404 protein-coding genes, 2 tRNA genes, 14 pseudogenes and 1 riboswitch (2 of these 421 cut by a window edge) are annotated in these 457,254 nt (G+C 73.5%); of the genes and pseudogenes, 209 read left to right on the top strand and 211 right to left on the bottom strand.

Annotated elements, in window-relative coordinates; all coding sequences use genetic code 11:
- Positions 1-841: the 5' portion of an NAD(P)H-binding protein gene (locus OG871_RS35820; RefSeq protein ID WP_371502533.1), read on the bottom strand. 53 nt of this gene lie to the left of the window's left edge; only the first 841 of its 894 coding nucleotides appear in the window; its start codon is at positions 839-841; its stop codon lies beyond the left edge, outside the window.
- A gap of 106 nt (positions 842-947) precedes the next feature.
- Here OG871_RS35820 and OG871_RS35815 point away from each other — a divergent pair, with 106 nt between their 5' ends.
- A complete protein-coding gene (locus OG871_RS35815) occupies positions 948-1,928 on the top strand; it encodes a LysR family transcriptional regulator (RefSeq protein ID WP_371502532.1) in 981 nt (326 codons plus the stop codon).
- 240 nt (positions 1,929-2,168) lie between these two features.
- Here the strand turns inward: OG871_RS35815 and OG871_RS35810 are convergent, their stop codons facing one another.
- Positions 2,169-2,984 (bottom strand): DUF899 domain-containing protein, encoded by an 816-nt coding sequence (locus tag OG871_RS35810; protein WP_371502531.1) that lies wholly within the window; start codon positions 2,982-2,984, stop codon positions 2,169-2,171.
- Between the two features lie 491 nt (positions 2,985-3,475).
- On the opposite strand from OG871_RS35810, the gene OG871_RS35805 reads away from it, so the two are divergent.
- Positions 3,476-4,234: a hypothetical protein gene (locus tag OG871_RS35805; protein ID WP_371502530.1), complete on the top strand. Its 759-nt coding sequence runs from the start codon at positions 3,476-3,478 to the stop codon at positions 4,232-4,234.
- 152 nt (positions 4,235-4,386) lie between these two features.
- Here OG871_RS35805 and OG871_RS35800 read toward each other — a convergent pair whose 3' ends face one another.
- Together OG871_RS35800 and OG871_RS35795 are read right to left on the bottom strand one after the other, a co-directional pair.
- The gene (locus tag OG871_RS35800; RefSeq protein WP_371503507.1) at positions 4,387-4,623 is read right to left on the bottom strand and encodes a hypothetical protein; all 237 of its coding nucleotides are present in this window, start codon (positions 4,621-4,623) and stop codon (positions 4,387-4,389) included.
- A gap of 39 nt (positions 4,624-4,662) precedes the next feature.
- Positions 4,663-4,980: pseudogene (locus OG871_RS35795) on the bottom strand (enoyl-[acyl-carrier-protein] reductase FabV); the annotation flags it as partial.
- Positions 4,981-5,249: 269 nt separating this feature from the next.
- Here OG871_RS35795 and OG871_RS35790 point away from each other — a divergent pair.
- Entirely contained in the window at positions 5,250-6,485 is a 1,236-nt protein-coding gene (locus OG871_RS35790) for a glycosyltransferase (protein ID WP_371502529.1), read from the top strand.
- 120 nt (positions 6,486-6,605) lie between these two features.
- On the opposite strand, the gene OG871_RS35785 is transcribed toward OG871_RS35790, so the two are convergent.
- Positions 6,606-6,755 carry a hypothetical protein gene (locus OG871_RS35785; protein ID WP_371502528.1) on the bottom strand — a complete coding sequence of 50 codons (150 nt, stop codon included), beginning with the start codon at positions 6,753-6,755 and terminating at the stop codon, positions 6,606-6,608.
- A 632-nt stretch (positions 6,756-7,387) separates the two neighbouring features.
- On the opposite strand from OG871_RS35785, the gene OG871_RS35780 reads away from it, so the two are divergent.
- Positions 7,388-7,729, top strand: a complete 342-nt coding sequence (locus OG871_RS35780) for a hypothetical protein (RefSeq protein WP_371502527.1) — start codon at positions 7,388-7,390, stop codon at positions 7,727-7,729.
- 107 nt (positions 7,730-7,836) lie between these two features.
- On the opposite strand, the gene OG871_RS35775 is transcribed toward OG871_RS35780, so the two are convergent.
- From OG871_RS35775 to OG871_RS35755, 5 genes are all read right to left on the bottom strand, one after another.
- Complete coding sequence (locus OG871_RS35775; RefSeq protein WP_371502526.1) at positions 7,837-8,364, bottom strand: hypothetical protein; 528 nt, start codon at positions 8,362-8,364, stop codon at positions 7,837-7,839.
- 241 nt (positions 8,365-8,605) lie between these two features.
- Positions 8,606-9,358, bottom strand: a complete 753-nt coding sequence (locus OG871_RS35770; protein ID WP_371502525.1) for a CAP domain-containing protein — start codon at positions 9,356-9,358, stop codon at positions 8,606-8,608.
- 993 nt (positions 9,359-10,351) lie between these two features.
- Complete coding sequence (locus OG871_RS35765; protein WP_371502524.1) at positions 10,352-11,197, bottom strand: RNA polymerase sigma factor; 846 nt, start codon at positions 11,195-11,197, stop codon at positions 10,352-10,354.
- A 110-nt stretch (positions 11,198-11,307) separates the two neighbouring features.
- Entirely contained in the window at positions 11,308-12,972 is a 1,665-nt protein-coding gene (locus OG871_RS35760; RefSeq protein ID WP_371502522.1) for an NPCBM/NEW2 domain-containing protein, read from the bottom strand.
- A gap of 632 nt (positions 12,973-13,604) precedes the next feature.
- The gene (locus OG871_RS35755) at positions 13,605-13,886 is read right to left on the bottom strand and encodes an acylphosphatase (protein ID WP_371502520.1); all 282 of its coding nucleotides are present in this window, start codon (positions 13,884-13,886) and stop codon (positions 13,605-13,607) included.
- 391 nt (positions 13,887-14,277) lie between these two features.
- Between OG871_RS35755 and OG871_RS35750 the strand changes: the two genes are divergently transcribed.
- The 3 genes and pseudogenes from OG871_RS35750 to OG871_RS35740 form a co-directional block, all read left to right on the top strand.
- Positions 14,278-14,556, top strand: a complete 279-nt coding sequence (locus tag OG871_RS35750) for a hypothetical protein (RefSeq protein WP_371502518.1) — start codon at positions 14,278-14,280, stop codon at positions 14,554-14,556.
- A gap of 89 nt (positions 14,557-14,645) precedes the next feature.
- Entirely contained in the window at positions 14,646-15,329 is a 684-nt protein-coding gene (locus OG871_RS35745; protein WP_371502517.1) for a hypothetical protein, read from the top strand.
- Between the two features lie 52 nt (positions 15,330-15,381).
- Positions 15,382-15,557: pseudogene (locus OG871_RS35740) on the top strand (transposase); the annotation flags it as partial.
- Between the two features lie 112 nt (positions 15,558-15,669).
- Here OG871_RS35740 and OG871_RS35735 read toward each other — a convergent pair.
- Positions 15,670-16,392 (bottom strand): hypothetical protein, encoded by a 723-nt coding sequence (locus OG871_RS35735; protein WP_371502515.1) that lies wholly within the window; start codon positions 16,390-16,392, stop codon positions 15,670-15,672.
- A gap of 187 nt (positions 16,393-16,579) precedes the next feature.
- Between OG871_RS35735 and OG871_RS35730 the strand changes: the two genes are divergently transcribed.
- Positions 16,580-16,714: a hypothetical protein gene (locus OG871_RS35730; protein ID WP_371502513.1), complete on the top strand. Its 135-nt coding sequence runs from the start codon at positions 16,580-16,582 to the stop codon at positions 16,712-16,714.
- Between the two features lie 112 nt (positions 16,715-16,826).
- Here OG871_RS35730 and OG871_RS35725 read toward each other — a convergent pair whose 3' ends face one another.
- The gene (locus tag OG871_RS35725) at positions 16,827-17,423 is read right to left on the bottom strand and encodes an HD domain-containing protein (RefSeq protein WP_371502511.1); all 597 of its coding nucleotides are present in this window, start codon (positions 17,421-17,423) and stop codon (positions 16,827-16,829) included.
- A gap of 93 nt (positions 17,424-17,516) precedes the next feature.
- Between OG871_RS35725 and OG871_RS35720 the strand changes: the two genes are divergently transcribed.
- Positions 17,517-18,476 carry a D-2-hydroxyacid dehydrogenase family protein gene (locus OG871_RS35720; protein WP_371502510.1) on the top strand — a complete coding sequence of 320 codons (960 nt, stop codon included), beginning with the start codon at positions 17,517-17,519 and terminating at the stop codon, positions 18,474-18,476.
- Between the two features lie 116 nt (positions 18,477-18,592).
- On the opposite strand, the gene OG871_RS35715 is transcribed toward OG871_RS35720, so the two are convergent.
- The 4 genes from OG871_RS35715 to OG871_RS35700 are packed head-to-tail and all read right to left on the bottom strand — an operon-like array spanning position 18,593 to position 22,845.
- Entirely contained in the window at positions 18,593-19,780 is a 1,188-nt protein-coding gene (locus OG871_RS35715) for an ABC transporter ATP-binding protein (protein ID WP_371502509.1), read from the bottom strand.
- 34 nt (positions 19,781-19,814) lie between these two features.
- Entirely contained in the window at positions 19,815-20,645 is an 831-nt protein-coding gene (locus tag OG871_RS35710; protein WP_371503506.1) for a carbohydrate ABC transporter permease, read from the bottom strand.
- Positions 20,645-21,571, bottom strand: coding sequence for a carbohydrate ABC transporter permease (locus OG871_RS35705; RefSeq protein WP_371502508.1), 927 nt, complete (start codon positions 21,569-21,571; stop codon positions 20,645-20,647). Before OG871_RS35705 ends, OG871_RS35710 begins: the two co-directional genes overlap by 1 nt.
- On the bottom strand, positions 21,568-22,845 hold the full coding sequence (locus OG871_RS35700) for an ABC transporter substrate-binding protein (protein WP_371502507.1): 1,278 nt from the start codon (positions 22,843-22,845) through the stop codon (positions 21,568-21,570). The genes OG871_RS35705 and OG871_RS35700 overlap by 4 nt, the downstream gene beginning before the upstream one ends.
- Before the next feature lie 222 nt (positions 22,846-23,067).
- On the opposite strand from OG871_RS35700, the gene OG871_RS35695 reads away from it, so the two are divergent.
- The 3 genes from OG871_RS35695 (at position 23,068) to OG871_RS35685 (ending at position 27,559) form a co-directional block, all read left to right on the top strand.
- Positions 23,068-23,895 carry a class I SAM-dependent methyltransferase gene (locus tag OG871_RS35695; RefSeq protein WP_371502505.1) on the top strand — a complete coding sequence of 276 codons (828 nt, stop codon included), beginning with the start codon at positions 23,068-23,070 and terminating at the stop codon, positions 23,893-23,895.
- 540 nt (positions 23,896-24,435) lie between these two features.
- Positions 24,436-24,888 carry an Lrp/AsnC family transcriptional regulator gene (locus tag OG871_RS35690; RefSeq protein WP_371503505.1) on the top strand — a complete coding sequence of 151 codons (453 nt, stop codon included), beginning with the start codon at positions 24,436-24,438 and terminating at the stop codon, positions 24,886-24,888.
- A gap of 352 nt (positions 24,889-25,240) precedes the next feature.
- Positions 25,241-27,559, top strand: a complete 2,319-nt coding sequence (locus tag OG871_RS35685) for a WD40 repeat domain-containing protein (RefSeq protein WP_371502503.1) — start codon at positions 25,241-25,243, stop codon at positions 27,557-27,559.
- Between the two features lie 139 nt (positions 27,560-27,698).
- On the opposite strand, the gene OG871_RS35680 is transcribed toward OG871_RS35685, so the two are convergent.
- A complete protein-coding gene (locus OG871_RS35680) occupies positions 27,699-30,149 on the bottom strand; it encodes a discoidin domain-containing protein (RefSeq protein WP_371502501.1) in 2,451 nt (816 codons plus the stop codon).
- A 701-nt stretch (positions 30,150-30,850) separates the two neighbouring features.
- Between OG871_RS35680 and OG871_RS35675 the strand changes: the two genes are divergently transcribed.
- The 7 genes from OG871_RS35675 to manA all read left to right on the top strand — a co-directional run bounded on the left by OG871_RS35675 (position 30,851) and on the right by manA (position 40,787).
- Positions 30,851-32,134: an ABC transporter substrate-binding protein gene (locus tag OG871_RS35675; RefSeq protein ID WP_371502500.1), complete on the top strand. Its 1,284-nt coding sequence runs from the start codon at positions 30,851-30,853 to the stop codon at positions 32,132-32,134.
- Positions 32,135-32,232: 98 nt separating this feature from the next.
- Complete coding sequence (locus OG871_RS35670) at positions 32,233-33,105, top strand: carbohydrate ABC transporter permease (protein WP_371502499.1); 873 nt, start codon at positions 32,233-32,235, stop codon at positions 33,103-33,105.
- A gap of 4 nt (positions 33,106-33,109) precedes the next feature.
- Positions 33,110-33,967, top strand: a complete 858-nt coding sequence (locus tag OG871_RS35665; protein ID WP_371502498.1) for a carbohydrate ABC transporter permease — start codon at positions 33,110-33,112, stop codon at positions 33,965-33,967.
- 70 nt (positions 33,968-34,037) lie between these two features.
- Positions 34,038-35,357 (top strand): glycosyl hydrolase, encoded by a 1,320-nt coding sequence (locus OG871_RS35660; RefSeq protein WP_371502496.1) that lies wholly within the window; start codon positions 34,038-34,040, stop codon positions 35,355-35,357.
- A 62-nt stretch (positions 35,358-35,419) separates the two neighbouring features.
- On the top strand, positions 35,420-38,476 hold the full coding sequence (locus OG871_RS35655) for an alpha-mannosidase (RefSeq protein WP_371502495.1): 3,057 nt from the start codon (positions 35,420-35,422) through the stop codon (positions 38,474-38,476).
- A gap of 99 nt (positions 38,477-38,575) precedes the next feature.
- Positions 38,576-39,535, top strand: coding sequence for an ROK family protein (locus OG871_RS35650; RefSeq protein WP_371502493.1), 960 nt, complete (start codon positions 38,576-38,578; stop codon positions 39,533-39,535).
- A gap of 25 nt (positions 39,536-39,560) precedes the next feature.
- Positions 39,561-40,787, top strand: a complete 1,227-nt coding sequence (manA, locus tag OG871_RS35645) for a mannose-6-phosphate isomerase, class I (protein ID WP_371502491.1) — start codon at positions 39,561-39,563, stop codon at positions 40,785-40,787.
- Positions 40,788-40,848: 61 nt separating this feature from the next.
- Here manA and OG871_RS35640 read toward each other — a convergent pair whose 3' ends face one another.
- Together OG871_RS35640 and OG871_RS35635 are read right to left on the bottom strand one after the other, a co-directional pair.
- Positions 40,849-41,220: a hypothetical protein gene (locus OG871_RS35640; RefSeq protein WP_371502489.1), complete on the bottom strand. Its 372-nt coding sequence runs from the start codon at positions 41,218-41,220 to the stop codon at positions 40,849-40,851.
- Between the two features lie 340 nt (positions 41,221-41,560).
- Positions 41,561-42,172, bottom strand: coding sequence for a DUF6058 family natural product biosynthesis protein (locus tag OG871_RS35635; RefSeq protein WP_371502487.1), 612 nt, complete (start codon positions 42,170-42,172; stop codon positions 41,561-41,563).
- A gap of 418 nt (positions 42,173-42,590) precedes the next feature.
- On the opposite strand from OG871_RS35635, the gene OG871_RS35630 reads away from it, so the two are divergent.
- The 4 genes from OG871_RS35630 (at position 42,591) to OG871_RS35615 (ending at position 44,766) form a co-directional block, all read left to right on the top strand.
- Positions 42,591-43,172, top strand: coding sequence for a hypothetical protein (locus OG871_RS35630; protein ID WP_371502486.1), 582 nt, complete (start codon positions 42,591-42,593; stop codon positions 43,170-43,172).
- Between the two features lie 58 nt (positions 43,173-43,230).
- Positions 43,231-43,551, top strand: a complete 321-nt coding sequence (locus OG871_RS35625; RefSeq protein WP_371502484.1) for a muconolactone Delta-isomerase family protein — start codon at positions 43,231-43,233, stop codon at positions 43,549-43,551.
- Between the two features lie 42 nt (positions 43,552-43,593).
- On the top strand, positions 43,594-44,160 hold the full coding sequence (locus tag OG871_RS35620; RefSeq protein WP_371502483.1) for a GPP34 family phosphoprotein: 567 nt from the start codon (positions 43,594-43,596) through the stop codon (positions 44,158-44,160).
- A gap of 198 nt (positions 44,161-44,358) precedes the next feature.
- The gene (locus tag OG871_RS35615) at positions 44,359-44,766 is read left to right on the top strand and encodes a nuclear transport factor 2 family protein (RefSeq protein WP_371502481.1); all 408 of its coding nucleotides are present in this window, start codon (positions 44,359-44,361) and stop codon (positions 44,764-44,766) included.
- Between the two features lie 193 nt (positions 44,767-44,959).
- On the opposite strand, the gene OG871_RS35610 is transcribed toward OG871_RS35615, so the two are convergent.
- Positions 44,960-46,186 carry an IS110 family transposase gene (locus OG871_RS35610; RefSeq protein ID WP_371494949.1) on the bottom strand — a complete coding sequence of 409 codons (1,227 nt, stop codon included), beginning with the start codon at positions 46,184-46,186 and terminating at the stop codon, positions 44,960-44,962.
- A gap of 238 nt (positions 46,187-46,424) precedes the next feature.
- A complete protein-coding gene (locus OG871_RS35605) occupies positions 46,425-48,692 on the bottom strand; it encodes a Dyp-type peroxidase (RefSeq protein WP_371502479.1) in 2,268 nt (755 codons plus the stop codon).
- A gap of 511 nt (positions 48,693-49,203) precedes the next feature.
- On the opposite strand from OG871_RS35605, the gene OG871_RS35600 reads away from it, so the two are divergent.
- Positions 49,204-51,072, top strand: coding sequence for a galactose oxidase-like domain-containing protein (locus OG871_RS35600; protein WP_371502477.1), 1,869 nt, complete (start codon positions 49,204-49,206; stop codon positions 51,070-51,072).
- A 377-nt stretch (positions 51,073-51,449) separates the two neighbouring features.
- Here the strand turns inward: OG871_RS35600 and OG871_RS35595 are convergent, their stop codons facing one another.
- Entirely contained in the window at positions 51,450-51,605 is a 156-nt protein-coding gene (locus OG871_RS35595) for a hypothetical protein (protein ID WP_371502475.1), read from the bottom strand.
- Between the two features lie 157 nt (positions 51,606-51,762).
- On the opposite strand from OG871_RS35595, the gene OG871_RS35590 reads away from it, so the two are divergent.
- Positions 51,763-52,572: an alpha/beta fold hydrolase gene (locus OG871_RS35590; RefSeq protein WP_371502474.1), complete on the top strand. Its 810-nt coding sequence runs from the start codon at positions 51,763-51,765 to the stop codon at positions 52,570-52,572.
- A 158-nt stretch (positions 52,573-52,730) separates the two neighbouring features.
- Here the strand turns inward: OG871_RS35590 and OG871_RS35585 are convergent, their stop codons facing one another.
- Positions 52,731-53,159: an OsmC family peroxiredoxin gene (locus OG871_RS35585; protein WP_371502473.1), complete on the bottom strand. Its 429-nt coding sequence runs from the start codon at positions 53,157-53,159 to the stop codon at positions 52,731-52,733.
- Positions 53,160-53,473: 314 nt separating this feature from the next.
- Positions 53,474-53,866 carry a nuclear transport factor 2 family protein gene (locus OG871_RS35580; RefSeq protein WP_371502472.1) on the bottom strand — a complete coding sequence of 131 codons (393 nt, stop codon included), beginning with the start codon at positions 53,864-53,866 and terminating at the stop codon, positions 53,474-53,476.
- Between the two features lie 114 nt (positions 53,867-53,980).
- Between OG871_RS35580 and OG871_RS35575 the strand changes: the two genes are divergently transcribed.
- Positions 53,981-54,436 (top strand): MarR family winged helix-turn-helix transcriptional regulator, encoded by a 456-nt coding sequence (locus OG871_RS35575; protein ID WP_371502471.1) that lies wholly within the window; start codon positions 53,981-53,983, stop codon positions 54,434-54,436.
- 144 nt (positions 54,437-54,580) lie between these two features.
- Here OG871_RS35575 and OG871_RS35570 read toward each other — a convergent pair whose 3' ends face one another.
- Together OG871_RS35570 and OG871_RS35565 are read right to left on the bottom strand one after the other, a co-directional pair.
- Positions 54,581-55,795: a Rieske 2Fe-2S domain-containing protein gene (locus OG871_RS35570; protein WP_371502470.1), complete on the bottom strand. Its 1,215-nt coding sequence runs from the start codon at positions 55,793-55,795 to the stop codon at positions 54,581-54,583.
- 647 nt (positions 55,796-56,442) lie between these two features.
- Entirely contained in the window at positions 56,443-56,898 is a 456-nt protein-coding gene (locus OG871_RS35565; protein ID WP_371502469.1) for a hypothetical protein, read from the bottom strand.
- Positions 56,899-57,275: 377 nt separating this feature from the next.
- Here OG871_RS35565 and OG871_RS35560 point away from each other — a divergent pair, with 377 nt between their 5' ends.
- Positions 57,276-57,851: a DUF6193 family natural product biosynthesis protein gene (locus OG871_RS35560; protein ID WP_371502468.1), complete on the top strand. Its 576-nt coding sequence runs from the start codon at positions 57,276-57,278 to the stop codon at positions 57,849-57,851.
- Positions 57,852-58,059: 208 nt separating this feature from the next.
- Here OG871_RS35560 and OG871_RS35555 read toward each other — a convergent pair whose 3' ends face one another.
- From OG871_RS35555 to OG871_RS35545, 3 genes are all read right to left on the bottom strand, one after another.
- Complete coding sequence (locus OG871_RS35555; RefSeq protein WP_371502466.1) at positions 58,060-58,374, bottom strand: hypothetical protein; 315 nt, start codon at positions 58,372-58,374, stop codon at positions 58,060-58,062.
- Between the two features lie 225 nt (positions 58,375-58,599).
- A complete protein-coding gene (locus OG871_RS35550; protein ID WP_371502465.1) occupies positions 58,600-59,565 on the bottom strand; it encodes an MBL fold metallo-hydrolase in 966 nt (321 codons plus the stop codon).
- Entirely contained in the window at positions 59,546-60,889 is a 1,344-nt protein-coding gene (locus OG871_RS35545) for an MFS transporter (RefSeq protein ID WP_371502464.1), read from the bottom strand. The genes OG871_RS35550 and OG871_RS35545 overlap by 20 nt, the downstream gene beginning before the upstream one ends.
- 332 nt (positions 60,890-61,221) lie before the next feature.
- Here OG871_RS35545 and OG871_RS35540 point away from each other — a divergent pair, with 332 nt between their 5' ends.
- Complete coding sequence (locus OG871_RS35540) at positions 61,222-61,809, top strand: TetR/AcrR family transcriptional regulator (RefSeq protein ID WP_371502463.1); 588 nt, start codon at positions 61,222-61,224, stop codon at positions 61,807-61,809.
- Between the two features lie 234 nt (positions 61,810-62,043).
- Here OG871_RS35540 and OG871_RS35535 read toward each other — a convergent pair whose 3' ends face one another.
- Positions 62,044-63,228, bottom strand: coding sequence for an RNA-guided endonuclease InsQ/TnpB family protein (locus OG871_RS35535; RefSeq protein ID WP_371493587.1), 1,185 nt, complete (start codon positions 63,226-63,228; stop codon positions 62,044-62,046).
- Between the two features lie 50 nt (positions 63,229-63,278).
- Between OG871_RS35535 and tnpA the strand changes: the two genes are divergently transcribed.
- The 3 genes from tnpA (at position 63,279) to OG871_RS35520 (ending at position 65,255) form a co-directional block, all read left to right on the top strand.
- Positions 63,279-63,707, top strand: coding sequence for an IS200/IS605 family transposase (gene tnpA, locus OG871_RS35530; RefSeq protein ID WP_371493489.1), 429 nt, complete (start codon positions 63,279-63,281; stop codon positions 63,705-63,707).
- A 103-nt stretch (positions 63,708-63,810) separates the two neighbouring features.
- Positions 63,811-64,410: a hypothetical protein gene (locus OG871_RS35525; RefSeq protein WP_371502462.1), complete on the top strand. Its 600-nt coding sequence runs from the start codon at positions 63,811-63,813 to the stop codon at positions 64,408-64,410.
- A 335-nt stretch (positions 64,411-64,745) separates the two neighbouring features.
- Entirely contained in the window at positions 64,746-65,255 is a 510-nt protein-coding gene (locus OG871_RS35520) for a nuclear transport factor 2 family protein (RefSeq protein ID WP_371502461.1), read from the top strand.
- Between the two features lie 70 nt (positions 65,256-65,325).
- Here OG871_RS35520 and OG871_RS35515 read toward each other — a convergent pair whose 3' ends face one another.
- Both OG871_RS35515 and OG871_RS35510 read right to left on the bottom strand, forming a co-directional pair.
- Positions 65,326-66,372: an alpha/beta hydrolase gene (locus OG871_RS35515; protein WP_371502460.1), complete on the bottom strand. Its 1,047-nt coding sequence runs from the start codon at positions 66,370-66,372 to the stop codon at positions 65,326-65,328.
- 267 nt (positions 66,373-66,639) lie between these two features.
- The gene (locus OG871_RS35510; protein ID WP_371502459.1) at positions 66,640-67,575 is read right to left on the bottom strand and encodes a GNAT family N-acetyltransferase; all 936 of its coding nucleotides are present in this window, start codon (positions 67,573-67,575) and stop codon (positions 66,640-66,642) included.
- 502 nt (positions 67,576-68,077) lie between these two features.
- Between OG871_RS35510 and OG871_RS35505 the strand changes: the two genes are divergently transcribed.
- From OG871_RS35505 to OG871_RS35475, 7 genes are all read left to right on the top strand, one after another.
- The gene (locus OG871_RS35505) at positions 68,078-68,452 is read left to right on the top strand and encodes a VOC family protein (protein WP_371502458.1); all 375 of its coding nucleotides are present in this window, start codon (positions 68,078-68,080) and stop codon (positions 68,450-68,452) included.
- A gap of 453 nt (positions 68,453-68,905) precedes the next feature.
- Positions 68,906-70,183: an aminotransferase class V-fold PLP-dependent enzyme gene (locus OG871_RS35500; RefSeq protein ID WP_371502457.1), complete on the top strand. Its 1,278-nt coding sequence runs from the start codon at positions 68,906-68,908 to the stop codon at positions 70,181-70,183.
- Positions 70,168-71,499, top strand: a complete 1,332-nt coding sequence (locus OG871_RS35495; protein ID WP_371502456.1) for an ABC transporter substrate-binding protein — start codon at positions 70,168-70,170, stop codon at positions 71,497-71,499. Before OG871_RS35500 ends, OG871_RS35495 begins: the two co-directional genes overlap by 16 nt.
- 4 nt (positions 71,500-71,503) lie before the next feature.
- A complete protein-coding gene (locus tag OG871_RS35490) occupies positions 71,504-72,460 on the top strand; it encodes a carbohydrate ABC transporter permease (protein ID WP_371502454.1) in 957 nt (318 codons plus the stop codon).
- Positions 72,457-73,272, top strand: a complete 816-nt coding sequence (locus OG871_RS35485; RefSeq protein WP_371502453.1) for a carbohydrate ABC transporter permease — start codon at positions 72,457-72,459, stop codon at positions 73,270-73,272. Before OG871_RS35490 ends, OG871_RS35485 begins: the two co-directional genes overlap by 4 nt.
- A gap of 5 nt (positions 73,273-73,277) precedes the next feature.
- Positions 73,278-75,173 carry a glycoside hydrolase family 36 protein gene (locus OG871_RS35480; RefSeq protein WP_371502452.1) on the top strand — a complete coding sequence of 632 codons (1,896 nt, stop codon included), beginning with the start codon at positions 73,278-73,280 and terminating at the stop codon, positions 75,171-75,173.
- A gap of 64 nt (positions 75,174-75,237) precedes the next feature.
- Entirely contained in the window at positions 75,238-76,266 is a 1,029-nt protein-coding gene (locus OG871_RS35475) for a LacI family DNA-binding transcriptional regulator (RefSeq protein WP_371502451.1), read from the top strand.
- Positions 76,267-76,281: 15 nt separating this feature from the next.
- On the opposite strand, the gene bfr is transcribed toward OG871_RS35475, so the two are convergent.
- A complete protein-coding gene (gene bfr, locus OG871_RS35470) occupies positions 76,282-76,761 on the bottom strand; it encodes a bacterioferritin (protein WP_371502450.1) in 480 nt (159 codons plus the stop codon).
- Positions 76,762-77,469: 708 nt separating this feature from the next.
- Here bfr and OG871_RS35465 point away from each other — a divergent pair.
- Both OG871_RS35465 and OG871_RS35460 read left to right on the top strand, forming a co-directional pair.
- Positions 77,470-79,941 (top strand): RICIN domain-containing protein, encoded by a 2,472-nt coding sequence (locus OG871_RS35465; RefSeq protein WP_371502449.1) that lies wholly within the window; start codon positions 77,470-77,472, stop codon positions 79,939-79,941.
- A 280-nt stretch (positions 79,942-80,221) separates the two neighbouring features.
- Positions 80,222-81,106: an SDR family oxidoreductase gene (locus OG871_RS35460; RefSeq protein WP_371502447.1), complete on the top strand. Its 885-nt coding sequence runs from the start codon at positions 80,222-80,224 to the stop codon at positions 81,104-81,106.
- A gap of 217 nt (positions 81,107-81,323) precedes the next feature.
- Here the strand turns inward: OG871_RS35460 and OG871_RS35455 are convergent, their stop codons facing one another.
- Both OG871_RS35455 and OG871_RS35450 read right to left on the bottom strand, forming a co-directional pair.
- Positions 81,324-82,127: a hypothetical protein gene (locus OG871_RS35455; RefSeq protein WP_371502446.1), complete on the bottom strand. Its 804-nt coding sequence runs from the start codon at positions 82,125-82,127 to the stop codon at positions 81,324-81,326.
- Between the two features lie 58 nt (positions 82,128-82,185).
- Entirely contained in the window at positions 82,186-82,725 is a 540-nt protein-coding gene (locus OG871_RS35450; protein ID WP_371502444.1) for a SigE family RNA polymerase sigma factor, read from the bottom strand.
- Positions 82,726-83,033: 308 nt separating this feature from the next.
- Between OG871_RS35450 and OG871_RS35445 the strand changes: the two genes are divergently transcribed.
- The 5 genes from OG871_RS35445 to OG871_RS35425 all read left to right on the top strand — a co-directional run bounded on the left by OG871_RS35445 (position 83,034) and on the right by OG871_RS35425 (position 86,762).
- On the top strand, positions 83,034-83,936 hold the full coding sequence (locus tag OG871_RS35445; RefSeq protein ID WP_371502443.1) for an ABC transporter substrate-binding protein: 903 nt from the start codon (positions 83,034-83,036) through the stop codon (positions 83,934-83,936).
- A gap of 454 nt (positions 83,937-84,390) precedes the next feature.
- A complete protein-coding gene (ykgO, locus tag OG871_RS35440) occupies positions 84,391-84,513 on the top strand; it encodes a type B 50S ribosomal protein L36 (protein ID WP_371502441.1) in 123 nt (40 codons plus the stop codon).
- A 204-nt stretch (positions 84,514-84,717) separates the two neighbouring features.
- Positions 84,718-85,860 (top strand): PP2C family protein-serine/threonine phosphatase, encoded by a 1,143-nt coding sequence (locus OG871_RS35435; protein WP_371502439.1) that lies wholly within the window; start codon positions 84,718-84,720, stop codon positions 85,858-85,860.
- A gap of 157 nt (positions 85,861-86,017) precedes the next feature.
- Positions 86,018-86,113 (top strand) — tRNA-Ala (locus OG871_RS35430).
- Positions 86,114-86,240: 127 nt separating this feature from the next.
- Positions 86,241-86,762: a hypothetical protein gene (locus OG871_RS35425; RefSeq protein WP_371502437.1), complete on the top strand. Its 522-nt coding sequence runs from the start codon at positions 86,241-86,243 to the stop codon at positions 86,760-86,762.
- 59 nt (positions 86,763-86,821) lie between these two features.
- Here the strand turns inward: OG871_RS35425 and OG871_RS35420 are convergent, their stop codons facing one another.
- From OG871_RS35420 to OG871_RS35410, 3 genes are all read right to left on the bottom strand, one after another.
- Positions 86,822-87,136 carry a hypothetical protein gene (locus OG871_RS35420; RefSeq protein ID WP_371502435.1) on the bottom strand — a complete coding sequence of 105 codons (315 nt, stop codon included), beginning with the start codon at positions 87,134-87,136 and terminating at the stop codon, positions 86,822-86,824.
- Between the two features lie 189 nt (positions 87,137-87,325).
- The gene (locus OG871_RS35415; protein ID WP_371502433.1) at positions 87,326-87,691 is read right to left on the bottom strand and encodes an ArsR/SmtB family transcription factor; all 366 of its coding nucleotides are present in this window, start codon (positions 87,689-87,691) and stop codon (positions 87,326-87,328) included.
- Positions 87,688-88,134 (bottom strand): SRPBCC domain-containing protein, encoded by a 447-nt coding sequence (locus OG871_RS35410; protein WP_371502432.1) that lies wholly within the window; start codon positions 88,132-88,134, stop codon positions 87,688-87,690. The genes OG871_RS35415 and OG871_RS35410 overlap by 4 nt, the downstream gene beginning before the upstream one ends.
- A gap of 220 nt (positions 88,135-88,354) precedes the next feature.
- Here OG871_RS35410 and OG871_RS35405 point away from each other — a divergent pair, with 220 nt between their 5' ends.
- Positions 88,355-88,657 (top strand): hypothetical protein, encoded by a 303-nt coding sequence (locus OG871_RS35405; RefSeq protein WP_371502431.1) that lies wholly within the window; start codon positions 88,355-88,357, stop codon positions 88,655-88,657.
- Positions 88,658-88,732: 75 nt separating this feature from the next.
- On the opposite strand, the gene OG871_RS35400 is transcribed toward OG871_RS35405, so the two are convergent.
- The 5 genes from OG871_RS35400 to alr form a co-directional block, all read right to left on the bottom strand.
- A complete protein-coding gene (locus OG871_RS35400) occupies positions 88,733-90,349 on the bottom strand; it encodes an FAD-dependent monooxygenase (protein WP_371502430.1) in 1,617 nt (538 codons plus the stop codon).
- A gap of 114 nt (positions 90,350-90,463) precedes the next feature.
- Complete coding sequence (locus tag OG871_RS35395; RefSeq protein WP_371502429.1) at positions 90,464-90,811, bottom strand: hypothetical protein; 348 nt, start codon at positions 90,809-90,811, stop codon at positions 90,464-90,466.
- A 409-nt stretch (positions 90,812-91,220) separates the two neighbouring features.
- Positions 91,221-91,445, bottom strand: coding sequence for a hypothetical protein (locus tag OG871_RS35390; protein WP_371502428.1), 225 nt, complete (start codon positions 91,443-91,445; stop codon positions 91,221-91,223).
- A gap of 8 nt (positions 91,446-91,453) precedes the next feature.
- Positions 91,454-92,584, bottom strand: a complete 1,131-nt coding sequence (locus tag OG871_RS35385) for a D-alanine--D-alanine ligase family protein (protein ID WP_371502427.1) — start codon at positions 92,582-92,584, stop codon at positions 91,454-91,456.
- On the bottom strand, positions 92,577-93,902 hold the full coding sequence (gene alr / locus OG871_RS35380; protein ID WP_371502426.1) for an alanine racemase: 1,326 nt from the start codon (positions 93,900-93,902) through the stop codon (positions 92,577-92,579). The genes OG871_RS35385 and alr overlap by 8 nt, the downstream gene beginning before the upstream one ends.
- Before the next feature lie 226 nt (positions 93,903-94,128).
- On the opposite strand from alr, the gene OG871_RS35375 reads away from it, so the two are divergent.
- A complete protein-coding gene (locus tag OG871_RS35375; protein ID WP_371502425.1) occupies positions 94,129-95,379 on the top strand; it encodes a sensor histidine kinase in 1,251 nt (416 codons plus the stop codon).
- Between the two features lie 21 nt (positions 95,380-95,400).
- Here the strand turns inward: OG871_RS35375 and OG871_RS35370 are convergent, their stop codons facing one another.
- A complete protein-coding gene (locus tag OG871_RS35370; RefSeq protein ID WP_371502424.1) occupies positions 95,401-96,057 on the bottom strand; it encodes a response regulator transcription factor in 657 nt (218 codons plus the stop codon).
- 368 nt (positions 96,058-96,425) lie between these two features.
- On the opposite strand from OG871_RS35370, the gene OG871_RS35365 reads away from it, so the two are divergent.
- Positions 96,426-97,166 (top strand): DivIVA domain-containing protein, encoded by a 741-nt coding sequence (locus OG871_RS35365; RefSeq protein WP_371502423.1) that lies wholly within the window; start codon positions 96,426-96,428, stop codon positions 97,164-97,166.
- Positions 97,167-97,467: 301 nt separating this feature from the next.
- A riboswitch (ZMP/ZTP riboswitch) is annotated at positions 97,468-97,558 on the top strand.
- A 19-nt stretch (positions 97,559-97,577) separates the two neighbouring features.
- On the top strand, positions 97,578-99,044 hold the full coding sequence (locus tag OG871_RS35360; RefSeq protein WP_371502422.1) for a glycine hydroxymethyltransferase: 1,467 nt from the start codon (positions 97,578-97,580) through the stop codon (positions 99,042-99,044).
- Between the two features lie 100 nt (positions 99,045-99,144).
- On the opposite strand, the gene katG is transcribed toward OG871_RS35360, so the two are convergent.
- Positions 99,145-101,376, bottom strand: coding sequence for a catalase/peroxidase HPI (gene katG / locus OG871_RS35355; protein ID WP_371502420.1), 2,232 nt, complete (start codon positions 101,374-101,376; stop codon positions 99,145-99,147).
- 558 nt (positions 101,377-101,934) lie between these two features.
- On the opposite strand from katG, the gene OG871_RS35350 reads away from it, so the two are divergent.
- Positions 101,935-102,366, top strand: coding sequence for a Fur family transcriptional regulator (locus OG871_RS35350; protein WP_371502418.1), 432 nt, complete (start codon positions 101,935-101,937; stop codon positions 102,364-102,366).
- A gap of 48 nt (positions 102,367-102,414) precedes the next feature.
- On the opposite strand, the gene OG871_RS35345 is transcribed toward OG871_RS35350, so the two are convergent.
- Entirely contained in the window at positions 102,415-103,410 is a 996-nt protein-coding gene (locus OG871_RS35345) for an aldo/keto reductase (RefSeq protein WP_371502417.1), read from the bottom strand.
- A gap of 173 nt (positions 103,411-103,583) precedes the next feature.
- On the opposite strand from OG871_RS35345, the gene OG871_RS35340 reads away from it, so the two are divergent.
- The gene (locus tag OG871_RS35340; RefSeq protein WP_371502416.1) at positions 103,584-104,168 is read left to right on the top strand and encodes a YdeI family protein; all 585 of its coding nucleotides are present in this window, start codon (positions 103,584-103,586) and stop codon (positions 104,166-104,168) included.
- Positions 104,169-104,175: 7 nt separating this feature from the next.
- On the opposite strand, the gene OG871_RS35335 is transcribed toward OG871_RS35340, so the two are convergent.
- Positions 104,176-105,999, bottom strand: a complete 1,824-nt coding sequence (locus tag OG871_RS35335) for a serine/threonine protein kinase (protein ID WP_371502415.1) — start codon at positions 105,997-105,999, stop codon at positions 104,176-104,178.
- 472 nt (positions 106,000-106,471) lie between these two features.
- Here OG871_RS35335 and OG871_RS35330 point away from each other — a divergent pair, with 472 nt between their 5' ends.
- Positions 106,472-107,323 carry a chitosanase gene (locus OG871_RS35330; RefSeq protein ID WP_371502414.1) on the top strand — a complete coding sequence of 284 codons (852 nt, stop codon included), beginning with the start codon at positions 106,472-106,474 and terminating at the stop codon, positions 107,321-107,323.
- Between the two features lie 202 nt (positions 107,324-107,525).
- Positions 107,526-108,437: a ricin-type beta-trefoil lectin domain protein gene (locus OG871_RS35325; protein ID WP_371502413.1), complete on the top strand. Its 912-nt coding sequence runs from the start codon at positions 107,526-107,528 to the stop codon at positions 108,435-108,437.
- A gap of 49 nt (positions 108,438-108,486) precedes the next feature.
- On the opposite strand, the gene OG871_RS35320 is transcribed toward OG871_RS35325, so the two are convergent.
- Complete coding sequence (locus tag OG871_RS35320; protein WP_371502412.1) at positions 108,487-109,878, bottom strand: MFS transporter; 1,392 nt, start codon at positions 109,876-109,878, stop codon at positions 108,487-108,489.
- A gap of 125 nt (positions 109,879-110,003) precedes the next feature.
- Positions 110,004-110,900: a LysR family transcriptional regulator gene (locus tag OG871_RS35315; protein ID WP_371502411.1), complete on the bottom strand. Its 897-nt coding sequence runs from the start codon at positions 110,898-110,900 to the stop codon at positions 110,004-110,006.
- A gap of 243 nt (positions 110,901-111,143) precedes the next feature.
- Between OG871_RS35315 and OG871_RS35310 the strand changes: the two genes are divergently transcribed.
- Positions 111,144-112,058, top strand: coding sequence for a ketopantoate reductase family protein (locus tag OG871_RS35310; protein ID WP_371502409.1), 915 nt, complete (start codon positions 111,144-111,146; stop codon positions 112,056-112,058).
- A gap of 81 nt (positions 112,059-112,139) precedes the next feature.
- Here the strand turns inward: OG871_RS35310 and OG871_RS35305 are convergent, their stop codons facing one another.
- From OG871_RS35305 to OG871_RS35295, 3 genes are all read right to left on the bottom strand, one after another.
- Positions 112,140-113,507 carry a hypothetical protein gene (locus OG871_RS35305; RefSeq protein WP_371502408.1) on the bottom strand — a complete coding sequence of 456 codons (1,368 nt, stop codon included), beginning with the start codon at positions 113,505-113,507 and terminating at the stop codon, positions 112,140-112,142.
- Positions 113,508-113,854: 347 nt separating this feature from the next.
- Entirely contained in the window at positions 113,855-114,115 is a 261-nt protein-coding gene (locus OG871_RS35300) for a hypothetical protein (RefSeq protein ID WP_371502406.1), read from the bottom strand.
- Positions 114,116-114,227: 112 nt separating this feature from the next.
- Positions 114,228-114,575 carry a hypothetical protein gene (locus OG871_RS35295; RefSeq protein WP_371502404.1) on the bottom strand — a complete coding sequence of 116 codons (348 nt, stop codon included), beginning with the start codon at positions 114,573-114,575 and terminating at the stop codon, positions 114,228-114,230.
- Between the two features lie 290 nt (positions 114,576-114,865).
- On the opposite strand from OG871_RS35295, the gene OG871_RS35290 reads away from it, so the two are divergent.
- Positions 114,866-115,366: a cupin domain-containing protein gene (locus OG871_RS35290; RefSeq protein WP_371502403.1), complete on the top strand. Its 501-nt coding sequence runs from the start codon at positions 114,866-114,868 to the stop codon at positions 115,364-115,366.
- Positions 115,367-115,403: 37 nt separating this feature from the next.
- On the opposite strand, the pseudogene hpnD reads toward OG871_RS35290, so the two are convergent.
- Positions 115,404-116,260 (bottom strand): annotated as a pseudogene (hpnD, locus tag OG871_RS35285) (presqualene diphosphate synthase HpnD).
- Between the two features lie 363 nt (positions 116,261-116,623).
- Positions 116,624-116,827 (bottom strand): cold-shock protein, encoded by a 204-nt coding sequence (locus OG871_RS35280; RefSeq protein ID WP_371502402.1) that lies wholly within the window; start codon positions 116,825-116,827, stop codon positions 116,624-116,626.
- 261 nt (positions 116,828-117,088) lie between these two features.
- Here OG871_RS35280 and OG871_RS35275 point away from each other — a divergent pair, with 261 nt between their 5' ends.
- Positions 117,089-117,784 carry an SDR family oxidoreductase gene (locus OG871_RS35275; protein WP_371502401.1) on the top strand — a complete coding sequence of 232 codons (696 nt, stop codon included), beginning with the start codon at positions 117,089-117,091 and terminating at the stop codon, positions 117,782-117,784.
- 114 nt (positions 117,785-117,898) lie between these two features.
- Here the strand turns inward: OG871_RS35275 and OG871_RS35270 are convergent, their stop codons facing one another.
- Positions 117,899-118,396 (bottom strand): peptidylprolyl isomerase, encoded by a 498-nt coding sequence (locus OG871_RS35270; protein ID WP_371502400.1) that lies wholly within the window; start codon positions 118,394-118,396, stop codon positions 117,899-117,901.
- 268 nt (positions 118,397-118,664) lie between these two features.
- On the opposite strand from OG871_RS35270, the gene OG871_RS35265 reads away from it, so the two are divergent.
- Both OG871_RS35265 and OG871_RS35260 read left to right on the top strand, forming a co-directional pair.
- The gene (locus tag OG871_RS35265; protein ID WP_371502399.1) at positions 118,665-119,078 is read left to right on the top strand and encodes a hypothetical protein; all 414 of its coding nucleotides are present in this window, start codon (positions 118,665-118,667) and stop codon (positions 119,076-119,078) included.
- A 185-nt stretch (positions 119,079-119,263) separates the two neighbouring features.
- On the top strand, positions 119,264-120,382 hold the full coding sequence (locus tag OG871_RS35260) for an ADP-ribosylglycohydrolase family protein (protein ID WP_371502398.1): 1,119 nt from the start codon (positions 119,264-119,266) through the stop codon (positions 120,380-120,382).
- Positions 120,383-120,431: 49 nt separating this feature from the next.
- Here OG871_RS35260 and OG871_RS35255 read toward each other — a convergent pair whose 3' ends face one another.
- Both OG871_RS35255 and OG871_RS35250 read right to left on the bottom strand, forming a co-directional pair.
- Entirely contained in the window at positions 120,432-121,730 is a 1,299-nt protein-coding gene (locus OG871_RS35255) for a nucleotidyl transferase AbiEii/AbiGii toxin family protein (RefSeq protein ID WP_371502397.1), read from the bottom strand.
- On the bottom strand, positions 121,727-122,551 hold the full coding sequence (locus OG871_RS35250; RefSeq protein ID WP_371502396.1) for a hypothetical protein: 825 nt from the start codon (positions 122,549-122,551) through the stop codon (positions 121,727-121,729). The genes OG871_RS35255 and OG871_RS35250 overlap by 4 nt, the downstream gene beginning before the upstream one ends.
- Before the next feature lie 200 nt (positions 122,552-122,751).
- Between OG871_RS35250 and OG871_RS35245 the strand changes: the two genes are divergently transcribed.
- Positions 122,752-124,551 (top strand): ricin-type beta-trefoil lectin domain protein, encoded by a 1,800-nt coding sequence (locus tag OG871_RS35245; protein WP_371502394.1) that lies wholly within the window; start codon positions 122,752-122,754, stop codon positions 124,549-124,551.
- A 68-nt stretch (positions 124,552-124,619) separates the two neighbouring features.
- On the opposite strand, the gene OG871_RS35240 is transcribed toward OG871_RS35245, so the two are convergent.
- Complete coding sequence (locus tag OG871_RS35240; protein WP_371502392.1) at positions 124,620-125,849, bottom strand: aromatic acid exporter family protein; 1,230 nt, start codon at positions 125,847-125,849, stop codon at positions 124,620-124,622.
- Positions 125,850-126,202: 353 nt separating this feature from the next.
- On the opposite strand from OG871_RS35240, the gene OG871_RS35235 reads away from it, so the two are divergent.
- Both OG871_RS35235 and OG871_RS35230 read left to right on the top strand, forming a co-directional pair.
- The gene (locus OG871_RS35235; RefSeq protein ID WP_371502391.1) at positions 126,203-126,457 is read left to right on the top strand and encodes a hypothetical protein; all 255 of its coding nucleotides are present in this window, start codon (positions 126,203-126,205) and stop codon (positions 126,455-126,457) included.
- A gap of 104 nt (positions 126,458-126,561) precedes the next feature.
- Positions 126,562-127,395: a helix-turn-helix domain-containing protein gene (locus tag OG871_RS35230; protein WP_371502389.1), complete on the top strand. Its 834-nt coding sequence runs from the start codon at positions 126,562-126,564 to the stop codon at positions 127,393-127,395.
- A 3-nt stretch (positions 127,396-127,398) separates the two neighbouring features.
- Here the strand turns inward: OG871_RS35230 and OG871_RS35225 are convergent, their stop codons facing one another.
- Together OG871_RS35225 and OG871_RS35220 are read right to left on the bottom strand one after the other, a co-directional pair.
- The gene (locus OG871_RS35225) at positions 127,399-127,767 is read right to left on the bottom strand and encodes a nuclear transport factor 2 family protein (protein WP_371502388.1); all 369 of its coding nucleotides are present in this window, start codon (positions 127,765-127,767) and stop codon (positions 127,399-127,401) included.
- Positions 127,768-127,918: 151 nt separating this feature from the next.
- Positions 127,919-129,466, bottom strand: coding sequence for a N,N-dimethylformamidase beta subunit family domain-containing protein (locus OG871_RS35220; RefSeq protein WP_371502386.1), 1,548 nt, complete (start codon positions 129,464-129,466; stop codon positions 127,919-127,921).
- A 309-nt stretch (positions 129,467-129,775) separates the two neighbouring features.
- On the opposite strand from OG871_RS35220, the gene OG871_RS35215 reads away from it, so the two are divergent.
- From OG871_RS35215 to OG871_RS35205, 3 genes are all read left to right on the top strand, one after another.
- Positions 129,776-130,177, top strand: coding sequence for a YciI family protein (locus tag OG871_RS35215; protein ID WP_371502384.1), 402 nt, complete (start codon positions 129,776-129,778; stop codon positions 130,175-130,177).
- Positions 130,178-130,180: 3 nt separating this feature from the next.
- The gene (locus OG871_RS35210; RefSeq protein ID WP_371503504.1) at positions 130,181-131,446 is read left to right on the top strand and encodes an RNA polymerase sigma factor; all 1,266 of its coding nucleotides are present in this window, start codon (positions 130,181-130,183) and stop codon (positions 131,444-131,446) included.
- A 245-nt stretch (positions 131,447-131,691) separates the two neighbouring features.
- A complete protein-coding gene (locus OG871_RS35205) occupies positions 131,692-132,198 on the top strand; it encodes a tyrosine protein phosphatase (protein WP_371502383.1) in 507 nt (168 codons plus the stop codon).
- On the opposite strand, the pseudogene OG871_RS35200 reads toward OG871_RS35205, so the two are convergent.
- The 3 genes and pseudogenes from OG871_RS35200 to OG871_RS35190 form a co-directional block, all read right to left on the bottom strand.
- A pseudogene (locus OG871_RS35200) lies at positions 132,174-132,284 on the bottom strand (arylamine N-acetyltransferase); the annotation flags it as partial. The gene OG871_RS35205 and the pseudogene OG871_RS35200 overlap by 25 nt on opposite strands.
- A 62-nt stretch (positions 132,285-132,346) precedes the next feature.
- A complete protein-coding gene (locus OG871_RS35195; RefSeq protein ID WP_371502381.1) occupies positions 132,347-132,991 on the bottom strand; it encodes a GAP family protein in 645 nt (214 codons plus the stop codon).
- Between the two features lie 377 nt (positions 132,992-133,368).
- Positions 133,369-133,992 carry a histidine phosphatase family protein gene (locus OG871_RS35190; RefSeq protein WP_371502380.1) on the bottom strand — a complete coding sequence of 208 codons (624 nt, stop codon included), beginning with the start codon at positions 133,990-133,992 and terminating at the stop codon, positions 133,369-133,371.
- A gap of 141 nt (positions 133,993-134,133) precedes the next feature.
- On the opposite strand from OG871_RS35190, the gene OG871_RS35185 reads away from it, so the two are divergent.
- The gene (locus OG871_RS35185) at positions 134,134-135,204 is read left to right on the top strand and encodes a monodechloroaminopyrrolnitrin synthase PrnB family protein (protein WP_371502379.1); all 1,071 of its coding nucleotides are present in this window, start codon (positions 134,134-134,136) and stop codon (positions 135,202-135,204) included.
- On the opposite strand, the gene OG871_RS35180 is transcribed toward OG871_RS35185, so the two are convergent.
- Positions 135,149-135,964 (bottom strand): methyltransferase domain-containing protein, encoded by an 816-nt coding sequence (locus OG871_RS35180; RefSeq protein WP_371502377.1) that lies wholly within the window; start codon positions 135,962-135,964, stop codon positions 135,149-135,151. The genes OG871_RS35185 and OG871_RS35180 overlap by 56 nt on opposite strands.
- A gap of 119 nt (positions 135,965-136,083) precedes the next feature.
- On the opposite strand from OG871_RS35180, the gene OG871_RS35175 reads away from it, so the two are divergent.
- On the top strand, positions 136,084-136,455 hold the full coding sequence (locus OG871_RS35175; protein ID WP_371502375.1) for a VOC family protein: 372 nt from the start codon (positions 136,084-136,086) through the stop codon (positions 136,453-136,455).
- A gap of 65 nt (positions 136,456-136,520) precedes the next feature.
- On the opposite strand, the gene OG871_RS35170 is transcribed toward OG871_RS35175, so the two are convergent.
- Positions 136,521-137,609, bottom strand: a complete 1,089-nt coding sequence (locus tag OG871_RS35170) for a glycoside hydrolase family 19 protein (protein ID WP_371502373.1) — start codon at positions 137,607-137,609, stop codon at positions 136,521-136,523.
- Between the two features lie 362 nt (positions 137,610-137,971).
- Here OG871_RS35170 and OG871_RS35165 point away from each other — a divergent pair, with 362 nt between their 5' ends.
- The 5 genes from OG871_RS35165 to OG871_RS35145 all read left to right on the top strand — a co-directional run bounded on the left by OG871_RS35165 (position 137,972) and on the right by OG871_RS35145 (position 142,387).
- Positions 137,972-138,556: a cysteine hydrolase family protein gene (locus tag OG871_RS35165; RefSeq protein WP_371502371.1), complete on the top strand. Its 585-nt coding sequence runs from the start codon at positions 137,972-137,974 to the stop codon at positions 138,554-138,556.
- Positions 138,553-139,458: a GlxA family transcriptional regulator gene (locus OG871_RS35160; RefSeq protein ID WP_371502370.1), complete on the top strand. Its 906-nt coding sequence runs from the start codon at positions 138,553-138,555 to the stop codon at positions 139,456-139,458. Before OG871_RS35165 ends, OG871_RS35160 begins: the two co-directional genes overlap by 4 nt.
- Before the next feature lie 48 nt (positions 139,459-139,506).
- A complete protein-coding gene (locus OG871_RS35155) occupies positions 139,507-139,995 on the top strand; it encodes an N-acetyltransferase family protein (protein ID WP_371502369.1) in 489 nt (162 codons plus the stop codon).
- Positions 139,996-140,100: 105 nt separating this feature from the next.
- Positions 140,101-140,448, top strand: a complete 348-nt coding sequence (locus OG871_RS35150) for a S26 family signal peptidase (RefSeq protein WP_371502367.1) — start codon at positions 140,101-140,103, stop codon at positions 140,446-140,448.
- Between the two features lie 436 nt (positions 140,449-140,884).
- Positions 140,885-142,387: a SulP family inorganic anion transporter gene (locus OG871_RS35145; protein ID WP_371502365.1), complete on the top strand. Its 1,503-nt coding sequence runs from the start codon at positions 140,885-140,887 to the stop codon at positions 142,385-142,387.
- An 18-nt stretch (positions 142,388-142,405) separates the two neighbouring features.
- Here the strand turns inward: OG871_RS35145 and OG871_RS35140 are convergent.
- Together OG871_RS35140 and OG871_RS35135 are read right to left on the bottom strand one after the other, a co-directional pair.
- Positions 142,406-143,796, bottom strand: a pseudogene (locus tag OG871_RS35140) (NAD(P)/FAD-dependent oxidoreductase).
- Positions 143,797-143,932: 136 nt separating this feature from the next.
- Entirely contained in the window at positions 143,933-144,274 is a 342-nt protein-coding gene (locus OG871_RS35135) for a hypothetical protein (RefSeq protein WP_371502364.1), read from the bottom strand.
- A gap of 181 nt (positions 144,275-144,455) precedes the next feature.
- Here OG871_RS35135 and OG871_RS35130 point away from each other — a divergent pair, with 181 nt between their 5' ends.
- The gene (locus OG871_RS35130; protein ID WP_371502363.1) at positions 144,456-145,649 is read left to right on the top strand and encodes an ROK family transcriptional regulator; all 1,194 of its coding nucleotides are present in this window, start codon (positions 144,456-144,458) and stop codon (positions 145,647-145,649) included.
- Positions 145,650-145,664: 15 nt separating this feature from the next.
- Here the strand turns inward: OG871_RS35130 and OG871_RS35125 are convergent, their stop codons facing one another.
- Positions 145,665-146,471 (bottom strand): helical backbone metal receptor, encoded by an 807-nt coding sequence (locus tag OG871_RS35125; protein WP_371502362.1) that lies wholly within the window; start codon positions 146,469-146,471, stop codon positions 145,665-145,667.
- Between the two features lie 246 nt (positions 146,472-146,717).
- Between OG871_RS35125 and OG871_RS35120 the strand changes: the two genes are divergently transcribed.
- Together OG871_RS35120 and OG871_RS35115 are read left to right on the top strand one after the other, a co-directional pair.
- The gene (locus OG871_RS35120; RefSeq protein WP_371502361.1) at positions 146,718-146,894 is read left to right on the top strand and encodes a hypothetical protein; all 177 of its coding nucleotides are present in this window, start codon (positions 146,718-146,720) and stop codon (positions 146,892-146,894) included.
- A gap of 150 nt (positions 146,895-147,044) precedes the next feature.
- Complete coding sequence (locus OG871_RS35115; RefSeq protein ID WP_371502360.1) at positions 147,045-147,833, top strand: putative protein N(5)-glutamine methyltransferase; 789 nt, start codon at positions 147,045-147,047, stop codon at positions 147,831-147,833.
- A gap of 26 nt (positions 147,834-147,859) precedes the next feature.
- Here OG871_RS35115 and OG871_RS35110 read toward each other — a convergent pair whose 3' ends face one another.
- Positions 147,860-148,822, bottom strand: a complete 963-nt coding sequence (locus OG871_RS35110) for a helix-turn-helix transcriptional regulator (RefSeq protein WP_371503503.1) — start codon at positions 148,820-148,822, stop codon at positions 147,860-147,862.
- Positions 148,823-148,946: 124 nt separating this feature from the next.
- Here OG871_RS35110 and OG871_RS35105 point away from each other — a divergent pair, with 124 nt between their 5' ends.
- Entirely contained in the window at positions 148,947-149,537 is a 591-nt protein-coding gene (locus tag OG871_RS35105; protein ID WP_371502359.1) for a YbhB/YbcL family Raf kinase inhibitor-like protein, read from the top strand.
- 101 nt (positions 149,538-149,638) lie between these two features.
- On the opposite strand, the gene OG871_RS35100 is transcribed toward OG871_RS35105, so the two are convergent.
- Complete coding sequence (locus OG871_RS35100) at positions 149,639-150,559, bottom strand: aldo/keto reductase (RefSeq protein WP_371502358.1); 921 nt, start codon at positions 150,557-150,559, stop codon at positions 149,639-149,641.
- 85 nt (positions 150,560-150,644) lie between these two features.
- Here OG871_RS35100 and OG871_RS35095 point away from each other — a divergent pair, with 85 nt between their 5' ends.
- The 4 genes from OG871_RS35095 to OG871_RS35080 all read left to right on the top strand — a co-directional run bounded on the left by OG871_RS35095 (position 150,645) and on the right by OG871_RS35080 (position 153,655).
- Positions 150,645-151,757, top strand: a complete 1,113-nt coding sequence (locus tag OG871_RS35095) for a winged helix-turn-helix domain-containing protein (RefSeq protein ID WP_371503502.1) — start codon at positions 150,645-150,647, stop codon at positions 151,755-151,757.
- A gap of 26 nt (positions 151,758-151,783) precedes the next feature.
- Complete coding sequence (locus OG871_RS35090; RefSeq protein WP_371502357.1) at positions 151,784-152,155, top strand: MauE/DoxX family redox-associated membrane protein; 372 nt, start codon at positions 151,784-151,786, stop codon at positions 152,153-152,155.
- Between the two features lie 143 nt (positions 152,156-152,298).
- A complete protein-coding gene (locus OG871_RS35085) occupies positions 152,299-153,162 on the top strand; it encodes a CAP domain-containing protein (protein ID WP_371502356.1) in 864 nt (287 codons plus the stop codon).
- 61 nt (positions 153,163-153,223) lie between these two features.
- Positions 153,224-153,655, top strand: a complete 432-nt coding sequence (locus tag OG871_RS35080) for a cupin domain-containing protein (protein ID WP_371502354.1) — start codon at positions 153,224-153,226, stop codon at positions 153,653-153,655.
- Between the two features lie 33 nt (positions 153,656-153,688).
- On the opposite strand, the gene OG871_RS35075 is transcribed toward OG871_RS35080, so the two are convergent.
- Positions 153,689-154,363 (bottom strand): HD domain-containing protein, encoded by a 675-nt coding sequence (locus OG871_RS35075; protein ID WP_371502352.1) that lies wholly within the window; start codon positions 154,361-154,363, stop codon positions 153,689-153,691.
- Positions 154,364-154,434: 71 nt separating this feature from the next.
- Here OG871_RS35075 and OG871_RS35070 point away from each other — a divergent pair, with 71 nt between their 5' ends.
- Positions 154,435-155,433: a GlxA family transcriptional regulator gene (locus OG871_RS35070; RefSeq protein ID WP_371502350.1), complete on the top strand. Its 999-nt coding sequence runs from the start codon at positions 154,435-154,437 to the stop codon at positions 155,431-155,433.
- Between the two features lie 10 nt (positions 155,434-155,443).
- Here the strand turns inward: OG871_RS35070 and OG871_RS35065 are convergent, their stop codons facing one another.
- From OG871_RS35065 to OG871_RS34995, 15 genes and pseudogenes are all read right to left on the bottom strand, one after another.
- Positions 155,444-156,085, bottom strand: coding sequence for a hypothetical protein (locus tag OG871_RS35065; RefSeq protein ID WP_371502349.1), 642 nt, complete (start codon positions 156,083-156,085; stop codon positions 155,444-155,446).
- A gap of 30 nt (positions 156,086-156,115) precedes the next feature.
- On the bottom strand, positions 156,116-156,706 hold the full coding sequence (locus OG871_RS35060; protein WP_371502348.1) for a hypothetical protein: 591 nt from the start codon (positions 156,704-156,706) through the stop codon (positions 156,116-156,118).
- Between the two features lie 11 nt (positions 156,707-156,717).
- The gene (locus tag OG871_RS35055) at positions 156,718-157,242 is read right to left on the bottom strand and encodes a hypothetical protein (protein WP_371502347.1); all 525 of its coding nucleotides are present in this window, start codon (positions 157,240-157,242) and stop codon (positions 156,718-156,720) included.
- Positions 157,243-157,755, bottom strand: coding sequence for a hypothetical protein (locus OG871_RS35050; RefSeq protein ID WP_371502346.1), 513 nt, complete (start codon positions 157,753-157,755; stop codon positions 157,243-157,245).
- Complete coding sequence (locus tag OG871_RS35045; RefSeq protein WP_371502345.1) at positions 157,752-158,921, bottom strand: MlaD family protein; 1,170 nt, start codon at positions 158,919-158,921, stop codon at positions 157,752-157,754. The genes OG871_RS35050 and OG871_RS35045 overlap by 4 nt, the downstream gene beginning before the upstream one ends.
- Positions 158,921-160,042 carry an MCE family protein gene (locus tag OG871_RS35040; RefSeq protein ID WP_371502343.1) on the bottom strand — a complete coding sequence of 374 codons (1,122 nt, stop codon included), beginning with the start codon at positions 160,040-160,042 and terminating at the stop codon, positions 158,921-158,923. Before OG871_RS35040 ends, OG871_RS35045 begins: the two co-directional genes overlap by 1 nt.
- Positions 160,039-161,037: an MCE family protein gene (locus OG871_RS35035; protein ID WP_371502341.1), complete on the bottom strand. Its 999-nt coding sequence runs from the start codon at positions 161,035-161,037 to the stop codon at positions 160,039-160,041. The genes OG871_RS35040 and OG871_RS35035 overlap by 4 nt, the downstream gene beginning before the upstream one ends.
- Positions 161,034-162,083, bottom strand: a complete 1,050-nt coding sequence (locus OG871_RS35030; RefSeq protein WP_371502340.1) for an MCE family protein — start codon at positions 162,081-162,083, stop codon at positions 161,034-161,036. The genes OG871_RS35035 and OG871_RS35030 overlap by 4 nt, the downstream gene beginning before the upstream one ends.
- Complete coding sequence (locus OG871_RS35025; protein ID WP_371502339.1) at positions 162,080-163,111, bottom strand: MCE family protein; 1,032 nt, start codon at positions 163,109-163,111, stop codon at positions 162,080-162,082. Before OG871_RS35025 ends, OG871_RS35030 begins: the two co-directional genes overlap by 4 nt.
- Positions 163,108-164,373, bottom strand: a complete 1,266-nt coding sequence (locus tag OG871_RS35020; protein WP_371502338.1) for an MCE family protein — start codon at positions 164,371-164,373, stop codon at positions 163,108-163,110. The genes OG871_RS35025 and OG871_RS35020 overlap by 4 nt, the downstream gene beginning before the upstream one ends.
- A complete protein-coding gene (locus OG871_RS35015; protein ID WP_371503501.1) occupies positions 164,370-165,155 on the bottom strand; it encodes an MlaE family ABC transporter permease in 786 nt (261 codons plus the stop codon). Before OG871_RS35015 ends, OG871_RS35020 begins: the two co-directional genes overlap by 4 nt.
- Before the next feature lie 75 nt (positions 165,156-165,230).
- Entirely contained in the window at positions 165,231-166,013 is a 783-nt protein-coding gene (locus tag OG871_RS35010) for an MlaE family ABC transporter permease (protein ID WP_371502336.1), read from the bottom strand.
- Positions 166,014-166,030: 17 nt separating this feature from the next.
- A pseudogene (locus OG871_RS35005) lies at positions 166,031-166,927 on the bottom strand (ABC transporter ATP-binding protein); the annotation flags it as partial.
- A 24-nt stretch (positions 166,928-166,951) separates the two neighbouring features.
- Positions 166,952-168,634 (bottom strand): DUF6801 domain-containing protein, encoded by a 1,683-nt coding sequence (locus tag OG871_RS35000; RefSeq protein ID WP_371502335.1) that lies wholly within the window; start codon positions 168,632-168,634, stop codon positions 166,952-166,954.
- Positions 168,635-168,972: 338 nt separating this feature from the next.
- On the bottom strand, positions 168,973-169,596 hold the full coding sequence (locus OG871_RS34995) for a hypothetical protein (RefSeq protein ID WP_371502334.1): 624 nt from the start codon (positions 169,594-169,596) through the stop codon (positions 168,973-168,975).
- A 551-nt stretch (positions 169,597-170,147) separates the two neighbouring features.
- Between OG871_RS34995 and OG871_RS34990 the strand changes: the two genes are divergently transcribed.
- A complete protein-coding gene (locus tag OG871_RS34990; protein ID WP_371502333.1) occupies positions 170,148-171,338 on the top strand; it encodes a helix-turn-helix domain-containing protein in 1,191 nt (396 codons plus the stop codon).
- 27 nt (positions 171,339-171,365) lie between these two features.
- Here OG871_RS34990 and OG871_RS34985 read toward each other — a convergent pair whose 3' ends face one another.
- The gene (locus tag OG871_RS34985) at positions 171,366-171,722 is read right to left on the bottom strand and encodes a WhiB family transcriptional regulator (protein WP_371502331.1); all 357 of its coding nucleotides are present in this window, start codon (positions 171,720-171,722) and stop codon (positions 171,366-171,368) included.
- A gap of 526 nt (positions 171,723-172,248) precedes the next feature.
- On the opposite strand from OG871_RS34985, the gene OG871_RS34980 reads away from it, so the two are divergent.
- From OG871_RS34980 to OG871_RS34970, 3 genes are all read left to right on the top strand, one after another.
- Positions 172,249-172,617: a hypothetical protein gene (locus OG871_RS34980; RefSeq protein WP_371502330.1), complete on the top strand. Its 369-nt coding sequence runs from the start codon at positions 172,249-172,251 to the stop codon at positions 172,615-172,617.
- Positions 172,618-172,717: 100 nt separating this feature from the next.
- Positions 172,718-173,377: a class F sortase gene (locus OG871_RS34975; RefSeq protein ID WP_371502328.1), complete on the top strand. Its 660-nt coding sequence runs from the start codon at positions 172,718-172,720 to the stop codon at positions 173,375-173,377.
- 584 nt (positions 173,378-173,961) lie between these two features.
- Complete coding sequence (locus OG871_RS34970; RefSeq protein ID WP_371502327.1) at positions 173,962-174,348, top strand: hypothetical protein; 387 nt, start codon at positions 173,962-173,964, stop codon at positions 174,346-174,348.
- A gap of 26 nt (positions 174,349-174,374) precedes the next feature.
- Here the strand turns inward: OG871_RS34970 and OG871_RS34965 are convergent, their stop codons facing one another.
- Complete coding sequence (locus OG871_RS34965; RefSeq protein WP_371502326.1) at positions 174,375-174,572, bottom strand: hypothetical protein; 198 nt, start codon at positions 174,570-174,572, stop codon at positions 174,375-174,377.
- Positions 174,573-175,129: 557 nt separating this feature from the next.
- On the opposite strand from OG871_RS34965, the gene OG871_RS34960 reads away from it, so the two are divergent.
- Together OG871_RS34960 and OG871_RS34955 are read left to right on the top strand one after the other, a co-directional pair.
- Positions 175,130-175,279: a hypothetical protein gene (locus OG871_RS34960; protein ID WP_371502325.1), complete on the top strand. Its 150-nt coding sequence runs from the start codon at positions 175,130-175,132 to the stop codon at positions 175,277-175,279.
- A complete protein-coding gene (locus OG871_RS34955; protein ID WP_371502324.1) occupies positions 175,276-176,352 on the top strand; it encodes a methyltransferase domain-containing protein in 1,077 nt (358 codons plus the stop codon). The genes OG871_RS34960 and OG871_RS34955 overlap by 4 nt, the downstream gene beginning before the upstream one ends.
- Before the next feature lie 422 nt (positions 176,353-176,774).
- On the opposite strand, the gene OG871_RS34950 is transcribed toward OG871_RS34955, so the two are convergent.
- Positions 176,775-176,869, bottom strand: a tRNA-Ala gene (locus OG871_RS34950).
- Positions 176,870-177,202: 333 nt separating this feature from the next.
- Between OG871_RS34950 and OG871_RS34945 the strand changes: the two genes are divergently transcribed.
- Both OG871_RS34945 and OG871_RS34940 read left to right on the top strand, forming a co-directional pair.
- The gene (locus OG871_RS34945; RefSeq protein WP_371502323.1) at positions 177,203-177,934 is read left to right on the top strand and encodes a hypothetical protein; all 732 of its coding nucleotides are present in this window, start codon (positions 177,203-177,205) and stop codon (positions 177,932-177,934) included.
- Between the two features lie 579 nt (positions 177,935-178,513).
- Positions 178,514-178,888 (top strand): hypothetical protein, encoded by a 375-nt coding sequence (locus OG871_RS34940; protein ID WP_371502322.1) that lies wholly within the window; start codon positions 178,514-178,516, stop codon positions 178,886-178,888.
- 553 nt (positions 178,889-179,441) lie between these two features.
- Here OG871_RS34940 and OG871_RS34935 read toward each other — a convergent pair.
- Positions 179,442-179,614: pseudogene (locus tag OG871_RS34935) on the bottom strand (ISL3 family transposase); the annotation flags it as partial.
- Positions 179,615-179,918: 304 nt separating this feature from the next.
- On the bottom strand, positions 179,919-180,401 hold the full coding sequence (locus OG871_RS34930) for a hypothetical protein (protein ID WP_371502321.1): 483 nt from the start codon (positions 180,399-180,401) through the stop codon (positions 179,919-179,921).
- Positions 180,402-180,530: 129 nt separating this feature from the next.
- On the opposite strand from OG871_RS34930, the gene OG871_RS34925 reads away from it, so the two are divergent.
- From OG871_RS34925 to OG871_RS34915, 3 genes and pseudogenes are all read left to right on the top strand, one after another.
- Positions 180,531-180,767 carry a hypothetical protein gene (locus OG871_RS34925; protein ID WP_371502320.1) on the top strand — a complete coding sequence of 79 codons (237 nt, stop codon included), beginning with the start codon at positions 180,531-180,533 and terminating at the stop codon, positions 180,765-180,767.
- Between the two features lie 317 nt (positions 180,768-181,084).
- A complete protein-coding gene (locus OG871_RS34920) occupies positions 181,085-181,756 on the top strand; it encodes an SMI1/KNR4 family protein (RefSeq protein WP_371502319.1) in 672 nt (223 codons plus the stop codon).
- A 210-nt stretch (positions 181,757-181,966) separates the two neighbouring features.
- Positions 181,967-182,374: pseudogene (locus tag OG871_RS34915) on the top strand (transposase); the annotation flags it as partial.
- Between the two features lie 41 nt (positions 182,375-182,415).
- On the opposite strand, the gene OG871_RS34910 reads toward OG871_RS34915, so the two are convergent.
- The 5 genes and pseudogenes from OG871_RS34910 to OG871_RS34890 form a co-directional block, all read right to left on the bottom strand.
- Positions 182,416-183,687 carry an IS630 family transposase gene (locus OG871_RS34910; protein WP_371494711.1) on the bottom strand — a complete coding sequence of 424 codons (1,272 nt, stop codon included), beginning with the start codon at positions 183,685-183,687 and terminating at the stop codon, positions 182,416-182,418.
- A gap of 151 nt (positions 183,688-183,838) precedes the next feature.
- On the bottom strand, positions 183,839-185,110 hold the full coding sequence (locus tag OG871_RS34905) for an IS630 family transposase (RefSeq protein ID WP_371494711.1): 1,272 nt from the start codon (positions 185,108-185,110) through the stop codon (positions 183,839-183,841).
- A 151-nt stretch (positions 185,111-185,261) separates the two neighbouring features.
- Positions 185,262-186,533 (bottom strand): IS630 family transposase, encoded by a 1,272-nt coding sequence (locus tag OG871_RS34900; RefSeq protein ID WP_371494711.1) that lies wholly within the window; start codon positions 186,531-186,533, stop codon positions 185,262-185,264.
- A 150-nt stretch (positions 186,534-186,683) separates the two neighbouring features.
- Complete coding sequence (locus tag OG871_RS34895; RefSeq protein ID WP_371502318.1) at positions 186,684-186,965, bottom strand: hypothetical protein; 282 nt, start codon at positions 186,963-186,965, stop codon at positions 186,684-186,686.
- A 27-nt stretch (positions 186,966-186,992) separates the two neighbouring features.
- Positions 186,993-187,330, bottom strand: a pseudogene (locus tag OG871_RS34890) (transposase); the annotation flags it as partial.
- Between the two features lie 877 nt (positions 187,331-188,207).
- Here OG871_RS34890 and OG871_RS34885 point away from each other — a divergent pair.
- The 4 genes and pseudogenes from OG871_RS34885 to OG871_RS34870 all read left to right on the top strand — a co-directional run.
- Entirely contained in the window at positions 188,208-193,352 is a 5,145-nt protein-coding gene (locus OG871_RS34885) for a DUF6531 domain-containing protein (protein ID WP_371502316.1), read from the top strand.
- 1 nt (position 193,353) lies between these two features.
- Positions 193,354-193,758: a hypothetical protein gene (locus OG871_RS34880; RefSeq protein ID WP_371502315.1), complete on the top strand. Its 405-nt coding sequence runs from the start codon at positions 193,354-193,356 to the stop codon at positions 193,756-193,758.
- A gap of 332 nt (positions 193,759-194,090) precedes the next feature.
- The gene (locus OG871_RS34875; protein WP_371502313.1) at positions 194,091-194,663 is read left to right on the top strand and encodes a suppressor of fused domain protein; all 573 of its coding nucleotides are present in this window, start codon (positions 194,091-194,093) and stop codon (positions 194,661-194,663) included.
- A gap of 348 nt (positions 194,664-195,011) precedes the next feature.
- Positions 195,012-195,323: pseudogene (locus OG871_RS34870) on the top strand (transposase); the annotation flags it as partial.
- 120 nt (positions 195,324-195,443) lie between these two features.
- Here OG871_RS34870 and OG871_RS34865 read toward each other — a convergent pair.
- Positions 195,444-196,649 carry an IS110 family transposase gene (locus OG871_RS34865; RefSeq protein WP_371502311.1) on the bottom strand — a complete coding sequence of 402 codons (1,206 nt, stop codon included), beginning with the start codon at positions 196,647-196,649 and terminating at the stop codon, positions 195,444-195,446.
- Between the two features lie 235 nt (positions 196,650-196,884).
- On the opposite strand from OG871_RS34865, the pseudogene OG871_RS34860 reads away from it, so the two are divergent.
- Both OG871_RS34860 and OG871_RS34855 read left to right on the top strand, forming a co-directional pair.
- A pseudogene (locus tag OG871_RS34860) lies at positions 196,885-197,353 on the top strand (IS5 family transposase); the annotation flags it as partial.
- A 215-nt stretch (positions 197,354-197,568) separates the two neighbouring features.
- Positions 197,569-197,988: a ribosomal protein L7/L12 gene (locus tag OG871_RS34855; RefSeq protein WP_371502309.1), complete on the top strand. Its 420-nt coding sequence runs from the start codon at positions 197,569-197,571 to the stop codon at positions 197,986-197,988.
- 325 nt (positions 197,989-198,313) lie between these two features.
- Here OG871_RS34855 and OG871_RS34850 read toward each other — a convergent pair whose 3' ends face one another.
- From OG871_RS34850 to OG871_RS34820, 7 genes are all read right to left on the bottom strand, one after another.
- Complete coding sequence (locus OG871_RS34850; RefSeq protein WP_371502308.1) at positions 198,314-198,694, bottom strand: NPCBM/NEW2 domain-containing protein; 381 nt, start codon at positions 198,692-198,694, stop codon at positions 198,314-198,316.
- The gene (locus OG871_RS34845) at positions 198,663-198,950 is read right to left on the bottom strand and encodes a hypothetical protein (RefSeq protein WP_371502306.1); all 288 of its coding nucleotides are present in this window, start codon (positions 198,948-198,950) and stop codon (positions 198,663-198,665) included. The genes OG871_RS34850 and OG871_RS34845 overlap by 32 nt, the downstream gene beginning before the upstream one ends.
- Positions 198,951-199,300: 350 nt before the next feature.
- Positions 199,301-200,548, bottom strand: coding sequence for an RNA polymerase sigma factor (locus OG871_RS34840; RefSeq protein WP_371503500.1), 1,248 nt, complete (start codon positions 200,546-200,548; stop codon positions 199,301-199,303).
- Positions 200,549-200,553: 5 nt separating this feature from the next.
- Positions 200,554-200,916 carry a YciI family protein gene (locus tag OG871_RS34835; protein ID WP_371502305.1) on the bottom strand — a complete coding sequence of 121 codons (363 nt, stop codon included), beginning with the start codon at positions 200,914-200,916 and terminating at the stop codon, positions 200,554-200,556.
- 631 nt (positions 200,917-201,547) lie between these two features.
- A complete protein-coding gene (locus tag OG871_RS34830) occupies positions 201,548-202,837 on the bottom strand; it encodes a SulP family inorganic anion transporter (protein WP_371502303.1) in 1,290 nt (429 codons plus the stop codon).
- A gap of 369 nt (positions 202,838-203,206) precedes the next feature.
- Complete coding sequence (locus tag OG871_RS34825) at positions 203,207-204,049, bottom strand: hypothetical protein (RefSeq protein ID WP_371502302.1); 843 nt, start codon at positions 204,047-204,049, stop codon at positions 203,207-203,209.
- A gap of 291 nt (positions 204,050-204,340) precedes the next feature.
- Positions 204,341-204,811: a hypothetical protein gene (locus OG871_RS34820; protein WP_371502300.1), complete on the bottom strand. Its 471-nt coding sequence runs from the start codon at positions 204,809-204,811 to the stop codon at positions 204,341-204,343.
- A gap of 721 nt (positions 204,812-205,532) precedes the next feature.
- On the opposite strand from OG871_RS34820, the gene OG871_RS34815 reads away from it, so the two are divergent.
- A complete protein-coding gene (locus tag OG871_RS34815) occupies positions 205,533-206,783 on the top strand; it encodes an IS630 family transposase (RefSeq protein WP_371502299.1) in 1,251 nt (416 codons plus the stop codon).
- Positions 206,784-206,834: 51 nt separating this feature from the next.
- On the opposite strand, the gene OG871_RS34810 is transcribed toward OG871_RS34815, so the two are convergent.
- The 3 genes from OG871_RS34810 to OG871_RS34800 form a co-directional block, all read right to left on the bottom strand.
- Complete coding sequence (locus OG871_RS34810; protein ID WP_371502298.1) at positions 206,835-207,575, bottom strand: hypothetical protein; 741 nt, start codon at positions 207,573-207,575, stop codon at positions 206,835-206,837.
- Between the two features lie 63 nt (positions 207,576-207,638).
- Positions 207,639-208,187, bottom strand: a complete 549-nt coding sequence (locus tag OG871_RS34805; RefSeq protein WP_371502297.1) for a hypothetical protein — start codon at positions 208,185-208,187, stop codon at positions 207,639-207,641.
- A 66-nt stretch (positions 208,188-208,253) separates the two neighbouring features.
- A complete protein-coding gene (locus OG871_RS34800) occupies positions 208,254-208,838 on the bottom strand; it encodes a hypothetical protein (protein ID WP_371502296.1) in 585 nt (194 codons plus the stop codon).
- A 250-nt stretch (positions 208,839-209,088) separates the two neighbouring features.
- On the opposite strand from OG871_RS34800, the gene OG871_RS34795 reads away from it, so the two are divergent.
- The 3 genes from OG871_RS34795 (at position 209,089) to OG871_RS34785 (ending at position 211,160) form a co-directional block, all read left to right on the top strand.
- Positions 209,089-210,174 carry an S-(hydroxymethyl)mycothiol dehydrogenase gene (locus OG871_RS34795; RefSeq protein ID WP_371502295.1) on the top strand — a complete coding sequence of 362 codons (1,086 nt, stop codon included), beginning with the start codon at positions 209,089-209,091 and terminating at the stop codon, positions 210,172-210,174.
- Complete coding sequence (locus tag OG871_RS34790) at positions 210,174-210,803, top strand: MBL fold metallo-hydrolase (protein WP_371502293.1); 630 nt, start codon at positions 210,174-210,176, stop codon at positions 210,801-210,803. Before OG871_RS34795 ends, OG871_RS34790 begins: the two co-directional genes overlap by 1 nt.
- Before the next feature lie 153 nt (positions 210,804-210,956).
- A complete protein-coding gene (locus OG871_RS34785; protein ID WP_371502291.1) occupies positions 210,957-211,160 on the top strand; it encodes a hypothetical protein in 204 nt (67 codons plus the stop codon).
- A gap of 15 nt (positions 211,161-211,175) precedes the next feature.
- On the opposite strand, the gene OG871_RS34780 is transcribed toward OG871_RS34785, so the two are convergent.
- The 5 genes and pseudogenes from OG871_RS34780 to OG871_RS34760 form a co-directional block, all read right to left on the bottom strand.
- Positions 211,176-211,595 (bottom strand): hypothetical protein, encoded by a 420-nt coding sequence (locus tag OG871_RS34780; protein ID WP_371502290.1) that lies wholly within the window; start codon positions 211,593-211,595, stop codon positions 211,176-211,178.
- A gap of 128 nt (positions 211,596-211,723) precedes the next feature.
- The gene (locus tag OG871_RS34775) at positions 211,724-212,455 is read right to left on the bottom strand and encodes a beta-glucanase (protein ID WP_371502288.1); all 732 of its coding nucleotides are present in this window, start codon (positions 212,453-212,455) and stop codon (positions 211,724-211,726) included.
- A pseudogene (locus tag OG871_RS34770) lies at positions 212,452-212,874 on the bottom strand (hypothetical protein); the annotation flags it as partial. The gene OG871_RS34775 and the pseudogene OG871_RS34770, both read right to left, overlap by 4 nt.
- 189 nt (positions 212,875-213,063) lie before the next feature.
- Positions 213,064-213,576, bottom strand: coding sequence for a flavin reductase family protein (locus OG871_RS34765; RefSeq protein ID WP_371502287.1), 513 nt, complete (start codon positions 213,574-213,576; stop codon positions 213,064-213,066).
- Between the two features lie 88 nt (positions 213,577-213,664).
- Complete coding sequence (locus OG871_RS34760) at positions 213,665-213,811, bottom strand: hypothetical protein (protein ID WP_371502286.1); 147 nt, start codon at positions 213,809-213,811, stop codon at positions 213,665-213,667.
- A 300-nt stretch (positions 213,812-214,111) separates the two neighbouring features.
- Between OG871_RS34760 and OG871_RS34755 the strand changes: the two genes are divergently transcribed.
- The gene (locus OG871_RS34755; protein ID WP_371502284.1) at positions 214,112-214,621 is read left to right on the top strand and encodes a hypothetical protein; all 510 of its coding nucleotides are present in this window, start codon (positions 214,112-214,114) and stop codon (positions 214,619-214,621) included.
- A 55-nt stretch (positions 214,622-214,676) separates the two neighbouring features.
- Here OG871_RS34755 and OG871_RS34750 read toward each other — a convergent pair whose 3' ends face one another.
- From OG871_RS34750 to OG871_RS34740, 3 genes are all read right to left on the bottom strand, one after another.
- The gene (locus OG871_RS34750; RefSeq protein ID WP_371502283.1) at positions 214,677-215,795 is read right to left on the bottom strand and encodes a chemotaxis protein; all 1,119 of its coding nucleotides are present in this window, start codon (positions 215,793-215,795) and stop codon (positions 214,677-214,679) included.
- 237 nt (positions 215,796-216,032) lie between these two features.
- Positions 216,033-216,860, bottom strand: a complete 828-nt coding sequence (locus OG871_RS34745) for a tyrosinase family protein (protein ID WP_371502281.1) — start codon at positions 216,858-216,860, stop codon at positions 216,033-216,035.
- 44 nt (positions 216,861-216,904) lie between these two features.
- The gene (locus OG871_RS34740) at positions 216,905-217,306 is read right to left on the bottom strand and encodes a tyrosinase cofactor (protein ID WP_371502279.1); all 402 of its coding nucleotides are present in this window, start codon (positions 217,304-217,306) and stop codon (positions 216,905-216,907) included.
- A gap of 389 nt (positions 217,307-217,695) precedes the next feature.
- Here OG871_RS34740 and OG871_RS34735 point away from each other — a divergent pair, with 389 nt between their 5' ends.
- The 3 genes from OG871_RS34735 to OG871_RS34725 all read left to right on the top strand — a co-directional run bounded on the left by OG871_RS34735 (position 217,696) and on the right by OG871_RS34725 (position 220,146).
- Entirely contained in the window at positions 217,696-219,342 is a 1,647-nt protein-coding gene (locus OG871_RS34735) for a phospholipase (protein WP_371502278.1), read from the top strand.
- A 161-nt stretch (positions 219,343-219,503) separates the two neighbouring features.
- A complete protein-coding gene (locus OG871_RS34730) occupies positions 219,504-219,692 on the top strand; it encodes a hypothetical protein (RefSeq protein ID WP_371502276.1) in 189 nt (62 codons plus the stop codon).
- A gap of 97 nt (positions 219,693-219,789) precedes the next feature.
- Complete coding sequence (locus OG871_RS34725; protein WP_371502274.1) at positions 219,790-220,146, top strand: contact-dependent growth inhibition system immunity protein; 357 nt, start codon at positions 219,790-219,792, stop codon at positions 220,144-220,146.
- Between the two features lie 14 nt (positions 220,147-220,160).
- Here OG871_RS34725 and OG871_RS34720 read toward each other — a convergent pair whose 3' ends face one another.
- Positions 220,161-220,790, bottom strand: a complete 630-nt coding sequence (locus OG871_RS34720) for a MarC family protein (protein ID WP_371502272.1) — start codon at positions 220,788-220,790, stop codon at positions 220,161-220,163.
- Positions 220,791-220,879: 89 nt separating this feature from the next.
- Here OG871_RS34720 and OG871_RS34715 point away from each other — a divergent pair, with 89 nt between their 5' ends.
- Positions 220,880-221,518, top strand: a complete 639-nt coding sequence (locus OG871_RS34715) for a LysE family translocator (protein WP_371502270.1) — start codon at positions 220,880-220,882, stop codon at positions 221,516-221,518.
- Positions 221,519-221,584: 66 nt separating this feature from the next.
- Positions 221,585-222,031: a YchJ family protein gene (locus OG871_RS34710; RefSeq protein WP_371502269.1), complete on the top strand. Its 447-nt coding sequence runs from the start codon at positions 221,585-221,587 to the stop codon at positions 222,029-222,031.
- Between the two features lie 73 nt (positions 222,032-222,104).
- Here OG871_RS34710 and OG871_RS34705 read toward each other — a convergent pair whose 3' ends face one another.
- From OG871_RS34705 to OG871_RS34695, 3 genes are all read right to left on the bottom strand, one after another.
- A complete protein-coding gene (locus OG871_RS34705) occupies positions 222,105-223,019 on the bottom strand; it encodes an ABC transporter substrate-binding protein (protein WP_371502268.1) in 915 nt (304 codons plus the stop codon).
- A 470-nt stretch (positions 223,020-223,489) separates the two neighbouring features.
- Positions 223,490-224,908 carry an aldehyde dehydrogenase family protein gene (locus OG871_RS34700; protein WP_371503499.1) on the bottom strand — a complete coding sequence of 473 codons (1,419 nt, stop codon included), beginning with the start codon at positions 224,906-224,908 and terminating at the stop codon, positions 223,490-223,492.
- Positions 224,909-225,037: 129 nt separating this feature from the next.
- On the bottom strand, positions 225,038-225,640 hold the full coding sequence (locus OG871_RS34695) for a hypothetical protein (RefSeq protein ID WP_371502267.1): 603 nt from the start codon (positions 225,638-225,640) through the stop codon (positions 225,038-225,040).
- Between the two features lie 304 nt (positions 225,641-225,944).
- Here OG871_RS34695 and OG871_RS34690 point away from each other — a divergent pair, with 304 nt between their 5' ends.
- Both OG871_RS34690 and OG871_RS34685 read left to right on the top strand, forming a co-directional pair.
- Complete coding sequence (locus tag OG871_RS34690) at positions 225,945-227,588, top strand: M4 family metallopeptidase (protein WP_371502266.1); 1,644 nt, start codon at positions 225,945-225,947, stop codon at positions 227,586-227,588.
- 133 nt (positions 227,589-227,721) lie between these two features.
- A complete protein-coding gene (locus OG871_RS34685) occupies positions 227,722-228,966 on the top strand; it encodes a VWA domain-containing protein (protein WP_371502265.1) in 1,245 nt (414 codons plus the stop codon).
- 30 nt (positions 228,967-228,996) lie between these two features.
- Here the strand turns inward: OG871_RS34685 and OG871_RS34680 are convergent, their stop codons facing one another.
- Positions 228,997-229,398 carry a pyridoxamine 5'-phosphate oxidase family protein gene (locus tag OG871_RS34680; protein ID WP_371502264.1) on the bottom strand — a complete coding sequence of 134 codons (402 nt, stop codon included), beginning with the start codon at positions 229,396-229,398 and terminating at the stop codon, positions 228,997-228,999.
- A gap of 112 nt (positions 229,399-229,510) precedes the next feature.
- Between OG871_RS34680 and OG871_RS34675 the strand changes: the two genes are divergently transcribed.
- The 3 genes from OG871_RS34675 to OG871_RS34665 all read left to right on the top strand — a co-directional run bounded on the left by OG871_RS34675 (position 229,511) and on the right by OG871_RS34665 (position 232,559).
- Positions 229,511-230,971, top strand: a complete 1,461-nt coding sequence (locus OG871_RS34675; RefSeq protein WP_371502262.1) for a DUF2252 domain-containing protein — start codon at positions 229,511-229,513, stop codon at positions 230,969-230,971.
- Between the two features lie 149 nt (positions 230,972-231,120).
- On the top strand, positions 231,121-232,323 hold the full coding sequence (locus OG871_RS34670) for a cytochrome P450 (protein ID WP_371502261.1): 1,203 nt from the start codon (positions 231,121-231,123) through the stop codon (positions 232,321-232,323).
- Positions 232,320-232,559, top strand: coding sequence for a ferredoxin (locus OG871_RS34665; RefSeq protein WP_371502260.1), 240 nt, complete (start codon positions 232,320-232,322; stop codon positions 232,557-232,559). Before OG871_RS34670 ends, OG871_RS34665 begins: the two co-directional genes overlap by 4 nt.
- A 35-nt stretch (positions 232,560-232,594) precedes the next feature.
- Here the strand turns inward: OG871_RS34665 and OG871_RS34660 are convergent, their stop codons facing one another.
- Positions 232,595-233,179, bottom strand: coding sequence for a helix-turn-helix domain-containing protein (locus OG871_RS34660; protein ID WP_371502259.1), 585 nt, complete (start codon positions 233,177-233,179; stop codon positions 232,595-232,597).
- A gap of 67 nt (positions 233,180-233,246) precedes the next feature.
- Between OG871_RS34660 and OG871_RS34655 the strand changes: the two genes are divergently transcribed.
- The 3 genes from OG871_RS34655 to OG871_RS34645 all read left to right on the top strand — a co-directional run bounded on the left by OG871_RS34655 (position 233,247) and on the right by OG871_RS34645 (position 234,821).
- Complete coding sequence (locus OG871_RS34655; protein WP_371502258.1) at positions 233,247-233,942, top strand: AzlC family ABC transporter permease; 696 nt, start codon at positions 233,247-233,249, stop codon at positions 233,940-233,942.
- On the top strand, positions 233,942-234,250 hold the full coding sequence (locus OG871_RS34650; protein ID WP_371502257.1) for an AzlD domain-containing protein: 309 nt from the start codon (positions 233,942-233,944) through the stop codon (positions 234,248-234,250). Before OG871_RS34655 ends, OG871_RS34650 begins: the two co-directional genes overlap by 1 nt.
- Positions 234,251-234,386: 136 nt before the next feature.
- A complete protein-coding gene (locus OG871_RS34645) occupies positions 234,387-234,821 on the top strand; it encodes a CBS domain-containing protein (RefSeq protein ID WP_371502256.1) in 435 nt (144 codons plus the stop codon).
- Positions 234,822-234,873: 52 nt separating this feature from the next.
- Here OG871_RS34645 and OG871_RS34640 read toward each other — a convergent pair whose 3' ends face one another.
- The 7 genes from OG871_RS34640 to OG871_RS34610 form a co-directional block, all read right to left on the bottom strand.
- Entirely contained in the window at positions 234,874-236,082 is a 1,209-nt protein-coding gene (locus OG871_RS34640) for an MFS transporter (protein WP_371502255.1), read from the bottom strand.
- 194 nt (positions 236,083-236,276) lie between these two features.
- A complete protein-coding gene (locus tag OG871_RS34635) occupies positions 236,277-238,154 on the bottom strand; it encodes an FUSC family protein (protein WP_371502253.1) in 1,878 nt (625 codons plus the stop codon).
- 109 nt (positions 238,155-238,263) lie between these two features.
- The gene (locus OG871_RS34630; protein WP_371502252.1) at positions 238,264-239,739 is read right to left on the bottom strand and encodes a glutamate synthase subunit beta; all 1,476 of its coding nucleotides are present in this window, start codon (positions 239,737-239,739) and stop codon (positions 238,264-238,266) included.
- A 221-nt stretch (positions 239,740-239,960) separates the two neighbouring features.
- Positions 239,961-241,871, bottom strand: coding sequence for a glycoside hydrolase family 5 protein (locus tag OG871_RS34625; RefSeq protein ID WP_371502251.1), 1,911 nt, complete (start codon positions 241,869-241,871; stop codon positions 239,961-239,963).
- Positions 241,872-241,987: 116 nt separating this feature from the next.
- Positions 241,988-243,004 carry a DUF2278 family protein gene (locus tag OG871_RS34620; RefSeq protein ID WP_371502250.1) on the bottom strand — a complete coding sequence of 339 codons (1,017 nt, stop codon included), beginning with the start codon at positions 243,002-243,004 and terminating at the stop codon, positions 241,988-241,990.
- Between the two features lie 77 nt (positions 243,005-243,081).
- Positions 243,082-243,912: a RimK family alpha-L-glutamate ligase gene (locus tag OG871_RS34615; RefSeq protein ID WP_371502249.1), complete on the bottom strand. Its 831-nt coding sequence runs from the start codon at positions 243,910-243,912 to the stop codon at positions 243,082-243,084.
- Complete coding sequence (locus OG871_RS34610) at positions 243,909-244,787, bottom strand: RimK family alpha-L-glutamate ligase (protein ID WP_371502248.1); 879 nt, start codon at positions 244,785-244,787, stop codon at positions 243,909-243,911. Before OG871_RS34610 ends, OG871_RS34615 begins: the two co-directional genes overlap by 4 nt.
- Positions 244,788-245,174: 387 nt before the next feature.
- Between OG871_RS34610 and OG871_RS34605 the strand changes: the two genes are divergently transcribed.
- Positions 245,175-245,822, top strand: coding sequence for an AAA family ATPase (locus OG871_RS34605; protein ID WP_371502247.1), 648 nt, complete (start codon positions 245,175-245,177; stop codon positions 245,820-245,822).
- Between the two features lie 9 nt (positions 245,823-245,831).
- Here OG871_RS34605 and OG871_RS34600 read toward each other — a convergent pair whose 3' ends face one another.
- Positions 245,832-247,661: a flavin monoamine oxidase family protein gene (locus OG871_RS34600; protein ID WP_371502246.1), complete on the bottom strand. Its 1,830-nt coding sequence runs from the start codon at positions 247,659-247,661 to the stop codon at positions 245,832-245,834.
- A gap of 194 nt (positions 247,662-247,855) precedes the next feature.
- Here OG871_RS34600 and OG871_RS34595 point away from each other — a divergent pair, with 194 nt between their 5' ends.
- Positions 247,856-248,617 (top strand): hypothetical protein, encoded by a 762-nt coding sequence (locus OG871_RS34595; protein ID WP_371502245.1) that lies wholly within the window; start codon positions 247,856-247,858, stop codon positions 248,615-248,617.
- A 17-nt stretch (positions 248,618-248,634) separates the two neighbouring features.
- Here the strand turns inward: OG871_RS34595 and OG871_RS34590 are convergent, their stop codons facing one another.
- The 4 genes from OG871_RS34590 to OG871_RS34575 form a co-directional block, all read right to left on the bottom strand.
- The gene (locus tag OG871_RS34590; RefSeq protein ID WP_371502244.1) at positions 248,635-249,282 is read right to left on the bottom strand and encodes a response regulator; all 648 of its coding nucleotides are present in this window, start codon (positions 249,280-249,282) and stop codon (positions 248,635-248,637) included.
- Between the two features lie 63 nt (positions 249,283-249,345).
- A complete protein-coding gene (locus tag OG871_RS34585) occupies positions 249,346-250,989 on the bottom strand; it encodes a sensor histidine kinase (protein WP_371502243.1) in 1,644 nt (547 codons plus the stop codon).
- 106 nt (positions 250,990-251,095) lie between these two features.
- Positions 251,096-253,564, bottom strand: a complete 2,469-nt coding sequence (locus OG871_RS34580; protein WP_371502241.1) for a SpoIIE family protein phosphatase — start codon at positions 253,562-253,564, stop codon at positions 251,096-251,098.
- Between the two features lie 289 nt (positions 253,565-253,853).
- On the bottom strand, positions 253,854-254,678 hold the full coding sequence (locus tag OG871_RS34575) for an SDR family oxidoreductase (protein WP_371502239.1): 825 nt from the start codon (positions 254,676-254,678) through the stop codon (positions 253,854-253,856).
- 270 nt (positions 254,679-254,948) lie between these two features.
- Between OG871_RS34575 and OG871_RS34570 the strand changes: the two genes are divergently transcribed.
- The 6 genes from OG871_RS34570 to OG871_RS34545 all read left to right on the top strand — a co-directional run bounded on the left by OG871_RS34570 (position 254,949) and on the right by OG871_RS34545 (position 260,475).
- Entirely contained in the window at positions 254,949-255,905 is a 957-nt protein-coding gene (locus OG871_RS34570) for a polysaccharide deacetylase family protein (RefSeq protein WP_371502238.1), read from the top strand.
- A 98-nt stretch (positions 255,906-256,003) separates the two neighbouring features.
- Positions 256,004-256,387, top strand: a complete 384-nt coding sequence (locus OG871_RS34565) for a hypothetical protein (protein ID WP_371502237.1) — start codon at positions 256,004-256,006, stop codon at positions 256,385-256,387.
- Between the two features lie 102 nt (positions 256,388-256,489).
- Positions 256,490-258,643 carry a molybdopterin cofactor-binding domain-containing protein gene (locus tag OG871_RS34560; protein ID WP_371502236.1) on the top strand — a complete coding sequence of 718 codons (2,154 nt, stop codon included), beginning with the start codon at positions 256,490-256,492 and terminating at the stop codon, positions 258,641-258,643.
- 14 nt (positions 258,644-258,657) lie between these two features.
- Positions 258,658-259,116, top strand: coding sequence for a (2Fe-2S)-binding protein (locus OG871_RS34555; RefSeq protein WP_371502235.1), 459 nt, complete (start codon positions 258,658-258,660; stop codon positions 259,114-259,116).
- 61 nt (positions 259,117-259,177) lie between these two features.
- Complete coding sequence (locus tag OG871_RS34550; protein ID WP_371502234.1) at positions 259,178-259,732, top strand: RBBP9/YdeN family alpha/beta hydrolase; 555 nt, start codon at positions 259,178-259,180, stop codon at positions 259,730-259,732.
- A complete protein-coding gene (locus OG871_RS34545; RefSeq protein WP_371502233.1) occupies positions 259,729-260,475 on the top strand; it encodes a trans-aconitate 2-methyltransferase in 747 nt (248 codons plus the stop codon). Before OG871_RS34550 ends, OG871_RS34545 begins: the two co-directional genes overlap by 4 nt.
- A gap of 94 nt (positions 260,476-260,569) precedes the next feature.
- On the opposite strand, the gene OG871_RS34540 is transcribed toward OG871_RS34545, so the two are convergent.
- The 8 genes from OG871_RS34540 to OG871_RS34505 all read right to left on the bottom strand — a co-directional run bounded on the left by OG871_RS34540 (position 260,570) and on the right by OG871_RS34505 (position 269,105).
- Positions 260,570-261,391, bottom strand: a complete 822-nt coding sequence (locus OG871_RS34540) for an RNA polymerase sigma factor (protein ID WP_371502231.1) — start codon at positions 261,389-261,391, stop codon at positions 260,570-260,572.
- 557 nt (positions 261,392-261,948) lie between these two features.
- The gene (locus OG871_RS34535) at positions 261,949-262,425 is read right to left on the bottom strand and encodes a hypothetical protein (protein WP_371502230.1); all 477 of its coding nucleotides are present in this window, start codon (positions 262,423-262,425) and stop codon (positions 261,949-261,951) included.
- Entirely contained in the window at positions 262,422-263,450 is a 1,029-nt protein-coding gene (locus tag OG871_RS34530; protein WP_371502229.1) for an SCO0930 family lipoprotein, read from the bottom strand. The genes OG871_RS34535 and OG871_RS34530 overlap by 4 nt, the downstream gene beginning before the upstream one ends.
- Before the next feature lie 118 nt (positions 263,451-263,568).
- Positions 263,569-265,005: an NADH-ubiquinone oxidoreductase-F iron-sulfur binding region domain-containing protein gene (locus OG871_RS34525; protein ID WP_371502228.1), complete on the bottom strand. Its 1,437-nt coding sequence runs from the start codon at positions 265,003-265,005 to the stop codon at positions 263,569-263,571.
- Positions 265,002-265,817 (bottom strand): hypothetical protein, encoded by an 816-nt coding sequence (locus tag OG871_RS34520; protein ID WP_371502226.1) that lies wholly within the window; start codon positions 265,815-265,817, stop codon positions 265,002-265,004. Before OG871_RS34520 ends, OG871_RS34525 begins: the two co-directional genes overlap by 4 nt.
- A gap of 122 nt (positions 265,818-265,939) precedes the next feature.
- Positions 265,940-267,292 carry a DUF1996 domain-containing protein gene (locus tag OG871_RS34515; protein WP_371502224.1) on the bottom strand — a complete coding sequence of 451 codons (1,353 nt, stop codon included), beginning with the start codon at positions 267,290-267,292 and terminating at the stop codon, positions 265,940-265,942.
- Between the two features lie 103 nt (positions 267,293-267,395).
- Positions 267,396-268,019: a DUF4142 domain-containing protein gene (locus OG871_RS34510; RefSeq protein ID WP_371503498.1), complete on the bottom strand. Its 624-nt coding sequence runs from the start codon at positions 268,017-268,019 to the stop codon at positions 267,396-267,398.
- Positions 268,020-268,325: 306 nt separating this feature from the next.
- Entirely contained in the window at positions 268,326-269,105 is a 780-nt protein-coding gene (locus OG871_RS34505) for a PucR family transcriptional regulator (protein WP_371502222.1), read from the bottom strand.
- Between the two features lie 13 nt (positions 269,106-269,118).
- On the opposite strand from OG871_RS34505, the gene OG871_RS34500 reads away from it, so the two are divergent.
- Positions 269,119-270,534: a LysR family transcriptional regulator gene (locus OG871_RS34500; protein WP_371502221.1), complete on the top strand. Its 1,416-nt coding sequence runs from the start codon at positions 269,119-269,121 to the stop codon at positions 270,532-270,534.
- 157 nt (positions 270,535-270,691) lie between these two features.
- The gene (locus OG871_RS34495; RefSeq protein WP_371502219.1) at positions 270,692-271,651 is read left to right on the top strand and encodes an NAD(P)-dependent oxidoreductase; all 960 of its coding nucleotides are present in this window, start codon (positions 270,692-270,694) and stop codon (positions 271,649-271,651) included.
- 7 nt (positions 271,652-271,658) lie between these two features.
- On the opposite strand, the gene OG871_RS34490 is transcribed toward OG871_RS34495, so the two are convergent.
- Positions 271,659-272,285, bottom strand: coding sequence for a lysine transporter LysE (locus OG871_RS34490; RefSeq protein ID WP_371502217.1), 627 nt, complete (start codon positions 272,283-272,285; stop codon positions 271,659-271,661).
- Positions 272,286-272,495: 210 nt separating this feature from the next.
- Between OG871_RS34490 and OG871_RS34485 the strand changes: the two genes are divergently transcribed.
- Positions 272,496-274,106: a sigma-70 family RNA polymerase sigma factor gene (locus OG871_RS34485; protein ID WP_371502215.1), complete on the top strand. Its 1,611-nt coding sequence runs from the start codon at positions 272,496-272,498 to the stop codon at positions 274,104-274,106.
- An 83-nt stretch (positions 274,107-274,189) separates the two neighbouring features.
- Here the strand turns inward: OG871_RS34485 and OG871_RS34480 are convergent, their stop codons facing one another.
- The 5 genes from OG871_RS34480 to OG871_RS34460 are packed head-to-tail and all read right to left on the bottom strand — an operon-like array spanning position 274,190 to position 278,567.
- Positions 274,190-275,683, bottom strand: coding sequence for a cytochrome P450 (locus tag OG871_RS34480; RefSeq protein ID WP_371502214.1), 1,494 nt, complete (start codon positions 275,681-275,683; stop codon positions 274,190-274,192).
- Positions 275,680-276,297: an ATP/GTP-binding protein gene (locus tag OG871_RS34475; RefSeq protein WP_371502212.1), complete on the bottom strand. Its 618-nt coding sequence runs from the start codon at positions 276,295-276,297 to the stop codon at positions 275,680-275,682. The genes OG871_RS34480 and OG871_RS34475 overlap by 4 nt, the downstream gene beginning before the upstream one ends.
- Positions 276,278-276,655 (bottom strand): DUF742 domain-containing protein, encoded by a 378-nt coding sequence (locus OG871_RS34470; protein ID WP_371502210.1) that lies wholly within the window; start codon positions 276,653-276,655, stop codon positions 276,278-276,280. Before OG871_RS34470 ends, OG871_RS34475 begins: the two co-directional genes overlap by 20 nt.
- Positions 276,652-277,059: a roadblock/LC7 domain-containing protein gene (locus OG871_RS34465; RefSeq protein ID WP_371502209.1), complete on the bottom strand. Its 408-nt coding sequence runs from the start codon at positions 277,057-277,059 to the stop codon at positions 276,652-276,654. Before OG871_RS34465 ends, OG871_RS34470 begins: the two co-directional genes overlap by 4 nt.
- The gene (locus OG871_RS34460) at positions 277,056-278,567 is read right to left on the bottom strand and encodes a sensor histidine kinase (RefSeq protein WP_371502207.1); all 1,512 of its coding nucleotides are present in this window, start codon (positions 278,565-278,567) and stop codon (positions 277,056-277,058) included. The genes OG871_RS34465 and OG871_RS34460 overlap by 4 nt, the downstream gene beginning before the upstream one ends.
- A 991-nt stretch (positions 278,568-279,558) precedes the next feature.
- Here OG871_RS34460 and OG871_RS34455 point away from each other — a divergent pair.
- Positions 279,559-280,104: a hypothetical protein gene (locus OG871_RS34455; RefSeq protein WP_371502205.1), complete on the top strand. Its 546-nt coding sequence runs from the start codon at positions 279,559-279,561 to the stop codon at positions 280,102-280,104.
- A gap of 11 nt (positions 280,105-280,115) precedes the next feature.
- On the opposite strand, the gene OG871_RS34450 is transcribed toward OG871_RS34455, so the two are convergent.
- Positions 280,116-280,754: a DUF6629 family protein gene (locus OG871_RS34450; RefSeq protein WP_371502204.1), complete on the bottom strand. Its 639-nt coding sequence runs from the start codon at positions 280,752-280,754 to the stop codon at positions 280,116-280,118.
- A 271-nt stretch (positions 280,755-281,025) separates the two neighbouring features.
- Between OG871_RS34450 and OG871_RS34445 the strand changes: the two genes are divergently transcribed.
- The 4 genes from OG871_RS34445 to OG871_RS34430 all read left to right on the top strand — a co-directional run bounded on the left by OG871_RS34445 (position 281,026) and on the right by OG871_RS34430 (position 286,457).
- Positions 281,026-282,438: a hypothetical protein gene (locus OG871_RS34445; RefSeq protein WP_371502203.1), complete on the top strand. Its 1,413-nt coding sequence runs from the start codon at positions 281,026-281,028 to the stop codon at positions 282,436-282,438.
- Entirely contained in the window at positions 282,435-283,748 is a 1,314-nt protein-coding gene (locus OG871_RS34440) for an ABC transporter substrate-binding protein (RefSeq protein ID WP_371502202.1), read from the top strand. Before OG871_RS34445 ends, OG871_RS34440 begins: the two co-directional genes overlap by 4 nt.
- Positions 283,749-283,871: 123 nt before the next feature.
- Complete coding sequence (locus OG871_RS34435) at positions 283,872-284,069, top strand: hypothetical protein (RefSeq protein WP_371502201.1); 198 nt, start codon at positions 283,872-283,874, stop codon at positions 284,067-284,069.
- A gap of 234 nt (positions 284,070-284,303) precedes the next feature.
- Positions 284,304-286,457 (top strand): SpoIIE family protein phosphatase, encoded by a 2,154-nt coding sequence (locus OG871_RS34430; protein WP_371502200.1) that lies wholly within the window; start codon positions 284,304-284,306, stop codon positions 286,455-286,457.
- 79 nt (positions 286,458-286,536) lie between these two features.
- Here the strand turns inward: OG871_RS34430 and OG871_RS34425 are convergent, their stop codons facing one another.
- A complete protein-coding gene (locus OG871_RS34425) occupies positions 286,537-286,857 on the bottom strand; it encodes a hypothetical protein (RefSeq protein WP_371502199.1) in 321 nt (106 codons plus the stop codon).
- A gap of 164 nt (positions 286,858-287,021) precedes the next feature.
- On the opposite strand from OG871_RS34425, the gene OG871_RS34420 reads away from it, so the two are divergent.
- The 3 genes from OG871_RS34420 (at position 287,022) to OG871_RS34410 (ending at position 292,502) form a co-directional block, all read left to right on the top strand.
- Entirely contained in the window at positions 287,022-289,778 is a 2,757-nt protein-coding gene (locus tag OG871_RS34420) for a SpoIIE family protein phosphatase (protein WP_371502198.1), read from the top strand.
- Positions 289,779-289,847: 69 nt separating this feature from the next.
- On the top strand, positions 289,848-290,360 hold the full coding sequence (locus tag OG871_RS34415; protein ID WP_371502197.1) for a DUF664 domain-containing protein: 513 nt from the start codon (positions 289,848-289,850) through the stop codon (positions 290,358-290,360).
- A 294-nt stretch (positions 290,361-290,654) separates the two neighbouring features.
- Positions 290,655-292,502, top strand: a complete 1,848-nt coding sequence (locus OG871_RS34410) for a M1 family aminopeptidase (protein WP_371502196.1) — start codon at positions 290,655-290,657, stop codon at positions 292,500-292,502.
- A gap of 69 nt (positions 292,503-292,571) precedes the next feature.
- On the opposite strand, the gene OG871_RS34405 is transcribed toward OG871_RS34410, so the two are convergent.
- Together OG871_RS34405 and sigJ are read right to left on the bottom strand one after the other, a co-directional pair.
- Positions 292,572-293,915 (bottom strand): NAD(P)/FAD-dependent oxidoreductase, encoded by a 1,344-nt coding sequence (locus tag OG871_RS34405; RefSeq protein ID WP_371502195.1) that lies wholly within the window; start codon positions 293,913-293,915, stop codon positions 292,572-292,574.
- A gap of 84 nt (positions 293,916-293,999) precedes the next feature.
- Positions 294,000-294,881: an RNA polymerase sigma factor SigJ gene (gene sigJ / locus OG871_RS34400; RefSeq protein WP_371502194.1), complete on the bottom strand. Its 882-nt coding sequence runs from the start codon at positions 294,879-294,881 to the stop codon at positions 294,000-294,002.
- 242 nt (positions 294,882-295,123) lie between these two features.
- On the opposite strand from sigJ, the gene OG871_RS34395 reads away from it, so the two are divergent.
- Entirely contained in the window at positions 295,124-300,841 is a 5,718-nt protein-coding gene (locus tag OG871_RS34395; protein ID WP_371502193.1) for a type I polyketide synthase, read from the top strand.
- A gap of 35 nt (positions 300,842-300,876) precedes the next feature.
- Positions 300,877-301,698 carry a class I SAM-dependent methyltransferase gene (locus OG871_RS34390; RefSeq protein ID WP_371502192.1) on the top strand — a complete coding sequence of 274 codons (822 nt, stop codon included), beginning with the start codon at positions 300,877-300,879 and terminating at the stop codon, positions 301,696-301,698.
- Positions 301,699-301,736: 38 nt separating this feature from the next.
- On the opposite strand, the gene OG871_RS34385 is transcribed toward OG871_RS34390, so the two are convergent.
- The 7 genes from OG871_RS34385 to OG871_RS34355 form a co-directional block, all read right to left on the bottom strand.
- Positions 301,737-302,570, bottom strand: coding sequence for a PaaX family transcriptional regulator C-terminal domain-containing protein (locus tag OG871_RS34385; protein ID WP_371502191.1), 834 nt, complete (start codon positions 302,568-302,570; stop codon positions 301,737-301,739).
- Positions 302,571-302,711: 141 nt separating this feature from the next.
- On the bottom strand, positions 302,712-304,334 hold the full coding sequence (locus OG871_RS34380; protein WP_371502189.1) for an AMP-binding protein: 1,623 nt from the start codon (positions 304,332-304,334) through the stop codon (positions 302,712-302,714).
- Between the two features lie 203 nt (positions 304,335-304,537).
- Positions 304,538-305,125 (bottom strand): DinB family protein, encoded by a 588-nt coding sequence (locus OG871_RS34375; protein ID WP_371502188.1) that lies wholly within the window; start codon positions 305,123-305,125, stop codon positions 304,538-304,540.
- A gap of 170 nt (positions 305,126-305,295) precedes the next feature.
- Positions 305,296-307,353, bottom strand: a complete 2,058-nt coding sequence (locus tag OG871_RS34370; RefSeq protein ID WP_371502186.1) for a SpoIIE family protein phosphatase — start codon at positions 307,351-307,353, stop codon at positions 305,296-305,298.
- Between the two features lie 336 nt (positions 307,354-307,689).
- On the bottom strand, positions 307,690-308,424 hold the full coding sequence (locus OG871_RS34365; RefSeq protein WP_371502184.1) for a succinate dehydrogenase/fumarate reductase iron-sulfur subunit: 735 nt from the start codon (positions 308,422-308,424) through the stop codon (positions 307,690-307,692).
- Positions 308,421-310,367, bottom strand: a complete 1,947-nt coding sequence (locus OG871_RS34360) for a fumarate reductase/succinate dehydrogenase flavoprotein subunit (protein WP_371502182.1) — start codon at positions 310,365-310,367, stop codon at positions 308,421-308,423. The genes OG871_RS34365 and OG871_RS34360 overlap by 4 nt, the downstream gene beginning before the upstream one ends.
- A complete protein-coding gene (locus OG871_RS34355) occupies positions 310,364-311,068 on the bottom strand; it encodes a succinate dehydrogenase cytochrome b subunit (RefSeq protein ID WP_371502180.1) in 705 nt (234 codons plus the stop codon). Before OG871_RS34355 ends, OG871_RS34360 begins: the two co-directional genes overlap by 4 nt.
- Positions 311,069-311,152: 84 nt before the next feature.
- On the opposite strand from OG871_RS34355, the gene OG871_RS34350 reads away from it, so the two are divergent.
- The 4 genes from OG871_RS34350 to OG871_RS34335 are packed head-to-tail and all read left to right on the top strand — an operon-like array spanning position 311,153 to position 314,953.
- Positions 311,153-312,139, top strand: coding sequence for a LysR family transcriptional regulator (locus OG871_RS34350; RefSeq protein ID WP_371503497.1), 987 nt, complete (start codon positions 311,153-311,155; stop codon positions 312,137-312,139).
- A gap of 50 nt (positions 312,140-312,189) precedes the next feature.
- Complete coding sequence (locus OG871_RS34345; RefSeq protein WP_371502179.1) at positions 312,190-313,539, top strand: TerD family protein; 1,350 nt, start codon at positions 312,190-312,192, stop codon at positions 313,537-313,539.
- 34 nt (positions 313,540-313,573) lie between these two features.
- A complete protein-coding gene (locus tag OG871_RS34340; protein ID WP_371502177.1) occupies positions 313,574-314,266 on the top strand; it encodes an AIM24 family protein in 693 nt (230 codons plus the stop codon).
- Positions 314,267-314,275: 9 nt separating this feature from the next.
- Entirely contained in the window at positions 314,276-314,953 is a 678-nt protein-coding gene (locus OG871_RS34335) for an AIM24 family protein (RefSeq protein ID WP_371502175.1), read from the top strand.
- A 14-nt stretch (positions 314,954-314,967) separates the two neighbouring features.
- On the opposite strand, the gene OG871_RS34330 is transcribed toward OG871_RS34335, so the two are convergent.
- The gene (locus OG871_RS34330) at positions 314,968-316,119 is read right to left on the bottom strand and encodes a N(5)-(carboxyethyl)ornithine synthase (RefSeq protein WP_371502174.1); all 1,152 of its coding nucleotides are present in this window, start codon (positions 316,117-316,119) and stop codon (positions 314,968-314,970) included.
- A 318-nt stretch (positions 316,120-316,437) separates the two neighbouring features.
- On the opposite strand from OG871_RS34330, the gene OG871_RS34325 reads away from it, so the two are divergent.
- Positions 316,438-316,641 (top strand): cold-shock protein, encoded by a 204-nt coding sequence (locus tag OG871_RS34325; RefSeq protein WP_371502173.1) that lies wholly within the window; start codon positions 316,438-316,440, stop codon positions 316,639-316,641.
- Between the two features lie 96 nt (positions 316,642-316,737).
- Here OG871_RS34325 and yidD read toward each other — a convergent pair whose 3' ends face one another.
- Positions 316,738-317,277, bottom strand: a complete 540-nt coding sequence (gene yidD / locus OG871_RS34320) for a membrane protein insertion efficiency factor YidD (protein WP_371502172.1) — start codon at positions 317,275-317,277, stop codon at positions 316,738-316,740.
- Positions 317,278-317,626: 349 nt separating this feature from the next.
- On the opposite strand from yidD, the gene OG871_RS34315 reads away from it, so the two are divergent.
- Positions 317,627-318,250, top strand: a complete 624-nt coding sequence (locus OG871_RS34315; RefSeq protein ID WP_371502171.1) for an AAA family ATPase — start codon at positions 317,627-317,629, stop codon at positions 318,248-318,250.
- 166 nt (positions 318,251-318,416) lie between these two features.
- Here OG871_RS34315 and OG871_RS34310 read toward each other — a convergent pair whose 3' ends face one another.
- Positions 318,417-318,863 (bottom strand): MFS transporter, encoded by a 447-nt coding sequence (locus OG871_RS34310; protein ID WP_371502170.1) that lies wholly within the window; start codon positions 318,861-318,863, stop codon positions 318,417-318,419.
- A gap of 326 nt (positions 318,864-319,189) precedes the next feature.
- Between OG871_RS34310 and OG871_RS34305 the strand changes: the two genes are divergently transcribed.
- From OG871_RS34305 to OG871_RS34295, 3 genes are all read left to right on the top strand, one after another.
- Positions 319,190-320,824, top strand: a complete 1,635-nt coding sequence (locus tag OG871_RS34305; RefSeq protein WP_371502169.1) for a BBE domain-containing protein — start codon at positions 319,190-319,192, stop codon at positions 320,822-320,824.
- Positions 320,825-320,947: 123 nt separating this feature from the next.
- Positions 320,948-321,721 (top strand): serine/threonine protein kinase, encoded by a 774-nt coding sequence (locus OG871_RS34300; protein WP_371502168.1) that lies wholly within the window; start codon positions 320,948-320,950, stop codon positions 321,719-321,721.
- A complete protein-coding gene (locus OG871_RS34295) occupies positions 321,718-323,262 on the top strand; it encodes a serine/threonine-protein kinase (RefSeq protein ID WP_371502166.1) in 1,545 nt (514 codons plus the stop codon). The genes OG871_RS34300 and OG871_RS34295 overlap by 4 nt, the downstream gene beginning before the upstream one ends.
- Before the next feature lie 59 nt (positions 323,263-323,321).
- On the opposite strand, the gene OG871_RS34290 is transcribed toward OG871_RS34295, so the two are convergent.
- Entirely contained in the window at positions 323,322-323,693 is a 372-nt protein-coding gene (locus tag OG871_RS34290; RefSeq protein WP_371502165.1) for a hypothetical protein, read from the bottom strand.
- A 130-nt stretch (positions 323,694-323,823) separates the two neighbouring features.
- Between OG871_RS34290 and OG871_RS34285 the strand changes: the two are divergent.
- The 3 genes and pseudogenes from OG871_RS34285 to OG871_RS34275 all read left to right on the top strand — a co-directional run.
- Positions 323,824-324,404: pseudogene (locus tag OG871_RS34285) on the top strand (MFS transporter); the annotation flags it as partial.
- Positions 324,405-324,456: 52 nt separating this feature from the next.
- On the top strand, positions 324,457-324,804 hold the full coding sequence (locus tag OG871_RS34280; RefSeq protein ID WP_371502164.1) for a GlsB/YeaQ/YmgE family stress response membrane protein: 348 nt from the start codon (positions 324,457-324,459) through the stop codon (positions 324,802-324,804).
- Positions 324,805-324,973: 169 nt separating this feature from the next.
- Positions 324,974-326,236, top strand: a complete 1,263-nt coding sequence (locus tag OG871_RS34275) for an APC family permease (protein ID WP_371502163.1) — start codon at positions 324,974-324,976, stop codon at positions 326,234-326,236.
- A gap of 47 nt (positions 326,237-326,283) precedes the next feature.
- Here the strand turns inward: OG871_RS34275 and OG871_RS34270 are convergent, their stop codons facing one another.
- The 3 genes from OG871_RS34270 to OG871_RS34260 all read right to left on the bottom strand — a co-directional run bounded on the left by OG871_RS34270 (position 326,284) and on the right by OG871_RS34260 (position 330,755).
- Positions 326,284-326,778 (bottom strand): DUF309 domain-containing protein, encoded by a 495-nt coding sequence (locus OG871_RS34270; RefSeq protein WP_371503496.1) that lies wholly within the window; start codon positions 326,776-326,778, stop codon positions 326,284-326,286.
- 158 nt (positions 326,779-326,936) lie between these two features.
- A complete protein-coding gene (locus tag OG871_RS34265; RefSeq protein WP_371502162.1) occupies positions 326,937-327,272 on the bottom strand; it encodes a hypothetical protein in 336 nt (111 codons plus the stop codon).
- Between the two features lie 342 nt (positions 327,273-327,614).
- A complete protein-coding gene (locus tag OG871_RS34260) occupies positions 327,615-330,755 on the bottom strand; it encodes an FUSC family protein (RefSeq protein WP_371502161.1) in 3,141 nt (1,046 codons plus the stop codon).
- Between the two features lie 167 nt (positions 330,756-330,922).
- Here OG871_RS34260 and OG871_RS34255 point away from each other — a divergent pair, with 167 nt between their 5' ends.
- Positions 330,923-331,759: an MBL fold metallo-hydrolase gene (locus OG871_RS34255; RefSeq protein WP_371502159.1), complete on the top strand. Its 837-nt coding sequence runs from the start codon at positions 330,923-330,925 to the stop codon at positions 331,757-331,759.
- A gap of 91 nt (positions 331,760-331,850) precedes the next feature.
- Complete coding sequence (locus OG871_RS34250; RefSeq protein ID WP_371502158.1) at positions 331,851-332,759, top strand: LysR substrate-binding domain-containing protein; 909 nt, start codon at positions 331,851-331,853, stop codon at positions 332,757-332,759.
- Between the two features lie 16 nt (positions 332,760-332,775).
- On the opposite strand, the gene OG871_RS34245 is transcribed toward OG871_RS34250, so the two are convergent.
- Positions 332,776-334,254, bottom strand: coding sequence for an aminotransferase class I/II-fold pyridoxal phosphate-dependent enzyme (locus OG871_RS34245; protein WP_371502156.1), 1,479 nt, complete (start codon positions 334,252-334,254; stop codon positions 332,776-332,778).
- Positions 334,255-334,467: 213 nt separating this feature from the next.
- On the opposite strand from OG871_RS34245, the gene OG871_RS34240 reads away from it, so the two are divergent.
- The gene (locus OG871_RS34240; RefSeq protein ID WP_371502154.1) at positions 334,468-334,734 is read left to right on the top strand and encodes a LapA family protein; all 267 of its coding nucleotides are present in this window, start codon (positions 334,468-334,470) and stop codon (positions 334,732-334,734) included.
- Positions 334,735-334,757: 23 nt separating this feature from the next.
- Here the strand turns inward: OG871_RS34240 and OG871_RS34235 are convergent, their stop codons facing one another.
- Positions 334,758-335,384 (bottom strand): hypothetical protein, encoded by a 627-nt coding sequence (locus OG871_RS34235; RefSeq protein ID WP_371502152.1) that lies wholly within the window; start codon positions 335,382-335,384, stop codon positions 334,758-334,760.
- Positions 335,385-335,763: 379 nt separating this feature from the next.
- Between OG871_RS34235 and OG871_RS34230 the strand changes: the two genes are divergently transcribed.
- Positions 335,764-336,660 carry a hypothetical protein gene (locus tag OG871_RS34230; protein ID WP_371502150.1) on the top strand — a complete coding sequence of 299 codons (897 nt, stop codon included), beginning with the start codon at positions 335,764-335,766 and terminating at the stop codon, positions 336,658-336,660.
- 224 nt (positions 336,661-336,884) lie between these two features.
- Positions 336,885-337,961 (top strand): PAS domain-containing protein, encoded by a 1,077-nt coding sequence (locus OG871_RS34225; RefSeq protein WP_371502148.1) that lies wholly within the window; start codon positions 336,885-336,887, stop codon positions 337,959-337,961.
- Here the strand turns inward: OG871_RS34225 and OG871_RS34220 are convergent.
- The 4 genes from OG871_RS34220 to OG871_RS34205 form a co-directional block, all read right to left on the bottom strand.
- Positions 337,952-339,238: an MFS transporter gene (locus tag OG871_RS34220; protein WP_371502146.1), complete on the bottom strand. Its 1,287-nt coding sequence runs from the start codon at positions 339,236-339,238 to the stop codon at positions 337,952-337,954. The genes OG871_RS34225 and OG871_RS34220 overlap by 10 nt on opposite strands.
- Before the next feature lie 50 nt (positions 339,239-339,288).
- The gene (locus OG871_RS34215) at positions 339,289-341,304 is read right to left on the bottom strand and encodes a PEP/pyruvate-binding domain-containing protein (protein WP_371502144.1); all 2,016 of its coding nucleotides are present in this window, start codon (positions 341,302-341,304) and stop codon (positions 339,289-339,291) included.
- Positions 341,301-342,680 carry an acetyl-CoA carboxylase biotin carboxylase subunit family protein gene (locus tag OG871_RS34210; protein ID WP_371502143.1) on the bottom strand — a complete coding sequence of 460 codons (1,380 nt, stop codon included), beginning with the start codon at positions 342,678-342,680 and terminating at the stop codon, positions 341,301-341,303. The genes OG871_RS34215 and OG871_RS34210 overlap by 4 nt, the downstream gene beginning before the upstream one ends.
- A 457-nt stretch (positions 342,681-343,137) precedes the next feature.
- Complete coding sequence (locus OG871_RS34205; RefSeq protein ID WP_371502141.1) at positions 343,138-343,749, bottom strand: LuxR C-terminal-related transcriptional regulator; 612 nt, start codon at positions 343,747-343,749, stop codon at positions 343,138-343,140.
- 368 nt (positions 343,750-344,117) lie between these two features.
- On the opposite strand from OG871_RS34205, the gene OG871_RS34200 reads away from it, so the two are divergent.
- The 9 genes from OG871_RS34200 (at position 344,118) to OG871_RS34160 (ending at position 355,265) form a co-directional block, all read left to right on the top strand.
- Positions 344,118-344,354 carry a hypothetical protein gene (locus tag OG871_RS34200; RefSeq protein WP_371502139.1) on the top strand — a complete coding sequence of 79 codons (237 nt, stop codon included), beginning with the start codon at positions 344,118-344,120 and terminating at the stop codon, positions 344,352-344,354.
- 523 nt (positions 344,355-344,877) lie between these two features.
- On the top strand, positions 344,878-345,939 hold the full coding sequence (locus OG871_RS34195) for a 3-oxoacyl-ACP synthase III family protein (protein WP_371502138.1): 1,062 nt from the start codon (positions 344,878-344,880) through the stop codon (positions 345,937-345,939).
- Between the two features lie 3 nt (positions 345,940-345,942).
- Complete coding sequence (locus tag OG871_RS34190; protein WP_371502137.1) at positions 345,943-346,860, top strand: hypothetical protein; 918 nt, start codon at positions 345,943-345,945, stop codon at positions 346,858-346,860.
- Between the two features lie 4 nt (positions 346,861-346,864).
- Complete coding sequence (locus tag OG871_RS34185) at positions 346,865-348,826, top strand: fatty acid CoA ligase family protein (RefSeq protein ID WP_371502136.1); 1,962 nt, start codon at positions 346,865-346,867, stop codon at positions 348,824-348,826.
- On the top strand, positions 348,781-349,866 hold the full coding sequence (locus tag OG871_RS34180; protein WP_371502135.1) for an NAD-dependent epimerase/dehydratase family protein: 1,086 nt from the start codon (positions 348,781-348,783) through the stop codon (positions 349,864-349,866). Before OG871_RS34185 ends, OG871_RS34180 begins: the two co-directional genes overlap by 46 nt.
- A gap of 42 nt (positions 349,867-349,908) precedes the next feature.
- Positions 349,909-353,043 carry an amino acid adenylation domain-containing protein gene (locus OG871_RS34175; RefSeq protein ID WP_371502133.1) on the top strand — a complete coding sequence of 1,045 codons (3,135 nt, stop codon included), beginning with the start codon at positions 349,909-349,911 and terminating at the stop codon, positions 353,041-353,043.
- Positions 353,040-353,792 (top strand): formyltransferase family protein, encoded by a 753-nt coding sequence (locus tag OG871_RS34170; protein ID WP_371502131.1) that lies wholly within the window; start codon positions 353,040-353,042, stop codon positions 353,790-353,792. The genes OG871_RS34175 and OG871_RS34170 overlap by 4 nt, the downstream gene beginning before the upstream one ends.
- A gap of 21 nt (positions 353,793-353,813) precedes the next feature.
- Positions 353,814-354,644, top strand: coding sequence for an alpha/beta fold hydrolase (locus OG871_RS34165; RefSeq protein WP_371502130.1), 831 nt, complete (start codon positions 353,814-353,816; stop codon positions 354,642-354,644).
- Positions 354,645-354,797: 153 nt separating this feature from the next.
- Complete coding sequence (locus OG871_RS34160) at positions 354,798-355,265, top strand: selenium-binding protein SBP56-related protein (protein ID WP_371502129.1); 468 nt, start codon at positions 354,798-354,800, stop codon at positions 355,263-355,265.
- A gap of 30 nt (positions 355,266-355,295) precedes the next feature.
- Here the strand turns inward: OG871_RS34160 and OG871_RS34155 are convergent, their stop codons facing one another.
- The gene (locus tag OG871_RS34155) at positions 355,296-355,541 is read right to left on the bottom strand and encodes a hypothetical protein (protein ID WP_371502127.1); all 246 of its coding nucleotides are present in this window, start codon (positions 355,539-355,541) and stop codon (positions 355,296-355,298) included.
- A 572-nt stretch (positions 355,542-356,113) separates the two neighbouring features.
- Here OG871_RS34155 and OG871_RS34150 point away from each other — a divergent pair.
- A complete protein-coding gene (locus tag OG871_RS34150; RefSeq protein WP_371502126.1) occupies positions 356,114-357,358 on the top strand; it encodes a PP2C family protein-serine/threonine phosphatase in 1,245 nt (414 codons plus the stop codon).
- Positions 357,359-357,394: 36 nt separating this feature from the next.
- Entirely contained in the window at positions 357,395-357,799 is a 405-nt protein-coding gene (locus OG871_RS34145; RefSeq protein WP_371502124.1) for a PPOX class F420-dependent oxidoreductase, read from the top strand.
- A gap of 68 nt (positions 357,800-357,867) precedes the next feature.
- On the opposite strand, the gene OG871_RS34140 is transcribed toward OG871_RS34145, so the two are convergent.
- Both OG871_RS34140 and OG871_RS34135 read right to left on the bottom strand, forming a co-directional pair.
- A complete protein-coding gene (locus OG871_RS34140) occupies positions 357,868-359,853 on the bottom strand; it encodes a M36 family metallopeptidase (RefSeq protein WP_371502123.1) in 1,986 nt (661 codons plus the stop codon).
- Positions 359,854-359,898: 45 nt separating this feature from the next.
- A complete protein-coding gene (locus OG871_RS34135) occupies positions 359,899-361,848 on the bottom strand; it encodes a M28 family peptidase (protein ID WP_371502121.1) in 1,950 nt (649 codons plus the stop codon).
- A 407-nt stretch (positions 361,849-362,255) separates the two neighbouring features.
- Here OG871_RS34135 and OG871_RS34130 point away from each other — a divergent pair, with 407 nt between their 5' ends.
- A complete protein-coding gene (locus OG871_RS34130) occupies positions 362,256-362,990 on the top strand; it encodes a Mut7-C RNAse domain-containing protein (RefSeq protein WP_371502120.1) in 735 nt (244 codons plus the stop codon).
- Between the two features lie 130 nt (positions 362,991-363,120).
- On the opposite strand, the gene OG871_RS34125 is transcribed toward OG871_RS34130, so the two are convergent.
- Complete coding sequence (locus OG871_RS34125) at positions 363,121-363,375, bottom strand: hypothetical protein (protein WP_371502119.1); 255 nt, start codon at positions 363,373-363,375, stop codon at positions 363,121-363,123.
- 478 nt (positions 363,376-363,853) lie between these two features.
- Here OG871_RS34125 and OG871_RS34120 point away from each other — a divergent pair, with 478 nt between their 5' ends.
- Complete coding sequence (locus tag OG871_RS34120) at positions 363,854-365,314, top strand: amino acid permease (RefSeq protein ID WP_371502118.1); 1,461 nt, start codon at positions 363,854-363,856, stop codon at positions 365,312-365,314.
- A 67-nt stretch (positions 365,315-365,381) separates the two neighbouring features.
- Here OG871_RS34120 and OG871_RS34115 read toward each other — a convergent pair whose 3' ends face one another.
- Positions 365,382-366,428 carry a glycoside hydrolase domain-containing protein gene (locus OG871_RS34115; RefSeq protein WP_371502117.1) on the bottom strand — a complete coding sequence of 349 codons (1,047 nt, stop codon included), beginning with the start codon at positions 366,426-366,428 and terminating at the stop codon, positions 365,382-365,384.
- Positions 366,429-366,814: 386 nt separating this feature from the next.
- Here OG871_RS34115 and OG871_RS34110 point away from each other — a divergent pair, with 386 nt between their 5' ends.
- Positions 366,815-367,348: a DUF4328 domain-containing protein gene (locus tag OG871_RS34110; protein ID WP_371502116.1), complete on the top strand. Its 534-nt coding sequence runs from the start codon at positions 366,815-366,817 to the stop codon at positions 367,346-367,348.
- Positions 367,349-367,460: 112 nt separating this feature from the next.
- Here the strand turns inward: OG871_RS34110 and OG871_RS34105 are convergent, their stop codons facing one another.
- Entirely contained in the window at positions 367,461-368,732 is a 1,272-nt protein-coding gene (locus tag OG871_RS34105; protein WP_371502115.1) for a YncE family protein, read from the bottom strand.
- A gap of 149 nt (positions 368,733-368,881) precedes the next feature.
- Here OG871_RS34105 and OG871_RS34100 point away from each other — a divergent pair, with 149 nt between their 5' ends.
- The gene (locus OG871_RS34100) at positions 368,882-369,517 is read left to right on the top strand and encodes a TetR/AcrR family transcriptional regulator (protein ID WP_371502114.1); all 636 of its coding nucleotides are present in this window, start codon (positions 368,882-368,884) and stop codon (positions 369,515-369,517) included.
- 32 nt (positions 369,518-369,549) lie between these two features.
- Here OG871_RS34100 and OG871_RS34095 read toward each other — a convergent pair whose 3' ends face one another.
- Positions 369,550-370,557: an NADP-dependent oxidoreductase gene (locus OG871_RS34095; RefSeq protein ID WP_371502113.1), complete on the bottom strand. Its 1,008-nt coding sequence runs from the start codon at positions 370,555-370,557 to the stop codon at positions 369,550-369,552.
- A gap of 209 nt (positions 370,558-370,766) precedes the next feature.
- Here OG871_RS34095 and OG871_RS34090 point away from each other — a divergent pair, with 209 nt between their 5' ends.
- The 9 genes from OG871_RS34090 (at position 370,767) to OG871_RS34050 (ending at position 382,608) form a co-directional block, all read left to right on the top strand.
- Positions 370,767-371,609: a hypothetical protein gene (locus tag OG871_RS34090; RefSeq protein ID WP_371502111.1), complete on the top strand. Its 843-nt coding sequence runs from the start codon at positions 370,767-370,769 to the stop codon at positions 371,607-371,609.
- A 200-nt stretch (positions 371,610-371,809) separates the two neighbouring features.
- Positions 371,810-372,478, top strand: coding sequence for an enoyl-CoA hydratase-related protein (locus tag OG871_RS34085; protein WP_371502110.1), 669 nt, complete (start codon positions 371,810-371,812; stop codon positions 372,476-372,478).
- A gap of 69 nt (positions 372,479-372,547) precedes the next feature.
- Positions 372,548-374,125 (top strand): phytoene desaturase family protein, encoded by a 1,578-nt coding sequence (locus OG871_RS34080; RefSeq protein WP_371502109.1) that lies wholly within the window; start codon positions 372,548-372,550, stop codon positions 374,123-374,125.
- Between the two features lie 28 nt (positions 374,126-374,153).
- A complete protein-coding gene (locus OG871_RS34075; RefSeq protein ID WP_371502108.1) occupies positions 374,154-374,741 on the top strand; it encodes a hypothetical protein in 588 nt (195 codons plus the stop codon).
- 527 nt (positions 374,742-375,268) lie between these two features.
- Positions 375,269-376,531: a phenylacetate--CoA ligase family protein gene (locus OG871_RS34070; protein ID WP_371502107.1), complete on the top strand. Its 1,263-nt coding sequence runs from the start codon at positions 375,269-375,271 to the stop codon at positions 376,529-376,531.
- Complete coding sequence (locus tag OG871_RS34065; RefSeq protein ID WP_371502106.1) at positions 376,528-377,796, top strand: MFS transporter; 1,269 nt, start codon at positions 376,528-376,530, stop codon at positions 377,794-377,796. The genes OG871_RS34070 and OG871_RS34065 overlap by 4 nt, the downstream gene beginning before the upstream one ends.
- Positions 377,793-378,929, top strand: a complete 1,137-nt coding sequence (locus tag OG871_RS34060; protein ID WP_371502104.1) for a GNAT family N-acetyltransferase — start codon at positions 377,793-377,795, stop codon at positions 378,927-378,929. The genes OG871_RS34065 and OG871_RS34060 overlap by 4 nt, the downstream gene beginning before the upstream one ends.
- Positions 378,926-380,086, top strand: a complete 1,161-nt coding sequence (locus OG871_RS34055; RefSeq protein ID WP_371502103.1) for an acyl-protein synthase — start codon at positions 378,926-378,928, stop codon at positions 380,084-380,086. Before OG871_RS34060 ends, OG871_RS34055 begins: the two co-directional genes overlap by 4 nt.
- Positions 380,083-382,608: an acyl-CoA reductase gene (locus tag OG871_RS34050; RefSeq protein ID WP_371502102.1), complete on the top strand. Its 2,526-nt coding sequence runs from the start codon at positions 380,083-380,085 to the stop codon at positions 382,606-382,608. Before OG871_RS34055 ends, OG871_RS34050 begins: the two co-directional genes overlap by 4 nt.
- A gap of 43 nt (positions 382,609-382,651) precedes the next feature.
- On the opposite strand, the gene OG871_RS34045 is transcribed toward OG871_RS34050, so the two are convergent.
- From OG871_RS34045 to OG871_RS34030, 4 genes are all read right to left on the bottom strand, one after another.
- Entirely contained in the window at positions 382,652-382,858 is a 207-nt protein-coding gene (locus OG871_RS34045; RefSeq protein WP_371502101.1) for a DUF2180 family protein, read from the bottom strand.
- 22 nt (positions 382,859-382,880) lie between these two features.
- A complete protein-coding gene (locus OG871_RS34040; protein ID WP_371502100.1) occupies positions 382,881-383,609 on the bottom strand; it encodes a hypothetical protein in 729 nt (242 codons plus the stop codon).
- Positions 383,610-383,702: 93 nt separating this feature from the next.
- Positions 383,703-383,900 (bottom strand): DUF397 domain-containing protein, encoded by a 198-nt coding sequence (locus tag OG871_RS34035; RefSeq protein WP_371502099.1) that lies wholly within the window; start codon positions 383,898-383,900, stop codon positions 383,703-383,705.
- Entirely contained in the window at positions 383,897-384,778 is an 882-nt protein-coding gene (locus OG871_RS34030) for a helix-turn-helix domain-containing protein (protein ID WP_371502097.1), read from the bottom strand. The genes OG871_RS34035 and OG871_RS34030 overlap by 4 nt, the downstream gene beginning before the upstream one ends.
- 210 nt (positions 384,779-384,988) lie before the next feature.
- Between OG871_RS34030 and OG871_RS34025 the strand changes: the two genes are divergently transcribed.
- On the top strand, positions 384,989-385,453 hold the full coding sequence (locus tag OG871_RS34025; protein ID WP_371502096.1) for an ATP-binding protein: 465 nt from the start codon (positions 384,989-384,991) through the stop codon (positions 385,451-385,453).
- Positions 385,454-385,481: 28 nt separating this feature from the next.
- On the opposite strand, the gene OG871_RS34020 is transcribed toward OG871_RS34025, so the two are convergent.
- Positions 385,482-386,891: a helix-turn-helix domain-containing protein gene (locus OG871_RS34020; RefSeq protein ID WP_371502094.1), complete on the bottom strand. Its 1,410-nt coding sequence runs from the start codon at positions 386,889-386,891 to the stop codon at positions 385,482-385,484.
- A 289-nt stretch (positions 386,892-387,180) separates the two neighbouring features.
- Between OG871_RS34020 and OG871_RS34015 the strand changes: the two genes are divergently transcribed.
- The 8 genes from OG871_RS34015 (at position 387,181) to OG871_RS33980 (ending at position 398,507) form a co-directional block, all read left to right on the top strand.
- Entirely contained in the window at positions 387,181-390,381 is a 3,201-nt protein-coding gene (locus tag OG871_RS34015; RefSeq protein WP_371502093.1) for a M28 family peptidase, read from the top strand.
- 135 nt (positions 390,382-390,516) lie between these two features.
- Complete coding sequence (locus tag OG871_RS34010; RefSeq protein WP_371502092.1) at positions 390,517-391,830, top strand: cytochrome P450; 1,314 nt, start codon at positions 390,517-390,519, stop codon at positions 391,828-391,830.
- Between the two features lie 85 nt (positions 391,831-391,915).
- The gene (locus OG871_RS34005) at positions 391,916-392,179 is read left to right on the top strand and encodes a dsRBD fold-containing protein (RefSeq protein WP_371502091.1); all 264 of its coding nucleotides are present in this window, start codon (positions 391,916-391,918) and stop codon (positions 392,177-392,179) included.
- An 82-nt stretch (positions 392,180-392,261) separates the two neighbouring features.
- Entirely contained in the window at positions 392,262-392,564 is a 303-nt protein-coding gene (locus OG871_RS34000; protein WP_371502090.1) for a hypothetical protein, read from the top strand.
- A gap of 228 nt (positions 392,565-392,792) precedes the next feature.
- Positions 392,793-394,739 carry a Stk1 family PASTA domain-containing Ser/Thr kinase gene (pknB, locus tag OG871_RS33995; RefSeq protein WP_371502089.1) on the top strand — a complete coding sequence of 649 codons (1,947 nt, stop codon included), beginning with the start codon at positions 392,793-392,795 and terminating at the stop codon, positions 394,737-394,739.
- A 229-nt stretch (positions 394,740-394,968) separates the two neighbouring features.
- Positions 394,969-397,467: a SpoIIE family protein phosphatase gene (locus OG871_RS33990; RefSeq protein ID WP_371502087.1), complete on the top strand. Its 2,499-nt coding sequence runs from the start codon at positions 394,969-394,971 to the stop codon at positions 397,465-397,467.
- A gap of 186 nt (positions 397,468-397,653) precedes the next feature.
- Positions 397,654-397,998, top strand: coding sequence for a hypothetical protein (locus OG871_RS33985; RefSeq protein ID WP_371502085.1), 345 nt, complete (start codon positions 397,654-397,656; stop codon positions 397,996-397,998).
- Positions 397,999-398,069: 71 nt separating this feature from the next.
- Positions 398,070-398,507, top strand: coding sequence for a hypothetical protein (locus tag OG871_RS33980; protein WP_371502083.1), 438 nt, complete (start codon positions 398,070-398,072; stop codon positions 398,505-398,507).
- Between the two features lie 320 nt (positions 398,508-398,827).
- Here OG871_RS33980 and OG871_RS33975 read toward each other — a convergent pair whose 3' ends face one another.
- Positions 398,828-398,968 carry a hypothetical protein gene (locus OG871_RS33975; RefSeq protein ID WP_371502082.1) on the bottom strand — a complete coding sequence of 47 codons (141 nt, stop codon included), beginning with the start codon at positions 398,966-398,968 and terminating at the stop codon, positions 398,828-398,830.
- Positions 398,969-399,246: 278 nt separating this feature from the next.
- Between OG871_RS33975 and OG871_RS33970 the strand changes: the two genes are divergently transcribed.
- Positions 399,247-403,143: an amino acid adenylation domain-containing protein gene (locus tag OG871_RS33970; RefSeq protein ID WP_371502081.1), complete on the top strand. Its 3,897-nt coding sequence runs from the start codon at positions 399,247-399,249 to the stop codon at positions 403,141-403,143.
- 30 nt (positions 403,144-403,173) lie between these two features.
- On the opposite strand, the gene OG871_RS33965 is transcribed toward OG871_RS33970, so the two are convergent.
- From OG871_RS33965 to OG871_RS33935, 7 genes and pseudogenes are all read right to left on the bottom strand, one after another.
- Positions 403,174-404,445 (bottom strand): branched-chain amino acid ABC transporter substrate-binding protein, encoded by a 1,272-nt coding sequence (locus OG871_RS33965; protein ID WP_371503495.1) that lies wholly within the window; start codon positions 404,443-404,445, stop codon positions 403,174-403,176.
- 558 nt (positions 404,446-405,003) lie between these two features.
- Positions 405,004-405,786 (bottom strand): annotated as a pseudogene (locus OG871_RS33960) (serine/threonine-protein kinase); the annotation flags it as partial.
- Between the two features lie 169 nt (positions 405,787-405,955).
- Positions 405,956-406,114, bottom strand: a complete 159-nt coding sequence (locus tag OG871_RS33955; RefSeq protein ID WP_371502079.1) for a hypothetical protein — start codon at positions 406,112-406,114, stop codon at positions 405,956-405,958.
- A gap of 7 nt (positions 406,115-406,121) precedes the next feature.
- Positions 406,122-407,648: a hypothetical protein gene (locus tag OG871_RS33950; protein ID WP_371502077.1), complete on the bottom strand. Its 1,527-nt coding sequence runs from the start codon at positions 407,646-407,648 to the stop codon at positions 406,122-406,124.
- 201 nt (positions 407,649-407,849) lie between these two features.
- Positions 407,850-408,725, bottom strand: coding sequence for a helix-turn-helix domain-containing protein (locus OG871_RS33945; RefSeq protein ID WP_371502076.1), 876 nt, complete (start codon positions 408,723-408,725; stop codon positions 407,850-407,852).
- A 175-nt stretch (positions 408,726-408,900) separates the two neighbouring features.
- Entirely contained in the window at positions 408,901-409,551 is a 651-nt protein-coding gene (locus OG871_RS33940; RefSeq protein WP_371502074.1) for a hypothetical protein, read from the bottom strand.
- Positions 409,548-410,096: an RNA polymerase sigma factor gene (locus OG871_RS33935; RefSeq protein WP_371502072.1), complete on the bottom strand. Its 549-nt coding sequence runs from the start codon at positions 410,094-410,096 to the stop codon at positions 409,548-409,550. The genes OG871_RS33940 and OG871_RS33935 overlap by 4 nt, the downstream gene beginning before the upstream one ends.
- A gap of 174 nt (positions 410,097-410,270) precedes the next feature.
- Here OG871_RS33935 and OG871_RS33930 point away from each other — a divergent pair, with 174 nt between their 5' ends.
- Complete coding sequence (locus OG871_RS33930; protein WP_371502070.1) at positions 410,271-411,371, top strand: alpha/beta hydrolase; 1,101 nt, start codon at positions 410,271-410,273, stop codon at positions 411,369-411,371.
- 90 nt (positions 411,372-411,461) lie between these two features.
- Here OG871_RS33930 and OG871_RS33925 read toward each other — a convergent pair whose 3' ends face one another.
- The 14 genes from OG871_RS33925 to OG871_RS33860 all read right to left on the bottom strand — a co-directional run bounded on the left by OG871_RS33925 (position 411,462) and on the right by OG871_RS33860 (position 429,135).
- Positions 411,462-413,096: a thiamine pyrophosphate-binding protein gene (locus OG871_RS33925; protein WP_371502068.1), complete on the bottom strand. Its 1,635-nt coding sequence runs from the start codon at positions 413,094-413,096 to the stop codon at positions 411,462-411,464.
- Positions 413,093-414,067 carry an agmatinase gene (gene speB / locus OG871_RS33920; protein WP_371502066.1) on the bottom strand — a complete coding sequence of 325 codons (975 nt, stop codon included), beginning with the start codon at positions 414,065-414,067 and terminating at the stop codon, positions 413,093-413,095. The genes OG871_RS33925 and speB overlap by 4 nt, the downstream gene beginning before the upstream one ends.
- 374 nt (positions 414,068-414,441) lie before the next feature.
- The gene (locus OG871_RS33915) at positions 414,442-416,205 is read right to left on the bottom strand and encodes a beta strand repeat-containing protein (RefSeq protein WP_371502064.1); all 1,764 of its coding nucleotides are present in this window, start codon (positions 416,203-416,205) and stop codon (positions 414,442-414,444) included.
- A 204-nt stretch (positions 416,206-416,409) separates the two neighbouring features.
- The gene (locus tag OG871_RS33910; protein ID WP_371502062.1) at positions 416,410-417,153 is read right to left on the bottom strand and encodes an IPT/TIG domain-containing protein; all 744 of its coding nucleotides are present in this window, start codon (positions 417,151-417,153) and stop codon (positions 416,410-416,412) included.
- Between the two features lie 1,132 nt (positions 417,154-418,285).
- Positions 418,286-419,542: a phenylacetate--CoA ligase family protein gene (locus OG871_RS33905; protein WP_371502061.1), complete on the bottom strand. Its 1,257-nt coding sequence runs from the start codon at positions 419,540-419,542 to the stop codon at positions 418,286-418,288.
- Positions 419,543-419,557: 15 nt separating this feature from the next.
- Positions 419,558-420,430, bottom strand: a complete 873-nt coding sequence (locus OG871_RS33900; RefSeq protein WP_371502059.1) for an SDR family NAD(P)-dependent oxidoreductase — start codon at positions 420,428-420,430, stop codon at positions 419,558-419,560.
- Positions 420,427-421,737: an MFS transporter gene (locus OG871_RS33895; protein ID WP_371502057.1), complete on the bottom strand. Its 1,311-nt coding sequence runs from the start codon at positions 421,735-421,737 to the stop codon at positions 420,427-420,429. Before OG871_RS33895 ends, OG871_RS33900 begins: the two co-directional genes overlap by 4 nt.
- Positions 421,734-422,960 carry an AMP-binding protein gene (locus tag OG871_RS33890; RefSeq protein WP_371502056.1) on the bottom strand — a complete coding sequence of 409 codons (1,227 nt, stop codon included), beginning with the start codon at positions 422,958-422,960 and terminating at the stop codon, positions 421,734-421,736. The genes OG871_RS33895 and OG871_RS33890 overlap by 4 nt, the downstream gene beginning before the upstream one ends.
- On the bottom strand, positions 422,957-424,021 hold the full coding sequence (locus OG871_RS33885) for a RimK family alpha-L-glutamate ligase (RefSeq protein ID WP_371502054.1): 1,065 nt from the start codon (positions 424,019-424,021) through the stop codon (positions 422,957-422,959). Before OG871_RS33885 ends, OG871_RS33890 begins: the two co-directional genes overlap by 4 nt.
- 561 nt (positions 424,022-424,582) lie before the next feature.
- Positions 424,583-424,984, bottom strand: a complete 402-nt coding sequence (locus tag OG871_RS33880) for an ester cyclase (RefSeq protein ID WP_371502052.1) — start codon at positions 424,982-424,984, stop codon at positions 424,583-424,585.
- A gap of 167 nt (positions 424,985-425,151) precedes the next feature.
- Entirely contained in the window at positions 425,152-425,385 is a 234-nt protein-coding gene (locus OG871_RS33875; protein ID WP_371502051.1) for a hypothetical protein, read from the bottom strand.
- 77 nt (positions 425,386-425,462) lie between these two features.
- Positions 425,463-426,818, bottom strand: a complete 1,356-nt coding sequence (locus OG871_RS33870) for a carotenoid oxygenase family protein (RefSeq protein WP_371502050.1) — start codon at positions 426,816-426,818, stop codon at positions 425,463-425,465.
- A gap of 117 nt (positions 426,819-426,935) precedes the next feature.
- Positions 426,936-427,502, bottom strand: a complete 567-nt coding sequence (locus tag OG871_RS33865) for a TetR/AcrR family transcriptional regulator (protein ID WP_371502049.1) — start codon at positions 427,500-427,502, stop codon at positions 426,936-426,938.
- Between the two features lie 187 nt (positions 427,503-427,689).
- Complete coding sequence (locus OG871_RS33860) at positions 427,690-429,135, bottom strand: glyceraldehyde-3-phosphate dehydrogenase (RefSeq protein WP_371502048.1); 1,446 nt, start codon at positions 429,133-429,135, stop codon at positions 427,690-427,692.
- 554 nt (positions 429,136-429,689) lie between these two features.
- Here OG871_RS33860 and OG871_RS33855 point away from each other — a divergent pair.
- The 4 genes from OG871_RS33855 (at position 429,690) to OG871_RS33840 (ending at position 434,997) form a co-directional block, all read left to right on the top strand.
- Positions 429,690-430,211, top strand: coding sequence for a hypothetical protein (locus tag OG871_RS33855; protein WP_371502046.1), 522 nt, complete (start codon positions 429,690-429,692; stop codon positions 430,209-430,211).
- Positions 430,212-430,291: 80 nt separating this feature from the next.
- A complete protein-coding gene (locus tag OG871_RS33850; RefSeq protein WP_371502044.1) occupies positions 430,292-431,134 on the top strand; it encodes a papain-like cysteine protease family protein in 843 nt (280 codons plus the stop codon).
- Positions 431,135-431,148: 14 nt separating this feature from the next.
- Positions 431,149-432,051, top strand: a complete 903-nt coding sequence (locus OG871_RS33845) for a hypothetical protein (RefSeq protein WP_371502042.1) — start codon at positions 431,149-431,151, stop codon at positions 432,049-432,051.
- 129 nt (positions 432,052-432,180) lie between these two features.
- Positions 432,181-434,997 carry a SpoIIE family protein phosphatase gene (locus OG871_RS33840; RefSeq protein ID WP_371502041.1) on the top strand — a complete coding sequence of 939 codons (2,817 nt, stop codon included), beginning with the start codon at positions 432,181-432,183 and terminating at the stop codon, positions 434,995-434,997.
- Positions 434,998-435,026: 29 nt separating this feature from the next.
- Here OG871_RS33840 and OG871_RS33835 read toward each other — a convergent pair whose 3' ends face one another.
- Entirely contained in the window at positions 435,027-435,935 is a 909-nt protein-coding gene (locus OG871_RS33835; protein WP_371502040.1) for a helix-turn-helix domain-containing protein, read from the bottom strand.
- Positions 435,936-435,992: 57 nt separating this feature from the next.
- Between OG871_RS33835 and OG871_RS33830 the strand changes: the two genes are divergently transcribed.
- The 10 genes from OG871_RS33830 (at position 435,993) to OG871_RS33785 (ending at position 445,855) form a co-directional block, all read left to right on the top strand.
- A complete protein-coding gene (locus OG871_RS33830) occupies positions 435,993-436,292 on the top strand; it encodes a hypothetical protein (protein ID WP_371502039.1) in 300 nt (99 codons plus the stop codon).
- Between the two features lie 400 nt (positions 436,293-436,692).
- Positions 436,693-438,960, top strand: a complete 2,268-nt coding sequence (locus tag OG871_RS33825) for a nitrate- and nitrite sensing domain-containing protein (RefSeq protein WP_371502038.1) — start codon at positions 436,693-436,695, stop codon at positions 438,958-438,960.
- Positions 438,957-439,370, top strand: a complete 414-nt coding sequence (locus OG871_RS33820; RefSeq protein ID WP_371502037.1) for a roadblock/LC7 domain-containing protein — start codon at positions 438,957-438,959, stop codon at positions 439,368-439,370. The genes OG871_RS33825 and OG871_RS33820 overlap by 4 nt, the downstream gene beginning before the upstream one ends.
- 45 nt (positions 439,371-439,415) lie before the next feature.
- Entirely contained in the window at positions 439,416-440,612 is a 1,197-nt protein-coding gene (locus OG871_RS33815) for an ABC transporter substrate-binding protein (protein ID WP_371502036.1), read from the top strand.
- A gap of 23 nt (positions 440,613-440,635) precedes the next feature.
- Positions 440,636-441,505 (top strand): hypothetical protein, encoded by an 870-nt coding sequence (locus OG871_RS33810; protein WP_371502035.1) that lies wholly within the window; start codon positions 440,636-440,638, stop codon positions 441,503-441,505.
- Positions 441,502-442,530: a branched-chain amino acid ABC transporter permease gene (locus tag OG871_RS33805; protein WP_371502034.1), complete on the top strand. Its 1,029-nt coding sequence runs from the start codon at positions 441,502-441,504 to the stop codon at positions 442,528-442,530. Before OG871_RS33810 ends, OG871_RS33805 begins: the two co-directional genes overlap by 4 nt.
- Positions 442,527-443,270, top strand: a complete 744-nt coding sequence (locus OG871_RS33800; RefSeq protein ID WP_371502033.1) for an ABC transporter ATP-binding protein — start codon at positions 442,527-442,529, stop codon at positions 443,268-443,270. Before OG871_RS33805 ends, OG871_RS33800 begins: the two co-directional genes overlap by 4 nt.
- 5 nt (positions 443,271-443,275) lie before the next feature.
- A complete protein-coding gene (locus OG871_RS33795; protein WP_371502032.1) occupies positions 443,276-443,995 on the top strand; it encodes an ABC transporter ATP-binding protein in 720 nt (239 codons plus the stop codon).
- Positions 443,995-444,786, top strand: a complete 792-nt coding sequence (locus OG871_RS33790; protein ID WP_371502031.1) for a class I SAM-dependent methyltransferase — start codon at positions 443,995-443,997, stop codon at positions 444,784-444,786. Before OG871_RS33795 ends, OG871_RS33790 begins: the two co-directional genes overlap by 1 nt.
- 115 nt (positions 444,787-444,901) lie before the next feature.
- On the top strand, positions 444,902-445,855 hold the full coding sequence (locus tag OG871_RS33785; RefSeq protein ID WP_371502029.1) for a hypothetical protein: 954 nt from the start codon (positions 444,902-444,904) through the stop codon (positions 445,853-445,855).
- A gap of 27 nt (positions 445,856-445,882) precedes the next feature.
- On the opposite strand, the gene OG871_RS33780 is transcribed toward OG871_RS33785, so the two are convergent.
- Positions 445,883-446,797 carry a hypothetical protein gene (locus OG871_RS33780; RefSeq protein ID WP_371502028.1) on the bottom strand — a complete coding sequence of 305 codons (915 nt, stop codon included), beginning with the start codon at positions 446,795-446,797 and terminating at the stop codon, positions 445,883-445,885.
- Positions 446,798-447,083: 286 nt separating this feature from the next.
- On the opposite strand from OG871_RS33780, the gene OG871_RS33775 reads away from it, so the two are divergent.
- Together OG871_RS33775 and OG871_RS33770 are read left to right on the top strand one after the other, a co-directional pair.
- The gene (locus OG871_RS33775) at positions 447,084-447,917 is read left to right on the top strand and encodes an alpha/beta fold hydrolase (protein WP_371502026.1); all 834 of its coding nucleotides are present in this window, start codon (positions 447,084-447,086) and stop codon (positions 447,915-447,917) included.
- Positions 447,918-447,942: 25 nt separating this feature from the next.
- Positions 447,943-448,644, top strand: a complete 702-nt coding sequence (locus tag OG871_RS33770) for a DUF1275 family protein (protein ID WP_371502025.1) — start codon at positions 447,943-447,945, stop codon at positions 448,642-448,644.
- A 115-nt stretch (positions 448,645-448,759) separates the two neighbouring features.
- Here OG871_RS33770 and OG871_RS33765 read toward each other — a convergent pair whose 3' ends face one another.
- Positions 448,760-450,220, bottom strand: a complete 1,461-nt coding sequence (locus OG871_RS33765; RefSeq protein ID WP_371502024.1) for an amino acid permease — start codon at positions 450,218-450,220, stop codon at positions 448,760-448,762.
- Between the two features lie 323 nt (positions 450,221-450,543).
- Between OG871_RS33765 and OG871_RS33760 the strand changes: the two genes are divergently transcribed.
- Together OG871_RS33760 and OG871_RS33755 are read left to right on the top strand one after the other, a co-directional pair.
- A complete protein-coding gene (locus OG871_RS33760) occupies positions 450,544-451,032 on the top strand; it encodes a glutathione peroxidase (RefSeq protein WP_371502023.1) in 489 nt (162 codons plus the stop codon).
- Between the two features lie 302 nt (positions 451,033-451,334).
- Entirely contained in the window at positions 451,335-453,401 is a 2,067-nt protein-coding gene (locus tag OG871_RS33755; RefSeq protein ID WP_371502022.1) for an amino acid adenylation domain-containing protein, read from the top strand.
- Between the two features lie 7 nt (positions 453,402-453,408).
- Here OG871_RS33755 and OG871_RS33750 read toward each other — a convergent pair whose 3' ends face one another.
- Together OG871_RS33750 and OG871_RS33745 are read right to left on the bottom strand one after the other, a co-directional pair.
- On the bottom strand, positions 453,409-454,740 hold the full coding sequence (locus tag OG871_RS33750; protein ID WP_371502020.1) for a hypothetical protein: 1,332 nt from the start codon (positions 454,738-454,740) through the stop codon (positions 453,409-453,411).
- 75 nt (positions 454,741-454,815) lie between these two features.
- Positions 454,816-455,106 carry a hypothetical protein gene (locus OG871_RS33745; protein WP_371502019.1) on the bottom strand — a complete coding sequence of 97 codons (291 nt, stop codon included), beginning with the start codon at positions 455,104-455,106 and terminating at the stop codon, positions 454,816-454,818.
- Positions 455,107-455,266: 160 nt separating this feature from the next.
- Between OG871_RS33745 and OG871_RS33740 the strand changes: the two genes are divergently transcribed.
- Both OG871_RS33740 and OG871_RS33735 read left to right on the top strand, forming a co-directional pair.
- Entirely contained in the window at positions 455,267-455,860 is a 594-nt protein-coding gene (locus OG871_RS33740) for a hypothetical protein (RefSeq protein ID WP_371502018.1), read from the top strand.
- A 102-nt stretch (positions 455,861-455,962) separates the two neighbouring features.
- On the top strand, positions 455,963-456,352 hold the full coding sequence (locus tag OG871_RS33735; RefSeq protein WP_371502017.1) for a YkvA family protein: 390 nt from the start codon (positions 455,963-455,965) through the stop codon (positions 456,350-456,352).
- 16 nt (positions 456,353-456,368) lie between these two features.
- On the opposite strand, the gene OG871_RS33730 is transcribed toward OG871_RS33735, so the two are convergent.
- Positions 456,369-456,896, bottom strand: coding sequence for a GNAT family N-acetyltransferase (locus tag OG871_RS33730; RefSeq protein WP_371502015.1), 528 nt, complete (start codon positions 456,894-456,896; stop codon positions 456,369-456,371).
- Between the two features lie 176 nt (positions 456,897-457,072).
- Here OG871_RS33730 and OG871_RS33725 point away from each other — a divergent pair, with 176 nt between their 5' ends.
- Positions 457,073-457,254 carry the start of a hypothetical protein gene (locus OG871_RS33725; RefSeq protein WP_371502014.1) on the top strand. It continues 907 nt past the right edge of the window, so the window shows 182 of its 1,089 coding nt (coding positions 1-182); its start codon is at positions 457,073-457,075; the stop codon falls past the right edge of the window.

The following is a 457,254-nucleotide window of genomic DNA, read 5'->3' as shown; positions in this document are numbered from 1 at the left end:
TGGGGAAGGTGGTGTCCGGGGTGCGGGCGACGCCGGCGTCGAGACCTTCGTCCTTGGCCCGCTTCATGTCGACGATGCCCTGGACGAATGTCTCGTTGAGGCCGTAGCCGACGAGGGTGGTGTACAGCTCGTCGAGCGGCTGGCGTTCGTAACGGACGGGGCGGCCGAGCTGTTCGGTCATGATGCGGGCCAGATCGTTGGGCGACAGGTCCTGCGGCCCGAGGACCGGGACGCTGTCGGTGCCGGTCCACGAGCGGTCCAGCAGCAGGCCGGCGGCGGCGGCCGCGATGTCGGCGACAGCGACGAAGGGGGCCTTGCGGTCGGCGTCGACGGAGTCGGTGAAGACGCCCTTCTCGCGGATCGACTCGGACTCCTCCAGGAGGTTCTCGAAGAAGGACGGGTTGGCCAGGGCCCGGTAGGCGACGCCGCTGCCGGCGATGAGGTCGTCCAGGTCGAGGGAGGCGGTGACGAGGCCGGCCCGGTCGGCGAGCGGGGTGCCGCGGCCGAGCGCGGAGACGCCGACGACATGGCCGACGCCGTGGGCGGCGAGCGCCCTCACGGCGGGTCCGCTGAAGCCGCTGTAGGCGTCCTGCGGGGTCAGGGAGGCGTCCGGAGGGGCGAGCCAGAAGACGGCGTCCGCCCCCTCGAAGGCCCGGTCGACGACCGCGGCGTCTCCGTGCGAGCCGACGACCACCTCGACGCGCCCGCGCGCCGCGTCCGGAAGCCGTGCGGGGTCGCGCACGATCACGCGCAGTTCCTCGCCCGCGGCGGGGGCGGACTCCAGGAGCCGGGCGAGCAGGTGACGGCCGATGTTCCCGGTGGGAGCAGTAATGACGATCATGAAAACCTCGTAGGTCGTGCCGGTCGGTACGCCCCTCATCCTGCTGAGGATCCCAGTGCTGCCACAATGGGAACTTCAGCACGGAATCATTGACTGAAATGGAATAATGCTGGTGAGCAGCCCTGATCCGGTCATCGACGCCAATCTCGCCATCGCGCTGGATGCTCTGCTGGCCGAGCACAGCGTGACCCGCGCCGCCGCACGGCTGCACACCTCGCCCGCCGCCATGAGCCGCACCCTCGCGCGTCTGCGCCGCCTCCTCCAGGACCCCCTCCTGGTCCGGGCCGGACAGAGCATGGTTCCCACCCCACGCGCCCAGGCCCTGCGCGAGGAAGCCGCCACAGTGGTACGCAGCCTCGGAGCGCTGCTCAGCCCTGGCGCGAGCGTCGACCCCGCCAGCCTCCGCAGCACCTTCACCCTCCAGGCCGCCGACCTGGTCGGCGCGGCACTGGCCCCCGGACTGCTCCAACTGGCCCAGCGGGAGGCGCCGGGGGTCTCGTTCCGGCTCCGGGCCGAGGAGTTGGAGGCCGGCCCCGCCCTGCGCGACGGCCGGATCGACCTGGAGATCGGATCCATCGACCACGTGGACCCCGAAACCCAGGTCGAAGAACTGGTCAGCCTCCGCATGGTGGCGGCCGTCCGGCCCGGCCATCCGCTCACCGAAGGGCCGCTGACCCCGGTCCGGCTCGCTGCCGCCCAACACGTCGCGGTCAGCCGCCGCGGCCGGTTCACCGGCCCCCTCGACACCGCCCTGGCCGAGCAGAACCTCCACCGGCGGGTCGGCATCGTCCTCCCCAGCCACCTGGCCGCGATGACCCTCGCCGCCCGCAGCGACGTCGTCTGCCTCGTACCCGCCGCACCCCCCGGCGCCGCCCCCTCGCCCCTCACCCACGACGCCGGCGCCCTCGGACTGCACCTCCTCGACATCCCCCTGGCACTGCCACCGCTGACCATCGGCATGGCCTGGCACCCCCGACACACGGCCGACGGAGCCCACCACTGGCTCCGCAACGCCGTCCGCCGGACTCTCTGCTCACCGACAGCAGCTTCTGAGACCACCGTGGCGGACGCGATCGACCCCGAGTAGGACGACACCGCCCCGGCCTGTGCGGACGCACGCCCGTTGACGGCAATGTCGGACTCCGGCGAGCAGGCTGAGTCATGCTCCGACCTCTACCGACCCGCAGTCACACGGGTTCTGCCCTGTCCTGGAGCAGAACCCGGCAGGAACTTGGTGGGTGTGACGCGCAGACAACTCACTGACCAGCAGTGGACCCACCACGTCCGGCACCTCACGGCCGTTGCCGACGCCGTCGTCGAACGCGCGTCAGCCGTGGTGGCCGTGCCGGCCGAGGGTCTCCACGGGGGTCGCACCGGGGCGGGTCCACTGCGGCACGGGCCGGCTGGTCGGGCCCCAGGTGGCGACGCCGTCGGCGTCCGAGCGCCAGTACCAGCAGGCCTGGCGGCCCTCGGCCGGGTGCCCCTCGCGGACATCGCCGAGCACGGACCGGCCCTCGGGGTTGTCCTCCCACGCCTCGCCGCGGCCGTAGGGCGTCATGTCGAGCAGGCCGAGCGACCCGTTGACCGGCTCGTTGCCACGGCCCGTCGTGGAGTAGGTGAGGAACACGCGGTCGCCGTCGCGCAGGAAGCAGACGAGGTGCCCCATCTCTCCGCCGACCGGCGCCTGCCCGCCCCGCACCGAGTACCAGGGCTGGGTGTAACCCATGAACTCGACGTAGGGAGCCACCTCGTCCCACGGGCCCGAGGTCAGGACGGCGAACGAGACGCCCCGCGCGTTGAGGTAGACGGCGTCCTTCATGTGCCAGGCCGTGGTGGTGCAGCCCTCGCACTGTCCCTGGTGCGGCGCGCCGTCGTACCACATGTGCTGATAGACCACGAGCTCCTCGCGGCCCTGGAACAGGTCCAGGAACGGGACCGGGCCGTCGGGCCCGACGACCTGGACCGTCCCGTCGAGCTCCACCATCGGCAGCCGGCGGCGGGCCGCGGCAAGGGCGTCGCCCTCGTGGGTGTGAGCCTTCTCGCGGACCAGAAGCTCGTCACGGGCGGCCTGCCAGGTGGCGAGGTCGACGACGGGCGGGCGGCCGGGCAGCACGGCGGTCGGCTCGTCCGGGGTGGTTGTCATGGTGTCCTCCGTGGTGTCTCGTACCGGGCAGCGTCGCACGACGTACGACGGTCGCCGGAACAGACTCGCCACCGGGCCGGAAGTCGTCGCGGCAGGGGACGCCCTTGGCCGAGCCTGCACGAACGCTCGTGCGGACACCGGTGGTTCGGGATCCGATCCGGCACCAGGTTCTGCTGCCCCGGGGCCATCGCCTCCCTCGGTTCGAGCATGGGCGCGGCCGGGCCGGCTCGAAGCACCGTTCACATCGCGACGGCTGGTCGTCTCGGGCTCGGACCCGCCGCCGCGGGTTCGCCTGCGTCCGGAACACCGGCGGCGAGCCCGCCCGTCGACATCGGTACGTCCGAAGGGAGCAGGCGCCGATCGAGGTCGGCGCGAGAGAGGGACGGATGACTCGATCGCCCGACCGGCGGGGTGATCGAATATGGCAGGCGCCGAGCTGTCGCGCTCCACTAGGCTCTGCCCGCACTGACGACGACAACGCCTGGAGAATCGTGCAGCGACCCGTCATATCGTGGGCCTCGGCGTTCCTGCTCCTGACTGCCGCGGTATCAGGTTGTGCGTCGGCACCGGCGTCCCCGTCCCGCTCGACGGTTCCGCCCTCCGCGGCCGACGGCGGCGCCTCCTCGCGTGCGTGGGTCCCGCTCGGGCCGCTGACGGAGGACCAGCTCTGGGCGGCCCGGCTCGGCCCCGCCGACCTGCCCGGCGGCGCGGTCGTCGAGCCGGCCGAACCGTCCACGCCCGGGTCGGCCGCGAACGTGGCGGCCGCGTCACCGGAGTGCGCGCCGGTCCTCGCCGCGATCACCGAGAAGCCGCGGGCGCGGTGGGGTGCGGTGTACGTGGTGGGCAACAATACGTTCGGCAACCGGACCGAAGTCGACCTGGGCAGCTTCGACCCCGGGCAGGTGCGGGAGCGGTTCGACGCGCTCACGGCGGCGGTGCGCGGCGGCTGCCCGAGCCTGCGGACCCCCGCGGGGAGCGGCTACCGGACGCTGAAGGTCCGGGAGGTGGAGTTCGACGGGCTTGAGGTTCCGGCGATCTGTTTCGGTCTCGACGACCCGACCGGGGCCATCACCACCACCGGCGGGTTCAGCACCGTCATCCTCTACGTCGCGCTGGGCGACAATCGGGTGCTCTTCATGACCGGCGACGACACCGCGAAAACTCCGGCCGTACGGGCGGACATCGTGCGGGCGCAGCTCCGCAAGGTGACCGCACAGGCAAGCTCCGCCTCGCCGTCCGCGACCGGGTGACCCTGATCCCCCGGGACAGTTGAGGCCCAGGGTGCCGAGCACCCCCAGCAGAGTGATCTACAGCGTGGCCGGATCCGACTCGGCGTCAGACTCGTCAAGGCGCCGAAGCCGTGGGAGGTCGGCGCCGAGTCGTGGGCGGTGATCGGGACGGGTCAGGCGCCTGACGACGGGGAAGCGGGCCACGGGACGGTGGTCTCGGCTGCGACCTCGTAGTCGACGCCGGGCACGTCCCAGCCGTAGAGCCGGCCGACCTGGTCGCGGAACCAACCGGTGTCCGCACTGGTGGCAATGGTGTCGGCGTCGACCTGGTCCCACGTGGCGCGGACGGCAGCCTGAACGCCGGGATTCATCTCCCAGTCGTCCAGCCGGATGCGGTCCCGGTCGTCCAGGTCGGGTTCGGCGTCACCGGCGAGCTGGTCCCACAGGGCCGCTGCCTGGTCGACGGTGGCCTGCCAGCCGTCACCGGTCACGCGGTGAAGGACGCTGGTGTAGAGCGCGGTGCTCGGGACGGCGGTGGACGCCTGGGTGGCGGCCGCACCCGCGACGACGGTGCAGGCGTGGCCGGTGCCCTTGAGCCGGGTGTTGACGGCCCGGGCGGTGTCTTCCAGGTGCTGCTTGGCGGCGCCGATGGTTCCGGCCCGGTAGATGGGGGCGGTGATGTCGGATCCGACGTACGAGAGGGCGACGGTCTGGAAGCCCTCGGCGAGCAGGCCTTTGGACTGCAGGGCGTCGATCCACCTCTGCCAGTCGGGCCGCCCATGACCTGCACGGTCGCGTCGCGCTCGGCCTCGTCCGCCGCCCGCAGGTGCTACTCGCCGATCTGTGGGACGCCGTCCTCGAACACGAGGTCTTGGCCCGGTAGTCGGTGCCGAGCGGCTTGATGACGGAGCAAGGAGTACCCACTCCCTGCCACTCTCAACTTATAGCGCGCCGGGGGGCTTGCGGCAAGACCCGGGTGGTACCACAGAATCGGCGGCCGAAAGCCAGAACCTCCGGACGTGGGAGTCGCGAAAAAATGCGCGTGTTGTTGTCGACATGGGGATCGCGCGGAGATGTCGAACCGCTGGCGGGACTGGCGGTGGGGCTGCGGGAACTCGGCGCGCAGGTGCGGGTGTGCGCGCCACCGGACGAGGAGTTCGCGGCGTTGCTGGCGCGTGTCGGGGTGCCGATGGTGCCGCTCGGCCCGACGGTGCGCTCGGTGGTGGCCGGCACGAAGCCACCGACGGCCCAAGACGCGTTCCGGCTCGCTCCCGAGCTGGTCGCCGCACGGTTCGACACGCTCACCACGACGGCCGAGGGATGTGACGCGCTGGTGGCGACCGGCCTGATGCCGGCCGGCGCACGGGACGTGGCCGAGAAACTGGGCATCCGCTACGTGTACGCGTGCTTCCATCTCGCCGGACTTCCGTCGCGGCACTTCAGCCCCGGGGCGCGGCCTGGCAGGCAATCCCCACAGGACGAGACCGACAACCGGGTGCTGTGGGAGCAGGACGCCCAGAGGGTGGACGCGCTGTACGGAGAGGCGCTCAACAGCCACCGGGCGGCCATCGGTCTGCCGCCGATGGGCAGCGTCCGCGACTACGTCTTCACCGACCGGCCGTGGCTGGCGGCAGACCCGACGCTGTGTCCGTCGCAGGGCATGACGGACCTCGACATCGTGCAGACCGGGGCATGGATCCTGCCCGACGACCGTCCGCTCCCGGAAGCGCTGGAGGCGTTCCTGGACGCGAGCGAACCACCGGTGTACGTGGGCTTCGGCAGTATGGCCGCGCACGCCCCGAAGGACATCGCCCGGATCGCCGTCGAGGCGAGCCGCGCACACGGCCGCCGCGTACTCCTCGCCCGCGGCTGGGCCGGCCTGGCCCCGATCGACGAGGGCGACGACTGCTTCGTCCTCGGCGAGGTCAACCAGCAGGCACTGTTCCGCCGGGTGGCGGCCGTCGTGCACCACGGCGGCGCGGGCACCACGACGACGGCGGCCCGGGCCGGCGCGCCTCAGGTGGTGGTCCCCCGGATCGCGGACCAGCCGTACTGGGCCGCCCGAGTGGCCGAGCTGGGCATCGGCGCGGCTCACCACGGCCCGACGCCGACCTTCGACTCCCTGTCCGCCGCGCTCGCAACGGCTCTGACGTCCAGGACCCGCGCACGGGCGAGGGCGGTGGCCGGCGCCATCCGCACCGACGGGGCGACGGTGGCCGCGAAACTGCTGTTCGAGACAGTCGGCCAGGAAAGGCCGCCCGTCTCCGCGTGAACCACACGGAATCGTCGAGCCGGGCTCCGACGGAACAGCACCGGCTTCCGGGATCGCTGTGTGAGGAGTTCTGAGGCAGCATCGGCCCGACCTCCATCGAGCGGCGGTCCTTCCCGTACGTCAATCGGCCGGCAGCGCGATCTTGGTGAGCCGGAGCGAGGCGGTGTGGCTGTAGGCGGGTGTGCTGGCGTCCTTGTAGGGGGCGTCGTGCTGGTTCTGGTAGGAGACCTGCTTGACCAGGGTGTTGCCGTTGGTGGCGGTGGTGTCCACCAGTCGGTCAGGGCGAGGGTGAAGGCCTGGGAGCTGCCGTCGGAGAAGCGGAGGGGGCCCTGGGCGGAGGGGGCGTTGCTGGTGGTGGCGAAGCCCACGATTGCGAGGGTGGAGCCGGTACCGAGGACGGCGACGGTCTGCCCGGTGGCGTGGACGTTGTCGGGTGTGCCGTAGCGGCCGGGGTGCGAGGTGAAGGTGACCCCGCCGGTGGTGAGCTGCTGGTCGGGGGTCAGGCCGGCGGCTTCCAGGGCGTTGCCCGAGAGTTGTTGCCAGTGATGGTGATGCCGTCGAAGTGGCCGCTGCCGCTGACGACCTTCACGACGATGCCTGCGGAGGCGGAGAACCAGGAGGCGTTCTGGATCGGACGGTATCGATCGACAACTCCCCGATCAGGCGATCGGAGCGCCGCACGGGAGGTGCGCCAGGCAGGTCACCTGCGGCCCACGCCTCGACGATCTTGCACCGCGCTCGGACGACGCTGCGCCCGACGGCGGGTCGCTCGCATCCGGCGGCACGAGGGAGCGGAGCAGGCCGGTCGCCCCAGCCCGAACGGCGTAACGCTCCGGGGAAGGTTCGGCGGTTCGGTGCCGCCATCGAGGCCCTGACGCACAGTCGGACGCTACGGTGAGTTCATGTCCAGTCGCCGTCCGCCCGAGACCCGAGTCGGTGCCCGCACGGCAGGCGAGATCGAGGCCGCGGTCACCCGGCTCACGACCGGGCCCGCCGCCGGGTCCGAGACCGTCCGCGGCGCGCTCGCCGCCTACACGTGGGTGGCGGGCCATCACCGCATCGCGCCCGTCAGCGGCGCCACCGGCCCCGAAGACCCGCCCGACGACGCCGAGCTCGACGGCGAGGAACGCGCAGCGATGCGCCGCGCGCACGACAAGACGGCGCCCGGCGACGCCCGGGACTTCTCCTCCGGGGTGGCTCAGGCACTGGCCTGGGTGCTCGGTCACATCGACCATCAGCCCTGAGCCGGTGAAGGTGAGGTCCGAGCTCGGCACGTCCGCTCTCACCGGGTACGGGTGAACGTGCGGCCGCCGCTCGGGTGGCACGGGCCCCGGGTCGGGGTGGGCGCGGCTCACCGGACCGGCCGCTTCGCGTGACGTCGGCGGTGATACGCGAAGGTGACGGCGCCGAGCAGCGGCCCCCAGGCGACCAGGGGGAGGTAGAGGAATCCGACGACGGTGTTGCCGAGGGCGGTCATATCGGGGTGGGGAACGGCCCACCACAACGCGAACGGGGTCCAGATGCAGGTGAGTCCGACCGCCCCGAGGGCGGCCGGGACGACCGCTGCCATCGGGTGGACACGGCGCCCGCCGAGGAGCGGGATCCACCGCGGGAGGACCTCCCCCCACGGCCGGACCAGGCCGATGGTGAGCAGGGCGAGTGCCTCGGTGGCCACGCTGAGGCCCGCCACGTAGAACGCCGACCAGCCGGTGATACCCAGCGCCTCGTACCCGGCCTCGGTGTATCCGCCGAGGTAACCGGCTGTCAGCAGGAGACGCCATATCCCGGCGGGGAGGGCGGACAGTGCGGCGATGTGGGCGGCCCGCACCGCCCAGCGGGGCGTGGGCGAAGCGGCGGAGTCGAGTGGGGTGGTGGTCATGTGCACCATCCTTTCGGCGCGTTGCTGCCACCACGTCGTTCCCGCGACGGGCTTGCGAGCCGGCCTCGGAAGGAGGTCCGGACATCCGCCTCACTCTCCAGGGGGAGGTCTGCCGTCCTCCTGCCGCACGCACCCGCACCCACCCGCACCCACCCGCACGCGCTCGCCTGTGCGCCGCCACGGGCTGGTCCGCCGCGGGGCCGACCGGCCCGGCAGGAAGGCCGCCGGTTCGCGAGGCGCTTCAGCGGGGTGTCCCGAAGTCCTGGGTCCACCAGGGGCCGCCGGGGCCGAGGTGGACGCCGACACCGAGCTCCGTGAGGGAGCAGTTGAGGATGTTGGCTCGGTGCCCGGGGCTGTGCATCCAGCCGTCCACCACGGTGGCCGGGTCTGCCTGGCCCCTGGCGATGTTCTCCCCGAGGCCGCGCCACAGGTAGCCGGCGGCTTCGATGCGCTTCCCGGGGCTGTCGCCGTCGGGGTTGGTGTGGTCGAAGAAGTCCCGCGCGGCCATGTCCTCGGAGTGGCCCTGCGCTGCAGCCTGCAGCTTGGCGTCGCCGGTGAGGGGGCCGCACCCGTTCTGGGCCCGTTGGACGTTGGTCAGGTCGAGGACCTGTCGGGCGAACTGCTCTTGGGTGCCGCCGACGGGCGGTGCGGCGGTGGTGCGCCCGGACGTGGGCGGTGCGGTGGACGGCTTGGCAGGTGGCGCGGCGGTGGTGCGCCCTGCGGCGGGCGCGGCGGAACGAGTGGCGGCGGGGGCCACCGGGCCGGGGCTGACGCTGGGGGCCGGACTCGGCTGTGCGGTGGCGGAGCCGTCGGCGACCGGTGTCGGGCTGGGTACGGCGACTGTCGGCGCGTCCGACGGGGCGGCCGGCGGGGCAGCCGACTGGGCGGCCTGCGGCGCGATGCTGTCGGCGCGGTTCGTCGTCCGGTCCGGTCCGTCGGGAGAGGACACCGTCAGACCCACGACCAGCCCGGCCACCATGGCGGCGGCGCCCACGAAGGCCAGGGTCAGCGGCGCTCCCGCGCGGACCCGTCGCGCGGCACCACCTCGGCCACCGTCTGCCCGGCGGGTCCGCCGTACGGCGCGAGCATGCTGGCCGCCCCGCGCGCCGTGCTCCGGGGGCGGCCCGGTCCGGGCCGTCGACTCGCCGTGGACCTGCGGACCGTAGGAGTGCGCCGGTACCGGTGCCAGTAGGGCTGTCTCTGCGTCGCCGTAGCTGTCCACGCGTTCCACCTTCTTCTTCGTGAGCCTGTTGGTTCGTTCGTTCCGGCATGTGACGGGTCAGGGTGCCGCTGCGGGAGCCGTCAGCCGTCCGGCAGGTTGGCGGCGGCGCCGGGCCGGGGCGGCCTCGGCGGCTGGCTGGGGGGCATCGGGCGTGCGGTCGGCAGCACCCCCGGGGGGCGGGCCGTGCGGGCGGTCGTCATCGCGAGGATCTACAGCCCTCCTGCCGACAGACCCCATGGCTGTGGCAGCGCTTGTTGTCGACGCTGACCCCGTACGGGCTCGGCCTCCGCGAGTGGCGGAACGGTCGGCGGGCGGCCGGGAAGCGGGTACGGGTCCGGCAGCGGTAGCGGCAGGGAGCCCGGGGGCGGGAGCGGGAGCCGCGGCGGACCCGGGAGGGGCAGCGGGCCCGGGAACGGGTGCGGGCCCGGGAACGGATGGGCGTGCTCCGCCGGGCGGGGTGCCACGGGGGCAAGACCCGTCCACGACGACGACTGGCCGAAGACCGGCTGCGACTCTCCCCACCGGGGCGGGATCGGGGCGTTCATGGTCTCACCTCGGCGTTCTTCCGATGCGGTTGGCGGTTGACGGTTGGTGGGATCGGGATCGGGTCGTGGGCGGTGTCTCGCCCGGACCGGCGGTCGTCGCCGGGCGTCCTCGGCCCGTTCCTGCTCGCTGCGGCTGGGCGGGTGGACAGGACCGGGCAGTTCGGCCGCCCAGCCGAGGCGCCGGCGGCCGGCCGGCGACGCCGGTGCCGCAGTTGCGTCGTCAGCCGACGCTCACGGCGTGGCGCGGGGCGGAGTGCCTGCGCGCCGCGGGCAGTACGGGCGACGCCGCGGAGTACAGCCGCCGAGGCGGGGCCATGCCCCGAAGCGCCGCGCCGGCCAGCACGACCTCCACCGGCATCAGGTCGCCCTGGTAGCCACAGCAGCAGGCGCACGAACGGATGTGCCGGGCTATCCGGTTGCGCCACAGCGGCGTCACCGCGCCGTCCCGGTCCGCGGTGGCCGCGTCGAGCGCCGGGCAGCCGGGTTCGGCGGCCAGGGCACGGACCACGGCGCGACCGGTGGTGAGACGCCCCTTCAGCCGCTGGATGCGCACGCCCGCGTGGTGGAGCGAGATCCCCAGCGCCTCGGCGACCTCCGCCCGGCTCAGTTCACCCTCGTTCTCCAACCGCCACAGCGCCAGAAGGCCACCGTCCTCGTGGTCCAGCCACCGGACGGCCTCCGCGAACTCGCGGCGGGCATCGAGAATGCCCAGCCGCAGGATGGTGACCTCGACGAAATCGGCCTGCGGATCGGCGAGTTGGTCACCCGGCTCGACCGGGTCCAGCACCTGCTGCCGACGGCTCCAGCGCCGCCGGACCTCGTTCTTGGCCACCGCCACCAGCCAGGACCGGAACGAGGACGGGTCACGCAGCGTGCCCAGCCTGTCGACGACACGGACCATGGTCTCCTGGACCACGTCGTCCACATCCACATGCCCGTCCAGCTCCCGGCCGATCAGCTTGTAGGCCAGCGGCAGGAAGGCGGCCATGATGCGGCCCAGAGCCGCCTTGTCACCGGCCTGAGCAGCGGCGACATCCGCCGCCAAGGACTCTCGATCGGGAGTCATGCACAGCTCCTCACTCGGTCTCCCCCGGACGGGCTGCTTCGGCAGCCGCACCTTCGTGGTCCCGGTGGACCGTGCGGACTGCCCGGGCACGGCCCACCTGGGTACGGATGTCAGCTGCAGGTGATCTGGGGGTCGGCCCAGTCGGCGTGGTCGTAGTTGATGTTGTCGCCCCCGTTGTTGACGACGAGGCGCAGCTGCCTGCCGCCGGTGAGGTCGGCGGTCAGGTGCTGGACGGGCGAGGTGCCCGTGAGCGTGCCGCTGTCGGCGACCTTGGTGGTGTCGCGGTAGATCTCGAAGTTCACCGAGCCCTTGCCGCGGGACTCGTCGTCGAGGCCGACGTCCACGGTGAGGGTCTTGCACGTGCCGGCGAGGTTGTAGGCGATGGTGCTGGTGGCGTGGGCGCCGATGCCCTTGGCGTAGGTGGTGCCGCGGATGGTGAGGGTGCGGCCGTCGCCCGCGGCCTGTTCGCCGTTGCTCCTGTTCTTCTCGGCGGGGCCCCAGCCGCTGGTGGCGGCGGTCCAGTCCTGGTCGGTGAGCGGGCCGGTGTGGACGGGCGGGGTGGTCGGCGGCACCGGCGGGACGGGGGTGGGGTTCGGCGGGACGGGCGTGGGATCGGTGGTGCCGGTGGTCGGCAGGGTCCACTTCTGGTCGGCGGTGCCGGCGCAGTCCTTGGTGCTGGTGGTGCCGTCGGCGGCCGCGGTGAGGCAGAGCCCGGACTGGCTGTTCTTGAGGGTCTTGGCGGTGGGGTCGTAGGTCCAGCGCTTGGCGGGGTCGTTGACCTTGCCCTGGGCCTTGCTGTCGCCCTGGCAGGCGCCGACGGCGGTGGCGGAGCCGTTCGCGGTGAGGCAGTCGTCGGACCTCAGGCGCAGGGTCTGGTCGGCTGAGTAGACCCAGGCGCGGTCGCCGGCGGTGGTGTTGCAGTCGGACAGTGCGGCTTTGCCGCTGCCGGGTGCACGCAGGCACTTCTGGTCGCTGTGGACCAGGCCGCGGGGGCTGTTGCCGATCGCGGTGCGGTGGACGGAGCCCGGCGCGGTGGTGTCGACCTTGGCGTCCGAGCCGCAGGTGTTGTTGACGCTGGTGCCGGAGACCTTGGCGGTGACCGTGCCGCCGTTGCCGGTGGGCGGAGCGAAGGCGACCGCGGCGGCGGGCTGGTTGTAGCAGTTGGAGGAGGACTGGCTCCACTCGAAGTACTCGGTCCAGTCGATCATGCCGCCCGGGTTGATGCCGGTCGCCTCCCGGCCGCCCTTGGCCGCTCTGATGGTCCCGACCTCGGTACTGGTGCCGGTGGAGGCGTCGGTGACGGTGGCGGTGAACCAGCCCTGGCCCTTGGGCGCGAGGCTGAACTTGTAGGTGTGGCCGGCCGTCCAGTCCACGTGCGCCTGGCAGTGCTGGCCCTCGCCTTCCCCGCCGAACGGCTCGCAGGTGCTGTCGGGGCCCTTCCTGGCGCCGTCGGTGTCCCACACGGAGAACAGGAGCGTGCGTTTCTGGCCGCCGTTGCTCTGCATGCCGAAGTAGGCGCCCTGGCCGTTGTCGAACGAGAACTGGTGGCTCCAGAAGATGTTCGCGGTGTAGCCGGGGTCGAACTGCGGGGTGGTCGTCCAGGTGACGTCGTGGAGGGAGCCGGTGCCCGAGGGGAAGCTGTAGTAGGTGTAGGTGCCGGGGGTGGGGCCGGCCGCAGCTGTCGAGGCGAGCATCGCGGCCGCCCCTCCCGCCGCCCCGAGGGCGGCGATGGCGCTGACCACGCGGCGACGCTTCTTCAGGCGGTGAACGGCCACAGAGCACACTCATTCCGGATAGTGGACACCGCGGTGTCCTGCGAAGGGAACCCGGGCGAACCGCGGGAGGCAGGCCCGCGGTCCGCCCGGAGCGGCGACGGCCCTCCGGAACGGGGGAGGTTCCGGGGACCGGACGCGGGACGGTCGGCGCGGCGACGAGAGCCGACGGCGGAAGCCGCCGACGGACACCTCGTGCCACGAAGGACCGGATCCTTGGCGACCTGGCGCCGGAACCGCGGCCTTCGAACCGTCCTCCGGCGGGGCTTGACGGGCCCGGCCGGCGACCGATGTGACTGATCGTAGGAGCCGTTCAGCACCGAATCCGCAGTTCACAGGGTGCGCTGACCATGCCCTAAGGTTCCGCTCAGCTTCGGCCTGCCCGGCACCACCGACGGGCCGCCCGCCCGTCTTCGCGGAGGCCGCGGCGAACGAGCCGCCGGCGATGGTGTGTGTCCCGCGGCTGCCCGGCCGGGCCGTCCGCAGATGCCGGAGCGAGGCCCTGGGACCCGGGCGATCACTCGATCAGCCCCCGTGGGCAGCGGGACGCCGACCAGGTCTATCCGGTCACGCTGGAAGCCGATGTGGCAGGCTGGGCGGTTGACCCTCCCGCCGGCAGTGGTCCGGCCGGGGCGTCAGCGGATGGTGAAACCGTCGTGGTCGCCGGTGGCGGGGCCCCAGCTCTCCGTCACCGCCTCCACCCGGCCCGGGGTGTCGCCCTTCCGCAGCCAGTCCAGCAGCAGCGCGCAGTCCTTCCGAGGCCCCTCGGCCACCACCTCGACCCGGCCGTCCGGCAGGTTCCGGGCGTAGCCGGTCAGCGTACCGAGCCCGGCCACCCCATCCCTGACGGACCATCGGAAGCCGACACCCTGGACAAAGCCGTCGATCAGCGCGGTCAGCCGGACGCTCTCGGTCATGGGGCCACCGTACCGAACCCCCGGGCAGGCCCGCCGGCACGGACGTCGCCGTGTCCCGGTTGCGTTCGAACCTCTCTGCCGGGCGGCCGTTGACCTCGCGTCAGAATCGCCGGCAGGGTGGACCCGGCCGCAGCCCGCTGCCTGTCCCGAGCCAGAGAGCAGCTTCGGGGCCGAGCGCGTTCTGTCACCTTCTCGCCGGGGCGGCGAGGTGCACGGATGCACCCCCGGCAGGGGTGCCGACCGGTCTGCGGCTCCACCCGTGCTGCCGGCCCGCCGACTCGGCGGAGGGGGCCGATGAACCGCCGTAGGGCTGCGCCGGCGGGGGCCCTGCGAGCGATTCGCCGGATTGGCGGATTGCGGCGATCAGACTTACCGGCCAAGGATTGTTTGCATGAAAACAGCTTTGGAGCGTGACGGTCGCGACCGCCTGGCTGCGGCGCTCGACCGCCTGCCTGCGGTATCGGAGGACCGGGCCTCGTCCGTAACGTTGGACACCACGGTCGTGGAGGCGGTGGTGGCGGTCCTGGGCCAGTACTCGGCGGTGTTCGCGGACGAGCCGATCGGGCGTGCCGCCGCAACGATCGCGGACCGGCTGCAGTTGCGGGTACCCATGACCTCCCTCCTGCGACTGGACAAGGAAGTCGGCGCGGAGTCCGTCGATCTCACCTAGGCCTGACGAGCAGGAGGGCACTGATGATGTGCCAGGTTCAACACAGTCTCGTCGACGACCGGTGACACGGGTTTGGAAGCGTCGAGGGCATGCAAAATGCACGAAGTCTGCGCCGCGTCCTGATCACGGGTGTCATCGTGGCCTCGTTCGCCGCCGGGGGGTGGGGGTGCTATGCCTGGGTGGTCCCCGGCTTGGCGGGGCCCTCGACGACGGCCGAGGTGGACGCCGCCAGTCGGCGGGCCCGCACCGCGGCGCAGCAGCGGCTGGACGAGACGATGGCAGCATTGCCCGGTGGCCTGCGGACGCTCGGCGATGCGGCTACTGACCGCTGCCTGCGTGACGGTCCGTTCGAAGGCGCGGAGCCCGGGCTGCTGCAGTGCCAGTGGGAGCTCGCCCGGTACGTCGTGGTGGACGACAAGAACATTCGGGCGATCGGCGGGAACTGGTCGGTCGCGCTGTCGCGCCAGCGGTGGAGCGACTCAGGCAGGAACGCCCCGCCCGGCTGGAACGTCAATGACGGGCGGTACGACTTCGACGACCCGCAGACCAACGAGCATCTCGTCGTCGACCTGGTCCGGAATCAGGCCGATCTGGACTCCCTGCAGGACGCACGGAGCTACGAAGGCGTACAGGAGTACGAACGGGAACGGCGGGGCTTCACCGCACGGGCAGCGGCGGCACAGGCGCTGGCCGAAGGCCGCACCGTCGCTCAGGTCTCCCTGTCACATGCCTACCACCGGGAGGGCGGTGGCACCCCGGTTCCGGTCGACTAGGTTCTGCCCGGCGGAGCACCTGACGGCCTCGCGTCAGGCCGTCGTTGCGGTCGTGGGGCGGGGCGATCTTACGACCGACGAGTGGGCGAAACTTGCGCCGCATCTGCCGAAGTGCGGGCACCGGGACGGGCGTTGGACTGACCACCGGATGGCGACCGACGGGATCTCGTTCCGGATTCGCACGGGCGTGCCGTACGGGACCTGCCGGAGCGGTTCGGGAGCTGGAAGCTCAACGCCCCGGCAGCACCGCCCGGGCGCAGGACTCGCTATGACAAGCGCTCCTACGTCTTTCACGGCGTGCGGTCACCGTCGCGCGATCCGGCTCTGGCTCAGCCCGTGATCAGCCGAGTTCCGAAGCGTCGGCCCGCCTGGCCGGCTCGGCAGCGACGTGACGCAGCAGCACCGTTGGCGATGCCATGACGGCGTACCAGGTGTTCGCGCTCTCGTCCGCGACCGGAGCCCAGGCAGCGATCACCGGCAGTTCACAGTGGTCACCGGCCTCCAGCGGGGGCAGCGTCCAGGACATGCCGTTGTGGCCGAAGTCCACGCCCCACGTGCTGACCGAACGGTTGTGCACCTCGTCGATCAGCGCCGCCCATCGCCGGGGTACCTCGCCCGCGTCGGCGGCCCAGCAGATCGCCTCCTCGTCGTTGCCGCCGACGGTGAGCCGGGTCTTCTCGTCCTCCACCGTGATCGCGGCCAGTGCCTGCCCCCCGTCAAACCCCGCGTCGGCACCCTCCGGAAGCCCCGCCGAGAACTGCACACGGTCGAGCGGGGCAAGGGCGTCGATCCGCCAGACCGCCGCATGGCAGCCGGTCAGCGGCCCCCAGGTCTCGGGGTCGAGCTCGGGATCGTAGGGGGTCAGCAGCAGCTCGACGCGTGCCGCAGGACGGACCCAGCGGGCGACCGTGCGGCCGCCCGGCAGCTCGAACAGCTCATCGGGCAGCAGCGGAAGGCCCGTGTTCCCGATGGCCGTGGTGAAGGTCAGCGGACCGAACGGCGTGTCGACATCCGGCTGAACGGCGGACCGCAGGCGGATGCGCGGGACAGTGGGGAGCAGCATCGCCCCAGGGTAGTCCCACTGATCTTGAGAGATCGGTCCGCACCCGTCGCGCGGCTGCCGTCCCCGCTGCGTTCGTCCATCGCAAGGCGGAGGAGGAGTCCACCTGGAGCATCGGCAACCGACCTGTCAAGATCCGCCGGACGGAAGTGGCCTTTGAGCGTGCGGTGTACGGCGCGATGCTGGTCGAGTGGCTCGCCTCGCTGCCGCCGCCGCAGGTGCCGCCCCGGGCTTCTGGCGCCGGCTGGCCGAACTCCTCCCCGTGTTCGACGGCTCGTTGCCCGACCTGCTGGCCGCCGCCGGACCCGACCCGGCGGCGCCGTAGCGCCGTCCGGGCCACCGCCCCGACCAGAAGGGCAGCCGGCGTTGTAGAGCTCGCGCTCCCGCCGGCCGTACCTCTTCTCCCGCTCCTTGCGTTCCCGCTGTTCCCTCGGGGCTCAGCGGCGCACTGCCGCGCCCTGCTGCCAGGCGTGGCCGTACTCAGCGACGAGTGGTGCGAGCTCGGGCTCGCCGAACTCCGCGACCAGGACGTCGAACGCGTCCACCTTCTCCGGTCCGAAGGCCGTCAACCGGTCCGCGTAGGCGCTCGCGTCGAGGAACCTCGGCGGGGTGCTCTTGGAGTGGAACTTGTCCGCGTACATCACCAACCGCTCCTCGGCGGTTCCGGCGAGGTAGTCGCCGACGGGGATGGGCAACGCCTGCTTCTCGATGTCGTGCCGGGTCAGCCCGACACCGGTGTGGCAGGAGGCGAAGCGGCACAGCCACTCGGGCAGGCCCTCGGCGCGCAGGATCTCGTGCCCGAGCACGCCGTGCCGGATGTAGGGGCCGTCGCCGACCCGGTAGACGCCGATGTCGTGGAGCAGCGCCCCGATCTCGACCAGGTCGGTGTCGACCCGCTGCCCGGTGCGGGCCGCGAGCTGCAGCGCGATCCGGGCCACGATCTCGCAGTGCGTCAGGACCAGGTCGAGGGCGTCGCTGCCGGGAGCGTACTTCTCGTGCAGCGCACGCGCGCTCCGGACGGTGGGTACAGTCACCGGCGCAGCGTAGCAACCAGGACGGGCGGCCTCCGCGGCGGCCGGTAGGCTCCATGATCGGATGAGGCCGACGCACGTGGTTGGGGAGAGTCGATGAAGGTGCGCTGTGCGGTGCTCGACGACTACCAGGGTGTCGCGGGTTCGTTCGCCGACTGGTCCACGCTCGCCGAGCGGGTGGAGGTCCGCTCGTTCCAGGGGCACTTCGCCGGCGTCGACGAGCTGGCCGAGGCGGTCGGCGACTGCGAGATCGTGGTCGTGATGCGGGAGCGCACGCCGTTCACCGCCGAGGTGTTCGCCCGGCTGCCCCGGCTGCGGCTGCTGATCACCTCGGGCATGCGCAACGCCTCGATCGACCTCGCCGCGGCTGCGGCACACGGTGTCACGGTGAGCGGCACGGCGAGCCACTCGCAGCCGCCGCTGGAGCTGACCTGGGCGCTGATCCTCTGCCTGGCCCGGCAGTTGGGCCGCGAGAGCGTCGCGGTCCGGGAGAACGGCCCGTGGCAGAGCACCATCGGCACCGACCTGCACGGGCGGCGCCTCGGCCTGCTCGGCCTCGGCAAGATCGGCGGCGAGGCCGCCCGGATCGGCCGGGCCTTCGGCATGGAGGTCGTCGCCTGGAGCCGGAACCTGACCGCCGAGCGGGCCGAGGCCGCGGGCGCCGTCCTCGCGGGGTCCTTGGCGGAGCTGCTGGAGACCAGCGACTTCGTCTCGGTCCACCTCGTCCTGAGCGAGCGGACCCGGGGCCTGATCGGTGCGGACGAGTTGCGGCGGATGCGTCCGACGGCGTACCTGGTGAACACCTCGCGGGCCGCCATCGTGGACCAGTCCGCACTGGCCGAGGCGCTGCGCGGGGGCTGGATCGCCGGCGCCGGCGTCGACGTCTTCGAGACCGAGCCGCTCCCCGCCGACCACGAGTTCCGCTCGCTGCCGAACCTGCTCGCCACCCCGCACCTCGGGTACGTGACCGAGCGCAACTACCGCTCGTACTACGGCGAGGCGGTGGAGGACATCACGGCGTTCCTGGACGGGACACCGGTCCGTCGGCTCGCCTGAACGCGGCCACCGCCCGGCAGGCCGCAGTGGTCCGACCGCGGACGACGCTCACGCCCACGGCACCGCCGGACCGAGGAGCCGGGCCCACACCCGCCCGCCTCGCACCCGGCCGTCGGCTACGCGTCGGTCTCTTCGGGCCGGGTGAGGTTGGTCCCGGTGGCGGGGTCGAAGACGTGGATGCGCGCGGTGTTGATCCACAGCTCCAGCGGTTCGCCCTCGGTGGCGCGGGTGGCGGGGCTGAGGCGGGCGACGACCCGGTGCCCCTGCATGCCCGTGTCGGCGCGGCCGGAGTCGGCGGCGAGTTCCGCGAGTTCGGCCGTGCCGGCGGGCCCGCCCTCCTCGGTGAAGTGGACGAAGACGTCGGAGCCGACTGATTCCCGGACGTCGACGGTGGCGGTGCAGGTGAGCCCGGTGCGCCGCTCGTCGGTCAGGGCGGCGTCCTCGAAGTCCTCGGGCCGGATGCCGACGATGAGCTCGCGCGGCGCGTCCTGCCGTTCCAGCAGCCGGCGCAGGCGGTCGTCGAGCGGCAGGGCTCCGAGTGAGGTGCGCAGGGCGCCCTGTTCCAGACCGGCGCCGAGGAAGTTCATTCCGGGGGATCCGATGAAGCCGGCGACGAAGAGGTTGACCGGCGCGTCGTAGAGCCGCTGGGGCGTGCCCACCTGCTGGACCACGCCTCCTCGCATCACGACCACGCGGTCGCCGAGGGTCATCGCCTCGACCTGGTCGTGGGTGACGTACACGGTGGTGGTACCGAGGCGGCGCTGCAGAGCGGCGATCTGGGTGCGCATCTGGACGCGGAGTTTGGCGTCGAGGTTGGAGAGCGGTTCGTCCATCAGGAAGGCCTTCGGGTCGCGCACGATGGCGCGGCCCATCGCGACCCGCTGGCGCTGGCCGCCGGAGAGGTTGGCGGGTTTGCGGTCGAGGTGCTGGGTGAGGTCGAGGATGCGGGCGGCCTCCTCGACCTTGGCGTTGATGACGGCCTTGTCGGTCTTGGCCAGTCTGAGCGCGAAGCCCATGTTCTCGCGGACGTTCATGTGCGGGTAGAGGGCGTAGCTCTGGAACACCATCGCGATGTCACGGTCCTTGGGCGCGCGGTCGTTGACGACCCGGCCGTCGATCCGCAGCGTGCCCTCGGTGATGTCCTCCAGGCCCGCGATCATGTTGAGGGTGGTGGACTTGCCGCAGCCGGAGGGGCCGACCAGGATGACGAACTCGCCGTCGGCGATGGTGAGGTTGAAGTCGTTGACGGCGAGGGCGCCGTCGGGATAGCGCTTGGTGATGCCGTCGAGGACGATCTCGGCCACGGTCTGCCTTCCTGATCCCGCCCCGGTGGGCGGGTCATCCCTTGACTGCGCCGGCGGTGAGGCCGGCGACGATGCGGCGCTGGAACAGCAGCACGAAGATCACGATGGGCACGGTGATCACCACGGCCGCCGCGGCGATGGACCCGGTCGGCTGCTGGAACTGCGAACTGCCGGTGAAGAAGGCGATCGCCGCCGGGACGGTGCGGGCGGCGGTGGTGGAGGTCAGCGAGATCGCGAAGAGGAAGTCGTTCCAGCAGAAGATGAAGACCAGGATTCCGGTGGTGAACACCCCCGGTGCGGCGAGCGGCGCGATCACGAGGCGGAACGCCTGGGCCGGGGTGGCGCCGTCCACCTTGGCGGCCTTCTCCAGGTCCCAGGGGATCTCCCGGAAGAACGCGGAGAGGGTGTAGATCGCCAGCGGCAGCGAGAAGGTCATGTAGGGGATGATCAGCCCCGCCCAGGTGTCGAAGATCCCGAGTACCCGCTCGATGTTGAACAGCGGCGAGACCAGCGAGATCGGCGGGAACATCGCGATCAGCAGCGACATCCCGATCAGCAGGCGCTTGCCGGGGAAGCGCAGCCGGGCGACCGCGTACGCGGCCATCGTCCCGAGGACGACCGCGATCGTGGTGGCGATCACGGCGATGCCGATGGAGTTGACCAGCGCCCGGGTGAACTCCGAGGTCTGGAAGATGCCGCGGTAGTTCTCCCAGGTCCACTCGCGCGGGATGAAGTCGCCGTCGCTGAGCGTGCTCGGGTCCTTGAACGAGAGCGCCACGATCCACCAGACCGGGAACAGTGCGTACAGCACCACGATGACGTTGACGACACCCCAGCCGGTGAGGGTCCTGCCACGCTGGGACATCATCGCCGCTCCGGTTCGCCGCCCGGCGCCGCGGCGCCGAAGATCTTGATGAAGATGAAGGCGATGACCGCCACGCACAGGAAGATCAGCACCGAGATCGCCGACCCGATACCGAGGTTGAGGGCGGTGAAGAGGTTGTCGTAGCCGAGGATCGAGACCGAGCCGGTGTCGTTGGAGCCGCCGGTCAGCACGTAGATGTTGTCGAAGATCCGGAAGGCGTCCAGGGTGCGGAACAGCAGGGCGACCAGGACGGCCGGCTTCATCAGTGGAAGGATCACCAACCGCAGCCGCTGCCAGAACGTCGCTCCGTCGACCATGGCCGCCCGCACCGTCTCGCCGGGGACGAGCGCGAGTCCGGCGAGCAGCAGCAGCGCCATGAACGGGGTGGTCTTCCACACCTCGGCGAGGATGATCAGCCCGATGGCCTGCCACTGGTCGGTCAGCGGCGCGCTCCCGGCCGGAAGGAGCGCCGCCAGGTAGCCGGTGCCCGGGGTCCACGCGTACTGCCACGAGTACGCGGCGACGACCGTGACGATGCCGTACGGGATCAGGACGGCGGTACGGACCGTTCCCCGGCCGAAGATCGCCCGGTGCATCACCAGCGCCAGCGCCATGCCGAGGACCAGCTCGACGGCCACCGAGACCACCGTGATGAGCACGGTCACCCACAGGGCCTGCCACCAGAACGGAGACGTCAGCACGGCTCCGTAGTTGCTGAACCCGACCCAGTGGGCCTGTCCGGGGAAGCGCAGGTCGTAGCGCTGGAGCGAGAGGTAGATCGCGTAGGCGATCGGGTAGGCGGTGACCGCGACCATCACGATCACCGCGGGCGCGCACAGCAGCAGGCCGAGCCGGCGCTCCTGGCGGGCGCCTTCGGAGAGTTCGGCCCGGCCGCGCCCGGCGGTGGCCGTGGTGGGCCGGCTCACGGGATCAACCCCTTGGAACCGAGGGCGTCCTCGATCTGGCCGCGAAGGCCGGCGACGGTGCTCTCGGGCCGGATCGACGCGGGCGGCGAGAGGGCGTGCGAGATGGCGATCGACACGTTCTGGTAGGCCGGGGTCTGCGGCCGCACACTGGCCGTGTCGAGTGCGGCCAGCACGTCCGCCGCGAACGGGTAGCTCTCCGTCAGTTCGGCGGCCTGGTAGAGGCTGCGCAGCGACGGAGGCAGGCCGCCCTCCAGCGCGTTGGTGAGCTGGTTGTCGCGGTCGCGCAGGCACAGCGTCGCCTCGAACGCGAGGTCGGGCTGCCGGGTGTAGGCGCCGACCGCGAGGTCGATACCGCCGATGGTCACGGTCGCCGGCCGGTCGGCGGTGACCCCGGGATAGGGGGCCCATCTGAAGTGTTCGAAGAGGTCCGGCTGGTTGGCCTTCATCGACGGGTAGACGAAGGGGTAGTTGAGCTCGAACGCGGCCGTGCCGGACTCCATGGCGAGCCGGTTCTGGTCCTCCATCTGGTTGGGCAGCGAGGGGTCCGCGGCAGCCGAGACGGCGGTGTCGTGCATGATCCCGGCTGCGACCACGGCCGGCGGGCCCAGCGAGGGAGCCTGCGCGTCCGGGGTGAGGATCGATCCGCCCGCGCTGGTGACCAGGGTGTTGAACCAGACGGTCAGGCCCTCGTACTGGGCACCCTGGATCTCCACGTAGTGCGGCTTGCCCGCCTTCGCCAGGGCGTCGGCCTGGGACAGCATCTCGGCCCAGCTCTTCGGCGGCGTCGACACCAGGTCGTCGCGGTACCAGAGCAGTTGGGTGTTGGAGTTGTAGGGGGCGCCGTACAGCCTGCCCTTCCAGGTCGCGGTCCGCACCGCGGCGTCGAGGGTGTCGGCGGTGGCCTGCTGCTTCCTCTCGCCGGTCCACTCGCGGATCCAGCCGGCCTCGGCGAACTCCGCTGGCCAGGTGACGTCCAGACCCATGATGTCGACCCCGGTGTCGTGCGCGGCCAGCCGCCGTACCAGCTGCTGGCGCTGGCCGTCCGCCGTCCGCGGGAGCTTGTTGTAACGGACCTGGTAGCGGCCGCCGGACGCCTGGCTGCACCGGTCGGCCGCCTGCTGCAACGCACCGGAGTCGTCGGGGAAGTTGTACCAGTTGAGGACCACGGGACCGCCGCCACCGCTGCTCCCGCAACCGGCCAGCAGCGCGGCGGCCAGCACCAGCGCGGCAGCGGCCGCGGGAGACCGCCGGCGGAACCTCGGGCGATCGCGCATCGCACTCCTGCCGTCGGGGAAGAGCCTGAGGGCCCCACGCTACGAAGGCGAGCACCATCGCACCGGGGACACCCGCGGAGTTCCGCCCGGGATCCACCGGACGGCGTAGCGCCGGAGGCCCCGCGTCCGCTGCCCGCCTTCCGGTCGCCGCGCGATCCGGGTCGTCGCCAGGGTGCCGCGTGTCCGTGGCCCGGGCGCAGTCCGTTGCGCGATCGTGGCGGCATGACGGAGCAGCGGTTCGACAGGTGGGCGGCCGGGGACGCGTACGAGCGGTACATGGGTCGGTGGAGCCGTGCGGTCGCGGATCGGTTCGTGGCGTGGCTCGGTCGCGACGGCGGCCTGCGGTGGCTGGACGTGGGCTGCGGTACGGGCGCGTTGACCGCGGCGGTGGCTGCCCGGTGTCGGCCCCGGATGGTGCTCGGGGTGGACCGGTCGGCCGGGTTCGTGGACTCGGCCCGGTCCGCCGCTCCCGCTTCGGCGTGCTTCGTGGTGGCCGATGCCCTGTCCCTGCCGGTGCGCGATGAGGTGTTCGACGCGGCCGTCAGCGGGCTGGCGCTCAACTTCCTGCCCGGGCCGGGTGCGGCGGCGGCCGAGGCCGCCCGGGTGGTCCGGCCCGGTGGGCTCGTCGCGGCGTACGTGTGGGACTACGCCGACGGAATGGCGTTCCTGCGCCACTTCTGGGATGCCGCGGTCGCGGTGGATCCGGGCGCGGTCGCACTGCACGAGGGCCGCCGGTTCCCGGTGTGCCACCCTGATCGGCTGCGCGCGCTGTGGACTCGGGCGGGGTTGGTCGACGTGGCGGTCACCCCGATCGAGGTGGCGACCGTCTTCACCGGCTTCGCAGATCTGTGGGAGCCGTTCCTGGCGGGACAGGGACCCGCCCCCGGCTATCTCGCCGCTCTCGCCCCCACCACCCGGGACCGGTTGCGTGCCGCTCTCGGCGAGGCCGTACCGACCCGGCCGGACGGGTCGATCGCGTTCACCGCCCGCGCCTGGGCGGTCAGGGGCCGACGACCGGTCCGCGCCGAGCCCGGGCGGGCGTCAGGGTGAACGGAACCGGTGACGGCGACCGGGCCACCGCGCCGGCCCGACGGCGCCGAGGCCTCTCTCTGGACAATCTGCACAAGGCCCGGGTGGCGGTCTGTGTGCTGCGGCCAATGCCGATCCGGGGATTCGCTCCTACTGTGACCGCACGGGCTGCGTGGGACCGCACTCGGCCGGGCAATCCCCGGCGTACCCCACCGTCGCACGTGCCGCGGCCGGCCTCGATGCCGGCGGCATCGGCGCGCAGCCGGCTCGCCCCCGTACAACCGCCAGGTCGTACGCCACACCCGAAACCGTCCTGCGCCCGGCACTGGGCCTGATCCCGAACAGGCGCTGCCAAGGCCCTGTTCACGGTCCCGCGACGAGGACGGCTGCCGGATTCGCCGGCCGCACCACCTGACGCACGGCCCGTGGCCGCGCCGCCTTCGCGAGCCGGTGAACACCCACGAAGGAGTCGACCACGTGCTGAGAGACCAGCAGGGGCATGACGCACCGTCATCGGGCGAACCGGCGGGGCGGCAGCGCCTCACCGCGGCGGGTGGCCAGGTGCCGGCCCCGTCGGCGGGTTCCGGGCTCGACACCACCGACCTCCTGCTGCTGCGGCAGCTCGGCCAGGACGCCCGGGCGTCGTTCGCGCAGATCGGTGCCCAGGTCAATCTGTCCGCGAGCGCGGTGAAGCGCCGCATCGACCGGCTGCGAGCCCAGGGGGTGGTGCGCGGTTTCACCGTCGTACTCGATCCTGCCCTGCTGGGGTGGGGCACCGAGGCCTTCGTCGAGGTCTACTGCCGGGAACGCACACCGCCCGAGGAGATCCTGTCGTCGCTGCGCCAGTTTCCCGAGGTGCTCTCGGCCTGGACGGTCACCGGCGACTCGGACGCCCTCGTGCACCTGCTCGTCACGGACATGCGCCACCTGGAGACGGTCATCGAGCGGATCCGCAAGGAACCCGGGGTGCAGCGGAGCCGCAGTCTGGTGGCTCTTTCCCGGCTCATCGGCTGAGCCACGGCTGCGGCGGTCGTCGGCCGGCGGCCGCGCAACAATTCCGCACGGAGCGGCGAATGGCGCAACGATTGCCGCCTGCCGCGCAATGGACGCACGTTATGGGCTGCGGCCGGCGACCGTAGGATCCTCTCCAACAGCCGAGGGTGCACGCCTTGAGCAGTGCGCCTCCCGCCGGAAGACCGCCGAAGAAATCGATTCCGTACGAGCCGGGCCGGGCCGAAACGAAATGCCGAGAACTCCGCCCCCACCTATCTTCTGCGGGATCCCCGAATTCGCCGCGAAAGGACCATGGGGTCAGTACGCTCCACGCCACATTACGCACCTGTTCGAGCATCCTGGAGGAACCGTCGTGAACCCGATACAGGAATTCGACCGGAAGGAATCGGACCCGGAACGACCGACGGCAGCGACCGAGCTCACCGTCGGGTCCGGACGAACCGACGACCTGCTGACGGACGCGGAGTTCCTGGTACGGGCCGAGCCGCAGGTGGTGGTCCCCCTGCTGGGCGAGGCCTCCGGGTGGGATGCCCGGCTGTCCGCGTGGGTGTACTGGCGGTCGTTGAGCGAGCACCGCACCATGGGCCCGGACCAGCGACGGTGGCGGCTCCGGCTGGAGGCCGTCCGGTGGGGGCATCGCGCGCTGGTGGGCCGGCTCGACGCGGTCGGCGGCGGGAGGGGCGGGAGCACGGCCGGGTGGGACGTCCGTTGGGCAGTCGGCGCCCGGCTCGAAGGTCGACGCCTGCGCCCACTCGGTGGCCACCCGCGCGGGGCGGTGGCGACGGCGGTGGTGGAAGGGCTCCCGGTCGCGGTCACCGGGAGCGCCGACGGCACCGTGGGCAGCTGGGACCTGAACACCGGCCTCCGGGTCGGCCCCGAGCTTGCCTGGCGCACTCCAGGGGTCCGGGCGGCTGCGACCGCCACGGTCGGGGGGCGGGCGGTCGCGGTGTGCAGCGGCTGGGACGGAACCGTACGGGTGTGGGACCTGGCCGCCGGCCAGGCGCTCGGGGAGCCCCCCGTGGGAGCGGTCCGGGCGGTCGCGACGGCGGAGCTGGACGGCCGAACGGTCGCGGTGACCGCCGACGACCAGGCCGGGATGCGGACATGGGACCTGCTCACCGGCAGGCCCGCGGGGGGCTCCTTCACCGGCCGCACCACGGCGGTGACCGCCCTGGCGACGGCGGTGGTGCGCGGCCGCGCCGTCGTGATCGCCGGCAGCTGCCGCGGGACGGTGCGGATCTGGGACCTCGCCACCGGCAGGCGGGTCGGGCGACCGCTGCTCGGCCACACCGGAGCCGTGCTCGCGCTCACCACAACCGTGGTCTCCGGCAGGGTGGTTGCCGTCTCCGGAGGGTGGGACGGCACGGTCCGGGTGTGGGACCTCGCCGGCGGCCGCCCGGCCGGACGGCCCCTGACCGGTCATACCGGCCCGGTGTGGGCGCTGGCGACGACCCTGGCACAGGGCCGGGCAGTCGCGGTGACCGGCGGGGAGGAGGGCACGCTCCGGCGCTGGGACCTGGCCGGCCGTGAGCCCCTCGGGCCACCGCTGACCGGCCACACCGAAGGAATCCAGGCCGTGGCCACCGCCGTCGTGGACGGCCTTCCGGTCGCCGTCACCGGCGGCGCGGACGACGCCGCCTGGGTCTGGGACCTCGCCTGCGAACTCGGTACACCGCTCGCCGGGCACACCGGGCAGGTCCGAAGCGTGGCGGTCACCCGGGTACAGGGCCGCGCGACCGTGGTCACCGGAGGTGCGGACGGCACGCTCCGACGATGGGAACTGGACACCGGCAGGCCCGTCGGACCTGCCCTGACCGGACACACCGGACCGGTGGAGGCCATGGTGACGGCGACCGTCGACCACCGTGAGGTGGCCGTCACGGCCGGCGGCGACGGCCTGCGGGTGCGCGACCTGACGACCGGCTACTGCGAGCGGATCGCGTACGGTCCCTCCCGGGCCGTGGCCGTCGCGCGGGTCCGGGGTCGCCCGGTCGCTATCGTCGGCGGTGACGACGGCACCGTACAGGTGTGGGACTTGACGGCCCTCCGACAGCTCGGCGGGCCGCTCGCCGACCACACCGGCTGGGTGATGGCCCTGGCGGTGACGGAGGTGGACGGCCGAGCCGTGATCGTCACCGCGGGCGACGAAGGAATGGTCTGGGACCTGGCGACGGGTGAGCAGGTCGGGGGGCCGCTCACCCATCACACCGGCTGGGTGACGGCCCTGACCGTGGCGGACCTCCGGGGCCGTGCCGTCGCGGTCACCATCGGCGACGACGGCACGGTCCGGGTCTGGGACCCGGCGACCGGTGAGCAGATCGGGGAGCCGCTCACCGACCCGCGCCGGGGAACACGGGTCGCGGCCACCGGGATGCCGCACGGCCGGCCGGCCCTCGCCACCAGCGGATCGGCGGACCGGACCGTCTGCGTACGGGACTTGGCGACCGGCCGCAGGATGGGCCCCGACCTGGTCTTCCCCGAACCGGTCGGAGCCCTCGCCTTCGCTCCGAGCGGGGAGCTGGTCGTCGGCTTCGGCTCCGAAGTCGCGGTCCTCGCCACCCCACCGGGCTGCAGCGTCCCCGACGCGGACGCCGTCGTCCGGGCCCTCGGCCGGCCGACGGGCGTGGACGTCGACACCGTGGTCGTCCGCCCCACCGGCCAGGTCCACTGAACGGGCCACCGCACGCTCCCCGGGACAGCCGTGAGTCCTGGACCTGCGTCCGCCGACGGTGGAACTCCCCCGGCCGGGGCCGTGGACCGACGAGAGCCGGCCCCGGCCGGGAGGCGCGGTCGAGGTGAGGGAGCGGGCGCTACGCGCCCCAGGCCTCGAACTCGTAGATCCGGGCGGCGGGGTCGGTGGTCTGGGTGGGCTTGGTGACGACCAGGCGCACGTAGCGGGCGGTGGCGGTCACCGGATGGGTGGTGGTCCCGGCGGTGTTGCCGGTGACGGTGGCGACGGTGGTCCACGGGTCGGCGGCCGAGGAGCGGACCTGGAGGGTGAAGTCGCGGGTGTTGTACGAGGCGCTCTCGCCGCCGGCCGAGGCGTGCTTGACCACGAACTTGGAGAGCGGGCGGGCCGAGCCGAGATCGACCTCCAGCCACTTGTCCGCCGTGGTGGTGCACCACTTGTCGCCGTTGCCGCCGTTGACGGTACCGTTGACGGCCTTCGCCGGGCCCTCGTTGGCGTTGCACCGGCCCGCGGCGGTGGCCGGGCGGTTCAGCGCCAGGTTGTCGCCGCCCGGCGGAGTGCCGGTCCAGGAGACGGTGGTGGCGGCAGCGGCCGAGCGGCCGTACTCGGTCGAGACCGCCTCGACCTCGATGGTGGTGCTGCTCTCGGTCCCGGCGCGGTCGAGCCGGTTGACGAAGTACGCGTCGGACGGGGTGGCGCCGAGGTAGCTGCGGGTGCCGTCCGCGTTGCGCCGGTACAGCTCGTAGTGGTGGACGGATCCGCTCGGTGCGGCGGTCCAGGCGAGCCGCAGCGACCGGCTGGAGCCGGCCACCACGTCGGTGGCCCCGAGCACGGTGAGGCCGCTCGGGGCGGCGGGCGCGTCCACCGACCCGTCGTAGACGGCGAGCTGACCGACCCTCACGTCGTAGGCGGGGTTGCTGCCGTCGGCCTGGAGGGCGATCTGGGCGATGGTGCGGCCCGCGTACCCGGAGAGGTCGAGCGTCCTGCGCTCCCAGCCGGTTCCTGTGGTGGCGCCGAGGTCGAGGGTGGTGAAACTGCCCGGCGCGTCGGTGAAGGAGATCGCGGCCCTGAGGCCGGACGCGCCTGCGGTCGGGGTCTTCAGCACCACCGAGAGCTTGCTGTCCGCCGCGACCGGGAGTCTGGTCTGGTAGAGGCGGACGGTGTTGGCGGCGTCGAGCCGGCCGGTGAGGCGCAGCGAGGAGCCGCCCTCGTAGGAGTCGGTGAAGTCGATGGACGGGGTCAGCCTGGTCCCCGTGGAGGCGACCAGCCAGCGGTAGGTGGGCGGGACGTCCTGGAGGGAGAGGTTGTTCCAGCCTCCGGTGGCGACCCGGGTGCCGCCCGCGTTGTAGAAGTCGCCCTGGCCGGTGCCGAAGTTGGTGACGAAGGGCTTGGCCGTGATCGGGGAGGACTCGGCGATGTACTCGGCGAGTCCCTTCCAGCTGGAGGAAGTGGCGGTGTTGGACGGGTCGTTGTTGGCGCCGACCCAGTAGCGGGCGTCCTTGGCGTAGAAGTCGGCGCGGTCGGTGGCGGACTTCCAGGTCCACTCGGGCCGGTAGAGGCCGAGTGAGGTGGTGTGCTGCTTTCCGGCCGGGAAGAGGGTGTCCCAGTCGACGCCGGTGTTGTAGCCGTTGGCCTCGGTGTCGATGCCGGAGTAGAGGTCGTACGCGCTGCGGCCCAGCCCGGCGGCGCGGCTGCGGGAGGAGGCGAGGCCGCTCGCGCTCCAGCCGAAGTTGAGGAACATGGAGTCCGCGGTGCGGCGGGTGCCGTCCTGGAGGAACGCGTCGTTGGCGGAGGTGAGCGCGTTCTGCCAGGAGACCGAGCCGGACTCGGTCATGGCGTCGTACCACATGAACTCGGTGCCGGTGCGGGCCTTGGTGTACCGCATGAGGTTGCGGACCTCGGTGGCCAGGGCCGGGTCGCCGCCACCGGTCTCCTGGTTGATGAACCAGCCGTCGAAGCCGTAGTACTGGGCGGCCTGCGCCAGCTTGTCGGCGACCGGGTAGCGGTTTCCGGACTTCTGGACGAAGTCGCGCACCCACTGGAGTTGGCCGCCGTACGCGGCGGGCGGGAAGAAGACGGTGCCGTAGACCTTGACGCCGTTGCGGTGGGCGGCGTCGATGACGGTCGGGTTGGGGGCGAGGATCAGGCCCTCGCCGGCCGAGCCGCCCCAGAACACCAGCTTGTCGACGTACTGCCAGTAGCCGAAGGCGTAGTAGTTCGGGTCGGCGGAGCCCTGGGAAGGGTTGTTGGAGGTCGGCCCGAAGGACACCAGGGAGGCGACCTTGCCCTCGCCGGCCCGGGCGTCGGGGTTGGCCTTGAGTGCGGGGTCGCTGGTCCGCGGCTGGAGGGGGACGCGGGAGCGGTTGAAGCGGGCGTCCGGGTCGGTGGCCGGGTCCCAGGTGAGGATGGTGTTCGGGTACCAGTACGAGGCGTACGGCTGGGTGCCGGAGGCCGCTGCCGCCGATGCGGCGGGCGGGGTGGTGTCGGCCGGCCGGGCGTGGGCGGCCGGTCCGGCGCCCAGAACGGCGGCCCCGAGGGCGGCGCTGAGGAGGAGGGGGAGTCGTCGTGGCATGAGGTGGCTCCGATCGGGCGGAGGCGGGTGGGGGTGGGCCGCGGCCGTTCGGGACGCCTGCGGGCGCGGTGTGGCCGGTTCGCGGCGGCGTCGGACGGCACGGTGCCGGGCGGGGGGTCGCAGGTGGTGCCGGCGGTGCAGGTGGTGCCTGGCGTGCGGTTGCTGCCGGTGACTAGGCGAGGCGGCGAGCGGGATCGGTGCGGGCGGTCACGGAGTGCCCCGCCGTACAGGCGTGACGCAGCGCGGTACGCCGGCCCGCAGGGGCGGCCGGTGAACGGAGGCTAAACCGGTTCAGGAGTGTCGTCAACGGCCCGCGCAGCAACCGGCCCCGGGCGTGTGCCGGAGGCCGGCGGGGAGACGGGCGCCCGAACCGTCAGCGCGGGGCGGACACCCGCAGGTCACGGGCCCCGGGCCGGTCTCACCTGCCACCACGCGCCCGACACGGCGACACTCGCCACCCACACGGCATCGGCGCGCCGTCGACATGGCCGAATCCGGTGGGCACCGAGATGCTCATCGCAGACCCGCAACGCCGGCGTACGAGATCCGGCGGCCGTCCATCCGCCCATCGAATCCGATGGCTCTCTTGACATCCAAGTTTAGGCGGGACCATAGTCCCTGCAACGGCTATACCGGTTTAGTACGTCAGGTTCGGCACGTCAGCACAATCCCCCACCCACCCCCAGGACCGGGAGACCCTCATGCGAAGAATCTGGGCGGCACTGACGACGGCGGCGGTCACCGCCGCCGCGCTCACCGGCTGCGGACTGAGCTCCGACACCAAGAGCGGCGACACCGCGGCGAGCGCCGCCGCCGGCGAGGTCAAGGGCAAGGTCTCGCTCCAGACGTGGGCGCTCAAGCCGAAGTTCACCGACTACGTGCAGGGCGTGATCGACGGCTTCAAGAAGAAGTACCCGGGCGTCGAGGTCGAGTGGCTGGACCAGCCGGGCGACGGCTACTCGGCCAAGGTCCTCAGCCAGGCGGCCGCGGGAAGCCTGCCGGACGTGGTGAACCTCCCGCCGGACTTCGCCCTCCCGCTGGCCAAGCAGAACCTGCTGCTGGATGTCGCCAAGGCCGACCCGAAGCTCGCCGACGAGTACGTCGCAGGCGGGGTCGACGCCTACCGGTTCGCCGGCCAGAACGGCACCTTCGGCTATCCGTGGTACCTCAACACCGATGTCAACTACTGGAGTTCGGAGTTGATGGCCAAGTACGGCCTGGATCCGAAGGCCGTCCCCACCAGTCTGGACGAGCTGATCGCCCAGGCCCGGGTGATGAAGGAGAAGTCCGGCGGTTCGACCTACCTGATGAGCCGCAAGCCGGGCCTCGGCGACCTGGTCAACGCCGGCGTCAAGGTGATGTCCGAGGACGGCAGGAGCTTCACCTTCAACACTCCCGAGGCCGCCGCCCTGCTCGACCGGTACCGCGACGCCTTCAAGGAGGGCCTGCTGCCGAAGGACGTCCTGACCAACACCTACGCCGGGAACACCAAGCTCTTCAACTCCGGTACGGCGGCGTGGACCACCGGCGGCGGCAACTTCATCACCAGCCTCGCCACCGACAACCCCACGCTCGCGCCGAAGGTCGTTCCCTCCCCCGCGATGGGCACGCCGCCGCTGTACGTGCAGGGCCTGTCGATCCCCAGGAGCACCAAGAACCCGGCCGCCGCGGTGGCCCTGGCCCGCTGGATCACCAGCCCCGAGAACCAGTCCGCCTTCGCCCATCTGACCAGCATCTTCCCGTCCACCAAGGCCTCCGCCGACGACCCCTTCTTCAGCAAGAGCGACGGCACCAACGCCGGGGACGCCAAGGTGATCGCGTTCACCTCGCTGGCCAAGGCGAAGATCCTCCAGCCCGTCCCGGTGGACGACGCGATGAGCACCGTCATCAACCAGCAGATCGCCCTGGCCATCAGCGGCGAGGCGACCTCCAAGCAGGCCCTGGACACCGCCGTCGACCGCTGCAACCAGCTGCTCAAGGGCTGACCCGGCGTCGGAAGGACCCCGTACCGGTGGCGCGGCGGCGCACCCTCAGGCCGCCCGCCCCCGGGAATGACCCGTACCGCCTCCAGGAAGGCATCCGCATGACCCACCGGCGTTGGTTCACCCCCTGGCTGCTCGCAGGGCCCGCGATTATCTGGCTGGCCGTCTTCAACCTCTGGCCGACGGTCAACACGGTGATCCTGTCGTTCACCAACGCCAAACCGCTGGGCGGCGGACAGTTCACCGGCCTCGACAACTTCGAACGCATCCTCAGCGACGAGCAACTGGCCGACGCCCTGCTCAACAGCATCGTCTACCTGCTGGTCTGCCTGCCGCTGCTCACCTTCCTGCCGCTGCTGCTCGCCCTGCTGGTCCAGCGCAGGATGCCCGGCATCACCTTCTTCCGCACGGCGTTCTACACCCCGGTGATCGCCTCCGCCGTCGTGGTGGCGCTGATCTGGGGCTGGGTGCTGGACGACCGCGGCCTGGTCAACGGCGTGCTCCAGCAGAGCGGGCTGGCGGACTCGCCGGTGTCCTTCCTCACCGACCGCTGGCTGCTGCTGTTCAGCGCGATCGCCCTGACCACCTGGAAGGGGCTCGGCTACTACATGGTCATCTACCTGTCCGCCCTGGCCAACGTGGGCCGGGAACTGCACGAGGCCGCCGCCGTGGACGGCGCGAGCGCCGTCCGCCGGTTCTGGCACGTCACCCTGCCCGGCGTACGGCCCACCATGCTGCTGATCTCGGTCCTCATCTCGGTCTCCTCGCTGCGCGTCTTCTCAGAGCTGTACGTGCTCTCCAACGGCACCGGCGGCCCCGGCGGCCGGGACATGTCCGTGGTGATGCTGATCCAGATGTACAGCCGCGGCTTCACCGGCCACCTCGGCTACGCCTCCGCGCTCAGCCTGCTGCTGTTCGTCATCACCCTCGGCCCGATGCTGCTGCTGATGCGCCTGAACCGGAAGGCGGACTGACGCCGTGACCCCCCGACGCGCCGCCCTGGGCCCGCCCGGCTCCACCGCCGGCCGGACCGCACTGCGCTACCTGCTGCTGCTCGCCGTCCTCCTGCTGGTGATCGGCCCCTTCCTCTGGCAGCTCTCCACCTCGCTCAAGGGCCCCGGCGAGGACGTCTACACCCGCAGCCCCGCTTTCATCCCCGAGGACCTCACCTTCGCCAACTACGCCAAGGTCGCCGACACCATCCCGGTGTGGACGTACGCCGCCAACTCCCTGCTGGTGGCCGCCGTCGCGATCTTCGGGAACGTGGTCGGCTGCACCCTGGCCGGCTACGCCCTCGCCAAGCTGCGCTTCCGCGGCGCCCGGCTGGTCCTCGGTCTCTTCCTGGCCACGCTGGTCCTGCCCGGCGAGGTCACGATCGTCTCGCAGTACGTGACGGTCCGCAGTCTGGGCCTGGCCGACTCACTGGTCGGTGTCGCGCTCCCGGGTGCGATCGCCATGCTGAACGTGCTGCTGATGCGGACCGCCTTCGCGGCCGTCCCGCCCGAGCTGGACCAGGCCGCCCTGGTGGACGGCGCCGGCGTCTGGCAGCGGCTGTGGCACATCGGGCTGCCGAACGTGCGCGGCATGCTCAGCGTGATCGTCATCTTCACCTTCATCGGGGCCTGGGACGACTTCCTCTGGCCGCTGATCGTGCTGAACGACCCGCAGAAGTACACCCTCACCGTCGGACTCCAGTACCTCAACGGCACGTTCAGCGCCAACCCCCGGCTGATCGCGGCCGGCACCATGATCGCCTTCCTGCCGATCGTCGTGGTGTTCGCCGTATGCCAGCGCTTCTTCTTCAAGGGCGTGGAGGAGGGAGCCGTCAAGGGATAGCCCACCGTCCGCCCGACCCGCCGCCGGCCCGGCCGACCATGGCCGCACCCACCGAGGAAGCCCACCGCGTATGACCGCCGCCCAGGACCACACCCCGGCCCACAGCCCGGCCCACACCCAGGGCCACGCCCCGGCCCGCACGCCGAGCGCCCCGCGCTTCGGCGTCAACTACACCCCCACCACCGGCTGGTTCCACCACTGGCTCGACTTCGACCTCGACGCCGTCCGCGCCGACCTGGACTCCGTCGCCGCCCTCGGCCTGGACCACATCCGGGTCTTCCCGCTCTGGCCCGTCTTCCAGCCCAACCGCACCCTGATCCGCCCGCGCGCCGTCGAGCAGCTGGCCGCGCTGGTCGACGCGGCCGGCGAGCGCGGTCTCGACGTCTCCGTGGACGGGCTGCAGGGCCACCTGTCGAGCTTCGACTTCCAGCCCTCCTGGACGCAGACCTGGCACCGGCGCAACATCTTCACCGACCCCGAGGTGGTCGACGGCCAGGCCGCCTACCTGCGCACCCTGGCCTCGGCGCTGGACGGCCGGCCCAACTTCCTGGGCATGACGGTCGGCAACGAGATCAACCAGTTCTCCGGCGAGCCGCACCCCGACCCCGACCGCGTCACCCCCGGGCAGGCCGACGCCTGGCTGCGCCGGATGCTCGCCGCCTGCGAGGAGGGGGCACCCGGCCGGCTCAACCTGCACGCCTCCTACGACGCCGCCTGGTACCAGGACGAGCACCCGTTCACCCCGTGGCACTCGGCGCGGATCGGCGCGGCCACCGCCGTCCACTCCTGGGTGTTCAACGGCACCGCGCAGCGCTACGGCCCGCACTCGGTGCCGACCGCGCAGCACGCCGCCTACCTGGTCGAGCTCTCCAAGGCCTGGGCCGACGACCCGCGCCGGCCGGTCTGGCTGCAGGAGGTCGGCGCGCCGGCCCCGCACATCACCGCCGAGGACGCCGCCCGGTTCACCGGCGACACCGTCACGGCCGTGCTGGACTGCCCGGACCTCTGGGGCGTCACCTGGTGGTGCTCGCACGACGTGGACCGCTCGCTGGCGGACTTCCCCGACCTGGAGTACAGCCTCGGCCTGCTCACCACCGACCGCCGGGTCAAACCCGCCGGGGCCAGGATCGCCGCCGCCGTCGAGGAGCTGCGGGCCGGATGGCGGCCGCCCCGGGTGCGTACCACCGCCGTGGTGGTCGCCACCGGCGACGAGGTCACCGCGCCCAAGCGCTCGGTCTGCGGCCCCGGCGGGCCCGTCTTCGAGGCGTTCATGCGCCTCACCGAGGCGGGCGCCCGCCCGACCACCGTCCTCGCCGAGCACGCCGGCGACCGGGAACGGCTGGCCGCCCGCGGCATCACCGAGGTGGTCCACCCCGACGACGTGCCCTGACACCCGCACGCCACCCGTCCCGTTCCCCGTACCCCATCAGTCACGCAACGGAGCCTGCCGACATGCATGATGACCGCACCCTGGTCGAGTCCCGCCTCAAGCGCGTCCTGGACGAGCGGATCCGCCCGGCGGTCCACCCCGACTCCGTCCCGCTGGAGGTCGGCATCTGGACCGCGCCGGGCGAGCCCGTCCCGGTCGCCGAGGGCCTCGCCGCACCGCGGACCCCGATCACCGTCGGCGACGCGTGGGGCGCGCCGTGGGGCACCAGCTGGATCACCGTCTCCGGCACGGTGCCCGAGGCGTGGGCCGGGAGGACCGTCGAGGCGCTGATCGACCTGGGCTTCGACGCCAACATGCCCGGCTTCCAGTGCGAGGGCCTGGTCTACCGCCCGGACGGCACCCCGGTGAAGGGGCTCAACCCGCAGAACCAGTGGGTGCGGATCGCCGCCCCCGCCGCCGGCGGCGAGCAGGTGCTGCTGCACGTCGAGGCCGCGTCCAACCCGGTGATCCTCGACTACCACCCCTTCCTGCCGACCGAGCTCGGCGACCGGGAGACCGCCGGGGCCGAGCCGCAGTACAAGCTGACCCGGATGGACCTCGCGGTCTTCGACGAGACGGTCTGGCAGCTCGTCATGGACCTGGAGGTGCTGGGCGAGCTGATGGCGGAACTGCCCGTCGAGTCCGCCCGCCGCTGGGACGTCCTGCGGGCGATCGAGCGGGCCCTGGACACCGTCGACCTGCAGGACGTCAACGGCACCGCCGCCGCGGCCCGGGAGCGGCTGGCCGGGGTACTGGCCTCGCCCGCCGCGCCGTCGGCGCACCGGATCAGCGCGGTCGGCCACGCGCACATCGACTCGGCGTGGCTCTGGCCGCTGCGCGAGACGGTCCGCAAGGTCGCCCGGACCACCGCCAACATGACGGCGCTGCTGGAGGACGAGCCGGACTTCGTCTACACCATGTCCCAGGCGCAGCAGTACGCCTGGATCAAGGAGCACCGGCCCGAGGTGTACGCCCGGGTCAAGAAGGCGGTGGCCGAGGGCCGGTTCGTGCCGGCCGGCGGGATGTGGGTGGAGTCCGACACCAACATGCCGGGTTCCGAGGCGATGGCCCGGCAGTTCGTCCACGGGAAGCGGTTCTTCCTGGAGGAGTTCGGGGTCGAGAACCAGGAGGCCTGGCTGCCGGACACCTTCGGCTTCACCGGCGGGCTGCCGCAGATCATCCGCAACGCGGGCTCCAAGTGGCTGCTGACGCAGAAGATCTCCTGGAGCCAGGTCAACAAGTTCCCGCACCACACGTTCCTGTGGGAGGGCATCGACGGGACGCGGATCTTCACGCACTTCCCGCCGGTCGACACCTACAACTGCTCCATGAAGGGCAGCGAGATCGCGCACGCGGCACGGAACTTCAAGGACAAGGGTGTCGCCCGGCACTCGATCGCCCCGACCGGCTGGGGCGACGGCGGTGGCGGAACCACCCGGGAGATGGTCGCGAAGGCGGCCCGGCTGCGGGATCTGGAGGGCTCGGCCACCGTCCGCTGGGAGCGGCCCGCCGAGTTCTTCGAGAAGGCGCAGGCGGAGTACCCGAAGCCGCCGGTCTGGGTCGGCGAGCTGTACCTGGAGCTGCACCGGGCGACCCTGACCAGCCAGGCCAGGACCAAGCAGGGCAACCGCCGCAGCGAGAACCTGCTCCGCGAGGCCGAGCTGTGGTGCGCCACCGCCGCACTGCGCTGCGGCCTGGCGTACCCGTACGAGGAGCTGGACCGGATCTGGAAGACGGTGCTGCTGCACCAGTTCCACGACATCCTGCCCGGTTCGTCGATCGCCTGGGTGCACCGCGAGGCGGAGCAGACGTACGGGGCCGTCGCCGAGGAGCTGGAGGCGTTGATCGGCCGGGCCCAGCAGGCACTCGCCGGGGATCCGGCGGGCGGCCGCGAGCTGGTCTTCAACGCGGCGCCGCACGCCCGGTCGGCGGTGCCGGCCGGCGGGGCCGCACCCGCCGCGCCGGCGCCCGCGGCCGGCTGCTCGGTCACCGCCCGCCCCGGGGGCGGGTTCCTGCTCGGCAACGGGCTGCTGGACGTGACGGTGGACGGCGACGGCCTGGTGGTCTCGGTGGTCGACCGCGCGAGCGGACGCGAGACGGTGGCCCCGGGCGCCCGCGCCAACCTGCTCCAACTGCACCCCGACTTCCCCAACATGTGGGACGCCTGGGACGTGGACCAGTTCTACCGCAACACCGTCACCGACCTCACCGAGGCGGACGAGGTCACGGTCGCCGCCGAGACGGACGAGACCGTCGCGGTCCGGGTCACCCGGTCGTTCGGCTCGTCCACGGCGGTCCAGCTGCTCACCCTGCGCGCCGGGGCCGGGCGGCTGGACATCGACACCGAGGTGGACTGGCACGAGACGGAGAAGTTCCTCAAGGCGGCCTTCCCGCTGGACGTCCACACCGAGCGGTACGCCGCCGAGACCCAGTTCGGCCACCTCTACCGGCCCACCCACACCAACACCAGCTGGGAGGCGGCCAAGTTCGAGGCGTGCAACCACCGGTTCGTCCACCTGGACGAACCCGGCTGGGGCGTCGCGCTGGTGACGGCCTCCACCTACGGCCACGACGTCACCCGCACCGTGCGGGACGGTGACGGCGGCACCACCACCACGGTGCGGTTCTCCCTGCTGCGCGCGCCGCGCTTCCCCGACCCGCGCACCGACCAGGGCCTGCACCGGTTCCGGCACGCGCTCGCGCCGGGCGCCAAGATCGCCGACGCCGTCCGCGAGGGCTACCTGATCAGCCTGCCCGAGCGGCGGGTGCACGGCACCGCCGAGGCCGTCCGGCCGCTGGTGGAACTGGACGAGGACGCGCTGGTGGTCAGCGCCGTCAAGCTCGCCGACGACCGCAGTGGCGACCTGATCGTCCGGGTCTACGAGGCGAGCGGCGGCCGCGCCCGGGGCCGGCTCACCACCTCGTTCCCGTTGGCCGCGGCCGTGCCCTGCGACCTGCTGGAGCGGCCGTGGGACGGCACGCGGGGCGAGGTCACCGTCACCGGTGACGGCGTCGAGCTGTGCCTGCGGCCGTTCGAGCTGGTCACGCTGCGCATCACCCCCGGCGGCGGGTCCGCCTGACCCCGTGCCACCGCGCGGCGCCCCGTCCGTCCCCTGCCGGGCGGGGCGCCGCGCCCAGGAGCCACGCACCGCGTACCACGAACCCTGGAGCCACCCGCGATGACCGCGCCCCCGTCCTCCCCCGCACTGTTCGCCGCCGTCGACATCGGTGGGACGAAGACCGCCGGGGCCCTCGTCGACGCGCGCGGGGAGCTCCGGCACCGGATCGACCTGCCCACCCCGGCCGGGGAGCCCGGCGCCGCGGTACTCGCCGTGGTCCACCGGGTGCTCGACCACCTGGCCGCCACCGCCGGGTGGCGCCGGGTGGCCGCCCTCGGCATCGGCAGCGCCGGCCCGGTGGACCTGGTGCACGGCACCGTCAGTCCGGTCAACATCCCCGGCTGGCGGGACTTCCCCCTGGTCGCCGAGGCGGCCGCGCACCCTGCGGTGGCGGCGCGTTCCCTGCCGGTGGCGCTGGCCGGGGACGGTATCGCGATGGCCGCCGCCGAGCACTGGCGCGGTGCGGCGCGCGGCGCCGACAACGCGCTCTGCCTGGTCGTCTCCACCGGGGTCGGCGCCGGACTCGTCCTGGACGGCGCCGTGCGCCCGGGCCCGAGCGGCAACGCCGGCCATCTCGGCCACATCAGCGTCGACCTCGACGGCGAGGCGTGCCCGTGCGGCTCCCGCGGCTGCCTGGAGGGCATCGCCAGCGGCACGGCGATCGCCCGCCGCGCCCTCGCCCGGGGCTGGCGGCCGACGGGCGAGGACCGCTCGGCGCGCGCCGTCGCGGCGGACGCGCTGGCCGGCCACCCGGTCGCGGTGGCCGCCTTCGACCGGGCGGCGCAGGCACTGGCCGCCGGGATCGCCGCCACCGCCGCACTCGTCGACCTCCACCGGGTGGTCGTCGGCGGCGGGGTCGCGGCGGCCGGCCCGGCCCTGTTCGGCCCGCTCGCCCGCCACCTCGACCGGTACGCCGCGCTGCCCCACCTCCGCGGCCTCGACGTCCGCCCCGCCGAACTCGGCACCGACGCGGGGCTGATCGGCGCCGCGGCGATCGCCGCCGCCGCACCCGGCTCCTGACCGGCCCCTCGACGAAAGAACCGGCATGCCCCCGACACCGCCGTGGCCCCCGTTCGTGCTGCTCCGCAATCCCGTCCGCGCCTACGCCTGGGGCTCGACCACCGCGATCCCCGCGCTGACGGGCAGCGGGCCCAGCGCCACCCCGCAGGCCGAACTCTGGATGGGCGCCCACCCGTCCGCGCCGTCCTGCCTCGACCGCGCGGACGGCCCGCACCCCTTGGACCGGCTGATCGCCGACGACGCCGAGGGCCTGCTGGGCGCCACCACCGTCGAGCGGTTCGGCCCCACGCTCCCCTTCCTGTTCAAGATCCTGGCCGCCGAGCGGGCACTCTCGCTCCAGGTCCACCCCACCGGAGAGCAGGCCCGGGCCGGCTTCGCCGCCGAGGAGGCCGCCGGAATCCCCGCCGACGCCCCGCACCGGACCTACCGGGACCCCGGCCACAAGCCGGAACTGATCTGCGCGCTCGGCGAGTTCGAGGCCCTCTGCGGATTCCGTCCGGCCGAGGGCACCGCCCGGCTGCTGGACGAACTGGCCCTCCCGCTGCTCGCGCCCTGGGCCGTCGCGCTGCGCCACCGGCCCGCCGAGGAGGTCCTGCCCGCTCTGCTGCGGCACATCCTGGACGACGTCCGCCTCGGCCCCGCCGACCTCGCCACCGTCGCCGAGGCACTCCGGCGGGTCGCCGACGGCGACGGCCCGTACGCCGAGGCCTGCGCCGCCTACGCCCGCACCGCCGCGCAGTACCCGGGCGACCCCGGCCTGGTCGCCGCGCTGCTGCTCAACCACATCCGGCTCCGGGCCGGCCAGGCCCTCTACCTCGCCGCCGGGGTACCGCACGCCTATCTGCGCGGTACCGGCGTCGAGTTGATGGCCAACTCGGACAACGTGCTGCGCTGCGGCCTGACCGCCAAGCACGTCGACGTGGCAGGGCTGCTGGCCGTGACGGTCTTCCGGACCGGCGAGCCGGAGATCCTCACCGCGGCACCGGCCCGGGACGGGATCGAGGAGCGCTTCCCCTCCCCCGCCGCGGAGTTCCGCCTCTCCCGGCTGCGGCCCACCGGCACCCCCGCCCGCGTCGACCTGCCCACCCCACAGATCCTGCTCTGCACCGTCGGCCGCGCCCGGCTGCACGCCGCGGCCGACCAGGGTCTCGATCTTCGCCCGGGCCAGGCCGCCTACCTCCGCCCCTTCGCCGGGCCGGTCCACCTGACCGGCCCGGACACGGAGCTGTTCCGCGCCACCACCGGAGACTGAGCCGGCGCGTCCTCCGTCGCTCCGCGTCCCTGGGCCCGGCGTACCTGGCCGACCGGGTGGTTCAGACGGTCTCGCCGGTGCAGGAGGCGTGGGCGCCGCAGGCGTAGCAGGTGTACCGCATGCACCCGGTGCACAGGCCGATGTTCTCCAGCCGGTATCTGTCCCCGCAGGTCCCGCAGTTGGCCCGCTCGCGCAGCATGGCGTCCCATCCGTCGCTGCCGCCGATGGAGTCGTAGGAGGCGGCGACGAACTCCGCCCTGGCGATGTCGTGATCGGTCCGGTGCCGGAGGTGCCACGAATAGACCGCGAAGAACGCCTTGCCGGTCAGCAGATGCTCGCGGCCACGATTGTCACGGGTCCACACCTCGACGAGCCGCCTGATCCGCTCGTCGATGGGCAGCCCGCAGTCGAGGACCACGTGGTTGCTCGTCACCGCTGCATTATGCGACCGGGAAGGCCGTCGGGGATAGTCGAGGGCTTGGGAGCGCCACCGGAGTTTCACCCGGTAGCGTCGGACCGCACCGGCGCCGGCGTCCCGGACGCCTTCGATGACTTCGATGTCTTCGAGGACACCGCCGTTGCGCTCGATCGTCGTCGCCGAGGCGGCGTTGTCGGCCTCGTCGGACGGCAGCAGACCGAATCCGTCCTCGTGGGAGCCGGGACCCCACTCGTCCCGCGCCTCCAGCCAACGGTGTGCAACCGGACGGTGGGGGCGATCAGTTCGGGCATGCGGCGATGACACCGATCCCGGCTCGGCGCCGTCTCCAGGCGGCCTACGGCTGCCGCGCGAGCCGCGGGAAGCGGGCTCGCACCGCGTCGATGCACAGGTCCCGCGAGGTGGGGCCGCCGAAGCGAAGACGGTCGTAGTCGGCGAACTGCGGCTCCAGCGCGTCGAGTTCATCGACCAGGGCGTGCAGGCGCGACGACCACGCCACGGAGCCGGCGTCCGGTTCGTCCGGTGCGGCGGCGATCGCCGCCGTCAGGCTGCCCTTGCGCCGGATGGCGGCCGGCGTCACCGCGTGCAGGCACACGTACTGCCCGCTCAGGTAGGCGTCCCACTCGTCCTTGCCCGCAGCCCGATCGTCCCAGTGAGCGGTGAACCAGGCTTCCAGCCGGTCCGTTCCGCCCGCCTCCTCGGCCAGCGCGAACAGGTCGGACGGCACCATCTCGGCCCCGTCGGAGCGCAGGTATCCCGGCATCGGCAGCAGGCGCCCGAGCATGAGCCGCCGCACCTCGTCCGCCGGCCGGCCGTGCGCCGCGCACAGCTCCTCCAGGACCACGAACTGCCGGCTGACGTAGGCGTCGTCGGCGGCGGTCATCGGATGTACGCCGTTGACCTCGCGGAATCGGGCGGCGAGCCGATGCTTCAGGTCTCCAGCGGGCACGGGTGGTCCTCTGCCGTCACGCGCACGGGAGTCTCCCGCAGCACCCTGCGCATCATATCGGACACGTGTTCGATCCAGATCGCCCGACCATGCCCGTCGCAGCCCGAACCGGCTTACGTCAGCAGCCGAAGCCGCCCTCGCCCCGGAGCTGCAAGCGCCCGAACGGCCCACTGGTGGACAAGACGGAAGACGCGATCCAGGATGGTTGTGCCGGACCGGCCCGGGCCGGTCCGATCTCCCACCACACCGACTCCCAGCTGTTCCCTGTCGCCCGACCACGACGGTCGCCCGACACGAAGACCGACGGGAAAGGAGGCGGGTAGATCCACACCGGCCGGCGCTCTCAAGCGAGCGGGCAAGCAGGGCGAACGGGCGGAGAGTCCACCGTCGCCCATGCGCCAACCTTCATGGAGTGGTCATGCCGATACTCGTTCCCACGAAGGACGTGACGAAGCCGCAGCACCTGTTCATCCCGTACCTGACGGCGGATGGCGTCGGTGCGCTGCAGATCGTCCACACCGGGACCATCGCCCTCGACGCCGGCAGCGACGGTGGGACATCTCGCAACGAAACGGTGGCGTCCTTCGTACCCTATGGCGATTCAGGCCCCGGAAACCCGCCTACGGCCGGAATGGTCCAGGACTTCAGCAATGTCCGGGCGGCAGGAGTGGTGACGGCCTCGCTCGGGGGGCTGAGGGTGTCACCGAACGACGGCGCAACGGCGTTCATCGACGCTTCGGTCCTGCGTCTCGGCACCCAGCCCAACCTGATGGGAGCCGGGGGCGCCCCGCTGTGTCTCATGATCGGAATCCGAGTCGGAGTCAGGCTTGCCAATATCTCCCGGATTGCCTACCAGGTGACCGTCAGGATTGAGAGCGATCCCGAAAACGAGCACAGTATCGACACTGTTCGGAACATCCCCAATCTCATTCCGGCCGGAAGTCCCGGTGGATCCATGGTGAACACCGGCCACTCCGACCCCGTGTGGCCCGGGTTCTGAGCCGGCGGCGCCGGCGGAGGCACCTGCCGCACCGGGCCCGGCCCAAGGGAGGAAGAGCGTGCGCGAGTTCCTGGTCGAGATCACCACCCGCATCCCCGAGGGCACCGACCCGGCCGAGGTCGACCGGCGCCGCGCCGCCGAGGCGGTCCGGGCCAAGGAGCTGGCCGCCACGGGCCACCTGGTCCGCCTCTGGCGCCCTGTCGGCGAGCTGCGGAGCCTCGGTCTGTGGCGTGCCGCCGACGAGGCCGAGCTGCACGAGACGGTGCTCGGAACCCTCCCACTGCGCTCGTGGATGACCTTGGTCGTCACCGCCGTCGAGTCGCACCCCAACGATCCGGGCAAGCCGGGCGGCGCGGTCAAGACCGACCCCACGGCGTGACCGCACCGGCATGTTCCTCCCCCGCAGGACGTTGGATCGCCCATGACCACCACACCGCAGGACCTACTGACCGTCGCGCTGGACGTGGAGTCCGGTCACCTTCCCGAACAGGGCGAGCTGTCGCTCGCGCTCGCGGGAGCCGAACTGATCGACCTGCTCGGCGCCCGGGCCGTCCGGCTCGACGACGACCGGATCGTGCCGGGTGACCGGCCGACGATCGCGGACCACCTCCTGGACCAGGCCGCGGCCGCCCTCGTCCGACAGTCGCCGTACGAGTCGGTCGACGACTGGCTGTGGCGCAGGGGCCGCGGGCTGGCAGCGGCCTATCTGGCAGCCCTTGAAGCCGACTCCCCCGTCCGCCGGGAGGCGTCGGACCGCAGGGCGTCGCACGAGCCCGTCCTCGCCGCCCTCGCCTCAGCCGCCGGGATCGACGCCACTCGAACCGGCGACTCGCCCGACGAGACCGACCAGACCGACGTGGCCGACGACGCCGTGGCGACCGTGCTCGCCGCCGTCAACGACGCGGTCAGAGAGCTGGACGCCGTCCGGCAGCGCCGGGCCATCGAGGACGCGGCCTTCGCCAACATCTGGCGCGGCGGGGTCCTGTGACGTCCACGCGCGGCGGCGCCGGGCATCCCGGGTCCGCAGCGCTCCGGGCCGCCGGCGGGGAGCATCCCACCGGCCGAGCCCGATGCCCCCGAGCCCGGCGGGCATCAGCCGATCCGGCGGAACGTCACCGGAAACCGTCTTCCCGGAAGCGGCCGCTGCGATGATGTGGGCTTCAGTTTCCGAGCCTGGGAGGCCGCCGTGCCCCGTACACCGCAGGAGATCTTCGAGAGTTACGTCTACGCCGGTCCCCTGACGCGCAATGCCGACGCGCTGGCCGAGAACTTCACCGAGGACGGCGTGTTCGAGGCGCCGCTCATGCCCGTCGGCGCGGCCTTCCCCAGGAGGCTGGAGGGCCGCGAGGAGATCCGTCGCACGATGGCGGCGCACTACCTGCGACAGGCGCAGGACGGCCGCTCCCCGAACCTTGAGAAGTCCCGATACGTGCTGCACACCACCTCCGAGCCCGATGTGTTCATCGCCGAGATCGACACGGTCTTCGACGGGGACGGAGAGGACGTGGCCGTCTCGCTGGTACAGATCTTTCGCGTCCGTGACGGAAGGATCGCTCGACTGCGTGACTACTTCGCGCCCGAGCTGCTGAGCTGAGGACCTTCGGAACGTCCTCGGGATCCCTTCGCACGGCCGGGCGTTGCCGTCCAGGTCGTACCCGGCGACGGCGGTGCTGCCACCCCGGCCGTCACGGGGGTCGGTGGCCCTGTTCCCAGGGCCACCGACGGACGGGTCGGGAAACCGCGCCGCGGATGCCTCGGCCGGGTCAGACACCCCATGACGTTTGAGGTCAAGCGGCATGGAGGTGTGCGTGGTGGGACCAGGCGGTTGCTTCGTCGTAGTGGGTGCGGGTCTTGAGGCATCCGTGGAGGATGCCGACGAGTCGGTTGCCGACCTGGCGGAGAGCGGGGTTGTAGCCGGCCTCGCGTGCGCGCTGCTTGTCGTAGTAGCGGCGGGCGCCGGGTGAGGCGCGCAGGGCGGAGAACGCCTGGCGCTGGAGGGCGTCGGCGAGCCGGTTGTTGCGGACGTAGCGGGCCTGGACGGTGTGGCTCTTGCCGGAGGCCCGGGTGACGGGGCTGGTGCCGGCGTAGTTCTTGCGGGCTTTGGCGGAGGTGTAGCGGGTGGGGTCGTCCCCGAACTCGGCGAGCACCCGGGCGCCGGTGATCTCTCCGATGCCGGGCATGGAGAGGTAGATCTCAGCGTCCGGGTGCGCGAGAAAATGCGCCCTCACCTGCTTTTCCATCGCGGCTATCTGCTCGTTGAGGGCGAGCAGGAGCCGGGAGTGGGCAATGGTGGCGGCCGCGTAGGCGGCCGTGACCGGCTCGGGCAGCTCCAGCTGCTTCTCGCGCAGTGCGGCCTGGATCGCGCCGGCCTTCTGGTCCCGGTTGTGTCGGCGGGCCCGGGCGAGGACGGCGGCGATCTGGGTGCGGGTCAGCTTCGCCGCCGCCTGCGGTGTGGGTGCTCTGATCAGCAGTTCCAGTGCGTCGGTGCTGGTCAGTTCCAGGGACGCGTAGGCGTTCAGGGCGGCGGGGAAGTACTCGCGCAGCGTGCTGCGGAGCCGTTGGAAGGTGCGGGTGCGTTCCCAGATCAGGGTCTGGTGGGCGCGGGTCACGACCTTGACGGCCTGGGCCTGGTCGCTGTCGCCGGCGATGGGCCGTAGCTGGTCGCGGTCGATGCGGACCATGTCGGCCAAGGCGTGGGCGTCGCCCTTGTCGCTCTTGGCGCCGGAGGTGCCGTACCGCTCCTTGAACCGGGCGACCTGCCGGGGGTTGATCGCGTAGACCTGGTAGCCGGCGGCGAGCAGGGCCTGTACCCAGGTGCCGCGGTCGGTCTCGATCCCGACGATCACGTCGGCGGGATCGGGGTCCTCTCCGGCGTGCTTGGCCACGAGCTCGTGCAGCTTGGCGATGCCTTCCGCGCCCTCGGGCAGCCTCGCGGTTGCGAGGCGTCGGCCGGTCGCGTCCTGGACCTCGACGTCGTGGTGGTCCTCGGCCCAGTCGTCGCCGATCAGCAGCAACTCTTCCTCCCCATCGCGTATTTGCTGGTCGTGCAGCCTGCGGAAGACACGGCACGCGGCCTAATGGATCCAGTGCTCACGCCCTGTTCGGCGGGCACGCCACCCCATCAGCGGTCATGGCCTTCCGGCCGACCAGCAGGGGCACGGTCTGACCCCAGAACTCGCAGTGGTTCCGGCGGAGAGAGTGCTCACCTGCTGGCGGCTACGGCACCGAGTCTCTACGACTCAGCAAGTCCCATTAGGCTGTGAGGGACCTCCACAGGGTCAGCGGCCGGTCCTCGACCGCGACCTGGTCGTGGTGCGCGGGGCCGTCGGCGATGGAGATGATGCGGTACTTGTCCTGGTGGAACACCCAGAACAGGCTCAGCCCGTTGATCCCCTGCATGTCGGGCACCGCGAGGAACTCGTCGGTCTTCGGGATGTCGGCCAGCGACTGCCACAGGCTCAGCGAGCGGTCACCGCGCTCGATGACGTCGTTGTGCGCGCTGCCGTCCGCGACGGAGATCAGCCGGTAGACCTGCTGTCCGAGGAGGGTGTGGAACAGCCAGTAGTAGCTCTTCCCGTTCACCCGCTGCATGTCCGGCACCGCCAGGAAGGCGTCCACCTGGGAGATCCCGCTGAACGAGGCCCAGGCGGAGATCGGCCGGTCGGGCCGGTCGACGGCGCCCACGGAACCGGGCTCAAGCCCCTGCTCCGCACCGTCGGAGATCGAGATCAGCCGGTAGACCTGGCGGCCCTCGGTGGTGTGGAACAGCCAGTACCGGCTCCTGCCGTTGATCCGCTGCTCGTCCGGGACGGGCAGGATCGCGTCCACTCTCGACACCCCGTCGTAGAACGGCCAGGTCGTCAGCGGGCGGTCGGGCCGCTCGACGGTGTCGTTGTGCTCGTTGCCGTCGGCGATGGAGATGGTCCGGCACACCGGCCCGTCGGTTCCGGTCCCGTACGCCCAGTACCAGCTCTTGCCCCTGTCCCGCTGCATGTCGGGGATCGGCAGGAAGGCGTCGGTCGGCCGGACGGTGCTCGGGAGCTTGTCGGTGAGCCGCCCGTCGCCGAGGTGCCGCAGTGTGGTGAGCGACGGGGCGAAGGCGTACACCGATCCCTCGGTGGTCACGAACTGACTGAAGCTCAGCTCGGTGGTGGTTCCGGGGGACTCGAAGTTGACCTTGCCGGTCGGGCCGACCATCGGGTCGGGGCCGGGCTTCCTGCCCCGGCCGGGCGGGAAGTCCACGTTGTTGATCCAGGCCTTCTGGACAAACTCGAACTGCTCGACCAGGTCGGACTGGTAGGAGACGAAGAGCAGTCCGCGCGCGGCGTCCGGGCCGCCCGGGCCGTCCGAGGCCGGGTCGAACGGCGCACCGTACGGGGAACCGCGGCGCATCATCCTCCGGCGGTCCATGACCGGCTTCTCGGGCAGCGGTTCGGCACCGGGTGCTTCGAGCAGGCCGTCCCGGGGGTTGGTCTGGCGCAGGTGCGAGAAGAGCGGGGTGGTGAACCCCTCCGGGTCGTTGCGGTAGCCGAAGTCGTTGTCGTCGCCCGAGAGCGCGTTGGACGGCATGTCGGCGTTCGGGCACTTGGCGACGGGCGTGCCCGAACGCCAGCGGCCGACCAGGCGGGCGGCCAGCCACTCGGTGGTGGCCTCGTCCGGGACCACCTTGGCCTTCTTGAGGACCTTCAGCTGGACGGCGACCTGTGCCCACCAGCTCGGCACGTCCTGGGCGAGTCGCCGGACCACGTGGAAGCTGCCGTTGACTGCCCAGTCCGGGGGTGTGTCGTAGGTGATCCCGCCGATCCGGTCGTGGCCGAGCAGGAACTCGCCCGCCGGGATCAGCCGGGTGCCGTGCTTGCCCTTGACGCACTCCGGCCGGTCCAGGTCCGGCTCGTCGTAGCCGAGCACGCCGGGCTCGCTGACGCCGTCCTTGAAGCCGAAGTGCTCCTTGCCCCGCCGGCTGCCCGGAAGGGTTGCGCCGTTCTGCTGGAAGACGATCGCGATCTTGGCCTGGGCGGCGGCCTCGCGCTGCTCGGTCACGGCCGCGTGCAGGTCCTCGACGGTGTCGGAGGCGACGGTGACCACCGCGTGGACGGTCTGCCCCTTGCCGTCTCCGAAGAGCCAGTTCTCCGGGGAGCTGTCGCCGGTGTCGCCCAGGACCCGCTTGTCCGAGCCCTGCTTGAAGGCCTCGAACGTGCCGCCGGGCCGCACCGAGGGCAGGGGTTCCTTGCCGGTCAGCACCTTCAGCCCCTCGTAGGTGAAGCTGACGTTGGTCCAGGTGGCCTTCAGCGACTGCGGGTCGTCCCCGCCCGAGCTGTTCCTGGCCTTGCGGAAGGCGCTGTTGAAGGTGGCCACCTGTCTGGTGGTGGAGATCCGGGGGGCCAGACGCTTCACCCAGGTCCGCGCCCGCGGCGCGTCCTCGAACTTGAGGAACAGCAGCGTCATCTGGTCCTTCTTGAAACCCGCGATCACGTCGCCCTGGATGTCGTCGCTCTCACGTAGCTTCAGGTCGTTCGGCATGCTCTCTCCAGAGGACTCGCCCGAGATCGCCAGACGGCCGCCAGAGCGCGCCGGGCGCCGCCCGTCGACTCGCGGGCGGGGCAGCTTGCACCCAGCCGCAAACGCGGAGGGTAATCAAGAGACTATGGTACGTGTTCGAACGTTGCCAGGATCAGGGTGGCCGATTAACCCGCCCGGCCGATCAGTCACACTGGACACCCCAGCCCCGCATGGGCGTTGACGACATCATCTGACGGACACTCACCCGGCTGCGCGCGTCGGCGCGACAACGGACACCCGGCCACGGACACTGAGTGTCGTCACTGAGCGTATACGATGTGTCCCACATCGGGTCCGGTGACCGGCGTGGTCCAGGCGTTCGCCCGCCGTCACCACGCATCCCGTCCCCCCGCTCGCAAGGAGCTCCATGTCCCGCAGGAATCTGCCCACGACCGACGGACAGCCGCCGACCCGGAGGGCCCGCGCCTCCCGGAGACTGCTGTCCGCGATCGCAGCCTGTGCCGTCTCCGCCGTGACCGCCACGACGGTGCTCGCCGCCGCCGCGCCGGTGGCCGCCCTCAGCCATCACGGCGGCCATGGCGACACCCCTTCCGCCACGCCGGGGGAGCTCAACCCCGGTGCCGCAAAACCGGTCGTGGTCGATCCGGACGAGGCCGCGGCGCTCGGCAAGGAACACGCCGAGGAACACGCCAGGACCAGGAAGGCCCTTCGAGGCGTCGGCGAGTACCCGCAGACCACCCGCACCGAGCGCCTCAACGCGCTCACCTCGTCCCAGGCGACCGCCAACGCCGGCTTCGACCCGGCGGAGTTCGGCAGGTTCCGGGAGTACTTCCAGTCCCCCGACTTCGCCGCCCACATCGCGCTGCTGCCGACCGGCAAGGTGTTGCTGTTCTCCTTCGAGCGGATCGAGACCAACCCCCAGAAGGAACCCGCACCGACCGACACCATCGGCAAGGAGAACGCCGGCCGCGCCTACCTCTGGGACCCGACCAAGGGCACCGGCCCCACCTCGTTCACCAAGGTGACCCCGCCGGTGGTCAACATGCCGGACGGGAAGAACGAACCCCGCCCGGCGCCGTTCTTCTGCGCGGGCCACTCCTTCCTGCCCAACGGGATGCTGGGAGTCTTCGGAGGCAACCTCGGCGGCAACGGCGGCTCCGGCGCCAAGCTGTCCCTGGTCTTCGACCCGTGGCAGGAAGTCTGGTACCAGAACCAGGACATGGCGGTCGGACGGTGGTACCCCTCGGTGGTCACCGGCGCCGACGGACGACAGTTGATCATGTCCGGCCAGTCCGAGCTGGGCTGGGGCACCCCCACCCCGATCGTCGAACGCTTCCCCGCCAAGAACATCCCGGTGCCCTTCCTCAAGACGGACAAGCCGCAGGGCTACGCGGTGGACCGGTTCAAGGCCGACGCGCCGTTCAAGTGGGACTACCCGCACCTGTTCTCGCTGCGCGACGGCAAGATCTACGGTCTCGGCCGGTCCCCCGAACAGCAGTGGCTGTTCGACATCAACAGCGAGACCCGGACCGACCTGCCGGCCCGCCCGGACGCCATGAAGCGCAACTACGGCTCCGCCGTACCGCTGCCCGCCGGCTTCAAGGGGCCCGACTCGGTCCTGATCCTCGGCGGCAACCGGGACGACCCGAACACGTACCAGCTGGTCGGCGGCAAGTGGAGCACCGAGAAGCCCCGCGCCTTCGGACGCACCCAGGACGACACCCTCCTCATGCCGGACGCCACCCTGCTCACGGTCAACGGCTCCTTCGACATCCGCGACTACGGCAACGGCGACAAGAACCCCAACGCCGATCTGAAGTACCGGCAGACCGAGATGCGCGACGAGAACGGGAACTGGCGGCTCGGCCCCGTCCAGCGGCTGCCGCGCGGCTACCACTCCAACGCGGTGGTGCTCCCGGACGGCCGGGTCATGGTCACCGGCGACGAGCTCCAACAGCTCGCCAACGACCCCGACATCACGGACGACATGAACGGCAGCATCGAGATCTACGAGCCGGCCTACCTCCAGCAGGGCAGCCGTCCGAACCTCGGCATCGTCTTCAACCCCACCGTCGGCTACAACGAGAAGATCACGGTCAGCAGCAGCACCGCCACCGAGGTCACCCGCGCGGTCCTGCTGGCACCGACCACCGCCACCCACTCGGTCAACACCAGCCAGCGCCACCTCGACCTTCGGATCAAGAGCCGCAGCGGCAACTTCCTGGAACTGCAGGCACCGCCGTCCGCCGCCGCGGCCCCGCCCGGCTACTACATGCTCTTCCTCCTCAACGAGGAGGGCGTCCCCAGCACGGCCGGCTGGGTCCAGCTCAAGCCCACCTCCGGTGGCCAGACGGGCGGCCAGACCAGCGCCGACAACTGACCTCCCCACCTCCCCCGCGCGACAAGAGGCCCTCCACCCCGGGTGGAGGGCCTCCGGGCGCGTCATACCGGCCTTGCGCGGCAAGGGAGTCGGCAGCACCCCACCGACCCGGGCCCGACCGCGAACGGCCATCCCGCGCCCCGGGAATCCCCGCCCCGGCCGGCGGACTCCTCCGAACAATCGGGACAACGCAGGTGTACGGCAAGGGGTTCGGCCATGGGCGACGGTACGGGAACCAATCGGTGCGGACACGCGCGCAAAGGTCATCGCCCGGGACCGGTCCGGCCAATTCGACCGAAAGCGCAGTTCCGCTCATTCCGTCTTATCGGACCCAATTATTCGTTCCCACCGGTCTCCTGCGGTCTTTCACCGTCATCTCATTCTGCGGAATCACCGCGGCAGAGCGACTTCGGCACACCGGCCGAGGCGCGGTACACCGCCGCCGCCAGCCGTTCCTCGGGGCTGCGGGCGGTGTCCAGGAGCGCCAGGACCTCCGCCGGATCCGCGCGGACCAGGAACCTCGGGTCGGTCAACTCCGGCCGCTCCTCGGCAGGGCGTTGAGCACCGGGGGTCGGCGCGGGCCGGCACAAGGCCGGTGCGGCCGACATGCCGCGTTCGGCCCAAGGTGGCCGGCCGGCGCGCGACGGCGCGGGAGACTGCCGGGGGTCGAGCGAGACGGAAGGCCGAACCGTGGGCGGTAGCGCGCAGTTCCACAGCTGGGACGTCCGGGAGTCGGGGCCGGCCGACGCCCCGCACCGGGTGCTGCTGCTGCCCGGCGGGCTGTGCAGCACGGCGTTCTACGAGGACATGATGGCCGCCCCACCGCTCACCGGTGCACCGATCCGGCTGGTGGCCGCGACCGTCCCGGGCCACGCCGGCACGCCCGCGCCCGAGGACGTGTCGATCGAGAACTACGCGGCGATCACCGCCGCCTTCGCGGCCGACCACGGCTGCACGGCAGTGGTCGGCCACAGCATCGGCGCCAACATCGCGATGGAGATGGTGGGCGGCGGGCACTTCTCAGGGCCGGTGGTCCTGCTCTCCCCGACGTTCTCGCGACCGGACGAGTCCAAGGCGCTGGCGGTCGCCACGACGCTCGGCCGGGTGCCCGCCCTCGGCTCCCTGGCGTGGCCGGCGATGCTGTGGCTGGCCCCGAAGGCGCTGGCGGACAGCCTGCCGGAGAGTCGCCGACCGGCGCTGCTCGCCGACCTGAAGAAGAACTCCGCGCCGTTCTGCCGCCGGGCCATGGCCGAGTACTTCGCGTACCTGGACCGGTACGGCTCCCTGGTGCCGCGGCTGTGCGGCTCCGGTGCCCGGGCGTGGGTGGTACGCGGCGACCGCGACGAGGTGGGTCTGACCGACTCCGAGCGCGCCGGGCTGGAGGCCTGTCCCTCCGTCACCCTGGAGGTGATCCCGGACAGCGGGCACCTGGTGATGGTGGAACAGCCCGACGCCGTGGCCCGTCTGATCGCCGACGCCGTCCTCGGCGCGAACCGCTGATCCGGGCGGAGCGTCTCGGTCTGGGCAGCGGGCAGCCGTATCGCGTCACCGGCTCCCTCCCGCCCGGGCACTCGGTCTGACCGACCGCGGAGCGCCCGTCCGGGGAGTGGGACGGGCGACCGCAGCCGAGGGCGGCACTGCGGCGGCAGCGTGCCGGGTCAGACCAGCAGGCTTGCGGCCAGGGTGATCGGCACGCCGGCCAGCGCCTGGCTGACGGGGCAGTTCCGCTTGGCGTCCTCGGCCGCTGCGGTGAAGGCCTCGGCCGACAGGTTCGGCACGTCGCCCTCGACGGACAGGGTGATGCCGGTGATCCCGGTACCCGGCTGGAACGTCACCTCGGCGCGCGCGGCCAGCGACTGCGGCGGGGTGCCCGCCTCGGTCAGACCGTGCGAGAGCGCCATGCAGTAGCAGGAGGCGTGTGCGGCGGCGATCAGCTCCTCCGGGCTGGTCACCCCGTTCGCCGCCTCGGCACGTGCCGGCCACGACACCGGGTAGGCACCCACGCCGGACGACTCCAGGGAGACGAGCCCCTCGCCGCCGACCAGCGCGCCCTTCCAAACCGTGGACGCAGTGCGGGTGGTAGCCATTTGTTCCTCCAACGATTGCTGAGACCGCATGCCCGAACGGCCGCACCCTGCGGGGCCGGCCGACCGGAGCCGGTCAACGTGTGCGCAGGCCGCCACGACGCGGCAGCGCCCGTACGTACGCGGCCCGCCCGGCCTGCCCACTGATCACACCAGGCCGGCCCGGCCCCGGGCCACCTCACGACGGCCTGCGGACCAAACCCTTCGGTGCCACCCGTCCACTGTGCCGGTGCCCCGGCGCGCCGAACTCCTCCCGGCCCAACCACACCTCATGCACGGGCAGTCGGCCGACGCGGCCGGACGCGGGGTGCGGGCCCTCAGCGGGCGCTGCCGAGGTTCCGGTCCCCGTCGGCGCCTTCGAGCAGGAGGGTGGTCTCCTCGATCCGGCGGAAACGACCGTCGGGCGCGAACTCGCCGAAGAGGTAGACCTCCATGCGGACGGTGGACCCGTCGGTCTTGGTGACGGTCACCGTGTGGCGGTCGGCGTAGCGGTCGCCGTCCACGAGCTCGTCGTGCACCTGGACCGATCCGCCGGCCACGATCTTGCGCAGGTGGGCGATGTGGGTGAGGAACTCCGTGCGGTCGTCCCAGCGGCCGTCGGTGCGCTGGCGGTAGTCGGGGGCGAAGTGCCGGTCGGCGGCCTCGTCCAGGTCGAGCTCCGGAGTGAAGAGCAGGTCGTTGAGGGCCGCGGTGATGTGGGTACGGTTCATGGGAGTCCTTCGGTTCGCGGGGGGTCCCGCCACGGAGAGTACGAAAAGTGCGTGCCTGGAGCACGCTTCCGACTCTACAGGAAAAGCGTGCTCGGTGCACGCTAATCTGGAGGGGTGACCCACACCACCGGAAGCGACATCGCCGACGCGCTGGGGCTGCTCCTGCGGCGGAGCACCCGTGCCCACCTCTACACCCACCTGACCGAAGGCCTGGGAGAGGCCGTCGACGAACTCACCTACCCCGTCCTCAGCGGCCTCGCACGGACCGGGCCGTGCAGCGCCGCCGACCTCGGCCGCGAGGTCGCACTCGACCGCACCACCGTCACCCGGCGGGCCGACCGGCTGGAACACGCCGCCCTGCTGCGCCGCGAGCCCGACCCCGCCGACCGCCGCGCGACCCTGCTCGCACTGACCGACGAGGGCCACCGTGTGGTCGCGGCCACCAGACAGCGACTGGCGGCCAGCATCGAAGCCGCACTCGCCGACTGGCCGGCGGCCGACGCCGCGACCTTCGCCCGTCACCTGCGCCGCTTCGTCGACGAAGGCCCCTTCGCGACGGACCAGGACTGACCACGCCCGGGCGGACCCGCGGGACAGCGGCGCAGCGGCGTACGGGCGGTGGCGTACGGGCAGCGACGTACGGGGCGCAGCGGGACAGTGGCGCAGCCGGGAGCGCGGCCACCCGCCGCTCCGCGACGACGGGTGCCGTCGGGACTACCCCTGACCGGCGACGCCGTCGGCCGCGGGCCCGGGGCGCCGCGCGAGACCGTCGACGCCCACCGGCGCGCCCTGCGGCCCGGCCCCGCCGATCCCCTCCGGGCCCAGGGGCACCCCGTTGCCGCGCAGGACGTCACGGACGTCCAGGATCAAGGGGAACACCTCGTGGTTGCGGTCCCCGCCCTGCTCGTCCCAAGCCTGCTGCTCGGCCTCGACCGCCATCCGGTCCTGGGCGAACACCCGCTCCGTGAAGCGCCGGATCAACGGCCACGCCACGTGGAGCGCCCCCGGGACCGGCGGCTTCTCGATCATCAGCAGGCCGAATGCGTGACACGTGCGCTGCTCGGCGTCCTCCGGCACATAGGCCGCCCACAGCGAGAACGCAGGCAGTCCCGCTCCGTCCGGAACGTCCTGGAGCGTCTGGTAGGGGTATTCCGTCCGGATGGTGACGACATCGGGCCTGTCCCGCCCGCGAAGTCCTTCCGCGGACAGCAGACCGGCACCCCGGTCCTTCCTGCCCCCGGCGGGCACGAAGAGGTACCGGGCTTCCACGAACCGCGGACCGCACTCGTAGCCCAGGAGCTCCGGCTGGATCCTGCCCAGTACACCCCGGTGCAGGAACTGGTGGTTCATGTCCAGCAGGTTCTCGTGCATGAACGAGTAGTGGCACCGAACCGTTCGGGAGAACGTCATGGTCCGGTGCGTGGCCGCCCCGTACTGGGGCAGCACCGGGAAGGGCGCCTCCTCGGCCTTCTCCGGGTCACCCGGAAAGACGAACACCAGGCCGAAGGCCTCACGGACCGGATACGACCGCACCCCGCGCGGCGGCCGCTCACATCCCTTGGGCAGGTACGGGATCTGCGAGATACGGCCGTTCCCCCGGTATGCCCAGGCGTGGTAGCAGCACCTCAGCGCCTCGCCCTCCACGACCCCCAGACTCAGCGGCACCTGCCGGTGCGCACACCGGTCCTCCAATGCGTAGACCCTGCCGCTCCCGCCGCGGTACAACGCGATCCGTTCACCGGCGAAAACAGCCGCGAAGGTCCGTTCCTTCCGCACCTTCCGGGAGACAGCCACCGGGTACCAGTAATCCGGATCGATGCCCACCCTCCGCAGGTCCACAACGCCCCCGTCACCGTCCCTCTCCGACCGCGGAGCCACCCCCGCCGGCCTGTCGAAGGGATACCGCTCCCCCGGTCGGGCCTCGGTCATGTACCGCTCCCTCGCACTCAAGCCGAAAGGACACAGCCACTACCCTGGCCGCCAGGTCCCGGCGCACACATGCGGGCCGGACACCCGTGGCATCCGGCCGGCTCGGCGCCCCCAAGGCCGAGGGCGACCCGCCGGCCGCAGCAGGACTCCACCCTCCACGGTCGCCTGGCACCGGGCGAACGGCAACCGCGGCTGCCGGCACCCGGGCGCCACGGCGCAGGAAATCCTCCCGTCCGCACCCCGCGAGATGGGCCTTCGTCGCCCGGGGGCACCGAAAAATCTCCTGTTGCGACAGGCAGGGGCGGGGCGGGGCGTGGGGCCTCGATGCGCCCGTCCAGGAACCTGCGACCCGGCCGTGTTCCAGGTAGTCCGCGACCCACCGCCGTTCCGATTGGTCCCACGCAGCGTCAATAAGGTCGGCGGGGTCCGGCTCTGGGGCGTCCCCCCGTAACCCAGAAGCCAGACCGGACGGTCGGCGAGTTCCGCGGAGTACCGTCCCCCGCTCTGGGGACGTACTGACGCAGCGTGAGACCGAGGATGCGGTGGAAGGCGGCGACGAAGGAGCCGGCCGAGGCGCAGCGGAATCAGTAGCCCTCCGCTCATCTCCCCTGTTTCCGTTGCTGGGCCCCACAGGTCGAGGACCAGGGCTAGCCGAACCACTTGGGGGAAAAGACCGTCACGAGGAGAACAAATACCGCAACCATTCCGAACAACGTCAGGCCGACAGTCCACACCTTGAAGGAACTGAGCCTGGTCAGCAGGGTCAGGATCGGCCCGCCGATCGAGCTGGCATCCCGGAGTTCCTGGAAGGCTGCACCATGGACCCTGGTGTTCGGAAAGTAGGCTTCCTCGTACAACTTCAGCCACTCTGCGTCTGCGATTTCACCCTTGCGATGCTTGGCGATGAGCTGGACGGAGAGAAACGAGGTCGCCATAGAAAGAAGTGACGCAATAATCCGGGAGAGTCGACTGCTGTCACCGAGTGCGATGGAAAATAGAAACGCCTGAGCCGTCAGACTGAGCACGGGAACCTGCCAGAGCAGGTTATCGAATTGAATTCTTCTGGCGGCCACCACTTGGTATACCTGATCATTTCTCTCCATGCGTTGGAGGCTATCAGGCCAGGGGCCTGGCGGGGTGTGAATTCCGATTATCGGCAGCCAATCCTGACGGCGCACGAGGGTGCGCACAGGCCAGTGGTGGCTGCCGTGGGAGAAACCCGCGCCGACCGATCGCCTGCCCCCTCACGTGCCCAACGATGATTCCGTCTTCCCGTGCCCACGCACTTGGTCCGCCGCCATGTCACGCCCGGTCGGCGGTACGGCAGGCTTGGACCATGTCTCTCGCCTCGTCGGGCCGTGTCCCGGCCCTCCCGCCTCAGTCCGGAGCAGCCGCTGACGGTGGCCTTGGGGCCCGCCTGAGCCACACGGCCGCGGATCTCAGCCTCAACCTGCCCGCGCAGCAGGACACGTGGGAACGGATGGCCAAGTTCAACGGCGCCGACGGGCGCCAGGTAGTCGTGCACACACTCGACAAGAGGCGCCAGTACGGCGTGCGCTTTCACAAGCAGGGCGCCTGGCTCGCCACCGGAGCAACCGCGGATATCTCGGCCCTGGTCAGGGCAACGGCCGCCTGGATGAGCGGCGCAGACCTCGAACAGACCCGCGCGGTGGCCCCGTTCGTCCGGTTCGGCACCTGGGCCCTCGCCCACGAACGCCAGCCGCTCGGCCGCGTCGAGCTGGCCTGGTGGCACAAGCTCGACTCCTTCCACCTGCCTCCACGGGACCGCCACCCCCGCGCGCTCGCACTGCTGCAGGCTGCCCATGCCCAGCCGAGCCTTCGTCAGCTGATGCCGGTCACCAGCCACTTCATGCTCTGGTTCTCCGCGACCATCGACTACCCGTATGCGCGGGTCGGGTTCTCGATCGATCCGTACCGCGACGGGCGGTACCTCGTCCGGGACCGGGGAGAGGTCGTCGCGCGCACCGCGACGCCCGAGGAGGCCGTCGCCATCGTGGTGGCCGCACTTCCGGAGGACACGGGCCCGGCGCTATGACCGCGACCGGGTGGCGGTGGGCCTTCGATGCCGGCGGGACGGAGCCGTGGGAGTCCATGCCGACTGGAAGATCGACTACCGCCCCACCGATCACCTGCTGGGTACGGTCTGAGCGGTTGCCGTCGAGACCGTGCCCACCTTCGCGTTCCGAAGCATCCCGCAGTGGACGCCTCCCGTGACGGGCCCGGCGCGGGGGCGGCGGCACGGCTCAGGGTTGCCGGCTGCGGCCGGCACCGACCATCCAGGCGATCCCGACCACCACGCAGAGCGCCACGAGCACCAGCCCCAGTCCGATCGACGTCCAGCCGCCGCTGGTCAGACTGTCCAACTGCTCCTGGTACGTCGTGTCGCGTGGTTCGGGCATCCCGTCGGTGACCGGTCCGGTGAGTCGGGCCCGGCAGACGTCGCCCGGCACCATCGGCCGGCCGTAGCAGGTGGGCACCTCGGTCTGCAGTTTGTCGACACCCGACAGGACCAGGCCCACACCCGCGGCGAGCACGAACACCAGAATCACCACAGCCATGACCGTTCCGGACCCCCGTCCCCGCACGGCCGCCGTGCCGGCGCGCCCCCGTGCGTTCGGTGCGGTAGCTACCCTGCCCGCTCCCGGCCAACCCGGTGCCGCAGGTGTCGTCGGGCACACGGCCGGCCTCACCTCGCTTCGGCCGCCTGCGCCGACGGTGTCCACAGCCCCCCACCTCCGTGCCCGCCGCGGCCGGCGCCCCGGGGCCGAACCGCTGACCGACGGTCAGGAGGCGCGGGAGGGGCGGGCCGGGCCGGACGGGGGCGCCGGGAGCAACCGGTACGCGGCGCCGTCGGCGACGACGCGGCCGGCCGTGGGCGCGGGGAAGTGCGTGCCGAGGACGAGGGTTTCGGTGCCTGCGATCGAGCCGAGGAGCCTGCGGCGTGATGCCTCGGACTGCGCGGGGTCGATGTCGACGCAGCTGCTGATGGCCGGGTGGGCGAGCTGGACGGGGTGGTGGATGCAGTCGCCGGTGATCAGCGCCGCGCCTCCTCGCCCGGTCAGCTGGACGGCCGTGTGGCCGGGGGTGTGGCCGGGGGTGGGGAGCAGGCGCAGTCCCGGTGCGATCGCGGCACCGTCCGTGGGGACGTCGACGAGGTCGAGCAGTTCGGCGTCCTCCACGGGGTGGACGGAGTCGCGGAACATCTGCCGGCGGGGCTCGTCCATGTCCTGTGCGGCCCAGAACTCGCGTTCCGTGCGGGAGGTGAGGTAGCGGGCGTTGGGGAAGGTGGGAATCCAGTCGCCGTTCCCGTCGGTGCGGGTGTTCCAGCCGACGTGGTCGGTGTGCAGGTGGGTGAGGACGACCAGGTCGACGGAGGCGGGCGGGAAGCCGGCGGCGGTGAGGCGGGTGAGGTAGTCGGTGTCCAGGTCGTTCCAGGCCGGGTTCGTGCGGGTCTTGTGGTTGCCGATGCCGGTGTCGACGAGGACCTTCAGCCCGCCGGTCTCGAAGGCGAAGGTGTGGCTGTGGATCCGCAGGATGCCGTCGGGGTCGGCGAAGTCGGGGCGCAGCCAGGGCTGTTCGAGGACCAGGTCGGGGGTGGCGCCGGGCAGCAGCCAGGGGCCGGTGGAGGCCGGGAGGGTGGCCTCGTCGATGCGGTGGACGGTGATGTCGCCGATGGTCCAGGTGGGGGCGGCAGAGTCGGCGGCGGTGTCGGAGGCGGTGTCGTGCCGGTCAGCGGGCGAGGTGTGCATGGTGTGCGGTGTCCTTCGTCGGGTGCTGGTGATCGTGCGGGTCAGCATGCGGGTGTGCGTACAGGTGATCATTTTCGGTGGTCCGGGCGGGCCGGGCGGACCGGGGTCCGGGGTCGCGGTCCCGGCCGGCGGCGAGTGAGACCGCCGCGACCAGGGCGAGTACGGCGGCGCCGGTCACGTACCCGTGGGCGGTGAGCCGGGGTCCGTGGAGCTGGGTCAGGGCGCCGGCGGCCATCGCGGGCAGGCCCATGGACAGGTAGCTGAGGACGTGGAAGGAGGCCAGCGCCGCGGCGCGGTCGCGCTGGTGGAGCGGGGCGAGCGTCATCGTCATCGCCGCCTGCGTGACGGCGCCGAACGCGGTGCCGGCGAGTGCCGCCGCCCCGAACAGGGCGGGCAGGCCGGCGCCGTGCAGCGCGGCGAGCGCCAGTGCCGCCGAGGGGAGGACGAGCACGCAGCCGGCGACCGCCGTGGCGGCCGGTGGCCTGCCGCGAGTGGCCGCCATGGCGAGGGCTGCGGCGGTGGTGAGGGTGAGGAAGAGCAGGCCGCCGGCGGTGCGGGGGGCGCGGGGGTCGACGAGGGTGGTGAGCGCGGGTCCGAGGGAGGAGTAGTAGCCGCCGAGGGCCCAGACGGCGGCGACGCCCGTACCGGACAGGGCCAGCGCGCGGCGGGCCGCGGGCGGTGGGGTGAGGCGGGGGCGCAGGGACCGCAGGGCACCGGGCCGCCTGGCGGCGGTCTCCTCGGTGAAGGCGACGGCGGCGGCCTGGAGTGCGGAGAGGGCGGCCAGCGCGACGAAGGCGGTGCTCGCGGGATGTGCGGTGAACCGGACGAGGAGGGTGGAGCCGAGGACGCCCGCGGCCATGCCGGCGATGGGGGCGATGGCGTTGGCACGGGCGGAACGTGACGCCCTGTCCGGGTGCCCGAGGTCGAGCAGGGCCGCGCCGGCGGCAGTGGTGGCAGCGCCGGTGGCGGCGCCCTGGAGGGCACGGGCGGCGATGAGCAGGCCGGGGCCGTCGGCTGCCGCGAGGAGGGTCATGGCGACGGCCTGGAGGGCGAGCGCGCCGACCAGGACCGGGCGTCGGCCGAGGTGGTCGGAGAGCCGTCCGGCGGTGGTCAGGGCCAGCAGCAGGGCAAGCGCGTAGGCGGCGAAGACCACGGTGATCGTGAGCGCGGAGAGGTTCCACCGCTGCTGGTAGAGGGGGTAGAGCGGGGTGGGTGCGCTGGAGGCGGCCAGGAGCGCGGCGAGGACAGAGGTGTGCAGGGCGAAGGACGCCGCGCGCACGCCGGGGCGGCGCCGCCCGGACGCCGCCGGTAGGTCGGCGGGCATGGAACCCCTTTCAGCTAACGCAACGAATTTGCTTTAACTGAGCGTAGGGCCGTGCGGCCACTAACGCAAATTATTGGCGTTAGACCGGTGGCTGCCACCCCGACACCACCCGGATCAGGGTGAACTGCGCATGCCGACACCGGATCTGACACCCCAGGAGGCGGCCCGGTGGGCCGACCGCGCGGGACTGTCCCACGAACAGGCCGCACCGGCGGTACGGCTCCCGTTCACTGCCTGACCCTTCCGGACCGACCACGCCGGACGCTGCGCCGGACGTTCGGGGTTCAGGCCGGCGCCGCCTTGACGCAACGAATTTGCTTTAAGATGGCGGTGTGAGCCGCAAACCGATCGTCCGCCCCGGGGGCCGCAGCGCCCGAGTCCAGCAGTCGGTCCACACCGCCGTGCGCGAGCTCGTGGCGGAGGTGGGCCGCGAGGCACTGACCGTGCCACTGATCGCCGCCCGCGCCGGGGTCACCCCCTCGACGGTCTACCGCCGCTGGGGCGACGTCCACGAGCTGCTGTCGGACGTCGCGGTCGAGCGCCTGCGCCCCGAGTCGGAGCCGGCGGACCTGGGCGACCTGGCCTCCGACCTCACCGCCTGGGCGGAGCAGTTCCTCGACGAGATGAACTCTCCCCCGGGCCGCGCCTACATCCGCGACGCCCTGCTCGGCGACCCGGACGGGGACAACGCGGGCCAGTGCTCCGCCTACGCGGCCGAGCAGATCGACGCCATCCTCGCCCGCGCGGCCGCCCGCGCCGAGCGGACCCCCGACACCGAGACGGTCCTGGACACCGTGGTCGCGCCCTTGATGTACCGCATCCTCTTCAGGCCCGGCCGGCTCGACGCCCCCTACGCACGCCGGTTGGTCGACGCCCTCCTCGGGACGCCGCCCGAGCCGGCGGCCGTCCCGCCCGGGTAGCCCCTGCGGACCCTTTCGGGACAGTGGGCGTGGCGCCTCGCGCGACCCTGCGTGGCAGATCCCCGCGTGCGTACCACCGTTGGGTCGCGGCCGAGTCCCGCGGCCAAAGCCCTTTTCGTGATCGCGAAGGTGCTGCAAGCTGTGGTGCAGATGCACCGATCAGGGGCTACGGGGGGACGTCACGTGACTCCTCCCCCGGCTAAAGCCGGGGGCTTCTCGCTATGCCGGTACGGCTTAGCGACGGACCAGCCCGGCCCGTAGAACATTGAGTGCTCCCACGGTGTCAGCGTGCGCGTGGTGGCCGCACCGCTGACAGTGGAACTTCTCCTGTGCGGGCCGGTTCTCCTTGGCGACGTGCCCGCATTCGGGGCAGGTCCGGGAGGTGTTGCGGGGGTCCACGGCGATCAATTCCCGTCCGGCACTTTCAGCCTTGGCGTGCAGGACCGCGAGGAACACCCCCCATCCGGCGTCGGCAATGCTGCGGTTGAGTCCGGCCTTTGAGGCGGACCCGTTGGGCAGGAAAACGCCCGGCTGATCGGGGTCGGGCTTCGGCTTGGGGGCCTTGCTCATGTTGCGGATCTTGAGGTCTTCGTGCGCGATGAAGTCGTGCGCGCGGACCAGTCCAAGGGCGGTCTTGTGGGCGTGGTCGAGGCGTTGGCGGCGGACCTTGCGGTGGAGGTCGGCGACCTTGGCCACGGCCTTGCGGCGGCGGTTGCTGCGCCGCTTGCACCGGGCAAGGGCCTGCTGTGCGGCTTCGATCTTCGCGGCGACGGTGCGGGCGTGGCGCGGGTTGGGCACGAACTCGCCGTTGGAGTCGGCAAGGAAGTTGGCTATGCCCAGGTCGATGCCGACCACGCTGCCCGTCGCGGGCAGCTGCTCGGGCTGGTCCTGCTCGGCGGTCAGCACGACGAACCACTTGCGGCCCTCGCGCTTGACACTGACGGTTCTGACCTTGCCGACCACGGCCCGGTGCTGATTGACCTTGACGTGTCCGACGCCTTGGAACCGGACGCGAGTGACGGGGTCGTGCGGGGTGGAGTCCCACCGGCAGCCGTCCCCGTCTTTCGGGAACTCGACCGTGTCGAACCAGTTCACACCCCGGAACCGGGGGTAGCCGGGCGTCTCACCGGACTTGACCCGGCGGAAGAACGCCGCGAACGCCTTGTCGAGACGGCGGAGAGTCGCCTGCTGGGAGGAGAACGACCACCGGCCCTGACGCTCCGGGTCGAATGCCCGGATGTCCTTGAGCTGCGCCGACTGCATCCCGTACTTGACGCTCGTCTTCGACGGGTGCCGGTAGGCGTCGCGGCGTTCCTGCAACGCCCCGTTGTAGAGCGAACAGTGATCCCGCAGCATCTCGGCGAGTGCCTGTGTCTGACCCACGGTGGGCCGCATGAGGAACTTGTATGCACGGATCATCCGGTCCACCCCCTCCCGGTGCTGACGATTGATCATACTACGCTTGGCCCATGTCACCACGTTGGGAACCAGACCCCGATATACGGCGGGGAAACCATGTCGTCTCCAACCTGCACGCACACTTGGTGTTTGTCACCAAGTACCGGCGTGAGATCTTCAACGACGAGATGCTGACGCGCTGCGAGATGATCATGCGCGACGTGTGCGACGGCTTCGGCGCGGAGCTGCGGGAGTTCAACGGCGAGGGCGACCACGTCCACCTCCTGGTGCACTACCCGCCGAAGGTCTCCGTCTCCAAGCTGGTCAACAGCCTCAAGGGCGTCAGCTCCCGCTACCTGCGGGCCGAGTACACCGGGCGCATCAACCGGATCGGCATGGGGTCCGTCTTCTGGGCACCCTCGTACTTCGCGGGGTCCTGCGGCGGCGCACCGCTCAGCATCGTCAAGGACTACATCGAGAACCAGAAGCGCCCCGTTTGACCGTCACCACGGAGGCGCAGAGACCTCCGGCGCTCCGCGCCTCCGTGCCAGGGATCGTATTCCCGCCCGGCCTGAAGGCCGGGATTCCCTGCGAAGATCAAGGATGGGGGAGCTGCGCGGCGGCTACAGGGTGCACTTCGTGGTGGCGCTGGTGCTCTGCGGGGCCGATCTGCTGTGCATGGCGTCGACCTGGCTGCCCGGCGAGTACGTCGTGCCGCGGGGGCTGGTGATCGGACTGTTCATCGCGGTGTTCCCGGTCTTCATCTCCGCACTCGTCCGGGTCGTCATCAGCGGCGGGTTCCAGCAGATGGGGCGGGGCAACGGCCACCGGCTCGTCGAGTACGTCCGGCTGCTGCCACCCGTCATGAAACTCGTCTACGCGCTCGTCGTCGGGGCCGCCGCGCTGGGACTCTCGACGGCCGCCGGGACGGCCGAGGATGCGCAGGCGGACGCATCGGGCTACTACTACACGTACTGGGACAGGTCCGCCCAGCCGCAGCACCTCAGCCGGGTCGAGCTGACCAGGCCCGAGTACTACGAGGTACTGAAGAGCCAACTCCGTATCTTCAGCGCAGGACCGGCGGTGTTCCACGCAGCCGGCAGCTTCCTCGTGGCCGTCGCGGCATCGGCGGCCGCGGCCCGCACGCGGCGGTCGGCCCCGGGGCGTCCGCCCGGCGCTGCGAGGCGGCCCGGGCGGACCTGAAGCCCGGACGACGTCCGAGCCGTACCCTCGACGAGCCTCAGGACGCCGGCGGCCGGGTCGCGTCAGATTGCCATCGCTCGCCGTGCGTTGCCGACCCCTGCCCCACCTCGGCGACAAGCTCGGGCTCCTGACGGGTGGACAGCCGCGGACAGCGTTGAACAGTCCCCGCCACTGTCGTGCCTGGAAAGTGGGCACCGCCTGACACGAGTCTGGGTGCGCCAGGAACGTGGCACACCGTCGCGACGGAGTCGTCCTGACACCGTGACACACACCATCCCAGGGATACCGGGCCCGCCCACAGTCGCGCCCGCGCCCGCACCCATAGGAGCAACACCATGACGTCCCGCCCGCCCCGTGCCATAGCCGTGCTGACCGCCGCCGCCGCCCTGTGCGTCACCACCGCCACCACCGCACACGCCGCCCAGGACGCCGAACGGCGCCCGCCGAGGATCGTCATCGACTGGGCCCGTGCGTGGAACGGCACCGACCCCCAGGCGCTCGGCGCCCTGTTCACCGCCGGCGGCACCTACACCGACGAGGCCGTGGGCATCACCTTCCACGGCCGCCAGGAGATCGCCGGGTGGAAGGCCCGCGCCGACAGCCTCATCGACAACGTCCACGTCACCGTGCGCGCCGCCCACCGCGACGGCGACCGCATCACCGTCGAGGCCGTCTACTCCGGCCACCTCAAGGGCGCACCCAAGCCCTTCGCGGTGCCGATGACCACCCTCCTCGACCTCGACAGGAACGGTTGCCGGATCACCTCCGACCAGGACCACTACAGCCTGACCACCGTCCTCACCCAGTCCGGCCTGCCCGCCGACTGGACCCCGCCCGCCCACTGACCGCGGCCGGAGCGCCCGGCATCACCTCCGGCGCACCCCCGCCGCCGCCCCGGCTGCCGCCGTAACGCGCTCAGCCGGCAGGTCCGTTGCCCGTCTCGGACTGCGTGAGGGTGCGCCGGAGCCAGCGGGAACGGGCATCGCGGGCGTCCCGGGTGAGGGCGGCCTGGGGCGCGATGGTGTCGAAGCCGTGGAAGGCTCCGGGCCACACGTGCAGTTCGGCCTGGCCGCCGGCCTGCCAGATCGCATGGGCGTAGGCCACATCCTCGTCCCTGAGGGTCTCGGCCGATCCGACCTCGATGTAGGCCGGGGGCAACCCGGAAAGGTCGGTGGCGCGGGCCGGAGCCGCGTACGGCGGCAGGTCCGCGGCACCGTACCGGTCGCCCAGCAGCGCCTGCCAGGCGGTCGCGTTGGAGGTCCGGTCCCAGGTGTCGCGGCCGGCCATCTGCCGGCTGGAGAGGGTGTTGTCGCGGTCGTCGAGCATCGGGCACAGCAGCAGTTGCCCGATCGGTGCGGGACCGCCCCGGTCACGGACGAGCAGGGCGAGTGCCGCGGCGAGGCCGCCGCCGGCGCTCTTTCCGCCGACGATGATGCGGTCCGCGTCGATGCCGAGTGCGGCCGCGTGCGCGGCCACCCAGGAGAATCCGGTGTAGCAGTCCTCGACCGGTCCCGGGTACTGCGCCTGCGGTGCCAGACGGTACTCGACGGAGATGACGGCCAACTCCAGCGTGAGGGCCCACTCGCGAAGCAGCTGCGGAAGGACGGACCACGCATTGCCCATCACCATTCCGCCGCCGTGCATGTAGTACAGCAGCGGCAGCGGCCCGGCGAGCCCGGCCGGCCGTGCGCTCACGAGCGTCACGTCCGGCCCGGCCGGCACTCCCGGCACACGAATCTCGGCCACCTCGAAGCGGCCGTCGGCCCGGAGCTCCCGGACCGTCGGCCTGGGCCGGGCCGCGGCGTCCCGTTCCTGCCGGGCCGCCAGGTTCTGCGGGGTCAGGGGCTCCCGCGCCCCGTCCCCCAACGCCGCCAGGGCCAGAGCCAGTTCGGGGTCGAACGGGGGTGGCGCGTCCCGAGCCGTCCGGACGGGGCCGGGCTCCGTCGGCGAGCCGCCGCTCATGACCGGCCGGCCCGTCGGACGAGGGCGTACCGGCCTGCATGGTCGGTGCACATGCACCCGGGGAACGCTCGCGCGAGGTCCATGCCGCGTAGTCAATCACCTGCCGGACGACGGTCACCACGCGCGCCCCTGACGCCCGCCGCCGCGGCGGGTTCGGCGGCCCTCAGCGACGCGGGCAGCAGGGCCACGCGGGAACGGCCTGCCCGGCCGGACGACAGCGGGGCCGGCGCCGGGACGGGGCTCGGCCGCCGCTGTCGCGTCGTCGGTCTACTGAGGGGGGCTCTCCAGGACGAGTCGGACCTCCGTCACCTCGTACCCGGCGCGGTCGAAGGCCGCTGCCATCGGGACGTTGACGGTGTCCGTGGTGGCGGTGATGCGCTCGGCGCCCGCGGCCGCGTGGAAGCGGGTGATCTCGGCCAGGATCTCGTCGATCAGGCCTCGGCCCCGCTGTTCCGGCACCACGCCCAGGTATCCCACGTTGCGGTGGTAGGGCGTCGCCGAGGGGATGGCCATTCCCGCCGGAGTCCCGTCCGGGAGATGGGCCAGACGCCACCATGAGCGCTCACCGGGGCAGTCGAGGTAGAACTCGAAGTCATCGCGGGCCAACTGCTCGGCGTCCATGGTGCGCAGCTCGTTCTGCGTCGCGAGATCGAGGCTGCCGCGGGAGAGGCTCACGAAGGCGTCCAGGAACTCCTCGTCGGTGCCCTCCCGGAAGACCAGCCGCCCGGTGGGCCCGGCAACCCCGGCCTGCGGGGTCCACTCGTAGCGCAGCCGCTCGATCTCGCGCGTGAGCCCGGCCTTGTCCGCGGCCTGCCGGCGCCAGGCGACCGCCTCGGCCAGGTCCGGCTCGGCGCGCCACCCGCGCGGCAGCGAGATGTTGTAGCCCGGGAGGTTCCCGAACTCGGCGTGGCCGGCCGCGAGCAGGTCGGCGGCCAGGGCGGCCGGGTCGGTCACGCCGGCCCGGACCTGGAGGCAGTCGAGCGCGATGGGCCGCTCGCTGTCGGTGCGGCCCCACCACAGGGCGCGGGCCAGGATCTCACCGTCGTCGTCCTCGGCGAACCAGACCCACTCGGAGCGCATCCGGTTCTCGGCGAGTTCCTCGCGGATCCTCTCGGCGGTCAGTGCGGGGACGGGACCGTCGGCCAAGTAGGCGACGGCTCGGTCGAGGTCTGGGGGGCCTGCGGCAGCAGAACGGAAACGCATCAGGTGATGATCACACAGGACCTCCTGATCACGCCATCGCTTCGGACACGGACGGCAGAACTCGGACCTGCGTGGGCCCGTGGGAACGCAGGTGGCGAACGGGACGGGCGGGCGACCGGAACCGGCTCCGGGCCGAGGCACGGGGGGGTGCTCGGAGGTGATCGCGCGTCAATGCTCCAAGGCCCGGATGCCCTCGGTGCGGGCGACTCCTTGTCGACCCGGCAGGTCGGCGTCGGGCGGAACGGCTGGGCGCGGCGGCGGGCGGCTGAGGCAGCGGCCGTGTGAGGCCGGAGTCCCCGTGGTGGGCGCCCGCGGGCTCAGGTGGAGTCGGTCGCCATGAACACCGGAACGGCACTACGCCACACACGGATTGGCTATCCGGTGGAGGGCTGACCGCACCGCGGGTGCGCACCACGCACCCACGCGGTTCGGCACGCGGACCTCCCAGTGCTCGCTGCACTGCGAGTCCGAATTCCGCGTCGAACACAGCGAGGCCACCCACATGACAGTCACGTTCAACCACACCATCATCGCCGCCAGCGACCGCGACGAGTCGGCCCGGTTCTTCCGCGAGCTGTCGGAACTGCCGGAAGCGCCGTCCTGGGGCCCGTTCACCAACATCCAGCTCCCCGACGGCGTGCTCCTTCAGTTCGCCGAGCCGCCGATGGAGATCCAGATGCAGCACTACGCGTTCCTCGTCGACGACGAACTGTTCGACCGCGCCCACCGGCGGCTGTGCGACCTCGGCATCGAGCACTGGGCCGATCCGCAGATGCGACGTGCGGGTGAGACCAACACCGAGCACGGCGGTCGCGGGGTGTACTTCAAGGACCCCTCCGGCCACGCGCTCGAACTGATCACGCGTCCGTACCTGTAGCCCGCGCGGCGGGTGGTCGGGCATCCCCGGGCGGGGCGCAGGGGTGGGACATCGGCGTCGCCACCGGGGACGAGATGCTCGGCATGTCGAACGCGCTCACCGTGCACTGACGCGCGCGGGCCGACGCTCGCTCACCGCCCCCCACCCACCGGGGCGATGGGCGAGCGCCCGGCGTGCTGGTACCGCGAGAGAACGGGCGACGATCCCTGCCGCCCCGCGGCAACAGGACCCCGGCCCCCGGGCCGCCGCCGCACCCCTGGAACGGGCTGCACCACGGGATGCCGACTCCCCCGGAGACACGTCCCGCGCGACGGACGACGGCCCGCACGACGCCGCCCCGCGCAAACCGCCGGAACCGCCTGCGTCCGACCTCTTGCCGCGCCGACCCGTTCTCCCTAATGTGAACCTTCAAATCCCAGGACATACATGCGGCAGTCTCTGCGAGGAACAGATTTGAACGATCAAATACGACCGGACCCGCCCGCCGACACCGGCCCGGCGGTCGGCTACCTCGACTTCGCGAGGGTCGGCCCGCTCTCCCGTCCGGCCGCCGCCGCGATCGCCGAGGCGACCGGGCTGGCCACCCGTCTCGACCCCGCCGACCTCGACCTGCTGTTCGCCCGCGCCGACGCCGCCCGGGACTCGGCGGCCCGCCTGCTCGAAGCCCGTCCGCACGAGATCGCCCTCGTCCCCTCCACCAGCAACGGCCTGTTCACCGTGGCCGCCGCGCTGGACGGGGCCGGCACCGTCCTGGTGCCGCGCGACGAGTTCCCGGCCAACCTCTATCCCTGGCTCCGGTTCGCCGCCCGCGGCGGGCCCGCCGTCCGCCTCGTCGAGCCCGCCGGACACCGCCACCTCACCCCCGACCTGCTGCGCCGCCACCTCACTCCCGACGTCACCGCCCTCACCGTCAGCGCCGTCGACTCGCTCACCGGCCATCCGGCTCCGCTCGCCGCCCTCAAGGAGGTCCTCGGCCCCGGCCGGCTCCTGATCGTCGACGCCATCCAGGGCCTGGGCAGCGTGCCGCTGGAGACGAAGGCCGCCGACGTCCTCGTCAGCGGAGGCCAGAAGTGGCTGCGCTCGGGGTGGGGAGCCGCGCTGCTGCTGATCCGCGACCGCTGCGCCGACCGCCTGCGGCCGGGCCTCGGCGGCTGGGCCGGCGTCACGGACCCGTTCGCGCAACGGCATCCGGCGACGCCGCTGCCCGGTGCCGCCGCCCACCTCGCCACCAACCCGGACTTCCCGGCCGCCGCGGCCCTCGGCGCGGCCATCGACGACCTGTTCGACCAGGGCGGCCCGGCCGCGGTCGGCGCCCGCATCCGCGCCACCCTCGCGGAGCTGCTCGACCGCGCGCGCCGGGCCGGCGCCGACGTCCTGCTGGACGGCCTCGACCCCCGGGAGCGCGCCGGCATCGGCACCTTCCGGCTGCCCGGCCACGACCCCGCCACCGTCCATCGCACGCTCGAAACCGCCGGCCTGATCACCACCCGCCGCGGCGAGTGGATCCGGCTCTCCCCCCACGCCTCCACCTCCACCGCCGCGGCGGACCTTCTCACCGACGCCCTGCGCACCCTCACCCGCCCCGCGCCCCACCCCGAGCCCCACCCCAAGCCCCACCCCGAGCCCCACCCCGAGCCCCACCCCGAGCCCCACCCCGAGCCCCACCCCGCGCCCCACCCCGCGCCCCACTCCGAGCCCCACCCCGAGGAGCCGACATGTCCCACCAGCTGAGCCGCCGCCACCTGCTCCAGCTCGCCACCGCATCCGCCGCCGGGCTCGGTCTCACCGCCTGCGGCGGTGGACCGGGTGGCGACTCCGCCGGCGGCGACGGCGAGAGCGGCCAGATCACCGTCTGGAGCTGGACCACCGCCGCCGAGGCCCTGCGCGGTGTCGTCCCCTCCTTCGAGAAGGACAACCCCGGCATCAAGGTCGACATCCAGGACGTCGGCAACCCGGCCATCTGGGACAAGATCACTGTCGGCCTCGCCTCCGGTGGCAAGGGTCTCGCCGACGTCCTGCACATCGGCGTCGACTACCTGCCCGGCTACCTGGAGAAGTTCCCCAACGGCCTCGCCGACCTGTCCCAGCTCGGCGCCGACCGGCACAAGGACGCCTTCGCCCAGGGCCTGTGGCCGACCGTCATCGGCAAGGACAAGGCCGCCCACGCCCTCCCCTGGGAGGTCAACCCGCTCGGGCTGTTCTACCGGCAGGACTACTTCGAGAAGGCGGGCGTCGACCCGGCCACCATCAGCAGCTGGGACGACCTGATCGCCGCCGGCCCGAAGGTCCTCGCCGCCACCGGCGCTCAGCTGCTCGGCCTGGACAAGCCCGGGACCACGCAGGACATGGACTTCTTCCAGAACCTGATGCAGCTCCAGGGCGCCTTCTACTTCGACCACGACGGCAGGGTCACGCTGGCCTCCCCCGCCGCCGTCCAGGCCCTCACCCTCATCAAACGGCTCAACGACGCCGGCCTGCTCGCCGACACCGCCGGCCAGGGCACCTGGAAGCGCCTGGTCGGCGAGGGCAGGCTCGCCACCGTCCCCTACCCCGCCTGGGCCGTCGAGTACCTGGCCACCAAGTTCCCCGACCAGAGCGGGAAGTGGCGCGTCATGCAGCCGCCCGCCGCCGTCCCCGGGGGCCGGCGCAGCGCCATCGTCAACTCGACCTACCTGGCCGTCGCGGCCTCCAGCAAGCGTCGCCGGGCCGCCTGGCGATTCGTCGAGTACGCGCTCACCAGGCCCGCCGAGATCAACCGGATGTTCACCTCCGGCGGTGTCTTCCCGGCGCTCAGCGCCGCCTACGGCGACCCGATGTTCAGCGCGCCCAATCCGTTCTACGGCGGCCAGAGCGTGCTCAGGTCCTTCGTGGACTCGCTCACCACGGGATCCGATGCCACCAACTTCACCGGCGACTACGCCCGTGCCCTCAAGCTCGCCAGTGACGCCCAGAGCCAGGTGCTGCTCAAGGGCGCCGACCCGGCCACCGCGCTCAGGGACGCCGCCCGGCAGCTCGCCCAGCAGACCGGCCGGCAGCAGGCGGTCTGACCCCATGTCCCTCGCCCCGCCCGAACCCGCTCCCGCCACCGGCGCCCCCGGCCGCCGGGCCGTCCCCCCGCGCGCCGGCCGTGCCCGTCCCGGCCGGCGGCGGGTGCTGACCCGCGGCTCCGTCCCCTACCTGCTGATCATGCCCGCCGTCCTGGGCTTCGCGGTCTTCAAGGCGTACCCGATCGCCGACTCGCTCTGGATCAGCCTCACCACCGGCAACGGCGACGACCGCCGCTTCGCCGGGCTCGCCAACTACCGGCGGCTGCTGGACGATCCGCTGTTCTGGACGGCGCTGAAGAACACCGGGCTGATCCTGGTGGTCCAGGTGCCGCTGATGCTCGGCCTCGCCCTGCTCGTCGCCCTCGGCCTCAACTCCACCAGGGTCCGGTTGCGCCCGCTCTGGCGGCTGGGCGTCTTCGTCCCCTCGCTGACCGGACTGGTCGCCGCCGGCGTGATGTTCTCCGTGATCCTCAACCGCGACGCCGGGCTGCTGAACTGGGTGCTGTCGCTGTTCGGCGTCGACCGGGTGAACTGGCTCGGCAGCTCCTCGTGGGCCCGCGTGGGCGTCGTCCTGGTCATCACCTGGCACTACACCGGCTACAACGCCGTGATGTACCTGGCCGGACTGCAGGGCGTACCCGCCGAGCTGTACGAGGCCGCGATGGTGGACGGCGCCGGCCCGATCCGCCGCTTCGTCTCCATCACCCTCCCCCAGCTGCGGCCGATCCTGCTGCTCACGGTGGTGCTCTCGACCATCGGCACCCTGCAACTCTTCGACGAGCCGTACGTCCTCACCGGCGGCGGCCCCGACAACGCCACCCTGACGGTCACCATGTACCTCTACAACAACGGCTTCAAGTACTTCGACTTCGGCTACGCCTCGGCCCTCGCCTACGCGCTCGCGCTGCTCGTGTCGGTGCTCGGCATCCTGCAGGTCCGGCTGATGGGAGAGCGCCGGTGAAGGCCCGCGGCACACTGCTCACCCTGCTGCTCGCGGGTGCCTTCGGGCTCTGCGTCGGCCCCTTCTACTGGCTCGCCGTCGCCGCCACGCAGGACGACAAGGACGTGTTCTCCTGGCCGCCGAAGCTGCTGCCCGGTGGCCACCTCATGGACAACCTGCGCGGGCTCCAGGAGTCGATCGGGCTCACCCGCGTCCTGCTCAACTCCGTGCTGGTGGCCGGCGTGCAGACGGTCGGCGCGGTCGTCGTCTCGGTGCTGGCCGGCTACGCCTTCGCCAAGTTCGAGTTCCGTGGGCGCTCGCTGTTCTTCGTCCTGCTGCTCAGCACCCTGGTCATCCCGGACACGGTGATGCTGATCCCGATCTTCCAGATGATGACGGAACTGGGCCTGATCGACTCCTACCAGTCCGTCATCCTGCCCGGCCTGGTGACCCCGTTCGGCATCTTCCTGATGCGGCAGGCACTGCGCTCCATGCCGGACGAACTCCTGGACGCGGCCCGCGTCGACGGTGCCGGCGAACTGCGGGTGCTGTGGCGGATCGTCATCCCGGTCAACCGGCCGGTCATCGCGGCGCTCGCGCTGTTCGTCTTCCTCGGCGGCTGGAACCAGTTCGTCTGGCCGCTGATCGCGCTGCGCAGCCCCGAGATGTACACGCTGCCGGTCGCCACCGCGACCCTGCAGGGGCTGTCGACCACCGACTACGCGCAGGTCCTGCTGGCCGGTGCCATCGCCGCCGTCCCCGTGATGCTGCTCTTCCTCGTCCTGCAACGCCAGTTCATCTCCGGTCTGTTGGCCGGGGCCACCAAGGAGTGACCATCGTGACCACCGAACCGCGACCCGGCGCCGAGCACACCGCGCAGGCGGCCACCGCACCGGACGGCGGTGCGCCGCAGCCCGTCCCGGTCTGGCGGCCGAACACGCCGGCCCGCGCCGTCCCCGACACCGTCGGCGAGTGGCGGCTGCCCACCGGCCTCCTCGACCCGACCGGCGTCCCCCTGACCGTCCACCTCACCGGGCTCGGGTGCGACCGGCTGGACACCGCCGTCACCCCGGTCGGCGAGGGGGTGGCACTGATCGAGATCACGGTGCCGGCGCAGGCCACGGTCCGCGCCGAATGGCGGGTACCGTGCGTCGGAGCCACCGCCTTCTGGACTCCGGACACCAACGCCTCCCGGTGGCTGCCGCCGTCCTGGGTCGCCCCGCGCACCGTCTCGCTCAGCCTCGGCGCCCCCGTGGCCGCCCTGGTCGGGACCGGCGACCGCGCGCTGTGCACCGCCGCCGCCGGCGAGGCCACCGCACCCGTGCGGGTGGGCGCCGGTGTGGTGGAGGAGAGCGGCGAGTTCGCGTTCACCGTCGAGCAGGACCTGGGCCCGGACGGGCCGCCGATGCGGCTGCGGATCGACCTCAGCGGGCGCCACTTCGCGACCACCCTGCAGGCCGTCAGCGCCTGGTGGGCCGAGGGCCTCGACCACCCCGGCGTCGCCCCCGCCGCCCGGATGCCCGCCTACTCCACCTGGTACAGCCTGCACCAGAACGTCGACGCCGCGACCGTCGAGCGGCAGGCCGTCCTGGCGGCCGCCGTCGGCTGCGAGAGCGTCATCGTCGACGACGGCTGGCAGACCACCGACCGGACCCGAGGGTACGGACACTGCGGTGACTGGGAGCCCAACCCGGCGGCCTTCCCCGACCCGGCGGCGCACGTCGCCGAGGTCCACCGGGCCGGTCTGGCCTACCTCCTGTGGTACGCGGTGCCCTTCATCGGCCGGCACAACGACGCCTGGGACCGCTTCAAGGGGATGATCCTGCGCGAGGAGCCGCACCTGGACGCGGCCGTGCTCGACCCGCGCCACCCCGAGGTCCGCGGCTACCTGGTCGAGCGGGTCTCCCGCGCCGTCGAGGAGTGGGGCATGGACGGTGTGAAGCTCGACTTCATCGACCGTTTCGCCGTCGCAGACCCCCCGCCCGCCCCGGCCGGCGCGGACCGCCGCGGCGTCCACGAGGGCGTGCTCCAGTTGCTCGCCGACCTCGACACCCGGCTGCGCCGCACCAGGCCGGACGTGATCGTGGAGCACCGCCAGCCGTACGTCGGTCCGGGTCTGTGGCCGTACGCGACGATGGTCCGCGCGACCGACTGCCCGCTCAGCCCCGCCGAGAACCGTCAGCGCACCGTCGACTGCCGGCTCACCGCGGGCCCGATCGCCGTGCACGCCGACATGATCATGTGGCACTCCGCCGAGACGCCCGAGGCCGTCGCCGTCCACCTCGTCAACGCCCTGTTCTCGGTGCCGCAGATCTCCGTCGACCTCACCGCCCAGAGCCCCGACCAGCTCGCGGCCCTGCGCTTCTGGCTCGGCGTCTTCCGCCGGCACGCCGGCGTCCTGCAACGCGGCGCCCTCGAACCCGCGCGGCCCGACCTCGGCTACCCCCTGGTCCGCGCCCAGGGCCACGACACCACCGTGGTCGCGCGCTACGCACCGATGCCCGTCGCCCTGCCGGAGCGGGAGAGGGGGGACGGTCCGCGGACCGTGCTCGTCGCCAACGCGGACGGCGACCCCGTGGTGCTGCTGGTCGCCACCCGGCCGGAGCGGACCCGGGCCCGTGTCCAGGACTACCGTGGTGAGATCCTGTCCGAGACCGTGCTCGACCTCGTGGTCGGGGTGAACCCGGTGACCGTGCCGACCGGCGGCCTGCTCACCCTGACCCGCGAGGACTGACGACGGGGGCCGGGGGCGGCCACCCGCCGCCCCCGGCCCGCCGACCACCGCCAGCAGAGGAACGATGACCGCTCGCCAGGTGACCATCGAGGACGTCGCGCGCGCGGCCGGCGTCTCCCGTCAGACCGTCTCGAACGCCCTCAACGCGCCCGACCGGCTGCGCGCCACCACGCTCGCCCGGGTCACCGCCGCCATCGACGAGCTCGGCTACCAGCCCGACCAGTCCGCGCGGAGCCTGCGCACCGGCACCCGCAAGGTCATCGCCTATCCCGCCCCCGCCGACAACCCCGCGGACCCCAATCCCCTGATGGGCGGATTCCTCCAGGCCCTGGTGACCGCCGCGGACGCCGTCGGCCATCGTGTGCTGCTCTTCCGCGCCGACCCCCGGCAGGGCGCCGGCGCGGTCGCCAAGTCCTTCCACGGCCTGATCGCCGCCCGGCAGGTCGACGGCTTCGTCCTCTCCGACGTCGTCCACGACGACCCCCGGGTGGACGTGCTCGCCGAAGCCGGCTTCCCGTTCGCCGCCTTCGGGCGCACCGCCCCGGGCCGCCCGCAGAACTGGGTGGACATCGACTCCACCGCCGCCACCGCCGAGCTCGTGCGGCGTCTCCTCGACCAGGGCCACCGCCGGATCTGCTACCTCAACTCCGCTGCGTCTCTGCCCTGGCTCGCCGACCGCCGGGCCGGCTTCCTCCAGGCGGCGGCCGACGCCCCCGACGGCGGGTTCGAGGTCGGCGCCCCCGACGACGACCCGGCCGCGCTCGCCCGCGCCGTCCAGCGCCTGCTCACCGGCCCGGACCGCCCGACGGCCGTGGTCTGTGCGAGTGACTGGCTCGCCCTCACCGCCTACCAGGCCGTCCGCGCCGCGGGGCTCACCGTCGGCGGCGACGTCGCCGTCGCCGGCTTCAACGACATCCCGCTCTGCACGCTCCTCCAGCCCGCCCTCACCAGCGTCCGCCTGCCGCTGGCCGCCATCGCGCGGGGCCTCGTCGACCGTCTGATCACCGCCGTCGAGGACCCCGCCGCGGTGCCGGCCGCCGGGCTGCTGCTCCCCGCGGAGCTGGTCCTCCGCGGCAGCACGCCGAGGCGGTAGCCGGGCCCCGGCCCGTCAGGTGGAGGGCTGTTCGATGAGCTGGGCGATGTAGAGGGCCTCGCCGAGCTTCTCGACCAGGGCGAGCTGGGTGTCGAGGTAGTCGACGTGCTCCTCCTCGTCGGCGAGGATCGCCTCGAAGATGTTGGCGGAGGTGACGTCGTTCCCGGCGCGCATCGCGGCGATGCCGCGGCGGAGCCGGTCGATCGCCTCGACCTCGACGGTCCGGTCCACGGTCAGCATCTCGGTGACGCTCTGGCCGATCCGGACGTGGAAGAGCCGCTGGTAGTTGGGCAGTCCGTCCAGCATCAGGATGCGGTCGGTGAGGATCTCGGCGTGCCGCATCTCGTCGAAGGACTCCGCGCGGGTGTGGGCGGCGAGTCTGGTCCAGCCGAAGTGCTCCTGCATCTTGGCGTGCAGGAAGTACTGGTTGATCGCGGTCAGCTCGGCGGTGAGCTGCTCGTTCAGGTACTCGATGACCTCGGCGTCGCCGTCCATCGGACGTCTCGCTCTCTCCGGCGTGCCGGCCGGTGTGCGGCTGCCGGCAGGCTCCGTGACAGCCTGCGGCGCGTCCTTCCATTGGAACGCGGGGCCGTCGCGGTCGCCACCGTGCACCGGCGCGGGCGGCCCGCGTGGGCGACGGTGGCGGTCGTCGGGAGTGTCGAGGGCATTCGGGGCCTTCCGGGCTCGGTCCGTTCGGGCAGGGCACGCCGCGCGGGCCCGGGCACGCACCCCGGGCTCGGGGTCTCTCCGGTCGTCACTGCGTACTGCGGTTCTGCGCCTGTTCTGCAAGCTTGTGCAGGGCGGCCGCCACCGTCAACGGACACCTGTCGCGGGGACTTGGACTTTTGTCGCGGGCGCGGCCGGGGGTGCAGCACTCTCCGTGGAACTCCGGTGGGCAGCTCTTGACTTCCCCCGGCGAGTGCTGCACGGTTTGCTCGAAGTTGCTCCAACCGACCCAGGAATGAGCAACTTGACACACGGTCGCCGTCCTGCGGGCTTCGCAGGACGGACACGTACGACCGCCGGCCCGGGTCCGCACACCTGGGCCGGCCCGTCGGTGTGCCGACCGGTGCGGCCCGTCCGGCCCGGCGCCTGTTGTCCCCACGAGCCGGCCCCGCCGATCCGTACCCCTGACACCCGGACGGCCGGAGCCACGGCTCGCGGTCCCTCCCCGCGATCCTCCCCCACCCCCAAGGAGTACCTGTGTCCTCCCCGCCCCGCAGAGCAGTGGCCGCCGCCTTCGCCGCTGCCGCCCTGACGCTGTCCGCCACCGCCGCGACCCCAGCGTCGGCGACGCCGCCCACCGCCGGTTACACCATCACCGTCGGCTCGCCGGTCCAGTACGCCCACCCGACGGACACCCCGGCCTCGCCCTACATCGACAAGGACGGCACGTTCTACTTCCAGCAGTCCGCCGCCCTGTACGGCGCGACCCAGCCGCGCTACTGGGACTTCTTCACGGGGACCGACTTCGACACCGCGACCCGCTCCGGCGCGATCAGCAACGCGGTGAACCCGGCGAACGCGAACGACCGGAACAACGACACCACCTGGCGGTGCAACAACAGCCCGACCGGTCTGAGCGCGACCTACTCGGTCGGCAACGCGAGCTACTCCCAGAAGAACTACTGCGACCTGTCGGGCGTCTGGGTGGACCCGGACACCGGCGACTGGTACGGGCTGGTGCACAACGAGTTCACCCCGTCGCCGTTCGCCGACGGCATCCACTTCGACGCGATCGACTACGCGGTCTCCACCGACCAGGGCAGGACCTGGACCATCAGGGACCACGTGCTCACCTCGCCGTACTCCACCCAGCGCGGCGACACCGCGCAGTTCCCGAACCAGACGTACTCCTACGGCGACGGTGACCAGCGGCTGTTCGTCGACACCGCCTCGGGCTACTTCTACGTCTTCTACGGCTCGCGCATCGTGGAGAAGGGCGGCAACTGGACCGACAGCCTGGCGCACGTCGCCCGCGCCCCGATCTCCGCCAAGATGGCGCCCGGCTCCTGGCAGAAGTGGTACAACGGCGCCTGGTCGCAGCCCGGCGTGGGCGGCCTGGAGAGCAACCAGATGCCGGTGGACTCCGCGAGCCAGACCGGCTACACCCCGGTCGCGGGAGACTACAACCCCGCCAACACCGGCACGGCGGCCCAGCAGATCGCGGCCGGGAAACTGCCGCCGAAGTCGCCGCTGTTCGTCATGAACGTCGCCTACAACGCCTACCTGCGACTGTACATCGGTGAGCCGGAGGCCGTGTCGGGCGTCGCCCCGCAGCGGTTCTACGTCACGGACGACCTGTCGAGCCAGAAGTGGCACCTGATCGGCGACACCGGCGGGTACACCACCAACTCCTGGTACCGCTGGTTCCTCGACGGCGCGAACCGGACCAACTCCACGATCGTCGGGCGGAGTTTCCGGTCCTACTGCGCGTTCGAGTGCTCCAACGGCGCCTCCGGCGAGTACGTCGACATCACCCTCGGCGCCTCCACCCGGGCCGCCGCGCCGGTGGACGAGACCAAGGCCTACCGGATCGGCAGCGGCGGCGGCCGCGTCCTCGCGCAGGTCTCCGGCGGCTCCGCCACCACCTCGCTGGCCACCGCCACCGGCTCCGCCCTGGAGTCGTGGATCTTCGCCGGCAACGGTGACGGGTCCTACCGGATCGTCAACTCCTCCACCGGCCGCCTGCTCGGCGTCAACTCCGCGGTCACGTCGGGCCGCGCGTGGGGCGCCCAGCCGACCGTCACCGCCGCCGCGGCGGGCGGGCCCACCGTCGGACAGCAGTGGTTCGTCATCCCCGGCACCTCCGCCGCCAACACCCCCGACGGGACCTACCGGCTGGTCAACCGCTACAGCGGCCTGGTGATCGGCCTGTCCGCGGACTCCGGCCGGCTCGCCGAGACCACACCCACCCGCAGCTGGAGCAACACCACCGGCAACCAGGTCGGCGGGTCCCGCAGCGCGGCGGAGCAGACCCTGACGCTGACCCAGACCGGGCCGGCCCCCGAGACGGTCTCGGTCACCAGCCCCGGCAGCCAGTCCGGGAAGGTCGACACGGCCGTGTCGCTCCAGCTCACCGCCAACGACTCGGCCGGCAAGGCCCTCACCTTCTCCGCCACCGGCCTGCCCGCCGGCCTGTCGATCAGCTCCTCGGGGCTGATCTCCGGCACGCCGAACACCGCCGGATCCTCGACGGTCACGGTCACCGCGTCCTCGGGCACCGCCACCGGCTCGACGTCCTTCACCTGGGCCGTCAACCCGGTGCTCAGCGGCAGCCACACCCTGGTGGCCTCGGGCAAGGCACTCGACGACCCGAACCACTCGACCAGCCCGGGCACCCAGCTGATCACCTGGAGCCCCAACGGCGGCACCAACCAGAGCTGGGTCTTCACCCAGCAGCCCGACGGCAGCTACCAGATCGTCAACGGCCTCTCCAACCTCTGCATGGACGTCAGCGGGGGCAGCGGTTCGCCCGGTGCGCAGATCATCCAGTGGTCCTGCACGGGAGGCGGCAACCAGCGCTGGGTGGTCACCGCCCTCGCGGGCGGCGGCTACCGGGTCGCCGCACAGGGCAGCGGGCTCCTGCTGACCACCGCGTCGGCCTCCGACGGGGCCCTGGTCACCCAGCAGGCCGACACCGGATCCGCGCTGCAGCGCTGGACCATCAGCTGACGCCCGGCCCCGAGGGGCGGGGCTGAGCGGACCAGGCCGATCGGGCCCTGCGGCATCCAGCCGCGGGGCCCGATCGGTTTTCCGGCGACCGCACGGACGAGTTGACGGTCAGTAGACTGACCAGCGAGTCATGACCGCACCAGGGCGTCCGCGAACCGGTGGCCATGACCGGCCGAGGGGGGCCGACGGCGCCGGGGTGAGGCCTGCCTCGGGCTACCGGGGCTCCTCGCACCGGCGGAACCGGTCCCGCCCGACACCGACCAGAAGGAGAACCGAACCGATGGAGCGCATCCTCGTCATCGGCGCGACCGGCCGCAGCGGCGGCCCCGTCGCCCGCCGCCTGCACCGGGACGGCGTCACCGTGCGCATCCTGGCCCGCGACCCCGAGCGCGCCCGGGCCCTGTTCGGCCCCGGCTACGAGATCGCGGCCGGCGACGTCGAGTCACCCGAGAGCGTGCGGAAGGCGCTGCTGGACTGCACCGGCGTGCACGTCGCGATCACGGGCGGCCCCCGGCCGCAGGACTACGACCGGATCGAGCACCTGGGTACCGCCAGCGTGGCCCGGCTGGCCGCCGACGCCGGCGTCCGACTGCTGACCTACGTCTCCGGGGCGACCGTCCGCGCCGAGCACGCGGGGTTCCCCGCCACCGCGGCCAAGCTCGCCGCCGAGGAGGCCGTTCGGGCCTCCGGCGTCCCGTTCACCGTCTTCCGGCCGAGCTGGTTCATGGAGTCGCTGCCCTCCTTCGTCCGTGGTGCGAGGGCCACCGTCCCGGGGCGCCAGCAACTGCCGTTCCGCTTCCTCGCCGCCGACGACTTCGCCGGCATGGTCGGCGCGGCCCACCGCACCGGCGCGGCCGCGGGCCGGACCCTCACGGTGTTCGGCCCGCACGCCCTGTCCATCCCCGAGGCCCTGGCGACGTACTGCGCCGCCGCCCACCCCGGCAGCAAGGTCACCACCGCCCCGCTCCGGCTGCTCCGCGTGGTCGCCGCCGTCAGCCGCGACGACGCCCTGACCACCGCGATCGACAGCATGGCGTACTTCCGGGAGGCCACCGAGGCAGGTGACCCGACCGAGGCCGACGACCTGTTCGGCGCCCCCACCACCACCGTCGCCGAGTGGAGCCGCCGCACCGTGGAGCAGCAGGGCGCGCCCGCAGGGGCGTGAGGCAGAGGGTGAGGGCGGGGGGCGACAGTCGAACGTCACGGACTGTGCCGCCGGGCCGCGCCGGCGGCCACCGTCTCGTTCCGTCCGCCGCCCGGCGCCTCCCGGGCGAGCTCGACGCCCACGCGCTCGGCACGTGCGAACCCGATCGTCGCAAGTCCTTCCGTCAGGGCCCGGCGCGCCGGACAACGCGCCGAAGGCGACCGGGCCGGTCTCGCTGTCATCCCCGGCGGGCCGCAGCCGGTGAGGACGCGGGCAGGCCGCCCGCCAGCGGCAGCCAGACCGGGTCGAGGGCGAGGGCCGACAGTTGGGCCGGGCTCAGCAGCGGCGCGTTCGGATAGGGCTCCATCAGGCCGGCCCCCGGGCCCGGCACGTTGCCCGCGCTGACGAGTACCGTGACCCCGTCGGGCCGCCGCAGGCAGGCGCTCCACACCTGCTCTCCGCCGACCGCCCGATCCGGCCGGTAGACCGTCAGGTAGCTGCCGTCGGGCTGCGCGGTGGTGGTGCAGTTGGGGACGTCCGAGCAGCCCTCGACGTTCGCCGGCCAGCCCGGCCACGGCACCACCCGGCCGAGGCTGATCTCCACGCCGCCCGTGCCGTGGCCGTCCGAGGCGGTGTAGGCGGCCACCATCAGGTCGAGGCGCGTGCCGGGGACGGGGTCCCGCCGCACCGGGCCGCTGAGCGCGAGGTCGGCGGGCAGCTTGGACTTGAACAGCTCCAGAAGCCGGGCGGAATCGGCCGGGGCCGAGGGAGAGGCGACCGCCGGAGCGGTGGGGGTCGCCGAGGAAGCAGGCGACGTCGCCACCGACGGGCCGGCGGCCTCGGCCACCGGGCGCAGCTGGAGGGTCAGCGCGCCGAGGCATCCGAGCGCCGCCACGGCCGCGGCGCTCGCGGCCACCGCACGCCGGCGCTTGCGGCGCCGCCCGCGCTGCGCCGCGCCGGCCGCCATGAGGCCCAGCGGAGCGGGCGGCGAGGCCTCGGCGGCCTCCCGCAGGGCCTGGCTGAAGTCGTCCTCGAGAGACATGGGAAAGCCTGCTTTCAGATCCGGTGGAATGACGAGGGTGACGGGAGGCGGCGCGCGGTCAGCGCGGATCGGCCGTCACGTGCTCGGCGAAGCCGTCGCCGAGCAGGGCGCGTATCCGGTTCAGCGCCCGGTGGCTGCGCGAGCGGACCGCGGTGGCGCTCAGGCGCAGCACGGCGGCGGTCTCCTCGACGCTGCGGTCCTCCCAGAACCGCAGGACCAGGACGGCGCGGTCCTGGGCGGAGACGTCCTGCAGCGCGCGCAGCAGGGTGAGGCGCAGCGCGGGGTCGGTGTCGGTCACGGCGATCTCGGGGAACTCGAAGGTCACCCGCTCGCTGCTGCTGCGCCTGCGGCGCAGCGACAGGAAGGTGTTGACCAGGACCGTCTGCGCGTAGCCGGCCGGGTTCTCCAGTCGGGAGAGGCGGCGCCAGCGTACGAACATCCGGCTCAGTGCCTCCTGCACCAGGTCTTCGGCGAGATGCCGGTCACCGCCGGTGAGCAGGTAGGCCGTCTTGTGCAACTGTCCGCCACACGCCGTGGCGAAGTCGAGGAAGTCGAGCGGTCCCGGCGGTGCGTGATCGGTCGTCGATGAGTGGTCCATGCCCGGCTAACGCGGAGGGCCCGCGGCTACGTTGCAGGTGTCCGAAAAGTCCTTCGGCCCGCCCGGGAGGGCCCCCACCGGCTCCGTTACGCTGACGACCGGTGGCACCCGATGGGGGCTGACGTGCCCATGGCCGCTATAGTCTGGCCAGCCTCTCGTCCTCCGGGCGCCGCCGTGCATCGGCACGGTTGCGCCGGCTGACGGGATGCGTCTCGCCGGAACGGGGCCGGTGCGACGCTCTGTTGACGCGGCCTGCCGCCATGTTCGAACCCCGGTACCCTGCGTCGACCCTTCCGGGAGTAGCGAAGATGACCCCCTCGACCAGCCGCCGCTGCGGCGCCGTTGCCGCCGTCACCACCGGCGCCCTCCTGCTGAGCGCCTGCGGCGCGAACGGTGGCAAGCCCTCGCTGCACGACCAGCTGCCGGAGGCGATCCGCAAGGCCGGGGTGATCCGGGTCGGCGCCTCGTACACGGCCGCCCCGATGATCTTCCGGAACCCGCAGGGACAGCCGGACGGCCTTGATCCCGCGCTCGCCTCCGCGCTGGGGAAGGCGCTCGGCGTCAGGTTCGAGTTCCAGGACGTCGGCCCCTTCGCGAACGTGCTCCCCGGGGTGCTCGACAAGAAGTTCGACATCGGGATGTCGGGCATCACCGACACCCGCGAGCGGCAGCAGGGCGTCGACAAGGACAACAAGCCGATCAACGAAGGCGTCGACTTCGTGGACTACTTCATGGCCGGCATCGGGATGATGGTCGCCAAGGGCAATCCGGCGAAGGTCGAGAAGCTCGACGACCTGTGCGGCAGGTCCGTCGCGGTGAAGAAGGGCACCATCCACGACGACCTCGCGACCCGCCAGCAGAAGGCCTGCGAGCGCGAGCGCAAGCCCCTCAAGCTCGTGGAGGTCGACGCGGACGCGGACGCCCTGACCAACCTGCACAAGAACCAGGTCGACGTCTACATCACCGACTACCCGAAGGCGCTGTACAACGCCCAGACCGTCGACAACGGCCAGAGCTTCGACGTCGCCGGCCAGCAACTGCAGCCGCGCCCCTACGGCATAGCCCTGCGCAAGGCCGACACCCGGCTCCGGGACGTCCTGACCAAGGCGATGAACTCCCTCGTGGTGGACGGCACCTACGACAGCATCCTCGGGGCACGGCAGCTGACCGCCGGCGCCGTACAGAACTCCGTCGTCAACGGGGGCAGCTGAACGGCGCCTCCCGGCACGGCGGGGCGAGACCTCCGACGGCTCGATCGGACGCCCGCGGTAGCCATGCGTAGATGTGTCATGTACGCTGCGTGCTGCTGGCATCGAACAACATGCGGGCCCGGCCGTCGCCCCGTGGGGGGAGCGCCGACCGGACCCTGTTGCCCAGCTGAGGCCCGGTTGCCGCTCCGTGGGGGGAGTGCCGACCGGGCCTGGCTTCTATATACCCCAGACACGGGAGCGCGTGCATGACAATTGTCTGCTCTGCGGCCGATTCCGCGCTCATCTGTCCAGAAACCGTCGGTATGCCGACCGCTTCCGCCGGATCCGGCTCCGCGCTCCCCGCCCTGAGGGTGAGCGCAGCGACGGGGACGCACCGCGCGGGAATGCGGCGCCAGTCGGAACCGGTTGTCATCTCCACAGTTCGAGGTGTCGATCGACGAAAGGTGGAACTCCCGTGAAAGTCCGCACGTCGCTGCGCTCACTCAGGAACAAGCCGGGCGCCCAGGTGGTGCGCCGGCACGGCAAGGTGTACGTGATCAACCGCAAGGATCCCCGGAACAAGGCACGCCAGGGCTGAGACCAGCCTGCGGCCCGCCGTCCTCTCCGCCCGTCGAGAGCAGGCGCGCGCGACCGGCCCGGTCGTCACCCGCCGCACCGGCGTCCGACCCGTCCGGCCCAGCCGCCGCCACCCTGGTGGCCGGTCGAGCGGCCTCCCGAGGCCCGGTGCGGGAAGCTGAGGGTGGCAGGCAGCGGGGACGACGGGCTTCCGGGAGGTGGGCAGGTGTCCGCCAGCAGCAGTCGGCCGGCTCGGCGTGCGCGCCGGTGGCCGCGCCCGTGGAACCTGGTCGCGGTGATGGCGGCGCTGCCGGCCGCTCTCCTGGTCGTGGACGAGCTGACCCCGCCCACCATCCGGTTCGGCCCGCTGATGGTCGCCGCGCCGCCGCTGTCCGCAGCGTTCTGCGGCCCGGCCGGAGTCCTGGTCGTCATCCTGGTGATGCTGCCGTGCGTGATCCTCTCCGCCCGCGCCAACGCCCAGCTGGGGTCCCCGAACTTCCCCGTCCAGCTCGCCACCATCGCAGTGATCAGCCTCGCCGCGCTCATCGCCGCCGCCGTGCGGCAGCAGCGCGAACGCCAGCTGGCCCGGTCCCGGTCGACCGTCGAGGTGCTGCAGCACATCCTGCTGCGCCCGCCGCCGGCCCGGATCGGACCGCTGGACCTGGCCTGCCTCTACCTGACCGCCGACGAGGAGTCCTCCGTCGGCGGCGACCTCTACGCGGCCACCGTCGCCCACGGCCGGGTCCGCATCCTGCTGGGAGACGCGCAGGGCAAGGGCCTGGTCGCACTGGAGACCGCGGGCCAGGTGCTCGGCGCCTTCCGGCGGGCCGCCCGGCACCACCGGCGCGTGGAGGACCTGGTCACCGAGGTGGAGGAGGACCTCCGGGAGGTCATGGCGGAGGCCGCCGGCGAGGGCGGGCCCGGCGTCAACGACGGCGACTTCGTCACCGCGGTCTTCATCGACCTGCCGTCCGACGACGACCGCCGGATCCTGGTGGCCAACCTCGGTCACCCGCCGCCGCTGCTGCTCCACGCGGGCGTGGTCAGCACGCTGGAGCCGACGACCCCGACCCCGCCGCTCGGCCTGGGCGACCTGGCCGGAGCCCGTCCGCCGGCCGACACGTTCGGCTTTCCGCCCGGCTCCACGCTCCTCCTCTACACGGACGGCGTCGTCGAGGCCCGTAACCGCGACGGCGACTTCTATCCCCTGGCCGACCGCCTGGGCCGGTGGACCGCCCTGCCACCGGCCGGGCTCCTGGACGCGATCCACAGCGATCTGCGCCACCACGTCGGGGCGCGCCTCGGCGACGACGTCGCGATGGTGGCGATCCGCCGCACGGCGCTGTCCGCACCGGACTCCACCGCCTGAGCGACCCGCCCGGGGTCCGCGGCACCGCCGGCTCCCGGCCGTCGGCGGCTGCGCGCCTCGGAGCCGAGGAGCCGGGTCAGCCTCCCGTCAGCCCCGCCTCAGCCCGTCGCGGCACCATGAACACGCGCCGGGGAGGACAGTGCGGCTCCTCGGCCAGGGAGAGGTGCCCGGAGCGGCTCATCGGGTGCCAGGCCGGCAACGGCCGAGCAGGGCCCGCACCGGGCCCGCGCAGGTTCGAATCCTGCCCTCTCCGCCCGGTCCGAGGTGACGGACGGGAAGGCCGGCTCGCGCGCTCGGCGGTTTCGACGCTGCCACCCACCCGGTTTCGTACGGCCGAGGTCGCTACGGCTGACCATTTGGCGGGACGGCGATCGGATGCCATGATCATCGGACTGTCGGGCACGATCGGGGGCGTCTGCATGTTCGGCCGCAGAAAGCGCGAGGAGCGCCCAGTACGCCAGGAGCGCCAGGAGCGCCAGGAGCGCCAGGAGCGCCAGGAGCAGCGCACCATGACGTGGCAGGAGCTGCTGATCGTCACGGGCACCCAGACGCGGGGACTGCGTCAGGCCGTGGAGGACGCCAGGGCCGAGGTCGCCGGCCGCCGCGCGGAGCTGGACGCGGTGTACGCGCTCCGGGCGGGCGCGCCGAGGCAGGCGATCGAGGAGGCCATCGCCGACGCCGAAAGGCAGCTCGACCCGTTCGACGCCGTGCTCGCCGACTTCGACGGGACGGAGACGGCGCTCCTGGACGGAATCGCGCCCGATGACGAGCCGGAGAGCCTCAAACCGCTCGTCGACCTCTACGTGACACACGGGGAGGCGCTCGCCGAGATCGCCGACGCCTACGATCGCGTGCTGGCCGCGTACGTCGGCGCACTGGAGCAGGCCAACGCCTCCGTCTGAGCGGCTCGCGCCGATCCGTTCCTGTGGGCAGGCCCCCGAGGCGACCGGCCGCCGGCGCGTCAGTCCCGGAAGCTCGCCCGGTCCTCGGCGAGGAAGATCTTCCAGGGCCGGATCGGCTCACCGCCCCGTACGGGACGGAGCTCCACCCCGAGCCGGCGAACGCCGACCGCGGCCCACACCATCCCCTCGGAGAAGGACTGCTGCCGCCACTCCTCCTGCGCGGCGAAGAGCGGACTCACCGCGGCCCAGCCACCGCCGGGAACGAACCGGCCGACCGACCACGGGTGATCACCCCGCACGTCCCAGAGGGTTCCGATCAGCGAATCGCCCTGCCACACCTCGTAGTCGGCCGACTTCTGCGAGACCTTCGGCACGCCACCACCTCCACCGTCGGCCCCCGACCGTACCGGCAGCCGACCGACCGGCAGGCAAAGCCCAGCGGACCGCCGGCCCAACAATCGGCACCCCTCGGACGGCCGCCCCGCACCCGGGCCGGTGGGGCTTCGAGGGGCACCTGCCGAGCCGGATGCGCTCGGGGGATGCCCGGCGAGCCGCCACCGGTGTCAGCCCTGCGGCGGCCCCGCTTCCCGCTCCGCCGCCTCGGCGACGCGCTTGACGGCCGCCAGGCGCCGGTCCCAGTCGGTCGCCAGGGCGGTCATCCATCGCGCCGTCGCGTTCAGCGCCGCCGGTCGCACCGCGTACCGGACCTCGCGCCCCACCCGGCCGCCGGTGACCAACCCGGCGGCGTCGAGTGCGGCGAGGTGCTTGACGACGGCCTGTCGCGAGACGGGCAGCTGTTCCGCGAGCGTCGTCGCGGTGGCCTCGCCCTGCGCGGAGAGCAGGTCCAGCAGCTGCCGCCGCGTCGGGTCCGCCAGGGCCGCGAGGACACTGTCGACCCCCTCGGCGGCGGCGCGGTGCTCCTCCGTCACGCGGGGGCCTGTTCGGCGCGCTTCCGGAACGCGTCGAGCACCTGGGGCCAGCCGCCGGCGTTGTCCTTGACCGCCCTGCTGCGCAGCTCCTCGGACGCGGCGAGCGCGGCGAACCCGCTCTCGACCACGCGAAGGCGGGTCCCGGCGCCCTCCGGGGTCAGGGTGAACTCCACGAGGGTGCTGTTGTCCTCGCGCAGGTCCTCCCCGGGGAAGGCGCTGGCCCAGCGGTACGCCAGGTAGGTCGGCGGCTCGACCTTCTCCACACGCACCGGGAACTCGCCGTACTCGGAGTTCTTCGCCACCATCGACTCGCCCTCCCTGGCCACCGTGCCGGACACGCTTCCCGCGTCCGCCACCCAGAACCCGGGCTCTGCCACCAGTGACCAGACCCGCTCCAAGGGGGCCTCGATCAGGGTTTCGCGTTCGATCCGGTCCTCGGTCATGAGGGGCTCCTTCGTTGTCGCCGTTGAGTGCAACTCCAGGGTTGCACGTCAGAGATCCGAGCGCAACCCGCGAGTTGCACTTCCGGGGCTGGGCGCCCGGGAGCAGGCCCGGCCGGCAGGCACTCGAAACGTCCCCGGCCGGGTCCGACCGGGCAGCGGGCTGCCCTCGAAGGCACAGGTGGGGCGGGGCCGCAACCCCGACGGGGCGTGAGTCCGTGTCATGGGCCGACCTGCCGGGCACCAGGACACCACCTTCGCCTGCGGCGGGCCGAACGACGGTGACGGTCACTTCGAGCCCGCCGGCGCGCCCAAGACCTTCACGTTCGCCGCCGGCGCCACCGCCGCCCTGCTCTCCGGCGCCGAGCAGACGACGGTCCCGCTGGCCGACCTGCTCCAGCACATCCAGTCCTGCAAGTCCGACCCAGGCTCGGTGAAGGCACCGCGCACCTGCGGCAGCGAGTACCTGGTCAAGGTCGACGCGAGCGGCGCGATCACCGCCATCGGCCAGCGCTACCGCCCCTGATCGACGTCACCCGGCCGGGCCCGCCGCCGTCCTGTTCTGGACGGACCTGACCACCCGAGCGCGGGCGCGCCCCCCCTACCCGGCGGGCGTGAAGGTGCGCCGCAGATGGGCCACGGGCAGGTCGGGGTCCTCGACGCGGAGCCGGGCGCCCAGGTAGCCGTCCGGGCGGACCACGAGAGCGTCGCCGTCCCGCGCCGCGTAGGCGGCCCGGAAGGACCCGTCGGCGTCCCTGACCCACGGAGTCCGCGCGCCCTCCGGCCGCGCGTCGGGCGCCAGCACCGCGTAGACGTCCAGCAGGCCGTGGGCCGCCGTCCGGGCCGCGGTGGCGAAACGGTGCAGGGCCTCCGGGGGTGTGGAGCCGCCCGCGTAGAGCAGCAGTGCGTGGTTCGGGCTGCGCAGCAGGTCGTACAGGCGGGCCGGGTAGGCCGTCAGGGGCCGCCGCAGTCCGGTGCAGTCCGGGGCGCGGTCGCCGGCCGCGGGGCCGGATCCGGCCGGGGTGCCGTCCGGTTCGGCGAGTCGGCCGCCGCGGTAGTTGATCAGCAGCTGCGCTTCCCGGCGCATCAGGGTGGACGGGTCCTCCGGGTCGCCCTCCAGCCCCGTACGGGCGTGCCGTACGGTGCGGCTGACGACCTCCTCGCCCACCGGGTGGCGTTCGGCGTGGTAGGTGTCGAGCAGCCCGTCGGCGGCAATGCCCCGGACGGCCAGCGCCAGCTTCCAGGCCAGGTTGTACGCGTCCTGCACGCCGGTGTTCATGCCCTGGGCGCCGGTGGGCGGGTGGATGTGGGCCGCGTCGCCGGCGAGGAAGAGGCGGTCCTGCCGGTAGCGGTCGGCGAGGCGGTGGCTGATCCGGAAGACCGAGGACCAGCGCATCGCGGAGGCCGTGGTGGGTTTCGGCGAGAGCCGGTCGAGGACCGCCTGGATGTGGTGCAGTTCGGGGGCGCCGTCGTTCTCCAGGCCGTGCGCGACCTCGTCGCCCGCGGACCGGGTGAGCTCGGGCGGTACGAGCATCGACATCCGGTACCGCCGTCGGCCGGGGAGCGGGATGCAGACCAGCAGGTCGTCGGTCCGGCCGTCCGCGTCGCGGTGGGAGGCGCGCACGCCGTAGCCCTCCGGCAGGTCCCAGTCGACCTCGACGTCGCCGAGCATGTACTGCTCGGGGAAGGCGTCGCCCTCGAAGCCGATCCCGGCGGCGCGACGGACCCGGCTGTGGGCTCCGTCGCAGCCGACCACGTAGCGGGCGAGGACCTCCTCGGGCCCGGCCCGGGTGTCGAGCGAGGCCCGGACGTGGTCGGCGTCCTGTTCCAGGCCGGTCAGCTCACTCCCCCGCTCGACCGTGGTGCCGTAGCCGGCGAGGTGCTCGGTCAGCAGTCGCTCGGTCGTGTACTGGGGCAGCGCGGCGAAGCGGTACGGCACGTCGTCGGGCAGTTCGAGCTCGATTCTCGGCCCGGGTCTGCCGTTGACGAACATCAGCTGGCCGAGCATGGGGACGGCCTCGTCGAGTGCCTCGCGGACCAGGCCCATGGCGTCCCAGAGCTCCAGTGTGCGGGGCTGGACACCGACGGCCTTGGCGTACATCTGGGGCGCCGGGAGCCGGTCGACGATCCGGCAGTCGACGCCCCGGCGGCGCAGCTCCGCCGCGGCCGTCAACCCGACCGGACCCGCCCCCACGACCAGGACATCGGTCTCACCCATGAGCGCTCCCCGGTGTCGGGTCCGTGCACGTCCGCACCCGTCCAGGCTGCCCCGCTCGTGGGCCGCGCCGCCACCGGGGACGGCCCGGCAGCGGCGCGGTAGCGGGAGGGCCGGTCAGGTGAGGTTGATCGTGGCCACCCACGGCAGTCCGGGGTTGGTCGCCGTGACGAGCTGCATCCCGATGCTCTCGCCCGGGTTGACGCCCAGATCCCAGCACCAGCCGTCGAAGGGGTCGAAGGGCACGGTGACGGTGTACGGGCCGTTCCAGACCGCACCGTCGTCCGCCTCGGCGTAGAACGTCGAGTACTCGTTGGTGGTCCACAGCGGGGTGACCGACCCGCCGGGCTCGATCCGGAACCATCCCTTGGAGGCCCAGTCCGAGCCCTCGTCGCAGCCCTTGTCGAGGTAGCCGACGACGAGCCAGATTCCCGAGTTGCGCTGGTTGCTGTATTTCAGCCACATCGCCCGACCGTCACCCCTCCCCGAATCCGGCCCGCAGACGAGCCGCGAGCGGTTCCCGGGGGGCCGGCCGGGTCGGTGCGGGGGGCGGGACGGCGCCCGGGCGGGACTCGACACCCTCGGCAGTCGCCTGGGCGTAGCCGGCCTGTCGCTCGGCCAGGACACCGTCGTGGGCCCGGAGGCTGTCCGGGCGGAACGCCACGGGCCGGTCAATTTCCGGCGCACCATTGGGCGACACGGTGAACTCCCTTCGTCGGCTGTTCTTTCCCCGTCACGGTAGTCCGCATACGGCCCGTCCCGATCGGGGACACTCCGCCGGACCTGGGCCGTCGACCGGTTGACGGGACGTCGGCGCGGCCGGACCGGGCCGGCCCCACCGCGTCCGGCGCTCGAAGGCTCGGCCCGGCCACGGTCAGCGCGGGCGACACGGGGGTCCGGCCCGCCGGCCGCCGGCCGGTCCGCCGGCGAGGCCGCAGCCCGCCGGGTCCGCGGGGGTGGCCCGGTCCGCGGACGGGGTGGCGGTGGCCGAGGCAGGGCGCGGGGCGGTCGAGGTGTCGGCCCTTCCCGCGGCCGCCGCGGCGGCGCAGACGGCCACGCCGAGCAGGACGCTCGCCAGGCCGAGGGCGCGGCTTCGCACGGCGGCGTTCACCGGGCGGCGGTCGCCCTGCCCGGCTGGGCGCCGGTGCGGGGCGGGCGGCCCGGGGCACGGGCGAGCGCGGTGTCGATCAGCAGGTCGAGCAGCTCCGGGTAACACAGGCCCGCGGCGGCCCAGATCCTGGGGTACTGGGAGGCGGCGGTGAAGCCGGGGAAGGTGTTCACCTCGTTGACCACGGGCCGGGTGCCGTCGCGGAGCAGGAAGTCGACCCGCAGCAGCCCGGAGCAGCCCAGGGCCTCGAACACCTCCAGCGCCATCTCCTGCAGTACGGTGCCGAGTTCGCCGGGCAGCCGGGCCGGTATCTCGAACCTGGTGGCGCCGTCGCGGTACTTGGCGTCGTGGTCGAAGAACACCCGGCCCCCGCCCACCCGGATCTCCAGCGGCGGTCCGGCCCGCAGGCTGCCGTCCGGGTGCTCGACGACCGCGACGTCCACCTCCCGGCCGAGGACCGCCTCCTCGACCAGCACCTTGCCGTCCGATTCCCGGGCGGTGGCGACGGCGGCGCCGAGCCCGTCCCAGGACTCCACCCTGGTCACGCCCAGGCTGGAGCCGGCCCGCGCCGGTTTGACGAACACCGGCAGGCCGAGCCGCTGCCGCTCGGATTCCGGCAGCTCGTCGCAGCCGGGGCCGCAGAGCAGCGCCGAGCCCGCCACCGGCAGGCCGGCGGAGGCGAGCAGCCGTTTGGTCACGTCCTTGTCCATCCCGACGGCGCTCGCCAGCACCCCGTTGCCGACGTACGGGACGCCCAGCAGCTCCAGCAGGCCCTGGACCGTGCCGTCCTCGCCGTACGGGCCGTGCAGGGCCGGGAAGACCAGGTCGGCGGCGCCGAGGACCGGCCCGGCGGCCAGCAGGCTGTCCCAGGCGGTGCTCCCCCGGGCGGGGGTGAGGCGGGCCAGCTCCGCGGCGTCGTAGGTGGCGGCCGGCAGGTCGGCGGGGCCGGGCACCCACTCGCCCCCGGTGGTGATCCGGACCGGCCGGACCCGGTAGCGGCCGCGGTCGAGGTGCGTGAGGATGCCGGCGGCCGAGGCGCACGAGACGTCGTGCTCGCCGCTGCGGCCGCCGAAGAGGACGGCCACGTCGGTCCGGCCGTCGGTGTGCGGCCGGGTATGGGTGTCAGACACGGTGATCGGTCTCCGTCTCGGTAGGGGTCGGTTTCGCTGCCGGTTTCGGTGCTGGTTTCGGGGTCGGGCTCGGGCTCGGGCTCGGGCTCGGCGCCGGCGCCGGCGCCGGGAGGTAGCGGCGGGGCACCCGGGCGCCGATCCCGGTCAGCACCTCGTGCGGATTGGTGCCGGCCCAGCGGGCCCAGTCGGCGGCGGTGGGCTCACCCCGGTCCCCGGGGCCGAACACGAGGACGTCCTCGCCGATCCCGACCGCGAGCGCGCCCGCGTCCAGCACGCACTGGTCCATCGCGATCCGCCCCGCGACCGGGCGCTGCGCCCCCGCCACCCACATCCGGGCCCGCCCGGATGCGGCCCGCGGCACGCCGTCCGCGAAGCCCAGCGGGACCAGCAGCAGGGTGCCGTCCTGCGCGGCGGTGTACGCGTGCCCGTACGACACGCCCTCCCCCGCCGCCACCGGGCGGGCCATGATGGCGCGCGCCCGCAGGGTCATGGCGGGGCGCAGCCCGAACACCCGCCCCGGGACCGGCTCGACGCCGTACAGGCCGAGGCCTGCGCGGACCAGGTCGAAGTGGGTGCGCGGCGCGGTCAGGCCGGCCGCCGAGTTGGCCAGGTGCAGCAGTTCCGGGCGCAGTCCCGCGTCCCGGGCCGTGGCGACGGACCGCTCGAACTCGGCCACCTGGGCCGCAGTCCCGGGGCCCGGCCCGTCCGGGTCGACCAGGTGCGACCACAGCCCGCGGACGGCGAGCAGGCCGCGGGTTTCGAGTGCCCGGGCGTGCCGCACCAGGGCGGGCCAGTCGGCGGGGGGCGCGCCGTTACGGCGCAGCCCGGTGTCGGCCTTCAGGTGGATCCGGGCGGCGACGCCGCTGCGGGCCGCGCAGGCGGCGATCCCGGCCAGGTGGACCGGTGCGGAGACCGCGAGGTCGACACCGGCCAGCAGGGCCGGGGTGAAGTCCTCGTCGGGCAGGTGCATCCAGCTGAGCACGGGGGCGGTGATGCCCTCGGCGCGCAGTGCGAGCGCCTCGGCGGTGGAGGTGACGCCGAGCCAGCTCGCGCCGTGCGCGAGGGCGGTCCGGGCGACGTGGGCCGCGCCGTGCCCGAAGCCGTCGGCCTTCACCACGGCCATCAGGGCGCCGCGGGCGCGGGCGGCGAGCAGCTCGGTGTTGTGGGCCACCGCGGCCAGGTCGACGACGGCCTCGGCGTACCGCGCATCGGTACGTGGCGGCGCGGGCCGCGCGGGTTGTGGGCGCCGGGTCCCGCCGGGGGCGGGGTGGCGGTCGCGGGAAACCGCCGGTGCTCGGCTGCTGGTCGTGCTCCGCATGGATGGGCACCTCCGTCGGGCTCGTGCGGCCGGCGCCGGGTGTCCGTCCCGGGCCGCGGCCAGTCCACCTGACGGGCCGTGAACGGGCGGTGAGTCGATCACTCACACGGGGCTCACATCCGATCCCGCATACTGGGCTGCTCGTGATCGGCCCAGGGCGGGCCCGGGCGGACCTGGGGGGACGAGTGGGACAGGTGAGACGGGTCGGACGGGTGGGAACGCCTGCGTGCGGAGTCGTACGGCGGCCCGGCGGGCCGCGGCCGTGACGGCGTACCCCGCGCCGGGCTCCGACGCCCGGCACACCTGGGGCGGGAGCCTGCGGCTCAGGCTCACCGTGGTGTTCGGTGTGATGTTCTTCGTGGCGGCCGCGGCCGTCCTCGCCGTGACCGTCGTGCTGGTCGGCAATTCGATGCGGTACGGCTTGGACCTGGCGTTCCCCGGCAGCTACAGCATCGATCCCGGTATGTCCCCGGACGTGCAGAAGTACCTCGCGCAGCAGCAGGCGGCGCAGCCCGCGACGAAGCGGATCATGCTGGCGTCGATGCAGGACAACCTGCTGTTCAAGGGCGGCCTGACGGTGCTCACCGTCGGTGTGGTCGCGACCACCGCGGGCTGGCTGGTGGCGGGCCGGCTGGTCCGGCCGCTCAGCATGATCAGCTCGACCGCCGAACGGATCGCCGGGCGCACCCTGCACCGGCGGATCGACCTGCAGGCGCCGCCGGGCGAGGTGAAGTCGCTGGCGGACTCCTTCGACAGCATGCTGGACCGGCTGGACCAGGCGTTCGCCGGCCAGTCCCGGTTCATCTCCAACGCCGCGCACGAGCTGAAGACCCCGATCGCCGTCAACCGGACGCTGGTCGAGGTCGCGATGGGCCGGCCCGAGGCCCCGCCCGAGGTGCGGCAGCTCGGCGAGAACCTGCTCGCCGTCGCCGCGCGCCACGAGCGGCTGATCGACGCCCTGCTGACGCTCGCCCGGGCCGAGGACTCACTGACCGAGCTGGTGCCGCTGGACCTGGCGGAGCTCGCCGAGTCGGTCCTGGACTCGGCCGCCGTGGAGGCGGAGCGCCGCGGGGTGACCATGGACGACCAGGTGCAGCCGGCCACGGTGACCGGTGACCCGGTGCTCCTGGAGCAGGTCGTGCGCAACCTGGTCGACAACGCCCTGCGCTACAACGTGCCGGGCGGGAAGGTGACGGTGCGGACCTCGATGGGCCGTCAGGACGCCGAGATCCTGGTGGGCAACACCGGACCGGTCATCTCCGCGCACGAGATCCCGGTGCTGTTCGCGCCGTTCCGGCGGCTGACCGACCGGGTCGGCTCGGCCAGGGGCAGCGGGCTCGGTCTGTCGATCGTCCGGGCGGTGGCGCAGGCCCACGGTGGTGAGGCGACCGCACTGCCGCGCCGCGGCGGCGGCCTCACCGTGCGGGTGCTGCTGCCGGTGGCCGGCCCTGGTCCGGTGGCGGGGCGCGGCCGCTGACGGGGCGTGCGCCCCGGCTGGTCACGGGATGCGGTAACCCGTCCCGGTGATGGTCTGGATCAGCGGCGGCTCGGCGAGCTTGCGGCGCAGACTGCGGATGGTGACCCGGACGATGGTGGTGAACGGGTCGATGTTCTCGTCCCACACCCGTTCGAGCAGGTCCTCGGCGGAGACGGGCGCGCCCTGGGCCCGCAGCAACTCCTCCAGGACGGCGAACTCCTTGCGCGACAGGGCGAGCGGCCTGCCGTCGCGACTGGCCGCGCGGTGGTGCGGGTCCAGCCGCACGCCCGACCGTTCGAGGACGGGCGGGGCGGCCGGCCGGGCCCGACGTCCCAGCGCGCGGATCCGGGCGATCAGCTCGGCGAAGGCGAACGGCTTCGCCAGGTAGTCGTCGGCCCCCAGGTTCAGGCCCGCGACGCGCTGGGCCAGCGAGGCCGAGACGGTCAGCATCAGGACGCGCACGTCCGCCCCGGCCGCCACCGTGCGGCGGCACACCTCGTCGCCGTGGAGCCCGGGCAGGTCGCGGTCGAGGACCATGACGTCGTAGCTGTTGACGGCCAGCCGCTCCATGGCCGCCTCGCCGTCGTGGACGAGATCCACGGCGAAGGCCTCGTTCCGGAGCCCCTCGGCGATGGCCCGGGCCAGCAGTTCCTCGTCCTCGACCACCAGTACGCGCATGGGCTCCCGCTCTCGTTCCCGTCCCTTGATCGGACGTGACCGGCCGCCGAACGGTTGCGCGCCACCGGGCCCGGCGCGCCGGAGCGGGCCGAGCCGCACGGCCGGCCGGAGTGATCCGGGCAACTTCGCACAAGATTTCCCGGCGAACCCCTGGACTTCAGCGGGGGCGAACAGGTAGAAATCGCGCAACGAAACTCCGTGTACTCACGGTTTCCGATCATGGGCCGCCTCCTCGTGCCCACCCATGCGCTCACGCCCGTACGCGCGGCCCACCGCCGCCGCGGACCGGACCACAGCCGCCCCCGCCCCATCGCCACGCCGTAGGCGCCGAGACCCAGACCCCGACACGCCCACAGCCGAGGTGCCCCATGCCGCTGACCCCCGCAGACATCCGAAACAAGCGGTTCGCCACCGTCCGGCTCCGCGAGGGCTACGACGAGGGCGAGGTCGACGACTTGCTCGACGAGGCCGAAGCCGAGGTGGAGCGGCTGCTGCGGGAGAACGAGGGCCTGCGCGCGAAGCTGGCCTCGACCCGCCTCCGTCCCCCGCCGGCGCCCACGCCGGTGCCCACGCCGGTGCCCACGCCGGTGCCGGCGCCTGCACCCGCGCCTGCGGCGCCCCGCCCGGCGGTCGCGCCGCCCACCCGGCCGGAGCCGACGGGCGCGCAGAGCGCCGGCCATGTCCTCGCACACGCCCAGCGGGTCGCCGACCAGGCCGTCGCGGCCGCCCGCGGAGAGGCCCAGGCGATCTTCACCGCGGCTCGCATCCGCGCCGAAGGCGTCGAACACGGGGCCCGCTCCCGCGCCGCCTCGCTGGAGTACGAAGCCCGAACCGCCCACCAGACGGTGATCGGCGGACTGGAAGCCGCCCGAGCCGCCGTCGAGGCACGACTCGACGAGCTGCGCAGCCTCGAACACGAGTACCGCACCCGCCTGAAGTCCTACCTGGCGCAGCAGCTGCGCCGCCTGGACCCTCCCGCCGACACGACCCCGCCCGCCACCGGCCTCGTCCCGCTGCCCCGACCAGCCGTCCAGCAGGCCGACACCCAGCCGCTGCCACGGCCGGTGAGCCCGGCGTCGCCGGGACTGCTGCACGCGACCGCCGGATGACCGGAAGGACGCCCCCGGCCCCGCCGACCGGCGCCGCAGACTGACCGCTGTTGAGCATCCATCCGCCGGGCGCGACGAGTGCTCCCGGCGCTTGTCCGGCGGGCGTACGCGGGGAGACCTAGCGGCTCCCGCGGCGGCTGCGACCCGGAGCCGGGGTGCACACAGGTGTCGGGCCACGGCCCTGCCGGCACGATCTGCCGCCGACGGCGGCGGGCAGCCGTGCGGGAGTGACGGGCCACGGCCCCGGCGGTGTCCGACCCCCGGACGCCCGGCGGCCGGGCGCGCGGGAGTTGGTAGCATCCGGGCGAGCCGTGACTGGCGCGCAGGGATGGATCAACCATCGGGGAGCGGCTCCGTGTCTCACGCTGTCGCCGTGCGCCTGGGCCGTCCGAATCCCGCGAGGAGACCGCCTTGGCCAGCCCTGTCACGCATATCCCGGCGAACACCGCCGCCTCCGCCAACACCGCCTTCCGCAGCGCGCTCGACGTGGTGCGCGAGGTCGAGCCGCGCGTCGCGGCCGCCATCGGGGCCGAGATCGAGGACCAGCGGGCCTCCCTCAAGCTGATCGCCAGCGAGAACTACGCCTCCCCCGCCGTGCTGCTCGCCATGGGCAACTGGCTCAGCGACAAGTACGCCGAGGGCACCGCCGGACGCCGCTTCTACGCCGGCTGCCGCAACGTCGACACCGTCGAGTCGCTGGCCGCCGAGCACGCCCGCGCCCTGTTCGGCGCCCAGCACGCCTACGTCCAGCCCCACTCCGGGATCGACGCCAACCTGGTGGCGTTCTGGGCCGTGCTCTCCCAGCGGGTCGAGAGCCCGGCGCTCGGGCGCGCCGGGGTCCGCCAGGTCAACGACCTCGGCGAGCAGGACTGGGCCGAGCTCCGCCGGGAGCTCGGCAACCAGCGGATGCTGGGGATGTCGCTGGACACCGGCGGCCACCTCACCCACGGCTTCCGTCCGAACATCTCGGGCAAGATGTTCGACCAGCGCAGTTACGGCACCGACCCCGCCACCGGGCTGATCGACTACGCCGCGCTCCGGGCCACCGCCCGGGAGTTCCGGCCGCTGATCCTGGTGGCCGGCTACTCCGCGTACCCCCGGCTGGTGAACTTCCGGCTGATGCGCGAGATCGCCGACGAGGTCGGCGCGACCCTGATGGTCGACATGGCGCACTTCGCGGGCCTGGTCGCGGGCAAGGTGCTCACCGGCGACTTCGACCCCGTCCCGCACGCCCAGATCGTCACCAGCACCACCCACAAGTCACTGCGCGGACCGCGCGGCGGCCTGGTGCTGTGCGACTCGGAGCTGGCCGAACACGTCGACCGGGGCTGCCCGATGGTGCTCGGCGGCCCGCTCTCCCATGTGATGGCGGCCAAGGCTGTGGCGTTCGCGGAGGCCCGCCGCCCCGAGTTCCAGGACTACGCCCAGCGGGTCGTGGACAACGCCAAGGCCCTGGCCGAGGGCCTGCTGCGACGCGGCGCCACCCTGGTCACCGGCGGCACGGACAACCACCTGGTGCTCGCAGACGTCTCCGGCTACGGCCTGACCGGCCGTCAGGCCGAGGCGGCGCTGCTCGACTCGGGCATCGTCACCAACCGCAATGCCGTGCCGCAGGATCCGAACGGCGCCTGGTACACCTCCGGAGTCCGGATCGGCACACCGGCACTCACCACCCGGGGTCTCGGTACCGCGGAGATGGACGAGATCGCCGGCCTGATCGACACCGTGCTGCGCGGTACGACCCCGGCGCCCGGGTCCGGCGGCACGCCGTCCAAGGCCGGCTACCGGCTGGACGACGCGCTGCGCGACGGCGTGGCCAAGCGCGCCGCCGACCTGCTGGCGGGTTTCCCGCTCTATCCGGGCATCGACCTGGCGTAACGGGCACCGCCCGGTAGGCCAGGCGCCCGGTCGGCAATCGCCCGGGCACACGTCCGGGCCGGCCCCAGCGGGCCGGCCCGGACGCCGTGATCGGACCGCGTCAGACCAGGTCGAACCGGTCGAGGTCCATGACCTTGGCCCACGCCGCGACGAAGTCGTTCACGAACTTCTCCTTGGCGTCGTCGCTCGCGTAGACCTCGGCGAGCGCGCGCAGTTCGGAGTTGGAGCCGAAGACCAGGTCGGCCCGGGTGCCGGTCCAGCGGACCTCACCCGTGTCGGCGTCGCGGCCCTCGAAGGTGTTCGCGTCCTCGGAGGTCGCCTTCCACGTCGTGCCCAGGTCGAGCAGGTTGACGAAGAAGTCGTTGGTCAGCACCCCGGGGGCGGTGGTGAGCACGCCGAGCGAGGAACCCTGGTGGTTCGCGCCCAGCACGCGCAGGCCGCCGACGAGCGCGGTCATCTCGGGGGCGCTCAGGGTCAGCAGGTTGGCCCGGTCGACCAGCAGGTACTCGGCGGGCAGCCGGACGCCCTTGCCGAGGTAGTTGCGGAACCCGTCGGCGGCCGGCTCCAGCGCGGCGAACGACTCCCGGTCGGTCTGGTCCTGCGCCGCGTCCACCCGGCCGGGCGTGAACGGCACCCGGACGTCGAACCCGGCGTCCTTGGCGGCCCGTTCGACGGCCGCACCCCCGGCGAGGACGATCAGGTCGGCCAACGAGATCCGCTTTCCGTCGCTCTGGGCGGAGTTGAAGGACTCCTGGACCCCTTCCAGCGCGCGCAGCACCGTCGCCAGCTGGTCGGGCTCGTTGGCCTCCCAGCCGTTCTGCGGCTCCAGCCGGATGCGGGCGCCGTTGGCGCCGCCGCGCTTGTCGCTGCCGCGGAAGGACGAGGCCGACGCCCAGGCGGTGGACACCAGCTGGGACACCGGGAGGCCCGCGGCGAGGACGCGGCCCTTCAGGTCGGCGACGTCCGCGGCGTCCACCAGCTCGTGGGTCACGGCGGGCAGCGGGTCCTGCCACAGCAGCACCTCGGTGGGCACCTCCGGGCCGAGGTAGCGCACGACGGGGCCCATGTCACGGTGGGTCAGCTTGTACCAGGCGCGGGCGAAGGCGTCCGCGAACGCGTCGGGGTCCTCCAGGAAGCGGCGGGAGATCGGCTCGTAGGCCGGGTCGACGCGGAGCGCGAGGTCGGTCGTCAGCATCGTCGGGGCGTGGGTCTTCGACGGGTCGTGCGCGTCGGGGACGGTGCCCGCTCCGCCGCCGTTCTTCGGCTTCCACTGGTGGGCGCCGGCGGGGCTCTTGGACAGCTCCCACTCGAAGCCGAAGAGGGTCTCGAAGAAGGTGTTGTCCCAGGTCACCGGGGTCTTGGTCCAGGCGCCCTCAAGGCCGCTGGTGATGGCGTCGCCGCCCTTGCCGGTGCCGAAGCCGCTCTTCCAGCCGAGGCCCTGCTGCTCGAGCGGGGAGGCCTCGGGGTCGTCGCCGACGGCGTCCGCCGGGCCGGCGCCGTGGGTCTTGCCGAAGGTGTGACCGCCGGCGACCAGGGCGACCGTCTCCTCGTCGTTCATCGCCATCCGGCGGAACGTCTCACGGATGTCGCGGGCCGCGGCGAGCGGGTCCGGGTTGCCGTTCGGGCCCTCGGGGTTGACGTAGATGAGACCCATCTGGACCGCGCCGAGCGGGTTCTCCAGCTCCCGGTCCCCGGTGTAGCGCTCGTCGCCGAGCCAGGTGCTCTCCGGCCCCCAGTAGACGTCCTCCTCGGCCTCCCAGACGTCCTCACGGCCGCCGGCGAAGCCGAAGGTGGTGAAGCCCATCGACTCCAGCGCGACGTTGCCGGCCAGGATCATGAGGTCGGCCCAGGAGAGGTTCTGGCCGTACTTCTTCTTGACCGGCCACAGCAGGCGGCGGGCCTTGTCCAGGTTGGCGTTGTCCGGCCAGCTGTTGAGCGGGGCGAACCGCTGCTGGCCGGCCCCGGCCCCGCCGCGGCCGTCGCTGATCCGGTAGGTGCCGGCGCTGTGCCAGGCCATCCGGATCATGAACGGGCCGTAGTTGCCGTAGTCGGCCGGCCACCAGTCCTGCGAGGTCGTCAGGACCTCCGCGAGGTCCCGCTTGACCGCCGCGAGGTCGAGGGCGCCGAACGCCTCGGCGTAGTCGAAGTCCGCGCCGAGCGGGTTGCCCACGGCGGGGTTCTTGGCGAGGATCCGCAGGTTGAGCCGGTCCGGCCACCACTGGCGGTTCCCGCCGCCCTGGGTCGGATGCGGGGAGCGCCCGTGCACGACCGGGCAGCCGCCCGTGTCCTCCGTCTTCGCGTCTACGACGATTGCATCATGGTTCTCAGACATGGGAATCCTTCCGGGGCGGGCGGATCGCGGTGCACAGGAACGATGGGTGACGGAACGGCCGGGGCGCGGGCCCCGGGAGGCGGCCTCGGCCCCGCGGAACGGGAGGCCGTGGCCGTCGGGGAGGGTCGGGCAGTGGGCACGCGGACGGAGCCGACGGCTCGGCGGCGGACGTGCGCCCGGCACCCGCCGCACCGGCGGCCACGCGCGGGCTGTGCCGCGGCGGGTGGGACACGGGAAGCAGGGAGGTTCGGCGCGTGCGGTCGCGCACCGCAGAGGTGGTCGCCCCGACGCGGAGGCGATCCCCGTCCCGGACGGTCTCGGGCGGTGCGGCGGACACGGCAGTCACCTGCGGGCCGACCCCGCACTGCTGCTCGGCGGTGGTCCCGTCATGTGTCTGCCTCCTGCCGCGTAGGAGTCGTCCCGTCCCTTGGCTCGTGCCGGAGCCGATCTTACGATAGACAGAGTCCAAGTCAAGAATATCACCAGAAGAGCGCCCAATCGGAATACGGACTTCCACTGATAAAATCCCGAAATCCCACGACCCGAAGGTGAACCGATATGAGCGACCTGCTGGAGCGACTCAGAGGGCGCGGCTGGCGGATGACCTCCCAGCGGCGTGTCGTTGCGGAGGTACTCGACGGCGACCACGTGCATCTGACGGCCGACGAGGTACACGCCCGAGCGATACAGCGCCTGCCCGAGATCTCCCGGGCGACCGTCTACAACACCCTGGGCGAGCTGGTCACGCTCGGCGAGGTCACCGAGGTCACCACCGACGGACGCGCCAAGCGCTACGACCCCAACGCCCACCACCCGCACCAGCACCTGGTGTGCTCCAGCTGCGGCACCATCCGCGACGTCCACCCGACCGGCGATCCGCTCGCCGACCTGCCGGCGGCGGAGCGGTTCGGCTTCACCGTCTCCCGGGTCGAGGTCACCTACCGCGGGCTGTGCGAATCCTGCTCCCGGACACCGGACCCGGCCGGCTGAGGCCGGGCCGCCGAAGACCGCCCTCTCTCCCTCCAGGTGCCGGCGCCCTCACGCCCAGGGCAGCGCGGCGCGGGTGCGCCAGTACGCCTCGGCCGGTTCGGCGAGCGGGGCGAGCCCGGCCAGGTCCTCGGGCGAGAGCCGCAGCCCGGCGGCGGTGAGGTTGGAGGCCAGCTGTTCCGGGGTCGCGGCGCCGCAGAGCACGATGTCCGCCCACGGCTGCGCGGCGGCCGCCGCGAGCGCGAGAGCGTCGCCGGACGCCCCGGTACGGGCCGCGCAGGAGCGCAGCTCGGCGGTGTCGGGGCCGGTGGCGTTGCGCCCGGCGAGGCGGCCGTTGGCCATGGCCTCCTTCACGACGACCAGCCATCCCGCCGCGTGCGCCTCGGCCAGCGCCGGCCCGGCGGACGGTTCCAGCAGGTTCCAGGTGGCCTGGACGGCGGCGAACAGCGGCCGTCCGTCCACCGTCACCTCCAGCGCCGCACGGACCGCGTCCGCCTGCGCGGGGCCACTGGTGGACAGCCCCACCCGGACGCCCTCGCCGGCCAGGGCGGCCAGCCGCCGGTGCAGCGCGGGGTCGGTCAGCGCCGGGCTGTCCGGGGTGACCGAGTGCACCAGGTACACGTCGAGCCGGCGGTCCAACAGCGCCCTGGTCTCCTTGATCTGACGGTCGAACACCGCCGCGGAGTGCTCCTTGACCTCGTGCACGGGCACGCCCGAGGTCTGCCAGTCGGCGGTGTAGGTGTAGCCCCACTTGCTGCCGACCGTGGAGTCGGCGGCCGCGTCGGGCCTGGCCGCCAGCCACTCGGCGAGGAACTCCTCGGCGCGGCCGTAGGAGCGGGCGGTGTCGAAGTACCGCACTCCGGCCGCGTACGCGGCGTCGAGCAGGGCGTGGGTCCGCCGGCGCAGCGCCTCGACCGTCCGGTCGGCGGGCAGGTCGAGGTCCCGGCCGAGCGTGATGTAGCCGGGCCGTCCGACGGCGGCGGTGCCCAGACCGAACCGCCCGATCGACGGGTCTGCGGGGTCGGTGGCGGCGGTTGCGGCCGGCATGGCGTGGTCCCTTCGGTGGCTCCTGCCGGCGGATCCGTGTACTCCTCCCCCGGCACCGCCACCCTATCCACCGCCCGAGGGCACCCGGCCGGGTGACGCACGGGCCGGGGACGGTCCCGGGCCGCAGCGGCCGGCACTGCCCGCTTCTCCCGTGGAGCACTAGCCTGATCGGCATGGACGAGATCGACGGTGTGGAGGTCCTCGCGTTCGCCGACGCCCCCGCGTTCGAGCGCTGGCTGGCGGAGCATCACACCCGCCACGAAGGTGTGTGGATCAGGATGGCCAGGAAGAGCTCCGGCATCCCGACGGTCACCTCCGACGAGTTGGTCGACGTCGGGCTGTGCTACGGCTGGATCTCCGGGCAGCGGCGGTCCCTCGACGAGCGGCACTACCTGCAGAAGTACGTGCCGCGCCGGCCCGGGAGCCTGTGGTCGCAGGTGAACGTGGACAAGGTCGCGACGCTGACGGCCGCCGGACGGATGCGGGAGCCGGGGCTCGCCGAGGTGCGCCGGGCCCGGGAGGACGGTCGGTGGGCGGCCGCCTACGAGTCGCAGCGGACGGCGACGGTACCGGACGACCTCGCGGCCGCGCTCGACGCGCACCCTCCGGCCAGGGCGGCGTTCGAGGCACTCGACCGGACCGGCCGCTACCTGGTCGCCCTCCCGCTGCTCCAGGCGCTCACCCCGGAGGCCCGGCAGGCCCGTCTGGAGAAGGCCGTCCGCCTGCTGGGGCACGGCGACGGGCCGGGCGCGGCGTAGCACCGGGTTACGGGATCCGCCACTGCTGGGCGTTGTTGCCGGGCGTGCAGGTGACCATGGTGAGCTGCCTCCCGGCTCCGTTGTCGGTGAGGCAGTTCTGGCCCATGTAGTCCTTGAGGTAGTAGGCGCCGGGCGTGCTCGCGGGGGTCACCGTCCAGTTCGTCAGGACGCTGAAGCCGCCGGACAGTGACACCTTTCCGTCCGGTTCCTGGACGAGGTCCGGGCCGCTCAGGTTGCACGGGTTGAAGTGGTGCCAGCTGCTCGGGACGGAGTGCACCCAGCCGTAGGCGGTCGTCCCACCCATGATCACGGCACTTCCCGGCGCCGGGCTGTCCTTCGCCAGGCCGAGCCTGAGGCCGTCGCCCACGTTGACGATGGCACCCCAGCTGCTGCCGCCGCAGCCCGGAGGCGTGGTGGGGGTCTGCGCCGGGGTGGCGGGCGCCGGGGTGGTCGCGGCCTTGGTACCGGGCGCCGGTGCGGGAGCGGGCTGGCCGGGCGCGGGCGTGGTGGCGCCGCCACGGGGCGTGGTGCCCTGCCCGCCGGCCGCGCCGGCGCCCGCGTCCGGGACGGTGTTCACCGGCTGGTTCCCGGCTCCCGTCGCCGGGGCGGCCTCGGAGGGAGCGGCGGCGCCGGTGGCCGTGGTCGGCGCCCCGACGGCCGGCGCCGTTGCCGGCGGCGGCGTGCCGGTGCCCGCGGCGGCGGGAGCCGTGACGGACTGCTGCGGGCCGGGCGCGTTAGCCTCGGACCGGAAGGGCACCCGGTCGACCAGCAGGACGGTGGTCGCACCCGCCGTGACGACCACCGGGATGACGATCGGGACGAGCAGACCGCGCCACGTCCGTCGCGGGGGTCGCTCGGCGGCGGTGGGCTCGGCCTTTCCGGCGTCGGCCTTTCCGGCGTCGGCCTTCCCGGGCCCGGCCTTTTCGGGCCCGGCCTTTTCGGCCTCGTCCGCCACGGGGACGGGAGGCACCGGAACAGGAGCCGCCGGGGCCGGCGACGGTGCGTCACCGATCGCGGCGCGGGCCGCCGCGGCCATCGCGGCGGCGTCGGGGAAGCGGTCCGCCGGCCGCTTCTGCAGCGCGGCGGCGACGAAGGCGCGCACCGCGGCGGGGAACTCGGCCGGGAGTTCCGGCGCGGGTTCCCTGATGTGCTTGAGGGCGACTTCGAGCACGCTCTCACCGGTGAACGGCGTTTCGCCGGTCAGCAGTTCGTAGCAGACCACGCCGATCGCGTACAGGTCGCAGGCCGGGGTGGTGGCCGCGCCCTCGGCCTGTTCGGGTGCCATGTAGAGGGCAGTGCCGAGGACCGAGTGCGAGGCGGTGATCTTCGTGCTGGCCAGCGCGCGGGCGATTCCGAAGTCGGTCACCGTCACCCGGCCGTCCGCCCCGAGCATCAGGTTCGACGGCTTGATGTCACGGTGCACGATGTCCCGCCGGTGTGCGGCGTGCAGCGCGTCCAGCGCCTCGGCGAGGAGGCCGAGTGCGCGTTCGGCCGGCATCGGACCGCTCTCGGCGAGGGCCTCGTGCAGAGGCTGTCCGTCGACGAGTTCCATGACGATGTAGGCGATCCTGTCGTCGGTGCCCTCGCCGCTCTCGCCGTAGTCGTGGACGTCCACGATGCCGGGGTGGTTGAGGGCGGCGAGCAGCCGGGCCTCGCGCCGGAAGCGCGTGGCGAACGTGCCGTCCTCGAACAGCGCCGGGTGCAGGATCTTGACCGCGACCTGCCGTGCCAGCACCTCGTCGTCGGCCCGCCAGACGGCGCCCATACCCCCGCCGCCGATACGCTCGGTCAGCGTGTAGCGCCCCCCGAGCACGGTCCCCCGACCCGTCATTGCCCTGCCCCCCTTTGTCATGCCCGAACCGAACGGTCCGTCAGCCGCACAGTCTGCCAGAGCACCCCACATCGCTCGCCGCCGCGGCGGATCCCGCCGACGGGCACCCAACAGGGCCGCCTCGCTCGCGAGTTCCCGCAGGGAAGCCCCGGGGCGACCGGTGCCTCCCGGGGTCGCCGGAGCCCACAGTTGCCGGCGGCAGCGTCCGGCGGTAGGACGGTTGTGGGGCGGCGCCTCGGTAGGCGGGCCGCCGGGCCGGGCGGCCGGTCTTAGCCGGGCCTTAACCAGGCTTTAGGCGCCCCTCTTGCCTTGCGGATGCCGTGGTGCGCGGCGGATCCGGGTGGGAATCTCGGCCCTGGCGGATTTGGAAGGTTTCCTAACTTCCCTGCGGTCCCGACCCGTTCGGGGGTCGGGCAGCGGTGCCGCCGGTACAGCGCCGACCCTCCGGCGCCGACAGGAACGGAGTCCCTCCATGGGTTCGCAGCACGGTCGATCCACCAAGGCCCGCACACTCCGGGTCGCGGTGGCGGCTCTGGCCGTCGTCCTCCCCACCACGCTGGCCGTGGCTCAGCTCGGTCATGCCGGTGAGACCTCGGTGGTCTCGGTGGCGGGCGTGGGTCTGGACGAAGCCCACAAGAAGGACATCGCGATGCAGCTGGTGTCCAGCGCGGAGAACTCCTCACTGGACTGGAAGGCCCAGTACAAGTACATCGAGGACATCGGCGACGGGCGCGGCTACACGGCCGGCATCATCGGCTTCTGCTCCGGCACCGGCGACATGCTCCACGTGGTCGAGCACTACACCGACCTCGAGCCCGGCAACATCCTCGCCAAGTACCTGCCCGCGCTGCGCAAGGTCAACGGCTCCGAGTCGCACTCCGGCCTCGGCTCCGCCTTCGAGAAGGACTGGGCGACCGCCGCCAAGGACACCGTGTTCCAGCAGGCCCAGAACGACGAGCGCGACCGTCTCTACTTCAACCCCGCCGTCCAGCAGGCCAAGGCGGACGGGCTGCGTGCGCTCGGCCAGTTCGTCTACTACGACGCCATCGTCATGCACGGCCCCGGCACCGACTCCGACAGCTTCGGCGGCATCCGCAAGGCCGCGCTCGAGAAGGCCAAGTCCCCGGCCCAGGGCGGCGACGAGAGCGCCTACCTCAAGGCCTTCACGGACGCCCGCAAGGTGGTCATGAAGAAGGAGGAGGCGCACGCCGACACCAGCAGGGTCGACACCGAGCAGCTGGTCTTCCTCAACGCCAGGAACTTCGACCTCAACCCGCCGCTCAAGTGGAAGGTCTACGGCGACCCGTACAGCATCAACAGCTGACCGACCGGCCCCCGCCCGGCCCGCTGGTCGTGGGACCGGACGGGGTGCCCGCGACGGACAGGGCGCCGTTTGCCGTTATCCGCACCGCGCCGCTGGGTCTCCTGAGGCATGCGGCCACCCCGCGGCGGGAGACGGCGTCGGAGGTTCCGGCCGCACGGCCGAGGTCGGGGCCCCGGGCCGGGGCCGGAGAAGGAGTGACGGCATGTGGACCCAATCCCGTTGCGAGGCGTGCCACCGGATCCGGCGGGCCGACACGTGCCCCTGCGGCCTGGACGCGGACGGCCCGGCCGCCTGGGAACCCGCGCCGACGGCAGTCCTCCCGGCGTTTCCGGGCGACCTCCCGCCGGTGGGCGGTGACGGTGGGCCGGCGGACTCCGCCCGTCTGCGGATCTTCGACCGGGCGAGCCCGGAGGAGCCCGAGTACCTCGGAGGCGAGGCCGGGGGGAGCCGGCCCGCTTCGGCCGAGGGCCGTCCCGGCCTGCCGGCCCCCCAGGTCGCCGCAGTGGCGGGCGCGGGGATGCTGGCCGCCACGGTGGCGGTGTGCGTCCTGGCCGTGGTCACCGCACACGGCTCCCGCAGCGCACCCGCAGCCGCCGCCACGCGGCCCCCGGTGGCGGCGGCACCCGCCGCCACGCCGTCCGCCCGGCCCGCGCCGCCGAGCCCCGCAGAGCCGACCTCCACGGCGACGGCGAGAGCGACGCCGACGCCGACGGCCCCACCCCCGCCGTCCGCCACCACCCCTTCCTCCGTCACCGTGCGGGGAGCCTCCTCCGGCCGCTGTCTGACCGTCAGAAACCTCACCGACGTGGAGATCAGGGACTGCGACGGCGACCGCACCCAGCAGTGGACCCTCACCGCGGCCGGGGAGCTCCGAGACGCGGACGACGCCTGTCTGGTCCCCCGCAACACCTCCGGGCGGCCCTCGGCCGTCGTGCACCTGCGGCCCTGCGTCGGTGACGCCGACCAGACGTGGGCGGCGGGGCCGAACGGGGCCGTGGTCGGTGTCAGGTCCGGCCTGTGCCTGGACGCGTTCCAGGGGCGGACCGGCAACGGCACCCCGGTCCTGCTGCGGCCCTGTACCCAGCAGCCGACCCAGCGGTGGACCATACGGTGAGCGCCCTCCCCGGGCCGCGGCGCGGCTACGGAACACCCCGGGGGGCGCCTCAGCCGACCGGCACCGCGTCCGCGCCCGGGCCACCGTCCCCGACGGCCGCCGATGCGCCGGCTCCGCCGCGGTGGGCCGGTTCGGGCGCCGGGAGTGCCTGAAGCCGCCGTGCACAGGCACTGCGCTGCACGGCCGCGAGCCCCGCGACCGCCGCCCCGAGTACCACCCAGCCCACCGGCCCGGCCGCCATCACCACACCGGTCAGCAGCGGCGGGCCGGCGGACTTCTGGACGGACTGCGCCATCCCGGCCACCCCCAGATACGAGGCACGGGCGTCCCCGGGCGCCAGCAGCACCGCCAGTTCCCACGAGCTCACCGAGCGCATCAGCTCCGCCAGGGTGATCAACAGCGCCGCGGTGAGCAGGACGGCCGTCGCCAGCCACGTGCCGCCCCGGGCGGCGACCGCCAGGCCCACGCAGGTCGTGAAGACCAGGACGCCGTACCAGAGCACGGCCCGGGTGGCCCGCCTCGGGCCCTCCGCCCGGGCCGACACCCGCAGTTGCAGCACCACCACCAACACGGTGTTGACGACCAGGAAGAGCGGGACGAGCGCGTGCGGCGCCGAGGTGCGGTTCACCAGCCACAGCGGCAGGCCGACGGCGAGGATCGAGTCGTCGATGTTCATCGGGATGTCCAGCAGCACGAACAGCAGATAGCGGCGGTCCCGCCAGGGGCTCGCGGTGCGGGCCGGCCGCACCGGATCGGCACCGGGGTCGCGCGGCTCGCGCGCCTGCCGCGCCGCCCGTGCCTCCCTCGGTTCGCGCGGCTCCCGGGTGCGCCACACCAGCGCGGCCGCGACCGCGAAGGACAGCGCGTCGCCCAGGATCAGGACCCGGTAGGCGTCGCCCGTCCCGACCGCCAGGCCGACGGCCGCGATCCCGGCGCCGACGCCGTATCCCGCGTTGGCCGCGCTGCGCGACAGCGCCTGATAGGTCACCCGCCGGTCACCCGCGACCTGCGTGGCGAACAGCATCTCCAGGGTCTTCGCCGCCCGGTCCCCCAGGTACGTGGCGGCGACGACGGGGAGCAGCGCGTCGAAGCCGGTGAACACCAGCAGCAGCCCGAGCGTGGCCAGCCGGAGCAGGTGGCAGCCGATCAGCAGCGGACGCACCGGGGCCCGGCCGGCCAGCCGTCCGGCCAGCGGCGAGCCGACGATCCCCGCGACCCCGGCCACGCCGAGCAGCACACCGATCTGCTGGGCGCTCAGGTGCGTCACGAAGGTGAAGTACAGGACCGAGGACGCGGCCCACAGCCCCGAGCCGACCCGGTCCACGGCCAGCGCGAGCAGCATGATCCGCGCATCCCGGCCGCCGGGTGGCCGGCGCAGCTGCGCGATCAGGCCCTGCCCGCCCGCCGGGTTCTCCCCGCTGTCCGTGCCGCCGCGCCGCATCGCCCGTCCCCTCGGATTTATCTCGACATCAAGAGATCGAGAGGCAGCCTGCCCCCCGAACACTCTTGATGTCAAGATTCTCGACATCGACAGACCTGCTTGCGCGCCCGCGCCCGGGCGGGACCTCACAGCCGGGGTGCGCAGCTCAGGCTGACCGTCTCGGCGAAGGTGCGCGCGAGGGGGGTGAGGGCGTCCCACCGCCGTACGGCCCAGCCCACCGGCAGCCGGGGGAGGTCGGGGATGGGGATGAAACGCACCGGGCCGGTCCGTCCGTGGACGTCGTGCTCGGGCAGCGCGGGGACGACGGCGTGGCCGAGGCCGAGTTCGGTGAGAAGGATCGCGGTGTCCCAGTCGGCGACGCTGGGTTCGGAGCTGATCCGCACACCCAGGTCGGCGAAGGCCGCGTCGAGGTGGGCCCGGGCGGAGGAGTTCTCCGGCAGTCGGATGTGGCGGACGTCCGCGAGGTCGGCGGCCTCGACCTGCGGGCGGTCGGCGAGCGGGTCCTCGGCCCGGACGGCCAGCACCCAGGGCAGCTCGACGACGGGGCGCTGTTCGATGCCCCGGACGGGGGCGCCCAGGGTCAGCCAGGCGAGGTCGATGGTGTTGGCCGCGAGGGCGGCGAAGCACCTGCGGCTGGAGCTCTCGGTCTGGAACTCCAGGCTCACCCGGGGGTAGCGCCGCCGGAAGGCGACGACGGCCTCGGACATGAAGTGCCGCACGGTGGTCGCGCCCGTCGTCACCCGCACCGAGCCGACCTCGCCGCGCACGATCTCGTCGATGCGCCGCATGGCCAGGTCGAGGCCGGCGAGACCGTCCGCCGCCGCCGCCCGCAGGACGTGTCCCGCCGGCGTGGGGACGACGCCGCGCGGGTGCCGCTCCAGGAGCCGGGTGCCCGTCGCCCGCTCCAGCCGCTTCACGTGCTGGCTCACCGCGGACTGCGTGCAGGAGAGTTCGCGCGCGACGGCGCTCAGACTGCCGCTCTGGCACACGGCGACGAACACGCGGAGGTCTTCAAGTGTCATGGGATCCAAGCTATCCCTTGGGTCAAGGCGAGGAAACCAGAGGATTGACTGGGAGTCAGCCCGTCGTCGAGGATCGCCACAGGGCCCAGGGCGGCAACCCGTCCCGCTCCCCCGCACCGGTCCGGACCACAGGCGGGGGCACGGGACGGGTGTCGACCCGCCGACAGCGTTCCACCCGGCCGCATTCGGATGCCCCGCCTCGGCCGCTCCCGGGCGGCCCCGCACGGAAGGACCCGCCGCACCATGCCCTCCCCTCTCCCCTCCCCCAGGCCCCCGTCGGACCGCCGGACCGTGGCGGTCCTCGGTCCGGGCGGCGTCGGCGGCCTGCTCGCCGCCCTGCTCTCGCGCGCCGGACACCGGGTGATCTGCGTGGCCGGCGAGGCGACCGTGCAGGCCCTGCGCCAGGACGGAATCCGGCTGCGCAGCGTGCAGTTCGGCGATTTCCGGGTGGCGGTCGAGGCGGACACCGCGCTGCGCGAGCCGGTCGAGCTGTGCCTGCTGGCCGTCAAGCACACCGCTCTCGACGCGGCGCTGGAGCGGATACCGCCGGGCGTCCTCGGTGAGGGCCTGGTGGTGCCGCTGCTCAACGGGGTCGAGCACGCGGACGCGCTGCGCGGGCGCTACGGGCGGCGGTCGGTCGTGCCGGGGGTGATCAGGGTGGAGTCGGCCCGGACGGCGCCCGGCGTCATCGAGCACGGCAGCCCGTTCACGGAGATCGACCTGGCCGGCGCTCCCGAACGCCTCGGCCCGCTGGCCGCGATGTTGACGGACGCGGGCGTGGCCACCCGTGTGATCGAGGACGAGACCGCCGCGCTGTGGGCCAAGCTGGCGTTCCTCGCGCCGTTCGCCCTGCTCACCACCTGCTACGGCCTCACCATCGGCGAACTGCGCACCGCGCGGCGCGAGGAGCTGGTGGCGCTCGTGGCGGAGGCCGCGGCCGTGAGCCGCGCCTGCGGTGTACCCGGCGACCCGGCACGGACCCTGGCGCGGTACGACGCGTTCCCGGCCGGGGGCAAGTCGTCCATGCTGCGCGACGCGGAGGCCGGCCGGCCGCTGGAACTCGACGCGATCGGCGGGGCGTTGCTGCGGGCGGCCGAGCGGCACGGTGTCCCGGTGCCGGTCGCCCGCCGCGTGGTGACCGAACTGGCGGCCCGCTGACGGCAGGCACGGCTCCGGGCCGGTCCCCGCCCCCGCCCGCAGGTCGGGGGCGGGGACCGGCCCGGAGCGGGCGCTGCGGGGTCAGTCGGTGAGCGCGGCCAGGATCCACTCGGCCAGGGTCTCGGTCACCAGGCTGTGCTCGGAGTTGGTGGTGTCGCAGCAGAACGCGTCGAGGTCGCTCCGGCCGGCCGGGAGGTTGTTCAGGTCGGTCTTGAGGTCGACGTCCCAGGTGACGGGGTCGTACTTGAGGGCGACGGCACTGACCGAGGGCACGAAGCACCCCGAGCGGTGCCGCTCGTCGATCGTGGCGCCGAGCGCGTCGGCGAGCATCCCGTACGAGGCCAGGGTGCCGCCGGGCGCGCCGTCCAGCGGGGGGATCTCACTGGTTCGGCTGGTGCGGTAGCCCAGGAGGACCGCCGACATCCGGACGACCTCCTGCATCTGCCCGAAGGCCGGCTGGGTGCGGAGCACCGCGCGGGCGAGCCCCGGGCGGGTCCAGTCGAAGACCTCCTCGTCGGGCTGCACCGGGCCGCCGATGGTGTCACCGGTGCCGTTGGCGACGCCGATCCGGCGCATGCCCGGCTTGGACGGGAACCATCCCACGTCCTTGAGGTCCTGGAGGAAGTCGCGGCGCAGCTTGCTCCAGGTGGCGACGGCTCCCGAGTCCCTGGCGTTCTCCACCCACGCCCACAGGAGCTGCTGGGCGGCGGGGCTCCTGATCAGTTCGGCCTGCTTCGGGTTGCCGGACGGGTCCGGCACCGACTCGAAGAAGTAGGCCAGCTGCTGCAGGGCGACCGGGATCCAGGCACCGTTGTGCGGGGAGTCGTAGGAGAGATAGGTGCCGGTCTCGTGCTCCTCGCCCTCGTTCTCCATCCGGGCCAGCGCGTAACGGGTGATCAGCCCGCCCATGCTGACGCCGCCCACGATCAGGGGGGCGCCGCCGGGCTGCCGGTCGGCGATGGCCTTGCGGATGGCACTGACCGCGACGCCGGCGTTGGCCTGGATGTAGGTGTGGCGCTCCTTGAAGCCCAGCAGGACGATGTCCACGCCCGCGGCCTGGAGCTGACCGAGCAGCCGCCTGCCCTCGGCGCCGTAGGGTGCGTTGAGGTGGGCGTAGAGGTCGTCGAGGTTGCTCTCGCCGAAGTTGAACCCGTCCGCGAAGACCATGGGGTTCACCAGGCCCTCGTGCGGGGTGCCGTCGGGTTCGAGGCCGTAGTAGACGGCGGCGGTGCCGGTGGCCGTCTTCCCCTCGTGGGCCCAGGCGCCGGTGAGCTGCCACACCACGTTGGGCTTGTTGACCTTCCGGGTGGTGTCGGCCCGCAGGGCGGGCGCGAACAGCACTCCCGGCGCGAGTGGATCGGGCGCACCGCCGGCCGGGGCCGCGGCTCCCTCCGGATCGGTCCACGCCTCCAGACTGACATCGACTCTGGCTTCACTGCGCAGCGCCATTGCTGCCGCCTTCCCTTGTCGGTCGAATGAGATCAGCAGAGCGGAACCTCCACAGGGCCGGGTGCCGGCCGGTCGGCCGCTGTCGGCACCCGCGGCCGGCGAAGGTCCCACCGACAAGCAAGGTATGTGCACGTAAGACTCTCGGCGCGAGCCGACACCCGGCGCCCGGCCCGCGCCAGGGCGCACTCACATCGCACATCGAGCGCCCCCACGCCCCCCACGCCCCCTGCGGCATCGACCGCGGCGGGTCGGCGCCGGCGCCGACCCGCCGCCGGGAGCCCGGATACGCTCGGGCGGGCGCCGATCCCGCTTCGGCCGCGCACCTGAGCCGTCTCGGCCCCGCACGCTCACCGCGGCACCGGGTGCTCCTGGCCGATCGCGGCGCGAAGGCGGCTGAGGACCGCCGCGGTGGCCTCCCGGGTGACGGCGTCCGCCTGCTCGCCGAGCCTGTCGTCCAGGAGTTCGGCCGCCGCGGAGATCACCGCGGCGGGAAGGGTCACGTTGCGCAGGGCGAGCATCTGCGCGGCGGCCCGCTGCCCGGCGGTGGCGGTGTCCTGCGCGGGGACACGCGCGGCGATACCGCGAGGGGGCTGGTGGACGGTGGTCATCGGATCATCCCTCCGGGAACGGCTGCGCCGGTCCGTCGTTGGCGACTGTGGGGCTGTGCGGGGGTCTCGGGACTGGGCGGACTGTCGGGGTGTCAGGGCGCCGGCCCTCCGGTCAGGACGCCTGACGCTGCCGGCAGTCCTGACGGGCCGGACGGGGGGACGCGAGGGCCGGCGGGCTCTCCCGGTGGCCCGGCTGGGGGGCCTTGGCCGCGCCGGGGACCGGCGTCCGTGCGACGGCCGCCCAGTTCGCGGACGGCGGCGCGGCGGTGTGGGCCTCGTGGATCCACCGGGCGAGCGCATGGACGAACTCCGGCCCCAGGGCGGCGGCGTTCTGGAGTTGGTCCAGGTCACCCGGGCCGACCGGGATACCCGCCCGGGTCAGCGCGGCCAGCAGCGGGTGCACCAGGGCCCAGTCGGTGCGGGCGGCGGGCAGTCGACCGGGATGCGCGGGCTCTGTCACCCCCGGTTCAACCGGCTTCGACGCGGGTCGGAAACGGCGTCCGGCCCGGTTTCCCACTTCAGGGCTATCCCCGGCGAGTCGGGTCCGGCGAACGGGCCGGCCTCTGCATGGCCGCCGCCACGGACGCGGCCCGGCGTCGGCGAGACCCTGCGCCGGCCCTGACCCGCAGCCGGAATTGACCCATCGGATCGGCCCGGAAATGCACTGTGTGATGGGTCTCCCGACTGTCTAGAGTAGTCATCACGAGGTCGGGGAAGCCCCGACAGCAGTTCAGCACAGGGGAGTTCGACATGCACACCGCCGCGCCCACGCCGGTTCTGACCCGCGCCGCCACCGCCGAGACCACCAGCGACCCGAGCAGCGTCATGACCCTGCTCGCCGACTGCGGCACCGACGGCAGCCCTCTGACCAGCTACCGTTCGCACTTCGCCGCCGGAGCCGTGGGCGCCCCCGCCCACTTCCACACCCGCGCCTCGGAGCTCTTCTTCGTCATCTCCGGCTCCCTGCAGGTCCTCGTCGGCGACGAGGTCACGACCCTGCACGAGGGCGACTTCCTGCTCGTTCCCCCGCACACCCCCCACGCCTTCGCGGCGGCCCCCGGCGCCGAGGCCGACGTCCTGTTCGTCTTCACTCCCGGGATGCCCCGGTTCGACTACCTGCGCCTGCTCGGCCGCGTCATGCGCGGCGAGGCCGACCCCCAGGAGATCAAGGACTCCTCGGAGCGCTACGACAACCACTACGTGGACAGCCCGGTGTGGCGCGCCGCCCTCGAAGCGGCCACCACCGCCTGAGGGCGGTCCGGGCACCGGGCCCCGAGCCGACCGACCGTCAGGGACGCCCGCCGACCAGCCCGGAGAGCGCGACGTACCCCTTCTCCCAGCCCGGCAGGGCGAGACGGCCGTGCAGGACCGCCTCCGGTCGGGCCGCGATCCGCCCGAGCAGGCGGTGGTAGATACCCGCCATCGCGGCGGTACAGGCCCGGCTGCGGCGGTCGAGCATCGGCAGCAGGCGCAGGCCCTCCTCGAACGCCTCCCGGGCACGCTCGACCTCGTACGCGATCAGCCCCGCGAAGTCCGCGCCCGGCGGCAGGTCGGGCGTGGCGAAGCCCTGCTCACAGCCGAACCGGACCAGGTCCTCGGTGGGCAGATAGGTCCGCCCGTTCAGGGCGTCCTCGCGCAGGTCGCGCAGGATGTTGGTGAGCTGCAGCGCCCGCCCGAGCGTGTCGGCGTAGCCGCGCCCCGCTCACCGTCCGCGCAGCCGTACACGCCGAGCGAGAGCCGACCGATCGAGCCGGCCACGCAGCGGCAGTAGACCGTGAGCTCCTCGTACGTCCGGTACTCGACGTCCTTGAGGTCCATCTCGACCCCGTCGATCAGCTCGTCGAAACCGCCGAGCGGGATCGGGAAGCGCCGGGCGGTGTCGGCGAGGGCGACCTTGATCGGGTCGGTGTCCTCCTCGGCGACCGCCCCGGACCGGACCTCGGCCACCAGCTCACGGGTGCGCAGCAGCTGCTCGACCTTGCGGTCGGCCAGCAGGTCGCCGTCCCCGATGTCGTCGATCCGGCGGGCCAGGGCGTAGAGCGCGGACATGGCCAGCCGTTGGGGCTCCGGCAGCAGCCGGATGCCGTAGCTGAAGTTTCGGGCCTGAAGGGACGTCACCGCCTCGCAGTACCGGTACGCCGCCATGGCCTGCGCCGTCGGCGGCGCCTGGGCCGGGGCCTGGGCCTGGGCCTGGGTCGATTCCGCTGCCGATGTCGCCACTGGGGCGTTCACCTTCCCTCCGCGAGGCGGTCCGCCGTCCTCGCTGCGGGCGGCGCGGGTCCGGCCGGCTTCCGGGTGAGCACGCGCCGTGAGCGCCGCCGTGCGACGGTCGCTCCCCCACCTTCCCCCGGCCCGCCTCCCAGGCGCGGCGATGTCGGCAGGAGCTGCGCTCGCGTCCACGCCCGGGTGCCCGTCCGCACGTGAGGCCGGCGCAGAGCACCGAGCCCGGCGCAGCCGGGCGCGGGGTTCGCGCGCGGCTGCGCCGGGCTCGGCCCGGGTGTCGGAGCCTCAGGCCGGGACGATGTTCTCCGCCTGCAGGCCCTTCTGGCCCTGGGTGACCTCGAAGGACACCTTCTGGCCCTCGATCAGCTCACGGAAGCCCGAGGAGGCGATGTTCGAGTAGTGGGCGAAGACGTCCGGACCGCCACCGTCCTGCTCGATGAAGCCGAAGCCCTTCTCCGCGTTGAACCACTTCACAGTTCCAGTAGCCACAGGTCTCTCTTCTCCGAAGTCGTGCCAGGCCCCACACCGTGCGAGCCCTCCGCAGGTGATCGCCCGGCCCGGGCCGACACCGCGTCGGGCGAAGCCCCGGAGCCTTCGCTGCGTAGCCACCACACTACCGACAGCTCCCGTGGATTGCGGATCACCACCGGCCCCTCGGCGCGGCTGCACGGCCTCCGCGCCGGTGCCGGTACGGGCGGATGCCCATGGAGGGGTAGCGTTCGGGGCACCCCCAGGCGTGAGGAGCGGGCCATGGACACCGACGCACCGATCTCACTGGTGACCGGCGCCAACCGCGGTATCGGGCGGGAGACCGCGCGTCAGCTCGCCGCGCTCGGGCACACCGTGCTGCTGTGCGCCCGCCGGCCCGAGGACGCCGAGCGGGCCGCCGCGGGGCTGGCCGGTACCGTCCGTCCGCATCGGCTCGACGTCACCTCGCAGGAGGAGGTGGACGCGCTCGCGCGGGTCGTGGAGTCGCGGTACGGGCGCCTGGACGTGCTGGTCAACAATGCGGCGATCAACTACGACACCGGCGACCGGGCCGTGGACGTGGACCTGGAGAGCGTGCGCCGCACGCTGGAGACCAATCTGATCGGCGCCTGGCGGGCCGCCGAGGCGTTCGTGCCGCTGCTGCGGCGCTCGGCGCACGGCCGGATCGTCAATGTGTCGAGCGGGTCGGGATCGCTGACGGAGATGGGCGCGGGCACGCCCGCCTACGGCGTCTCCAAGGCGGCTCTGAACGCGCTCACCCGCAAGCTCGCCGCCGAGCTGCGCGCGGACGGTGTGCTGGTGAACTCGGTGTGCCCGGGCTGGGTGGCCACCGACATGGGGGGCCCGGGCGGCGGGCCCGTCGAGGAGGGGGCGGCCAGTGTGCTCTGGGCCGCGACCCTGCCGGACGGCGGTCCGACCGGCGGTTTCTTCCGCCACGGGCGCCCGCTCGACTGGTGAACCGCCCTGGGGCGGGCAGGACGCCCGGCCGCCGGCCGAGGCGGGCCGACCGTGCCCGAGCAGAGCTCGGCACAGCGGCGCCGCATCGGCCGGCGGCTGCCGTGCGTGCGGGGATCAGGCCTCGACGACGCCGGACTTCGCGATGGTGATCTTGGCGCTGGGGGCGCCGCTGGGCGAGCCCAGGCTCTCGATCTTCTTCACGAGGTCCATGCCCTCGACGACCTCGCCGAAGACGACGTGCTTGCCGTCGAGCCAGCTGGTGACGATCGTGGTGATGAAGAACTGGGAACCGTTGGTGTTGCGGCCCGCGTTGGCCATCGAGAGCTGGCCCGGCTTGGTGTGCTTAAGGTTGAAGTTCTCGTCGGCGAACTTCTGGCCGTAGATGCTCTTGCCGCCGGTGCCGTCACCGCGGGTGAAGTCACCTCCCTGCAGCATGAAGTCCGGGATCACCCGGTGGAAGCTGGAGCCCTCGTAGCCGAAGCCGTGCTGGCCGGTCGCGAGCTCGCGGAAGTTCTGGGCGGTCTTGGGCACTACGTCGTCGAACAGGGTGAAGACGATCCGACCGGCCGGAGCGCCGTCGATGGTGATGTCGAAAAACACGTCATTACTCATGCCATCATCCTTCCACGCCCCGGACGGCCCGCTGTGCACCGGCCGCCCGACATCCCGGGTCCGGCGCCCGGCGGGGTCGCCGCTCAGGAGACGCCGAGCACGGTCCTTCCACGTCGATGCCCGCCCGACAGCGCCGCGTACGCCTCGGCGCCCCGTTCCACGCGGCGCGGCGGTGTCGGCGCGCGCGACCTGCGGTGCGGCCGCCGGCCGGCGGGGCGAAGGGGCGCGTGCGATCCCCGAACCGACCGCGACGACATCGCCACGGCAGGTGACCGGCGGCGGCGCCGAGCGGCTCGACGGTGCGGGCGGACGGTCGGCCCCGCAGGTACGCCAGGACCGCCAGCACCCGGCGGTGGTCGTGGTCGGCCGGGGCCTGGCGATCGCCAACACCCTGGTGATGGCCACCGCCGGGCGGCGCCGCGACTTCGCCGGCGAACGCCCCGACGCCGGACGGCGCGGAGGTCGGGTGCACGGCGCTCGCGAGCACATCGGCCACCTGGACGGTGGACAGCCGGGCTGCCAGCCCCGCCGTCAGGTCCGCGTACGCGCCGGAGGCGTTCGAGGTCCGCAGCTCGGCGAGCGTGAACTCCCGGCCGGCACGGCGGCGGCCTCGGCGACGGACGGCGCGACAACCCCGCCGGCCACGGCCGCCGGCCATTCCCTTGATGATCGTCCTGCGTGACATGTCCATGGATCAGGAACCCAGGCTTCTGACGGCCGGTCACGCAATGGTGCGCGCCCGACCGGTCCGGGCGGACCGGCCCCGACCGCGCGCGTGCGGCCCGCCGGCCGGCGGTCCGTGCGGCCGGGAGGGCCCGGACGGCTAGCATGCGTGACGGATGATCATCTCAGGAGGGGGACGCAACGGTGCGGGATCTGCGATGGGACGAGCTGGCCGCCTACCGCACGCGGGTGCGCGGCTGCCTGCTCGGCGGGGCGATCGGGGACGCGCTCGGCTTTCCGGTCGAAGGGCTCACGATGACCACCATCGAGGCCCGGTACGGCGAGAAGGGCATCACCGGCCCGGTACCGGACCGTGACGGCGTGGTCGGCCGGATCAGCGACGACACCCAGCTGACCCTGTTCACCGCCGAAGGCCGGCTGCGCGGCTACGCCAGGGCCATGGCGAAGGGCATCGGCGGCGCGGAGACCGCCCTCGTCATGGACGCCTACCTGTGCTGGCTCGACACCCAGGAGCACCCGGCACCACCGCCCGCCGACGGCCTGCGGCACCGCTCCGGCCGGCTGCGCGAGGAGCCCTGGCTGTACGCGCGCCGGGCCCCCGGCCGGGCCTGCCTGTCGGGTCTGCGGCACGCCCACACCCCGGACCCGCGCAGCCCGATCGACGGCACTCCCGGCCCGGTCAACCCCGACTCCAAGGGCTGCGGCACGGTGATGCGGTCGGCGCCCTTCGGCTTCACCGGCGGGGACGGCCGGCACGCCTTCGACCTTGCCGCCCGCTGCGCCCAGATCACCCACGGCCACCCCACCGGCTACTACGCGGCCGCGGCCTTCGCCGCCATGATCAGCCGCCTGGTGGAGGGCGATTCGCTGCCCGTCGCCGTCGCCCGCGCCCTGGAGCTGCTCGCCGGCCACCCCGGGCACGAGGAGACCACCGCGGCGCTGCGCAGGGCGGTCGACCTCGCCGCGGCCGGCCCTGCGGATCCGGCGACCGTGGAGTCCCTGGGCGCCGGCTGGGTCGCGGAGGAGGCGCTGGCCATCGCCGTCTACGCGGCACTGGCCCGCACCGACCACTGGCCGAGGCGTACCCCGATCGAGTCGGCCTTCCTGCTGGCCGTCAACCACTCCGGGGACAGCGACTCCACCGGAGCGATCTGCGGCAACCTCCTGGGCGCCCACTACGGGGACATCCTGCTGCCCCCGCAGTGGCTCGCCGGCATCGAGGGCCGGGCCGTCATCGCCCGACTCGCCGACGACTTCGCCGCCGAGGTGCACCCCGGCGAGCGGCGGCCCTGGTCCTACTGAGCGGCCCGGCCGTGCGATGGCCCGGCCCGACGGGCGGAGCGCGGCCTGCTCAGCCTCCTGCGCGGGCCGCCGCGAGGCCGTCGGCGGCCCGGCGGACCCGCTGGAGCCGGTACTCCGACTCGCCGAACCGCCCGGCGACCACGTCATGGGCCCGCTCCAGGTCGCCGTCCAGCAGCTCGGCCGTGACCACCAGCCAGTCGGCGTCCTGCGGATAGCGCCGGGCGAGCCGCTGCTGGGCCTCGTCCATCCCCGACTCGGCGAGCACCGCCCGCAGCTCCTCGATCAGCGGCGTGAGCCAGTGCGCCCGCAGCGTGTACTCGGTCCGGCCGCCGAAGGTCGGCGCGAGCGCGGCGGCCAGCCGGGCCGGGAGCTCGGCGCAGGAGTCGGCCAGGTACGGGTAGTCCTTGCGGAACTCGTCCCAGTCGACCTCGAGTTCGGCGAGCTGGCCGGGCACCACGGGCCAGCCGCCCCAGCTCTCGTCGGCCAGCAGGAACACCTCCCGCAGCAGGTCGTACGACACCTCGGTGGAGTCGGCGAGCAGGACGGCGTCGTAGAGGTCCTTGCCCTGCGGGTGGTTGTCCGACACCAGCCAGAGGACCTTCCAGGCCAGCGACAGCTCACGCGTCGCCGCCGTCAGTGCACCGCTGACGCCCGGGAGTTCGGCCGGTGCGGGCTCGGCCGGGAGGTGCTCGGTGAAGACGAAGTCGAGCTGGACGGTGCCTCCGGGCAGGCCCGGGGCGCTCCAGGGCAGCACCAGGCGGCGGCCCGGCACCCGGCTGTAGGTCCAGATCTCGTCGGCGGCGGCCCGGTCGGCGTGCAGCCGGACCCGGCCGGAGAGCCGCTCCGCGCCCGCCGCGATCTCTCCGATCATCCGGTCGGTGCGCTCGTCCTCCAGCTCCCAGTCCTCGGGCCGCACCACGAAGTCGAGGTCGCCCGGCTCCCGGGCCGCCTCGCCGTACCACGCGCGGAGCAGGACGCTGCCGCGCAGCACCAGGTGGTCGGCCCAGGCGGACCCGGCGACGGCGGACAGCACGGTGTTCAGCGCCTCCCGGCGGGCCCGGAGCCAGCGCTCGGCGACCTCAGGGTCCGCGAAGGCGGGCTCGCTGGGCCGCAGCGCCCGGGAGTAGCCGGCCAGGGCCGGGTCGAAGACCGGCTGCTGGGTGACCGCGTCGTCGTCGATCGGCCGGATGCTGCGCGGCAGGTCGAGCCGCTCGCGGATCTCCTCGGTCGGGGGCGTGCGCGGCAGCACCACCTCCTCCCAGGGCCCGTAGTCGAGGCTGTCCCAGTCGGCGGCCCCGCCGTCGGCGTGGTCCGCCTGGTCGGCCTGGTCGGCCTGGTTGCTGGTCATCGGGGGGTTCCCTCCCTGTCGTGGTGAGCGGTGCCGGTCTCGTCCGCCCGGTCGGCCTCGTCGATCCATCCGGCGTCGAGCGTCTCGTCGCTGTCCAGGGCCACGAACTCCCGTTCCACCGAGGCGATCCGGCGGCCGTCCGCGGTCAGGTCCGCGAGCAGGGCGTCCAGCCGGCGGCCGGCCGCGGCCAGCCCGACGAGGCGGCAGCGCTGTGTGACGAACCGCTCCCGCAGACCGTCGGGGCGCACCCGGCGGGCGTTGCGCGACAGGTGGGCGCCGTGGCGGACGGCCAGGTCCGCGAGGCCGTCGGTCCGCTCCGACGGGCCAAGCAGCAGTTTGACGTGGTGTTCGAAGTAGCGCTCCGGGCCCAGCCGCACCGCGTCGGCGTCCGACTGCGGGACCCCCTCGGCCCAGGGGACCGACTCGATCTTCACCCGCAGGACGGTGAACCCGGCACCCGCCATCCGCCGCGCGGTGCGCCGGGTGGAGGCGGCGACCTCGCCGTAGGACCCGGAGCCGCGGAGCGTCAGCATCGGCTGGGAGACGGCGGCCGTGCCGCGGTCCAGCAGGATGTGCGTGAACTTCAGGCCCTGGCCGGCCGCCCACTCGGCGAGCGCGTCGGCGTCGTCGGCGTTGACGGTCAGGTGGACCTCGAAGTCGCCGAGCAGCGACAGACCCGCCGAACGGCCGGCGGTCGGCGCGGGGTCGGCGGTACGCGCCTCGGTGGCGTGCGGGTCGGCAGTACGCGACGCGGCGGCGTACGCCTCGGCGGTGTGCGGGTCGACTGTGCGGCGGCCCAGGTCAGCACGGGTGGCGAGCATGTGAGCACTATGCCAGCCGGTACCGACAACGGGATCCGGGGGCGTTCGGGGCCGTCGGACCGAGTCGGCGCCCGAGGCCGTTTCCGCCGCCGCAGCTCTTGACTCCCCTCGCGATGACTGCCACGGTTTGCTCAAAATTGCTCGAACATCTGACTCTTCGAGCATATTCGTTCACCATCCTCCATGTTCGGAGCATCCCCATGAGATGGCACCAGCGGCTGGTCGGACTCGGATCGGCGGCCGTCCTCGCCGCCGCCGGACTGGCGGCCACCACCGCCGCCGAAGCCTCGGCGGACACCGTCGCGGCGAACACCAACTCCCCGATCGGCGCGAAGCCGATGATGGGTTTCAACAACTGGGCCCGCTTCACCTGCAGCCCCCAGGCCCGCCTCGACGGCACCAGGACCGGCTACTCCTTCCAGCAGTTCATGCAGGACCAGGCCAAGGCCATGAAGGACACCGGGCTGGTCGCGGCCGGTTACACCAACCTCACCGTGGACGACTGCTGGATGCAGCGCACCGCCGCCGGCTACCTCCACGGCGCGGCGAGCTGGAGCGGAAGCAGCCAGCCGGGCTTCGACTGGGAGCTCACCGACTACGCCGGCTACGTCCACGCCCAGGGCATGGAGGTCGGCCTCTACAGCACGTCCGGTGTGAACACCTGTCAGGGCGTGCCCGGCGGTGTCATGGGCCACGAGCAGGCCGACGCCAACTCCCTCGCCTACTGGGGCGCCGACTCGCTCAAGCTGGACAACTGCGGCACCACCTGGACCAACCGGCAGCAGGAGTTCACCTCCACGGCGAACGCGCTCAACACGGCCACCGCGAGCAACTCGCGCAAGATCCTCTTCAACGAGTCCGCGCCCGCCGGCGCCGCGCCGTCGAGCAGCACCAAGTACCAGGCGATGGACTGGGTCCGCGGGCTCGGCCAGATGTGGCGGGTCAGCCCCGACATCGCCGTCTGGCACGGCACGACCACCTCGGCGTGGGACTGGCCGCACGGCGGCGACTACTACGAGGGCGGTGTCCTGCAGAACTTCGCCGACACCGTCGCCCTGGCCCGCTACAACGGCCCCGGCAACCACAACGACGCCGACATGCTGCTGATCGGCGACAACAACCAGCTCACCCTCGCCGAGCAGCGCAGTCAGTTCGCCCTGTGGTCGGCCATGGGCTCCCCGCTCATGATCAGCACCGATGTGCGCAGAATGGCGGCCGACCCGGCCACGTACGCGCCGCAGCTGGACATCCTCAGGAACAGCGACATCATCGCGGTCGACCAGGACACCACCGCCGGCGGGTACCTGGCCTCCCGGCAGGGCGCCGCCAACGGCTCCGGCGTCGACGTGGTGGTCAAGCCGCTGGCCGACGGCGCCCGCGCGGTGGTCGTCCTGAACAAGAACGCCACGGCCACCACGTACACGCTGGACCTCGCCCGGCTCGGCTTCGGCAACCTCGGCTGCACCCGCACCGCCAGGAACCTGTGGACCCACACCACCGGCCCGGTGCAGGGCTCCCTCACCGCCACCATCGGCAGCCACGACAACGCGATGTACACCGTCGAGCCCGGCAGCTGCGGCGCCGCCCTGCCGGTCGGCCAGATCCAGGCCGCCCAGCCCGGCTTCCAGGGCTTCGCCCACTGCCTCGACGCCTACGGCGGGGCCACCGGCGGCGCCGTCGTCGGGCTGTACGCCTGCACCGGCAACGGCAACCAGCAGTGGCAGCGCCTGGGCGACGGCCGGATCGCCTCGCTCGCCGACCCCGGACTGTGTCTCTCCGGTGCGAGCACCGGGCTGAAGCTCGCCACCTGCAACGGCGGCGACCCGAAGCAGCTCTGGACGTACGACCGGGCCGGCCGGCTCAAGGCCGACGGCCGGTGTGCCGACATCGCCGGCGGTGCCCTCGACAACACGGGTGCCGCCGTCACGACCTACCCCTGCGGTACCTATCAGCCCAACCAGACCTGGAGCGCGCCCTTCGCCACCCCGCCGGCCCCCTGACGGTCCGCCCGCTGCCGCCCTCCGACGCACCGGAGCGGCGGCAGCGGGCGGCAGGGGTGACAGGGGGTTCAGGCCTCCCGGCGCCGGCCCAGCCCCTCCCCGCGCAGCACGCCGCGCAGCCGGCCGAGCTTGGTGAACCGCTCGCGGTTGGCGACCGAGGCCCGGTCGAGCTCCTCCATCAGCCGCCGGGTCCGGTGCTCCAGGTCGAGCTCGTCGAGGATCCGGTCGACCTCGGCGAGCAGGGAGCCGTGCAACTGCCAGGCCTTCGGGTGCTCCTGCACGCCGCGCAGCAGCATCTGCGCGACGTTCTCCCGGCTGGCCCAGGCGGCGGACATCTCGGCGGCCAGCCGGGCCTCGGCCTCCTCCGCGTTGGAGCTCACCTGACTCGCCACCAGGACGGAGAAGCTGACCAGGGCGCCGCCGATGTGCGCCAGCAGTTCCTCCAGCGCGAGCGCGACCTCGGGCGGGAAGAGGGGCTCGTCGTCGTCCCTGCGTTTGGCCAGGTCGGTCAGTGACCGGGCCAGCACCCGGACGACCACCACGCAGATCTCCAGGGTGTCCAGGCCGGTCCGCAGGACGATTCTGGACAGCAGCCCCTCGCTGATCCTGGGGTTCAGCCGCAGGCTGTCCTCGGCCTGCCGCAGAGCCGCGTCGACCTCGGCGATGGCCTGGTCGAGGGCGCGTGCCTCGTGCAGCCGGGCGGCGGCGCGCTCGACCGGGGTGGGGCCGCCCAGCTCCTCGGCGATCCGCAGCAGCAGGTGGCGGGCACGGCGGGCGAGGTCCTCGATCGACTCCCCGGCGGTGTCCACCCAGACCGGCGGGGCGAACACCAGGTTGAACAGCAGGCCCACCCCGGCACCGATCAGCGTCTCCAGCACACGGTCCCAGGCCTGGGTGGCGAGCCTGGTGACACCGAGGACCAGCATCGCGCTGATCGCCACCTCGTTGACGAACTCGTCGACCCGGACGAACTGGCCGACGGTCAGCGAGGCCAGGATGATCAGTCCGAGACTCCACCAGGACAGGCCCATCACCGAGCTGAAGCCGATCGCGATCACCACGCCCACCACGACCGAGTTCACCCTGCGGATGCTCGTGGTCAGGGTCGAGTACAGGGTGACCTGGACGACCAGCAGCGCCGTCAGCGGCGCGGTCAACGGGGCCGGTTCGGCACTCAGCTGCAGGGCCACTGCGTAGGCGAGGGTCGACGCCAGGGTCGCCCTGATCGTCAGGACGACGACCGGATCCTTGAGGCGCCGGCGCAGCTTCTCGGCCACCGATTCGACTGTGTCGCTCATGCCTGACATTCCTGACGTCTTCCCCCGTCCCGGCCGCCGCACCGGGGGAATCCGATCTCGCACCCGGATGCCCACCGGTACCGCCGCGGGACGGCGGCCTCACCCGGCGTCAGCAGTCCGTGGGCCGCCGGCCCGCCGGGGCGGTGGGGCCGGGTGGGCCGGGTGGGCCGGGTGAGCGGAAGGTGCGCGCGGGTGGTCATGGGACGGGCATACCGGGAGAGCGGCCGGCTCGCGCGCGAGGTGGCTATCGTGGGGGGCATGTCCACCCTTGTGGAGCTGCCCGAGCAGCTGGAGGAAGCGGTCCGCACACCACCGCCGCGGGGCGCCGCGCGCGGCGTACGGAAGGCCGCCCGGTGACGGGTCCGCGGTACGAGGCGCGGTTCTCGGGCGAGGTGGCGCGCGCCGTCCGGGCCCTGGCGGACGAGGACCGCGCGAGGTTGCGGCGGGCGGTGGCCCGGGCCGAGGCCGACCCGTGGTCGTGGCCGCAGGCGGACCGGTACGACCTCGACGACACGGTACGGGTCGTCACCGCCGGGCGGGCGATGGTGCACTACGCGATCCTGCCGGAGCCGCCGCACCTGTGGGTGTTCGCCCTCACCGCGCTGTAGCCGGCCGGGCCGCCGGGGGACGCGCTCCCCCGCGGCCCGGAGCCGCCGTCGGCGAGGTGCGAAACGCGGCCCGGGCGGGCGAACGGTCGGATAGGTTCGTGGCCATGACGACTGCCGCCACCGGAACGGTCACCGACGTCGGCGTGGGCACGCTGCTCAGGAGCTGGCGCGAGCGCCGGCGGATCAGCCAGCTGGAGCTGGCCCTCAGGGCGGACAGCTCCGCCCGGCACATCAGCTTCGTCGAGACCGGCCGGGCCAGGCCCAGCCGGGCCATGGTGCTGAAGCTGGCCGAGCACCTCGACGTCCCGGTGCGGGAGCGCAACACCCTGCTGGTCGCGGCCGGTTACGCGCCGGCGTTCGCCGAGACCCCGCTGCGGGATCCGGCGATGCGGGCGCTGCGCACCGGGCTGGAGCAGCTGCTGGCGGCGCACGAGCCCCACCCCGCCCTGGTCATGGACGGCGCCTACGACATCCTCGGCGCCAACCGCGGCGTCGGCATGCTGCTCGGCGGCGTGGCCGAGCACCTGCTGCGGCCCCCTCTGAACGCGATCCGCCTCACCCTCCACCCGCAGGGTCTTGCCCCGCGCATCCACAACCTGCCCGAGTGGCGCGCCCACCTGCTGGAGCGCATGCGAGGGCAGCTCGCGATGCGCTCCAGCGTCGCCCTGCGGCGGCTGTACGAGGAGGTGACCGCGTACCCGGCGCCCGACCGGCCGGCGGCCGACGGGCGGACCTCCTCGTTCCCGGCCGAGCTGTACCCCTACGCCCTGCCGCTGCGGATCGAGGTGGACGGGCAGGTGCTGTCGTTCGTCTCCACCGTCACCACCTTCAACAGCCCGATGGACGTGACCGTCTCCGAGCTGGCGGTGGAGACCTTCCTGCCCGCCGACCCGGGGACGGCCGAGGCGCTGCGTGCGCTCACCCCGGCCGAACCGTAGGCGTCACGCGCCGGGTACGCGGTCCAGGAAGCCGCTGACGGCGCGGACCCGCCCGTCCGGCGCGAGGGTGACCACGTCGAAGCCGGCGACCGGCGCCGAACCGTCGGTCCGGGAGACCAGTTCCCAGGTGAAGCGCACCAGGTCGTGGTGGGCGTCCGAGGTGCCGGTCTGCCGGAACTCGAAGCCGGGGAACTGGCGGTGGGTGGCGGAGATCAGGGCGACCAGGGCCTCGTGCCCCTGGACCGCGGCCAGCGGGTCGGTGTACCCGGCGTCCTCGGTGAAGGCCTCGGCCACCGCCTTGGCCAGGTCGTCGGTGTGCTCGGCGTTCCAGGCGGTGAAGTAGCGCCGGACGGCCTCGTCGTGTGCGGACACGGTGGTTTCCCCTCGTCGGTCGGGCCCGGGTTGCGGTGCTCCGGTTGCCCCTACGATCCCGGAGCGCCGACGGGAGGTCGATTACCCCCGAGGTCATGGCCCCGGGTCCGGGTGCCCTCGCCGCACTCCGGCCCGAGAGCTGCGACGGACGTCAAGTGCCGTAGACGGCCTCGACGTTGTCGACGGCCGGGTGGACACCGCCGACCGGGCCGGCGGCGAAGGCCAGCAGGACGTTCTCCGTGACCCGGCGGGTGAACGCCCCGGCGGCGGCGTCCAGTCCGTGGTTGCCGCCGCCGCCCGGCCCCTGCGCGTCCAGGGCCTCCACCCAGCGCATGGTGCCGCTCGCGAACACCGCGGCGCCGCCCGGCAGCGTGCAGTAGGCGCTGTTCGCGAAGTCGGCCCTGTCCCCGCAGACCACCGGGGAGTGCGCCAGCACCTCGATCGGGCGCGGCGTGGGCCAGTCCGTGTCCACCCGGTCGTACTCCACGCCGACCAGGTGGGCGAAGCTGTCGCCCGCCCGCACCCCCGTGCCCTCGTACACCCAGTGCCCCGGGGCGGTCACCACGAACGGGGCGTCCACCGGGTAGCCGCTGTAGAGGACGCCGAGCAGCGAGCTCTCCGGGTCGCTGCCGGGCTCCGCCCGGAAGTCCGTGGTCGCGGTCAGGCCCGCGACGAAGCCCGGATCCAGCCGGTAGTCGTCCTTGTAGCAGACCATCACCCGGTCCGGCCCCAGCGGCGACGGCTCGTGCCGCACCCGCCGGTAGCAGCAGTTGGCGCCCAGCACCGCCAGGTTGGTCCCCGCGTCGCGGGCCGCCGTCACCCGCCGGCGCTGCTCCACCGACCAGTACTCGTCGTGGCCCGGCGACAGCACGCACCGCGCGCCGTCCAGCAGAGCCGCGTCGCGGGCGAGGTCCACGCCGGTGGCGTAGGCCAGGGACAGGCCGAGCCGCTCGGCCAGTGCGATCAGCGGCGCCTCGTAGACCAGGAACAGCCCCGCGCCCTGGGCGTAGGCGTACGGCCGGTCGAAGGTCACCTCCAGCGAGCGCGTCGCCCGGCCGCCCGTCGGGCCGTTGTACAGGTTGTGACCACCCCACAGGTTGTACGCCTGCCAGGTGGCGACCGCGTTCACCAGGACGGTGCACCCGGCGGCGGTGCGGGAACGCACCGTCACCGGCACGTAGCGCTGCCCGGCGTCGCCCTCGGCGTCCAGGCGCAGCAGGTAACTGCCCTCGGGCCAGCCGGTGGTGTCGACGACGGTGGTGCGCTGCCAGTCGGTGCGGACGGCGCGGGTGTCCGGGTCGACGACGGGGGCGGGCTGCCGGGCCCCGGGCAGCCGGTCGGAGCGCCAGACCAGCCGGGCGCGGTCGCCGCCGTACCAGCCCATCCGGTACGCGGAGACGGTGAACGCCGCCGCGGTGGTGGAGACGTACAGCCCGAACGGCTCGCCCCGCAGCACGGCGGCCCGGTCCGCGAACCCCTCGACGGCGTCCGCCGGCCCCGGGGCGGTGATCCGCCAGTCGGCGTTCCCGGGCCGGGCGTTCTCGGCCCTGGTGTCCAGGCGCCCGGCTCCGTCGTCCGCCGTGGAGCGGGACGGCGCCGCGGCCGCATCGCCCGCGGCTGCCGCCAGCGCGGTCACCGCCAGTCCGAGGAAGGCCCGCCGTCCCGGGGTCGCCGCACCCGTCGTGTCCCGCTCTGCCAAGGCCGAACCCCGTCTCGTCCGTCGTCCGCCGCCGGCCCCCATCGTCGCGGCCGCCCCTTCGGGCGGCGGGCAGGCACGACGGCGGCGCCGCCGGTTTCACGCGCCTGCCCCACCGGGCGCCGGTGGGCGGGCCGCGGGCCCGTGCGCCACCGCCCGTGGGGGCGCGCCGCGGCCTATGCTGCTGCCGGAAAACCTCGGCGAGAAAACCTCTGCGAGAAATCTCCCGGCGGGTGTCGAAATCGCGCGCCGTGCTTCTACCTGTCAGTGAGAGCGCCCGGTCCGAGGGCGCGAGAGGACGAGGAGCAGGACATGAAGTACATGCTGCTGATGCAGTTCAGCGCCGCGACGGCGGGCTTCCCGGCGATCGACACCTGGACGCCCGAGGTAATCCGGGCACACATCGGGTTCATGCAGGACACCAACGCCAAGCTCTCCGCCGCCGGGGAACTGGTCGACGCCCAGGGCCTGGCGATGCCCGACTCGGCGAAGATCGTCCGCTCGCACGGCGGCGGCGCGCCCGTGGTCACCGAGGGCCCGTTCCCGGAGACCAAGGAGTGGCTGGCCGGCTGGTGGATCGTCGACTGCGAGACGCCCGGGCGGGCGCTGGAGATCGCCGCCGCGATCTCGGCCGCGCCCGGCCCCGGCGGTACACCGCTCGGCATGCCGGTCGAGGTGCGCCAGGTGATGTCGGCGCCGACCGAGGAGCTGTGAGCGCTGACTGACCCGGGTGGGCCCGTCGAGGACCTGCTGCGCGCACTGGCGCCGCAGGTCGTCGGCGTGCTCACCCGGCGGTTCGGGGACTTCGCCGCCGCCGAGGACGCCGTCCAGGAGGCCCTGCTCGCGGCCGCCGTGCAGTGGCCCGAGGAGGGCGTGCCGGCCAATCCGCGCGGTTGGCTGATCCAGGTCGCCCGGCGCCGGATGACCGAGGAGGTGCGCAGCGAGCAGGCCCGCCGCCTGCGGGAGGACCGGGTGGCCCGGCAGGTGCCGGCCGACCGCCGGGCGGCGCCGGCGGCGGACACCGAGGACGCGACGGGCCGGGACGACACGCTGACCCTGCTCTTCCTGTGCTGCCATCCCGCGCTCTCCCCGGCCTCGGCGCTCGCCCTGACCCTGCGGTCGGTCGGCGGGTTGAGCACGGCGGAGAACGCCCGGGCGTTCATGGTCCCCGAGGCGACCATGGGGCAGCGGATCAGCCGGGCCAAGCAGCGCGTCAAGTCGTCCGGGGTGCCGTTCCGGATGCCGGACCGCGGCGGCTGGGCGGAGCGGCTCGACGCGGTGCTGCACGTCCTCTACCTGATCTTCAACGAGGGCTACGTCGCCGGCGTGGGCGACGACCTGCAGCGGGTCGAGCTGTCCCGGGAGGCGATCCGGCTGACCCGGGCCGTCCACGCGGCGCTGCCGCAGGACAGCGAGGTCACCGGGCTGCTGGCACTGATGCTGCTGACCCACGCGCGCAGCGCGGCCCGCACCGGGCCGGGCGGTGAGCTGATCCCGCTGGCCGAGCAGGACCGCCGCCGGTGGGACGCCGGGGCGATCGCCGAGGGGATCGCGCTGATCACCGCGGCGCTGCCCGCAGGCCCGGTCGGGCCGTACCAGGTGCAGGCGGCGATCGCCGCCGTCCACGACGAGGCCGCCACCGCGGAGGAGACCGACTGGCCGCAGATCCTCGCCCTGTACGGGGTGCTGGAGCGCATCTCCGAGAACCCGGTGGTCGCGCTCAACCGGGTCGTGGCCACCGCGATGGTGCACGGCCCGCAGGCGGGCCTGGCCGCCCTGGACGCGGTCGGTGCGGATCCCCGTCTGACGGGTCACCACCGGGTCACCGTGGTCCGTGCCCACCTGTCGGAGATGGCGGGCGACCGCGGGGCCGCCGCCGCGCTCTTCCGCGCGGCCTCCCGGGCCACCGCCAGCCTCCCCGAACGGCACCATCTCGCGATCCGCGCCGCCCGGTTGACGGATCCCGGGGTACAGCCGGACTGAGCGGCCGCGCACCCGGACCCCGCTGGCGCGCGATTCCGCTGGCGCACCCGGACCCGCCCGTCATAAGCTCGGCCCGCGCCTCCCGCTCGGACCTCAGGTCGAGCGGCCCCGGCGCCCGACCGCCGGCGTGACACGGGGCACTCCCCCGCCGCCGGCCCGCGTGTCCGCTCCGCGATCCCGCACCACACACCACGCCACGGCTGCCCCTGCCGTGCTCCGACCCGCCGAACGAAAGCGCCTGCGCGATGCGACCTTCCCTGTTCACCGTCGACCTGCCCGGCCCCGGGCGGCTGAGCACGATGGCCAAGCCGCGCGGCGCGGACTGGCTGGAGGACGAGATGACCGCGCTGCGCGCCCACGGCGTCGACATCCTGGTCTGTGCCCTCACCCGGCCCGAACTCGACGAACTCGGGCTCACCGCGGAGCCCCTGACGGCCGTGGCCGCCGGTCTGCGGTACGTCGCGATCCCGATCCCCGACCGCTCGGTGCCCGATCCCGCCACCGTCCTCCCGGCCCTGCACGACCTCGCCGGCCGGCTCCGGGCGGGCGCGCACATCGTCACCCACTGCCGTTACGGCATAGGCCGGGCGTCCCTGCTCGCCGCCGCGCTGCTCGTCATCAACGGCGTCGAGCCCGATACCGCGTGGAGCCGGCTCGAACAGGCCCGCGGGCTCGCCGTCCCGGATACCGCCGAGCAGCGGGAGTGGACGGCACGGACGCATGGTTCGGCGAAGGCGCCGTCGAGTTCGTAGCAGAACCCGCCGCGGCGCCGGCCGACGATCTTCTCCCGGAACCCGGCCCGCTCCAGGACGACGGGCTCGCCGAGGTGGATGCCCAGGTCCGCTCATTCCCCCCGCCGCCGCGCCCGCGGGCAAGGGCCGCCGGGCGTACGTCGGGCGCTCAGGCGACCAGCTGGTAGATGCTCTTGCCGGTCAGCCACAGGCCGAGGAACAGGGAGAGCGTGACGACGAGCTGGTCCTGGTGACCGTCCAACCAGGCGCGCAGGCCGTCGAGTCGGGCCCGGGCCGGCTCCGGGGCCCAGACCGTGTAGAGCTCCATCACCACCAGACCGGCCGTCGCGAGCAGGCAGTAGCCGACGAGGGCGAACCAGCTCTCCAGCGAGGAGAGGTCCGCGTCGACGGCGGAGGCGGCACCCGCGCCGACCATCGCCCAGGGCTGGAGCAGGAACGCGAGCCCGCCGGCCGCCCAGAGCGAGGCGTGGTCGATCCTGGCCATCCACTTGGGCGGCCGGTGGGGGCCGGGGGGCTTGCGGCGGCGGCGCTCGCCGAAGAGGAAGAGCAGGACGCCGAGGGTCAGCTTGACGGCCACGGCGGCCGTCGAGGGAGCGGTGTGACGGTCCGGGGGTGTGCCACCGGTCAGCAGCACCACGCAGGCGATCACCAGGACGAGGTTGGCGAGCCAGGCGAGGAGGAAGGCCAGGCCCTTGCGCAGGCCGTTGTCGGAGGAGAGCAGCAGGATGAACGCACTGTTGTGCAGCGGCCCCAGGGTGATCGCGGTGCCGATCAGGAGCAGGTCGAGGACCATCGCTGGTGCGGCTCCCCCGGGTCGGCGGCCGGCATGACGCGGCGTCAGGTTGGCCGCGCACCGACTCTGTTCCGCCCGCCCCGAGGAGTCAAGGAAGCCACGGCGCCCTTCCCCCGATCGCAGCACCGATGTCCGGACCCGCTCGCGACGGTCGGTACCCCGGCCCGTGTCAGGCGGTGGCCGTCGCCACCGGTGCCCGCCGGGTCGGCCCGGCCTGGACTGCGGTGATCCGTTCGATCAGCAGCACGGCCGGCACCCCGGCGGCCGTGTCGGCCCCCAGGACGCGGCAGGACGTACAGGTCAGGATTCCCCCTGGCGGACGGGTCGGCGCACACCGCGCCGATCACCGGAACCCTGGGCCCTGGGGGCGGCGGTGCTCACAGGTGGGGCTCGGGCGGGAAGCCGGTCCAGCGCAGGTCGGCCGGCAGGTGTCGCAGGTCGTTGTGGAGGACGACGGTGGACGGCCGGTCCGGGGCGTAGCGGATGACGGTCAGGGCGGCGTTGGCGTGGTTGAGGCCGAGCCAGCGCCAGTCCGGTGCGTCGAGGGCGTGCCGGACGAGCCAGCCCGCCAGGAAGTTGTGGGTGACGACCAGTTCGTGGCGGTCCCGGTCACCGGGGACCGGGCCGGTGAACCGCTCGATCGCATCCCTTGCCAGGGCCGGGCCGTGTTCCCGCTCCCCGGGCGGGAACCGGTCGAGGAAGCGGAGCAGGTGGTCGGCGCAGTCCGGTGGCAGTTCGGCCCGCTGCGGGACGTACGGGAGGTAGTCCCCGGCGGTCTCCGCGACCTGCGGGAGGACGCCGTCCAACTGGTCGGCGATCAGGCGCGCGGTCTGCGCGGCCCTGGGCAGCGGGCCGTGGTGGAGGGCGGCGAGGGGAACGCCCCGGAGCCGGCGGCCGAGCAGGACGGCCTGCCGGCGCCCGTTCTCCGTCAGCCCGCTCTCGTCCGGCAGGGCTTCCGCGTGCCGGACCAGGTACAGGTGGCGGGTGGCTCGCGCGGTCATGCTGCACTCCTTCGTGCCCACGGCCGGTCCGGTCGACCGTCCTCGAACGGACCGGACGCCCGCGCGCGGAGCGCGGTTCCCGGGCCGCACGGCCCGTGCAGATCCGGGCGTGCGACGATGCCTGGCGGGGAGGTGGGGCCGATGGAGCTCGGTTCGGAGTTCTGCCGTGGGGTGGCCGGGCGTGATCCGCTGGGCGCGGACGCGGTGCTCGCCCGGCTGCCGGAGCTGAACGCCCGGGGGGACGTGGCGGCGCTCGGGCGGGAGCTCGGGGCGCTGGTGGCCGGCTGCCCGCCCGGCCGGTGGGTGGACACCGGCGACCGGCTGGCGGTGGTGCGTGACCTCGGCATGTTCCTCGGGTCACTGCGGCGGCACGGGGTCGAGCCGCTGGACGCGGTGCCCGGGGCCGAGCCGGTGCTGCTGGAGCTCGGCGCGTCGGTGGGTATGGTGCCCCGGGACACCGTGCTGCACTACGGCGCGTGGAACCCGGCCGGCCGGCGCCGCCGGATGTTCACGGGCGCGGCCGAGGAGGGCGTGCTGATCGATGCCGTCCGGGCGAGCGCGCCCGCGGTCGAGCGGGCGGCCCTGGTGCTGGCCGGGCTGAGCGGTCTGAAGCCGGACGAGCCCGCGTTCGCCGACGGCTGCGAGGACGCCGCCCGGCAGCTGGCGTTACTGCCGGAGGTTGCCGCCCGGGTGACCCGGTCGGTGGACCCGGCCGGATTCTTCATGGCCCGCCTGCGCCCCTACATGGAGGACGTCCGGGTGGGCGGGCGGCGGTACTTCGGGCCCGCCGCCGCGCACGTCCCGCTGTACCTGGTCGACCACCTGCTCTGGTCCGGCGACCGCCCGGATCCCGAACACCTCTCCCTCCAGGAGGAGTTGACCGGCTACGGACTGCCCGGGTGGGCCGCGCTGTACCGGGAGCGGGCCGGCCTGCCGTCGGTGGCGACCGTCCTGGCCCGGGCCCTCGACGAGGCCGGCCCGCGGCCGGGACCGGACCTGCGGCGTACGGCGGAGGCGGTGGCCGGGCTGCTGCGCTCGCTGCTGGCGTTCCGGGGCCGGCACCTGCGCCTGGTCCGGCGGGCGTACACCGAGGAGGCGGGGTACGGGGCCGGCAGCGCGGGAGCGGCCCCGGAGACCGTCCGGCTGGTCCTGGAGCTCACCCGGCAGCGGGCGCGGCAGGTCCGGGACCGGGCCGGTGACCCCACGCGGTGACCATGAAGTTCGGGACGTGAGGGCTGTGCCGGGTCAGTTCGACGGCCGCGGTGACCTCGGCATCGGTGATCAGGCCGGTGGCGACCAGCCGCGGCCGCATCCGGCCCAGCGTCATCCCGAGGAAGGGAGTTCCGGCGGGCAGCAGCGGCGCGTGGATCCGGGCGCCGATGCCGGTCAGCCCGAGCGACGCGAACTCCTCGGGCAGCCGGCGGCCGTAGCCGACGTCCACACCGGCCGCGGTGAACGCGCTCCGGAGGGCCGCGAGCAGTCGGCGGGCCCGGTCGCCCTGCCCGGCGGGCCAGTACCGGGCCACGGCGTCCGCCATCGGGCCCTCGATGTCGAAGTCCTCGACCACCAGCCGCCCGCCCAGGCGCAGTGCCCCGGCCATCCGGCGCAGCACCTCGTCGCGCTGCGGCAGGTGCTCCAGCACGGCCCGGGCGTGCACCAGGTCGTAGTCCCCGCCCGGGAGCGGACCCGCCGTCACATCGTGGCGCAGAACGCGCAGGCCCGGCTCGGTGGCGTCCTGCAGGAAGCGCGGGTCCAGGTCGATCGCGAGCACCTCCCCGGCGCCGCCGACCCGGTGGGCGAGCCAGCGGGCGATGCTGCCCGCGCCGCAGCCGACCTCCAGGCAGCGCCACCCGTCCGCGAGGCCGAGCGCGGTGATCCGCTCGCGCGTCACCTCGTCGTAGACCTCCTCCAGTGCGGCCAGGCGCTCCCGCTCGCCGTCCCCCACCTGCTCGAACACGTATGCACCACGCATCGCCGTACCCCCTCCGGAAAGCAGCTCGGCCGTCCCCGCGGCCCTGACGACCCTAACCGGCCGGGGCGGGCCGCCGCGCCTGACCGGCCGACGGACGGCGGATGCGGGAGGATGGCCGGATGCTCGATCACCTCTCGATCCAGTGCGCCGACCTGGCCGCCTCCACCGCGTTCTACGACGCCGTGCTGGAGCCCCTCGGCGCCCGCCGCCTGATGGAACACGACGGGGCCGTCGGCTACGGCGTCCCGCCGGTGCCGAGTCTGTGGCTCGGCCCGCAGACCTCCGGCGACGGCTTCCGCGAGGCCCACATCGCCGTGCGCGCGCCGGACCGTGCGGCCGTGGTGGCCTTCTTCACCATCGCGACGGCGGCCGGGGCCACGGCCCTGCACCCGCCGCAGGAGTGGCCGGACTACCACCCCGGCTACTTCGCCGCCTTCGTCCGCGACCCGGACGGCAACAACCTCGAGGCGGTCTGCCACCTGACACCCTGACACCCCGGCGCGACGCGCCGGACCGCACCCGGTGAGGGGGCGGTCCGGCGGCCGGCGACTGAGGGTCAGCAGCTCAGGTTGGAGCCCGGGACGGTGCCCAGGATCTGCGTGAAGCTCTGGTACGAGTTGATCCGGCTCTGCACCTGGGCCGGGTTGCCGCCGTTGCACTCCAGGCTGCCGTTGATGCTCCGGATGGTCTCACCGAAGCCGTAGCCGTTGACCATCGCGTTGTGCGGGGTCATGGTGCCCGGACCGCTCTGGGTGTTCCAGTACCAGAGGGCGGTCTTCCAGGCCACGGCGGCGTCGGTCTGCACCAGGTTGGGGTTGGCCAGCAGGTTGATGCCGAGCGCGTCGCCGGCGGCCTTGTAGTTGAAGTTCCAGCTCAGCTGGATCGGCCCGCGGCCGTAGTACGCGGCCTGGCCGGCCGGGCAGCCGTACGGCTGGCCGGCGTCGCAGTAGTGCGGGTAGTTGGCCGTGTTCTGCTCGACCACGTACACCAGGCCGCCGGTCTCGTGGCTGACGTTGGCGAGGAAGGCCGCGGCCTCCTGCTTGCGGACGGTGTCGCTGCCGGTGGCCGCGAAGGCGGGGTACGCGCTGAGCGCGGCGGTCAGGCCGCTGTAGGTGTAGAAGGAGTTGCGGCTCGGGAACATCTGGTTGAACTGGGCCTCGCTGACCGGGAATCCGCCCGGGTCCGGGGCCTGGGTCGGGGTCGGCGAGCCGGAGCAGCTGTACGGCTCCCAGTACCAGGTGCTGATCACCGGGTCGTAGCCCGGGTTGTCGTGGGTGGCGCGGTAGAGGCCGCCGTTGGTGTACCGGACGACGGTGCCGGTGGTGTACGTCTGGCCGGCCACCCAGGCCGGGTAGGTGCAGCTGCCGCCGGTGGGGGTCGGGGTGGGGGTGCTGCCGCCGCCCCCGCCGCAGGCGCCCTGGTCGGCCCAGACGCCGGAGGCACCGCCGGGGGTCTCGTTCTGGGTCCACCACTTGGCGGACCAGTTGTGGCTGTTGTACGAGGCGGTGGCGCCGCCGGTGTACACCGCGGACGGGCTCCAGGCGGCCACGCAGGTCGCGGCCGAGGCCGAGGACGGGAGGACGACCGCCAGCGCTATCGCGGCCGCGACGGCGGACAGGAACGCCAGAAAACGGTGGACTGACACGTGATCACCCCTTCGTGCGGTGGGGGCCGCACGGGATCGGAGACAGGTCTGCCCCGCGCGGGGGCCCGGGTGGGGTCCGGGCCGACCGGGGTGCGGGCCGGTGCGGGGCTGAGGGTGACTCAACCGCGATGGTATAGACCTGTCAAGGCCTGGCGGCAATCCCCCACCCGATGCACACCGCACGGGCGGCCCGGCGCCACAAGCCCGGGCCGCTGATCTGACGACAGGTCAGACCTGTACGCCGGTGCCGCCACGAGCCGGAACCGGTTTCGGCAGCCGGCCGGCCGGAGCTGACCGGATCGGTCCGGATCGGGGCCCGATGGTGCCTTCAGCCGGCGGCCCGCACACAGCAGGATGGCGGTATGAACAGCGCTCTCGTCGTGATCGACGTCCAGGAATCCTTCCGCCGGCGGCCGAACTGGGCCGCCGTCTCCAACCCCGGCATCGTCGGGAAGGTCAGCCGACTGGTGGACGCCGCCCGGACCCGGGGAGACCTGGTGGTCTGGGTCCTGCACACCGAGCCGGGCACCGGTGACGTCTTCGACCCGGCCCTCGGCCACGTCCGCCCGATCGACGGCCTCTCGCCCGCCGACGGCGAGCCCGTCGTGCTCAAGACCTCGCACAACGCCTTCACCACGACCAACCTCCAGCAGCTGCTGACCCGGCACGGCGTCCGCGAGGTGGTGATCAGCGGAATCCGCACCGAGCAGTGCTGCGAGACCACCGCCAGGGTCGCCTCCGACCTCGGCTACGATGTCGTGTTCGTGACGGACGCCACCGCGACACACCCGATCGAGCACCGGAACGCCCCCTCCGGGCGCAGCCTGGAGGAGGTCCTGGCCGATCCGCTGACCCTCGGCACAGCCGAGATCACCGCCCGGACCGAGTACGCGCTGGCGGGCCGCTTCGCCCGGATCGCCACAGTGGAGGAGCTGACCGGATCGTGACCAGGGTCGTCTTCCTGCTCGTCCCGCAGCTGCACCTGCTGGACCTGGCCGGCCCCGCCCAGGTGTTCTCGACGGCGGACGACCTCGGCCACGGCTACCGGCTCGACTACGTGGCCGAGCAGGAGGACGTCCCCACCGCGCAGGGCCTCACCCTGCGGGCCGGCACCCGGTGGCCGCGGCTGCACGCCCGGGACCTGGTCGTGGTGCCGGGCTGGCGCTCGGACACGCTGCGGACCAACGGCGAGCTCGGCACCGCCTCGCTGGAGCGGCTGGCCGCCCACCACGCGGCGGGCGGGACGGTGGCGAGCGTGTGCTCGGGCGCGGACGCGCTCGGCCGGGCCGGACTGCTGGACGGCCGCCGGTGCACCACCCACCACGACATCCAGGAGGAGCTGGCCCGCCGCCACCCCGCCGCGCGGGTGGTGCACGACGTGCTGTTCGTGGAGGACGACCGGGTGCTGACCTCGGCCGGGATCGCCAGCGGGATCGACCTCGCACTGCACCTGGTCGCCTCGCGGCACGGCCCGTACGCCGCCTCGCAGGTGGCCCGCTCGATGGTCGTCCAGGCCCGCCGCAACGGCGACGAGCAGCAGGCCGGGGTGATGCTCCGGCACCGGGCGCACCTGGTCGACGCGGTGCACCGGGCCCAGGACCTGATCGACTCCAGGTTCACCTCCCGGCTCTCGCTGGCCTCGCTCGCGGCGGAGACCGGGATGAGCGAACGCACCCTGACCCGGCGCTTCACCGGTGCGACCGGCCTGACACCGCTGCGCTACCAGCAGGGTCTGCGGGTCGAGCGGGCTGAACACCTGATCGCGCACGGTGCGACGGCGGAGAGCGCGGCCCGCGAGGTCGGGTTCCAGGACGCCCGGATGCTGCGGCGCCTGCGGGCGCGGAGCTGACGCGGAAATCCGTTGGCGCCCGAACGGCCGTCCCGGCATCCTGTCCGCATGCTGATCAGGGAAGCCACCGCAGCGGACTGGCCCGCCATCTGGCCGTTCTTCCACCGGATCGTCGCCGCGGGCGAGACCTTCACCTTTCCGACGGACCTGGGAGAGGAGGAGGGGGCCGGCTGGTGGCTGCTGTCGGCGCCGAACCGGACGGTGGTCGCCGTCGACGACGACGGCACGGTGCTCGGCAGCGCGAAGATGAACCGGAACCACCAGGGCAACGGCTCGCACATCGCGAGCGCCAGCTACATGGTCGATCCCGGGCACGGTGGCAGGGGGGTGGGCCGGGCGCTGTGCGCGTACTCGGTGGAGTGGGCGCGGGCGGCGGGATTCCGGGCGATGCAGTTCAACGCCGTGGTGGAGACCAACGAGCACGCGGTGAGGCTCTACCGGTCGCTCGGCTTCACCGTGATCGGCACCCTCCCGGAGGGGTTCCGGCACCCGACCGCGGGCTATGTGGGCCTGCACATCATGCACCGGGCGCTGTGATCCGCGCCGGCCGCAGAACGCCGGCCGCAGAGCCTTCGGCGCCGACCGTCCGTGCCGGTGCGATATTCCGGGCGGTGACGGGGCCGGGTCGGGGAGGATCGGCGGATGGGAATGCTGGACGCGGTGGCGGGGCGGGTGGCCGGCGGGGCCACCGTGGAGTTCCGGCCGACCGGATCGTCGATGGTGCCGCTGATTCGCAGCCGGCAGCAGGTCGTGGTGGGCCCGGTGGATCCGGCGCTGCTGGAGGTCGGTGACGTCGTGCTCGCCCGGGTCTCCGGGACGGTGTACCTGCACCTGGTCTCGGCGGTGGATCCGGCGCGGCGGCGGGTGCAGATCAGCAACAACCGCGGCCGGGTGAACGGTTGGACCGGTCACGACCGGGTGTTCGGCATCTGCCTGAGCGTCGGGGGCACCCCCAGGACGGGCTCGGCCCGGAAGTCCCCTGCGAGCTGAACTGCGGTTTTCCGGGTCGACTGGGCCTGGAATCTGACTTTCGGTCACTTCCCGGCTTGATCGCGGGCATCCCGGCGGGACGCCGGCATCGACACCGCCACTTCTACTCGCCACTGACGCGCCGGTGTTCGTGAGGACCGCCTCCGACACCGGCAGCCGGACCGACCTCCGAGCGTCGATTCTCCGCGGCATCCTGCCGCGCCCCCGGGGGAACCGGCGTACCCCAGGAGACCGTGCACGCACCGATGCGCCGAGAATCCGACTCCCCGACCGGCCCGACCTGGCCTTCACCGGTGGAGTGGAGCAATCCGTTCCGGACGTTACGCACTCCTCACGGAATCGTCATTTCATCATATGTGAACCAACTCTGGAATCTGGTCTGATGGTCCATCATATACTGGTGCTTTGCCAAGCCTTGACCTGACGCGAGGTTCAGATGGTCCGTCGCCGTTCCTCCCTCCCGACCCGCCACCTGTCCGGCCACCACTTCTCCCGGGACGTGACCGCCTCCCTGGTGGTCTTCCTGGTCGCCCTCCCGCTGTGCGTCGGAGTGGCCGTCGCCTCCGGGGTCCCGGCCGAACTCGGGCTGGTGACCGGCATCGTCGGCGGCCTGGTGACCGGCCTCCTGCCCGGCAGCAGCCTCCAGGTGTCCGGCCCCGCCGCGGGCCTGACCGTCCTGGTGTACGAGGCCGTCACCGAGTTCGGGCTGCCGGTGCTCGGCGCGATCGTGTTCGCGGCCGGCGTGCTCCAGGTCGCCATGGGTGTTCTGCGGCTCGGCCGGTGGTTCCGGGCCATCTCCCTCTCGGTGGTCCAGGGCATGCTGGCCGGCATCGGGCTGGTCCTGATCGCCGGTCAGCTCTACGCCCTGGCCGGCGCGAAGGCCCCCGGAAAGGGCCCGGCGAACCTCGCCGGGCTGCCCGGCCTCGCCGCCGACACCGCGGGCGACTCCGCCGCACTGGCGGCCGCGGCGATCGGCACCTGCACGGTGCTGGTCCTGGTGCTGTGGCGGCGGTTGCCCGCCCGGGCCCGGCTCGTCCCCGCGCCGCTCGCGGCCGTCGCCCTGGCCACCGCCGTCACCGCGCTGGCCGGCCTGCCGGTCGGACGGATCGAGGTGAGCGGCCTGCTCGCCGTCGTCCGACCGCCGGGCACCGGCCAGTTCGCCGAGCTCGCCGGGCTCGGTGTGCTCGGCACCGTGCTCGCCTTCACCCTGATCGCCTCGGCGGAGAGCCTGTTCAGCGCGGCCGCCGTGGACCGGCTGCACACCGGCCCGCGCACCGACTTCGACAGGGAGCTGATGGCCCAGGGCGCGGGCAACGCGGTCTGCGGCCTGCTGGGCGCACTGCCGATGACCGCCGTCATCGTGCGCAGCGCGGCGAACGTCCAGGCCGGCGCCAGGACCAAGGCCTCGCGGGTACTGCACGGCGGGTGGCTGCTGCTGTTCGCGGCCTTCCTGCCGGAGGTGCTGGGGGCGATCCCGGTGGCCGCGCTGGCCGGGGTGCTGGTGCACGCCGGGGCGAAGCTGATCCCGCTGAAGTCGCTCCTGCCGCTGTGGCGTTCGCACCGGGGCGAGGCCCTGGTGCTGGCCGCGACCGCGCTGGCGATCCTGGCCACCAACATGTTCGAGGGGGTGCTGCTGGGGCTGCTGCTGGCGGTGCTCAAGTCCGCCTGGGACACCTCGCACCTGCACACCGAGGTCACCGAAGCGACCGGCACCACGATCCTGGTGCGGCTGTCCGGCAACGCGACCTTCCTGCGGCTGCCCCGGCTGCTGGAGACCCTGGAGTCGCTGCCCGCAGGCCGACCGATCGACGTCGACCTGGCCGGGGTGCGGCACCTGGACCACGCCTGCCGGGCGGCCCTTCAGGAGTGGGTGGCCCGGCACAACGCCGACGGCTCCGGGACGGTGCGGGTCTCGGAGCCGGTGCGGGCACCGGTGTAGGCGCCCGGGGACGTTGCCTCAGTGCCGGCCGGAGATCCGGTCCGCGATCCGCGCGACCGGGTCCGTGGCCGCCGACCGGCCGTCGGCCTCGCGCCGGTCGGCGCCCCGGTAGGCGGCGTACAGGGCGTGCACCCCGAGCCAGCGCGCGGTTCGGGCTCCCAGCGGCGGACCCGGTGCCCGACCCAGGGCAGCCCGGTGAGCTCGGTGGCGCCGCTCTGGCCGTCGTCCAGCAGCACCAGGTCGCGCAGCGTGCGGCCGGCCAGGTTGGCGGTGGTCACCCCGCTGCCGACGTAGCCGCCCGCCCAGCCGAGCCCGGTGGCGCGGTCCAGCTCGACCCCCGCGCACCAGTCGCGCGGCACGCCGAGCACACCGGACCAGGCGTGCTCGATCCGGGCGTCGGCCGCCGCCGGGAAGAAGCGGACCAGCAGGTCGCGCAGCGCGAGGATGGTGGCGGCCTGGGTCCGCCCGTCGTTGTCGGTCCGGGAGCCGAAGCGGTACGGGACCCCGCGGCCGCCGAGCGCGATCCGGCCGTCGGCGGTGCGCTGCGCGTACATGTAGGCGTGGGCCATGTCGCCGAGCAGTTCGCGGCCGTCCCAGCCGAGGGCGTCCCAGACCTGCGGGGGAAGCGGCTCGGTGGCGATCATCGAGGAGTTCATCGGCAGCCAGGTCCGCTTCTGGCCGCGGACGGACGCGGTGAACCCCTCCGTGCAGCGCAGCACGTACCGGGCCCGGACGGTGCCGTGCGGGGTGACCGCTCGGCCGGGGGCGAGCTCGGTCACCGGGGTGCCCTCGTGGACGGCGACGCCGAGCGACTCGACCACCCGGGCGAGGCCGCGCACCAGCTTCGCCGGGTGGATCCGGGCGCCGTGCGGGGTCCAGCTGCCGCCCAGGGTCCCGGCCACCCCGATCCTGGCGGCGGACTGCGCCGCGTCCAGCAGCTCGCGGTCCGTCTCGCCGAAGGCCAGCTCGCGCCGGTGGAAGGCCCGGAGCCGGGCCAGCTGCGCGGGGGTGCGGGCCACTTCCAGGACGCCGCCGGTGTGCACGTCGGCCTCGATGCCCTCGGCGGCGGCGGCCGAGACCACCTCGGCGACGCTCTCGTTCATGGCCCGCTGGAGGTCGGCGGCGGCCCGGTGTCCGTGCAGGGCGGCGTAGCGGTCGCGGCCGGCGACGCCGTTGTAGAGCCAGCCGCCGTTGCGGCCGGAGGCGCCGTAGCCGCAGAAGTGCTGTTCCAGGAGGGTGATCCGCAGGTCCGGGGCGGCCCGCTTGAGGTAGTAGGCCGTCCACAGGCCGGTGTAGCCACCGCCCACGATGCAGACGTCCGCCAGGGTGTCCCCGGGCAGCGGGTCGCGCGGGGCGGGCACGCCCGTCTGCGCGTACCAGAAGGAGACGCCGCCGTTGACGGTGGTCATGGTGGTCCTGTCTGTTGCGGGTGCAGCTGCTCTGCGCGGGACGCTAGCCCGGGTGTCGCAGGAGGGACAACGCGCAACGTGTCAGGAACGGCGGCCGGCGCGGGACGGGGTGTCGGGGGCCGGGCGCACGGGCCGGTCAGGCCACGTGGGAGAGCCGGACCACGGAGACGTGGTCCAGGTCGAGCGTGAGGGGCGTGTGGCGGCGGTGCCGGCAGGCGTCCGCGGACTGTGCGCGGGTGAGGGCCTGGGCCAGGGCGTGGTCGGCCTCCCCGGCCTCCACGATGAACAGGTGCACGCCGGGGCCGTACGGGCCGCTCTCGGCCATGCCGGGACCGTGCGGGATCTCCACGCGCCAGCGGTAGAGGTGTCCGGGACGACGGGCCATGGCCCGGGCCGGGCGGAAGTCCACGGGCCCGTGCGAGACGGGGGCGTGGGAACAGGCGGGCGGCTCGGCGAGGCCGGTTTTCGTGGAGGACATCGGACGTGCTTCCTCTCCCGTACGGACGGGACGGGCGTTGCAGCTCGGCCGTGAGTGGGGGTGTGTTCGCGTGCGGTCCATGTCACAGTATGGGCGGCAAATATGTGCGTCAAGAAAACACCATGGCGATTAAATATTCTTTTCAACGACAAAAAATCCCCACCCTGGGTACGCTGCAGACATGAGCGACGCTCCCGAGCCGGCCGCGATCTCCGCCCGTCGGCTCCGCACGCGCACCGCCCTGCGGACCGCCCTCGACCGCTACGGCGCACTCAGCAGGGCCGAGCTCGGCCGCCGGACCGGCCTGTCCCGCAGCGCCGTCAGCAGCGCGGTCGCCGACCTCCTCGCCGAGGGATCGGTCGACGAACAGCCCGTCCCGGCCGTCGGCCGCGGCCGGCCCACCTCGGTCGTCACCCTCCGCCGTGACACCGGCCTGCTGCTCGCCCTGGACCTCGGCCACACCCACATCACGGCCGCCGTCGGCACGGCCCAGGGCGAGGTGCACGGCGAGGCCACCGCCCACCTGGACATCGACGACCACCCGCAGCAGGCCCTCGACACCGCCGCCGACCTCGCCCGCGAAGCGATCCGGCAGGCCGGCTGCGACGCCGCCCGGATCTCCGCGGCCGCCGCCGGCATCCCCGCCGCGATGGACCTGCGCACCAAGGCCGTCCGCGCGCCCACCGTCCTGGCCAAGTGGATCGGCCTGGATCCGGCGGCGGAGCTGGGCCGCCGGCTGGGCCTGCCGGTCGTGGTCGGCAACGACGCCGAGATGGGCGCCCGCGGCGAACGCGCCCACGGCGCCGGCCGCGGCATCAACGACCTCGTCTACGTGAAGGCCTCGCACGGCATCGGCAGCGGCCTGGTGCTGGCCGGCCGGGTCTACCGGGGCGCGAGCGGCCTGTCCGGCGAGATCGGGCACATCCAGCTGCCGGGCGCCCCCAACTGGTGCCGCTGCGGCAACCGCGGCTGCCTGGAGACCGTCGTCTCGATCGCCGAGGTCCGCCGGCAGCTCGCCCACGTCCTGGCCACCGGCACCCAGAACGCACCCGGCACGAGCCTGCCCCCGCTGGCCGAGCTCGGCACCCGGCCCGCGACGGCCCGGGTCATCACCGACGCCGGCCGGACGCTCGGCCGCGTCCTCGCCGACCTGGTCAACTGCCTCAACCCGGGGGCGATCATCATCGGCGGCGAGCTCGGCCAGGGGGGCGCCCCGCTGGTCGCCGGGGTCCGTGAGTCGATCGACCGCTACGCCCAGCCGGCGGTCGCCGACGCCGTCGAGGTCCGGGTCAGCGCGCTGGGGGTGCGGGCGGAGCTGCACGGCGCCCTGGTCGCGGCGGCCGAGAGCCGCGTCACGCCTGCCGACTTCGGCTGAGCCCACCTCCGCCGCTCACCGCTCCCGGCCCGCCAGCTGCGCGGCGAGCAGCGCCGGGGCCTCGACCAGGGACGGGCCGTACCAGGTGAGGTGACGCCCGCTGACCAGGGCGGAAGGGATCCCGGGGAAGGCCTCCGGCCCGTCTGCGGCGGTGAAGCGGTACGGCTCGTCCGGCAGCACCACCAGCTCCGGCGCGGCGGCCCGCAGCTCCTCGACCGGGACGGCCGGATAGCGCTCCGGGTGGTCGGCGTACAGCTGCCGCACGCCCAGACGGCGCAGCAGGTCGCCGGCGAAGGTGTCGCGGCCCAGGACCATCCACGGCCGGCGCCAGATCGGCACCACGGCCCGGCAGGGCCCGCCGGGCAGGGCAGGCAGGACGGGCAGGGCGCTCGGGTGCCAGGCCCGCTCGGCCTCGTCCAGCCAGGGCGGCCGGGGCAGGCCGCAGGCGGCGGTGACCAGGCGGTCGAGCGAGCCGAGGGCCTGGTCGAGGGTGCGGATCTCGGTCACCCAGACCGCCAGACCGGCCGCGCGCAGGGCCGCCACGTCGGCGGCGCGGTTCTCCTCCTCGTTGGCGATCACCAGATCGGGGCGCAGCGCGGCGATCCGGGCGGTGTCGGGGTTCTTCGTGCCGCCGATCCTGGTCACCTCCAGCCCGGCCGGGTGGGTGCACCAGTCGGTCGCGCCGACCAGCAGCCCGGGGGCGGTCACGGCCACGGCCTCGGTCAGTGAGGGCACCAGGGACACCACCCGGCGCACCTCGCCGAGCCGTAGGAGGGTGCCCTGGTCGTCGGGGACGGTGCGCGGTACCGGTGCGGTGGCCATGGGGTCACGGTAGCGGTGCGGCGGGGCCGGGTGAGGCGGCGTCAGGGCGGTGAATCCGGGTGCGGGCGCGGCCGCCCCCGGGGCAGGATGGCGGGCATGGACGAGCGGACCACCGAGTGGGTGACCCTCTGGAGTTTCGAGAACGTGGCCGGCGCCCTGCGGCCGGGCCGCCTGATCGTCGACTGACTGCGGGCCCGGGGGATCGACTGATACCCGTTCGACGCGCGGGACATCCGGATCGACCTGATGTGCGGGATCGGGGCGGACGGCCACTGGCACGGCACCGTCGCCGTCCGGATCGACGCCGCCGTGCTGCGCCGGCTCGGCCTGCATCCCGAGCAGCCGGCCTCGGGCCCGGCGGACCCGCCGCCGCCCAGGTGGTGGGGTCCGTGGGCGCGCCGGAGTGAGCGGAGGTTCCTGTAGTGTTACCGGCTCGGGCGGCGACCGCGCCGCCCCGCACCGAGGAGGTGGGACCCATTACCGCTGTGGTTGTCCGGGTGCTCCCATCTCACGGTCCTTCGCTCTGACGCAGGCGACCGCGGGAGTGCCCTTCGGTATTCCGGAAGGTTCTCGATGTCTGTTCCGTCGTCAGCTCTCGTGTTCTCCACCGTCGTCACCCGGCTGCGCGCCGCCGGCTGCGTCTTCGCCGAGGACGAGGCGCGGCTGCTCCTCTCGTCCGCGCACTCCCCCGTCGAACTCGCCGCCATGGTGGACCGGCGGGTCGCCGGCCTCCCGCTCGAACACGTGGTGGGCTGGGCCGAGTTCGCAGGCCTGCGGATCGCCGTGGACCCCGGGGTCTTCGTCCCGCGCCGCCGGACCGAGTTCCTGGTCGAGCGGGCCGTCGCGCTGACCCGACCGGGCGCCGTGGTGGTCGACCTGTGCTGCGGCTCGGGTGCACTCGGCGCCGCGCTGGCCGCGGCGGTGGCCGGGGTGGAACTGTACTCCGCCGACGTGGACCCGGCCGCGGTGCGCTGCGCCCGCCGGAACGTGGCAGCCGAGCGGGTCTTCGAGGGCGACCTGTACGAGCCGCTGCCCGCCGGGCTGACCGGCCGGGTCGACGTCCTGCTCGCCAACGTGCCGTACGTGCCGAGCGGGGAGATCGGGCTGCTGCCCGTGGAGGCCCGCGAGTACGAGGCCCGGGTGGCGCTGGACGGCGGCACCGACGGGCTGGACGTCCTGCGGCGGGTGACGGCCGGGGCGTCACGGTGGCTGGCGCCCGGTGGCCGGATGCTGTTCGAGACCAGTGAGCGCCAGACCCCGCAGGCGGTGGAGACCGTGGCCCGCGGCGGGCTGGTGCCCTCGGTGGCCGTCTCGGAGGAGCTGTACGCGACCGTGGTGACCGGCACCAGGCCGCTCGGATAGCGCCGCCGGCCCCGGCCGGTCCGGGGTCAGGGCCGGGCGGGGCGGCGCTCGGCGGGATGTCCGCGGTCGGTGTCCGGGTCCGGGTGGGGTGTCCGGGACGCGAGGGCGCGGACGTCCGGCCGGGTGAGGGAGGTGGCCCGGTTCACCAGCATCTCCCGCAGGGAGAGCTCGGCGGCGGTGTCGGCGGGGGTGACGACGGTCAGACAGTGCTCCCCGCCCTGGAGGGTGGCCAACAGGTCGTAGTGGACGGTCAGCCCGCCGACCGTCGGGTGGTGCAGGCGTTTGGTGCCGTGGGCCCGCTGGCGCACCGTGTGGTCGTCCCACCAGGTTCTGAACTCGGCGCTCTCCGAACGGAGTTCGGTGATCACCTCGCGGAGTCGCGGGTCGTCGCGGTGCCGGGCCAGGTTGGCCCGCAGGTTGCCCACCGTCTCGCGGGCCACCTGGGTCCAGTCCAGCTGCATCGCGCGGGCCCGGGGCGCGAGGAACAGCAGACGGGCGATGTTGTCCGCCTCGCCGGTACCGAAGTCCTCGCCGAAGAGCGCGGCCGCGGCGGCGTTGTGCGCCTGGACGTCGAGTCGGAAGTCGACGAGGTACGCGGGCAGCAGCGGCATCCCGTCCAGCAGGACGCGCAGCGAGTCCGCGACCGGGAGCGGGACGTGTCCGTCGACCGGGGACTCGCCGCGGGCGATCACGTGCAGGTGCCGGCGTTCGGCGGGCGACAGCCGCAGGGCCTCCGCCAGGGCGTCGAGCACGGCGGCGCCGGGGGTGCCGACCCGTCCCTGTTCGAGCCTGATGTACCAGTCGATGCTGACGGCCGCGAGCTGGGCGACCTCCTGGCGCCGCAGCCCGGGGGTGCGCCGCCGGTCCGTCTCGGGGAGCCCGACGTCCCCGGGTGCCAGGCGCGCCCGCATGGCGCGCAGGAACTGCGCCAGCTCCGTGTGCTGCTGGACGCGTCGGCGGGGTGTCGGTCGGTGTTCCACGCCGTCCATCCTCCGGCATGGCGCCGCGGTGTCCAGCGCCGGGCCTGGCACCGCGAGTACCAGCATCGGGAGAGCCTTCCCGCCCGGCCGGCGCCCCGTGATCGTGGAGCCGAGCACCCATCAGGAGGACACCATGAACGAATCCACCCAGGCCACCGTGTCGGCCGGAGCCGCCGACGTCACCGCCACCACCACCCCGGAGGACGGCACGGGCTTCGGCTACCGCCCCGTCCGCACCGGCGTTCCGGGTACCACCGCGCACTTCACGGTGACCAGCCCGGACCTCGCCGACGGCGACGCGTTCCCGGCCGACGCGTGGGCCGCCGCGTTCGGCTGCTCCGGTGCCAACCGGCAGATCGGGCTGGAGTGGAGCGGGGCGCCGAAGGGCACCCGGAGCTTCGCCGTCACCATGTTCGATCCGGACGCGCCCACCGGCGCCGGGTTCTGGCACTGGCTGACCTGGGACCTCCCCGCCGACAGCACCGGCCTGGGCACGACGCTCCCGGCCGGCGCGGTCGCGGGGACGAGCGACTCCGGCCGGACCGGCTACTTCGGACCCTGCCCGCCGGTCGGCGACGTGCTCCACCACTACGAGATCAACGTGTACGCGCTGGACGTGCCCAGCCTGCGACTGCCCGCGGACACCCCGCCGACCGTCACGGCCTTCACCATGGCGGGCCACATCATCGGCCACGCCCGCCTCACGGCGACGGCCCGGCGCTGAGGGCCACGGGGTGCCCGCCGGGCCGCCGCCCGGCGGGTGCCCCGCCCGCTACTCCCCCGTCCGGAAGGGGCGCGCGGGCTGGAACGGGTGCCGACGCACCGTCAGATTCCGCGCCGGTGCAGGGAGTCCAGCTCGGCCACCTCGTCCCCGGTCAGGCGCAGCGCCCCGGCGGCCACGTTGGCGACCAGGTGGTCGGGGTTGCCCGTCCCGGGGATGGCGAGCACGTGCGGGCCACGCTGGAGCGTCCAGGCCAGTCGGACCTGCGCCGGGCTCGCCCCGTGTGCGCGGGCCACGGCGAGCACCTCCGCGCTCTCGGCGCCGCTCGCCCCGCTCTCCCGCCCGGCGGCGGCGATCGCGTAGAAGGGCACGAACGCGACCCCCAGCTCACCGCAGGTCCGCAGGAACTCGTCGTGCTCGGGCCGCACCCCGATGCCGTACTGGTTCTGGACGCACACCACCGGCGCGATGGCCCGGGCCTCGGCGAGGTGCTCGGGGGTGACGTTGGAGATGCCCAGGTGGCGGATGAGTCCGGCGTCGCGCAGATCGGCCAGCGCGCCGAACCGCTCGGCGATCGAGGCGGTGCCCAGGACGCGCAGGTTCACCACGTCGAGGTGGTCGCGGCCGAGCTGGCGCAGGTTCTCCTCGACCTGGCCGCGCAGTTGTTCCGGCGTGGCGTGGGCCATCCAGTCGCCCGACGGGCCCCTGGCCGGGCCGACCTTGGTGGTGATCACCAGGTCGCCCGGGTAGGGGGCGAGCGCCCGGTTGATGAGTTCGTTGGCGGAGCGCAGCGGCGAGAAGTAGAACGCGGCGGTGTCGATGTGGTTCACGCCGAGCTCGACGGCGCGGCGCAGCACGGTGATCGCGCGGCCGCGGTCGCTGGGAACCGCGTCGGCCGCGAGCGCCTCGCCGTGCTGGGTCAGGCGCATCGCGCCGAGGCCGATCCGGTTGATCGTCAGGTCGCCGAGCGTCCAGGTGCCCGCTGCGGCCGCGGTGATGGTCTCGGTTGCGGTGGGTGAGGTCATGCCGGGATGATCTCCGTTCGTTAGGCTGACCGCCATTGATTAGGGAATGCCTGAATCCAAGGCCTGAATCCACGGGGTGGTCGTCCTGCCGGCGGAGCTGTCCTTCTCGGCGGGCGACCTGGCCCAGATGAGGTTCGCGGCCTCTCCGATGTGGGAGGTCGTGACCGGCTTCGGGCTGGTCGTCGCGGGCTCCGCGCACCCCGTGCACCGGCCGTGGACCGAGCAGGTGCGGCCGCGGGTGGTGGCCGCCGGGCTGGACCGGGGATGGCTCGCCGAGCTGATCGCGCCCTCGCGGTACGTCCCGGACTTCCTCAACCCGGCACCCGCCGGGCCCGCCCCTTCGCTGGAGATGGAGCTGGCGTCGATCGCGGCCACCCCCGTCGACCGGGTCCGGCGGGACCTCGACCACCTGCGGCACCACCGGGGAGAGCTCGGCCCGAGGCTGCGGACGCTGTACGCGGAACCGCACGCCCTCCCCCGGCCCGCGGCCGGGAAGTCGCCGATGGCGAGGCTGACGGAGGAGATCGAGACGTACTGGCAGGTGGCGGTGGCGCCGTACTGGGCGCGGATCCGGGCCGTGCTCGACGCCGACGTGTTCCACCGGGCCCGGCAGGTGGCCGAGCACGGCGCGGGTCACCTCTTCAACGAGCTGCACACGTCGGTGCGTTGGGAGGACAACGTGCTGCAGGTGGGCCGCCGGGCCCGGACGCTGTTCCGGCCGACGGCCGGCTCGGGGCTGCTGCTGGTGCCGTCGGTGTTCGCCGGACCACGTCTGCGCACCCGGGTCTCGCCGCCGGACCCGCCGCAGCTGGCCTATCCGGCGCGCGGCGTCGGCTCCCTGTGGGAAGCCCGGCCGGTCACCGGGGGCGGCGCGCTCGCCGCCGTGCTCGGCCGCTCACGGAGCCTGCTGCTGACCGAGCTGGAGGCCCCGGCCTCCACCACCGAGCTGGCCCGGCGGACCGGGCTCTCCCCCGCCGGGGTGTCCCAGTACCTGACCGCGCTGCGGGACGCGGGGCTGGTCAGCGCCCACCGGGCGGGACGCTGCGTGCTCTACGCCCGCACCTCCGTGGCCGAGTCGCTGCTGGCCGCCGGCTCCGGCCGGGCCGACGGCGATCGACCCGGGCACGGCAGTGGACGCAGTGGGGGCGGCGGGCGCAGTGGCCGCAGTGGGGGCAGCACGGAAGCTACTGTTCGGTAATCAACGTCGTCACGGAGGTACGCCCCATGGCCGGTGCCCGCTCGTCCGCTCCCCTCCTGGCCGGGCTGCTGCTCGGTGCGGGGGTGCTCCACTTCGTCACGCCGAAGCCGTTCGACGCCACGGTGCCGCGTTCGCTGCCCGGCAGCCCGCGCGCCTGGACGTATGCCAGCGGGGTCGCCGAGCTGGCCATCGGTGCGGCTGTGGCCGCACCCCGCACCCGCCGGGTGGGGGCCCTGGCGGCCATGGGCCTCTTCATCGCGGTCTTCCCGGCCAACGTGAAGATGGCCGTCGACTGGCGCCACCGCCCCACCCCGTACAAGGCCGCGGCGATCGCACGGCTGCCGGTCCAGCTGCCGCTGGTGCTGTGGGCCCGCCGGGTGAGCCGCGCCGGACGGTAACCACACCCGACGGGAATCGGTCACCCAGCGATCGGTTCCGGACCCGCACGAAAACATTTTGCCGTTCCTGTTATCCGCCCCCCGCCGTTGGCTCTCCCAGTTGTAGGACCACAGAGGGATTCCCAGCGGACAGGCGGAGAAAGATGGACAGCACCCCCCACACCGGAGCCGACGACCTCGCGCCGCGGCCTGCCCCGGGCTCGCACCGCAGGCAGGCAGCGGGCCGCACCGGCCACCGGCGAAAGCCTCCGACCCGGCCCCGCGCGCTCGGCGCGATAGCGGGGACGGCGGCGCTGGCGGTGATGGCCGGAGGCGCGTACACCCTGTTCGGGCCGGCCCAGGCGGGCAGCGCCCGAACCGAGGACGGGACCGCGGCCGGCCCCGCCGTCTCGGCGCCCGACCTCCCTGCGGCCGGTACCGAAGGCGCCGGGGCCGTCGACCCGGCCGCGAACACCGCGAGCCCGAGCGCACCGAGCACCCCGAGCACGACCGCCTCGGCCGGCCCGACCGTGGCCTCCGCCCCGCCGTCGACCGCCCCGGCCGCCGCCAAGCCCTCGGCCGTCGCCGCACCGGCCCCCGCCAAGGCCGCCGCACCCGCGGCCACCGCCCCGGACAGCAGGGCCGGACAGTTCGTCTCCCAGGTCGCCGAGCTCGTCAACGCCGAACGCGCCAAGGCCGGTTGCGGCCCGCTGCGGCTGGACGTCAAGCTCAACGCGGCGGCCCAGCACCACTCGGACGACATGGTCGCCCGGCACTTCTTCGACCACGCCGACCCCGACGGCCGGCACGCGGACAGCCGGATCGAGGCAACCGGCTACCGGTGGAGCAGCTGGGGCGAGAACATCGCCTACGGCCAGGCGGACCCGGCCGCCGTGATGGACGCCTGGATGCACAGCCCCGGCCACCGGGCCAACATCCTCAACTGCGACTTCAAGGACATCGGCATCGGCGTCAACTTCGGTGCCAAGGGCCCCTGGTGGACCCAGGTCTTCGCGTCGCCGCGCTGAACCCGACCGTCCTTGGCGGAAACCGATCGCACACCCCCGGATGCCCTGCTGTACTACCCGCATGGCAGACCAGAGGCAGTGCACAGTGGTCCGGACCGGGCACTACGAGGGAGTGCAGGGCGGCATCTTCGGAGCGGGCGTCAGTGCCCAGTCGGCGGGGGCGGAGCGACTCTGTCTGCACCGCCTGGTGATGCCCGCCGGGACGCGCGGCCGTCCGCACCTGCACGAGGGGCATGAATCGGCCATCTTCATCCAGTCCGGCCAGGTCGAGGTCTGGCACGGGGAGGACCTGGCCGAGCATGTGGTCCTTCGCGCGGGCGACTACCTGCACATCCCCGCCGACACCCCTCACCTGCCGGTGAACACCGGTGCCGAGGACATGGTGTGCCTGGTCGCGCGGACGGACCCGAACGAGCAGGAGGGTGTCCGGCTCCTGGACCTCCCGGTGTGGCTGGAGTCCCGCGTCAGCCCGCTGCCCGTCGGGGCAGGCTGATCCGCTGGCCGGGAGCGGCGGAGCAGGGCGGGTCTAGTTTCCCCAGCGTCCCGCCGTCGTCGCCGCCTCCAGCGCGGTCGGCTCGCCGGGCGCCGCGGTCCGTTCGCGCAGCAGCTCGGCGGTGATCGAGAAGGCGGGTGCCTTCTCGGGGCGCAGGCGGGCCTGGGCGACGATCGCGTCGGTCAGCGAGGTGGCCATGGACAGCCGCGGGTAGGTGGCGTGGAGGGCGGCGCCGGTGCCGTCCGGCACGAAGTCGGTGCCGCGGCCGAAGTCCATGCCGATGCCGAGTCGGACGAGCTCGCACAGGGTGCCGCTGCGCTCGGCGATGCCGGGCGAGGCGTGCAGGGCGATGGCCTGCCACACCGCGTCGACCCGGGCCGCGGGCAGGCCCTGGGCGGTGAGGAACTCGGCTGCGGCGTCGGCGCCGTCGACCTCGAAGCGCTGGTGCCGGTTGCCGAGCTCGCTCAGGCCGAGGTCGTGCAGGGTGCAGGCGAGGAAGAGCAGCTCGGGGTCGTAGTCGCGGCCCGGGTGGGCGCCGCGGTGGTCGGCCAGCAGGCGGGCGAACAGGGCGCTGCGGATGCTGTGGTGGGCGAGGGCGGCCGTCTCCTCGCGCAGGACGAGGTCGAGGGTGAGCCGGGCGAGCGGGGTACCGGGCAGCTCGGGGAGTTCGGTCGCGGTACGGCCGGCGGTGTCGGTGTCGGTGTTCATGGGCTCCATGCTGGCCGGGATCCGGCCGGGTCTACAGTGGCGGTAATGCCATTGTGCGAGAGGATCCAGCCATGTCGGCGGACGCGACCGGCCTTCCGGCGGTGCACCGGGTCGCGGTGCTGGTCCTGGACGGCTTTCTCCCACTGGACCTCGGGATTCCGACCCAGGTCTTCGCCAAGCGGCCCGGCCTGCCGTACCGGCTGACGCTGTGCGCGCCGGCGCCCGGGCCGGTGGTGTCCCTGGCCGGGTTCACCGTCCTGGTCGACGACGGCCTCGACGCCCTGGAGGACGCGGACACCGTCGTCGTGCCGGGGTTCGCCCCGCATCTGCGGCCCTACGAGCCGGCCGTGCTCGACGCGCTGCGCGCCGCGCATGCGCGGGGCTGCCGGACGGTGTCCATCTGCACCGGCGCCTTCGCCCTGGCCGCGGCCGGGCTGCTCGACGGTCGCACCGCCACCACGCACTGGGAGCACGCCGCCGACCTCGCCGCGTTCCCCGGGGTCACGGTCGTGCCCGAGGTGCTGTACGTGGACGAGGGGGACGTCCTGACCTCGGCGGGTGTGGCCGCCGGTATCGACCTGTGCCTGCACCTGGTGCGGCGCGATCTGGGGGCCCGGGCCGCCAACCAGGTGGCCCGCTCGCTGGTGGCCGCCCCGCACCGGGAGGGCGGGCAGGCCCAGTACGTCCGGTTGCCGCTGCCCGGGGCGGAGGGCCGCAGTTCGCTGGCCGCCACCCGGGCCTGGGCCCTGGAGCGGCTGCGCGAGCCGCTGTCGGTCGACGAGTTGGCCGCCCACGCCCACATGTCGACCCGGACGTTCGCCCGGCGCTTCACCGCCGAGACCGGGGTGGCACCGCTGCGGTGGCTGCTGACCGCCCGGCTCGACCGCGCCAGGGAGCTGCTCGAACACGGTGGCCTGAGCATCGACCGGGTGGCCGAGGACAGCGGGCTGGGCAGCCCCTCCAACCTGCGGCTGCACTTCCGGCGGGTTCTCGGCACATCACCCAGCGCCTACCGGACGGCCTTCGGAGCCGGCACCGGCACTGGCAACAGCACCGGCACCGGCGGCTGAGGGCCGCCGCTCAGCGGCCGAAGGTGTCGATGTTCTCGATCCGCCACCCGCCGTCCCGGCGTACCGCGTCGACGGCGAACATCGCCGCCGCGTAGGTGGCCGCGTCCTTGGCGCCCTCGGCGGTGCCGGTGTTGCGCTGGTCGGCGAAGACGATCACCCGGGCCCGGTCGCCGTCCAGCGCCTGGACCCCGCTGTCGGTGACGGTGGTGGTGAGCACCAGCTTCTTCGCCGCCGCCTGGGCGCGGACCTGGGCGAGCAGCGTGGCGTGCTGGTCCACCGCCCGTCCGGTCAGCAGGCGTTGCGCGGCCCGGTCGGTGCGGCCGGGATCGGCGTACGAGTAGGAGAACAGCGCGTTCACCGCCTCGGCGACCGTGCCCTTGACCTCGCTGGTACGGGCCGGGTCGACGAGCGCGGTGTTGTGCGCGGCGGAGCCCGCCCGCAGGCCGGCGGCGGCCAGGGCGGCCCAGCCGGCGAAGGCGCCCAGCAGGACGGCCACCGCGCACAGCAGCACGGTGGTGCGGCGGGGGCGGGGCCGGGCGGTGCGCGGTCGCAGCGCCGCCGGGGGCGGTTCGGGGGCCGGTGCCGGGCGGAGCCGGGTGGGCGCCACGGCGAGCCGCCGCTGGCGGTTGATCAGATGACGGGTCGTCGACATGGGCCGGCGGTTCCTCTCGAGCTGCGGGGTTCAGCGGCCGGTGGGTGACGGGGTCGGGGCGGGGGCGCCGCCCGTGGAACCCGGCGTGGTGCCCGTGGTACCCGTGGTACCCATCGGGGCCTGGCCGAGGGCGCTGAGCTTCCAGCCGTCGGCGGTCCGGGTGAGCTCGCCGAGCATCCGGCTGTCCTTGGTGGCCGGCTCGGCCTTCGGGGCCCGGACGGTGATCCGGACCGCGACCAGGACGGCCGCCCGTCCGGCCGACTCGTCCAGTTCGGTCACCGCGCCGGACAGGACCCGAGCGCTGGTGACCGTCCCGGCCTGCTCGACCTGTGTCTCGAAGTCGCCTCGTCCCTGGACGAGTTGGGCGTGCAGATCGCCGGTGGTGGAGCTCTCCCAGAGGTCCAGTCCGCGCCCGAGGTCGCCGTGGTCGAGGGTGTTCATGTTCTGTACCGCCTGCTCCCCCGCGGCCAGCACCTGGTCACGGGCCCTTGCCCGGGCGGCCGCCGCGTCGTGCGCCGCCGCGTACCACGACCAGCCGGTCCAGGCCGCGAGCACGGCCGCGACCGCGACCAGGCCGAGCGCGAGCCGTCCGGAGCGAGGGCGTAACCGTCGTACCGTCATCAGAACCTCCACTACAGGGACGTGAGCCCGGTGATCAGCCAGCGGCCGTCGTCGAGCCGCGCCGTCACGGCGAGCTGGGCGGCGGTGACGGTGGGCGGGCCCTCGGCCCGGCGGGCACTCTGGTCGAGCAGCACCAGCAGCTCGGCGGAGTCCGCCGTCAGCCGGACCACGCCCGCGCTCACCACCCTGGTCGTGAGCGTCAGTTGCTGGTCGTCGACCCAGCCGCGGAGCTGACCCGTCAGGCTCCGGTACTGTTCGCCCGCCTCGCCGCCCAGGGCGGTGGCGGCCGCGCTGCGGGTGGCCTCGGTGTCGGCGGCGGAGTAGGAGAGGATCCGGCCGAGCGCGTCGCCGACCTCGGCGATCACCCGGGTGGTCGCCGCCCGGTCGGTCAGCGCCCGGTTGCCGGTGTCGGCGCCCGACCGTTCGTGCCGGGCGGCGACCAGCAGCGCCGCGCCGACCAGGATCAGCAGCACGGTCCCCGCCGCCGCGAGGCGGTGGCGCGGTCGCGGCCCGGCGGGAGCGTTCTCGGCCGCCATTCACGCCGTCCCGACCGGCACGGCCGCGAGGGCCGTGACCTTCCAGCCCTCGCCGGTGCGGGCGAGGGTGGCCGCCAGCCGGCGGCGGTCGGTGGTCACCGCGCCCGCGGCCGGGGTGAGTTCGACCCGGACCACGGCGATCAGCCGGGCGGTGCCGGCGCCGGCGTCCAGGGCGGTGACGGCGGCCTCGACGACGGCGCCGCGCGAGGTGACGCCGGGATCGGTGGCGGGCCCGGCACCGAGCCGGTCGTGCAGGGCGCCCCCGCTGACGGCCAGCCAGCGGGCCCGGGTGGCGTCGGCCTGCCCGGCGTCGGAGCTGGTGAGCTCGGCGACCGCCTGCCGGCCGGCGGCCAGGGCGGTGTCCCGGTCGCGGGCCAGGTCGAGGGAGCTGTCGGTGCTCGCCCGGCCGTACTGGACGGCGCCGAGGGCGCAGCAGGCCGTGGCGAGCAGCCAGGCGGCGGCCCGGACGCCCCGTGCGGGGCGTGTGCCGAGGGCGGGGCGGGCGCGGGTCACCGGTCGGTCCGTCCGGTGTGCGGCGCGGCGGTGGCGGGGGCCACGGGGGTGGGCACGCCGCCCTTGGGGGCGTTGCCGGAGCCGCGGACCGAGCTGCCGGAGGAGGCGGGGGCGGTGCAGCCGGCGGCCGTGTTGAACGCGGGCGCCGGGCCGGTGTCCAGGCCGTTGCGGTAGGTGGTACCGGCGTAGCCGGTGGTGCAGGGCAGGGGGGAGAAGAAGGTCACGGCCATGCCGAGGTGGGCGCCGTCGGCGTCGACGGCGGTGGAGCCGGCGGCGGCCACGGCCGGCAGGCGGACCAGGAGCTCCTCGATGCCGTGCTGCCGGGTGACGCCGAGTTCGGCGGTGGTGAGCAGGTTGGCGAGCAGCACGCTCAGACCGGGGTCGAGATCCTTGACCAGGGCGCCGACCTGGGCGGCGGCCTGCGGTCCGGTGGCGATGACACGGCGCAGGTCCGGGTCGGAGCGGACGAGTTGGCCGGCCAGCTCGCGGGCGCCGGTGGCGAACGCGCGGATCGCGTCGGCCTCGTCGTTCTGGGTCCGCAGGACGGTCTCGGAGTCGACCACCAGCCGGGTGGTGGCGGGCAGTGCGGCGCTCGCCGCGTCGACGAGGCGGCCGCCGCCGTCCAGCAGCGCCTGGAGGTTGTCGGCCTGGCCGTTGAAGGCGCGGCCGAACTCGTCGACCACGGTCCGCAGGGACTGCAGCGGGACGGAGCCGACCAGGGCGTCGACGTGGGTGAGCATGTCGGTGACGGGTGCGGGGGTGGCGGTGTCGGCGCGGGCGATGGTGGAGCCGTCGGCGAGGTAGGGCGGCTGGTCGGTGCTGGGCCGGAGGTCGAGGTACTGCTCGCCGACGGCGGAGAGGTTGGCGACCACGGCCTTCAGGCGGCTGGGGATGCGGGGCGCGGAGCCGGAGATCCGCAGTTCGGCGCGGACGCCGTCCGCGGTGAGGCCGAGGTGGCCGACCCGGCCGACCGAGACACCCCGGTACGTGACGTCCGCGTGCTCGAACAGGCCGCCGGTGCGGTCGAGTTCGACGTCGACCCGGTAGTAGTCGCGCAGCCCGACGTACTGCCCGAGGTCGGCGTGCTCGACGGCGATGAAGCCGAGCACCAGGACGGCGACGGCCAGGAAGGCGAGGTTCTTCAGCCGGGTGGCGAGGGTGAGCATCAGCGGGCCCTTTCCTGCCGGGTGGTGGCGGACGGCAGCGGGAGCGGCAGCACGCCGTCGGCACCGGTCCCGTCACCGGTCCCGTCGCCGGGCACGGGGGTGGCGGGTGGCGGGGCGGCCGTGTCGTCGGGGTCGAGCTCGGGGATGATCCGGGTGCCGGGGGCGGCCGCCAGGTCCAGGTACACGTTGAGGTAGTCGCCCTTCACTCCGCGCAGCACCTCGTCGGTGAACGGGTAGGTGAGCAGCACCTGGAGGGAGTCGGGCAGGTCCTTGCCCGCGTCGGCCAGCCGCTGCAGGGTGGGGGCCAGGGCCGTCAGGTCGGCGACCAGGTCGGCGCGGCTGCGCTCGACGGTGTCGACGGCGACGGCGGAGAGCCGGTCGAGGGAGCGCAGCAGGGTGACCAGCTCGCCACGCTGCTGTTCGAGGACGGCGAGTCCGGGGCTGAGCCCGGTCAGGACGGTGCCGATCTGCCGGTCGCGGGTGGCCAGGGTGGCGGAGAGCCGGTCGATGCCGTCCAGGGCGTCGGTGATGTCCTGGCGGTGGGCGTCCAGTTCGCCGGTGAGCGTGGCGAGGCGGGCGAGCACGGAGCGCAGCTGGGCCTCGTTGCCGGTGAGGGCCTTGCCGAGTTCGGTGTTGACGGTGCGCAGTTGGTCGATACCGCCGCCGTTCAGGAGCATCGAGAGGGCGCCGAAGACCTCTTCGACCTCGGGGTTGCGGTTGGTGCGGTCGAGCGGGATGAGCGCGCCGGCCGCGAGCGCGCCGGTGCCGGCGGTGGGCGCGGACAGCTGGACGTACTTCTCGCCGAGCAGGCCGGACTGCGCGAGGTGGGCGGTGGCGTTGCCGGGCAGGTGGACGTCGCCGTTGAGCCGGAGGGTGACCAGGGCCGTCCAGCCGTCGGGGGCGAGGGCGATGTCGGAGACCCGGCCGACGGCGACGCCGTTGACCTTGACGGCGGCCTGCGGTACGAGGCTGAGCACGTCGGCGAACTCGGCCCGGACCTGGTAGGGATGGTTGCCGAGGTCGGCGCCGCCGGGCAGTGGGAGGTCCTGGAGGCCGCCCGCCGCGGCGGAGCAACCGGTGAGCAGGAGCAGGCCGACGGCGAGGGCGGGTCGGTGTCTCATCGGCCGGCTCCGGGGAGGGGCAGCGGCAGGGCGCCGCCGGTGAGTTCGGTGAGGTTGGCGCGGCCGTCGAGGGTGCCGTGGGCCAGGTCGTAGGCGCCGAGCAGGTTGTCGGCGGCCAGCGGTGCGGTGTCGAGGAGTTCGGCGAGCGAGGCGCGTTGGTCGACCAGGCTCCGGGTCAGCGGGACGAGGCGGTCGACACTGGCCGCGAGCCGGCCGCGGTTGTCCTCGATGAAGGTCTGCACCTGGCCGAGGGCGGTGGCGAGTTGGCGCAGGGCCTGGCCGAGGTTCTCCCGGTCCTCGGCGAGGAAGCCGGTGACGGTGGCGAGCCGGTCGGTGGCGGAGCGGACCTTGGCGTCGTTGTCCTTGAGCATGGTGGTGAACGACTGGAGCTGGGTGAGGGTGGTGAACAGGTCGTCGCTGTGGCCGGAGAGGGTCTTGGCGGCCTGTCCGAGCTGGTCGATGCTGTCGCCGATCGCCTGTCCGTTGCCCGCGAGGTTGGCGGCGCCGGTGTCGAGCAGCCGGGAGAGTGCGCCGGTGGCGTTGGCGCCGTCGGGGCCGAGGGCGGTGGCGAGGTCGCCGATGCTCTGGTAGAGCTGGTCGATCTCGACGGGTTCGGCGGTGCGCTCGGCGGGGATGACGCCGTGCTCGCCGAGCTCGGGTCCGCCCGTCCAGGCGGGGGTGAGCTGGACGTAGCGGTCGGCGACCACGCTGGGGGCGACCACGACGGCGGAGGCGCCGGCGGGCACCTTGACGCCGTGGTCGACGGTGAGGTCGACCCGGACCCGGCGGCCCTGCGGGTGGACGCCGTCCACGGCGCCGACCCGCACGCCGAGGATCCTGAGGTCGGAGCCGGCGTGGACGCCGACGGCGTGGTCGAACCAGACGGTGAGGTGGGTGCCGTCCGGGCCGGTGACGGCGGGTGCGGCGACCAGGGCGGTGGCCAGGACGGCGGTGGCGGCGAGGGCCGCGACGAGGGGTGTGCGCCGGCGGTTCATCGCTGGGCTCCTTCCGGCCGGGTGGGCATGCAGCCGTCGGCGGGCGACGCCCCGGCGGGCAGGTAGCTGCGGGGCACCACCCCGCAGAGGTAGGCGTCGAACCAGCGGCCGTTGCCGAGGGTGTTGCCCATCAGCCGGTAGTACGGCCCGACCAGGGCGAGGGTCTGGTCGAGGCTCTGCTGGTTGGCCCGCAGGACGTCGGTGACCCGGTCGAGCGCCTCCAGGGTGGGCCGCAGCTGCCGCTCGTTGTCCTGGATCAGGCCGGTGAGCCGGGTGCCGAGGTCGGTGGTGCCGGTGAGCAGCCGGTGGACGGCGTCGCGGCGGCGTTCGATCTCGCCGAGCAGCTGGTCCCCGTCGGTGAGCAGGGCGGCGAAGCGGCTGTTCTGGTCGCTGAGGGTGCGGGTGAGGTCCTTGCTGCCGCTGAGCAGACGGGCGAGCTGGGCGTCGCGGCTCGCGAGGCTGCGCGACAGCGAGGACAGGCCGTCGGCGGCGGTGCGGACCGAGGCGGGGGTGTCCTTGAAGGTGTCGGAGATGGCGCGGAAGCTCTCGGCGAGCCGGTCCGGGTCGATCGCGCCGAGGGTCTGTCCGAGGCCGTCGAGCGCCTGGGTGACGTCGTAGGGCGAGGTGGTGCGGCTGCTGGGGATGGTGCGGTGAGGGTCCTGCCGGTCGGCGCCGAGGGGGTCGAGGGCGAGGTACTTCTCGCCGAGCAGGGTGCGGATGCCGATGGCGGCGGTGGTGGCGTCGCCGACCCAGGTGTGCTCGACCCGGAAGGCGACTCTTACCCGGGCGCCGTTCAGCGCGACCTCGGTGACCTTGCCGACCCTGGCGCCGGCCACCCGGACCTCGTTGCCGGGGCGCAGCCCGGCGGCCTCGGTGAACTCGGCGGTGTAGGCGGTGCCCCGGCCGATCAGCGGCAGGTCGTCGGCCCGGTAGGTGAGCGCGGTGGCGAGCAGGAGCAGCAGCAGTCCGACGGCGCCGACGGCGACCGGGTTGCGGTCGCGCAGGGGGCGCAGCAGCGGGCGGTGGGGGTCGCGGCGGAGCCTCATGCGCGGCACCTCGGTCCGGTGACGGCGATGCCGGTGGGGGGCGGGCTGCCGTCGCCGGTGGTGACGCCGGTGACGGTGGCCTGGCAGAGGTAGAGGTTGAACCAGGAGCCGTAGGAGGCGAGCCGTCCGAGGGTGCGCAGCTTCTCCGGGCTGAGTCGCAGGAAGCGTTCGAGCTGCGGGGTGTTGTCGGCGATCCCGGCGGAGAGCCGGCCCAGCTGGCCGATCGAGTCCTTGAGCGGCTGCCGGCCGTCCTCCAGCAGGCCTGCGGTGGAGGTGGTGAGCCGGGCGAGGGCCTCGACGGCCTGGCCGATGGGCTGCCGGTCGCGGTCGAAGCCGGAGACCAGTTGCTGGAGGGTGGTGACCAGTTCGGTGAAGCCCTGTTCGTGGGTGTTGACGGTGGCGACGACGGTGTTGAGGTTGTCGATGACCCGGCCGATCACCTGGTCCTTGCCGGCCAGGGTGGTGGTCAGCGAGCCGATGCTGCGCAGCAGGCTGTCGACGGTGCCGCCCTGTCCCTGCAGGACCTGGACGATCTCCTCGGCCAGCCGGTTGACCTCGGTCGGGGACAGTCCCTGGAAGAGCGGCTGGAATCCGTTGAACAGCTGGGTCAGGTCGAGGGCGGGCCGGGTGCGTTCCGGCGGGATGGTGCCGCCGGGGGCGAGCCGCTCGCCGACCTGGCCGGTGCCCTGTTCCAGGTCGAGGTAGCGTCGGCCGACCAGGTCCAGGTACTTGACGGAGGCGGTGACCGAGCCGGGCAGCGTACGGTCGCGGCGGACCGAGAAGCGGACCTGGGCGAGGCGGTGGTCGACCACGGTGACGCTGTCGACCCGGCCGACCCGGACGCCGGCGATCCGGACGCCGTCGCCGGCGGACAGGCCGGTGACGTCGGTGAAGCGGGCCCGGTAGCCGGTGGTGTCGCCGACGCCGGTGTCGGCGATGCCGAACGCGAGCGCGGTGGTGGCGAGGGCGGTGACCAGGATGAACACCAGGGACTTGACGATCGGCCCGGCGAGGGATCGGCGTCTCATTTCAGGGTCACCTCCGCCCCGCGCAGCAGCGGCCCGGCGAGCAGGCTGCTCCAGTCCGGGAGCGGGGTGGCGGTGCTCCGTCCGGGGGCCAGGAGTTCGTTGACAAGCGCGTTCTCCTGCGGTGAGTTGGGCAGTCCGAGGCCCTGCGCGGCCGGCATCGGGAAGCCGTCGGCCGGGCTCGACGGGCCGGGTGCGGTGCCGCGGCCGGTGTAGGGGGCGTCGTAGCAGCGCGGTCCGCCGCCGGCCCGGTAGGCGGGGGTGTCCTTGCCGGGCAGGTAGGCGCCGCGGGAGGGCACGGTGGTGACGTCGACGTGCAGGCCGGGCTGTCCGGTGCCCTTGCCGAGCGCCTTGTCCATCACGGGGACGAACGCGGCGAGGGTGCGCAGGGTGCAGGGGAAGGCGGGGGCGTACTCGGCGAGCAGTTCCAGGGTGCCCCGGCTGTCGGTGGACAGGCGGATCAGGGTGGCGCGGTTGCGCTGGAGGAAGTCGGTGAGGTCGTCGGCGCCGGCCGTCCCGGTGGCGTACAGGCTGCGCAGGCCGGCCTGCTGCTGGGCGACGGTGGCGCTGGTGGTGGTGAGGTCGGTTAGTGCCTGGAGGATGTCGGGGGCGGCGTCCGCGTAGGTCCGGCCGACGGTCACCAGGTGCCGGATGTCCCGGTTGAGGGCGGGTAGTTGGGGGTTGAGCTGCCCGAGGTAGTCGTCCAGTCGGACGAGGGTCCGGCCGAGCTCTTCGCCGCGTCCGCGCAGGGCGGTGGCGACGGCGCCGAGGGTGGCGGCGAGCTTCTCCGGCTGGACGGCGGTGAGCAGCGGGAGCAGGTGGTCGAGGACCTGTTCGAGTTCGATGGCGTCGGCGGAGCGGTCCTGGGGGATGGTGCTGCCCGCCCTGAGCGTCCCGGCCCGGGCCTGGTCGGTGGGGACGAGGGCGACGAAGCGTTCGCCGAACAGGGTGGTGGGCAGCAGCTGGGCCCGTACGCCGGCGGGGATCCGGGTGAGCCGGTCGGGGTCGAGGGCGAGGGTGAGCCGGGCCCGGTCCCCGTCGGCGCTGACCCGGCGGACCCGGCCGACGACCACGCCGCGCAGTTTGACGTCGGCGTTGACGTGCAGCTCGTTGCCGACGGTGCCGGTCTCGACGACCACGGTCGCCTCGTCGCTGAACGCCTTGTCGTAGACGGCGATCGACAGGCCGGCCAGCAGGGCGGGCACCAGCAGGAACACCACCCCGGCGGTACGGCGGCGGCCCCGGCGCGGGCTGGGGGCGCTCATCCCGCCACCCTGACCGTGGTGGTGGTGCCCCAGATCGCCAGCGACAGGAAGAAGTCGGTGACGCTGATGATGACGATGGCGTTGCGCACCGAGCGGCCGACCGCGATGCCCACCCCGGCCGGGCCGCCCTTGGCGTGGTAGCCGTGGTAGCAGTGCGCCAGGATGACGATCACGCTGAAGATCAGCACCTTCAGCCCCGACAGCAGCACGTCGGCCGGGGAGAGGAAGAGGCCGAAGTAGTGGTCGTAGGTGCCGGCCGACTGCCCGTTCACCAGGACGGTGACGGCCCGTGAGGCCGCGTACGAGCTGAGCAGGCCGATGCCGTAGAGCGGCAGGACGGCGGCCACGCCGGCGATGATCCGGGTAGTGACCAGGTAGGGCAGGCTGCGGATGCCCATGCCCTCCAGGGCGTCGACCTCCTCGTTGATCCGCATCGCGCCGAGCTGCGCGGTGAAGCCGGCGCCGACGGTCGCCGACAGGGCGAGGCCGGCGACCAGCGGGGCGATCTCCCGGGTGTTGAAGTAGGCGGAGATGAAGCCGGTGAAGGCGGTGGTGCCGAGCTGGTTCATCGCGGCGTAGCCCTGCAGGCCGACCACGGTGCCGGTGGCCACCGTCATGCCGATCATCACGCCGACCGTGCCGCCGATGACACCGAGGCCGCCGCTGCCGAACACCACTTCGGCCAGCAGCCGTTGGACCTCCCTGGTGTAGCGGCGCAGCGCGCGCGGGATCCACAGCAGGGCGGCGACGTGGAACAGCAGGTGGTCGCCGGTCTCCTCCAGCCAGGCGAGGCGGGAGCGGCGGGGCGGCTCCGGGGGGCCGCCGGGCGGGGTGGCGCGGTCCGGCAGGGCCACGGCTCAGGCTCCCTTCTGCGGGACGACGCGCAGGTAGACCGCGGTGAGCACGACGTTGACCAGGAAGAGCAGCAGGAAGGTGATGACCACCGCCTGGTTGACCGCGTCACCGACGCCCTTGGGGCCGCCGCGCGGGCCCAGGCCGCGGTAGGCGGCGACGATGCCCGCGATGAAGCCGAAGACCAGTGCCTTGAGCTCGCCGACGTACAGGTCCGGGAGCTGTGCGAGGGCGGAGAAGCTGGACAGGTAGGCGCCCGGAGTGCCGTGCTGGAGCAGCACGTTGAAGAAGTAGCCGCCGAGCGTTCCGACCACCGACACCAGGCCGTTGAGCAGGACGGCGACCGCCATCGCGGCCAGCACCCGGGGGACGACGAGGCGTTGGACCGGCGAGACGCCCATCACCTCCATCGCGTCCAGCTCCTCGCGGATCTTGCGGGAGCCGAGATCGGCGCAGATCGCGGAGCCGCCCGCGCCGGCGATCAGCAGGGCCACGATCAACGGGCTGGCCTGCTGGATGACGGCCAGCACGCTGGCCCCGCCGGTGAACGACTGGGCGCCCAACTGCTGGGCGAGCGAGCCGACCTGGAGCGAGATGACGGCCCCGAACGGGATCGACACCAGTGCGGCGGGCAGGATGGTGACGCTGGCCAGGAACCAGAACTGCTCGATCAGCTCGCGCAGTTGGAAGGGCCGGCGGAAGGTGTCCCGGAGGGTGGTCGCGCAGAGCGCGAAGAGCCGGCCGGTGTGGCGCAGCGCACCGACGGCGGCGCCGCCCGGGCCGTTCATGCCGTCCGTCCCGCGGTCAGCCGTTCCTGCCGGCGCTGCACGGCCCGGCGCGGCGGCAGGCCGGGCGAGGGCTGCAACTGGGCGGGCGGCGGGCGGCGTTCGTCCGGTTCGGGGTGGGCGTCGGCGCGTTCCCGGGCGAGCACGGCCTCGTCCTTCTCCTCGGACATCCCGATCGGGCCGGCCCGCCGGCCGCCGAGGAACTGGCGTACCACGGGGTCGTCGCTGGTCAGCAGGGTCTCGCGCGGGCCGAAGGCGACCAGTTCCCGGCGGAACAGCATGCCGATGTTGTCGGGCACGGTGGCGGCGATGTCGAGGTTGTGGGTGACGATCAGCATGGTCGCGTCGATCTGGGCGTTCAGGTCGATCAGCAGCTGGGACAGGTAGGAGGTGCGGACCGGGTCGAGGCCGGAGTCGGGTTCGTCGCAGAGCACGATCTGCGGGTCGAGCACCAGGGCCCGGGCCAGGCCGGCGCGCTTGCGCATGCCCCCGGAGATCTCGCCCGGGAGCTTGGCCTCGGAGCCGACCAGGCCGACCATCTCCATCCGCTCCATCACGATCCGGCGGATCTCGCTCTCCCTGCGCCGGGTGTGCTCGCGCAGCGGGAAGGCGATGTTGTCGTACAGGTTGAGCGACCCGAACAGCGCGCCGTCCTGGAACATCAGCCCGAACAGCCGCCTGGCCTCGTAGATCTGCCGCTCGGGGCTGCTGACCATGTCGACGCCGTTGACCAGCACCCGGCCCCGCTCCGGCTTGAGCAGCCCGATGACCGACTTCAGGAACACCGTCTTGCCGGTGCCGGACGGGCCGAGCATCACCGTCACCTCGCCGGGCGGCAGGGTGAGCGTGACGTCCTGCCAGACGGTCTGCCGGCCGAAGGACTTGGTGAGGCCCTCGACGGTCACTTCGATTCCCATGGCGGCTCCCTGGAGGTCCGGCGGTCAGCGGCGGTGCGGCAGGGCCGGGAGCTCGATCTCCGGCTCGCACCCGTTGGGCTGGTCGCTCGTCGGGGTGCAGATCGCGCCCTGGACGAGGTTGAGCGAGTTCCCCGGGCCGGAGACGGCGGCGGTGAACAGCGCGTCCAGGTCCTCGCCGCCGGTGCCGCAGCCCGCGAACGGGGGTATGGTCAGGTCGCGTTGGGCGAGTGGGCCGCCGGTCTGCAGGGTGTAGTCGGGTTTTCCGTCGCCGCCGCCCGGCAGGTGGTCGTCCTGGCGGCCGGTGAGCCTGAGGTCGACCGGGGTCACCGTCCGGCAGTCCGGCCCGACGTCGAGCGGGGTGCCGTTGATCTTCACGTCGTACAGCCGCAGCGACTGGTAGCCGCCGATGGTGAACTCGACCGGCTGGTCCCAGTCGGAGTTCCCGGTGGCCACGATGGTGAGCGGGCCCTGCGGGACGAGCTCCATCTTCGCCGTGGTGGGGATGAAGCCGTAGGTGACGAAGGTGGTGTCGGAGGGCGGCAGCCCGAGGTAGCCGAGCGAGTCGGCCTCCAGGTACGGCTGCTGTCCGGGCTCCGGGTCCCAGAGGGTGACGAAGCGGCGGGTGAGGTTGAGCGCGGCGAGCGCCGGACCGCGGCCGGGATCGTTGACCACCGCGGCCTGGCCGAGCTTGTGCACGTTGGCGTAGCCGACCGCGAAGGCGCAGGCGGGCACATCCGGGAAGGGGTCCATGTCGGGGAACGGGATCACCGTCGCGCCCTCGGGGACCGGGGGCAGCCGGTTCGGGTCGAGCTCCCCGGTCGGCGCGGGCGGGCAGGTGCTGACGCCCGAGTGCTCGGCGGGCTGCACCCGGACGGTGCCACGCCGGACCGGTCGGCCGGGCAGGCGGCCGAGCTGGACGTGCGCGAGCTCGGCGGCGCCCGGCCGGGCCGAGGACGGGCCGGCCGGCGACGGGGTGGCGGGCAGCGGGGTGGCGGGCTGGGCAACGGAGTTGGACGGGGCGGCGGAGCGGGACGGCTCGGCGGAGGGGGACGGCTCCGCGGTTGCCGCCGCGGGCACCTGGACCGTGCCGAGCGGCGTGCCCCCGGGCCCGGGCGTGCAGACGACGGCGGGGGCCGCGTCAAGGGTCACCGGCTCAGGGGTCACCGGGTCAGGGGTGGGGGCGGCGGCGGGCGGTACCGGTCGCAGGCCGAGGGTGAGGGTGGCGAGGGTGAAGACCACGGGCCCGGGGGCGGTCACGGTGACCGGCGTCGCGGGGCCCTCGGCCGTGAGCACGAGGTCCCCGGTGGCGGGTACGGGTGCGGCGGTCACCCGGAGCTCCGGCCAGCGCGCCTCGGCCGTCGACTCCCCCTGCGTCACCGTGACGGCGAGGGCCGCGCGGCCTGCGACGGAGGCCGTCCCGGCAGGCAGCAGGGCGGCGAGCGAGGCCTGCGGCACGGTGACGGTCACGGTCGCGGCGCCGGGCTGGAACGGCCGGTCCACCTCGGCCTTCGCGGGGTACTTCTGCGCCACGGTGACGGTGACCGGCACGGCACCGGCCGGGGTCGCGCAGCTGTGCGCCACCGGGACGGGCGGGGCCGCGCCGACGGCCACCGAGGAGCCGCCGGGCACCAGCCCGAGGAGCAGCACGGCCGCCGCGACGGCGGCGGGCCGCGCGGGACGGCGGCGACGGCGGGCTGCGTCGCTCATGGCGGGGCTCCTCGGTCGGTCGCGACGGGCGTACGGGTGACGGAGCGTCGGGGCGGCAGCGCGGCGGGGCGGCGGGGCGGCGAGGCGGCGGGGCCGAGCCGGGACGCGGGAAGGAACGGGCGCGTACGGCTCGGGACGCAGGACACTACGTCCGGGTGACAAGCCGTCACAAGTGATCGCGCCATGCCAGGTACGCGAGCCTCCGACGGCCGCGGATTTCCTGTCACCGGATGACAAGCGCGGGCCGACGGACTGTCAGACGGTGCGCACGCCCCGCCGAGCCCCGGCCCGGAGGGAGTCCGGGCCGGGGCCCCGCGGGCGGCGGGCGCCGGATCGGCTCACGGCGAGGTGATGACCTGCGGCGCGCTGAGCACGTAGGCGGCGTTGTAGGTCGCCGGGTCGCCGTTGTTCAGCAGGCCCAGGCAGCTGCCGGAGACGTTGTACGCGTGCAGATCACCGCCGCTGACCGTGAGCGTGTTGCCGGCGTTGTTGTAGGTGCCCGTGAGGGTGGCGGGCGTGGTGCTGGTGGGGCCGGCGAAGTCGGCGGTGCAGCCGGCGCCGCTGATGTGGGCCTTCACTCCGGTGAGGGTGCCGGTGGTGACCCCGGTGGTGGAGTTGTAGGTGAGGGCGTTGATGCCCCAGGGCAGGTTCTGCGCGGTGACACTGAAGGTGATACCGAGCGGACCGGTGCAGCTCGCCCAGGTGACCGAGGTGATGGTCGAGATCGGCAGCCCGTCGCCGGTCGGCGCCAGCACGCCGGCCGCCGCGGAGGAGCTGCAGGTGAGCTTGGTACCGGTCCGGGTGTCGGTGAGCTTGGGCGAGGCGGCCTTGGCCGTCCACGCCCCGCCGGGGCTGGCCGTCCAGGTGGCGGTGGTGGTGGCGGTGGCGGGGGCGAGTGCGAGTCCGGCCGCAGCGGAGAGCGCTGCGGCGGCGACAAGGGCGCCCTTGACTGTCTTGCGCACGGGCTGGTCCTTTCCGGGCTTCGGCGTGCGGGATCGTTCGAACCTCCCGTCCGACAACGGGAATTCGACGGCAGCACGCTTTCGGGATGCGGGGCGAAATGTGGGGGACGCCCCGCTGAGGTGCGACGTTACGCACGGGTAATGAGGCCGCGCAACGCTGTGGCGGCAGATCTCACCGACATCCCTACTCGCCGGTAATTTCTTGTTCCCCCGGGATGAGAACCGGTTCGGATTTTGTGCCGAAGTGAGCACCGGCCCACCGCCGCCGCCCGGCCTCCCCGGCCAACTCCCCTGTCTCGGAGGGTGGTTCCCGCGCTCGTGGTGCTGCGCCGGGTACCGCTCGTGCTCTATCTTCAGCGAACCACCACAACTCGTCCGCACGCGCCCGACCGAGCCGCACCGACAGGACGCGACAGCGGCGAACCGCCGGCATCGCGCCGCCGCCGACCGGCCCCGGCGGGGGCCGGGCCGCCGACGCGCGCGCCGACCGGCCGACCCGTCAGGGGGAACGCATGGCCAGGCCACCGAAGGCAGCCGGGTTCACCGGGCCGATGGAACAGATCCCACGCGAACTGGCCGCCGTGATGCGCCCCGAACTTCCCAGCCTGCTGAAGGAGATGGCCGCCGAGATCGTCAGCGTCATCCCCGAGTACCGGGAGCTGCTGGAGGGCCCGAACGCCCGGGTGATCCGGGTCGGCATCGAGCAGAACATCGCCACCTTCGTCGACCAGGTCGCCGCCCCCACCGCGACCACCTCACTGCGCGACGAGATCTGCCGTCGCTTCGGCCGCTACGAGGCCTACGAGGGCCGCAGCCTGGACATGCTGCAGGACGCCTACCGGATCGGCTGCCAGGTGGCGCTGCGCAGGGTCCGGGCGGTCGGACGCCGCTACAACCTCTCGGCGACCGTACTGATGGCCTTCGCCGACGCGCTCTTCGCCTACATGGGCGAGATCGCCGAACTCTCCCGCGAGGGCTACCTGCAGGCGATGGCCGAGCTCGGCGAGGAGCCCGACAACCGGCGCCGGCGGCTGCTGCGCCGGATCCTCGGCGGCGCATCGGTGGCCCGCGGCGCCCTGGCCGAGCTGGCCGAGCACGCCGCCTGGCCGCTCCCCGCACAGGTCACCCTGGTCGCCCTGGACGGCGGTTCCCGCCCCGCCCGGGCCCTGCTCGACCGGGACGTCCTGGTCGACCTGGCCGGCCGGGAGCCGTACCTGCTGGTGCCAGGCCCCCTGGACGAGCGGCGCCGCCGGGCCCTGTCGGCCGCGCTGACGGGCTGCCGGGCCGCCGTCGGCCTGACCACCCCGCTCGGCGAGGCCGCGGACTCGCTGCGCTGGGCCAGGCACCTGCTCGCCTCCGAACCCTCCGCCGCCGCGGCCGACCGGCCGCCGGCCTACTGCGAGGACCACCTCGTCCGACTCTGGCTGCTCGGCGACCCGGCCCTGGTCCGGCAGATCGCGGAGCGCCACCTCGCCCCGCTCGCCGGCCTCACCCCGACCCGCCGCACCCGGCTGCTCGACACCCTGCACACCTGGCTCACCACCCGGGCCACCGCGGGCGAGATGGCGGAGCTGCTCGGCGTCCACCCGCAGACCGTGCGCTATCGCATCCGCACCCTGGAGCGCGCCTTCGGCGATCAACTCACCGACGGCGAGAGCCGGTTCGCCATCGAGGTCGCGTTACGGGCGACCCACCTGGCCGACCCGGTCGCGCCGCCCGACCGGCCGCCGCACTGCGACTGAGTCGGCTGCCCGAGCCCGGTCCGGCGGTCACCGGGTGGCCGGGGTGCGCCGGGGCTCCGGCCGGCGGGAGCGGGAACGCCGCCGGCCCGGGGCCGCGGCGGGCCGGGGACGGGCGGGCGGGAGCAGGGCGGCCCGCTCGTCCTCCGCCAGACCGCCCCACACGCCGTAGTGTTCGCGGGCCTCCAGCGCGTGGCGCAGGCACTCGGCCCGGACCGGGCAGCCCGCGCAGACCCGTTTGGCCGCCGCCTCCCGCTCGTCGTGGGCCTCGCCCCGCTCACCCGAGGGGTGGAAGAACAGGTTGCCGTCCAGTCCCCGGCAGGCGGCCTGCACCTGCCAGCTCCAGGACTCCTCGAAAGCGCCGGGCAGGCGCGACACATCGGTCATCCGCTGGTTCTCCTTCCGTTCCGCCCGCAGCCGTACCAGGCCGGGCGGGCCTCAGATCATCGGGCCGTCGTGGCCGGCGAGCCGCTCGAAGAGCCCGGCCCGCCGGTGTGCTCCTCGCGGACGCAGGCTCCGGCCGGCCGGCAGCACCTCGCGGCCGGGGATCCACAGCCGGTACCCGACCGGGCCGGCGCCCGGGTGGTGCCCGTTGCCGGCCGGGTGGTTCCAGGCGCCTGGGTCATGCCGTGAGCTCCCGCCGTCGGATCCGCCGTCGGACCCGCCGTCGGGCCCGCTGTCCGTTCGGCTGCCCCCGATCCGGGCGGTCACACCCCTGCCCCGGCCCCTTCCCCCATCTCGGCAGGCGCGCCGAAAAGTCGCCGGAGACCACCCGAAAGGCCCACAAGGTACCCCGGTACGGCGCCCCCCGAGTGCGGACGGCCGCCCGGCCGCCCACGGTGAGGAACGGCGCTCCTGCGAACCGACAGCCGGCAACGGGCCGGCCCTCGCGAGCACCGGAAGGACGAATCCCATGCGTTCTGTACGTACCTTCGCTACCGGCGCGGCCATCGCCGCCGCCCTTCTCCTCGGCGCCCCGGCCGTCGCCCATGCCGATGTCACCAGCGACAGCGGCAGCCACGAGAAGGCCTGGGACGGCAGCGACAAGGAGGCGAAGGACTCCTCCAAGGAGGCCAAGCCGACGGAGGAGCACTCCAAGGGCGACAAGGAGGAGAAGTCGGACTACGCGAAGCCCCACGGCGGCGTGCACACCGGCGGCGGCGGCCTGGTGTCGGGCAGCGGTGCCGCCACCGGCGCGGTCCTCCTGGCCGGCGGTATCGGTGTCTCGGCGCTCGCCATGCGCCGCCGCCGCACCGGCCGCTCCGTGGGTGCCGCGGTCTGATCCCGCGCGCCTCGGCACGCCCTGCCGGTCCGCCGCACCGCGGCAGACCGGCAGGGCGTCCGGCTTCCGCCCCGTGTCCCCGTCAGAAAGGGTCCCTCCGATGGACCGTCCACCCCCGGCGCGCCCCGGCCGGATGCTCCGCTTCGGCCTGGCCGCGACGGCGCTCGGCGCCGTCCTGCTCTACAACTCGGTCGACGCCGCGCCGGTCGGGACGCCCACCACCGAACCGGCCGTGACCACCGCCGCGGTGCCCACGCCGGCCGCGCCGCTCCAGCCGCCCGCGAAGAGCGCACCCGGACTGTCGCGCTCCGCGCCCACCCGGGTCCGGATCCCCAGCCTCGGCGTCGACGCACCGGTGACCGAGCTGACCGTGAACGCCACCGGCCAGCTGAACGCCCCGCCCGTCGACGACAAGAACCTGGTCGGCTGGTACCGCGACGGAGCCGCACCCGGCCAGGCAGGCAGCTCGGTGCTGGCCGGCCACGTGGACACCAAGACCGGCCCGGCCGTGTTCCTGATGCTGCGGCTGCTGCTGCCCGGCAGCAAGGTCGAGGTGGACCGCGCCGACGGTAAGGTCGTCACCTTCACGGTCGACAGCGTCGAGACCTTCGCCAAGGACGCGTTCCCCGACGACCGCGTGTACGCCGACACCCCCGACCCGCAGCTGCGCCTGATCACCTGCGGCGGTTCCTACGACCGCACGAAGAAGGACTACACGGCGAACGTGGTGGCCTTCGCCCACCTGGACTCCGCCCGCTGACGTCCCGGCCGGGGCCGGACCCGGCCGACCGGCGGGTCCGGTCCACTCCCCCGGGAGGCGGTGGTGTCCGCCGGGCTGCCGGTGATCTTGGCCTTGAGGTCGTTCCAGCCTGCGATCCCCAGCCAGGTGAGGATCGTGAGGCCTGATGTCACCAGACCGATCCGCAACGACCACTTCCTGATCTCGCTGTCAGGATGTTCCGGTGGCGTATCAGCCACTACCCCTCCCCCTGAGGCCGTACGCAAGCCGAAGACTCCCTCAACTGGCTCACCACCATGCCGGATTGCGAAGCGCCAGCCAAGAGGGGCGAGGCGCCTCATCGCTACTACAAGCGACCGGAGCGGCGGGGACGGCGGGCGCGGCCGGACGGCGTCACCGGCGAGGGCGCCTGGTGGAAGGTGTCGTCATGCCGGATGCTCTGCCAGCCCCGCTGTCCCGCCGAACCTGGCCGCCACCCGGACGGACCAGCCGCAGCCGTTCTCACCAGCCGCTGGCGGGGCGCGCCGCCGTGGCTGCCTGGCGCCGACTTGGGCAGCTCGCCCGCCCCGGATGGGCAGGCTCATGCCCGGATACTGTCTGCCGTCATGCAGAAGATCACACAGTTCGCGAGACTCGTCGCACTCGTCGGCGCGTCCGCACTGGTCACAGGATGCTCCTCCGCCGGCTCCACGACCACCCCCGGCGCCACCAGGCCCGCTGCGTCGGCGCCTGCGTCGGCACCACCGTCACCGTCCGCGGCGTCCCAGCCGGTGGTGGCCGACTGGGCCCAGTCCGCCACCGCCGGCGCCGCCGCCGTCATGAACATCGTGCTCCGAGGCGGCCGACCGTCCGGCGAGACGTGCGCCACGCAGTGGAACGAACTGCCGCCACAGAAGCAGGCCAGCCTGGACCGCGCAGGCTTCGACGCGGGCTGCAACAGCGCCTCCACGCCGGACACCGTCACCGGCCACGGCCCCACCGCGACTCCCTGACCTCCGGGCACCCGGCGGACGGGTCGTCAGAACGGGGCGCGGGCGGTGTACAGGGCGAAGGCCTGTTCGGTCACGTCGAGGGCCAACGCGGTGATGACCACGGCGGCCTTCACCGGCCCGGTGAACCTGATCCGACTGACCTCGCCGTCGGTGGCCGTGGTCTCGCGGTCCAGGAGGGCGAAGCGTGCCGGACAGGTCCCCGTGCGCGAGTGACCCGTCCACATGGGCCGCACCCGGGTGGGTCGCGGTCTGCCGGACGGGGGCCTACCGGGGTGCTGCGGTGTGGGGCCGCTGCCCGGCGGGATGTGCCGCGGGCGGCTGGGCGTGCAGGCGCGCCCGGGCCTGCCCGAGGGCGGTCCGGGCGGCGCAGATGACGAACCACCACGGGCAGCAGGGTGCCGCGGAACCAGTCGGCCGCCCGCAGTTCGCCGGCGGCCTCGGCGAGGAGGGCACCCGCCTCGTGGATCCACTCGCCCCGGGTGCTCGCCCGGTACTCCCCGCCGGCGCGGCCGCGATGCCGGCGAGCTCACCCACGCCGAGGTCCTCCACAGGGTCCGCGCCGAACAGCACCAGCAGCGCGGCCGCTTCCGCCAGCAGACCGTCCCTGCACCCCACCCACCACGAACTCACGCTGCAATCATGCCTCATGACGGGGCATATCGGACCGTGAACAGGCAACCCGCCTTGAACCGGGGGCATGAGTGGGTGGGGCAGGCCGTGCTGTCCGGCGGTCGGGCCCTCTTGCCGTCAGCGGCGGGCCGCCACCAGGATAGTGGCTCCGTTGAGTGAGAGAGATATGACGATGGGTGACGAGAACAAGGGCGGCGCGACGGACGGCGGCGGGGCCCACGCCAAGCCGGGCGGCCCCGACAACGGGCCCAAACCCAGCCCCGACGGCCAGGGCCCCCAGCCGGAGCCCAAGCACAATTGAGCGCCGACCCCGGCGCGGACGCCCGCCACGCACTCGCCGACCACCTCGTGAGCACCGGTGCGCTGGGCACCGGATGGCGCCCGGCGTTCGAGGCGGTCCCCCGGCACCTGTTCCTGCCGCCGGTTTACTGGGAGTTCAGCGACGGCACTACCGTGCAGCGCGACCGCGCCGCCGACCCCGGCGGGTGGCTCGCCGGCGCCTACCGCGACACCCCGGCCGTCACACAGTGGGACGACGGCGACGAGGCCGCGGGCATGCGGGACTTCACCTCCAGCCTGAGCATGCCGACGATGGTCGCGCTGATGCTCCGCGACCTCGACGTCGAGGACGGCCACCTGGTCCACGAGATCGGGACCGGGCCCGGCTACAACGCCGCGCTCCTGGCGCACCGGCTGGGTGACGACCGGGTGGTGAGCGTCGAGATCGACAAGACCGTCGCCGACACCGCCCGCGCCAACCTCGCGGCGGCCGGCCTCGGCGGGGTCCGCGTGGTGACCGGCGACGGAGCCGAAACCACCAGCGGGGCCGGGGCCGGCGGGGGCGGCGGGCGGGCCGACCGGCTCATCGCGACCTGCTCCAGCCTGGTCACCGAGATGCCCACCGCCTGGCTCGAGGCGACCCGCCCCGGCGGGATCCTCGTCGCACCGGTGGCCACCCTGTTCGGCGGCGGCGCCATCGCACGCCTGCACGTCGACGGCGAAGGCCGCACAGCGGCCGGGCACTTGACCGGCCCCTCGGACTTCATGCGCATGCGCCAGCAGCGCTACCAGGCACCACCCGTCGACGCCTACCTGCCCGGCGACTGGCCCGGCGACGCCACGCCGTCCGTCACCGACCTGGACCCGGAGGCCATCGGCGCCTCCTGGCTCGCCCAGCTCGCCATCGGCACCCGCCTGCCCGACCTTCAGATCCCCCCGAGCTCGCCGGGGCCCGGGTCGAAGGGCAGGAGCTCGACGGCGTGCTCGGCGATGTCGCGGTGGTCGTCGTCGATGACGGCCCGCTCGTCGAGGTGGACCTCGGTCCGGTCGGTGAGTACGCGGGTGGTCCGGATCGCGATGGGGTGGGGCGCGTAGGCGGAGCCGGCTTGCAGGTGGCTGAGGACGAGGTGCTCGATGAGGGCCTGGCCGTCGTCGGCGGTGCCGATTCCCAGAGCTGTGCGCGTCCAGTCGGTCCTGCTGGTGTACCAGGCGCAGTCGCCGGTGCAGAGCTGATAGGTGCGTGGGCCGGGGCGCAGGCTCATGTCGGTCCGTTCCCGTGCAGCCGCCGACCTCGGCGCACAGCAACTGGATGTCCGGTGCGCGCGTGTTCGCGAAGGGTTGGAGCGGCGGGTCGCCGGGCCCGCTTGGTCCGCCGCTGTTCGCCGGATGGTCGGATCCGGTGGGACGGATGGATCTCCCGCTGAGACCTGTACGAAGACTGCCGAGCGGGCACGCGCCTGCGCAAGCAGCGATGCCGCAACGTACCCGATTGGCGTACACGGGCCCCGCCCGATGGGCGGAGAGGGCAGGATTCGAACCTGCGCGGGCCCCGAGGGACCCTGCTCGGCCATTGCTGGCCAGGCACCCGATGAACCGCTCCGGGCACCTCTCCCAGTCCCGGGAGCCACACTCTCGCTCCCTGACGTGCCCTCAGCATGCCCCGGGCACCTGACCGGGCACTGACACCTGGCTGACCCCTCACCGAACCCTCCGGTGTCATCGGTCTCCGGGCGCGCTCCGGCACCACGGCCCGGCACGGGATCCGACGGTCGGCATGCTGTCAAGCCGCGGCCCGGGCCTGCGACGCCCACGCGCGGGCGCCGACCTTCCCGGACCGTTGACGTACGCCACCCGGCGGTCCTGCGTGTTCGGCCAGGTCAGGTGGGCTATAGAGTGCGCGAACCGCCAAGCCCGAACGCTGGCGTCTACTCACCGAGGGGGAACAGTGCCACAGACCGACGGCGGCATCGAGGCCGATGCGCAGCGGACGGAAGGCGGTGGGCTGGAGGGACTGCGGGCGATCTGGGCAGCGGCCGAGCGGCCGCAGCCGCCACGCCCGTGGTACCGGAAGGTGTCACCGAAGCCGCTGGCCCTCGCCACCGCCTGCGCCGCAGCGGTGTGGGCCGCAGTTCTCGCGATCAACGCCGTCGACGCAGAAGTAGAGCAGCGGACCGTGACACTGCCTGCGGAGTTCGGCGGGCTGCCCCAGGTGGCGGACGACGGGGACCTGCGCGCCCTGCGGGCCGACTTCCTCCGTGCGACCGGCCGTCAGTTCGCTGGCCGGGGCGCGGAGGTCGCCGGGTACGGGCGGCCCGGCGCGACGGGACTGGCCGAGGCGGAGCCGCTGGTGACCGCGGTGAACGCCTCGATACCCGACGCCGCGCAGGCCACGACCCGAATGCTCGGCGGCTACTCCCCCGTCGGCCCCGGCACACTCCGTGACGGCACGCCCGTCACCGACCTGGAGAGCTTCGACCCCGGCCCGCTCGGCGGAGCCATCGCCTGCGCACTGCTGCACGACGGCGGGCTGCACAACGGCGACCGGCCCCTGGCGGCCTGCGCCTGGGCGGACGGCAGCACCGCCGGCGGCCTCACCGACGGCACCGGCAAGCTGACCCTCCCCGAGCTGGCCCAGCGCACCCGGGAACTGCGCACCGCTGCCGAACACCGGTCCTGACGACTTGCCGGACCGCCTGCCAAGCCGGGCGTGACAACCCGGAAGAACGGACCAGAGGCCCCCACCGTCCGACAGGGCGGGTCGTCGGCCGAGCCAGACGACGTCGATGACTACAGCGGCCCCGCCACGGAGTTGACCAGGCGGACGAGGCTGAGCTGACCGACCGAGGCGCAGCGCACGCTCTCGCCCTCGGGGTTGGTGGCGTCCCACTGGGGCCGCCTGGCTTTAACTGGTGGTTTCAGAATGAGTTGTGATGGCTTGGGTGCAGGCGCGGCCTGGAGTGCGCCATCCACGGGGTCGCGCCACGGCCGGACCCGGGTGCGCTGTTCGTCCTGGGACTGACACGTCAGCGGCGCTCGCTATCGTCCAGGCCATGACCTCAAGTGATCATCTGCTCGACCTGATCCAGACCACCCCGGAGATCGATCTGCTGCTGCGGTCATCGTTCGGCTTCGACATCCACCGGAAGCACTACCGCGATGGCCTCAGGCTTGCCTCGGGTGCGCCGCTGGAGGTGATCGCCGGGAGTCGGCTGGTGGGGCGTACTTCCTGTGCGCCGAGCAGAACGGTCGCCGGCCGGTGGTGTTCGCGAGTTCCGAAGGGGAAGGCGGGCTGCTCGCCGATGACCTGGCGGACGCGCTGGAGATCATCATCGGGCTGGAGTGGCGGGACTGCCTCTCATTCTCAGGCGGTGGCGATGTGGAGGTCATGCAGATCTCCGCTCAACACCTTGAACGGTCCCGTGACAAGTACAACCCGGACATCGACAACGAAGCTGCCCAGGTGGCCGCAGCCCTGTCGCTGCGTATCGTCCCTGTCACTGACCTCGTCATCCGGTTGCACGCAACCGCATCGAAGACCGAACCGGATTACGTCGTGACCGACGACGACGGGCAGGCGTTCGACCCACCGTTCGGCGAGCACGTGGAGCCTCGCCACGGTGGCTGGCGCTGAACCCGACCGGCCGCTGCCGCCAGTCGTATCGACACCGGCAGCTCGGCCAGAACGCCTCGACGAGCTCACCCAGGAGAACCACCGCCTGGCCGCCGAAGCCCGCGAAGAGCGAGAACAGAACCCTCACCGACCGGGTCCGAGCCCTGGAAGACGATCTAGCCGGGGCCAGGACCAGCCTCAGGCGCATGATGCGTGAGCAGAACTGACCGCGTCCAGGAGAAGCATCACGTGCGTCCGGGACTGCGGACCTGTGAAGACCGCATGGTCCAGTTCCCATTCCCACTTGGTGGCGACACCCTCGGGCTGAGCCGCGTCAATGGTGCGAGCCGCACGCTGGAGGGACTCGACGGGAACAGCAGATAGGAAGGGGAACAGAGCGACCACGGGAACGTGGTCGAAGGTGCCTCGGCTCATGGACATGAGCTGATCATCCGTTCTCTCCGTCGCCGACGACAAGGGATCTCCGCTCTCAGCACCCCAGCAGAACAGCCGCCGAGCTGAGCATGTTCGTGTGTACCGCCTCGGGAGGCTGCAAGGCGATGGGCACTGGTAGTCAAAACGCAAGGAGGATACGTCGCTTGAGGAGGTCGAATCCGGCTCGACCGTAGTGCTGGCGCTTGATCATCTTGATCCGGTTCACGTGTCCCTCGACGCGCCGGAGTTCCAGGCCAGGGTAAGGCCGGCGGTGACGGCGGCAAGGTCCTGACGCAAGCCCTTCGCGAAGGAGTGAGGCGAATCCGCCGGCGAGGGATTCCTGGGCCGCTTGTTCGGCCGGTAGCTGGGGCCGTTCATGATGACCTGGTGGCAGGCGGCAGCAGCGGAGCCACGCGGTCCCACAGATGGTCCGGAACAAGATCAGCACGCATCCGCACAACCTGCCGCCCAAGATCACCCAAGCGCAAGACCGGGAGCTCTACTCATTCAACAAGTCGGGCCCTCGACTGAGGGTACGCATGCCGCGATGGCAACCAGCTCGTGGGCCGCGTGGTAGACGACCGTCCAGGCCCCCGCCCGGTCTTCACGGCCGCTGTCAGTCGAGCGTCTCTTCGGCGCGCACGCTGGCCGCGTCGAGGTGCAGCTCATAGACCGTGGAGCAGTCGGCGGCCAGCGTCGCGACCGGCTTCCCGCACCGGCACGCGCGGTTGAGGCCCTGATCGCCAGAGGGACCGCCGCAGCACCCCATGCTCGCCTCCACCAGCATCTTCAGGTCCGCTGCGTCGTCGGGGTGCAGGACGATGTTGCCCCGGGGGCCGGCGGACTTCAGGGTGCCTCGCTCATCGGATTTCCAGCCCGCCCGGCGCTGCGAAGGACCGTCCCCGTCCTGCGGGTAAGGCTCGTAGGGGGCACCCCAGGGCTCGGTCTCGATCGCGTAGTGCCCTTGGGGGATCGTCGCGCCGGGGCCCCGCGCACCCGGCCTTGGCTGCTCGTAGGGGGGCGGCGCCGGTACGGCGGGCAGCAGCGTCAGCGGGGGCGTCAGCGCCGCACCACACCCGGAGCAGTGGAAGATCACCATCAGGCAGTTCTAGCCGTTCAGCGCCCGCCGCACATCTGAATTCTGGCGGTCGACCTGACGTCCAGCCAGCTTTCGGGTGGCGGCCAAGTGGCTTTGTTCGCGAGAACGGTGCACCGGGAAGGACTTGACGTGACCGCGCTGGCGCCGGATTACCAGCGGATCGTCAATCTCCTGGCAGACCATCAACGGTTCACTCCGAAGGAGGCGATGGGCTGTCAGGAGATCGCGGCAGTAGCGGGAGCGGAGGTGGTTGCGGCGAACTCGCCACGCGCCTGCGTGAACGAGCGCCGGGCCGATCTCCATCAGAGACTCCTGGAACTTGCTGAAAGCATCATCTATCCCCACCGACTCCAGAGATCATTCTGAAACGATCAGTAAGCGATCACTCGCAGACTACGGTGCTCCGTCACAACATTCTGGTTCGAGGTGTCGCCTGACAGGCGATCTTGACCGTTTGCCAAGTGATCTTGACTGATGCCAGGTTTCTGCCACTTGATCTTGACCAGTGCTGGGGGAGCCGGTGGCGGTTGCCGCGCCGGCGTACGGTGGTGCCGCTGCTGCGACGGCCGAGGTTGACTTCATCGAGCCTGGCGAGCCTCTTCGGCTGCGTAGTCGCCCCTTGGGATGTCGGTGGCCTGGGTTAGCGTCCATGGTCACTGCCGAGAGGGGCCATGAACATGCGAATGGACTGGTCGGAGGTCCGGGAACGCGTCATTGCGGTCGAGGCGGCCGAACTCCGGGCTCGCGGCCGGGAGCCGTCTCGGTACCCCAGCTTCGAACCGGTCCTGACTGCTGCCGAGATCGCCGAGGTGGAAGCGCAGTGCGGTGTCGCGCTTCCCGAGGAGTACCGCACGTTTCTGGCGGAGGTCGGGGCAGGCGGCCCCGGACCGGCGCTATCGCTCACGTCGTTGCGCCGGGTGAACGGGAGGTGGGGATGGGTCTGGGACGACGACGAAGACCATCCCTGGCTGCTGGATTCGAGCGGGCCGTTCGTCGAGACGGAGGACTGGGCCGGCCAGCAGATGGCGACCCTTCGCGCCGCAGGCCACGAGCCCACCGTCCGCGACGATGACCACGGCCACCTGGACAATTACCGCGAGGTCTTCGGCGATGTCGGCGACGAGATCTGGCACGTGGAACGCGGACGGGGTGCGATCCACATCAGCGACAACGGATGCGGGATGACCGGCTGGCTCATCGTGGTCGGCCCGCATCGCGGGCAGCTCCGAGACCGCGACTGTGCCGTCAATCCTCCCTTCGAGCCGTACGTTGACGGACATGGACGCCGCCACACCTTCGGCACCTGGTATCTGGAGTGGCTCGAGCGGCGCGAGACAGCAGCGCGGCAATCTTGACCCCACCCGGCTGCGGCACTCTGACACTGCAAGGGCAAGGCCGCAGACCAGCTCGACCGGTCAAGATCTCTTGGCAATCGGTCACGATCACCCGTCAGAGGACACCGGTGTCCGCTGACCCGTCTCGCCGTTGATCAGTCTCAGCGGAGTTTGGCCGGTTGACGTTTGTCTCGTCGAAGTCTGACCGCCGGGTTCAGTGCGGGACGCTTCGGCTCCCTCCACCGCCGCCACCGCGCCGCCGAGTTCAAGAAGTTCCTCGCCAAGCTCGACAAGGAAGTGCCCGCCGACCTGGACGTGCACCTGATCTGCGACAACTACGCCACCCGCAAGACCCCGGCGATCCAGAAGTGGCTGGCCGGCCACCCCCGGTTCCACCTGCACTTCACCCCGACCAGCTCGTCCTGGCTCAACCAGGTCGAGCGATGGTTCGCATTGCTGACGGACAAGCAGCTCCGACGTGGAGTCCACAAGTCCGTCCAGGCCCTGGAGAAGGACATCCGGGCCTGGATCAAGACCTGGAACGAGGACCCCCGCCCGTTCACCTGGACCAAGACCGCCGACGAGATTCTCGAACGACTCGCCTCATATCTTGAACGAATTCCTGGCGCAGGACACTAGTGTCCTGCGCCGCAAGTGCCAAGCCTAAGTTCACTAGGGTTTTATGGTGCTCTGGGGGTGATTTTGGTGAGGTAGTCGGCGAGCGAGTTCAGGATCTCGTCGGCGGTCTTGGTCCAGGTGAAGGGCTTCGGGTCCTCGTTCCAGGTCTGGATCCAGGTGCGGATGTCGTTCTCGAGAGCCTGGATGGAGGTGTGGACGCCGCGGCGGATGAGCTTGTCGGTCAGCAGGCCGAACCAGCGCTCGACCTGGTTGATCCAGGAGGAGCCGGTCGGGGTGAAGTGGACGTGGAACCGGGGATGCCGGGCCAGCCATTTCTGGATCTCGGGGGTCTTGTGGGTGGCGTAGTTGTCGCATACCAGATGCACGTCGAGCTCGGTCGACACGGCCTTGTCTATCGTGATCAGGAACTTTTTGAACTCGATGGCGCGGTGGCGTCGGTGCAGAGCACTGATGACGCTGCCGTCGGCAATGTTGAACGCGGCGAACAGGCTCGTGATGCCATGGCGCAGGTAGTCGTGGGTGCGACGCTCGGGCATGCCGGGCATCATCGGCAGCACCGGCTGGGATCGGTCCAGCGCCTGGATCTGGCTTTTCTCGTCGACACAGAGCACCACCGCCCGCTCCGGCGGGTTGTGGTAGAGCCCGACGACGTCGACGACCTTGTCCACGAACTGCGCGTCGGTGGAGAGCTTGAACGAATCCTGCAGGTGCGGCTTGAGGTCAAACTTCTGCCAGATGCGCCCGATGGTGGACTTCGACAGGCCGGTACGTTCGGCCATCGAGGCGCGTGACCAGTGGGTGGCGTGCTTCGGTGTGGACTCCAAAGTCGCCGCCACGACATCCTCGACCCTGTCGAGCAGGATCGAGGGTGGCCTGCCGGGGCGCGGTTCGTCGACCAGACCGTCCAGGCGGTCCTCGACGAACCGGGCCCGCCAACGGTTCACCGTCGCCTGGGCGGTGCCGAGTTCGACCGCGACCTGCTTGTTCGTGCCGCCCTCCGAGCATCGCAGCACGATCCTGGCCCGCAACGCGAGGGACTGGGCCGTCTTCGCCCGCCTCGCCCATCGGGTCAGTTCCTCCCGCTCCGACTCGGTGAGTACAAGTTCCGCCTTGCGGCGGCCGGGCCGTGGCTCGTCCGCAAGGCCCGCCAGTCGGTCAGCCGCGAAACGGGCCCGCCACTTGCGCACGGTCGCCACATTCACGCCCCTATCGGCCGCCACCCGCGTACTTGACACTCCGTCCGCGCAGGCCAGGACGATCCCGGCCCGCTCGGCGAGCCGGGCCCCCGCCCCGCCGGCCGCCCAGTGCGACAACTCAATGCGCTCCTTCGAGGAGAGCACAATCTCTACAGCCTTCGGACCTCGTTGCGACACGAAAAACAGACTACAGACTTATGACTGATATTTCCGGCGCAGGACACTAGTGTCCTGCGCCGCAAGTGCCAAGCCTAAGTTCACTAGGGTTTTATGGTGCTCTGGGGGTGATTTTGGTGAGGTAGTCGGCGAGCGAGTTCAGGATCTCGTCGGCGGTCTTGGTCCAGGTGAAGGGCTTCGGGTCCTCGTTCCAGGTCTGGATCCAGGTGCGGATGTCGTTCTCGAGAGCCTGGATGGAGGTGTGGACGCCGCGGCGGATGAGCTTGTCGGTCAGCAGGCCGAACCAGCGCTCGACCTGGTTGATCCAGGAGGAGCCGGTCGGGGTGAAGTGGACGTGGAACCGGGGATGCCGGGCCAGCCATTTCTGGATCTCGGGGGTCTTGTGGGTGGCGTAGTTGTCGCATACCAGATGCACGTCGAGCTCGGTCGACACGGCCTTGTCTATCGTGATCAGGAACTTTTTGAACTCGATGGCGCGGTGGCGTCGGTGCAGAGCACTGATGACGCTGCCGTCGGCAATGTTGAACGCGGCGAACAGGCTCGTGATGCCATGGCGCAGGTAGTCGTGGGTGCGACGCTCGGGCATGCCGGGCATCATCGGCAGCACCGGCTGGGATCGGTCCAGCGCCTGGATCTGGCTTTTCTCGTCGACACAGAGCACCACCGCCCGCTCCGGCGGGTTGTGGTAGAGCCCGACGACGTCGACGACCTTGTCCACGAACTGCGCGTCGGTGGAGAGCTTGAACGAATCCTGCAGGTGCGGCTTGAGGTCAAACTTCTGCCAGATGCGCCCGATGGTGGACTTCGACAGGCCGGTACGTTCGGCCATCGAGGCGCGTGACCAGTGGGTGGCGTGCTTCGGTGTGGACTCCAAAGTCGCCGCCACGACATCCTCGACCCTGTCGAGCAGGATCGAGGGTGGCCTGCCGGGGCGCGGTTCGTCGACCAGACCGTCCAGGCGGTCCTCGACGAACCGGGCCCGCCAACGGTTCACCGTCGCCTGGGCGGTGCCGAGTTCGACCGCGACCTGCTTGTTCGTGCCGCCCTCCGAGCATCGCAGCACGATCCTGGCCCGCAACGCGAGGGACTGGGCCGTCTTCGCCCGCCTCGCCCATCGGGTCAGTTCCTCCCGCTCCGACTCGGTGAGTACAAGTTCCGCCTTGCGGCGGCCGGGCCGTGGCTCGTCCGCAAGGCCCGCCAGTCGGTCAGCCGCGAAACGGGCCCGCCACTTGCGCACGGTCGCCACATTCACGCCCCTATCGGCCGCCACCCGCGTACTTGACACTCCGTCCGCGCAGGCCAGGACGATCCCGGCCCGCTCGGCGAGCCGGGCCCCCGCCCCGCCGGCCGCCCAGTGCGACAACTCAATGCGCTCCTTCGAGGAGAGCACAATCTCTACAGCCTTCGGACCTCGTTGCGACACGAAAAACAGACTACAGACTTATGACTGATATTTCCGGCGCAGGACACTAGTGTCCTGCGCCGCAAGTGCCAAGCCTAAGTTCACTAGGGTTTTATGGTGCTCTGGGGGTGATTTTGGTGAGGTAGTCGGCGAGCGAGTTCAGGATCTCGTCGGCGGTCTTGGTCCAGGTGAAGGGCTTCGGGTCCTCGTTCCAGGTCTGGATCCAGGTGCGGATGTCGTTCTCGAGAGCCTGGATGGAGGTGTGGACGCCGCGGCGGATGAGCTTGTCGGTCAGCAGGCCGAACCAGCGCTCGACCTGGTTGATCCAGGAGGAGCCGGTCGGGGTGAAGTGGACGTGGAACCGGGGATGCCGGGCCAGCCATTTCTGGATCTCGGGGGTCTTGTGGGTGGCGTAGTTGTCGCATACCAGATGCACGTCGAGCTCGGTCGACACGGCCTTGTCTATCGTGATCAGGAACTTTTTGAACTCGATGGCGCGGTGGCGTCGGTGCAGAGCACTGATGACGCTGCCGTCGGCAATGTTGAACGCGGCGAACAGGCTCGTGATGCCATGGCGCAGGTAGTCGTGGGTGCGACGCTCGGGCATGCCGGGCATCATCGGCAGCACCGGCTGGGATCGGTCCAGCGCCTGGATCTGGCTTTTCTCGTCGACACAGAGCACCACCGCCCGCTCCGGCGGGTTGTGGTAGAGCCCGACGACGTCGACGACCTTGTCCACGAACTGCGCGTCGGTGGAGAGCTTGAACGAATCCTGCAGGTGCGGCTTGAGGTCAAACTTCTGCCAGATGCGCCCGATGGTGGACTTCGACAGGCCGGTACGTTCGGCCATCGAGGCGCGTGACCAGTGGGTGGCGTGCTTCGGTGTGGACTCCAAAGTCGCCGCCACGACATCCTCGACCCTGTCGAGCAGGATCGAGGGTGGCCTGCCGGGGCGCGGTTCGTCGACCAGACCGTCCAGGCGGTCCTCGACGAACCGGGCCCGCCAACGGTTCACCGTCGCCTGGGCGGTGCCGAGTTCGACCGCGACCTGCTTGTTCGTGCCGCCCTCCGAGCATCGCAGCACGATCCTGGCCCGCAACGCGAGGGACTGGGCCGTCTTCGCCCGCCTCGCCCATCGGGTCAGTTCCTCCCGCTCCGACTCGGTGAGTACAAGTTCCGCCTTGCGGCGGCCGGGCCGTGGCTCGTCCGCAAGGCCCGCCAGTCGGTCAGCCGCGAAACGGGCCCGCCACTTGCGCACGGTCGCCACATTCACGCCCCTATCGGCCGCCACCCGCGTACTTGACACTCCGTCCGCGCAGGCCAGGACGATCCCGGCCCGCTCGGCGAGCCGGGCCCCCGCCCCGCCGGCCGCCCAGTGCGACAACTCAATGCGCTCCTTCGAGGAGAGCACAATCTCTACAGCCTTCGGACCTCGTTGCGACACGAAAAACAGACTACAGACTTATGACTGATATTTCCGGCGCAGGACACTAGGGGCGCGTTGCGAAAGTAGTTAGGTCGGGCGCCTGATACGTCACAACCCCTGGATGGCTTCGCCCAAGTCGGAGCCGTAGGAAGCCCAGCAGATGACCGATCCGTCGGAATCGAGCTGTCCCATGTACCAGTCGTCGTCAGCTCGCACGAGACACAGGTCGTGGAAGGACAGGATGACCTCGGGCCGGAGCAAGGCGTAGTCCGCGCGGCCGTGCTCCTCAGCCACGACGATTCGTTCGAGAGGCAGCAGGGCGGCTTCAGGATCCCCTGACGCGGAGCGCACCCGCTCGATCGTCCAACCGTCGGGCAGTCCATCGTTCACCACCGCATGATCGCAGCCAGGGGTGTCTTACAGCCACTCGTATATGGCGGCGATCACCACGATGGCCTCGTAGCGAACAGCCAACTTGTCGTACCTCGTGGCCACCGCGCGGTGCCGCTTCAGCCGGTTGATCCCGCACTCCACTGCGTGGCGTGCGGTAGTCGTCCTTGTCGAATGGGCGGACGGCCGCCCCGAGCGCCGAGCTTCTTGCGGTTTCGGACCTGGTCGGCCTTCTCCGGGATGGTGCAGCGGATGCCGCGCCTGCGTAGATATGCACGGTTCGCCCGGGAGCCGTAGGCCCGGTCGGCGCGGACCGTGGCAGGACGCGTGCGCGGTCGCCCGCTACCGAGGCGAGGCACGCGAATGCCCTCCGGGTCGTAGCCGGCTGAGGGTCGCACTCCTATGTGCCCTGGCAGTGGTCGGGTGCCTCGGTCACCGGTTTTCCGCTTGGTGCTCAGGATGGGATGGGCTCGGCAGGGGGGATATGGGTGACGCCACTGCGGAAGTTGCATCACCCACCCGAAGATCACCCGAATCTTCCCATATGGGAATTCTGGAATTTGTCACTCCAGATTGCATTGCAAATGACCACAGGACGATCTTGGACGACTTTCGGCCATCGCTCGAACTTTCGATCCCGCAGAATCAGTCAGTCGACGAACATCTTCCGAGTGTCGATCGGATCCGGTCGACACGGTCCCTGCGCGATAGCAGATGGATGGTGAGATGAAGGTCAATATCCGCCGGTTAGTCGTTTCTGTCCTCATGACGGTCCTCGTGGCGAGCGGCAGTGCACCGACAGCCTCGGCTCGCACGGTTGCCGCCACGGCCACTGCTCCGACGAGCAGCAGCGCACCTCCCCGGGCCACGCCGCCGCCGACTCCCCTGTCGATGGGACAGAAGCGGGAACAGGCCAGGAAGCTGGGCTCCTCGCCCCTGCCCGACCGACACGCAGGAGTGGCGGGCCGTGTTGCCGGGCCTGGCACCCCTGGATATCAGCGGCTGACAGAGGCCGAGGTCCAGGCGAAGGTCAAGGGCGCCCCGCCCAAGTCCACCGAGGCACCAGCAGCAGCCGAGGCACAGGGAGCGACCGCCGCTTGGCCGCCCGGCCACCCGTACATCGCCAATCTCCGCTCCTATGCGGACAATCTACAGAGCGGCAGCACCGGTCTGTCGTGGTGTGCGACCTGGGATTTCAATCCTGATACGCCATCGAATCTTCTCGGGGTCGGCCGAGGTGCCGTGTCGGTCGTGTTCTACCGGGCCTCGGACAATGCGCAGATCGACGCGGCGCAGTGGTCGGTGTACGAGGCCACCGGTTGGTGCTCGCTGATGGCGCAGATCCAGAAGGGCGTCGACTACTACGTCGTGGTGACGTACGCCTATCGCGACGGCAGCTCCGACACGCTCAGGTCGGCCTCGGCACCGCCGGTTCCGATCTACGGGGTTCCCGCGAACGTGTCGCTGGCCTGCCCGGGCTCCCCCTCCAGCACGGGCATCGTCCTCGAGCTGGTGAAGTACTGCGGCGACCCGGTCAACACCTCCACCGGGGCCTTCGGTGAGGTGTTCACCGACGCCCAGGTGCCCGGCCCCGGCCAGACGGTCCAGCTGACCAGGAGCTACTCCTCGTCCCTGGCGGCTTCCGGCGTGTTCGGCAAGGGCTGGGCCTTCCCGTACTCCGCATCACTGATCGTCGGGCAGTCGGTGGTCACCTTCGTCTCGGAGGACGGCTCGCAGAGCGACTATGCCGTGCAGCCGGACGGCTCGCTCGCGCCGACCCGGCCCTACGCCCACTCCAAGCTGCAGAAGACAGCCAACGGATACCAGCTGACGACCCCGGACCAGCACCAGTTGCTCTTCGACGCCAACGGCCGGCTGACCGCGATGCGCGACCCCGCCGGAGTCGGGCCAACCCTTGCGTACACCGGTGGTCAGCCGACCTCCGTCACCGACGCAGGCGGACACACCGTCACCTTCGGCTACACCGGCGCGCTGCTCACCACCGCCACCCTTCCCGGCTCACGAACGGTCACCTACGGCTACACCGACGGTCGGCTGACAAGCGTGAAGGACCTGCGCGGGCAGACCACGACGTTCGGCTACGACGCCGCCGGCCTGCTCACCACGGTCACCGACCCGCTGGGCAAGGCGCGGATCACCAACGTCTACGACGGCAGCGGACGGGTGACGGGCCAGACCGACGCCCTGGGTGCGAAGACGACCTTCGCCTACGACGCCGCGAACCCCGGCACCACCTACGTGACCCATCCCGACGGCGGGATCTGGACGCAGAAGTACACCGACGGGGTGATCAGCTGGCAGTCCGACCCGTACGGGAAGACGACCACGTACGGATACGACAGCTCGCTCAACCGCACCTCGCTGACCGACGCCAACGGCCGGAAAGCCACGTTCACGTACGACCCGAACGGCAACCTGCTGACGAGCACCGCCCCGGCGCCGGTGTCCACCACCGACACCTGGAGCTACGACGGCGCGAACCGGGTGACCTCGCACAAGGACGCCCGCGGCAACACCACCACCTACGCGTACAACGCCGGCAACCAGCTGACCTCGACCACCGACCCGGTGGGCGGCAGGACCAGCTACACCTACGGGGCGCTCGGCCTGCTCTCCACCGTCACCGGCCCGCGCGGCGGCACCACCACCTACGGCTACGACAGCACGGGCAACCGGACCTCGACGATCACACCGCTCGGCGAGAAGACCACCTTCAACTACGACACGGCAGGTCGGGTCACCTCAAAGACCGACCCGCGCGGCAACCTCGCCGGCGCGACGCCCGCCGCCTACACCACGAGCTACGCCTACGACGCCGGCGGCATGCTCACCAAGGCCACCGATCCACTGGCCGGAGTCACCAGTTACGGCTACGACGCCGACGGGCAACTCACGTCCGCGAAGGATCCGCTGGGCAGCACCATCACCTACACCTACGACGCCGCAGGCAACCGCACCAACATCAAGGACGCAGCCGGCAACACCACCGCCAGCACCTTCGACCAGACCGGAAACCTCACCTCCGTCACCGACCCGCTCGGAAACCGGACCGCCTACAACTACGACAGGAACAACCGGCCCACCGCACTGGTCACCGCGCGCGGCAACGCCGCCGGCGCGACCCCGGCCGCCTACACCTGGACCTACGGCTACGACGCCAACGGCAACCGCACCTCCGTCACCGACCCGACCGGCGCCGTCACTGTCACCGCCTACGACGAGGTCAACCGGCCCGTCACCGTCACCGACCCGCTCGGCAACGTCACCGCCACGACCTACAGCCCGACCAACCAGGTCCTGACCGTCACCGACCCGACCACGGCCAAGGCCACCTACGGGTACGACACGCTCGGCCGGCTGACGAGCGTCACCGACGCGCTGGGCAAGGCCACCGCCTACGGCTACGACGCCGCCGGAAACCGGATTTCGCAAACCACGCCCCTTGGCAGCAGGACGACCTGGTCCTTCGACACCGACGAACGCCTCACCGCGGTCGTCGACCCGCGCGGCAACGCCACCGGGGCCACACCCGCGACCTACACCACGACCTTCGGCTACGACGCGGCCGGCAACCGCACCACCGTCAAGGACCCACTCGGCAACACCACGACCACGGCCTACGACGCACTCAACCGCCCCACGTCCGTCTCCGACCCGCTCAACCGCAAGACCACCACGGCGTACGACGCCGCCGGCCGGGTGACCACCATCACCGATCCGGCCGGCGCGGTCACCACCAACACGTGGAACACGGTCAACGACCGTACCTCACGCACCGACGCCAACAACCACGTCACCAGGTACACCTACGACCCGCTCCACCGGCTCACCGCCGCCACCGACCCGCTCGGCAACAAAGTCACCTACGGCCACGACCCGGAGGGGCACGCCACCACCCTCACCAACGCCCGCGGCCTGACCACCACCACAAGCTACGACCCGCGCGGCCTGCCGACCGGCACCAGTTACTCCGACACCACCCCCGCCGTCACCCGCGCCTACGACAAGGCCGGACGGCCCGCCTCGGTCACCGACGCGACCGGCACCCGCACCCTGGCGTACGACAAGGCCGACCGGCTGCTGTCCATCACCGCACCCGGCGGCGGCACCGGCTTCACCTACACCTACGACACCCGCGGCAGCCTGACCAGCCGCCAGTACCCGGACGGCGAGAAGCTCGCCTATGCCTACGACGACGACGGCCACCAGACCAAGCTGACCGCCGACGGCGCGAGCACCACCTACGCCTACGACCCCGCCGGCAACCTCACCGCCACCGTCCTGCCCGGCACCAACGGCTACACCGAAGCCCGCACCTACGACACCACCGGCCGGCTCAGCGGCATCGCCAGCACCAAGGGCACCACAACCCTCGCCTCCTGGCGGCTCACCCGCGACGCGGCAGGCCAACCCACCAAGGTCGACGTCAACCGTCCCGGACTGGGCACCGGCACCCAGAACCACACCTACGACCAGGCCGGCCGTCTGACGTCCGGCTGCCCCCTCGCCCCGTCCACCGTCGGCTGCGCCGCCGGAGCCCTGACCTACACCTACGACAAGGTCGGCAACCGGCTCACCCAGACCGACGCCTTCGGCACCACCACCTCCACCTACGACGCAGCCGACCAGCTCACCAGGAGCACCACCGGCTCGGCCACCACCACCTACACCTACGACGCCGACGGCAACACCACCACCGTCAACACCCCGTTCCAGGACCAGACGATCGCCGGCGGCACCGTCCTTGAGTCCGGCACCGTCGTGGCATCCAACAGCACCCGCTTGATCATGCAGGCCGATGGCAACCTCGTCCTGTACGCGATCGACACCGGACTCGCCGTCTGGTCCTCCGGCACCGCGGGCCACCCCGGCGCCCACGCGACCATGCAGGCCGACGGCAATCTCGTCGTCGCATCCGCCGACGGCACGACGCTGTGGAGCACCAACACCGGCGGAAACACCGGGGCCTACGCCAAGGTCCAGGACACCGGCAGTCTCGTCGTCCTCGACACCGCCCAAAAGGCACTGTGGAGCTCGGGCACCTACCGGGAACCCCTCGCCTTCCACACCACGACCTACACGTACGACGCCGCCGGCCACCAGAGCTCCGCGGTGAGCTATCGGACGTTCACGTTCACCTACGACGCCGACGGCAACCGGGTCGCCACCAAGACCAACGGCACCCTGTCCCGAACGCTCACCTGGGACCTCAACAACCCCCTGCCGCAGATCGCCACCGAGACCAACGGCTCCGGCGCACTGATCGGCGACTACGCCTACGATCCGCTCGGCCTCCCGCAGAGCCAGCACAACCCGTCCGGCACCTCCTACCACCACCACGACTGGCTCGGCTCGATCACCGACGTCACCAACCAGGCCGGCACACAGCAGACCCGCACCGCCTACGACCCCTACGGCCGATCCGGCACCGCCACCATCGCCGCCGGCGCACCTACCACACCCTTCGGGTTCGCCGGCCAGTACAACGACCCCGTCATACCCGGCAAGCAGTACCTCCGGGCCCGCGAGTACGACACCGCCACCGGCCGGTTCAACAGCCGCGACCCGCTCGCCACACCCGCCTCGGCCCCGTACGGATCGGCATACTCCTACGCGGCCGACGCACCCACCATCTACACCGACCCCAGCGGACTCACCCCGCAGGGCGGCGACCTGTCCGACATGAGCCCGCTCGACGCGATCGGCAGCGGGCTCGTCACCGGCGCGAAGATGCCCTTCGAGTTCGTCGGCGACCTCTACAACGCCTTCACCGGCAACAACGGCGGAGCCGGCGCCTTCGCCGACAAGTACTTCCCCGTCCGCCCCGCCTACGCGATGTACACCGCCGCAGCCAAACTCCGCGAATTCGGCTGCAACAACGTCGCCGACCAGGTCGAGAAACACGCCGACGAACTCGCCCAACAGGTCGCCGTCGCAGGTATGGCAGGCATCGCGACCTGGGCCGGCCGGGCGTTCGGCCCCCGTGCCCCTCGGGTGACCACGGAACTCGGAGCCGACAACGGGCTCATAGTTCCTCCGACAGGCGAGCTGCCCCCGCTGCGGAAGGCCTATATCGCCGAGGTCGAAGCCCTGAAACAGAAGAACGCGGACATGAAGGCGGCAGGCGCCACCGACGAGGAGATCGCCCGCGCCCTGCACCAGGCCAGGCGTGACATCGGGGAGAAGTACAAGGACCTGACCCCCAAGGAGCAGCGGCAGACCATCTACGACCGCAACTTGGCGAAGTACGGTGACAAGCTGGGCCCGACCATCGACTATCTACGGGCCAGGGGCAAGACTTGGGAGCAGATCATCGAGAGCGCCTCGCGCACCGGCGGAGCGGACCTGGGACTGGAGAAGAGGTAGCGTGCTCATCAGCCAGTTCAGCAGATTCGGCCAGGTCGCATCCTTCGATCCCGCTACGGGAACGCCGACGGGAAGCCGACCGGCCTCCCCCGGAGAACACACCGCCGGCACCTACGACGTACTGTCCGACACCCTCGTCGTTCTCTTCCGGGAGGGAGACGCGTTGCTCGTACGGGTCGGTGACCGCCTGCTGCCGCTGGACGGAACGGAGATCCGCCACGGGAGCGACGGCACCTCCTGCGCCCTGGCGATCGGCGAACTGACGTTGCGCTATCCGATCCCCCCGGAGTGGGCCGGCCTCGGCTCGGACCTGACCCCGTTCGTCGAACTCGAGGACTTCGACTTCGGCCTCTTCGTCGCCAACGTCGCGAACGACCGGGCTAGGGCAGAACGCCTGTACCGCTAGCTGTCGCACGAACAGACCGGCCCGACCGGTGACGGCCCCTGCCCGGGCCGTCACCGGTCCTTCTTCCACCTCGTAACAAGATCACGCCGTTGGTCTGTTGAGCCTTCATCGGCAGATGGGCGCACACGCAAGCGAGATGAGTGAGTCGTGCAGGTCGAGGCAGCGTTCCCGGCGGACGGCGAGGCCCTTGAACCGGTGAAGTAGGGCGAAGGTCTGCTGCCCCACGTAGCGAAGCGCCTGACTCGCTCCTGCCCCGTCCCGGTCGTTACTGTCCAGGGAATCATTGGTTACCGCCGGGCCTGACGTGCTCGGACGTCAGACGGGAGTGCCTGATGCCGGAGCTCATAGACCACTTCGAGAGCCGACTCGGGCGCATGATCGGTGCCTGGTCTCCACCCGCAGGCGCTGCGCAGGGAACTCCCCAGGTGGCGTGCTTCCGTGAGGGCCAGCTCCCGGGCGCCCAGGCGTTCGCGACGGTCGGCCTCTCTCGTACTCCGTTGTGGCACCCAGCTTCGGACCGTCACTTCCACCTGGAACTGCTGGCCTGCGAGAACGTCAACCGCACCAAGGGCTATGGTCACTTCCCCGACGTACTGGAATACGTCGCCGGGCAGCTGACGGCGAGCGGCGAGGCGATCCTTCGCGGCGACGTGGTGCCGCTTCCCGCACCATTGCCCGGCGGAACCATGACGTCCCTCTACGCAGGGTTGCCCGTCTACTTCGACGACGACTTCTTCTCGGTCACCATCGAGAACGGCAGTGATGTCGCCGTCGTCTGGCTGATCCCCATCACGGCGGGGGAGACCACCTTCATTCGCGACAAGGGCTGGGAGGCCTTCGAAGACGCGCTGGTTCGCCAGGACCCCGATCTCCTCGATCCCGACCGTCCCCAGCTCGACCTGTAGAGCCCCGCTCGTGTCGGTCAGCGCCGGCAGTCAGACAACAGCCTCCTTCTTTGGGGCCTCCACCAGACCCCGACCTCCCCCTTGGTGCTGCCAGCTCTGATCCGCTTCCGGGGGAACCGGCTCGGCGGTTTCTTGATCATGCGTGGCTGGGCTCTCCGGCGCCGCTTCGGCAGCAGCCGGCGGCGGAGCTCCTCGCAGACTTCCGTCATCGCCTCCTGCAGACCGACGGCGGTAGCCGCGGCCTGAACGACCACGGTGCGGCGGATCACCCGGACGGTGGCCGACACGGTCCGGATCGACCACCGGGCCGGTCGTCGCGACGGTGTGCATCACCACCCGCAGGGCGTGATGGACCGCCAGGAGCGCCCAGACCTCCTGGCGGATGCCGTCGGCGGTGCGGGACCTCAGCGGCCCGGATGCGTGAGCCAGCACTCCCAACCTCAACCGGCCGCCCGGCCCCCCTCGAAGATCCACGCCCGCCCAACTGCCAGGGCAGGGCTAAGACCGTGTCCTACGTGGCGGTGCTGTCGTTGTGCGGTGTTCGCCGCAGTGGTCTACGTGTTGACGACGGGGTGTGCGTGGCGGCATCTGCCACCGTGTTTCGGGGTGTCGAAGTCCACGGTGCACCGCCGCTTCACGATCTGGACCAAGGACGGCCTGTGGGGCCGGCTCCGCAGGGTGATACTGGAGTACCTGGCCGACGCCGAGGTCCTGGACCTGTCGCGCGTCGTCGTCGACTCCGTGCACGTCCGCGCGAAAAAAGTGCCCCTATGGTCTTCGTCAAGCAGAAGCAGCGGTCGGCGGCTGGTAGAGGGTGCCGTCGTCTCGGAGCATGGCGAAGAGGACGTCGATGCGGCGTCGGGCGAGTGCGACGAGGGCAGCGACGTGGTGCTTGCCCTCGCGTCGCTTCCGGTCGTAGTAGGCCCGTGACTCGGGTTGGGACAGGGATGCGAACGCGGCCAGGTAGAAGGCGCGTTTGAGCTGCTTGTTGCCGCGTCGTGAGGGGTGCTCGCCGCGGATGGAGGAGCCGGAGGCGCGGGTGACGGGCGCGAGGCCCGCGTATGCCGCGAGATGGCCGGCGGTCGGGAAGGCGCTCGCGTCGCCGACGTCGACGAGGATCCGGGCGGCGGTCCTGACACCGATGCCGGGCATCGAGATCAGGACCGGGGAAAGAGGGTGGGCCTCCAGCAGTTCCTCGATCCTTGCGGCGAGGAGTTTGCGCTGGTCGAGGACTGCGGTCAGTGAGGTGGCGAGGCTGGGGACGATGAGCGCGGCGGCCTCGGTGCCGGGGACCACGACGGTCTGCTCGTCGAGGGCGGTGAGGATGTCCTCGACCAGGCGCTCGGCCATCCGCGGGGCCTTGGGCCGCAGCAGTGTGATCAGTCGACGCCGGCCGGCCTTCCTCAACTGGGCCGGGGAGCCGTGGCGTTCGAGCAGGGCAAGGACGGCCGGGTGGTCGAGGCGTGGGCCCAGGACGCGTTCGAGTGAGGGATGGATCTGGGTGAGCAGGCCGCGCAGGCGGTTCTTGATCCTGGTCGACTCACCCGCGAGGTCGTCGTCGAAGCCGGCGATCATCTCCAGCTCGGCGACAATCTCGTCGCTCGGCACCAGGTCACGCAGGGTGTGTGGCATGGTGCGGGCGGCGTCCGCGATGACGTGCGCGTCGCGGGCGTCGGTCTTCGCCTCGCCGGGATACAGGTCGGCGATCCGGCGCATGGTCAGGCCGGGCAGGTAGGCGACACGGCAGCCGGTGCTGCGGGCGACGGCCAGCGGCAGGGCGCCGACGGTGGCCGGCTGGTCGACCACCACGAGCACGGTCCCGTGCTTGGCCTGCAGCTTCGAGAACAGCTCACGGAGCCTGGGCTCGTTGTTGGGCAGTGCCTTGTCGACGACCCTCTTGCCGGCCGGGGTGAGCGCGGTCGCGTGGTGCTCGCCCTTGCCGACGTCCAGTCCGAGATAGACGTCGATGCCGTCGGTGCTGGTCAACTGCCCCTCCCCAGGTCTCGTCTTCCCCGGCCCTGCGGCATCAGCGTGCCGGCATCCACGTTACGAAGAGCCTGCCTCGCCTGGACAGGTTCGGCGCTCAAGCCCCTAATCAGCGGTCTGCCAACGCCTCCGAGCCCGGTGACACCACTTTTTCGATCATGATCGACAAGGGGCACAAGTCATGCCGGGCCGGGAGGCCGGGAACCCCGTTGCGGGGCCGTGAAAACGGTAACGGGGCGAACACACAGGTCCCAGCCCCGTCGACCGGGGAAAGCCCGGCTCCAAGGTGCATGTCCTGTCCGACCGCAACGGGCTGCCCCTCGTCATCGGCATCTCCTCCGCCAACACCCACGACCAGCACGGCCCGACGCCCCCTGGTCGAAGCCCTCCCGGCGAAACACGACCCCGAGCGAGGCCCGCACCTCCTGCCACGCAAGCCGCACGCGGACAAGGCGTACGACAACTCCGAGCTGCGCACATGGCTTCGCAGGCGGGGAATCCTGCCCCGAATCGCCCGCAAGGGCGTCGAGTCGAGCCAGACCCTCGGCCGCCATCGGTGGGTCATCGAACGCACCATGTCGTGGCTCACCGGCTACCGCCGGATCGCCCGACGCTACGAACGCGATCACCGCCAGCACCTGGCCTTCTGCGACCTCGCCGCCGTCCTCACCTGCCACAAACGCCTCGCCAAGACCACCACGTAGGACACAGTCTTATGGTCGATCACGAGACGGCGTTCCAAATGGCCATGCGAAAACACCATACAAAACTCGCTTGCGCGAATCCCATACCCACCCACCAACCCGACGGCCGGCCCCGCACCCACCCCAGGCAGCCGGGGACGGGGCCGGCCCCACCGAAGACGCCTGGAGCAGCAGTCAGGTTCGGGGAACTCGGGGCCGAGGGGAGCGCCAGACGGTTGACTGAGCGCGTGACGCTACGCCGGCCGGAGAGGAAGCCTGTGGAGGATCCCGAGTTCACTGTCCTGCTGATCGGGGCCGCCTACAGCGGGCCAGCAGCCCTCAAGGCGATCCAAGCGGTCACCAACCTGAGCTTGTGGCACTGCAGACAGCTCCTGGACGACGCGCCGGCCACCGTCCAGGCCACGATCCCGTACGAAAAGGCCATCGCGGCACTCAAACACCTGCGGCAGGCCGGCGTCCAAGCCGTCATCCGATGCGACTACTGCGAACGCACACTGCCCACCGACGGCACACCCGTCGACCCCGCCCCCTGCAGATCCCGGTACTGGCCAACCGCCCACTGCCAAGCCAACTCCGAAACCACCTGCGACCTCGACCGCTGCCCCACCCACGACCCCAACTGGCAACGCCCGTAGAAACCGCACCGGAACAGCAGTACCAGCCGGTACGGATCTGCATCAAGATGTCACTGCGCGAAGTCTCCTGATGTCACCACACATCCGCATCCCGGTGACACCCCGCGCTCCCCCGGCCCCCATACGCCACCATCAGCAGGGGCTGGTGACACCGGCTGATCCCCCAGTGACAACAAACCGCAGATTCGCACCCGGGCGGGAGCGGCCGGGGCGGGACGACGGCCAGAGGCGAGGCGCAGCAGCAGCCGGAGCGGGCGGGGAGCGACGGGCGACGGCGGGACAGCAGCCGGGGCGCAGCAGGCGGGCGCCGGGAAATCCTTGGAGATCAGCTCAGGAGAGCATCCCCCCAGACACCGTAGGAATAGTCGTAGGAGTCAGGACCGAGGTACGTGACTTTAAGCTTGATGGTGAGGACTCCGGCAACGCCCAGATCCACGCTTCCAGCGCCTCCCAGGGAAATAGTGTACGAATAGACAGATTTTCCATCCGCGAAGACCTCAAATTTCATGACTGCCCCGGTCGGGGAACTGTCCCGTAGGCCGACGGTTGCCTTTAGATTTCTCCAGTGCTTGCCAAGGATGTATTCCACGTCGTTTGTCGGGATGTAACCCTTGTCCGCCTTGAGGGATACGCTCTGCGCTAAGACCTTTCCATCGACCTCGGTAGATCCAGTTTCAAATACCGTAGGCAGATGACTTCGGTTCAAGGTCGCTCAAGTATGTTTCAGCCACTTCCGGGGACGCCGCGGCGGGGCTGTTCTCCGCCGGGCTTGCAGGAACATCATCGGTCACCGTCGGGCTGCTCTCCGGCGTGGCGACATTCGTAGGGCTCCCGCTCGCACCGCCGCCCCCGCCGCCCTTGTCGTCCCCGCCGCCGACCACCAGTGGCACAACGATCGCGGCTGCCGCAAGGAAGAGGCCGGCGATCGCAATGACTTCACCTCTCCGGTGATGGCTGACCATGCGACAAGAGTGTCCGTTTCGAGTTGACTTGAGCCGTTTCGATACACGAGGCACTGTGCGCGGCCGGGCGGCCACGGCCGCGGCACGAGCCACGGCTGCGATCAGACAGACGGGAGCATGCGGTGCAGAACAACGGCGCGGCATGCCGGGCACGAGCCGGCGGCCACCGACCCGGGGGGCGGACGAAGCCGGGCGCAGCGGCCCGACGAAAGCTGGGTGACAGGCCGTCAGAGGGGAGTTCGGTGACCGGAGGCGGCGGGGTGTCGGCGTACACCCGAAAGTGCACAGGCGGGTACAGCCGAACGTGCACAGCGATGGTGCCCGAGTCCGTCGCGCTTCGGCTCTGCCGGTCAGTCCTGTCGGCCGGGGGTGAGGCGGGCCGCGCGGGTGGTGAGGTGGCGCCGCTCCGGTGTGCTGGTGGTGCGGCGGGCTGCCTCGCGGTAGGTGTGGGCTGCTGCGTGGTGGTCGCCGAGTTGTTCCAGGAAGTGGGCGCGGGTGGCGAGCAGGCGGTGGTGGTGTGCCGTCCGTTTGTCAGACTCCAGTGTCGCCAGCAGCTCGAGCCCGGCGGTCGGTCCGTGCACCATGGCGACGGCGACCGCGCGGTTGAGGGTGACCATCGGGTTCGGTGCGAGGTGCTCCAGCAAGTCGTAGAGGGCGAGGATCTGCGGCCAGTCGGTGGCGTCGACGCGCTCGGCCTCGTCGTGGACGGCGGCGATGGCCGCCTGCAGCTGATACGGGCCCACCTGTCCGAGGGGCAGGGTGCGGCTGATCAGGCCGACGCCCTCCGCGATGAGCCGGCGGTCCCATCGGGTGCGGTCCTGCTCGGCCAGCGGCACCAGGGCGCCGTCGGGTCCGGTGCGGGCGGGGCGGCGCGCGTCGGTGAGCAGCATCAGGGCGAGCAGCCCGGCCGTTTCGGTGTGGTCGGGCAGCAGGTGGTGCAGCAGGCGGGTGAGCCGGATTGCCTCGGTCGACAGGGCTGGGACGGTCAGGTCGGCGCCGTCGGTGGCGGTGTAGCCCTCGTTGAAGATCAGGTAGAGCACGTGGAGCACCGCCTCCAGCCGTTCGGCCCGGTCGGCAGCCTGGGGCATGCGCAAGGGTGTGGCGGAGGTTTTGACGGTCTGTTTGGCGCGGCTGATGCGCTGGGCCATGGTCGCCTCGGGTACGAGGAAGGCCGCGGCGATCTGGTTGGTGGTCAGGCCCCCGATCGCGCGCAGTGTGAGGGCGATCCGGCTGGGCTCGGACAGTGCCGGGTGGCAGCACAGGAACAGCAGCGCCAGGGAGTCGTCCCGGTCCGCGTCCGCATCAGTGTCGGCGGCGCGGCTCAGCAGCTCGGCCTGCGGAGTCGCCAGGGCGATGCGGTCCTCGCGACGCCGGCGCGCCTGCTCGCTGCGGACCTGGTCCACTAGGCGGCGGGAGGCGACGGTGACCAGCCATCCCCTCGGGTTGGCCGGTGTTCCCTCGGCGGGCCACTGGAGGGCGGCGGCCAGCAGCGCCTCCTGGACGGCGTCCTCACACGTGTCGAAGACGCCGTAGCGGCGAACGAGCGCGCCGAGGACCTGCGGCGCTAGTTCGCGCAGCAGGTCCTCGACGCCGGGCATCCCGGTCACAGGTCCGTCGCGGCGTCGTGCAGCACCGGCCACAGCTCGACCGGCTCGATGTCCGCGAAGGGCATGTCGGCGGCGATCTCCTGCGCGCGATCCAGGGACTCGCAGTCCAGCATGTAGAAGCTGGCGATGTACTCCTTGGTCTCCAGGTACGGCCCGTCGGTGACCGCCGGGACGCCGTCCTTGCGACGCACCAGCTGCGCGTTGGCCGCGTCCGCCAGGCCGTAGGCGCCGATCAGTTCGCCGCTGTCGCGGTACTTCTTGTTGAACGCGTCCTGCTTGGCGATCGCCTCGGGCCAGGCATCGGCCGGGAAGGAGTCCCACTTGGCCTGGTTGCCGTAGATCATCGCGACGTACTTCATCAAGTGTCCCCGTGTGTCCGGCGCACCCCTTCGGCGCGCTTCCACCCCTCAGTCGGAGCCGGGCACAGGACCTCGACATCCGGCATGAGAAAACTTCTTCGGCTTTTCTTCCGAACCGCAGTGGCGGGCTGAGCTGTCCGAACACCACAAACGATCAACCTACCCGGCGCCCTCCACCCGGGGACATCCACCCGCACCGGTGCACGTTCGGCTGCACCTCCCTGGGCACATAGAGGCGTCCGCCGACACGGGGCTCCCGGCCCGGGGCGCAGCGACCCGGCAGCCGGGGACGGCCCCGCCGGGAGAATTCGGGGGCCGTGGGCGGGGCCTCCCGTACCCGGGACGGCGGCCAGGACACCGGGGACGGCCCCACTGGGCGCAGCGGCCCGGGGCCGGGGGCCGGGGACGGCCCCGCCGGGCACCGCCCGGCTCGGGGACCGGCGGCCCGACGGCGACTGTCCCGTCTCACCGAAGTTTGAGCTGTCTCACCGAAGTTTGACCGCGCTGGCGGAGCGCAGAGGGAGGCGGTCCGGGGCGGGTCAAGCTGGACCAGGGCCTCCAGCTCTGCACGCGAGACGACGGAGGACCCCGGCCGTCGGCCGGGGTCCTCCGTCGTCTCGCTGGGCCAGTGTCAGTGGCTGGCGAGTTCGCCGCTGAGCTTGTCGTGAAGGTCGGCGCTGGGGGTGTTGAGGCCGATGATCTCCACGGTCTTGCCGCGTTGCTTGTACTTGGTCTCGATAGCGTCGAGGGCTGCGACGGAGGAGGCGTCCCAGATGTGGGCGTCGGTGAGGTCGATGACGACCTTGTCGGGGTCGCCTGCGTAGTTGAACTGGCCGACGAGGTCGTTGGAGGAGGCGAAGAACAGCTCGCCGGTCACCGAGTAGACGACCTGGCCGCCGTCGGGGGCAGCGTGGGCGGTGACGTTGGCGAAGTGGGCGACGCGCTTGGCGAAGATGACCATCGCGGTGATCGAGCCGACCACGACGCCGATGGCGAGGTTGGAGGTGGCGACCACCACGGCGACGGTGATCACCATGACGGCGATCTCCCCGGCCGGCATCCGCTTCAGCGTCTTGGGCGCGATGGAGTGCCAGTCGAACGACACCATCACCATGACGGCGACCAGTGCGGCCATGGGGATGTCGGAGACGACGGGGCCGAAGACGATGCACAGCACCATCAGGAACGCACCGGCGAGGAAGGTGGAGAGGCGGGTGCGGGCGCCGGACACCTTCACGTTGATCATGGTCTGGCCGATCATCGCGCAGCCGCCCATGCCGCCGAAGAAGCCGGTGACGATGTTGGCGATGCCCTGGCCGATCGACTCGCGGGTCTTGGAGGAGTGGGTGTCGGTGATGTCGTCCACCAGCTTGGCGGTCATCAGCGACTCCATCATCGTGAACGGCACGTCCGGCAGCCCGGGCACCGGCAGGGAGGACGGCAGGTCGCCCTTGTCTCCCACCGTCGGCACCGCGATGCCGGCCGCGAGCGTGATGACGGTGAGAATGACGATCGACACCAGCGGCGCCGGGATGACCATGGTGACCTTCGGGAAGAACACCATCAGCGCCAGCCCCACGGCGATCAGCGGGTAGACGGCCCAGGGGACGTGCGTCATCTCGGGGACCTGCGCCATGAAGATCAGGATCGCGAGGGCGTTGACGAAGCCGACCATCACCGAGCGGGGCACGAAGCGCATCAGCTTCGCCACGCCGAGCGCGCCCAGGGCGATCTGGATGACGCCGGCGAGGATGACGGCGGCCACCAGGTAACCGAGGCCGTGCTCACGGTTCAGCGGGCCGATGACCAGCGCGACAGCGCGGGCGCGGGTTGTCTCGTCGGAGTTTGATCCCCGGGGTGCAGCGCGCTTGCGTTCCGGGGCGGGGGCGGGGGCGGGGGCGGGGCGGTCAGCGGTGATCATCGCACGGCGCCCGCCGACGATGGAGACGGTTTGACCTCATCTCCGCCCCGGACAGCCCGGTCCCGGGCTCGGGATCCATGTGGCCGGCTCGGTCTCCTCTGTCGCGACCCACTCGCGCGGCCGGTGGTTCGGACTGCCCGTTAACTGCCGGCGCCCGTCAAGGATATGAGTTCGCATCCACTCTTTCCGATGAATGCGTTCCCCTGGAGGTGTTCCGCGGCAGTAGGTGGAGGGGCCGGCAGTGATCATCAAGGTGCGAGCCCCTTCTGCCACCCTCAAAGGAACCCACTGATGAGCGCTCCCGAAGACGGCCCCACTCCCTTCGCCGCGAGCCGGCTGGCGAAGCTTCAGACCTCCGGGAGCTGGTTGTCAGAGTGAGTAGCTGCGGGGTCGGATCGTGGTCGACAGGCCGAGGGCCCCGCGAACGGCTCGGGCCTGGTCCAGGGCAGCTTGCTCGGCAGCCCTGGCCTGGTCGATCGTTCGGCGCGGCTCGGAGGGCATGGGGTCGGCGGCAACCATCTCCCAGGCGGCCAAGGCCTTGCGGTGGAGGTCGAGCATGGCCGCGAACGGCTTCTCGGTCCCGACCGGCGGGCCGATGCGTTCCAGTTCCTCCAGGGTGTGCCGCTCAGCCAAGCACATCTCCTCTGCCCACTTGCCGAGTTCGGCGGAGCGAACCCCGTCCTGGGTGTCCAGGCCCTTGGCGGACGAGGTGTTGTACCGGCGAACGGCGTCCAGGTAACGACGCTGATCGGGATTCAGCCCTGCCGAATCGGCGCGCAGCGTACCGCGGATCGCCACGCCCTGACCGTCGTAGACGCAGGTGACACCGGGATGCTCTTTGGAATACCGGCCGTCCTCGGGGATCACGAACAGCCCTACGTTCACCGGGAGGGCCCAGGCGTCCGGGCTGTAGTCGGCGAATTCCCCTTCGCAAGTCCCCGTCAATGCAACGGTCAGGTCTGCGGCGTTGCTGATCCGGTTCGGGTCGAGTGCCGTCTGGCCGACCACCTCACCGCGATGCGGCTCCCCGCAGGCCACCGGCACCACCTCGGCCGGGTAGTCATCGGCTCCGGCGAGTTGCTCGTCGCTGTAGCTGAACCGGTAGCAGCTGCCCACCGCCAGCGAGGCGAGGGGCACCGGGCGGTCAGCGAAGACGGCTGCGCACACACCCCACCCAACCAGCCCGGCAACGATCACTGCCACCATCACCATGACCCACCGCCCGGCCCGCGGTCTGCGCGACAGGAACCGGCTCCGCCGCCGCTGGCTGGGCACCAGATCTGCGAACTCCCACGGCAACGGGGAAGCTCCGCCGCGGTGCGGCGAGGTGCCGGGTGCTGCCACGCGCTGCGCTCCTAACTGTCACCCGATTTGCCGGGCGGAACAACGATCGCGTGACCCTACCGCACAGCCGCCAGCACCCCTGGCGCCAACACATCAGGGGTGGCATCTGTGCAGAGCAATCGCCGGATCACGCGAAACCGGAGGGACGGCCGGCGCCCGCTACCTGCTTGGTGCCCTTTGCGCGCTGAGCAGCACCAGCAGGACTCCGACCGCGATCAGCCAGTACGGGATCAGCTGGTTCTGGAAGTCGAGCAGGGGTATCGCCAGGAGGAGATGAAGCGCCGCCATCGCGAGCAGGCTCCACCGGTGTGCGGCCGAGGGCTTCCTGGGCAGCCGTACGGCGCTGCGCGCAACCCACAGGCACGCGGCTGTCCAGCCGATACAGATGGCGAACGCCCTCAAATGCAGCCCCTCGAACTCCGACCTTCCGACCACCCACGTCTCCACGATCCCGGCGCAGAGGAAGAGCGCGTACAGCGCCTCACACCCCAGGACTGCCACCGCGAACCCCGACACCGTTCTCCGCACGAACCGCTCCCCATTCGATGATCCATCGTCAACCGACAGGACAGGCAAGGGGACCTCGGCGGTTGCCGAGTGGAGGAACGGCTTCAAGGCGCGCTCCGACACGCCTGGGGCCTCGGCGACCGGCGGCTGGTCAGGCGTTTCGAGTCAACCTGCATCTGGCACCGTAAAGCAGACCTCTGGGCCGGGCAGCGGCACGCGGCGGACCGACGGCCGGCCCGGCCGCGACATGGGCACCAGGAGTACGCCAGGCCACCCACCCACCCGAACACCACCAGCACACCCCACCGCCGGGCAGCACCGGCCCAGCGGTTCGCCCACCGGGCCCGCCGCCAGCGAGGCCCGCCGGCCCCGCAAAGCAGTCACCCAGCCCCTGACGGCACCCCACCGACGAACCCCGGGACAACCCAGTACGGCCACCCTCCGGCCCCGCCCCGGCCCTACACAAGCCCGAACCCCCACCACACCCCGCCCTAGGGAATCCACACCCGGAAACCGCCCCCGGGCGCAGCAGCCGCTCCCGGGCCGACGCGCCACACCCACCGCGGGGTGCCCCAGCCACCCCTCGCCAGGCCCCTACGGCAACGCCTCCGACCCAGGCCGGGTCGAAGATTGCCGTCGGGCTGCGGCCCCGCATTTCCAACGCCATACGCTGCGTTCTCTGGGAGTGACGAGACCCGGCGTTCCGTGCCCGGCACGGGCACGGAACGCCGCGCGGCGTCGGCGTCGGCGTCGGTCGGGCCCGGCCGGGACACCCTGGGAGAACCATGGTGCAGATTCTCCTATTGACCCAAAACGGTAAGGTTCCGGGCTCGTTGATCCAGGCGTGACGGATCTGGTTGGGGACGCGCGGCGGTTGTCGCCGGACGCGCAGGAGGCCTTGCGGATGCGGGCCGTGGCGGCTGTTCGAGCGGGACGGGAGCGGCGCGAGGTGGCTGAACTCCTGGGCGTGAGCGCCGAGTCGGTCGCCGACTGGTGGGCGGCGTGGCAGGCCGGCGGTCGTGAGGCTCTGGTCTCCGGCCGACGCGGACGACGGCCGGGCGAGCACCAATTGCTGGACCCGGACGAGCAGCAGTGCGTCCGGCAGGCGCTGCTCGACCACCGGCCCGAAGACCTGGGACTGGGCGGTCAGTTGTGGACGCGCGCCATGGTCGGTGACCTGATCGCGATGCTCTACCGGGTGCGGCTGACCGAGCAGGGCGTGGGCAAGTACCTGAAGCGGTGGGGCCTGTCCTTCCAGCGCCCGAACAAGCGGGCGATCGAGCAGGACCCGGAAGCGGTGCGCGTGTGGCGCGAGGAGACCTGGCCGGCCATCCGCGCGCGAGCCGCCGAAGAGGGCGCCGAGATCCTCTTTGCCGACCAGGTCGGTGTCCGCTCGGACCAGGTCTCGGGCCGCACCTGGGCCGCTCGGGGCAGCACACCGACCATCAGGCGGACGGGCAACCGGTTCTCGGTGAACGCGATGTCGGCCATCAGCACCCGCGGGAAGATGTGGTTCACGGTCTACCGCGGATCGACCACCACGGTGTTCCTCGACTTCCTCCGGCGACTGGTCGGGCAGTTCGACCGGAAGATCCACCTGGTCGTCGACCGGCACTCGGTCCACCGCAGCAAGGCCGTCCGCGAGTGGCTCACCGAGCACGAGGACCGGATCGTCCTGCACCTGCTGCCGGCCTACGCGCCGGAGACCAACCCGGACGAGCTCGTCAACGCCGATCTCAAGCGGACGCTCCTGCCAGCCTGCCGAGCCCGAAACGCCGGAGAGCTTTGCAGGCGAGGTACGCCGCTTCTTCCGCCGACGCCAGAAGCAACCCCACATCGTCCGGGGCTACTTCCGCGCCCCGCACGTCCGGTACGTCCTCGAAGCGCCGGAACATTAGCGTTTCGGGTCAATACGAAGCCCACGCCAGCCACTCATGCAATCGTGCCGATTTCTCCGGCGACCTTCGCGATTCTTTCCCTGGGTGCCGGAGGATTCGTTTCGGAGGGCACAACAGGCCCGGATGGCCCTTCTTCTCGGGGGGATCGGCGCGGCGGATGCTGCCGCCCTCGGCTGCCGGGACCGGCCTACCGGTGACCGTCGCCGAGCTCGCCGGGTGCCTCGACCCCGGCCCCGGTCGTCCGCGGGTCAGCGGCGGACGAGGTCGAGCAGGCGCAGGCCGATCCGCACGTCCAGGCCGGCGCGGGCGCCGACGTCACCGAACAGCCGCAGGTGGTCCAGCAGCGGCGCCGGGTCGAACTCCCGGCGGTCCGGGCCCGGTTCGGCCGGCAGCACGGCCAACCAGCGGCCGAGGGCGGCGGCGGTGGCGTGGTCGCGGCGCAGCACGGCCCGGGTGGCGCCACGTGCCAGGTCCGTACGGCGGGCCGCGGCGGCGCGGTGCACCGGGCTGTCCAGACCCGGCAGCGCGAGCGGCGCGAGCTGCGCCATCCGGGCGGACCAGGGCTGCCAGGACAGCCCGTCGGCGGGCAGTGTCGCCGGTTGCGGGTGGGGCAGGAGGTCCCAGCCGTGCCGGGCGAGCAGGCGGGCGGCGGCCCAGTCGCGCCAGGCCGTGACGGCGAAGGTGTCCGAGTCGGTCCACAGCGCGTCGTCGGGCCGGCCGGGGAACAGCGCGTAGGCCCGGCCGATCAGGTCGGCGGTCTGCGCGTCGGCGGCGGTCCGCTCCATTGCCTCGGGGGCGAGCACGTCGGCGCCGAGCAGCCGGACCGCGCCGAGCGCGATGCGGGAGTCGGCGCTGTCGCGAAGCAGGACCCGGAGGCGGCCCGCGCCGCCCGCGCCCGCGAGGGCGTGGGCGTGGGCGATGCGGGCCGCCAGCCGGTCCGTCGCGGCCGCGTACGTGGTCGGCGGCCCTGCGGTGGGTGGTGGGTGCACGGTCTGGTCTCCGGGACGGGGAGCGCGGGGACCATGGTCCGCTCGCCGTCGGGTCGGACGGGTTCAGGCCGCCAACAGGCGGTCGAGCAGCCGATGGTAGTCCTGCATGGCGAGACGGAGCGCCTCGGTGTCCGGCGCGCCGCCGTCCGCCGGGGAGCCGCCGCCGCGCAGGTCCCGGCGCTGCTCGGCGACCACCTCGGCGACCAGCGCGGCGGCCTTCTCGACCAGGGCGTCGGCCTCCTTGCAGGCCCGGCCGGGATCGTCGACGAAACCGCTCTGCACGGCGTGCCACTCGGCCGAGAGCCGTTCCACCCGCTCGGTCGGGAGCCAGCCGCCCCCGGCGGACGTGCCGGGGCCGGGGTGCGGCTCGCCCGGCAGCACCTGCTGCGGGACGGCCGCCGGGCGGCGCCGCTCGCCGGCCTCGGCCTGGCGCGGGACGCTCGCCACGGGACGCCGCGGGGCGGACTCGCGTCCGTCGCCGGGCAGGGGCCGGCCCTGCAGCGGCTCGCCGTTCGGCGGTTCGTCGTTCGGCGGTTCGTCGTTCGGCGGTTCGTCGTGCAGCGGCTCGCTCCGCCCGGTCGCCGCGGGATCGGTGCGCTTGTTCTCGGACATGGTGGTCTCCTCCTCGGCTCGGCGGAACGGCTGCTCGACGGGTCTGCGGGCCTGCGGGCCTGCGGGTCAGCTGGTCCGCGGGGCGGGAGCCTTCTGGAGCGCGGGCCGCGCGGCACGGGCCGGTTCGGCGACGTCCGCCACCAGCAGCCGCTGGGCCAGGTCGCGCACGGCCACCAGCGCGCAGCGCAGCTCCTCCGTGCCGACCTGCACCGCCTGGGCGCGCTCCAGGGTGCCGAGCGCGGTGCGGTACGCCGGCAGGGCGGGGGCGTGGTGGACGGACAGAGCCTCCGGCCGGCCGTCCACGGGGTAGCCGAGGCGGTCGAGCAGGTCGGTGAGCTGCCGGTCGGCCTCGCCGACGGCCCGGCCGGGGTCGTCCACGAACATCTCCTGGACCTCGGCGAGCCGCTGGCGCGCGGCCTCCCGCTCGGCGGCGGTGAGCGGGCGCAGCGGCAGGGCCTCGGCCTGCCGCACCCGGGCGGTCAGCTCCCGCTCGGCCGCGCGGACGTCGTCGCCGTGCCCGCGCAGCGCCCGCTCGTACTCGGCGCCGAACCGCTCCCGCAGCCGCCTCGTGCGCAGCCGCGGCAGCCCGAGGACGAACCCGGCAGCGGCGATGACCGCGAGGACGGCGATGATGACGATCACCCAGGCCATGCGAACCCTCCTGACGACAGGTCGACCGGACCCCTGTCCGGCCAGGGCCTCGTCTCACCCCGCCGCGCGGGTTCAAACACGGGCGCCCGACGGATTCGCGCCGCTGCCGCTCGGGCATGCCAGGACAGCGGTAGGTTCGGGGGGCGAGCAGACCGGACTCACCGGCGGAGCGGTGAACGCCGCAGCGGGTGACCGAACGACAGACCGGCCGCGTCACGAGCGCGCCCGGCGGACGAAGGGTGTCTGACGAATGGTTCAGCAGGTACAGGGAGTCGTCGCCCTGGCGAAGGGTGCGGCGGTGCGGGTGGAGACCGTCAAGGTCCCCGACCCGGGCCCGGGCGAGGCCCTGGTCCAGGTGCAGGCGTGCGGGGTCTGCCACACCGACCTGCACTACCGGGAGGGCGGGATCAACGACGAGTTCCCGTTCCTGCTCGGGCACGAGGCGGCGGGGATCGTCGAGGCGGTCGGCCCGGGTGTCACCGAGGTGACACCGGGGGACTTCGTGATCCTCAACTGGCGCGCGGTCTGCGGCCAGTGCCGGTCCTGTCGGCGCGGCCGGCCCTGGTACTGCTTCAACACGCACAACGCCGTGCAGCGGATGACCCTGGCCGACGGTACGCCGCTGTCGCCGGCCCTGGGGATCGGCGCCTTCGCCGAGAAGACCCTGGTGGCGGCCGGGCAGTGCACCAAGGTCGACCCGCGGGCGGCGCCGGCGGTGGCCGGCCTGCTGGGCTGCGGGGTGATGGCCGGGCTGGGCGCGGCCGTCCACACCGGCGCGGTGGGGCTGGGCGACACGGTCGCGGTGATCGGCTGCGGCGGCGTCGGCAGCGCCGCCGTCCTCGGCGCGCGGCTGGCCGGCGCCTCGCGGATCATCGCGGTCGACCTGGACGACCGCAAGCTCGCGGGCGCCGCGAAGCTCGGTGCCACCGACACCGTCAACGCGCGCTCCGACGATCCGGTCGAGGCGATCCGGGAGCTCACCGACGGCAACGGCGCGGACGTGGTGATCGAGGCGGTCGGCCGGCCGGAGACGTACCGGCAGGCCTTCTACGCCCGTGACCTGGCCGGCACGGTGGTGCTGGTCGGGGTGCCGACGCCGGAGATGAAGCTGGAGCTGCCGCTGCTGGACGTGTTCGGCCGGGGCGGCTCGCTGAAGTCCTCCTGGTACGGCGACTGCCTGCCCAGCCGCGACTTCCCGGTTCTCATCGACCTCTATCTGCAGGGCCGACTCGACCTGGAGGCCTTCGTCAGCGAGACGATCCCGCTGTCCGGGGTCGAGGAGGCGTTCGCCCGGATGCACGAGGGTGACGTCCTGCGCTCGGTGGTGGTGCTCTGATGGCGCCGCGGATCGAGCGGGTGGTCACCTCCGGGACCTTCGACCTGGACGGCGGCAGCTGGGAGGTGGACAACAACGTCTGGGTGGTCGGTGACGACCACGAGGCGCTGGTGATCGACCCCGCCCACGACGCCGACGCGATCGCCGCGGCCGTCGGCGCGCGCCGGCTGACCGCGATCGTGTGCACCCACGCCCACAACGACCACATCGGCGCCGGTCCCGCGCTCGCCGCGCGCACCGGTGCGCCGATCCTGCTGCACCCGGACGACACCGCGCTGTGGAAGCAGACCCACCCGGACCGCGACCCCGACGGCCCGCTGGCCGACGGGCAGCGTCTGACGGTGGCGGGCGTCGAGCTGACGGTGCTGCACACCCCCGGGCACGCCCCGGGCGCCGTCTGCCTGTCCGCGCCGGCCCTCGGCACCGTGTTCACCGGCGACACCCTGTTCGCGGGCGGGCCGGGCGCCACCGGGCGGTCCTTCTCGGACTTCCCGACCATCGTCGAGTCCATCCGGGACCGGCTGCTGACCCTCCCGCCGGACACCGTCGTGCGCACCGGGCACGGCGACGACACCACCGTCGGCGCCGAGGCGCCGCACCTGGACGAGTGGATCCGCCGGGGCCACTGATACCCCTTGGAGCTCCCGCGGCCCGGTCCGTTACGGTCACCAGGCCGGCCGCGGGACTCCGGTGCGACTTCCGGAACCTGCCTCTACCACAAATGATTCGCAGCTCGCGCCCCCATTCCCCGGCCGGCTTTCGTGCCGGGGGAAGAGGGACCGATGACGTTCCGTCTCTCCGAGAACCAGGTCCGGCGGGGCCACCTGCTCGACCGGCTCGCCGCCCACGACTGGCACCTGGGCGACACCGCATCCGAGCTCGGCATCGGCGAGGACCAGTTGGGCCTGCGCCTGGAGTCGGCCGGGTTCGGCTCGATGCTCCGACAGGACGTCCTGGACGGCTGCCGCAAGCGGGCCGGACGCTGACCTCGGCCCGGCGGCTCACGCGCCGCCGGTCGCGATCACCAGCCGCCTGGAGCACTGCCACAGCAGGATGTTGAGCAGGATGAAGGCCACCGCGACGAGTGCGGTCCGCAGGCCGCCGCCCAGCACGCTGGCGCCGCGCACGATCGAGACCACGACACCGACCAGCACCAGCCCCTGCAGCCCTACCCCCCACAGCAGCATCAGGACTCCGGAGGCGAACACCCCGAGCCCCACGGGCAGGCTGTACGCGCGGAACAGGAACCCGAGCGCGGTGGTCAGCGCGAGGACCGCGCTGACCACCCCGGCGACGCCGATCCACGCGCTGAACGGACCGCCCCGGAGGACGAAGGCCCCTGACGTGACGGCGGTCGCGACGGCCATCGCCCCGTACGTCCAGGTGACGGCCCTGCTCCCGGGGATGACGTGCACGGTCACGGCGGCCTCCGTACGGCGAGGGCGGGCGGGCGGTACCGATATTCACGCTAGCTGGTCACGGCGAGTTCTGATAGTAGGTCAGCTGATTCCTGGCCCAGCCCCCACCCACACCCGTCGGCCCCCGTGGATCAGCGCAGCACCTCCAGGCTGTGGCACGTCCAGGAGAGGCGGTCAGGCCCGGAGGAGCCCGGGCGGGCGTGGTACGTCCCGTCGGCGACCGAGAGGTTGACGATCAGGTAGGCGTGCCAGGACGGGCCGACGCCTCGGCGGTCGGAGTAGACCAGCCGGTCGCCGACGTACCAGTCGACGGACCGGGAGCCGAACTCGGTGCGCAGCGTGGTGGTCGAGCCGGGGGCGACCTGCGAGGGCGGGCCGAGCCAGTAGCGGTAGCCGCCGCGGACGTGGTTGGACAGCTCCAGGGTGTTGGGGTTGTCCGGGTGGTACTCGAAGACGTCGATCTCGTTGCCGCCGGCCCGCCAGGTCCAGATCGCGGGCCAGGCGCCCAGGCCGGTCGGCAGGGTGACCCTGGCCCGCAGGGCGTCCCCGGTGCGCAGCTGGAAGCCGTCGGGGCTGCCTTCGGTGGTCAGCAGGTCGCAGTCCCAGAGGTCGCCGGCGCCTCGCCGGGTGGCGGTGAACCGGCCGCCCTCGATCCGTCGGGGGGTCAGGTAGTCGAGTTTGTGGTCGCCCCGGTTGGTTGGGCCCATGCCGGGATAGGCGCTGCTGCGCCCGGCCACCCACTGGCGGGTGGACGTGAAGTCGGCGGTGAAGACCGTGCGACGGATGTCGACGGCCAGTTCCGGACGCTCCTGCGAGCGTCGACGTCGCTCCCACCAGGACACAGCGGTACGCCACCAGGTCACCACGGCACTCTCCTGACCCTCCGACCGGACGGAACGGTTCCGCTCGCGTCCCTCCTGTGGAGTACCCGGCCGGGCGCACTGTATGCGAATCGGTGACTGCCCGTTAGCGCTCCGTGACGGGACGACGCCAGGTCGCGCGCGGCCAGCACCGGCAGGACGCCCCCGCCGACCCAGTACGCCTCCTCCAGGTGCGGGGCGCCGGACGGGATGAACTCGTCGACGCCCAGCGCGTGGTACTCCTCGGTCCGGTCGGCCACCTCGGTGTGACTGCCCACCAGGGCCGTTCCGGCGCCGCCCCGGACCAGCCCGATCCCGGCCCACAGGTTCGGGGACACCTCCAGCCGGTCGGTGGCGCCGCCGTGCGGCTCCCGCATCCGGCGCCGGCCCTCCGACTCGCTGCGGGCCGGCGCCTCCTGTGCCACGCCCCGGTCGGGGTGAGCGCGCCGACGAAGCCCAACTGCTCGGCGGTGCGGGCGATCTGCCCCAGGTACTCGACGGTCGGCGGCCGGTCCGAGCCGGCCGTGCCGGGGTGGAGCCGTACCCGCCGCCGACCACGTGCCGGCTGTCGCCGGTGGTCGGCAGGAACCAGTGCGCGGTGAGGGCCGTCCTCAGTCCGCCCGGGCCGGGCTGAAGCCGCCGAAGCCGCCGTCGTGGTACACCAGCGGCGCGCCGTCGTCCGCCCCGGCGGCGACCACCTCGCCGACCACCAGCAGGTGGTCGCCGATCGGCTGGAACAGGACCGGACGGGCGGTCAGCCAGGCGGCCACGCCGTCCAGCAGCGGGGCGCCGTGCTCCCCCGGCCGCCAGGACGCGCCGGCGAACCGGTCGATCCCGCTGCGGGCGAAGCGCCGGGCCAGCTCCTCCTGGTCCCGGTGCAGCAGGTGGACGGTGAACGCCTCGGCGGCCCGGACGGCGGGCGCGGCGGAGGCGGTGCTGGACAGGCAGAAGGAGACCAGGGCGGGCTCCAGGCTGACCGAGGTGAACGAGGTCGCCGTGAAACCGGCCGGGCCCGGCACGGTGATCACGGTGACGCCGGTGGCGTGCCGCCGCAGGGTGCGGCGGAGCAGGTCGGCCGGCGGCGCGGTGCGGGTGACGGTGGGGCGGTCGTCGACGGCGGTCACGGTCGGGTTCCTTCCTCGGCGGCGGGCAGATCGGTGAAGGCGGACACATCGGTGAGGGCGGGCAGATCGGTCAGCGTCGGCTCATCGGTCAACAGGTGGGGCAGGTGCGGGCCGAGTCGCAGGCGCTCCGGCCACTGGACGATCCGCGCGGCGACGCTCCGGTGGGTGGCGTCTTGAGCACGTCGTGCAGCCCGTCGGTGACCAGCACCAGGTCGGCGGGCGGGGCCTGGGTCATGCAGCGATCTCCCGTGGTTGCGGTGGGGCCTGCGGTACGCACGCGATACAACTGAGCTGACTGCCGGAGGGCATCCTCCTCCTCAGCTGACGACACGTCATTAGATCTGTCAGGGCCGGATCAGGCGTGCCGGCCAGCGGCTCGCGCCACAAGGCGCACACGTGCCGTGGCGAGCAGCGCACGGGTCTTGTCCGGGTCGCGTCGGAACATGTCCTCCGAGCCGGGGTCGTGGCCGACGCAACCCTTCGGGAAGGTCCGGTAGTTGACCTCGTCGCAGCCGCAGCCGTAGCGGCCGGGTCCATGTCAGCGCTTCGCGGTCGATCGCGCGCTTCAGCGCCTCGACCACGTCGGTTGTCGAACGCCTCGGCGGTGTCGATGCCGAGAACCGCCACCACCAGCGAGGGGAAGGCCTGGACTTCGAGTCCGGCGGCCTTCGCGGCGGCGACCCGGCTACCGGGGGTCTGGGCGACGTCGACCGGTCCCGACTGCGGACCCGCGACCACGGTGGCGGCGTCCGGTGCCGGGTGGAGCTCGGTTCTCCAGCCTGCTCGAGGCCGCGTCCCAGCAGACGGTGTTGCGGCGCAGCACGGCGTTGGTGTGGAGAGTGACAGCCGGTGGATCGGGGTCCGGCCCGAGGAGGTACGGCTGCGCACCGGGCCGGGCGACTACATCTTCGTCCCGCCCTTCGTCCCGCACCGCGAGGAGAACCCGGACCCGGGCGAGGAGGCCGTGGTGGTGATCGCCCGCTCCACCCAGGAGGCCGTCGTGGTCAACCTCCCGGGGCTGTACGCGCTGGGCGGCGAGAAGTGACGGCGGGCCGCCCCGGACCGTCGAGGCGGTGCGGGGCGGCCCGGCGGACGGCGGGTCAGTAACGCAGCACCGCGGCGATCCGGTCGTGCTCGGCGAGGGTGTCGACCGGCAGGAAGACCACCTCGGACCGGCTGTCCAGCGCGGCCTCGACCAGTTCGTCGACGATGTCCTCGCGCACCCCCTGCTCCCAGGCCCCCGGGCCCGGATCGTCCTGCACCGGGGCGAGGTGACCGTCCGCCAGCCGGACGGTGGCCTGGAACTGCTCCTCCACCGCGACGAGTTCCACCCGGCCCTCCCGGACCGCCTCCCACACCTCGTCCAGGCCGGCCGCGAACAGCTTGCGGCCGCGCGCCTCGTCGAACAGCTTGCCGACCCGCAGCCGCTGCTCCGCCGCCAGTGCCTCGGCCGCCGGCGCCAGCTCCTGGAGCAGCACCCGCGCGGGTCCGTCCACCAGGCCGCCCTTGCGGACGGTGGCCGAGGCGCCGTTGACCGCGGTGCCGACCTCCTCCAGCAGGCTGACGGCCTGGGCGAGGCCGACCAGGTGGAACGGCCGGGGCTCGGCCGCCAGCACGGCGGCCAGCGCGGTGTCGACGGTCCGCAGGAACCGCCGGGTCTCCTCGTCGCTGAAGGTGCTGGGCTGGTCCCCGACCCGTTCCTGCCGCTCCGGGTCGAAGTCCAGCGGCTCGGGCTGCAGCGGGAAGCCGTGCGCGCGGTCCTCCCGCAGCGCCTCGCCGACCCCGCTCCACAGGGTGGCCCGGTCGGCGGCGACGGCCAGCACCCAGTACGGGCGGGCCTGGGCCTTGGCCGCGACCAGGTTGCGGGTGAGGAAGGTGTCGCTCAGCACCACCCGCTCGGGCACCGGCCGGGCCAGCGACCAGAGCTGGTGCTCCTTGGTCGTCGCCAGGACCACCAGTCCGTCCAGCGAGTGCCGCAGGTCCACCTCGCCGACGGCGCGCTCCAGCCGGGCCTTGAGGTCGATCCGGTCCTGCCGGGAGACCTGCGGGTCCTCGTCGATCCGGCGGACCGCCTCGGCCAGCACGTTGCGCAGCCGCACCGCGTCCTGGGCGTTGTCGGGTTCCCGGCGGTGGGTGGGCATGGTGAGGGACACCGCCGGATAGGGCCGTGGCGCCCGGAGGTCGCGGAGGACGGAGGCGGTCAGAGCGTCGGTTTCCATGAGGCCTTCCTGGTCGGTCACCTGGGGTACGGGGCGGAGGCCGCCGTCGACCCCGGGGCCGGGTCGCCGCCGACTGGTCCGTCCACCCGGTCGAGCCAAGCACAGCCGCGGGAGCCCCGCCCGTCCGCCGCGCCCGGGCGGCCCGGAGCGTACCCGGCCGGGCGTTCACCCGCCGGGCACCCGCGGGAGCCCGCGGGTGCCCGGCGGCCTGGCGGCCGGCGCCACCTGGAACGCGGCCTAGAAGCCGGTGTCGTACGTGTAGTGCCGGGTGTGGTCGAGCATGTCGGCCGGGGTGGTGTCGTTCCACGGCTTCATGCTGTCGTTGAGGTCGATCACGTCCGGGGTGCCGCCGGTGGGCAGGTAGCTCTGGGTGGGGTGACGGCGCTGCCACTCCGCCCAGAGTTTGTCGATGAAACAGTGGTGCAGCCAGAAGACCGGGTCGTTCGGCGACATGCCGGAGCTCATCATGCCGCCGACCCAGACGTGCACCCGGTTGTGCAGGTTGACGCCGCGCCAGCCCTCCACCTGGTTGCGGAAGCCGTCCGAGGAGCTGTTCCAGGGGGCGGCGTCGTAGGTGGCGACGTTGAGCACCGACTCGACCTCGCTGCGGGTGGGCAGCTGGGCGACGCCGGCGCCGAGGGCACGGCGCAGGAAGTCACGGCTGTCGGGCCGCACCGAGAGCGTCCAGCGGCCGGTGCCGCCGGCGAACGGACCGGTGGTGACCTGGCCGTCGCGGGAGCGGCCGTTGCCGCCCATCAGATCGGAGCCCCACAGGCTCGCGGTGGTGGTGCGGTCGGCGGTCCAGTCCCAGTAGGGCAGGTTGACGGCCGGGTTGACGCTCTGCAGGTCACGCTCGAACTGCAGCAGGAAGCGCCGGTGCCAGGGCAGGAAGGACGGCGAGCGGTGGCCGGTGCGCTCACCGCGGTCGGTGTCCGAGACGATGAACTGGTTGTGCGTGCTCACGTAGGTGTCGTAGCGGCCGAGGCGCTTGAGCTCCAGCACGGCGTCGACGAAGTCGCGCTTCTCGGTGGCGGTCAGGGTCGACTGGTTCTTGCGTATAGCCATGGGTCGTCCTCCGGTTCGGTCCAGGGTGGTGGGGGTGAGGCCGGTCAGCCGAGCGCGAGCGGAACGAGCTGGGCGCCCTGCAGGTCGTCGACGGCCGCCCGGGCGAGCGCCCGCGGAGTCTGGTGGGTCTGGTAGTGGTTGATGACGCTGATCCAGGTGCCGTCGGCGTTGCGCATCATGTGCAGCTCCTGGCCGTCGATCCGGACCTGGTAGCCGACGTCGTGGTGGTGGCCGGCCCCGGCGGTCGGGCCGCCCTGGATCCGGCGGCCGCGGTACTGCTCGTCGAAGCGGTCGCCGGCGCCCGGGTCGGCGGCCACGGCGGGGCTGTCCGCCGGGCCGGTGGCACCGAGGACGACGACGCCGACGGCCGCGGTCAGCGCGACGCCCGCGCCCTGGAGCATCCGGCGCCGGGTCAGTTCGGTCGCGTTGGGCCTGTTTTCGGACATGACTGAGTGCCCCCTGAGTGAGAAGTGAGGAATGAGTGGGCGGTCGTCACACCGCCGCCTCATACTTTCAAGATCACCAGGGCATCCGGAACGGCCGATCGGCGGGGGTCGGGGGGATGATCGACTTTCCGGACACCCCGCGCTCGATGTTGCGCCTTGAACCAGTCAAGGAACCACAGTTTCTGTGGCCCAATGCGCCATCTACCTAAAGATCCTTCGCCGAATCGCCAACATTCCCGGAGGATCTTCTGCCATCGACGGATCCTGTGATCGGCTTCACGGCCGCAGGTTGGCGCATTGCGATGGCCTGATCCGACGTCATATTACTTTCGGGTAATCTCGTGGCCGTCCCGCAGGTGAACCTCGACCATCTCTTGAAGGAACAGCACGTGCTCCGTCACCGGACCAGCCGTCCCGGCCGCCTCACCCGCTCCGCGGTGGCCGTATCCGCCCTCACCGCGCTGCTCTCCGCGCTGCCCGCCGCGCCCGCCCTCGCCGCACCGGCCGCCGGCACCGGCCCGACCCCGCACCTGGACGCGATCGAGCAGACGCTGCGTCAGGTCTCCCCCGGCCTGGAGGGATCGGTCTGGCAGCGGACCGAGGGGAACAGCTTCACCACCCCGGCGGACGACCCGGCCGGCTGGCTGCTGCAGACCCCCGGCTGCTGGGGCGACGCCGCCTGCACCGACCGGCCCGGCACCCGCAAGCTGCTCGACCGGATGACCGCCGACATCGCCGGGGCGACCCGCACGGTCGACATCTCCACCCTCGCCCCGTTCCCGAACGGCGGCTTCGAGGACGCCGTGGTGGCCGGGCTCAAGGCCTCCGTGGCGGCCGGCAACCGGGTCCAGGTCCGCATCCTGGTCGGCGCGGCCCCGCTCTACAACGCCAACGTGCTCCCCTCCAGCTACCGCGACGAGCTGGTCGCCAAGCTCGGCAGCGCCGCCGGCGGCGTCACCCTCACCGTGGCCTCCATGACCACCTCCCGGACGGCCTTCTCCTGGAACCACTCCAAGCTCGTGGTGGTGGACGGGCGCAGCGTCATCACCGGTGGCATCAACGGCTGGAAGGACGACTACCTCGACACCAAGCACCCGGTGGCCGACGTCGACCTGGCGCTGAACGGCCCCGCCGCCGCCTCCGCCGGCCGCTACCTGGACACCCTCTGGGGCTGGACCTGCCAGAACACCGGCGTGTTCGCCAACGCCTGGTTCGCCTCCTCCAACGGAGCCGCCTGCCGGCCGTCGTTGGAGCGGGAGCTCAACCCCGAGACCGTCCCGGCGACCGGCAACGTGCCGGTGATCGCGGTCGGCGGCCTGGGCGTCGGCATCAAGGACAAGGACCCGTCCTCGGCCTACCGCCCCACCCCGGCGACCGCCGCCGACACCAGGTGCGGCCCGATCAACCTGCACGACAACACCAACGCCGACCGGGACTACGAGACGGTCAACCCGGAGGAGAACGCGCTGCGCGCGCTGATCGCCGGCGCCGACAGCCACATCGAGATCTCCCAGCAGGACGTCAACGGCACCTGCCCGCCGCTGCCCCGCTACGACGTGCGGCTGTACGACCTCCTGGCCGGCAAGCTCGCGGCCGGCGTCAAGGTCCGCATCGTGGTCAGCGACCCGGCCAACCGGGGCACCGTCGGCAGCGGCGGCTACTCCCAGATCAAGTCCCTCGCCGAGGTCAGCGACACCCTGAAGGCCCGGCTCGCCGCGCTCAACGGCGGCGACGCGTCGAAGGCCAAGGCCGTCATGTGCCAGAACCTCCAGCTGGCCTCGTTCCGTTCCTCGGCCGGCGCCACCTGGGCGGACGGCCACCCGTACGCCCTGCACCACAAGCTGGTCGCGGTGGACGGCTCCGCCTTCTACATCGGCTCGAAGAACCTCTACCCGGCCTGGCTGCAGGACTTCGGCTACATCGTCGAGGACCGGGCCGCCGCCGCCCAGCTGGACCGCGACCTGCTGGCTCCGGAGTGGCGCTACTCGCAGGCCGCCGCGACCGTCGACTGGAGCACGGGCGTCTGCCCGTCCTGACCCCCGTCCGGCCGGGTCCGCCCTCCCCGGGCAGGCCCGGCCGGAAAGCGGGCGGGGCCGCCGCCCGGGATTCCGGGCCCCTCGCGGGCCCGTACACCCGTACGGCCGAGTATCCGGCCCGGGACCAGCGCTCTTCGAGCAGTCGGCGGCAGCATGGGTTCATGACACCTGACACCGCTCCCAGCGAGATCAAGACGTATACACACGGACGGCACCTGCAGGTCTCGGACCGCGGCTCCGGGCCGGACGGATCGGTCGAGGACATCGCGGGCGCCGCGTCCGGCGGCGCCGACGCGGGACTCCTCGACGACAGTGCGTACGACGACGTCATCACCAGATCCGTGAACTGACCCGCCCGACCCGCACCGCCGCCTCCGGAACGGCCGGAGGCGGCGGCATGCCCGGGGCAGGGGCGGGCCGACGGCGTAGCCGTGGGAGAGTCCTCGGGTGACCGCCGCCCCCGACCCGCGCCGCTCGGTGGAACAGCTCACCCGCAGCCACTGGCCCGATCCGCCACCCGGCGCGACCCGGCTGGTGACCGTCGCCCACGCCCTACGGCGCCGGCCGGTCGGCGAGCTGACCGTGGAACAGCTCCGGCTGCTGATCGGACAGCGGATCGACCTGCCCCACCTGCTCCCGCTCGCGCTGCGCGTCCTGCGGGCCGACCCGCTCGCCGAGGGCGACCTGTACCCGGGCGACCTGCTGGCCGCCGTCCTGCGCTGTACCGCCGAGGACTGGAGCGGGTGCCCCGGCGCCGAGGCGGAGGTCCGGGAACTCGCCCGGACCTCCGGGATCCGCCCCTGACCGCGGAGCCGTGCTCAGTGCGATCCCCCCATCGGGACGCCGAGGCTCACCAGGCCGGCGAGGAACAGCTCCACACCGACCGCGGCGAGCAGCAGGCCGAGCAGCCGGGAGAGCACCTCCAGCGAGGTCTGGTGGGTCCGGCGCAGCACCGGGGCGAGCAGGATCACGCACACCAGGTCGATCGCCACCACGGCGGTGTAGGCGACGGCGATGGTGGTGTTCCATCCCCAGCCGTTCTCGCCGATGGTCTCGACCAGCACGGCGGTCATGGCCAGCGGGCTCGCCACGAAGGGCAGCAGCAGCTCGCGGACGCCCTCGGCGAGCTGGTTGGGCAGTTCCCCGCCGTCCTGCGAGCCGCCCAGGTGCAGGCCGAGGACCAGCGCGATCGCGTAGACCGTGAAGATCAGCCCACCGGCGAGCTTGAGCGACTCGTCGCCGATGTGGAAGAAGTCGGTGAGGAAGTCCGAGGAGTACGCCACGACGATGCCGAGCAGCGCGGCGATGGCCGAACTGACCAGCGCGACCCGGATCAGCTCCTGGCTGGTGCGGTCCCGGGCCACGTGGGCGAAGGAGAGCAGCACCTTCGGCGGGCCGACCACGGCGAAGAAGGTGATGAAGGCCGAGCTCAGGTTGAAGGGGGACACCACCCCATACTGAGCGGACCACCTGCCCCGGCCCGGGATGCCACACGGGGCCGACCCGCCGACCGACCCGGACGCTAGTCTTGTGCCCCATGGCACTCGGCACCGCACTGTGGTCGTTCACCCTGGTCGTCGGACTCCTCACGCTCACCCCCGGTCTGGACACCGCGCTGATCCTGCGCACGGCCGCACTCGGTCGGCGGCGGCAGGCCTGGGGCGTGGTACTGGGCATCCAGACCGGCACGCTGATCTGGGGCACCCTCACCTCCCTGGGCGTCACCGCGCTGCTGACCGCCTCGCACCTCGCGTACGAGGCGCTGCGCTGGGCCGGCGCCGGGTACCTGCTGTGGATGGGCGCCCGGATGCTGTACGACACCTGGCGCCGCACCCCCGGGCCCCTCCCGGACGACGCCGAGCTGCTGACCGGCCGCGGCCGCGTGGGCGACGGCTGGCGGCGGGGCACCCTGACCAACCTGCTCAACCCCAAGGTGGGTGTCTTCTACGTCGCCGTGCTGCCCCAGTTCATCCCCGCGGGCGCCCCGCACCTGACCACCGGTGTGCTGCTCACGTGCGTCCACATCCTGCTCGGACTGGTCTGGTCGGCGGCCCTGGTCGGCTTCGCCCAGGCGCTGTCCGGCTGGCTGCGGCGGCCGTCCGCGCGCCGCACGCTGGACCGGGTCACCGGCACGGTGATCGCCGGCTTCGGGCTTCGGCTGGCGCTGGAGGGCTGACCGCCCCGGGCCGGGGCGGCCGGGGTCCGGGCGACCGGGGTCCGCGCGTCCGGGACAATGGCGGGTATGAGTCGACGTACCGCCAAGCGCCCGAAGACCCCTGCCCGGCCCGCGCCCGCACCGGTCACCGATGCCTCGCCCTGCCCGTGCGGGCTGCCCGCGACGTACGGCGAGTGCTGCGGCCGGCTGCACCGGGGCGTGGCCGAGGCGGTGACGGCCGAACAGCTGATGAGGTCGCGGTTCAGCGCCTTCGCCGTCCGGGACGCCGTCTACCTGCTGCACAGCTGGGATCCGGACACCCGGCCGCCGGGGGTCGAGCTGGACCGTCAACTGCGGTGGGTGCGGCTGGAGATCCTGGGCGGTACGGACGGCGGGGCGTTCCACAGCGAGGGCACCGTGTCGTTCCGGGCGCACTTCTCGGACCGGGGCGAGACGGGCGTGATGGAGGAGAACAGCCGCTTCCGCCGGCACGAGGGCCGCTGGGTCTACCTGGACGCCCTGCCCGAGTCCTGAGCGCGGGGCCGCCCGGCCGCCCCCGGCCCGCCCCCGCGAACCGGACCGGGGCGACCGGGGGCCGATTCGACTGCTACAGACCGCCGTTGACGACCGCGCTGGTGACGGCGCCCGACTGGACGTTCCACTTGGCGAGCAGCTTGTCGTACTCGCCGTTGCGGATCAGCTGGTCGAGCGCCTTGGCCAGGGCGTACTGCAGCCCGGTGCTCGCCTTGTTCAGCGTGATGCCGTACGGGCCGGGCTGGAGGTAGCCGCCGGCCAGCTGGAACCTGCCGCCGCGCTCGGGGGACTTGGTGTTGTACTCGGCCACCGGGTAGTCGTTCAGGTCGGCGGCGGCCGTGCCCGCCGCGACCTCCGCCAGCGCCTTGTCGTCGGTGTCCACCTGGTGGATCTGCAGCGGCTTGGAGAGCTTGGTGCAGGCCGCCGTCTGGCGCTGGGCCAGCTCGTCCTGGATGGTGCCGCGCTGCACCGCGACGGTGCGCCCGCACAGGTGGTCCAGCGTGCTGATGTTGAGGGGGTTGCCGGCCTTCACCAGGATCGAGGTGCCGGTCATGAAGTAGTCGACGAAGTCGACGCCCGGGTCGACCTGCCGGTTGTAGTCGTCGGTGCCGTTCTGCCTGCGGCGGGTGTCGATGACGGCCGACATCGCGAGGTCGACCTCCTTCGCCTGCACCGCCGGGATGACCTTCTCGAAGGGCATGTCCACGAACTCCACGCGCAGTCCGAGGTACGTGCCGAGGGCGGCGGCGAGCTCCGGGTCGAGGCCGGCCGGGCGGCCGTCGCCGCCCCTGAAGTCGACCGGCGCGTAGTTGAGGTCCGAGGCGACGCGCAGCACACCGGCCTTCTTGATCTGTTCCGGCAGGCGCGCCCGGAGACCGTTCGGGCTGGTGTCCGGGCCGCTGCCGGCGGAACCGCAGCCGGCCAGCAGCAGGCTGCCCGCGCCGAGGGTGGCGAGCAGGCGTGAGGGTACGCGGGAGTCGTCGAGCATGGTGGTGCCGCTTCCTGGGGGAGGGAAGGTGAGGGGGGGATGATCGCGCCACTGGAGCTGCCGGGGTACGCAGCGTGGACCTCGTCCGTTGCCCTGGGGGCCGCTGCGGGATGGGCTGGCGGCCGGTCGGCGGAGGTCCGTCGTCGGGGACGGAGCCTGCATCCCTTGCACTGCGCCGAGCCTGGCCGACCGTCGAGGTGGTCGAATCAGCACAAAACGGGGCAAGAGGCGCTGACCGGTGATCCGTCGGAGCTCACTCTGGAGCATCCCGCCCGGCCTGGGAACTGTGGTTATCCACCAACGGCGCGCGGGCCGATCCGGCCTCGGACGTGGGAACCGACGGACCGCCGCCCGGCCCCGCGGAGCTCTCGGCCGACTCTACGCGCGATGCGTGATCCACGCCACGACCTGCGGCAACACCCTTCGCCGGTGCGGCCCGAGAGGTGCTCGGGCCGTACCGCGCGGGCCGCTCAGAACTGCAGCGACTTCGTCTGGAGGAACTCCGCGAGTCCGTGCCGGCCGAGTTCGCGGCCGACCCCCGAGGACTTGTAGCCGCCGAACGGCGCCGCCGGGTTGAAGCGGCCACCGTTGATGTCCACCTGTCCGGTGTCCATCCGGCGGGCGAAGGCCGCGGCGGTCTCGTTGTCGGCGGCCCAGACCCCGCCCGCCAGCCCGTAGTCGGTGCCGTTGGCGATCTCCAGGGCGTGCTCCTCGTCCCGGTAGGCGAGGATCGAGAGCACCGGCCCGAACACCTCCTCCTGCGCCACCGTCATCTCGGCCGTGACGTCCGCCAGCACGGTCGCACGGACGTAGTAGCCGCGGTCCAGGCCCTCCGGCGCCTGCGCGCCGCCCGCGACCAGGCGCGCGCCCTGCGCCACGGCGCCGGTGATGTACGCGCGGACCCGCTCGCGCTGGCTCGCGCTCGCCACCGGCCCGAGGCGGGTGGCGGCGAGGGCCGGATCACCGGGGAGGTACGTGGCGGCGGCCTCGGCCGCGATCGCGACGGCCTCCTCGTACTGGTCCCGGTGCACCAGCAGCCGCGTCCAGGCGGTGCAGGTCTGGCCGGAGTTGGCGAGGACGTTGGCCACGTTCGCCTTGACCGCGCGAGCCAGGTCGGCACCGGGCAGGACGACGTTCGCGGACTTGCCGCCGAGCTCCAGCGCGACCCGCTTGACCCCCCGCCCGGCCGCGGCGCCGATCGCCCGGCCGACGGCGGTGGAACCGGTGAACGACACCAGGTCGACGTCCGGGTGCTCGACCAGCGCCGCACCCGCCTCCGTACCGACACCGGTCACCAGGTTGAACACCCCGGGCGGGAAACCCGCGTCGTGCACCAGCTCGGCGAACAGCCGGGCCACCAGCGGGGTGTACTCGGCGGGCTTGAGGACGACGGTGCAGCCGGCCGCGAGCGCGGGCACGACCTTCGCGACGATCTGGTGCAGCGGGTAGTTCCACGGCGTGACGGCGGCGACCACGCCGGCCGGCTCGGCGTACACCGTGGAGTTGGCGACCTGCTCCTCGAACTCGTACTTGGCGAGGATGTCCAGGTAGGAACGGGCCACCGTGAGCGGCAGCGTGGCCTGGACGGCGGTGGCGAACCTGATCGGGCTGCCCAGTTCGGCGACCACGGTCTCGGCGATCTCCTGCCGCCGGGCGGCCAGCCCGTCGCACAGCCGGCCCAGCGGCACCAGCCGTTCCTCCCGGGTGGTCCGGCCCCAGCTCCGGGCCGCCGCCCGGGCCGCCGCGACGGCGGCGTCGACGTCCGCCGCGCCGCCCGCCGGGACGGTGGCCACCAGCTCCTCGGTGGCCGGGTTGAGCACCTCGATCCGCGCCTCGGCGAGCGAGGGCCGCCAGGCCCCGTCGATGTACTGGTCGGTGTGCTGCTGCACCACGGACGTGGTCCTCTCCTCCGGTCGGGCGCCGCCCTGCGCGCGGCGCCCCGTCTTCTGGCACTGCGAGTTAACGGGCCGTCGGACACCGGCACAAGGGGGCCCCGGCGTGCCGCGGCCCACACCCCGTCAGAGGCGGTCCAGCTCCGCCGCGCGCCGCAGGTCCTTGGGACGGGCGACGGCCCGGCGCATCAGGATCAGGTCGTCGCGGCGGAGGTAGTGGACCTGGGTGCCGTCGGGGGCGGTCGCGGTCAGGGCGCGGTTCAGGAAGTCCCCGACCGGCAGGACGCCCCAGGGCAGGGCCGGGGTGCAGCAGTCGCCGCCCGCGGCGGGCGAGGAGAAGTCGAGCTTGCGCAGCCGGAAGGCGTCCGGGCCCATGGGCAGCTCCACGCCGTCCTCGTCGGCGAGCCGGGCGCCGACCTCGGCGAACGCCGCGGCGAGCGCGCCGGACTGCGCGAGGTCCCCGTCCCAGAGCAGGTCCAGGTCACCGGTGAGCTCGGTCGAGCCGTGCAGGATCCCGGCCACCTGACCGATCACCACCACCCGGGCGCCCGCCCGGTGCAGGGCGCCCAGCAATGGGAACGGGTCGAATCCGTGCGCGCCGTCGGTGGCGAAGGTACCGAGGGTGTCGTCGGCGGCCTGGTGGCTCAGGCCGGTGGTGGCCCGGCCGGCCGTGTGCTCCCGGGTCCGTCGTACGGCGAGGTGCAGGCGATCGAGGGCGGCATCCGTCATCCGTCCATCCAACACCCGTGGGGCCGGGGGCCGCACCCTCTTTGCATCCCCGGTGCCGGTCACCCGCCGCGGGGGTCTCGACCGGGGACGGGGTGCGGGCGGGCGGTCTGGACGCCTCGTCATCCTCGTACGGGAGCAGGCCCCCTGGACGGATCCTGTCCTGGACATGTAAAACAGCGTATCCCAGCGCCGGCCGCCGGTTCCCGGCCCAGCGCGCCCTCAGGTTCAGCGCCACTCCCACCCGGGACCCGGCGCGCCCTGCTGCCGCCCGGCCCCGGACTCCCCCACGCACCCGAGGAGCCCGATGCGCACCAGGACCCGCACCACCGCCCTCGCCACCACCGTCGCCCTCGCGGCCGGCACCCTGCTCGCCGTCACCGCGCAGGCCGCGCCCGCCGCCGAGCAGGGCGGTCGGCCGACCCCGGCCACCGCCGTCGCCCGCGCCGAGGCCGCGCTGACCGCGCACGCGGGCGAACTCGGCGTCACCGAACGCCAGTCGCGTGCCGTCCGGGACGTGGTGATCGACGCCGACGGCAGCCAGCACGTCCGCTACGACCGCAGCTTCGCCGGCCTCCCGGTACTCGGCGGCGACGTGGTCGTGCACCTCGCGCCGAACGGCGCCTACCGGGGTGCGGACCGCGCCAGTACGGCCGCGCCCGCCGTGCGCAGCACCACGCCGGCCGTCGGCGCGGGCGTCGCCGCCGAGCAGGCGGACGCGGCGCTGCGCGAGGCGAACCCCGGCCGGACCACCGCCGCACCGGGCTCGACCAAGCCGCAGCTGGTGGTCGACGCCAGCCACGGCACACCTCGACTGGCCTGGCAGACCACCGCCGCCGGGCTCGACTACCTCGGCAACCCGGTGGCCCGCACCGTCCTGACCGACGCCGCGACCGGCCGGTCGATCGCCTCCTGGGACGGCCTGGAGACGGCGGCCGGCGACGGCGCCTCGCTCTACAGCGGCACGGTGCCGCTGGAGTCGACCGTCTCCGGCAGCACCTACCAGCTGAAGGACCCGACCCGCGGCAACACCTACACCGGCGACGCCGCCAACAAGACCGACCTGTGCTTCGGCTCGATCTGCCTCAGCCGGGCCCCCGCCACCCTGTTCACCGACGCGGACAACCACTGGGGCACCGGCACCACCGCCGACCGCGCCACCGCCGCCGTGGACGCCCAGTACGGCACCAACACCACCTGGGACTACTACAAGAACGTGCACGGCCGCAGCGGAATCGCCGGCGACGGCAAGGGCTCGTACAACCGGGTGCACTACGGGAGCAACTACAACAACGCCTTCTGGCAGGACAGTTGCTTCTGCATGACCTACGGCGACGGGGACGGGAGCACCTTCGGCCCGCTGGTCGCACTGGACGTCGCGGGGCACGAGATGTCCCACGGCGTCACCTCGCGCACCGCCAAGCTCAACTACTCGGGCGAGTCCGGCGGCCTCAACGAGGCCACCTCCGACATCATGGGCACCCTGGTCGAGTGGTACGCGGCCAATCCCTCCGACCCGGGCGACTACCTGATCGGCGAGGAGATCGTGAAGCCCGGCTTCGGCAAGGCCGCGCTGCGCTTCATGGACCAGCCCTCCAAGGACACCAAGTCCGCCGACTGCTGGAGTTCGGGTGTCGGCAACCTGGACGTGCACTACTCCTCGGGCGTGGCCAACCACTTCGCGTACCTGCTCGCCGAGGGCAGCGGCGCCAAGGTGATCAACGGGGTCGGCTACAACAGCCCCACCTGCAACGGCTCCACCGTCGCCGGTATCGGCCGGGACAAGGTCGGCAAGGTCTGGTACCGCGCCCTGACCACGTACATGACCTCCACCACCAACTACGCGGGTGCCCGCACCGCCACCCTGAAGGCGGCCACCGACCTGTACGGCGCGGGCAGCGCCGAGTACGCGGCGGTCGCGGCGGCCTGGTCGGCGGTCGCGGTCAACTGACCGTCCGGCCGCGGGGTCCGGCCGCGCGCCGGGCCCCGTCGGCGGGCTGGACGGTTTCGGCGATCGTCCCGCGCCGCGGGCCGGGACTGGGGAGAATGCTGTGCTCAGCCTCCCGTCCGTCCACCCACCGGAGATGCCCGTGACCGTCGTGCTCGCCAAGGGGGCCAACGCCCAACTGCCGTCCGGGGAGTGCCGGGTGGAGGTCACGGTCGCGGGGCCTGCGTTCGACCTCTTCGCGGTGCTGCTCGGCGCGGACGGCAAGGTCCGGGGCGATCTCGACCTGGTCTTCTACAACCACCCCGCGCAGGACGGGATCGCGGTGGCCGGCGACACGGTCACCGCCGACCTGCGGCGGCTGCCGGGGTCGGTCGAGCGGGTCGTCGTCGCGGCCGCCGCCGCGTTCGGCCCGGCCACCGCGGTGAGCGCGGCCGTGCTGAGCGGACCGAGCCGGATCGAGTTCCCGCTGCCGGCGCTGACCGACGGCGAGTCCTGCGTCGCGCTGGTCGAGTTCTACCGGCGGAGCGACGGCTGGAAGGTCCGGGCGGTCGGCCAGGGCTGGGACTCCGGACCGGCCGGCATGGCCACCGCGTACGGCCTGGAGGTCGACGAGGAGCCTGCGCCCGCCGCAGCGCCCGTGCCGCCGAGCGCGGTGGTGCCGGCCCTGGTGCCCACGGCCGTGCCCGCCATCAGTCTCGAAAAGGTCCAGCGGACCGCGCCCGGCCTGGTCGACCTCTACAAGGCGGCCGGCGTCTCGCTGGCGAAGACCGGCCTCGGCCCGCTGCGGGCCGCCGTCTACCTGGTGCTCGACCACTCCGCGAGCATGACCTGGTTCTACGAGAACGGGACCATGCAGCACCTCGCCGAGCAGGCGCTCGGCCTGTCGGCCAACCTCGACGACGACGGCACCGTCCCGGTGGTGTTCTTCGCCAACGGCGTCCTGCTGGTCGCCGACCTCTCGCTGGACGCCTACCAGGGCCGGATCGACCGGCTGCAGGAGCGGCTGGAGTGGGGCGGCACCCGCTTCGCCCCCGCGATGCAGGCCGTGATCGACCACTACGGCCGCAGCGGTGCCACCGACCCGGCCTTCGTCATCTTCCAGACCGACGGCGAGCCGTTCGACCGCCGGGAGACCCGCGAACTCCTGCGCCGGTCCAGCTCGCTGCCGATCTTCTGGCAGTTCGTCGGCTTCGGCCACAGCCGGCACCTGCGCTTCCTGCGCAGCCTGGACACGCTCGGCGGGCGGACCATCGACAACGCCGGCTACTTCGGAGCCGGCCAGAACCCGCTCGGGCGCTCCAACCCGGACGTCTACGACCGGCTGATGAAGGAGTTCCCCGACTGGATCCGCCTCGCCCGGGCGGCCGGCATCGTCCGTTGACCACCGGCCTCCGGGCCGACCGGCCCCGGCTCAGGCCCGGCCGAGCGCCCGGTCCACGGTGATCTCGATCACCACGCGGTCCGGGTTCACCCGGGGCTCCCGGTACCGCTCGGTGTAGCGGCGGACGCCCTCGGCCACCGCCTCGGCGTCGTCGCGGACCACCGCGACCCCCTCCAGCGTGGCCCAACGCGCCCAGTCCACCTGGCAGATCGCCACCCGCATCCCGCCCTCGCCCGCCGCGCGCACGTTCCGCGCCTTGTGGCTGGCCCGGTTGGTGATCACCCGCGCGATGCCGCCGACCGGGTCGAAGGTCGCGCCGACCGGCACCACGTGCGGAGTGCCGTCCGGGCGCAGCGTGGTCAGGGTGCACAGGAGGCGCTCGCGCCAGAACGCGAGGTAGCCCTCGTCGAGGGCGCGGATGTCGTGAGCCATACGGCCATGCTGTCACAGCCGCCGGGGGTGGCGGTGGGCCCGGCCGGTGGTTCAGCGGTACGGTTCGACGCTGCGGGAACCGGCAGGGCCTGCGGGAACGTCAGCTGAGGGCATGGAAGCGGAACGGAGTCCGGTGGTGGGGATGCGCGAGCACAGGGTGGACGGCGGGGAACCGGCGGCGAGAGCCGAGCGGAGGCTCGCGGCGCCGGGCTTCGCGCCGTGGCCTCCGCAGGGAAGCGGCAAGGAGCGCGGCAGGGCACTGCGCGAGAAGACCCCGCGGGGGTCGCATGCCGGTTTCGCCCCGGCACCGGACCGGCCGAGTGTGGTGGCCGCGGTCGAGCAGGCGAACCTGGGGCGCCTGGAGCACCTGGTGCCGATACGGGTCGGCCGGATGGCTGCCTCGCCGTTCGCCTTCCTGCGCGGCTCGGCCGGGCTGATGGCGCACGACCTGGCCACCACCCCGGCGTCCGGCAGCACGGCCCAGCTGTGCGGCGACGCCCACGCCGCCAACTTCGGGCTGTACGGCGACGCCAGGGGCCACCTGGTGATGGACATCAACGACTTCGACGAGACCGTCCCGGGCCCGTGGGAGTGGGACCTCAAGCGGCTCGCCGCCAGCCTGGTGCTGGCCGGGCGGCAGGCGGGGGCGGGCGAGGAGGTCTGCCGCGAGGCCGCCGCCGCCGCGTCCGCCTCGTACCGGCGGACCATGAGGCGGCTCGCCAAGCTCCCGGCGCTGGACGCCTGGAACGCCGTGACGGACGAGCAGCTGGTCGACTTCACCGAGGCGCACGAACTGCGCGAGGTGCTCGACGGCGTCTCGGCCAAGGCGCTGCGCAACACCAGCGCGCGGTTCGCCGCCAAGGCCACCGTGCGCCAGGAGGACGGCCGGTGGCGGTTCACCGCCGCGCCGCCGGTGCTCAGCGAGGTGTCCGACGGCCGGGCCGCCGCCGTGACGGCCTCGCTCGGCGACTACCTGGCGACCGTTTCGACCGAGCTGCACCCGCTGCTGGCCCGCTACAGCGTGCAGGACGTGGCCTTCCGGATCGTCGGGACCGGCAGCGTCGGCACCCGTTCCTACGTGGTGCTGCTGACCGACCGGCGCGAGGAGCCGCTGGTGCTCCAGGTCAAGGAGGCCCGCCCGTCGGTGCTGCTCCCGCACCTGGTCCGGGCCGGGTTCGACCCCGGCACCCCGGTCACCCACGAGGGGCGCCGGGTGGTACTCGGCCAGAAGCGCATGCAGGTGGTCAGTGATGTCCTGATGGGCTGGACGACCGTGGACGGACTCCCCTACCAGGTACGGCAGTTCCGCAACCGCAAGGGCAGTGTGGACCCGGCGGCGCTGCAGCCCGCCCAGCTGGACGACTACGGCCGGATCACCGGCGCGCTGCTCGCCCGCGCCCACGCGCACACCGCCGAGGCGGCCGTCATCGCCGGCTACTGCGGCAAGGGCGAGGAGCTGGACGAGGCGGTCGCCGCCTTCTCGGTCGCCTACGCGGACCGGAGCGAGGCCGACCACGCGGAGCTGGTGGCCGCCGTGCGCTCCGGCCGGCTGGCGGCCGAGAGCGGAGTCTGAGGCCGGGCCGGCCGTCGCGGGGAGCTGTTCGCGCCACCCTGCCCCGCGATGGCCGGTTCGCGTCCTGTCCGCCCGAGCCCGGCCCCCGTACGGTCGAAAAACGCGCGCTGCCCCCGCAGTTCGCGCACGGCCGACCGCCAGGAGGACGGATGACCACCGAGCACCGCCAGGCACCCGAGGCACCGCTCGTCCCGCTGCACTGCCTGCGCCACGCCGAACCCGGCCCGCCCCGGCTGGCGGCTCTCCCGACCGGCACCCCGGTCTGGCTGTGCACCCGGCACGCCGACGTCCGCCAGGTGCTCACCGACCCGCGGATCGGCCGCGCACCGCTCTACGCCCCGGACGCGCCGCCAATCACGGTGATCCCGAACATCCTCGACGATCCCGACTCCATGCTGAACAGCGACGGCCCGGAGCACCAGAGAGTGCGCCGCACCGTCCAGCGGGCCTTCACCCCGCGCGCCATCGGCCGCTGGCGGCCCTGGGTCGCCGCGGCGGTCGAGGAGCTGATCGACCGGCTGGAGGACGCCGGCTCCCCCGCCGAGATCATCGGCTCCTACAGCCGTCCGCTGCCGGTCGCCGTGATCAGCCGTCTGATGGACCTCGACGGTCTGGACCTGGAACGGCTCGGCCACTGGAGCGACCACGCGCTCTCCGCCACCGCGTACTCCGCCGAGGAGATCGCCACCGCGATGCGGGAGTTCGGGCAGTTCGGCTACCAGCTGGTCACCGCGCGCCGCAAGGAGCCCGGCGACGACCTGGTCAGCAGTCTGGTCCGGGCCGCCGACCAGACCGGCGGGGTGACCGAGGAGCAGCTCACCTCGCTGGTCTGCGGCCTGGTGGTCGCCGGGCACGAGACCACGATGACCACGCTCGGCAACGCCCTGGTCTACCTGCTCGGCGAGGACCGCACCGCCTGGCAGCGGATCGGCGCCGACCCGGAGGCCGTCACGCTGGCCACCGAGCAGATCCTGCGGACCATCCCGCTCGGGGACGCCGACACCTCCCCCGGGCTGCTGCGCCGCACCCTGGCGGAGGTCGAGATCGGCGGGGTGACCATCCCGGCGGGCGCCGTGGTGGCCGCGGACGCCACCGCCGCCAACCACGACCCGGCCGTCTACCCGGCGGGCACCGCCGACCTGTTCGCCCCGGTCGGCACCCCGAGCCTGACCTTCGGGGCCGGCCCGCACCACTGCCTGGGCGCCTGGCTGGCCCGGATGGAGCTGGAGCTCGCCCTGCACACGCTGGCCCGCCGGCTGCCCGGGCTGCGGCTGGCCGAGCCGGTCGAGGCGATCCGCTGGCGCCAGGGCCTACTCACCCGCAGCCCGCTGGCGCTGGAGGTCGCCTGGTGAGCGCCGCCGAGCCGCTGGTGGTCACGGTGGACCGGACGCGGTGCGTCGGCACCGGCCTGTGCGCCGCCACCGCCCCGGACGACCTCGCGCTCGGCCCGGACGGCCGGGCGCTGGCCCGGCAGGGCACGGCCGCCGTGCTCTCCGAGGAACTGGCCGAGGCCGCCGAGATGTGCCCGGTGGAGGCGATCACCGTGCTGCGGCCGGCCACCGGCGAGCAGGTCGCCCCGGCGTTCTGACCGTCCGGGCGGCACACCGCGACCGGGCCGCCGGGTCAGATGTGCTCCATCACGATCAGCGCGGTGGTGTCGGGCTCCAGGGCCCGGAAGACGTGCGCCGCGTCGCCCGGGTAGGCGATGTAGTCGCCCGGGCCGAGTTCGACCGGCTCCTCGGCCGGGCCCACCAGGGCCCGGCCGGTGCCGACCACGACGTGCTCGGTGGTGCCGGCCATGTGCGGGTCGGAGACCCGCGAGCCGCCCGGCTGCGCCTCGATCCGGTACAGGTCGCGCCGGGCGTTGGGCGGGCAGGAGGCCAGCAGGGTGGCCGCGTAGTCGGCCCGTTCCGAGTAGGTGATCGGCCCCTCGCCGACCCGGATCACCCGGACGGCCGGGCGGGGCGGGTCCACCAGCCGGCTGAACGGCACGCCGAGCGCGACCCCGAGTGCCCAGAGGGTCTCCACACTCGGGTTGCCGGCGCCCGACTCCAGCTGGGACAGCGTGGACTTGGCGATGCCCGCCCGCTTGGCCAGCTCGGTCAGCGACAGGCCGACCCGGGTGCGCTCGCGGCGGATCGACGCCGCGATCAGGGCGATCAGGTCGAGCCGGGGCTGCTCGGCCCCAGCCGGCGACGGGGTTCCCATTCGTTCGCTCCAGACGTCCACTCGTTCGACTTGACGAACGCCGATGACGGCGTTCACTCTATTGGACATGAGTTCATCATGGCGAACGCTCGACCGCGGCATCCTTCACGACATCGCCCTGGTCTGCCTCGCCGACGCGGTGGTCGGCGCCTCCTTCGGCGCGATCGCCGTGGGCGGCGGACTGCCCGCCTGGGTCCCGATCACGCTGTCCCTGCTGGTCTTCGCCGGCGGCTCCCAGTTCGCCGCGGTCGGTGTCCTGCTGGCCGGCGGCGGGCCGCTCGCCGCGGTCGCCACCGGGCTGGTGCTCAACACCCGCCTGCTCCCGCTGGGCTTCGCCGTCGCCGACGTCCTGGGCGGCGGCCCGTGGTGGAAGAAGCTGGTCGGCGCCCACCTGCTGACGGACGAGTCCGCGGCCTTCGCGCTGCAGCACCAGGACCCGCGCCGGCGCCGGGCCGTCTTCTGGCTCTGCGGCGTCGCCCTGTTCCTCTGCTGGAACCTCGCCGTCGCCCTCGGCGCCCTGGTCGGCAGCGCGATCGGCGACACCGCCGCGCTCGGCCTGGACGCCGCCTTCCCCGCCGTCCTGCTGGCCCTGCTGCTGCCGCTGCTCGACCGGCGCTCCACCCGCGACGCCGCCCTGATCGGGGCCGCCGCCGCCCTGCTGGCCACCCCGTTCCTGCCGCCGGGCCTGCCCGTCCTGCTGGCCCTGGTCGGCCTGGCACCCGCGATCCGCCGCACCACCGCCACCACCAAGGAGGCGCGCTGATGCCCCTGTTCACCGTCCTGGCACTCGCCGCCGGCACCTTTGCCCTGCGCCTGGCCGGCCCCGCCTTCCGTGACCGGCTGCGGCTGCCGGCCCACCTCCAGGAGCTGCTGTCGGTCGCCGCCCCCGTCCTGCTGGTCGCCCTGCTGGCCACCGCCACGCTCACCGAGGGTCACGGCTTCGCCGGCTGGGCCCGGCCGGCCGGCGTGCTGGTCGGCGGCGTCCTCGCGGTCCGCCGGCTGCCGTTCCCGGTGGTCGTGGTCGCGGCGGCCGCCACCACCGCGCTGCTCCGGCTGTGCGGGGTGGCCTGAGCGGCCGGAGGTCGCGCGCCCGCGGGGCCGCTCTCCGGGGCCGGGCCGCCCGCCCGAGCGATCATCCGCCCGGGAACATATGGTGATCACACCATCACACTCCGCACTTCGGTGCGGTCCGAGGAGAGGACCTCACGTGATCACTGCCCGTGACATCATGCACAGCGGCGCCCAGTGCATCGACGGCGACCAGACCCTGATGGACGCGGCCCGGCTGATGCGCGAAATGGGCGTCGGCGCCCTGCCCATCTGCGGCCAGGACAAGATGCTGAAAGGCATCATCACCGACCGCGACATCGTGGTCCGATGTCTCGCCGAGGGCAAGGACCCGATGACGATGAAGGCCATGGAACTGGCCGGGCACCTGCACTGCGTACGGGCCGACGACGACATCGAGGCCGTGCTGAAGAAGATGGAGCAGCACCAGATCCGCCGGATCCCGGTGATCGACAACGGCAAGCTGATCGGCATGATCAGCGAGTCCGACCTCGCCAGCGGTCACCGCGAGGGCAACCTGCTGACCGACCGGCAGATCATCGAGTTCATGGACAGCATCTACCTCAGCCACTGAACCGGCGTCACCGGACGGCGCGGGAGCCCGGCTCCCGCGCCGTCCTCCCGTCTCAGGCCCCGGCGGGCACCGGCTCGGCGGCCGCCGGCTCCGCGGCCTTCACGACGGCCGCCCGCGGGCTGCGGCGGTCCACCGCCCAGGAGACGGCGGCGACCACGCAGCCGACGGCCGCGAGCCCGGCCCCGACCAGGGTGGGCGAGGTCCAGCCGAGGCCTGCGCCAACTGCGACACCACCGAGGTAGGCGCCCTGCGCGTTGGCCAGGTTGAAGGCGCCCTGGACGGTGGCGGAGGCCAGGGTGGGGGCCGCACGGGCCTTCTGCAGCACGAGGGTCTGCACGGTGGGTACGGTCGCGAAGCCGAACATGCCGATCAGCACCACCGTCAGCGCCGCCGACCAGCGCGCGTGCGCGGTCAGCGCGAACAGCGCGAGCGACCCCGCCGTCAGCAGGAAGGCCGCGCAGATGCTCGGGCGCAGCGCCCGGTCCGCCGCGTACCCGCCGATCGCGTTGCCGAGCGTCATGCCGACCCCGAACAGGGCGAGGACCGGCGTCACCGATCCCTCGCCGAAGCCGGCCACCTCGGTCAGCGTCGGGGTGATGTAGGTGTAGCAGGAGAACAGCCCGGCGCAGCCGAACACGACCGTGGCGAGCGCCGCCCAGAGCTGGCCGCTGCGGAAGGTGGAGAGCTCGGTCCGCAGGCCGGCCTGCGGGTGGCCGGGCAGCGGTGGGACGAGCCGGGCCGTCGCGGCCACCCCGAGCGCGCCGATCGCGACGACCACCAGCATCGCGGCGCGCCAGCCGAGGTGCTGGCCGAGCAGGGTGGCCGCGGGCACGCCGAGGATGTTGGCGACCGTGAGGCCGGAGAACATCACCGACACCGCGCGGGCCCGCAGGTGCGGTGCGGCGAGCTCGGCGGCGGCCACCGCCCCGGCGCCGAAGAACGCGCCGTGCGGCAGGCCGGTGATCAGCCTGGCGACGGCCAGCAGCCCGAAGTTCGGGGCGAGGGCGCAGAGCAGGTTGCCGACGGTGAACAGCCCGGCCAGTCCGATCAGGACGGCCTTGCGGGGCAGCCGGGCGCAGGCGGCGGTGAGCAGCGGAGCGCCGATCACGACGCCGACGGCGTAGAGCGAGATCAGCCAGCCGGCCTGCGGGATCGTCACCCCGAGGTCGTCGGCGACCTGCGGCAGCAGGCCCATCGCGGCGAACTCGGTGGTGCCGATGGCGAAGGCGGTGATGGCGAGGGCGACGAGCGCCAGTGGCATGAGGGGGCTCCGGGGTTCGCCCTGCGGCGGTACGGGGGGAGGGCGATCGCCGGTGACCACCGCTGGGGAGGGCGGCCGCCGGGTCGGGGTCCGTCGGCACCCGGTGCACCGCCGGCCGGCAGTCTACCGGGCGACGGCCGGACGGCCGGCGAACGGAGCAGGTGCGGAAGGTGTCGACGCCCGCAGGGATCCGGTCAGGCCGCGGTGGTGAGGGCGCGGATGCGGTGGAGTTCGCCGAGGATGTCGTCCAGGGTTCGGCAATCCGTCGGGGTGGCGGGCCCGGCCTCGGGCGGGGCCGGGTGGCGGCCGTCCAGGGTGTCGGCCATGGCGTCGAGGGCGGCGGTGACCTGACGGGCCGCCGGACGGCCGGGCCGGGGTGAGCCGTGCTCGATGCGGACGGCGCAGGCGGTGGCGGCGTCCGCGATGCGCTCGGCCCCGGTGGTGACCCGGATCCAGTCGAGGTCGGGACCGGTGGCGAGTTCGGCGGCCGCGCCCTCCGCGGCGGCCCGGGCCTCGGCGAGCGCCCGGTAGGCGGAGCGGCGCAGGTCGGCGCGGTGCTGCCGGCCGGGGGCGCCGGAGAGGACGTGATCGAGGTAGCGGCGGGTGCTGCGCAGGGCGTGGGCGGAGCGGTGGCCGACCCGGGCGCGGGTGTCGGCGAGCCTCGGCAGGTGGCCGGCCAGCAGGACGATGCCGCAGGCCAGGGCGGTGTCGACGAGCCGCGAGGGGGCGGCCTGGCGGTCGCCGGCCGCCGAGACGAAGGCGAGCACGGTGAGCGTGACGACGGCGGTCTGCAGCGCGAAGTGGCGGGCGGCCACCGGGATGAGCGCGCCGGTGAGCACCACGGTCGCGACGGGCAGCCACGGCCGGTCGGTGGCCGCCGTCAGGGCGGCGAAGAGCAGCACGCCGAGGGCGGTGCCGGCGAAGCGGTTGACCACCCGGGAGAACAGCGGGCCGAAGTCGGGCTTGACCAGGAAGGCCGCGGTGACCGGCAGCCAGTACCAGTGCTCGGTGTGCAGCAGCAGCGCTGCCACGGTGCTGACGGTGACGCAGACCGCCACCCGCAGGCCGTACTCCCGGCCGGCCGGGCCCGCCGGGTGGATGCCGCGCGGTCCCTTGGGAGCGGGCGGGCGGATGGGGGCCGGGGCGCCGGCGAAGACCAGGCCGGCGTCGAGGACGGCGCGGTCGAAGGCGGTCCGGGCCGGGGTGTCGGAGCGGGGGGCGGACAGGGCGCCCGGGGTGCCGCCGGCGCGGACGGCCTCGGCGAGGCGCCGCGGGCCGGTGGAGATCCGGGCCGGCAGCCGGGTGCCCTCCCAGAGCAGCGCGACGCTCGCCTCGCACAGCGCGGCCGCGGCGGCGAGGCGGCCGGCGAGCTCGGCCTCCTCGGCGCGGGACCGGCCGGGCAGCCGGATCAGCCGGTGCAGGCGCAGGGCCTGGTCGGCTCGGTCGAGGGCGGCGGTCAGCCGGCGGCGGGCGGGTTCGGCGCCGGGCGTGCCGACGGCGTCCAGGGCGTCCGCGAGCGCGTCGAAGACGGTGGCGACGGCGAGCCGTTCGCCGTGCCGCCGGGGCGGTCGCCGGGTCGGGCGCGGCACCAGGCGCAGCAGTAGCAGCCAGCCGGCGCCGGCCAGGAACGCGCCGGCCCTGGCCCAGCCCGGCAGGGCGAGCGCCATGCCGCCGCCGACGGCGGTGAGGACCAGCAGTTGGAGGGCCGCCGCCGAGCAGACCGGCCCGGCGACGCTGATCGCCCCCGAGAGCAGGCCCACCGTCAGCAGGACGGGCACCGCCCACCAGCCGGCGGCGACGCCGAGCAGCAGGCCGAGGGCGCCTCCCAGGGCCGGGACGCCGATCTGCAGCAGGCCCGCCCGGCGAGTGCCGGGCCGGTCGTTGATGCCGGCGAAGAGCGCGCCCAGCCCGGCGAGCAGGCCGGCCTCGGGCCGGCCGGTGGCGATCCCGGCGCCGAGCAGCGGGCCCATGCCGAGGGCGCCGCGCAGCATGGCGGGCCAGGGTACGGGGGTGTGCTGCCAGCGCAGCGGGTGGGCCAGCCAGTCGGGTGGGCGGCGGGCGGTCCGGGGCACGGGTCTCCTCGGGCGTCTGGCCTGTTCGGCGGTGTTCCCGAGCCTAGCGGGGCGGGTTGTCGGGGCTGCTGCGGGCCGGTTACGCGGGTGTGACGGACCGGCCGCCGGCTCACAGGGTGACGGGGCGGTCGGTCGCGCCGATCGGGGCGGGCAGGTCGGTGGATCCGGTCAGGTAGCGGTCGACGGCGGCGGCCACCGAGCGGCCCTCGGCGATCGCCCAGACGATCAGCGACTGGCCGCGGCCCGCGTCGCCGGCGACGAACACGCCGTCGGCGGTGGTGGCGAAGCCCGCGTCCCGGCTGAGGGTGCCGGCCGGGTCGAGGCCGAGCCCGAGCTGCGCGATCAGGCGGCTGCGCGGTTCGGGGCCGTGGAAGCCGAGGGCGAGCAGGACCAGCTCGGCCGGGACGGTGTGGTCGGTGCCCGGGCGGGGGCGACGGCCGACCGGCTCGGCCTCGGCCAGCCGCACGCCGCCGACCCGGCCTGATCCGTCGTCCTGGAAGCTCAGGGTGACCGCGGCGAACCGGCGCGGATCGGCGGCCCGGGCCGACTCCCTGGCCTCCTCGTGCGAGGCGCTGACCCGGTAGACCTTGGGGTGGACGGGCCACGGCTCGGCCCCGGAGCGGGTCTCGCCGGGGCGCGGGTTGATGTCCAGCTGGGTGACGTCGGCGGCCCGTTGACGCAGCGCGGTGCCCAGGCAGTCGGCGGCGGTGTCGCCGCCGCCGACGATCACCACGTGCCGGCCCTCGGCACTGACGGGGGGCCGGTCGAGGTCGCCCTCCACCACCCGGTTGGCGAAGGTGAGGTAGTCGACGGCCTGGTGGATGCCGGCCAGTTCCCGGCCCGGCACCGGCAGCTCGCGGCGCTCGGTGGCGCCGACGGCGACCACGACGGCGTCGTGCCGGGCCCGGAGCTGGTCGGCCGGCAGGTCGGTGCCGATGTCGACGCCGGTGCGGAACCGGGTGCCCTCGGCCCGCAGCTGGTCGATCCGGCGGTCCAGGTGGCGCTTCTCCAGGCGGAAGGCGGGGATGCCGTAGCGGAGCAGGCCGCCGATCCGGTCGGCGCGCTCGTACACCACCACGGTGTGGCCGGCCCGGGTGAGCTGCTGGGCGGCGGCCAGCCCGGCGGGGCCGGATCCGACGACGGCGACCGTCCGGCCGGAGAGCCGCTCGGGGGGCCGGGGCTCGGCCAGGCCGAGGTCCCAGGCGTGGTCGGCGACGGCGACCTCGATGTTCTTGATCGTCACGGCGTCGCCGCCGTCGACGGCGAGCACGCAGGCGCTCTCGCAGGGGGCCGGGCAGAGCCGGCCGGTGAACTCGGGGAAGTTGTTGGTGGCGTGCAGGTGCTCGGCGGCCTGGTGCCAGTCGCCGCAGGAGACCAGGAAGTTCCAGTCCGGGATGAGGTTGCCGAGCGGGCAGCCGCTGTGGCAGAAGGGGATGCCGCAGTCCATGCAGCGGCCGGCCTGCGAGCTGACGATCGGCAGCGGCTGCCGGACGTACACCTCGTCCCAGTCCCGTACGCGTTCCTCGGCGGCCCGGCGTTCGCGCAGCACACGCGGGGTGGTCAGGAAGCCCTTCGGATCGGCCATCGGCCGCCTCCGTCGTCCGCACCGGTCGCGCGCCCTGTACCTGTGGCCGGACGGTGGGCGTGGACGCGCGTCGGGCCGGTCCCGTGCCGCGGCGGCCGACGGTCGGGCCGCGCGTGGCGTGTCAGGCCACCTTACGTCCGTTCCGGCCGGTATTCGATCGGTCGCGGCGGGGGCGGTGCGGCGGCCCGCCCGTACGGGGCCGCCGCGGTCGTTACCGCTGGTCAGGCGAGCGGTCGGCAGAGCAGCGCGTCCGAGACGCCGCCGTGGGTCCAGCGCCAGGTGTAGGCGACGCCGGCCAGGTACTCGCCGTCGGCGCACTGGCCCTTATACGAGCCCGGCGCCCAGTCGCTGCCGGTGGAGCCCCCGCCGGCGGGCCGGTTGTCGCCGTGGTCGAACCAGACGTTGTGGCCGCCGGTGGGCAGGGCGGTGGCCGAGGGTGCGCAGAGCAGCGCGGACATCGCGCCGCCGCGCACGCTGTAGCCGACGGCGAAGCTCCGGTCGGGGCACTGGAGCTTGTTGTAGCCGACGGCCCAGTCACCGCCGGTCACGTACCGCTCGTCGGTCACCACGAGGTAGGGGGCCGAGGTCCTGGCCGGTGCGCCGGCGTCGGTGCACAGGGCCCGGCCGCCGCCGCGGCCGAGGGCGGCGAGCCGCTGCGTGTCGGGGCAGCTGCCCTTGCGGGCACCGCGGTCCCAGTCGGGCCGGGCGAGCATCCGGGCGGAGGCGTCGAGGTCGGTGTGGTCGAGACCGAGCATGTTCCAGCGGTCGGCGCGCGGCACCGGGCCGGTGCGGCCGGGGGTGTCGACCAGGCGGTGCCAGTCGGCGGCCCGCCAGTCGCCCGGGTCGTCGACGGACAGCCGCGTCCCGGCGCTGTCGTACGAGAGCAGGGCCCAGCTGTCCAGCGGTGCGCCGTCGCGGGTCCAGCCGACCAGGGGCCAGAACGCGAAGTCGGTGTCGTTGGCGACCAGGAGGTCGGTGAACCGGTCGAACCAGGCGCGTTCCTTCGGGTCGGCGGCGCCGCGTCCGCTCGCGCCGAACTCGCTGATCCACACCGGCGCGGTGAAGTGCTCGCCGGCGCGGGTGACGAACAGCGCCTGCTGGTCGACGACCTGGGCGAGTTGGGCGGGGGTGAGGTCCTGGTAGCGCGGGTCGTGGGTCTCGCCGAGGCCGGTCGCGCCGCTGTGCGCTGGGCCGGTGTAGGCGTAGAAGTGGGCCGCGTACACCAGCTTGCCGGACTGGATCAGGGTGTGCGAGAGGTTCTGCACCGGGGTCAGCATCGGTCGGCCGTGCGGCAGTCCGTCGAGCGGGATGCCCTGCCAGTTGATGCCCTCCATGACGATCAGCAGGTCGGGGTCGGTCTGCAGGATCCGGTTCCCGGCGGCCTCGAAGGCGGCGTACGCGTCGTGGGTGTCGCCCCAGCCCCAGTTGGGGTCGTCGAAGGTGTCGCGGCGGATCTCGTTGCGCAGGTCGGCGCCGACCACCCGCTTGTCGGCCCGGTAGCGCTCGGCCATGAACACCCAGTCGGCGATCCACTGGTCGGTGGACTGGCCGCTGTTCCAGCGTTCGTTGCCGTCCAGGCCGCAGCACCAGCGGGAGGTGGTGGTGTGGTTGTTGAGCACGACCGCGAAACCGTCCGCGGTGAGCGCCGCGACGACGGCGTCGAACACCTGGAGGGGGGTCTTGCCGCGCAGGTGGGGGTTGGCGGCGACGGCCGCGTCGGGGACGGGCGCGGTGTCGTGGATCAGGGCGTTGGAGAAGGGCAGCCGGATGCTGTTCAGGCCGAGGGTGCGGAAGTCGCCGAGGATCCGGGCGATCGGGGCCCGGTCCAGGCCGAGCGGCATGTTCTCGGCGTTCTCGCCGTGCGCGTGGGCGGCCGGGTCGTGCGGGTCGCCGCTGCCGGTCCAGGTGCCCTGGGCGCCTTCCCAGTTGCCGGACTTGAGTTTGAAGCGGACACCGGTGGCGTCGACGACGTAACGGCCGCTGGTGCTGAGCGGGCCGGTCCAGCTCGCCGCGAGCCGGCCGCCCGCGGTCGGGGCGGGCCGGTCCGTGGCCTCGCCGCTCCCGGCGGAGAGGGCCAGCAGGGTGGCGAGCGTCGCCAGGACCGAGAGCGTACGGGTGAGCACCTTGTTCATGGCCGTCCCGAGGGTGGTGGGGGATGATCGAATGTGATGCTCCTCGTTCGGCTACCCGAAGGTAACGTGACGATTATTCACATGGATCCCCAGCCGGGCCAAGAGTGTTGACGCGGTCAGAAGGTGATGGCCGCGCCCTCCACGGCCGCCGGCCGCGCGGTGTACCTGACGTCGTGCACGGTACGACCGGCCGGATCGATGAGGGTGATCCGGCCTCCGCTGTTGCCGAGCGTCAGGCCCTCGCCGGTCGCCACGGTGAGGGTCGCCCCCGGTTCGAGCCGCTGGGCGGGCAGCGCGAGGCGCCGCTGCCGGGCGTCGGCGAGCTGCCAGTGCGCGAGGTCCACCGCGGCCGGGGAGGTGTTCACCAGGGTCACGGTCTCGGCCTGCCGGTCGGCGCCGGGCGGGTTGACCAGAGCGGCCAGGATCCGCAGCGCCCGGACGGCCTCCCCGGGGCCGGCGGGCCCGGTGGGCACCCCGTCCAGAGCGTGGCCGGTGACGTCGTCGGTGTGCCAGGACTGCGACTGGAAGGCCAGGAAGACCGCCACCCAGCGGTCCTGCGACGGGATCCGCAGCAACAGCGCTCCGTCCTGCCGGACGCCGTCGTCACGGCGGTGGCTCGCCGCGTTGCCCTGGTTCATGTGCACGTCGTGGACGCCGTTGCCGGGCAGGAAGCCGAAGACCTTGTCGGGCAGGTGCGGCTCGCTCGGCCAGCGCTGTCCGAAGACGTACACGGTCGCGGCGGTGTCGGCGAGCACCCGCAGCACCTGGCGGTCCAGCAGGTCGGCCAGGTCGTTGTCGGCGCCCGGCAGGTCGGGCGGCAGCCGGCGCAGCGCGGCCGGGTCGAACAGCGCGTCGCGGACGAAGTCGAGGCCGCCGCCGCCCGGCCGGGAGGACAGCGGCGTCCAGCCGGAGGCGACCGGCGGCAGCCGCCGCAGCAGCGGGTGCCGGAAGTCCTCGTCGACGACGTGCAGCAGCTCCGAGGGCGCCTGGTCGGAGAGCACGTTCACGGCGGCCCGGTAGTCGGTGCCGCCGGCGTCGCGCAGGTGGAGCTGGTAGTGCGGGGTGTCGCGCCCGCCTTCGCGGCGTCGCGCGACCACTCGGGCGGCCAGCACGCCGTAGTGCTGCAGAGGCATCAGTCGTCCTCGCTGGTGGGAGGGCCGGGCCGGGGCCCGTTCGGTCCTCGGGGACCTTTCCCGTTCAACGAAGTTCGCTACCTTGCGGCTGTGCGGCGTTCGGGTGACAGCTCGGCGGCGTCCGGGAGTCGGCGCGGGGCGCGGCGGCCCACACCGACCTCGACCGCCAGCCCGGCCAGCGCCTGCGGCGCACCCGCCTGGCCCCGGATGCCCGGGAAGGCGTTGATGTCGACGATCAGCGGCCGGCCGGCCACGTCCAGGACGTCGACCCCGTAGACGTCCAGCCCGAACGCCTCGCCCACCGCGAGCGCCAGCGCGGCCCAGCCCGCCGGCAGCCGGGCGATCCGCTGGTGCGGCAGCGGGGGGCCGTCGGCCAGCTCGGAGCGGCGCAGTTCGGCGAAGACCTGCCCCGCCACCACCCACAGTTTGTGGTCCCAGCCGTCGCCGGGGGCGAGGTCCTGGACCACGAGCGGCTCGGCCGGGCGGCTCGCGGCCAGCCGGGCCGCCTCGGCCGGGGTCGTGACGCGGGCGACCAGATCGCCCTTGCGGCTGTACCGGCTCTTGACCACCAGCGGACCGCCGACCGGCAGCCCGTCCAGGGTGGCGGTCCGGGTCGGGGCGAACGGCAGTGCGGCCTGCCGGGCGTGGTCGGCCATCAGCAGCCGGTCCTGGCAGAACGCGGTGGCGCCCGCCGAGTTGAGGACCGGTGCACCACTCGCCTCCAGGGTCCGCGCCAGGGCGAGCGCCGCCGGGGTGCGCGCCTTGAGCAGGTAGACCGCGGCCGGTTCGGCGGGCGGGGCGGCCCCGGGCGCCAGGGTCTCGACCGTGTGGCCGCCCGCCCGCAGCAGGCCGGCCGTACCGGCGAGCAGCGGGTGGCCGGGGTCGGGCGTGATCAGCCCGACCCTCACAGCCCGCCGCCGATCCCCAGCGGGGAGGCCACCAGGCGCGGGGTGGGGACGGACGGCCAGGACGAGCCGGTCCCGGCCAGCCGGACCACGGCGTCGGCCACCGTGTCCACGGCGTCCGGCACCTGGCGGAAGCTCGGGAAGTCGTTGACGTCGACCACCACCGGCCCGTCCGGGCCGAGCAGCACGTCCACCCCGTACAGGTCGAGCCCGAACACCTCGCCGACCTGCGCGGCCACCGCCGCGACCTCGGCGCTGAGCGTGACCGGCCGTTCCCGGTGCGGATGGTGAGGATGCAGCGGCGAGGTCCGCTCGGTGGCGAACAGCTCGCCGCCCGCGCAGTAGACCTTGAGGTCGACACCGGGGTTGGCGATGTACGGCTGCGCAATCAGCAGCCCCTCCCCCGCGAGTTCGGCGGCCAGCGGCGGCAGCTGGTCGGGCCGCTCGACCAGGTGCACGGCCCGGCCCGAGCTGCCGTCGGCGGGCTTGACCACCAGCGGGTAGTGCTCGTCGGGTATCAGGGCGAACTCGGCCGGGTCGGCGGCGGCCCAGGTCTGCGGCACGGGCAGGCCGTGGTGGGCCGCGATGATCGCGGCCTGGGCCTTGTCACGGACCGGGCGGATCGCCCGGGCGTCGTTGACGGTGGTCAGGCCGAGCCCGGCCGCGGCCTCCAGCAGGCCGAGGCCCGGGCCGCCGGACACGGTCTTGAGGACCCACGCGTCGTGCTGTCCGGAGCGGATCAGGGTGCCGAGGTCGAGCAGCGAGCCGCCCGGCCGCAGGACGTCCACCCGGTGGCCCCACTCGGTCAGTCTGCGCACCACGTCCAGTGGCATGCCGTCGTTCCGGTAGTGCTCCTCGACCAGGAAGCAGAACCTCATCCCGTACAACTCCTGTCCCCCCGCGAAGGCCGCGGCGCTGGTGTAGCGCCTCAGGATGCCACGGATCCGGCGGCCAAGATCGCGCGGTGGGTCCCGGAACGGCCACAGCCCGGTCACAGCTGTGGGTGCCCGCTCCCTGACGGAGTGTTTGCGCCCGGCTCCCCCGAACTCGTCGGCTTCGTGCACCAACGGCCCCCCGTTCAGGGCCCGGCGGCCGCTCGCGTGGCCCGCAGCGGATGTCCCGGGAGCGGCCCCGGGCCGGCTGCGGACGGGTCCGTGCAGGCCACAGCCCTGTCACAGCCCTCGGAACGGCGGCCGGGGCCCATTACCCTCTCTTGGGAAAGCCTTTCCCCGCGGGGAGGGGACCCGGGTACCGAAGGAGGGGCGGTGCGCGAATTCGTCGGACCCGCTCCGGCGCCGAGCGCCGCGACAGGCCGGTCCGGCCCGCGCGGCACGCTCCGCCCGGCCGGGTTGCACGACCTCAGGGACCGGCCCGCGCCGCTGGCCCTGCGCTACCCCCCGGCCGACCTGCTGGTGGTCTCCGGCCTGCCCGGCAGCGGCAAGAGCACCCTGCTGCGCCGGTGTGCCCGCGCCCGGGTGATCGACTCCCAGCACGTGCGCGAGCAGTACCAGGCCCGGCTGCCCGCCCGGCTGCCGTACGCGCTCTACCGGCCGCTGGTACGGCTCAGCCACTACCTGCGGCTGCGCCGGGCGCTGCGCGCGGGCGGCCCGCTGCTGGTGCACGACTGCGGGACGCTGCCGTGGGTGCGCGGCTGGCTGGCCCGCACCGCGGCCCGGCAGGGCCGCGCGCTGCACCTGGTGCTGCTCGACGTCAGCCCCGCCGAGGCCGCCGAGGGCCAGGCCGCCCGGGGCCGGCGAGTCTCCGCGTACGCCTTCGGCCGGCACCGCCGTGCCACCGGCCGGCTGCGCGAGCGGCTGGCCGGGGCGGGCGGTCCGCCGGCGGGCTGCGCCTCGGCGGTGGTACTGGACCGGGCCGGGGCGCTGGACCTCCAGGACATCGAGTTCACCGGCTGAGCGGCCGGCTCAGCGGGCGTGCACCTCCAGGAAGGTGCGCACGGCCGACTCCAGTGCGCCCTCGATCCAGGCCGGCTTCAGGCTGGTGTGCTCACCGGCGAAGTGCACCCGGCCCTCGACGGTCCGGGCCGCCGGGTGCAGCTCGTGCAGCTGGCCGGGGGTGAACATGACCGCCTCGCCGAGCGCGTAGCGGGCCCGGGCCCAGGACTGGGTGGCGCCGACCCCGGTGAACTCGCTGCGCACCTTCGGGCCGAACAGCCGCTCCATGTCGTTCAGCGCGAAGGCGTAGCGCTCGCCCGGGGTGAGCGAGTCCCAGCGCATCGCGTCGTCCGACCAGGTGTAGGAGGCCAGCACCACGCCGCCGGGCGAGCCCTCGGGAGCGTGCGAGGGGAAGTAGGTGAAGCGGCTGGCACTGTCGGAGACGCAGCCGCCGCCGGTGAAGCCGTTCGGGCCCTGCTCCCAGAACCGGGTCTTGAACTCCAGCAGCACCTTGGTCGCGGAGTCGTAGTGCAGCTCGTTGACCGCGCGCCGCTTCGGGTACGACATCAACGGCTCCACCGAACAGAACCGCAGGGCGCTGAACGGGACGGTGACGATCGCGTAGTCGCCCTCGAAGGTCTCGGTGGGCTCGATCGGGCCGCCCTCGTAGGACTCCTCGCCGCCGCTCTCGGCGGTGGTCTCGATCCGCACCCCGCCGCCGGTCTGCACCAGCCTGGTCATCCGGCGGCCCATCCGCAGGTCGTTGCGCAGGGGCGCGGCGAGTGCCTCGGTCAGCACGTCGGTGCCGCCCTCCAGCTCCCAGTAGCGGTTCTTCGGGCTGATCACGGCGTGGTCGATCAGGGTGGGCACGATCGAGTAGTGCAGCCGCGAGGTCATGTTCTCCAGGGTGCCGGCGGCCTGAATGCGGTTCAGGTCCCAGCCGGCCTCCTCGACCAGGAAGCGGTGGGTGGAGTGGTCTCCGTACCTGCGGAAGATCGCGGTCCAGGCGGCCAGCTTCTCCTGGATGCTGCCGTCGGCCGGCACGGTGACCTTCTCGAAGGCCCGGTCGACGGCGGCGGACACGGTGGTGTCCAGGTCGGCGCCGAAGGTGCGGTTCACCGCGGCGGGGTTGCGGGCGTAGTCGGCCCGGCTGGTCTGTTCGCCGTTGACGGAGATCTTCGTCCGGAAGTTGGCGGTCGGCGGCTTGAACGAGGTGGCGGCGGTCGCGCCGTTGCTCCAGGTCTCCCCGGTGAACGAGCGGTACTCCACCGGGGGGACGGCGCCCTCGGCCCGGGCCCCCGGGGTGACGTCCGCGTTGTAGAACAGCCGGCGCCGCAGGCCCAGCTTGTCGGCGAGGGCGAGCACCAGCGGGTGGAAGTCCGGCAGCCGCATCGCACCGGCCTCGGCGTGCAGCCTCGGGTCCGAGAAGATCCCCCGGAAGGTCTTCACCCGGCCGCCGACCCGGTTCCCGTTGGCCTCGATCACCACCACCTGGTGGCCGGCCCGCTTGAGCAGGGTCGCCGCGGTCAGACCGGCGACCCCGGCGCCCACGATCAGCACCTTCTTCGCGGCGGCGCGCGGCGGCAGCTGACCGTCGATCAGGATCCTCAGGTAGTCCAGCGTCAGATCGCGCTTCTCGTCGTCGCCGACCATCAGCATCTTGCGGGCCAGGTCGCGCGCGGTCGCCTCGTCCGCGCCCCCGCCCGCCCCGGTCCGGACCGCCGGCCGGTCGAGCACGGTGGCGCCCGCGAACCCGGCGGCCCCCGCCACCGCCGCGGCTGCGGCGGCCGACCCGATGACCGCACGGCGGCCGATCCGCGGACCGGTTCCTTCAGGTACCTGAGTGGGGGACAACTCCATGAGAACTCCGTCGGTTATGTGGTCGGACAACACCGGAGCCAACGGATGTGACCCGTCCTGGGCACGCCTGGGCAGAACTTTTCACCCTTCGGGAGGGTTATCCGGCCCGATGTCACCCGGCCGGGCGCGGCGGACAGGGTGAGCTGCGCGCGCGCCGCCCGACGCGCCCGGCGCCGCTCGCTACTGTGCTGCCCATGCCCACTCCCCACCCCGAGCGCGGCCCCCGCGCGCGTCGGCTCGCCGACCGCCTGACCGCGCAGTACCGCACCCCGATCGAGCCGCAGTACGACCAGGGCAGGCGGTGCTGGACGCTGCGCTGGTACGACGGGCCGCCGCTGGCCGCCGTACGGGCCGCTCTCGGACAGCTCGGGCCGGACGCCGAGAGGATGCTGGTGCGCCGCGACCTGACCACCCGCGCCCTGGCGCTGGCAGCCGTCCGGGAGACCAGGGCCGGCGCCATGCACCGCTGGGTCGGCAGCTGGGGCCAGCGCTACCACCTGGAACAGATCCTCGCCGACCGGCCCTACCCCGACCGGACGGACGGGCCCCGCGAGGCCGCGATGCTGGACCGCCTGCTGGCCGCCGCCACCGCCGAGCACGGGCGCTGGACCCACCCCGACGAGAACAAGGCCTTCGAGCTGATCGCCCGGCACGGCATCGCCTGGCTGCTGCCCGAGGACCGGCTGGCCGGCCCGCAGGACCACGACGGCCTCGCACTGGACCCGCTGGAGTACCTGACGGCCCGTTACGCCACCGGGGTGCACCGCGCCGCGTGGGAGACCGCCCTCGCCACCATGCCGCTGCGGGCCGCCGTCACCGCCGCCCGCGACGACGCCGAGCCGACGCCGGACGCGGCCCGGGCCGCCCTCGCCCTGCTGCCCGCCCTGCGCTCCCAGCTCACCGCCGACCTGGACCGCACCCAGGACCGGCTGAACCGGGCGGCCGCGCCGGTGTGACCCGCCGTCGGCCGGGCCTACAGCCCCGCGTCGCGGGCCAGCAGCGCGGCCTGGACCCGGTTGTCGCAGTGCAGCTTGGCGAGGATCCGGCTGACGTACGTCTTCACGGTGGCCTCGCTCATGTGCAGCCGGGCTCCGGCGTCCGCGTTCGACAGACCCTCACCGAGCAGCTCGACCACCTGGCGCTCGCGTTCGGTCAGCACCGCCAGCCGGGCGCGGGCCGCCTCGCCCCGGGCGCCGGCCGACCCGGCCGCCAGGCTGTCGACGATGTGCCGGGTCGCGGCGGGCGACAGGAAGGCGTGGCCGGTGGCGGCGGCCCGGACGGCCTGGATCAGCTCGGCCGGTGCGGTGTCCTTCAGCAGGAATCCCGCGCCCCCGGCGCTGATCGCGCGCAGCACGTTCTCGCGCTCGCCGAAGGTGGTGAGGATCAGCGCCCGGGTGCCGGGCGCGGCGCGCGGCAGCTCGGCGAGCGCGCTGAGACCGTCCAGCACCGGCATCTGGATGTCCAGCAGCACCACGTCCACCGCGTGGGTGCGGGCGAGTTCGAGCGCCTGTCGGCCGTCGGCGGCCTCGGCCACCACCTCGATGTCCTCGGCGGAACCGAGGATGAGCCGGATGCCGGCCCGGATGAGCGGCTCGTCGTCGGCCACGAGGACCCTGATCACTGCGGTCTCCTGTACTGCCCGGATCCGTACCGGCCGAATCCGTACCGGCCGGATCGTTGACCCCTACACCTTCGCACGGTAGTGCTGCTTGTCGATCAGCAGGCCGTCCCGGAAGCAGAACCGGACCACGTCCTGGGTGTCGATGCCGCTGGTGTCGTCGGTGCTGAACCAGCGGCAGTCGGCGTCCGCCGGCGGCTGCGGTCCGGTGCCCTCGTACCCGCTGGTCAGGAAGTCGCTGCCGGCGGGCAGCCGGTCGAGCACCTCGTCCTCGGGGGTGCCCACCGCGATCTCCTCGTACAGCGCCACCGGGACGGTCGAGTTCTCCACCGAGTCCGCCAGTTTGACGCCGCCCCAGGTCACGACGCCGGCCGAGACCAGCAGCACCACCGCCGCGCCCACCGCGCAGCCCACCACCGGGCCGCGGCGCGCCACCGGCAGCGGCTCGGGCTGCGGCAGCCAGAGCCCGTCGTCCTCGGCCGGCGCGCGGCCGGTGCTGTCGTACGGGAGCAGGCCGGCCAGCCGGTAGCCGCCGTCGGGGGTGGGGCCGGCGTGCACGATGCCGCCGAGCAGCCTGGCCCGCTCCCGCAGGCCGGTGAGGCCCTGACCACCGCTGACCGCCGACGGCGGCTCACCGGCCGGGCCGTTGACCACCTCGACCACCAGGGTGTCCGGCTCGTACCGCAGCGACACCGCGATCGGGGCGCCCGGCGCGTGCTTGTGCGCGTTGGTGAGCCCCTCCTGGACGATCCGGTACGCGCCGTGGCCGGTGGCGGCGCCGAGCGGGCGCGGCTCGCCGTCCCGACGCAGTGTCACGTCGGTGCCCGCGGCGCGGGACGCGTCGGCGAGCCGCTCCAGCGTGTCCACCCCGCCGGCCTCGGGGACGGTGTCGTCGCGCAGCAGGCCGACCACCTCGCGCAGCTCGCGCATCGCCCCGGTGGCGGCCTGCCGCAGCACGCCGACGGCCTCCCGCTGACCGCCGGTGAGGGTGCGGTCGACCTCCAGGGCGCCGGTGTGCACGGCTATCAGGGCGAGCTGGTGGCCGAGGCTGTCGTGCATGTCCTGGGCGATCCGGTGGCGTTCGCGCAACCGGGCCTGGTGGGCGACCATGCTGCGCTCGCGCAGCAGCTGTTCGTTGCGCTCGCGCAGCGCCCCCAGCAGGGTGCGGCGCTGCGCCAGGTACCGGCTGACCACGGCGGGCAGGACGGCCAGCATCATGAAGGTGACCAGCACGATGGCCAGCTTGGCCGGCGGCGGCAGGGTCTCGGTGTCCACCCCGAGCACCGTCGCGGCCATGGCCAGGAACGCGGCGGCGAAGAACGCCGTCAGTGGCGCCGGGCGCAGGATCCGGCGGCCGCCCGACCAGCCCGCGACCACCAGGACCGGCACGAAGCCGGCCATCCAGCCGGCCCCGCCCGCGGCGAGCACCACGGCCGGTCCCGGCAGGCCGCGGCGCAGCAGGAAGAGGATCGCGGTGACGGCGCCGACGGCGGCGGCCCGCGGGGAGCCGGCGTCGTCGATGCTCTCCAGGCCGGCCGACAACGCGCCGAGCGCAAGCGCGGAGACGCTCTCGCGGACCAGCACGCGGCGGGGCCAGGGGCCGGGCAGGGCGCGGTGCAGCAGGGCGCGCGGGGTCGGCGGGGCCAGGGCCCGGACGGCCCTCCTCGGCAGGGCACGGATCTCGGGTCTGGCCAGGCTGGTCGGTGTCACGGGGACTGAGGGTAACCGGGCGCGGAGTGCGGCCGCTGTCGCGGTTGGTCGTCGGCGGTCGCGACGAAAGTCGTCGGTTGCCGGCCGCGCCGGCCGGCGGCGGGGTTCAGTCCCGGCCGGCGAGCAGCAGGGCGACGTCGTCGGCCCGGTGGGAGGAGCCGCGGGCGTCGCCGACCAGCCGGTCGGCCAGCGCCTCCAGGCTGCCGGTGAGGTCGTGCGCGAGCGAGGAACGGAGCCGGTCGATGCCCTGTTCGATCGGGCTGCCGGGGTCCTCGACCAGGCCGTCGGTGTACAGGGCGAGGACGGCGCCGGGCGGGATCAGGAACTCGGTGACCGGGAAGTGCACCGCCCGGTCGATGCCGAGCAGGGGGCCGCCGTCCAGGGCGAGGACCTCGGTCCGACCGCCCGGGTGGCGCAGCAGCGGCGGGAGGTGTCCGGCGCGGACACCCTCGGCTCTCCCGGTCGCGGGGTCGATGCGCAGCAGGCAGCAGCTGGCGAGCAGCCCGGCGTCGAGGTCGAGCAGCAGTTGGTTGGTCCGGGCGAGTACCTCGTCCGGCGCGCTGCCGCCGCTGGTGAAGGCCCGTACGGCGCTGCGCAGCTGGCCCATGGTGGCGGCGGCGCCGACGTTGTGGCCCTCCACGTCGCCGATCACCAGGCACAGGCCCATCGGGGTGGTGACGGCGTCGTACCAGTCCCCGCCGATCTCCATGCCCTGGGTGCCCGGCAGGTAGCGGGCGGCGGTGGTCAGGCCGGGGACGGCGGGCAGCCGGTGCGGCAGCAGGGCCTGCTGGAGGCCGCGGGCGAGGGCGAACTCGGCGTCGTACAGACGGGCCCGCTCCAGCGCCTGGGCGATCAGGCCGCCGAGCGCGGTGAGCACGGACCGTTCCTCGGCGGTGAACACCCGGGCGTGGTCGAAGCCCAGGATGCAGCTGCCGACGGGGTGGCCGGAGGCGATCAGCGGCAGAAAGGCCCAGGCGCACATCTCGTCCCTGGGGATGCCCGGGTAGGCGGCCAGCAGCTCGCGGGGGGATTCGAAGAAGATCGGGGCGCCGCTGCTGAACACCTCGGTGCCGGGCAGCCGGGAGCGGATCGGTATGCCCTCGAAGGAGTCGAGGAAGCCGGTCGGGTAGCCGCTCTGCGACACCAGGTGCATCCGGCTGTCGCGGGCCAGGTAGAGGGCCAGCTCCTGGCCGCCGAAGCCCGGCAGGATCTGCTCGATCACGCACTCCGACACCTCGCGCACGGTGACGGCCTCGGTGAGGGCGCTGGCCAGCTGCAGCAGGTGGTAGAACGCGCCGGGGCGGGGCGGTGTGGCGGGCGGCGCCTCCGGCAGGGCGTCCACGTGCTCGCCGCTGGGCGCCGCGGGCACCACCCGGCCGGTGACGCCGTACGAGTCGGGGTACAGCGAGAACGCCAGCCAGTGGTCGGGCGGCCGGCGGGCCAGGAAGGCGGTCGGCTGCTGGGAGACCATCGCGGCCCGGTAGCGGTCCTCGTACACCGGGTCGGTGAGCCAGGGCAGCACCTCCCAGGGGTTGCGGCCGATGAGCTGGGACCGCCGGGCGCCCAGGTGCAGCTCGGCGCTGCGGTTGACGTACGCCACCCGGCCGTCCGGGTGGAGGGCGAACACGCCGTCACGCAGCCGTTCCACGGCGGCCGCGGCGGCGGCGCCGGCCGTGCTGTCCAGGACGGTGACCACCAGATGGGCGGAGCCCAGCGGCACCCGGCCGCGCAGCTCGACCGTCCGGTAGCCGCCGCTGTGGTCGCGGACCCCCACCTGGCGGCTGAACGGCCGGCCGTCCCGCAGGGCGGCCCGGGCGGCCGCCCGGAGCGGGCGGACGTCCTCCGGGGCCAGCCGCGCGACCAGGGTCGCCCAGCGTCCGTCGAACTCCTCCGGGCCCAGGCCCAGGATCCGGCCGAGCTCCTCGTCCGCACTGAGCCGGCCGGTGGCGGGTTCCCAGTCCAGGCTCCCGATCAGGGTCGCCGGGTCGGTCGGCGGCGGCAGTCGCAGGACCTTCGGCTCCGGCCCGGCCACCACCTCCTCCCCGAACGCCGCCAGCCCGCCCGCCAGCCGGTTGGCGACGGTACGCAGCTGCCGCCGGATCCCCGGCGGCGGACCGCCCGCCGAGCCGGGCCACAGCAGCATCAGCGCGCCGTACCCGTGGTCGGCGGCCGCCAGCGGGATGGAGGCGCTGGCGTAGGAGTACGGCAGCCCGACGGCCATCCGGGGGAACCGCCGCATCGTCTCCTCGGCGTCGGCGAGGATCACGGTGCGGCCGGTGCGGTACGCCTCGGCGGCGGGCAGCGGCGCGGCGACCGGGATCCGCCGGAACCCGTCGATCACGTGCAGCGGGATGCCGACGACGGTGCTCAGCACCAGCGAGCGGTGGTCGGGCGAGCGGAGATAGACCACACCGCCGTAGGCGGAGGTGCCCCGCACGGCCCGCAGCAGCGAGTCCGCGAGCAGCCGGTCGACAGCCTCCCGGGACGGCGCGCGGGCGCCGGCGGCCCGTGTCGCTCCGGTCTGAGCGGTGGAAGCCGGCGGGCCGTGCTGGTCCGCCGACACACCCTGTCGCATGTTCTTCTCTGTACGCCGGGCCGGTGGGGGGTGTCAAACCGGGGACCTCGAAGCGGCACCGTCCGGGGGCCACCCCGCCCGGTCGGCGCACGACCCCCAGGGGAGCGGGCGACCCACCGGCGGGGCAGGGCGCCACCTGCCCCGAACCGACCGGCCCCGACCGCGACACCGCACCTCCCGACCCCGCGCCGTTCCCCGCTCCCCCGATCACCGACCCGCCCGGCCGGCGCACCACCTCAGGGGCGCGGGGAACGGCGCGAAACGGGAGACGGACCGCCCGCAGCCGGGCTCAGCCGCCCCGGGTGAAGGCCTCCGCCGTGGCGAGCTCCGTTCCGGCCCGGGTGCGGGCGGCCTCCAGGTACTGGTAGGCGTCGGCACCGACCGGTACCCGCAGCGGGCCGTCCGCCGCCGCGACGAGCCGCAGGACCAGGGCGGCGAAGTCCTCGGGCCGCCCGAGGTCGGGGTTGTGGGCCATGCCGCGGACTCCGTCGCGGGTCTGGTCGACCGCTGCGCCGCGGTAGGCCGGGATGCGGGTGGCGGCCTCGGCGGCGGAGCTGCCGTAGCGGGTGCTGAAGCCGCCCGGTTCGAGCACGGTGACGCGGATTCCGAACGGCTCGACCTCCGCGGCCAGGGCCTGGCTCATGCCTTCCAGGGCGTGTTTGCCGGCGACGTAGGCCCCCATGCCGGGGAAGGACAGCCGGCCGGCGATGGAGGAGACGTTGACGATGTGGCCGCCGCGCCGTTGCCGCATGCCGGGCAGCACCAGGCGGGCCAGCCGCCAGGGCGCCACCGCCAGGACCTCCAGCTGCTCGCGCAGTTCCTCGTCGGAGACCTCCTCCACCGCGCCGAGCAGGCCGGTGGCCGCGTTGTTGACCAGGACGTCGATGCCGCCGAGGCGTTCCTCGGCGATCCGGACGGCTTCGGCGCACTGGCCGGGGTCGCGGATGTCGAGGGCCGCGACGGTGACCCGGTCGGGGTGGGCGGCGGCGAGGTCGTCCAGGGTGGCGGGTTTGCGGGCGGTGGCGAGGAGGGTGTCGCCGGCGGCGGCCACCGCCTCGGCCAGGGCGGCCCCGAGTCCGGACGAGCATCCTGTCACCAGCCAGCGGCGTGCCATGGTGTCCCCCTGTTGTCGTCCCGCTGTGATCAGGCCTCCACGGTAGAGAGGCCGCGCCCCGCGTGCCCAGGGTCCGGCACCGGCGGTGGGGGCGCGCGGTCGCGCACCGGCGCTCGCTCCTCCCGGCCCGTGCGCCCGATCCCTCGCGCACGCCCCCCGACGCTCTCCCGGGGGTCGGCTGACGACGGGTTACCCGGTCGCTCCGCCATCCGGGCCACTCGGCGTCCGCCGCGGGTTCACCGCACCACCCTGCGGGGATCATCGCCCGGTATGACTATCGGATCATCGGTCAGGCATCGCCGGATACTCATCCCCTTCGCCGCCGCGCTTCTCCTCGCCGCCGCCACCGCCTGCGCCGGCCCGCCCGCCGCCGACCAGGCCGCCGCACCGCCCGAACGCACGCCCCGCTCCGGCGACCCGGCGCCCCCGGATCACCACTCCGCCGTCCTGCCGGGCCGGGCCGGTCAGGAGGAGGACAACGCCCAGGCGGCCGTCGCCCGCCAGGCGTCGGTCCGCGGTCAGAAGCTGGCGGCCGCGCAGCGCTGGGGCCTGGCGGCCCCGCCGCGGACGGCCCCGCCACCGCCCGGGACCAGACCGGCACTGATCGCCGGCACCAATGTGCTGCTCCACGACGGGGTGCCGCCGGTCGTCTACCGGGTGCCCACGGACCAACCGGTGGTCTTCCTGACCATCGACGACGGGGCGGAGAAGGACCGGGAGCTGGTCCGGATGCTGGACGACCTGAAGATACCGGTCAGCATCTTCCTCTCCGACTACCTCGCCCGGGCCGACTACGGCTACTTCCGCGAACTGCAGGAGCAGGGCGCCGGCATCAACAACCACACCATCAACCACCCCGACCTGCGCAGACTCGACGCCGCCCAGCAGCAGCAGGAGATCTGCGGCCAGCAGGACCGGCTGGAGCGGGAGCTGGACACCCGGCCGGCGCTGTTCCGCCCGCCGTACGGCGAGTACACCGACGCGACCCTGCAGACCGCCGCGGGCTGCGGGATACGGGCGATCCCGCTGTGGACCGAGGAGGCCTTCCCCGACCGCATCGAATGGCGCTACGACGACCAGCGGCTGCACCCCGGCGACATCATCCTGACCCACTTCCGCGCCCCCGGCGCCGACTGGCAGGGCACCATGGCCCAGATGCTCCGGCGGGTGATCGACACCGCCACCGCGCAGGGCTTCGCCCTCGCCGGGCTCGACGACTACCTCTGACCCGCACCACCGACCGCGCCGGTCCAGCATCCGAACCACCCTCCCCCGGAACCGGCCCGGCGTGATCGACTGGTGCCTCCCTACCGAAGGAGGCACCGGTGCTGCCCTCTGTCGACGGCCTGGTCTTCGCCCCGGTCGCCCGCGCCGAACACGGCGAGGTGGACGGCTCGACCCGCTTCGCCTACCACGAGCAGGACGGCGTGGTGCGGGCCTCCTACAGCGGCGGGGAGATCGTGCACGGCCGGCTGGTCGGCACCCGCTCCGGCGACACCCTCGACTTCCGCTACGTCCAGCTCAACCGCAGCGGCGAGACCAGCAGCGGACACTGTGTCAGTCTGCTGTCCCGGCTGCCCGACGGACGGCTGCGGCTGGACGAGACCTGGCGCTGGGAGTCCCGCGAGGGAAGCGGCACGAGCGCCGTCGAGGAGGTGCTGCCGGGCCCGCGCCGGAGCGGCCAGGACGCGATGTTGACCCGTCAGTAGCTCCTCCCTATGCTCGGCTGTCGCCGCTCGGTGCCGGCCCCCGGACACCGGCCGTTCCGGCCCGTCCGGGCCCAGGAAGGACTCCCGATCAGCGTTCCGTCCGTGCCTCGGACCGTCACCCGCCGCCGGCTGCTCACCTACCTGGTGGCGGCGCCCGCCCTCGCGGTCGGCGCCCAGCTCGCCGACGACCCGCAGCCGGCCGAGGCCCTGCCGGGCGTCCCCGACCTGGTGGACCTCGGCGACGCGCTGATCCTGGCCGGGCTGCCCACCGCCCACCTGCTGGTGCTGACGGTCGCCGAGACCGGCCGGGTGGTGCTGGAGCTCCCCCGCGCCGAGGTCGGCCAGGGCCTCACCACGGCGATCGCGATGCTGGTCGCGGACGAGCTCGACGCCCGGCTCGCCGACGTCGACGTCCCGCTCTCCAAGGCCCGGCCGGAACTGCTCTTCAACCAGCTGACCGGCGCCTCCAACTCGGTCCGCTCGCTCTACCACCCGGTCCGCGCGGCCGCCGCGGCGGCCCGTGCCCGCCTGGTCACCGCCGCCGCCCGGACCTGGGGCCTGTCCGCCGCCACGCTTCGCACCGAGAACAGTGCGGTGATCGCCCCGGACGGCCGCAGCGCCTCGTACGCCTCCCTCGCCGTCGCCGCGGCGGGCATCACGGTGCCGGAGGTGTCCACCGCGCCGAAGCCCGCGGATCGCCGCCGGCTGGTCGGCCGCCCGACCGGGCGGATCGACGCCCGCGACCTGGTCACCGGGAAGGCGAAGTACGCGGGCGACCTGGCCGTGCCGGGCGCGGTGCCGACCGTGATCGCCCGCCCGCCGACCATCAACGGCACGGTCCGCTCGTACGACGCCGCGGCCGCCCTGGCGATGCCCGGGGTACTCGCGGCCGTCCGGGTGCCGAGCGGTGTCGCGGTCCTGGCCGAGACCTTCGACCAGGCGCTCAGGGCCAAGGCCGCGCTGACGGTGGACTGGCGGCCCGGCCCGGTCGCCGCCCTCTCGGACCAGGACATCAGGGCCCGGCTGAGGGCCGCCCAGCCGCCGTTCGTGGTGCCGCCGCTGCTCAGCCTGACGGTCGACGCGGAGTTCGACTTCGCCTTCGTCGGCCATGCCCCGATGGAGGTGCTGACGGCCGTCGCCGACGTCCGGTCCGACCGGGCCGAGCTCTGGTTCGCCTCGCAGTCCCCGATCGTCGCCCAGCAGACCATCGCGGCCGAACTCGGCCTGCCGCAGGACGCGGTGACCGTCAACGTGGTGCGGGCCGGCGGCTCGTTCGGACGGCGGCTGTTCTTCGACTGCGCCCTGGAGGCCGCCCAGGTCTCCCGGGCCGCGGGCCGCCCGGTCAAGCTGATGTGGACCCGCAACGACGACACCCGGCACGGCCGGATGCGGCCCGCCAGCCACCACCGCATCCGCGCCACCCACGCGCTCGGCCAGGTCCTCAGCTACGAGCACCGGGTCGCCACCGTGCAGACCGACTTCCGGCACGGCCTCGGCGAGGCACTGACCGCCGCCGGATTCGGCCTCCAGGCCGACGGTCTGAGCCTGTCCCAGGCGTTCTTCCTGCTCACCGAGAAACTCCCGTACGAGCTCGGGGTCTCCACCCAACTGCTCGCCGAGGTCCCGCTGGAGATGCACACCGGCAGCTGGCGCTCCGTCTACTCCGGGCTGGTCCGGGTCGCCGACGAGATCATGGTCGACGAGATCGCCCGCGCCCTCGGGCAGGACCCGGTCGCCTTCCGGCGGGCCCGGCTGAGCGGTTCCCGCGGCCGGGCCGTCCTCGACAAGGCCGCACAGGCCGGTCAGTGGGGACGGCCGATGCCCGCCGGACACGCCCAGGGCATCGCCTTCCACGACGAACACGGCTCCAGCGCCGCGTGCCTGGTGGAGATCGACGCGACCGACCGGGCCGCCCCCCGCGTCACCAAGGCCGTGATGGCCGCCGATGTCGGTCTGCCCGTCAACCCGCGCGGACTGGAGGCCCAGCTGATGGGCGCCGTCATGGACGGCATCTCCGTCACCCTGCAGGCCGGACTGCACATCGACGCCGGAGCCGTCCGCGAGGGCAGCTTCGCCGACTTCCACTACGCCCGCCAGCGGCACAGCCCCACCACGCTGGAGGTGCACCTGATGCCGCCCACCGGCGACCCCGGGGGCGCCGGCGAACTCGGAGTCCCGGCCGCGGCCGCCGCCGTCGCCAACGCCTACGCCCGGGCCACCGGCACCAGGCCCCGCAGCTTCCCGATCAACTTCTGAGGGGTCACCACCCGATGCCCAGCCACACGTTCGTCCTCAACGGCGCGCCCGTCACCGTCGACGCCCCCGCCGACATGCCCCTGCTGTGGGTGCTGCGCGACAGGCTCGGCGTCACCGGCCCCAAGTACGGCTGCGGGGTCGGCGTCTGCCGCGCCTGCACCAGCCACCTGGACGGCGCCGAGATCCAGCCCTGTGTCGTCCCGGTCGCCGACTGCGCCGGCCGCGAGGTCACCACCATCGAGGGCCTCGCCGACGGCGACACCCTGCACCCCGTCCAGCAGGCCTGGCTGGACTGCGACGTCGCCCAGTGCGGCTTCTGCCAGCCCGGCCAGATCATGACCGCCGTCGCCCTGCTGCGCCGTACACCGAACCCCACCGACGCCGACATCGACCGGATCGAGAACGTCTGCCGCTGCGGCACCTACGTCCGCATCCGCGAGGCCGTCAAGAAGGCCGCCGCCAAGGGCGCCTGAGCCGCCGGGGCCGACCGGATAGGATCCGCCGGACGTCCGACACCACAGGAGGTCCGGCCCCATGACCGTCACCGCCCCCATCGCTCTCGTCCTGCCGGGATTCCAGGACTCCGGCCCGGAGCACTGGCAGAGCCACTGGGTCCGGGAGGACCCGGACACGTTCCGACGGGTCGAGCAGGCCGACTGGGACCATCCACTGGTCGGGGACTGGGTGGCCGCCCTGGACGGCGCCGTGTCCGCCGCCGCCGGCCCGGTCGTCCTGGTCGCGCACAGCCTCGGCTGCGTCACGGTCGCCCACTGGGCCGCCACCGGTCCGGCCGCCGCGCGGGCGGTCACGGGCGCCCTGCTGGTGGCGCCCGCCGACATCGACACCGCCGAGGTCCCGGAGCTGGTCGGCTTCCGGCCGGTCCCGCTGCGGACGCTGCCGTTCCCCACCACCGTGGTCGCCGGCAGCGACGACCCCTGGTGCGCGCCCGAACGCGCCCGCGCCTTCGCCGCCGCCTGGGGCTCGCGGTACGTCGAGCTCGGCCCGTACGGGCACATCAACGCCGACTCCGGCCTCGGCTCCTGGCCGGCGGGCCGCACGCTGCTCGCCGAACTGACGGACCGCTCATGAACACCGCCCGCACGCTGTCCGACGCCGAGGCCGCCGCCCTGTACGACCTGCTGAACCCGTGGGACCCCGCGCGCCATCCCGGTGACGCGTTCCACCACGCCCTGGTGATGGCCGCGGACAGCGTCCTCGACGTGGGCTGCGGCACCGGCGGCATGCTGCACCGGGCGCGCGAGGCCGGGCACCGCGGCCGGCTCGTCGGGCTCGACCCCGACCGGGCCGCACTCGACCGGGCGCGTCGGCGCACCGACGTCGAGTGGGTGGCCGGCGCGGCCTGCGACGCGGCCTGGGAGCGCGAGTTCGACCTGGCGACCATGGTCAGCCACGCGTTCCAGTGCCTGGTCGGCGACGACGAGGTGCGGGCCTCGCTGACGGCGGTCCGGGCGGCCCTGCGGGACGGCGGCCGGTTCGCCTTCGAGACCCGGCACCCGCAGGTGCGTGCGTGGGAGGCGTGGAACGCGTCGAACGCCGCCGAGGTCGTGGACGCCTGCGGCCGCACGCTGCGCATCCGGCACCATGTCGAGTCCGTCGTCGGCGACGTGGTCACGTTCACCGAGACGACCTGCGACCCGGTCGGCACCGTCCTGCGCTCCGACCGCACCCGCCTGCGGTTCCTCGACGTCCCGACGCTGGACGCGTTCCTGACCGAGGCCGGTTTCGCGGTCGAGGCCCGGTACGGCGACTGGCACCACGGCCCGGTCACCGGCACGAGCCGCGAGATCGTCACGATCGCCCGCCGCGGCTGAGCCGAGCCGGCCGGGCTGCCCGGGCGGCGCCGGGGGCGGCTTTCGCCGCCGTCGGCGCCTTCGGGGCGGCCGGGCCGGGGGCTCGTGGGCCCGCTCAGCAGGATGCCACCGGCTCGGGAGCGACGGGGACCAGCGAGGAGGTCATGATGCGCCGGTTGGCGCGGCGGAACTCCTCGGCCACCCGGACGCAGCCGCCGCACTCCTCCAGGTGCCGGGCCAGCTCGCGCCCCCGGCGGCGGCCCGGCCGCCGTACGGCGCCGGCCAGCAGGGCCGTGAAGTAGCGGCACTCCTGTTCGGTGCCCTCGTCGACGTGCGCGCGCAGGTACGCCTCGCGCAGGCCCTCCCTGGCGCGGGTGGCGAGGGAGCGCACTCCGCTCGGTGTCATGCTCATCCGCTGGGCGACCGATGCCGCCGACTCGCCCTCCACCACGAAGAACCACAGCAGCACCTGCCACCGTTCGGGGAGCGAGCGGTAGGCCCGGGCGACCAGCGCCGTCTCCTCGGCGGCGAGCAGCGCGCCCTCGGTCTCCGCGTCGTCGGCCAGGCGCTCGGCCCAGGTGTCGAAGTCCTCCGGCAGCAGGATCCGGTCCGCGCTCTGGGTGCTCCACTCCATCGCCGTCCGGCGGACGCAGGCCATCAGGTACGCACGCCAGGCGTAGCGGGGGCCACGGCCGCGGGCGACGGACAGGTACGTGCTGGCGTAGGCCTCGGCGGCGAGGTCCTGGGCGGTCTGGGGGTCGCGGCAGTAGCCGCGGGCGTAGGCGAGCACGGCGCCGTGGTGCCGGGTGAACACCTCGGCCATCACCTCCCGGATGCGGGAGCTGCCGGTCGCGGTCGAGGTGGGGAGTGCCGCCGAGAGCTCGGCGTCGCTCAGAGCGCTCAGTCCCGATTCGCGGGTGCTGGTACGAACGGTCAACTTGTTCCTCCTCAGGTCTGGCCGTCTCGTGGCGGGGGGTTCGCGCGGCCTGGCCGGCGCGTCGGCCGCACGGGCCGGGACGGGGATCTGCCCGGATGAATGGCATCGACGACGGTCTGCTGCTGGGCCGTCGGGGCGGAGTGGCAGGAAGAGCCACAGCACACCAGTCCCACGGGTTCGGGGGCAACCGTCTGCGGAGCGCTCGGGCTTCCGGTGATTCCGGATCCGAATGTGGGGAATCCGTGTGCCGGGGGGCGCAGCGGCGCGCGGGGGGCGCGCTGTGCGCGCTGCGGCAAGCCGGGGCGTTCGCGAGGGCCGTGACAGGGTCGCGACGAGGCCGTGACGGGACTGTGTCAGAGCAGGTGGCTGTCGGATAACAACAAATCTGATACGGCATTCGAATGTTCGCCCGCCCCTGCCCGGGACGGTTCATGACGCCGCGACAGCCCGCCGGACCGCACCTACCCCGGGCCGGCCGGAGCACACCGGAAAGGGCGAGGGTTCCCGCCGGCCGGAGCCGGCGGGAACCCTCGCCCTGTTGTCGCTGTCGTACCTGGTCAGCCGCTACCGGTATGGGAGTGCGACCCGGTGTGGTCGACCCCGCTCACGATCACCCCCCCGAGCAGTCCGTGCAGCAGGTCGGCCGTCGTGTCGGACAGCACGACCACCCAGCCCTCGCCGACGAGGTACGACCCCCCGTACGCCTTCGCCTCCGAGGTCCAGGCGTCCCGGGCGCGCTCGGTCGGGAAGGTGGCGATCCAGATCTCCTCCCCGCCCGAGGTGCACATGCCCTGCCGGAGGTCTGCCGCGTCGGTGGTGATGTCCGCCGTGCAGCCGATCCGCCGGGCCAGGTCCTCCACGGAGCTCCGGCCGGGGCCCGGGGCCGCCTGCGAGGATCCGACCAACCCGCCCGCACCGCCGAGGAGTTCGATGACCCCCAGGAGGAAGAGGACGAGCAGCGCGGCCCACTGCAGGGTGGTCCGGACGGTCCGCTCGGACCCGGCCGCCGCAGCGGTGGCGTCCTGGGCCGTCACTTGCCCCCGGCCGCCTTGCCCGCCGGGTTGATGGCCGTCCAGAGCCCGTTGGCCATCCCGTGGCCGCGGGCGTCGCCGGCGGCCTGGTCACCCGTGTAGAGGTACGCGGGCGTGCAGTTGATGCTCAGCTGCCAGGTGCCGTCCGGTCGCTGCATCTTGCCGACGAGCTTCGGGTCCACGCCCTTGATCTTGTCGGCGTCCACCGGGGGCGCGGGGGTCCAGGTCTTCAGGCAGTCGCCCTCGCAGTTGGAGCGCATCGGCCAGGCGGTGTCCTTGCCGAAGTGGTACAGGGTGCGGCCGTTGGCGTCCACCATGATCGAGCCGAGCTGGGAGTTGACGGTGGTGGACAGCTGCACCTTGGCCGGGGCCGGCTGGGTCGGCTGCGGCATGGGGGTGGCGGGGGTCGTCGGCGCGGGGGTGGTGGCGGCGTCGGCGGCCTTGGCCTTCGAGCCGTCGGGGGCGAGAGCGTTCCAGGTACCGCCCACACCCTGGCCCTTGGTGTCGCCGGGCGCGGTGTCCTGGGAGTAGCGGTAGGCCGGCCAGCCGCCGACGGTCAGCTGGCGGGAGCCGTCCGCCCGGGTGACCTCACCGAGCTTGGCAGGGTCGACCCCGGCGCCGGCGGAGGTGCCGTCCATGAGCACCGGCGGCCAGGTGGTGGCGCAGGCTCCGTTGCAGTTGGACGCCGGCGGCTTGGCGGTGTCCTTGTCGAACCGGTAGAGGGTGAAGCCCTGGCCGTCCGTCACGATCGAGCCGAGCTTGTCGTCCACCCGGACGGACAGCTGTCCGCCGGTCTGCCCGCCGCCGCCGGCCGGCGCCGACGCGGAGGGAGAGGCGTCGCCGTAGGAGCCGTAGCCGCCGGCCGGGGACGGGGCCGCGCCGGGGGCGCCGACCAGCAGGCCGGAGCCGGACGTCGGGGTGGACGGGCTGGCGCTGCTGTTGGCGCTGCCGAAGGCCGCCATGAGCACGAGGCCGGCCAGCAGGAGGCAGACCGCCACGAGGCCGTAGCGTTTCGTCGTCGTCGTCAAGGTGTTCCTTGCCTTTCCATCGGTGAAGCCTGAGCTTTCGAGGGATTGCGGGACCGGTCCGGGTGGCCGGTGGGGTGTGCGACCGGAGGGGGGACGGCGGCCCGGGCCCGGGCGGCGCTCACTGGATCCGCAGTGCCAGTGCGGGGCAGCGGTCGACGGCCCGGGCCGCCTGCTGGAGGAGCTGGGGCGGGACCTGCATGACGCCGGCGGCGGGGAAGCCGTCCGCCCCCAGGCTGATCACGTCGGGCAGAACGCTGGTGCACAGCCCGTGGGCCTCGCAGAGCGTCCAGTCCACGACGATGGTTCCCGCGCTCTCCATGACCGGCATCGGGAGCACGTTCTGCACGGGCCGGCCGCAGCCGTACTGGTACGAGTGCATCTGCAGGTCGTCGTCGAAGACCGACAGCGCCGAGGCCACGAACCGGGAGGCGGCGTCGGGGTGGCTGCACGCACCCCGTCCGGTGACCGCCCGCATCCGGGTCTCGACGACGTCCAGGGCGGCCCGGCCGCCGCCTTTCACCACCTCCTCCAGCGCTTTGACCAGGGCCGGCAGCCCGAGGTAGCACGGGCCGCACTGGCCCGCCGTCTCGTCGGCCATCCAGCGGGCGACCCGGAGTGCCTCGCCCAGCGGGCAGGTCGTCTCGGGCAGCGGCAGGATCGCGCCGGCGCCGAGCGCCCCGCCGAGACTCTGGAAGGACTGGCGCGACACCACCGCCATGGCGGCCGCCTCGGGGGTCAGCCACTTGCCGTGGTAGCCGCCGACCAGGACGCCCTGCCCGATGTCGAGGCCGAACATCGTCAGCATTTCCCCGAGCGGTACGCCGGAGGGGGTCTCCACCACCTGGGAGCCGGCGAGGGTCAGCAGGACGGTTCCCGGTTCCGACGGGAGGCCGACCTCGCGGTAGGACAGCGCCCCCAGCCGGGCCGCGACGGCGAGTTGCGCGTACGTCTCGGCGTTGGACAGCAGGGTGGGCATGCCCCCGACCCCGCTGTCGCTGGTCCGCACGCCTCCGCCGCGCGGAAGGGCGATCCCGCTGGTGATACCGCGGGCCAGCGCGCTCCCCTCCCCCGAGACGAACCGCTCGGGCAGACGGTTGACGGTGACCGGCAGGCTGGTCGACCTCCGTTCGCTCAGCGCCCTGCGCAGGGACTGCTCGGTGTCGACCCGGGTGACGCCGACGACCACCTGCTCGGCGTCCAGGGCGGCGGCCGCCAGCAGCGCGCCGTCCAGCACCAGGTGGGGGGTCCGCAACAGAAGTGCGGCGTCCTTCAGACAACTGGGTTCTCCTTCCGTTCCGTTGACCACCACGACCGGGCGGCCCTTGCGCCGGGCGGCCGACTTGACGACGGCCCGGAGCTTCGTCGCGAACGGGAAGCCGGCCCCGCCCCGCCCGCGCAGGTTGACGTTCTCGGCCAGGTCGGCCAGCTCGTCGGCGGGCATCGCCGGCATTCCGCCGTGGACGACCAGGTGCGAGCGGTAGTCGAGCCGTTCGTCCTGTTCCAGGCCCGCGAACAGGACCGGCCGGCCGAGCCAGGCGATCGGTGCGCCGCTCATCCGTCCTGCCGACGTCGTCCGGATCCGACGCCGACCGGCGGCCGGACCTCCGCCTCGGGCCGGACCGGGACGGCCGTCCGGCGCAGGCTGCCGCGGTCCTGGAGGGCCAGCCGCAGGGCGAGCGCGACGATCACGCCCAGCACGGCCACGCTGTACAGGACGGACACCCACTGGGCGGGCAGCCGGCCCGCGTTCAGCCCGTGCACCAGCGCGGCCCCCCACGCCGGATAGGCGCAGATGTGGACGATCCGCCACCGGGTCGCCTCGCCGGTCCTGGCCAGCAGCCCACGGGCCGCGCCGGCGAAGGCGACGGCCAGGAGCAGGTACCCGGCCAGGACCCCGAGGCCCAGGACCACCGGCCGGTTCGGGTCGGCGAACGGCACGAAGGCCGGCACCGCGCCGATCTGGTCCTGGATCAGGTTCACCCACACGTGCAGGACGAGGAAGACCACGCCGCCGATGCCCATCGCCCGGTGGATCGCCTGGGCGGCCAGGCGGTGCACCGGATGCAGGAGCAGCCGGTCGGTCGCCGCGAGTCCCCACAGCACGGCGGCGGAGAACGACACCAGTGCCATGACCCCGGCGGCCACGCCGAGGAACGCCTGGAGCGCGGCGTTGACGATCACGGCCGCCACGCCCAGCCCGGCCGCCAGCAGCGGCAGGATCGGCCATCCCGCGAGCGCGCTCCGTCCGCCGGCCTCGGGCCGGTCCCCCGGAGTCCCGTTCGGCGCCTGCTCACCCCGGCCGGCGCGGCCGGCCCTCGCCGGCCCCTCGGCCGAACGCCTGGATCGGCGTCCTTGCCCTGTCAACATCGCTGAGCCCTCCGGCCTTGTCGTGCGGTCCGATCGAACGGGGGATCCCGGCCCCCGGGTGGGCCGCGGTGGGAGCCGCGGCCCGGGCCGCCGGGGTCCGTCCCGGCGGCGGCCCGTGGGGGTCATCCGCAGCGACGACCCTCGTTGATGCAGCTGACCATCTGGTCCAGCAGGTTCCGGTTCATTACGTTGATGAAGTCCCCGTGGTCGGTGATCGGGTTGTGGAGCTGCTCGGGGAAACTGTCGACGGCGAACCGGACACCGGTCGGCACGTCGTAGGCGACGCGCTCCACCAGCTGCGGGATCGCCCGGAAGTTCTTCGGGCAGGCGCCGCCCGAGTTCGAGAAGGCGGTGTGGGTACGGTGGTTGGCGCTGTCGATGTTCTTGCCGTCCCAGCAGTCCGGGAACTTGAGGGTCCGTACGACCCGGCTGCCGTTCGGGCAGATCGGGTACTTGTCGGCGAGCTGGCGGTCCTCGAACCCGGTGCAGCTCCACGAGGCGTGGGCGTTGGCCGGCCCGTTGGTGAGGGCCTTGGCGTCGCCGGTGATGATCCGCATGAAGCGGGCCATCGACTGGACCTTGTTGCCGGTGGTGGAGCTGTAGGTGATCCCGACCTCGGCGGGCTGGAGGATCTTCCCCACATTGCGGTCCTTGCCGCCGCCCGGTGCCTTGAGGTCGCTCTCGTTGGCGCCGTTCAGGAGCCGGAGGACCGGCCAGTAGTAGGCCGACTGGTCCCCGTTGGAGCAGGTCGTGCCCGCGCCGGCGAGCTTGCCGTTGGCGGAGAACCCGTCGGTGATCTGGTTCCCGACGTAGTCGTGCATGTGGTGGGCGCCGTTGCTCACCCCGGGGGCGACGATCACGTTGTCAGGGTTGAGATGGCGGTTCTCGTTGCGTCCGCAGCGTGAGGTGAAGGTGCCGGTGGCCGTCCCGGTCCGGGCGGGCTTGACGACGTTCGGGCGGACCGACTTGATGTCGACGAATCCTCGCCCGAGGCCCTTCCCCCCGGTCGACCCCTTGCTCTGGGCGGCCGTCCCGCTTGGGGCCTCGGGGGCGAAGTCCCGGGCGGAGGAGTCGACCACCAGGTCACGGCGGATCGAGCAGTTCGCCAGTCCGCCGAGGTCCTTGGGCAGACCGGAGTCCGGTCCGGCGCTCGCCGCGAGCTTCTGCAGGGTGGCCGAGCGCTTCCCGGCCAGGTCGCCCATGACGCGCTTCTCGCCGCCCCCGGAGCCGGGCTCCGAGAGGCTGCGGTACGCGTCCGCCACCTGGACGTCGAGGTCGGCGAGGCCCTTGTCGACCTCCGGCTGGGCGGCTTCCGGCACCGAGGCCAGGCTCGCGCCGACGTCACCGCAGGCGACCGTGCCGATCTGGGCGGCGGCCGGCTGCGACCGCCAGGGGCGCTGCCCGGCGAAGGCCGCCGCGGCGAGTACGGACACGCCGCTGATCGCCAGTACGCCGGCCAGCAGCAGGGCAGCCATTCTCCGCCTGGACGTGTCACGTTTGTGAATCCTCATGATCGCACCTTCGAAACGGGACGGGGCCTGTCGGGCAGGCCGTGGACAGCCTTGTTGCTGCAGGTATCTAGCGCGGTGTCCCCGCGGGCACCGGGACCGCACTCGCGGTCGGCGAGGGTGAGCCGGACGGCGGGGCGGAAAGGTCCCCGAATTTCACCAGCCGGGTGGCCTCCAGGACCGACATGTGGTCCAACACCGTGGAGTTCGCCACCGTCGCGAGATCACGGACGGTGGAATTCTGGGTGCCGGCGCGCACTTGGGCGACGACGGCGAACACCTGGCCGTGGGCACTGCGCAGAATATTCGCGAAAAGCCGGTCGAACTCCGGGCCCTCGGCGTCGTTCAACTGCTTGAGCCACGCCTTCTGCTGGACGTTGGGCTCACTGGGCACCTCCATGCCCAGGGTCTGGGCCGTCTCGAGCGTGGCCCGGTCGAGATCCGTGTGCCCGTCGATCAGGTGCTGGCCGGCGGTTTTGACCTCAGGGGTGCCGCCCTTGGCGAGGGCCATCCGACCTGCGGGGATCTCCCACAGTCCGGCCAGCCGGACGCGTTTGACGAAGTCCCGGTCGAGTGGCGTCAGCGGCCCGGACGGAGTCTGCACCGTCCCCGGCGCCTCGTCGGACTGCGGGCTGCGGTACGAGCCCGCCGAGCGCACGACGGGGACCACCAGGGCCGCCACCGTGGAAATCATGGCCACGATCACGAGAAGAGTGGCGAACGATCGCGGAAGGCGGCTCACCTTGGGAATACCATAGGCAGCTGTTCCGGGTCCGCGCTTCTTCCTCGAAGATGACATCGGTTTCCTCATCACGCCGGGATGAGCGATCACACGGGTCCGTCACCGGAATTCCGTTCCGACGTTCACCGGCGGCCGTGGTGAACACTCTACGAACCGCCGGGCAGGCTGTCGGGGAATTTATCGGCAATGGACAGTTTTTCGTGATCGCAGGTCCCGGTCGAAGCTCACGGGAATCTGGGACGGTCGGGACGGGTGCGGTCACAGACCGTTCTGTCGTACGTCCTGCGGGTGCGCGGAGGCCTGACGCGTGGGCAGTTCCTCCGCCCTGCGGCGCATCCGGGCGCACTCGGCGGCCATGCCGTGGATCTTCAGCGCCAGCAGGATCTCGAACCGCGCCTGCGAGGTGCGCAGGCTGCTGCCGAAGAGGCGCTCCAGCTTCCGGAGGCGGTACCGGACGGTCTGGGGGTGGATGCGCAGCAGCAGCGCCGCCTTGGTCGCGCCCCCGCCCTCCAGCCAGGCGAGCAGGGTCTGTTCCATCCGCTCACGCTGACGTGGTGTCATGTCACGCAGCCTGCCGAGCCATCGGGCCGACAGGTGGCCGGCCAGCAGTGGGTCCTGGAAGAGCACCACCTTGGCCAGATGGTCGTCGACGAAGAGGAGTTCTCCGGAGGTGCCCGGCCACTGCGGCGCCAGCGCCAGCAGGGTGCGGGCCCAGCGCAGCGAGGCTCCGGCGTCGGCGCGGGCCACCACCGGGCCCACCACCGCGGGCCGGCCCTGGAGCCAGCGGAGGAGCGCCCGGTGCATCCCGGGCTCGGGGTCGGGGATCAGCAGGTACGGCTCGGGCCCGTGGAGGTAGGCGACGACCTTCGCGGCGGACAGCCCCGGCGGGGGCGGTCCCGGCGTCGCGGAGAGCGCCACCGCCTGGACGGTCCCCGGGGCGTCCCGCAGTGCGGCGCCGTCGGCACCGTCGGCGGGCTCGGGCGGGCGGCGCAGGGCGAGTTCGCCCCGGCCACCGCCGGGCAGGGTCAGTGCATCCACAGGGCCCCCTTCCATGGTGTGCCGGGATGGCACCGCCGGGGACGGGTGCCGTGCGCATCGGCGGCGGTACCGCCACCGGGGAGGGCGGGCGTCCGCAGGTCGGGAACGCCGGACGGGGAATGCGATGTCGGCCGACGGCCGGGACAGGGGTGCACCGGAATACCTCCCGGGGAACTGCCGGCGCAGGAAGGCCGGTTCACCATGGAAAGAGGGCCGATCCGAGGTTTCGTCCCGCTACTTTGCGAATCCTTTACCATCGGCCGGGCGTCGGCCCCGCACCGGGGAGACCGACGTCAGCCGCACCCGACAGGCCGTCAACACAGGCGAGCGGGGCGGAAGGCGGGCGCTCACCCGTCCGCGACCCGAGCCGGAAATCCCTCCCGGGAAACCGCCACTGGGCGGGAGCCCGGGCGCACGGTACATTGCCGTACCGGCCGGGCCCCCGAGGCGCCGCGCCGGCCCCTGTGTCCCTTACCGTCCGGACGCGAGCGAGGCCACGATGCGACTCAATCTCAATCAACTGGCGATTTTCGCACAGGTCATCGAATGCGAGGGATTCTCGGCGGCGGGCCAAGTCCTGTTCCTGAGCCAGTCCTCCGTGTCCAAACAGGTGCAGAACCTGGAGACGTCCCTGCAGACCCTGCTGATCGACCGCTCCGGCCCGAAGATCCGGCCCACCCTGGCCGGCGAGGTCCTGCTGGAGCTCACCAAGGAGGTGCTCGCACTGGCCGACCAGGCCGTCGACGCCGTCCACGCGGCAGCCCTCTGGCGCAAGGAACCGCTGGTGATCGGCAGCACCAGCACCGTCAGCGGGCATCTGCTGCCGGCCGTCCTGCAGGAACTTCGCCGCCGGGAGCCGGACGCGCTCTTCAGCGTCGCCGTCAGCACCGCCGACCAGCTCGCCGAGGCGCTCAAGGAGGGCAGGGTCGGTGTCGGACTGAGTGGCAGCGTGCTGCCCCCGGGCCGGTTCCAGTCGAAGCGGCTCGCCGGCGACGACATGCTGCTGATCTGCGCGGCCGACCACCCGCTGGCGGGAAAGGAGATCACCCCCAGCGACCTGTCGGGCGAGACCTTCCTGCTGCGCGAGCACGGATCACAGACCCGCACTCAGCTGAAGAACCTCCTCCACCGGTGGGACGCGCCCGGCGCGCGGACACTCGACCTGTGGGGCACGGAAGGAATCAAGGAGGCCGTCCGCATCGGTCTGGGGTTGGGGCTGGTACCGCGCCGGTCCGTCCGGTTCGAGCTCCAGCACGGCGTGCTGGCCGTCCTGGGCATCCGACCGGAGCCCGAACCCCGCACCGTGATGGCCAACTGGACGCTGGCCCGCCCCCTGACGGCCGGTGAGAACCTGCTGCTCAAGCTGCTCCGGGAGGTCGCCCAGGCGACCGCGGGATCCTGGCAGCCCAGCGCCGAGGCCGCCTCCTGATGACCGGCGGCGCCGCCGGTGCCCGGCGCGGGCCGCGCCACGGATCGCCGGGACACGCGGCGCCCGGAAGGGGACGGCGCCCGCGCGGACCCGGCCCGACGGGCGAGGATGACGGGACATCAGCCGTCCGCCGTCCGCCGTCCGTGAGGAGCAGCCCGTGCCGCAGCCGAGTCGTCACGAAACCCCCCGGTCCGCCGCACCCGGCCACAGGTCCGGCCGGACCGGCCCGGGGATCGACCCGTTGAGGGTCGCGGTCTGCGGGCTGGGCCGGATGGGGACGCTGTTCGCCGGCGCCCTGGTAGCCGCCGGGCACGAGGTCTCCGTCTGGAACCGCACACCCGGCCGGGAACCGGCGGGGGCCCGGGCGGCCGCGAGCGCGGCCGAGGCGGCGAGCGGCGTCGAGGCCGTCGTCCTGATGGTGCTGGACGGCCCGGCCGCACGGGCCGTCCTCCTCGGCCCGGACGGGATCGCCGCGGGGGCGGCGCCCGGCACCCTGGTGGTCAACGCCTCCACCATCGGGCCGCAGGAGTCGGTGGACCTCGCCGCGCGGGCCGAGCGGGCCGGGCTGCGGTACCTGGAGGCTCCGGTGCTGGGCTCGGTGGCGGCGGCGCGGTCGGGCACGCTGACCGTTCTGGTCGGCGGCGCCGTCGAGGACGCCCGGGCGGCCGATCCGGTGCTCGACGCCTGGTCGCAGGCCGGCGACCGCCGGCACACCGGCCCGGTCGGCACCGCCACCGGACTCAAGCTGGTGGCCAACCTCGCGCTCGGAGTCGCCGCGGCCGGGCTGCGCGACGCCGTGACCCTCGGCCGGGATCTCGGGCTGCCGCGCGCACAGGTCCTGGACCTGCTCGCCGACGGCATGCTCGGCCGGTTCGTCGAGTACAAACGCCCGAGGCTGGACGCCGACGCCTACGAGGACGCGGACTTCACACTCGCCGCGCTGGGCAAGGACCTGGCGCTGGCCCGGGCCGCCGCCCGGGGCCCGCTGCCGATGGCCGAGGCCGCCGCGGGCACGGTCGAGCAGGCCGTCCGGGACGGCGACGGCGAACGCGACTTCGGTGTCCTCGGCCGCCCGGCGGGAACCGGCGGCCGACCGGAGGGGCGCCGGGCGCTCTGAGCCCGACTCACCCCGACCATGCGAGACGGACCGCCAGAACGGCGACCACGCCGTAGCCGAGCGCGTAGCTCAGCTGCCGGGCCCGGGCGCCGAGGCGGGCCACGCCGAAGGTGCCCACCGCGGCGACCACCTGCTGCCACAGCAGCGAGGCCAGGAACACCCCGGCCACGAACACGGCGCCGGCCGCGCCGCCGCTCAGGCTGCTGCCACGGGCCGCGGTCAGCGCGGTGAAGTACAGCGCGGTCGCCGGATTGACCGCGGTGAGCAGCCCGAAACGGAGGAAGGAGCGGGCCGCGGAGCCGCCCGCCGGCGGGCCGCCGGCGGTCACCGCGGGCCCGGCGGTGCGCAGCGAGAGCAGGCCGCGCACGGCGATCACCCCGAGCAGGGCGGCCGAGACCAGGCGCACCCAGCCGCCGGTGCCCGCCAGCAGTCGGGCCACCTGCGGCCCGACCAGCACGGCCACCGCCGCGTACAGCATGTCGACCACCGCGACCGCGGTGGCGGCACTCGCCGCGGGGCGCCAGCCGCGGCCGCCCTCGCGCAGCAGCAGGACGCCGATCGCGCCGACCGGCACCGCCACGCCGAGGCCCGCCGCGGCACCCTCGGCGGCCGTCGTCATCAGGGAAGCAACCATCGCGCCAGGGTCGCGTACGGGCGGGGGCCGGTGCACCCGGTTTTCCCGGCCACCGGCGCCGTCCGGATGCCGGTGGGTTAGGGTCCCTCCCCAGGCCGGGAGCACCGGCCCGAGGACGTCCGGAAACTTTCGATCGGATTTCCGTTATCGGCGGGCGGCCGCCGGATCTCCCAGTACGTGAGGGAAACACCGGGAAGGCTGGCACAGAGCGTGAACCGAGCAGTGGACACCGACCGCTTCGCGGACAGCGGGTCTCCGGCCCTGGTCGGCCGGGCCCGCAGCGGCGACCGGCAGGCCATCGCCGAGCTGCTCACCGCGCACCTCCCGCTGATCTACAACATCGTCGGCCGGGCCCTGTCCGGGCACTCCGACACCGACGACGTGGTGCAGGAGACCATGCTGCGGGCCGTGGACGGCCTGCCCGGGCTGCGGGATCCGGCGGGCTTCCGCTCCTGGCTGGTGGCGATAGCCATGAACCAGGTCCGGCGCCGCTACCGGGACAGCGGGTCGGCCGGGCCGGCCGGCGGCCTGCACGACGCGTACGAGATGCCGGACCCGTCCGCGGACTTCGTCGGGCTGACCATCGTCCGGCTCGGTCTGTCCGAGCAGCGGCGCGAGGTGGCGGAGGCCACCCGCTGGCTGGACGACGACGAGCGCCAGGTGCTGTCGCTGTGGTGGCTGGAGGCCGCCGGTGAGCTCACCCGGGCCGAGCTGGCCGCCGCGTTGGAGCTGTCCCCGCAGCACGCCGCGGTGCGGGTGCAGCGCGTCAAGGAGCAGTTGGAGACCGCCCGGGCGGTGGTGCGGGCGGTGGCCGTGGCACCGCGCTGCTGGCAGCTGGCCGAGCTGACGGCGCGCTGGAACGGCGTGCCGAGTCCGCTGTGGCGCAAGCGGATCGCCCGGCACACCCGTGAGTGCGGGTACTGCTGGCAAGCCCGGGAGGGTCTGGTGCCGGCCGAGGGTCTGCTGGCCGGGATGGCGATGGTCCCGCTGCCCGGCGGGTACGGCGAGCACCTCGGGCTCGCGCAGCTGGCGAGCCTCGGGCACCCGGCCTCTGGGTCGGGGTCGGGTTCGGGTCCGGGGGGTGCGCAGCGGGCTCATCACCGGGGCGGCCGCCGCCGGGCCAAGCCGAAGAGCCGGGGCACGCTGAAGGTTCTCGGCGCGGCCGTGCTGACGGCGACCGTGGCCGGTGTCACCGCGGGCATGCTGCCCGACTACGGGCCGCGGGCGGATCTCGCCGAGGAGATCCCGGCGGCGACCCGGGTCGACCTGGCGTCGGCACCGGACCCTCAGCCGTCGGCCGAGGCGCCGTCCTCCCCCGCGCCCTCCACCAGCGCCGCCCCGAGCGCGGCGCCGAGCACGGCCCCGCCGTCGCCCACCCCGACCGCGAGCCCGTCCTCCCCGCGCCCGGCCACCACCGCGGCGGTGCCGCCCTCGGCGGACACCGTCCAGCAGGTCCTGGACCTGGTGAACGCCGAGCGGGCGAAGGCCGGCTGCGGGCCGGTCAAGGCCAACGCCCAGCTCCAGACGGCGGCGCAGCGGCACTCCGACGACATGGCGGCCCGCGGCTACTTCGACCACACCAACCCGGACGGCGCGGGCCCGCAGAAGCGGATCGACGACGCCGGCTACAAGTGGAGCACCTGGGGCGAGAACATCGCCCGCGGCCAGCAGGACGCGGCCGCCGTGATGGACGCCTGGATGCACAGCGACGGCCACCGCGCCAACATCCTCAACTGCACGTTCACCGAGCTCGGGATCGGGGTGCACACCGGCAAGGGCGGTCCGTGGTGGACGCAGGACTTCGGCACGCCGCCGCGCTGACCGCGCGATGACGAAGGGCCCCGCCCGGGCGGCTGTCGCCGTACCGGGCGGGGCCCACTGCGTCGGGGCGTGCCGCGTAGGGGCTACGGCCGCCGGCGGAGCCTGGCGATCAGGGAGCTCCACCAGCGCCGGCGCGGCGCCCGGCGGTCGGGGCCGGCGGCGGGATCCTGGGCGGGCGCGGGGGCCTGGCCCGCGGTCGGGGCCCGGCTCGCGGTCGGGCCCTGCGCGGTGGTCGGGCCCGGTGCGGCGGCCGGGGCCTGCGCGGTGGACGGGACCTGGTGCGGGATCGTGGCGGAGGCCTGGGCCGGCGCGGGCCGGCGCGGGGTGAACTCGACCGGCAGGGCGACCAGGTGGCGGGACATCCAGGCGGAGGTCCAGGCCAGCCGGTCCTCCGCGATCGCCAGCCGGAGGTCGGGCAGCCGCGCCATCAGGGTGTCGATGCCGGCCTCCGCGATGGCCCGCCCGATGTCCTGGCCCGGGCACTCGTGCGGGCCGCCGCTGAACGCGAGGTGCGAGCGGTTGCCGTAGAGCGGCTCGTTCAGGTCCGGGCGGACCTGCGGGTCGACGTTGCCGGCCGCCAGGCCGAGCAGCAGCATGTCGCCCGTCCTGATCCGGCGGCCGGCCAGCTCGGTGTCGCCGGTGGCCCAGCGGCCCGGCATGACGGAGAACGGCGGCGAGTCCCACAGGACCTGGTCCAGGGCGTCGGGAAGGGTCATGTGACCGCCCGACAGGTTCGCCCGGAAACGGCGGTCGGTGAGCACCATCAGCAGGGTGTCCGCGATCAGGTTGACGGTGGTCTCGTTCGCCGCGACCAGGATCACCCGCAGGTGCTCCAGGACCTCGTCGTCGGTCAGGCCCGCCTCGTGCTGGAGCAGCCAGGACGGGAGGTCGGCGCCGGGCGCGGCCCGCTTGCGGTCGATCAGCTGCCGCAGCGTCTCCACCACGTACTCGTTGCTGGCGATCGCCGTCTCGGTGCCCTTCATGAGGTCGCGGGCCGCGTCGACCAGCCGCGGGCCGTACTCCTCGGGCATGCCCAGCAGCTGGGTCATCACCAGCATCGGCAGGTGCTCGGCGAACCGGCTGACCAGGTCGGCCGTCCCGTCGGCGGAGAACTGGTCGACCAGCTGGCCGGCGAAGCGGGTGACGTGCCGCCGCACGCCCCGGCGGTCGAACCGGTCCAGGCTCCCGGTGACCGCGCCGCGCAGCCGCCTGTGCTCCGCACCGTCCGCGAAGACGCACAGCGGCTGCCAGGCGAGCACCGGCATCAGCGGGGAGTCCGGAGCGACCTGGTTCTGCTGGAACGCCGTCCAGCGGCGGGAGTCCCGGGAGAACCGGGAGGGGGTACGGGCGACGTCGAGGTTCTCCCGGTGGCCGAGCACCAGCCAGGCGGGCAGGTCCCCGTGCAGCAGGACGGGCGCGACCGGGCCGTGCTCGGCGCGCAGCTTCTCGTACAGGCCGGCCGGGTCGGCTTCGGCCTCGGGGCCGTACAACCGCCGGACGCCCTGGGGGCCGAGGCCGTGCGCCGGGCACCCGGGGGGCGGGGTGAGGTCGCCTTGGGGAGGTACTGGGGTGGTCACGGTCTCTCCGGTGTGGTGAGCGAGTGGAGGTAGCGCATCAGGGACATCAGGACATCGCGGCCGGACTCGCGTCTGCGGGCGTCACAGCCGACTATCGGTACCTCGTCGGGCAGGTCCAGCGCGGCACGGAGCTCCTCGACGGGGTAGGAGGGGGACTCCGGGAAGGTGTTGACGGCCACCACGAACGGCACGCCGCGCTCCTCCAGCCGGCCGATCACGTCGAAGCTGACCTCCAGCCGACGGGTGTCGACCAGGACGATCGCGCCGAGCGCGCCTTCGAACAGCCCGTTCCACAGGAACCAGAAACGCTGCTGCCCCGGTGTGCCGAACAGGTAGAGCACCAGCTCGTCGTTGACGCTGATCCGGCCGAAGTCCATCGCGACCGTGGTCGCGGTCTTGCGTTCGACCCCCGCGTTGTCGTCGACGCCGACGCCGGCCTGCGTCATCGTCTCCTCGGTGGTCAGCGGGCGGATCTCGCTCACGGCACCGACCAGGGTCGTCTTGCCGACGCCGAAGCCACCCACGATCACCACCTTGACCGCGGTGGCGGCCGAGGCCGGCAGCGTGTCCTCGCTGCGCGGCCCGACCACCGTGTCAGAGCCTTTGGAGTCCATGCATCACAGCCTCAATCAGAGCGCGGTCGGGGAGGAGGGCCTTCGGGACGGGCGCACGGGCCTCGACCCGTCGGTCGGCCAGCAGGTCCGCGAGCAGCACGGTGGTGGCGCTCATCGGCAGGGCCAGGTAGGCGGAGATCTCCGCCACCGAGAGCGGGGAGTGGCACATCCGCAGGATCGAGGCGTGCTCGGGCTGCATGGACGGATCAGGCTCCGCGCGGGCGACGATCAGGGTGACCAGGTCGAGCACCGTCCGCTCGGCGGCCTCGGCGCCGAGCGACGAGGCGCTCCGGCCCCCGGTGATCACATACAGACGTTCGGGGTTGCCTTCGTCCCAGTCCTGGTCGGATCCACTCATGCGCCCTGCTCGCCGTTGCGCGGCGGGGTGCTGAGATGCCCGCCGATCCGGGCCACCAGATCGCGCATGCGCTGGCCCATCAGGCCCGCGTCCACCCCCTCGTCGGCCAGCACCGCGAGATAGGCCCGGGCGCCGGCCGCCATCAGGTAGAAGAAGCCGCCACCCATCTCGATCACCACCATCCGCATCCGGCCGTCCCCGTGCGGGAACTCGGTGGCGACCGCGCCGGCCAGGCTCTGCAGGCCCGCACACGCGGCGGCGAGCCGGTCGGCGGTGTCGGTGTCCGTCCCGTACTGGGCCATCCGCAGACCGTCGGAGGACAGCACCACCACGTGGCGCGTCTGCGGGACGCTGTCCGCCAGATCCTTGAGCATCCAGTCCATGTTGGCCCGCTGCTGAATCACTGCTCACCCTTACCTGACGACTCGTCACTTTCCCGGCCTGTCCGCGCGGCGTCCGGCACATGGCCGTTCACGCCACTGTGGAAGGCGGCCAACCACATGCCGGGCTGCGCCGGCCCGGCGGCCTTCTCCCCGGCCGTCGGCGCCGCGGCGGCCGGTATCGCACCGGCGGGGCCGGCGCTGCTGCTGCGGCGACGGCGCTGCGGCAGCCCGTTGGCGGTCCGCCCGTTCACCTCGGCGGCGTCCTCGTCCTCACCCATCAGGGCGGCCACGGGGCCCGCCAGGGCCCGGGGCTGCGCCGGCACCGCGGCGACGGTCGGGCGCGGGCCCGAGGAGGCTCCGATGCCGTGCGCCCGCCCGGTCGCGGGCGCGGTGGTGATCAGGTCCTGCGGCACGATCAGCACCGCGCGCACGCCCCCGTACGCGGAGGGCCGCAGCGAGACCTGGAAGCCGTACGCCTGTGCGAGGCGGCCGACCACGGCCAGGCCGAGGCGCGGGGTCTCGCCGAGGTCGTTCAGGTCGATCCCGGCCTGCGCCTCCTTGAGCATCCGCTCGGCCCGGGCGCGGCCCTCCTCGCTCAGGCTCAGACCGCCGTCCTCGATCTCGACGGCGATGCCGGTCTGCACCTCGACGGCGGTCAGGTGGACCCGGGTCTGCGGCGGGGAGTAGCGGGTGGCGTTGTCGAGCAGTTCGGCGAGCGCGTGGATCAGCGGCTCGACGGCCGGCCCGACCACCGCGACCTCGGACACCGGGTGCAGCTCGACCCGCTGGTAGTCCAGGATCCGGGAGACGGCGCCGCGCAGCACGCTGTACAGCGGCACCGGCCTGCTCCACTGGCGGCCGGGGCGGGCTCCGCCGAGCACGGCGATGGAGTCCGCGAGGCGGCCGACCAGGGCGTTTCCGTGGTCCAGTTGCAGCAGGTCGTCGAAGACGGCCGGGGAGTTGCCGTGCCGGTCCTCCATCTCCCGCAGGTCCTGGGCCTGGCGGTGGACGATGGCCTGGACCCGGCGAGCGATGTTCACGAACGCCCGCTGGGCGGACTCGCGCAGGCCCTCCTCGGCGTCGACGGCCTCCAGCACCGAGCGGAGCACCGCCTGCCGGGCGGCCTGGAACTCCGGGGTGACGGCGCCCTCGTGGGTCTCGGCGCCTCTGAGCACGTCCTCGACGAACTCGCCCTGCTGGAGCCGGGCGACGGCCTGGGGCAGCACCACCGCGGCCAACCGGGCGGTCTGCTGCTCCTGTTGGGCCAGCAGGTGCCGCAACTCGGCTTCCTGACGCCGGCAGGAGTCACGCAGGGTGGCCAACGCGCGGCCCCGGCGGGCGGCTTCGGCGGCGATCAGCGCCACCACGACGGTGGCCGCGGCGCCGCACAGCGCCACCGCGGTCCGCGCCGCGGGGCCCGTCAGTGACACGGCGGCGGCCGCGGCCGCCGCCACTACCGCCGTGGGAAGCAGCCAGCCGAGGACAGGAGCAGGGCGCCGGCCTCCGGTTGACGATCCAGCACGAAGCATCAGCGTCCTCAACGATCGAAAGAGTCATGGAACGACGAGCAGACAGGGGGGCTCCGACGGTGCGGCCCACAGGCGGAGTCAGGCACTCCGGATCCCGGGCACAACAGCTCCGAGCTGGTGCTATCGAGGCAGCACGCCGGGCCGGAAGCAGCATAGCCGGTTGGTCGGATCATCCTGACGCAGTCTCAGCAGGGCTTCTGCACCCCGACCTTGCCTCCGTCCGGCCCGCCCGTGACGCGGCGGCCACGGACAGCCGCACTGCCGTGCCGCACTGTCATGCACCCGCCACTATCGGTACTCATTATGGCCCACCGAAGGTCCGCCATGCCCCACTTCGCGACGATCGGCGGAGTCGGGCTCTCCGGCGGGGTCGCGGACCGGCCCGCCACCGGGCCCGTCCGGCCCGGACTCCGCAGGCAGGTGCGCGAGCGGCCGCGGGCCGACCGCGGCCGGCCCCGGTATCACCCGAGGGGCGCGCACGACCCGCCGCGCGCCGGGCAGTTCGGGCGGGCGCCCGACCGGACGGAGAGTCACCGGAAGCAGGGTCACCGGACGGGCGGCGACCGGTCCGGGCAGTCGGCCGGCCCGGCGACGCGCAGCACTGCCATCGACCACCTCCCGGTCACGGAAACGACAGTGGCGACCACCCTAGGTGTTCTCGGGTCACGCCCGGACGAATTCGGCGATCCCGGCCCCTCGGGACACCGTTCCGTGCTCGGGCGGACGCGGCGGCCGGGTTTTCGGTCGACTCTCGGTGCGCCGTACGGACGGGTGTGCGCCTCGGCCGGCGGCGACCGGTAGGTCCGGACTCCGGCCGACGAGCGTTTCAGCCTGGATGTGCCCACCCTGGTGATCCCCGGCGCCGACGACCCGACCTGCGAGGTCGGCGGGGGCCGGGCGGCCGCCGCCCGCCGACTGACCGTCCGTCACCTCACCTCGATAGGGTGGCCCACGGCGGGGCCGGCCCGCCCGATGGGGGGGGATGGCACCGGTGAGCGATCTGGGTCCGCTGCTCATAGCGTCGGTGGGTGTCGTGGGCACGCTGCTGTCGCCGGTGGTGACCACCCGGCTGTCGGCGCGGCTGCAGCGCGACCAGTTCGACGCGCAGCGCGCGCTCGCGCTCGACACCCACCGCCAGGACGGGCTCCGGGCCCAACATGCCGAGAAGCGCGCCTGCTATGTGACCCTGAACGCGGCCTCCCGCCGGTACCGGGTGGTGCAGATGAACTACCTGTACGCCGTGGAGGACGGGCGGCTGGACGACGAGGACCGCCGGGAGCTGGAGGAGTCCCGCCGGGCCCACGGGGCGGCGGTGGCGGAGGCCCAGATGACCGCCGCCCCAAAGGTGTTGGACGAGCTGGAGACCATCTCCGGCGCGCTCTCCCGCAGTTACCGCCGGATCCGGCGGCTGGAGTCGGGGCAGCCCGAGCCGGACGGCTCGTTCGACGAGGTGCGGGCCGAGCTGCTGGCACTGTGGGACGAGTGGAAGGGACTGCGCGACGCGATGCGGCTGGACCTGGGCGTCGACCGGCCCTGAACGCGCCGCCGTCAGGGACGGGTCGCGGTGTCCGCCGTCCGCACCCACCACAGCAGCAGGACCGCGCAGACCGCCGCCAGCGCGCACCAGGTCGAGACGAAGGCCAGCCGCCACACCGCCGCGCAGACCACGGCCCCGGCGCCGACGAGCGCGCCCAGCAGCCGCAGCACCCGGTCCCCCGAGGCCAGCAGCGAGCCGACGGTGGCCAGCAGGTAGCCCGTCAGCAGGACGGCCGCGCCCGGCACGCCGATGCTGTAGCCCAGCGCGTGGCCGTGCACCTCGGCGGTGACCGGGCCCCGCGCCACCGGGACGGCCAGCACCACGGCGACGGCCGCACCGAGACCGAGCAGGGCGGCCTGCAGCGCGGTACGGCGCCGGGACGCGCACCACACCCCGAACGGCACCAGGAGGGGCAGCAGCGGCAGGGCGATCACCGCCCAGGCGAGCCTCGCGGCCCCGGCGGCCGACGGGTCGATCCGGCCCTGCGCGCCCAGCCAGACGGCCGCCTCGATCAGCTGGTGCACGCCCAGGATCAACGGCAGTGCGGCCAGCGGTAGTTGCCACATCCGGCGGACCTGCGTCAGGCAGACCACTCCGAGCGCGGCCACCACGCCGCCCGTGACGGCGTCCGCCTCAGCGCTCCAGCACATCCCACCGCCTCCCGACACCTCGCCCGCGCCGTCCGGCCCGACCCGACCGGCCGCCAGCGTAGGCGTCCGGTCGGCCCCGGCCGCGCCGCCCCGCCGCCCCGACACCGGGCCCGCCGAACCGGGCCCGCCGAACCGAACCTGCCGAACCGGGCCCGCAGAGCCGAGCGAACCGGATGGCGATCCGTCGTATTTGCCGATATCGCAGTCAACTGACTGCTCGTTAGCTACGGTGAATGTCTCATCCGTACGGCGAGCGGGGGCGGAACCGAGGATGGCGGTCACCACCGGCAGACGAACCACGCTGGGCACACTGACACGCGGGCCCGCCCGCCCGTCCGATACCCCGACCCGGCTGCGCCGCGTGGCCGCCGTGCTGGCCCTGTGCACGGCCACGACCTGGGGGGCGCTGAGCCTGACGCTCTCCGGTGCCCACGGCGTGGTGACGGAGGCCGGGAGCCGGACCGTCCCCTCGATCGTCGACAGCGGGCAGGCCGCGTACTACCTGGCCGACGCGGACCGGGTGGCCGCGGCGAGCTTCGCCTCGGGTTCGGTCCGCCTGACCGGCCCCGGGCAGCAGTACCAGGACGACCTCAAGTCGGCGCACCAGGCGCTCGCCCGGGTCGCCGAGCACGACCCGACCGGCGCGGCCGGCAGTGCGCAGCTGCAGGCCGTCGCGGGGCTGCTGGTGGAGTACACCGGCCTGGTCGAGCAGGCCCACGCCGCCGAGGGCGACGGCGGTCTCGGCGGCGCGTACCTGGGGTACGCCTCCGGGTTGATGCACAAGCCCGACGACGGGATCCTGGCCCGGATCGGGCAGCTCCAGGCGGCCGAGCTGGACCGGCTGGCGCAGCACCGGCGGAGCGTGTGGACGGCTCCCGGGCTGCTGTTCGCGGTGCTCGCCCCGGCCCTGGTGGGGCTGGTGGTGCTGGTCCGTACCCAGCGGTTCCTGCGCCGGCACTTCCACCGCCGGGTGAACCCGTGCCTGCTGGCCGCGTCCGTCCTGCTGACCGCACTGGCCGGCTGGTCGGCGGTCGGCACCGTCGGCGTCGACGACGCCTCCGCGACCGCCGGGGACCGGGTGGTGCCGCGGCTGGTCGCCGCCTGGAAGGTCCGGACCGTGACGGCGGCCGCGGCCGGCAGCGACACGGCGGCGGTCGTCCGCGGCGAGCGGGCGGGGAAGCTGGCGGCCGGGTTCTACCGGTACTCCGGCATGCTCACCGACCGCGAGATCACCGCGAAGCTGGTCGACGAGGCGAAGCTGCGGCCGCCGGAGTTCGGGGGGACGCTCGCCGATCTGCTGCGGCCGGAGCTCGCCGTCGACGGGAAGCCGGGCACCACCGGTGCCACGAGGAGGGAGGCCGCGTTGCGTACGCTCCAGGACTACCGGGCGTTCGTCGCCGCTCACGACACGCTGCAGCTGGGGGTGGCGGTCGACCGGCCGGGCCTCGGCCCGAGCGCGGCGGGACCGGCGCGCACCGAGCTCGGCGGGGCGATCGCGGCGCTCGACACCGACCTCGCGGAGGTCACCGACCTCGGACGCCGGCAGCTCGCCGACGCCGTCGCGGACTCGCGCTCGGACCGCGGACTGGGCCTCGCCGTGCCGCTCCTGTGTGCGGCGGTCGCGCTGCTGTGCGGGCTCGGCCTGTGGCCCCGCATCGACGAGTACCGGGCGGTGGCCCGGTGACCGCCCGTCGCCGGCCGGCCTGGGCCGGGGGCGCCCTGGCGCTGCTGATGGTCGCGGCCTCGGGCCTGACGGCCTGCTCGCTGGGTGCGTCCCGCGAGGTCGTGCACGTGCTGGGCCCCTGGACGGGCGCGGAGGCGGACGCCTTCCGGGAGGTCGTCGCGCCGTTCGAGCGGGAGTCCGGCATCACCGTGGACTACCAGGGCTCCCGGGAGTCGGACTCCGTGCTGGCGGACCGGGTCGGCGACGGGACCCCGCCGGACCTGGCGGTGCTCAGCGGCCCCGGGAAGCTGGCGAAGTACGCCCGGGCCGGTCGCCTGGTGAACCTCGACGGCCTGCTGGACCCGCCCGGCGCGCCCGCCGGGGAGGCCCGGCAGGACGGTTACGACGTGGGCTGGACCAGGCTGGGCGCCGTGGGCGGCACGAACTACGCGGTGGTGGTCAAGGCCTCGCTGAAGAGCCTGGTCTGGTACTCCCCGAGATCCCTCGGCGACAAGGGCTGGAAGCCGCCGGAGAGCTGGGACCGGATGGTGGCGCTGAACCGGGAGGTGGCCGCCGCCGGCACCGCGCCGTGGTGCGTCGGCCTGGAGTCCGGGTCCGCGTCCGGCTGGCCGGGTACGGACTGGCTGGAGGACATCGTGCTGACCCAGTCCGGCCCGGAGGTCTACGACCACTGGACGGCGGGCGAGATCGCCTGGAGTTCGCCGCGGATCCGGCTCGCCTGGCAGACCTGGGGCGAGCTGACGGCGTCCGGCGGCGTGCTGCGCGGCGGCCGGGGCGGCGCACTGAACACCGGCTTCGGCGACAACGGCGGCTCGCTGCTGGCGCACAACCCGCAGTGCTACTTCGAGCACGCCGGGTCGTTCATCTCCGGCTACTACCGGCAGTACCGTCCGGAGCCGAAGGCCGGCGAGGACTTCGACTTCGTCCGCTTCCCCGCGGTGGACCCGGCCTACGGCGGCGATGTGGAGGTGGCCGGGGACCTGCTCGCCATGTTCCACGACTCCCCGGCGGCGCGGAAGCTGATCGGCTATCTCACCTCGGCCGACGCCCAGGCGATCTGGGTCTCCCGGGGCGGGGTGCTGAGCCCGAACCGCAAGGTGCCGATGGAGGCCTATCCGGACGGTCTGTCCCGCCGGCTGGCCCGGACGCTGCTCGACGCCAAGGCGGTGCGGTTCGACGCGTCCGACCTGATGCCGGAGCAGATGCAGAGCGCCTTCTACCGTGCCGTCCTCGCCTATGTCGACGACCCGTCCCGGCTGGACGCCCTGCTGGCCGACCTGGACCGCGTCCAGGCCACCGTGCACGGCTGAACGCCGGTCCCGGCGGTACCGGCGGACGGCGGGCGACATTCCGGCATGTACACGTTCGGCTACAGTAGGTAGTGTCAGCCCCTGCCAGCAGGGGCAGCTTCCGACCCGAGGACGGGACCATCCGTGGACGAACAGCAGGCCGGCCACCGGCGGATCTCCACCAGCACCACCTTCGTCACCGACCCCGAGCAGGACCCGGACGCGGCGAGCGCGTTCGACTGTCCCCGGGCCTGCTGCCGGGCCGACGCCCCGGCCGACAGCCGGCCCGACGACCGGCCCGACTCCCAGCCCGGTTACTGGGGCTGGCGCCGCACGCGGTAGCCCGCCGCCGACACTCCGCGACCGCGCGGGCTCCGCTCCCTCACCGGGCCGGCGGCGGAGCCCGCCCACGTCCGGCCGCCGACACCCCGACGGGACAGCCATGCGCCGCCCCGGCCCGCTGGATAGACTGGCCGGGCTTTTCCCAGTGATCAGGACCGGCCGCGCGGCGTGGCGAACGGCCACGGAACCACCCCACCGGTCCGGGGCCCGCGTCACCATCCCCGGGGAGCCGCCATGGCGGAACGTACCGCAGCATCCCGGGGCCGCTACGACCCCCGGACCACTCTCTCCGCACCCGCCCCGACCGAACCGGCCGAGGGGACGCCGACCGCCGCCAACGACCGGCTCGCGCTGAACGGCATGGGCAGCTTCGACTGGGATCTCGAAACCGGCCGCTACCACCTGGACGAGATCGGCCTCAGACTGTTCGACCTCGGCCCGGACGAGTTCGACGGCCGGCCCTCCTCGCTGGCCGCCCGGGTGCCCGCCGAGGACAGCGCCCGCCTGAACGAGGCGGTCGCCCGCGCGATGCGCGAGGGCGAGCTCACCTTCGCCGCGTACTTCCGGCTGATCCGGCGGGACGGCACCCTGTGCTGGGCCCACACCCAGGGCCGCATCCTGCGCGACCCGCAGGCCCGCCCGTACCGGGTCGTCGGCATCGTCCGGGACGCCGAGGAGGAGCTGGCCCACGCCGCCGCCATGCGCACCCTCGCGGCGGACCGCCGCCGCCAGACCGACTCCGTCCGCAACACCACCGAGGCGCTCGCCCGGGCCCTGACCGTCCGGGACGTCACCAATGTGCTGACCGACAGCGAGGGCCTGCGCCGGTTCGGCGCCGACGGGCTGGCGCTCGGCCTGGTGGACGGCGACATCCTGCGCCTGGTCGCCGTCACCCGGCAGCCCTCCGCCGAGCTGAGGGCCCTGGACGACCTCTCGGTGACCCGGCTGGAGGACCGCCTCGGCCTCGCCGAGGCCGCGCGCAGCCGCCGGCCGCAGTTCATCGGCAACGAGGAGGAGCTGATCACCCGCTACCCCAGGCTGCTGCCGTACGTGGAGCAGATGGGGATCCGGGCCGCCGCCTTCCTGCCGCTGGCGGCCCAGGCCCGGTCGATCGGCGCGCTCGGGCTGTACTACGGGGACCGCCGCCGGTTCAGCACCGAGGACCGCAACATCTGCATCGCCCTGGGCAGCGCCGTCGCCCAGTCCCTGCAGCGCGCGATGCTCTTCGACCAGGAGCGGGAGTTCGCCACCACCCTGCAGAACACCATGCTGCCGCGGCGGCTGCCGAAGATCGGCGGCGGTACGGTCGCCGCCCGCTACCGGGCCGGCCGGACCGGGCGGGAGGTCGGCGGCGACTGGTACGACGTGGTGCCCCTGCCGCGCCGCCGGATCGCCGTGGTGGTCGGCGACGTCGAGGGCCACGACAGCCACGCCGCCGCCATCATGGGCCAGCTGCGGATCGCACTGCGGGCGTACGCCGCCGAGGGGCACACCCCGGCGACGGTGGTGGCCCGGGTCTCGCGCTTCCTCGCCGACCTGGACACCGAGCGGTCCGCCACCTGCATCTACGTCGAGGCCGACCTGGAGACCGGCTCCCTGCGGCTGGTCCGGGCCGGCCACCTCGAACCGCTGATCCGGCACAGCAGCGGCCGCGCCAGCTGGCCCGCGGTGCGCGGCGGACTGCCGCTCGGCGTGGCCACCGTGCTGGGCCGCGACCAGTACCCGGAGACCCGGCTCGACCTCAACCCCTCCGACACCCTGCTGATGTGTACCGACGGGCTGGTCGAACACCGCGGGCAGGACATCTCCGAAGGGCTCGAAGCACTCGCCGCGGCCGTCCACTCCGGGCCGCCCGACCTGGAGAAACTGGCCGACCACCTGTGCACCGAACTGCTCGCCGGAACGGCCCAGGACGACGACATGGCGCTGCTCCTGCTGCGCCGCGCCGCCGTACCCGGGGCACACGCCGAACGGCAGATGGTCCAGCACGTCCACCAGGCGGACCCGGAGGGCCTGGTGGAGACGCGGACGATGCTGCGCCGGTCGCTCGCCGCCTGGGGAGCGGCCGGGCTGATCCCCGACATCGAGCTCGCCGCCGACGAACTGCTCACCAACGCGCTGGTGCACACCGACGGTGGCGCCAAGCTCACCGTCGAGCTGCTGACCCGGCCGGTGCGCCGGATCCGGCTGGAGATCCAGGACCACTCCAGCGAGCTGCCGCACCGCCGGGCGCCGGGCGAGACGGCCACCTCGGGCCGCGGCCTGCTGCTGGTCGACGCCCTGTCGGCGGCCTGGGGCGTCGAGCCGCGCGGCACCGGCAAGAGCGTCTGGTGCGAGTTCTCGCTGCCCCGGGACGGCCACCGGCCACCCGCCGTCCGGCCCGGCTGACACGCTCTCGGCGCCGCCGTCCCGGGCGTCCGCCCCGGCGGCCGCCGCAGTGCGCGGCGGCCGCCGGGGCGGACCCGGCTCAGTGCTCCTGGTGCAGGAAGGACCTGACCATCCGGCAGGTGGCGGCGGACGGCTTGTGGATCCCCAGCCGGACGGCCAGCGAACGGATCCGCCGGTTGGTCGCCTGCTGCGGGCCGTAGACACCGGAGTCGAGCAGGACGACCGCCAGGCGCATGGCCTTCAGACGGCGGTTGTGCTCGACGTACCAGGCGCGCGGCAGCCCGGCCGGCAGCGGCCGGACGGCCGGCGGACCCGCGTGGCGGGTGCGGCGGACGGGACGTGAAACGGACTTCGACGTGCGGTTCCTCGGGGCCTGCTGCGTGAGCGCGGCGACGGACATCGGCGACCTCCCAGTGCGTTGGTGGAGCACTCGCTGACAGGTCTCATTCTAGGTTCCGGCACTGACAATCCGTCGTCGGACCGACCCCGTCCGAAGCGGCACGGGCCCGGTCCGGGAGCCCGACCTCTTGGCCTCCGGGGACCAGGAGGGGTACACATGGGCATATGGCCCGAATTCCGGGTCGGTCCCGGGCTCCGTCGGCCCCCGAATCCACCGGTCGGCGCCCGCAGGACCGGCGTGAGCGCCCCGAACCGGAGCGCCGACACGGCCGGCACGGGCAGCCGCGGCCGAAGCGGCGCCGCTGGTCCTCGCTCGGCACGCGCAGTGTCGCCGGGCAGGTCTTCGTCCTGCAGGTCGTCATCGTCCTGCTGCTGGTGCTCGCCGTCGGGGTGGAGACCGTACTGCAGGCCCGCCACGACACCGCGACCGAGGCTCGCAACCGCTCGCTCGCGGTGGCCGAGACCTACGCCAACTCCCCCGGCATCGTCGCCGCGCTGAAGTCGCCCGACCCGACGGCGATCCTGCAGCCGAGCGCCGAGGCGGCCCGGATGAAGGCCGGGGTCGACTTCATCGTGGTGCTGGACACCAACAGCATCCGCTACACCCACCCGATGCCCGACCGGATCGGCAAGAAGTTCGTCGGCACCACCGCGCCCGCGCTCGCCGGGCAGTCGATCACCGAGGAGGTCGACGGCACCATCGGCCACCTGGTGCAGGCCGTCGTCCCGGTCACCGACCGTGACGGCACGGTGGTCGGGATGGTCTCGGCTGGTATCAGGACCAGCCGGGTCGCCGACACCGCGCAGCAGCAGCTGCCGGTCCTGCTGGGCAGCGCGGCGGCCGCCCTGGTCCTGGCCACCGGGGGCGCCGCCCTGGTCAGCCGAAGACTCAGACGGCAGACCCGCGGGCTCGGCCCGACCGCGATGACCAGGATGTACGAGCACCACGACGCGGTGCTGCACTCGGTCCGCGAGGGCGTCCTGATCATGGACGGGGAGGGCCGGCTGCTGCTCGCCAACGACGAGGCCGGCCGCCTGCTCGGGCTGCCGCCGGACGCCGAGGGGCGGCACATCGGCGAACTCGGTCTGGACCGCCAGGTGGTCGAGCTGCTCGACTCCGGGCGGCCGGTGACCGACGAGCTGCTGGCCTCCGGTGACCTCCTGCTGGCCGTCAACACCCGCCCCACCGACCGCCACGGCGGCCCGCCCGGCCTGGTGGCCACCCTGCGCGACTCGACCGAGCTGCAGGCCCTGTCCGGCAAGGCCGACCTGGCCCGTCGCCGGCTCAAGCTGCTCTACGACGCGGGCATCGCGATCGGCACCACGCTGGACGTGGTCCGCACCGCGCAGGAGCTGGCCGAGGCCGCCGTTCCGGGCTTCGCCGACTACGTCACGGTCGACCTCGCCGAGCCCGTCCTGCGCGGCGAGGAGCCCGGCCACGCCGCCAAGCTGCGCCGGTCCGGACTGAGCGGCATCCACGCCGACCCCCCGTTCTACCCGGTGGGCGAGGACGTCCCCATGATCCCCGGCACGCCGCGCGCCCGCAGCATGGAGAGCGGCCGTCCGGTGGCCGAGTCCGACCTGACGGAGGCCCTGTCGGCCTGGATGGACCACGACGCCCAGCGGGTCGGGCAGGTCCGCGGGCAGGGCGTCCACGCGTCGCTGGCGGTACCGCTGCGGGCCCGTGGCGTCGTGCTGGGCGTCGCCACCTTCTGGCGCTCCGAGCGGCCCGCGCCGTTCGACGAGGACGACGTCTGGCTCGGCGAGGAGCTGGTGGCCCGCGCGGCCGTCTGCATCGACAACGCCCGCCGGTTCACCCGCGAGCACGCCATGGCCGTCACCCTGCAGCACAGTCTGCTGCCCGGCGGCCTGCCCGAACAGGACGCGCTCGACGTGGCGCACCGCTACCTGCCCGCGCAGGCCGGGGTCGGCGGCGACTGGTTCGACGTGATCCCGCTGCCCGGCACCCGGGTCGCCCTGGTCGTCGGCGACGTGGTCGGCCACGGCGTGCACGCGGCCGCCACCATGGGCCGGCTGCGGACGGCGGTGCACAACTTCTCGTCGCTCGACCTGCCGCCCGACGAGCTGCTCGGTCTGATGGACGACCTGGTGAACCGGATCGACCAGGAACAGGCCAGCGGCGAGGAGGCACCGATCACCGGCGCCACCTGCCTGTACGCGATCTACGACCCGGTGTCGCTGCGCTGCACCGTGGCCCGGGCCGGCCACCTGCTGCCCGCCGTCGTCCGCCCGGACGGCACCGTGTACTTCCCCGAGGTCCCGGCCGGACCGCCGCTCGGCCTGGTCGGCCTGCCCTTCGAGACCGCCGAACTGGACCTGGCCGAGGGCAGCAAGCTGGTGCTCTACACCGACGGGCTGGTCGAGGACCGCGACCGGGACATCGACGTCGGCCTGGAGCGGCTGCGCACCGCGCTCGCCGGCACCGACCGCACGCCGGAGCAGACCTGCGCGGACGTGCTGGCCACGCTGCTGCCCGACCGCCCCACCGACGACATCGCCCTGCTGGTCGCCCGGACCCACGCCCTGCCGCCCGACCGGGTGGCCGAGTGGGAGGTGCCCGCGGACCCGGCCGCGGTCCGTGAGATCCGCGCCGGGGTGACCCGCCGACTCGACGAGTGGGGGCTGGACGAGCTCTCCTTCACCACCGAACTGATCCTGAGCGAGCTGATCACCAACGCGATCCGCTACGGCCTGACCCCGATCCGGGTCCGGCTGATCCATGAGCGCACCCTGATCTGCGAGGTGTCCGACGGCAGCAGCACCTCGCCGCACCTGAAGTACGCGGCGAGCACCGACGAGGGCGGGCGAGGGCTGTTCCTGGTCGCCCAGTTCGCCGAGCGCTGGGGCACCCGGTACACGGCGGAGGGCAAGGTCATCTGGGCGGAGCAGCACCTGCCGTGACCCTGCCGTCCGCAGGACGCGCGCGCACACTGGAAGGGTCCTGTCGCCGCAGCAGCCGAGGAGTCGGGCATGAGGAGCGCGGACATCCTGGTCGACGCGTTCGACCGGATCCGGGAGACCGTGCACGAGGCCGTCGCGGGCCTGACCGCCGAGGAGCTGGCCGTGCGGATCGATCCGGACGCCAACTCGGTCGCCTGGCTGGTCTGGCACCTGACCCGGATCCAGGACGACCACCTCGCCGACGCGGCCGGCACCGAGCAGATCTGGACCGCCGCGGGCTGGGCCGACCGCTTCGACCTGCCGTTCCCGGCGACCTCCACCGGGTACGGGCACTCCCGCGAGCAGGTGGCGGCCGTCCGGGTCGGCTCCCCGAAGCTGCTCACCGGCTACCACGACGCGGTGCACGCGAACACCGTCGGCTATCTGGCGGGCCTGGGCAGCACGGCGCTGAACCGGGTGGTGGACGAGGGCTGGGACCCGCCCGTGACCCTGGGCGTCCGGCTGGTGAGCGTGGTCTCGGACGACCTGCAGCATGCCGGGCAGGCCGCGTTCGTGCACGGGATGGTGCGGCGGCGGCGCTGAGGCTGCTGCGACAAGCCCTGATCGCCGCAGGTACGAGCACCTGCGGCGGGAGACGCCGGACCCGGTGGAGCCACCCGCGGTCGCGGCGCGGCGGATGTGGCACGACACCGTCGCGCACGGACACGTCCGGACCCGGGTCAAAGCTCGGCAAAGGCTGCCCCCTTACCTGGCATGCCCCTTTCAATGACGACACTTTGCTGCCACGCTTCCTGATGCTCCGTCCGGGCCGAAAGGCGACGGACCATCAGCCTCCGGCGGGGACGGGCGTACCCCCACACCCCCGGAGAGGACCCGATGAGAAGCAGGCTCATATCCCTCGTCACCGGTGCCGTGCTCGTCGCGGCCGCCGGCGCGGCCACCCTGGCGACACCCCACAACGCCGCCGCCGCGGACTGCACCGCTGCCCAGGTCGTCGCCAACGGCGGCTTCGAGTCCGGCAGTTCACCCTGGACCTCGTCGAGCGGCGTGATCACCGGCGGGGGTGGCCAGAGCGCCCACTCCGGCACCTCCTTCGCCTGGCTGGACGGGTACGGCTCGGCCCACACCGACAGCCTCTCGCAGACCGTGACCCTGCCGGCCGGCTGCTCCAAGGCCACCCTGACGTTCTGGCTGCACGTCGACACCGCCGAGACGACCACCTCGACCGCCTACGACAAGCTGACCGCCAAGATCGGCGGCACCACCCTCGCGACGTACTCCAACCTGGACGCCAGGACGGGCTACGTCCAGAAGTCCTTCGACGTCTCCTCCTTCGCCGGCCAGTCCGTCGCCCTCGCCTTCAGCGGGGTCGAGGACAGCAGCCTGAAGACCAGTTTCGTCCTGGACGACCTGGCCCTGGACGTCTCCGGGGGCGGCACCACCCCGCCCGACCCGCCGACCACGGACGCGACCCGCACGCCGGCCGCCCCCGCCTACACCGTCAGCCTGACCAGCGACGCCGCGGGCGGCACCTGGACCGGGCACGAGAGCGTGAGCTTCACCAACGCCTCGCCCACCGCGCTGAACGAGGTCTACCTGCGGCTGTGGGACAACTACCACGGCAGCTGCCCGAGCACGCCCATCACGGTGACCAACGTGACCGGCGGCACCGCGGCGGCGCTGTCGGTGAACTGCACCGCCCTCAAGCTCACCCTGCCCGCGCCGCTGGCCCAGGGCCAGAGCGGCTCGATCGGCTTCGACCTGGGCATCAGCGTGCCGAGCGGCGCCGACCGGTTCGGCCATGACGGGGCGTTCAACTTCATCGGCAACGCCCTGCCGCTGCTCGCCGTCCGGGACGGCGCCGGCTGGCACCTCGACCCCTACACCAACAACGGCGAGTCGTTCTACTCGCTGGCCGCCGACTTCGCCGTGACGCTGGACCACCCGACGAGCCTGCTCGTGCCCGCCACCGGCACCTCGGTGGACACCCCCGGCGGCTCGGGACGCACGGTCACCAAGGCGACGGCGAGCAGGGTCCGCGACTTCGCCTGGGGCGCCGGGCCGTTCACCAGGATCTCCGGCACCTCCCCGGCCGGGGTGAAGGTCAACGTCTACTCGGTGAGCGGGATCAGCTCCGCCAACGCCCAGTCGATGCTGAACACCTCGATCTCGGCCATCGACGCGCACGCCGGGCGCTTCGGCGCCTACCCGTACACGGAGGTCGACGCCGTGCTGGACAACAACTTCTGGTTCGGCGGGATGGAGTACCCGGGATTCGTCCTGGACCTGGTCAGCACCACCGCACTCACCCACGAGCTCGGCCACCAGTGGTTCTACGGCATCGTCGGCGACGACGAGTACACCAGCCCCTGGCTGGACGAGTCGTTCACCGACTACGCCACCGACCTGGCCCTCGGCATCACCGGCGGCAACTGCTGGAACAACGTCTCCTGGTCCTCCTCCGCCGAGAAGATCACCAACTCGATGGCGTACTGGGACGCGCACTCCTCCCGCTACTCCACCGTCGTCTACACCTACGGCAAGTGCGCGCTGCACGACCTCCGGCGCCTGATCGGTGACACCGCGATGACCAAGCTGCTCCACGACTACGCCCAGGCCCACTGGTACGGCGTCTCGACCACGGCCGAGTTCAAGGCCGCAGCCCAGGCCGCCACCGGCACCGACCTGACCTCGTTCTGGACCCAGCACCGCATCGAGGGCTGACCCGCCGACGCCGTGCCCGCCGCTCGTCCGCGGCGGGCACGGCAGGACGGCGTCAGCCGCGAGCGGGGGTCAGGCCCCGCGCAGCACCGGCCAGAGCACCTTCGGGTGGAACAGCGTCGTCGGCGGCCGGGTCAGGCCCATCACCGCGACGAAGGCCAGGCAGACGCTCTCGTCGACGGCGGCGCGGGCGATCACCCGGTCGAGGTAGCGGTGCTGGATCCGGACGGCTGCGCCGGCCGGGCCGCCGGTGGTGGTCGGGAAGCGGACGTCCTCGCTGCTGGACATCAGCCAGGCGTCGGCCGCCGCGGCCGCGATGCCCCGGCGGGCCTCCTGGGCGCCGGCCCGGCCGATGCCGTGCGCCCGGACGGCGTCGCGCAGGGCGCGGGCGCCGAGGACGGCGGTGGAGATGCCCTGCCCGTAGACGGGGTTGAAGGTGCAGGCGGCGTCCCCGACGACCACCAGGCCGTCCGGGGAACGGCGCTCGTAGTGCCGACGCACACCCGGGCCGGGCCGGAACCCCCGGACCTCGCCGGCCGGTTCCGCGCCGGCGACCAGGTCGCGCAGCAGCGGGTCGCGCAGCTGTTCCAGCCCGGCGGCGAACCCGGCCTCCCCGGGGGCGGGTTCGGCGCCGCGCATGCCGCCGACGGTGACCAGCCAGCGGTCGCCCTCCACCGGGAGCAGCACCCCGAACCGCGGCTGGTCGGGGGCCTTGGTCTGCAGGTAGACGGCGGGCATGTCCGGGTCCGCGTCGGCGGGGCGGTGGTAGAGCCTGCTGGCGTACGCGACGCCCGGGTCGACGCGTTCCTCGGGAGCCCGGGCGAAGCCCGCCTCGGCCAGCCAGTCCGGCATGGCGGAGGACCGGCCGGAGGCGTCGACGACCAGCTCGGCGTGGATCTCGGTCTCGGTACCGCCGTCGGCGCCCTTGGTCCGGACCCGTACGCCGGTCAGGCCCTCGTCGTCACCGAGCACGCCGAGGACCGCGGTGCCCTCCAGGAACTCGATCGAGGGCTCGGTGCGGACCCGCTCCAGCACGGTGTGGTCGAGCACCGGGCGGGTGCAGGACAGGAACGCCAGACCGGAGTGGAAGCGCGGCATCCAGCCGGCGGAGCTGAGCCAGCTCATCCCCCGGGGGACGTCCACGAGCCGGGCCTCCCTGGCGTCGAGCTCGGCACCGATGCCGGGGAGCAGGTCCTCCAGCGCCCGGCGGCCGCCCTCCAGCAGCAGGTGGGCGTGGTGGCCCTGCGGGGTGCCCGGCCGGAAGCCCGGCTGCTGCGGGTAGCGGTCGCGCTCGACCACGACGATGCGCCTGGCCTTGCCGCGCAGCGCCCACGCCGCGAGGCATCCGGCCAGGCCGCCGCCGATCACGACCGCCGTGCCGTACCTGCCCGTGTTCGCACTCCCCGAAGACGCCATGGGAGGAGCCTAGAGGATCGCGGCAACCCCCCGTGAGCGGTCCGCGGGCAGGGTTGAGTGGCCGTCAGGGCAGGTCGGCCGAGGTCAGCCCGCCAGTGTGGTGAGGTCGAGCCGGGCGAGGCGCTCGGGGTCGGCGAGGATGTCGATCTCGACGATCAGGCCGCGCACGACCGTGAAGCCCATCACCGAGAGCGGCTTGCCGTCCGGCGCCGTGACCAGCCCGGCCGCGCCGTTGACCAGGGCGAGCCGGGAGAACCGCGCGTACCGGGAGAACGCGGCCGCCTGCCCGGCGACGGCCCGGGCGCCGCGCACCACCTTGGACCCGCCGACGGCCAGGGCGCCGCGGTCGGCGCGCAGCACGACGTCCGGGTCGAGCAGGGCGACCAGCGCGTCGAAGTCGCCGCCGCGCGAGGCCGCGAGGAAGGCGTCGACCACCGCCCGCTGGCGGCCGAGGTCGTCGGGCACCCGCTCGGCGCCCTGCACCCGGCGGCGGGCCCGGCTGGCGAGCTGGCGGGTCGCGGCCGGCGTCCGGTCCACGATGGGGGCGATCTCCTCGAACGGCACGGCGAACATGTCGTGCAGGACGAAGGCGAGGCGCTCGGCGGGGGCGAGCGACTCCAGCACCACCAGGAGGGCCAGGCCGATCGAGTCGGCCAGCAGTGCCTCGTGTTCGGGGTCGACCCCGTCCACTCCGCTCACGATCGGCTCGGGGACGTGGACGCCCTGGAGGTCCTCGCGCCGTGCGGTGCGCGAGCGCAGCACGTCCAGGCAGACCCGGGACACCACCCTGGTCAGCCAGCCGGCGAGGTTCTCGATGCCGTCGCTGTCGGACCGGCTGAGCCGCAACCACGCCTCCTGCACGGCGTCGTCCGCCTCGCTCAGCGAGCCGAGCATCCGGTAGGCCACCGCGCGCAGGTGGCCCCGGTTCGCCTCGAACCGCTCGGCCAGCCAGTCGTGCTCGTCCATTGCCCTGTTCCCCTCGTCGTGTTCCGTCACCACTGAGACGTTCGGGAGCCCCGCGATGTGACAGCGGCGGGGTCACCCGGCCCGGAAGCGGCCGAAAACCGTTCCCGCACGTGCCTCAAGAAGCGCGGCGTCGTTGAACTGATGAATGGACAGCGTCCACGTCTCGTCGACGGAGATCCCACCGCGGGCGTCTGCGGGCGCCCGCCCGAGTGCCGGATCGGATGAACCATGGAGGGCGAGAGATGGGCGTTGTGCGCGACAAGCTGCTCGAACTGGCGGGTGGCGACCGCGAGGCGTACCTGGCGGAGCTGGTGGCCGGCGAGGTCAACGCCGTACTCGGGCGGGACCGGCACCGGCGGATCCCGGGGACGGAGCCGTGGCGCAGGCTCGGCGTGTACCGCCATCTCGCCGAGGACCTCCGGCTGCGCCTGGGCAGGCTGACCGCGCTGCCGCTCCCCGCCACGCTGCTGTTCGACTGTCCGACCCCGCAGGACGTGGTCCACCGGCTGCGCGACCAGCTGCTCGGGGAGCGGGCCGAGATCGCGCCGGTGGCCGCCGAGGGCGACGGGCCGCAGGACGACCCGGTGGTGATCGTCGGGATGGCCTGCCGCTATCCCGGCGGGGTCGGCTCCCCGGAGGACCTGTGGCGGCTGCTGACCGAGGGCCGGGACGCGGTCGGCGGGTTCCCGCGCAACCGCGGCTGGGATCTCGACGGGCTGTACCACCCGGACCCCGCGCACCACGGGACGACGTACGCCCGGGAGGGCGGGTTCGTCCACGACGCCGACGAGTTCGACGCCGGGTTCTTCGGCATCGGGCCGCGCGAGGCGACCGCGATGGACCCGCAGCAGCGGATGCTGCTGGAGGCGTCCTGGGAGGCGGTCGAGCGGGCCGGTATCGACCCGCTGGCGCTCAAGGGCAGCCGGTCCGGGGTGTTCGTGGGCATCGCCTACCAGGACTACGGCCCGAGCTGGTACGAGGCGCCCGAGGAGTACGAGGGCCACCTGCTGATGGGGAGCCTGACCAGTGCCGCGTCCGGCCGGATCTCGTACACGCTCGGCCTGGAGGGCCCGGCGCTGACCGTCGACACCGCCTGCTCCTCCTCGCTGGTGGCGCTGCACCTGGCCGCTCAGTCGCTGCGGGCGGGCGAGTGCTCACTGGCGCTGGCGGGCGGGGCACAGGTGATGGCGACGCCGGGGGTGTTCCTGGAGTTCAGCCGCAAGCGGGGACTGTCCCCGAGCGGGCGCTGCCGGTCCTTCTCCGACGCCGCCGACGGCACCGGCTGGGCCGAGGGGGTCGGGGTGGTGGTGCTGGAGCGGCTGTCGGACGCCCGCCGTCACGGGCACCGGGTGCTGGCACTGGTCCGCGGGACGTCGGTCAACCAGGACGGTGCCAGCAACGGCCTGACCGCCCCCAACGGGCCCGCCCAGCAGCGGATGATCCGGCAGACCCTGGCCAACGCCCGGCTCGCCCCGCACGAGGTGGACGCGGTCGAGGCGCACGGCACCGGCACCGCGCTCGGCGACCCGATCGAGGCCCAGGCGCTGATCGCCACGTACGGGCAGGGCCGGGCGGCGGGGCTGCCGCTGCTGCTCGGGTCGATGAAGTCCAACCTGGGGCACAGCAAGGCCGCGGCGGGGATCGGCGGCGTCATCAAGATGGTGCTGGCGATGCAGCACGGGCTGCTGCCGCGCACGCTGCACGCGGAGGAAACGTCCCGCCGGGTGGACTGGACGGCCGGGGCGGTCGAGGTGCTGACCCGGGCCCGCGAGTGGCCCCGGACCGGGCGGCCCCGGCGGGCGGCGGTCTCGGCCTTCGGGGTGAGCGGCACGAACGCGCACGTCATCCTCGAACAGGCGCCGCAGCCGGTGCAGTTGCCCGCACAGACCGTCCGCCGGCCGGCGCCGGCCGGGGCCCCGCTGCCGTGGGTGCTCTCCGGCCGGGACGAGGCGGCGCTGCGCGGCCAGGCCGCCCGGCTGCACGCGTACCTGGTCGAGCATCCGGACACGGGGCCGGCCGACACCGGGTACACACTGGCCCGGCGCAGCCGTTTCGACCACCGGGCCGTCCTGGTCGGCACCGGACGGGAGGACCTCCTCGACCGGCTGGCCGCCCTGGCCGAGGGGCGGGCGCGGCCCGGCCTGTTCACGGGTGTCGCCACCGGAGCCGGGCGGCTCGCCTTCCTGTTCACCGGGCAGGGCAGCCACCGGGTCGCGATGGGCCGCGAACTGTACGCCGCGCACCGGCCGTTCGCGGCCGCGTTCGACGCGGTCTGCGACGCACTCGACCGGGCCGCGGGCCCTCGCTTCGACCGCCCGGTGCGCGAGGTGCTGCGGGCCGTCCCCGGCACCGCCGAGGCCGCGCTGCCGGCCCGCACCGACTGGGCCCAGGCCGCGCTGTTCGCCCTGGAGGTGGCGCTGTTCCGGCAGTTGGAGGCCTGGGGTGTCGTCCCCGACCTGCTGCTCGGCCACTCGGTCGGCGGGCTCGCGGCCGCGCACGTCGCCGGGGTCTGGACCCTGGAGGACGCCTGCACGGTGGTCGCCGCCCGGGGCCGGCTGATGCGGGAGTGCCGCGCCGACGGGGTGATGGTCGCGGTCCGGGCCGCCGAGGCCGAGGTCCGCGAGTCGCTGGCCGGGCTGGAGCACCTGGTCGCCGTGGCGGCCGTCAACGGCCCCCGCGCCACCGTGCTCTCCGGCGACCGCGAGGCCACCCTGGCGGTCGCCAGGCGCTGGGCGGAGCGCGGGCGCCGCACCAAGTCGCTGAACGTCGGCCACGCCTTCCACTCCCCCCACCTGGACGGGATGCTGGACGCCTTCCGGCAGGTGGTGGCCGGTGTCACCGCGCAGCCGGCCCGCATCCCGCTCGTCTCCGACCTCACCGGCCGCCCCGCCGGCGACCACGAGCTCGCCGACCCCGGCTACTGGGCCGACCAGGTGCGCGGCACCGTCCGGTTCCTCGACGGCATGCGCACCCTCCAGCAGGAGGGCGCCACCCACTTCCTGGAGCTGGGGCCCGACCCGGTCCTCACCGCGCTCGGCCACGAGTGCCTGGACCACGCCGCCGACCCGGCGCCCGTCCTGCTGGCGGCGCAGCGCGGCGACCGGGCGGAGAGCCCCGCCCTGGCCGAGGCGGTGGCGCAGCTGCACGCCACCGGCGTCGCCGTCGACTTCGCCGACCGGTTCGGCCGGGCCGCGCCGGCGGACCTGCCGACGTACGCCTTCCAGCGCCGCCGCTACTGGCTCGACGCACCCCGGCTGGCCTCCGGGCGGGCCGCCCGGGGCGGCTCGCCCGGCCGGTACCGGGTGGGCTGGCAGCGCGCCGAGGCCCGGCCCGGCGCGCCGGGCGGGCGCTGGCTGCTGGTGGTGCCGGACGGCGGCGCCCGCGCCACGGCCGACCTGCTGGCCGGTGCGCTGGCCTCGGCCGGCGCGACGCCAGTGCTGCTGCCGCTCGGCGGCTCGGCGCGGGACCGCGAGCGGCTGGCCGGGCGGCTGGCCCGGACGCAGGCGGGCGGGCCGGCCTTCAGCGGGGTGCTGTCGCTGCTGGCGCTGGACGGGTCGCCCGACGCCGGGCAGCCGGTGCTGTCCGCGGGGCTGGCCGGTGCGGTCGCCCTCGCGCAGGCGCTCGCCGACCTCGGCTGGCGCAGCCCGCTGTGGTGTGTGACCAGCGGCGCCGTGTCGGTCGGTGCGGGCGACCCGGTGACCGATCCCGGGCAGGCCATGCACTGGGGGCTCGGGCGGACCGTCGGCCTGGAGCGGGCCGGGCAGTGGGGCGGCCTGGTCGATCTGCCGCCCTCGGCCGGCCCACGCGAGGCGGAAGGGCTGTGCGCGGCGCTGGCCGGGGTGGACGGCGAGGACCAGATCGCCGTCCGGGCGGACGGACGGTGGGTCAGGCGGCTGCTCCCGGCGGGCCCGCCGCGCCCGCCGGCCCGGCCCTGGCAGCCGCGCGGGACGGTACTCGTCACCGGGGGCACCGGTGCGCTGGGCGCCCGGGCGGCGCGCTGGCTGGCCGGGCACGGCGCGGCCCGGCTGGTGCTGACCAGCCGGCAGGGCCCGGACGCGCCGGGCGCCGCCCGGCTGACGGCCGAACTGGCCGCGCTGGGCGCGCAGGTGACGGTGGTCGCGTGCGACGTGGCCGACCGGGACGCGCTGGCCGCGCTGCTGGCGCCGCTGGCCGGCGAGCTGACGGCGGTGGTCCACGCCGCCGGGGTGAGCGGCCGGTTCGTCCCGCTCACCGAGACCGAGCCGGCCGAGTTCGCCGAGGTGGTCCGCGCCAAGGCGGCCGGCGCCGTCCACCTGGACGCGCTGCTCGCCGGGCATCGGCTCGACGCCTTCGTCACCTTCGCCTCCATCGCCGGCACCTGGGGCAGTGGCGGCCAGGGCGCCTACAGCGCCGCCAACGCGTTCCTCGACGCGCTGGCCGAGCACCGGCGGGCCCGCGGGCTGCCCGCCACCTCGGTCGCGTGGGGCCCGTGGGCCGAGAACGGGATGGCCGCCGACCCCGCGGTGGCGGACCAGTTGCGCCGCCGCGGGCTGGTGCCGATGGCCCCGGAGCCGGCGGTCGAGGCGCTGTGGCAGGCGGTCGCCGAGGGCGAGACCACCGTGACCGTGGCCGAGGTGGACTGGGAGCGTTTCGGGGCGACCTTCACCGCCGCCCGGCCGAGCCGGCTCTTCGACGCGCTCCCCGGACGGTCCGCGGCCGGTCCGGCCTCCGGACCGGTTCCCGGACCGGAGGCGGAACCGGCTCCGGCGCCCGCCGACGGCTTCGCCGCGCTGTCCGACGCCGAACGGCCCGGTGCGCTGCTCGATCTCGTCCGCTCCCGCGCCGCGGCCCTGCTCGGGCACGGCTCGCCGGACGAGATCGATCCGGCCCGCAGCCTGCTCGACCAGGGGTTCGACTCGCTCGCCGCCGTCCGGCTCTGCCAGGAACTGGCCGCGGCGACCGGGCTGCGGCTGCCCACGCCGATGGTGTTCGAGCACCCGACCGCCCGGGCGCTGGCCCACCACCTGGCCGGCGAGCTGGCCGCGGCAGCGGCCCGGACGGCCCGGCCCACGGACACCGCCTCCGTGCCCGCCCAGGCGGGCCACGACCGGCCGGGGTCGAGCTGGTCGGGCAGCATCCGCCGGCTCTACCGCAAGGCCTGCGCGGACAACCGCTACCTCGACGGCCTGGAGCTGCTGAGCGCGGCCGCCAGGATCCGCCCGGTCTTCCGCAGCGGTGAGGAGCCGGCCCACCGCCCGGCACCCGTGCGGCTGGCGGAGGGCGAACCCGACCTGCCGGGCCTGGTCTGCCTGCCGCCGATCATCGCGCCCTCGGGCCCGCACAACTACGCGCGGCTGGCCGCCCAGCTGGCCGGCCGGCGCAGCGTGTACGCGTACACCCATCCGGGGTTCGGCGACGGCCAGGCACTGCCGGAGAGCTGGGACCTGACGGTCGATCTGCACGCGCGGGCCGTCCGGCGCGACTTCGCGGGCCGGCCGTACGCGCTGGCCGGCTACTCGTCGGGCGGCTGCTTCGCGCACGCGGTGACCGACCGGCTGGAGGCACTGGGCGCGCCGCCGGCCGGGGTGGTGCTGCTGGACTCGCTGCCGCTGGTGGAGGGCGCCTGGGCCCGGATCCGTCCGCTGTTCCGGACGATGGCGCTGGACGACCAGGCGTTCGCCCTGATGACGGACGACCAGCTCACCGCGATGGCACACCATCTGCGGCTATTCGAGGGCTGGAAGCCGACGCCGCTGCGGACTCCCATGCTGATGGTCCGCGCCACCGACCCCGTCCCCGACTGGGAGGACGACTGGCTGACGGACCGGGACTGGGAGAACGTCTGGCACCACGGCCACCGGACCGTCCTGGTCCCCGGGGACCACTGGTCCCTGATGAACGAGAACGCCGAGTCGACGGCCGAGGCGCTGCACCGGTGGCTCCTCGAACCCGCCCGGCCCACCGTCCGCCCGTACCGGTAGGCCCGGGCACCACCTCGCTCGAACGGAGAGCAGTCATGGAAGCAGCCCAGCACCACCGGCCGACCGACGCCTACAGCACGGGCGTCCTCGGCAAGCACCTGCCGACCGAGTTCGACCGGCTCCGCGCACTGGAGCGGACCCTGGACCCGACCTCGATCTCGATCCTCGAAGGGCTCCCGCTCCGACCGGGCTGGCACTGCCTGGAGATGGGCGCGGGGGCGGGCTCGATGGCCTACTGGCTGGCGAAGCAGTGCCTGGCCGGGCACGTCCTGGCGGTCGACGTCGACCCCCGGTACCTGGACGCCGGGCGGGCGGCCAACCTGGACGTGGCGCAGCTGGACCTGGCCACGCACGACTTCCCGGCCGGCTCCTTCGACCTGGTCCTCAGCCGCGCCGTGCTGTCGCACATCCCCGAGCGGGACCGCGTCCTGCGCGAGGCCGTCGGCTGGCTGCGGCCCGGCGGCTGGCTGGTGGTCCAGGACTTCGTGCTGCTCGCCCCCGAGCCGGCCGCGGCCTCGCCACTGACGCCGTTCATCAACGCCATGATCCTGGCCGGACCCCGGCAGGGGAACGACTCACGGTGGACCAGGCGGATGCCGGCGGCCCTGGCCGGTCTGGGCATGGAGCGGCCGCACCTGCGGATGACGCCGGTCACCGCCGGCCTGGGCGGCCCGGCCGACGAGCTGTGGCGGATCTCGCTGCGCCAGCTCGGCCCGGTCTTCGTGGAGAGCGGCGCGATGACCCGCGAGGAGGCCGACACACTGGCCGACGCCCTGGAGCGGGGCACCCTGGTGGACTTCTCCTTCGTCTTCGTCTCCGCGTGGGCCCGCCGGCCCCTGGTCGGCCGGCCGCGCTGACCCGCTGAGCGCCGGCCCGGCCTGCGGCCGCCGGCCGCTCAAGGGGCGGCCGGCTCCAGGCCGGTGACCTTGACGACGTGGTGCAGGCTCGGTTCGGCGAGCCGGCCGTGGAGTTCCACGAAGACCCGGCGCGCCTCGACGGCGTTCCAGTCGGCGGGGAGCAGCTCGGTGGGCAGGCCCGGGTCGAGGTAGGGCAGCCGGCGCCAGGCGTTGAGCATCGGCACGTAGTCGCGGAACGCCTCGACGTCGTCGATCCGCGGGTACTGCCGCAGCTCCTCGGCGACCGGCCGGTAGGTGTCGGTGAACGCGGCGTACTGCGCCTCGATGGCCGGGAAGTCCCACCAGGAGCTGACGGCCTCCTTCAGCTCGGCGAAGCCCGCGTAGTCGGAGGTGAAGAGGTGGACGTACTCGGCGAGGCCGAGCCGCTGGAGCATCCGGCGGGCGTCGGGCAGCAGCCGGGCGGGGGCGAGCCAGACGCCCGGGGAGGCGTTGCCGAAGCCGAGCCAGGTCAGCCGGGAGCGCAGCTGGTGGCGGTGGGCCCGCTCGGACTCGGGCACCGAGAAGACGGCGAGCACCCAGCCGTCCGCCAGCCGGGCGGGTTCCAGGCTGCCGAAGATCCGGCGGTCGCCCTCGTCGAACACCGGGCCCAGGTCGGGGCCGAGGCGGTAGCCCGTCCCGTCGCGGCGTTCCTGGACGAGGGTGTCGGCCTTCTTCAGGCGGGAGATGGCGGAGCGCACGGCCGGTCCGTCGACGTCCAGTTCGGCCATCAGGGCGATCAGGTCGGCGATGGAGATCCAGCCGCCGAGGCGGCGGACGAACTCCCCGTAGACGGTGCTGATCAGGGAACTGGGCCGGGTCGCGGTCTCCGACATGGTCGCCTTCCTCCGTGGATATCCAGGTGATCATACCCACGGGGTTTCGGGCTCCCGGGGGCCGCGAGGGGCCGGGACCGGGCCCACGGCGCGATCTCCACCGGGTCGCCGAACCGCAGCCGTGCCGGGTGCCGCGGCGGCTCAGCCCTCGGCCCGGGCCCAGCGGCGGAGTTCGGCGCGGTGCAGCTTGCCGCTGGGGTTGCGGGGCAGCTCGGGGACGAACTCGACCGCGCGGGGGTACTTGTAGGGCGCGATGGCCTGCTTGACGAAGGACTGCAGGGCCCGCGCGGTCTCCTCGCCCGGCTCGACGCCGGGGCGCAGGACGACATAGGCCTTGACGACCGCGCCGCGGCGCTCGTCGGGCGCGCCCGCCACCGCGCAGTCCAGGACGTCGGGGTGGGTGATCAGGGCCTGCTCGACCTCCGGGCCGGCGATGTTGTAGCCGGCGGAGACGATCATGTCGTCGGTGCGCGCCTGGTACCAGAAGTAGCCGTCCCGGTCGCGGACATAGGTGTCGCCGGTGACGTTCCACCCACCGCGTACGTAGCCGGCCTGGCGCTCGTCGTCGAGGTAGCGGCAGCCGGTCGGGCCCTTGACGGCCAGCAGCCCCGGCTCGCCGTCGGGCACCGGCTTCCCGTCCTCGTCCAGGACGGCGGCCCGGTAGCCGGGGACGGGCCGGCCGGTGGCCCCGGGGCGGATGTCACCGTCGGCGGCCGAGATGAAGACGTGCAGCATCTCCGTGGCGCCGATGCCGTCGATCAGGCGGAGCCCGGTGGCGCTGTGGTACGCCTCCCAGACGGCGAGCGGCAACGACTCCCCCGCCGACACGCAGCGGCGCACCGCGGACAGGTGCCCGGCGAGGCCGGCCGCCATGATCGCGCGGTAGGCGGTGGGCGCGGTGAACAGCACGCTGACCCCGTACTCGGCGGCGGCGACGGCGAGTTGCTCGGGTGTCGCCTGCTCCAGCAGCAGGCTCGCCGCCCCGGCCCGCAGCGGGAAGACCACCAGGCCGCCGAGGCCGAAGGTGAACGCCAGCGGCGGCGTGCCGGCGAACAGGTCCTCCGGGCCCGGGCGCAGGATGTGCCGGGAGAAGGTGTCCGCGTTGGCCAGCACGTCGCGGTGGAAGTGCAGGGTCGCCTTGGGGCGGCCGGTGGTGCCGGAGGTGAACGCGATCAGGGCGACGTCGTCGGCCGCGGTGTCGACGGCGGTGAAGATCCCGGCCTTGGCGGCGCAGCGGACGGTCAGGTCGTCGGGGCCTGTGCCCCCGAACGGGACGGTCACCGTGTCGGGCGCCTCGACGGCCCGCAGGTCGTCGAGGTGGCGGTGGTCGCACAGGGCGATCGCGGGCGAGCCGACCTCGTACAGCGCCGACAGCTCCGGTGCCCGCAGCAGGGGCATGGTGGTGACGACCACCCCGCCGGCCTTCAGGACGCCGAGCCAGCAGGCCACCATCCAGGGGTTGTTGGGGCCGCGGAGCAGTACCCGGTTGCCGGGCAGCAGGCCGAGGTCCTCGGTGAGCACCTGCGCCACCTGGTCGGCCCGCAGCCGCAGGGCGCCGTACGTCCAGCGGTCGGTCGGCGTGATCAGGCAGCGCCGCTCGGGGCCCCAGCGCTCGACGGTGTCGTCGAGCAGGACCCGGGCGCAGTTCAGGCGCTGCGGATAGGCCAGTTCGGGGAGTTCGAAGAGCAGCTCGGGCCACTGCTCGGGCGGCGGCAGCCGGTCACGGCAGAACGTGTCGACATGCGCGGAAGGGGAGAGCTCCACGGGCACACCTCACTCGGGACAGCGGGGAGTGAGGCAAGTATGCCGGGACCATGACGGCAGTCAATGGTTCGGGATATCTCCGCGCCGCAGACCCTCCGATCGAACCTCACCGACCACCCTGCCGCAGCCGACCGGTCCCGGCAGCCCGAGCGTTGTCACCCCTTCCGCCGTCCGGAGCAGTCCGCCCCCGAACCCGCCGCCGCTCAGGCGCGGTCCACCGGCGGCCGCCAGGGCTGGAACCAGGGGTCGGGCCAGTTCTCGGCGGCGGCCAGCAGCGGGTAGAGGGTCGCACCGTCGAGGCTCTCGCGGATGATGTCGGCGTGGCCGCCGTGGCGGGCGGTCTCCTCGATCAGGTGGAGCAGGACCCAGCGGACGGACCACGCCGCCACCTCGGCCGGGATCCACGCCATCCCGGGCGGCACCGGTACGGCCCGGCCGAGGTCGGCGATGCCGGCGATCACGGCGTCCGTCGCACGGGCCGCCTCCTCGTACCGGGCCAGCACACCCGCGAGGGTCTCGTCGGGGCCGAGCACGAACTCCGAGCCGTCCGGCTCGTCCTCGGCCGGCACCAGGGCGCCGTCGCGGCCCAGGACGAGGTCCGTCCAGCCGCGTTCGCAGCGCGCGGCGTGCTTGATCAACCCGGCGATGCTCAGCTCGCTCGCCGACGCGGGCGTCCTGGCCTGCTCGTCGGTCAGGCCGTGGGCGGTGACGCGCAGCCCTTGGCGCTGCTGGGCGAGGAAGGCGAGCAGGGCCGTGCGCTCGTCGGCGACCGGAGGGGCGAGTCCAGGCATGCGGTGTCGCCTTTCGTGCAGGGGTGGGGTCGGGTGCCGTTCCGGCCGGCGGTCCGCGTGCGCGGGTGGGCCGGGAGGGCATGGTGACGACCCTCCCGCCCGACCGCCCGACCGTCAAGACCTTGCGGAAACTTGCTGCAAGAGTTTTCAGCCCGATCCCGGGGCCCGGACTACGCGGCTCCGATCGCCTGCTCGGTCCAGATGGTCTTGCCGGCCCGGGTGAAGCGGCTCCCCCAGCGGTCCGCGAGCTGGGCCACCAGGAAGAGCCCGCGCCCGCCCTCGTCCGTGTCCCGGGCCCGGCGCAGCCGCGGCTGGGTGTTGCTGGGGTCCGACACCTCGCAGACCAGGACCCGGTCGCGGATCAGCCGCAGCCCGACCGGCCCGCCGGCGTAGCGGATGGCGTTGGTGACCAGCTCGCTGACGACCAGTTCGGTGACGAAGCCGAGGTCGTCCAGGTCCCACGCGGCCAGCTGGCCGATCACCAGTTCGCGGGCGTGCGAGACCACCGACAGGTCGGCCTCGAGCTCCCATTCGGCGACGTGGCCGGGTTTCAGCTCGTGGGTGCGGGCGAGCAGCAGGGCGACGTCGTCGACGGGGGCGGTGGGCAGCAGCCGGTCGAAGACGGACCGGGTGATCCGGTCCAGCGGGAGGTCGGGGCGGGTGCTGTCGCCGAGAAGGTGGCAGAGCCTGGCCATGCCGTCCTCGATGTCGTCCTCCCGGCCCTGCACGAGTCCGTCGGTGAAGAAGGCGAGCACGGCGCCCGCGGGGACGCCGAACTCGGTCACCTCGAAGGGCAGGCCGCCCAGCCCGAGCGGCGGCCCCGGCACCAGGTCGAGGACGGCGGCAACGCCCCCGGGCGGCAGCACGGCGGGCGGCGGGTGGCCCGCCGTGGCCACGGCGCAGCGCTCGGTGACGGGGTCGTAGACGGCGTAGAGGCAGGTGGCACCGAGGACCGCGGGTTCGGCGCGGGAGATCTGGGTGTCCTGTTCGGTCGAGAAACCCAGCACCAGGTCGTCGAGGTGGGTGAGCAGCTCGTCGGGTTCGAGGTCCAGGTCGGCCAGGGTCTGGACGGCGGTGCGCAGGCGGGCCATGGCGGCGGTGGCGTCGAGTCCGTGGCCGACCACGTCGCCGACCACGAAGGCCACCCGCAGGGAGGGCAGCGGGATGACGTCGAACCAGTCGCCGCCGACGCCGGCGCCGCCGCCCGCGGGCTGGTACATGCCGACGGTCTCGGCCGCGGTGAGGCGGGAGACCGCGTGCGGCAGCAGGCTCCGCTGCAGGGCGACGGCCGAGCGCCGCTCCTTGGTGTAGCGGCGGGCGTTGTCGACGCCGAGTGCGGCGCGCGCGGCGACCTCGGAGAGCAGGGCGGTGTCCTGGTCGACGAAGGTGTCGGGCAGCAGGCTGCGCCACACGGTGACGCTGCCGAGCACCAGGCCGCGGGCGTACAGCGGGACCGCGACGCAGGAGTGCGCGCCCTCGGGGACGAGCAGCCGCTGCTGTTCGGGGGCCAGGGCGAGGCTCCGGCGCAGCAGCGCGACATCCGGGACGAGCACGGGCCGGCCCGCGGTCAGCGGACGCGTCAGCTCGTTGTCGGGCACGGACGGCAGCGCCTCGCCGAGCGGGACGAGGTGCTCGGCCGAGACCTCCGGGCCGCGCGCGGCCGCGACCCGGCGCAGGCGGATCTCGCCGCCGGCGCCGGGCAGCGGCGGCTCCTCGCCGCTGAGCACGCTCTCCGCGAGGTCGACGGTGGCCAGGTCGGCGAAGGCGGGGACGAGGAGGTCGACGAGGGTCTCGACGGTGTCCATGATGTCCAGCGAGGCGCCGATGCTCGCCGCGGCGATCCGGGACAGCTCCTGCCGCCGGCGCTCACGGTCCTGCGCGGGGGCGGCGGTCGCGGCCACGGGGGCGACCAGCACGAGCCAGTGCCGCGCGGGGCCGGGCTCCGCGGCCGGGTCCGCGGTCAGCGGCACGATCGTGCAGGCGAGCCGGACGGGCTCGCCGCCGCGGTCCACGGTGGTGTGGGTGGACCACGACCGGTGGCCCCCGGGGGCGGGACCGGGCAGCAGCCCGGCGAGGGGGTCGCAGGGCGCGCCCGGGGAGCAGCCCAGCAGGGCTTCGGCCGAGGGCGTGCAGAGGGCCACCACGCCCCGGTGGTCGAGGACGACCGCCGCGGAGTCGCCGCCGGGGGCGGGGTGCCCGCCCTGGCTGCCGCTGTCTGATTCGCGCATGCCGCCCCGTTCCTCGCTCGGCCCTCGCGTTCATTCTGTCCCCGTGCGCGGGCCCCTGCGACCTCGTGTCCGGGCCCTGCGGCCGGGCGGTGCGGGCGGCTCGGACGGACGCCGGCAAGCCTCCGCAGGCTACACACCGCGACTCCGCGATCACTCACCATCGACAACACCCGGGACGCCGTGGCGGCGCGGTTCGGCCGGACCGGCAGGACGAGGCGGTCCGCGCGTTCCCGGAGGGTTACTTCCCGGTCGCCGGGCCGTTCGAGAAGCCGCTGCCGCGGCTCCCGCGCCCGGCCGGCCCGGGGTCGGGCGCGGTGGGCGCCCGCCCGTCCGCCGTCACCGGCCGCCGCGCAGGAACTCCCGGTTGAGGGTGGCGATCCCGGTGAGCGGGATGCCCTTGGGGCAGGCGGTGGCGCACTCCCCCGTGTTGGTGCAGCCGCCGAAGCCCTCGGCGTCCATCGCCGCCACCATCGATCGGACCCGGCTGCCGCGCTCGGGTCCGCCCTGCGGGAGCAGGCTGAGGTGGACCACCTTGGCCGCGGTGAACAGCATCGCCGAGCCGTTCGGGCAGGCCGCCACGCAGGCCCCGCAGCCGATGCACTCCGCGTGCTCGAAGGCGAGGTCGGCGGCCTCCTTGGGGACGGGGGTCGCGTGCGCCTCGGGCGCGCTGCCGGTGGGCGCCGTGACGTAGCCGCCGGAACCGATGATCCGGTCGAAGGCCGAGCGGTCCACCACCAGGTCCCGGACCACGGGGAAGGCGCCGGCCCGCCAGGGTTCGACGTCGATGGTGTCGCCGTCGGTGAAGTGCCGCATGTGCAGTTGGCAGGTGGTGGTGCGCTCCGGGCCGTGCGCCCGGCCGTTGATCACCATGCCGCAGGAACCGCAGATGCCCTCACGGCAGTCGTGGTCGAAGGCGACCGGCTGCTCGCCGCGCAGGATCAGCTCCTCGTTGAGCGTGTCGAGCATCTCCAGGAACGACATGTCGGGGCTGATGCCGGCGACCTGGTAGGTGGTCAGCGAGCCGGGCGCGTCCGGGCCGGCCTGGCGCCAGATCCGCAGGGTGAGGTTCATGCGTAGCTCCGCTGGGTGGGGTGGACGTACTCGAAGGCCAGCTGCTCCCGGTGCAGGACGGGGGCCCGGCCGGTGCCGGCGAACTCCCAGGCCGCGGCGTAGGAGAACTCCTCGTCCCGGCGAGCGGCCTCGCCGTCGGGGGTGCGGCTCTCCTCGCGGAAGTGGCCGCCGCAGGACTCGGTGCGGTGCAGCGCGTCCAGGCACATCAGTTCGGCGAGTTCGAGGTAGTCGACGATCCGGTTGGCCTTCTCCAGGGCCTGGTTGAGCTCCTCGCCGGTGCCGGGCACCTTGATCCGGCGCCAGAACTCGGCCCGCAGCCGCGGGATCCGGTCGAGCGCGCGGCGCAGGCCGGCGTCGTCGCGGGCCATGCCGCACTCGTCCCAGAGGAGTTCGCCGAGCTCGCGGTGGAAGGAGTCCGGGGTGCGGTCGCCGTCCACCGCGAGGATCAGGTTGAGCTGGTCGGTGACCTCGGCGACGGCGGCCTCGATCTCGGGCGCGTCCTCGGGCACGGGGGCGACGGGGGTGCGGGCGAGGTAGTCGTTGAGGGTGGCGGGCAGGACGAAGTAGCCGTCGGCCAGGCCCTGCATCAGGGCGCTCGCGCCGAGCCGGTTGGCGCCGTGGTCGGAGAAGTTGGCCTCACCGATCGCGAACAGGCCGGGGAGGGTGGTCTGCAGGTCGTAGTCGACCCAGAGGCCGCCCATCGTGTAGTGGATCGCGGGATAGATGCGCATCGGCACCCGGTACGGATCCTCGGCGGTGATCCGCTCGTACATCTCGAAGAGGTTGCCGTACTTGGCCTCGATCTCGGCACGGCCCAGCCGGGCGATGGCGTCGGCGAAGTCGAGGTAGACGCCCTGGCCGCCGGGGCCGACGCCGCGGCCTTCGTCGCAGACGTTCTTCGCAGCCCGGGAGGCGATGTCACGCGGGACGAGGTTGCCGAAGGCGGGGTAGATCCGCTCCAGGTAGTAGTCGCGCTCCGGCTCGGGGATCTCGGCGGGCGGGCGGGTGTCGCCCTTGGTCCGCGGCACCCAGATCCGGCCGTCGTTGCGCAGCGACTCGCTCATCAGGGTGAGCTTGGACTGGTGGTCGCCGGAGCGCGGGATGCAGGTCGGGTGGATCTGGGTGAAGCAGGGGTTGGCGAAGTACGCGCCGCGCCGGTGGGCCCGCCAGACCGCCGTCGCGTTGGAGTTCTTGGCGTTGGTGGAGAGGTGGAAGACGTTGCCGTAGCCGCCGGTGGCCAGCACGACGGCGTCCGCGAGGTGGGTGGAGATCCGCCCGGTGACCAGGTCGCGGGCGACGATGCCGCGGGCCCGGCCGTCGACCACGACCAGGTCGAGCATCTCGGTGCGCGGGTGCATCTCGACCCCGCCGCCGGCGATCTGCCGGGACAGTGCCTGGTAGGCGCCGAGCAGCAGCTGCTGGCCGGTCTGGCCGCGGGCGTAGAACGTCCGGGAGACCTGGACGCCACCGAACGAGCGGGTGTCCAGCAGGCCGCCGTACTCGCGGGCGAACGGGACGCCCTGGGCGACGCACTGGTCGATGATCTCCACCGAGACCTGGGCGAGCCGGTGGACGTTGGACTCCCGGGCCCGGAAGTCACCGCCCTTGACGGTGTCGTAGAAGAGCCGGCGGACGGAGTCGCCGTCGTTGCGGTAGTTCTTCGCGGCGTTGATACCGCCCTGGGCGGCGATCGAGTGCGCCCGGCGCGGCGAGTCCTGGAAGCAGAACTGCACGACGCGGTAACCCTGTTCGGCGAGCGTGGCGCCGGCGGAGCCGCCCGCCAGGCCGGTGCCGACCACGATCACGGTGTGCTTGCGGCGGTTGGCCGGGTTGACCAGCTTCGCCTCGAACCGGCGCTGGTCCCACCGCTGTTCGATCGGTCCGGTGGGCGCGGCGGTGTCGGTGACGGGCGCACCGACGGCGTAATCGAGGTAGCGGGTCATCGCACGACTCCGGTCAGCACGGCTACGGGGACGGAGAGGAATCCGGCGGTCAGCACGGACGCGAGCAGGTTGGCCGATGCCTTCAACACCCGGTCGCGCCTCGGGTTGTTGACGCCGAGGGTCTGCGCGGCGCTCCAGAACCCGTGCCGCACGTGCAGGCCGAGCGCGAGCATCGCGAGGATGTAGACACCGCCGCCGTACCAGGTGGAGAAGGAGGCGACGATGTTCTGGTAGGGGTGGCCCTCCTCGGCCCGCGGGTTCACGGTCAGGGTGGTCAGGTCGAGGATGTGCCAGACGATGAACAGCCCCAGGATCACCCCGCCCCAGCGCATCGTCCGGGTGGCGTAGCTGCTGCGCCGGCGCCGGTGCGCGTACTTCTGCGGCCGGGCGGCGAGGTCGCGCCGGCTGAGCTGGTACGCGGCGACGCCGTGCACCACGACGGCGGCCAGCAGGACGAACCGGGCGAGCCAGAGGAACCAGCCGTGGTGCAGCAGCGGCTGCCCGACGGTGCGCAGCCAGGCCGCGTAACCGTTGAGGTCGCCCGGGCCGAAGAAGACCTTGAGGTTTCCGAGCATGTGGAAGACCAGGTAGAGCAGCATGACGATGCCGCTGACCGCCATCGCCGCCTTCTTGCCGACGGTCGACCGCCAGAGGGTCGTGAGGGTGGAGGGGGGTCGGCCCGTCCGAGTCGCCAGTGCCATGACGACCACGCTAGGGAGGCGGTCGGCGGTACGTCCAAGACATGATGGGGGCAGCCGCGATAGGGAATGCCTATCATGGGGCCTGTGCAGTTCCAGCAGCTCCGCTACTTCGTGGCCGTCGCCGAGACCCGGCACTTCACCCGGGCCGCCGAGCAGGTCTTGGTGGCGCAGCCCTCGCTCTCCCAGCAGATCCGGTCACTGGAACGGGAGTTGGGCGCCGAGCTGTTCCACCGTACGCGAGGCGGCAGCACCCTCACCGACGCCGGCCAGGCACTGCTGCCGCTGGCCCGGCGGATCCTCGCGGACGCCGAGAGCGCCCGGCTGGCGGTCCAGGAGACCGTCCAGCTGCGACGCGGCCGAGTCCGGCTCGGCGCGACGCCGAGCCTGTGCACCAGCCTGGTGCCGGACGTGCTGCGCGCCTACCGGACCCGTTTCCCCGGGGTCGACCTCCAGGTCCGCGAGGACGGCTCACGGGACCTGGTCCGGATCCTCGCCGACGGCGAACTCGACCTGGCCCTGATCATTCCCCCGCCCTCGGGCGAGGCGCCCGCGCTGGCCGTCACCGAGCTGCTCTACGAGGACCTGGTGCTGGTCTCGGCCGCCCGGACCGGACGCCGCAGGGCCCGGATCGAGGACCTGCGCGACCAGTCGCTGGTGATGTTCCGCGAGGGCTACGACCTGCGCGAGACCACCATCGCGGCCTGCCGCGCGGCGGGCTTCGAGCCCCGGTTCGCCGTCGAGGGCGGCGAGATGGACGCGGTGCTCGGCTTCGTCCGGGCCGGTCTCGGACCGGCGGTGCTGCCGGGCATGGTGGCGGCCCGGTCCGGGCTGGCCGTGACCCCGTTCACCACGCCCGGGCCGGGCCGGACGATCGCCGTCGCGCACGGCCGCGAGCTGCCGCTGACCCACGCGGCGGCGGCCCTGCGCGACACCCTGCTGTCGCACCTCGCCGAGGCCGACCGGGCGGGCGCGCTGCCGCCCGGCACCCGCCTGATCCCGGCCCGTCCCCGGCCACGGACGGGCGAGGACGGCGGTGCGCGGGGCGTCGATGCCGGGAACGGTCTGAGATAGGGTCGCCGCAGTTCAGTCAGGACAGCTCGGGAGGGGTCGACCGCACCGCCATGACCAGGGAACTCGTCAAAGCGTCCCGCACCCGGATCGCCGACCTCACCCAGGCCGGCGGCGAACTGGCCCTCGGTGTCGGGCTGACCGCGCCCGGCCTCAGCTTCGACATCAGCTGCTTCGGGCTTGACGCCGAGGACCGGCTGAGCGACGACCGCTACTTCGTCTTCTTCAACCAGCCTGCCAGCCCCGAGGGTTCGGTGCGGCTGACCGGCCGGGCCGACGGCGACACGGAGTCGTTCCGGATCGACCTGTCCGAGGTGCCGGAGCAGATCCACAAGTTGACCCTGACCGCGGCCATCGAGGGCGACGGGGTGATGTCCCAGCTCCACTCCGGGTACGTCCGGATCCTCGCCGGCGGCACCGAGGTCGGCCGGTACGCCTTCACCGGCGCCGAGTTCAGCACGGAGCGCGCGGTGATGCTGGCGGATCTGTACCGGCGGGCCGGGGAGTGGCGGTTCGCCGCGGTCGGCCAGGGGTTCAACGGCGGGCTGCAGGCGCTGCTGGAGAACTTCGGCGGCGAGGTACTGGAGGAGGACGCGGCGCCGGCCGCAGCCGAGCCCGCGCCCACGCCCGCACCTGAGCCCGCGCCCACGCCCACGCCCACGCCGACCCTGGTGATCCCGGCACAGGTACCGGCCCCGCCCACCGCCGTCCCGGCTCCGGCCTCCGTCCCGGCTCCGGCTCCCGGCGCCCTGATCTCGCTGGCCAAGTACCGCGAGGCCCCCGAGACCCCCGGCTGGGTCAAGCAGAACGACGGCCTGGTGCGTTTCACCCTGACCAAGGGCCAGGACGTGCTGGCCCTGCAGGGCAGCATGGTCGCCTACCAGGGCAGAGCGGACTTCGCCCACGAGGGCTCGGGCGCACTGCGCAAGCTGATCGGCAATCTGACCGGCCAGCCGCTGAAGCTGATGCGGGTCTCCGGGGAGGGCCAGGTCTTCCTCGCGGACGAGGCGAGCGACCTGTTCGTGGTGCGGCTGGAGGGCGACTCGCTCTGCGTCGGCTCCGACCGGGTGCTCGCCTTCGACGCGGGCCTGGAGCACGAGGTGCGCCGGATCGAGGGCGAGGGCCTGCCGAACGGCGGCTTCTTCACCCTCCAGTTCAGCGGCCACGGCACGGTGGTGGTGAAGACCAGGGGCATCCCGGTGGTCCTGCCGGTCACCCCGGCCCCGGAGACGTACGCGGACGTGCACGCGCTGGTCGCCTGGACGCGTGCGGCCCAGGTGATCACCACGGCACCGGTCCGGATCCGGCGCTCGGCCTACGCGGGCCACGCCGCCGAGTCGTACAGCCTGCAGTTCCGCGGCGCGCCCGGGAACTTCATCGTCGTCCAGCCGTTCGAAGTCTGAGCCTTCGAGGTCTGAGGAAGAGATGGGCGGATCCATGCAGCGGCAGCTCCTGGCGGGCACCGGCCTGGCCCGGTACGAGGCGGCGCCGGACACGGCCCGGATGAGCAACCACGGCGCGGCGATGTGCCGGGTCGCGGTCACCTCCGGCCAGGACGTCTACGCCAAGCCGGGCGCCATGGTGGCGTACGACGGCTTCCTGCAGTACGAGGCGGTGTCGCAGACCTTCCGCAGGGCGCTCGGCGAGTGGGCGTCCGGGGAGCGCAGCCCGCTGCTGCGGTGGTTCGGCGATGGCAGCCTGTACCTCGCGGACCAGGGCGCCGACGTGGTCAACCTCCAGCTCGCCGACGAGTCGCTGTCGGTGAACGGCTCGCACCTGCTGGCCCTGGACACCGCGCTGGACTGCCGGGTCGAGAAGGTCAAGGGGCCGGCGATGCTGGCCGGCACCGGCCTGTACAACGTGACCGTCGGCGGTACCGGCTGGGTGTCGATCACCTCGCGCGGGCTGCCGGTGGTGCTGGACTGCGCGGAGGCGGAGACCTTCGTCGACCCGGACGCCCTGGTCGCCTGGACCACCGGCCTGGAGATCAAGCCCCGCCGGACCGTCAAGGTCGGCGCCCTGATCGGCCGAGGCAGCGGCGAGGCCCTGCAACTGGGCTTCCGGGGCGCCGGGTTCGTGGTGGTGCAGCCCAGCGAGGACACGTCCGAGCGTTTCAAGATCCGCGGCTGAGGAGACCCCGTGCAGAGCCCGCTACTCGACCACACCGCCCTCACCGGCGACCGGCGCTACGCGCTCCAGAACCCGCAGATGCTCCGGGTCGCCCTGGACGGCCGTACCGACGTCCTGGCCCGCACCGGCGCGATGGTGGCCCACACCGGCAAGGTGTCCTTCACGTCCTGGGCCCCACCGCGGGGCCAGCGCGGCCGCCGCCGGGACGCCGACGCACTCGACCTGATGAGCTGCTCCGGCACCGGCGCCGTCTACCTGGCCAACCTGGCCCAGCACCTGCACATCCTGGAGCTGCGGCAGGAGCGGCTCACCGTCACCAACAGCTACCTGCTGGCGATGGACACCACCGTCGACTGGCGGATCGTCGAGATCGAGAACGGTGAACGGATCTCCGGCGTCGGCCGCCGCACCGTCGAGCTCTCGGGCACCGGCACCGCCGTCCTGATGACCTCCGGGCAGCCGCTGGTGATGCGGTCCGAGCCGGGCGCCTACGTCTACGCGGACGCGGACGCGGTGATCGGCTGGTCCTCCGGGCTGGAGGTCCAGCTGCAGGCGCAGAGCAGCAACACCGAGGCCTGGCGCCGCCGCGGGACGGCCACCGAGGGATGGGAGTTGTCCTTCACCGGCGCCGGCCACGTCATCGTCCAGCCCAGCGAGCTGCGCCCGCCGCAGCGCCCGGGCCGGTGACGGGGCCGGGCGCCCTAGGCTGACGCGCCCTGGACCGCCGGCGCCACGGCGTGCGGGTAGGCCGCCGAACGGTGCTGGAAGGCAAGGATCTTGGGGTTGGCGATGACGCCGTCCCGGATCTCGACCGCGCGCCGGACGGTCTCGTGGGACTCCCAGGACGCGGGCCCCGCCAGCACCGCCCGGACGAACGGGAGCAGCGCCTCGCTGTTCTCCCAGGTCGCGGAGTTCCACAGGTAGGACGGGCTGTGGTCGACCCCGTAGTGCCGGATGTTGTCGCCGACCACGAAGGTGGGCTCGTCGAACGTCGTCGGCCGGGCCCAGCCGAAGCCCATGCCCTCGTCGCAGGAGACGTCGATCACCAGCGTGCCCGGCGCGAGCAGGTCGAGGTCGTCCTCGTCGAGGAAGGTCAGCGGGTCGTCGGTGTTCTGCAGGACGCAGTTGACGATGATGTCGTGCTCGGCCAGGAAGCCGGCCAGCGGGACCCGGCCGTCGTCGGAGAGGGCGAAGCTCCGGCGCGGGCCGCCGTCGATGCCGTCGTCGTGGTCGAACTGCACTATCCGCGCGGAGTGGATGGGCGAGCTGACCGCGGTGACGCCGCGCTGGGTGAGGATGTCGACGTCGTGCACACCGACGGCGCCGAGTGCGGTGACCGCACCGCGGGCGGTCGCCCCGAAGCCCAGCACGGCGGCCCGGAGCCGGCGCCCGTAGTCGCCCGTGGAGCCGCTGAGCTGCAGGGCGTGCAACACCGAGGAGTAGCCGGCCAGTTCGTTGTTCTTGTGGAAGACGTGCAGGTTGAACGAGCCGTCGTTGGTCCAGTGGTTCATCGCCTCGAAGGCGATCAGGGTCAGCCGGCGGTCGATCGCGATCTGGGTGATCTCCTGGTCCTGGACGCAGTGCGGCCAGCCCCAGAGGACCTGTCCGGGGCGGAGTTCCGCGAGATCGGCGGCCATCGGCTTGGCGAGCAGGAGGACGTCGCAGTCGGCGACGAGTTGTTCACGGGTCCCGAACCCGGCGACCAGGGGGGCGAGTTGCTCGTCGGACACACCGAATCGGGTGCCGTAATCGCGTTCGAGAAAGATGTGTTCCCGGAGGTCGGGGTCGATCCGCTCGAGGTGCGCGGGGTGAATCGGCAGTCGGCGCTCGTTCTCTTTACGTGACTGCGCCATGACTCCGAGAGTGAGCTGGTCCACGTGGGCCCCTTTGATTGAGCCCTGTCTAGCACACTTCGCCGGGCCGGTTCCCCGCCACGGACCGGCCCTCGGGGCCGCCGAAAAATCTCGCGGACGACGAACCCGCCGTTTCGGCGCGCACCCTGCTACAGTCGACTTAGTTGCAGTTGTGGTTCCCATGAACTTTGTGTGCGCCTGCTGGCAGTGACCACCAGGCGCATTTTTGTTTCCCGGTCTTTTCCGGGCGGGTCATTATCGCGGCTACGCGAAACTCGCGAGGTGCGGGTTTCGGAACAGCCTTTGAAGGAGATTTTTATGGCTACCGGTACCGTGAAGTGGTTCAACGCGGAAAAGGGCTTCGGCTTCATCGAGCAGGACGGCGGCGGCGCTGACGTGTTCGCCCACTACTCGAACATCAACGCCAACGGCTTCCGCGAGCTGCTCGAGGGCCAGAAGGTCGAGTTCGACGTCACGCAGGGCCAGAAGGGCCCGCAGGCGGAGAACATTCGCCCCCTCTAGTATCTGCACTGCTCGGCACTGCCGGCAGTACCAGGGCCCGTCCCGTGTGCTTGCACATGGGACGGGCCCTTCGGCATGCCCGGACGCCGGCCGGACTCAGCGCCCGGGGACGGGGTCGGAGCCGCCGGCCGTACCCGGGCGGCAGCGCAGCAGCCGCCCGGCCGTCAACCGGACACCGCGCAGCGCGCCGTGCCGGTGCAGTGCCTGCACCGCGTAGGTCGAACAGGACGGGGTGTACGGGCAGCACGGCCGGCGCTCCGGGCTGATCCTGGTCCGGTAGAACCGCACCGCGCCGTACAGTCCGGCCGCCACCGCGCCCGCCGGGACCGGTGCGGCAGGGTCCGCGGCGCGGCCCGGGCGCCGGCCGGCGACGGCACCGACCGCCGCCTTCAGTGCGGACGCCGCCATCAGCGGTATCAGCGCGATCATGCACGGGTCGGCCAGCTCACCGAGGCAGTCGCAGCCGTCGCAGCAGTCGCTGTCGCGCTTCTTGTTCCGTCGCCTGTACTCCTGACAGGCACGCTGTTGCTGCCTGCGCCGGCGGCGCTCCTGCTCGGGCAGCCACCACCAGGCCCGGCCGGGCCACTGGGGCGGCCCGGCCTGCTGCTGCGCTCCGTACGGGTAATGGTGGGACACGGGTGGCGCCCTCTTTCCTTCGGTCGATCCATGATCAGTGCGGCAGCCGCCCAAGGTACGGCACGGCCCGTCGCGCAGTCGGACGACGGGGGTGCCGGCCACGGTTCCCGGGCACGTCCGGACGCCCGCCGGCCCGGCGCGAACCCGGGTCCCGGCCGGCCGACGGCCGAGGTCCGGCACTCCGGCCCGTGGTTTACGGCCAGTGTTGTCCGGACAACTACCGGCGGGACCCTCGGCGCGGGCACCCGGCGGGACCGTGCGAAGCTGTGGGGCTGTCGAGTCGGGACGGGGAGCACACATGGGCGGTCAGGGCAGGTCAGAGGCGGCGGGGCCGCGCACCGTCGGGCTGGTGGACCTGCGCGGACGCTCGGACGGCCGCGCGCTGCTGCACTACCCGCCGGACGCGGTCGTCGTGGTGTCCGGTCTGCCGGGCAGCGGGAAGAGTACGCTGCTGCGCCGCTGGTCGGCCGCGGTGGCGGTGGTCGACCCGCGCGACGTCCACGAGGCCTGCGCGGCCGTGATGCCCGAACGGATCCCGTACGGCGTCTACCGGCCCTGGGCCCGGCTGGTGCACTTCCGGTGGCTGCGGGCGGCGGTGCGCGGCGGCGGACCGCTGCTGGTGCACGACTGCGGCAGCCGTCCCTGGCTGCGCCGCTGGCTGGCCCGCAGCGCCGGACGGCAGGGGCGGGAGCTGCACCTGGTGGTGCTGGACGTGGGCCATGCGGAGGCCCTGGCGGGCCAGCGGGCCCGCGGCCGCTGGGCGCCGCGCCGGGTGTTCGACCGGCACTGCGCGGGGCTCGGCCGGCTTCTGGAGGCGCTGGCGCAGCCGGCGGCCGGCGGCCGCGCTTCGGCGCCGGTGCCCGCCGCGGTCGCGGAGGCGACATCGGTGGTGCTGCTCGACCGGGGGTCCCGGGAGCACGCGGCCGCGCGCTTCGGTGCCGGGGTGGTCCGGCCGGTGGCCGGGCACCGGTGAGCGTCAGCCGGCCGACCGGTCGCGGTCCGGGGCGCCGGCCTGTCGGGCCGCGAGCAGGATGACGGCGCCGCCGACCCGCAGCACGGCGTCGTAGGCGGCCACGGCCCCGCGTTCAGATCCACCAGCGGGTGGGTGACCCGGCGCTCGCGCAGGACGAAGAGCACGCTCAGCCCGGGCCCTCGGTCAGGCCGCCGCCCACGAAGGGGCCCAGCGCCGTACCGATGTTGGCGATCCCGAAGGCCGCGCCCAGGGCCCGCGCCCGGCTCTCGGCGGGGAAGACGTTGCTGATCACCGCGACCGAGACCGGGAGGACCAGCACCGCGCCGACCCCCTGGACGACTCGCGCCGCCACCAGCGCGCCGAGCCCCGGTGCCGGCGCGCAGCCGACCGAGGCGGCGGCGAACAGGGCGGTTCCGGTCAGCAGCGCGCCGCGCCGTCCGAACACGTCGCCGATCCGGCCGCCGACGATGAACAGGCAGCCCAGGGCCAGCATGTAGGCGGAGAGGGTCCACTGGGCGGCCGGCACGGAGACGTCCAACTCGGCCGAGATCCCGGGGATCGCGGGATTCAGCGCGAAGAAGTCGAGCTGAATGCAGAACAGCGCGACCGCCACCGAGACGAAAGCCCCCGCCTGACGGCCGAGGAGGTCCTTCGTCGCGGGTCTCCCGACACTCCGCCACCTCCGCGCTCGGACCGGGCCGGCAGGCCCCCTGCCATTCTCGACCGCCCGGGGCGGGCCCGCAGCCCCGGGCGGTCGGCGGGGCCGGGGTGGGCGGAGTCGGGCGGGCCGAGCGCCGTAGGGAGGCCCGGAGTGTCCGAAGTGCCGACCTTCGGAAGAATGCTAGCTTCAATTGGCCGGGAATCGACATGATTTGACGCTTCGCCAGCAAACTGTGTGATTATCTCCCGGCTCCAACTCCGGTGAAGGTGAGTCGACACGTGCAGCACGAGGTTTCACGACGCAAACTCCTGGGCGCCGCCGGGGCGATGGCCGCCGGGGCGGCGTCTGTCGCGGCCGGGCCCACGCCGGCCCGGGCCGAGCCGGCCGGGCCCACCGATCCCGGAGACCTCCGCGTCCTGCCCGGGGACGGGCGCTACGAGACCCTCAGCCAGGGCTTCAACCAGCGGTGGACCAGCGACCCGCGCTACATCCAGCTGGTCACCGGCGACTCGGGCGCCGTCGCCGCCGTCCGCGAGGCCCTCCACCGGGGCCTGCGGCCCACCGTACGCAGCGGCGGCCACTGCTACGAGGACTTCGTCGAGAACACCGGCGGCGCGATCCTCGACCTGAGCACCATGCGAGGCGCGTACCGGGCCAAGGACAAGTACGGCGCCACCGCCTACTGCGTGGAGTCGGGCGCCGAACTCTGGGACGTCTACACCGAGCTGTTCCGCCGCTACGACGTGGCGATCCCGGCCGGGTCCTGCTACTCGGTGGGCGCGGGCGGGCACATCTGCGGCGGCGGCTACGGCGTCCTCAACCGGCGCGACGGGCTGACGGTCGACTACCTGACGCAGGTGGACGTGGTCACCGTCCGGGACGGCCGGGCCGAGGTGACCCGCGCGCACCGCGACGACCCCGAGGGCTCGGACACCTCGCACCTCTTCTGGGCGCACACCGGCGGCGGCGGCGGGAACTTCGGCGTCGTGCTGCGCTACTACTTCACCGAGCACCTGCCGCGGCCGCCGGCCCGGGTCTGGCTGAGCAGCATCGCCTGGCCCTGGGCGGAGATCCTCAAGAAGCCGGCGGACTTCACCCGGCTGATGAGGAACTTCGGCGAGTTCTTCGCCGCGCACAGCGGCCCGGACGAGCCGCTCTACAACAACCTGTTCAGCATTCTGAAACTCACCCACAAGACCAACGGCAACCTCGCGCTGTTCAGCCAGTGGGTCGGCCAGGACGCCGGCCCGCTGGACGCGTTCCTGGCGGCGATGGAGGCCGGCCTCGACACGCCCTCGACCGTCCAGACCGACAGCGCGGGCGGCCTGTTCCTGCCCTATCCGGACCGCCGCCGGCAGATGCCCTGGCTCCAGGCGACCCAGACGCTCAACGGCTCCGGCGCCAACCAGCGCGGCAAGTACAAGTCCGCGTACCACCGCAAGCCGTTCTCGGACCACAACATCGAGGCCACCTGGACGTGGCTCACCAAGGACGACCCGGGCGTGGACCTGACCCAGACGCTGGTGCAGATCGACGCGTACGGGTGCCGGGTCAACGCCGTCGACCCGTGCGCGACGGCCGTCCCGCAGCGGGACTCGTGCATGAAGCTGCAGTACCAGACCTACTGGACCGTGCCCGCCCAGGACGACGCCCACCTGGACTTCATCCGGGGCTTCTACCAGGACGTCTACGCGGCGACCGGCGGGGTGCCGGAGATCAGCGACGCGGCGCACGACCTCGGCACGGACGGCGCCTACGTCAACTACCCGGACGTGGACCTCGGGATCGCGACGGACCCGGCGCCACTCTACCCGCGGCTGTACTACAAGCAGAACTATCCGCGGCTGCAGCTGGCCAAGCGGATCTGGGACGGCGGGAACGTCTTCCACCACAAGCAGTCCGTCATCGGCTGACCCGCCCCCCCCTTCACCCCCCCTTGATCCGCCCCTGACCTACCCCTTCCGGTGACCCAGGGTGACCGGACGCTGGCGGAACGCGTACCATCGGTTCGTGCGCGTTACGGGAAGGGGAGCTCGTTGGACACGGTGATCGTGCAGCTGCCCGACAGCCCGGCCGTCCTGGCGGGTGTCCGGCGGGAGCGGCCCGGGCTGCTGCGGATGGGCCCGGGCGAGAGCGCCGACTTCGGCCGCGGCGCACCGGGCCGTCCGGTCGCCATCGCGCTGGACGACCGGGGCGTCTCCCGCCGGGCCGGCGAGGTCACGGCGGCCGAGGACTACTGGAGGCTGTCCAACTTCAGCGGCTCGGCGACGTACGTCGTGGAGAACCTCGAAGGCGCTGGCGAGCACGTCAAGGTGGCCCCCGGGCGGCTGGGCGCGCCGGTGCCGTTCGAGTTCTCCCGGGTGGTGCTGCCCTCGGTCACCGGCACCAGCCACTTCAAGGTCTTCGCCCCGCAGCACGCCTTCCTGGACGGCGGCCCGGACCCCGGCAGCGGCGAGCACACCGTCAGCCCGTTCGCGTTGGACCCGACGTCCAAGTACTTCCTGGTCCTGCTGGCACTGTGCGAACCGCGGCTGCGCGACTCCTCCGCCGCCGCGGTGCCCGGCGTCAACGACGTGCTGGAGCGCCTGCGGGCGCTGCCGTCCTGCCGCAAGCTCACCCGCTCCGCCGTCAACTACCACATCGACTACCTCGCGGAGGCGAAGCTGCGGCTGCGCGGGGAGGAGGACCGGGAGCCGGGCGGCACCGGGCGCACCGGCCGCAAGCGCGAGGAACTGGCCGCGCTGGCACTGCGGTTCGACCTGGTCCGCGAGGACCACCTGTCCCTGCTCCCGCCGCCGCACGGCCGGTGAGCGGCGCGCGCCCCGGCGAGGGCCGGGAGCGGATGGACGACGCCGGCAGGCCGCCGCTCGACGTCCCGCCGGGCTACCCGGTCGCGGGCCACCGGATCACCGAACTGATCGGTTCCGGCGGCTGGGGCAGCGTCTACGCGGCGCAGGACGCCGCAGGCGGCACGGTCGCGGTGAAGTTCCTGCCGCCGGGGCTGCTCGGCCCGGTGCAGCGCCGCACGATGGAGGAGCTGGTGCGCCGAGAGGTCAGGTTCAGCGAACAGGCCGACCACCCCCAGCTGATCCGCACCCTCGCCGTGGTCACCCTGCAGGACCCCGGGCACCCGCAGCTGGACGGCGCCGTCGCCCTGGTGATGGAGCGCGCCGAGCACAGCCTGCAGCAGCGGCTGTGCGCCGGTGAGGCCGGCGCCGCGCTCCCCGACGCCGGGCGGATCCTCGCCGAGGTGTGCGCGGGCCTCGCCCACATGCACGGCCGGGGCTGGGTGCACGGCGACCTCAAACCCGCCAACGTCCTGCTGATGGCGGACGGCGGTGTCCGGCTGGCCGACTTCGGGCTGACCGCCGAGCTGGAGGGCACCCACGCCTACGCCCCGCCGCTCGGCTCGCTGGACCACGTGCCGCCCGAGTGGTGGTCCCAGCGGGCCGGCGCGCACGGCGTCGAACTGCGGCCGAGCGCCGACATCTGGGCCTTCGGCGTGCTCGCCCACCAGGTGCTCACCGGCGGCCTGCACCCCTTCCTCGGCGCCACCGCCCGGGCCAGGGCGCTCGCCGCGCAGGCGTACGCCCGGGGCGCCGCACCGCTGCGCCTGGACGAGCGGCTGCCGGACGGCTGGCGCGCCCTGATCGGCGCCTGCCTCGCGGGCGGGCGCGACGCCCGGCCCGGCGCGGACGAACTGTTGGCCCGGGTCCGGGCGGTCGACGGGCCGGCCCGGCGCGGTCGGCGGGCGCGCCGGGCCGCCGCCCTGCTCGCGGCCTGCGGGCTGGTGGCCGCCGCCGCCTCGGCCGCCGTAGGCCTGCTGCCCGGGGGCGGCGCCCCCGCGCCGCCGCCCCCGACCGCCACCGCACCGTCGGCCGGGCCGTCGGCCGGCGCGCTGCCGGCGGACGCGGACGTGCCCGCCGAGTTCCGGGAACCGATCGACCGGGCCGCCCGGCAGTGCCCGGAGCCCGAGGTCACCCCGGCACTGCTGGCCGCGATGCTCAAGGCGGAGAGCGGCTTCGACCCGGCCGCCGCCCGGCCGCAGGCGCAGGAGTACGGCATCGCGATGTGGACGCCGTCGGTGTTCAACGCCTGGGCGCAGGACGGCGACCACGACGGCCGCAAGGACTACATGTCGCCGCCCGACGCGATCATCACGATGGGCGGTTACGTCTGCTGGCTCGACCAGCAGCTCAAGCACCGGGGGTACACCAGGGACCTGCCGGCCCTGATCGTCGCCGGCTACCGCACCAGCGACAAGACGGTCGCGGACACCGGGGGCGTCCCCGAGCGGGTCCGCCCGCACGTGGACACCGTGCTGCGCTACCTCGCGCAGTACGGCGGCTGAGCCGGGCCGGCCGGGACCCCCGTCCCCGGCCGGCCCGGCCCCGCTTCCCGGTCTCCCGGTCAGCAGTAGGGCAGGCCCGGGACGGGCTCGTCGTTGCCGCCGCCGGAGAGGTAGATGACGTTGACCCAGACACCGCGGTTGCCGGAGTCGTCGTCGGTCTTGGCGTACCAGAAGTTGTGGTACTGCCCGTCGGACATCTCGGTGCCCCTGGCCTGGCAGTAGAAGTAGTTGTCGCCGGCGTAGAGCGTGCCGACCCGGACGTTGTTCTCGCGGAAGGTGGGGGCGTTCTTCCAGACGTGGCAGTTGTAGGTGCCGTTGCCGTTCGCGGAGCAGCCGCCCGCCGCGTCGGCCGCGGTCGCCGACAGGCCGAGGGTGCCGAGGCCGAGCACGGTCGCCGCACCGGCCAGGGCCAGCCTGCGCACACCGAACATGGGAATCTCCTTCTGGTGATGGGGTGTTGACGCCTTGCCGGAGCCCGCAGACGGCCCGGACCGGCGTAGGACCAGAGAACCACCACGGCCCGCGGCCAGGTACCTGACATCCGTCAGGGCGTGTCACCGGCGGATGCTGGACCGGCGCGGAGCGCGGCCCCCGATGCTGCTGGGCACCGCGATCGGCGCCGCGGGTCTCGCCCTGTGGGCCGGGAAGATCACCGACCGCTCGCTGAACGCCCAGTGGCCCTACATCGTGCTGTCCGGCGCCGGTATCGGGCTGCTGCTCACCCCGGCGTCCACCGACGCCGTCAACCGGGCCATCGGCCGCTCGTACGGCGAGGTCACCGGGATCACCCAGACCATCCGCGACTACTCGGCCAGCGTCGGCCTCGCCGTCCTGCTGCACACCACCGCCCACCGGGTCCAGCAGACCCTGGAGCAGCACGGGCTCCCGGCCGGCCAGGCCCGGACGACCGCCGAGCGGATCGCCCAGAGCATCACCGGCCACGGCGGCGGCAGCGGCGCGCCCGGCGTCGACAGCCCGTGCTCGGCCAGATCCGGACGGACTTCGCCGAGGCCGACCAGCGGGTGTTCTACGGCATGGCCGCCGCCCTGGCGGTCGCCTTCCTCTGCGCGCTGCGCCACCCCGGCACCCGGGTCACCGCCGCCCCCGCGCCCGCGGACCGGGCATCGGCCGCCGCACCCTGACCGGTCGTCCGACCGGCCGGTCAGGGCGCCGGATCCGCCGAAGGCGCTGGACATGCCGAATCGGATGCCCTGCGGGATGCTGATGATCACACCGCTGTGCGGTGGCACGGACGACGGACCGGAGGCCCTCATGTTCCAACTTCTCTGGATTCTGCTGATCGGATTCGTCCTCGGCGTGCTGGCCAAGCTCATCCTGCGCGGGCCGCAGTCCATCCCGTGGTGGCTGACGATGCTGCTCGGCGCGCTCGGCGCGCTGGTCGGCAACCTCGTGGCTGGCTGGATCGGGGTCGCACACACCTCGGGCATCGACTGGATCCGCCACCTGTTGCAGATCGGCTTCGCCGTCCTGTTCGTCGCCCTGGTGGCACCGGCCTGGGGGCGCCGAGGCACCACCCGCTGACCGGCCGGCCCCGGCAGGCGGCCCCCCGCGCCCAGGCGCGCGGCGGGGCCGCTCCCCGTGGACGGCCCCTCGACCGGGCCCCGCGGACACCCGGTCACCTTCCTCCGATACCGTGCGCCGGAACCGGGACCCACCACGGGCCCGGGCGCGGCGTCGGCGAGGAGTGACCATGCGGACCGGGACCCCGGCGGACACCGGTGGGCTGGAGCGGCGGCTCGGCGTGTTCGACGCCGTACTGATCGGTCTCGGATCGATGATCGGCGCGGGCATCTTCGTCGCCCTGGCGCCCGCCGCCGGCGCGGCCGGCTCGGGACTGCTGCCCGCCCTGGCGGTCGCGGCCGCCGTCGCCTACTGCAACGCCACCTCCTCGGCCCGGCTCGCCGCCCGCCACCCGGCCTCCGGCGGGACCTACGTCTACGGCCGCGAACGCCTCGGCGCCTTCTGGGGCCACCTCGCGGGCTGGGGCTTCGTGGCCGGCAAGACCGCCTCCTGCGCGGCGATGGCGCTGACCGTGGGTACCTACCTCTGGCCCGCGCAGGCCCACGCCGTGGCCGTCGCCGCCGTGGCCGCCCTGACGGCCGTCAACTACGCGGGAGTGCAGAAGTCCGCCTGGCTGACCAGGACGATCGTGGCCGTCGTCCTCACCGTGCTCGCCGCGACCGTCACCGTCTGCCTGGCCGGCGGCGCGGACGGGCGGGCCCTGCCGGCCGTCGGGTCCGGTACCGGTGCCGGCGGGGTGCTGCAGGCCGCGGGGCTGCTCTTCTTCGCCTTCGCCGGGTACGCGCGGATCGCCACGCTGGGCGAGGAGGTCCGCGATCCGGCCCGCACAATCCCCCGGGCGATACCGCTGGCCCTGGCCATCACCCTGGCGGTGTACGCGGCCGTCGCGGTGGCCGTGCTCGCGGCGCTGGGGCCGGACCGCCTCGCGCAGAGCACCGCGCCACTGGTGGAGGCGGTCCGCGCGGCCGGGGCGCCGGCCCTCGCCCCGGTCGTGCGGGCCGGTGCCGCGGTGGCCGCGCTCGGCTCGCTGCTCGCGCTGATCCTGGGCGTCTCCCGGACCACCCTGGCGATGGCCCGCGACCGGCACCTGCCGCACGCGCTGGCGGCCGTCCATCCGCGGTTCCACGTCCCGCACCGCGCCGAGCTCGCGGTCGGGGCGGTGGTCGCGGCCGTCGCGGGCACCGCCGACGTCCGCGGGGCGATCGGATTCTCGTCCTTCGGTGTGCTGGTCTACTACGCGATCGCCAACGCCGCCGCCTGGACGCTGACGCCCGGGGAGAACCGACCGCCGCGGGTCGTCCCGGTCCTCGGCGCGGCCGGCTGCCTGGTGCTGGCCTGCACCCTCCCGGCGGCCTCGGTGGCGGTCGGGGCGGCGGTCCTCGCGCTGGGCGCGGCCTCGTACGGCCTGCGGCGGGCGGCCGGACGGGCCTGACGGGTCGGCGGCCGGGGTGGCGCCGGGCCGACGGCTCCGCCGTCCGGTCAGTGCCGGGGCGTGGTCAGCCGGGGGACGTCCGGCGTCGTCAGGACGTCCTCGGCGTCCGATCGCTCACGCGCCCAACGGACGATGCCCGGGAGGTCCACGCCGTACGGGCGTGTCTCCCCGTACGGGGCCAGGCCACCGGCCGCCCGGGACAGCAGCGCCCGGGCGCCCGCCGGGTTGCCGCGGGCGGCGTGGGTCAGGCCGACGGCGAACTGGGCGAGGCCCCGCCACAGGGCCCGTTCGGCGTCCGGGCCGGACTTCCAGCGGTCCTCCAGCACCTCGTGGGCGTGGAAGGGCCGGCCCGCGTCGAGCAGCCGCTGCGCCTCCACCAAGGTCTGCTCGGCGGAGCGGACCACCCCCTCGGGCTGCCGTATCACGCCCTGGCGCCCGTACGGCAGGGGGCGCCCGAGTCCGTCCCTGGGCCGCCCGTTGCGGGCTCGGCCGGCGGCGTCCCGGTCACGGCCGCCGCGGCTCGGCGGCCGGTCCGCGGGCACGGCCCCGCAGTGCTCGCAGGGTCCCGGGCCGGGCCGCTCGCGCAGTCGGCCGCACGCGGCGCAGACCTGCTCCAGCCAGCAGACCGGGTCGCCGCCCTCCTGCACCGATTCGCTCATACGACGATTGTCGCGCGTCCGGGTGCGCAGGTCAGCACCTGTCAGGTCTCCATGCTCCGGACGGTCCGCGGAACGCACACGTACACCCGCTCGGACGCCCGGTCGGCCACCGTACGCAGCTCCACCACGGGGCAGCCCCGGCGCGGCTCCAGACGGTAACGCACGGCGTAGTTCTCGGCGGGGCGGTGGCGGTCCGGGGCGGGCGCGCCGGGCGGTGCCGCCCGGTCGACGGCGCCGGCCGCCCTCGGCGCGGGCCCGTCCCCGGTGGACGGCGCGGCGGGCGACCCGGCCGGCGACGGGACGAACGGCAGCGCGGTCGGCAGCAGGGTGAGGACGACGGCGGCGGTGGCCGCGGCCGGGGCGGTTCGGTGCGACAACGTGGTGGTCCCTCGGAACGGTCGACGACGACGGTGGGTGATCTCGCGAGGGCCGCGGGTCCGGCCCGGAAGGACGACGGTGGCGACCGAAGGGGCGGCCGTCGGGCCCCGAGGGGGCGGCGGCCGGGCCGCCGTGGTCGGGGCCCGGCGCCGAAGGAGGTGCCGCGCAGGGGCGCCGACCACGCCCCGGGGGTAGGTCGGCGGGCGCGGCGGCCCTGCGCGGCGGTCTCCATTGAAAGGGCCCCGGGCCCGGGAACCGGCCGGTCGGCGGGTTCGCCGCCCATCCGTACACCGGGGCCTGCCCGCCCGCCCGGTCCTCGCCCGGCGAGGGGCGCGGCCGGGTCAGATCACGCCCGCCCGCAGGGCGTACGCGACGGTGTGGGCCCGGTTGTGCAGGTTCAGCCGGCTCATGGCGCCGTGGATGATGTTCTTGATGGTGCGTTCGGAGTAGTTCAGCCGCTCGGCGATGGTGGCCGTCTCCAGCCCCTCGGCGATCAGCCGGATCACCTCCACCTCCCGGCTCTCCAGGGGGGAGGTGGTCAGCCCGTTCGGCGCGAGTACGTCGAGCTGGATCGCCCTGACCCACTCGACCAGCCAGGCCACCGCGTGGCCGGGCATCTCGGCGTGGCCGTCCCGGGCCCCGAGCACGGCGCGCAGCAACCGCTCGGGGGTCGCCTCGCGGCGGTGGATCACGCTCGTCACACCGGAGTTGACGGCCCGCATCAGGTGCTGCTCGCGGACCACGTCGCCGACGATCACCATCCGCATCTCCGCGTTCTCGGACTCCCGGGCCGTCTTCTCCAGGCAGCCGAGGGTCTCCTCGGTCACCTCGCCGGTGAGCAGCAGCAGGACGTCGGCCTCGGCTCTGCGGGTCGCCGGCAGCAGGTTCACCGCGGGGCTCGGCCGGAGCATGGCCGCGACACCGGCACTCGAGAGGGGGTCGCCGGAGAGGACGGCGACGGAGACGGGGTTCAAGGGTTTCTCCTGCTTTCGGCGACAGAGCGGGAGGCACCGCGCCGATGGGGCGGCGCGGGCTCCCGGACCGTGCGGGCCGGCGGCCGTGCGCTCGCGCACGGACCGGCCGGGTCCGTGCGGACGTCGGGTGGGTCGGCCCAGCGTCAGGTCCACCCGGGGCCGGTGGCCGGCCGGGTGCGGACCTGCTGTCCGACGCGCCCGGCGCATGGTCCGGCCGGGCACCTCCACGCTAGGGAACGCGTCCACCGAAGGCATTACGGTGGGGACCGAAAGATCGCTCCGCCGCACGGCCCCGCAGGCCGGCGGCGGTTCAGCCGCCGGCCGGCCGCGCCGCCGGTACCGGGGCAGGGGTGATCCGGGCCAGGTCCGCGACGAGCGCGCGGAGCCAGGCGTCGGTGTCGAACAGCGAGGGCAGCGCGGCGGGCGGGACGGCGCCGTCGCCGAGGCCCGGCGGCAGGCCGGGGCCGGCGGGGTCGGCCGGGGCGCGGCGGGCCCGGCGGCGGCGCCGAGCGCTTCGCCGGCCCGCAGGTACCGGTGGGCCACCCGGTCGCCGCGCCGGACCAGCCAGGCACCCGCGTCGGAGCGCGGCGGCTGCCCGCCGGACAGTTCGTGCCGGTCCAGCAGCCGCCGCGAGCCGCGCAGGGCGTGGTGGCCGGCGATCAGGGCCGCCTGCCAGTCCGTGGCGCTCGGCGCGGCGCCGGGCGGCTCGCTCTGGTACTGCGTGTAGGTCGACTCCGCCATGATCAGGGCGTGCAGCAGCGCGGGGTTGCCGTCCTCGGGCTGCCGCCGTCCGACCGCCACCGCCGCCGTGGTCGAGGTGACCGTCCCGGCGACGGTGCGCAGCAGCACGGCGACGTCCCGGCGCAGCTCGTCGTGGGCGCCGCGCGGCCAGGCCAGCACCCCGATCGCCAGACCGATCAGGCTGCCCACCAGGACGTCCAGCACCCGGGCCTCGGCCAGCCGCCAGCCCGCGGGCGCGAGTTGGGCGAACACCATGGAGACCACCAGGGTGAACAGGCCCTGCGCCCAGCCGAGGCCGAGCACCGGCCCGAGGCAGAAGGCCGCCAGCATGACCACGGGCAGGGCCATCGCGTAGACGTCGGTGCGGTGGCCGACGGCCACCAGGAGCAGGGCGGCTGTCGCGGCTCCGAGCAGCGTCCCGGTCAGGGCCCGGCGGACGCCGTCGCGGGTCTGTACGGCGGTGGTCCGGGTCAGGGTGAGGGCGGCCAGCATGGCCCAGAAACCGTGCGGGAGGGACGCCACCCCGGCCACCGTCCGGGCGGCGGCCAGGCCGAGGCTGATCCGTACGGCGTTCTGGAAGTGGACGGAGTGCGGGCTGAGGTTGCCGGCCACCCGCTTCCACCAGAGCACCGCGGCGGGCCTCCCGGCGTACCAGAACGCTCCCCCGGGGGCCGCGGGCGGCGCCTGGCGGCCGCGGATGGCCACGTCGACGGCGCGCAGCGTGAACAGGGCGGCGTCGGCGACCTCCAGCAGTGCCGCCTGCCGGCCCAGTGCACCCGTCAGGCCGTCCTCGGCGGTGGCGGCCCAGGCCGCGCGGCGGTGCCGGAAGTGCTCCAGCGCCGCTTCCAGGGCGGTGGCCGGGGCGGGCAGCCAGGACCGCAGGGCGCTCGCGGCGAGGCCGGCCGCCGCGGCCACCGCACCGAGCAGTTCCGTCCCGGGGTCGGTGGCGGCGGGCCGGTGCCCGACGGCCTCGGGAAGGTCCCGCAGCCTGGCCAGCAGGACGCGGGCGCCGCCGCCCGCGTCGGCCAGCGCGCGGGCCTTGACCCCCGGTCCGGCCTGCCGTTCGACGAGCGGTACCCGGGACGGGCGCAGCGCTCCGCCCGCCGTCTCGGCGGCCGCCCGGGAGCCGGTGGACAGCGCCCACGGTGCGGCCGACAGCTCGCCGGCGCAGCGCTGCGCGCACGTCGCCGCCTCGATGGCGAGGTCGCGGTAGGAGCGGCCCGGCGGGTCGGGCAGCAGGAAGGCCTCGGCGGCGATCAGCAGGAGGACGCCCAGGGTGACGCCGCCGAGGCGTTCACCGAGGGTCTGCGGCTCGTACGGCGGGAAGCACGGCAGGATGTAGAGCAGTTGCAGGCCCGGCGCGGCCCCGGCGATCCGCGGGCCCGCCACGGCTGCGAAGGCCAGGACGAAGCCGATCACCAGGGTGCCCAGTACGGCGGTCCAGGTCCGGACCGCGAGCAGGGTGCCGACGGTCACCAGGACCCAGCCGGCGGGCAGCACCCGCCACAGCACGGCGGCACGCTGGCGACCGGTGCCGGGGATCCGGGAGAGGCCCGCCAGCGCCACCGCCGCGAACAGCGCGTAGGTGCCGGTCACCGGCTGTCCGAGGCCGTAGAGGCAGAGGTAGAAGCCGGCGCAGGCGGCCACCGTCAGGCGCACGGCCCGCCGGGCCGCCTCGGGGGCCGTGCCGGTACCGGTGCGGAGGAACGCGACGGACCGTCGCAGGGCCCGCGCGACGGGCCCGCCGGTGTCCGGATCGCTGGTCATGGACCGTCCCTGCCTGTCCGTTCGGCCGTCCTTCCCCAGGATCGCACCGGGTCCCGGTCGCCGCGCCCGCCGGCCCGTGGCCCCGGCCTCTGGACGGGAGACCCGCTCAGCGGGAACAGTGTCCCTGCTCGCCGGTGTCCGGCGATCCCCGACCTGGCGGAGGCGGCATGACCATCCATCACCTCGACTGCGCCGGCATGTGCCCGGCCGGCGGCCGTCTGCTGCTGGGCAGCGGCGGGCTGCTGACCGGACGGATCGTGGGCCACTGCCTGCTGATCGAGACCGCCGGCGGCCTGGTCCTGGTCGACACCGGGCTCGGCACCGGAGACGTGGCGGACCCGCGCCGCCTCGGGCGGGCCTTCCGGCTCACCATGCGGCCGCAGCTCTCGCTCGCCCGGACTGCCCTGCACCAGGTGCGGGCGCTCGGGTACAGCCCGCTGGACGTCCGGCACATCGTGCTCAGCCATCTGGACCTCGACCACGCCGGCGGGCTCGGCGACTTCCCGCACGCCCGGGTGCACGTGCTGGCCGACGAGCTGCGGGCCGCCCGGGCCCGGGCCACCCGCAACGAGCAGGACCGCTACCGTCCCGCGCAGTGGGCGCACAACCCGCTCTGGGTCGAGCACGAGGCCACCGGGGACCCCTGGTTCGGCTTCGAGGCGGCCCGCCCGGTGGCGGACGACGTCCCGGAGGTGCTGCTCGTCCCGCTGCGGGGGCACACCCGCGGGCACAGCGGCATCGCCGTACGCGACGGCGACGGCTGGCTGCTGCACTGCGGCGACGCGTACTTCTCGCACACCGAGGTGGACCTCGCCACGCCGCGCTGCCCGCCCGGTCTGGCCGCGTTCCAGCGCCTGGTCTCCCGGGACGACCGGGCCCGGCTGCACAACCAGGAGCGGCTGCGCGAGCTGCGGCGCGAGCAGGGTTCGGCGGTCCGGCTGTTCTCGGCGCACGACCCGTTCGAGTTCGACCGGCTGCGGGCCCTGGTCCCGTCCGCCGGCTGAGCTACCGTGGGGGCCGGGCCGCACCCGCCGGGTCCCCGGCCGGGGCCGTCCGTGCGGGTCGCCCGGCACCCCGCCCACAGCAAGGCCCGCCATGCTCGAACTCCGCCACCTGCACGTGCTGCGGGCGATCGCCCGCGAGGGCTCGCTCGCCGCGGCCGCCCGTGCGCTGCGGCACAGCCAGCCCACCGTCACGCACCACCTCGGCACCCTGGAGGCGCACTTCCGGACCAGGCTGGTGGAGCGCGGCCCGCGCGGCGCGGTGCTCACCGAGGCCGGGGAGGTGCTGCTGGTGCACGCCGAAGCCGTGCTGGCCCGGATCGGGCTGGCCGAGCAGGAGGTCCGGGGCCTGGTCGAGCAGGGCGCGGTCGCGCTGCGGGTCGGTACCTTCCCGACCGCGGGGGCGCTGCTGCTGCCGCCGGCCGTCCGGCAGGTGCACGGCCACGGGGTGCAGGTGTCGCTCACCGAGGGCGAGCTGCCCGATCTGCTGGCCGGCCTGCGCAACCGGGAGCTGCACCTGTCGCTGGTGTTCTCGCAGCCCGGCGACCGGCTCGGGCTGGACGAGGACTTCGCGGTCCACCCGCTGCTGGAGGACCCGCTGCTGCTCGTGCTGCCCGCCGGGCACCCGCAGGCCGGGGTGGAACGCGTCCCGCTGGCCGCGCTGCGCGGTGAGGGCTGGATCGTCGGCACCACCGACGCCGACCCGTGCGACCGGCTGCTCAGCCGGGCCTGCGCGCGGGAGGGGTTCGAGCCGGTGCACGCGCTGCGCACCGACGACTACGGCGTGATGCAGGGCTTCGTCGCGGCCGGGATCGGGGTGGCGCTGGTCCCGCGGCTCGGCCTCGGCCGGCCCCGGGAGGACATCGTGGTGCGGGAGCTGGAGGGCCTGGTGCTGGCCCGTCAGATCGGTGTCGCGATGCCCAGGTCGGGGGTGTCGCCGGCCGCGCTGAGCCTGCTGGCCGCGCTGCGCCGGCAGGCCCGGGTGCTGGCCGGCCCGGCCTGACCGGCCTGCCGCCGGTCTACTCGTCGACGACCCGCAGGGTGGTGACGGCGAGGTCGGCCGCGCCCCGGACGTGGCCGCCCGGGGTGGCGGCGGTGCGCCGGAAGAAGTCGACCAGCTCACGGGTGATCACCTCGCCCGGGAGGATGTTCGGGATGCCCGGCGGGTAGGCGGACAGGGTGTCGGCGGACACCCGGCCGACCGCCTGCTCGGCGGGGACGGCCGTGCCCGGGGCGAGGAACGCCTCGCGCGCCGTCAGCCGGACCGGGCCCGGGGCGGGCAGCCGGATCCGGGCCGGGGCGGCCTCCCCGGCCAGCGGTGCGGGCAGCGCGTGCAGGGCCTCGGCGAAGCGCACCGGGTCCGGGGCCGCCCCGGCGCCGACCACCGCGACGATCGCCGAGTCCGTGGCGACCTCGACCATGATCCGATGCTCGTTCATCAGGCGCCGCCTGGCCTCGTGGCCGCCGATGCCGCCGACCCGGGTGTCGATCGGCACGCGCAGCGGATCGGCGGCCGCGATGTCGGGGAAGCGTCCGAAGCCGTCGCTGACGACGGCGAAGCGGCCCGCCGCGCGGACGGCCGCCCGCATCGCGTCGGCGGCGTCGAGGGAGACGGCGATGGCCTCCTTCCCGGTCACCAGGGTGCGGCGGGCGAGGTCGAGCGAGGCCAGCAGCAGGGCGCTCGCGCTGGTGGACTGGGTGAGGTGGAAGACCCGCTGGAGGTGGGGTTCCAGGACGTCCGCGTACGGCCCCTCGCCCAGGTGCAGCATCGCCGACTGGGTCAGGCTGCCGCCCAGCTTGTGGGTGCTGGAGACCACCAGGTCGGCGCCGTGGGCGAGGGCGCTGCCGGGCAGGTCCGGGTGGAAGCCGAAGTGCGACCCCCAGGCCTCGTCCACGATCAGTGGCACGCCGGCCCCGTGCGCGGCCTCCGCCAGGGCCCGGACGTCCGCCACCGCGCCGAAGTAGCTCGGCGTCACCACGTACGCGGCCGCCGCGCCGGGGTTCGCCGCCAGTGCCTCGGCGAGAGCGGCCGCGGTGACGCCGTGCGCGATCCCGAGGTCCAGGTCCAGCGAGGGGTGGACGAAGGCGGCCCGCAGGCCGGACAGCACCAGCCCGTCGATCACGCTGGAGTGCACGCTGCGCTGCACCACCAGGGTGTCGCCGAGGGCCCGCGCGGCCAGGACGGCGATGCGGTTGCCCTGGGAGGCGCCGTTGGTCAGGAACCAGGTACGGCGCGCCCCCCAGGCCTCGGCGGCGAGGCCGAGCGCCCGGTCGAGCGGGCTGTCGGCGCCCAGGTCGATCCCCTCCAGCAGCGGCGGGACGTCGAGCCGCAGCGGGGCGTCGCCGAGCAGCCCGGACAGGTCGGTGAACTGCCGGGCGCCGGCCGCGTGGCCGGGGACGTTGAGGCGCAGCCAGTCGTGGGCGGTGGTGCGCACGACGGCGTCCGCGTAGGGGGCTGCGTGCTGCGGGGGTACGGGAGCGGTGCGGGAGGATCTCACCCGTCGAGACTGGCACCGGCCGCGGTGGAGCGGAATGCCGCTGTTCTCTGGTGGGGTCCAGGTTTCTTCTATGGCTCGCGGGCGGGGGCCGGTCCGGATCGCCGCCGCGGCGCACCGTCCCGGTCCTCGCAACGCCTCCTGTCGTGACGGCCGCCGCCTCGATGCCGGGGCCCCGGTCGTGCCTCCGGGGCGATCCGCACCATACTGGGAGGTATGGCGCAGAACACCACTCCGCCGCACGGCCCGTCGACCCTCACGGTCAAGGGCCGGAACGTGCGGCTTCGCACGATCGGGGTATCCGTCCTCGCGGTGCTCGCGATCTGGTTCATCGCGGCCAACACCGGGTCGGTGTCGGTCAAGCTGTGGATCCCCACCGTCACTCTGCCCCTGTGGGTGGTCCTGACCGTGACTCTGCTGGTCGGCGTGGTGATCGGGTGGCTCCTCGCCCGCCGCCGCGCGCGACCACCGGTCGCCCGCTGACGGGCCGGCCGGGTGGCCGGGGGTCAGTAGCGCTGGGCCTGGGCGACCCTCGGGACGAGCGCCGCGTCCGGCGACTTCCTGCTGAACGCGATCGGGGTGGCCGTCGCACCGGCCGCCAGGTTCTCCGTGCCCACCACGGTGCTGTCGACCACGGCGCCCGAGGTGTCCAGGAACTCGACCCTCACCGCGTACGACGCCGTGCCGCCACTGCTGTTGACGATCGTGACCGTCGCGGCGTTCAGGTTGCCGGAGGTGGCCCGGGGCACCCCGGTGATCGTCACATCGGAGATGGCGTTGCCCTGGCCTGTCGCGGACTGCAGCGCCGCCTCGGCGGCCGCCCTGCTGCGGGACAGCTCCGCGGAGACCGAGGCCTCGAAGGACGCGGCGGCCGAGGACAGCGAGGACGCGGCGGCCGACACCGAGGCCTTGGCCGAGGAGGCGAGCGAGGACAGCGCGGACGGCGGTGACCCCGAGAACCCGCTGGGCACCGGCGAGAAGCTGGACGCGCCCGTCGAGGAGCCGCCTGACCCGCCGTAGGAGCTGGAGCAGGCGGCGACCGCCGTCAGTCCCGCCACCGCCACCGCCAGGCCCGTCAGCAGCCGACGCGGCCCGGGCCCGGTCGGCGCGGGTCGCGCGTGATGTCTGGTCAAGGATCCCCTCCACAGTCCACGGCCGGGCACCGGTGCCGGACCTCCGGCTGTTCACACTGGCGCAGCCGCCCAGGCGCCCGCGAGCCGTCTGGCCCGTTCGGCCGTGCACTCTCACCCTCGGCCCGTACCGGGGCCGCCCGGTCGGGGTTGCCTCCTGCCCCGTTCGGAGTAGCGTGGCAGGTGAGCGGAGAGACGGAGTGTTCAAGTCCTCCCAGCTCCACCACTCGGGGCTGTAGCTCAATGCAGAGCGCCCCGCTCACCCGACCTCCCCCGAGGGCCGGTGCCCGTCACCGGCCCTCTCCGCATGCCCGGGCCCGCCGCGGACCGTGCGGGGCGCGGACGGGCGCGTGTGCCGGGCGCGGCCGGGTAGAGGCAGGGCATGGGATTTCTTCGCAGACCGTCAGAGCCCGATCCGGCCGACCGGCCGGCCGGCGACGTCGCGGGCGAGCTGAGCCCGGCGGAGGCGGCTGACGAGCTCGCCGCGCTCGCCCGGGAGATGGAGGAAGGCTCGGCCGCCTCCCGCAGACGCGGCACACGGCGGACGGCGACGCTGGTGCGCGCCACCACCAGGGCGCTGGGGCGGGGCGGTACGGCGGCGGCCAGGGGCGGTACGGCGGCAGCGAAGGGAGCCGGCTACGGCAGCCGTGCGCTGGCCGACCGGCTGCTGCAGCTGGCGCCGCGGATCCCGGTCCGTGACCTGGCGACGCTGCGTGCGCAGCATCCGGGCGCGCGCGACCCGGAGGAGCTGGCCGACCTCCTGGTCGCCGGTGCGCTGCGGGCGTCGAGTGCGGTGGGGGCGAGCATCGGGGCGGCCGCGATGCTGCCCGTCCCGCTGGCGATGCCGCTGGAGATCGCCGCGGAGACGCTGGTGGTGGCCGCGGTGGAGGTCAAGCTGATCGCCGAGTTGCACCAGGTCTACGGCCTGCCGGCGACCGGCGGCACCGCCCAGCGGGGGGTCGCGTACGTCAGCGCCTGGGCGGACCGGCGGGGCATCGACGGTTCGGCGCCGGCCCGGCCCGCGGGGCTGGTCGCCCTGGCGGGGCTGGCCGTCGGTTCCGAGGTCCGGCAGAAGGTCACCAAGCGGATCACCCGCAGCACCCTGCGCAAACTGCCGTCGCTCGCACCGATGCTGGTCGGTGCCGGGGTCGGGGCGACGCTGAACCGCCGGGAGACCGGGAGGCTCGCCTCGCGTGTCCGGGCGGACCTGCGGGGGCGGACGGTGCCCGACGCGGGCTACTGGACGGCGGCGGAGCGGCCGGCCCGCCCGCTCTCCTGACCCCGGGCGCTCCCGACCCCCGCCGTTCTGCGGGTCCCGGGCACCCGTCCGCCCGGTGTATACCGGAGGCAGCGGACGGGTGGTCAGGTCCGGTGACGGGCTGCGGGATCCGCCCGGCCGCCCACCGGACCGACCCCGGTCGCCGGTGTGGCCGACACCTCATCCATGATCATTGACGGGCCTCCGAACCGGAGCCGCCTTCGGCGAGATGGAGGAGCACACGGATGGACACGGCCTGGCGACCGGGACTCGACGACCCCGACGGGCCGCCCGCCTGGCAGGACATGACTCCAGGTCAGCCCGGTGCGGACACCGATCCGGACGCCGCGCGGTGGTTCGCGACACTGGCCGCCTACGCCCCCGCCCCGGCCTTCGTCCGGGACGGTGAAGGGCGCTACCTCTGGGTGAACGCCGCCTACGCGCACCTCTACGACACGGAGCCGGGCGAGATCGCCGGCCGTCGGGTGGAGGAGGTCGATCCGCCCCAGGACGCGGCCGTGTTCCGGGCCCTGGACCGCGACGTACTGACGGCCCGTCGGCCGGTCCGGCACAGTCTGGCGTTCGTCCACCCGGACGGCACCCCGGGCCAGGTGGTCGGTCACCGGTTCGTCCTGGAGAGCAGCAACGGCCCCTGTGTCGGCGGTATCTACTCCGACGTCACCGGGCACACCAGGACGCTGGAGGAGAAGGCGGCCGTCGACGAGGAGATGTACGCCCTGCGGGAGCGGACCGGCCTCGCGGTGGTGACCGTCGGCCCGGACGGCCGGGTCGAGCGGGCCAGCGGTGGCGCCGCGGAGCTCCTGGGTTCCAGTCGCGGCGTGCTGGAGGGATCGGCGGCGGTCGACCACCTGGACGGGGAGGCCGACCTCCGGTCCCTGGCCCGCTCGTGGGCGGATCTGGTGAACGGCAGGACCTCGCGGTGCAGCGAGGTCCTGCGGTTACGGGTGGTGGGCGGCGGCGGCCGGCTGCTGCGGGCGGACCTGGCCGCCGTCAGGTCCGGCGGCGCGACCGAACGGGTGCTGGCGGTGCTGACCCCGCTGGGTGCGCCGACCCCGGAGCGGACCAGGGTGAGCCCGCTGCAGCTGCGGGTCCTGACCCTGATGGCCGGCGGTCAGCCGAACAGCGGCATGGCCTCCCGGCTGGGGCTCTCCCGCCAGGCGCTGGACTACCACCTGCGCCGGCTGCGCGAACTGCTGCACGCGGCCTCCCGCCCGGAGATGGTGGCCCGCGCCTACGCGCTCGGGATCCTGGACGCGACCAAGTGGCCGCCGCGGGCGACCGCGGGCGTCTTTCACGGCTGATCCGCCGTCACCGCCGGTCGGCCGTGCGAGCGGACCAGGCGCAGCACGACGGCGACACCGCCGAGCAGGACGCAGGTGCCGATCGCGGAGTGCACCAGCAGGGCGTCCAGCCGGTCGGCCGCGAGGTAGGCGCCGACGGCCAGCGCCACCAGGGCGCACACACCGCGGTCGATGATCGACTCCAGCGACAGCAGGGTCGCCCGGTACGGGGTCGGCGGGATGGCCGCGTTGATCAGGTTGCGCTGGACGGGATAGGCCAGTCCGGTCGCGGCCGCGAACAGGCACAGCCAGCCGATCGTCACCACGGCGCCCGACAGCGAGGTGGCGGCCAGGGACACCGCCATGACGACGCTCAGCACCGTCACCGCGGCCGTGTCCGACAGCCGGGCGCGGATCCAGCCGGGACGGGCCGAGCCGATCGCCTCGGCCACGGTCATCGCGGACAGGACGGCGCCGTGGTCGGCGACCGGCACGGCCTTGGCGAGCAGCAGCGGCTGGAAGAGGTTGACCTGGCAGATCCGGGCCAGCGTGAAGATCGCCACGCCCTGCACCATCAGCGGACCGAGCGCCTTGGAGGTGCGCAGCACCGAGAGCGCGTGCCGGGCGGAGTCGAGGAACCCGGCTCCGCCCGCCTCCGGCCGCCGGGCACCGGGCCGGACGGCGTCCCCGTCCGGCGCCGCCAGGGCGGGCAGGGCGGTGGCGCAGGCCAGCGAGCCGAGGGTGCAGACCGCGGTGAGCAGGTACGGGGCCTGGTGCTGAAGGCCCATCAGGACGCCCACCAGCGGCCAGCAGGCGATCTTCGCCCACAGGCCGAGCGCCCTGGCGGTGCCCTCCGCCTGGACGTAGTGGTCACCGGCGCCGTTGGCGTGCAGGTACTCGTAGAGGTACGCGCTGGAGGCGCCGGAGACCAGCGAGCGGGCCGCGGCGATCGCCAGGAAGTGCAGCAGGAAGCCGGCGGCCGAGGGCCAGGCGACCGGCAGCAGGTTGGCGACCGTCATGACGGCGGCCCCGAGCTGGAGGCAGGTGCGCTGGCCGATCCGGTCGGCGATGAAGCCGGTGGGGATCTCCAGCAGGCAGAACGCCACGTAGTAGACGCTCTGGATGCCGAAGATCTGACCGTCCGTCAGGCCGGCCTGGCGCTGGTACTCGTAGAAGACCGGCATCCACCACAGCAGGTTGAACAGCAGTTGGAAGCCGTTGTTCAGGCGGACGACGCGACGGACCGCCGGCGGTGCGGACACCGACCGCCTCGGGCGGGTGAGCAGGGACGGGGACATGGTTCCTTCGTCGGGGAGGAGGGTGCGGCGGGCGCGGGTCGGCGACGGTGTCAGCCGTTGTACGGCCTGAGCTGCAGCAGGTGCACCCGGCCTCCCGGGGCGAGCAGCCACTCCACGTCGAGCGGCGCGGCGAAGGTGTAGTCACCGGCGAAGTGGGACTGCAGCAGGCGGCCGGCCAGGGCGAGCCGGCCCAGGTCGGTGCGGGTCTCCGGGTCGAGGTCCTGTTCGGCGGCGCCCAGCGAGACGGTGCGGCCACCGCCCTCGACGGTGTTGTAGAGGTACTGCATCGGCAGGGTGGTGCCGTCGACGACCGCCGAGGCCGAGCCGAGGGTGCAGTTGAGGTAGACGCTGCGGAAGTCGGCCCGGTTGGTGGGGTTGCAGGTGACCATCACCCCGCCGAGCGGGGACGGCTCGTACCGCTGGACGATCACGCCCATGAAGGTGTCGTCCAGCGAGATGCCGGCCTGGTGGCGCAGCCGGACGCTGCGCGGGGAGAGCAGCGAGGCCCACACCTGCCGGATCGCGTCGAGCAGACCGGACAGGTCGGTGACCTTGGTGTGCGACTCGTAGATGCCGGCGGCGGAGAAGCCGGGCAGGTCCTCGGCGTTGGAGGACGAGCGGACGGCGAGGCGGTCGGCGCCGGCGAGGTGCCGGACCACGTGGGTGTCCAGGGCCCGGACCAGGTCGTCGGGCACCGGGGTGGAGGCCACCAGGTGCTGGAGCTGGACGCAGACCGAGTCCACGGCGTCCATCGCGCCGAGTTCGAGGGCCATCTTGAGCTTGCCGATGCTCTGCTGGACGGCGCGGGAGGAGTCCAGGAAGCGCTGCTGGACGGCGAACGGCACCGCGATGCCGTCGGGCGCGCTGACGTGCCGGGCCAGGAAGTCGGCCGCCGCCCGGGCCAGATCGGCGTCCTCGGGAACCTGCAGCTGTCCGGCCAGATGGGCCAGCAGGTCGGGGCGCGGGGCCCGGGGCACGGAGTAGTAGCCGGTGAGCCGGGCGGATCCGTGGCGCAGGACGTGGTGGAGCTCGCCCAGGTTGGCGGCCTTGGTGCCGTAGCCGCTGCGGTCGCCGGCCCGGAGCTCGGAGAGCGGCACGATCGGCACGTCCTCCACCTTGGGGGCGTCGATCCGGATCCGCTGGGTGTGCCAGACGGGTTGGGTGAGGTCGGCCGGCTGCTCGGCCCGTTCGACGGTGACGCCGTCGGCCGTGACCTCGTAGCGGACCCAGGAGTTGTCGAGCCCCTCGGCGGCGATCCGGTCGAGCACGCCCCGCACGATCGCGTTGGGTACGCCCCAGCCGGCCGCCAGCATGTTGGTGTGCGACAGCGGCGTGGTGGGCCGGGCGTTGAGCAGGCCGGCCAGCCGGGGGATGTCGTCGGGGACGACCGGCATGGCCACAATGTCGTACCAGGCGAGGCCCGGCCGGGCGGCCCGGTACTCCTCGGTGTCGGCGAAGGCCCGGAGGCGGCCGACGGCCGAGCCGAGGGTGAGCGGCACGAACGGCCTGGCGGCGAAGAGCTCGTTGCCGCCGGTGCGGGGCAGCACGGTCTCGGGCACGCCGGTGAGCGCGTTCTGCTGGGCGTGGTTGGCCGGTTTGGTGAGCAGGGCCAGCGCCTCGTCCAGGTGCGCCCGTACGAAGCGGTGGAAGTCGGTCAGCAGCTCGGCGCCCATGGTGTCGGCCTCGGTCGTCTCCAGCACCATGAACGGCTTGATGCCGTCGCCCGGCCGGCCGCCGGAGTGCAGCGAGAGCACGCCGAGCAGGTACCGCCGCTCGGGGTCGTGGTAGACGCTGTGGTTGAAGCCGTCGAGGTCGGCGTCGAGCTGTTCCAGGGTCAGGCCGTCGATCTCGGTCGCGATGTAGTTGACGTGGAAGGAGTGCACGGCGCTGTCCAGGACGTGCCACTCGTCGCGGTGGCGGTCCACCACGACCTTCACGTACGGGTGGCCGCCCAGCGTCCCGCAGAGCTGCTCGAACAGCGGCAGGGTCAGCCGGGCTCCGACGACCGCGCCGTGCGGGGAGGCGGCCGTCGTGGACTGCCGGTCGGTGCTGTCGTTGGCGTTCACTGGGGCATACCTGTCGTGAGGCGGGCGGTCGCGGTCAGGGCCTTGGGGAGGGCGTCGACGATCCGCGCGCAGTCCGCCAGCAGGGCGGGGGCGGATTCGGCGGTGAGGAAGCACAGGGCGGCCATGGTGTTGGCGCCCTCCGCCTCCCGGTAGGCGGGCACCGGGGTGCCGGGCGGGAGGCTCTTCTCTTCCACCAGCTCGATCCGGGAGCCGGGTTGGAGCAGCTCGGCCCAGTCGACGGCGGCGAAGTCCCAGCGCGGGTGCTCGGTCCACGGTTCGCCCAGCGGGTCGACGGCGAGGATGACCAGGGAGCCGGCGGCGCCCGTCCCCGAGGTGGCCATCCGCGGCGGGTAGTCGACGGGCCGGCCGAGCAGCTGGCGGGTCAGCATGCCGATCATGTCGAGCCCGAAGACCTCCTCCACCTGGCGGGTCGTCAGGACGCCGCCGAAGCGCGCCGCGGTCTCGATCAGCCACATGCCGTGGCCGCCGGGGGCGAGCTTGATCTCGGTGTGCGTGGCGCAGGTCTCCAGGCCGAGCGCGTCGACGGCCGCCCGGGAGAGTTCCTCGATCCGGCGCTGCAGTTGTTCGGGCAGCTCGGCGGGTGCGATGCTCGCGCGCTCGGTGAAGGGCGGGACGGTCGGCATCCGGCCGGTGATCGCCAGCGGGTGGTAGACGCCGTCCGCGACGATGCCCTCCACACTCACGTAGTCGCCCCAGCCGTGGCCGTCGAACCATCCCAGGGTGCCGCCGGTGACGATCTCCTCCAGCAGGAAGTCGCTCACCCCCTCGCCGGCGGAGTGCAGTTCGGCGTAGCCGTCCTCGGCGGATGACGCCATCACCGCGCGGCCCCGCTGCCAGGCGAGTGCGGCCTGCTCGCGGTCGTGGACGGTGAGGTGCGCCGTGGAGCCGGCGCTCCAGGCCGCCTTCAGCAGCAGTGGCGGTGTGAGCCGCGCGAAGGCCTCGTCGATGTCGGCGCCGCGGTGGATCTCCGCGAAGCCGGGTATCGGTACTCCGGCGTCGCGCCACGTCCTGCGCATCAGCCGCTTGTCGCGCGCGGCCTCGACCCGCTTCCCCGCACCGGCCACACCCAGCCGTGCGGCGGCGTGGGCGACGGCCACCACGGCGTACTCGGAGAAGGTCGTCACCGCGCGGGCCGCGACGCGCCCGGCGTGGGCGCAGACCAGGTCGACGAGCGCCTCGCCGTCCGTCGGCGGGGCCTCGGTGACGGAGGCGCAGTGCGGGAGCCAGCCGCCGGCGGTGCCGTGCGGCAGCGGGGCGAGTGCCAGCACGTGGACCTCGGCGTGCGCGGCCATCCGGGGAATCGCGTACTCCAGGGGCGGCCCTCCCCTGGCGTGGACGAACAGGATTGCGCTCACAGGTGCTCCTCGGCGTTGGGCAGGCACGGGTGGGGCCTGCGGGGGCGGCCGCCGGAGCGGGCCCGGCCCGACGGGCCCGAACTCCGGCTATGAGCAACCGAACCACGACGGAGGGTGACGAAAGGCGGTGTGGGTCGTTCGAAACTTTGGCGAATGCCAAACAACCATCACTTGACGAGTCATGATCAAGATGTGATCACCCGGCGCCACCCTCGCACCGCCACACCTCCTCCCCCGCTCGACGGCCAGGGCCCGACCCCGGGCGCGTACCCCGCCCTTCCCGCCGGACGCACACCGGTCTGACCCGATGTCAGAGAGTCGCCGGGGAAGCCCCGTCGGACCGGGACCGGCCGCTCAGGCCGTACGCTCCGGCGGCGCTGCGGGTGGTCGAGGACGGCAGTCGCCACCGGCCCCGAGCACCTCGCGGTCCGCGGGACCGCGCCCGGTCAGCGGCCGGTCAGCGGCCGGGGATGATGTCGTGGGCGATGGCGAAGCGGGTGAGATCGGCCCGGCGGCGGGAGCCGATCTTGTCGCGCAGGCGGTCCAGGTGCGAGTGGACGGTGTGCTCGCTGATGCCCAGCCGGTCCGCGATGCCGTGGTCCGTCTCGCCGTTGGCGAGCAGCTCCAGGATCTGCCGCTCCCGTTCCGTCACCTTGCAGGTGGTCTCCGTCCAGGAGCGGACGGCGAGCGCCGCGGACACGTACGAGCAGCCGGAGGCCACCAGCCGGATCGCCGCCAGCAGTTCCTGCTCGCCGGCCCGCCGGCTCAGGCAGCCGCGTGCACCGGCCTGCATCGGCGGCACGATGTCGCTCTGCAGGTCGGAGCAGAGCACCAGGACCTCCATGCCGAGCCCGGCCAGCCGGTACACCACGGCGGCCAGTGGTGCGGGCTGGAGTTCCAGGTCGAGCAGCACCACGTCGCCGGGCCGGAGGTCGCCCTCGACCTCCTCCGCGGAGCGGGCGCCGACCGTGAAGGTGAGGTCGGTGGCGGAGTCGATCACCTGGGCCAGACCGCGCCGGAACAGGGGGCAGTCGCCGACGACGGCGACCCGTCTCACTTGCGAGCTCATGGGTGGTCCTCGGCGGGCGGCCGCTGCTGTGGCGAGCCCGCTGCATGCGTGCGTTCAGCCCCCATGACCCCCAGTCTTCACCTCGCCCGGCCTTCCGGCACGCGCAGGAATGGCCCGGTCACCGGTCTCCGGGCCGCCGCCACGGTGCGGGCGCCCGGGGCAGGGGCAGGACTGCCCCGTCGCCTGTGGGTGGTTCGGCCCTTGGCGGGCCGCGGCCGGCGGGTCACACTGGGGCCGGGATCCCGGGTGTCCGGCCGGGCGGCAGCCCGCGCAGCCGGCATGGACAGGGCGGCACACGGAGCCCGGGGCCGTCCCCGGCAGGGCCTCCTCACCACCGTAGGCGCCGTCCCGCACGAAGGAAAGTCGTCATGTCCGAGATCAACGCGTCGACGAGGATCCGGCTCCCCCGCGAGTTCTGGAAGGTGATCGCCTCCGGCGAGGACGGACCGCCGGGCGGCGGGACCTTCCTGCTGACCCGGGACCTCGGCCAGGTCGAGGCGCTGGACCTGGCCGGGTTCCGGGTGTTCCAGGTGGACCTGGGCGCGCTGGCGGCGCGGATGCCGCGGTGGTCGCCCCCCGGGCCCGTCCCGCCCGGAACCGGCTGACCCGGGGAACACCCCGTGACGATCACCACACATCCGGCCGCACCGGCCGGTCCACCAGCGCACGGGCGGCCGGGACGGGGGACACGCAGGAGCCGGGCCACCGCGGCGCCCGCCCGGTTCGACGCCACCGACCGCCAGGCGGCCGGGTAGCCGCCCCGGCCCGGCCTCGGGCGGCCCGGCCGCCGGTACGGGCGCTTTCCTCGGCGTGCTTCCACTGCTCCTGGACTGCACGTCAGATCCGCTGCGGACGGGCGGGGTTGTGCCCGCTCGGGCGCGACCGGCGTCCGCGGGGCGTGATCACCTTTGAGCGAGTGACAGTCATCACTGAACCACCATGGGTTACATAAAGGCAACATACCGTCAGGTAACGTACAGATATGACCAGATGACCGGCCGCAGGATTCGGTCCGCCGACGGCTCCCACCGGGAGCCCGTACGCGCAGCGGACGCATGCCTTGCGCCGTTTCCAGGTCGGGCCCGAGCGGGGTAATCCGCCGGCCGTCCAGCAGATGAAAGAGGAAAGATGACCTCCGACGCACGGGGCAGTCGCTTCGAGGCCCTTGGCGCGTACCTGCCAAGTACCGTCCGGTCCACCCCCGACCTGGTCGCCTCCGTGGAGCAGCTGCCGGACGTGGACCTGGCCCGCATCACCGGCGTCACCGAACGCCGGGTGTACGACCGCCGGCCCGAGGCCGGCGAGGACTCCTACGGGCTGGCGCTCAAGGCCGCCCAGGACGCGCTCGCGCACTCCCGCTACGACGCCGCCGACCTGGACGTGGTCGTCTCGGCCTCCATCACCCGGTTCAAGGACGGCGACGACTTCTACTTCGAGCCCTCCTTCGCCGGGCTGCTGGCCCGGGAGCTCGGCGCCCGCCGCGCGATCCACTTCGACGTGTCCAACGCCTGCGCCGGCATGCTGACCGGCGTCCACCTGCTGGACCGGATGATCCGCGCCGGGATCGTCCGCAACGGACTGGTGGTCAGCGGCGAGCAGGCCACCCGGGTCGCCGAGACCGCGGCGCGCGAGATCTCCGACAGCTACGACCCGCAGTTCGCCTCGCTGTCGGTCGGCGACTCCGCCATGGCGGTGATCATGGACCGCGCGGTCGACGACGCCGACCGGATCCACTACGTGGACCTGATGACCTGCGCCGAGTACTCGCACCTGTGCCTCGGCATGCCGAGCGAGCGGACCGAGGGCATCGCGCTCTACACGGACAACCGCCAGATGCACAAGGAGGACCGACTGCGCATGTGGCCGGCCTTCCACGGCGACCAACTCGCCAAGCTCGGACGCACGTTCGCCGACGAGGAGTTCGACTACATCGTCCAGCACCAGGTCGGCACCCGGTTCGTCGACTACGTGAACCTCACCGGTGCCCGCGAGTTCGGCACCGAGATGCCCGAATCACTGTCGGTGGTGGAGCAGTTCGGGAACACCGCGACCACCTCGCACTTCCTGGTGCTGCACCGGCACCTCACGGCGGGCACCGCCCGCCGCGGCGCCCGGTACCTGCTGGTGCCCGCCGCCTCCGGCGTCGTCACCGGCGCCCTGTCCGCGACCATCACCAACCTTGGGGTCTGAACCATGACCACCGTCATCAGGGCCGCATCGGCCATCGCCGCACCGACGGACGGGCAGGCGGCGGCCGTCCTGCTGGCAGGCCGGGCCTCCCGGGAGTGCCTGGCCGAGGCCCGGATCTCGCCGGACGCGGTCGGCGCGCTGATCAACGTCGGCGTGTACCGCGAGCACAACACCTTCGAACCCGCCGTCGGCGCCCTGGTGCAGAAGGAGGTGGGCATCAACCTCGACTACCTGGCCCACCCCGTGCCGGGCGCGGCCTTCTCCTTCGATCTGATGAACGGCGCCTGCGGGGTGCTCAACGCCGTCCAGGTCGCCCAGGCGATGCTCTCCACCGGCAGCACCGAACGCGTCCTGATCACCGCCGCCGACGTCCACCCGGGCGGCCGGGCCGCGCTGGACGACGACTACCCGTACGCCGACCTCGGCGCCGCCCTGCTGCTGGAACGCTCCGCCACCGCCGACGGCGGCTTCGGCCCCGTCCGGACGGCCGGCTCCGACGAGGCCTCGGCGACCGCCGGCTACCTGCCGACCGCCGGCATGGGCGCGGGCGGACGCGCCCGGATCACCGTACGGCGCGACCACGGCTTCGCCGAGCAACTGCTGGACCTGGCCGTGGACACCGCCGCCGAGTACGCCCGGACCGAGGGACTCGACCTGCACCGCACGCTGGTGGTCAGCTCCCGCCCGACCGCGGACTTCGCGCAGCGCCTCGCCGGCCGACTCGGCCTGCCCGAGTCCTCGGTGATCGCCCCGGACGCGCCGGGCGGCGGCGAGGGCCTGCCGCACACCGCCGCCCCGATCCTCGGCTACCTCCGGGCGGTCGGCCAGGGGCTCCCCGAGGACGTCGACCAGATCCTCTTCGTCGCCGTGGGCGCCGGTCCGAGCGCCGTGTGCGTCAGCTACCGGCCCCAGGAACGGTGACCCGGTGACCACCGCATCGGACCTGCTCAGCGGGGACCTCGGCCTCGCCGAACACCTCGAACGCAACGCCCTGGCCTTCCCGGAGAAGGCCGCGATCATCCACCCCGACGGCACGGAGGCCGACGGCCGCGTCCGCTACACCGAGCTGACGTACGGCCGGCTGCACACCGAGATCACCACGATGTCCGGCTCGCTCGCCGCGATCGGCATCGGCCACGGCACCCGCACCGTCCTGATGGCGGCGCCCGGCCCCGATCTCTTCGTGCTGCTCTTCGCCCTGCTGCGGCTCGGCGCCGTCCCGGTCGTGGTCGACCCCGGCATGGGCGTGCGGCGGATGCTGCACTGCTACCGGGCGGTCGGCGCCGAGGCGTTCGTCGGCCCGCCGGTCGCCCACGCCGTACGGGTGCTCGGCCGGCGGGCGTTCGCCGAGGTCCGGATCACGGTGACGCTCGGACGGCGCTGGGCCTGGGGCGGGCACACCCTCGCCGCCCTGCGTACCGGCCCGGCCGGCGCCGCGCCCTCGACGGCCGTCCGCGGCGACGACCTGATGATGATCGGGTTCACCACCGGCAGCACCGGGCCCGCCAAGGGCGTCGAGTACACCCACCGGATGGCGGCCGCGATGGCCCGGGCCGTCCGGGCCGCCCACACCCGCGACCGGGACGAGGTCTCGCTCGTCACCCTGCCCCTCTACGGCATGCTCGACCTGCTCTTCGGCTCCACCCTCGTCCTGGCGCCGCTCTCCCCCGCCAAGGTCGGCCAGGCCGACCCGGCGCCGCTGGTGGACGCCATGCTCAGGTACCGCACCTCGACGATGTTCGCCTCCCCCGCCCTGCTGCGCCGCCTCGGCGACCACCTGGCGGAGCACCCCACGGCCCTGCCCGACCTGCGGTGCGTGGTGTCCGGCGGCGCGCCCGTACCGCCCGAGGTGGTCGCCGGCCTGCGCCGGGTGCTCGACGAGAAGGCCGCGATCCACGTCACCTACGGTGCCACCGAGGTGCTGCCGATCACCTCGATCGAGTCCGAGGAGATCCTGGAGGAGACCGCCGCCCTCGCACCGCACGGCGCCGGGACCTGCGTCGGGTACCCGGTGCCCGGCACCGAGGTCCGGATCGTCCCCGTCAGCGACGGCCCGCTGCCCTCCTGGAGCGAGACCCTCGCCCTGGCCGCGGGCGAGGTCGGCGAGATCGTCGTCAGCGGGGAGTCCGTCAGCCCCCGCTACCACGCCGCGCCCGCCGCCGACGCCGCCCACAAGATCCGGGACGCGGCCGGGGGCCGGACCTGGCACCGCACCGGCGACCTCGGCCGGCTCGACCCGCAGGGCCGCCTGTGGTTCTGCGGCCGCAAGACGCAGCGGGTCCGCACCGCCGCGGGTGACCTGCACACCGTCCGCTGCGAGGGCGTCTTCAACGCCCACCCGCTGGTGCGGCGCACCGCCCTGGTCGGCGTCGGCGAGGCCGGCGCGCAGCGGCCCGTGCTCTGCGTGGAGACCGAGCCCGGCCTCCCGGCCGAGCGCTGGGATGCGCTGGTGGGTGAACTGCGCGCGCTGGGCGCGGCGCAGCCGCAGACCGCCGGCGTGGACGTCTTCCTGCGGCACCCGGCGTTCCCGGTCGACATCCGGCACAACGCCAAGATCGGCCGCGAGCGGCTCGCCCGCTGGGCCGACGACCGCCTCAGCGGCCGCGGCCGGCGGCGGGAGTGGGCGCTGCGCGCCGTCCCGCTGGCCGGCTGGGCCTACCTGGCGGCCGGCCTGCTGCACCCCGTGGACCAGCCGGTGCTGGTCGCGCTCTGGTGGATCGACGCCTTCCTGAGCGTGGTGGTGCACGCCGCCCAGATCCCGCAGGCGCTGCCCCGCGGCCGGGCGGCCGGACGCGGAGCGGCGGCCACCGCCGCGCTCACCATGCTGTACGGCGCGACCTGGTGGCGACTGCTGCCCGCCGCCGACCGGGCGGCGGTGGCGCGGTGAAGGTCCTGGTGACCGGCGCGTCCGGCTTCCTCGGCGGCCACCTGGTCGACGGCGCGCTGCGGGCCGGGCACCAGGTCCGGGCGCTGGTCCGCCGCACCAGCGACCTCAGCCGGCTGCGGACGGTGCCCGGCCTGGAGCTCGTCCACGGTGATCTCGGCGACGCCGAGTCGCTGCGCCGCGCCGTCGAGGGCGTCGACGTGGTGCACCACAGTGCCGCCCGGGTCGTCGACTTCGGCAGCCGCGCCCGGTTCACCGCGGAGAACGTGACGGGCACGGCGCTGCTCATGGCGGCCGCCCGGGCCGCCGGCAGCGGCAGGTTCGTCTTCGTCAGCAGCCCCAGTGCCCTGATGGGCCCGGACGACGGCGACCGCCTCGGCATCGACGAGTCCACCCCGTACCCGGACCGCTGGCTGAACCTGTACTCCGAGACCAAGGCCGCCGCCGAGCAACTCGTGCTGGCCGGCGACGAACCCGGCTTCACCACCGTCGCGCTGCGCCCCCGGGGCATCTGGGGCCCCCGGGACCACTCCGGCTTCCTGCCGAAGCTGCTGGAGCGGATGCTGGCCGGCCGCCTGCCGGACCTGTCCGCCGGGAAGCCGGTACTGGTCTCGCTCTGCCACTGCGACAACGCGGTCGCGGCCGCGCTGCTCGCCGCCGAGGCGCCGGCCGAACGGGTCGGCGGACGGGCGTACTTCGTCGCCGACCGGGAGCAGACCGACCTCTGGGCGTTCCTCGCCCGGGTGGCCGCACTGTTCGACGGCACGCCGCCGACCCGCCGTCTGTCACCGGCGGTACGGGACGCGCTGGTGGCGGCGGTCGAACTGCTCTGGCGGGTGCCCGCGCTGGCCGACCGCCGCGAGCCACCGCTGAGCCGCTACTCGGTGGCCCTGCTCACCCGCTCCGCGACGTACAGCACGGCGGCGGCCGAACGGGACTTCGGCTACCTGCCCGTGACGGACCAGGAGGCCGGCCTGCGAGGGCTGCGGGACTGGGTCGAATCGATCGGCGGCGCCCGGGAGTTCGTCCGGCCCGGGCGCTGACGGACCGCTCGCGACGGCTGACCACACCTCAGGAAGACTGTGATGACTACCAACGACAGCACCCCTGCCGCCCGGTCGGGCGAGGCGGCATACCGGCGCCCGGTCTCGGCCACCGAATGGCTGTACCTCGGCGCACACCGGGTCGGCAGCGCCATGGTGCTGCAGCTCGTCGTCGAGGGCGACGGCGATCCGGACCCGGAGCGGCTCCGGGCGGCCCTGGCGGCCGCCGCGGAGTCCTGCCCCGGCTCCCGGCTGGTGCGCCGAGGGCGCCGGTGGATCGACTCCGGGCGTCCGCCGCAGCTGCGGGTGGCCCCGGACGGCAGCGGACCGGACGCCGAACTGCGCTCCGGCACGGCCTGGTTGGAGGATCCGCTGGACCTCCGCCGGGGGCCGGGCTGCGAGGTGCTGCTGCTGCCCGGCGCGGCGGGCGCCGGCGCGCTGGTGTTCCGCGCCTTCCACGGGGTGATGGACGGGCACGGTGCGCTGCTCTGGATGGGCGAGGTGTTCCGGGCGCTGCGCGGGGAGCCGGCCCGGCCGGCCCGTTCGCCGCTCACCGACGCCGGGCTGCTGGCCGAGGTCGGTGCCACCGGCCGCCGGCCCGCGCTGCTGCTGGACCAGCGCGCACCGCTGACCGCCGGCCCGGCCGGGGCGGCGGGGCGGCCGGAGGCGCTGTGGCGCCGGCGCACCCTGCCGGGCCGGCACCGCTCCCTGACCGCACGGCTGGCCCGGGCGGTGGCCGACGCCACCGGGGCACCTCGTGCCCGCGTGATGGTGCCGGTGGACCTGCGGCGCCACCACGGCGGCGAGCCGGCCACCGGCAACCTGACCCTGCCGGTCTTCCTCGACCTCGCCGCGGGAGAGTCCTGGCCCGGCGCCCAGGCGCAGTTGCTGCGTGCGCTGGCCGACCGCCGGGAACTCGCCGAGGGCTTCGAGTCGGCGCTGGCCCGGTTGCCGCTTCCGGCCGCCGCCGCGCTGCTCCGGGCGGGCCGGGCGGTGTCCCTGCGGCGCGACCGGCACCTGGCCTCGGCGGTCGTCTCCCACCTGGGCCGGATCAGCCCGGCGGAGTGCTCCGGCGCGGGTTTCACCGGCCGGACGGTGTACGCGCTGCCGGTGCACGCCCCGCTGGTCCCGGTGTCCTGTGTGGCGGTCGAGCTCCCGGACCGCACCGAGCTGACCGTCGGCTTCCAGGGCGGCCCCGGTCTGGCCGCACGGGCCGACGAGCTGATGGACCGGCTGATCGCCTCCGTGACCGGGCCGGACACCGCCGTGCCGGCCCGGGCCGGCACGGCGTCGGAGCCGGTCGCGGCGGACGCGGCCGACGCCACGGTGGTCGGGCTGCTCCGGCGGCAGGCCGCGCGGACGCCGCGGGCGACCGCGCTGGACGGCCCGGCCGGCCCCGTCTACTACGCCGAGCTCGACCGGCGTTCGGACGCGGTGGCGGCCGGGCTGCTGCGGCGCGGTGTCGCCCGCGAGGACGTGGTCGGGCTGCTGGTGGAGCGGTCCCCGGCCGGGGTCGCCGGGCTCTGGGGCATCCTGAAGGCCGGGGCCGCGTACCTCCCGCTGGACCCGCACCAGCCGGACGCCCGGATCGCACAGGTGCTCCAGGAGGCAGGCGCGGTCGCCTGTGTGACCGAGCGGCGGATGCTGGGCCGCGCGGCCGGCGCGTCGCCCTGCGCCGTGCTGGCCGCCGAGGACGTCCCGGACGCGCCGGCCGGCTTCCGGCCGGCCGAACCGGAGCCGGGGCAACTCGCCTACGTCGTCTACACCTCGGGCTCCACCGGGCGACCCAAGGGCGTCCAGATCGAGCACGGCGCGCTGATCGCCTTCGTCCGGTGGGCGGCCGACCTGTGCCGGGTGGACGAGCGGACCAGGTTCGCCTTCCTGTCCTCGTTCGCCTTCGACATCTCCTGCTTCCCGCTGTTCCTGCCACTGCTGCACGGGGGCACGACGGTGCTCGTCCCGGGCGAGCCGACCCGGCCCGCCCTGCGCGAACTGCTGGAGCGCCACCGGGCGGACGCGCTCGCGGTGACACCGACCCACCTGGACCTGGTCGAGACGTACGGCCTCGACCTCGCGGGGCTGCGGACCCTGCTGGTCGGCGGTGAGCAGTTCACCCGGGCCGCCGCCGACCGGGCCCGGCGCCGGCTCGGGCCGCAGGCCCGGCTGATCAACGGGTACGGGCCCACCGAGGCGACCGTCGGCTGCCTGGCCCACGTCCTGGACGGCACCGAGACCGGTCCGGTCGTCCCGATCGGCCGGCCGGCACCGGAGGTCACGGTCGAGCTGGTCGACGGCGACGGCGCGCCGATCGGGCCCGACCAGGAGGGTGTTGTCGGCGAAATCCTGCTCTCCGGCGTGCAGTTGGCCCGCGGCTACCTGGGCCGGCCCGAACTGGACGCGGTCTCCTTCCCGGTCGGCGCCGACGGCGTGCGCCGCTACCGCACCGGCGACCTCGCGCGCCGGCTGCCGGGCGGGGAGCTCGAGTTCGTGGGACGCGACGACGAGCAGGTGAAGATCGCCGGGCACCGGATCGAGCCCGCCGAGGTGCAGGCCGCGCTGGAGGGCCACCCGGCGGTGCGCACGGCGGCGGTGACCGTCCGGACCCGCCCGGGCGGGTCGCCTGCGCTCTGCGCGTACGTCCTCACGGCCGAGGGCGCGGGCCGTACCGGAGCCTCGGCCGGCCTGGGGTCGGCGCTGCGCGACCACCTCGCCGAGCTGCTGCCCGCGCACCTGGTGCCCGCGGTCGTCGTGCCGGTGGCCGAGCTTCCGCTGACGGTCTCCGGGAAGACGGATCTCGCAGCCCTGCCCGACCCGTTCGGGGCCGTGCCCGCCCCGGTGGCGGCCGACGCGTCCGTCGCCGTGGGGCCGGCGCCGGACGAGGTGGCCGAGCGGGTGGCCGGGGTGTGGTCGCGGGCGCTCGGGCTGGACCGCCGTTCGATCGGCCCGGCCGCCGACTTCCAGGATCTGGGCGGCGACTCGCTGGCGGTGCTGGAGATGCTCTCGACCATCACCGAGGAGCTGCTCGACCCGCGCGCGGCGGACGTCTTCATGGACGAACTCGGCGATGCGATGGCGGAGTTGACACTGCGACGGGTGAGTGACGCGGTGCGGGCCGCACAGCGCAGCGCATCGGCGCCCGCGTCCGCGTCCGCATCCGCGAAGGAGGCGAGGGCGTGATCTTCGTCGGTCGCGGCGCCCTGCTCCGGCGGGCCGTCACCCACGCCCTCGACACCGGCCACCGGGTCGACCTGGTGGTCTCGGACGACCCCGCGGACGACCCGGGCGACGCGGCCACCGCGCACCTGACCACCGCGGACGTCAACGCGGTGGCCGAGCAGCTGCTCGCCCGGTGCGGCGACGGCGTGGTCTGGTCGGTCAACAACCGGATGATCTTCCGCGCGCCGCTGCTCTCCCGGGGGCTGCGGATCTACAACATCCACAACGGCCTGCTGCCGCAGCACCGCGGCCTGCCCTCGGCGGCGGTGGCGTTCGCGCTGCTGCGGGGCGACCGGGAGTACGGCGCGACGCTGCACGAGGTCGACGCGGGCGTGGACACCGGCCGGGTGCTCGCCGAACTGACCTTCCCCGTCGCCGCCGAGGCGCGGTACCACCAGGTACTGCTGCGCGGCGTCCAGGCCTGCCACCGGCTGTTCCAGCGCTCGCTGGCGGACGTGGCGGCCGGGCGCGACCCGGCGCCGCCGGCCCCGCGGGAGCCCGGCCCCCCGGGCTACTTCGGCCTGCGGGCGCTGCGCGAGCTGCCCTCGTACGCCGCGCATCCGGCCTACCCGCGGGCCACCGACCTCGGGGTCACGGCGCCGTTCGTGCCCGAGCTGGTGGCGGCGCTGCGGGGCGGTCCGGCAGGGCCGGGCGAGGGCGGGTTCCGGACTATTGACGAAAGTTCTCACAAGGGAGTGACTGGCGAGTAACTTCGGCCTACGCTCGTCGTCATGGACCTTGTACACGAGCGCCGGGGCGACGGCCCACCACTGCTTCTGCTGCACGGCATCGGGCACCGCTGGCAGGGCTGGAAGCCCGTCCTGGACCTGCTCGCCCGGGAGCGGGAGGTGATCGCCGTCGACCTTCCCGGCTTCGGCGCCTCGCCGCCGCTGCCCGCCGGCATGCCGTACACCATCGACAGCGCGATGCGGGTGCTCGGCGACTTCCTGACGTCCATCGGCGTCGAGCGCCCGCACGTGGCCGGAAACTCACTCGGCGGGCTCTTCACGCTGCACGCCGCCCGGCACGGGCTCGCCTCCTCGGCGACCGCGCTCTCCCCGGCCGGCTTCTACCGCCGGTCCGGCTTCCTGTACGCGCGCAGCGTGCTGAACCTGCACCGGTTCGCCGCCCGCACCCCGGAGCCGGTCCGGGCCAGGCTGGCGGAGTACCCGCAGGGCCGCAGGCTGATGTTCGGCATGATCTACGGCCGCCCCGAGCGGCTCGACCCGGCGGAACTCCTGCTCGACACCCGCGCCCTGCTGCAGGCGCCGGGCTTCCGGCAGACCCTCGTCGCCGGGCGCACCGAGCAGGCCCCGCGCTTCCCCGCCGCCATCCCGGCCGAGGTCCCGGTGACCATCGCCTGGGGCAGCCGGGACCGCCTGCTGCCCTACGCCCAGGGCCGCCGGGCCCGCCAACTGCTGCCGACCGCGCGCTTCGTCCCGCTCGCCGACTGCGGCCACGTCCCGATGGGCGACAACCCCGAGCTGGTCGCCCGAGTCCTGCTCGACGGGAGCAGCTCACCCCTGCTCGGCCGCGGGAAGGCGTCCGCCGAGGAACTCTGACGGCGCGGCGGGCGCCGCGCTGCGCGCCCGCCCCCGCGCGCCTGCCGTGCGCCCACGACCCTGTGGAAGGCTGCTGGACCGGTCATCTCCTGATGACCGGTCACTTCCCGTCCCCAGCCGAGCCAGTCGGCGCGGTCGGGCAGAGGAGCCGCCATGGCAGATCACGCCGCCCACGGACACACCGACCCTCGCTGTACCGGACGCCCTCGGACGCGGTCGCCGCCCCCACCCGAGAAGCTCGCCTACGTCGCCGGGTTCGACCGCTCGGCCCGCCGCCCGGACGCCCTGATCACCGTCGACACCGACCCGCGGCCCCCGACCTACGGCCGGGTGCTGCACCTCGCCGAACTCCCCGAACCCGGCGACGAGCTCCACCACTTCAGCTGGAACGCCTGCGACAGCGCGCTCGCGCACGACTCGCTCTACGACGCGTGGGACGACCAGTTCCACCCCGGCGGCATCGCCCCCTGGATGATCAAGCTCGACGCCGACCCGGCCGCCGGCGGGCTGGCGGTCGACCCGCGCTTCTTCCCGCACGGTGAGGAGTTCCAGGGGCTGCGGGTGCACCAGACCCACCTGCACGGCGGCGACGCCTCCTCGGACTCCTACTGCTTCCGCTGACCGCGGGCCGCCGCCGCCCGGACGCCGCAATCAGTACTCGGAACCGCTCCGGCGGTAGGTGCCCGCGACCTGAAGCCATGCCCCGGCCGCGAAGAACCCCTCGACGACATGGGGACCGTTCTCCGAGACGCGCAGGATCCGCAGTGCCCCGCTCGGATGCAGGTCGTACTCGTAGGTGACGCTCACGGGCTTGTCCTCGTACTGCATGTCCAGCGGCCCGCTGGACGGTTCGGCGGGCGACCGGGCCTCAGGCGCAAGTTTCACGTAGACAGACATGCTTCCACGGTATTCCCCGGCCGCTCGGCGAACCACCAGCAAGGCCGCCTCCGCATCTCTGCGAAGACGGCCTACGACCTGCGTGAACGCCGGCCGGTACAACAGGATTCGAGCCTGCGGCCCCCACCCCTGGATGACCTCGATCACCCTCCCGCCGAGGAGGCGGGGAAGAATTCTTCGATCACGAGTCGCAGCGTCAGGGCTCCTGCCTCATTGATCTGCACGTTTTACCTCCTCGCGATCGCCCTTACCGGTGAGCTATCCCGGCAAATTCCAGCGTACTCCACAAAGTGCGCATTCCGGAAATTCCTCCGCACATTCCCGGAACGGTAATCCGGGCTCGCAGAATTCAATCTCGGCCGGTGGCGGACCGCCGCATGGGCCGACCGCCACCGTTCCGGGGGGGCCGGAGACAGGGGTCGTGCGGTCGAGCAGCCCCCGGTCCAGGTGTCGCGGTGCAGACGGCGATGCGATGCTGAACAGAGAACACGCCGGCGAAACGCTCGTGGATCCAGGTGAACGCAGGCCGGGGAAGCCGGCCTGCCGAAGTGCTGCGCAGAACCGAGGTACCCATGGCGGAATTCGCGCGGGAGCACCGCGAGGCCGCGGTGGACCGGACCGAGGGGTTCGGTGAGCGACTGCTGGGGCAGCTGCTCGACCGGGCTCACGAGATGCCGCCCCAGCTCATCGCTCCGTTGGTGGCGGAGGAGGTGCGGGCGATAGGCGGCAGGGACGTCTCGATCCTCCTGCAGGACTACGGCCAGCTCATGCTGGTCCCGCTCCCGGGGCGGGGGCTCTTCGTCGGTGATCCGGTGCCCATCGACGACTCCCCGGCCGGCGCGGTGTTCCTGCGCGCTGCCCCGTCGGAGCACCCGGCGGCCGACGGCACCCGGATGTTCCTGCCACTGCTGGACGGCAGTGACGAGGTCGGGGTCCTGGCCGTCACCCTCGACAGCATCGATGACGACGACCGTCGGCTGCTCAGACGTCTCGCGGGTCTGGTCGCCGACATGCTGGTCACCAAGAACGGCTATACGGACCGGTTCTTCCAGGCGCGGCGTCGCGAGCCGATGAGCGTGGCTGCCGAGATCCAGTGGTCCCTGCTGCCCCCGCTGTCGATGAACACGCCTCAGGTCACGGTCGCCGGAATCCTGGAGCCCGCCTACACCGTCGCCGGGGACAGTCTGGACTACGCCCTCAACGACGACATCCTGCATCTGGCGATGATCGACGCGATGGGCCACGGATTGAACGCCGCCGTCCTGGCGACCGTCGCGGTGGGCGCCTACCGGCATGCCAGACGCGCCGATGTCGGGCTCGCCGAGCTGTACGCGTTCATGGATGCCGCCGTGGACGAGCAGTTCGGCCCCGACCAGTTCGTCACGGCCCAGATGATGCGCCTGGACATCGGAACCGGCCTGCTGCAGTGGGTCAACGCCGGCCACCCGGCGCCGCTGCTGATCCGGGACCACCAGGTCGTCGAGGCCCTGGACAGTCCCGGAACCCTTCCCGTCGGCTTCGGCGGGGCCACCCCGCAGGTCGACACGTGCCAGCTCCGGCGCGGTGACCGACTGCTCTTCTACACCGACGGCCTCGTCGAGGAGCACACCGCCGGCGGGGAGCAGTTCGGCGAGGAACGCCTGATCGCCACCATCGAGCGGGTCGGGCCTGCCAGTCGAGGGGTCCAGGAGATGGTGCGGGGCCTCTCCCACACCCTGATGCGGGAGCGGGGCGGGACCACGACGGACGACGCGAGCCTCTTCCTCGTCGAGTGGAGCGGCGGCAGCGCCGACCACCTCGCCGAATCGGCCCTGTAGCCGGACCGCGTGCCCGACGCGCCTAGAATGCGCGCCATGGATGCCACACCGAACGACCGGCTGGAACGCCTCGTCCGACTCGCCACCGGGAGCTACCTGCTGGTCACCACCTTCCGCAAGGACGGCACCGCGGTGCCGACCCCGGTCTGGGTGGTCCGGGACGGCGACGCGCTGGGGATCTGGACGGCCGCCGAGTCCTGGAAGGTGCGGCGGATCCGCAACCGCGCCGACGTGCTGGTCGGTCCGTGCGACGCCCGCGGCAACCCGACCGGTGAGAACCACCCGGCCGTGGCGGAGATCTGCCCGCCCGAGCGGACGGCGGCCTACCGCACGCTGCTGCGGCAGAAGTACGGCCTGCTCGGGGTGGTGACCCTGCTGGGCAGCCGGCTGCGGCGCGGCGAGCGCGGCACGATCGGCATCCGGATCACCCTGACCGACTGAGCCCTGACGGACTGAGCCCCGACGGCCGGGCCACCCGGCCGGCTGTCCCGGCCGGGTGGCCCGCCCGGTCAGTCCTCCGACCCGGCCGGCGGCATGGCCGTGCCGCCGTGGCAGCCGACGAAGGACGCGTTCGGGGAGAACGCGTCGAAGCCCATCCCGAACCTCGCGAACGCCTCCCAGGCCGCGAGCCGGACCGCGGTGTACTCCGCCGGGGTCAGCGTCCCTCCCCGCAGTGCCCGCAGGGCGCGCAGGATCGCGTCCCGGGCCACCAGGAAGGACGGGTTCTTCGGCGTCAGCTTCAGGCCGTCGACGACCGCCTGCCAGCTGACCCGGTAGCCCCGCTGCTTGTCGTCGAGCGCGGCGCAGACCTTGCGGGTCAGCTCCATCAGGGTCGCGCACCAGATCTCGCCGACGTCGTGGACCTCCTGGTAGCTCAGGTCGGCGTTGCCGGCGCCCGCGACCTCGCCCGGGCCCTTGCCGATGTCCCCGAACGTGCCGGGGTACCGCGTGTCGTACGGCCGCTGCCGGATGCCGCCGGGCCGCTTGACCACCCAGCTGCCGGTGACGGTCCGCTCCTCGGGCTGGGAGAAGTTCCGGGTGGTCAGGGCGAAGTAGTCGCCCCAGCCCTCGCCCATCGCGACGGACTGGTCCTCGTTGAGGGCGTCCGCGTCGAACAGCCCGCCGACCAGCCGGTTGGTGACGCCGTGGGTGAACTCGTGGAAGACCACGTCCGCGTCGTTGGCCGTGTGGTTGCCGGTGCCGGTGACCATCCCCATGTTCATCACGGCGGCCTGGCCGTCGGCCCGGGTCGCCATGTTGGCCGTGCCGGTCACCGCACCCGGGTGGGCGAAGGCGAGGACCGGGTCGGCTCCCCTGCCCTTGCCGGTGACGTTCTTGGTCTGGAAGTTCCCGTGCTCCTCGGTGAATCCGAGCATCATGAAGAAGTCGTGCATGTAGTTGCAGAAGAAGAAGATGTTGGTGACGAACTGCTCGGGGGTGTTCTCCGCCGGGCTGAACACCCCGCTGCCCGTGACGTCGAGGGGGATCTCGAACGGCTTGCGGTCCCGCGCGTTGACGGCCGCCACGTTGTTGCCGACGGTCGACACCGTCCCGTTCACGAAGTCCAGCCAGGGCAGCGGGAATCCGGTGGGCAGCCCGGTCGACGGCACCGTCGTCGGGTAGTCGGCCGACGGCAGCGGGAAGTCGGCGAGGTCGTAGCCGCTCTCGGCCGGATTGCGCCGGAACACCCGGCCCGCGACGGCGTGGCGCACCGTGTCGTAGAAGTAGAGGATCTCCGGGGCGTCCGGGTCCTTCGTCCGCCCGTCCGCCTCGACGAAGGCCCGGTACTGCGCGACGAAGTTCTCCCGGGAGAAGGTGAACAGCCAGCAGAGGCGGATCTCCTCCCCCATGTTGAGGTAGACCAGCCGGGCCGGGACGGCCTCCTCGAACGCCCCCTTGCTGAAGGTCATCGGCTGGTCGCTGCTCGGCTGGTACGACACCCGCGCGAAACCGGCCGAGACGTCGAGGCCGGGCAGTTCGTCGTCGCCGAACGCCGTGTGCAGGGTCCGTGCCTCGGCGGCCTTGGCCGCCGCCACCCGCAGGGCGGATTCGGCCGGGACCACCGGACTCGCCGGGAGGTCGGCCGGCACACTGGCGGTGTCGCCGACGACCCGGTCCACCGTGCCGTCCCGGTGCAGCCAGACCTTCGGGGACATCCCCCAGACCTCGATGCCGTTCAGCACCTGCTGCAGGCTCACGACGCGCATGCCCTCGCTCGTCGTGGTCAGGCTCGGGTCGGCCTCGAACTCGGCGGGTTCGTCGGCCGCGAAGCCCATCGCCCCGGCGGCCGAGGCGACGTACGCCTTGGCGTGGGCGATGTAGACGGCGTCGGGTACGTCCTCCCCGCCGTCCGGGGCTAGGCCGGCGATGCTCGGCGCGCCGGACACCCTCAGCTCGTTCAGGTGCCCGGTGAAACGGTTGACCTTGCCGGGCTCGGCAACGTCGCCGGCGAACCGGTCGTAGCCCTTGTCCCGCTTGTCGATCATGTCGGTCATGGCGTGGTCCTCGGTGGTGACGGCTCCAAGGCCGGTGGTGGCGCCTCAGAGGCCCGCGAGAGTCAGAGCGGCTGCCGCGACGGTGCGGGCGATGGACGTCGCGTACTCCGTGCTGTGGTCCCGGTCGGTGAGGGTGTCACCGGGCCGGTGGTACTGCCGGGTGCCGGTCGCCGGGGCGGTGTCGTCGAAGAAGTTCTCGGAGACCGCGACGGCCGCCCAGCCGCGCTCGTGGAAGCTCGCGTGGTCGCTGCGGCCCGCCGCCGGGTCCTCGTCCCCGGTGAGCTGCTGGACGACCAGGCCGGGCTCCACCGCCGCGACGGCCGTGCCGAGGATGCCCCCGAGCGCGTGAGAGGCCTCCTCGGCCGGCCCGGGCACGGCGGACCCCGCGTGGATCTCCACCGTGCGGGTGCCGCCCTGGAAGCCCGCGATCATGTCCATCTGCAGCACGGCGGCGATGCCGTCCCCCGCCGCGGCGGCCGCCCGGGCGTAGAACTTGCTGCCCACCAGCCCCTGTTCCTCCGCGTTGAACAGCACGAACCGCAGCGAGCTGGCCGGCACCCGGCCGGCGGCGACCAGCGCGTGCAGGCACTCGGCCGTGGCCAGCACCGCCGCGACCCCACTGCCGTCGTCGTCGGCGCCGGGCGCCGGGTCGGCCGCCGGATCGTACGGGCGCGGCCGGCCGGCCCCGTCGAAGAACTCGCCCTCGGCGGCGGTCGAATCGAGGTGCGCGGTGACCAGCACCACCGAGTCCGCGCCCGCCACCCGGTGCTCGGCCTCCACGTTGAACAGCCGCCGCCCCCGCCAGCTGAACGAGTGGCGCCTGACCTCGAGGCCGAGGTCCTGGAAGCGCCGGGCCAGCGCGTCGACGACGAGCGGGTTCTGCTCGCTCGACACGTCCCGGCTACGGACCGTCAACGGCTCCCCGTCGACCAGCGGCCGAGCCCCGGACAGGCGGGCGACATGCCCGCGGATCGCCTCCGGGGTGACGGTCGACCGCACCGCGGCGACGGTCTCCGGCGAAGGCGCCCCGAGGGCGGCGAAGCCGTCCCCGAGCAGTCCCGCGGCGTGCGGCTCACCCGGGCGCGAGAGCAGCGCCGGGTCGGGGAGCAGCCGTTCGAGGTGCCCGGGCCTGGTCCCGGGCAGGTGCAGCTCCTCGACCGGGGCGCCGGCGCGGACGGCGAGGTAGACACCGCCCGGCGCCGTACCGAGCGAGACGACCGGCGGTGCCTCGTCGGCGGCTGCGGCCGAGCCGTCGAGCCGGTCGGCGGCGAAGGCGAACGCGGCGGCGGCGCGCAGATCGGCCTCGGCCGCCCGCCGCTGCGCGGCGGAGGCTTCCGCGAGCGCCCGCGGGGCCTGGACCGGGCGGTCGTCGCGCAGCAGGAAGGCCGAGGTCTCCTCCACCGGACCTCGCCGGTCGACGGTGAAGGCGGCCTGTTCGAGCACGGCCACGCCCCGCTCGGTCGCCATGGCGAGCACCAGCAGCTCGGACGGGACGTGGACCGGGACGACCTCGGTGGCGTTCGCCACCTCGTCCAGCGTGACCGGCCCCCAGCCCGCCGGTAGGCCGATCCTGATCCACAGGACGGCCCGTCCCTCGACGGCGGCGAGGGTGAAGACCGGGTGGGGCGCGGTGCGCATACCGCTCTCGCGGGCCTGGCCGCGTTCGTCGGGGTCCTCGCCGACGAAGACGCAGTCGCCGGCCGGCACCCCCGACGAGGCGACCGCGGCGTCGAAGATCCCGCGACCGGTCTTCGGCCCCCAGTGGATTCGGCTCTCGTCGGTGAACCGGCCCTCGAACGCGGCCCGGAGCGCGGCCGCCGCGCGGTCCTTCGCCGCCTCCCCCGGCCCCGGGTTGGAGATGATGCCCTTGCGGGTCGTCGTGAACGCGTCGAGGACCTCGAACACCCGGGGCAGCGGGTGGAGCACCAACGAGCCGTCAGGTCCGACGGCGGCGTCCGCGAGGGTCGCCCCGATGTCGAAGAACAGTACGGACATCTCGGTGCCTCCGAGAGCGCGTAGCTGCGGGGCGCGGCACGGCGGAGCCCGCGGGGCACGACCCCACAGCCGGGGATGGATGGGTGCACGGCGGACGGGCCGGGGGCGGCCGAGCCCGCCGTGGGGCTCTGACACTTCCATGTTGCGAGGGTCGGCAGGTTCCTGCATCCTGGGCCGCCGTCACCGGATCCGGTGACCGTCCGTATGGCCCGGGAGCCCGCAATCCGGCCTGCGCGGGCCGGGCTCTGACTGTGTGTGACCACGGCCGGCCGGGCGAGCGAGCCGGGGCCAACGGGGTGCGCACGCGGACGCGGCCGGGCCGGCCCGGCCGGACCTGACGGTCCGGCGGGGTCCGCGGGCCGGGAAATGCCTGGCCGGGGCGCCTGCCCCGCTGGCATGCTGGGCGGGTGGAGAGACCCGAGATCTGGATCGAGTTCGCCCCTGAGCTGCACGTCTTCGTCGCCTCGGCGCAGCGGGCCGGGCGGTCGGCGGTCCGCACGGACGGCTCGTCGACGCTCGGGCACGTCGTGGAGTCGATGGGGGTTCCGCTGACCGAGGTCGGCGCGCTCCTCGCGGGCGGACGGCCGGTGGGCGCCTCGCACGTCCCCGGCGCCGGCGAGGAGATCTCGGTGTGCGCGGTGAGCCGGCCGCAGCAGCTCCCGGGGCCCGCCCGCTTCCTCCTGGACGTCCACCTCGGGACGCTGGCCAGGCGGCTGCGGCTGCTGGGCGTGGACGCCGCCTACGAGAGCGTGGACATCGGCGACGCCGCCCTGGCCGCGCGCTCGGCCGCCGAGCAGCGGGTGATGCTCTCGCGCGACCGCGGGCTGCTGCGGCGCCGGGAGCTGTGGGCGGGCGCCCACGTCTACAGCTCCCGCCCCGACGACCAGCTCCGGGACGTGCTGTCCCGGTTCGCTCCCCCGCTCGCGCCGTGGACCAGGTGCACGGCCTGCAACGGGCAGCTGCACAGTGCCGCGAAGGAGGCGGTGCAGGAGCAGCTCCGGGACGGCACCGAGCGCTCGTACGACGTGTTCGCGCAGTGCGGTGACTGCGGGCAGGTCTACTGGCGGGGCGCCCACCACGGTCGCCTGAACGCGATCGTGGCGGACGCCCTGGCCGAGTTCGGCGGCCTGTCGCGCTCGTGACGCGGCCTCAGAGGACCACGGCGGTGCGGTCGAGCGGCAGTTGGTTCACGTGTCGGCCGTCGTACGGCGACGGGTCGACGCCGGTGTCGGCGGCCAGGACCTCGACCCGGTCGATCCGCAGGGGTACCTGCTAGCCGCGCGCGTCGGTCGCGAACAGCCCGTACGAGCGGTGGACCCGGCCGTCGGAGCCGTCGAACGGGGCCGGCTCGGCGATCAGCGAGGTGGCCGGCGGGGTGAACCGCGTGCCGGGGGCGAGGTCCCGGGTGTCCGCGCCCTGCGCGGGCAGCGCGGCCGCGGTCAGCGCGAGGGCTCCCAGGGCCGCGTGCACCAGCCGCCGGATCAGCGGTCCGCGGCCACTGCGACCGCGGTGGTCCCGACCTGCCATGGGCGTGTTCCCTGCCCTTCGTCCCGGCGGACGGACCGGTGCGGACCGGTCCGAGGCGCTCATCTCCAGGTGTGACCCCATCAAATGCGACAGCCGGCCGCGCCCGGCCCACCCCGCAACCGGGCGCGGCCGGATGCCACCCGTCCGGCGTAGGCGGGCTCCCCGCTGGTCGTTGGCCGGATCTGTTCGCTCAGAGGAGGCTCAGATCCGGATAACGATCAGATCAACAGGTTGAACCGTTTCTGCACGATTTGATCCAAGTTTGTCCCATTTTTTTGGTGATCCACACCACATGTCCAAGCCTGGGAGGGCCTGCCCGCTGTGATAGATCTGCACGATCGCTGCCGGACGCCACCCCTGTCCGAGCAGTGCGCTGGGCCGGCGGACCGCCGGCACGCACTCCATCCACATCCGGGGGGATCGTGATCCGGTCCGTGGCCTGCCGCCACGGACCGCGCATGGAGAAAGGCGCATCACCATGACCTCAGTGCAGGTCGACAGGCACAGCGACGGCGGCACGGCGGCCGGCACCGCTCCCGAAGAGGGGTACGAGCGGGGACTCAACAGCCGCCAGGTCCAGATGATCGCCATCGGCGGTGCCATCGGCGTGGGGCTCTTCCTCGGCGCGGGCGCGAACATCGCCAAGGCCGGCCCCAGCCTGATCCTGATGTACGCCGTCGCCGGCGTGATCGTGTTCTTCATCATGCGGGCGCTCGGCGAACTGCTCCTGTACCGCCCGGTCTCCGGGTCCTTCGCGGAGTACTCGCGCGAGTTCCTCGGCCCGTTCTTCGGCTTCGTGACCGGCTGGACGTACTGGCTGATGTGGGTCGTCACCGGCATGGCCGAGCTCACCGCCGCCGCGATCTACGTGAACTACTGGTTCCCGCAGGTCCCGCAGTGGGTCACCGCACTGGTCTTCCTGGTGGTCCTGTACGTGGCCAACCTGATCTCGGTGAAGCTGTTCGGCGAGATCGAGTTCTGGTTCTCGATGGTCAAGGTGACCGCGCTGGTCGGCATGATCGTGATCGGCCTCGGCGTGGTCACCTTCGGCTTCAGCCAGGCCGGCGACACGGCCGCCGCCTCCAACCTCTGGGCGTACGACGGCATCTTCCCCAAGGGCGTCGGCTCCAGCCTGATGACGCTCCAGGGCGTGATGTTCGCCTACCTCGCCGTCGAGCTGATCGGCGTCACCGCCGGTGAGTCCGAGAACCCCGAGAAGACCCTGCCCAAGGCCATCAACGCCCTGCCCTGGCGCATCATCGTCTTCTACGTCGGCGCGCTGAGCGTGATCCTGATGGTGGTCCGGTGGACCGAGTTCCAGGCGGGCGTCAGCCCGTTCGTGGCCGCCTTCTCCAAGATCGGCATTCCGTTCGCCGCCGCGATCGTCAACTTCGTCGTCCTCACCGCCGCGCTCTCCTCCTGCAACTCCGGCATGTACTCCACCGGCCGGATGCTGCGCGACCTCGCCGCCAACTCCGAGGCCCCCAGGGCACTCGGCCGGCTGAGCAGCAGCAAGACCCCGGCCGTCGGCATCACGCTGTCCGCCGTCCTGATGGGCGTCGGCGTGCTGCTGAACTACGTCGTGCCGGAGAAGGCCTTCGGCTACGTCACCTCGGTCGCCACCGCGGCCGGCATCTGGACCTGGCTGATGATCCTGGTCAGCCACATCCGCTACCGCCGCGCGGTCGTCGCCGGCCGCCTCCCGGCCTCCTCCTTCCCCGCCCCCGGCGGCACGGTGTGCAGCTGGATCGCAGTGGCCTTCCTGCTGATGGTGACCGTCTTCATCGCCATCGACCCGGACAGCCGCGTCTCGCTCTACGTCGGCGCCGGCTGGGCCGTGTGCCTGGCGATCGGCTGGGCGCTGCTCAAGCGCCGCGGCGACGCCGCACCCGCGGTGGCCGCCGAGCAGCTGGAGCCCGTGGGCGGGCCCGGCCACTGAGCCGCCCCACGACGCGCAGGGACCCCGGTCGGCCGACCGGGGTCCCTGCGCGTCACGGCCCGACGGATCAGCCGGTCACGGCGACCGGCGCGTCCCAGGCGTTGCGGTCCACGGTGAGGGCGGCGCCTCCGTAGGTCTCCTTCTGGTTCACCTGGTACTGGTGGGCGCGGCGGTGGCCGGTGAACAGGTCGGCCGCGTACGGGAAGCCGCCGGTGGTGTCGGCGGCACCGTCGTACTTCGCGTACCAGAGCGCGTCGGGCAGGTCCGGCGCACCCTGACCGGCCGCCTTAGCGATGCCGGCGGCGCTGGAGCCCGCGAAGCCGTAGAAGCCCGGCCGGTACGAGCGCGCCTTCACCGCCCGGTCGAAGGACTGCGTGTAGGCGAGGACCGCGTCGCCGCAGGCGGCATCGGCGGCGTTGTAGGCCTCGACGTCCAGATAGAGCGTGCTGCCGGGCTTCATCCCGAGCGCGGACGCCTTGGCCACCGCATCGGCGCCGTCGGCCGCGCCGAGCGAGTCCGCCGTCGCCGCGGTGATCTTCTCCGGGCTGCTGCCGGTCTGGCACGGCGGCTGCGCCCCGACGTACAGCGGGATCAGCCGCCAGCCCCCCGCACCCACCGCCGCCACCCAGGAGGCGGTGAGCTGCGGCTGAGCGCAACCGCGGTTGCGACCACCGATGTAGACGGCGGCGGCGCCGTAGGGGGACGTCCCCCGCCAGGCCGTCATCGTGGCCAACGGCGGCGCGGTACAGGTGTCGAAGGCGAGCCCGGTGAACGTGCCGTCGGCGGACAGTGCCTGCGCCCCGGCGACCGGGTGCGCCGGGGCCGCAGTCGGCGTCCCGCCCGACGGGGCGGCCGAAGCGGACCCCTTGGCGGACGCCGAGGCGGAGACCGACGACGACGGGGAGGCGGAGGCCGACGCCGACGCCGAGGCCTCGGCTCCGTCCGAGGGCGACGCGGACGGTGTCGCCGCATCGCCGGCCGGCGTCGCCGTGCTCGCCGGAGCCGTCCTCGGATCGGCAGCCGGCTCGGCGCAGCCGCCCAGGGCCAGTGCGCCGGCGACGACGCTCACGGTGGTGAGCGCGGCGCGGCGCCGGAGAACGGTGTCTGCGGGCATGGGCATCCCTTACCGGTGAGGTGACCCGGTGCATGGGGATGACCGGTGGGGGCGGTGACAGGGAACACTGTCTACCACCTGCGGCGGGGGGCCTTCCACCAGGGGAGGGGCGGCGCCATCCCCTCGCCTCTGCCCGGTCTCCTGCCGGATCTCGTCGGTGCCCACTGACGAACGGTCCGAGAGGCAGGTTTCACGCAGTCCCAGGGATTCTGGAAGCCGGCGGATGGACATTGTGTTGTACGCCCCCCTATTCTCCAGACGATCTTTGCGGTGATCAGCACCGTGGTCATCCCCGGTGGAGGTTGCCCGTGAGGTCGGCGAACGTTGCGGCAGGATCAGGGCTTGGTGCCGCCGCCCTTCGCGGCCGGGTCCGCGACCCCCGCCCGTTGGCCGCGGCCGCCCAAGCGATGCTCGTCGTACAGGCCGGCGGCGTCGTGGCGATGGCGGTGACGATCGCGACCCCCGAGTGGTCGGCGGTCACCTATGCGGTGGCCCCGTTCGTGATACCGCTGTTTCTGGGCACCGCCGTGGTGTTCCTCTGCTGGTTCCGGCGCTGCCGTCTCAACGCGGAGGTGTTCGCGCCTGACACGCACAAGTACGGGGTGGATGCTTCGGTCAGGACATGGTTCATCCCCGTCGTCGCATGGTGGGCACCTCGCCGGGTCACCCTGGACATGTGGCGGGCCAGCGGCGCGCGGGGCGCCTGGACGGTCAACGCCTGGTGGATCACATGGCTGGCCAAGTCCGCCGGGCTCGTGATCTACGGGCTCCTCCACCTCGACGAGGACACCTTCAACTCTCCTGGTGCGGCAGTGGTGAGCGTCGCCGCCTCGGTTCTCGCGATCGCGGTCGTCAGGCAGCTGACTTCGGCCCAGCGCACTCGCATCGCACTCACCGCCGCCCACGGTCCGACGGCCTGACCGGCCGGTGTGCGCGGATGTCGGGCAACCGGCTCACCACTGCCTGACCAGACCCACAGGTCTCCGCTGACGGAGATCGGCCGGTGCAGGGGCTCGTCCGGGAGCGGGTCGGTCAGTGGCCGGCCGGGCCGGTCCAGGCTGCGGGGACGTGGCCGATCCGGACGCGCTGGGGGTGGTCGCCGACCGCCACGGAGGCGGTCTTCAGGCCGGTGGCGAAGTCGATCGCGGTGACCCGGTCGGCGCCGCTCTCGGAGATGACGCAGGACTTCCCGTCGCCGCTGACGGTTGCCCAGTACGGCTTGGAGGCGGGCACCAGGGGGCCTTCCTGGAGGGTGGCCCGGTCGACGACCGTGGCGTAGTCGTCCATCGTCGCGGCGACGCACAGCCGGTCGCCGGCCGGGCTCGCCGACAGGCCGTGGTGGCGGGAGTCGTTGACCCAGGTGGTGCGGTCCTCACTGGTCGCGGGGGACTTCGGGAGGGTCTTCACGCGGGTGATGCGGTCCGTGGCGACGTCGTACTCCAGGAAGCCGTTGAAGAAGGAGACCTGGAAGTAGAGCTTCGTCCCGTCGGGGCTGAAGACGGCCGGACGGACGGCGTCGGAGAGGCCGACGAGGCCGGCGGCGTCGAGCCGCTCGCGCATGTCGATGACCCTGACCTGCTGGAAGGTGGTGGCGTCGACGACCGTGATCCGGCGGTCGCCCTTCGTCCAGTCCAGCCAGGGCGCGTCCAGGGCGGTGTTGACCTCGCCGATCGACATGTTCCAGATGCGCGTGCCGCCGTCGGTGAAGAGGTTCTCGTGGGGCTTGTCGCCGGTCCGGAACTCACCGAGCTGCGCGCCGGTCCGGATGTCGAGGACGTGGACGGTGTTCGCGGTGGAGGCCGAGACCGCGACCCGCCTGCCGTCCGGCGAGACGGCCATGTGGTCCGAGCGGTAACCCGCCACGGGGAAGCGCCAGTTGATCGCGCCGGTGGCGAGGTCGATGGAGACCACGTCGGCGAAGCTGGGCCGGGAGACGACCACGGCCGAACCGTCCGGCGTGGAGTACATGTCGTCGACGAACTGGTCGTGCCCCTCGCCCGGGCCGAGCCGGATGCCGAGGAAGAAGGCGAGCTTGACCGGGTTGAGGTAGATCTCGGCGAGGCGGGCGTCCTTGTCCGGGACGACGTTCACCCGGCCGACCCTGCCGAGGGCACCGGTGGACTCGACGACGTCCGCGGTGCCGTCCCAGTTGTTGCCCACGAACATCACCTCCCGCAGCCCGGTGGAGCCCGCCGGAGCGGCGGCGGTGGCCGGACCGGCGGCGGCCAGGCCGAGCGCGGCCGCGATGCCCACCAGGGCCCGGGTACGCCGTAACCACCGTGGTTCGAGAACGGAGCGGGACATCGCGACTCCTTCGCAGCTGGATGCCAAGTCTGAAAAGACGATTGGTCAGATTGCGCTACTCGACGGTAAGGAGGTGGCGGCGGCCCTGACAAGACCCCGGTGCGGGACAATCGGACGGGCGGGGGCGACCATCGGGCGGGGGCGGGGAAGTGCGGCAGGCCACGGGCACGTACGGCGGCAGGTCGGCGCAGGAGCGCCGGGCCGAGCGGCGGGAGCGGTTCCTGCGGGCGGCCCTGGAGCAGTTCGGCGACCGGCCCGGCTACCGGGCCTCCTCGGTGACGGGCCTGTGCGAGGCGGCCGGACTGTCGACCCGTCAGTTCTACGAGGAGTTCCGCAATCTGGAGGACGTCCTCACCCAGCTGCACCTGCTGGTCAACGACCGGACCGAGCAGGCCGTCCTGCGGGCCCTGGCCGACACCGCGGGCCGGGCCTTCGAACCGAGGATCGCGGCCGTACTGCGCGCCTACGTCACGGCCGCGACCGACGACCCGCGCCGGCTGCGGATCGCCTTCGTCGAGATCATCGGAGTCAGCGCGGAGCTGGAGCGGGGCCGGCTGGTCCGGCGCCGCCGCTGGGTCGACCTGATCGTCGCGGAGGCCGAGGCCGCCGTCCGCCGCGGCGAGGCCGCGCCGCGCGACTACCGGATCGCGGCGACGGCCTTCATCGGCGCCGTCAACGGCCTGCTGCACGACTGGACGGCCGAGCAGTTCCGGGCCACCCTCGACCAGGTCGTCGACGAGTTGGTGGCGCTGCTGCTCGGCGTGGTCCGTCCGCCCGCCCGCTGACGGGCTGGCGGACGGACCGGCGACGGCGGCGGTCAGACCAGTTCCAGCACCAGCTTGCCCGTGTTCTCGCCGCGGAAGAGCATCTGCAGGGTCTGCGGGAAGTCGTCCAGGTCGCCCTTGACCACGTGCTCCTTGACCTTGATCCGGCCGGTGGCGATCCAGCCGGCGATCTCCCGGGCGGCCTCCGTGAAGCGCGGCGCGTAGTCGAAGACCACGAACCCCTCCATCCGGGCGCGGCGCACCAGCAGCGTCAGGTAGTTCGACGGGCCCTGCACCACCGTCTCGTTGTTGTACTGGCTGATGGCGCCGCAGATCACCACCCGCGCGTGCATCGCCAGCCGGGTCAGCGCCGCGTCGAGGATCTCGCCGCCCACGTTGTCGAAGTAGACGTCGATACCGTCCGGGGCGTGGGTGCGCAGCGCCGTGCGGACGTCCTCCGAGCGGTAGTCGATCGCCGCGTCGAAGCCCAGCTCCTCGGTCAGCAGCGCACACTTCTCGGCGCCGCCGGCGATGCCGACCACCCGGCAGCCCTTGACCTTGGCTATCTGCCCCACCATGGTGCCGACGGCGCCCGCGGCCCCGGAGACCACCACGGTCTCGCCCTCCTTGAGCGCACCGACGTCCAGCAGGCCGAAGTACGCCGTCATGCCGGGCATGCCCAGCGCGCCCAGGTAGGTCGACAGCGGCGCGGCCGACGGGTCGACCTTGAGCGCGCCCCTCCCGTCGGAGACCACGTACTCCTGGACGCCGAACGTCCCGACCACGTGGTCGCCCGGCCGGAAGCCGGGGTGGTCGGACTCGGTCACCTCGATCACCGACCCGGCCCGCATCACCTCGCCGAGGCCGACCGGCGGCAGGTACGACGGGCGGTCGTCGAGCCACCCGCGCATCGCCGGGTCCAGGGAGATGTACCTGGTCCGGCCGGCGAACCGGCCTTCACCGGGGGCCACGGCCGGCTCGGTGACGTGGGCCCAGTCCTCGGGCTTCACCTCGCCCACCGGACGGGCGGCGAGGCGGATCTGGCGGTTCGTTCCCGGCATGGCGTCTCCTGTGGCTGGCGGTGCACCGACGGACGGCCCCGGGTCGGCGCACCACGGCGTTCGAACGGGCGGCCCCGTGGTTTCCCCTCAGTCTAAGCAAGCGCTTAGTCATCCGCCAAGGCCCTGCCCGCGGCGTCCCGCTCGGCCGATCGGTGCGGGTTCGGCCGCGTACGCCGGGGGTGCGGCGGGCACGGGGCTACGCTCGGGTGGTGGACCGACCCGACGGGCGTACTGAAGGTGCCGGCCCCTTCACCACCAGGGTCACCTGGCGGTTGACGGGGGGCGGTTCGGCGGTCTGGGAGTCGCGGGCGGCGCGCAAGCGCGGGGCGCTCACCATCCGGGCCGCCGCCGCGGACGCGGCCGAGACCGTTCACCGTGCGGACGGTGCGGTGCTGCGGCGGCTGCGCCGGCTCAACCTGGTGGCGGCGGTCGCGTTCACCATCGGCGGGGCGCTGTTCGCGGCGGGTGCGGCGGTGGCCCAGGCCGGGTCGGGCACGCCGACCCAGGTCGCGTCCGTGTACTTCGCCGGGGGGCTGTGCTTCAACACCGGGGGGTACGCCTCGCTGCTCCAGGCGGTCAACGCGCCGCGGCGCGGCGGTGCGGCCGAGCCGCTGGTCGCCAGGGGGTGGCGGTGGTGGAGCTACGAGCCGCTGCGGATCGACTGGCTGAGTACGTTCCTGCTGTTCGTCGGGACGCTGGTGTTCGGGATCAACCTGCTGGACTCCTTCCTGCAGGGGCTGTCGGCCCAGCAGGTGAACCGGCTGATCTGGACCCCCGACCTGGTCGGCTGCCTGCTGTTCCTGGCCTCCGGCCACCTGGCGATGGTGGAGGTCTGCCACGGCCGGCCGGGCCTGCGTCCGCACGACCTCGGCTGGTGGATCGTCGCGGTGAACCAGCTCGGCTCGGTGCTCTTCCTGGTCTCGGCGCTGGCCGCGTTCACCAGGCCCGAGACCGGCAGCCTGGTCAACGTCGACATCGCGAACTGGGGGACGTTCGCGGGCGCCCTGTGCTTCTCCGCGGGCGGCATCGCCCAGCTGTTCGAGAAGCCGTAGCTGCACCCCGGGCTCACCCCCGCGGCCGGCCCGGGGCCCGGGCCGACTCCGCCTCGGAGATCGCCCAGGCCGCGTTCTCCGCCCGGGGCCTTCCTCGGGGCGGGCGGTTCGGATAAGTTACCGATCGGTAGCTTCAGTGTCCGCCACCGACGGCCGCCGCCCGGAGCACCCCCGCGAACGACCCCTGCGAAGGAGCAGCCATGCCGACGCTCGACCGCCACGACGACGTCTTCGTCCTCGATCTCGGGGACACCGAGAACCGCTTCCACCCCGACTGGCTCGCCGCCGTCGGCGCCCTGCTGGACGAGGTGGAGAAGGCCGACGGGCCGCGCGCCCTGGTGACCGCCGCGACCGGCAAGTTCTACTCCAACGGCCTGGACCTGGAGTGGCTGTTCGCCAACGCCGACCGGGCCGGCGAGTACGTCGCCGGCGTCCAGGCGCTGCTGGCACGGCTGCTGACCCTGCCGGTGGTCACCGTGGCCGCCCTGCAGGGGCACACCTTCGCGGCCGGCGCGATGTTCTCGCTGGCGCACGACTTCCGGGTGATGCGCGGCGACCGGGGCTACTGGTGCCTGCCCGAGGCCGAGATCGACATCCCGTTCACCCCCGGGATGTCCGCGCTGATCCAGGCCCGCCTCGCCCCGCAGGCGGCGCACGAGGCGATGACCACCGCCCGCCGGTACGGCGGCCACGACGCCCTCGCCGCGGCGATCGTCGACCGCACCGCGGACGAGGACGCCGTACGCCGGACGGCCGTCGAGCTCGCCGCCGCCCACACGGCGAAGGCGGGGCCCACCCTCGGCACCATCAAGACCCGGATGTACCCGCACGTCCTGGCCGCGCTCGCGCAGGACATCCCGCTCGGCTGACCGGGACACGGCCGGTCCGACCGGTCCGCCCTCTGGCCAACCGCCGTACGGCCCTGATAGGACGGCGGGATGCAGCCCGATCCGGCGGCGGGACCTCCCGCCCGCGCGTCCTACGACGCCGTCGTCATCGGCGGCGGGCACAACGCCCTCGTCGCCGCCGCCTACCTGGCCCGGGCCGGGCGCAGCGTCCTGCTGCTGGAGCGGCTCGACCGCACCGGCGGGGCGGCGGTGTCCGCCCAGGCGTTCCCGGGTGTCGCGGCGAGGCTGTCGCAGTACTCGTACCTGGTGAGCCTGCTGCCGAGGAAGATCGTCGCCGATCTGGGGCTGCGCTTCGAGGTACGCAGGCGGCGGATCTCCTCGTACACCCCGACCGTCCGGGGCGGGCGGCCGACCGGGCTGCTGGTGGACGCCGGCGACGACGCCAGGACGGCGGCGGCGTTCCGCGAACTGACCGGATCCGACCGGGAGTTCAAGGCGTGGCAGGCGTTCTACGGGATGACCCGACAGGTGGCCGGGCGGGTGTTCCCCACCCTCACCGAACCGCTGCCGAGCCGAGCGGAACTGCGCGACCGGGTGGCGGACCGGGAGGCCTGGGACACCCTGTTCGAGCGCCCGATCGGCGAGGCCGTGGAGCGGCACTTCATCGACGACCTGGTCCGCGGCATCGTCCTGACGGATGCTCTGATCGGCACGTTCAGCCATGCCCACGACCCGTCGCTGCGGCAGAACCGCTGCTTCCTCTACCACGTGATCGGCGGCGGCACCGGGGACTGGGACGTCCCCGTGGGCGGCATGGGGGCGCTCACCGGGGCCCTGGCCGACGCGGCCCGGGCGGCCGGTGCCGAGCTGCGCACCGGGTGCGAGGTGACGGCGGTGGCCACCGACGGTACCGCCGCCGAGGTGACCTTCCGGTCCGGCGACACCGAGCACACCGTCGGCGCCCGTCAGGTGCTGTGCGGTGCGGCCCCCCGGGTGCTCGCCCGGCTGCTGGGCGAGGCCCCGGCCGGCCCGGCGCCGGAGGGGGCTCAGCTCAAGGTCAACATGCTGCTGCGGCGCCTGCCCCGGCTGAAGGACGAGACGGTGGACCCGCGGGAGGCGTTCGCCGGTACGTTCCACATCGCCGAGTCCTACCGGCAGTTGGAAGCCGCGTACCGGGAGGCCGCCGAGGGCCGGCTGCCCTCGTCCGCGCCCTCGGAGATCTACTGCCACTCGCTCACCGATCCGTCGATCCTGGGCCCCGAGCTCGCGGCGCAGGGGTACCACACGCTCACCCTGTTCGGCCTGCACCTGCCCGCCCGGCTGTTCGCGGACGGCGGGGACGCCGCCCGGGAGGCCGCCCTCGGGGCCGTGCTGGCACCCCTGGACGCCCACCTCGCCGAGCCGCTCGCCGACTGCCTGGCCCGCGACGAGCGGGGGCGGCCGTGCATCGAGGCGAAGACGCCACTGGACCTGGAGCGCGACCTGGGCATGCCGGGCGGCAACATCTTCCACCGGGACCTGCAGTTCCCGTACGGCGATCCGCAGGACCGGTGGGGGGTGGCCACCCGCCACCCCAACGTCCTGCTGTGCGGGGCCGGCGCGATCCGCGGCGGCGGCGTCAGCGGCATCCCCGGGCACAACGCGGCGATGGCCGCGCTCGGGCGGTGACCGACGGCGCGGCCGATACGCTGGCCCGATGGCGTCCGGCTTCGCGACCACCGAGTTCCAGCTCGTCCTGCTGCGGCGGATGGCGGACTTCACCCCCGAGCTGGTCGAGCAGGCGGTGCGGCGGCTCGGTTCGTCCCGGGCGGCGATGCGGGAGGCGAACCGACGCTGGCAGGCGATGATCCGCTCGCCCCGCTTCCCCGCCGGGGCGCGGCGGTACGCCGCGGTGCTGGGCCCGCCGCAGGCGACCGCGGCCCGGCCGATCGGCGACCTCGTCTGTACCGCGCAGCAGTGGGCACTGCCGCTCTGGCCGCAGCTGCGCTTCGAGATCCTGCTCGGCCCCGGGGACAGCGGGGCCCCGGTGTGGAACGAGTGGCTGGTGCGCGCGGCCGGCACGCCGGCGCCCGCCCTGCGGACGATCGCCGACCTCACGCCGTGGAGCTGCGTCGTGTCGGACGTCGCCGAGGCCTTCCCGACGGCCGTCCCGCGCGAGGGCAGCGCGCCGACCCGCTGGCAGCTCGACTTCACGGCCTCCGACGCGGCGGGCGCGCCGCGCGCGTGCACGGCGGACTTCACCTGGGGGCTGCTGCAGGAGGTCCGGGTCGCCGGCCGGCCGTAGCGGGCGAGATGTCCCGGTGAGCACCCGGCACCGGCCGTACACGGATCCCGCCGGGCCGCTGCGGCCGGCCGGCCGGGAAACCGGCAAAATCTGTCGATCATTCAACTACTGAAACGCACACACGGTGTTCCCCGCCGGGGATCGGCGGCCGCCGCAGACCCCCGGCGTGAGATCTACCTCACCACGGCTTTCCGGAAACCGGCGGCACGGCAAGCCGGGGCCCGCAACTGCGGCCGACCGGCCTCGCAACGCGGGTATGCCTGGAATCCAGTGGCTCACAAAGGGTGCTAGCCTTGCTTTCGCGGGTCGGAACCCAAGTGTTCCCCACATCACTTCAATTGACTGACGATCAGCGCTTTCCTTGCCGTCAGCATTCCGTACCGCTTCGCCCGACCCGACCACCGGTCCGGCCCAGGCAGAATCCCACTGCCGTGGACCCCACCGGCCGGCGGGCACCCCAACCCATCCGGCGATGCCATGAATCCCGCGGCATCGTTTCACCTTCGCATGCCCTAAAGCAGGAATCGATGCCCGTTCAACCAATAACGGAACTCATACGCTTCGTGCGCCGCAATTCACCCTTCTATGCGGAGCTCTACGCCGGTCTACCCGACCGGGTCACGAAGTTGACGGAACTTCCGGTCGTACCGCAGGCCGAGTTCTGGCAGGCGAACTCGGCGCGTGACAACCGCCTCCTGACCGCGCCGCTCGACGAGGCGGTGGTCTTCAAGAGCGGAGGCACCACCGGCTCCCCGAAGTTCTCCTTCTACAGCCGCGAGGAGTGGGAGGAATTCACCACCGCCTTCGGCGCCGGTCTCGTCGAGGCCGGTCTGCGGCCCGGCCACCGGGTCGCCGACCTCTTCTACGCCGGGGACCTGTACGCCAGCTTCACCTTCATCCTGGACTCGCTGCACCGCTCCCCCGTGTCCAACGTCCGGCTGCCGCTCGGCGGGGCCGCCCCCCTGGAGTCGACCGTCCGGACCCTGGAGCAGTTCGACGTCGAGGTGCTGGCCGGTACGCCGACCACGCTGTGCACGCTGGCCGAGCACCTGACGACGTCCGGGCTGCGGCTGCCGCACGTGGAGCTGCTGCTCTGCGGCGGAGAGGGTCTCTTCCCGGACCAGCAGCCGCTGCTCCGCAGGGCCTTCCCCCGGGCCCGCACCGCCTCGGTCGGCTACGCCGCCGTCGATGCCGGGCTCCTCGGCCGGGCCGTCCCCGGTGAGGACCCGAGGGTCCATCAGGCCTTCACCCCGCACACCGTGCTGGAGATCCTCGACGGCCACACCGGCGAACCCGTCACCCGGGAGGGGGTCGCGGGGCGGGTCGTGGTCACCGACCTGCGGCGGCGGCTGATGCCCGTGCTGCGCTACCCCGTGGGGGACCGCGCCGAGTGGACCGATGCCGCCGCCGGGCACTTCCGCATTCTCGGCCGCGCCGAGGAGGGCGTCCGGGTCGGGCCGGTCTCGCTGTACACCCAGGACCTGCTGGACCTCGTCCGCACCGCCGACCCCGCGGGCCGGGTGTCCGGTGTGCAACTGGTGGTGCGCCGCCACGAGGGCGGCGACGGCCTGCTGCTGCGGCTGGCCGGCGACGGGAACACCGCCGGCCTGCCCGACCTGGCGGCGGCCGTCGTCGACGAGGTCCTGGCGGCCAGGCCGCTCTACGCGCAGGCCGTCGCCGCCGGGCACATCCGGCCGCTGTCCGTGGAGTGGGTACGGCAGCGGGATCTCGCCGTCAACGCGCGTACGGGCAAGCTGATCCGCGTCCTCGACGAACGGCCGCACTCATGACGGCCTCCGCCGCACCGTCGCGGCGGCTACCGGTGGTCCTGCGCAACCGGGCCTTCGGCTCGGTGTGGGCCGCCCAGGTCCTCACCCAGGCCGCCGGCCGGATGTTCCAGGTCGGCGTGGTGTGGTGGCTGGTGGGCTACGCGGCCGGTGCCGACCGCGGTCTCGCCTCGGGCGCCTTCCTGGCGGTCAGCACCCTGCCCGCCGTCGCGCTCGCCCCGCTGGTCGCCTCACTGATCGCCCGTTGCCCGCGCCGGGCGGTGCTGGGCGGCGCGGCCGCCGCGGCAGGCCTGGTCGCGGCCGGCACGGCCGGCTGGAGTTACGCCACGGCACTGCCCATGGGAGTGGCGTACGCCGCCGCGCTGCTGCTGGCCGGCTGCCAGGCCGCCTTCGACCCCTGCCTGACCACCTCCGTGTCCGAACTGGTCGAGGACCGCGACATCGAGGAGGCCACCGGGTTCGAACTCGCCACGCAGTCGCTGGCCGGACTCGCCGGCGGGCTGCTGGGCCCCCTGGTGATCGACTCCTGGGGCCTGGCGGGCATGGTGGCGGGGTGCGCCGGAGCCTACCTGGCGGCCGCCGCCCTCGTCGGCGCCACCCGCTTTCCCCGGGCCGCGACCGGACCGGCCGAGCAGGCCGCTGCGCGCCGGACACTGCGTCAGATCCTCGCCGACCTGCCGTTCGTGCGCCGGATCCTGCTCTGCTTCGCCGCGGCGAACCTGTTCACCACCGCGGTGTTCGTCGTCATGCCGCTGTACACGCGTTCGGTGCTGCACGCCGACGGCTCGACCGTCGCCGCACTGGAGGCCGCGCTCGGCCTCGGCACCCTGGTGGGGTCGTTCACCGGCCCCCGGCTGCCCGGCCGGCCCACCGCGGTCGGCGCCGGCTGTCTGGCGCTGATGGCGGCCGCGCTGGGCCTGCCCGGGCTGCTCCCCGCCCAGGCCGCCGCCGTCGGCGCGCTGGCCGTCGCGGGCTGGTGCGTCGGGGTCATCGGGGTACGGTTCGTGGCCCTGTTCCAGCGTTTGGTCCCCAGCGGCGACCGGCCGGGGTTCTTCGCCGTGATGCAGGCGCTGCTGGGCGCCACCTTCCCGCTGTCCTCCCTCGTCTTCGGCGTCCTCGGCGACCTGCTGTCACCGCGCACCCTGTGTCTGGTCCAGGCCGTCGGCCTGGTACCGGTCGCCGTGGCCCTCTGGTGGCTCGGCAGGGGCCGGTACGCCGCCGCGCCCGACGCGGACGCCGACGCGGTACCGGCGGGAGCCGGGCGATGACCGTGACGATCTCCGCCGCGACCCTCCAGGACATCGCACAGCTGCGGCAGTTGTACTTCGACGTCTACGGGCACGGCTACCCGGTCGCGCTGGGCAGCGACCCCGCGGAGATGCGGCGCCTGATCGAGGACCCGCACACCCGGTGGCTGACCGCGCGGACCGGGACCGGCCAGCCGGCCGGCTCGGTGGTGGTGCAGACCGATCCCGGCAGCCGGGTCGGCAAGCTGGTCGGCCTGGCGGTCCACCCGGAGCTCCGCCAGGGCGGACTGGCCGGACGGCTGACCGGCGCGGTGTGCGCGGACGCCTTCGCCACCGGCACGCTCGACTCGATCTACGCCACGGTCCGCGTGGTCACGCCGGGACCGCAGCAGGTCTTCGCCCGGGCCGGCTTCCGGCCGCTCGGCCTGATGCCGAACGCGGTCGAGGTGGCGGGGTGCGAGAGCCTGGCGCTGTTCGCGCGCTACGCCGACGGCGTCCTGGCCCGCCGTGAGCCGGTCGCCCGGGTGCCCGCCGCCCTGCTCCCGCTGCTCGACGCGGCGGAGCGGGCCACCGGCGTCGACTACGGCAGCCTGCGGCCGGTGGACGCGCCGCGCACGGGCAGCGGGCAGTCCCCGACCGCGCCGATGGAGGTCATCTCCGCGCCCGGCTTCGTCCGCCGCCGCTTCCTGGAGCGCTTCCCGGACCCGGCGGAACGCTTCTTCCCGCTGCACACCCCGAACGCCGTGCTGACACCGCCGGACGGCGCGTTCGAGGCGTACGCCGACCTGGACCCGGTCGCGGCGAGCTGCTCGCTCGTCGCGGTGCACCCCTGCCCGGCAGCCGCCGCCGACGCACTCGAACCCCTGATGGCCGCGGTCACCCGCGCGGGCGCCGACTACGTCGAGACCCTGCTGCCGCTGGCCGACACCGCCGGGCTGAGCGCCTTCCTGGCCGCCGGTTTCATCCCCAGCGCCGTCTACCCGGCCATGCGCCGGATCGGCGACGGCTTCCACGACCACGTGGTGCTCTCCCGCACCAGCCGACAGATCGACTTCAGGACCACCGCCGTCGGCGGGCTGCTCCAGCCGTACCTGAGCGCCTACCTGACCGCCTGGACCTCGACCTATCTTCCCCGTCACGAGGTTGCCCCATGAACATCCATCTCGCGCCCGTCGAAGTCCCCGACCCCGCGGCGCTCGCGCACGTACAACGGCTCTGCGACGTCACGTCACCCTACGCGGCCGGGCCGGAGAGCGACGCGCTGTTCGCCGCCGCGATGGCCGAGACCAACGCCTGGCACGCGGAGCGCTCGCCGTTCTTCCGTTCCGTCCTGGCCGACGCCGAGGAGACCCCCGCCATCGGCCCGGCGGTGCGCACCCCGCTGGTGCACGCCAACTTCTTCAAGCGGCACGAGGTGCTCTCCATCCCCCGCGACGAGGTCTTCCTGCACCTCACCTCGTCCGGCACCACCGGCCAGAAGTCGCAGATGTTCTTCGACGAGTGGACCATCCGCTCCGCCCAGCGGATGGTGGCCCGCATCTTCGACCACTACGGGTGGATCACCCCGGACCAGCCCGTCAACTACCTGCTGTACAGCTACGAGCCCGCCGCGCAGCTGAAGCTGGGCACCTCTTTCACCGACAACTACCTGTGCGACTTCGCCCCGGCCCGGCACACCACGCACGCCCTGCGGCACACCGGCACCGGCCACGAGTTCGACGTCCACGGCTGCATCGCCGCACTCCGGCGCTATGCCGAGGAGGGGCTGCCGGTGCGGATCCTGGGCTTCCCGGCGTTCCTGCACTTCACCCTGGAGCGGATGCGCGCGCTCGGCCTGCCGCCGCTCCGGCTGCCCGCCGACTCCCTGGTGCTGCTCGGCGGCGGCTGGAAGGGCCACACCGACCGGCAGATCGGGAAGGAGGAGTTCTACGCCGAGGTCACCGAACAGCTGGGCATCCCGTCGGAGCGGATCCGCGACACCTTCGGCTCCGTCGAGCACTGCGTGCCGTACATCGAGTGCGAGCGGCACCGGCTGCACGTACCGGTGTGGTCCCGGGCGGCCGTACGCGACCCCCGCACCCTGCGGCCGCTCCCGTACGGCGAGCGCGGTTTCCTCCACCTCGTCTCCCCGTACATCACCTCGGTGCCGGCGCAGAGCGTCGTCATGGGTGACCTCGCCTCGCTGCACCCCGCGCAGGACTGTCCCTGCGCGCTGCCCACGCCGTGGTTCACCATCCACGGCCGCGCCGGGGTGAGCCGCAACCGCACCTGCGCGGCGGCCGCCGCCGAACTCCTGAAGGGAATGGCGTGACCACCGAACCCCACTTCTGGCAGGGCTCGTTCATCGACGACGCCGAAGCGGCCCGGCGGCTGACCGAGCTGCCCGCCCTGGCCGGCCGGACGCTCGCCGAACCCCTGTCCAGCGAGACCGTCCTGAGCGCCTGCCAGGTCCTCGGCGCGGCGCTGGGTGTGCCCGGCAGCCCCGTGCACACCCGCCTGACCGCCCGGCTCACCGACGGCGGCACCGACCCCGAGGAGGCCGCGGCGACGCTCGCCGAACTCGCCGCCGCACTCGCCCGCCCGGCACTGGAGCGCAAACTCCGGCGCGAACTCGGCGGACCGAACCCCGAACGGCTGACCCGCCCCGACGCCCGGGAGACCGTGTTCGAGGCCTGGGCGCCGGTCGGGCTGCTGGTCCACATCGCCCCGGGCAACGCCGCCGCCGTGGCCCCGCTGAGCGTGGTCGAAGGCCTGCTCACCGGGAATCTCAACGTCCTGAAGACCAGCAGCACGGACACCCTGCTCGCGCAGCACCTGCTCGCCGAGCTGGCGGCCGCGGACCCCACCGGAGCCCTGGCCCGGCGGATCATCGTGCTGCGGTTCTCCTCCGCCCGCACGGACTGGCTGCGGCTGCTGTGCGAGCCCGCCGACGCCGTGGCCGTCTGGGGCGGCGAGGACGCCGTCCGAGCGGTCTCCGAACTCGTCACCCCCGGCTGCCGGTTGATCGAGTGGGGTCACAAGATCTCGTTCGCCTACCTGACCCGCGACGCGTGGTCCGACCGGGCGACCCAGGACGCCCTCGCCGCCGACGTCTGCCGCTTCGAACAGCAGGCGTGCTCCAGCCCGCAGGTGGTCTACCTCGACACCGACGACGCCGACGAGGTGTTCGCCTTCGCCGGGCAGTTCGCGACCCGGCTCGCCGAGGCCTCGGCCGGATGCCCGCAACCGGAACTCGAACCGGCCGAGCACGCCGAGATCACCACGACCGAACTGGTCGCCCGCCTTGAGCAGCACCTCGGCCTGACCAGGGTCATCACGGCCGAGGACGGCTCCTGGCGGGTCCTCGCCGACACCCGGCCGGCACTCGCCGCCTCACCGCTGCACCGCAGCATCTGGGTCAAGCCGCTGCCCCGGGCCGCCGTCCTGCCGACACTGCGTCCCATGCGCCGCTACCTGCAGACCGCCGCGATCGGCGGCAGCCGCGGCGAAATCGCCCGGCTCGCGCAGGCCGTCATCACGGCCGGCGTCCTGCGGGTCACCCCGGTGGGCGGGATGCTCGACAGCTACCACGGCGAACCCCACGACGGGGTCTACGCCCTGCAGCGCTACAGCCGCCGGGTCGACGTGCGGACCGACGCCGCCTTCAGCGCCACGGCCTGCCTGGACGACCTGGTCGCCCCCGCGGCCCTGCCCGCCGCACCGACCGGCCCCCTGCTGGACAAGACCGGAGTGCAGGAGCAACTGCGCACCCTCGCACCCGAACACGCCCACCTGTACTTCCGCAGCGGCGGCACCACCGGCGCCCCGGCCCTGTCGGTGTTCACCAACCAGGACTACGACACCCAGATGCGCGCCGCCGCCGACGGCCTGCTCACCGCCGGGTTCGACCCGGCCGTCGACCGCGCCGCCAACCTGTTCTACTGCGGCGGCATGTACGGAAGCTTCATCAGCTTCTTCTCCATCCTGGAACGCCTCAACGCCACCCAGATCCCGATGGCCGCAGGCCCCGATCACGCCGCCGTGGCCGAGGCGCTCGTCACGTACCGGGCCGACACCCTCTTCGGCATGCCCTCCTACCTGTGGCAGCTGTTCCACTCCCAGGGCGACCTGCTGCGCGCGTACGGCGGGATCCGGAAGGTGTTCTACGGCGGCGAGCACTTCACCGCGGAGCAGCGCCGGGTCCTCACCGCCGAGTTCGGCGTCGAGGTCATCCGCTCCGCCGCCTACGGCAGCACCGACCTGGGGCCGCTCGGCTACCAGTGCACCCACTCCGAGGGTTCGGTCCACCACGTCCTGACCGACCTGCACACCCTGGAGATCCTGGACCCGGCGGCCGACCGTCCGGTCCCCGCCGGGCAGACGGGACGCCTCGTCTTCACCAGCCGCGCCCGCGCCGGGCAACGTCTGGAGCGCTACCAGATCGGCGACCTCGGCCGAGCCGTCCCCGGCGTGTGCCCCTGCGGCAGCCACACACCCCGGATCGAGCTGCTCGGCCGCCACGGAGACGTCGTACGGGTCGGCACGTACTTCCAGAACTACCGGCGCTTCGTCGAGGTCGCGGCGGACGAGCTCGGCTACCGCGGCGAGTTGCAGCTGATCCTCACCTCGGCGGACGACCGGGAACGGCTGACCGTCCGGGTCGACGAGCGGTACGCACCCGACCCGGACGCCGCCCGCGCCGCGTTCCGGTCGGCCATCGCGGAGCTGGACTCCGCCATCTCGGAGGGACTGCTCACCTTCGCGGTCGAGACGGCCGACACCCTCGCCTTCGAACGGACCCCGACCAGCGGCAAGCTGCGCGCGGTGATCGACCGAAGGCCGGCAGCGGTCTGACGCCGCGGGGCCGAGGCACCCGGCCTCGGCCCCGCGCCGGGGGTCAGACTTCAGCCCCGGCCACGGCGCACGTCGTGCACAGGAGCCGCCGGGCGCGGGTCGGCAGGGTGGAGGCCCCCGTGCCGCTGGCGTGGTGGACGACCTCCCATACGGACGTCGTGTGGTCGCCGCACAGGCCGGCGCCGCAGTGGTGGCAGACCGCGACGGCCGGCACGACCCGGTCCTCGGCATGACAGTCGTAGCAGTTCATGTTCGGGTCCTCTCTCCGATCGTCATCCGACCTCGCGGGCCAGTTCCAGCGCGAGGATCCGGTCGAGATTGACGAAGGTCTCGAACACGGCACCCGGCGCGAGGTCGGTGCGGCCCGCCATGCCGTCGAGCACCGCGAGGGCGGCGGCGGCGTCCAGATCGTCCTCGAACCCCGCGAACGCCGCCTCCGTCTCATCGGCCAGCAGGGGCCGCGACGGTGCACGCGCCGACTCCCGCACCACCCGCCGCCAGCGGTCCAGCCTCGTCCGGGCCGCCGCCAGGACGGGCCCGGTGAGATCGGCGGGCGTCCGGTGTGCCGCGCCGAGCAGGGCCAGCCGCAGCGCGAGCGGCTCCGGCCGCTGGTCCGGACCGTCCCAGGCCTCGGGAACCAGGACGGGGCCCGTGGTCAGGCGCGGCGCATCCTCGGGCCCGTCGGCCTGCGCACCGTCCGCGACCACCAGGACCTCGGCCGGGCCGGTGCTCTCGCCCTCCGGGGGACGGATACCCAGCAGCGCGGCGTCGCTCGCCAGCGCCCTGAGCGAATCCTCGGGCACCTCGGGGGCGCTCCAGCCGATCACGACCTGTGAACCGGTGGTCTCGGCCACCCGCATGAGCAGGTCGGCGGCCAGCAGCGCCCGCAGGTCGCCCGCGCCGAGCGGCCGGTCGGGCGCGCCGACGTGGACCCGCACGCGAAGCAGGCCGCCACGTCGGACGCGGACCTCCGTGAGGCGGCCGGTGCGGGTATCGGTCAAGCGCAGGAGTTCGTCACGAACCACATCACCAGCATCTTCGGAAAGCTCTGCGTCCGCGACCGGTCAAGCGCCCGCCCGGTCCTCGCCCCCCGGTCAGGCGGCCGGGAACTCGCCCGCCTTGATCCCCGCCACGAACGCGGCCCACGCCTCGGCGGCGAACAGCAACGCGGGCCCGTCGGGGTCCTTCGAGTCACGCACCGGCATCAGACCGGGAACGCCGTCGGCCACCTCGACGCACTCGTTGTCAGGCCCACTGTAGGTGCTCTTGCGCCACGCGGCGGTTGCGGTCATGTGCCGAACTCCTTGATCGAGTTAATCAGTTCCAGCGATTCCACCGGAGACAGGGCCTTGGTGCGGACGTCGTCCCAGAGGTCCACATAGGTAGCGACCTCCGGCGCCCGTTCCAACCACATCGAACCCGACGGGTTGTCCAGCAACACGACATCCATCGCACTGGCGGACGGGAAGCTCAGGATCACGTAGGGCCCCACCATGCTGGCATGTGCCCCGACCCGGAACGGCACCACCTGGACGGTCACGTTCGGGCGGGCCGACATCTCGGCCAGGTGCGCCAGTTGGTCCCGCATGACGGCCGGCCCTCCGACCTGTTGCCGCAGGGCGCCCTCGGCGAGCACCGCCCACACGGCCAGCGGCTCGTCATCCGTCAGCCGATGCTGTCGCAGGAGGCGGACCGAGACGAACTGTTCGATCTCCTCGGGCCGGGACCAGCGGCGGCTCGCCACCGACAGCGCCCGCGCGTAGTCCGGCGTCTGGAGCAACGCCGGGACCATCTGACTCTGGAACGTCCGCACCGACGAGGCAACGGCCTCCAGCGCGATGAAGTCGCGGTAGGTGTCGGCCAGGACGCTGCCGTACTCGTTCCACCATCCGGCGCGTCGCCGCTTGTTCGCCGCGCGTGCCAGGTCGGCGAGGCGTTCGGCGATGGCGGGGTCACCCTGGCCGTAGAACCGCAGCATCGCCGCGAGATCCGGCCCTCGGACCGGTGTGCGGCCGTTCTCGATCCGAGAGATCTTTCCTTTGGTGCAGTCCAGTTCAGCGGCGACGTCCGCGGTGGTCATGCCCGCTCGCTCACGCATCGCGCGCAACTCGTCGCCCAACTGACGGCCCAGCACTGTTGAGGGCGCGTTGGGCGCCTTCTCCTCCGCCACCGGACCTCCCTTGAGTCAGGGTCAGTCTGCTACCCAGCCTCCGCAGCGGGCAACAGACCATCCATGCACCGTTTCGCCATGCAACGTTGCACAAATGCTCGGCGATACCGCGGACTACTTGCAGTAGTCGAGCGGTCGACACACCGTGATCGATTCGCTTCGCCACCGGGCATTCCCATGCCCCGCCCCATCGCCGAAGGGTGATCCGCCATGCCCGGAACCTGCGACAGACCGTCCACCCCCACCGCCACCCACGAGCAGGCGAGCTGGCTCCCGCGCCGCCGCCGCTCCGCCGGTGCCGCCCGTCGCCTCCTTCGCGACTTCCTCGCCGCGCAGGCCGAAGCCGCCGAACGCTTCCTGGAAGTGGGCGAGTTGCTGGTGAGCGAGCTCGTGGCCAATGCGGTCGAGCACGCCCGCACCCCGCCCAGGCGCCTGATCCTGGTCCGATTCGCCCTCGGCGACGACGAGTTGCGCATCGAGGTCCATGACGCCGGGGACCGTCTCCCCTCCGCCCGGGCGGCCACCGAACTCCCCGACCTCGGATCGGAGACCGGCCGAGGACTGTTCCTCGTCCGGCGGCTCTCCTCCCGCTGGGGCTGCCAGCCTCGCCCCGGCGGGGTCGGAAAGACCGTCTGGTGCACCGTCACCCCCACCGACGGGAACGCGGTCGCTTGATCCCCCGGGGCGCCGGTACGGGCGGCGCTCAGTGGGCGAGTTCGGCCAGGCGGCGGGTGGTGGCGGCGATCTCCGGGCGGCGGCTGCGCTGGGCGGCGAGCCGCTGCCGCAGGCCGCGCAGCTCGTGGCTCACCAGGGCCGGTACGCCTCCCTCGGCGCCCTCCAGGGCCGGGCCGAGGAGGGCCACGGCGGCCTGCGGTTCGTCCGCACAGAGCAGGCAGTCGGCGATCCGAAGGGTGAACAGCAGGCGGGTGGCGGGGAGTTGCTGTGGGCCGAGCAGCCGCAGCGCGGTATGTGCGGCGTCGAGTGCGCGCAGTGCGAGCCGGCGGTCGCCGACGGCCGCGGCCGCGTCCCGCAGGGCGGCGGCCGCGGCCGACTCCACCCGCAGCTGCATGGACGCGGCGGACAGCCAGGGGGCGTCCGCCTCGTCACGCCCGTCGAGGTGGTCCAGGTGCAGCCGGGCCCGGCCGATGTGCCGCACCGTCTCGCGGACGTCGCCGGCCAGGGCGTGCGCGCGGGCCTGGTAGACCTGCGCCAGACCACCCGTCCAGTGCCGGTCGGGTGCGGCGCGGCTGATCTCGCGGGCGTAACCGAGCGCCGAGGCGGCGTCGCCCTCCAGCCGGGCGAGGGTGCTCATGTCGCCGAGTGCGGCGACCTGGGTGACGGGGTCGCCGGCCAGCTCGGACCAGCCGAGCGCCCGGTCGAAGCAGGCCATCGCGGTCGCGCTGCGGCCGTGCTGGAGGCGCAGGCCGCCGGCGGCGTGCGCGTACTCGGCGGCGAGCCGGGCGAGCGGCCGGCCCGGGTCGGAGGTGGTCACGGCGAGCCGCCGGGCGAGGGCCCGCAGGGTGTGCTCGACGGCGGCCTCGGCGCTCCGGCCCGGGCGTTCCTCGGCGGCCCGCAGGTGGGCGGCGAGGAGAGCGGTGAGCGCGTGCGCGGTGTCGGCGTCCAGCGGCCGCGCGGCAGCGGGGTCGGCGCAGAAGGCGGTGTGCAGGGCGGCGACGTCGGCGGGCGGGGGGACGGCGCAGCCCGCGGCGCCGTGCAGCGGGCAGAGCACCCCGTAGTCGGGGAGCCGGGCGGGCGGCTCACAGCCGTGGAGCGGTGACCGGTGGACTCGTTCGGGCAGGGGGCCGCCGGGCAGGGGCGGGCGGGCGGGGACCGCCGGGGCCGACGGAGGGCCGGGCGCTCCGTCCTCGGCCGCGCGGCCGGCGGCGAGGAGGTCGCCGCCCGCCGCGAGCAGGCCGTCGAGCCGGTCGGCGAGGCGCAGGGTGGCGCGGCGGGTGCCGTGTTCGAGCTTGCTGATCGCGGTGTGGTCGTAGCCGATCTCGGTGCCGAGGCGGGCCTGGGTGAGGCCCGCGCGGCGGCGCCAGTGGCGCAGCCGGGTGCCGAAGGCCTGCCAGGGTTCGGCCGGGGCCGGCGCGTCGGCGCTGCTCGGGTGCACGGGCGGCCTCCCCGGGGTCCTCGGTCGGCGGGCTCGGGCGCTGGGCCGCCGTGCGTGACGGTACTGGACGGCGGCCGGTCCGTACATGATGTGGTCTCAACCAATGTGCATGGTTGGCTTCTTGACAGAACTTGCCGAAGCTTCGCCCGAGATGACTAGACCATTGACCGAGGCATGACGACATGTGAGGGTTCCGGCACCCGGACGCGGACACCCCCGGGGCGACTCCTCCCCGATCGTCACCGGGGCACCGTCCGCGTTCGAGGACCCCCACGTCCGAGGAGCCTCGATGCCACATCCATCCAGCAAAGGCCGCCTGCTGACGGCCGGCACCACCCTAGCCGTCCTGTCCGGCCTGCTGACGGCCACCGCCGGGACGGCGGCGGCCGGCCCGGGCGCAGCCCCCACTCCCCCGCCCACCGCACTGGCCGCCGCCGTCTCCGCCGCCGACCAGGCGGCCGCGGCCGGCCTGGACGCCCTCGCCAAGGGGCCGGGCGAGAGCTACGAGCGGCACACCGTGACACCGTGGCTGGGCGGCCTCTACTCGGTCGCCTACGAGCGCAGCTACCGCGGCCTGCCGGTGGTCGGCGGCGACGCCGTCGTGCTGGCCGACGGGCAGGGCCGGGTGCGCGGCGTCCAGTCGGCGTCCACCGGCCCGGTCGGCGTGCCCACCACACCGGTGGTCACCGCCGCCGACGCCGAGCGGACCTCGCGCGCCCGGCTCGCCACCGTGGACGCCGTCGACTCGCACCGCCTGGTGGTACGGGTCAAGGACGGCAGCGCGCGGCTCGCCTGGGAGACCGTCCTGACCGGCCGGACCGCCACCGCCCCCGGCCACCCGCACGTCTTCGTCGACGCCCGCACCGGCGAGGTGATCGACAGCTACGACGACGTCAAGGCCGGCACCGTCAACAGCAAGTGGAACGGCCCCTCCCCGCTCACCATCTCCACCACGGCCTCCGGCGGCACGTACTCGCTGCGCGATCCCAACCGGCCGGGGCTGAGCTGCGCCGACTACAGCAGCGGCCAGGTGTTCTCCAAGAGCAGCGACTCGTGGGGCACCGGCAGCGCGACCGGCAAGGAGACCGGCTGCGCCGACGTGATGTGGGCGGCGCAGAAGGAGTGGGACATGCTCCGCGACTGGCTGGGCCGCAGCGGCCACAACGGCAACGGCGGCAGCTGGCCGGTCAAGGTCGGCCTGAACGACGTGAACGCCTACTGGGACGGCTCGTCGATCTCGATCGGCCACAACAACGCCAACGAGTGGATCGCCGCGATGGACGTGGTGGGCCACGAGTTCGGCCACGGCATCGACCAGTACACCCCGGGCGGCGCCAACAACGAGTCCGGCCTGGGCGAGGCGACCGGCGACATCATGGGCGCCCTCACCGAGGCGTACGCCAACGAGCCCGCGCCGTACGACGCTCCGGACTACACCGTCGGCGAGATGATCAACCTGGTGGGCAGCGGGCCGATCCGGGTGATGTACAACCCCTCCCAGATCAGCGGCAACCCGAACTGCTACTCCGCCTCGATCCCCACCACCGAGGAGCACGCCGCGGCCGGCCCGCTGAACCACTGGTTCTACCTGCTCGCCGAGGGCTCCGCACCCGGCGGCGGCAAGCCGTCCAGCCCCACCTGCAACAGCACCTCCGTGACCGGGATCGGCATCCGCGACGCCGGCCGGGTCTTCTACGGCGGCATGCTGCTCAAGACCAGCGGCATGACGTACAAGCGCTACCGCACCGCCACCCTGACGGCCGCGAAGAACCTCGACCCGGGCTGCACCATGTACAACCGGGCCAAGGCGGCCTGGGACGCGGTCAGCGTGCCCGCGCAGAGCGGTGACCCCACCTGCACGCCGTCCGGCAGCAACGACTTCTCGCTCGCCCTCGGCCCGGCGGCCGGCTCGGTTCAGCCCGGCGGCTCGGCGACCTCCACCGTGAGCACCGCCGTCACCTCGGGCAGCGCGCAGACGGTGGGCCTCACCGCCTCCGGCCAGCCGAGCGGGGTCACGGTCTCCTTCAACCCGGCCTCGGTGCAGTCCGGTTCGTCCTCGACCATGACCGTCTCGGCCTCCGCCGCGGCGGTGGCCGGCAGCTACACCGTCACCGTGACCGGCACCGGCACCGCGACCCACACCGCGCAGTACACGCTGACGGTGGGCGGCGGCGGGAACCCCGGCGGCAACGCGCCCGACATCGACGTGGCCAAGGTCCAGGCCGACCTCGCCCAGCTGAACACCATCGCCTCGCAGAACGGCGGCAACCGCCGGGCCGGCAGCGCCGGGCACACCCAGTCCGTCGCCTTCGTCAAGGCCAGGCTGCAGGCCGCCGGCTTCACCGTCACCGAGCAGACCTGCACCTCCTGCACCTACGTCTCCAACAACCTGATCGCGGACTGGCCGGGCGGCCCGTCCGACCAGGTGACGATGGTCGGCGCCCACCTGGACAGCGTCTCCGCCGGGCCGGGCATCAACGACAACGGCTCCGGCTCCGCCGTGCTGCTGGAGAACGCGCTCGCGCTCGCCCAGGCCAACCCGGCCCTCACCCGGCACGTCCGGTTCGCCTGGTGGACCGGCGAGGAGCAGGGGCTGCAGGGCAGCAGCCACTACGTGGCCCAGCTCGGGTCCGCCCAGCGCAGCGCCATCAAGGCCTACTACAACTTCGACATGGTCGGCTCGCCCAACGCCGGCTACTTCATCAACAACATCACCTCCGCCGCCGCCGCGCCGATGAAGGCCTACTGGGACTCGCTGAGCCTGCAGCCCGAGGAGAACGTCGAGGGCCAGGGCCGCTCCGACGACTACTCCTTCCAGCAGGGCGGCATCCCGACCTCCGGGTACGCGGCCGGCGCCAGTGCCGTCAAGTCCTCGGCGCAGGCCGCGAAGTGGGGCGGCACCGCCAACCGGGCGTACGACTCCTGCTACCACCAGTCCTGCGACACCACGGGCAACGTCAGCGCCACCGTCCTGAACCGCAGCGCCGACGGCGTCGCCTACACCCTGTGGAAGACCTCGGTCGGCGGCACCGCCCCGGCGGACGACTTCTCGCTCGCGGTGAACCCGGCGACCGGCACCGCCGCACCCGGTTCCACCACCACCGCGACCGTCTCCACCGCGACCACCGCCGGCTCCGCGCAGACGGTGAACCTCACCGCCTCCGGCCAGCCGAGCGGGGTCACGGTCTCCTTCAACCCGGCCTCGGTGCAGTCCGGTTCGTCCTCGACCATGACCGTCTCGGTGGCGGCCTCGACCGCCGCCGGCACGTACACCATCACGCTGACCGGCACCGGCGCCGCGACCCACGGCACCACGTACTCGCTGGTCGTCGGCAGCGGCCCCGGCACCGGGACCTGGGCGGCCGGCACCGTCTACCGGGCGGGCGACGTGGTCACCTACGACGGGGTGAGCTACCGGTGCGTCCAGGGGCACCAGGCCCAGACCGGCTGGGAGCCGCCCATCGTCCCCGCCCTGTGGCAGCGCCTCTGACCGGACCGACCTGTGCCGCGGCTCGTCGGGCGACGAGCTGCGGCACAGCCGCGCGCCCACGTCTTCGGCTGACGTACAGTCAGCAGAGCGCGCCCCGGACGGCTCCGGCGCGGCGGACGAACAGGAGAAGCCCCCGTGACCACGGAAGCCCGTCCCGTCCCCGAGCTGGACGACGCCGCCGTACGACAGTGGCGGGCGGACGCGGGCGACCTGGTCGACCTGCTCGCCCACGCCCGCGACCGGCTCGGCGGCATCGCCGCGTTCCGGCTCGGGCCGCAGCCCACCGTCCTGGTCACCGAACCCCGCGCCGTCCAGCACGTCCTCGCCCGGCACCCCGACCGGTACGTCAAACGCTCGCACCGCGCCCGCCTGCTGGTCGGCGACGGGGTGCTCGCCGCCACCGGGGACGACTGGAAGCGGCAACGGCGCCTGCTCCAGCCGCAGTTCACCGCCACCGGGATGCGCCGGTACGAGCGGCGGATCACCGAGAGCGCCCGCGTCACCGCCGAACGCTGGGCCGGGTACGCCCGCACCGGGCAGACCATCGACCTCGGCGAGGAGATGCGCCGCTTCGCCCTGGACACCATCTGGCGCTCCCTCACCGGACACCCGCTCGACGAGGCCACCGAACGCGAACTGGCCGCCGTCGGACGGGTGGTGGCCGCCCTGCCGACCCTGCCCGCGGACACCACCGAGGCCCCGGCGGCGGTCGCGGCCGACCTCGCCCGGATCGACGCCGTCGCCCGGGCCGCCGTCGACACCGCCCGCAGCGGCCCGGCCGGGCCGGACGGCCCGGGCCTGCTGCACGTCCTGCTCGACGACGCCGGCCCCGCCGGGCAGGGCGACCGCGCAGGCCGCGCCGGCCATGCCGACCGACTCGTCCGCGACGAGCTCGTCACCCTGCTGGTCGCCGGACACGAGACCACCGCCACCACCCTGACCTGGCTCTACCTCCTCCTCGACCGCCACCCGCAGGCCCGTGGGCGGGCCCTCGCCGCCGGCGGCGAGGGATCGCCGGAGCGGCGGGAGGCCGTCCAGGCGCTGATCAGCGAGACCCTCAGGCTGTACCCGTCCGCCTGGCTGCTCCCCCGGCACGCCACCGAGGACGACACCCTGCTGGGCCACCGCATCGAAGCGGGGACCGACATCCTCGTCTGCCCGTACCTCACCCACCGCGACCCCGGGCTGTGGCCGGAGCCCGACCGCTTCGACCCGCAACGCTTCACCACCCCGGGCCGTCGCCCCACCGACCCCGGCGCCTACCTGCCCTTCGGCCTCGGCCCCCGCGCCTGTCTCGGCCTGCAGTTCGCCCTGCGCGAGGCGACCACCCTGCTGGAACACCTGCTGCCCGCGCACGTCCCCGCCTTCCACGCCACCCCCACCGGCGCCGCCTACAGCATCACCGTCCGTCCCGACGGCCCCACCCCGGCCACGCTCGGACCGGGCTGACCTGGGAAGCCTTGCGGCCGGTGGGGGGCCGGGCGCAGGCTGGTGGGAGAGCGCAGCGCAGGGGGGAGGCGTCTGGAGGACGGTCATGCAGAATCAGTGGGATGTGCAGCTGAGCTTCTCCGAGGACGGTGTGCAGACCGTCTGCGAGGCGACCCTGGTCGGGCCGCAGGCGCCGGGTCTGCACGGGCACGGCGAGTCCACCCGCAGTGTGGACGACCGTCCGCTGGCCAGGATCGGTGAGGAGCTCGCGGCCTCGCGCGCCCTGGAGGACCTCTCGCACCGGCTGAGGTCCCAGGCGGACGGCGAGATCGCCGACGAGGGCCACCGGCCCGCGTACCTCATCTACTGACGGCGCCGCCCGCCCGGGCGGCCGGGACGCCGCCGCCACGCTCACGGCGGCGGCGGGGTTCAAGCTCTGCCAGAATGCGCGGATGCCAGAGATCAGCCGGGACGTCCGCGCCGCCATCCGCCACTTCGCCTTCACGCTCGGCAATGGCACCCTCGCGGTGCCGGTCCTCGGCGACATCGACTACCGGCCGGAGCTGATCACCTTCGGCTCCGAGCTTGAGGCGGTCTTCACGGTCTTCACCAACGTCCTGGAGGTGGACGAGGAGGGGAAGGTCGTCAACTACGACCACGCGGCCCGTCGCGCCGGTGAGTGGATCCGCGGGTACTGCGACCCCGACTACCGGGAGCAGCCGCCGTTCGCGCCGTGGGAGACCGAACTCGCCTGACCGCGGGAGGACCGCGTGCGGGCACCGGCCGCCCGGCAGGGGTGTCCCCGGCCGCTCCGTAGCAGCGGTGACGTGCGCACGCGAACGTCTGCGGCGGGCATATGAGTTCGACTCGGCGGCCGCTCGACCGGTACGGTCGCCTGTCATGTGCAGCACGGCCGCCCGGCGGACGCGGCCGCACGGACGCCCGGCCGGGCGGGGGCGACAGACGTCGAGGGGACCGAGAAGGTGCACGCAGCAGGGCCGATCCGGTCCGTCGGACAGGGCCGTTACGTCCTGCAGGCCCCGCTCGGTGAGGGCGGCATGGCGTCCGTGTACCGGGCCCACGACTCGGTGCTCGGCCGCACCGTCGCGGTGAAGACCCTGCACGCCGACCTGGCCCGGGACCCGTCCTTCCGCGAGCGGTTCCGCCGGGAGGCCCAGGCCGTCGCCGCGCTCAGCCACACCAACATCGTGGCGGTGCACGACAGCGGCGAGGACACCGACGACACCGGCGGCGTGGTCCAGTACATCGTCATGGAGTACGTCCGGGGCAGGTCCGTCCGCGAGCTCGTCCGGGACCACGCCGACGGTGCCACCGGCGGCCCCGCCCGGGGCGCGCTCCCGCTGGACCGGGCGCTGGAGGTGACCGCGGCCGTCCTGGACGCGCTCGAGTGCAGCCACCGCAGCGGGCTGGTCCACCGGGACATCAAGCCCGCCAACGTGATGGTGACCGACGACGGCACCGTCAAGGTGATGGACTTCGGCATCGCCCGCGCCCTGCAGTCGGACGCCACCGCGATGACCCGCACCGGCACCGTGCTCGGCACACCGCAGTACCTCTCGCCCGAGCAGGCCCTGGGCAAGCCCGCCGACGCGCGCTCCGACCTCTACTCCGTCGGCTGCATGCTCTTCGAACTGGTCACCGGCACCCTGCCGTTCGACGGCGAGTCGACGATGAGCATGCTCTATCAGCACGTGCAGCAGCCCGCGCCGGTGCCGTCGTCGGTCCGTCCGTCGCTGCCGCCCGCCGTCGACGCCGTCGTGGCCCGCGCCCTGAGCAAGGACCCGGACCAGCGGCACCGCAGCGCCCGGGAGATGGCCGACGACCTCCGCCGGATCGCCGCCGGCGAGCCGCCCACCCGGCCGCTCACCGGGCACCTTCCCCCGCACCACGCGCCCACCGTCACGGCCGAGACCGTCACCGTCGCGCCGCCGGAGGCCGCCGACGCGCAGGCACCTACCGCCGACGTCGGCGACGCCTTCTCGACCACCGTCCGGTGGACGGTCCGGACCCGCCCGGCGCAGGGCCGGCCGGGCCCGCTCAGCCAGCGGACCGTCCTGCTGGTCGCCATCCCCACCATGGTGGCCCTGATGGCGGGGGCGATGCTCTGGTTGCCGGACCTGATCGGCGGGAAGCACCGGGCCCCCGATCCGCGGGCGACCGGGGCGTTCGCCGGGTGCGACCCGGCGTCCACCTTCGGCAGCGAGCACAACCCGCCGTCGTTCACCGGCATGTCGGCCGCCGAGGTGAAGACCTGCGCCGAGATCGCCGGCCTGACCGTCGATCAGAAGGACGCGCCCGGGACCAGGTACGACAAGGGCACCGTCACCCGGCAGGAGCCGGAGGCCTCCCGGACCGTCCGGCCGGGCGGCACCGTGACCGTCTGGGTGTCGACCGGTGGAGACCCCCGGGCCAAGGGCAGCCTGGACAACTGCGAGGTCGAGGAGCGGCACGGCAAGGTGTCCGTTCCCTGGCTCCAGGGCAGGAGCGCGGCGGACGCCAGGGTCTGCGCGGACATCGCCCACCTCAAGCTGGAGGAGGCCGGCCCCCTCCAGGACCGGCTGACGCCCGCCGGCCAGGTCGCACGGCAGGAACCGCGCTCGCAGGACGTCCCCACCGGCAGCACCGTCAAGATCTGGATCTCCTCCGGCGGCGACCCCCGGGCCGTGGGCCCCCTGGGCGGCTGCGACCTGTACGCGACCGCCGAGGAACCGGAGCCGCCGTCCCTGGAGCACAAGACCGTCGAGGACGCCCGGCTCTGCGCGGAGATCGCCCACCTCAAGCTGGAGGAGCACACCGTGCCGGACCCGCTCTGGCCGGCGGGCGAGGTCGTCCGGCAGGACCCGGGCACCGGCACCCACATCGCGCCCGGCAGCACCGTCGGGATCTGGATCTCCTCGGGAAAGCCCTGACCTGGCGGGCCGCCGAGCCCATGCTCCGGCGCCCCGCCGGCCCTGTCGGATCTGCCTGACCCGGGATCCCCGCAGGTCCGCGCTGGTCCTCGCCGGTGACCCGGCTGGCGCCCGTCCGGGACGCCTACGGGCGCCTTACGGTGCGGGGATATAGTGCAATTCGGGGCTTTTGGGTGTGGCTGTTCCTACGAACGCCATCGGATCATGCCGGCAGATCGGAGGCATGACAGTGGGCACGACACCCGCCTCCGGCGCCGCGGAACCGGGCCCGGGGGCGTCGGCGCGGGCCGCCCGGCCGGGTCGGCGCGGCCGGCCGGACCGGCTCACCGGAGCAGCCGACGGACGGGCCCGGCGCCCCGCCGAGGAGACGGACCGCGCCCGGATCCGGCAGGCCCTGGACGCCGTCCGGGTCGGCGCGTGGGACTGGAACATCCGCACCGGCGACCTGCTCTGGGACAGCACGATGACCCTGGCACTCGGCATCCCCCCGGACGCCTTCGACGGCCGGATCGACACCTGGCGCGGGCTGATCCACCCCGAGGACCTCCCGGCCGTACTGGCACAGGCGGAGCAGTCCCTGCGCCACGGCGCCGAGTACAGCGTCAGGCACCGGATCCGCCGGCCGGACGGGTCCGTCGGCTGGGTCGAGGTGCGCGGCCGCACCGTCGTCGGTGCGGACGGCCGGCCCGCGCACATGGTGGGGCGGCTCTGGGAGACCACCGAGACCCGGGCCGCGATGGAGTCGGCCGGACGCGCCCTGCGGCACATGAGCGACGGGTTCATCGCCGTCGACGCGGAGTGGCGGATCCTGTACCTCAACCTGCGGGCCGAGCAGCTGCTGGGCTCGTCCGGCGAGCTGGTGGGCCGGCCCCTCTGGGACATCCCGGCCGTCCGTGTACCCGGCCTCGAGGAGCGCTGCCGCCGGGCCGTCGTCGACCGCCGGCCGACCGAGCTGGAGCGGCGGCTGCCCACCGACGGGCGCTGGTACCACCTGCGGCTGATCCCGGTGCCCGACGGCCTCACCATCTACCTGGCCGACGTCACCGAGCAGCGTCAGGCGGCGGCGGAGCGCGCCGTCGTCGAACGCGCGGCGGCCGAACGCTCGGCCCGCATCGGGCAGCTGACGGCCGGCCTGGCCGAGGCGCTCACCGCGGAGGACGTCGTCCGGGCCGCCGAACGGGTGCTCCCGCTGTTCGGCGCCTCCGGGTTGATCGTGCAGGCGCTGCAGGGCGACCGGGTACGGGCGGTCGGCGCGGTCGGCTACCCGCAGGCGTTCCTCGACCACCTCGCGAGCGACGCCTTTCCCCGGGGAAGCCCGATCGACCACGCCCTGCACGACGGCCGCCCCAGGTTCATCGCCTCGCCCGAGGAGATGGAGGCCGGCTACCCGGGCATGGCCCCCATGATCGAGCTGAGCGGAAAACGCGCCTGGGCCTTCGTCCCGCTGGTGGTCTCCGGCCGCCAGGTCGGCGGCTGCGTGGTGTCGTTCGACCGGCCCCGCCGGTTCACCGGTGAGGACCGTACCCTGCTGATCGCGCTCAGCGGGTTGATCGCCCAGGCCCTGGAACGGGCCCGGCAGTACGACACCGAGCACAGCCGCGCCCAGGCGCTGCAACGGGGCCTGCTGCCCAGCGCGCTGCCCCCGCTGCCCGCCGTCACCACCGCCGCCCGCTACCTTCCGGCCGGCGAGGGCATGCTCGGCGGCGACTGGTACGACGTCATCCCGCTCTCGGCCGAGCGCGTCGCCCTGGTCATCGGGGACGTGATGGGCCACGGCCTGCCCGAGGCCGCCACCATGGGCCGGCTGCGCACCGCCGTCCACACCCTGGCCGGGCTCGAACTCCCGCCCGACGAGCTGTTCTCCCACCTCAACGACCTGGTCATCGACCTCGGCGACGACTTCTACGCGACCTGCCTGTACGCGCTCTACGACCCGGCCGACGGAGTCTGCACGCTCGGCAGCGCCGGCCACCCGCCGCCCGCCGTCGTCCGCCCCGACGGCACGGTGACCTTCCCCGCCCTCACCGTGAACCCGCCGCTCGGTGCGGCCACCCCGCCGTTCGAGACCATGGAACTGGAGCTGCCCGAGGCGAGCCTGCTGGTGCTCTACACCGACGGTTTCGTGGAGTCCGCCCAGCGTGACATCGACACCGGGATCGCCGAGCTCGCCGGGGCGCTCGGCGCCGCCCTCGGCGGCCGGGCCGAGCAGCCGGACAGCGCGGCCGACCGCGGGGCCGAGCGGCTCGACCGGCTCTGCGAGGCACTGGTCACCACCCTGCTGCCGGCCCCGGAGCGGACCGAGGACGACGCCGCGGTACTCGTCGCCCGCACCCACCGGCTCGCCGCCGCCGACGTGGCCTCCTGGGACCTGCCCGAGGGCCCCGTGGCGGCAGGCCAGGCCCGCGAGCACATCCGGCGCCGGCTCGCCGAGTGGCAGCTCGACGAGCTCGTGATGACCACCGAACTGCTCGCCAGCGAACTCGTCGGCAACGTGGTGCGGCACGCCCGGGGCCCGGTCCGGCTGCGCCTGCTGCGCAGCCGCACCCTGATCTGCGAGGTCTCGGACGGCAGCCTCACCACGCCCCACATCCGCCGCGCCCGGGACACCGACGAGGGCGGCCGCGGGCTCCAGCTGGTCGCCGCGCTGAGCCAGCGGTGGGGCACCCGCTACACCCCCGACGGCAAGTGCATCTGGACGGAGCAGCCCCTGCCCGACACCGCCCTCTGACCTCCTCCCGGCGGCCGGGGGTGGTACTGCGGTACCACCCCCGCCGCCGGGTTCCGCCCCGGGTACCACGGTTTGCCGCCGTCCCCCGGCTAGCGTGAACGGAGAGACAGCTGCAGCAGGTTGGCACCCGAACCGAGGCCGGACACAGCGTCCGGGCGTCGGCACCGAGCACCTCCGGAGGGCGGCATGAGCACCATCACCTGTGTCAGGACCCCCGCGACCGCCCCCGGCGCCGTCGCCGCGCCGGCACCGCCCGCGCAGCAGTCCGCACCACCTGCGCCCGCCGCACCGCTGCCGCCCGTCGTGGCGTCCGGCCGCCGTGCGCGCCGGCCGGTCCACCGCGGCCCGGTCGGCACCGTCGTACAGGCCGAGTGGGCGAAGCGCACGCCGTGGCCGACGGCCCCGGCCGCCGCCGTCGCCGGCGCCGCCGTCTGGGCCGCGCCCCTGCCGCCCCGCCTGCGGTGTGCCTGCCCGTGCGCGGTGTCGGCCGGACCGGCCGCGCCCTGGGCAGCGGCCGCGCCACCGCGCTGAGCGGGCCCGCACCGGGGCTTCGGCCGCGGGGCCGGCCGCTGCCGCCTCCCACCGGCCGGTATGGTCGACGGATGTTCGATCTCCGACAGGCGCTGGCGGCCCGCGAGAGGCCGATCCGTCGGTGGCTGCCGATCGCCCTGCGCACCGCGGCGGTCCTGCTGGTCCCGTGGATCCTCACCCTCGCCCTGTCGGTCCGCCGCTTCGGTGCGCGCAACCTCGCCAACTCCTGGGTGTGGCTGGACGTCCTGGAGGTCCTGGCGCTGCTCCTGCTCGCCTCGCTCGTCCACCGCCGCCACCCGGCGACCAGCTCGCTGGCCTCCGCCACGGCGGTCCTGCTGGCGATGGACGCCTACTTCGACCTCTGGTCCTCGCACCGCGGGTCGGACTACCTGGCCGCCCAGGTGATGGCCTACACCGCCGAGCTGCCGGGCGCCGCGCTGCTCGCCGTTCTCTCCTGGTACTCCTCCCGGTGGGCGACACGAACACCGGACACCTCGGTCGGAGCATGACGGCCTCGCGGTGGACGGGGGCGCCCGCGACGGGAGCCGGTCGGGCCCCGTGTCCCAGGCGCCCTCACACCGCTCCAGGCAGGCCGGCCGAGGCAGGCTGAGAGAAGCGCACACCGTAGATTGACGCCGTATGAGGACCGGATCCCGTTCGTGGACACCGCGGTGGTCTGCTCGGCCGCGGCGGCGCTGCGCCTGGGCCCGGGGGAGCTGAGAGGCCCCGGACCGCCCCGTCCGCGTCCCGGCCGCACGCCACTGCGCCCCGAGGCCGCGCTGGCCACCGTCACCGGCCTGCTCTACCTCAACCAACTGCTCGTCACGGTCTACCTGCTGCGGGTGCACGGCGGCGACGCCTCGTTCGTCGCCCGCCTGCTGCCACCCGGCTGGTTCGACCTCGCCGACGGGCCGGGGATGCGGGCGGCGCCGGTCGGGTCCGCGACCCGGTGGTCCATGGTTTCGATCATGCTTCCATGCTGGGCCGCGGCGGCCCGGGGATGGATGGTGCGGACACCCGGATCGGGGGGTCGGGAAACCGCACCCCGGACGGGCGTGCCTCCCGCGCGGCCTCGGTGGCCGGACGGAAGTCCCCCGTCCGGCGCGGCAGGCCGGGCGGACTCCCGGGACACGGCCGGGCCGGACGGCGGCCGCTGCCCCGGGCGCCCGGGACAGCGGGTGGCGGAGCTTGGGAGTCCGGGCCCGGTCCACCGGGCCGTACTCTCCGCCGAACCATGGGGATTCCACCATGTGCGCACAATCCGTCCTGCTCACCCGCCCCGACACCCGTCGCGCCGGCTGCCTGCCCGACCTGCTCCGGCAGCAGGCCGCCGCGCGGCCGGACGGCACGGCCGTGACCGACGGCGCCCGCCACCTCAGCTACCGCGACCTCGGCGAGTCCGCCGGTGCTCTCGGCGCCCGGCTGCGGCACCTGGGCGTCGGGGCCGACGACTGCGTCGGCCTGTACGTCGAACCGTCCCTGGAGCTGATGGTGGGGGTCTGGGGGATCCTCTTCGCCGGGGCGGCGTACCTGCCGCTGTCCCCGGAGTACCCCGACGACCGGATCCGCTGGATGATCGAGGACAGCCGGGCCCGGGTGATCGTCACCCAGGAGCACCTCCGGGCCCGTCTGGCCGATCTGGCCCCGCGCGGGACGCGCATCGTCACGCCGAACGGGGAGGCCGGTCCGGCGGGCGTCGGCAGCCCGGGCGGCGCCGGCGCGGCGCGCCCGATCCCGTACCAGAGCCAGGGCCCGGAAGGGCCGCCCGCGGGCCCCCGACCCGAGTCGCTCGCGTACGTCATCTACACCTCGGGCAGCACGGGCCGGCCCAAGGGCGTGATGATCGAGCACCGCAGCATCGTGTCCCAGCTGCGCTGGCTGGTCGCCCACGGCCATCTGGGCGGCGATGCCACCGTGCTGCAGAAGACCCCGCTGAGCTTCGACGCGGCGCAGTGGGAGATCCTGGCGCCCGCCGGCGGCGCCCGGGTCGTCATGGGCGCGCCCGGTGTCTACCGGGACCCGGAGGCCCTGATCGCCGCCGTCCGGGAGCACGGCGTGACCACCCTGCAGGGCGTGCCCACCCTGCTCCGGGCGCTGCTGGACACCGAGCGGCTGGGCACCTGCACCACGCTCCGGCGGGTGTACTCCGGCGGCGAGTCGCTGTCACGCGGGCTCGCGCGGGCCCTCACGGACGCGTTGCCGGGGGCGTCGCTGGTCAACCTTTACGGCCCGACCGAGTGCACGATCAACGCGACCGCCCAGCCGGTCGACCCCGCCACGGTCGGGGAGGGCGGCGGCTCGGTGCCGATCGGGGTGCCGGTCGACCGCACCCGGTGCTTCGTCCTCGACGAGGCGCTGGCGCCGGTGCGGCCCGGCGCGACGGGTGAGCTCTGCATCGGCGGCGTCCAGCTCGCGCGCGGCTATCTGCACCGGCCGGATCTGACGGCGGAGCGCTTCGTCACCTCGCCGCACCTGCCGGGCGAGCGCCTCTACCGCACCGGGGACCTCGCCCGGTGGAACCCGGACGGCACCCTCCAGTGCTCCGGCCGGGTGGACAACCAGGTCAAACTGCGCGGCTACCGGGTCGAGCTGGACGAGATCGCGCTCGCGATCGAGGAGCACACCTGGGTGCGGCGGGCCGCCGCGGTCGTCACCGACGACGCGCGGACGGGCCACCGCAACCTGGTGGCGTGCGTCGAGCTGAACCCGCGGGAGGCCGCGCTGATGGACCAGGGCGAGCACGGCGGCCACCACCGGTCCAAGGCGAGCCGGCTGCAGGTGCGGGCGCAGCTGGCGAACCCCGGTGTCCGGGACGAGGGCGAGGTGGCCGGGCGGGCGGTGCTGGAGCTGCCCGGCCGGCGCGAGACCCGGCGCCAGCGGCGGGCGGCCTTCGCCCGCAAGACCTACCGCTCCTACGAGGGCCGCCGCCCGGTGACCCGGGCCGACCTGCTGGAGTTGCTCGCGCCGCGCGAGCTCCGCGCCCCGCGCCCGGCCGGTGTCCGGTCCCGCGGTCCGGCGGAGCCGACGCTCGCCGAACTCGGCTGGATCCTGCGGTGGTTCGGCCAGTTCCACAGCGAGGAGCGGCTGCTGCCGAAGTACGCGTACGCCTCCCCCGGTGCGCTGTACGCCACCCAGCTGTACCTGGAGACCGGGGGCGGCTGCGGGCCGGCCGCCGGCGTGTACTACTACCACCCGGTGCGGCACGCCCTGGTGCGGGTCGGCGACAGCGTCGCGGGCCCGGGTCTGACCGTGCACTTCGTCGGCCGGAGACGGGCGATCGAACCGGTGTACCGCCACAACATCGAGGAGGTGCTGGAGTTCGAGACCGGCCACATGGTGGGCGTGTTCGAGGAGGTACTGCCCGCGTACGGGCTGGACATCCGGCCGCTGGGCCACTTCCCGTCGGTCAAGGGGCGGTTGGACGTAGCCGAGGAGGACTTCTACCTGGGCACCTTCGAGATCGGACCCGACGACGGACGCCCGCGGCCGGACCGCACCGAGGTCTACGTCCAGGCCCACCCCGGCGGCGTCGAGGACCTGCCCGCCGGCCAGTACCGGTTCCGGGACGGCGCGTTGGCGTGGGTGTCCCGGGAGCTGGTCCGGTCGAAGGACGTGATCGCGATCAACCAGCAGGTGTACGAGCGGGCCGGCTTCGGCATGACCGCCGTCGCCCGGACGGACGAGCCGTGGCTGGCGTACATCGCCCTGGGCACGAAGCTGCACCATCTGCAGCGCAACGGCCTCGGCCTCGGGTTCATGTCGTCGGGCTACAGTTCGAGGACCGGGCACCCGCTGCCGGCCGCCCGGCGGATCGACGACGTCCTGGCCGGGTGCGGGATCGAACCCGGCCCGTCGTACTTCTTCCTCGGCGGGAGGGTGAGCGAGGAACAGATCCGCAGCGAGGGCATGCGGGAGGACGCCGTCCACATGAAGGGCCCGGCCGAGATCATCCGGGACGAGCTGGCCGGTCTGCTGCCCGACTACATGGTCCCCAACCGGGTCCTGGTGCTGGACGGGCTGCCGCTGACCGCCAACGGCAAGGTCGACCTGCGGGCGCTCGCCGCCGACGAACAGGTCGCGGACGCGGGGACGGGCAGCCCGTTCGTCCCGCCGTCGACACCGACCGAGCACCGGCTCGCGGAGGCCTGGGGCAGGGCGCTGGCGTACGAGAACGTCTCGGTGGCGGACGAGTTCTTCGGTGCCGGCGGGAACTCGCTGATCGCGGTGGCGCTGATCAACCGGGTCAACCGGGAGTTCGGCACCCGTCTGCCGCTGCAGGTGCTGTTCGAGAGCCCGCGACTGGCCGACCTGGCCGCCCGGGTCGACGAGGACGGCCGCGGCCCGGCCTCGCGGCTGGTACCGCTGCACCCCGACGGCGCCGGTGCGCCGGTGTTCTGCTGGCCGGGGCTCGGCGGCTACCCGATGAACCTGCGACTGCTCGGGAGGTCGGTGGGCCGGCCGTTCTACGGCGTCCAGGCCCACGGCATCAACGCGGGTGAGACGCCGTACCCGACGATCCGGGAAACCGCGGCCGCCGACGTCGCGGAGATCCGCGCGGTCCGGCCCGAGGGCCCCTACACCCTGTGGGGCTACTCCTTCGGCGCGCGGGTCGCGTTCGAGGCGGCCTGGCAGCTGGAGCGGGCCGGCGAGCGGGTGGCCGACCTGTTGCTGATCTGCCCGGGCAACCCGGAGGTCCGGCGGGCCGACGGCGAGCACCACGGGCGCGAGGCGTCCTTCGACAACCCCGCCTACCTGACCGTCCTGTACTCGGTCTTCGCCGGGTCGATCAGCGGCCCGGGGCTCGCCGAGTGCCTCGCCGAGGCGCACGACGAGGACGGCTTCACCGCCTTCGTCCACCGGATGCTCCCGGATCTCGACGAGGAGGTGATCCGCCGGATCACCCGCATCGCGGCCGAGACCTACGAGTTCGAGTACAGCTTCCACGAGCTCGCCGAGCGGCGGCTGGCGGCCCCGGTGACCGTCCTCAAGGCGGCCGGGGACGACTACTCGTTCATCGAGGGCCGCAGCGGATGGTCCGCCGCTCCCCCGACCGTCGTCCACCTGACCGGTGACCACTACAGCGTGCTGAAGGAGCGCGGCATCACCGAACTGCTCACCGCCGTCCGCACCCGGCCGGGCGGCTGAACCCGCGGGCCCTGACGCGGCAGTGCCGCGTCAGGGCTTGTAGCTGCCCGTTCTGACCGGCGTCCAGGCCCCGCCCTTGACGGAGTAGACGGTGATCTGCCGGTTGAGGGTGTCGCCGTACTCGTCGAAGTCGACCCGCCCGGTGACCCCGTCGAAGGCCACGGCCGCCATCGCCTTGGTGACCTTGGCGCGGGCGTCGGCCGGCAGCGTGCCGCCGTTCGCGGCCACCACCGCCTTCACCGACTCGATGACGGACCAGGCCGCGTCGTACGCGTAGGCGCCGTACGGACCGGCCTCCTGCGGGTACCCGGCCGCCCGGTAGTCGGCCAGGAAGATCTTGCCACCGGAGAGGAGGTCCGCCGAAGCGCCGACGGCGGTGGCCAGGTCGCCCTCCGCCTTGGTGTTGACGCCGATGAACTCGGCGGCGTAGATGCCGTCGCCGCCCATCAGGGGGACGTTCACGCCCGCCTGCTTGAGCTGCTGGGACAGCGGCGCCGCCGCCGGGTACTCGCCGCCGTAGTACACGGCGTCGGCCCCGGCGGCCGCCACCTTCGCGGCCAGGGCGGAGAAGTCCCGGTCGTCCGGCTTGACGTGCTCGGTGCCCACGACCGTCCCGCCGAGCCGGCTGAACTGGCTGCCGGCCGCGGCGGCGAGGCCGGAGCCGTACGTCCCGTTGTCGTCGATGACGAAGAGCCTGGTCTTCCGGGCGTCCTGGTAGAGGTACTGGGCGGCGTACGGGCCCTGGACCGCGTCGGTGGTGACGGTCCGGAAGTACGACGGGTGCGGGCGGGACTTGGCGCCCTTCGCCCAGTCCGGCCCCTGGGACAGCACCGGGTTGGTGTTGGCCGGCGAGACCTCGGCCAGGCCGGCCTGGTCGAGCGCGCCCAGCATGGCCTGGGCGACCGAGGAGTTGAGCGGCCCGACCACACCGAGCACCTTGCCGTCGGCGACCAGCCGGGCGGCGTTCTGCTGGCCGTTGGCGGGCAGCGCCTGGTCGTCCAGGGCCTGCACCTCGAAGGTGACGCCCGGCACCTCGTGGGTGCGGTTGGCCTTCTTCACCGCCAGGTCGGCGGAGTTCTTGATGCCGAGGCCCAGGGCGGACAGGCTGCCGCTGAGCGGCGCCTCCACGCCGATCACCACCGTGGTGGTGGCCGCGGAGTCACCGCCTGCCTGCGCGGGCGTACCACTGCTGCCGCCACCCGTCGCTCCCGACCCGGCGGTGCCGCCCGCCCCGCCCGCCGTGCCGTTGTGGGTGAGGGTCCAGGCCAGGATGCCGCCACCGGCCAGCGTCGCCAGGGCCACGGCAGCGGCGGCGATCCGCCGGGCGGCCGGGCGGCGCGGCCGGCCCGCGGCCAGGCTGTCAGGGGGACGGTCCGTCACCGGCGTGGGCAGTCCCCCGCCGTCGCCCCACGGGGACGCTCCGGACGGCGCGGTGGACGGCGCGGTGGCGGAGGAATCGACGGGCGCCGGGGCGGTGTACGGGTTCCCTGTCGGCGGCGCGGTGTAGGGGTTGCCCGTCGGCAGCACGGTGTACGGACTGCCGGACGGCGGCACGGTGTACGGACTGCCGGAGGGCGGCGCGGTGTAGGGGTTGCCGGAGGGCGGCGCGGTGTAGGGGTTGCCGGAGGGCGGCGTGGCGGGCGGGGCGGGCACCGGCGTACTCGGCGGTGGCACGGCCGCCAACGGCGTGGCCGACGGCCCGGGGACGGCCCCGGCGTCCGGTGCCGTCGGTGCCGGCAGCCGGGCGGGCATCGGCGGGACCGGGGTCGACGGCTCGGGTGCCGGCGGGACCCGGGGAGTGCCGGACGGTGTGGGACCCGGGTCCCGGAGGACCGCGGAGAGCAGCTCGGCGGCCTCGGCCGCGCTCGCCCGCCGGGCCGGGTCCTTGGTGAGGAGCGCGTCGAGCACCGGGACGAGCGGGCCGGCCTCGGTCGGCGGCCGGTGCGGCCGGGTGAAGACGGCGACGGCCAGGGCGTGCAGACCCTCGGCGTCGAACGGCGGTCGGCCCTCGACCGCGTGGTACAGCGTGGCGCCCAGGGCCCACAGGTCGTTGGCGGGGGTGGGGCGCTTGCCCTCCAACTGCTCCGGCGGCATGTACTGCGGGGTGCCGATCACGATGCCGCTGTGGCTCAGTTTGGTGGAGACGTCCGCGAGGTGGGCGATGCCGAAGTCGGTGAGGACGACGCGGTCCTTGGTCAGCAGGACGTTGTCCGGTTTGATGTCGCGGTGGACGATCCCCGCCGCGTGCGCCTCGGCGAGGGCTCCGAGCATGGCGGCGCCGATCTCCGCGACCCGCCGGACGGACAGCCGGCCCTCGTCACGGATCGCGGCGGCGAGGGACCGGCCCCGGACGAACTCCATCACGATGACGGGGGCGCCGTTGTGCTCGACCACGTCGTGGACGGTGATGATGCCGGGATGGTTCAGCGTGACGGCCGCGCGGGCCTCGCCGGTGAAGCGCCGCAGCAGCATGGTGCGCTCGGACTCCTCCAGACCGGGCGGGAAGAGGATCTCCTTGATGGCGACCTCGCGGCCGAACAGCTGCCGGTCGGTGCCGCGCCAGACCCGGCCCATGCCGCCCTGACCGATCCGCTCGACCAACTGGTAGCGCCCGGCGATGAGATCCGCGTTGTCCTCGGTCACCCGCCACACTCTAGGCGGCCGTACGGGCGTCCCGGGGCGGGATCAGCCGTCTCGGCGATCACTCTTCGGGATTCGCGCCGCCGATTCGCACCGGTTCGCCGCGCCATGTGACGGTACGTCAGACACCACCGGCCCGGCGGGTCGCCGGGCCGGTGGGGGTGCACGGGGGTCAGTACGGCTTGACCAGGACGTGCGAGGAGCCGGGGACGCCGATCCTCAGCAGCTCGTCGTCCTCGGGGGTGGTCGGGGCGCCGGTCTCGTGCTTGAGCACGGCGGCGCCACCGGCGCCCGTCACCCCGCGCAGCCCGGCCCCGGCACGGCTCGCCACCCGGCCGTCACGCGCCGTACACACCGGCTTCCCGCCCGGCGGACACCCGGTCCCCGCGGTCGGCCGCCCCGGAGGCATCCTCGTCCACCTGGCCGGCGGGGTCACCGGAGAAGGTGTCCCCGCGCGGGCCCTGCGGCGCAGGCGAGCCCTCCCGGGCCGGTCCGCCGTCCCCCTGCCCCTGCGCCTGCCCCTGGTGGCGCCCGACGCCCGGCCGACCGTGCGCACCCGGATCGGGCGCACCGGCCGGCGGCGCGACCGCCGGGCGGCCGAGGCCGGCCGGTTCCGCTCCGGGGTGCCCGCCGGCCGACCCGGCCCCGGCCCTCGGCGGGGCCTGGCCGCCGCCCTGGTGGCCGAAGGCGGGGTGCGGCCCCGCGGCCGACGCGGGCCGCGGCTGCGGCGACGGGCCGGCGGCGGCACGGTCGGTCGGCGCGGTGTGCTGCTCCGGCGGGAACGGCCCCGGGGAGCGGCCGGTCCTCGCGCCGCGCGGGCCGGGCGCGCTGACCGCACCGGACGGGTTGGCCGCGCCGGGGAGGTGTCCGCCGCCGCCGGGCGCCGTGCCGACGGCCGCGAGGTCGGGCCCGTCGTCCGCGCTGTGGCCCGCGTGGTGCGAGGTGCCCGCGCCCACCCCGCCGACCCCGCCCGCGAGCCTGAGCGGACCCGGCCCGGACGGGGAGGTCGGCGCGGTCAGGATGCCCTGCATCTCACGGCTGTGCGCGTCCTCGTTCTCGGTGAGGTTGCGCGCCACCTGGTCCATCCGGTCGGCGGTGCCCCGGAAGGAGCCGAGCAGGCGCTTGAGCACCTCCGTACCGACGGTGGTGGCGATCTGCTCGACGGCGGCGAGTATCAGCCGGCCGAAGGCGTCGCCGGGCCGGCCCACGTCCAGGCCCTCGATGATCCGCCGGAAGGAGTCGCCGTGCGCGTCGACACCGTCGGCGTGGCGCCGCAGCTGCTGGGCGCAGGAGGCCAGCTGCTCCAGATCCACCCCGAAGCCGGTACCCGGCGACGACCCCGATCCGCCGCCGGTCAGGCCGCCGACCACGGCCTCCACCAGGTCTCCCACCGGCTGCGCCAGCGCCTGGCCGAGCGCGGACACCGCCTCCTCCAGAATGGTGGAGGCGATCTGCTTGGCAGCCGCGACGATGGCCGCCGTGCTCCACGGCCCGGTCACCGAGGCGGCCGCCAACTCGCCCTGGGTCGCTACCAGCTGGGTCAGCGTGGCGGCCTTGCAGCCCTCGACGACCAGCGCCGCCGCGTTGAGCGCGTTCGCGGTGGCCCCACAGGCCTCGACCACCAGGCGGGAGTAGGTCGAGACCGTTCCCCACATCTCGGCCAGCCGGTCCGCGGACGCGCCGTGGTAGGCCTCCTTCAGTACGGTGAGCGCCTTGTCGGCGTCCAGTTGCACGGAGTCGATGGTCGTGGCGAGCTTTCGGAGCTCGTCCGCGAGCCTGACCACCTCGTCCTCGTTCACCTGGGGCCACTCCAGCCCGAGGAGACCGAGCACGGCGCCGAGTTCCGGCGGCAGTTCCAGTGCCATTGTTTCCCCCTAGCCCGCGCTGCGCGCATTCGAGCGCACGGATGGATCAACTCTCCGAAGGGTTGCGCTGTCGATGCCCCGCCCCGCCGACCAGGTCGGCGTCCCACCGAGCGGGCCCGCACGGGCGGCGTGCGCGCGCCCGGACGAGCAGGAGGCTAACGGCCCGCCGCCGGGCCCGGCTTGGACGAATTTGCGCTCGCGCTACTGCGCGAGGGCGCCCTCCACCCGGCGGGCGGCCGCCAGTTGCCCGGGCGTGGCGGCGGCCAGCGCCCGGAACTCCCGGCTGAGGTGCGCCTGGTCGTAGAAGCCGCAGGCCGCCGCGACGGCGGCGGCACTACCGTCCCCGTGCGCCAGCATGGTGACCGCGCGGTGGAAGCGCAGCACCCGGGCGGACGTCTTGGGCGTCAGCCCGACCTGTTCGGTGAAGCGGCGGATCAAGTGCCCCTGGCTCCAGCCCACTTCGGCCGCGATCCGGGCGATCGGGACGGTGCCGCCGGTACTCGCGAGCAGCCGCCAGGCCCGGCCCACCTCGGGCGCGGGCTCCGGGCCGCGCGCGAGCCGGGCCAGCAGGGCCGCGTCCAGCAGGTCGAACCTGGCGGCCCAGTCCCGGGTGCCCGCCAGCCGCTCGACCAGCGCCGGGGCCTCGGGCCCCAGCACGTCCCGCAGTTCGACCGCGTGGTTGGTCAACTCGCGCATCGGCACGGCGAACAGCCGGTAGGCGCCCAAGGGCGTGAGCTCCAGCCGGATCGCCTCCTGTCCGCCCGGGTGCTCGCACAGCGCCGGCCGGTCCTCCAGCCCCACGACCAGCGAACCGATCCGCCCGCTGCCCGGACCGGGTACCCCCAGCCGTCTGATCTCGGTGAACGGCTCCGCCAGGTTGATCACCACGATGGCCCGGCCGGTCGGGACCACCCGCACCCGGTACGGCAGGCCCACGGCATCCCAGTAGCCGGCGTAGCTGCGCAGCAACGGCCGCAGGGCGGGATGCCAGGGCCTGGTCGCCCGCCACCGCCCACCGACCCGGTCGACCTCGACACCCCGGCCGGCCTCGACACCGCTTCGCACGTGAAGCGTCAAGGGACCATCCTCATCGTCAGGGGGCGGCCGGGATGGACCCACCCCGGCAGCCCCGCCCGTCACCTCGTCGACCGGCCGGCCGCTGTCCCCCGTACACACCCGGCAGGCGCCGTCCGTATGACACCGGGCGGCGGAAATCTCCGCGCGAGCCCCGGAAGGGATCGGAAGGGCGGGCCTACCCGGCCGGGGCGGGGGCGGACGGCGCCGCGGTCGGACCGTCGGCCGGGGCGTCCGGTGGGGCCGGGTCGGTGGCGCAGAGCGGGACTTCGGCGGTGTTGCGGGTCCGGACGCCGGGCAGCCAGCCGGCGGTGCCGTCGGGCAGGGTGACGTGGTACCAGCGGGTGGAGGAGACGGCCGCCTCGTCGGTGATCAGGGTGCCGTCGGCGATGACGCAGTCCGCGGTGATCGTCTCGCCGTGCCAGACGCGTCCCACCACGTTCCGGGCGCTGTACTTGGCGTGCGGGTTGCCGACCAGCGACAGGGAGCACTCCATGGTGTGCAGGTCCTGGCAGGCGGCCTCGGCGTTGTAGACGGTGAGGGTCACGCCCGCGGCCCCCGAGTCGAGGTCGGGCAGGTGCCATCGCTGCGGGTGCAGGACGCCGGTCCCGAGCAGGAGGGCGGCGGCCGCGGCCAGGGCGAGGGTGGCGGCCGCGGCGATCGCGGGGACGGCCCGCCGCCGCGGCCGGGGAGCGGCCGGCGCAACGGGCCGCGGGGCGCGGATCCGCGCCCACAGGTCCTCGGGGACGTGCACGGCCTGGTCGGCGTCCCGCAGCAGCGCGCCCAGGGCGGCGGCGTCGCGATCGCGCGGGGAGTCGTTGCGCCTCATCTGTCGGCGTCCTTGAGGAGGGTGCGGAGGTGGGACAGGGCCCGGGAGCGGGCCCGGGCGACGGTGCCCCGGTGGACGCCGAGGATGGCGGCGGCCTCGTCGATGGTGTGGGCGTCGAGGTCGACCAGCAGGACGGCGGCGGCCTGTTTCACCGTGAGCTGGCTCAGCAGCCAGCGGGCCTGCCACTCGGACTCGCGGACCACCACCGGGCCCACCGGATCCGGGGCCTCGGGGACACGGTCCACCAGGATGTGCCACATCCGCCGCCGTCTGCTGTTGTGCACGACGCTGACCAGGGCGCGGAACGCGTACGCGTAGGGCGCGGGGTGCGCGGTGAGCCGCTGCGGGTTGGGGCGCAGTTTGAGGTAGGTGTCGTGAACGGCGTCCTGTGCGCCGTCGCCGACCAGGGCGACGGCCCGGCGGTAGAGCTGGGGCAACAGGCCGCTGAAGACGGCGTCGAACTCCGCCGGTCCGGGCGGAGATCCCGAGGACGACGCGATCATGCCAACCGAATTCACCTGCTCGTCCGCCGTCACGGCGACCACCCCCCGCTCCTTCATACCACCCGCCGAACCGGCCCCCGCCGGGATCGCGGCGGACCGGCGGAAAATCACCTGACCGGGTGTCATACAGAAGCGACCCCCGAGGTGTTCAGGAAGCAGTACCCGGTGCGGGGACGCCGTCCCCGCACCGCCCGACCACCCTCCGGAGGAATCCCGATGAGGTCCTTCCCGTCCGCCTGGCGCCATCGGACCAGAGCCCTCGCCGCGGCCGTGGCCCTGGCCGCCGTGACCATGCTGGCCGCGCCATCCGCACGGGCGGCCGACCCGCTCCCGCCCGTGCTGGCCGACGGCTTCGGCCTGACCCAGGTCGGCGCCGCGACCGGCACCGCCACCAACTTCGTGATCACCGTGACCACGGCCCAGGTCGCCGGCCGCCACCACATCCGGATCATCCTGCCGCGCGGCTACGCGGACCAGCCGGCCAGGCGCTATCCGGTGTTCTACCTGCTGCACGGCGCACCCGACGACCCGGCCAACCCCGGCCTGGCCTTCCCCGCGCTCACGGCCTCCGAGTCGATGATCACCGTCATCCCGGACGGCGGCCTGCGCGGCTGGTACACCAACTGGCTCGACCAGCACACCGCCGCCGGCGCGCAGAACTGGGAGACCTTCCACCTCACCCAGGTCCTCCCCTTCGTCGACGCCAACCTGCGGACCGTCACCACCAAGCAGGGGCGGGCCATCGGCGGCATCTCGATGGGCGGCTTCGGCGCCCTGCACTACGCCCAGGCCCGCCCCGACCTGTTCAGCCAGGTCGCCACCTACTCCGGTGCCGACGACATCTCGGGCGACGAGGCCGTCGTCCGGGCCGCCGTCGTCGCCAGCCTGACCAACTTCGGCGCGGCCCTCTGCGGGTCCACCACCACCCCCGGCTCCAGCTGCGGCCTGGACTTCGGCCCCTCGGTCTCCAGTGACGCGCTCTTCGGCTCGCCGTACCCGTTCTTCAACGCCGACTGGCGCTGGAACGCGGCCGACCCCTCCACACACATGGGCAGGCTGGCCGGCATGGGCATCTCGATCTACACCGGCAACGGCCAGGGCGACGGCCTCAACTCGGCCGGGGAGTTCCTGGTCGAGTCGGCGTCCCTGCACGTCAAGGAGCATCTGGACGCGCTCGGGATGCCGTACTACTTCGTCGACTACGGCGCCGGCGCCGGCTGGGGCCCCGACTGCGGCGGCGGCCACAACGGGTACTGCTGGGCCCAGGACCTGGTCGACTACGTCCCGCGCCTGGAGCGGGCCTTCGCCGCCGCCTGACGCCGGCCGGTGGGTAGGGTGCCGACGGCGGCACCCGACCCGTCCGAGGCTCCGTCGGCCCACCGACCTGACCCCCGGCACGCCGGGCCCTCACCCGCCGAGGTGGGTCGGCTCGAACATCCGCAGCAGGGCCGGCAGCACCACGACGGACGGGCCGGGCGCGCCGAGAGCGGCGGCCAGATCCTCCCGGAGGCGGTCGGGGGTGGTCGCCGTGGCGGGGACACCGAACGCCTCGGCGAGACGGACGAAGTCCGGCCGGACCAGTTCGGTGCCCGTGGCCCGGCCGAAGGCGCCGGTCATGTACTCGCGCAGAATGCCGTAGCCGCCGTCGTCGACGATCAGCCAGGTCACCGGGAGGCGGTGCTGCGCGGCGGTGGCCAGCTCGGCGATCGAGTACATCGCGCCGCCGTCCCCGGTGACGGCGAGCACGGGCGTGGGCACGCCGTCCAGGGCCGCGGCGGCCCCGAGCGCCGCCGGGAAGGCGTAGCCGAGACCGCCCGCGCCCTGGGCGGAGTGCATGGCACCCGGGTGGCGCGCGTCCCAGGCGGACCAGGCCCAGTAGCCCAGGATCGTCATGTCGAAGAAGGCCGGGGCGTCGTCGGGCAGCGCGGCGCGTACGGCCGCGAGCACCCGCTGCTCCAGGTCCAGCCCCTGGCCGGCGATCCGTTCGCGGACCCGCTTGAGCAGGTCGGCGGCGCTCGCCTCGGCGAGGCCGTCGGGGGCCCTGGTCGGGACGGCCTCGCACAGCGCGCCGAGCGCGAGGGCCGCGTCCGCGTGGATGCCCAGGGCCGGGTGGTTGGACTCCAGCTTGCCGAGGTCGGCCTCGATCTGGACGACCCGGCCGCGCGGCGCGAACGTGTGGTAGTTGCTGGAGAGTTCACCCAGACCCGAGCCGGCCACCAGGAGCACGTCGGCGTCCTCCAGGAGATCGGTGGTGTACCGGTCCTCCAGCCAGGACTGCAGGGAGAGCGGGTGTTCCCAGGGGAAGGCGCCCTTGCCCCCGAAGGTGCTCGCGACGGGAGCCCGCACCCGCTCGGCGAGCCTGCGCAACCGCTCGGTGGCACCGGCCCGCACGACGCCGCCGCCCGCCAGGATCACCGGGCACCGGGCGGACCCGAGCAGGGCCGCGGCCTCGGCGATCAGCTCCGGGCGGGGGTGGAGCGGCCGCGGCTCGGCGCGCAGGCCGCTCACCGGCGGCACGAAGGTCTCGGCGAGCAGGACGTCCTGCGGCACCTCCACCCAGACCGGACCGTACGGGACGGTGAGTGCCGACTCCCAGGCCGCCGCGACGGCGGAGGGGATCTGCGAGGCGCTGCGGGCGACGTGCACGGACTTCACCACGTCACGGAAGCTCGCCTGCTGGTCGACGAGTTCGTGCAGATAGCCCTTGCGGCGCCCGCCGAGGCCCGGGCCGGGGATCTGGCTGCTGACCGCCAGCACCGGGACGGCCGCGGCGGCCGCCTCCTGCAGCGCGGCGAGCGAGGTCAGCGCCCCGGGGCCGGTGGACAGCAGCAGCGGGGCCACGGTCCGGGCGGTGCGGGCGTAGCCGTCGGCGGCGAAGCCGGCGTTGTTCTCCACCCGCAGGCCGACGTAGCGCAGCCCGGAGCGGCCGAGGGCGTCGAAGAGCCCCAGCGCGTGCTGACCGGGGATCCCGAAGACGCACTCGGCGCCGAGGGCGGTCAGGGACTCGACGACGAGGTCGCCGCCGGTACGGACGCGGTTCACCGGTCGCCGTCCGCTCGGCCCGCGGAGATCTGCCGGGCCATCAGCGTGACGAGCTCGTAGGCGGTGTGCGAGGCCGCCACCGCGGTGATCTCCGCGTGGTCGTAGGCCGGGGCGACCTCCACCAGGTCGGCGGAGACCAGCCGGCAGCCGGCCAGACCGCGCAGGATCTCCAGCAGCTCACGGGAGGTGAGGCCGCCCGCCTCGGGGGTACCGGTGCCGGGCGCGTGGGCGGGGTCGAGCACGTCGATGTCGATGGAGACGTAGAGCGGACGGTCGCCGATCCGTTCGCGCAGCTGCTGGGCCACCTCGTCCACGCCCCGCCGCATGACGTCGGCGGAGGTGACGATGCCGAAGCCCATCTTCCGGTCGTCGGTCAGGTCCTGCCGGCCGTAGAGCGGTCCGCGGGTGCCGACGTGCGAGAGCGCCTCGGTGTCCAGGATGCCCTCCTCGACGGCGCGCCGGAACGGCGTGCCGTGGGTGTACTCCGCGCCGAAGTAGGTGTCCCAGGTGTCGAGGTGCGCGTCGAAGTGCAGCAACGCCACCGGGCCGTGGCGGCGCGCCACCGCGCGCAGCAGCGGCAGGGCGACGGTGTGGTCGCCGCCGAGGGTCATCAGGCGGGCGCCGGTGGCGAGCAGGCCGTCGGCGGCCGCCTCGATGCTCTCGATCGCCTCGCCGATGTCGAACGGGTTGGCGGTGACGTCGCCGGCGTCGGCGACCTGGGCGAGCGCGAACGGGGAGGCGTCCTGGGCCGGGTTGTAGGGGCGCAGCAGGCGGCTGGCCTCCCGGACGGCGTTGCCGCCGAACCGCGCGCCGGGCCGGTACGAGACCCCGCTGTCGAAGGGGACGCCGACCACCGCGACGTCCGCGCGGGCCACTTCGTCCAGGCGCGGCAGCCGGGCGAAGGTGGCCGGTCCGGCGTAGCGGGGGACGTGTGAGGAGTCGACGGGGCCGCGCGGTTCGGGATGGGTCATGGCGGGTGGCCTTCCTTCCGGGTGGCGCCCGATGCCGGGCGACGGGCCGGCACCGGGGTACGGCTGAGGGGTGCAGCGGGGTGGGTCCGCTCCGACCCTCGTCTGTGCTGCCCACCGGACGGCGGCGCCACGCGTGGCGTGACGCACCGCCGCGTTCCGCCGCTCCTCCCGGAGTCGCGACGGCGTGCGCCCTCGCTTCGGCTGCTTGCGCACAATCCGCTCGTCAGCCCGCGAGACTCCCACGGTCAGCCGGGCGCTACGGTGGGATACGAAGACCTCCGTGCGTGGTGTGGAGCCTGGACACCGCCACCACACCGGAGGTCTCCGCCATGGTCAAGCCCTACGACTGTCAACAACGCTCGTGGTCGATACACCTAGGTGCTGGGCGGGAGCAGACGGGTGTAGGGGAGGCCGTTGCTGGTGCCGCCGGGGGTGGTCACGGTGAGGTTGACCGGTCCGGTGGCTCCCGGTGGGGCGGTGGCGACGAGCTGGACGTCGGAGACGACGGTGAAGGCGGCCGGTGCGGCACCGAAGGTGACGGCGGTGGCGGTGGTGAGGTTGCTGCCGGTCAGGGTGACGGTGTTGCCGCCGGAGAGGGGACCCTGGTTCGGCACCACACCGGTGAGCACGGGAGCCGACAGGTAACTGTAGGGGAGGCCGTTGCTGGTGCCGCCGGGGGTGGTCACGGTGAGGTTGACCGGTCCGGTGGCTCCCGGTGGGGCGGTGGCGACGAGCTGGACGTCGGAGACGACGGTGAAGGCGGCCGGTGCGGCGCCGAAGGTGACGGCGGTGGCGGTGGTGAGGTTGCTGCCGGTCAGGGTGACGGTGTTGCCGCCGGAGAGGGGACCCTGGTTCGGCACCACGCCGATGAGCACGGGGATGTTGACGTAGTAGTAGAAGACGTTCGGGGCGTTGGTGCCGCCGGGGGCGGTGACGGTGATGTTGACGGGTCCGGCGGTCGAGGGCGGAGCGATCGCCGTGATCTGGGTGTCGGAGACCACGGTGAACGAGGTCGCGGCCGTCGCACCGAACTTCACCGCCGTGGCGGTGGTGAGGTTGCTGCCGGTCAGGGTGACGGTGTTGCCGCCGGAGAGGGGACCCTGGTTCGGCACCACACCGGTGAGCGCGGGAGCCGGCAGATAGCTGTAGGCCACGCCGTTGCTGGTGCCGCCGGGGGTGGTCACGGTGACCTGGACGGTGCCGCTGCCCGCAGGCGGAGCGATCGCCGTGATCTGGGTGTCGGAGACCACGGTGAACGAGGTCGCGGCCGTCGCACCGAACTTCACCGCGGTGGCGGTGGTGAGGTTGCTGCCGGTCAGGGTGACGGTGTTGCCGCCGGAGAGGGGACCCTGGTTCGGCACCACACCGGTGAGCGCGGGAGCCGGCAGATAGCTGTAGGCCACGCCGTTGCTGGTGCCGCCGGGGGTGGTCACGGTGACCTGGACGGTGCCGCTACCCGCAGGCGCGACAGCGGAGATCACAGTGCCGGAGACGACGGTGAACGAGGTCGCGGCCGTCGCACCGAACTTCACCGCCGTGGCACCGGTGAAGCCACTGCCGGTCAGGGTGACCGAGGTACCACCGGCACTCGCACCCTGGTTGGGACTGACGACACCGAGCGTCGGGGCGGCCGAGCCGGTGTAGGTGTACGGAAGGCCGTTGCTGGTGCCGCCGGGAGTGGTCACGGTGACCTGGACGGTGCCGCTACCCGCAGGCGAGACAGCGGAGATCACAGTGCCGGAGACGACGGTGAACGAAGTCGCGGCCGTCGCACCGAACTTCACCGCCGTGGCACCGGTGAAGCCACTGCCGGTCAGGGTGACCGAGGTACCACCGGCACTCGCACCCTGGTTGGGACTGACGACACCGAGCGTCGGGGCGGCCGAGCCGGTGTAGGTGTAGGGGAGGCCGTTGCTGGTGCCGCCGGGAGTGGTGACGGTGACCTGAACGGTGCCGCTGCCCGCAGGCGAGACAGCGGAGATCACGGTATCGGCGCTGACGGTGAACGAAGTCGCGGCCGTCGCACCGAACTTCACCGCCGTGGCACCGGTGAAGCCACTGCCGGTCAGGGTGACCGAGGTGCCACCGGCACTCGCACCCTGGTTGGGGCTGACGACACCGAGGGTCGGGGCGGCCAAGGCGGCCAAGCTGTGTGGAGCCTGAGGGCTGTTCAACAAACGACCTCCTTGTACGTGGGGTCCGACCGACAGAGGGGTGTCGGCCGGAGCCCCGGTATGGGTGGTACTGGTGGTGCCCGCCTGGGCAGAGTGCGGAGGGGATGCCTCCGCCCAGGCGGGGTCCTGGGCCGGAGCCCGGTGGCCTGCCGGGCTCCGGCGCGCGGATCAGATGCCGGGGCTCGCCACGTAGGTGAAGCCGCCCGCGGCGGTGACGGCGCCACCGGTGGTGGTGACCACGACATCGGCCGCGCCGGCAGCCCCGGGCGGGGTGACGACGGACAGCGTGGTGGCGTCGACGACCGCGAACGGCGCAACCGCGCCGCCCACGGTGACCGACTGGGTGGTGGTGAGGTTGGCGCCGGTGACGGTCACCGCCGTACCTCCGGAGGTCGGGCCGGAGTTGGGGTTGATGGTGGTGACCGTGGGAACGTCCACGTAGGTGTAGGACAGGCCGTTGTTCGTACCGCCGGCGGTGGTGACGCTGACGCCGACCGACCCGGCCGCAACGCCCGCGGGCACGGTGACGCTGATCAGGCTGTCGGACGTCACGGTCGGGACCGCGCTGTTGGCACCGAAGGCCACGCTGGTGGCGGTGGACAGGCCGGTGCCGGTGATGGTGATGGCGTTGCCACCCGCGAGCGCGCCGGAGGCGGCGCTGAGGGAGGCCTTGAACGGCGCCCCGACGTAGAAGAACGACAGCGGGTTGCTGGTCCCACCCGGCGTGGTCACGGTCACACCGACGGTCCCGGTGCCCGAGGGCGAGACGGCGGTGACCGAGGTGGGGGTGTTGGCGGTGATGGTCGCCGGCTTGGTGCCGAACTTCACGGCGGTGGCGCCGCCGAGGTTGGTACCGGTGATGGTCACGGTGGTTCCGCCACCGGTCGATCCCTGGTTCGGAGAGATAGGCATGAGGTGCTCCCTTTCCGCTGACTGGATGTGCAACTGGGGTGGGATGTCGTGCCGGTTACTGCCCCTGGCTGCGCTCGCTGGAAGTCGACGTGGCCACGTCGGTCTCCAGGTGCCGGAAGGTGCGTGCGATCGAGTGCCGGGGACGGCAGTGACCGGGCTCGTTCAGGTGATCGCAACAGTGCGCAGGGACAGGCCCGTCGACTCGCAGCCACTGCTCCGCGGGCAGGGGCAGGTTGTCGGAGGACAGCCGAACGTGGTCCAGGACGGTGGCCCGCAGAAGGGCCGGGCGTATGCGCATCATTCGCATGACGCCCCCATGGACGGCAACATGAGTCCGCCGCACCAGCCGGCGCCGAGGTGCGGCACCCGCTGGTGGATCTGTTCCTCTGTCGGGGGTTGCCCATTGCGGCACGAGGCTTGGTCGCTGACGCGGTGCCAGCAGGTAGGCCCACTGCCGCTCCCCCCCGGAGAAGGGACGAGCAGCCAACTGGTTCGGATACACACATTAACCCGTTCGGGCCACCACCCCCGCAAGGGTGTTGACACTGAGTCACTCTTACGGCGGAGCGCGAGGGGCTCGCACAGAGGCGACGGTGCGCTGTGCGCTGGCCGCTGCGGTCCCTCCGCAGCCGCTCCGCCGAGGTCACGGGCCCCGGCCGGACGTTAACGGTAGGTCAACCGCACTCCTCTCGACGACGGAGGGAGCGTGAGCGGGCGTTCGGGCGTCCGCTCGGCGAGTGCGCCGGGCCGCGTCGATCAGGGAGGCGGAGACGTCCCCGTCCCGGCGGCCCGCCGGTCACGAGCTCGGCCACGGACAGGCCGTGACCGGGGCCGACTGCCCGCAGGGTGTCGGCGGCGTACCTGCGCGGGCCATGCACACGGTGACGGGCACGCCGGCGGGCAGGGTGACACCTTCGAGGGCGGGCATCGGTTCGCGGGAGCGGGCGCCGTCGTCCAGGTGGAGGACAGGCGCGGGCGGAACCGGTCCGCCGTCGTGAACGCGGTACCGGTCGACCGGCTCTGCAGGAAGGCCGGTTGGTGCCGCAGCACCAGGGCGTCGGTCTGCTCGTCGCGCTCACCGGGGGCGGGCAGGCATGCGGGTCACCCTCGTGACCCGCACGCCTGCCCAGGGTCAGGCCGGCGGGCGCTCGTCCAGGACCTGCTGGAGCTTGCCGGTCCGCGGGTTGGTGACCAGCGCGGACCTGGGCACCCACTCGACGACGAGGTGGTGGATGGCACCGGAGTCCACCTCGGACGGGTAGAGCGGGCGGGCCCGGTACACGGCCTCGACCAGTCGGCCGCTCAGGTCGGCGGGGGGCTCCTCGGTGTACCCGAGGCGCAGGATCAGGCCGTCGCGGCCGTCCCAGCGGCGCTGCACCATCTGCATGCCGGCGATGTGCCGGTCCGGGTCGGCGTCGATGAGCACCGTGCGGATGTCCTCGGTCGGCATCGCGACCGTGCCGACCCGGGCGCCCTCGACCGACCGGCCGAGCAGCCGGAACCGTCGGCACTCGGGGTCGAGCCACTCCGCACGGTCGCCGGCCGGGTAGCGGATGATCGGCATCAGGGTGCGGAAGAGGTTGGTGACCAGGACCCGGCCGGGCACGCCCGGGGTCGTGATCGGCTCTCCGGTCACGTCGTCGACGAGCTCCACCAGGGTGCGGTTCGGGAACGCCTCGTGGACCCGGACGTCGTCGCCCGGGACGGGCGCGGCGACGAGCCCCGCGTCCACCGAGGCGTAGCCGATCGAGGAGACGGCCGCCTTGGGGAAGGCCCGGGACAGGATCGGGCGCAGGTCGGCGAAGAGCAGGTCGCCGCCGAAGAGCAGCAGTTCGACGGAGTCGGCGCTCTCACCGCGCCGGACGAGGCACTCGGCGACCGAGCTGAGCTTCATCGGCTCGCCCGCCAGCACGTGGATGCCGAAGCTGGTGATCAGGTCGGCGATGTAGTCGTCGGGGGCGGTGCCGCCGACCGGCAGCCGGACGTTGTCCACCGGCGCGTGGTGCAGGGCGTTCTCGATGTAGAGGAATCCGCCGTAGAGCTCGCCGGCGCAGAACAGGTTGGCCACCCGGTGGCCGGGCTTCAGACCGGCCTGGACCATGCCGGCGCCGAACGCGGTCACCGAGTCGGCGTGTTCCGTCCGCGACCAAGGCGAGAGCTTCGGGGCGCCGGTGGTGCCGCCGGTCTTGTAGACGCCCGCGTCGGTCAGCGGGCCGGTCAGCACCTGGTTGTCGGGCCATCTGTTGGCGGCCCAGAAGGCGGCCTGGTCGATGATGGGGAGCTGGGTGAGGTGCGAGACCGTCCGCGGCACGTCGCGGTACGCCTGCGCGTAGAACGGCGAGTGTGTCCGGGCGTGGTCGACCAGCTCCTGAAGCGGTTTCGCGGGCACTGTCTCTCCTGAGCTCTATGGGGATTCCGGTCGCCCGATCCAGGTGCGGGCGAGCGTCTGCACGGTCGACCCGTCCCGGTCGGCCAGCTTGTGGTCCAGGTACGCGGCGGCCCACGGGTTGGCCGGCACCCGGAAGGCCGGCCGTTCGGCGAGCAGGGTCCGCACCACGACCTCGGCCACCTCCCGCGCCGGCTGGCCCGCCGCCTCCCAGCCCTGGCCGCCGACCCAGGCGAGGTAGTCGGCGAAGGTGGGCGCGTACGGGCCTGAGGCGGCCTCGATGGTGGTGCGGTCGATGTCCGGGAAGATCCCGAAGGAGGTGTCCGGCACGAAGCCCGGCACCACGACGGACACCCGGACGCCGTGCGCCCCGGCGACCGGGGCCAGGCTCTCCATGAAGCCCTCGACGGCGAACTTCGCCGCGCAGTACGCCTCGTTGAACGGCTGGCCGACGACTCCGTGCACGCTGCCGATGGTGACCAGCCGCCCGCCGGCGGCGCGCAGCAGCGGCATCGCGGCCCGGCTGACCTCGACCACGCCGAAGAAGTTCACCTCCAGGTTGGCCCGCAGCGCCGCCATCGTCGACATCTCCATGGTGGGGTCGAAGTTGGAGATGCCGGCGTTGTTGACCACCGCGTCCAGCCGCCCGTAGGTCCGCTCGACGCCCTCGACGCAGGTCGCCACGGAGTCGGCGTCGGTGACGTCGAGGCGGCGGACGTCCAGGGTGACGCCGGCCCGGTCCGCCGCTTCGCGCAGCGCCCCGGCCCGGCCGGGCTCGCGTACGGTCGCGACCGTGGTGAACCCGGCCGCCGCCGCCCGGACGGCGGTGGCCAGCCCGATGCCCGAGGACGTCCCGGTCACCAGCAGCGTCCCGCGGTGGTCCGTGGTCACGACGCGCTCCCCGCCGGCGCCGGCTCGGTGCCGGGGGCCGGCTCGGTGTCCGCCGCCTGCGCGCGCTCCCGCCCGGCCGCGTCGAGCAGCGGCTGGATCCGTACCGCCGGCAGGAAGGAGAACGCCGCCAGCAGGGTGCCGCCGGCCATCACCGCCCGCGCCGCGTCGAGGATCCCCAGCGGGCCGGTGAGCAGCGTGACGGCCAGGCCTCCGACGAGCGCGGCCAGCGGGATCACGCCCCAGGTCACGGTGCGGAAGGCCGCGTGCATCACGCCCTGGTGCCGGGCGGACATCCGGGACTGCCGGATGGGTGCGCTGCACACGTTGATGCACGACATGAAGAAGCCGTAGCAGCCCATGGTCACGGCGATCACCGGGCCGGCGGGCAGGGCGGGCGCGGCGAGCACGCCGAACCCGACCAGGCAGTGCAGCAGCAGCGCCCAGGCCATCGTCCGTCCGGTGCCCAGCCGTTCGCTGATCCGGGGGGCGACGACGGCGCCGATCAGCGCGCCCGCCGCGGCGACGGACATGGCCGCGCCGAAGGCGCCGGCGGACAGGCCGAGTCCCCGGTACGCGAGGATCGGCAGCACGGTGACGAAGACCGGGCCGCCGCAGTTGAGCGTCACCGCGGCCACCACCACCCGCCGCAGCACCGGGTCGGCCCAGTTCAGCCGGAAGCCGGCCGTCAGCCGCTCCCACACCGTCCCCTGCGCGACCGTCTTCTCGCCCCAGGGCCGCATGGAGCGGAAGCACACGGCCGAGACCAGGTAGCTGGCCGCGTCCACCAGCAGGGCGGCCACGCCGAGCGCGCTGTAGAGGGCGGCCGCGATCGACGGCCCCGCCACCTCGGACACCGATCCGCTGCCCTCCAGACGCGAGTAGGCGCGGACGAGGTGCTCCTCCTCCACCACGGCGGGGACGGCGACGAGGTATCCGACGTTGAAGAAGATCGTCGCGCCGCTGATCACCGCCACGCAGCCGAACAGCAGCGGCGTGGACAGCCAGTCCTGCCAGTACGCCAGCGGGATGACCGCCACCGCCGCCAGCCGGACCAGGTCGCAGGTCAGCATCGTCCGGCGCTTGTCCCACCGGTCGACCAGGACGCCGGCGACCGGCCCGAGCAGGGGGATGCCGAGGTACTGCGCCATCGCGACGACGCCCACCTGGAGCGCGCCGGCGTGCAGGACGAAGATCATCAGGGTCGGCACCACGAACACGGTGACCCGGTCGCCGACCGTGCTGACCGTCTGACCGGCCCAGAACAGGTTGAACCCGCCGCCCAGGGAGGCCGGCCGACGCAGCTTCACGACTCCTCCCGCACCACGAAGTTCGCGGTCTTGCCGGTCCGGTCGTTGCTGATCAACGCATCGACCGCGCGCACCCGGAAGGACTCCGGGTCGTGCTGGAAGCCCGTGCTGAGCGTGAACGTCGCGGACAGCAGGTCCTTGCGCAGCCGGTCGAGGTCGACCGCGGCGTCCTGGTCGGTCAGCAGCAGGACGTCCACCCCGCAGGCGCGGCCCCGCGCCTCGGTGACCAGGACCTGTGCGCGGGAGACGCCCGGCTCCCGTTCCACCTGCGCGATGATCTCGTCCACGTGCAGGCCGAGCCCGCGCACCTGCACCACGCTGTCCCGGCGGCCCAGCACCCGCATCGCCCGGCCCGGCCGCCCGCACGGGCAGTCGACGAGCCGGCCGGCGTCGCCGGTCCGGTAGCGCAGCACCGGGTTGAGCATGTCCGGGTTGAGTGTGGTGAAGTCCAGCAGTTCGTCCGGGCCGACGTGCACCAGCTGCTCGGGCAGCGGGTGGAAGGTGTCGGCCGGGCAGTCGGGTGTGTTGGTGCCGACCACCCAGGTCTCGGTACTGCCGAACATGCCCCAGCGGCGCGCGTCCGGCGCGACCACGGCCATGTCCTCCTCCAGCTGGGGCTGCCAGGCCTCGCCGAGCCAGAGCACCTTGCGCAGTGCCGGGAGCTTCACTCCGGCGGCCCGCGCCTGCGCGAACCACAGCCGCAGCACGCTCGGTGTCCCGCCGATCGCGGTGACCTTGCGGGCGACGAAGAACGCCAGCCAGTCCTCGTACTCGTCCCTGGTGACCGAGCCCAGCGCGATGACCTGACAGCCCGCCAGGTCGGCGAGCGCGGCCACCAGGAAGTGCGCGCCCCACATCCGGCCCGCGCCCCAGGCGTTGACGAAGACGTCCTCGCGGTCCAGCGGCTGCCAGTGCCCGTGGACGCCGGTCATGTAGAAGCCGGTGGGTGCGTAGCCGACCTTGGGTGCGCCGGTGCTGCCGCCGCTCTGGAAGAGCCAGGTCGCACCGTTCTCGGCCCTGGGCTCCAGGTGGGCGAGGGCGATGTTGAGGTCGTCCTTGGCCAGCGGCGGCAGCGCGGCGAGGTCGTCGAGGGTGCGCGGCTCACCCAGGCCCGCGTAGCGCGGCGTCAACTCGGGTACGGTCCGCAGCAGTTCGAGGGAGCTCCGGGCGACGTTCAGGTGCGGCTCGGCCGCCTGCGGCGGCAGCGAGAACCGGTCCGTCATCTCGACTCCGTTCCGGGGGCGGGGGTGAGGGCGTGGCCGGCGGCGCCGTTGGCCAGCCACTTCGCGTGGGCGTCCCGGTAGGCGGCGAAGCGCGCGCGGGTGATGTCCCGCTGGAGCGTGCGGTGCGGGTCGTCGTAGTCGGGGGCGATCACCCCGTCCGGTTCGAGTTCGGAGAACCAGTACCGTTCCCCGTCGAACAGGAAGTCCACGCAGAAGAACGGAATCGGCAGCCGTTCGGCGAAGTAGGCGGTCGCCTCGGCCAGTTCGTCCGGGACGGGCGGGAACTCCATGATGCCGCCGCGGCTGGCGTTGGCCACCGGCGAGCCCGGCAGCGGGGTCCGCTTCATCACGGCGTACGGCTTGCCGTCGACGACGTACACCCGGTAGTCGACCGTGCCGTCGCCGAGGTACGGCTGCACCACCAGCGTGGTGTCACCGCCCTGCGCCAGGCTGGCCAGGCCCCGGATGTCCTCGCGGTCGCGGGCCAGGTTGATCCCGCCGCCGCCGCACCACCCGGCGGGCTTGACGATGGCCGGGTAGGTCATGTTCGCCAGCGCCACCTCGTAGAGGTGCTTGCCGACGTCCCGGCCGGTGCCGATGCGGACCGTCGGGATCGGCGGCACCGGCGAGTCGCCGAGGTGCAGGAGCGTGGCCAGCTTGTCGTTGCCGATGAGCGAGACCTGCGGCGGGAACGGCAGGTAGAAGCCGGCCTGTTCGAGCACCGCGTACAGCTCGTACTGGTTGAAGATGTCCATCGACTGGTACGGCAGCGAGTACAGCGCGGTGACGAAGAGGGTGTCCTGCGGGGTGACCGGCTCGTCGTCCACATAGACCCGGGGCCGGCCGCGGACCGTGCCGTCCACCGTCACGGCGTCGGGCGCGTGCCTGGTCCAGCTCATCCCCGACTCCTCGGCGACCTCGGCGTAGAGGTCCCAGAAGAAGTCCTGCCACATCGCGGTCGCCCGGGTCGACTCCCGATCGGGGAAGATCCAGCACATGCGGCGCAGCGGGCCGGCGGGACTCGTCGGATCGGCGGGTTCCCGCGTCGTGGGTATGCTCATCGTGATCCTCACAGAGAAGCGGTCGATGGCCGGTCGGCGGGCGTGACGCCCGGTCCGCGGATCTCCGCGACGACCGCCCCGGTCGGTCGCGCGACGGTCGCCGGCGCTACGAACCGCCCGAGTGGGCACAGGCCGTGTCGGCCGGCAGGACGCCGAGGCCGCCGTTCGCGCCGCCGTGACCGTGCCGGCCCGCGTCGTGGCCTTCGAGCCGGCTCCCGGGTGTCCGACGGGCGAGGCGGCGGGCGTCCGGCGACCCGGCTCGGGACCGGCGCGTCACATCGGTGTCGGGGCTCATCCGGGTCGGCTCTCCACCATGGCTCGGGTGCGTCGCCGGACGGCTGACCGGCAGTGTCGCACCGGCACGCTCCGGACGAGGAGAACTCTCGCAACGCCGGTGAGCCATGTCAATGGTTCGGATTCCGTAGTGACTCTTCGTCAAATGACCTTGGACTGGGGCGAGTCGGTCCGCCGCTGCGCCGGTCAGGGCCGTCCGGGAGCCCCCGGGCCCGGGCGGTACCGGCCGTCCGCGGGCGGCCGGGCCGGGGCGGGGACCGCGGAGGATCAGAGCGCCTGGAGCCGGGTGAGCAGGGACAGCATGTCGGAGTTCAGCCAGTACTCGACGAACCGTCCGTGCTCCGTCCGCAGGGTGTCCGTCCCGGTGAACGTGACCGCGGTGCCGGGCTCGGCCCGGGCGCCGGGGAAGCCGCCCGCGTACGTTCCGGTCGCGGTCCAGCGGGCGGAGACGAACTCGCCGTCCACCAGCGGGCCGACCTCGGCCGTGAAGCGGAGATCCGGGAACGCGGCCCTGGTCTGTCCGATCCAGGCGACCAGGTCGTCGGCGCCGCGCACGGAGCTGCCGTCGCCGCCGTCGAGGAGCGCGGCGTGCAGCCGGAAGCCGGGGGCGATCAGGGCGTCGGCGCCGGTGTAGTCGCCGTTCCAGATCCTGATCCAGGTGTCGAACATCGCCTTCGGCTCCGGTCAGCTCGGGGTGGTGGAGGTGCTCATGGTGGTCATGGTGGTCTTCCTCGTTCTCGGTGTGCTCTGTGCGGGTGGCAGCGGTGGCGGTGAGGCCGGGTGGATCCGGCGGGCGGCCCGGGCGAGGTCGCCCGGGCCTGCCCCGGTGGGGCCGGTCAGTCCCGGAGGGCGAGCAGCAGGGCCGGCACGATCAGCAGCAGCGCCCAGGGCTGGGCGAGGGTGATCAGGCCGAGGCCGGTGTAGGCGGCGGTCTCGGCGGCCCGGCGCCTGGCGCGCCTGCGGCTCCTCCTCGCCTTCCCGGCCGCCTTTCCCTTCGTTCCGTCGGCGGTCCGGCGCTCGACGGGCGTCGCGAGGGCGGCCGGCTGCGGCTCGCCGTGGTGGTCGGTCATGAGGTCCTCCTGGAAGGTCGCCGTACGGGTCAGGTGCGGCACGGGTCAGGTGCGGTACGGGTCAGGTGAGGTACGGGTCAGGTGAGGTCGGCGTCCGGGATCCAGGAGCCGTGGATCATGGCGGGCACCCGGCGGGGCAGGTGGACGGTGGCCACCGGCGGCAGGCTCAGGTCGGAGGCGTCCAGGACGACCATCCGCGAGGCGTCGGCGTTCAGGTCGCTGACGACGGTCAGCAGGTAGCCGTCGTCCTCGCCGGTGCCGCCCGCCGCGGGGACGAAGAGCGCCTCGCCGGGGAGCTGTCCGGTGCCGAACGGCAGCAGCTGGCGGGTGCCGTTCGAGCGGTCGTACTTGACGAGCGTGTGGTTGCCGACGCCGCGGTCGTCCGGGAAGGACAGGGCGTACTGGAAGCGGTGCTCCCGGCCGAGGTAGGCGTCGTTGACGGTCGGGAACTCCACCACGAGGTCGTCGGTCTCCTCCTCCCGGACGGTGCCGGCCGCCGGGTCGACCGTCCAGCGGCGGCTGCGGGAGCCGGAGTTGGGCTCGGCGCCGCGGTCCGGCGCGCCGACCCACCAGTTCCAGGAACGCTGCCAGCCGGCGCGGCCCACGCTCGGGCCCTCGATCACGATCCGCCCCCGGGTGTCCTCGTAGGCGTTGGCGAGGTGCATCGCGTAGCCCTGCCCGATCTCGAACCACCGGACCTGCTGCGCGCCGCCCGCGCCGCGCGGCAGGACGCCGATGCGCGAGGACTGTGCGTCGCTCCAGCGGTACGGGATACCCGAGTGCTCGGCCGGGTCGAAGGTGACCGAGCCCTCCAGGAAGACCACGTGGTGCTCGGTGATGGCGAAGTCGTGCTTGAGCGCGGCGCTCGCCCCCGGGACCTCCTGGCTGTCCAGCACCCGGCCGTCGGCGGAGGCCACGTGGTGGATCAGGTAGGGCGGGAACGGGGAGGAGGCGAAGAAGTGCAGCTCACCGGTGACCGGGTCCTCCTTGGGGTGCGCGGTCATCGCCGAGGTGAGCTTTCCGTTCCAGTCGAACGGGCCGACCGTCTCCAGGTCGGCCGTGAGTTCGAAGGGCAGGTTCGCCTCGCAGAGGGCGAGCAGCCGGCCGCCGTGCTCGATCACGTGGGTGCCGGCGGTGCTCGCGGTCAGGTCGGGTCCGTGCTCGGTCATGTAGGGGGCGCCGTCCAGGGCCGGGGTGTGCACCCAGCGGTTGCGGTACCACTCGGCACGGCCCTCGCGGAGCCGGATGCCGTGGACCATGCCGCTGCCCTTGAACCAGTGGGTCGGGGTGACGCCGGGCTTCGGGTTGTGGCTGTTGCGGATCAGCCGGCCGGTCAGCTCGGGGGGCAGGGCCCCCTCGACGGTGAGGCCGGTGGCGGTGATCTCGTCGGCGACGGGGGTGTAGTGGCCGGTCAGGTAGGGCTTGCCGGTCATGGTGAGGCCTCTCTCGATGGTGGTGTTGACGGAGATATATGTGTGGTTGACCACTCACTGGCTGGCCCGAAAAAACGGCGCCCCGCCCTTCAGCAGGCCGCCGCCCGTCGGGCGAGGTCAGAAGTGCCGGATGCCCGCCGTGAGCGTGCGCGTCCAGGGCGCGTCCACGGAGTCCGCGTCCATCGACACCAGCAGGTGACAGAGCATCCCGACCGCGAAGAACTCCTGGACCTGCCGCTCGTCCCCGCCGGAGGCGCCGCGGACGTACTCGACCATGCGGGCGTACCCGGCCCGCACCGCCTCGCGGACGGCCGGCTCGGAGACGGCGGCCGCCTGGGCGTGCATCTGCACCAACAGGAGGTCGTTGTCGCTGATCAGCCGCGCGTACGCGTCCCCCATCGCGGACAGGACGGCCTCCGGCGCACTCCCCCGGGCGCCGGCGGCGCCGGCCTCCAGGCTCGCCCGGACCCGGACGAAGCAGTGCTCCACGACCGCGACGAACAGCGCCTCCTTGTTGGGGAAGAGCCGGTAGACGTAGGCCTGGGAGATCCCGGCGGCCTTGGCCACCTCGCTGGTCGTGGTGCCGAAGTACCCCCGCGAGGCGAATGCCCCGATCGCGGTGCGCAGCACCGTCTCACGGCGCTCCTCCGCGGTGGAGAGTTGGCGTTGACGTTCCGATTGCATGTGAGTACTCAATCACTCACACTTTTGGATGTCAACCGCCCTCGCCGAGGACCGCGCACAGGCGGACGGAGATGCCGGGGGCGGCGGCGGGACGACGGCCGGAGGCCGGATCGGGGACCGATCCGGACCGACTGCCGCCCCACCGCCGCCCCACCCGCCAGGACGCGGGTCGGCCGTGGGCCTGGACTCAGACCGCAGGCGCCGGGTAGGTCGGGTACTCCACGCCGGAGACGTGCTGGACGACGCGGACGACCTGGCAGGAGTAGCCGAACTCGTTGTCGTACCAGAGGTAGAGGATCGCGTTGTCGCCCTCGACCTTGGTGGCACCTGCGTCGACGATCGAGGCGTGGCGCGAGCCGATGAAGTCGCTGGACACCGCGTCGGGAGCGCTGATGAAGTCGATCTGGCGCTTGAGCGGCGAGGTCAGCGACACGTCGCGGAGGTGGTCGAGGACCTCCTCGCGGGTGGTCTCGCGGGCGAGCTGCAGGTTCAGGATCGCGATCGAGACGTCCGGCACCGGGACGCGGATCGAGCTGCCGCTGATCGTCGCCTTGAGGTCGGGCAGCGCCTTGGCGACGGCCGAGGCGGCACCGGTCTCGGTGATCACCATGTTGAGCGCCGCCGAGCGGCCGCGCCGGTCGGAGTCGTGGTAGTTGTCCAGCAGGTTCTGGTCGTTGGTGTACGAGTGGACGGTCTCCACGTGGCCACGCAGGACGCCGTACTCGTCCGCCATCGCCTTCAGCGGCGGCACGATCGCGTTGGTGGTGCAGGACGCGCACGACAGGATCTGCTCGTCCGGCTTGATCGTGTCGTGGTTGACGCCGTGGACGATGTTGGGGACGTCGCCCTTGCCCGGCGCGGTCAGGACCACCTTGGCGATACCGGGGCGCAGGTGCTTGGACAGCCCCTCGCGGTCACGCCACCGGCCGGTGTTGTCGATCAGGATCGCGTCGTTGATGCCGTACGCCGTGTAGTCCACCGAGGTCGGGTCGTCAGAATAAATAACCTTGATCTCGGTGCCGTTGGCGATGATCTTGTCACTCGCCTCGTCGACCGTGATCGTGCCCTGGAACTGGCCGTGGATCGAGTCCCGGCGCAGCAGCGAGGCGCGCTTGACGAGGTCCTCGCCGGCGCTCTTGCGGACGACGATGGCCCGCAGCCGCAGCCCGTTGCCGGAGCCGGCCTTCTCGATGAGCAGGCGGGCGAGGAGGCGGCCGATGCGGCCGAAGCCGTACAGGACGACGTCGCGCCCCTCGCGGCGCTCCAGCTTGTTGGCACCGGTCGCACCGGCGACGGCTTCCGCGGTGAACTCCTCCACCGAGAGACCGCGGTCGTCGCTCCCGTACGTCGCGGCGAGCATGCCGATGTCGATCTGGGAGGGGCCGAGGTCCAGCGAGGTGAGGGCCTCGAGGAACGGCACCGTCTCGGTGACCGAGAGCTCCTCGCCGGCGATCTGGCGGGCGAACCGGTGAGTCTTGAGGATGCTGACCACCGACTTGTTCACCAGGGAACGGCTGTGCACCAGGACGGTGACGTCCCGCTCCCGGTGCAGCCTCCCGATGATCGGGATCATCGACTCCGCGATCTCCTCGCGGTTCTTCCAGTTCGTGAACACGTCTTCGTTGACAGTCACAGTTCATCTTTCGAGCTAGGCGATGCGCACACCCATGCTAGCTTCGGGCCGTTTTGATCATGCAGGCGGACCCTCCTGAGCAGGTGATTCCCCCCGCCCCCACCCCTGCGGACCGAGCCGCGGGCCGGATCCCATAAGACCGTCTTGGAATTCCCCCAATCACCTCTTCTGGAGATGATGGAGAGTCACCTGACACCCACTCTGTGCAATTTCACTATTCGACGGCGCATCTAACAATAGATCACGAAGTATAACGCTTCCATTAAGTCGCATGCCAACGGATCGTCTCAATGGAGTAGACCAATCGAAGGACAGGTCACCAACTGCGCATTTTCTCCGGCGCGTTGAAAACCGGGCGTCTGCACGGACCCGATGATTGAACGCGCTACATCTTCGCGCGTAGAGCAACGGCATTCAGGACGATCCGCCCTTCTGGCAGGATTCCCGGAACTCAACCCGCCGCAGGAACGAGGTGTGATTTTGCCCGGTCGCAGGCCAGTGGCCAAAAGGCGGTTCAACACCTGCCGGCGTCGCGGCCCCCGCGGGGGCCTTCGTTGACGGCTCGCCGCCACGCGGCCGCCGTGTGCGCCACCTTCGCCGGCCTCCTCGTCCTGGGCCCCGCCGCCACGGCGCACGCCCACGGCGAGACCGTCCGACTCACCGTCACCGGCGTCTGGGCCGGACACCCGGTCACCGCCGCCGCCTGGGAGAACGACACGGGCACCGTCGGCGACCGGATCGTCGGGACGCTCCGCGCGGTCGCGGTCGACGGCACCGCCGTCGGCCCGTGGCGCCTGGTCCCCGTCCCGGGCCGTCCGGGCACCTTCACCACCGACGAGGTGCTGCCGCCCGGCCGCTGGACCGTCACGGTGGAGGCGGCCGCGCCCGGGACCGGCCGGGGAGAGGGAGTGGTGGACGTACCGGTCGCCGACCCGCGCCCGGCCACGGCCCCGCCCGTCGCGGCCTCGCCCGCCCGGTCCCGGAGCTGGCCACGGGCGTTCGCCGCCCTCGGGGTGACGGCCGTGTCCGTGGCCGCCATCGCCGTCGCCGTGCTGTTCCTGCGCCGTTCCGCCTAGGGCTCGTCGGACAAGCCCTGCTCTCGCCCCCCGTTCAGCCCGGGGCCGCCCCACGGCCCTGCCCCGGATCAAGGAGCACGATGCACAGACTCCGCGCGTCCCGCCGCAAGAAGACCCTGATAGCCGCGATCGTCGCCGCGCTGTCCGGTGCCCTGGTGTTCGGCATCGGCGCCCTCGCGCAGGCCGGCCTGGTCAGCGGTACCGTCGTCGGCGGTCAGGGCCGGTACAGCACCGTCAACCAGCGGGCCCAACCGTCGATCTCCGCCCAGATCAAGGGCGTTTCCCGGGTCGGCGACAAGGTCCCGATGTCCTGCCGGACCACGGGCGACACCGTGGAGAACAACTCCCGGTGGATCTGGTCCGGCTCGTACTACGTCGCCGACGCCTTCATCCAGGAGAACACCGGCAGCCTGCCGGTCTGCGGCGCCACCCGGCCCACCGGACAGACGGCGCTCGCCATCACCATGCAGAAGCAGGTCAAGAGCCAGTGGTGCTGGGATGCCTCCGGCCTGACCATCGCCTCCTACTGGGGCCGCACCGGCTACTCGCAGGCCGACTTCTGCCGACTCGCCGCCCAGGGCACCTGGGTGGACTGCAACGACCAGCCCGCCACCCTGGAGGACATGGCCAACGGCCTGGCCCGGATGGGCCTGGCCAGCAGTGGTCGCAGCCTCTACCGCGCCGCGAGCCTCGGCGAGAGCGGTGACGAGATCGCGGGCGGCCGTCCGTTCGCCGTACGGATCGGCTGGAGGTCCGGCGGCGGCCACATGAACGTCGTCTACGGATACGACAGCGGCAGCAACATGATCGCGGTCGGTGACCCGTGGCCCAGTACCCAGACCTACACCTGGTGGAACTACTCCACGTACGCGAGCAACAACTCGTTCCAGTGGACCCACTCCCGCATCGGTATCCACGGCTGAGGAGACGACCGACCATGCAGACCACGCAGACCGTCCGGGCCCCGCGACGCGCGGCCACCCGGGCCGCCGTCCTCGCCGCGACCGCACTCGCCGCGCTCTGCGGCACCGTCCCGGCGCAGGCCGCCGGCGCCGACGACACCCCCGACTACGGCTCGGCGCAGCAGGTCCTGCGGACCGGGCAGGTCCGCGACACCGTGTCCCGGTTCCTCGTCGCGGCCCGCCAGGCGGGCACCCCGGCCGCGGCCGACGGCGGCGTCCTCGGCGCCCCCGGGAACACGCCCGCCGCGCCGCCCGCGTTCGAGCTCAAGGATCCGGTGCCGCTGTTCGAGCTCAACCCCGAGTTCGTCGCGGGCAAGATCCGGCCGACCGCGCAGAACGCCGTCCGGCTCTCGTACCTGGCCTCCCGGGTGAGCGCCGCCGACGGCCATCAGGCGGCGGTGCTGCTCGCACCCCAGGGCGCGCCCGGGAACACGGACGGCCCGAGCGGCACGGCCGTCGCCCAGCAGGGCTGGCAGCTGGCCGGCATCCGGGACGGCGACGCGGAGGTGAGCCTCGCGGAGCGCGGCACCCCGCAGGCCCGCACGTTCACCGAGCCGCAGATCCACGCCTGGTACCGGATCACGGGCGAGGGCACCGTGGAGCCGCTCAACCAGGAGGCGACCACCAGCCTCGGCGGCCGGCCCGGCGTGACCCTCGCCGCCTACCAGCAGCTGGTCGCGTCCCGGTACGGCGACAAGCTGCCCGGCTCCGCCTACGACCGCAAGGGGCTCGCCGGCGGGTACGGACTCGCCGAGGACGGGCCGGCGCCGGCCGCCGACCGGTCCTGGCAGGCCGCCGCCGTCACCGGGGCGGCGCTGGCCGCGGTCGGCGGCGCGGCCGGGTATCTGCGCCGCCGCCGCTCGGCCGCGGAGCGCTGACCCAACCGGTACCGGCCGGTGTCCGTCCGCCCGACAAGGGGGTGGGCGGGCGCCGGCCCCGAGCCGGTCCGCCGGCGCGCGGACCCCGACGCTTCGCGGTCGCACTGACCACGGTGCTAGAAAGGACGCATGGTCGAACAGCCCGACCGACCCCGGACCGTATCGAAGCTGTCGCTGATCGCGAAGACTCGGCTCGGCAAGAGCCCTCGGAGCGTTGCCGGCCAGGTGTTCGTGCTGCAGGTCGCGGTCGTGGTGCTGCTCGTCCTCGGGGCGATCCTCGCCCTGGTCCTCGAATCGCGGCGGGCCAGCGAGTCGGAGGCCATCAACCGGTCGGTGGCCGTGGCGCAGACGTTCGCGAACTCCCCCGGCATCGTCCCGGCCATGCAGTCGCCCGCCCCGTCGGCCATCCTCCAGCCGATGACGGAGCAGGCGCGCCAGGCGGCCGGAGTCGACTTCATCGTGGTCATGGACACGAACGGGATCCGGTACACGCACCCGCTGCCGGACCGGATCGGCAAACGGTTCGTCGGGACGATCGGTCCCTCCCTGGCCGGCCAGGTCTACACGGAGAGCGTGCACGGCCCGCTCGGCCACGAGGTGCAGGCGGTCGTTCCCGTCAACGCCCCCGACGGATCGGTCGTGGGCCTGGTGTCGGCCGGGCTGAAGGTCAAGAACGTCGTCACGGCCGGCGACCGGCAGCTGCCCGTCATCCTGGGCACCAGCGCCGCCGCACTGGCGGTGGCCACGGCCGGGACCGCCCTGGTCACCAGGCGGCTGCGGCGCCAGACCGGCGGCCTGGGCCCGGCCGAGATGACCCGCATGTACGAGCACCACGACGCCGTCCTGCACGCCGTGCGGGAAGGAGTGGTCATCGTCGCCCAGGACGGCCGGCTGCTGCTGGCGAACGACGAGGCGAAGGAGTTGCTCGGGCTGCCGGCCGACGCCGAGGGCCGGCACCTGGCCGAGCTGCACGACCTCGACCCCGGGACCGCGGAGCTGCTGCTGTCGGGCAGGGTGGCCACCGACGAGGTGCACCGGTCCGGCGTGCGGCTGCTCGCGGTGAACCAGCGGCCGACCGACCGCCACGGCAACGGCATGGGAACGGTCGCGACGATCCGCGACTCCACCGAGCTGCTCGCGCTGTCCGGCAAGGCCGAGGTCGCCGGCAAGCGCCTCGCGCTGCTCTACGAGGCCGGCGTCGGCATCGGCACCACGCTCGAGGTCGTGCGCACGGCGGAGGAGCTGGCCCGGGTCGCCGTCCCCGGCTTCGCGGACTTCGTCACCGTCGACCTCGCCGACCCCGTCCTGCAGGGCGACGAACCCACCGGGACGGGCATGGACCTGCGCCGCGCGGCCGTCAACGGAATCCGCGAGGACCATCCCTTCTACCCGTGCGGAAGGCTGATCACCTTCGTGCCCTCCACCCCCCAGGCGATGGGTTTCGACAGCGGCCACTCACAGGTGGTGCCCGACCTGGCGGTGGCCCACGGCTGGCAGGCCCAGGACCCGGCCTGGGCCCGCCGGATCGTCGACTACGGTGTCCACTCGCTGATCGCCACTCCGCTGAAGGCCCGCGGCATCATCCTGGGCGTCGCCAACTTCTGGCGGTCGGAGAAACCCGAGCCGTTCGACGACGAGGACCGGTCGCTGGCCGAGGAACTGGTCGCCCGCGCCGCGGTCAGCATGGACAACGCCCGCCGGTACACCCGCGAGCACGCCATGGCCGTGACGCTGCAGCGCAGCCTGCTGCCGCGCGCCCTGCCGGAACAGAGCGCCCTCGAGGTCGCGCACCGCTACCTGCCCGCACAGTCCGGGGTCAGCGGCGACTGGTTCGACGTGATCCCGCTGCCCGGCAGCCGGGTCGCCCTGGTGGTCGGCGACGTCGTCGGCCACGGACTGCACGCCGCGGCGACGATGGGCCGGCTGCGCACCGCCGTGCACAACTTCTCCGCCCTCGACCTGCCGCCGGACGAGCTGCTCGGCCACCTCGACGAGTTGGTGAACCGCATCGACCAGGAGGAGACCGACAGCGGCACCGGGATCGGCGTCACCGGGGCCACCTGCCTGTACGCGATCTACGACCCGGTCTCCCGGCTCTGCACCATCGCGCGGGCGGGCCACCCGACGCCCGCCCTGGTGCGGCCCGACGGCAGTGTGGTGTTCCCCGACCTCCCGATCGGCCCGCCGCTGGGGGCGGGGGCGGGCGGCATGCCGTTCGAGACTGCGCAGGTGCACCTGGCCGAGGGCACCCAGATCGTCCTGTACACCGACGGGTTGGTCGAGGATCGCACCCGGGACTTCGACGTCGGCATGGAACTGCTGCGCGAGGCGCTCGCCGGCCACGACCGGCAGCCCGAGGAGCACTGTCAGGCCCTGCTGGACGCCCTGCTCCCGGCCCGTCCGCAGGACGACGTGGCCCTGCTGATCGCGAAGACCCGGGTGCTCGGCGCGGACCGCGTCGCGGAGCGGGAGGTGCCGTTCGACCCGGCCACCGTCGCCGAGACGCGTGCGTGGACCACCGCGACGCTCGAGGAGTGGGGTCTGACCGACCTGGCCTTCGGCACCGAACTGGTCCTCAGTGAGCTGGTCACCAACGCGATCCGCTACGGCTCGCCGCCCGTGCGGGTGCGGCTGCTGCGCGACCGCGCCCTGATCTGCGAGGTCGCCGACGGCAGCAACACCTCCCCGCACCTGAAGTACGCGGCGACGACGGACGAGGGCGGCCGCGGGCTGTTCCTGGTGGCCCAGCTCACCGAGCGCTGGGGCACCCGGTACACCTCCCACGGGAAGATCATCTGGGCGGAGCAGCCGCTGCCCGCCTCGGCCGGAGACCTCGACGGGCAGCCGAGGACCCCCGCGGCGGCGGTCCCGGTGGCACCACCGCGATCGGCGGAACACGAGGCGGCGCGGACGGTGGCCATCCCGCCGCCGGCCGCCGAGCGCTGAGGCCGCCGGCGGGACCGGCGCGCGGCCGGTCACCGCGTCGAGTCGAACGTCTGCCGGTACCGGCGGGGAGTGGTCCGGTTGATCCGGGTGAAGTGCACGCGCAGACTCTGCGCCGACCCGAAGCCGCACTGCTCCGCGAGGTGCTCGACGGTGTCGTCGGTCGTCTCCAGCAGGTCACGCGCACGGGCGACGCGTTCGTGCAGCAGCCACTGCAGGGGCGTGGTCCCGGTGGCGGCGCGGAAGTGGCGCAGGAAGCTGCGCTTGCTCATCGCCGCCCGCCCGGCCAGGTCGTCGATGGTCAGCGGGCGGTGCAGCCGGGCGCGCGCCCAGCCGAGCGCCGGGGCCAGGCCGGTGGACTCGGCCCGCGGCAACGGCTGGTCGATGTACTGGGCCTGACCGCCCTCGCGGTGCGGCGGGATGACCATCCGGCGGGCGAGGGTGTTGGCGACGTGGCTGCCGTGATCGAGGCGGACGAGGTGCAGACAGAGGTCCAGTCCGGCGCACTCGCCCGCGGAGGTGAAGATCCGCTCGTCCTGGGTGTAGAGCACGTTCGGGTCCAGCTTCACCGCCGGCCAGCGTTCGGCCAGTTCGGCGGCGTGCATCCAGTGGGTGGTGGCACGGCGGCCGTCGAGCAGCCCGGCGGCGGCCAGGGTGAACGCACCCGTGCAGATCGAGGCGATGCGGGCCCCGCGCGCGTACGCCCCGCGCAGCGCGTCCAGCTGCTCCGGCGGCGGGTCGCCCTGCAGGTCGGCGCAGGCCGGCACGATCACGGTGTCCGCGCGCTCCAGCTCCGCGAGGCCCGGGCCGGCGAAGGCCAGCCCCTCCGCCGTCCGGACCGGGCCGTCCTGCCCGGTGCACAGCGCCACCTCGTACCACGGGACGGGGAAGTCCCTCCTCGCGCGGCCGAAGACCTCGACGGCCACGGCGGCCTCGAACACCGGGACGTTAGCGTCACCGTCCCGCGGCACCTGCCGGTCGCCGAGATCAGCAGCGTCATGACGCTCGCCCCGCTCAAGGAGCTCGGCGAACCCAACCTGACGCCGTCGACCGGAGTCCGGTCGGCCCAGCGGTTCCTGGTCGAGGTCGTCGTCCACGCCGGCGGCCGGCAGCGCCGCGCGGTGGCGCGCGGGCAGGACATCTACGCGGTCACGGCGCCGATCGTGGTGGAGGCGGCGGAGCGCATCCTGGACGGCCGGAGCCCGGCGACCGGGGTGCTCACGGTCGGCGAGGTCTCCGACTCGGCGGACCTGCTGCGCTCGCTCGGCCCGGAACACCTGGCGGTGGAGCTGCCGTAGGCGGCCGCCCGAGCGGTGTGAGCGGTCGAGGAGGGCCGCCGGCGAAACCCCGAAAGGCCAGGCCGCAGGGCCCGTCGGCACACGGCAGGTGCCGTGTGCCGACGGGCCCTGCGGCGTCCGCCGCCGGCGGGCCTGCGGGTGGCGCGGGTAAGAGAATGGCTCCGGGGCTGTTATGACGGCACGTCAGTTGACTAGGCTTCGCAAGGTTTCGAAGACATGATCGATCGACGCCACTATGCTCGGCGCAGCATCATGTCAGGTACGCGCTAAATGGAGGCTTTCGCAGCGGTCGATCCACCCTCGCTTCCACCCGCCCCCTCCGATCAACCCCAAGGCGCGCCATGACCTCTGACCAGCAAGGCCTGATCAACCCTCCGCTCATGGCCGGAGGAGCGGCCCGGTGAGAATCACCCGCAAACTCGCCGTCCTCGCCACGGTACCGCTGCTCGCCGTCCTCGCGTTCGCGGCGCTCGCCCTGCGCATCACCGCCGGACAGGTGTTCGGGGCCGCGCAGCTGCGCTCGATGGTCGCCATCAGCGCCCAGGCCGGCGACCTGACGCACCAGCTGCAGCGGGAACGCACCTGTGCCGCGGCCCTGTTGACCGGCGAGGCGAACCCCGAGCGGACCAACGCCTACCTCCGCCAGATCCAGGCCACCGACGCGAGCATCACGGAGTACCGCCGGCTGCGGGGACGGCTGCACCCGGGCCGGGGCAACGCCCTCGGCCTGCTCCGGCAGGTGGACGACGACCTGGCGGACCTCCCCGCGCTCCGCAAGCAGGTGGAGTCGGGCCCGGGCGCCGCGCTGTCCGCGACCACCTTCCACTACCGGATCGTCATCGCCGACCTGCTGGCCTACCGGGGCGATGTCGCCGAGGCCGGCCGCGCCGGGGCCGATCTCGCGGACCGGATCAACAGCGGAGTGGCCCTGGCCCGGGCGCAGGAGGCGGTCGGCCAGCAGGAGGTCGCGGTCCTGACCTCGCAGGCCTCCGGCGTCCTCACTCCGGCCGCGCAGCAGGCGATCACCGCCACCCGCACCGGATACACCGAGGCCGTCCTGGAGTTCCAACGGACCGCCACCCCCGAGTGGCAGGCCTGGCTGGACCGGTCGCTGACCGGTGCCGAGATCATCGCGGCGGGCCGCCTGGAGGACGCCGTCGCCCGCGCCAGGCCCGGCCGGCCGCTGCCGTTGGACGCCAGCTGGACGACGGTGATGGACGAACGGGCAGACCGGCTCCAGCAGGTCGAGCAGAAGGTCGACGCCGCGGCGCTCGCCAGGGTCACGGACTTCCGCAACACGCAACGCGGGTGGGCCCTGAGCGAGGGCCTGGCGGTGGTGCTGGCGGTGGTCTCGGTGATCGTCCTCGCGTTCCGGCTGGGCCGGCCGATGATCCGGGAGCTGCGCCGGCTCCGGGACGCCGCGCACGCCGTCGCCCACGAGCGCCTTCCGGCGGCCGTCGCCGCCCTGTCGGCGGGAGGCGCGCTCGGCGGGGCGACACCGGAGGAGTTCGCCGCCGCGGCGGGCGACCCGGTCAGGGTCCGCGGCCGGGACGAGATCGCCGAGGTCGGCGCCGCCTTCAACACCGTCAGCCGGGAGGCGGTACGGATCGCCGCCGAGCAGGCGGCCATGCGCGACCGGATGGGCACCGTCTTCGTCGGCCTGGCCCGCCGGGCCGAACGGCTGACCGGTGCGCTGGTCCGGGCCCTCGACGCGGCCGAGCGGGACGAGCCCGACCCCGAACGGCTGGCCCGGCTCTTCGAGCTCGACCACCTGGCCAGCAGGATGCGGCGCAACAACCACAGCCTGCTCGTGCTCGGCGGCGAGGCGACCGCCCGGGTACGGTCGACCGACTCCCCGATCGAGGACGTCCTGCGGGCGGCGGTGGCCCAGATCGAGCGCTACACCCGGGTCGACGTCGGGACCACGGACCAGGGCGTCCTGATCCAGGGCCGGGCGGTGGACCACCTGGTCCACCTCTTCGCCGAGCTGCTCGACAACGCCACCGCCTACTCCAAGCCCGAGACCCGGGTGACCGCCGAGGCCAGGCTGCTGACGGACCGGCTCGTGGTACAGGTCTGCGACCAGGGCATCGGCCTGGCCAAGGACCGCTGGGACGAGGCCAACGAGAAGCTGGCCGCCCCCTCACCGGTCGAGGTGGCCGCCGTCCGCGCGATGGGGCTGACCGTGGTCGGCCACCTGGCGTCCTGGTACGGGATCCGGGTCGAGCTGCGCCCGCGTCCGGGTGGCGGCACCATCGCCGAGGTCACCCTTCCGGACACGATGTTCGAGCCGGCCGCGCCGGCCGACCCGGCTCCGCTCCCCGCTCTGCTCGCAGTACCGTCGGCGGTGCCGACACCGCTCCCGGCCGCGGCGGCGCTTGCGCCCGAGCCGGGGCCGACGGCCGCCGGAACCACCGGGAGCGGTCTGCCCAGGCGCAGGCGCCCGGCGTCCTCGCCCGCCGAGCCCGCCCCCGTCCACGCGGCGGCGGCGAGCACCTCCGACTCCCCGGCGCCCGCCACCCACCCCTCGCACGGGCTGGCGCAGCGCGACCCCCGGCAGGTCTCGGCCACCATGGCCGCCTACGCCCGCGGCATCGGCGCCAGCCGCGCCGGGCGCGGCGCCCCCAAGCCTCTCCTCTCCGAACCGAACCAGAAGGAAGACGCATGACCTCCCCCTCGCCGCAGGATCTCGACTGGCTGCTGAACGACTTCGCGGCCCGCGTCCCGGAGATCACCCACGCGGTGGCGGTCTCCGCCGACGGGCTGCTGATCGCAGCCACCCGCGAGGTCGACACCGAGCACGCCGACCAGCTCGCCGCGATCGCCTCGGGGCTGGTCAGCCTGCTGGCCGGCGCCGGACGGCTGTTGAAGGCGGAGCCGGTGATCAGCAACCTGACCGAGCTGCAGGGCGGTTTCCTGTTCTCGATGGCGGTCGGCAGCGGCGCCTCGCTGCTGGTCCTGGCCTCGAAGTCCTGCGACATCGGCCAGGTCTCCTTCGAGCTCGCCGAGCTGATCAACCAGGTCGGACCGCAGCTCACCCCCGCGGCCCGCGCCAAGCTGCTCGACACATCCTCCTGACCGATCGTCAGTTCCGGCCCGTCACCCCTACTCCCGGGAGCACTCGTGTCACCGATTCGCAGATCCCGCCCGGTTGGCGTCCCCCTCGTCGCCGCCCTGCTGCTCGCCACCGGCTGCACCGGCGGACACGGCAGCGGTGACGCCGCCGCGGGCGGCCCGAGCGCGGTGAAGATCGGGCTGCTGGCCTCGCTCTCCGGGACGTACAAGGCGGTCGGCACCGACCTGCGGGACGGCTTCCAGCTCTACCTCGACACCCACGACGGCAGGCTCGGCGGTCATCCGGTCGACCTGGTGACCGCCGACGAGGGCGACGGCGCACCCACCGCCCTCCCGGCCGCCACCAAGCTGGTCAAGCAGGACAAGGTCCTCGCCGTCACGGGGGTGGTCGGCGCCGGCTCGGTCGCCGCGATCTCGCCGCTGCTCAGCGAGGCCGGGATCCCGCTGGTGAGCTCCAACGGCCGCCCCGCGGTCAAGGACGTGACCCGGCAGTGGAGCACCAGCTTCATGTCCGACGAGCCGGGGGCCGCGATCGCCCAGTACGTGCGCGACACGGTCGACGGGCCGGTCTACGCGATCGGGCCCGACTACCAGGGCGGCTGGGACGAACTGCGAGGCTTCACCGACGCGTTCGGCAAGGCCGGCGGGCAACTCGCCGACCCCGCGGGGAAGACGATGTTCACGCCGTTCCCGGGCACCACCGACTTCACTCCCTACTTCAACAAGATCAAGAACTCCAAGGCCAAGGCGGTGTACTGCTTCTACGCCGGCAGCGCCGCGGTCGACTTCGTCAAGCAGTACGCCCAGTCCGATCTGGCCGGCACCCCGCTGTACGCGGCCGGATTCCTCACCGAGGGCGGCGTGCTGACCGCGCAGGGCGACGCCGCCAAGGGCATCCGCTCGGTGCTCAACTACGCCCCGGACCTGGACAACGCGGCCAACCGCGCATTCGTCTCGGCCTGGCAGTCCAAGCACCAGTCCCCGCCCACCACGTACGCGATGGCCTCCTACGACGCCGCCGCCGTCCTCGACAAGGCGATCGGCGCGGCGGGCGACCGGCTCGACCCGGAGTCGCTGAACACCGCGATCGCCGGCCTCGGCCAGATCGACAGCCCGCGCGGCACCTGGCAGTTCGGCAGGAACACCCACTCGCCGGTGCAGAAGTGGTATCTGCGCGAGGTCAAGAGCGACGGCCGCGCCCTGTCCAACCAGACCGTCCAGGACCTCGCCACCATCGGGAACTGACCGGGCACCGGAGAGGGGGCCCGATGGGCCTGATCGACGCGCATCTGGTCCCGGCCGTGGACGGCGTCGCCTACGGGCTGCTGCTGTACGTCGCGGCGGCCGGGCTGACGCTGGCGTTCGGGACGGGTGACGTCCTCAACCTCGCCCACGGCACCCTCTACGCCGTCGGCGCGTACACGGCCGCCGCCCTGTCCGACGGCACCTGGGCCGGGCTGCTGCTCGCCCTGGCCGTCGGCACCGCGGCGGCCGGCGCCAGCGGCGGGCTGCTCGCCGCGCTCACCGCGCCGCTGCGCCGACGCGGCCACCTCGCCCAGGCCCTGCTCACCGTCGGCGTGGCGCTGATCGGCGGCGATCTGCTCAGCACGGCGGCCGGGCCCGACGACCTGCCCGTCGCCCTGCCGGCGGCCCTCGACGGCAGCGCCGACCTCGCCGGGCACCGCTATCCGGTGTACCGGCTGGTGTTCATCCTGGTGGCGGCGGTGCTGGCGGCGGCCGGGCAGCTCTTCCTGCGGCGTACCAGGGCCGGCATGCTGCTGCGGGCCACGGTGGACGACTCCGCGATGGTCGCCGGCCTGGGTACCGACCCACGTCTGGTCCACGCCGCCGTACTGACCGGCGCCGGGGCGCTCGCGGGCCTCGCGGGTGTTCTCGGCGCTCCCATCATCGGCCCCGGGCCGCGCACGGCGGAGACCGTCCTGCTGCTCTCGCTGATCGTGGTGGTGCTGGGCGGCCTGGGCTCGGTCCTGGGGGCGCTGGCGGCGGCGGTGGCCGTGGGCGAGGTGCAGACCCTCGGCGTCGACCTGGCCTCCGGCCTCGCCCCGTACCTGCTGTTCGCGGCCATGGCCGCCGCGCTGGTGCTGCGCCGCGGCAGTGCCGCCGGAGCCCGCGGATGACCGCTCTCCGGGCACCGCGCGGCGCCGGTCTCCTGCGCCCGGCCGGCTGGGCCCTGCTGCTGACCGCGCTCGCGCAGTTCGCGGTACCGGCGGTGGTCGACGAGTCGGCTCTCGTCCTGCTCACCCCGATACCCGCGCTCGGCCTGGTCGCGGTCGGCGTCACCGTGCTCACCGGCCGGGCCGGCCTGCCCACGCTCGGCCAGGCCGCGCCGTACGCGGTCGGCGCGTACACCAGCGCCCTGCTCGGCCGCGCGGGCATCGACGTCGGTCCGGTCCAGCTCACCACCGCCGCCCTGGCCGCCGCGCTGTTCGCGCTGCTGACCGGGCCGGTCGTGGCCCGCGCCCGGGGCGTCACGGCGCTGATGATCACCCTGGCCCTGGGCGAGCTGACCGCCACCGCGGCGGCCCGCTGGAGCTCGGTCACCGGCGGCACCGAGGGCCTGGCCGGCATCCCGCCGGTGCGGCTGCTGTGGGGCGCCGCGCCGCTGACCGACGACACGGCCGTCTTCCGGTACGCGATCGCCGTCGCCGCCTGCGCGGTCACCGCGACGGTCCTGGCGCTGCGCTCGCCGCTGGGGCTCCTGCTCGCCGGCTGCCGTGACCACGAGGCGCGGATGCGGGCCGGCGGCCACCCGGTCACCCGGGTGTTCCTCGGCGCCCAGGTGTGGGCCGGCGCGCTCGCGGGCGTGGGCGGCCATCTGCTGGTGACCGCGCAGCGCTACGTCTCCCCCGCCGACGTCGGCTTCACCACCTCCTCGCTGGGGCTGCTGGCCGCCGTGCTCGGCGGTGTGACCTCTCCGCTCGGTGCGCTCGCCGGCGCCGCGCTGGTCCTGACCACCCGGGACCAGCTCGCCGCCCCGTGGCCGGGACACGGCCCGCTGCTGCTCGGCGCGCTGTTCGTCGCCGCCGTCTACCTGCTGCCCCGCGGGGTGGCCGGCATCCGCCCGCCCCGGCTCCCCCACCCGCGCCGTCGGGCGGCCGCCGGTCCCCCGCCCACTCCCAGCTCCCCGGAGGCCGGCCCGTGAACGCCCTGCTCAGCCTCACCCAGGTGACCCGCCGCTACGGCGCCCTGGTCGCCGTCGACCGGCTCGACCTGACGGTCCGACCAGGGGCACGCCATGCCGTGATCGGTCCCAACGGCGCCGGCAAGTCCACCCTGCTCGGCCTGGTCGCCGGGACGGTCACCCCCTCGGCCGGCCGGATCGTGCTCGACCGGCAGGACATCACCGGCACCGACCCCGCCCGGCGGTCCCGGCTCGGCATCGCCCGTACCTTCCAGCAGCCGGCGGTCCTCGGCAGCCTGAGCGCCCTGGACAACGTGGCCCTGGCCGCCTGGCGGCACACCGAACTGCGCGGCCTCTGGCGCCCCCGCCGCTACCGGGACCTCGGACACCGCTGCCACGACCAGCTGGACCGGGTCGGCCTCGCGCACCTGGCCTCGCACCCGGCCGGCCAGCTCTCCCACGGCCAGCAGCGGTTGGTGGAGATCGCGGCCGCGCTCGCCGCCCGGCCGCGGCTCCTGCTGCTGGACGAGCCGGCCGCCGGCCTGACCGAGGAGGACACCGACCGGCTGGTGACGGTCCTGCAGCAGGTGCCCACCGAGGTCGCCGTTCTCCTGGTCGAGCACAATCTCGACTTCGTCAACGCCCTCGCCACCCGGGTCACCGTCCTGCACGAGGGCCGGCCGATCGCCGACGGCACGCCTGAGCAGATCAGCGCCGACCCCGCCGCCCGGGAAGCCTACCTCGGCCACCGGCCCGGGTGACCCGCATGCTGGAGACGCACTCCCTGCGGGCCGGTCACCACGGCGGCACCGTCCTGCACGGCGTGGACCTGGCCGTCGGCCCTTCCTCCGTGCACGCCGTCCTCGGGCCCAACGGCGCCGGCAAGACCACCCTGCTGAACACGCTGGCCGGCCTCGTCCCGGTGGCCTCGGGCCGGATCGGGCTCGCCGGGACGGACGTCACCGGCCTCCCCGCACACCGCCGCGCCCGGGCCGGCATCGGCCTGGTCCCGCAGGGACGCCGGGTGTTCGCCTCCCTGACGGTGGCCGAGCACCTCGCGGTGTCCCACCGCCGACGGCCGACCGCCTGGACACCGGCCCGGGTCCTCGACCTGCTCCCACGGCTCGGCGAGCGGCTGCACCAGCGCGCCGACCACCTCTCCGGCGGCGAGCAGCAGATGCTCGCCCTCGCCCGTACCCTGCTCACCGGCCCCCGCGTCCTGCTGCTCGACGAACCCACCGAGGGCCTGGCCCCGGTCATCGCGGCCGAGGTCCTCGCGCTGGCGGGCCGGCTGGCGGCCGACGGACTGGCCGTCCTGCTCGCCGCCCCGCGCCCGGCCCAGGTCCTGCCCGTCGCCGACCGGATCACCGTCCTCGGCACCGGGCGGATCACGCTCACCCTGGACGGCGCCACCGCGCGCCGGGACCCGGCCCGGGTACTCGCCGCCCTCACCCCGACCCACCGCGCACCGCAGGAGCCCCGCTGATGCCGACCGACACCCGCTACGCCTTCGACAACCGGGCCGAGGAGGCCGCGGACCAGCTCCAGGTGCTGGAGGCCTGCCTCGACCCGATCACCGCCGCCCACCTGGACCGGCTCGGTGTCCCGCCCGGCGCGCACTGCTGGGAGGTCGGGGCGGGCGCCGGATCGATCGCCCGCCTGCTCGCCGAACTGGCCGGCCCCACCGGCTCCGTGACCGCCACCGACCTCGACCCGGCCCGGCTGGCCGGGGCCGGCGGGTCCGTTCTCGTCCGCCGCCACGACGTCCGGTACGAGCAGCCGCCCGGCGGCCCGTTCGACCTGATCCACGCGCGGCTGCTCCTCCTGCACCTGCCCGAACGCCACGAGGTACTGGCCACCCTGGCCGGGGCGCTGCGGCCCGGCGGCCTGCTGCTGATCGAGGAGTTCGACCGCAGCCCGCTCACCGTCCTCACCCCGGTCGATCCGGGCGAGCAGGCCCTGTTCTCCCGGGTGGTCGGGACCGTTCTCACCGTCCTCGGCGACCGGGGCGCCGACCTGGACTGGGCGCGCCGGGTCCACGGGGCGATGACCGGCCTCGGCCTGACCGAGGTCCGCACCGCCGTCCACGCCGAGAGCTGGTCCCACGACGGCGGCGCCCGGCTCCACGAGATCAACTCGCGCCAGCTCCAGGGCCCGCTGCTCGCCGCCGGTCTCACCCTCGACGAGCTGACCCGCTTCCGCGCGCTGGTCCGCAGGCGCGATTTCAGCGCCCTCTCCTACACCCTGGTCTCGACTTCGGCACGCAGGCCGGTCTGAGCCGCCGGCCGCCCGGCCTTGCGCTACGAGGCGGTAATATCACCCGGCCGGGCCCGGGAATAACGATTCGCTACCGGGCCTTTCTCGTTCTCCGGGGCAGCCATAGTCTGCGTCCGTGTCGATCTTTCGAAAGCTTCGGAACTCCGGCCCGCGCCTGGTCCCAGAACTCGACGACCGGAATCTCGGCAGGGTCCGCAAGCAACTGGACAGCCCACCGATGCCAGGTCTGACCGATATTCAGGTCGACCAGGTGGAGCGGGTCATTCAGGATGCGGGAAACGACTGGGATCGGCGGACGCACAGATTCTCGGTCCTGGCGGAATCCGCGGCGGATTCCGGTCTCGCGCGATGCTGGCTCAGGCGGCGGCCACGCAGCGCCGACGCGCTGGTCTTCTCGTCCTGGGTCGAGCTGGTACGCGGCCGCCAGGCCGGCGGGATGGAGAACGCCCGCTCGGCGGCCGACGACTGTTATCGCGCCGCCGAACTCCAGCCGAACGATCCGACGCCCTGGGTGGTACTGCTGGGAATGCTGCGGCTGCTGAGATGCAATCAGCAGGACGTGTTCAAGGTCTGGCACGAAGTGACGACCCGCGATGCCTGGCACCGCGAAGCGCATTTCCAGATGCTGCGCTACCTGTCCCCGGAGGAGTGCGGCTCGCACAGCCAGCTACTCGACTTCGTCGATTCCGTCCGGTCCCGGATACCCGCGGCGACACCGGCGGTGCCCGTCGTGGGGCTGGAACTCGCGGCAGCCGTCGATCACCACCACCGGACCGTCGCGCGCGGCGGCGTCAACGCCCTGCTGGCACGGAGGCAGTGGGCGACCGCACGCGCGGAAACCGCACTGCAGCGCGCGCTCACCGACTGGCCCACGCCCGGCCGCCTCGGTCATGCGACGGCCCTGGCCGACCTCAACATGCTGGCCTACGCCCTGGTCCAGGCCAACCGCCTCCCGGACGCCGCCGAGGTCTTCCGGGCGGTCGGAGGCACCGTCACCCCCTGGCCGTGGGGGTTGGACGGGGACCCGGTCCAGCAGTTCGCCTCCTGGCAGGCGCAGGTCCTGCGCTGAGCGGGCCGGCCGGGGCCCGGCCCGGCGTCAGGCGACGCGCCAGGTGAGCACTGCGGTGTGCACCTGACCGGCAGTCTGGAACTGGAGGAAGACCCGCCAGTCCCCGGGCTCGCCGATCATCGCGTCGAAGGTCAGGGTCGGGCCGCCGTGGTCCCCGTCGAGCGCGTTCCCGGGGTGGAGGTGGGCCAGCGCCTGGTCACCCGCGTGGAACGCGCTCAGGTGGGCGTAGCTGTCGAGGTACGGCTGCAGGTCGGTGACCGGCCGGCCGTCCTTGCTGACGGTGACGGTGAGCCGGTGGGTCATCCCGGCCGTCGGCCCCTCCTGGAGGGCGACGGTGTAGCCGTCGACCGTGGTGCTGCCGGCCGCGGCGGGCAGCGGCACCGCGGCCGCCTCGCCGGGCACCGTCACGACACGGCTGAAGACGAGTTCGGTGCCCCGGTGGGGGCCGGTGTTCGGGGTGAAGGAGGCGTACAGGCGCCAGTCCCCCGGTTCGAGGGCGGCCAGGTCGGCCGTCCAGGTGCCGTCGGCGGCCATCGTCGGGTGCAGGTGCTGATAGCCGGTGAGGTCCGAGCGGATCGCGTAGAAGTGCAGCTTCCTGGTCTGCGCGACGGCGAAGTCGGTGATCGGCCGGCCGTCCGGTCCGGTGATCGTGAACGGGTAGCCCGTCGCCCGGCCGGCCGGAAGGGCGGTGGCCGGGGAGTCCATCCGGTAGCCGTCGAGTTCGGGGAGGAGACCTTCGCCGGCCGCCATGCCGGACATCGCGGGCATCGAGGGCATCGCGGTGGCGCCGTGGTCCATGCCCGCCATCCCCGCCGTGCCCGAGTGCCCCGAGTGCCCGGGTTGCGGGGACGGCCCGGACGCGCCGAGCGCGAGGACGAGCGCGCCGGTCGCACCGGCCACCACGGCAGCCCAGCGGAAGGTCGAACGAGGAGAAGCGAACATCGGCAGGTCTTTCCCGTACGAGCACGCCGCCAGGGGCGCGTGAATGAGCGGATACGCGGGGCGGGGCCGGCTCCGGCGCGGAATGGCCTCACGACACAGGAGACCCGTCCCGGACCAGGCGATAACGGAAAGTCCCGCGCCGTCGCGCCCGGCCGCACGTGAGATGCGGGCCGGGTGACGAGGTGGAAGGCTCTTGGACGGGCCTGAGGTCCACGGAGGGCGGTCCCCCTCCGATCCGGGCCGGTACCGGGGTGCCGGGGGAAATCCGAGAAAGGCGAGGTCGCCCATGTCGTTCGTCACCGTCGGCCAGGAGAACAGCAGCTCCATCGACATCTACTTCGAGGACCACGGCAGTGGGCAGCCCGTGGTCCTGATCCATGGTTACCCGCTGAACGGCCACTCCTGGGAGAAGCAGGAGCGGGTGCTCCTGGAGGCCGGGTACCGGGTCATCACCTACGACCGCCGCGGCTTCGGGCAGTCCAGCCAGCCGACCGTGGGCTACGACTACGACACCTTCGCAGCGGATCTGAAGACGCTCCTGGACCACCTGGACCTGCACGACGTCGTTCTCGTCGGCTTCTCGATGGGCACCGGCGAGGTCACCCGCTACCTGGGCACCTACGGCTCGGGGCGGGTGAGCAAGGCCGTCCTGATGGGCGCCGTCCCGCCCTTCCTGCTGCGGACCGCGGACAACCCCGAGGGCGTGGACGCGTCCGTGTTCGACGGGATCAAGTCGGCGGTCCTCAAGGACCGACCGGCGTACTTCAAGGACTTCCTGGACAACTTCTACAACGTCGACACGTACGCCGGCACCCGCATCAGCACCCAGGCCTGGCAGAACAGCTTCAACGTGGCCGTCGCGGCGTCGGCCTGGGCGGCCCACGCCTGCGTCGACACCTGGCTCACCGACTTCCGCCCCGACCTGCCGAAGATCGACGTGCCGGTGCTGCTGGTCCACGGCAACGCGGACCGCATCCTGCCGTACGACAGCACCGCCAAGCGGCTGCCGGGTCTGATCGAGGACCTGACCTTCGTCACGGTGGAGGGCGGTCCGCACAACATCGCCTGGACGCACCCCGAGGAGGTCAACCAGGCCCTGATGGACTTCCTGCGGACGTGACCGGACCCAGCGGCCGGAGGGGCTGATGCCGCAGAGGCCGCGGCTGCTGCGGCACGCGCGGCGGCCGGGGCCGGGCGCCGCCACCCACGGCCTCCTCGTCCTCGCGGCGGGCGGCGCGAACGCCTTCGGCTTCCTCGCCCTGGGCGGCGTCTTCACCAGCGTGGTCACCGCGAACGCCGCGGTACTCGGCCTGAGCCTGGGCGGCGCCGACCCGGGCGCCGCCCGGCTGGTCGCCCTGGCGCTGCTGGGATACGGCGCCGGAGCCGCCGCGGGCAGTCTGGCGGCGGGCGGGCGGGGCCGAGTCCCGGCCCTCGGCGTCCGGGGCGGGCTGCTCCTGGAGACGCTCGCCCTGTGGCTGGTCTCGGCCGCCTGGCTGTACTGGGACGGGGCACCGGATCCCACCCGGCGCGCGATGCTGCTGTTCCTGACGGCCGTCGCCATGGGCTGCCAGAACGGCAGTGTCCGTGCCACCGGGAGCGAGGCCACCACGGCGTACCTCACCGGCACGGTCACCTCGGCCATCGCCGTCCTCGTGACACAGGGACGCCTCGCACGGCGCAGCGTGGGCTCCGTCCTGCTGTTCATCGCCGGCGCGGCGGCGGTGGGCGCCGCCTTCCGCTGGCTGCACCCGGCCGCCCCGCTGCTGCCCGCCCTGCTGGTCACGGCGGCACTCCGGACCGCCGGGCCCGCGGCGCGCCGGGCCGCTCCGGACGCGCACCGGCGGTAGCCCGCGATCAGGAGTCGATCCGGTGGGCGGCCCGGGCGGACGGCCTTGGTGGAGGCGGACGAACCGGTCTGGACGAGGGCCGGGTCAGCCGCGTCCGCGGCCGACCCGGGCGCCGTCAGTCCCGGTGCGCCTCGGCGGTCGCCCGGACCCGCCCGCGGACCAGGAACCAGCCGCCGACCAGCGCGGCCGCGATCAGCGGGAGGCAGGCGACGGTGGTGCGGCCCACACCGCCGTCCAGCCACATGAGCACCACCACCGCGGCGAGGAAGCAGAGCGTCACGATCTGGGTGTACGGGGCCCAGGGCAGCCGGTAGCCCGGCCGGGTCACCCTGCCGTCCTCGGCGCGCCGCCAGAACAGCAGCGAGCAGACCATGATCATGGCCCAGGTGCCGAGGATCCCGATCGACGCGAAGTTGACGACCAGTTCGAACGCCTCGCCGGGCATGACGTAGTTCAGGACCACCCCGAGCACACCGAACCCGGCGGTGAGCAGGATGCCGCCGTAGGGCACGCCGCCCTTGTTCATCACACCGGTGAACCGCGGCGCGGAGCCGGACATCGACATCGAGCGCAGGATACGGCCGGTGGAGTACAGGCCGGAGTTCAGGCTGGAGAGCGCGGCGGTGAGGACCACCAGGTTCATCACGCCGGCCGCGCCGGGGACACCCAGCTTCTCGAAGACCGTGACGAAGGGGCTCCGGCCCGCGGAGTACGCGGTGTAGGGGAGCAGCAGCGAGAGCAGGACGACCGAGCCGACGTAGAACAGGCCGACCCGCCACATGATCGAGTTGATCGCCTTCGGCATGATCTTCTCGGGGTGCTCGGTCTCGCCCGCGGCGACACCGCACAGCTCGACGGAGGCGTACGCGAAGACCACACCCTGGACGAGCAGCAGCATCGGCATCATGCCGCTGGGGAAGATGCCTCCGTTGTCGGTGATGGTGGCCAGGCCGGGAGTGTGGCCGCCGAGGTCGTGCCGGGTGACGATCAGGAAGATGCCGACCAGCATGAAGGTGACCAGCGCGGCGACCTTGACGATCGCGAACCAGAACTCCATCTCGCCGAAGTACTTCACCGAGATCAGGTTGGCCGTGAGCACCACCGCGAGGGCGATCAGCGCCAGCACCCACTGCGGGATGCTGCTGAACATCGCCCAGAAGTGGGCGTACGTCGCGGCGGCCGTGATGTCCGCGATGGCGGTGGTCGACCAGTTGAGGAAGTACAGCCACCCCGCCGTGTAGGCGCCCTTCTCACCCATGAACTCGCGGGCGTACGAGACGAAGGCACCGGAGGACGGCCGGTACAGGACCAGCTCGCCGAGCGCGCGCACCACGAAGAAGGCGAAGGCTCCGCAGACCGCGTACGCGATGAACAGGGAGGGGCCCGCGTCCGCCATCCGGCCGCCGGCACCGAGGAAGAGCCCGGTGCCGATCGCGCCACCGATGGCGATCATGTTGACGTGGCGGGACTTCAGGTCCTTGCGGTACCCGGCGTCGCCCGCGTCGACGTGGGGGGACGGCGCCGCCGACGCCTCGGCGGTGGACGGGTGGGCCGCAGTCGGTGTGCGGTCACTCATGGAGTTGTTTCGCCTTCGTGAGGGGACAGGTTTCCTGCTTCGCCCGGCGCGACGGTGATGAGGGTGGTCACGGTGGCATGGGCTGACGGCACATCCTGACGGCAGGCAAGGCCTGCGAGCAGTGGCCAATGTCACGTTCGGGGATGATTTGCGCAAGATCTGAGCTTTCTCCGCCGGCCGGGCGACCACCCGGGCCGCTCCGGAGCCGCCCGGGCCGCTCGGGCCGCTCGGGCCGCTCCGGCCCAGGTCGGGAACACCCGGGGCCGCCCGGCGGTTGTCCGCTGGAGTACGTCCCTGCCCCCAGACAGACCGAAGGACCCCCAGTGAGCCTCTACGACATCCCGCTGCGCACCCTCGCCGGCGAGCCCACCTCGCTCGCCGACCACAAGGGCAAGGCCCTGCTGCTGGTGAACGTGGCCTCCAAGTGCGGCCTGACCCCGCAGTACGCGGGCCTGGAGCGGCTGCAGCAGCGCTACGCCGACCGCGGCTTCACGGTGCTCGGCTTCCCGTGCAACCAGTTCGCCGGCCAGGAGCCCGGTACGGAGGAGGAGATCCAGACCTTCTGCTCCACCACCTACAGCGTCTCCTTCCCGCTGTTCGAGAAGGTGGAGGTGAACGGTGACGGCCGGCACCCGCTGTACGTCCGGCTGACCGAGGTGGCCGACGCCGAGGGCGTCGCCGGGGACGTGCAGTGGAACTTCGAGAAGTTCCTCCTCGCGGCGGACGGCACGGTGGCCGGCCGGTTCCGCCCCCGCACCGAGCCGGAGGCCGACGAGCTGGTCGCCGCCATCGAGGCGCAGCTGCCGGCCTGACCGTCGCCGGAAGGCACGTCAGGGGCCGCCGCGGACGACGCGGCGGCCCCTGACGTGCGTTCCGCGGCCGGGCCGGTCCCTCCTGCCCGAACGGCTGCGAATGTCGCGTGCGATGTTCGGACCCGTCCGGTACGGACACGGAACACACCGGCCGTACACCGGGGCGGCGAGGTCCCGAGTCGGTGACAGGTGTGCAACTACCGGACGACCTGCGGGCGTCACAGGGAAGTACTGGCTGCACACTGTCAGTGGGGGCGGGCAGGATCGACGTGGTCCTGTCGACGCAGGGAGGGGAATGCGCGATGACGACGACACAGACCCAGACCGTGCACGGCCTGTTCGAGGAGCAGGTCCGCAGGGCGCCGGACGCCCCGGCCGCGGTGTGCGGCCGGGACCGGCTCTCGTACGGTGAACTCGATGCGCGGGCCAATCGGTTGGCGCACCGGCTGGTGGAGCTCGGGGTGGGGCCCGAGCGGCCGGCGGCGGTGGCGCTGGGGCGGGGGCCCGAGTTGCTGACGGCGGTGCTGGCGGTGCTGAAGGCGGGCGGGGCGTACGTCCCGCTGGAGCCGACCGGGCCGGACCGGATGATCCGTCATGTACTCTCCGACGCCGACCCGGTGGTGGTGGTCACCGAGGAGGTGTACCGGGTGCGTCTGACGGACGCGACCGACCGGCCGGTGCTCTGTCTCGACACCGCGGCCCCGGAGCTGGCCGGGCTGCCGTCGACCGCGCCGGACGTCCGCGCCCGCAGCGTCGACGTGGCCTGTGTCTTCTACACCTCCGGTTCGACCGGCGATCCGAAGGGCGCCCAGATCGAGCACCGCAACCTGCTGCACGCCTACCGGGGCTGGCAGGAGGTGTACCGGCTCACCGACGCCGACCGGATCCTGCAGACCGCCACGCTGGAGTTCGACGTCTTCACCGCGGACTGGCTGCGGGCGCTGGGCACCGGCGCCACGCTGGTGATGGCCAGGCGCAACTACACCCTGGACCGCACGGCCGAACTCCGCGAGCTGCACGAGCTGGTGATCGGCGAGCGGATCACCGTGATGGAGACCAACGTCCACCTGCTGCGCCGGCTCTTCGAGTACCTCCAGCCGCTCGGGCTGGAGTTGGGTTCGGTGCGGCTGCTGTCGGTGGGTGCGGAGAAGTGGTACCTGGACGAACAGCTGCGAATCCAGCGCTACCTCGGCCCCGGGGTCCGGCACATCAACGTGTACGGGGTCGCCGAGGCGGCCGTGGACAGCACCTACTTCGACCCGGCGACGCTGCCGGACCCACCGGAGCACACCGAGCGGTTCTCGCTGATCGGTGTGCCGTTCCCCGGCAACCGGGTGCACCTGCTGGACGCGGAGGGCGAGCCGGTGCCGCCCGGCGAGGTCGGCGAGATCTGCCTGTCCGGGCCGGGGGTCGGCCGCGGCTACCTGAACCGGCCGAAGCTCACCGCGGACCGGTTCTTCGCCGACCGCCGGCACCCGGACGTGAAGCTGTACCGCACCGGCGACCTGGGGCGGCTGCGGCCGGACGGGATCCTGGAGTTCGTCGGCCGTGACCTCGGCCCGCAGGCGGCCACCACGGCCGAGGTCGAGGCGGTGCTGCGCGGCCACCCGGACGTCCGGGAGTGCACGGTCACCACCGTGGACCGGGAGCCGGGGCACGGGCCCGCCCTGGTGGCGTACGCGGTGCCGACCGCCGGCCGCGCCCTGGACCCGTGGGCGCTGCGGGCCTACCTGACGGCCAGGCTGCCGGCCGCCTCGGTACCCGAGGCCGTGGTGCCGCTGGTCGAACTGCCCCTCACCCGTGCGGGCAAGCTCGACCGGGCGGCCCTGCCGTTGCCCCCGGCGCGCACCGGACCCACCGGACCCACCGGACCCACCGGGTCCGCCAAGTCCGGCCGCACGGGCGGCGGCAAGGGCTCCGGGGCCTGGGAGGAGGCCGTCCCCGGTCCGGCGGCCTGGGTCGCGGTCACGGTGGTGTTCGCGCTGCTGTCCCGGATGTTCACCGACACGATCTGGCCGGGGTCGACCGACGTCAGCCTGGTGGCGCGGCCGTGGGCGCTGCTGTTCCAGCTGCTCTACCTGTGCGAGTCGGTCGGGTTCGGGCTTGGCGTCGCCGTGCTGTTCCTGGGCGGGCGGATGCTGGACCGGCACGGCCGGCCGGCGGGGCTGACACTGCTGACCAGGCTGGCCCTGGTGTGGCTGCTGGCATCCTGGTGGCCGCAGGACAACGCCTACCGGACCACGTCCGCGCACGACTGGCCCGCCCAGGCGACGCTGGCGGTGGTGTTCAACATGGCGCTGATCGCCTCGGCGGCGGTCGTGGTGCGCTTCCTGGCGTGGCGGGCGCCCGCCCGGCCGACGGCGCTCTGACCTCGCGTCAGGGCCGCGGTTCCAGGGCGTCGAACGGGTCGCCGAGCGCCAGGTTCGCGGACCGGACCACCGCCTCCGCCGCGTCCAGCGCGTCCAGCGCGTCCAGCGCGTCCGGGCCCCTCGCGGCCAGCGCGATCCCCACCGTGGGCTCCGGCTCGAAGCCCGCGGTGGGGATGGTCGGCAGCAGGGTGGCGCCGAACGGCGCGCAGCGCCCGGCCAGCCGGTCCAGGTGGGCCAGGAGTGCCTGCGGGCCCAGGCGGGCGCCGAGCGGCAGCCGGTCGAGGGTACGCACCAGGTGTCCGGGGCCGCGCACGGCGTCCAGCCGGGCTTTGATCATGAAGGCGACGGCGGGGCCGGTGAGCCGCAGGTTGGTCTCGGTGGGGGCCGGCCGACCGGACCGGTCGGTGACGAAGTCGACGTCGTACCAGCCGCGGTGGCCCGCACGGGCCAGTTCGCGGCCGACGGCCACGCCGAACCCGGCGACGGTGTCGGCCAGCCCGTCCGGCAGCAGGCCCGGCCCGACGGTGGCGCCGCGGTAGCCGGTGCCCTCGACGTCCATCAGGCCGACCCCGACCGGGTGGACCGAGCCGTCCTCGGCGATCACCCCGTCGAAGGTGGGGTTGCGCAGTCGGCCGGCGCCGTCGACGTACTCCTCCACCAGCAGGCGTTCGCCGGGCGGCAGGATCTGCCGGTCCGTCAGCCGGCGGAGCAGGGCCCTGGCACCGCCGGCCAGGGCGATCTGCCCCGGGGTCAGAACGGCGGTGCCGAAGCCGCCGACGCCGTGCCGGGCCTTGAGGACGGTGGTGCGGCCCTCGGCGGCCCGGGCGGCGAGCAGCCGCGCCAGCCGGCGACCGGGTTCGACGCTCTGCTGGGCCGGGACGCGGATGCCCGGGTGGCCGGGTGCGAGCCGGGCGAACAGGACGTGCGACGCGTCCTTGGCCTCGTACCGGCGGACGGCCGCGAGCGCGGGGTCGTCGGGCGAGCTGCGGCCCCAGTGGCGGACCGGCAGGCCGAGCGTGTCGATCCGCTGCCGCAGGGCGGGCCGGGCGGCCAGCGCCGGGGCCATCAGCCCGTCCCCGGCGAGCCCGCTGTGCAGTTCCACGGCCGACCAGCCGAGCTCGCGTTCCAGCAGCCGCACCCACGCCTCCTCCACCTGGTGCGGCAGCACCAGGACGGCGGGATGGGGACTGTAGAACGCCGCCAGGCACGAGTAGTGGTGGCCCTGGCGCCTGCTCTCGGCGGACTGCGGCAGGAACTGCGCGTTGAAGTCGGCGACGTCGCCGATGTGGACGGCCCGGTCGCCGGCCGTCCAGGCCTCGGTCCACGCTGCTGTTCGCATCCGTCGAGGGTACGGCCCGGGCACCGCCGGCGGGGCCGGTGCCGGAGAAGGCCGGCACCGCGGCCCGACGGGCCGTCAGGCCTCGCCCGGACGCCAGGCCGGCCACTCCCACGGGCGGTCCTCCCAGTAGACCAGCTTCGGGTCGTGCGGGTCGAGGTCGGGGAAGAAGTGCTTGAGCTCGGGCTCGAACTCCTCGGGGGCCAGCGGTTTCCAGCCCGCGCCCTTGAAGTGGACCAGCCGGTAGCGGCTGTCGGTCCGGAACTCGGCGATCTCGACCAGCGGTTCCACGTCCAGCTGCCTGCTCGCGTCCATCCTGCGCTCCCTGTCCCGGGCGGTGCTTCCGACGGTGTCCCTGAGGGTTTCCATGAGGTTCTCCATCCCGTCAGGATCGTCCCGGCCCGCGCCGGGCGCATCCGTGCCTCGGCCGGGTGGACGCACCCCGTCAGCCGTTCCGCAACCGCCGGTCCGTCGTTGGGCACGGCGGGCCCGGCCAGGGAACGGTCGGGCGACGGCGTGGAGGGACACGATGGACGAGCAATGGCAGCCACCCTGGCAGTACGCGTGGGAGCAGCAGCCCACCGAGCCGCCGCCGGCTCCGCCCCCCGCGCCGTGGGAGCCGGCGTTCACCCCGCCGCGCCGGCATCCGCCCCGGGTGGCGCGGGTCGCGGTCCTGCTCGGCGGAGCCATGGTCCTGGGCGGGTTGCTGGCCACCTGCGGGCCACTGGCCTCGGAGGACACCGGCACGCTGGTCGGCGGCGGCACCGCGACGAACGGGCCGAGCCCGGCCCCGCTGGCGCCGCCGCCGACCTCCTCCCCCGTCGCCGAGGCCGTGCTCGCGGAGCCGGTCCGCCGCGCGGCCGAACCGGCCGCGCCGGCCGAGCCGGCCGCGCCGCAGACTCCCGGGCTGTCGCCGTCGCCCTCGCCGTCCGCCCGCCGTACGCCCAAGGACCGGCCCTCTCCGTCGGCCCACCGGTCACCGAGCACCGGCACACGGGTGAAGCCGAGCCCCTCGTTCGCGCTGCTCTCCGGTCTGGGGGTCTGTGCGGAGGCCGAGCGGCTCGGCCAGTGGCAGCCGGGGTCGGAGCAGGCACGGACCTGCCGCGGCCTCTACGGCGGCTGAGGCCGGTACGGCAACGGCACCCCGGGCGGGTACCGCCGTCGCGTACCGTGCATAGGGGGCCGCGGTGAGGGTAGGCGGCTCCGTACGCGGGAGGAGACCGTCATGGGCAGAGGAGTACCGGCGAAGCGCCGCTCCGGCCGGGGTGTGCGCGGGCTGAACGGCGCGGCCGTCTCCCGCTCCGCCTGGGGCCTGTACCGGGAGACCCGCCGGCCCGGCGCTCCCGGGCTCGGGTCCCGGGTGGTGGCGCTGCCGGGCCTGGTCGGGGACGTGCTGCGGCACCGCTACCCCGGTGTCGGGCCGGGCAAGCTGGTGGGGCTCGGGCTGTTCGCGGCGCTGTACCTGCTCAGCCCGGTCGACGTCCTGCCGGACGTCTTCCCGGTGGTGGGCTGGACGGACGACACCGCCGTGCTGCTGTGGTTCCTGACCGGGCTGACCAGGGAGTCCGGCCGCTACGTCGAGTGGCGCCGCGGCGACGGGCCGGACCCGGCCTGACCGGCCCGGCCCGCGCTCAGAGGGACTTGGCCAGCCGCTCGAACCTGAGGTCGGGGCGGAGCGGCACACCGAAGCGCTCGTCGCCGTAGGGGAAGGGCGAGTACTCGCCGGTGCGGCTGAAGCCGCGCCGCTCGTACCAGGCGATCAGGTCGGCGCGCTGCTCGATCACCGTCATCTCCAGCTCGGCCGCGCCCCACTCCTCCCGGGCGAGCCGCTCGGCGCGGGCCAGCACCTCGCCGCCCAGGCCGCCGCCCTGCCGCTCGGGCCGGACGGAGAACATCCCGAAGTAGGCGGTGCCCTCGCGCCGCTCCAGCTGGCAGCAGGCCAGCAGCTCGCCGTCCCGTTCCGCGAGCAGGACCACCGAGCCCTCCCGGGCGATCACGTCGGCGACCCCCTCGGTGTCGGTCCGTCGGCCCGCCAGGAGGTCGGCCTCGGTGGTCCACCCGACCCGGCTCGCCTCGCCGCGGTAGGCGGACTCGACCAGCGCCACCAGGGCGGGGATGTCGGCCGGTCCGGCGGTACGGAAGGTCAGCTCGCTCGCCACGTTCGATGCTCCAGTTCTCCGGTCGGCAGGCCCTCGACGGGCGCTGAGCCGCCATCGTGCCACAGCCGCGCCGCCCCTCCCAGGGGCTGTCCACGGGCCCGTCCCCAGGGCCCGTCGACGGGGCCGGGGCGCGACCCAGGCTCGGAGCGGTGAGGCTCCCGGGACACAATGGGCGGATGAGGTTGATCATCGCCCTGGCCGGGCTCGTTCTGCTGGGCGTCACCATCGCGAGCATCCTGCGCACCCTGGTGGTGCCGCGAGGGCTCTACTCGGCGCTGGTGAACCGGCTGTGGGCGGTGCTGCGCGCCCTGCTGCGGCTCATCGCCGCGCCGTTCGGCGGCTACCGGACGCTCGACCG

Source organism: Kitasatospora sp. NBC_00374 (genome assembly GCF_041434935.1).
Taxonomy (GTDB): domain Bacteria; phylum Actinomycetota; class Actinomycetes; order Streptomycetales; family Streptomycetaceae; genus Kitasatospora.
The sequence above is the reverse complement of the archived record's forward strand: the minus strand, read 5'-3'. Positions and strand labels throughout refer to the sequence as shown.

Bases quoted from the DNA above. Each gene is read 5' to 3' on its own strand.
- OG871_RS35815 (WP_371502532.1), top strand. From the start codon at position 948: ATGCTGGTGAGCAGCCCTGATCCGGTCATCGACGCCAATCTCGCCATC.
- OG871_RS35810 (WP_371502531.1), bottom strand. From the start codon at position 2,984: ATGACAACCACCCCGGACGAGCCGACCGCCGTGCTGCCCGGCCGCCCG.
- OG871_RS35790 (WP_371502529.1), top strand. From the start codon at position 5,250: ATGCGCGTGTTGTTGTCGACATGGGGATCGCGCGGAGATGTCGAACCG.
- OG871_RS35780 (WP_371502527.1), top strand. From the start codon at position 7,388: ATGTCCAGTCGCCGTCCGCCCGAGACCCGAGTCGGTGCCCGCACGGCA.
- OG871_RS35775 (WP_371502526.1), bottom strand. From the start codon at position 8,364: ATGACCACCACCCCACTCGACTCCGCCGCTTCGCCCACGCCCCGCTGG.
- OG871_RS35765 (WP_371502524.1), bottom strand. From the start codon at position 11,197: ATGACTCCCGATCGAGAGTCCTTGGCGGCGGATGTCGCCGCTGCTCAG.
- OG871_RS35755 (WP_371502520.1), bottom strand. From the start codon at position 13,886: ATGACCGAGAGCGTCCGGCTGACCGCGCTGATCGACGGCTTTGTCCAG.
- OG871_RS35750 (WP_371502518.1), top strand. From the start codon at position 14,278: ATGAAAACAGCTTTGGAGCGTGACGGTCGCGACCGCCTGGCTGCGGCG.
- OG871_RS35745 (WP_371502517.1), top strand. From the start codon at position 14,646: ATGCAAAATGCACGAAGTCTGCGCCGCGTCCTGATCACGGGTGTCATC.
- OG871_RS35735 (WP_371502515.1), bottom strand. From the start codon at position 16,392: ATGCTGCTCCCCACTGTCCCGCGCATCCGCCTGCGGTCCGCCGTTCAG.
- OG871_RS35720 (WP_371502510.1), top strand. From the start codon at position 17,517: ATGAAGGTGCGCTGTGCGGTGCTCGACGACTACCAGGGTGTCGCGGGT.
- OG871_RS35710 (WP_371503506.1), bottom strand. From the start codon at position 20,645: ATGTCCCAGCGTGGCAGGACCCTCACCGGCTGGGGTGTCGTCAACGTC.
- OG871_RS35700 (WP_371502507.1), bottom strand. From the start codon at position 22,845: ATGCGCGATCGCCCGAGGTTCCGCCGGCGGTCTCCCGCGGCCGCTGCC.
- OG871_RS35695 (WP_371502505.1), top strand. From the start codon at position 23,068: ATGACGGAGCAGCGGTTCGACAGGTGGGCGGCCGGGGACGCGTACGAG.
- OG871_RS35680 (WP_371502501.1), bottom strand. From the start codon at position 30,149: ATGCCACGACGACTCCCCCTCCTCCTCAGCGCCGCCCTCGGGGCCGCC.
- OG871_RS35675 (WP_371502500.1), top strand. From the start codon at position 30,851: ATGCGAAGAATCTGGGCGGCACTGACGACGGCGGCGGTCACCGCCGCC.
- OG871_RS35670 (WP_371502499.1), top strand. From the start codon at position 32,233: ATGACCCACCGGCGTTGGTTCACCCCCTGGCTGCTCGCAGGGCCCGCG.
- OG871_RS35660 (WP_371502496.1), top strand. From the start codon at position 34,038: ATGACCGCCGCCCAGGACCACACCCCGGCCCACAGCCCGGCCCACACC.
- OG871_RS35655 (WP_371502495.1), top strand. From the start codon at position 35,420: ATGCATGATGACCGCACCCTGGTCGAGTCCCGCCTCAAGCGCGTCCTG.
- OG871_RS35650 (WP_371502493.1), top strand. From the start codon at position 38,576: ATGACCGCGCCCCCGTCCTCCCCCGCACTGTTCGCCGCCGTCGACATC.
- manA (WP_371502491.1), top strand. From the start codon at position 39,561: ATGCCCCCGACACCGCCGTGGCCCCCGTTCGTGCTGCTCCGCAATCCC.
- OG871_RS35630 (WP_371502486.1), top strand. From the start codon at position 42,591: ATGCCGATACTCGTTCCCACGAAGGACGTGACGAAGCCGCAGCACCTG.
- OG871_RS35620 (WP_371502483.1), top strand. From the start codon at position 43,594: ATGACCACCACACCGCAGGACCTACTGACCGTCGCGCTGGACGTGGAG.
- OG871_RS35605 (WP_371502479.1), bottom strand. From the start codon at position 48,692: ATGCCGAACGACCTGAAGCTACGTGAGAGCGACGACATCCAGGGCGAC.
- OG871_RS35585 (WP_371502473.1), bottom strand. From the start codon at position 53,159: ATGGCTACCACCCGCACTGCGTCCACGGTTTGGAAGGGCGCGCTGGTC.
- OG871_RS35580 (WP_371502472.1), bottom strand. From the start codon at position 53,866: ATGAACCGTACCCACATCACCGCGGCCCTCAACGACCTGCTCTTCACT.
- OG871_RS35570 (WP_371502470.1), bottom strand. From the start codon at position 55,795: ATGACCGAGGCCCGACCGGGGGAGCGGTATCCCTTCGACAGGCCGGCG.
- OG871_RS35565 (WP_371502469.1), bottom strand. From the start codon at position 56,898: ATGGAGAGAAATGATCAGGTATACCAAGTGGTGGCCGCCAGAAGAATT.
- OG871_RS35560 (WP_371502468.1), top strand. From the start codon at position 57,276: ATGGCCAAGTTCAACGGCGCCGACGGGCGCCAGGTAGTCGTGCACACA.
- OG871_RS35555 (WP_371502466.1), bottom strand. From the start codon at position 58,374: ATGGCTGTGGTGATTCTGGTGTTCGTGCTCGCCGCGGGTGTGGGCCTG.
- OG871_RS35550 (WP_371502465.1), bottom strand. From the start codon at position 59,565: ATGCACACCTCGCCCGCTGACCGGCACGACACCGCCTCCGACACCGCC.
- OG871_RS35545 (WP_371502464.1), bottom strand. From the start codon at position 60,889: ATGCCCGCCGACCTACCGGCGGCGTCCGGGCGGCGCCGCCCCGGCGTG.
- OG871_RS35535 (WP_371493587.1), bottom strand. From the start codon at position 63,228: ATGATCCGTGCATACAAGTTCCTCATGCGGCCCACCGTGGGTCAGACA.
- tnpA (WP_371493489.1), top strand. From the start codon at position 63,279: ATGTCACCACGTTGGGAACCAGACCCCGATATACGGCGGGGAAACCAT.
- OG871_RS35525 (WP_371502462.1), top strand. From the start codon at position 63,811: ATGGGGGAGCTGCGCGGCGGCTACAGGGTGCACTTCGTGGTGGCGCTG.
- OG871_RS35520 (WP_371502461.1), top strand. From the start codon at position 64,746: ATGACGTCCCGCCCGCCCCGTGCCATAGCCGTGCTGACCGCCGCCGCC.
- OG871_RS35515 (WP_371502460.1), bottom strand. From the start codon at position 66,372: ATGAGCGGCGGCTCGCCGACGGAGCCCGGCCCCGTCCGGACGGCTCGG.
- OG871_RS35510 (WP_371502459.1), bottom strand. From the start codon at position 67,575: ATGCGTTTCCGTTCTGCTGCCGCAGGCCCCCCAGACCTCGACCGAGCC.
- OG871_RS35505 (WP_371502458.1), top strand. From the start codon at position 68,078: ATGACAGTCACGTTCAACCACACCATCATCGCCGCCAGCGACCGCGAC.
- OG871_RS35495 (WP_371502456.1), top strand. From the start codon at position 70,168: ATGTCCCACCAGCTGAGCCGCCGCCACCTGCTCCAGCTCGCCACCGCA.
- OG871_RS35490 (WP_371502454.1), top strand. From the start codon at position 71,504: ATGTCCCTCGCCCCGCCCGAACCCGCTCCCGCCACCGGCGCCCCCGGC.
- OG871_RS35475 (WP_371502451.1), top strand. From the start codon at position 75,238: ATGACCGCTCGCCAGGTGACCATCGAGGACGTCGCGCGCGCGGCCGGC.
- bfr (WP_371502450.1), bottom strand. From the start codon at position 76,761: ATGGACGGCGACGCCGAGGTCATCGAGTACCTGAACGAGCAGCTCACC.
- OG871_RS35460 (WP_371502447.1), top strand. From the start codon at position 80,222: ATGGAGCGCATCCTCGTCATCGGCGCGACCGGCCGCAGCGGCGGCCCC.
- OG871_RS35455 (WP_371502446.1), bottom strand. From the start codon at position 82,127: ATGTCTCTCGAGGACGACTTCAGCCAGGCCCTGCGGGAGGCCGCCGAG.
- OG871_RS35450 (WP_371502444.1), bottom strand. From the start codon at position 82,725: ATGGACCACTCATCGACGACCGATCACGCACCGCCGGGACCGCTCGAC.
- OG871_RS35445 (WP_371502443.1), top strand. From the start codon at position 83,034: ATGACCCCCTCGACCAGCCGCCGCTGCGGCGCCGTTGCCGCCGTCACC.
- OG871_RS35425 (WP_371502437.1), top strand. From the start codon at position 86,241: ATGATCATCGGACTGTCGGGCACGATCGGGGGCGTCTGCATGTTCGGC.
- OG871_RS35410 (WP_371502432.1), bottom strand. From the start codon at position 88,134: ATGACCGAGGACCGGATCGAACGCGAAACCCTGATCGAGGCCCCCTTG.
- OG871_RS35405 (WP_371502431.1), top strand. From the start codon at position 88,355: ATGGGCCGACCTGCCGGGCACCAGGACACCACCTTCGCCTGCGGCGGG.
- OG871_RS35400 (WP_371502430.1), bottom strand. From the start codon at position 90,349: ATGGGTGAGACCGATGTCCTGGTCGTGGGGGCGGGTCCGGTCGGGTTG.
- OG871_RS35395 (WP_371502429.1), bottom strand. From the start codon at position 90,811: ATGTGGCTGAAATACAGCAACCAGCGCAACTCGGGAATCTGGCTCGTC.
- alr (WP_371502426.1), bottom strand. From the start codon at position 93,902: ATGCGGAGCACGACCAGCAGCCGAGCACCGGCGGTTTCCCGCGACCGC.
- OG871_RS35370 (WP_371502424.1), bottom strand. From the start codon at position 96,057: ATGCGCGTACTGGTGGTCGAGGACGAGGAACTGCTGGCCCGGGCCATC.
- OG871_RS35365 (WP_371502423.1), top strand. From the start codon at position 96,426: ATGCCGCTGACCCCCGCAGACATCCGAAACAAGCGGTTCGCCACCGTC.
- katG (WP_371502420.1), bottom strand. From the start codon at position 101,376: ATGTCTGAGAACCATGATGCAATCGTCGTAGACGCGAAGACGGAGGAC.
- OG871_RS35350 (WP_371502418.1), top strand. From the start codon at position 101,935: ATGAGCGACCTGCTGGAGCGACTCAGAGGGCGCGGCTGGCGGATGACC.
- OG871_RS35345 (WP_371502417.1), bottom strand. From the start codon at position 103,410: ATGCCGGCCGCAACCGCCGCCACCGACCCCGCAGACCCGTCGATCGGG.
- OG871_RS35340 (WP_371502416.1), top strand. From the start codon at position 103,584: ATGGACGAGATCGACGGTGTGGAGGTCCTCGCGTTCGCCGACGCCCCC.
- OG871_RS35335 (WP_371502415.1), bottom strand. From the start codon at position 105,999: ATGACGGGTCGGGGGACCGTGCTCGGGGGGCGCTACACGCTGACCGAG.
- OG871_RS35330 (WP_371502414.1), top strand. From the start codon at position 106,472: ATGGGTTCGCAGCACGGTCGATCCACCAAGGCCCGCACACTCCGGGTC.
- OG871_RS35325 (WP_371502413.1), top strand. From the start codon at position 107,526: ATGTGGACCCAATCCCGTTGCGAGGCGTGCCACCGGATCCGGCGGGCC.
- OG871_RS35320 (WP_371502412.1), bottom strand. From the start codon at position 109,878: ATGCGGCGCGGCGGCACGGACAGCGGGGAGAACCCGGCGGGCGGGCAG.
- OG871_RS35315 (WP_371502411.1), bottom strand. From the start codon at position 110,900: ATGACACTTGAAGACCTCCGCGTGTTCGTCGCCGTGTGCCAGAGCGGC.
- OG871_RS35310 (WP_371502409.1), top strand. From the start codon at position 111,144: ATGCCCTCCCCTCTCCCCTCCCCCAGGCCCCCGTCGGACCGCCGGACC.
- OG871_RS35305 (WP_371502408.1), bottom strand. From the start codon at position 113,507: ATGGCGCTGCGCAGTGAAGCCAGAGTCGATGTCAGTCTGGAGGCGTGG.
- OG871_RS35300 (WP_371502406.1), bottom strand. From the start codon at position 114,115: ATGACCACCGTCCACCAGCCCCCTCGCGGTATCGCCGCGCGTGTCCCC.
- OG871_RS35290 (WP_371502403.1), top strand. From the start codon at position 114,866: ATGCACACCGCCGCGCCCACGCCGGTTCTGACCCGCGCCGCCACCGCC.
- OG871_RS35275 (WP_371502401.1), top strand. From the start codon at position 117,089: ATGGACACCGACGCACCGATCTCACTGGTGACCGGCGCCAACCGCGGT.
- OG871_RS35270 (WP_371502400.1), bottom strand. From the start codon at position 118,396: ATGAGTAATGACGTGTTTTTCGACATCACCATCGACGGCGCTCCGGCC.
- OG871_RS35255 (WP_371502397.1), bottom strand. From the start codon at position 121,730: ATGACCAGCAACCAGGCCGACCAGGCCGACCAGGCGGACCACGCCGAC.
- OG871_RS35250 (WP_371502396.1), bottom strand. From the start codon at position 122,551: ATGCTCGCCACCCGTGCTGACCTGGGCCGCCGCACAGTCGACCCGCAC.
- OG871_RS35245 (WP_371502394.1), top strand. From the start codon at position 122,752: ATGAGATGGCACCAGCGGCTGGTCGGACTCGGATCGGCGGCCGTCCTC.
- OG871_RS35240 (WP_371502392.1), bottom strand. From the start codon at position 125,849: ATGAGCGACACAGTCGAATCGGTGGCCGAGAAGCTGCGCCGGCGCCTC.
- OG871_RS35230 (WP_371502389.1), top strand. From the start codon at position 126,562: ATGACGACTGCCGCCACCGGAACGGTCACCGACGTCGGCGTGGGCACG.
- OG871_RS35215 (WP_371502384.1), top strand. From the start codon at position 129,776: ATGAAGTACATGCTGCTGATGCAGTTCAGCGCCGCGACGGCGGGCTTC.
- OG871_RS35205 (WP_371502383.1), top strand. From the start codon at position 131,692: ATGCGACCTTCCCTGTTCACCGTCGACCTGCCCGGCCCCGGGCGGCTG.
- OG871_RS35195 (WP_371502381.1), bottom strand. From the start codon at position 132,991: ATGGTCCTCGACCTGCTCCTGATCGGCACCGCGATCACCCTGGGGCCG.
- OG871_RS35190 (WP_371502380.1), bottom strand. From the start codon at position 133,992: ATGACCGCGCGAGCCACCCGCCACCTGTACCTGGTCCGGCACGCGGAA.
- OG871_RS35185 (WP_371502379.1), top strand. From the start codon at position 134,134: ATGGAGCTCGGTTCGGAGTTCTGCCGTGGGGTGGCCGGGCGTGATCCG.
- OG871_RS35180 (WP_371502377.1), bottom strand. From the start codon at position 135,964: ATGCGTGGTGCATACGTGTTCGAGCAGGTGGGGGACGGCGAGCGGGAG.
- OG871_RS35175 (WP_371502375.1), top strand. From the start codon at position 136,084: ATGCTCGATCACCTCTCGATCCAGTGCGCCGACCTGGCCGCCTCCACC.
- OG871_RS35165 (WP_371502371.1), top strand. From the start codon at position 137,972: ATGAACAGCGCTCTCGTCGTGATCGACGTCCAGGAATCCTTCCGCCGG.
- OG871_RS35155 (WP_371502369.1), top strand. From the start codon at position 139,507: ATGCTGATCAGGGAAGCCACCGCAGCGGACTGGCCCGCCATCTGGCCG.
- OG871_RS35150 (WP_371502367.1), top strand. From the start codon at position 140,101: ATGGGAATGCTGGACGCGGTGGCGGGGCGGGTGGCCGGCGGGGCCACC.
- OG871_RS35145 (WP_371502365.1), top strand. From the start codon at position 140,885: ATGGTCCGTCGCCGTTCCTCCCTCCCGACCCGCCACCTGTCCGGCCAC.
- OG871_RS35135 (WP_371502364.1), bottom strand. From the start codon at position 144,274: ATGTCCTCCACGAAAACCGGCCTCGCCGAGCCGCCCGCCTGTTCCCAC.
- OG871_RS35130 (WP_371502363.1), top strand. From the start codon at position 144,456: ATGAGCGACGCTCCCGAGCCGGCCGCGATCTCCGCCCGTCGGCTCCGC.
- OG871_RS35125 (WP_371502362.1), bottom strand. From the start codon at position 146,471: ATGGCCACCGCACCGGTACCGCGCACCGTCCCCGACGACCAGGGCACC.
- OG871_RS35120 (WP_371502361.1), top strand. From the start codon at position 146,718: ATGTGCGGGATCGGGGCGGACGGCCACTGGCACGGCACCGTCGCCGTC.
- OG871_RS35115 (WP_371502360.1), top strand. From the start codon at position 147,045: ATGTCTGTTCCGTCGTCAGCTCTCGTGTTCTCCACCGTCGTCACCCGG.
- OG871_RS35110 (WP_371503503.1), bottom strand. From the start codon at position 148,822: ATGGACGGCGTGGAACACCGACCGACACCCCGCCGACGCGTCCAGCAG.
- OG871_RS35105 (WP_371502359.1), top strand. From the start codon at position 148,947: ATGAACGAATCCACCCAGGCCACCGTGTCGGCCGGAGCCGCCGACGTC.
- OG871_RS35100 (WP_371502358.1), bottom strand. From the start codon at position 150,559: ATGACCTCACCCACCGCAACCGAGACCATCACCGCGGCCGCAGCGGGC.
- OG871_RS35090 (WP_371502357.1), top strand. From the start codon at position 151,784: ATGGCCGGTGCCCGCTCGTCCGCTCCCCTCCTGGCCGGGCTGCTGCTC.
- OG871_RS35085 (WP_371502356.1), top strand. From the start codon at position 152,299: ATGGACAGCACCCCCCACACCGGAGCCGACGACCTCGCGCCGCGGCCT.
- OG871_RS35080 (WP_371502354.1), top strand. From the start codon at position 153,224: ATGGCAGACCAGAGGCAGTGCACAGTGGTCCGGACCGGGCACTACGAG.
- OG871_RS35075 (WP_371502352.1), bottom strand. From the start codon at position 154,363: ATGAACACCGACACCGACACCGCCGGCCGTACCGCGACCGAACTCCCC.
- OG871_RS35070 (WP_371502350.1), top strand. From the start codon at position 154,435: ATGTCGGCGGACGCGACCGGCCTTCCGGCGGTGCACCGGGTCGCGGTG.
- OG871_RS35065 (WP_371502349.1), bottom strand. From the start codon at position 156,085: ATGTCGACGACCCGTCATCTGATCAACCGCCAGCGGCGGCTCGCCGTG.
- OG871_RS35060 (WP_371502348.1), bottom strand. From the start codon at position 156,706: ATGACGGTACGACGGTTACGCCCTCGCTCCGGACGGCTCGCGCTCGGC.
- OG871_RS35055 (WP_371502347.1), bottom strand. From the start codon at position 157,242: ATGGCGGCCGAGAACGCTCCCGCCGGGCCGCGACCGCGCCACCGCCTC.
- OG871_RS35045 (WP_371502345.1), bottom strand. From the start codon at position 158,921: ATGCTCACCCTCGCCACCCGGCTGAAGAACCTCGCCTTCCTGGCCGTC.
- OG871_RS35040 (WP_371502343.1), bottom strand. From the start codon at position 160,042: ATGAGACACCGACCCGCCCTCGCCGTCGGCCTGCTCCTGCTCACCGGT.
- OG871_RS35035 (WP_371502341.1), bottom strand. From the start codon at position 161,037: ATGAACCGCCGGCGCACACCCCTCGTCGCGGCCCTCGCCGCCACCGCC.
- OG871_RS35030 (WP_371502340.1), bottom strand. From the start codon at position 162,083: ATGAGGCTCCGCCGCGACCCCCACCGCCCGCTGCTGCGCCCCCTGCGC.
- OG871_RS35025 (WP_371502339.1), bottom strand. From the start codon at position 163,111: ATGAGACGCCGATCCCTCGCCGGGCCGATCGTCAAGTCCCTGGTGTTC.
- OG871_RS35020 (WP_371502338.1), bottom strand. From the start codon at position 164,373: ATGAGCGCCCCCAGCCCGCGCCGGGGCCGCCGCCGTACCGCCGGGGTG.
- OG871_RS35010 (WP_371502336.1), bottom strand. From the start codon at position 166,013: ATGAACGGCCCGGGCGGCGCCGCCGTCGGTGCGCTGCGCCACACCGGC.
- OG871_RS35000 (WP_371502335.1), bottom strand. From the start codon at position 168,634: ATGAGCGACGCAGCCCGCCGTCGCCGCCGTCCCGCGCGGCCCGCCGCC.
- OG871_RS34990 (WP_371502333.1), top strand. From the start codon at position 170,148: ATGGAACAGATCCCACGCGAACTGGCCGCCGTGATGCGCCCCGAACTT.
- OG871_RS34985 (WP_371502331.1), bottom strand. From the start codon at position 171,722: ATGACCGATGTGTCGCGCCTGCCCGGCGCTTTCGAGGAGTCCTGGAGC.
- OG871_RS34980 (WP_371502330.1), top strand. From the start codon at position 172,249: ATGCGTTCTGTACGTACCTTCGCTACCGGCGCGGCCATCGCCGCCGCC.
- OG871_RS34975 (WP_371502328.1), top strand. From the start codon at position 172,718: ATGGACCGTCCACCCCCGGCGCGCCCCGGCCGGATGCTCCGCTTCGGC.
- OG871_RS34970 (WP_371502327.1), top strand. From the start codon at position 173,962: ATGCAGAAGATCACACAGTTCGCGAGACTCGTCGCACTCGTCGGCGCG.
- OG871_RS34965 (WP_371502326.1), bottom strand. From the start codon at position 174,572: ATGTGGACGGGTCACTCGCGCACGGGGACCTGTCCGGCACGCTTCGCC.
- OG871_RS34930 (WP_371502321.1), bottom strand. From the start codon at position 180,401: ATGGTGATCTTCCACTGCTCCGGGTGTGGTGCGGCGCTGACGCCCCCG.
- OG871_RS34920 (WP_371502319.1), top strand. From the start codon at position 181,085: ATGGACTGGTCGGAGGTCCGGGAACGCGTCATTGCGGTCGAGGCGGCC.
- OG871_RS34875 (WP_371502313.1), top strand. From the start codon at position 194,091: ATGCCGGAGCTCATAGACCACTTCGAGAGCCGACTCGGGCGCATGATC.
- OG871_RS34845 (WP_371502306.1), bottom strand. From the start codon at position 198,950: ATGGTCAGCCATCACCGGAGAGGTGAAGTCATTGCGATCGCCGGCCTC.
- OG871_RS34840 (WP_371503500.1), bottom strand. From the start codon at position 200,548: ATGCCCGGCGTCGAGGACCTGCTGCGCGAACTAGCGCCGCAGGTCCTC.
- OG871_RS34835 (WP_371502305.1), bottom strand. From the start codon at position 200,916: ATGAAGTACGTCGCGATGATCTACGGCAACCAGGCCAAGTGGGACTCC.
- OG871_RS34830 (WP_371502303.1), bottom strand. From the start codon at position 202,837: ATGATCACCGCTGACCGCCCCGCCCCCGCCCCCGCCCCCGCCCCGGAA.
- OG871_RS34825 (WP_371502302.1), bottom strand. From the start codon at position 204,049: ATGGTGATGGTGGCAGTGATCGTTGCCGGGCTGGTTGGGTGGGGTGTG.
- OG871_RS34805 (WP_371502297.1), bottom strand. From the start codon at position 208,187: ATGTCCGAGAACAAGCGCACCGATCCCGCGGCGACCGGGCGGAGCGAG.
- OG871_RS34800 (WP_371502296.1), bottom strand. From the start codon at position 208,838: ATGGCCTGGGTGATCGTCATCATCGCCGTCCTCGCGGTCATCGCCGCT.
- OG871_RS34795 (WP_371502295.1), top strand. From the start codon at position 209,089: ATGGTTCAGCAGGTACAGGGAGTCGTCGCCCTGGCGAAGGGTGCGGCG.
- OG871_RS34790 (WP_371502293.1), top strand. From the start codon at position 210,174: ATGGCGCCGCGGATCGAGCGGGTGGTCACCTCCGGGACCTTCGACCTG.
- OG871_RS34785 (WP_371502291.1), top strand. From the start codon at position 210,957: ATGACGTTCCGTCTCTCCGAGAACCAGGTCCGGCGGGGCCACCTGCTC.
- OG871_RS34760 (WP_371502286.1), bottom strand. From the start codon at position 213,811: ATGACCCAGGCCCCGCCCGCCGACCTGGTGCTGGTCACCGACGGGCTG.
- OG871_RS34755 (WP_371502284.1), top strand. From the start codon at position 214,112: ATGTCAGCGCTTCGCGGTCGATCGCGCGCTTCAGCGCCTCGACCACGT.
- OG871_RS34750 (WP_371502283.1), bottom strand. From the start codon at position 215,795: ATGGAAACCGACGCTCTGACCGCCTCCGTCCTCCGCGACCTCCGGGCG.
- OG871_RS34745 (WP_371502281.1), bottom strand. From the start codon at position 216,860: ATGGCTATACGCAAGAACCAGTCGACCCTGACCGCCACCGAGAAGCGC.
- OG871_RS34740 (WP_371502279.1), bottom strand. From the start codon at position 217,306: ATGTCCGAAAACAGGCCCAACGCGACCGAACTGACCCGGCGCCGGATG.
- OG871_RS34730 (WP_371502276.1), top strand. From the start codon at position 219,504: ATGACACCTGACACCGCTCCCAGCGAGATCAAGACGTATACACACGGA.
- OG871_RS34715 (WP_371502270.1), top strand. From the start codon at position 220,880: ATGGCACTCGGCACCGCACTGTGGTCGTTCACCCTGGTCGTCGGACTC.
- OG871_RS34710 (WP_371502269.1), top strand. From the start codon at position 221,585: ATGAGTCGACGTACCGCCAAGCGCCCGAAGACCCCTGCCCGGCCCGCG.
- OG871_RS34705 (WP_371502268.1), bottom strand. From the start codon at position 223,019: ATGCTCGACGACTCCCGCGTACCCTCACGCCTGCTCGCCACCCTCGGC.
- OG871_RS34695 (WP_371502267.1), bottom strand. From the start codon at position 225,640: ATGACGGATGCCGCCCTCGATCGCCTGCACCTCGCCGTACGACGGACC.
- OG871_RS34690 (WP_371502266.1), top strand. From the start codon at position 225,945: ATGCGCACCAGGACCCGCACCACCGCCCTCGCCACCACCGTCGCCCTC.
- OG871_RS34685 (WP_371502265.1), top strand. From the start codon at position 227,722: ATGCCCGTGACCGTCGTGCTCGCCAAGGGGGCCAACGCCCAACTGCCG.
- OG871_RS34680 (WP_371502264.1), bottom strand. From the start codon at position 229,398: ATGGCTCACGACATCCGCGCCCTCGACGAGGGCTACCTCGCGTTCTGG.
- OG871_RS34675 (WP_371502262.1), top strand. From the start codon at position 229,511: ATGGAAGCGGAACGGAGTCCGGTGGTGGGGATGCGCGAGCACAGGGTG.
- OG871_RS34670 (WP_371502261.1), top strand. From the start codon at position 231,121: ATGACCACCGAGCACCGCCAGGCACCCGAGGCACCGCTCGTCCCGCTG.
- OG871_RS34660 (WP_371502259.1), bottom strand. From the start codon at position 233,179: ATGGGAACCCCGTCGCCGGCTGGGGCCGAGCAGCCCCGGCTCGACCTG.
- OG871_RS34655 (WP_371502258.1), top strand. From the start codon at position 233,247: ATGAGTTCATCATGGCGAACGCTCGACCGCGGCATCCTTCACGACATC.
- OG871_RS34650 (WP_371502257.1), top strand. From the start codon at position 233,942: ATGCCCCTGTTCACCGTCCTGGCACTCGCCGCCGGCACCTTTGCCCTG.
- OG871_RS34640 (WP_371502255.1), bottom strand. From the start codon at position 236,082: ATGCCACTGGCGCTCGTCGCCCTCGCCATCACCGCCTTCGCCATCGGC.
- OG871_RS34630 (WP_371502252.1), bottom strand. From the start codon at position 239,739: ATGGCCGATCCGAAGGGCTTCCTGACCACCCCGCGTGTGCTGCGCGAA.
- OG871_RS34625 (WP_371502251.1), bottom strand. From the start codon at position 241,871: ATGAACAAGGTGCTCACCCGTACGCTCTCGGTCCTGGCGACGCTCGCC.
- OG871_RS34620 (WP_371502250.1), bottom strand. From the start codon at position 243,004: ATGCCTCTGCAGCACTACGGCGTGCTGGCCGCCCGAGTGGTCGCGCGA.
- OG871_RS34610 (WP_371502248.1), bottom strand. From the start codon at position 244,787: ATGAGGTTCTGCTTCCTGGTCGAGGAGCACTACCGGAACGACGGCATG.
- OG871_RS34600 (WP_371502246.1), bottom strand. From the start codon at position 247,661: ATGGAGTTGTCCCCCACTCAGGTACCTGAAGGAACCGGTCCGCGGATC.
- OG871_RS34595 (WP_371502245.1), top strand. From the start codon at position 247,856: ATGCCCACTCCCCACCCCGAGCGCGGCCCCCGCGCGCGTCGGCTCGCC.
- OG871_RS34580 (WP_371502241.1), bottom strand. From the start codon at position 253,564: ATGCGACAGGGTGTGTCGGCGGACCAGCACGGCCCGCCGGCTTCCACC.
- OG871_RS34575 (WP_371502239.1), bottom strand. From the start codon at position 254,678: ATGGCACGCCGCTGGCTGGTGACAGGATGCTCGTCCGGACTCGGGGCC.
- OG871_RS34570 (WP_371502238.1), top strand. From the start codon at position 254,949: ATGACTATCGGATCATCGGTCAGGCATCGCCGGATACTCATCCCCTTC.
- OG871_RS34555 (WP_371502235.1), top strand. From the start codon at position 258,658: ATGCCCAGCCACACGTTCGTCCTCAACGGCGCGCCCGTCACCGTCGAC.
- OG871_RS34550 (WP_371502234.1), top strand. From the start codon at position 259,178: ATGACCGTCACCGCCCCCATCGCTCTCGTCCTGCCGGGATTCCAGGAC.
- OG871_RS34545 (WP_371502233.1), top strand. From the start codon at position 259,729: ATGAACACCGCCCGCACGCTGTCCGACGCCGAGGCCGCCGCCCTGTAC.
- OG871_RS34525 (WP_371502228.1), bottom strand. From the start codon at position 265,005: ATGAGCGGCGCACCGATCGCCTGGCTCGGCCGGCCGGTCCTGTTCGCG.
- OG871_RS34520 (WP_371502226.1), bottom strand. From the start codon at position 265,817: ATGTTGACAGGGCAAGGACGCCGATCCAGGCGTTCGGCCGAGGGGCCG.
- OG871_RS34515 (WP_371502224.1), bottom strand. From the start codon at position 267,292: ATGGCTGCCCTGCTGCTGGCCGGCGTACTGGCGATCAGCGGCGTGTCC.
- OG871_RS34510 (WP_371503498.1), bottom strand. From the start codon at position 268,019: ATGATTTCCACGGTGGCGGCCCTGGTGGTCCCCGTCGTGCGCTCGGCG.
- OG871_RS34500 (WP_371502221.1), top strand. From the start codon at position 269,119: ATGGTGTGCCGGGATGGCACCGCCGGGGACGGGTGCCGTGCGCATCGG.
- OG871_RS34490 (WP_371502217.1), bottom strand. From the start codon at position 272,285: ATGGTTGCTTCCCTGATGACGACGGCCGCCGAGGGTGCCGCGGCGGGC.
- OG871_RS34475 (WP_371502212.1), bottom strand. From the start codon at position 276,297: ATGGACTCCAAAGGCTCTGACACGGTGGTCGGGCCGCGCAGCGAGGAC.
- OG871_RS34470 (WP_371502210.1), bottom strand. From the start codon at position 276,655: ATGAGTGGATCCGACCAGGACTGGGACGAAGGCAACCCCGAACGTCTG.
- OG871_RS34460 (WP_371502207.1), bottom strand. From the start codon at position 278,567: ATGCTTCGTGCTGGATCGTCAACCGGAGGCCGGCGCCCTGCTCCTGTC.
- OG871_RS34450 (WP_371502204.1), bottom strand. From the start codon at position 280,754: ATGTGCTGGAGCGCTGAGGCGGACGCCGTCACGGGCGGCGTGGTGGCC.
- OG871_RS34445 (WP_371502203.1), top strand. From the start codon at position 281,026: ATGGCGGTCACCACCGGCAGACGAACCACGCTGGGCACACTGACACGC.
- OG871_RS34430 (WP_371502200.1), top strand. From the start codon at position 284,304: ATGGCGGAACGTACCGCAGCATCCCGGGGCCGCTACGACCCCCGGACC.
- OG871_RS34425 (WP_371502199.1), bottom strand. From the start codon at position 286,857: ATGTCCGTCGCCGCGCTCACGCAGCAGGCCCCGAGGAACCGCACGTCG.
- OG871_RS34420 (WP_371502198.1), top strand. From the start codon at position 287,022: ATGGCCCGAATTCCGGGTCGGTCCCGGGCTCCGTCGGCCCCCGAATCC.
- OG871_RS34415 (WP_371502197.1), top strand. From the start codon at position 289,848: ATGAGGAGCGCGGACATCCTGGTCGACGCGTTCGACCGGATCCGGGAG.
- OG871_RS34410 (WP_371502196.1), top strand. From the start codon at position 290,655: ATGAGAAGCAGGCTCATATCCCTCGTCACCGGTGCCGTGCTCGTCGCG.
- OG871_RS34405 (WP_371502195.1), bottom strand. From the start codon at position 293,915: ATGGCGTCTTCGGGGAGTGCGAACACGGGCAGGTACGGCACGGCGGTC.
- sigJ (WP_371502194.1), bottom strand. From the start codon at position 294,881: ATGGACGAGCACGACTGGCTGGCCGAGCGGTTCGAGGCGAACCGGGGC.
- OG871_RS34395 (WP_371502193.1), top strand. From the start codon at position 295,124: ATGGGCGTTGTGCGCGACAAGCTGCTCGAACTGGCGGGTGGCGACCGC.
- OG871_RS34390 (WP_371502192.1), top strand. From the start codon at position 300,877: ATGGAAGCAGCCCAGCACCACCGGCCGACCGACGCCTACAGCACGGGC.
- OG871_RS34385 (WP_371502191.1), bottom strand. From the start codon at position 302,570: ATGTCGGAGACCGCGACCCGGCCCAGTTCCCTGATCAGCACCGTCTAC.
- OG871_RS34375 (WP_371502188.1), bottom strand. From the start codon at position 305,125: ATGCCTGGACTCGCCCCTCCGGTCGCCGACGAGCGCACGGCCCTGCTC.
- OG871_RS34370 (WP_371502186.1), bottom strand. From the start codon at position 307,353: ATGCGCGAATCAGACAGCGGCAGCCAGGGCGGGCACCCCGCCCCCGGC.
- OG871_RS34365 (WP_371502184.1), bottom strand. From the start codon at position 308,424: ATGAACCTCACCCTGCGGATCTGGCGCCAGGCCGGCCCGGACGCGCCC.
- OG871_RS34360 (WP_371502182.1), bottom strand. From the start codon at position 310,367: ATGACCCGCTACCTCGATTACGCCGTCGGTGCGCCCGTCACCGACACC.
- OG871_RS34355 (WP_371502180.1), bottom strand. From the start codon at position 311,068: ATGGCACTGGCGACTCGGACGGGCCGACCCCCCTCCACCCTCACGACC.
- OG871_RS34345 (WP_371502179.1), top strand. From the start codon at position 312,190: ATGACCAGGGAACTCGTCAAAGCGTCCCGCACCCGGATCGCCGACCTC.
- OG871_RS34340 (WP_371502177.1), top strand. From the start codon at position 313,574: ATGCAGCGGCAGCTCCTGGCGGGCACCGGCCTGGCCCGGTACGAGGCG.
- OG871_RS34330 (WP_371502174.1), bottom strand. From the start codon at position 316,119: ATGGCGCAGTCACGTAAAGAGAACGAGCGCCGACTGCCGATTCACCCC.
- OG871_RS34325 (WP_371502173.1), top strand. From the start codon at position 316,438: ATGGCTACCGGTACCGTGAAGTGGTTCAACGCGGAAAAGGGCTTCGGC.
- OG871_RS34290 (WP_371502165.1), bottom strand. From the start codon at position 323,693: ATGTTCGGTGTGCGCAGGCTGGCCCTGGCCGGTGCGGCGACCGTGCTC.
- OG871_RS34280 (WP_371502164.1), top strand. From the start codon at position 324,457: ATGCCGAATCGGATGCCCTGCGGGATGCTGATGATCACACCGCTGTGC.
- OG871_RS34275 (WP_371502163.1), top strand. From the start codon at position 324,974: ATGCGGACCGGGACCCCGGCGGACACCGGTGGGCTGGAGCGGCGGCTC.
- OG871_RS34260 (WP_371502161.1), bottom strand. From the start codon at position 330,755: ATGACCAGCGATCCGGACACCGGCGGGCCCGTCGCGCGGGCCCTGCGA.
- OG871_RS34255 (WP_371502159.1), top strand. From the start codon at position 330,923: ATGACCATCCATCACCTCGACTGCGCCGGCATGTGCCCGGCCGGCGGC.
- OG871_RS34250 (WP_371502158.1), top strand. From the start codon at position 331,851: ATGCTCGAACTCCGCCACCTGCACGTGCTGCGGGCGATCGCCCGCGAG.
- OG871_RS34240 (WP_371502154.1), top strand. From the start codon at position 334,468: ATGGCGCAGAACACCACTCCGCCGCACGGCCCGTCGACCCTCACGGTC.
- OG871_RS34230 (WP_371502150.1), top strand. From the start codon at position 335,764: ATGGGATTTCTTCGCAGACCGTCAGAGCCCGATCCGGCCGACCGGCCG.
- OG871_RS34225 (WP_371502148.1), top strand. From the start codon at position 336,885: ATGGACACGGCCTGGCGACCGGGACTCGACGACCCCGACGGGCCGCCC.
- OG871_RS34220 (WP_371502146.1), bottom strand. From the start codon at position 339,238: ATGTCCCCGTCCCTGCTCACCCGCCCGAGGCGGTCGGTGTCCGCACCG.
- OG871_RS34205 (WP_371502141.1), bottom strand. From the start codon at position 343,749: ATGAGCTCGCAAGTGAGACGGGTCGCCGTCGTCGGCGACTGCCCCCTG.
- OG871_RS34200 (WP_371502139.1), top strand. From the start codon at position 344,118: ATGTCCGAGATCAACGCGTCGACGAGGATCCGGCTCCCCCGCGAGTTC.
- OG871_RS34195 (WP_371502138.1), top strand. From the start codon at position 344,878: ATGACCTCCGACGCACGGGGCAGTCGCTTCGAGGCCCTTGGCGCGTAC.
- OG871_RS34190 (WP_371502137.1), top strand. From the start codon at position 345,943: ATGACCACCGTCATCAGGGCCGCATCGGCCATCGCCGCACCGACGGAC.
- OG871_RS34175 (WP_371502133.1), top strand. From the start codon at position 349,909: ATGACTACCAACGACAGCACCCCTGCCGCCCGGTCGGGCGAGGCGGCA.
- OG871_RS34165 (WP_371502130.1), top strand. From the start codon at position 353,814: ATGGACCTTGTACACGAGCGCCGGGGCGACGGCCCACCACTGCTTCTG.
- OG871_RS34160 (WP_371502129.1), top strand. From the start codon at position 354,798: ATGGCAGATCACGCCGCCCACGGACACACCGACCCTCGCTGTACCGGA.
- OG871_RS34155 (WP_371502127.1), bottom strand. From the start codon at position 355,541: ATGTCTGTCTACGTGAAACTTGCGCCTGAGGCCCGGTCGCCCGCCGAA.
- OG871_RS34150 (WP_371502126.1), top strand. From the start codon at position 356,114: ATGGCGGAATTCGCGCGGGAGCACCGCGAGGCCGCGGTGGACCGGACC.
- OG871_RS34145 (WP_371502124.1), top strand. From the start codon at position 357,395: ATGGATGCCACACCGAACGACCGGCTGGAACGCCTCGTCCGACTCGCC.
- OG871_RS34140 (WP_371502123.1), bottom strand. From the start codon at position 359,853: ATGACCGACATGATCGACAAGCGGGACAAGGGCTACGACCGGTTCGCC.
- OG871_RS34135 (WP_371502121.1), bottom strand. From the start codon at position 361,848: ATGTCCGTACTGTTCTTCGACATCGGGGCGACCCTCGCGGACGCCGCC.
- OG871_RS34125 (WP_371502119.1), bottom strand. From the start codon at position 363,375: ATGGCAGGTCGGGACCACCGCGGTCGCAGTGGCCGCGGACCGCTGATC.
- OG871_RS34120 (WP_371502118.1), top strand. From the start codon at position 363,854: ATGACCTCAGTGCAGGTCGACAGGCACAGCGACGGCGGCACGGCGGCC.
- OG871_RS34115 (WP_371502117.1), bottom strand. From the start codon at position 366,428: ATGCCCGCAGACACCGTTCTCCGGCGCCGCGCCGCGCTCACCACCGTG.
- OG871_RS34105 (WP_371502115.1), bottom strand. From the start codon at position 368,732: ATGTCCCGCTCCGTTCTCGAACCACGGTGGTTACGGCGTACCCGGGCC.
- OG871_RS34095 (WP_371502113.1), bottom strand. From the start codon at position 370,557: ATGCCGGGAACGAACCGCCAGATCCGCCTCGCCGCCCGTCCGGTGGGC.
- OG871_RS34085 (WP_371502110.1), top strand. From the start codon at position 371,810: ATGCCGACGCTCGACCGCCACGACGACGTCTTCGTCCTCGATCTCGGG.
- OG871_RS34080 (WP_371502109.1), top strand. From the start codon at position 372,548: ATGCAGCCCGATCCGGCGGCGGGACCTCCCGCCCGCGCGTCCTACGAC.
- OG871_RS34075 (WP_371502108.1), top strand. From the start codon at position 374,154: ATGGCGTCCGGCTTCGCGACCACCGAGTTCCAGCTCGTCCTGCTGCGG.
- OG871_RS34070 (WP_371502107.1), top strand. From the start codon at position 375,269: ATGCCCGTTCAACCAATAACGGAACTCATACGCTTCGTGCGCCGCAAT.
- OG871_RS34065 (WP_371502106.1), top strand. From the start codon at position 376,528: ATGACGGCCTCCGCCGCACCGTCGCGGCGGCTACCGGTGGTCCTGCGC.
- OG871_RS34060 (WP_371502104.1), top strand. From the start codon at position 377,793: ATGACCGTGACGATCTCCGCCGCGACCCTCCAGGACATCGCACAGCTG.
- OG871_RS34055 (WP_371502103.1), top strand. From the start codon at position 378,926: ATGAACATCCATCTCGCGCCCGTCGAAGTCCCCGACCCCGCGGCGCTC.
- OG871_RS34045 (WP_371502101.1), bottom strand. From the start codon at position 382,858: ATGAACTGCTACGACTGTCATGCCGAGGACCGGGTCGTGCCGGCCGTC.
- OG871_RS34035 (WP_371502099.1), bottom strand. From the start codon at position 383,900: ATGACCGCAACCGCCGCGTGGCGCAAGAGCACCTACAGTGGGCCTGAC.
- OG871_RS34025 (WP_371502096.1), top strand. From the start codon at position 384,989: ATGCCCGGAACCTGCGACAGACCGTCCACCCCCACCGCCACCCACGAG.
- OG871_RS34015 (WP_371502093.1), top strand. From the start codon at position 387,181: ATGCCACATCCATCCAGCAAAGGCCGCCTGCTGACGGCCGGCACCACC.
- OG871_RS34005 (WP_371502091.1), top strand. From the start codon at position 391,916: ATGCAGAATCAGTGGGATGTGCAGCTGAGCTTCTCCGAGGACGGTGTG.
- OG871_RS34000 (WP_371502090.1), top strand. From the start codon at position 392,262: ATGCCAGAGATCAGCCGGGACGTCCGCGCCGCCATCCGCCACTTCGCC.
- OG871_RS33985 (WP_371502085.1), top strand. From the start codon at position 397,654: ATGAGCACCATCACCTGTGTCAGGACCCCCGCGACCGCCCCCGGCGCC.
- OG871_RS33980 (WP_371502083.1), top strand. From the start codon at position 398,070: ATGTTCGATCTCCGACAGGCGCTGGCGGCCCGCGAGAGGCCGATCCGT.
- OG871_RS33975 (WP_371502082.1), bottom strand. From the start codon at position 398,968: ATGATCGAAACCATGGACCACCGGGTCGCGGACCCGACCGGCGCCGCC.
- OG871_RS33970 (WP_371502081.1), top strand. From the start codon at position 399,247: ATGTGCGCACAATCCGTCCTGCTCACCCGCCCCGACACCCGTCGCGCC.
- OG871_RS33950 (WP_371502077.1), bottom strand. From the start codon at position 407,648: ATGGCACTGGAACTGCCGCCGGAACTCGGCGCCGTGCTCGGTCTCCTC.
- OG871_RS33940 (WP_371502074.1), bottom strand. From the start codon at position 409,551: ATGAGGCGCAACGACTCCCCGCGCGATCGCGACGCCGCCGCCCTGGGC.
- OG871_RS33930 (WP_371502070.1), top strand. From the start codon at position 410,271: ATGAGGTCCTTCCCGTCCGCCTGGCGCCATCGGACCAGAGCCCTCGCC.
- speB (WP_371502066.1), bottom strand. From the start codon at position 414,067: ATGACCCATCCCGAACCGCGCGGCCCCGTCGACTCCTCACACGTCCCC.
- OG871_RS33910 (WP_371502062.1), bottom strand. From the start codon at position 417,153: ATGCCTATCTCTCCGAACCAGGGATCGACCGGTGGCGGAACCACCGTG.
- OG871_RS33890 (WP_371502056.1), bottom strand. From the start codon at position 422,960: ATGACGGACCGGTTCTCGCTGCCGCCGCAGGCGGCCGAGCCGCACCTG.
- OG871_RS33885 (WP_371502054.1), bottom strand. From the start codon at position 424,021: ATGAGCATACCCACGACGCGGGAACCCGCCGATCCGACGAGTCCCGCC.
- OG871_RS33880 (WP_371502052.1), bottom strand. From the start codon at position 424,984: ATGTTCGACACCTGGATCAGGATCTGGAACGGCGACTACACCGGCGCC.
- OG871_RS33875 (WP_371502051.1), bottom strand. From the start codon at position 425,385: ATGACCGACCACCACGGCGAGCCGCAGCCGGCCGCCCTCGCGACGCCC.
- OG871_RS33870 (WP_371502050.1), bottom strand. From the start codon at position 426,818: ATGACCGGCAAGCCCTACCTGACCGGCCACTACACCCCCGTCGCCGAC.
- OG871_RS33865 (WP_371502049.1), bottom strand. From the start codon at position 427,502: ATGCAATCGGAACGTCAACGCCAACTCTCCACCGCGGAGGAGCGCCGT.
- OG871_RS33850 (WP_371502044.1), top strand. From the start codon at position 430,292: ATGCACAGACTCCGCGCGTCCCGCCGCAAGAAGACCCTGATAGCCGCG.
- OG871_RS33845 (WP_371502042.1), top strand. From the start codon at position 431,149: ATGCAGACCACGCAGACCGTCCGGGCCCCGCGACGCGCGGCCACCCGG.
- OG871_RS33840 (WP_371502041.1), top strand. From the start codon at position 432,181: ATGGTCGAACAGCCCGACCGACCCCGGACCGTATCGAAGCTGTCGCTG.
- OG871_RS33830 (WP_371502039.1), top strand. From the start codon at position 435,993: ATGACGCTCGCCCCGCTCAAGGAGCTCGGCGAACCCAACCTGACGCCG.
- OG871_RS33820 (WP_371502037.1), top strand. From the start codon at position 438,957: ATGACCTCCCCCTCGCCGCAGGATCTCGACTGGCTGCTGAACGACTTC.
- OG871_RS33810 (WP_371502035.1), top strand. From the start codon at position 440,636: ATGGGCCTGATCGACGCGCATCTGGTCCCGGCCGTGGACGGCGTCGCC.
- OG871_RS33805 (WP_371502034.1), top strand. From the start codon at position 441,502: ATGACCGCTCTCCGGGCACCGCGCGGCGCCGGTCTCCTGCGCCCGGCC.
- OG871_RS33795 (WP_371502032.1), top strand. From the start codon at position 443,276: ATGCTGGAGACGCACTCCCTGCGGGCCGGTCACCACGGCGGCACCGTC.
- OG871_RS33790 (WP_371502031.1), top strand. From the start codon at position 443,995: ATGCCGACCGACACCCGCTACGCCTTCGACAACCGGGCCGAGGAGGCC.
- OG871_RS33780 (WP_371502028.1), bottom strand. From the start codon at position 446,797: ATGTTCGCTTCTCCTCGTTCGACCTTCCGCTGGGCTGCCGTGGTGGCC.
- OG871_RS33775 (WP_371502026.1), top strand. From the start codon at position 447,084: ATGTCGTTCGTCACCGTCGGCCAGGAGAACAGCAGCTCCATCGACATC.
- OG871_RS33770 (WP_371502025.1), top strand. From the start codon at position 447,943: ATGCCGCAGAGGCCGCGGCTGCTGCGGCACGCGCGGCGGCCGGGGCCG.
- OG871_RS33765 (WP_371502024.1), bottom strand. From the start codon at position 450,220: ATGAGTGACCGCACACCGACTGCGGCCCACCCGTCCACCGCCGAGGCG.
- OG871_RS33755 (WP_371502022.1), top strand. From the start codon at position 451,335: ATGACGACGACACAGACCCAGACCGTGCACGGCCTGTTCGAGGAGCAG.
- OG871_RS33750 (WP_371502020.1), bottom strand. From the start codon at position 454,740: ATGCGAACAGCAGCGTGGACCGAGGCCTGGACGGCCGGCGACCGGGCC.
- OG871_RS33745 (WP_371502019.1), bottom strand. From the start codon at position 455,106: ATGGAAACCCTCAGGGACACCGTCGGAAGCACCGCCCGGGACAGGGAG.
- OG871_RS33740 (WP_371502018.1), top strand. From the start codon at position 455,267: ATGGACGAGCAATGGCAGCCACCCTGGCAGTACGCGTGGGAGCAGCAG.
- OG871_RS33735 (WP_371502017.1), top strand. From the start codon at position 455,963: ATGGGCAGAGGAGTACCGGCGAAGCGCCGCTCCGGCCGGGGTGTGCGC.